319 protein-coding genes, 1 tRNA gene and 2 pseudogenes (1 of these 322 only partly in view) are annotated in these 461,373 nt (G+C 43.4%); 127 read left to right on the top strand and 195 right to left on the bottom strand.

The features are described 5' to 3' along the window. The 3 genes from B5Y40_RS11910 to B5Y40_RS11900 form a co-directional block, all read right to left on the bottom strand. Positions 1–148, bottom strand: the 5' portion of a protein-coding gene (locus tag B5Y40_RS11910; RefSeq protein WP_079686874.1) for a PorP/SprF family type IX secretion system membrane protein. Its footprint begins 794 nt before the window's first position; 148 of the gene's 942 nt are visible here — the first part of the coding sequence; it begins with the start codon at positions 146–148; the stop codon falls past the left edge of the window. Positions 149–151: 3 nt separating this feature from the next. Further along, positions 152–1,897: an HYR domain-containing protein gene (locus B5Y40_RS11905; RefSeq protein WP_079686873.1), complete on the bottom strand. Its 1,746-nt coding sequence runs from the start codon at positions 1,895–1,897 to the stop codon at positions 152–154. 433 nt (positions 1,898–2,330) lie between these two features. Then, positions 2,331–4,127 (bottom strand): carboxypeptidase-like regulatory domain-containing protein, encoded by a 1,797-nt coding sequence (locus tag B5Y40_RS11900; protein ID WP_079686872.1) that lies wholly within the window; start codon positions 4,125–4,127, stop codon positions 2,331–2,333. A gap of 496 nt (positions 4,128–4,623) precedes the next feature. On the opposite strand from B5Y40_RS11900, the gene B5Y40_RS11895 reads away from it, so the two are divergent. After that, positions 4,624–5,391, top strand: a complete 768-nt coding sequence (locus B5Y40_RS11895) for a Gldg family protein (RefSeq protein WP_159453679.1) — start codon at positions 4,624–4,626, stop codon at positions 5,389–5,391. 209 nt (positions 5,392–5,600) lie between these two features. Here the strand turns inward: B5Y40_RS11895 and B5Y40_RS11890 are convergent, their stop codons facing one another. The 3 genes from B5Y40_RS11890 to B5Y40_RS11880 form a co-directional block, all read right to left on the bottom strand. After that, entirely contained in the window at positions 5,601–6,926 is a 1,326-nt protein-coding gene (locus B5Y40_RS11890; protein WP_079686870.1) for a DEAD/DEAH box helicase, read from the bottom strand. 176 nt (positions 6,927–7,102) lie between these two features. Further along, positions 7,103–8,794 carry a tetratricopeptide repeat protein gene (locus B5Y40_RS11885; protein ID WP_079686869.1) on the bottom strand — a complete coding sequence of 564 codons (1,692 nt, stop codon included), beginning with the start codon at positions 8,792–8,794 and terminating at the stop codon, positions 7,103–7,105. A 180-nt stretch (positions 8,795–8,974) separates the two neighbouring features. Beyond that, positions 8,975–10,288, bottom strand: a complete 1,314-nt coding sequence (locus B5Y40_RS11880; protein WP_079686868.1) for a S41 family peptidase — start codon at positions 10,286–10,288, stop codon at positions 8,975–8,977. 277 nt (positions 10,289–10,565) lie between these two features. Here B5Y40_RS11880 and B5Y40_RS11875 point away from each other — a divergent pair, with 277 nt between their 5' ends. The 3 genes from B5Y40_RS11875 to B5Y40_RS11865 all read left to right on the top strand — a co-directional run bounded on the left by B5Y40_RS11875 (position 10,566) and on the right by B5Y40_RS11865 (position 16,181). Then, on the top strand, positions 10,566–10,964 hold the full coding sequence (locus tag B5Y40_RS11875; RefSeq protein WP_079686867.1) for an NUDIX hydrolase: 399 nt from the start codon (positions 10,566–10,568) through the stop codon (positions 10,962–10,964). Between the two features lie 434 nt (positions 10,965–11,398). Beyond that, the gene (locus B5Y40_RS11870) at positions 11,399–14,614 is read left to right on the top strand and encodes a SusC/RagA family TonB-linked outer membrane protein (protein ID WP_079686866.1); all 3,216 of its coding nucleotides are present in this window, start codon (positions 11,399–11,401) and stop codon (positions 14,612–14,614) included. Positions 14,615–14,642: 28 nt separating this feature from the next. Next, the gene (locus B5Y40_RS11865; protein ID WP_079686865.1) at positions 14,643–16,181 is read left to right on the top strand and encodes a RagB/SusD family nutrient uptake outer membrane protein; all 1,539 of its coding nucleotides are present in this window, start codon (positions 14,643–14,645) and stop codon (positions 16,179–16,181) included. Positions 16,182–16,325: 144 nt separating this feature from the next. On the opposite strand, the gene B5Y40_RS11860 is transcribed toward B5Y40_RS11865, so the two are convergent. The 5 genes from B5Y40_RS11860 to B5Y40_RS11840 form a co-directional block, all read right to left on the bottom strand. Continuing rightward, entirely contained in the window at positions 16,326–18,377 is a 2,052-nt protein-coding gene (locus B5Y40_RS11860) for a HelD family protein (RefSeq protein WP_079686864.1), read from the bottom strand. 154 nt (positions 18,378–18,531) lie between these two features. After that, complete coding sequence (locus B5Y40_RS11855; RefSeq protein ID WP_079686863.1) at positions 18,532–18,954, bottom strand: DUF1801 domain-containing protein; 423 nt, start codon at positions 18,952–18,954, stop codon at positions 18,532–18,534. A gap of 99 nt (positions 18,955–19,053) precedes the next feature. Next, a complete protein-coding gene (locus B5Y40_RS11850; RefSeq protein WP_079686862.1) occupies positions 19,054–20,073 on the bottom strand; it encodes a PorP/SprF family type IX secretion system membrane protein in 1,020 nt (339 codons plus the stop codon). A gap of 27 nt (positions 20,074–20,100) precedes the next feature. Next, positions 20,101–27,066, bottom strand: a complete 6,966-nt coding sequence (locus tag B5Y40_RS11845) for a T9SS type B sorting domain-containing protein (RefSeq protein ID WP_079686861.1) — start codon at positions 27,064–27,066, stop codon at positions 20,101–20,103. A 529-nt stretch (positions 27,067–27,595) separates the two neighbouring features. After that, entirely contained in the window at positions 27,596–28,219 is a 624-nt protein-coding gene (locus B5Y40_RS11840) for a DUF4272 domain-containing protein (protein WP_079686860.1), read from the bottom strand. A gap of 309 nt (positions 28,220–28,528) precedes the next feature. Between B5Y40_RS11840 and B5Y40_RS11835 the strand changes: the two genes are divergently transcribed. Next, complete coding sequence (locus tag B5Y40_RS11835) at positions 28,529–29,050, top strand: nuclear transport factor 2 family protein (protein ID WP_079686859.1); 522 nt, start codon at positions 28,529–28,531, stop codon at positions 29,048–29,050. Between the two features lie 138 nt (positions 29,051–29,188). Here the strand turns inward: B5Y40_RS11835 and B5Y40_RS29625 are convergent, their stop codons facing one another. Both B5Y40_RS29625 and B5Y40_RS11830 read right to left on the bottom strand, forming a co-directional pair. Continuing rightward, entirely contained in the window at positions 29,189–29,338 is a 150-nt protein-coding gene (locus tag B5Y40_RS29625; protein WP_159453678.1) for a hypothetical protein, read from the bottom strand. Positions 29,339–29,360: 22 nt separating this feature from the next. Beyond that, entirely contained in the window at positions 29,361–29,561 is a 201-nt protein-coding gene (locus B5Y40_RS11830) for a hypothetical protein (protein WP_079686858.1), read from the bottom strand. Between the two features lie 153 nt (positions 29,562–29,714). Here B5Y40_RS11830 and B5Y40_RS11825 point away from each other — a divergent pair, with 153 nt between their 5' ends. Beyond that, complete coding sequence (locus tag B5Y40_RS11825) at positions 29,715–30,272, top strand: sugar O-acetyltransferase (RefSeq protein WP_079686857.1); 558 nt, start codon at positions 29,715–29,717, stop codon at positions 30,270–30,272. A 153-nt stretch (positions 30,273–30,425) separates the two neighbouring features. Here the strand turns inward: B5Y40_RS11825 and B5Y40_RS11820 are convergent, their stop codons facing one another. The 12 genes from B5Y40_RS11820 to B5Y40_RS11760 form a co-directional block, all read right to left on the bottom strand. Continuing rightward, positions 30,426–31,859 carry a TolC family protein gene (locus B5Y40_RS11820; protein WP_079686856.1) on the bottom strand — a complete coding sequence of 478 codons (1,434 nt, stop codon included), beginning with the start codon at positions 31,857–31,859 and terminating at the stop codon, positions 30,426–30,428. After that, entirely contained in the window at positions 31,852–35,019 is a 3,168-nt protein-coding gene (locus tag B5Y40_RS11815) for an efflux RND transporter permease subunit (protein ID WP_079686855.1), read from the bottom strand. The genes B5Y40_RS11820 and B5Y40_RS11815 overlap by 8 nt, the downstream gene beginning before the upstream one ends. A gap of 23 nt (positions 35,020–35,042) precedes the next feature. Then, entirely contained in the window at positions 35,043–36,125 is a 1,083-nt protein-coding gene (locus B5Y40_RS11810; protein WP_079686854.1) for an efflux RND transporter periplasmic adaptor subunit, read from the bottom strand. A gap of 163 nt (positions 36,126–36,288) precedes the next feature. Then, complete coding sequence (locus B5Y40_RS11805; protein WP_221408908.1) at positions 36,289–36,708, bottom strand: hypothetical protein; 420 nt, start codon at positions 36,706–36,708, stop codon at positions 36,289–36,291. 688 nt (positions 36,709–37,396) lie between these two features. Further along, a complete protein-coding gene (locus B5Y40_RS11795; protein WP_079686851.1) occupies positions 37,397–37,600 on the bottom strand; it encodes a DUF4397 domain-containing protein in 204 nt (67 codons plus the stop codon). Between the two features lie 18 nt (positions 37,601–37,618). Further along, complete coding sequence (locus tag B5Y40_RS11790) at positions 37,619–38,053, bottom strand: hypothetical protein (RefSeq protein WP_079686850.1); 435 nt, start codon at positions 38,051–38,053, stop codon at positions 37,619–37,621. Between the two features lie 153 nt (positions 38,054–38,206). Beyond that, positions 38,207–38,587 (bottom strand): hypothetical protein, encoded by a 381-nt coding sequence (locus tag B5Y40_RS11785; protein WP_079686849.1) that lies wholly within the window; start codon positions 38,585–38,587, stop codon positions 38,207–38,209. 16 nt (positions 38,588–38,603) lie between these two features. Continuing rightward, a complete protein-coding gene (locus tag B5Y40_RS11780; RefSeq protein WP_079686848.1) occupies positions 38,604–38,993 on the bottom strand; it encodes a hypothetical protein in 390 nt (129 codons plus the stop codon). A gap of 332 nt (positions 38,994–39,325) precedes the next feature. After that, entirely contained in the window at positions 39,326–41,572 is a 2,247-nt protein-coding gene (locus B5Y40_RS11775; RefSeq protein WP_079686847.1) for a GAF domain-containing protein, read from the bottom strand. 136 nt (positions 41,573–41,708) lie between these two features. Next, on the bottom strand, positions 41,709–42,152 hold the full coding sequence (locus B5Y40_RS11770; protein ID WP_159453677.1) for an STAS/SEC14 domain-containing protein: 444 nt from the start codon (positions 42,150–42,152) through the stop codon (positions 41,709–41,711). Positions 42,153–42,214: 62 nt separating this feature from the next. After that, positions 42,215–42,607 carry a hypothetical protein gene (locus B5Y40_RS11765; RefSeq protein WP_079686845.1) on the bottom strand — a complete coding sequence of 131 codons (393 nt, stop codon included), beginning with the start codon at positions 42,605–42,607 and terminating at the stop codon, positions 42,215–42,217. A gap of 120 nt (positions 42,608–42,727) precedes the next feature. Further along, a complete protein-coding gene (locus B5Y40_RS11760; RefSeq protein ID WP_079686844.1) occupies positions 42,728–43,120 on the bottom strand; it encodes a hypothetical protein in 393 nt (130 codons plus the stop codon). 554 nt (positions 43,121–43,674) lie between these two features. Between B5Y40_RS11760 and B5Y40_RS11755 the strand changes: the two genes are divergently transcribed. After that, the gene (locus tag B5Y40_RS11755; protein WP_221408907.1) at positions 43,675–45,198 is read left to right on the top strand and encodes a tetratricopeptide repeat protein; all 1,524 of its coding nucleotides are present in this window, start codon (positions 43,675–43,677) and stop codon (positions 45,196–45,198) included. A 351-nt stretch (positions 45,199–45,549) separates the two neighbouring features. On the opposite strand, the gene B5Y40_RS11750 is transcribed toward B5Y40_RS11755, so the two are convergent. After that, on the bottom strand, positions 45,550–47,481 hold the full coding sequence (locus tag B5Y40_RS11750; protein ID WP_079686842.1) for a sialate O-acetylesterase: 1,932 nt from the start codon (positions 47,479–47,481) through the stop codon (positions 45,550–45,552). A gap of 574 nt (positions 47,482–48,055) precedes the next feature. On the opposite strand from B5Y40_RS11750, the gene B5Y40_RS11745 reads away from it, so the two are divergent. The 5 genes from B5Y40_RS11745 (at position 48,056) to B5Y40_RS11725 (ending at position 52,724) form a co-directional block, all read left to right on the top strand. Further along, entirely contained in the window at positions 48,056–48,586 is a 531-nt protein-coding gene (locus tag B5Y40_RS11745; protein WP_079686841.1) for a YciE/YciF ferroxidase family protein, read from the top strand. A gap of 135 nt (positions 48,587–48,721) precedes the next feature. Next, the gene (locus B5Y40_RS11740; RefSeq protein ID WP_079686840.1) at positions 48,722–49,339 is read left to right on the top strand and encodes a DUF6766 family protein; all 618 of its coding nucleotides are present in this window, start codon (positions 48,722–48,724) and stop codon (positions 49,337–49,339) included. Positions 49,340–49,796: 457 nt separating this feature from the next. Then, positions 49,797–50,348 (top strand): hypothetical protein, encoded by a 552-nt coding sequence (locus tag B5Y40_RS11735; RefSeq protein ID WP_079686839.1) that lies wholly within the window; start codon positions 49,797–49,799, stop codon positions 50,346–50,348. Positions 50,349–50,633: 285 nt separating this feature from the next. Next, positions 50,634–51,191, top strand: coding sequence for a C40 family peptidase (locus tag B5Y40_RS11730; protein ID WP_079686838.1), 558 nt, complete (start codon positions 50,634–50,636; stop codon positions 51,189–51,191). A gap of 336 nt (positions 51,192–51,527) precedes the next feature. After that, a complete protein-coding gene (locus B5Y40_RS11725) occupies positions 51,528–52,724 on the top strand; it encodes an MFS transporter (protein WP_079686837.1) in 1,197 nt (398 codons plus the stop codon). A gap of 114 nt (positions 52,725–52,838) precedes the next feature. Here the strand turns inward: B5Y40_RS11725 and B5Y40_RS11720 are convergent, their stop codons facing one another. From B5Y40_RS11720 to B5Y40_RS11710, 3 genes are all read right to left on the bottom strand, one after another. After that, positions 52,839–53,687 (bottom strand): helix-turn-helix domain-containing protein, encoded by an 849-nt coding sequence (locus B5Y40_RS11720; protein ID WP_079686836.1) that lies wholly within the window; start codon positions 53,685–53,687, stop codon positions 52,839–52,841. Between the two features lie 69 nt (positions 53,688–53,756). Continuing rightward, positions 53,757–54,671, bottom strand: a complete 915-nt coding sequence (locus B5Y40_RS11715; protein WP_079686835.1) for a ketopantoate reductase family protein — start codon at positions 54,669–54,671, stop codon at positions 53,757–53,759. Positions 54,672–54,930: 259 nt separating this feature from the next. Further along, complete coding sequence (locus tag B5Y40_RS11710) at positions 54,931–55,335, bottom strand: RidA family protein (RefSeq protein WP_079686834.1); 405 nt, start codon at positions 55,333–55,335, stop codon at positions 54,931–54,933. A 174-nt stretch (positions 55,336–55,509) separates the two neighbouring features. Between B5Y40_RS11710 and B5Y40_RS11705 the strand changes: the two genes are divergently transcribed. From B5Y40_RS11705 to B5Y40_RS11670, 9 genes are all read left to right on the top strand, one after another. Continuing rightward, positions 55,510–56,052: a hypothetical protein gene (locus B5Y40_RS11705; RefSeq protein WP_079686833.1), complete on the top strand. Its 543-nt coding sequence runs from the start codon at positions 55,510–55,512 to the stop codon at positions 56,050–56,052. A gap of 238 nt (positions 56,053–56,290) precedes the next feature. After that, on the top strand, positions 56,291–56,854 hold the full coding sequence (locus tag B5Y40_RS11700) for a carboxymuconolactone decarboxylase family protein (protein WP_079686832.1): 564 nt from the start codon (positions 56,291–56,293) through the stop codon (positions 56,852–56,854). Between the two features lie 25 nt (positions 56,855–56,879). Next, on the top strand, positions 56,880–59,639 hold the full coding sequence (locus B5Y40_RS11695; protein WP_079686831.1) for a TonB-dependent receptor: 2,760 nt from the start codon (positions 56,880–56,882) through the stop codon (positions 59,637–59,639). Next, positions 59,636–60,877 carry an MFS transporter gene (locus B5Y40_RS11690; protein WP_079686830.1) on the top strand — a complete coding sequence of 414 codons (1,242 nt, stop codon included), beginning with the start codon at positions 59,636–59,638 and terminating at the stop codon, positions 60,875–60,877. The genes B5Y40_RS11695 and B5Y40_RS11690 overlap by 4 nt, the downstream gene beginning before the upstream one ends. A 2-nt stretch (positions 60,878–60,879) precedes the next feature. Further along, complete coding sequence (locus tag B5Y40_RS11685) at positions 60,880–61,443, top strand: carboxymuconolactone decarboxylase family protein (RefSeq protein ID WP_079686829.1); 564 nt, start codon at positions 60,880–60,882, stop codon at positions 61,441–61,443. Then, entirely contained in the window at positions 61,430–61,978 is a 549-nt protein-coding gene (locus B5Y40_RS11680) for a carboxymuconolactone decarboxylase family protein (protein WP_079686828.1), read from the top strand. Before B5Y40_RS11685 ends, B5Y40_RS11680 begins: the two co-directional genes overlap by 14 nt. A gap of 309 nt (positions 61,979–62,287) precedes the next feature. Beyond that, positions 62,288–62,683, top strand: a complete 396-nt coding sequence (locus B5Y40_RS11675; protein WP_079686827.1) for a (R)-mandelonitrile lyase — start codon at positions 62,288–62,290, stop codon at positions 62,681–62,683. 29 nt (positions 62,684–62,712) lie between these two features. Beyond that, positions 62,713–62,895, top strand: a complete 183-nt coding sequence (locus B5Y40_RS29355) for a hypothetical protein (protein WP_143785707.1) — start codon at positions 62,713–62,715, stop codon at positions 62,893–62,895. A 20-nt stretch (positions 62,896–62,915) separates the two neighbouring features. Then, on the top strand, positions 62,916–63,650 hold the full coding sequence (locus tag B5Y40_RS11670; protein WP_079686826.1) for an SDR family NAD(P)-dependent oxidoreductase: 735 nt from the start codon (positions 62,916–62,918) through the stop codon (positions 63,648–63,650). Positions 63,651–63,694: 44 nt separating this feature from the next. Here the strand turns inward: B5Y40_RS11670 and B5Y40_RS11665 are convergent, their stop codons facing one another. The 10 genes from B5Y40_RS11665 to B5Y40_RS11620 form a co-directional block, all read right to left on the bottom strand. Further along, entirely contained in the window at positions 63,695–65,494 is a 1,800-nt protein-coding gene (locus tag B5Y40_RS11665; RefSeq protein WP_221408906.1) for a glycoside hydrolase family 2 protein, read from the bottom strand. 96 nt (positions 65,495–65,590) lie between these two features. Next, the gene (locus tag B5Y40_RS11660) at positions 65,591–67,456 is read right to left on the bottom strand and encodes a glycoside hydrolase family 35 protein (protein WP_079686824.1); all 1,866 of its coding nucleotides are present in this window, start codon (positions 67,454–67,456) and stop codon (positions 65,591–65,593) included. Positions 67,457–67,936: 480 nt separating this feature from the next. After that, the gene (locus B5Y40_RS11655) at positions 67,937–68,251 is read right to left on the bottom strand and encodes a hypothetical protein (RefSeq protein WP_079686823.1); all 315 of its coding nucleotides are present in this window, start codon (positions 68,249–68,251) and stop codon (positions 67,937–67,939) included. Between the two features lie 89 nt (positions 68,252–68,340). Beyond that, a complete protein-coding gene (locus B5Y40_RS11650) occupies positions 68,341–70,920 on the bottom strand; it encodes an alpha-L-arabinofuranosidase C-terminal domain-containing protein (protein WP_245840521.1) in 2,580 nt (859 codons plus the stop codon). 218 nt (positions 70,921–71,138) lie between these two features. Beyond that, complete coding sequence (locus tag B5Y40_RS11645) at positions 71,139–75,266, bottom strand: hybrid sensor histidine kinase/response regulator (protein WP_079686822.1); 4,128 nt, start codon at positions 75,264–75,266, stop codon at positions 71,139–71,141. Between the two features lie 12 nt (positions 75,267–75,278). Continuing rightward, positions 75,279–76,523 carry a DUF2264 domain-containing protein gene (locus B5Y40_RS11640; RefSeq protein ID WP_079686821.1) on the bottom strand — a complete coding sequence of 415 codons (1,245 nt, stop codon included), beginning with the start codon at positions 76,521–76,523 and terminating at the stop codon, positions 75,279–75,281. A gap of 33 nt (positions 76,524–76,556) precedes the next feature. After that, positions 76,557–77,654 carry a glycoside hydrolase family 88/105 protein gene (locus B5Y40_RS11635; protein ID WP_079686820.1) on the bottom strand — a complete coding sequence of 366 codons (1,098 nt, stop codon included), beginning with the start codon at positions 77,652–77,654 and terminating at the stop codon, positions 76,557–76,559. Between the two features lie 94 nt (positions 77,655–77,748). Further along, positions 77,749–79,422, bottom strand: coding sequence for a RagB/SusD family nutrient uptake outer membrane protein (locus B5Y40_RS11630; protein ID WP_079686819.1), 1,674 nt, complete (start codon positions 79,420–79,422; stop codon positions 77,749–77,751). An 18-nt stretch (positions 79,423–79,440) separates the two neighbouring features. Continuing rightward, on the bottom strand, positions 79,441–82,473 hold the full coding sequence (locus B5Y40_RS11625) for a SusC/RagA family TonB-linked outer membrane protein (protein ID WP_079686818.1): 3,033 nt from the start codon (positions 82,471–82,473) through the stop codon (positions 79,441–79,443). A 477-nt stretch (positions 82,474–82,950) separates the two neighbouring features. Continuing rightward, positions 82,951–85,218, bottom strand: coding sequence for an RICIN domain-containing protein (locus B5Y40_RS11620; protein WP_079686817.1), 2,268 nt, complete (start codon positions 85,216–85,218; stop codon positions 82,951–82,953). A 437-nt stretch (positions 85,219–85,655) separates the two neighbouring features. Between B5Y40_RS11620 and B5Y40_RS11615 the strand changes: the two genes are divergently transcribed. Next, entirely contained in the window at positions 85,656–86,663 is a 1,008-nt protein-coding gene (locus B5Y40_RS11615; protein WP_221408905.1) for a 2-hydroxyacid dehydrogenase, read from the top strand. Between the two features lie 8 nt (positions 86,664–86,671). Here B5Y40_RS11615 and B5Y40_RS11610 read toward each other — a convergent pair whose 3' ends face one another. The 8 genes from B5Y40_RS11610 to B5Y40_RS11575 all read right to left on the bottom strand — a co-directional run bounded on the left by B5Y40_RS11610 (position 86,672) and on the right by B5Y40_RS11575 (position 99,663). Then, complete coding sequence (locus B5Y40_RS11610) at positions 86,672–88,069, bottom strand: MBL fold metallo-hydrolase RNA specificity domain-containing protein (protein ID WP_079686815.1); 1,398 nt, start codon at positions 88,067–88,069, stop codon at positions 86,672–86,674. Positions 88,070–88,223: 154 nt separating this feature from the next. Then, positions 88,224–90,488: a M1 family metallopeptidase gene (locus B5Y40_RS11605; protein ID WP_079686814.1), complete on the bottom strand. Its 2,265-nt coding sequence runs from the start codon at positions 90,486–90,488 to the stop codon at positions 88,224–88,226. Positions 90,489–90,580: 92 nt separating this feature from the next. Next, a complete protein-coding gene (locus B5Y40_RS11600; protein ID WP_079686813.1) occupies positions 90,581–91,735 on the bottom strand; it encodes a helix-turn-helix domain-containing protein in 1,155 nt (384 codons plus the stop codon). Between the two features lie 239 nt (positions 91,736–91,974). Beyond that, entirely contained in the window at positions 91,975–92,166 is a 192-nt protein-coding gene (locus B5Y40_RS11595) for a cold-shock protein (protein ID WP_079686812.1), read from the bottom strand. Positions 92,167–92,253: 87 nt separating this feature from the next. Continuing rightward, positions 92,254–93,117 carry a sigma-70 family RNA polymerase sigma factor gene (locus B5Y40_RS11590; RefSeq protein ID WP_079686811.1) on the bottom strand — a complete coding sequence of 288 codons (864 nt, stop codon included), beginning with the start codon at positions 93,115–93,117 and terminating at the stop codon, positions 92,254–92,256. A gap of 353 nt (positions 93,118–93,470) precedes the next feature. Further along, positions 93,471–97,811 (bottom strand): hybrid sensor histidine kinase/response regulator, encoded by a 4,341-nt coding sequence (locus B5Y40_RS11585; RefSeq protein ID WP_079686810.1) that lies wholly within the window; start codon positions 97,809–97,811, stop codon positions 93,471–93,473. Between the two features lie 565 nt (positions 97,812–98,376). Then, the gene (locus B5Y40_RS11580; protein WP_079686809.1) at positions 98,377–98,571 is read right to left on the bottom strand and encodes a cold-shock protein; all 195 of its coding nucleotides are present in this window, start codon (positions 98,569–98,571) and stop codon (positions 98,377–98,379) included. Positions 98,572–98,832: 261 nt separating this feature from the next. Then, on the bottom strand, positions 98,833–99,663 hold the full coding sequence (locus B5Y40_RS11575) for a polysaccharide deacetylase family protein (RefSeq protein WP_079686808.1): 831 nt from the start codon (positions 99,661–99,663) through the stop codon (positions 98,833–98,835). Between the two features lie 365 nt (positions 99,664–100,028). Between B5Y40_RS11575 and B5Y40_RS11570 the strand changes: the two genes are divergently transcribed. Together B5Y40_RS11570 and B5Y40_RS11565 are read left to right on the top strand one after the other, a co-directional pair. Beyond that, positions 100,029–100,877, top strand: a complete 849-nt coding sequence (locus tag B5Y40_RS11570) for an SDR family NAD(P)-dependent oxidoreductase (RefSeq protein ID WP_079686807.1) — start codon at positions 100,029–100,031, stop codon at positions 100,875–100,877. Between the two features lie 103 nt (positions 100,878–100,980). After that, positions 100,981–101,901, top strand: coding sequence for a helix-turn-helix domain-containing protein (locus B5Y40_RS11565; protein ID WP_079686806.1), 921 nt, complete (start codon positions 100,981–100,983; stop codon positions 101,899–101,901). A 154-nt stretch (positions 101,902–102,055) separates the two neighbouring features. Here B5Y40_RS11565 and B5Y40_RS11560 read toward each other — a convergent pair whose 3' ends face one another. The 8 genes from B5Y40_RS11560 to B5Y40_RS11525 all read right to left on the bottom strand — a co-directional run bounded on the left by B5Y40_RS11560 (position 102,056) and on the right by B5Y40_RS11525 (position 118,493). Further along, positions 102,056–103,174 (bottom strand): epoxide hydrolase family protein, encoded by a 1,119-nt coding sequence (locus B5Y40_RS11560; RefSeq protein WP_079686805.1) that lies wholly within the window; start codon positions 103,172–103,174, stop codon positions 102,056–102,058. Between the two features lie 347 nt (positions 103,175–103,521). After that, positions 103,522–104,427 carry a TolB family protein gene (locus tag B5Y40_RS11555; RefSeq protein WP_159453675.1) on the bottom strand — a complete coding sequence of 302 codons (906 nt, stop codon included), beginning with the start codon at positions 104,425–104,427 and terminating at the stop codon, positions 103,522–103,524. A 24-nt stretch (positions 104,428–104,451) separates the two neighbouring features. Continuing rightward, complete coding sequence (locus B5Y40_RS11550; RefSeq protein ID WP_079686803.1) at positions 104,452–105,060, bottom strand: CGNR zinc finger domain-containing protein; 609 nt, start codon at positions 105,058–105,060, stop codon at positions 104,452–104,454. A 397-nt stretch (positions 105,061–105,457) separates the two neighbouring features. Beyond that, complete coding sequence (locus B5Y40_RS11545) at positions 105,458–106,918, bottom strand: cellulase family glycosylhydrolase (RefSeq protein WP_221408904.1); 1,461 nt, start codon at positions 106,916–106,918, stop codon at positions 105,458–105,460. 749 nt (positions 106,919–107,667) lie between these two features. Next, positions 107,668–108,873 (bottom strand): hypothetical protein, encoded by a 1,206-nt coding sequence (locus B5Y40_RS11540; RefSeq protein ID WP_143785705.1) that lies wholly within the window; start codon positions 108,871–108,873, stop codon positions 107,668–107,670. Positions 108,874–108,893: 20 nt separating this feature from the next. Further along, positions 108,894–110,522, bottom strand: a complete 1,629-nt coding sequence (locus B5Y40_RS11535) for a RagB/SusD family nutrient uptake outer membrane protein (RefSeq protein WP_079686800.1) — start codon at positions 110,520–110,522, stop codon at positions 108,894–108,896. Positions 110,523–110,527: 5 nt separating this feature from the next. Next, on the bottom strand, positions 110,528–113,686 hold the full coding sequence (locus B5Y40_RS11530) for a SusC/RagA family TonB-linked outer membrane protein (RefSeq protein ID WP_079686799.1): 3,159 nt from the start codon (positions 113,684–113,686) through the stop codon (positions 110,528–110,530). Between the two features lie 577 nt (positions 113,687–114,263). Next, the gene (locus tag B5Y40_RS11525; RefSeq protein ID WP_159453674.1) at positions 114,264–118,493 is read right to left on the bottom strand and encodes a hybrid sensor histidine kinase/response regulator transcription factor; all 4,230 of its coding nucleotides are present in this window, start codon (positions 118,491–118,493) and stop codon (positions 114,264–114,266) included. Between the two features lie 616 nt (positions 118,494–119,109). Between B5Y40_RS11525 and B5Y40_RS11520 the strand changes: the two genes are divergently transcribed. The 4 genes from B5Y40_RS11520 (at position 119,110) to B5Y40_RS11505 (ending at position 131,232) form a co-directional block, all read left to right on the top strand. Further along, positions 119,110–122,007 (top strand): RICIN domain-containing protein, encoded by a 2,898-nt coding sequence (locus B5Y40_RS11520; protein WP_079686797.1) that lies wholly within the window; start codon positions 119,110–119,112, stop codon positions 122,005–122,007. Positions 122,008–122,302: 295 nt separating this feature from the next. Next, the gene (locus B5Y40_RS11515; RefSeq protein WP_079686796.1) at positions 122,303–124,624 is read left to right on the top strand and encodes a glycoside hydrolase family 44 protein; all 2,322 of its coding nucleotides are present in this window, start codon (positions 122,303–122,305) and stop codon (positions 124,622–124,624) included. A 742-nt stretch (positions 124,625–125,366) separates the two neighbouring features. Further along, positions 125,367–127,436 carry a TonB-dependent receptor plug domain-containing protein gene (locus B5Y40_RS11510; RefSeq protein ID WP_079686795.1) on the top strand — a complete coding sequence of 690 codons (2,070 nt, stop codon included), beginning with the start codon at positions 125,367–125,369 and terminating at the stop codon, positions 127,434–127,436. Between the two features lie 529 nt (positions 127,437–127,965). Beyond that, positions 127,966–131,232, top strand: a complete 3,267-nt coding sequence (locus B5Y40_RS11505) for a sensor histidine kinase (RefSeq protein ID WP_159453673.1) — start codon at positions 127,966–127,968, stop codon at positions 131,230–131,232. Positions 131,233–131,376: 144 nt separating this feature from the next. Here the strand turns inward: B5Y40_RS11505 and B5Y40_RS11500 are convergent, their stop codons facing one another. From B5Y40_RS11500 to B5Y40_RS11480, 5 genes are all read right to left on the bottom strand, one after another. Then, positions 131,377–131,784, bottom strand: coding sequence for a hypothetical protein (locus tag B5Y40_RS11500; protein ID WP_079686793.1), 408 nt, complete (start codon positions 131,782–131,784; stop codon positions 131,377–131,379). A 537-nt stretch (positions 131,785–132,321) separates the two neighbouring features. Next, positions 132,322–136,455, bottom strand: coding sequence for a hybrid sensor histidine kinase/response regulator transcription factor (locus B5Y40_RS11495; protein ID WP_079686792.1), 4,134 nt, complete (start codon positions 136,453–136,455; stop codon positions 132,322–132,324). A 90-nt stretch (positions 136,456–136,545) separates the two neighbouring features. Then, positions 136,546–137,889, bottom strand: coding sequence for a PorP/SprF family type IX secretion system membrane protein (locus tag B5Y40_RS11490; protein ID WP_079686791.1), 1,344 nt, complete (start codon positions 137,887–137,889; stop codon positions 136,546–136,548). Continuing rightward, a complete protein-coding gene (locus B5Y40_RS11485) occupies positions 137,886–141,365 on the bottom strand; it encodes an InlB B-repeat-containing protein (RefSeq protein ID WP_143785704.1) in 3,480 nt (1,159 codons plus the stop codon). The genes B5Y40_RS11490 and B5Y40_RS11485 overlap by 4 nt, the downstream gene beginning before the upstream one ends. 199 nt (positions 141,366–141,564) lie before the next feature. Continuing rightward, complete coding sequence (locus B5Y40_RS11480) at positions 141,565–143,724, bottom strand: beta-galactosidase (protein WP_159453672.1); 2,160 nt, start codon at positions 143,722–143,724, stop codon at positions 141,565–141,567. Positions 143,725–144,257: 533 nt separating this feature from the next. Between B5Y40_RS11480 and B5Y40_RS11475 the strand changes: the two genes are divergently transcribed. Together B5Y40_RS11475 and B5Y40_RS11470 are read left to right on the top strand one after the other, a co-directional pair. After that, positions 144,258–144,683 carry a hypothetical protein gene (locus B5Y40_RS11475; RefSeq protein ID WP_079686788.1) on the top strand — a complete coding sequence of 142 codons (426 nt, stop codon included), beginning with the start codon at positions 144,258–144,260 and terminating at the stop codon, positions 144,681–144,683. A 291-nt stretch (positions 144,684–144,974) separates the two neighbouring features. Further along, positions 144,975–146,471, top strand: coding sequence for a GAF domain-containing protein (locus tag B5Y40_RS11470; protein ID WP_079686787.1), 1,497 nt, complete (start codon positions 144,975–144,977; stop codon positions 146,469–146,471). A 322-nt stretch (positions 146,472–146,793) separates the two neighbouring features. Here B5Y40_RS11470 and B5Y40_RS11465 read toward each other — a convergent pair whose 3' ends face one another. The 7 genes from B5Y40_RS11465 to B5Y40_RS11435 form a co-directional block, all read right to left on the bottom strand. Beyond that, positions 146,794–148,452, bottom strand: coding sequence for a glycoside hydrolase family 43 protein (locus B5Y40_RS11465; protein WP_245840540.1), 1,659 nt, complete (start codon positions 148,450–148,452; stop codon positions 146,794–146,796). A 237-nt stretch (positions 148,453–148,689) separates the two neighbouring features. Beyond that, a complete protein-coding gene (locus B5Y40_RS11460; protein ID WP_245840520.1) occupies positions 148,690–150,639 on the bottom strand; it encodes a RagB/SusD family nutrient uptake outer membrane protein in 1,950 nt (649 codons plus the stop codon). A 26-nt stretch (positions 150,640–150,665) separates the two neighbouring features. Next, the gene (locus B5Y40_RS11455; protein WP_079687178.1) at positions 150,666–153,764 is read right to left on the bottom strand and encodes a SusC/RagA family TonB-linked outer membrane protein; all 3,099 of its coding nucleotides are present in this window, start codon (positions 153,762–153,764) and stop codon (positions 150,666–150,668) included. Positions 153,765–154,091: 327 nt separating this feature from the next. After that, positions 154,092–158,285 (bottom strand): hybrid sensor histidine kinase/response regulator transcription factor, encoded by a 4,194-nt coding sequence (locus tag B5Y40_RS11450; RefSeq protein WP_079686785.1) that lies wholly within the window; start codon positions 158,283–158,285, stop codon positions 154,092–154,094. 98 nt (positions 158,286–158,383) lie between these two features. After that, positions 158,384–159,427 (bottom strand): glycoside hydrolase family 43 protein, encoded by a 1,044-nt coding sequence (locus tag B5Y40_RS11445; protein ID WP_079686784.1) that lies wholly within the window; start codon positions 159,425–159,427, stop codon positions 158,384–158,386. Positions 159,428–159,701: 274 nt separating this feature from the next. Next, a complete protein-coding gene (locus B5Y40_RS11440) occupies positions 159,702–161,216 on the bottom strand; it encodes a gluconokinase (protein WP_079686783.1) in 1,515 nt (504 codons plus the stop codon). A 9-nt stretch (positions 161,217–161,225) separates the two neighbouring features. Next, positions 161,226–162,113 (bottom strand): AraC family transcriptional regulator, encoded by an 888-nt coding sequence (locus tag B5Y40_RS11435; protein WP_079686782.1) that lies wholly within the window; start codon positions 162,111–162,113, stop codon positions 161,226–161,228. Positions 162,114–162,285: 172 nt separating this feature from the next. On the opposite strand from B5Y40_RS11435, the gene B5Y40_RS11430 reads away from it, so the two are divergent. The 5 genes from B5Y40_RS11430 (at position 162,286) to B5Y40_RS11410 (ending at position 170,470) form a co-directional block, all read left to right on the top strand. Further along, on the top strand, positions 162,286–164,916 hold the full coding sequence (locus tag B5Y40_RS11430; RefSeq protein WP_079687177.1) for a glycoside hydrolase family 3 C-terminal domain-containing protein: 2,631 nt from the start codon (positions 162,286–162,288) through the stop codon (positions 164,914–164,916). A 9-nt stretch (positions 164,917–164,925) separates the two neighbouring features. After that, on the top strand, positions 164,926–165,759 hold the full coding sequence (locus B5Y40_RS11425) for a fumarylacetoacetate hydrolase family protein (protein ID WP_079686781.1): 834 nt from the start codon (positions 164,926–164,928) through the stop codon (positions 165,757–165,759). 7 nt (positions 165,760–165,766) lie between these two features. Beyond that, a complete protein-coding gene (locus B5Y40_RS11420) occupies positions 165,767–167,359 on the top strand; it encodes an aldehyde dehydrogenase (NADP(+)) (protein WP_143785703.1) in 1,593 nt (530 codons plus the stop codon). 77 nt (positions 167,360–167,436) lie between these two features. Continuing rightward, on the top strand, positions 167,437–169,155 hold the full coding sequence (locus tag B5Y40_RS11415; protein ID WP_079686780.1) for an IlvD/Edd family dehydratase: 1,719 nt from the start codon (positions 167,437–167,439) through the stop codon (positions 169,153–169,155). 4 nt (positions 169,156–169,159) lie between these two features. Further along, positions 169,160–170,470, top strand: a complete 1,311-nt coding sequence (locus B5Y40_RS11410) for a gluconate:H+ symporter (RefSeq protein WP_079686779.1) — start codon at positions 169,160–169,162, stop codon at positions 170,468–170,470. A 255-nt stretch (positions 170,471–170,725) separates the two neighbouring features. Here the strand turns inward: B5Y40_RS11410 and B5Y40_RS11405 are convergent, their stop codons facing one another. The 5 genes from B5Y40_RS11405 to B5Y40_RS11385 all read right to left on the bottom strand — a co-directional run bounded on the left by B5Y40_RS11405 (position 170,726) and on the right by B5Y40_RS11385 (position 179,142). Further along, on the bottom strand, positions 170,726–172,282 hold the full coding sequence (locus B5Y40_RS11405; RefSeq protein WP_079686778.1) for a SusD/RagB family nutrient-binding outer membrane lipoprotein: 1,557 nt from the start codon (positions 172,280–172,282) through the stop codon (positions 170,726–170,728). Positions 172,283–172,286: 4 nt separating this feature from the next. Next, entirely contained in the window at positions 172,287–175,484 is a 3,198-nt protein-coding gene (locus B5Y40_RS11400; RefSeq protein WP_079686777.1) for a SusC/RagA family TonB-linked outer membrane protein, read from the bottom strand. Between the two features lie 231 nt (positions 175,485–175,715). Further along, positions 175,716–176,999 (bottom strand): mandelate racemase/muconate lactonizing enzyme family protein, encoded by a 1,284-nt coding sequence (locus tag B5Y40_RS11395; protein ID WP_079686776.1) that lies wholly within the window; start codon positions 176,997–176,999, stop codon positions 175,716–175,718. Positions 177,000–177,045: 46 nt separating this feature from the next. After that, the gene (locus B5Y40_RS11390) at positions 177,046–177,993 is read right to left on the bottom strand and encodes an RraA family protein (RefSeq protein WP_079686775.1); all 948 of its coding nucleotides are present in this window, start codon (positions 177,991–177,993) and stop codon (positions 177,046–177,048) included. Between the two features lie 12 nt (positions 177,994–178,005). Further along, entirely contained in the window at positions 178,006–179,142 is a 1,137-nt protein-coding gene (locus B5Y40_RS11385; protein WP_079686774.1) for a bile acid:sodium symporter family protein, read from the bottom strand. Positions 179,143–179,666: 524 nt separating this feature from the next. On the opposite strand from B5Y40_RS11385, the gene B5Y40_RS11380 reads away from it, so the two are divergent. Beyond that, on the top strand, positions 179,667–180,590 hold the full coding sequence (locus B5Y40_RS11380; protein WP_317043551.1) for an alpha/beta hydrolase: 924 nt from the start codon (positions 179,667–179,669) through the stop codon (positions 180,588–180,590). Positions 180,591–180,614: 24 nt separating this feature from the next. On the opposite strand, the gene B5Y40_RS29350 is transcribed toward B5Y40_RS11380, so the two are convergent. Continuing rightward, a complete protein-coding gene (locus tag B5Y40_RS29350) occupies positions 180,615–180,806 on the bottom strand; it encodes a hypothetical protein (RefSeq protein WP_143785702.1) in 192 nt (63 codons plus the stop codon). A gap of 33 nt (positions 180,807–180,839) precedes the next feature. On the opposite strand from B5Y40_RS29350, the gene B5Y40_RS11375 reads away from it, so the two are divergent. Both B5Y40_RS11375 and B5Y40_RS29615 read left to right on the top strand, forming a co-directional pair. Further along, entirely contained in the window at positions 180,840–181,676 is an 837-nt protein-coding gene (locus tag B5Y40_RS11375) for an alpha/beta fold hydrolase (protein ID WP_079686773.1), read from the top strand. 334 nt (positions 181,677–182,010) lie between these two features. After that, positions 182,011–182,154 (top strand): hypothetical protein, encoded by a 144-nt coding sequence (locus tag B5Y40_RS29615; RefSeq protein ID WP_159453671.1) that lies wholly within the window; start codon positions 182,011–182,013, stop codon positions 182,152–182,154. A gap of 17 nt (positions 182,155–182,171) precedes the next feature. Here the strand turns inward: B5Y40_RS29615 and B5Y40_RS11370 are convergent, their stop codons facing one another. Beyond that, positions 182,172–182,363, bottom strand: a complete 192-nt coding sequence (locus tag B5Y40_RS11370) for a hypothetical protein (protein ID WP_079686772.1) — start codon at positions 182,361–182,363, stop codon at positions 182,172–182,174. Between the two features lie 357 nt (positions 182,364–182,720). On the opposite strand from B5Y40_RS11370, the gene B5Y40_RS11365 reads away from it, so the two are divergent. The 9 genes from B5Y40_RS11365 (at position 182,721) to B5Y40_RS11325 (ending at position 191,834) form a co-directional block, all read left to right on the top strand. Further along, positions 182,721–183,311 carry a response regulator transcription factor gene (locus B5Y40_RS11365; protein WP_079686771.1) on the top strand — a complete coding sequence of 197 codons (591 nt, stop codon included), beginning with the start codon at positions 182,721–182,723 and terminating at the stop codon, positions 183,309–183,311. A 25-nt stretch (positions 183,312–183,336) separates the two neighbouring features. Continuing rightward, positions 183,337–184,287, top strand: coding sequence for a sulfotransferase (locus B5Y40_RS11360; protein ID WP_079686770.1), 951 nt, complete (start codon positions 183,337–183,339; stop codon positions 184,285–184,287). Between the two features lie 122 nt (positions 184,288–184,409). Then, a complete protein-coding gene (locus B5Y40_RS11355) occupies positions 184,410–184,616 on the top strand; it encodes a hypothetical protein (protein WP_079686769.1) in 207 nt (68 codons plus the stop codon). 82 nt (positions 184,617–184,698) lie between these two features. Continuing rightward, a complete protein-coding gene (locus B5Y40_RS11350) occupies positions 184,699–185,883 on the top strand; it encodes a DUF4221 family protein (RefSeq protein ID WP_159453670.1) in 1,185 nt (394 codons plus the stop codon). Then, positions 185,876–186,379 (top strand): hypothetical protein, encoded by a 504-nt coding sequence (locus B5Y40_RS11345; protein WP_079686767.1) that lies wholly within the window; start codon positions 185,876–185,878, stop codon positions 186,377–186,379. The genes B5Y40_RS11350 and B5Y40_RS11345 overlap by 8 nt, the downstream gene beginning before the upstream one ends. After that, complete coding sequence (locus B5Y40_RS11340; RefSeq protein ID WP_079686766.1) at positions 186,376–187,485, top strand: cupin domain-containing protein; 1,110 nt, start codon at positions 186,376–186,378, stop codon at positions 187,483–187,485. The genes B5Y40_RS11345 and B5Y40_RS11340 overlap by 4 nt, the downstream gene beginning before the upstream one ends. A gap of 6 nt (positions 187,486–187,491) precedes the next feature. Continuing rightward, complete coding sequence (locus B5Y40_RS11335; protein WP_079686765.1) at positions 187,492–188,334, top strand: hypothetical protein; 843 nt, start codon at positions 187,492–187,494, stop codon at positions 188,332–188,334. Then, positions 188,315–189,424 carry a signal peptidase I gene (gene lepB, locus B5Y40_RS11330; RefSeq protein ID WP_159453669.1) on the top strand — a complete coding sequence of 370 codons (1,110 nt, stop codon included), beginning with the start codon at positions 188,315–188,317 and terminating at the stop codon, positions 189,422–189,424. Before B5Y40_RS11335 ends, lepB begins: the two co-directional genes overlap by 20 nt. Positions 189,425–189,449: 25 nt before the next feature. Beyond that, positions 189,450–191,834 carry an ABC transporter permease gene (locus tag B5Y40_RS11325; RefSeq protein WP_079686763.1) on the top strand — a complete coding sequence of 795 codons (2,385 nt, stop codon included), beginning with the start codon at positions 189,450–189,452 and terminating at the stop codon, positions 191,832–191,834. A 386-nt stretch (positions 191,835–192,220) separates the two neighbouring features. Here B5Y40_RS11325 and B5Y40_RS11320 read toward each other — a convergent pair whose 3' ends face one another. Further along, positions 192,221–192,700 carry a hypothetical protein gene (locus B5Y40_RS11320; RefSeq protein ID WP_143785701.1) on the bottom strand — a complete coding sequence of 160 codons (480 nt, stop codon included), beginning with the start codon at positions 192,698–192,700 and terminating at the stop codon, positions 192,221–192,223. 57 nt (positions 192,701–192,757) lie between these two features. Further along, a complete protein-coding gene (locus B5Y40_RS11315; RefSeq protein ID WP_079686761.1) occupies positions 192,758–194,887 on the bottom strand; it encodes a GAF domain-containing protein in 2,130 nt (709 codons plus the stop codon). A gap of 530 nt (positions 194,888–195,417) precedes the next feature. On the opposite strand from B5Y40_RS11315, the gene B5Y40_RS11310 reads away from it, so the two are divergent. The 4 genes from B5Y40_RS11310 to B5Y40_RS11295 all read left to right on the top strand — a co-directional run bounded on the left by B5Y40_RS11310 (position 195,418) and on the right by B5Y40_RS11295 (position 201,425). Beyond that, positions 195,418–196,146: an ImuA family protein gene (locus B5Y40_RS11310; protein WP_079686760.1), complete on the top strand. Its 729-nt coding sequence runs from the start codon at positions 195,418–195,420 to the stop codon at positions 196,144–196,146. Between the two features lie 4 nt (positions 196,147–196,150). Then, the gene (locus B5Y40_RS11305; RefSeq protein ID WP_079686759.1) at positions 196,151–197,644 is read left to right on the top strand and encodes a Y-family DNA polymerase; all 1,494 of its coding nucleotides are present in this window, start codon (positions 196,151–196,153) and stop codon (positions 197,642–197,644) included. A gap of 19 nt (positions 197,645–197,663) precedes the next feature. Further along, entirely contained in the window at positions 197,664–200,882 is a 3,219-nt protein-coding gene (locus B5Y40_RS11300; RefSeq protein ID WP_079686758.1) for an error-prone DNA polymerase, read from the top strand. Between the two features lie 111 nt (positions 200,883–200,993). Next, positions 200,994–201,425: a hypothetical protein gene (locus B5Y40_RS11295; RefSeq protein WP_079686757.1), complete on the top strand. Its 432-nt coding sequence runs from the start codon at positions 200,994–200,996 to the stop codon at positions 201,423–201,425. Positions 201,426–201,542: 117 nt separating this feature from the next. Here the strand turns inward: B5Y40_RS11295 and B5Y40_RS11290 are convergent, their stop codons facing one another. Further along, positions 201,543–202,613 carry a methyltransferase domain-containing protein gene (locus tag B5Y40_RS11290; RefSeq protein WP_079686756.1) on the bottom strand — a complete coding sequence of 357 codons (1,071 nt, stop codon included), beginning with the start codon at positions 202,611–202,613 and terminating at the stop codon, positions 201,543–201,545. A gap of 133 nt (positions 202,614–202,746) precedes the next feature. On the opposite strand from B5Y40_RS11290, the gene B5Y40_RS29610 reads away from it, so the two are divergent. The 3 genes from B5Y40_RS29610 (at position 202,747) to B5Y40_RS11265 (ending at position 205,693) form a co-directional block, all read left to right on the top strand. Further along, positions 202,747–202,884 carry a hypothetical protein gene (locus tag B5Y40_RS29610; RefSeq protein ID WP_159453667.1) on the top strand — a complete coding sequence of 46 codons (138 nt, stop codon included), beginning with the start codon at positions 202,747–202,749 and terminating at the stop codon, positions 202,882–202,884. Positions 202,885–203,985: 1,101 nt separating this feature from the next. Next, positions 203,986–204,243, top strand: a complete 258-nt coding sequence (locus B5Y40_RS30115) for a tyrosine-type recombinase/integrase (RefSeq protein WP_079686753.1) — start codon at positions 203,986–203,988, stop codon at positions 204,241–204,243. Between the two features lie 766 nt (positions 204,244–205,009). Then, positions 205,010–205,693 (top strand): hypothetical protein, encoded by a 684-nt coding sequence (locus tag B5Y40_RS11265; protein WP_143785700.1) that lies wholly within the window; start codon positions 205,010–205,012, stop codon positions 205,691–205,693. Between the two features lie 15 nt (positions 205,694–205,708). Here B5Y40_RS11265 and B5Y40_RS30170 read toward each other — a convergent pair. Next, positions 205,709–205,969 (bottom strand): annotated as a pseudogene (locus tag B5Y40_RS30170) (transposase); the annotation flags it as partial. Positions 205,970–206,014: 45 nt separating this feature from the next. Between B5Y40_RS30170 and B5Y40_RS30110 the strand changes: the two are divergent. After that, positions 206,015–206,320 (top strand): integrase core domain-containing protein, encoded by a 306-nt coding sequence (locus B5Y40_RS30110; protein WP_159453666.1) that lies wholly within the window; start codon positions 206,015–206,017, stop codon positions 206,318–206,320. 538 nt (positions 206,321–206,858) lie between these two features. On the opposite strand, the gene B5Y40_RS11255 is transcribed toward B5Y40_RS30110, so the two are convergent. The 10 genes from B5Y40_RS11255 to B5Y40_RS11210 form a co-directional block, all read right to left on the bottom strand. Continuing rightward, on the bottom strand, positions 206,859–207,572 hold the full coding sequence (locus B5Y40_RS11255; protein ID WP_079686749.1) for a DUF1266 domain-containing protein: 714 nt from the start codon (positions 207,570–207,572) through the stop codon (positions 206,859–206,861). A gap of 6 nt (positions 207,573–207,578) precedes the next feature. Then, complete coding sequence (locus B5Y40_RS11250; RefSeq protein ID WP_079686748.1) at positions 207,579–208,277, bottom strand: hypothetical protein; 699 nt, start codon at positions 208,275–208,277, stop codon at positions 207,579–207,581. Between the two features lie 119 nt (positions 208,278–208,396). Next, positions 208,397–209,329: a DUF1266 domain-containing protein gene (locus B5Y40_RS11245; RefSeq protein WP_079686747.1), complete on the bottom strand. Its 933-nt coding sequence runs from the start codon at positions 209,327–209,329 to the stop codon at positions 208,397–208,399. Between the two features lie 352 nt (positions 209,330–209,681). Then, positions 209,682–210,419 (bottom strand): LytR/AlgR family response regulator transcription factor, encoded by a 738-nt coding sequence (locus B5Y40_RS11240; protein ID WP_079686746.1) that lies wholly within the window; start codon positions 210,417–210,419, stop codon positions 209,682–209,684. Between the two features lie 14 nt (positions 210,420–210,433). Next, positions 210,434–212,347, bottom strand: a complete 1,914-nt coding sequence (locus B5Y40_RS11235) for a tetratricopeptide repeat-containing sensor histidine kinase (RefSeq protein WP_079686745.1) — start codon at positions 212,345–212,347, stop codon at positions 210,434–210,436. An 84-nt stretch (positions 212,348–212,431) separates the two neighbouring features. Next, on the bottom strand, positions 212,432–212,680 hold the full coding sequence (locus B5Y40_RS11230; RefSeq protein ID WP_079686744.1) for a hypothetical protein: 249 nt from the start codon (positions 212,678–212,680) through the stop codon (positions 212,432–212,434). A gap of 259 nt (positions 212,681–212,939) precedes the next feature. After that, entirely contained in the window at positions 212,940–215,555 is a 2,616-nt protein-coding gene (locus B5Y40_RS11225; RefSeq protein ID WP_221408903.1) for an ABC transporter permease, read from the bottom strand. Positions 215,556–215,564: 9 nt separating this feature from the next. Further along, on the bottom strand, positions 215,565–215,903 hold the full coding sequence (locus B5Y40_RS11220; protein WP_079686743.1) for a PadR family transcriptional regulator: 339 nt from the start codon (positions 215,901–215,903) through the stop codon (positions 215,565–215,567). Positions 215,904–216,152: 249 nt separating this feature from the next. Beyond that, positions 216,153–217,070: a helix-turn-helix domain-containing protein gene (locus B5Y40_RS11215; RefSeq protein ID WP_079686742.1), complete on the bottom strand. Its 918-nt coding sequence runs from the start codon at positions 217,068–217,070 to the stop codon at positions 216,153–216,155. Between the two features lie 48 nt (positions 217,071–217,118). After that, complete coding sequence (locus B5Y40_RS11210; protein WP_079686741.1) at positions 217,119–217,955, bottom strand: SDR family NAD(P)-dependent oxidoreductase; 837 nt, start codon at positions 217,953–217,955, stop codon at positions 217,119–217,121. Between the two features lie 454 nt (positions 217,956–218,409). Between B5Y40_RS11210 and B5Y40_RS11205 the strand changes: the two genes are divergently transcribed. The 3 genes from B5Y40_RS11205 to B5Y40_RS11195 all read left to right on the top strand — a co-directional run bounded on the left by B5Y40_RS11205 (position 218,410) and on the right by B5Y40_RS11195 (position 221,731). Next, a complete protein-coding gene (locus tag B5Y40_RS11205) occupies positions 218,410–219,837 on the top strand; it encodes a fasciclin domain-containing protein (RefSeq protein WP_159453665.1) in 1,428 nt (475 codons plus the stop codon). Positions 219,838–219,954: 117 nt separating this feature from the next. After that, positions 219,955–220,959, top strand: a complete 1,005-nt coding sequence (locus B5Y40_RS11200; RefSeq protein WP_159453664.1) for a sensor histidine kinase — start codon at positions 219,955–219,957, stop codon at positions 220,957–220,959. Between the two features lies 1 nt (position 220,960). Further along, positions 220,961–221,731 (top strand): LytR/AlgR family response regulator transcription factor, encoded by a 771-nt coding sequence (locus tag B5Y40_RS11195; RefSeq protein WP_159453663.1) that lies wholly within the window; start codon positions 220,961–220,963, stop codon positions 221,729–221,731. A gap of 4 nt (positions 221,732–221,735) precedes the next feature. On the opposite strand, the gene B5Y40_RS11190 is transcribed toward B5Y40_RS11195, so the two are convergent. Further along, the gene (locus tag B5Y40_RS11190) at positions 221,736–222,092 is read right to left on the bottom strand and encodes a hypothetical protein (protein WP_079686737.1); all 357 of its coding nucleotides are present in this window, start codon (positions 222,090–222,092) and stop codon (positions 221,736–221,738) included. Between the two features lie 206 nt (positions 222,093–222,298). Here B5Y40_RS11190 and B5Y40_RS11185 point away from each other — a divergent pair, with 206 nt between their 5' ends. Further along, positions 222,299–222,721, top strand: coding sequence for a BLUF domain-containing protein (locus B5Y40_RS11185; RefSeq protein ID WP_079686736.1), 423 nt, complete (start codon positions 222,299–222,301; stop codon positions 222,719–222,721). A 356-nt stretch (positions 222,722–223,077) separates the two neighbouring features. Here B5Y40_RS11185 and B5Y40_RS11180 read toward each other — a convergent pair whose 3' ends face one another. The 4 genes from B5Y40_RS11180 to B5Y40_RS11165 all read right to left on the bottom strand — a co-directional run bounded on the left by B5Y40_RS11180 (position 223,078) and on the right by B5Y40_RS11165 (position 227,638). Continuing rightward, positions 223,078–224,178: an alpha/beta hydrolase-fold protein gene (locus B5Y40_RS11180; RefSeq protein ID WP_159453662.1), complete on the bottom strand. Its 1,101-nt coding sequence runs from the start codon at positions 224,176–224,178 to the stop codon at positions 223,078–223,080. A gap of 350 nt (positions 224,179–224,528) precedes the next feature. Continuing rightward, positions 224,529–225,452 carry an NADP-dependent oxidoreductase gene (locus B5Y40_RS11175; protein WP_079686734.1) on the bottom strand — a complete coding sequence of 308 codons (924 nt, stop codon included), beginning with the start codon at positions 225,450–225,452 and terminating at the stop codon, positions 224,529–224,531. Beyond that, positions 225,452–226,525: an alkene reductase gene (locus B5Y40_RS11170; RefSeq protein WP_079686733.1), complete on the bottom strand. Its 1,074-nt coding sequence runs from the start codon at positions 226,523–226,525 to the stop codon at positions 225,452–225,454. The genes B5Y40_RS11175 and B5Y40_RS11170 overlap by 1 nt, the downstream gene beginning before the upstream one ends. Positions 226,526–226,654: 129 nt before the next feature. Further along, positions 226,655–227,638, bottom strand: a complete 984-nt coding sequence (locus B5Y40_RS11165; RefSeq protein ID WP_079686732.1) for a helix-turn-helix domain-containing protein — start codon at positions 227,636–227,638, stop codon at positions 226,655–226,657. Between the two features lie 440 nt (positions 227,639–228,078). On the opposite strand from B5Y40_RS11165, the gene B5Y40_RS11160 reads away from it, so the two are divergent. Beyond that, entirely contained in the window at positions 228,079–231,060 is a 2,982-nt protein-coding gene (locus tag B5Y40_RS11160; RefSeq protein ID WP_159453661.1) for a sensor histidine kinase, read from the top strand. Positions 231,061–231,201: 141 nt separating this feature from the next. Here B5Y40_RS11160 and B5Y40_RS11155 read toward each other — a convergent pair whose 3' ends face one another. The 7 genes from B5Y40_RS11155 to B5Y40_RS29605 form a co-directional block, all read right to left on the bottom strand. Further along, positions 231,202–231,618, bottom strand: coding sequence for an OsmC family peroxiredoxin (locus tag B5Y40_RS11155; protein ID WP_079686730.1), 417 nt, complete (start codon positions 231,616–231,618; stop codon positions 231,202–231,204). 108 nt (positions 231,619–231,726) lie between these two features. After that, positions 231,727–232,623, bottom strand: a complete 897-nt coding sequence (locus B5Y40_RS11150) for a helix-turn-helix domain-containing protein (protein WP_079686729.1) — start codon at positions 232,621–232,623, stop codon at positions 231,727–231,729. A gap of 59 nt (positions 232,624–232,682) precedes the next feature. Continuing rightward, positions 232,683–233,501, bottom strand: coding sequence for an SDR family NAD(P)-dependent oxidoreductase (locus B5Y40_RS11145; RefSeq protein WP_079686728.1), 819 nt, complete (start codon positions 233,499–233,501; stop codon positions 232,683–232,685). 250 nt (positions 233,502–233,751) lie between these two features. Further along, positions 233,752–235,662 (bottom strand): beta-L-arabinofuranosidase domain-containing protein, encoded by a 1,911-nt coding sequence (locus tag B5Y40_RS11140; RefSeq protein ID WP_221408902.1) that lies wholly within the window; start codon positions 235,660–235,662, stop codon positions 233,752–233,754. A 369-nt stretch (positions 235,663–236,031) separates the two neighbouring features. After that, positions 236,032–236,580: a DapH/DapD/GlmU-related protein gene (locus B5Y40_RS11130; RefSeq protein WP_245840518.1), complete on the bottom strand. Its 549-nt coding sequence runs from the start codon at positions 236,578–236,580 to the stop codon at positions 236,032–236,034. 15 nt (positions 236,581–236,595) lie between these two features. Then, positions 236,596–237,498, bottom strand: a complete 903-nt coding sequence (locus B5Y40_RS11125) for a helix-turn-helix domain-containing protein (protein WP_079687172.1) — start codon at positions 237,496–237,498, stop codon at positions 236,596–236,598. A gap of 26 nt (positions 237,499–237,524) precedes the next feature. Beyond that, positions 237,525–237,668, bottom strand: coding sequence for a hypothetical protein (locus tag B5Y40_RS29605; protein WP_159453660.1), 144 nt, complete (start codon positions 237,666–237,668; stop codon positions 237,525–237,527). Positions 237,669–237,940: 272 nt separating this feature from the next. Between B5Y40_RS29605 and B5Y40_RS11120 the strand changes: the two genes are divergently transcribed. The 3 genes from B5Y40_RS11120 to B5Y40_RS11110 all read left to right on the top strand — a co-directional run bounded on the left by B5Y40_RS11120 (position 237,941) and on the right by B5Y40_RS11110 (position 240,110). Next, positions 237,941–239,053 carry an alpha/beta hydrolase gene (locus B5Y40_RS11120; protein WP_079686725.1) on the top strand — a complete coding sequence of 371 codons (1,113 nt, stop codon included), beginning with the start codon at positions 237,941–237,943 and terminating at the stop codon, positions 239,051–239,053. Positions 239,054–239,131: 78 nt separating this feature from the next. After that, positions 239,132–239,608 carry a cyclophilin-like fold protein gene (locus B5Y40_RS11115; protein ID WP_079687171.1) on the top strand — a complete coding sequence of 159 codons (477 nt, stop codon included), beginning with the start codon at positions 239,132–239,134 and terminating at the stop codon, positions 239,606–239,608. A 10-nt stretch (positions 239,609–239,618) separates the two neighbouring features. After that, on the top strand, positions 239,619–240,110 hold the full coding sequence (locus B5Y40_RS11110; RefSeq protein WP_079687170.1) for a cupin domain-containing protein: 492 nt from the start codon (positions 239,619–239,621) through the stop codon (positions 240,108–240,110). Positions 240,111–240,184: 74 nt separating this feature from the next. On the opposite strand, the gene B5Y40_RS11105 is transcribed toward B5Y40_RS11110, so the two are convergent. Both B5Y40_RS11105 and B5Y40_RS11100 read right to left on the bottom strand, forming a co-directional pair. Continuing rightward, positions 240,185–240,451, bottom strand: coding sequence for a Txe/YoeB family addiction module toxin (locus tag B5Y40_RS11105; protein WP_079686724.1), 267 nt, complete (start codon positions 240,449–240,451; stop codon positions 240,185–240,187). A 4-nt stretch (positions 240,452–240,455) separates the two neighbouring features. Beyond that, entirely contained in the window at positions 240,456–240,764 is a 309-nt protein-coding gene (locus B5Y40_RS11100) for a type II toxin-antitoxin system Phd/YefM family antitoxin (RefSeq protein ID WP_159453659.1), read from the bottom strand. Between the two features lie 254 nt (positions 240,765–241,018). On the opposite strand from B5Y40_RS11100, the gene B5Y40_RS11095 reads away from it, so the two are divergent. After that, positions 241,019–241,471, top strand: a complete 453-nt coding sequence (locus B5Y40_RS11095) for an ester cyclase (RefSeq protein WP_221408901.1) — start codon at positions 241,019–241,021, stop codon at positions 241,469–241,471. Positions 241,472–241,649: 178 nt separating this feature from the next. Here the strand turns inward: B5Y40_RS11095 and B5Y40_RS11090 are convergent, their stop codons facing one another. The 9 genes from B5Y40_RS11090 to B5Y40_RS11050 form a co-directional block, all read right to left on the bottom strand. Then, positions 241,650–243,242 carry a glycoside hydrolase family 43 protein gene (locus B5Y40_RS11090; protein ID WP_079686722.1) on the bottom strand — a complete coding sequence of 531 codons (1,593 nt, stop codon included), beginning with the start codon at positions 243,240–243,242 and terminating at the stop codon, positions 241,650–241,652. A gap of 396 nt (positions 243,243–243,638) precedes the next feature. After that, on the bottom strand, positions 243,639–246,113 hold the full coding sequence (locus B5Y40_RS11085; protein ID WP_221408900.1) for a T9SS type A sorting domain-containing protein: 2,475 nt from the start codon (positions 246,111–246,113) through the stop codon (positions 243,639–243,641). A gap of 21 nt (positions 246,114–246,134) precedes the next feature. Continuing rightward, complete coding sequence (locus B5Y40_RS11080; RefSeq protein WP_079687168.1) at positions 246,135–246,443, bottom strand: family 43 glycosylhydrolase; 309 nt, start codon at positions 246,441–246,443, stop codon at positions 246,135–246,137. Between the two features lie 286 nt (positions 246,444–246,729). Further along, positions 246,730–248,262, bottom strand: coding sequence for a glycoside hydrolase family 43 protein (locus B5Y40_RS11075; RefSeq protein WP_079686720.1), 1,533 nt, complete (start codon positions 248,260–248,262; stop codon positions 246,730–246,732). A 65-nt stretch (positions 248,263–248,327) separates the two neighbouring features. Further along, positions 248,328–249,680: a glycoside hydrolase family 43 protein gene (locus tag B5Y40_RS11070; RefSeq protein ID WP_079686719.1), complete on the bottom strand. Its 1,353-nt coding sequence runs from the start codon at positions 249,678–249,680 to the stop codon at positions 248,328–248,330. Between the two features lie 128 nt (positions 249,681–249,808). Then, a complete protein-coding gene (locus tag B5Y40_RS11065; protein WP_079686718.1) occupies positions 249,809–251,410 on the bottom strand; it encodes a glycoside hydrolase family 43 protein in 1,602 nt (533 codons plus the stop codon). Positions 251,411–251,517: 107 nt separating this feature from the next. Then, on the bottom strand, positions 251,518–253,386 hold the full coding sequence (locus B5Y40_RS11060) for a family 43 glycosylhydrolase (RefSeq protein WP_221408899.1): 1,869 nt from the start codon (positions 253,384–253,386) through the stop codon (positions 251,518–251,520). A gap of 115 nt (positions 253,387–253,501) precedes the next feature. Further along, the gene (locus B5Y40_RS11055; RefSeq protein ID WP_079686717.1) at positions 253,502–254,995 is read right to left on the bottom strand and encodes a cellulase family glycosylhydrolase; all 1,494 of its coding nucleotides are present in this window, start codon (positions 254,993–254,995) and stop codon (positions 253,502–253,504) included. Positions 254,996–256,055: 1,060 nt separating this feature from the next. Next, positions 256,056–257,549 (bottom strand): cellulase family glycosylhydrolase, encoded by a 1,494-nt coding sequence (locus B5Y40_RS11050; protein WP_079686716.1) that lies wholly within the window; start codon positions 257,547–257,549, stop codon positions 256,056–256,058. Positions 257,550–258,131: 582 nt separating this feature from the next. On the opposite strand from B5Y40_RS11050, the gene B5Y40_RS11040 reads away from it, so the two are divergent. Further along, positions 258,132–260,585, top strand: coding sequence for a T9SS type A sorting domain-containing protein (locus B5Y40_RS11040; protein ID WP_079686714.1), 2,454 nt, complete (start codon positions 258,132–258,134; stop codon positions 260,583–260,585). A 565-nt stretch (positions 260,586–261,150) separates the two neighbouring features. Here B5Y40_RS11040 and B5Y40_RS11035 read toward each other — a convergent pair. After that, positions 261,151–262,005, bottom strand: coding sequence for a WD40/YVTN/BNR-like repeat-containing protein (locus B5Y40_RS11035; RefSeq protein ID WP_079686713.1), 855 nt, complete (start codon positions 262,003–262,005; stop codon positions 261,151–261,153). Between the two features lie 537 nt (positions 262,006–262,542). Between B5Y40_RS11035 and B5Y40_RS11030 the strand changes: the two genes are divergently transcribed. Next, positions 262,543–263,112: a GrpB family protein gene (locus B5Y40_RS11030; RefSeq protein ID WP_079686712.1), complete on the top strand. Its 570-nt coding sequence runs from the start codon at positions 262,543–262,545 to the stop codon at positions 263,110–263,112. 368 nt (positions 263,113–263,480) lie between these two features. Here B5Y40_RS11030 and B5Y40_RS11025 read toward each other — a convergent pair whose 3' ends face one another. The 4 genes from B5Y40_RS11025 to B5Y40_RS11010 all read right to left on the bottom strand — a co-directional run bounded on the left by B5Y40_RS11025 (position 263,481) and on the right by B5Y40_RS11010 (position 271,670). Further along, positions 263,481–266,891 carry a two-component regulator propeller domain-containing protein gene (locus B5Y40_RS11025; protein WP_079686711.1) on the bottom strand — a complete coding sequence of 1,137 codons (3,411 nt, stop codon included), beginning with the start codon at positions 266,889–266,891 and terminating at the stop codon, positions 263,481–263,483. A 363-nt stretch (positions 266,892–267,254) separates the two neighbouring features. Continuing rightward, positions 267,255–267,638: a DUF1987 domain-containing protein gene (locus B5Y40_RS11020; RefSeq protein ID WP_079686710.1), complete on the bottom strand. Its 384-nt coding sequence runs from the start codon at positions 267,636–267,638 to the stop codon at positions 267,255–267,257. A 2-nt stretch (positions 267,639–267,640) separates the two neighbouring features. Then, complete coding sequence (locus B5Y40_RS11015; protein WP_079686709.1) at positions 267,641–268,207, bottom strand: SiaB family protein kinase; 567 nt, start codon at positions 268,205–268,207, stop codon at positions 267,641–267,643. Positions 268,208–268,262: 55 nt separating this feature from the next. Further along, a complete protein-coding gene (locus B5Y40_RS11010) occupies positions 268,263–271,670 on the bottom strand; it encodes a two-component regulator propeller domain-containing protein (RefSeq protein ID WP_079686708.1) in 3,408 nt (1,135 codons plus the stop codon). Positions 271,671–272,329: 659 nt separating this feature from the next. On the opposite strand from B5Y40_RS11010, the gene B5Y40_RS11005 reads away from it, so the two are divergent. The 4 genes from B5Y40_RS11005 (at position 272,330) to B5Y40_RS10990 (ending at position 275,077) form a co-directional block, all read left to right on the top strand. Beyond that, positions 272,330–272,581 carry a hypothetical protein gene (locus B5Y40_RS11005; RefSeq protein WP_079686707.1) on the top strand — a complete coding sequence of 84 codons (252 nt, stop codon included), beginning with the start codon at positions 272,330–272,332 and terminating at the stop codon, positions 272,579–272,581. Between the two features lie 481 nt (positions 272,582–273,062). Beyond that, entirely contained in the window at positions 273,063–274,034 is a 972-nt protein-coding gene (locus B5Y40_RS11000; RefSeq protein ID WP_159453658.1) for a helix-turn-helix domain-containing protein, read from the top strand. Positions 274,035–274,149: 115 nt separating this feature from the next. Further along, a complete protein-coding gene (locus B5Y40_RS10995) occupies positions 274,150–274,710 on the top strand; it encodes a DUF3575 domain-containing protein (RefSeq protein WP_143785699.1) in 561 nt (186 codons plus the stop codon). A gap of 10 nt (positions 274,711–274,720) precedes the next feature. Next, on the top strand, positions 274,721–275,077 hold the full coding sequence (locus B5Y40_RS10990; RefSeq protein WP_079687166.1) for a DUF4260 domain-containing protein: 357 nt from the start codon (positions 274,721–274,723) through the stop codon (positions 275,075–275,077). A 1,131-nt stretch (positions 275,078–276,208) separates the two neighbouring features. Here B5Y40_RS10990 and B5Y40_RS10985 read toward each other — a convergent pair. From B5Y40_RS10985 to B5Y40_RS10960, 6 genes are all read right to left on the bottom strand, one after another. After that, positions 276,209–277,744 (bottom strand): cellulase family glycosylhydrolase, encoded by a 1,536-nt coding sequence (locus B5Y40_RS10985; RefSeq protein WP_079686704.1) that lies wholly within the window; start codon positions 277,742–277,744, stop codon positions 276,209–276,211. Continuing rightward, on the bottom strand, positions 277,741–279,204 hold the full coding sequence (locus tag B5Y40_RS10980; protein WP_079686703.1) for a cellulase family glycosylhydrolase: 1,464 nt from the start codon (positions 279,202–279,204) through the stop codon (positions 277,741–277,743). Before B5Y40_RS10980 ends, B5Y40_RS10985 begins: the two co-directional genes overlap by 4 nt. Positions 279,205–279,355: 151 nt before the next feature. After that, positions 279,356–280,534, bottom strand: coding sequence for a lipocalin family protein (locus tag B5Y40_RS10975; protein ID WP_143785698.1), 1,179 nt, complete (start codon positions 280,532–280,534; stop codon positions 279,356–279,358). 13 nt (positions 280,535–280,547) lie between these two features. After that, positions 280,548–282,185, bottom strand: a complete 1,638-nt coding sequence (locus tag B5Y40_RS10970; protein WP_079686701.1) for a RagB/SusD family nutrient uptake outer membrane protein — start codon at positions 282,183–282,185, stop codon at positions 280,548–280,550. A 5-nt stretch (positions 282,186–282,190) separates the two neighbouring features. After that, on the bottom strand, positions 282,191–285,370 hold the full coding sequence (locus tag B5Y40_RS10965) for a SusC/RagA family TonB-linked outer membrane protein (RefSeq protein ID WP_079686700.1): 3,180 nt from the start codon (positions 285,368–285,370) through the stop codon (positions 282,191–282,193). 564 nt (positions 285,371–285,934) lie between these two features. Continuing rightward, entirely contained in the window at positions 285,935–290,092 is a 4,158-nt protein-coding gene (locus B5Y40_RS10960) for a hybrid sensor histidine kinase/response regulator transcription factor (protein WP_079686699.1), read from the bottom strand. A gap of 653 nt (positions 290,093–290,745) precedes the next feature. Between B5Y40_RS10960 and B5Y40_RS10955 the strand changes: the two genes are divergently transcribed. The 6 genes from B5Y40_RS10955 to B5Y40_RS10930 all read left to right on the top strand — a co-directional run bounded on the left by B5Y40_RS10955 (position 290,746) and on the right by B5Y40_RS10930 (position 304,604). Then, positions 290,746–293,064, top strand: coding sequence for a glycoside hydrolase family 44 protein (locus B5Y40_RS10955; RefSeq protein ID WP_079686698.1), 2,319 nt, complete (start codon positions 290,746–290,748; stop codon positions 293,062–293,064). Between the two features lie 165 nt (positions 293,065–293,229). Beyond that, entirely contained in the window at positions 293,230–295,638 is a 2,409-nt protein-coding gene (locus B5Y40_RS10950) for a glycoside hydrolase family 2 TIM barrel-domain containing protein (protein WP_079686697.1), read from the top strand. A gap of 59 nt (positions 295,639–295,697) precedes the next feature. Further along, positions 295,698–298,157, top strand: coding sequence for a beta-galactosidase GalA (gene galA / locus B5Y40_RS10945; protein WP_079686696.1), 2,460 nt, complete (start codon positions 295,698–295,700; stop codon positions 298,155–298,157). Positions 298,158–298,364: 207 nt separating this feature from the next. After that, positions 298,365–300,338 carry an alpha-L-fucosidase gene (locus B5Y40_RS10940; protein ID WP_245840517.1) on the top strand — a complete coding sequence of 658 codons (1,974 nt, stop codon included), beginning with the start codon at positions 298,365–298,367 and terminating at the stop codon, positions 300,336–300,338. A 5-nt stretch (positions 300,339–300,343) separates the two neighbouring features. Then, a complete protein-coding gene (locus B5Y40_RS10935; protein WP_079686695.1) occupies positions 300,344–302,704 on the top strand; it encodes a right-handed parallel beta-helix repeat-containing protein in 2,361 nt (786 codons plus the stop codon). 295 nt (positions 302,705–302,999) lie between these two features. Further along, positions 303,000–304,604: a GH39 family glycosyl hydrolase gene (locus B5Y40_RS10930; protein WP_221408898.1), complete on the top strand. Its 1,605-nt coding sequence runs from the start codon at positions 303,000–303,002 to the stop codon at positions 304,602–304,604. 725 nt (positions 304,605–305,329) lie between these two features. Here the strand turns inward: B5Y40_RS10930 and B5Y40_RS10925 are convergent. The 4 genes from B5Y40_RS10925 to B5Y40_RS10910 form a co-directional block, all read right to left on the bottom strand. Beyond that, positions 305,330–309,463: a hybrid sensor histidine kinase/response regulator transcription factor gene (locus tag B5Y40_RS10925; protein WP_143785697.1), complete on the bottom strand. Its 4,134-nt coding sequence runs from the start codon at positions 309,461–309,463 to the stop codon at positions 305,330–305,332. A 42-nt stretch (positions 309,464–309,505) separates the two neighbouring features. Then, on the bottom strand, positions 309,506–310,906 hold the full coding sequence (locus B5Y40_RS10920; RefSeq protein ID WP_079686692.1) for a PorP/SprF family type IX secretion system membrane protein: 1,401 nt from the start codon (positions 310,904–310,906) through the stop codon (positions 309,506–309,508). Beyond that, the gene (locus B5Y40_RS10915) at positions 310,903–313,662 is read right to left on the bottom strand and encodes an InlB B-repeat-containing protein (RefSeq protein ID WP_079686691.1); all 2,760 of its coding nucleotides are present in this window, start codon (positions 313,660–313,662) and stop codon (positions 310,903–310,905) included. Before B5Y40_RS10915 ends, B5Y40_RS10920 begins: the two co-directional genes overlap by 4 nt. Positions 313,663–313,760: 98 nt before the next feature. Continuing rightward, positions 313,761–315,920, bottom strand: coding sequence for a beta-galactosidase (locus tag B5Y40_RS10910; protein ID WP_079686690.1), 2,160 nt, complete (start codon positions 315,918–315,920; stop codon positions 313,761–313,763). Positions 315,921–316,666: 746 nt separating this feature from the next. On the opposite strand from B5Y40_RS10910, the gene B5Y40_RS10905 reads away from it, so the two are divergent. The 5 genes from B5Y40_RS10905 (at position 316,667) to B5Y40_RS10885 (ending at position 327,103) form a co-directional block, all read left to right on the top strand. Further along, the gene (locus B5Y40_RS10905) at positions 316,667–319,825 is read left to right on the top strand and encodes an ATP-binding protein (RefSeq protein WP_079686689.1); all 3,159 of its coding nucleotides are present in this window, start codon (positions 316,667–316,669) and stop codon (positions 319,823–319,825) included. A gap of 892 nt (positions 319,826–320,717) precedes the next feature. Then, positions 320,718–324,218 (top strand): two-component regulator propeller domain-containing protein, encoded by a 3,501-nt coding sequence (locus B5Y40_RS10900; protein ID WP_079686688.1) that lies wholly within the window; start codon positions 320,718–320,720, stop codon positions 324,216–324,218. Between the two features lie 78 nt (positions 324,219–324,296). Then, complete coding sequence (locus B5Y40_RS10895; protein ID WP_079686687.1) at positions 324,297–324,866, top strand: SiaB family protein kinase; 570 nt, start codon at positions 324,297–324,299, stop codon at positions 324,864–324,866. Between the two features lie 2 nt (positions 324,867–324,868). Then, on the top strand, positions 324,869–325,252 hold the full coding sequence (locus B5Y40_RS10890) for a DUF1987 domain-containing protein (RefSeq protein WP_079686686.1): 384 nt from the start codon (positions 324,869–324,871) through the stop codon (positions 325,250–325,252). A gap of 213 nt (positions 325,253–325,465) precedes the next feature. Then, positions 325,466–327,103: an alpha-L-fucosidase gene (locus B5Y40_RS10885; protein ID WP_079686685.1), complete on the top strand. Its 1,638-nt coding sequence runs from the start codon at positions 325,466–325,468 to the stop codon at positions 327,101–327,103. Positions 327,104–327,347: 244 nt separating this feature from the next. On the opposite strand, the gene B5Y40_RS10880 is transcribed toward B5Y40_RS10885, so the two are convergent. From B5Y40_RS10880 to B5Y40_RS10870, 3 genes are all read right to left on the bottom strand, one after another. Beyond that, complete coding sequence (locus B5Y40_RS10880; protein ID WP_245840516.1) at positions 327,348–329,564, bottom strand: glycoside hydrolase family 43 protein; 2,217 nt, start codon at positions 329,562–329,564, stop codon at positions 327,348–327,350. 142 nt (positions 329,565–329,706) lie between these two features. Beyond that, positions 329,707–331,200, bottom strand: coding sequence for a RagB/SusD family nutrient uptake outer membrane protein (locus B5Y40_RS10875; protein ID WP_079686684.1), 1,494 nt, complete (start codon positions 331,198–331,200; stop codon positions 329,707–329,709). Positions 331,201–331,223: 23 nt separating this feature from the next. After that, entirely contained in the window at positions 331,224–334,175 is a 2,952-nt protein-coding gene (locus B5Y40_RS10870) for a SusC/RagA family TonB-linked outer membrane protein (protein WP_079686683.1), read from the bottom strand. A 559-nt stretch (positions 334,176–334,734) separates the two neighbouring features. Here B5Y40_RS10870 and B5Y40_RS10865 point away from each other — a divergent pair. Further along, positions 334,735–337,461, top strand: a complete 2,727-nt coding sequence (locus B5Y40_RS10865; protein WP_159453657.1) for an RICIN domain-containing protein — start codon at positions 334,735–334,737, stop codon at positions 337,459–337,461. Between the two features lie 396 nt (positions 337,462–337,857). Here B5Y40_RS10865 and B5Y40_RS10860 read toward each other — a convergent pair whose 3' ends face one another. The 3 genes from B5Y40_RS10860 to B5Y40_RS10850 all read right to left on the bottom strand — a co-directional run bounded on the left by B5Y40_RS10860 (position 337,858) and on the right by B5Y40_RS10850 (position 344,104). Continuing rightward, positions 337,858–341,976 carry a two-component regulator propeller domain-containing protein gene (locus B5Y40_RS10860; protein ID WP_079686681.1) on the bottom strand — a complete coding sequence of 1,373 codons (4,119 nt, stop codon included), beginning with the start codon at positions 341,974–341,976 and terminating at the stop codon, positions 337,858–337,860. A gap of 267 nt (positions 341,977–342,243) precedes the next feature. After that, positions 342,244–343,140 (bottom strand): nuclear transport factor 2 family protein, encoded by an 897-nt coding sequence (locus B5Y40_RS10855; protein WP_185145722.1) that lies wholly within the window; start codon positions 343,138–343,140, stop codon positions 342,244–342,246. Positions 343,141–343,231: 91 nt separating this feature from the next. Continuing rightward, positions 343,232–344,104, bottom strand: coding sequence for an AraC family transcriptional regulator (locus B5Y40_RS10850; protein ID WP_079686680.1), 873 nt, complete (start codon positions 344,102–344,104; stop codon positions 343,232–343,234). A gap of 905 nt (positions 344,105–345,009) precedes the next feature. On the opposite strand from B5Y40_RS10850, the gene B5Y40_RS10845 reads away from it, so the two are divergent. Further along, positions 345,010–349,161, top strand: coding sequence for a hybrid sensor histidine kinase/response regulator (locus tag B5Y40_RS10845; protein WP_159453656.1), 4,152 nt, complete (start codon positions 345,010–345,012; stop codon positions 349,159–349,161). Between the two features lie 122 nt (positions 349,162–349,283). On the opposite strand, the gene B5Y40_RS10840 is transcribed toward B5Y40_RS10845, so the two are convergent. Then, entirely contained in the window at positions 349,284–349,490 is a 207-nt protein-coding gene (locus B5Y40_RS10840) for a hypothetical protein (protein ID WP_079686678.1), read from the bottom strand. An 823-nt stretch (positions 349,491–350,313) separates the two neighbouring features. Here B5Y40_RS10840 and B5Y40_RS10835 point away from each other — a divergent pair. The 4 genes from B5Y40_RS10835 to B5Y40_RS10820 are packed head-to-tail and all read left to right on the top strand — an operon-like array spanning position 350,314 to position 355,947. Beyond that, complete coding sequence (locus tag B5Y40_RS10835; protein WP_079686677.1) at positions 350,314–351,000, top strand: TetR/AcrR family transcriptional regulator; 687 nt, start codon at positions 350,314–350,316, stop codon at positions 350,998–351,000. Next, the gene (locus tag B5Y40_RS10830; protein WP_079686676.1) at positions 350,997–353,171 is read left to right on the top strand and encodes a peptidase domain-containing ABC transporter; all 2,175 of its coding nucleotides are present in this window, start codon (positions 350,997–350,999) and stop codon (positions 353,169–353,171) included. The genes B5Y40_RS10835 and B5Y40_RS10830 overlap by 4 nt, the downstream gene beginning before the upstream one ends. Positions 353,172–353,176: 5 nt before the next feature. Beyond that, a complete protein-coding gene (locus B5Y40_RS10825) occupies positions 353,177–354,475 on the top strand; it encodes an HlyD family secretion protein (RefSeq protein WP_079686675.1) in 1,299 nt (432 codons plus the stop codon). Between the two features lie 23 nt (positions 354,476–354,498). After that, a complete protein-coding gene (locus B5Y40_RS10820) occupies positions 354,499–355,947 on the top strand; it encodes a TolC family protein (RefSeq protein ID WP_079686674.1) in 1,449 nt (482 codons plus the stop codon). Between the two features lie 228 nt (positions 355,948–356,175). Here the strand turns inward: B5Y40_RS10820 and B5Y40_RS10815 are convergent, their stop codons facing one another. Then, complete coding sequence (locus B5Y40_RS10815) at positions 356,176–356,583, bottom strand: winged helix-turn-helix transcriptional regulator (RefSeq protein ID WP_079686673.1); 408 nt, start codon at positions 356,581–356,583, stop codon at positions 356,176–356,178. A gap of 76 nt (positions 356,584–356,659) precedes the next feature. Here B5Y40_RS10815 and B5Y40_RS10810 point away from each other — a divergent pair, with 76 nt between their 5' ends. Together B5Y40_RS10810 and B5Y40_RS30010 are read left to right on the top strand one after the other, a co-directional pair. Continuing rightward, complete coding sequence (locus B5Y40_RS10810; protein WP_079687162.1) at positions 356,660–357,037, top strand: nuclear transport factor 2 family protein; 378 nt, start codon at positions 356,660–356,662, stop codon at positions 357,035–357,037. A 198-nt stretch (positions 357,038–357,235) separates the two neighbouring features. Beyond that, a complete protein-coding gene (locus B5Y40_RS30010) occupies positions 357,236–357,367 on the top strand; it encodes a hypothetical protein (protein ID WP_262497175.1) in 132 nt (43 codons plus the stop codon). A 120-nt stretch (positions 357,368–357,487) separates the two neighbouring features. Here the strand turns inward: B5Y40_RS30010 and B5Y40_RS10805 are convergent, their stop codons facing one another. From B5Y40_RS10805 to B5Y40_RS10790, 3 genes are all read right to left on the bottom strand, one after another. Beyond that, on the bottom strand, positions 357,488–357,901 hold the full coding sequence (locus B5Y40_RS10805; protein ID WP_079686672.1) for a hypothetical protein: 414 nt from the start codon (positions 357,899–357,901) through the stop codon (positions 357,488–357,490). Between the two features lie 662 nt (positions 357,902–358,563). Next, the gene (locus tag B5Y40_RS10795; protein ID WP_079686670.1) at positions 358,564–359,445 is read right to left on the bottom strand and encodes a radical SAM/SPASM domain-containing protein; all 882 of its coding nucleotides are present in this window, start codon (positions 359,443–359,445) and stop codon (positions 358,564–358,566) included. Between the two features lie 202 nt (positions 359,446–359,647). Then, positions 359,648–360,400, bottom strand: coding sequence for a DUF6882 domain-containing protein (locus B5Y40_RS10790; RefSeq protein WP_079686669.1), 753 nt, complete (start codon positions 360,398–360,400; stop codon positions 359,648–359,650). 208 nt (positions 360,401–360,608) lie between these two features. Between B5Y40_RS10790 and B5Y40_RS10785 the strand changes: the two genes are divergently transcribed. Next, a complete protein-coding gene (locus B5Y40_RS10785) occupies positions 360,609–361,070 on the top strand; it encodes a hypothetical protein (protein WP_079686668.1) in 462 nt (153 codons plus the stop codon). Positions 361,071–361,261: 191 nt separating this feature from the next. On the opposite strand, the gene B5Y40_RS10780 is transcribed toward B5Y40_RS10785, so the two are convergent. Then, a complete protein-coding gene (locus B5Y40_RS10780; RefSeq protein ID WP_143785696.1) occupies positions 361,262–361,825 on the bottom strand; it encodes a hypothetical protein in 564 nt (187 codons plus the stop codon). A 276-nt stretch (positions 361,826–362,101) separates the two neighbouring features. On the opposite strand from B5Y40_RS10780, the gene B5Y40_RS10775 reads away from it, so the two are divergent. Both B5Y40_RS10775 and B5Y40_RS10770 read left to right on the top strand, forming a co-directional pair. Then, entirely contained in the window at positions 362,102–362,689 is a 588-nt protein-coding gene (locus tag B5Y40_RS10775) for a Crp/Fnr family transcriptional regulator (RefSeq protein WP_079686666.1), read from the top strand. Positions 362,690–362,792: 103 nt separating this feature from the next. Next, positions 362,793–363,992, top strand: a complete 1,200-nt coding sequence (locus B5Y40_RS10770; protein ID WP_079686665.1) for an MBL fold metallo-hydrolase — start codon at positions 362,793–362,795, stop codon at positions 363,990–363,992. Positions 363,993–364,282: 290 nt separating this feature from the next. Here B5Y40_RS10770 and B5Y40_RS10765 read toward each other — a convergent pair whose 3' ends face one another. Continuing rightward, positions 364,283–365,494: a glucuronyl esterase domain-containing protein gene (locus B5Y40_RS10765; RefSeq protein WP_079686664.1), complete on the bottom strand. Its 1,212-nt coding sequence runs from the start codon at positions 365,492–365,494 to the stop codon at positions 364,283–364,285. Between the two features lie 232 nt (positions 365,495–365,726). After that, positions 365,727–366,761, bottom strand: coding sequence for a ligand-binding sensor domain-containing protein (locus B5Y40_RS10760; protein WP_245840515.1), 1,035 nt, complete (start codon positions 366,759–366,761; stop codon positions 365,727–365,729). Between the two features lie 430 nt (positions 366,762–367,191). Here B5Y40_RS10760 and B5Y40_RS10755 point away from each other — a divergent pair, with 430 nt between their 5' ends. Further along, complete coding sequence (locus B5Y40_RS10755) at positions 367,192–367,635, top strand: STAS/SEC14 domain-containing protein (protein WP_079686662.1); 444 nt, start codon at positions 367,192–367,194, stop codon at positions 367,633–367,635. A 138-nt stretch (positions 367,636–367,773) separates the two neighbouring features. Here B5Y40_RS10755 and B5Y40_RS10750 read toward each other — a convergent pair whose 3' ends face one another. The 11 genes from B5Y40_RS10750 to B5Y40_RS29600 form a co-directional block, all read right to left on the bottom strand. Further along, on the bottom strand, positions 367,774–370,392 hold the full coding sequence (locus B5Y40_RS10750) for an ABC transporter permease (protein ID WP_221408897.1): 2,619 nt from the start codon (positions 370,390–370,392) through the stop codon (positions 367,774–367,776). Positions 370,393–370,403: 11 nt separating this feature from the next. Beyond that, entirely contained in the window at positions 370,404–370,745 is a 342-nt protein-coding gene (locus B5Y40_RS10745) for a PadR family transcriptional regulator (RefSeq protein ID WP_079686661.1), read from the bottom strand. A 610-nt stretch (positions 370,746–371,355) separates the two neighbouring features. Continuing rightward, positions 371,356–372,855, bottom strand: coding sequence for an OmpA family protein (locus B5Y40_RS10740; RefSeq protein ID WP_079686660.1), 1,500 nt, complete (start codon positions 372,853–372,855; stop codon positions 371,356–371,358). A gap of 718 nt (positions 372,856–373,573) precedes the next feature. Next, positions 373,574–373,771 (bottom strand): hypothetical protein, encoded by a 198-nt coding sequence (locus tag B5Y40_RS10735; protein WP_079686659.1) that lies wholly within the window; start codon positions 373,769–373,771, stop codon positions 373,574–373,576. A gap of 38 nt (positions 373,772–373,809) precedes the next feature. Then, positions 373,810–374,121 (bottom strand): hypothetical protein, encoded by a 312-nt coding sequence (locus tag B5Y40_RS10730; RefSeq protein WP_079686658.1) that lies wholly within the window; start codon positions 374,119–374,121, stop codon positions 373,810–373,812. 47 nt (positions 374,122–374,168) lie between these two features. After that, on the bottom strand, positions 374,169–374,519 hold the full coding sequence (locus B5Y40_RS10725) for a cupin domain-containing protein (RefSeq protein ID WP_079687160.1): 351 nt from the start codon (positions 374,517–374,519) through the stop codon (positions 374,169–374,171). Positions 374,520–374,601: 82 nt separating this feature from the next. After that, positions 374,602–374,823 (bottom strand): hypothetical protein, encoded by a 222-nt coding sequence (locus tag B5Y40_RS10720; protein ID WP_079686657.1) that lies wholly within the window; start codon positions 374,821–374,823, stop codon positions 374,602–374,604. A gap of 341 nt (positions 374,824–375,164) precedes the next feature. Continuing rightward, complete coding sequence (locus B5Y40_RS10715) at positions 375,165–375,725, bottom strand: helix-turn-helix domain-containing protein (RefSeq protein ID WP_079686656.1); 561 nt, start codon at positions 375,723–375,725, stop codon at positions 375,165–375,167. A gap of 641 nt (positions 375,726–376,366) precedes the next feature. Next, the gene (locus B5Y40_RS10710; RefSeq protein WP_221408896.1) at positions 376,367–377,851 is read right to left on the bottom strand and encodes a Na+/H+ antiporter; all 1,485 of its coding nucleotides are present in this window, start codon (positions 377,849–377,851) and stop codon (positions 376,367–376,369) included. Between the two features lie 152 nt (positions 377,852–378,003). Next, a complete protein-coding gene (locus tag B5Y40_RS10705) occupies positions 378,004–378,216 on the bottom strand; it encodes a hypothetical protein (RefSeq protein WP_079686655.1) in 213 nt (70 codons plus the stop codon). Positions 378,217–378,317: 101 nt separating this feature from the next. Continuing rightward, a complete protein-coding gene (locus B5Y40_RS29600; RefSeq protein WP_159453655.1) occupies positions 378,318–378,467 on the bottom strand; it encodes a hypothetical protein in 150 nt (49 codons plus the stop codon). 521 nt (positions 378,468–378,988) lie between these two features. Here B5Y40_RS29600 and B5Y40_RS10700 point away from each other — a divergent pair. Continuing rightward, positions 378,989–379,813 (top strand): class I SAM-dependent methyltransferase, encoded by an 825-nt coding sequence (locus B5Y40_RS10700; protein WP_079686654.1) that lies wholly within the window; start codon positions 378,989–378,991, stop codon positions 379,811–379,813. A 278-nt stretch (positions 379,814–380,091) separates the two neighbouring features. Here B5Y40_RS10700 and B5Y40_RS10695 read toward each other — a convergent pair whose 3' ends face one another. Further along, positions 380,092–380,487, bottom strand: a complete 396-nt coding sequence (locus B5Y40_RS10695; RefSeq protein ID WP_079686653.1) for a hypothetical protein — start codon at positions 380,485–380,487, stop codon at positions 380,092–380,094. A 444-nt stretch (positions 380,488–380,931) separates the two neighbouring features. On the opposite strand from B5Y40_RS10695, the gene B5Y40_RS10690 reads away from it, so the two are divergent. The 3 genes from B5Y40_RS10690 (at position 380,932) to B5Y40_RS10680 (ending at position 384,037) form a co-directional block, all read left to right on the top strand. Then, entirely contained in the window at positions 380,932–381,873 is a 942-nt protein-coding gene (locus B5Y40_RS10690; protein ID WP_079686652.1) for a sensor histidine kinase, read from the top strand. An 88-nt stretch (positions 381,874–381,961) separates the two neighbouring features. Beyond that, positions 381,962–382,522 carry a helix-turn-helix domain-containing protein gene (locus B5Y40_RS10685; protein WP_079686651.1) on the top strand — a complete coding sequence of 187 codons (561 nt, stop codon included), beginning with the start codon at positions 381,962–381,964 and terminating at the stop codon, positions 382,520–382,522. 444 nt (positions 382,523–382,966) lie between these two features. Next, entirely contained in the window at positions 382,967–384,037 is a 1,071-nt protein-coding gene (locus B5Y40_RS10680; protein ID WP_079686650.1) for a glycoside hydrolase family 130 protein, read from the top strand. A 361-nt stretch (positions 384,038–384,398) separates the two neighbouring features. Here the strand turns inward: B5Y40_RS10680 and B5Y40_RS10675 are convergent, their stop codons facing one another. Further along, a complete protein-coding gene (locus tag B5Y40_RS10675) occupies positions 384,399–385,127 on the bottom strand; it encodes an alpha/beta hydrolase (protein WP_159453653.1) in 729 nt (242 codons plus the stop codon). Between the two features lie 346 nt (positions 385,128–385,473). Here B5Y40_RS10675 and B5Y40_RS10670 point away from each other — a divergent pair, with 346 nt between their 5' ends. Beyond that, a complete protein-coding gene (locus tag B5Y40_RS10670) occupies positions 385,474–385,800 on the top strand; it encodes a hypothetical protein (RefSeq protein WP_143785694.1) in 327 nt (108 codons plus the stop codon). Positions 385,801–386,339: 539 nt separating this feature from the next. On the opposite strand, the gene B5Y40_RS10665 is transcribed toward B5Y40_RS10670, so the two are convergent. From B5Y40_RS10665 to B5Y40_RS10655, 3 genes are all read right to left on the bottom strand, one after another. Continuing rightward, positions 386,340–386,735, bottom strand: coding sequence for a hypothetical protein (locus tag B5Y40_RS10665; RefSeq protein ID WP_143785693.1), 396 nt, complete (start codon positions 386,733–386,735; stop codon positions 386,340–386,342). Positions 386,736–386,985: 250 nt separating this feature from the next. After that, positions 386,986–389,646, bottom strand: coding sequence for an ABC transporter permease (locus B5Y40_RS10660; RefSeq protein WP_079686646.1), 2,661 nt, complete (start codon positions 389,644–389,646; stop codon positions 386,986–386,988). Continuing rightward, positions 389,646–389,966 carry a PadR family transcriptional regulator gene (locus tag B5Y40_RS10655; RefSeq protein WP_079686645.1) on the bottom strand — a complete coding sequence of 107 codons (321 nt, stop codon included), beginning with the start codon at positions 389,964–389,966 and terminating at the stop codon, positions 389,646–389,648. The genes B5Y40_RS10660 and B5Y40_RS10655 overlap by 1 nt, the downstream gene beginning before the upstream one ends. A gap of 1,171 nt (positions 389,967–391,137) precedes the next feature. Between B5Y40_RS10655 and B5Y40_RS10650 the strand changes: the two genes are divergently transcribed. Further along, positions 391,138–394,383 (top strand): sensor histidine kinase, encoded by a 3,246-nt coding sequence (locus B5Y40_RS10650; protein WP_143785692.1) that lies wholly within the window; start codon positions 391,138–391,140, stop codon positions 394,381–394,383. Between the two features lie 327 nt (positions 394,384–394,710). Here B5Y40_RS10650 and B5Y40_RS10645 read toward each other — a convergent pair whose 3' ends face one another. Beyond that, positions 394,711–395,172, bottom strand: coding sequence for a class I mannose-6-phosphate isomerase (locus B5Y40_RS10645; protein ID WP_079686643.1), 462 nt, complete (start codon positions 395,170–395,172; stop codon positions 394,711–394,713). Further along, positions 395,169–395,762: pseudogene (locus tag B5Y40_RS10640) on the bottom strand (ROK family protein); the annotation flags it as partial. The gene B5Y40_RS10645 and the pseudogene B5Y40_RS10640, both read right to left, overlap by 4 nt. Positions 395,763–395,774: 12 nt before the next feature. Between B5Y40_RS10640 and B5Y40_RS10635 the strand changes: the two are divergent. Beyond that, positions 395,775–396,053 (top strand): UTRA domain-containing protein, encoded by a 279-nt coding sequence (locus tag B5Y40_RS10635; RefSeq protein WP_245840514.1) that lies wholly within the window; start codon positions 395,775–395,777, stop codon positions 396,051–396,053. 707 nt (positions 396,054–396,760) lie between these two features. Continuing rightward, positions 396,761–397,708, top strand: coding sequence for a Cif family virulence factor (locus tag B5Y40_RS10630; RefSeq protein WP_079686641.1), 948 nt, complete (start codon positions 396,761–396,763; stop codon positions 397,706–397,708). A 591-nt stretch (positions 397,709–398,299) separates the two neighbouring features. Here B5Y40_RS10630 and B5Y40_RS10625 read toward each other — a convergent pair. The 5 genes from B5Y40_RS10625 to B5Y40_RS10605 all read right to left on the bottom strand — a co-directional run bounded on the left by B5Y40_RS10625 (position 398,300) and on the right by B5Y40_RS10605 (position 403,190). Further along, positions 398,300–398,373, bottom strand: a tRNA-Asp gene (locus tag B5Y40_RS10625). Positions 398,374–398,687: 314 nt separating this feature from the next. Further along, entirely contained in the window at positions 398,688–399,167 is a 480-nt protein-coding gene (locus B5Y40_RS10620) for a Dps family protein (protein ID WP_079686640.1), read from the bottom strand. A gap of 92 nt (positions 399,168–399,259) precedes the next feature. Further along, positions 399,260–400,723, bottom strand: a complete 1,464-nt coding sequence (locus tag B5Y40_RS10615) for a caspase family protein (protein ID WP_079686639.1) — start codon at positions 400,721–400,723, stop codon at positions 399,260–399,262. 30 nt (positions 400,724–400,753) lie between these two features. After that, positions 400,754–401,659, bottom strand: coding sequence for a hypothetical protein (locus B5Y40_RS10610; RefSeq protein ID WP_143785691.1), 906 nt, complete (start codon positions 401,657–401,659; stop codon positions 400,754–400,756). 82 nt (positions 401,660–401,741) lie between these two features. Beyond that, positions 401,742–403,190 (bottom strand): caspase family protein, encoded by a 1,449-nt coding sequence (locus B5Y40_RS10605; RefSeq protein ID WP_079686637.1) that lies wholly within the window; start codon positions 403,188–403,190, stop codon positions 401,742–401,744. A 105-nt stretch (positions 403,191–403,295) separates the two neighbouring features. Between B5Y40_RS10605 and B5Y40_RS29595 the strand changes: the two genes are divergently transcribed. Continuing rightward, complete coding sequence (locus B5Y40_RS29595) at positions 403,296–403,466, top strand: hypothetical protein (RefSeq protein ID WP_159453652.1); 171 nt, start codon at positions 403,296–403,298, stop codon at positions 403,464–403,466. A gap of 83 nt (positions 403,467–403,549) precedes the next feature. Here B5Y40_RS29595 and B5Y40_RS10595 read toward each other — a convergent pair whose 3' ends face one another. After that, positions 403,550–404,179 (bottom strand): TetR/AcrR family transcriptional regulator, encoded by a 630-nt coding sequence (locus B5Y40_RS10595; RefSeq protein WP_079686635.1) that lies wholly within the window; start codon positions 404,177–404,179, stop codon positions 403,550–403,552. Positions 404,180–404,276: 97 nt separating this feature from the next. Here B5Y40_RS10595 and ggt point away from each other — a divergent pair, with 97 nt between their 5' ends. From ggt to B5Y40_RS10580, 3 genes are all read left to right on the top strand, one after another. Continuing rightward, entirely contained in the window at positions 404,277–405,968 is a 1,692-nt protein-coding gene (gene ggt / locus B5Y40_RS10590) for a gamma-glutamyltransferase (RefSeq protein WP_221408894.1), read from the top strand. 204 nt (positions 405,969–406,172) lie between these two features. Beyond that, entirely contained in the window at positions 406,173–407,234 is a 1,062-nt protein-coding gene (locus B5Y40_RS10585; RefSeq protein ID WP_143785690.1) for a sensor histidine kinase, read from the top strand. A 47-nt stretch (positions 407,235–407,281) separates the two neighbouring features. Continuing rightward, positions 407,282–407,989: a LytR/AlgR family response regulator transcription factor gene (locus B5Y40_RS10580; protein WP_079686633.1), complete on the top strand. Its 708-nt coding sequence runs from the start codon at positions 407,282–407,284 to the stop codon at positions 407,987–407,989. On the opposite strand, the gene B5Y40_RS10575 is transcribed toward B5Y40_RS10580, so the two are convergent. The 5 genes from B5Y40_RS10575 to B5Y40_RS10555 all read right to left on the bottom strand — a co-directional run bounded on the left by B5Y40_RS10575 (position 407,986) and on the right by B5Y40_RS10555 (position 413,867). Next, positions 407,986–409,119, bottom strand: a complete 1,134-nt coding sequence (locus B5Y40_RS10575) for a sensor histidine kinase (RefSeq protein WP_079686632.1) — start codon at positions 409,117–409,119, stop codon at positions 407,986–407,988. The two genes, B5Y40_RS10580 and B5Y40_RS10575, sit on opposite strands and share 4 nt — an antisense overlap. A gap of 24 nt (positions 409,120–409,143) precedes the next feature. Continuing rightward, positions 409,144–409,566: a response regulator gene (locus B5Y40_RS10570; RefSeq protein ID WP_079686631.1), complete on the bottom strand. Its 423-nt coding sequence runs from the start codon at positions 409,564–409,566 to the stop codon at positions 409,144–409,146. Then, complete coding sequence (locus B5Y40_RS10565) at positions 409,563–411,299, bottom strand: sensor histidine kinase (protein ID WP_079686630.1); 1,737 nt, start codon at positions 411,297–411,299, stop codon at positions 409,563–409,565. The genes B5Y40_RS10570 and B5Y40_RS10565 overlap by 4 nt, the downstream gene beginning before the upstream one ends. A 254-nt stretch (positions 411,300–411,553) precedes the next feature. Further along, positions 411,554–413,146, bottom strand: a complete 1,593-nt coding sequence (locus B5Y40_RS10560) for an OmpA family protein (RefSeq protein WP_079686629.1) — start codon at positions 413,144–413,146, stop codon at positions 411,554–411,556. 130 nt (positions 413,147–413,276) lie between these two features. Next, entirely contained in the window at positions 413,277–413,867 is a 591-nt protein-coding gene (locus B5Y40_RS10555) for a DNA-3-methyladenine glycosylase (RefSeq protein WP_079686628.1), read from the bottom strand. 115 nt (positions 413,868–413,982) lie between these two features. Between B5Y40_RS10555 and B5Y40_RS10550 the strand changes: the two genes are divergently transcribed. From B5Y40_RS10550 to B5Y40_RS10530, 5 genes are all read left to right on the top strand, one after another. Beyond that, positions 413,983–414,831, top strand: a complete 849-nt coding sequence (locus tag B5Y40_RS10550; RefSeq protein ID WP_079686627.1) for a DUF2911 domain-containing protein — start codon at positions 413,983–413,985, stop codon at positions 414,829–414,831. A 110-nt stretch (positions 414,832–414,941) separates the two neighbouring features. Then, positions 414,942–415,316 (top strand): acyl-CoA thioesterase, encoded by a 375-nt coding sequence (locus tag B5Y40_RS10545; RefSeq protein WP_079686626.1) that lies wholly within the window; start codon positions 414,942–414,944, stop codon positions 415,314–415,316. A gap of 70 nt (positions 415,317–415,386) precedes the next feature. Further along, positions 415,387–416,754 carry an amidohydrolase family protein gene (locus tag B5Y40_RS10540; RefSeq protein WP_079686625.1) on the top strand — a complete coding sequence of 456 codons (1,368 nt, stop codon included), beginning with the start codon at positions 415,387–415,389 and terminating at the stop codon, positions 416,752–416,754. A 16-nt stretch (positions 416,755–416,770) separates the two neighbouring features. Continuing rightward, entirely contained in the window at positions 416,771–417,667 is an 897-nt protein-coding gene (locus B5Y40_RS10535) for an aldo/keto reductase (protein WP_079686624.1), read from the top strand. Positions 417,668–417,735: 68 nt separating this feature from the next. Next, positions 417,736–417,948, top strand: a complete 213-nt coding sequence (locus tag B5Y40_RS10530) for a hypothetical protein (RefSeq protein ID WP_143785689.1) — start codon at positions 417,736–417,738, stop codon at positions 417,946–417,948. Here B5Y40_RS10530 and B5Y40_RS10525 read toward each other — a convergent pair whose 3' ends face one another. Next, entirely contained in the window at positions 417,949–419,166 is a 1,218-nt protein-coding gene (locus tag B5Y40_RS10525) for an alkaline phosphatase family protein (RefSeq protein WP_079686622.1), read from the bottom strand. It abuts the gene before it with no gap. 376 nt (positions 419,167–419,542) lie between these two features. Here B5Y40_RS10525 and B5Y40_RS10520 point away from each other — a divergent pair, with 376 nt between their 5' ends. From B5Y40_RS10520 to B5Y40_RS10510, 3 genes are all read left to right on the top strand, one after another. Then, entirely contained in the window at positions 419,543–419,992 is a 450-nt protein-coding gene (locus tag B5Y40_RS10520) for a response regulator (protein ID WP_079686621.1), read from the top strand. Positions 419,993–420,269: 277 nt separating this feature from the next. Beyond that, positions 420,270–421,007, top strand: coding sequence for a DUF72 domain-containing protein (locus tag B5Y40_RS10515; protein ID WP_079686620.1), 738 nt, complete (start codon positions 420,270–420,272; stop codon positions 421,005–421,007). A 279-nt stretch (positions 421,008–421,286) separates the two neighbouring features. Continuing rightward, positions 421,287–423,599, top strand: coding sequence for a family 20 glycosylhydrolase (locus tag B5Y40_RS10510; RefSeq protein ID WP_079686619.1), 2,313 nt, complete (start codon positions 421,287–421,289; stop codon positions 423,597–423,599). Positions 423,600–423,642: 43 nt separating this feature from the next. On the opposite strand, the gene B5Y40_RS10505 is transcribed toward B5Y40_RS10510, so the two are convergent. The 5 genes from B5Y40_RS10505 to B5Y40_RS10485 form a co-directional block, all read right to left on the bottom strand. Further along, complete coding sequence (locus B5Y40_RS10505) at positions 423,643–423,990, bottom strand: DUF1801 domain-containing protein (protein ID WP_079686618.1); 348 nt, start codon at positions 423,988–423,990, stop codon at positions 423,643–423,645. Between the two features lie 103 nt (positions 423,991–424,093). Beyond that, a complete protein-coding gene (locus tag B5Y40_RS10500) occupies positions 424,094–424,600 on the bottom strand; it encodes a hypothetical protein (protein WP_079686617.1) in 507 nt (168 codons plus the stop codon). A gap of 317 nt (positions 424,601–424,917) precedes the next feature. After that, the gene (locus B5Y40_RS10495; protein ID WP_079686616.1) at positions 424,918–425,763 is read right to left on the bottom strand and encodes a sulfurtransferase; all 846 of its coding nucleotides are present in this window, start codon (positions 425,761–425,763) and stop codon (positions 424,918–424,920) included. Between the two features lie 23 nt (positions 425,764–425,786). Beyond that, complete coding sequence (locus tag B5Y40_RS10490; protein WP_079686615.1) at positions 425,787–426,143, bottom strand: hypothetical protein; 357 nt, start codon at positions 426,141–426,143, stop codon at positions 425,787–425,789. 353 nt (positions 426,144–426,496) lie between these two features. Further along, positions 426,497–426,919, bottom strand: a complete 423-nt coding sequence (locus tag B5Y40_RS10485; protein WP_143785688.1) for a hypothetical protein — start codon at positions 426,917–426,919, stop codon at positions 426,497–426,499. Between the two features lie 175 nt (positions 426,920–427,094). On the opposite strand from B5Y40_RS10485, the gene B5Y40_RS10480 reads away from it, so the two are divergent. The 4 genes from B5Y40_RS10480 to B5Y40_RS10465 all read left to right on the top strand — a co-directional run bounded on the left by B5Y40_RS10480 (position 427,095) and on the right by B5Y40_RS10465 (position 431,301). After that, positions 427,095–428,954 carry a gamma-glutamyltransferase family protein gene (locus B5Y40_RS10480; protein ID WP_079686613.1) on the top strand — a complete coding sequence of 620 codons (1,860 nt, stop codon included), beginning with the start codon at positions 427,095–427,097 and terminating at the stop codon, positions 428,952–428,954. A 293-nt stretch (positions 428,955–429,247) separates the two neighbouring features. After that, entirely contained in the window at positions 429,248–429,622 is a 375-nt protein-coding gene (locus tag B5Y40_RS10475) for a winged helix-turn-helix transcriptional regulator (protein WP_079686612.1), read from the top strand. Between the two features lie 423 nt (positions 429,623–430,045). Continuing rightward, positions 430,046–430,789 carry an SDR family oxidoreductase gene (locus B5Y40_RS10470; protein WP_079686611.1) on the top strand — a complete coding sequence of 248 codons (744 nt, stop codon included), beginning with the start codon at positions 430,046–430,048 and terminating at the stop codon, positions 430,787–430,789. Positions 430,790–430,860: 71 nt separating this feature from the next. After that, positions 430,861–431,301, top strand: a complete 441-nt coding sequence (locus tag B5Y40_RS10465; protein WP_079686610.1) for a nuclear transport factor 2 family protein — start codon at positions 430,861–430,863, stop codon at positions 431,299–431,301. A gap of 223 nt (positions 431,302–431,524) precedes the next feature. On the opposite strand, the gene B5Y40_RS10460 is transcribed toward B5Y40_RS10465, so the two are convergent. The 3 genes from B5Y40_RS10460 to B5Y40_RS10450 all read right to left on the bottom strand — a co-directional run bounded on the left by B5Y40_RS10460 (position 431,525) and on the right by B5Y40_RS10450 (position 435,872). Beyond that, positions 431,525–432,106: a gluconate 2-dehydrogenase subunit 3 family protein gene (locus B5Y40_RS10460; protein ID WP_221408892.1), complete on the bottom strand. Its 582-nt coding sequence runs from the start codon at positions 432,104–432,106 to the stop codon at positions 431,525–431,527. Positions 432,107–432,155: 49 nt separating this feature from the next. Continuing rightward, the gene (locus B5Y40_RS10455) at positions 432,156–433,862 is read right to left on the bottom strand and encodes a GMC oxidoreductase (protein ID WP_079686609.1); all 1,707 of its coding nucleotides are present in this window, start codon (positions 433,860–433,862) and stop codon (positions 432,156–432,158) included. Between the two features lie 126 nt (positions 433,863–433,988). After that, positions 433,989–435,872 (bottom strand): ABC-F family ATP-binding cassette domain-containing protein, encoded by a 1,884-nt coding sequence (locus B5Y40_RS10450; RefSeq protein ID WP_079686608.1) that lies wholly within the window; start codon positions 435,870–435,872, stop codon positions 433,989–433,991. A gap of 170 nt (positions 435,873–436,042) precedes the next feature. Between B5Y40_RS10450 and B5Y40_RS10445 the strand changes: the two genes are divergently transcribed. From B5Y40_RS10445 to B5Y40_RS10430, 4 genes are all read left to right on the top strand, one after another. Then, positions 436,043–437,158, top strand: coding sequence for a glycoside hydrolase family 18 protein (locus B5Y40_RS10445; RefSeq protein WP_079686607.1), 1,116 nt, complete (start codon positions 436,043–436,045; stop codon positions 437,156–437,158). A gap of 435 nt (positions 437,159–437,593) precedes the next feature. Further along, positions 437,594–438,172 (top strand): Crp/Fnr family transcriptional regulator, encoded by a 579-nt coding sequence (locus tag B5Y40_RS10440; RefSeq protein WP_079686606.1) that lies wholly within the window; start codon positions 437,594–437,596, stop codon positions 438,170–438,172. Between the two features lie 125 nt (positions 438,173–438,297). Beyond that, on the top strand, positions 438,298–439,131 hold the full coding sequence (locus B5Y40_RS10435) for an MBL fold metallo-hydrolase (protein WP_079687157.1): 834 nt from the start codon (positions 438,298–438,300) through the stop codon (positions 439,129–439,131). Then, positions 439,125–439,592: a nuclear transport factor 2 family protein gene (locus B5Y40_RS10430; RefSeq protein ID WP_221408891.1), complete on the top strand. Its 468-nt coding sequence runs from the start codon at positions 439,125–439,127 to the stop codon at positions 439,590–439,592. The genes B5Y40_RS10435 and B5Y40_RS10430 overlap by 7 nt, the downstream gene beginning before the upstream one ends. 117 nt (positions 439,593–439,709) lie before the next feature. On the opposite strand, the gene B5Y40_RS10425 is transcribed toward B5Y40_RS10430, so the two are convergent. The 8 genes from B5Y40_RS10425 to B5Y40_RS10390 form a co-directional block, all read right to left on the bottom strand. Further along, positions 439,710–440,135, bottom strand: a complete 426-nt coding sequence (locus B5Y40_RS10425) for an STAS/SEC14 domain-containing protein (RefSeq protein ID WP_079686605.1) — start codon at positions 440,133–440,135, stop codon at positions 439,710–439,712. A gap of 170 nt (positions 440,136–440,305) precedes the next feature. After that, complete coding sequence (locus tag B5Y40_RS10420; RefSeq protein ID WP_079686604.1) at positions 440,306–441,247, bottom strand: proline dehydrogenase family protein; 942 nt, start codon at positions 441,245–441,247, stop codon at positions 440,306–440,308. A 63-nt stretch (positions 441,248–441,310) separates the two neighbouring features. Further along, on the bottom strand, positions 441,311–441,877 hold the full coding sequence (locus tag B5Y40_RS10415; RefSeq protein WP_079686603.1) for a Crp/Fnr family transcriptional regulator: 567 nt from the start codon (positions 441,875–441,877) through the stop codon (positions 441,311–441,313). 149 nt (positions 441,878–442,026) lie between these two features. Next, the gene (locus tag B5Y40_RS10410) at positions 442,027–442,923 is read right to left on the bottom strand and encodes a phosphatase PAP2 family protein (protein WP_079686602.1); all 897 of its coding nucleotides are present in this window, start codon (positions 442,921–442,923) and stop codon (positions 442,027–442,029) included. A 275-nt stretch (positions 442,924–443,198) separates the two neighbouring features. Beyond that, positions 443,199–443,738, bottom strand: coding sequence for a sigma-70 family RNA polymerase sigma factor (locus tag B5Y40_RS10405; protein WP_079686601.1), 540 nt, complete (start codon positions 443,736–443,738; stop codon positions 443,199–443,201). Positions 443,739–443,800: 62 nt separating this feature from the next. Beyond that, positions 443,801–444,838, bottom strand: a complete 1,038-nt coding sequence (gene arsB / locus B5Y40_RS10400) for an ACR3 family arsenite efflux transporter (RefSeq protein WP_079686600.1) — start codon at positions 444,836–444,838, stop codon at positions 443,801–443,803. A gap of 5 nt (positions 444,839–444,843) precedes the next feature. Beyond that, positions 444,844–445,485, bottom strand: coding sequence for a low molecular weight phosphatase family protein (locus tag B5Y40_RS10395; protein ID WP_245840513.1), 642 nt, complete (start codon positions 445,483–445,485; stop codon positions 444,844–444,846). A 57-nt stretch (positions 445,486–445,542) separates the two neighbouring features. Continuing rightward, positions 445,543–445,872: an ArsR/SmtB family transcription factor gene (locus tag B5Y40_RS10390; RefSeq protein ID WP_079686599.1), complete on the bottom strand. Its 330-nt coding sequence runs from the start codon at positions 445,870–445,872 to the stop codon at positions 445,543–445,545. Between the two features lie 109 nt (positions 445,873–445,981). On the opposite strand from B5Y40_RS10390, the gene B5Y40_RS10385 reads away from it, so the two are divergent. Then, positions 445,982–447,973 carry a M1 family metallopeptidase gene (locus B5Y40_RS10385; RefSeq protein WP_079686598.1) on the top strand — a complete coding sequence of 664 codons (1,992 nt, stop codon included), beginning with the start codon at positions 445,982–445,984 and terminating at the stop codon, positions 447,971–447,973. A 131-nt stretch (positions 447,974–448,104) separates the two neighbouring features. On the opposite strand, the gene B5Y40_RS10380 is transcribed toward B5Y40_RS10385, so the two are convergent. The 3 genes from B5Y40_RS10380 to B5Y40_RS10370 all read right to left on the bottom strand — a co-directional run bounded on the left by B5Y40_RS10380 (position 448,105) and on the right by B5Y40_RS10370 (position 451,004). Next, positions 448,105–449,106, bottom strand: a complete 1,002-nt coding sequence (locus B5Y40_RS10380) for an NADP-dependent oxidoreductase (protein ID WP_079686597.1) — start codon at positions 449,104–449,106, stop codon at positions 448,105–448,107. 35 nt (positions 449,107–449,141) lie between these two features. Next, positions 449,142–450,077, bottom strand: a complete 936-nt coding sequence (locus B5Y40_RS10375) for an alpha/beta fold hydrolase (RefSeq protein WP_221408890.1) — start codon at positions 450,075–450,077, stop codon at positions 449,142–449,144. 123 nt (positions 450,078–450,200) lie between these two features. After that, positions 450,201–451,004, bottom strand: a complete 804-nt coding sequence (locus B5Y40_RS10370) for an SDR family oxidoreductase (RefSeq protein WP_079686596.1) — start codon at positions 451,002–451,004, stop codon at positions 450,201–450,203. A gap of 177 nt (positions 451,005–451,181) precedes the next feature. Between B5Y40_RS10370 and B5Y40_RS10365 the strand changes: the two genes are divergently transcribed. Continuing rightward, positions 451,182–451,415, top strand: a complete 234-nt coding sequence (locus B5Y40_RS10365; protein ID WP_221408889.1) for a winged helix-turn-helix transcriptional regulator — start codon at positions 451,182–451,184, stop codon at positions 451,413–451,415. A 140-nt stretch (positions 451,416–451,555) separates the two neighbouring features. Here the strand turns inward: B5Y40_RS10365 and B5Y40_RS10360 are convergent, their stop codons facing one another. Both B5Y40_RS10360 and B5Y40_RS10355 read right to left on the bottom strand, forming a co-directional pair. Beyond that, positions 451,556–452,446 carry a DUF6929 family protein gene (locus B5Y40_RS10360; protein ID WP_079686595.1) on the bottom strand — a complete coding sequence of 297 codons (891 nt, stop codon included), beginning with the start codon at positions 452,444–452,446 and terminating at the stop codon, positions 451,556–451,558. A 73-nt stretch (positions 452,447–452,519) separates the two neighbouring features. Next, complete coding sequence (locus B5Y40_RS10355) at positions 452,520–452,909, bottom strand: DUF4345 family protein (protein WP_079686594.1); 390 nt, start codon at positions 452,907–452,909, stop codon at positions 452,520–452,522. 202 nt (positions 452,910–453,111) lie between these two features. Here B5Y40_RS10355 and B5Y40_RS10350 point away from each other — a divergent pair, with 202 nt between their 5' ends. Then, complete coding sequence (locus tag B5Y40_RS10350; RefSeq protein WP_079686593.1) at positions 453,112–453,522, top strand: winged helix-turn-helix transcriptional regulator; 411 nt, start codon at positions 453,112–453,114, stop codon at positions 453,520–453,522. A gap of 155 nt (positions 453,523–453,677) precedes the next feature. Here the strand turns inward: B5Y40_RS10350 and B5Y40_RS10345 are convergent, their stop codons facing one another. Continuing rightward, positions 453,678–454,067: a nuclear transport factor 2 family protein gene (locus B5Y40_RS10345; protein ID WP_079686592.1), complete on the bottom strand. Its 390-nt coding sequence runs from the start codon at positions 454,065–454,067 to the stop codon at positions 453,678–453,680. A gap of 105 nt (positions 454,068–454,172) precedes the next feature. On the opposite strand from B5Y40_RS10345, the gene B5Y40_RS10340 reads away from it, so the two are divergent. From B5Y40_RS10340 to B5Y40_RS30105, 3 genes are all read left to right on the top strand, one after another. After that, positions 454,173–454,505 (top strand): winged helix-turn-helix transcriptional regulator, encoded by a 333-nt coding sequence (locus tag B5Y40_RS10340; protein ID WP_079686591.1) that lies wholly within the window; start codon positions 454,173–454,175, stop codon positions 454,503–454,505. A gap of 311 nt (positions 454,506–454,816) precedes the next feature. Beyond that, positions 454,817–456,013, top strand: coding sequence for an amidohydrolase family protein (locus B5Y40_RS10335; protein WP_221408888.1), 1,197 nt, complete (start codon positions 454,817–454,819; stop codon positions 456,011–456,013). A gap of 170 nt (positions 456,014–456,183) precedes the next feature. After that, positions 456,184–456,375, top strand: a complete 192-nt coding sequence (locus tag B5Y40_RS30105) for an SH3 domain-containing protein (RefSeq protein ID WP_079686589.1) — start codon at positions 456,184–456,186, stop codon at positions 456,373–456,375. Positions 456,376–456,772: 397 nt separating this feature from the next. Here B5Y40_RS30105 and B5Y40_RS10325 read toward each other — a convergent pair whose 3' ends face one another. From B5Y40_RS10325 to B5Y40_RS10315, 3 genes are all read right to left on the bottom strand, one after another. Further along, positions 456,773–458,014, bottom strand: a complete 1,242-nt coding sequence (locus B5Y40_RS10325) for an IPT/TIG domain-containing protein (protein WP_079686588.1) — start codon at positions 458,012–458,014, stop codon at positions 456,773–456,775. A 1,013-nt stretch (positions 458,015–459,027) separates the two neighbouring features. Then, a complete protein-coding gene (locus B5Y40_RS10320; protein WP_221408887.1) occupies positions 459,028–459,519 on the bottom strand; it encodes a nuclear transport factor 2 family protein in 492 nt (163 codons plus the stop codon). Positions 459,520–460,207: 688 nt separating this feature from the next. After that, positions 460,208–461,373: IPT/TIG domain-containing protein (locus B5Y40_RS10315; protein ID WP_079687153.1), on the bottom strand; the 1,166-nt coding region annotated here is incomplete at its 5' end.

The raw sequence follows: 461,373 nt of genomic DNA, 5'->3' as shown, positions 1-461,373 counted from the left end.
CAGCAGGATTGAGTATGAGACCATTGAACATATATTGTGTAAACTGCTCTTTCTGTTGAGCTGAAACGGGTGCGCTTATACTTGCTATACAACATACCGGTATCAAACAGATCAAAAAATGTATAGGTGAAGTAACGGCCTTTTGCATCGGTTATTGGATTATTTCAATAAAGCCTTTCTTCTCAATCCATGAATCACCCGATCGTACCGAGATGGTAAAGAAGTAGGTGCCGGTAGGCACAACTTTACCACTGGCATCGCGACCATCCCAAATTGTATTATCATTATTATAATTACTCGCGCTATATATAACACTTCCCCACCGGTCGACTACAACAACTTTGTTGGTATGATATCGTCCGATATTCTCAATCTGCCAGGCATCGTTAACGCCGTTGCCATCGGGAGTTATGATTTGTGGAATGCTAAGCTCGGCATCCTCAAGCTGAACACTAACCGTAAAATTGCACGTTGTTGAATTACCGGATTGATCGATAGCGGTATACGTAACGGTTGTGTTCCCAATGGGAAATGACGTACCTGGGTCATGTGAGGCCGTGATTACCGGAGCTTCACAATCATCGCTGGCGATAGGCGGCTCCCACATCGCTTCCGCACCTGACAGTTCGGTGGTCTTGATGAGAACATCCGATGGACAAGCTGAAAAGACGGGGGCTGCTGCGCTCTTTACAGTGACATCAAATGTATACCGGATTGTGTTACCCGCTTTATCTTTTGCAGTATACGTTACCTCTGTTGTGCCCATTGGAAATATACTTCCAGGTTTGTGTGAAGAGGTGATTGTGACGGAACTGCAATCGGTAAAGGTAGGCGGAGTCCATGACGCAGCAGCTTTACAATTGCCATCTGCTGGTACGACCACATCCTCGGGCTTTGTAGCAACTACAGGAACCGAGGAGTCTTCTACGACTATATTGAATTTACATTGTGTACGGTTTCCGGCATTGTCCCGGGCAGTATATATTACTTCGGTAGTGCCTATATTTAATTCGCTCCCAGGTGTATGGGTACTGGTAACGGTTACAGCACCACAGTTATCGGTGAAGGTTGGCGGTGTCCAGGTCGTTTTTGCCTTACAGTTATCACCAGCCTTAATGTTAATTTGAGCAGGACAATTGCTGACTGCTGGTGCAGACTTATCCTGCACCACCACATTGAAGCTGCAGGTCGAGCTATTGTTACTGGCGTCCGTAGCAGTATAGGTTACACGTGTGGTACCGATCGGAAATGTAGCACCCGATGATTTTGTACTGGTAAAGCTTTTTAAATGACAATCCTCTGCCCGGGGCTCTTGCCATGTAGCCGATGCCGTACACTGAGATGTGGCTGCAATCACTATATCAGCGGGACAGCCGGATATAACGGGAGATGCTGCATCACCTGCACTGGCCGTACAGCAGAGGGTACCACCATCTTTGCTCCTGGCACCCATGATGGTGAACCACCCGATCGAAGCGGTTGGATCAAACTCCATTGAGCAATTTACTTTGATCTCAGCACTGAAGATTCCATTGGCGAAGATATAGATTTGATTGGCTGCGAATTTTCCATTGGACTGACCGGAGACGGTAAATACTTCGCTGGGTTGAAGGGTCTCGATGAAAATAGCTCCTCCATTATCACGAATGAGAACCAATGCAGGGAAAAAGCCATTGTAGCGCAGGGTTAACTGGCTGATACCTCCAGCACAGGGCTTGCACTCAGACGGTGTGGGACAATTGCAGGATGATTGCGCATATACCTGTACTGTAAAGCAAATCAAGTACAGCATTAGCACAAATGCTTTCTTTGGAAAATATAGTAAGGGGCCGGGCAGGCATGAAGTGCTCGCCTGGATGATATAATCAGGGGTTGGTGTTAGTTGAGTATTGCTCATACAGTATACCTGGTATTATGTATACAGGTATATATTCATTGAAAAGATACATACTTTCTGTCTGAAGAAAGTGACTCAGCGAAAATATAAATGGAGAAACATTCATCAAAGGATGATGAGAATTTTTTTCTACATTACAGAAGATATAGCAGGCATGATTTTTATTAAATCGAGACTAACACATAACGATGTGTAGATGTATAGGCACATGTTCCCCAGTTAGGATGAGTTCCGAGTCATTCGTTATAAGACAAGCTTTAAAGTGGTGGATCTTTTAAGACCAACGAAATCATAAATTGATATTAAAAATAAATCTAAAACGGCATGGAAGTTATGACTAATGGAGGCGCGTCCCTCACTTCCGTACTGGTAACAGAAGTTAAAAGCAGGGACACGTTCGCATGTGCACCATAAGGATTACAAGACCCATGTTTTAAACTCTTCGCCTTACGCGAAAACTGCAGTAAAAGGTGTGAATAGAGTTGTCGGCGAAATCAAGCATGTTGCTCGAAAAACTTCCGCTTATAAAACCTCCAACCGATTGATATTCTGAAATGTTGACCGTGACCGGTGCAGGCCAGTAACCGCGACCGCTTGGAAAAGCTGTTGAAAATACTTCCGTTAATTTATGACCCGTTCCGGTAGTGGTGCTACCATCAAATTGAAACGCCATCTTTTGCCCCTCGTTAGGATTGCCACTCATCGTCAGGATTTGTGTCCATGCTCCATCAGGTTCAAGGTTATAGGCACCCAGTGTATCGGCTGGCTCTCGTATTTCCAGGGAATCGTTATCGATGATATAGTAAATATACCCTACGGTACTGGTGCCACACGCGGTTATCGTGCCGAGGTTATTTGCTCCGGGATTGATAGTTACCGTTTCGGGTATATTTTGTACCAGCGTTGTATTGTCAACGACAACAATACTTACTTCTGTATTGGTACACACCAGGCCGGTAAATGTAAAGGCCCCGTTGTTTATCGCTATCCGGTTATAAAACCCGTTGTCATAAGTTTGTATGTAGCCGTTGGTCACGGGCTGATTATTGCAATTCACAACGGTACCGCTAAGCGTTACCATGTTTTGTCCGAGGTTTCCTGTCAGTGTACCCAGATCGATGTCTGCAGCGGCAGTTGCAAATTCATGTGAATAGGCAGATATAGCACAAGGAGTAGCGATGTCCAGTACCAGGTTTGTGTTTGCAAATACGGCTCCCGTTATATACCCGTTGGCATCTGTATAACCGAATCGTCCATGGCCTGCATTCTTGGGCATACCCGCGATGGTGATTGTTACCGGGACATTTGCAAGGGGCTGTGCCGAAGCATTAACAATGCGCGCGGTGAAATTTACCAGGGGTATACCTTCTGCACCTTCCCAAAACGAAAAGTGTGTTACCGTACCAACATAGTTGTTGCCTGTTTTCGTTGCAGAGCCATCCTTCTTCCATAATCCGGTGGCAGTATCGAAAGACCACAGATCTATACTGGCAGGAGCATCGGCTTCCAAAGCAGATGGTATAGGGAGTGTGATGGTTGCCGATTTGCCGGCAGCGATTTGCAACAGCTGCCCGTTGCTGGCTAGGAGTTCTACAGCGATCGTGCTGAATGATTTCAATGCTTTGATATAGCCCTCTTCATTGATACCGCGCGAGTCTCCAGGTTTATCTGCAGACAGATCGTTGTCTTGAGAATCCGAAGGATTGATCAACCGAACATTGACATGCACTTCACCGGTATAGGAAGTATTGTTACTGGCTACTACCACTGCGTTGGCGGGTAGGCTTACCGTGGCACCGTCTATGGTCGTAGCGGTACCTCCCGAGGTGGCGTTGATTATAGCAACATCCGTTTTAGCCAGAAGTTTAACGCGCACAAAAGTCTGCTTGCCCTCTTCCGGTACGAAGGTTTCATACCCTTCGAAATAACCGTTCTTGGACACTTTCACAAAGCCCGCAAATTCTGCCAGTGATGTGTTGGTAATTTTGAAATAACCGAATTCATCTGTTGAAACTTGCTTTTCACCGGCGAGTACATTTGCATATACAACCGGACTTCCACTCTCATCGATCACATAACCCGCTACGGATGCTGTTACCTTTACGGTTAAGTCAGGGGTTACCGGATCAGGCTCTTTAATGCCGGCTTCGTCCGTAATATCATCGTTACAGGCATCAATCGCGAGAATAAAAATTAAAGCAGATAACAGGAGGTAAAATCGTGATCTCATTGGGGGAAGTTAAGTATACAGGCAAACTATCTTCGTATGGCGCAGCATCCCTTTACAGGTTAACCTTTGGAAGGGATGCTTGCTCTATGCTCAGATTGTAAAGAATAAAAGCAAATATGAGCATTTATTCTTTTTCTTCTCACAACGAGTTGAAACTTACATATGCGCCCATATAGTATATACACTTGATAAAGCATAAAACAACGTTGTGAGTATACGCAAGGTACCATTCTGAAACGTATGTCGTGCTTAGCACGGTGTTAATGAGCAGCGTCTTGTTGAACGGAATTACTGGTATAGCATTTATTCATGTTGCAACGTTATTAAAATATAATCCACAAAAAGAAAACGAAGTGCTTATTGAATAATTCATTCCACGTCCGAACAGTATTTCGCATAGTTGGACAGTGCTATACATTGAATCGTGGAAATGGCGTTACGGTGGCCCTATTCGTTTGGCACCATGATTGGATGCTTGACGCACGTAAAGACCTGCATGATGAAACAACAAAATACACCCCGCGCTATAGGAAGCGCATTACTGATGTTAGCGTTTGTCTTTTGTTTACACGCGCTGCCTGCCCAACCGTCTGCTGCCAGGAAACAAATTCTGGTGGATGTAGCCCATGGACAAAAATTCTGGAACGATCCCACGACCATGGCTGGAATAGATACGAACCTGGTGGCGAGAATAAAGTATATGAATGGTGAACTGGTAAAGAATGCGACTTCACTGAATGCAAATGTACGCTATGTAAAAGAGAACATTACACCGGACCTATTAGCCAAGAGTAATATACTGTTTGTTCATATACCCTCTGCGAAATATAGTGCTGATGAAGTGAAGGCTATAAAACAATACTTGCTCAATGGAGGATCTCTGTTTGTAGTGATGGACTCTGACTATTGGTCTACACTTGAACAGACGAACGTAAACGATCTTCTGGGTAGTACAGGAATAAAGTTTGGCGGACCGAGTCCTGTTGAAAAATCAGGAGGACATACGAAGGCCGGGCTGATGACTGAAAAAGGGTTGCCAATTCCGTATCACGGTGCACGGCTTTTGGAAGGAGGCACACCATTTTGTTTTAATAACCAGACGGAGGAGCATCCCTTTGGCACATATATAGATTTGAAGAAAGGTGGAAAAATTATAGCGATGGGTGATGGCATGGTGTCGCTATATATGACGAGTTGGGAGGGTGTCGATAATTACCAGTGCAGCGAATTTATGCACGATGCATTTGCGTGGCTTTTAAAGTAATGTATACTACAAATACGTATACGTTATAATACCCGCGTGAGCGATTGAGCGTTTTTGTTTGAGCCCGAAGTGGGCGGTGCGGCAGGCTGGCGAGTAGCGAAAGCGCGGCCTGCGTTACCTTACCTGAAGTATTTCACGAAGGCTTGGCAACGCAGGACACGCCCACTATATCCTGTAACAAATAATATAATACTATATATAGTCTAAATTCAATTGGCGATTTCAATTTTCACTTTCATTTTTTTCAATCGCTCGTCTTTTATGGAAGCGAGTATTTTATCTGCCAGTGACCGTTTGACAGAAACATAGGAAGAGTGATCCAGTGTGGTGATCAAGCCGACATCATCGGTTTGCAATGCTGCCTTCTTCATAAGCATTCCGGCAATATCGCCTTTGTTGATTTTGTCTTTTTTACCTGCGCTGATGTAGATGCACGCATAGGCAGGGGGTGGCGGCAGCGTCAATGTTTTATTCACGGTAACTTCTTCAATGGATTGATCCAGATATACCGGCAATGATTCATCATCGGCGAGAAGCAAATATGCCTCACCATGCGCATGCATGCGCGCAGTGCGTCCATTTCTATGGATGAATGCATCTTCCTTTAGCGGCAACTGATAATGCACCACGTGTTTGATCTCGGGTATATCCAGTCCGCGTGCAGCTAGATCGGTAGCGATCAACACATTGTGCGCTCCGCCTCTGAATTTTATAAGATTCTTTTCGCGGTCGATCTGCTCCATGGCTCCGTGTAAAATACCATGTTCAAATTTATGATTCCTGAAGAGTGCGCTGATGCGTTCAACGGCTTCTCTGTGATTGCAGAATACAACACAAACTTCCTGGTTAAATTCAGCCACCAGTCGCATAAGCGTTTCTACTTTGTCTGCACTTTTAGTGCGCACCAGTTTCAATTGAAGTTTTGTATCAACTTCCTTGGTGGTATAGTTTAATGTTTCTATTTTTTTGAAAGGAAGAAAATCAGGCAACACATCCATCGGGGTTGCAGAGGTAAGTATATGTTGTTGCTTTCCGCTGATGGATTTGAAAAGCATCTTGAGCTGCTCATGAAAACCCATCTGCAATGATTTATCAAACTCATCGAGCACAATGGTTTTTACAGTGGTAGGATCAAACGATTCGCGATCGATATGATCTGCGAGTCTTCCGGGAGTAGCGATGAGTACAGCTGGTGCATCGCGTAAACTATCTTGTTCCAGCTTCATGGCATGCCCTCCATAACAGCAGCTTGATTTATAGTTTGTTTTCATACTCTTGAACACCTGCTCGATTTGAAGAGCAAGCTCACGGGATGGTGCAACGATGATGGCCTGTACTCCTTTGTCTTCTGTTCTCAGCGTATTGTATACAGCTATTAAAAATGCGAGCGTTTTACCCGTACCGGTTGGTGATACAAGCATAAGATTGTTAACTGACGAGGCCCTTTCAATGACAGCTTCCTGCATAGGATTAAGCTGGGCAATAGAAAGGTTCTTCAAAAACTCGGCATGTACTTCATTTAAATTCTTTTGCATAATGGATGCAAAGGTAACCTTATCAAGTTGGTTTCATGTATTTTGTTTTCAGCCAATAAATCACTAAAGGGTCCTCAAACACCAATGCTTGGCTCCTCTTTAAATGAACAGTTGAAACCCGGTGAATAACTTGCTCTATACTGTACTTATAATGCTATAGTCTATAAATTGACAAGCTATATGTTTTGTTTTAGAAATGACTCCGCGGTTGCGAGTTCAGGCCTTTTGGTATCGGATAGTTTTGCTATAGCGATGAGTTGCTGATAGAATGTGGTTGCTTTTTTAATGTCACCTGATTTTTGCGCAGCCTGTGCGGCTCCATACAGCCCATTGAATCTTCCGGGATGGCGTTTCAGATTCGCTTCATATGCCTCCAATGCTTTGCTATACTCTTTCATTTCCATCAATACATCGCCTAACAATTCTCTTGCAGGGACAACTTCTCCAGGTGTTATCGGATGTTTCTCAGTGGCGTCTTCCAAGGCGGCAGCCTCGGCCAAGAGTCGTATCGCTTCATCTTTATGCCCTTGCAAATACTGAATCAATCCCTCTGACGCCTTGATCTGAACTTGCACCTGGTTGGCCTCATAGGCTTTGTTTTTCTCTATAAGTTTTTCATGATTGGTATATAATGTAGCCAAAGCTTCTTTCGCTATTGCTTCATTGCGTAAATGAACAGCGCCCAATACTTTGCCAAATGAAACAACGGAGCGCTCCCAGGGAAAATTCTCCCATGGAAAATCCGCTGGCTTCAACTCGAGCGCCATTGCCTGTTTCCAATCCTTACGTTCCAGTGCATAGCGCGTGGGTACTGCGGCAAATGTATAGGCGTCTTTATTGTTGAGTGGCACCACTTCATTCATCGATTGAAGATATACTAATTGTTCTTTTGCCTTTTCGTCTCGCGCTTCCTGCAAATAAGCATATACCAAGTAGTCCAGGCCGTGAAGCTCTTCATCCCAGTGCCCTTTCATACCGGAATTCTCTGCATAGCATTTTGCTGCCGACATCGAATTTATATTTGACTCTATAGATTCGTCCCACAAACCTAGGCGGGTGAAAATATGTGATGGCATGTGCAAAGCATGTGCTGAAGTAGCGGCTATAGCTGCATACTTTCTGGCTGCCGGCAATGCCAACTCCGCCAGTTCCGGATAGTCGTACGTATGGATGAGGTAATGTGCTATACCCGGATGGTCAGGTTCATTGGGAAACATAGCATTCAATATATCACCGGCCTTCCTTTGCTTGACAAATGTTTTATCTGCAGGACTTGCTGCTGCTCTGAGGGCGAGCGCGTAAAAAATAGCGGCTTCCTTATCGTCAGGATACTTGGTATAGATACCTTCTGCTGCCTTCTCAAATTTTTGAAGTCGTGTATTGTGATCCAGCGTAGTCCAATCATCATACAGGGTTGCAACCGCTTCCAGGTAATCTGATTCTTTGGATGATTTGTTTTTAAGTGTGCGCGCGAGTTTGATTGTAGCCGAACCTTTTTCTAATTCTTCTTTGGTGGGTGGAGCCCACAGCGGATGAAAATTACTCATGGCCACACCCCAGTACGCCATGAGACATTCCGGATTCTTGTCGATTACTTTTACAAAAACTTTTTCTGCTTCCGTATACTCGAAGGAATGAAGAAGTGCCGTTGCCAGGTTAAAGTCTTCCTTTACATCTTCACTACACCCCAGACTGAATGATACTTTCCCGAATTGTCCTGCTTCGGAGCCACACAATGTAATTTCTCCCCGGGTGAGATTGATGGATTTTAATTCTTGTTGAAACTGCGCCTGTTCTTTTTTGCTTTGACAGCAACATAAGATTATAAGAAGGATAATAGTGCGATGGCTCGGGTTCAGATACTTCATTGCACAGCAGTTTGGGTAAAGGACATTCTTCAGTAGAAAAGCAAGGTGTACACCTACTCTACTCTTGTTAAATATAGGGGTTAATTTAATCCCCGACAAATGCCTTTTACATTGGGCTGAAGATGCTCAACAGTTGCCAGGCTTCATGATGTCTAATCAAGTTGCACTGTCTATGTGTGATTATTTTGTTCGTTGATATATATCTTCCCATCCCGGTTTACCCAGCAACTTCAATGAGATTGTATTAGAGGATGACAAGAATTCAACCTGCAGCCAGTCGTCTGCCAGAAACAACGCTCCCCCTATGGGCTTGAGACGAAATGTTCTTCCCAAAAAATCATTCAGGTAAAGTTGATTTTCTTTTAACACGATATTGAATTTCCCATACTCTCCTATATACGAGGGAAAAGAAGTAGCATCAACAGTCTGGTCATAATCATGCGCCTTCAATGCATTGACGGACCAACGAATTTGCTTTTTCTTTTCTTCGGTTTTTGCTTCGGTCAATTGGACATCCAGGGCAAGGGACTGTGCTTTGAGTAAGGCTTGATCCGCAGATACGGCTACATCCGGCACAACGCCTGTACCTTCCCAGTCTGTTTTCGTGATATGATTAATTGAACGTGCGAAAGGTATATCCATAATAAACCCCTGCCCTATATCTACCGGTCCTGTAGGATGTGCCCCGCCACCGGTTGTCTCTCCTACAATTATGGCACGCTTGTTCACTTGCATGGCATAAGTGAAGTCTTCTGCTGCCGAGAATGTATTTTTGCTGGTGAGTATATAGACAGGCATCGACAACTTCATCGTATCGGCAAGTTCCGGCTCGGCCCAAAACTCCATTGTTTTGTTTCCTCTACGTTCATATATATCATTTAAGCGTGTTCGCTCCTGGTAGAAATAACTGGCGATCTGCTTTACCATCCAAGGACTTCCACCTCCGTTTTTGCGCAGGTCTATAATAACGGCATTGGTATTGGCAACAAATCTGAACGCAGCTGAAAGTGTTGGTTTTGCTTCTTCTATAAATCCACTGAATCCCTGAAACTGAACATACCCTATATTTCCATCGAGGATCTCAACCTTCTTGAATGAAAAGTTTTCCTCTTTCGTGCGTTTAATGGCGGCTGTTTCATCGGGCGGGCCCGCTTGCTTCGACTCCTCCCGCATCTTTGCAGAAAATTCAGGGTCATAGTGCATGCGCAGATGCCCATCTTTATGTACGAATTGTAAATCGCTGGCGATTTTGTCAGCCAGTTGTTGTGGATCCTTGATGTTCTTATATATACCTTTTTTGAGCTGACTTTTAATATAGTCGTTCATTAGTTTTGATTTCTCAGGAAATATATACGTCCTATATAAAGCTTTGTCAAGGCTATCAACCAAAACCTTTACCGACACGGGCTTATGGCTTGGTGAGGTAGTCTGCTGTGCGACAACAGGACTCATCATCGCCAGAAGAAAAATAAAAAGAATAGCAGCTGATTTCATGTTGATTACTTTATTCTATAATACTATATATACCCAGGCAGTATACCATTGCGCAACACAAATGTCTGGCCAATAAAAAAAACGCACATACGAAGCCGCATTGATGACTTCGTGAAAGCTCAGCGTTCGATTATGAATGATTACGTCCGAAACCGGAAATCTATTTGACCTCTCACCGGGTAGCGATATTATTTTCACCAAGCACAGTTATTGTGCAAGTTCATAAACTATATTTGGTGCTCTTCCTAATTGTATTTGAAATCTGGAAAAACATAAAATGAGATTAATTGACAAACTTGCCTGGATAGAACTAAAGGACAAAGCCATTCTTGTTACCCGGTCGCGCGGTAAAGACAAATACTATATACCGGGAGGAAAAAGAGAACAGGGTGAGAGTGACGAGCAGGCACTATGTCGCGAAGTAAAAGAGGAGCTTACAGTAGATCTGAAAAGTAATACGCTACAATTTGTTGGTATATTTGAGGCACTCGCCCACGGGTACTCGGATGGTACGCTCGTAAAAATGACATGCTATAGTGCCAACTACTCAGGAATACTAAAAGCCGATTCTGAAATTGAAGAAATCCAGTGGCTTCATTATGCCGACATAGAGAAAGTAGCACATGTGGATAAATTGATTTTCAATTTTTTGAGAGAAAAGGGGTTGTTGGTGTAGGCTATAGGTTGTGCCTACGAGTAACTAAACCGTGCTACCTACCTCAAGAATTTTATAATGAAGACACAGAAGCTTATTTAATCAAGCTCGTTAGGATAATGATAAAATAAGTCACAACAGATGAACCCACCGGTATATATTGCTCTAGCGCAATTGTCTCACGGAAAAAAATCCACTATTCAACAATTCTAACTTTTCAAATGAAAGGACTTAATCACACAACGGCATGCCTAGACAATGCATCTATATATACATAGATAGATAGATAGATAGATAGATAGATAGATATACGCTTAAATAGCTACCCTATATTGGGTTACATGTTGAGTTACATAATAAATACCTAATCTTGCGCTTGGTCGCCTTTTTTCGGTCGTTATCCTCCAATAGTCCGGGGTGATCACAATTTAATTTTCATAAACCAAAAAAACAGTATGAAGAGAATTCTACTTGGAATCTTAACAGTAGTGTTTTCAATTGCATGTAGCGAATTGTTAGCACAAGAGCGAACTATTTCTGGTAAGGTCACCTCCGTTGAAGATGGAGAGGGACTACCGGGAGTAAATGTTGTTGTAAAAGGTACAACACTGGGAACGGTAACAGATGCTAATGGCAATTACAGTTTAGTAGTGCCATCCGGAGCATCCACATTAACTTTTACTTTCATTGGCCTTAAATCACAAGAGGTAGAAATCGGTAGTCAATCTTCCATTAGTTTACAAATGGAACAAGATGCTGAGCAACTATCAGAGGTTGTTGTCATCGGATACTCCACTACCACGCAACAAGCTTTTACGGGCACAGCAAAAGTCGTGTCAGCGGAAAATCTGGCTCGTAAAAATGTACCGAATATAACACGAGCACTTGCTGGTGAAGTAGCAGGTTTACAAGTTATAAACAACAGCGGCCAACCAGGCACAACTTCTACGGTTCGAATCCGTGGATTCGGATCTGTTAATGGAAATCGTGATCCACTCTATGTTGTTGATGGAGTACCATTCACCGGAAGTTTAAACTCTATTAATCCGGCAGATATAGAATCGAGTACAGTTCTAAAAGATGCTGCGGCAACGGCTATATATGGAGCCCGGGGTGCAAACGGTGTGATACTTATCAATACCAAAAATGGCAGAGGCAAAGATTCATTTGTTGAAGTTGACGGCCAATTCGGAACAAACGCTTCATTACTACCTCGCTATGATGTTATACGATCTCCTGAACAATATATAGGTCTTAGCTGGGAGGCTTTATATAATCAAGGCGTTGCTTCGGGAGAGGCAAATCCTGAGACGTACGCGAATGACAGACTATTCTCAGATGCCGGTATTGATCCGCGTTATAATCTCTGGAATGCAGCCAATGGTGAAGAACTCATTGATCCGGCCACCAGATCCGTAAGACCGGGAATTACAAGAAAGTATAATCCTGAAAGCTGGGAAGATAATGCGTTTCAGTCATCATCACGTAACGAAGTGAATGTTAAATTCGGTGGTTCAAACGAGAAGACTCACTACTATTCATCCTTGGGATATTTAGATGATGTTGGTTATTCTATCAACTCCGATTTTCAACGCTTCTCGGGTCGCTTAAACTTAAGCCATGAAGTAAAAAAATGGTTGAGTACTTCCATAAATTTTGGATACGCGAAAACCAAAACAAACCGAGGCGGTCAGAGTGAAGACTCAGGAAGCATCTTCTGGTTTGTAGATAACATTCCTTCTATTTATCCCCTATATATGAAGGATGCTGAAGGCAAGAATATAGCGGATCCAATCTTTGGAGGTTCCCGATACGATTATGGACAAGCCGGAAGAAAATTTGGGTCGTTAACAAATGCTATTGCTGATGCAACGTATGACACGCATCGCGATGATCGGAATGAATTGAACGGAGCTGCATCCTTAAATTTCAATATTGTTGATGGATTAACATTTGAAAACCGCCTAGGACTTCAGTATTACAACAATAAATATGTAATCCGAAATAATAAGTACTATGGTTCTGCGGCAACACAAAATGGCTATATATATAATGAAAGAACTGAAATGTTTTCCTATAACCTGTTAAACTTGATACGGTATAATAAAGCATTTGGAGATCATAGCTTAGAAGTCATTGCTGCGCACGAGTCAACGGATTGGACAACCGACTACATGCAGGTTTCTGCTTTCAACCTGGTAGATCCTAATTTAGAAGATTTTAGCAATGCTGTCGTCTCAAATCCAGTTAATTCTTATAGAGACGAATATTCTCTTGAAAGCTTCTTTAGTCAGGTTTCATATGACTTTAATAAAACATATTTTCTGTCAGCCAGCATTCGTAGAGATGGATCGTCACGATTTGTAAAAGATAAGTGGGGTAACTTCGGTTCAGTGGGTGCGAGCTGGATAATTACGAATGAAAACTTCATGAAGAATCAAAACATTGTTAACTCACTGAAGTTAAAAGCGAGTTATGGTTTGATTGGTGAACAGGCAGGTATAGGCTACTACCCTGGCTATGATTTATATAACGTTGATAACTTGAATAATGGTCCTGCTTTTTCTTTTGATACAAAAGGAAATCCTGATTTAACATGGGAAACATCAAAGATGTTTCAAACAGGATTAGAGTTTTCTGTTGGTAATTTCTTAACTGGTACTATCGATTACTATATCAAGAATACTACCGATCTGATTTTTGACAGAAGGGTTGGTCCATCTATAGGGTATGCGTTGATTAAGGTCAATGGTGGAGAACTCAGAAACCAAGGCTTAGAGTTTGACCTGACCGGGCATATACTAAAAACAAAAAATGCTTTTGTCGATCTAACGGTAAATGGCGAAATCCTTAAAAACAAATTGACAGAAATGCCTATAGATCCGTCAACGGGCGAACCAAAGGTTCTTGATATTCAAGGGGACTATGGCTGGGGTGCAGGCCATTCTATATTTGACTTCTATATGCGTGAGTGGGCCGGTGTAGATCCTGTTGATGGTCGAGGCCAATGGACAGTATATTATCAGGATTTGAACGCTGACGGTCAATTTACTTCAGGCGAGCAAATCGGATCGCTGACTACATTTTTAGATAGTAATCCGGACAAGGAAAGCAGTATATTAAAATCAACGACCAAAACATACTCACAAGCTACGCAACTATATGTTGGCAAATCGGCTATTCCAAAGGTAAGAGGTGCCATTAATTTAGCTGCTGGATTTAAGGGACTTGAGTTGACTGTTCAAATGTTATATAGTCTTGGAGGCTATTCGTATGACGGGGCATATGCGGGATTAATGAACAACGATTTAGTTGGAAGCAACAACTGGCATAAGGATATCACTGCCAGATGGCAAAAAGAAGGCGATGTTACAGATGTACCTCGCATTTCAAATAACTATGATACGAACGTAGCATCTGCTTCTACACGTTTTCTCACTAAATCAAATTACCTGATATTGAATAACGTCCGTCTTGGATATAATATTCCAGGTGAACTTCTATCAGGATTAAAAATAAACAGTGCCAGTGTTTGGGTATCCGGAGATAACTTATGGATTAAGTCAAAACGTGATGGATTCAATCCATCTACGGCGGAAGCCGGAAGCTCAGATACCTATAGATACTCACCTCTTTCTACGCTTTCTGCGGGGGTAAAAGTTAAGTTTTAAAATGAATCTTTACTATTAAATTAAGGATATGAAAATAAGTTTTTATATAACCTGTACAGCCATCCTCTTTTTAGGAAGTGGATGTGGTGATGACTTCCTGGACAAAAAACCAAGTGAGAAATTATCATCCGAGCAAATTGCTGATGCCGCTAAAAAAGACCCATCATTGCTCAACGGAAGTATAGCCGGGCTATATTCAACGATGTATAATACTGGAACCGGGGGCACAACAAACCATGATGACTTTGGTCAAAAAGGCTATGATATATATGGCGATATGCTTGCATCTGACATGGTGTTAGGTGCATTGAATTATGGCTGGTACTCTGATGTAGCCAGATATCAGCCAACAAAAGATTATACACTTGATGCCGCGTATCAGCCTTGGCGCTATTATTATAGAATCATTTTCGCTGCAAACGGAGTTATTGATGCGTTAGGAGGTACAGATGCTCCGCAAACGGAGTCTATACAGAGATCCATCATGGGCCAGGCAAAGGCTATGCGCGCATATTCGTATTTTTACCTCGCGAATTTTTATGGCGTTGGCTATGAAGATGGTACCAATAAAATCCTGCCTATATATACTAATACTCAGGTCCCTAATCAACCGTTAAGCACCACCGAGGAGGTATATAATTTGATCATCAGCGATCTGACACAAGCTATCGAATACTTAGATGGATTCAATAGAACATCCAAGGATCAAATCAATGTGTGGGTAGCCAAAGGATTATTGGCATATGCTTATGCGGCAAGAGGTACAACTGCAGATCTTCAAAATGTAGTAACGCTAACAGAAGATATCATCGCCAACAGTGGATATAGACTGAACAATGAGAACGAAGTTGTTGGCAAATTTGACGCGGAAACGGGAGCACTTCTCAATACGCAGGCAGGCTTCAATAACGTTTCCAATCCAAGCTGGATTTGGGGAGTTGATTTGACACTGGCTAGTAATCTTGATCTTATCTCATGGTGGGGCCAGATGGATTTGTTTACCTATAGTTATGCATGGGCGGGCGATCCCAAGGTAATTGATAATGGACTATATTCTTTAATTCACGATGATGATGTAAGAAAGAATCAATTCGTTGACGTGTATGGTGATGATTTATACTGGCCTATCAACAAATTCTTCGCGTCACAGAGAACCAAAGAGTTAGATGAAAACGAAATTGGTGGACAAAGAAGCATCATTGATGACTATGTGTATATGCGCATGGAAGAATTTTATCTCTTAAACGCTGAAGCGTATGCAAAATTAGGCCAGGATGCACCTGCCAGCGATCGGTTAAAGGAACTGCTGGAGGAAAGAATTGAAGACTATAGCTATGTGGACGCGTTGGGCGGTCAGGCGTTACAAGATGAAATATACCTTCAAACCCGAATTGAATTATGGGGTGAAGGAAAGGTATATCTCGCACTGAAACGTAACAAAGCAACAGTTACAAGAGGAAGTAATCACCTGTTTTTCCCAGGCGAATCATTTACCTACGACTCAGATGAATTAACATTCCCTATACCACAAGCTGAAGTCCTTAATAACCCGGCGCTAAATCAGTAGTCCGATACACTATAGCTTCTTAAAGTATATTAATAATAAAAGGAGGGCGGTCATTGAACCGCCCTCCTTTATTATACATGCATTTGTGTAGTACTACCTAAAAGTCAATTTTTAATAATTTTATTCTAAGAACGGTGTGATGTCCTAATCCGGAATAAACTTCGTCCGCTCCCTGGAATACGTCAACGTGAGTAAGTGCATCGCTCTGGTGCACGCTATATATAGCATGCTCCTGTCCACATCGGTGTGGTAGTTACGTGCGGATGCGAACGGAATGATTACTTCATCGAACTCCAGTCCTTTGGCAAGATGAGCTGTTGTGATAATGATGCCATTGGTAAATGAAGTACTCTCCGGTGTGAGAAGATTGATGCCGGGCGATTTCAATTCAGCATATAGCGATTCTGCCTGCTCCAATGTTTTGCAAATAATACCCAGAGACTGATACCCTGACGCTCTATATCTTTCGACTAGTTTTTTGATAGCATCTGCTTCCTCGGCATTGCTGTTGAACCCTTGCACAACGGGGTGCTCTCCATGGCGTTCCATCGCCACCAGGTTTGGATTTCGGGAGATGTTCTGGGCAAATGCCGTAATCTCGAAGGTGGATCTATAGCTCCTGAAAAGCTTTACAGTATCGCCTTGTGGAAATACCTCCTGGATCACTTCAGCAGAAGAAGCACTGTACGGATTTACCGTTTGACTTACATCGCCTAATATAGTTTTCTTGCAATGAAATAAACGTGATACCACCGCGTATTGCACAGGTGTATAGTCCTGCATCTCGTCAATAAGCAAGTGTTTCACATCATCATAGGTCTTGATGCCTTCCAGGCGAATCTTGCAATAGATGAGCGGAAAGACGTCAGCATATTCCAGTATACCACCGGAACCCATTCTGAACAATTCCTTCTTACCCATCCATTCATAAAAATCTTTATACAGATCAAAAACATTTCCAAGCTTGAACATGTGTGGTATAGTCTCCCAGATCTGCGCTTTTTCGCGACCCGTTAATTTTCTATTGGTGGTACTCCGCACATGCTGCAAAACATCTTTTACAACTTCCGGGAAGCGCTTTAATATAGGTATACGGTGATAGGCCTTTAATCGCTCAACAATAAACGGCCATGGCACTACAATGCCTGCCACACGAATTTCATCTGCAGCCGGAGCAAAGTAATTATTCTCAACGTGAATCATATACCGGTTCAGCAGGCTCAAGAATTCAAATGACGATTTGAATTTTATTCGTTCAATAAAGGCAGCATCGTGTTGCTCGAGTAAAACAGAAACCTGTTGAAAGAAAGTCTGAAAAGTATATTTGCCTTCCAGCAGGTCCATGGCGAGCTCCTCCATTCCCATCTCCGGTATATGCTCTTCTCCCAGCTCGGGCAAGACGTTCGATATATAGTCAGCAAAAACTTTGTTTGGGGAAAGGATGAGAATATCTTTTGAAGCAATCGTCTCTCGGAATCTATATAGCAAAAAGGCAATACGGTGCAAGGCGATGGATGTCTTTCCGGATCCCGCCACTCCCTGAATGATCATCACCGGAGAAGTTTCATTTCGGATAACAGCATTTTGATCGCGTTGAATGGTGGCGACAATATTCTTCATCTTGTCGTCAGAAGACTTGCTTAGCTCTTTCTGCAAAACTTCATCGTGGATGTTCACCGCGTTTTCGATCATGAACTCCATCCTACCCTCGCGGATTTTATACTGACGTTTCAAAATCACCTCACCGCTAATTTTTCCGGAAGGTGTCTGATACCAGGCTTCACCGAGTTCAAAATCGTAGAACATAGATGAGATGGGCGCACGCCAATCGTAAATGAAGTTCGCTCGCTGCGTTTCGTCCGAGAAGGTATAAATGCCGATATATACCTGTGTCTTCTCATCGCCTGTTACGAAATCAATGCGACCGAAATAAGGTGAATCTTTCAACTTGAATAATTTCCGCTTACGGGCCACAGCTGATTCACCGGTAAATGCCATACGGTTAATAGACTGACCGGCAGCCACCATGTCGGCATCATCCATGCCTGACTGGTTTTCATAAATATATTGTTTGTTCTGTCTGAGTTCTGTGGAAAATTGCTTTACAGCATCATCTACGCGCCTCAAAGCCAACTGAAGCTTCTCTTTAATTTCTTCAAGGTATTCGCGTTCTTCTTGTTCGGTGGTGTTCGTCATCTCTATACAATTCAAAATCTAGGTTGCCTGGCCGGCAAGCAAGCTTCAAAAGTAAGAGGTCACGATGGAATTTTATAGGATAGAACGTAAATCTTATAAATCATTTTGAATGATCGTTCCCTTTGTTCGAAACCATGAAGCTAAAAAAGGCGCATTAATTGTCAGGGTATTTTTTCTTCAGAGAATCAACGGAATGACGGACCAGTTTTTCAAGGACGCTGACTTCTATGTCCGCCAGCTTTTTGATATACAGGCAACCCTTTCCTGCCTTATACTTTCCTAATTTTTCAAGCAGCTCAGGATGTTCGGTGAACCCTGGCATTACATATAGGGTAATATTCTGCTTGCGCGGAGAAAATCCAGTCAGGCATGAATCACCTTCATGACCACTCTCGTACTTATAATGATACTGACCAAAGCCTATGATAGCAGATCCCCACATCTTCGGTTGGGAACCCGTTACTTTCTTCATGAGTTTCACCAGTGCAATACAATCTTCGCGGATCTTTGCATCAGCAACATTGTCCAGGAAAATCTCAACAGATTGCGTGGTAGGTTTTGTCTTTTGTTCCGCCATGCTATATAGGTTAGTTCTTCATGATCATTTGGCTTCGGTATATTTTCGAAAAAAACTTATTACCAAAAATAAGATTTTACCAGACAATCTTACTAACCGCTACCAAAAATCCGGTTTACTATAAAATGCCGGGCAAGGTATAAGTTTATATTTCTTACGATTTTTATCCTTGTTTTTTGAAGCAAGCTCATAGGTAAGCGAAAGCTCGTGTGCCCCTCCGGAAGCAGTCTCAAGCGCCGAGATGGTAAAATCGTAACTATAGCCCACCGTAAGATTCTTCAGATATAGTCCCGCAAACAAGATTAGCGCATCCTGCTCTATGTCATTGGCAACATTTTTAACAAAAGGTTTCCCCCTATACCATATACCTACCGACACCGGATCGGCATGAAAGTTAGCCCCTAAGTCAAGTTGGGAAAACGAAGCCCCTTGCATCCTGTAAATAAAGGATGGTGTTAAATATATAGGCCGGCCTGCACGAGGGCCACGGTTAATTTCAAGTTTCATGCCGGCATGTATAGCGGTCTTCATATCAAGGCGACTCTCTTCTCCCAACACAGAGAGATTAGGTCTGTTCATGTGCATAAAAGACGCACCGAGCCAGAGGTTCTTGGAGTACAATAAAAAACCTGAGCTAAAATCCATATAGTTCGGTTTTCCCAATCTATTCAACTCAGGGTCGAGTGAGGTTCCATTATATTCGAGATCGTCTGCCATTCTGAGTTTTGTACGATCAAGGCCATTGGTTCCATAGCCGAAAGAGATGCCGGGTGAAAAAACGATCTTCTCATTTAACTTAACTTTATAGGAGTATAACAGACTCGCCGTTGTACTTCTCCAGTTGGCTGATCCCATTTTATCGGACATCACAAAAAAGCCTATACCACTTCGGATCTCATTTATAAAGATATCGTACGAGGCCGCATACGTGGAAAAAGCCTGAGGGAGACTTGGCCATTGAATGCGATGATTCACCACGATACGTTGCCGCGGTGTTATACCGGTAAACCCAGGATTTAAAAATAGCGGTGCCTGATAGTATTGCGAGAACTGCGGATCCTGCGCTGCGCCAGCAGCGGTGATGAAAATAAATATTACTTTTAGAAATATAGTCTTCATATACTAGTTCGTAAATAGAATTTTTAGTTAACGGATAAGGGTAACATCTCCGATGCGTGTAATTCGCTGTCCATTGGATTGCGTCAACACAATCTTATAGACATATACTCCGGCGATCATGAATTTGCCGTTTCGATCATAACCATCCCAACCAATCTCAGGGTCGCGGCTTTCAAACACCAGGGTGCCCCAGCGATTGAAGATCTGCATCGTATACTCGGTGACACCTTTTACTTTTGGTCTGAACACATCGTTAAAGCCGCCGCTTCGTTCACGACCTCCTGATGGACCTGCAGCGCTCGGTGTAAATGCATTCGGAATTTGAATTGAACCGCCGTTTAATGTAGCAACTTCCTGTTGGGCGGAATCATAACAGACCAGTACACCATCCGTTATGCCGTCACCATCGATATCCTGATTACCGTGATCTATACCTGCCAGCAGGGTTATCGTATATTTTCCTTCTGACTGATACGTGTAGTCTGGCTCGAATTCAGTCGAAGTACCACCATCACCAAAGTTCCATTCATATAAATTCGCACCCGTTGAGAAATTTGTTACCTCCAGTTCCGTGTCAGGAACGTATATAATATCTGAACGTACTGCAAATGCTGCCAATGGTACATCCAATACTTTAATACCTTTGTAGGAGGCTTCATCACTCTGTCCTGTAGCAGCATAGCTTGCCGTAAGGTATACATCATATATACCGGGATCCGTAATCTTGAATACAGGCGTGCGTAAATTAGAAGTAGTAACCAGTTTTTCGGCGTTATATACCTTCCACAAAAAGGTATCCGCACCGGTCGAATTATTTTCTACCTCTATATCTGCCGGCAGACACGAAGCCGTCCGTGACACATTAAATGTGGCATCGAGTGCATAGGTCGGAATGGTGATTTTCTTGGTGACTCCAGAATTGCAATTTTCTCCTGCTGCCCGTGCTTTTATGTTGATGACATTCAGGGTAACATCCTTTTCACCTGGTGAAAAATAGTGAACGTCATATAAAATCCCATTATCACTGACGAGTGTACCGTGTGTTCCGAAATTCCAGGTGTATTCAAAGTTCACACGCTCAATCACCGGGCTCGTGTTGGTGAAGGTCACTCCGGAAACATCGCCCTTCAATTGCGTGATCGGTCCGATTTTAAAATCGGCTATACTTCCCCTGTAAACGGATACTTGCTTTTTATACTCTGCATTACATCCTTCATTATTGGAGGCCTCATATACCACTTCGTATAGTATAGGATTATTAAGCGTAGTATTATTCAATGTGAAGGTAACGACCTGTTGTCCGCCAGGCTTTTCGTCCAGCCGTTGTGAAGAACCGGGTTCATGATAGTACCATTTACCCTGGTCAATACCGGAAGAGTAATCCCGGAACGTGACGGTTTCACCATTGCATATCGCTGCATCGTCCGCTATAATGTTCATCGCTATACCGGGATATACCGTTACCGGATGACTGCTATATTTCTGCGGGCATGTAGGGCTCTTGGCAAACAACTTCACCGGATATATAGTGGACTCCTGATTTGATCCAACCGGGAACCGGTGTTTAATTTGTTGTGTACCTGATGTAAGCGCCCCAGCCTTGAATTCATTAACAGTTCCATCTGCCCACTCCCATCGGTAATCTATTCCGCTCTCAACATTCCAGCTAAAAGTGAATTCATTTCCATTGCATTGCGCAGGCGATCCTACTATACTAAAATCAGAACTTAAATTAACTACACCTATAGCAAGAGGCTGAGGCAACGCTTGTACCGCGCAACCATTTGCGTCTTTAACCTGCAGTAGTGTAAACGTATCTGCCTTTTTAAACTCAGCTATCGTGATGATTGTATTCTTTCCTCCTTGTCCGCTAGAAGTTATTCCGGAAGATGTAGTATAACTATATTCAATAGGCGCTGTACCTACTGTGAGGTCAAGCATAAGAGATAACGGTTCTCCATAGCAGACCGGATTAGCATTCGCACTAAACAGTACTTGAGGTATAGGGTTAATCGTTATGGTGATCTTTTCACCTTTACCTTTTATTTCACAAGACTTCGGAGTACCGTGCAACAAAGAAATGCTGCGTACCAATCTTCTATAAAAGCGTTGCTCGCCTTGAGGACGCGTGGTGGTTAGCATCGGGGGATTATAGGTAGCTCCGGTTGCGCCGGCAATCGTTGTCCATGCTGCATCATCGTTTACATTACCGGAGGATGATTCCTGCCATTCGTAGGTATAGTTTCCTACACCACCCGATGCGGGCGAAAGCTCTTCTATCCTGGCGGGAGCTACACCCGAGCAAATACTTTGATTTACTCCGATAAGACCTCCGTAAAATAATGGAGGGTTTATTATGAATGCCACCGATGGCTGTGAGGAACAGCCATTTTCATCTTTCACCACGATAGTATATGTTCCAGACAAAAGACCTGTAAAGGTTACGTTGTTTTTCCCCTGTAACTGAATGGGGTTTACATCACCGTTTCTTACTGCAGTGACTGTATATATCCCAGTGTCCTTTCCTCCGGAAAACGAGACATCGATAGCTCCATCGCTGGCATCTCTGCAGCTCAGGTTATATCCATTTGCATCGGTGAGCACTTTTACAGTCGTGATGAGGACTTGTGTGGGCTGATTCAGCACTTGTACATTCGAAGTGGCCTCACAGCCATTTGAATCTTTTACACGCACACTATAGCTGCCTTGCTGAAGGTTTTCAAAGAGGCCATCATTGTTTGCATCGACTTCACCGGTTTGCAAGAGTTTATACTCTACATACGGAATAGTACCGCCTGTAACAGTCGTGCGGACAGCACCATCTTTCTCAAGAAAGCAGCTGATATTTTTTTCTATACTCAGGCTTGCTTTGGGCGGAGTGGCCACGGTTACTACTTTGGTTGCTATAGGGCTTGCACATATGGCATTATTCTCACGAACAGAAATAATAACACTTTCTTTTTGAAAGCTTGTCAGGATATTGCCTGTAGATTGTCCCTCTATAATGTCAGCGCCTCCTATAGAATTGTCAGATACTTTGCGAATTTCCCAATTATAGGTTGATGCGGGATAATTGTTAGGCGTTACGCTATAGGCGATACTGCTGCTATTTTCACACACAATAGTGCTTCCCTTTATAACGGGTCTGATCGGTGCGGGAGAAACCGAGATTTCTTTCTCGATCACTTGTCCACTGCAACCATTCAGCTCTGCTCGTACCTTTATCTTTCCCGTATATATATTGGGAAATTGAAGCAGCAGGTAAAAATCGCTTTCATTACCACCACCGAAGACTTTAAATTGTGTAGCCGGGTCATTGGGAACTTCCCAATAGTATTTAGCACCCGGGATTGGTGTAACCTGGTATATCTCTACAGGCAGGGCTCCTGGATTATTTATTTGACTTCCCTGACAAACTGATTCACGTCCAACGATGGTTGTTATCGTAGGGCGCGAGCTCACCAAGATGGTAAGCTTAGCTATAGCAAAGCAAAAGGGTGTATCGCGATAGGTAACACGCGCAAAAACTTCTTTGCTATAGTTTACCGGGAAAGATTGTGTAATGGGGGCAACATTGTTCATGGCATCTGCCGCAGTATTATACCAGACTATATCTACATTTGTCTCTTGTGTAATGGCTGCTGTATAGGTTGCCTGGGTCAGATCTATTCCTGAAGCTATATTTCCACCGGGTGTATCTTCGCATAATGTTACAAGACCATTCATAACCTTTGGCAGCAAACGAACCGATACCGTCAGGCGTGCATCGCTCGTGCAGGTTGTATGCACATCACGGATGCGCGCTATATATACTTGTCCATCCGTCACACCGGTCTGTGCTTCCGCCGGATTCGCTATCAGCGTGCCTGCCGGTGGCGCTGCATTTTTATACCAGGTTATTTCGCGATCTGTGGCACTAAGCGAAGTCATGCTATTTTCATAGCCTGCAAGAATCACACTGGTAGCGGCACTGCTTATTTCACACGCTGTTACATCCAGATTTGTTACAGGCGGAGTTAATACACGCGTGAGTGTAACCGAAGATGGTTCTGAAATGCATTTTCCACTGGCACTGGTTAAAGTCCATGTAGCAATCGTATTACCGGGAGCAGCAGGCAAATTCCGGATCGTGGTTTTCGGATCAAGGTAATTATCAAAAGTAACACCGGCCTGCGTGGTTGTCCATTTACCACTGGCACCATGCAGCGGTATGTCTGCATTCAGCTTCACAGCATCATCACAAACATAAGGTATATTTGCACCTGCATTCGCTACAGGCTTACGATCAATTATGATACTTATGATTTTTTCCACCGGAACACAAGAACTTGCTGCACTTGGTTGGGCTATAAGCTTCATTTGAATAGGCAGCCCTGCGTCATAATCCGCTAAGGAAGGTATATAATCAGCCTCTACGGTATAGGTTCCTGAACCGGAAACCGTGCTGGTGGTAACAGTCCCATTACCCGATATATTTTGCCAGGCAACATTTACAAATGAACCTTCCGCTGTACCCGTTAATTTTATAGTGTTTAAATTACTGGCATCAAGACATATATCCAGAATGTCCGAAGCTGATACTTTGGCAGGCTCATCAAAGCGGACTACCACATCGTCTGTCTTTACAAAGCAATTGTTACCACCACTGCTGATCGACCACCGAAAAGTATAGCTTCCATATATAGGTATACCTTTTAATTCAACAGAAGATGCAGGAGACGTTGGCGAGAGAATGGTTGCCGGACATGCGTCTCCGGTGCAGCCGTTAGGACCACTGACAATCGACCAATGTCCTAATCCTTTTTCAGGAGCGTTTCCTTCCAGTGCTGTTGCAATACCACAAACCGATTTATCAATTCCTGCTACAGGATCAGATGGATTTGTTCCAAAATCAATTACGACATCATCGAAGCTTGTACATAAACCATTTAAAACGGTCCAACGCATTTTATAAGCGCCTGCATTTTCTGCAAGGACAGACAGCGATGTATTGGGATCATTCTTGTGGGTGGAAAATATAGGGGCAGGAAGTCCGGCAGGTATACTGGATACATAGGACCAGGTGCCCATTCCGGGAGAAGCATCACTTGCATTCAACGCTGCCGAACTCAACGAAGTACAGATGAACTGATCATCGCCTGCATACGCTGCAGCAGGCTGCACAAATACTTCAACGTTTTCTTCATTACTATATACTTCATTACATGCACCGTTTTTCAAGACAGCTCTGAATGAATATTTTCCGGGCGATAAAAATCCGGGTGAAATTGACGCACCAGAAGCAGCACCGGTATATCGCTCATAAGCATTTCCATCTTTTTTTATTTCCCAGCGTACAATTTCGCCGGTATAGCCTGACACGGTGATGGGCTCAACAGCGATGGACTCACATACATCGCCTGATGCGGACAGTGTCCCTCCCACTGCGGGTCTATTGATGCGTATTGTAAATACTCTTGACTTCGAACAAGTTGGCGTAGATGTAAACTGTCTGTTCACTGTTATGGTGCGATCTACATATAGCGCTGTTCCAAAGCTTGCAATGTTAACAGAGAACGTTGCTGAGGACGCTGTACTCGAGGCTAGTGTAACGCCACTCGAACCTGTCCAGCTATAAGATGTATTCCCACCTATAGCTTCTGTTACCGGACCGGGAAGGTTAACCGTTAAGGAACTGTTGTTGCAAATCTCAGCGGGAATCGGAGTCACCGGATCTGGCACTAATGGACTCTCGCGTATTGATCTTACTTCTAAACTTTTTGGACTCTCACAATTGGTAGCACCTGTTGTTGTTGCCTGGTGACTGACCCATACTTTATAAGCTCCAGCCGTAGCGTTATTTCTCCAATCGGGGTGCAACGTTATGGCTAGTGTCTTACTGGTGGCGATGAGGTTACCAGGGCGATCCGGCCCCGGTATATTTTCATACCATCTTACAATGTTGGCGGTTGGAACACCGGTTACTGCGAAAGCAGAAGGCGTTGTGCCGTTGCAGACGGTTTGATTGGTAACGATCGGAGCTTGTGGCGGTGCAACAATCTTTATAGTAGTTACTCTCTCTATGGGAGCGTTATCTCCATTTACTAAATCGGCTGGAGGTCCGGGAATATTAGGATCATCATAGGGGTTACAAAAATTCCAATACCGAAGCGTGATTGCAAACGCATCACCGGCCTTCGGAAAACCTGATCCAAACCCACCGGTTGCTGTTATCTGAAGTGAAGGTCTCCTTCTGGCATCTTCTACAAAAACCGGACTTGCAATATATAGTATACCCCGTGGGTCTTGATAATTGGTGAGAATATTATTACCAATGGCACCCGTTACAGGAACACCATTCACCTGTATATTCGGAATCTTACTGCCGGTAATGCTGGTATTATATACTATTTGCTGCCAACGATTTTCAATATTGGGAGATTCAATCGGATTGGGAGGTTGCTGAATATATTGTGCATTGCAATTCCATTTAGTCTCATCCTTGAAAGTAACGTTGACATCTTCGCCTTCACAAACAAGATGTTCAACCAAACCCGTTCCCGGAGAGACGAGTCCAATTTCGCCACCGTTATATTTGTCTACCCTCCATGAAGCAATTTTTTGTATCTGTCTTGTAGTGGTACACAAAACTCCATTATACCGGATCGTCATGGTGACTACATATTCACAATCACTTTCTGCAGGAAAATTATGAATCCGGGATGCGCTATAGGTTGTGGTGCCCGCTGCAAGCGGAATCACTTCTAATGCACTTCCGTCATTCCAATTGTAGACGAGCTCAAGTGTACCGGCAGGTACCGGTGAGGTAAATGTAACATTGTATGTTACGTTGGCATTTACAGGAGCGCATAGACCAACAGGAAATTTATTACTTCCCAAAGACGATACACTGGGAAGACCTACGCATTGGGCAACAGCCTCAGATAAAGGGAAGAGAGATAAAGTCAGTAATGTAAAAGACAATATTTGTCCAATACCAAATGATTTACTCATGGTTGAAGAGGGGGTTATCAAATTCCGAGTACCAAAAACGATTCAGCCAATAAAGACATTCGTACCACAGTACCAATAACATTCGCCAGGGTAAAGAAGGGCGAACAGCAATACGAGATCTAAAAGCTTACGACAACAACTAAATATACCACTAAATAATAATACAAAGTTAACTTGCTCAACATTGCATATTTATATAAAACAAGATTGAATCTTACCCGGGTAGTAGTATGTAAAAAGTGCTTAATTCCCTTAGCTCAAGCGTTGCAACACATTTAATACTATATATAGGTTGAAACGAATTATAGAAGTGTATATATATTTCCCCAAATATTAACTACGCTGTCTTCCATGCAAATTCATGTTTAACCAATTCATTGCGGCAGAAAGTAAGATAACCACAGTTCAAAGTCGTGATTTATAATGAACTGAAATCCGGAGAGAATCCGTCAACAATCTTAACTGCGTTGATGGAAGAGTTAATACGATCAGTGCTATTTAAAGAGTTTTTCGGAGCAAGTATATATATTCAATCCCACTCATTTTTCATGCGTGTAACCCAGTTGATAGCATGATATCTTTCATACAGAATACCCCGATTAAACTTAAAGTCCTGCGAGCCATTCAGGTGGGCTTCTCTTGCTGCCCAGTTAAGTCTGAAAGTGAGATCGGATTGATCAATGATTTCAGATACGGATTTTGTGGCGGCTGAGTCAATGAAATTGTTGGCACTTGTCATGAATGCAGGAAGAAGGCTAAACATGGCAGGTATATTTACTTCTTCTATTGGTAAATCCAGTGTGTCAACTTTATTGATAGTCCACATCAAAAGCCAGATGGCCTCCGATCGCCAGTATATTTTCGCTACATCTTCATCGGTAAGTATTGGTTTTGTGAAGAGCATTTTTTCCTCTTGTGAAGCAGCATCCCAAACACCTTCTGCTTGCAGAAACTGAACGATCTGTTTTCGTAGTACATCATCTTCTGCAGCGCAGTTCAGATACGTCAAAATTATAATCCGCCTTGCAATCTCCTGAGGCGCGCGCAATGTAACATTACTATCTTCCTCCAAAGGAGGCAAGTCGTCATGTAAGAATACATCCAGCTCTTTTAACAAATTCTCTATATGTTGTTTTCTTTCTATAGCGCTCATCTTTGGGGATTCCTTGAATTAGCGGACATTGTAATTTTTCGTAAAATAATCTTTGGAGTTATCAAAACCAACGATCCGGATACTGTTACTCTACATTTCATCGGTAACTAAAAAAAATTATTATAGTTTATTTGGCAACCAATCGGCTTCTGCTTATTAGTTAAGAAGGCTGGTGTGTTGTTCATTTCTGAACTATACCTCTGGTCATAACTGGACATTTATATAGTGAGGAAGGCGCTTACGCCAGTGATTCACAGATTTTGTTTCTGGCATTAAAGTGGAAACGTAAAAGTAAAACACCTTGGTACTATGAAATATACTTTTGCACGGTCCAGATCTATGGCCATGACAATGTCTTTATTATTGGGAGGCCTGATAACAAACGCTCAGTCGAATGAGCAGCCAACGGACATAAAGGTACTCACCGAAACAATCCTTCATCTGGACAGTCTTTTTTGGCAAGCCTACAATGCCTGTGATGTAGACAAGATGGCCACGTTCTTCACCGATGACGTGGAGTTCTATCATGATAAAGGTGGTCTGACTACAACACGAGCAACGCTTATGGCAGTAACGCAGAAAGGTATGTGCGGCAATAGCAACTTTCGCCTGAGAAGAGAACCTGTAAAAGGAAGCGCAAAAGTTTTTGCCATGAATAACTACGGAGCTATACTTTCAGGCGAGCATGTGTTTTATATTCTCGAAAAAGGTAAAGCAGACCGACTTGATGGCAGAGCCCGCTTCACACATATCTGGCGATTCAAAGACAACGAATGGAAGATGCACCGTGTACTTAGCTACGACCATGGCCCAGCGCTCTCAGCCAAATAACACGATATCGATATATAGATATAGGTTACGATTAACCATGCTATAGCAAATAGCGCGGCCAATGAAGCGCCCGGTTGGGAAGGGGTTTGGTATCCCGCTCCATATTCTTCTTTGCCTTCTCCCCCATCAACACGCCCCCTATATTGACTGGCCACCGCCACATAGCCCACGTTGCCATCCTGCCAAGATAATATGCAACAGTGAAAGGCTTCCATATACCGAAGTTTCACCGGCCATCACGATTGGAAATAATACACGATATATACCTTTTTGCTTAGGCTCTGCCATGAATCCAATTACCTTAAGTCCGTCAGACAGATACGTGAATCTTATAGAGATTTATAGTTTTCAGAGACGCACTGAACACAGGATCAAACATGGTGATGCGCTTTACTACACTATCGGGAAGAACAAGAGGTTCTTTGCTTAAGATTTTTCCGTCTTGTGCTTCACTATGCGTGGGTAGTACAAGCAACAGAACAGCAACTATAAAATATACTTGGCATTTCATAGGGAGGATGTTTTGCTGACAAAGAAAAGCTACTCTTTAAAAATACTAATAAAATTAGAATGACGCAGAGCTGTAGTCATTCTGATTTCCTTTGGGCAAAGCTGAGGTTATGGGGCTGGAACGTTATTTATAGGGATATGTAAAATCCCATATATGAAAACAGAAAAGCAAAAAATGCTTGACGGAGAGTTGTATGACGCTCTTGACAGGCAACTCACTGATGAAAGAACTCGCGCCCGCTTGTTGCTAAAACAATTGAATGAGACGGCAGAAGATCAGCCTGAAGTTCGATCCGAAATCTTAAGGCAATTGATTCCGAATGCTGCACAGGGATTATGGTTGCAGCCTCCCTTTTACTGTGATTATGGATACAACATGGTGATCGGTGAAAAAGTATTTTTCAATTTCAACTGTGTGGTGCTGGATGTGACGTTTGTAAAAATCGGGAGCCGCACACTTTTTGGTCCAAGCGTCCAAATATATACTGCTACACATCCTATAGAGTATCGGGAACGCGCCTCTGGCCTGGAGTATGCTAAACCTATTACCATAGGCGAAGACGTATGGGTTGGAGGAAGTGCAATTATATGTCCCGGAGTTACTATAGGAGACCGTGCCGTGATCGGTGCCGGCAGCGTAATCACAAAAGACATTCCAGCGGATGTTTTCGCAGCTGGTAATCCCTGCAAAATCATCAGGACATTGACATGATATATATTGATCAGGCTTGTTTACAAAAAAATATCAAACAACTATTGAACTGTTGTTGTCATTCCGCTATAAATAAGAAGGGATGAATCACTTTCGTGATCCATCCTCTTCACCCCTATCCCCCAAAATATATACTATATTATATCAAGTACGTTAATTCCATCCGCCTCCGAGTGCCTGGTATACATTTACCATGGCATTCATTTGCTGCTTCTTGGTTTCAATCAGTTCAAACCTTGATTCCAGTGCGTCACGTTGTGTCAGTAACACTTCCATATAGTCAGCACGCGCCGACTTGAAAAGATTATTGGAAATGGTGATCGATTGTGTAAGGGCTTGTACCTCCTTCTCTTTTAAATCGTAACTCTTCTCCAGGTTGCTGATCTTGGAGAGCTGATTGACAACTTCAATGTAGGCGTTTAGAACCGTGCGTTGGTAATTATATACCGCCTGGATCTGCTTGGCATTGGCGCTATAATAGGTGGCTTTTATAGCGTTCCGGTTTACCAGTGGTGCCATCAAATCTCCTGCTACAGAATATAGCAGTGATTGAGGTGTCTTTACCAGGTAGGTTGGATCAAACGACTCAAACCCTACACCGGCAGATATACCGAGTGAAGGATAAAAGTTAGCCTTGGCAACTTTTACATTCAACTTGGCGGCCATCAGGTCAAACTCGGCTTGCTTGATATCCGGTCGGTTCTCCAGTAACTGCGAAGGTATACCGCCATATATAGTACCCGGTACCAGCGTATCGAAGCTTTGCGAATTTCTCTGAATAGGCCTTGGATACCGGCCCACCAGGAAGTTAATCCGGTTTTCAGTTTCAATGATACTTTGCTGTATATTAAACTGAAGACTTCTTGTATTGAGTACCTGCGCTTCAAACCTCCTTACAGCAAGTTCAGTAACACGCGTAGCTTCCTTCTGAAGTTTTACAATCTCCAAGGCATTACTCTGAATCTCAATGTTGGTTTTTATGATGGCGAGTTGATTGTCGAGTGCCAGTAATTCATAGTATGAATTGGCAATCTCTGCGATCAGATTTGTCACCATGAAATTTTTCCCTTCTACAGAAGAAAGATACCGGCTCACGGCTGCTTTTTTAGCGTTGTGCAGCTTGCCCCATACATCTACTTCCCAGGTGGCATACGCTCCCAGATAATAATTAGGCAACGGATCAGGTGTTTCTCTTCCCGGTTTAATATCGGTAGTGGCTTCACTCGCTCCTATATTGGTATAGCGCCCCACTTTGTCAACACCCGCGCCACCACGTATTCCTACAAAAGGCAGGTACTCTCCTTTTCGAGCGCGTATTTCATTGCGTGCAATCTGGATTTCCTGTAGCGTAATGTTCAACTCCTGGTTGTTCATCAGCGCTGTGTCGATCAGGGCATTCAAGTATGGATCTGTGAAGAATTCTTTCCACTTGATCTTAGCCGTGTTGGTTGTATCCTGCGAGCTGATATAGCTCGCAGGAACAGTTTTATCTTCTTTCTTCTGGACAACTCCCGGTACGCTACATGCGGTATATAACAGGGATATATATAGTATCCCGGTGTATATCAAAATTTTATTCCTAGCCATGGTGCTCACTTTCTTCAGTTAATGGTTTATCATGTTCATCTTTAATAAGCTGGCGGCCTTCGGCGAGTGTACCGAATATATAGTACAAGCCGGGTACGATGATTACCCCGAACACTGTCCCGAAAAGCATACCGCCCAGGGAAGACGCTCCGATAGTACGGTTACCGATAGCCCCGGGACCCGTTGCAAGTACCAGCGGAATCAAACCAGCGATGAAGGCGAATGAAGTCATTAATATAGGACGGAAACGTACTTTCGCTCCTTCGATAGCGGCTTCCAGTACCGTGAATCCTTCACGATGTTTCTGTACGGCAAATTCGACAATCAACACCGCGTTCTTACCGAGCAGCCCGACCAGCATCACAAGCCCAACCTGCGCATATATATCATTGGCCAGCCCAAGAAACTTGAGTAGAATAAAGGCTCCGAACACCCCGGCAGGCAATGAGAAAATCACCGCTAAAGGCAACAAGAAACTTTCGTATTGTGCTGCCAGAACCATGTATACAAAGCCTAGCACAATCAGGAATATATATAGTGCTTCATTTCCTCGCATCACTTCGTCTTTTGAAAGACCACCCCAATCTATATCATAGCCACGCGGCAGCGTTTGCTTGGCCACTTCCTGTACTGCCTTGATTGCTTCACCACTGCTAAAGCCTTTCGCGGCACCGCCTCGTATGGCAGCAGTAGTATACATATTATAGCGGTTGATCTCGTTGGCTCCTTGTGTCTTTTTGATTTTCATAAAAGCCGAGAACGGTACCATTTCACCATGGTCATTTTTTACCCACATGTTCAGTACATCTTCGGGTAACTTTCTGTATTCCGGTGAGGCCTGCACGAACACTTTGAAGAAACGTTGGAATTTTATAAAACCAAGTTCGTATGTACTGCCTATCAAGACCGACAGCGTGTTCATGGCGTTACCAATGGAAACCCCTTTTTGCATAGCCTTCGCGTTGTCGATCTCAAGTTCATACTGAGGATAGTTGGCACTGAAGAACGTGAACAGACCCGTGAGCTCTTTGCGTTTGCGCAGCTCGGTCATGAATTCATCATTCACTTTTTCAAGGGCCTTGTAGTCACCCGTGTTCGTCTTATCGAGCAATTGCAAAGAGAAACCACCCGCAGCTCCATATCCAGGCACAGCCGGTGGATCAAAGAATTCTATCGTTGCCCCCGGAATAACTTTTGCTTTTTCTTCCAGCTCGATAATAATATCGGTAACAGTATGCTCACGCTCTGACCACGGCTTTAAGTTGATAAGACATGTACCCGCATTCGATCCGCGTCCTTCGGTTAACACTTCATAACCAGCCAGCGCAGAAACAGATTCTATACCATCGACTTTCTCGGCTACAGCTTGCAATTTACGTGCTATATCATTGGTACGTTCCAGCGTTGAGCCGGGAGGTGTTTGGATAATCGCATAGATCATCCCCTGGTCTTCACTTGGTATAAATCCCGAAGGCATGATGTTGGTGACTATAAATATACCGGTACAGAATACCAGTAGTATACCAAAGGTCACAATGCGCTTATTTACAATCAACTTGAGCAGCCATACATATTTACCGGTGAGTTTATCGAAGCCGGTATTAAAGCCATCGAGACCTCTGTTGACCCATGTTTTCTTGCGTGGCTTTCCATGTGTATTCTTCAGGATCATCGCGCAGAGCACCGGTGTGAGGGTAAGTGCTACGATACCGGAGAGAACGATAGATGTCGCCATGGTAATGGAAAACTGTCTGTAGAATATACCGACAGGACCCGTCATAAAAGCTACCGGTACAAACACAGCCGTCATCAGCAACGTGATGGCTATAACAGCACCACTGATTTCACCAAGAACTTTCTTTACTGCGTTATAGGGAGATAGATGTTCTTCGGCCATTTTCGCATGCACCGCCTCGACTACCACAATCGCATCATCGACCACTATACCAATGGCAAGTACCAATGCAAAAAGTGTAATCATGTTGATGGTAAGCCCAAAGAGCTGCATGAACATAAACGCACCAATCAGCGACACAGGAACCGCCAGGGTTGGTATCAACGTTGACCGCCAGTCACCCAAGAACACAAATACTACTAATGCCACGAGTATAAATGCGTCTCTTAAGGTGTGAATAACATTCTCAGTGGATGCATCCAAAAAGTTGGAAACGTCATAACTTATTTTATAGTCCATGCCCGGAGGAAACGAACTTACTTTCAGTTCATCGAGCTTGGCTTTTACACTTTTAATTACGTCACTCGCATTACTACCATACGTTTGTTTCAATACAATCGCTGCTGATGGAAAGTTGTTCAGATTCGAGTATATATCATAGTATTCACTTCCCAGTTCTACATTGGCTATATCTTTGAGCCGGAGAATCTCTCCGTTGGCATTAGCCTTAATGATTACATTCTTATACTGATCAGGGTCATTGAACCTGCCCGGGTATGACAATACATACTCGAGCGCCTCTGCACGTTTACCATCACTTCGGCCTATACGGCCTGGTGACCCAATAACACTTTGATCACCCAATGCTTCCATCACCTCATCTGCCGAAATATTATAGGCACGCATCCGGTCAGGTTTCAACCACACACGCATCGCGTATTGACGACTTCCTAATATACTGGCCTGTCCTATACCGTTGATCCTTTGCAATTCCGGCAACATGTTAACACCGGCAAAGTTGAAAAGGAACTTCATGTCTGCGTGAGGATCTTTACTATACAGGTTAACATACATGAGCATGTTTGGTACAATACGGTTTACGATCACACCTTCACGTTGCACCAGTATAGGCAGCCTGTTCAACACCTGAGCTATACGCGTATTGACGTTCACTACAGCCTGGTCGGGATTGGTACCCAGGTTGAACACGATCTGTATATTCGCTTCTCCTGCGCTGGTTGCATCAGAAGTCATATACTTCATACCGGGCACACCATTCACGGCTTGCTCGAGTGGAATGAGAACGGATTCGGTGAGCACTTTGGCGCTGGCTCCGGGATACGATGCCCGTACGATTACCATCGGTGGCGAGATCTCCGGGAACTGTGATATAGGCAATGTATTAATCGCCAGTATACCCATGAAAACAATGACCAGCGATATCACGATAGCGAATACCGGTCTATGAATAAATTCCTTAAACATTTTCTGTATTTTGAATGGTTACGTTATTCGGTATATACTTTCAGGTGCGGAATCACCGTCTTTGGGTCCTGATAGTCAAACGCTATCTTATCACCATCTTTCACTTTCCGAATGCCTTCCAGGAGAATCTTATCCCCTGCCGATATGCCCTCATTGACGATATATATATCCGGCAGTTCTGCAGCAATGCTAATTTCCCTGGAGCGTACCACGTTATCTTTATCTACTACAAATGCATATTTCTTCTCGAGGATTTCAAAGGTTGCTTTCTGTGGAATGATGAGTGCGTCTTTGAGCGGTACAGTCATTTGTATATTCCCGGTTTCACCATGTCTCAACAGCCCGTCAGGATTCGGAAAAGTCGCTCTGAAAGCAATGTTCCCGGTTTCGTTATTAAAGTCGGCTTCGATAGTCTCTACCACACCGCTATATTTGAACAATTCATGATTGGCCATGAGCAGGTTAACCTTCAACATGTTATCCTTTTTTTCTTTTGCTTTATACTCGAGATATTCAGCTTCAGGTACGTTGAAATATACCCACATCTTGCTGTTGTCTGATAATGTTGTAAGCAGATCGCCTTCATCCACAAGACTACCAAGCCTTACCTGGAAGTGATCCATGATACCATTGAACGGAGCGCGAATTTCTGTAAAGCCCAAATGAACCTGTGCTAATGCTAACTCAGCTTTTGCTTTGTCCAATTTCGCTTTCGCTAACGCTAATTCATTTTTCGACACCACATTGCTATCGGCAAGCGACTTTGTATTTTTATATTCTATCTCTGCGAAATTCGCTTCAGCCTGTGCCTTCTGTGTTTCTGCTTTATATAGCAGCGGCATGATCTGGAACATGAGTTGTCCCTTCTTCAAAGACTGGCCTTCATCTACAAAGATTTTTTCCAGGTAGCCTCTTTCAAGTGCCCTAAGTTCAATGTGACTTATAGCGTGGATCTGACATACATACTCACGCGTGACTAACGTGTCTCTCTTTAAAGGGCTTGTAACTAAGTATTTAGTTTCTTCCACCTTCTCTTCTTTTTTTGACTCGCAGCTTGTATGGCACAACAAGGCACATAAGCTTAAGAGCACTAGAATCTGCTTCATGCTAATAATAAATTGTTAAACGATAATTTTCCTAAGAGACTTCTATGGAATGTGAAGTGGTATAACACATCCTGTGCGATCCATTCTCGTATTGATCATGGAGGCGTAGAAGAATAAAATTGTAAATGGAGATGTAGGTGTAATTCCCTACAGTGTTTTCAAATCATATCCTGATGACCAGGAACATGAGATACCTGTTGGATGCGGTATAAGAATGACGCCGATAAAAAGGTGATACACCTTTATTAGTACTGGAAAAATGTGAAGGCGCCTGTGTGAATAAAGCAGATAGAAAGTAATGACTGCTCGCAAAATACTTTTTGATGGAAGCTTGTTCGTGTTCATCTTCCTCTTCTTCGCGTACCTCGGTTACATCGATCTTAAAGTACTGCTTTTTACCATGCGATGAAGCAGATCTCGGAAATAGTGCAAGTCGGTTTTGCTGCGTAACGAAATTAACATGATCCGGCTTTTCAGAAGACACTTCAGAAGCAGCGTGATCATATCCAGCGGAAGCATAGGCCTCCCGTTGGATATATCCGCTCAGCAGAAAAATGCAGAGCGGCAGAAAAAATCTATTCACGAAATTCTTCATCAAGGCGCAACTTATGTAAAGTTAGTTTTCCATGCAAGTGCCTGAAAAAATTGATCAAACTAGCTAACGATTGCAGTGGTAAGTTGTTGCAAAAACGCATATAAATACTTTCAAAAATATTTTGAATTTCTCCTTCGGAAAAGCGCGTTTTCAAGCCTTCATCCAAGCGAAAATAAATTCATATATACTATGTGACTTTTTATAAAAATGGACTGTTTCGATCGAACAGCTCGCAAAGGCAGGCTCGCTCTATATCTTTAGCGCGAGTACCAAATCGGATATACTTCTTTGAGATAGCTTTTTATGGAACATAACGCTTTTAGCAAAAATGACTTTACTACCACAATTTCGTCCAGAAAGAACATCTCAAGTTTACAGCATAATTATGTATCCATCCTTATTTCAATATTAAGTGTATGTTAAAGTATGGTTTGGCAAGCGGTGGGTTATCAAACGCCTCTCCGGCAATTCGGCTACTTTATCCGCCTCGTGTGAGATATAGCTTAACGTGGGCAAAACTTCGTAAGATTATGTCATGTAAAAAAGCGAAAGGCATGTCATCAAGCGCCTTTCTTTTTCACGTGTATAGCGAATTTGTTTTAGTTGTGAAGAACCTTCTGAACACTTACGGCTACGTCCGTTGCCCCGGTAGTATATATAGTATATATACTACCGGTTACCAGGTCAGGCACTTCAAAAATACCAATGCTGTTTCGCGATACGGTATATAGAGTTGCAGTGAGAGCGCTCCGGGGTCAAACGTTGAATAACCACTTTCTATGTTGATGGTAAGATTACTAACAATCGTTTCTCCATTGGAATCTTTGATATAGATATTGGACGGTGCAGCATCACTCAGGTGGATGAACTTAACCTTCACCTTATTGCATGAAAACTGTTATTGATTTATACTCATATCTCTGAACCAGTTTTTTGCTGATTCTACGTCTTTGAAAAAAGCTGTCGTCATCCCTTCTTTTTCTCCATTGTCCTTGACACTTTCACTATACTCCTCTGTTGCCATGTTAGTCCACTCGCTTTCAGATATCACAAAGCCTACATGCTTTATGCCAGCAGCAATGGCGCGGGGTGTCCAATCTTTAATGACCCATTTAATACCTTCATCATCAAAAGCTCCCGTTAATGTGGTGTCAGGAAGCCACATCATTTTTCCTGTTTCCTTAATTTTTTCCTTCATAAACTCAAGCCCGAAATCGAGATGTAATTTGAATTCTTCCAGCATCATGAATTTCAGAGTGGTCGCGATAACACAGGGAACACTTGGGTCGTAATCAAGCGTTGCATATTCTTTTTCAAAAATTCTTGTAATCATAATTGTATTTATTATTTGATAATTGGTTTTTATTTTAAACTATTTTATAACCAGGCCGTCACACCAAGATTAATTGACATTCCTCTCACATCCGTTCGCCATCATTTAAGATTATTTAATTGAACGATAAGAATTGATAAGGTTAAAACTGTTTTATCCAGTCAACAGCGTTTTCCATGTTGTCGAAATGTTTACTCGACAGATCTTCCATATGCCCAGACATTCCTTCAAGAGACATTTGAGTAAAAATATCCTGATGATCGTTGCTGAATGGGAGAAGCCTGCTTTACGAGCTCTCGAAATCCAGTCTGTTAAAATCCACTGCTGATCATCGGGGTGTACTGCACCCAACTGACGGACATCACCCACCAGTTTACCTGTTTTGAAATGTTCAAAAGCAGCGATGAGAATATTTGTGCCTTCTTTGAACTCCTGAGATGTGGGAAAGACTTTCCATTCATGTATCAGTATATGGTTGCCTTCATCATAGCGTATGATGAAAGAATCTTTTTCAAAATAATTTTGTATAAACATTAAAGGTTTAGATGATTCAGAACTGTTTTAGCCAATCAATAGCTGCTTCCGTGTTGTCAAAATATTTATTCTGAAAGTCACCTACCTCACTGACAATACCGTCTATTGACATTTCAGTAAAAACGTCAGAAGGCATTATAAGAGCAGCCTTCGAATAGCCAAACTTAAGTGCAGGATTATGAAAATTTGAAATAGTCCATTCCTGGTCAACTGGACTGATAACACCTAAATAGCGAACATCCCATATTACCTTCCCCGTTTTAAAATGCTGTATTGCCGGAATAACAGCTCCTAACGCTTCTCTGTATTCTACAGACGTAGATGGGCTTATAAATTTTGCTATCAGTATATGATTGACTTCATCGTAGCTGATAGTGTAGTAATCTCTTTCAAAATAAGTTTGCATTATTGTTAGTTTATAATTGATTCCTGATTATTGAATGTTATTTGGTTTGTCTATATACTGTGATTTGAACCTGTTCTACTTTTCGGAACCACTCCTTCCCTGAACTCCACAGAAGTGGGTCGAGCGAACCACATCAAAATCAGGATGTGCTCGGCTTTGCTGTATTTGATCTTGATGTAATCTTTTTCAAAAGAAGTTTCCATGTAATTAAAATCTAGTTATCACGGATTGTTTTAGTAAGGTTGGCTATCACCTTCTCTTTCAGTTCAAGCGCTGCCATCTGAATGAAAATATCAGCTGCAATGATGAGTGCTATATGTGACTGGCCTGCTTTAGCGCAATTTTTCTTCCTGCGTGCGGAGTTCCTCTGCTTGTGCCTGGCTTTCTTTTGCCTTCAGCTTTTCAATGACTTTTAACATCATCTGTTTTTGAGTTTCCGCTTGCGACTTCATCCGCTCAAGGTCTTTGCTCCGCTGTGCTTCAGCCTCCAGGGTAGCCCGTAATTCTTCCTCCTGAGCCTGGAGTTCCTCCGCTTGCACCTGACTCGCCTGGAGCATTTTCTTTGTTTCTTCCTGTGCCTTGATCAGCTTCGTAACATCGGTTGAGAATTGAGCTACGGCAGTTACTTCACCTTGTTCATTTTTAATCGGAATATATTTAACTATAAAATGAGTTTCCGATTGACTTTGAGAAGTCATCTCAAGGGCCTCACCGGAAAGACTTTTATCAAACATTTGCTTAAGCACATCCCGCTCTGTAGCAGGGATGAGTTGTAAAAGATTAGAGTCTGCTTTTTCGATTGAAATGCCGATTGCCTCGTATCCAGTCCTGGCCACCTGATTGGAGTGGATGATTTTATATTCGTGATCGAACGTAAGAATAGAATCCGTTGATGCATTGATCAGGTTCCGCATATAAAGTTCCTGGGCTTTAGATTCTCTCATCATACGTTCCATGCCTTCTTGCGTAGTTTGTAATTCTTCCATGTTTTGTCGCATCTCTTCTTCTTGTGCCTGGAGCTTCTCACTATTTTGCTGAGACTCCCACAATAATTTTTCGGTTTGCTCATGTAGTTGCGATGAAGCAATTGCAGATGCAACACTCTCGGCTTGCTTTTCCATGAAAGCAATTTCGTGTGGAGCTAACGTATTGAATGACGCTATTTCAATGACACCATATACTTGCTCATTCAGCTTTAGCGGAACAATCAATATGCTTGAGGGAAGTGCCTCTCCCAAACCTGAGGTAATTTGTATATAGTCTTCCGGTATATTGGTTATATATATAGTATCTGCTTCAAGTACGGCTTGGCCAAGCAAACCTTCGCCCAGATGAATTTTCCGTTGAATAAATTTTTTACGATCATAGGCATAACAAGCATCTAATTCTAAATATTGGTTTTTCGTATCACCTCGCAGAATAAATAAACCACCTTGGTTGGCCTTTAGGTATCGTACCAGAAAACTGACGAGTTCAATCCCCATGGTTTGTCTATCAATGGTATATTCGCGGAGAAGTGTGGCAAACTTGGTCATGCCTTCAGCAGCCCATTGCCTTTTCTTGCCTTCGATCTCTGTCTGTCGGAGTTTTTCCTGCATGATCAACAATGCATTTCCCAAAGTATCGTCCGTGCTTGCAGGAGTGAGTTGATTATCATATTTACCCGCTCCAACTTGATTGGCAAAATTCGCTGAGGCTTTCAGATGAGCTACTAACCTATTGATGGAACAGATTATTATACCCATCTCATTTTTTGGTTCTTGCAATGGTGCAGGCTGCTTACCCAGTGCTACTTCCGACAGATAATCACTTGCTGTTAAAAGAGGATTAATAGTAACCTTAACCAACGAGTAAACTAATAAACTAGCTAACCCTAAGCTTCCTACAATTAAAACCAGGATAATCAACTGAGCTATCCTCATCCGATGTGAAAGTGAAACACTTTCACTGCGAATAAAATCTCGTTGTTCTTGAATAAGTTTAGCAGAGCCATCTTTAATAGCATCGAAGACTGGACGCTGATGTTGGTTCAGCGCTAAAGCCAATTCAAGTTTACCCCTATATTCATATCTCACCGTTGAATCTTGTTTCTGCGCTGCCGCGAAAAGCGAGCGGATTTTAGTTTCCGTTTGCTTTTGCAAGTGTTGGTAGTCGATCAAGTTGTTTAATAATTTCGCAATCTCTTCTTCGTTGATATTAATTTTATCTTCTTCTATTTTTGATTTCAAAACAGCGGCAGCGGGAGTAATCTTATCTTCCCATATTCCATGGCGAAGTTTGTTGAATTCTTCTTTTTCTATTAGGAGAAAGGAACGGGATTCAAGTTCGGCTAACGCTACATATTTGCTAATCGTTTCTAATTGCAGCAAGATTTGCAGTTGCTGACCATTAAGCTGATCCTGTTGAGCAATTACCGTATTATTGCAGTAATAACTATATAGGTTACTCAAAACAATAATCAGTACCAGCAAAGCAGAGCTCAAAATAATTTGATTTTTGATGGTATGATTGGAAGGCTGCCAAATGGTTTTCATTCTTGATAAATTAGTAATATGTACATGGAGTGGCTTATCACTCATTCATGAAGTATATATTCTTGAAAGTTTCCTTGATTTATATAATTGTACGCGACCTCAAACAGAATTTAGCCGTGGCTGAATAGGCATCGACATGCTACTTCAATGAGGTACAGCTATATATTGAACAATTAGTAATTCAAAAATTTCTTAACGATTCACGAAGCCACTCCTTTGCGGACTCAATGTCTTCGAATATAGCGGTTACCATCTTTGCGGATGATTGATTTTGTTCATTCAGATCAACGTAATTCTGAACTGGAATTTTTCCGAACACATCAGACGGCAACACGAATGCGACATGCTGTATACCTTCTGCCAGAGCTCTGGGATTCCAATCTCTAACAGCCCATTCTTCACTTAGGTTGGCTTCCAATTGTGACGCATCTACAAGCCATGCTATTTTGCCATGTGTTTTTTTCTTTTCAATCAAGAATTTCAGTCCCAGGTTGAGGAAGTCTCTAAATTCTTCATCAAGTATATACCCAATATGCGTGGCAATAATGCATGGCACAGAAGGATCATAGTCGAGTGTTCCAATTTCTTGCGTATGCAGCCTGATTGTTGTTGGATGTTGGTTCATTGTTAATCCCATTATTTTTTAATTCTTCTTTATATATTGTTACTTGTGATTCGCTCATATTATCAAGACTGCTTTATCCATTTAATAGCAGCTTCCAGGTTATTGAAATAAGCAGTGGTAACCGTATTCATTACGGGGCGCCCTGTTTCTTCAATCACCCATTGTAAGTAAGCATCGTTTGGCAAAATGATTGCTTGATGAGAGTACCCTACTTTTATAGCCTCTTTAAACCATTCTGATGTAGCCCATTCTTGGTCATCGGGATGGAGGATGCCAAAGTTCGTTATGTCGGAAACCACCTTACCGGTTTTGAAATGCTCCATCACGGAAAGTAAAGTCTTGACGTTATCTCTGAATTCTACCGATAAAGGAGGTGTTTTCCACGTGATAATTATTGAGTAACTATTTTCATCATAGGTGAATAAAGCACACTCTGTTTCAAGGTATATCTGCATTCTTTTAGTTGTTGGTTGTTAATGGGTTACTTGTTTTATTCATTCTATATACCTTATAGATATAATCGGCTGCAAAAAACGGGCATCGATGTTACTTGTGATTCGTTCATATTACCTTTATCAAAACTGCTTTATCCATTTAGTAGCAGCTTCCAGGTTATTGAAATAAGCAGTGGTAACAATATTCATTATGGGGCTCATTGTTTCGTCAATTGCCATTTGTGAGTAAGCATCGTTTGGCAAAATGATTGCGGCATGAGAGTACCCTACTTTTATAGCCTCTTTAATCCATTCTGATGAAGTCCATTCTTGGTCATCGGGATGGAGGGTGCCAAAGTTCGTTGTATCGGCAACCACCTTGCCGGTTTTGAAATGCTCCATCGCTGAAAGTAAAGTCTTCAGGTTATCTCTGTATTCTACCGATAAAGGAGGTATTTTCCACGTGATAATTATTGAGCAACTATTTTCATCATAGGTGGTTAAAGCGCACTCTGTTTCAAGGTATATCTGCATTTTTTTAGCTGTTGGTTGTTATTTAATTACTTGTTTATTCATTCTATAATACCTTATTAGGGATATAATCGACTGCAAAAAACGGGCATCGATTCAATATATATTTTAGGGTATTGGTATAAATACTATCACTGCAAGGTTGATCCTGATTTGAAAAAAAAAAGCACAGAAATGAATGTCTGGTAACAAATGATTACCTCGGTATTTTTACGTAGTCACCAACCGGTATACTGATGCTACAGTGTATGTATACTTAAAAGTTGGGAAGCTGTATTTATGCTTTGCAAACTAAATCGGCCACAAAAAAAGCGTTAACAAAATGGTTACTATTACTACTCAATAGTCAAATCAATGTCTGACGATATTTTTTACCCAGCTGACAAGGACGTTATCAGGGTTATAAAAATGTATACTTGTAATGTTTAACAGGAGAAAGGAAAAAATTTCAACTGCTGACTTATTATTTTTAGGATAAAAAAATAAGTATGTTCTGTCGGATAATTTTTCTTCTGCATTTCCTTCTTCTTGTTTTTTCTACCGGGAATGCTCAAACGGTGAAAGTTGACAGCATACTTTCTGTTCTCACCAAGCTTCCGGAAGATACAAGCAAAGTATGGGCGCTTTTTGATTTGTGTAATCACTATAATCAGGAGGTTGATGAAAAGAAGGTTATAGAGACTGCCTGGGAGGCATTGGAACTTTCACGAAGTACCGATTTTGACAAAGGAATTTCCTTAGCGTATGGATTCCTCGGGGATGCGTACTCCACTATCGGGAACAAGCACAAGGCTCTTGAGTATCACTTGCTGGCGCTGCGTATTCAGGAGAAGGAAAGATACTTGTCGGATCTTGCCCGGACATATCATGATATAGGATCTATATATGTATACGAAGGAGCATTTGAGAGAGGACAGGAGTATTACAAGAAGGCAGTAACGCTTTGGAAACAACTTGGGGACGAACGAGGGCCGTTGCTTACGATGTATAACATCGGCCATATTTATGAACAACAGGGTAACGATTCCATCGCCCTGGAACAATATAAGTATGTGAGTTCTCAATCAGAGAAAACAGGTACCCGATATGTTTTGATAGCATCGTTGATTAATATGAGCGGTATATATGTCGCACGCAAAGACTATATCAATGGGTTTGTATGTATAATGAAAGCTCTTACGCTGGTGGATAAAAGCAACGGCATGGAGAAAGAACTGCTGGCCGAAATTTATGGTACACTCAGTGACGTTTATAGAGGCCAGAACGAACTTTCAAAAGCATTGACGATGGCTGAAAAAGGGTTGATGATTGGAAAAGAGACCAAACGAAAGTTATTCGTTCTTCAAAATTACAAGAGGTTAGCTGTAATTCATGAATCAATGGGAAATCATGCCAAGGGATATCAATCTATAGCATATTGTCTGGCCTTAAACGATACGCTTAAAAATGAAGAAGGCACGGATCGTATTGCGAAGTTAACCCTGAGCTATGAATTGGAGAAAAAAGACCTGGAGCTGAAAGCGCAGGCAGAACAGTATGAATCACGCCTGTTTCGCAGAAATACTTTTATCGTAGCATTGATCGTCCTTTTGCTACTCATTTTTTTAATCCTTAATCGTATAAAATTAATTATCCAAAAGAAACTGCTGGTAAAGCAGCAGAAACTGAAGCATTACACGCAACGCTTGGTTGAAAAATCAGAACTTATAGCCAGCATTAGTCAAGAGCTTGAATTGCTGAAGAATAGTCCAGCAGAGAGCGCTGGGAGCGCTGATTCTATTGATAAGTTCAATAGAATCATCCATTTGAAAATACATACCAAGGAAGATTGGGAGCACTTTAAGAAATCATTTGAAGAAGTATATCCTGAGTTTTTCGCAAAACTTCGGTATCACTATCCTTCTATAACGGCATCTGAATTACGGCTGGCCGCTATTACTAAATTAAATTTATCGGTCAAGGAAGCTTCTGTCATGTTGGATATTTCAGTTGATAGTATTAAGCAATCGCGGCACCGTCTTAAAAAAAGACTTGGCCTTGAAGAAGCTCAATCACTAAAGGATTTTATTGGCAGCCTGTAACGCAAATTGTGTGTGATTATAGATTATCATTCTTGTCCGACTAAAGATTTAAAAGAGCAGTTTGTTTAGAGCCACCCTTTTAGTTATGTTGAGTTAACACAAAACGTAACTATTCCAGATGAAAATACAATAGACATGGCTACGAATAAACATTACATTAACTGAAGAATGAATTCAGAAAATTACATGACAATAAACTGCTGGTATATCTTACAAAATTTTTTGATAACACATTTTTTCCAATAAGTAATTCTGGCACCTAAATTGGCATGGCAGTAATTATACTATCCCGGTCACAACAGCCATCATTTCAATCTATATACTAACGCCTTTTTCTACAGGCCATTTCGATTAAGGCTTCCAGTTATCTGTTCTGAAAGGTGAAGCAGGCAATCCTTCCTGGTTATACAGATTTGCATCATCCGGATTATTTCCCCAGGCATAACGTACCGCTACCGGATTCTTAACATCGGGATGATACACTATAACTTTACCATTTTCGATATATGCTTTTGCCCAAACAAACTTTTGATCATCGCCTGCTATAGCGAACGACTTCAGGTAACCATACTTGTCTTTTATTACCAGGCCGCTACCGACATTATCAAAGGTGAGAATAAGTTTATTATCCGTCTTTTGCATTGATTTATATACGGGCCCTGAGTATACAACGTCCTGGTTATACGCAACGTGCAGGGCTGAAAGTGCAAGCCTCAATCCTACATCTTGTTTGTTGCGCGGATGAATATCTCCGGCCTCTCCTATATCTATGATAACGGCCTGACCTGTGGAAGGAAGCGCCAACGTTGCACTTTGTGCTTCGCGAAGGGCTGCCCATTCGCTGGAAGCAGGCGTGGCATCGGGGGCCATAAAATTGGCTAACTGCACCCATAAAAAAGGAAACTGCTGATTCCACTTGGAGCGCCAGTTGTTTATCAATTCCGGAAATAATGCTTTATAGCGTTCGGCTTCCCATGTATTGGCTTCACCCTGGTACCAGATCACACCTTTGATCGGCAAGGATATAAACGGAGCGATCATCGCGTTATAGAGTTGTGATGGATATGCATTCGGCCCGCCCGCCTGAAGTCCGTACTGCGTATTGAGTACAGACACTTTATAAAGCCACTCTCCTGCCAAATCAATTCTCTTGGTGTTTATTTCCAGAAATAGTTTTTCCGGAGCGCCATATATACCACCACCACCGGCACCATCGGTTACACGCACTACCAGTATGTTCTTGCCGGGTTGAAGTATATTTCCTGCTATCGGGTAATTCCGCTCAGCGTTCCATCCGTTTGTCCCCCCCACAAGCTTGCCATTCAGGTAAGTCTCATCTATATCATCGATCGGTCCTAAATGCAGTGTAGCGCTCCCTATATCTGCTGCATCGAGCGTAAATTCTTTTTTAAACCACACGATGCCATCGGCATTACCAATTTCGGTTTGCTCCCAAATTTTAGGTAATACAATCTTCTTCCATCCATCCGTATAGCCGGGCTCGTACCACTTTTCTGATTTGCCCTTTTCATTCTGCAATGCATCATAATATTTTCTTTGTTTTTCAGGAAGTTCTTTGGCTTCCAGGCGAAGAGCAGGCAGATCAAGTTTTTTGTACTCGTCTTTGGTATACATTATATCACTGCTCATCCAGGTCTGGATGTTTGTGCCTCCCCACGAGCTGTTAATCAAACCGATCGGCACATTTAGTTCAGCATTTAGTTTTCTCCCGAAAAAATAAGCGACAGCTGAAAAATCCCCGAGCGTTTCAGGATTGCATTCCAGCCATTGTCCTCCGGTAAGATCCTTCTCTGTATCGAAGCTCATTGCTTTTGGTACAGTGAACAACCGGATCTGCGGGTGATTACCATTGGCAATTTCCTCAGCAGCGTGATTGGTAGTTTTAACGATCCACTCCATGTTCGACTGACCACTGCCAACCCATATATCTCCCACAAGTATATTTTTCAGCGTGATGGTATTCTTCCCTTTCACAACCAACTCGTAAGGGCCTCCATGTGACATAGCCTTCAGAGAAAGTTTCCAATTACCGTTTTTATCGGCCTTCGTTTTTGCCGTTGCTCCATGAAAAGTAACCGTAACAGATTCGGACGGCTTGGCCCAACCCCAAACATGAATGGGTTGATTGCGCTGCAACATCATATTGTCTGAAAAAATCTTTGGCAATACCACTTCAGCATGGACACTCAATGCCAGAGATATGAAAACAAAAGCAACCAAAGCGCTCGCTTTGAAAGTAGATAGAGGACCGATCTTGTTCATGGTGACGATAATGAATTTACGGCACAATGTACAACCTCTTTTTGAAACTGAACATACCCAGGTATATCCGGTTGAAGGCAGGAACAATTTTAGAGGACTTCATTAAACATTTCCCTATGAAACAGGGAAGTCAAATCGTCATTAACACGAAAATAAATTAAAGACAATATCAAACCATCAAATCATAGAATGCTTTATGAACAAGAGACTAATCCTTACGCTAATGTATATGGCCCTCGTCCTGTTTTATTTCGTCCTGATAAAGATGTAGCATGTTTATACACAAGATTGAAAGATGTTAGCACGACACCGATCCAATGTCGAATTTAGTTTGACAGATCGTAAGAATATGCGATTGCCCGCGTTCATTGCTTAAGTGGTGCTCACAGACCAGGATGTTAATGCCTGTTTTTTTTATATATATACATCAAAAAAAATATACCGCACCAAGTCAATTGTCGCCACATTTCCACAAATATAAATCTTTGGCTATGTCATAATCCCCATCTACGCTGCTTACAAGGCAGGGATGGTTTTTGGTTTATGTCCAGAAAAAAAATAAAAATAGAGTGTTATGAAAAAGTCAAAGAATATCCCTCAGGAACTTCAAAACAAATTAGGTAGGCTGTTTGAAGATGAATTAAGAGATATCTATTGGGCAGAGAAAGCGCTGGCAAAGGCGTTGCCCAAGCTGGCCAGCAATGCTTCCTCTGGCAATCTCTCGGAAGCAATCCAAAAACATTTGGAGGAGACTGAAGAACATATTGTTCGTTGCGAACAAATCTTCAAGGTGATCGGTAAGGAACCGAGAGGAAAGAAATGTGAGGCCATGGAAGGATTGATCAAAGAAGCTGAGTCCATTATAGAAGACACCGAAGAAGGCGTAATGCGGGATGCCGGTATTATTTCTGCGGCGCAAAAAGTAGAGCATTATGAAATTGCCTCGTATGGAACGCTAAGAACATTTGCGGAAACCATCGGCCTGGAAGAAGCCGCGAGTATATTGGAAACAACGCTTAACGAAGAAAAGAAAACCGATGCCTTGCTAACTGACCTTGCAGTGTCGATGATCAATGAGGAAGCTGCACAGGAGCCTGCTGAATAGCATTGTCGTCAGGTCATTCATCTATGCGAGTGTTCTGTATATATAGTTTCAAATAAATACCGGTGAGAGCCGGTATTTTCATATCAGCATCGGTTATGAAAAAACTCCTTAGAAATAACAGGCCTATCCATCGTGATGTTCCTGCTGTTTGTGTTTTCGATCGTTGGCCAGGCCATTACCGAATTGAAGCAGCACAACGAAGAGATGATCGAAAAAAACGCAGCAACTATTACCATGAATGTATACTTAACCTCGGGACACTTCCTTCAAGCAACATTCGAAAACTGGGAAAGCGAATTTCTCCAAATGGCGTTGTTCGTGATCTTAAGTATGTTTCTTTTTCAAAAGGGTTCGGCGGAGTCCAAAGACCCTGACAACGAAGAGGACGTAAACCGGGAACCTGATCCTCAAAAGAAGGATGCACCGTGGCCGGTAAAAAAAGGCGGCTGGATCCTTGGTATATATAGACATTCACTATGCTATGCCCTTACGATATTATTCATACTTTCATTTTCACTGCACTGGTACGGCAGTTTGAAAGATTATAATGAGCAACGGCAATTGAACCACAAGCCAACTGAAACGGCTGTAGAATATCTTTCAAACTCGAGGTTTTGGTTTGAATCATTTCAAAATTGGGAAAGTGAATTCCTTTCTCTCTTTGCCATTATTATACTCTCCATTTTTCTATGGGAACAAGGTTCTCCACAATCAAAACCAGTTGATGCCGCTCACTCGGAAACCGGTGGTTGATAACATACATCTATATACAAGAAATGCATGCATCATTTTGCATTCATGCTATGCCCGAGCGTGGAAGTGTCCCTGCTATAAATGATACTGTATTTATAGGCATGGTATAACGTGGTTGTCCATATATTGTAGATCCTGAGAAAAGCTGCACGGGCTTGCTCTTCATCAGCTATAGCGGGGCATACTACTTTCGTCTTCACTGCAGACCTGTAACAAGCCTGTGAAGACCACTGTTAAGATCAACATGTTCGTCTCATTTCCGTTTGAATTAGTAATTCAAACTAATAGCAGATCAAAGGCACGTCAATAGAACAAAAATTATATACTCAAACATAAATATTCGAATACGAATCAGATTATTAGAGATCAGTTGAAGAGCGTATCGGCTCGTAAGTAAGTATCTGAATAAACTAATTCTTTTTTTGCATCTTGAAGATGAATTCCTTTTTAGATCCTTATGCGACTGCTATACCTTTATATTATTTTTTTGTTTGCCAACGGCTGCACGCCATCGTTGAGGTCTCCCCAGCGTTCATTCGACAGCTTTATACTTTGGCGTACCGGACATGATGCCGAAACGATACAACAGATACCTTTAAACAGCAATGATGCTTCCGTTCGGAGTAAAAACGAATCGTTCGTGCATGTTAAATTCAATATCAAAGGATATGGAGAAGTTTCTGTTCCAATCAATACTAAAACAGTGGAAGGAAGTGAAGCACTGCAGGCAGATATTTCACAGTGTAAATCAATCTTATTAACCTACAAGGCTAACCATGAATTTATAGTTCAGCTTCGACAAACCGGTATACATGGTGGTATACATAATCAGATAACGCTACCTGGTTCCGAAATATTTACAATGGTCACCATACCCTTTACTGAATTCAAGGGCGGTGTTAAACCGCTCGACCTGAAAGATGTATCGAAATTCAATTTTGCTTTTCTTTCGAATGACCCCGAAGATGGCTTTGCTGAACTAAAGATCAGCGGCTTCTCTATTCAATAATCACCAGTACTATATTTGACCGTTCCTCGCTATATATTCATTTTAAGGTGGCACTATAGGGAAGATATCCTGCTTAGTGTAACGCCTTACCTACCCCAATCGGGTAAGAAACTAATGACAGAACGGCAGAGTATAAAATGTAAATCTTAAAAATTCAGATCATGCATTATTTTTTCAATAACGTCTTCCTGTTTTATAACTACAAAACTTACATTTGGTAGAAACTCTCTGCATTTAATCGCATTGAATCGATGGCTTTGCGCAACTTAACATTAAATTTGCAGGATGGTCAATGATGTAATTCTATATTTTTCGATACTTCTCTCTCTCCATGGAATTTCACGCAAGGCGGATTTGCATCAGTCCGCATCTCTGGCTTCTCCAGGGACAGATACGGTTCTGGTAGCGTCAGATTCTTCTACATTGAAACACTCGAATAAAATTGGTATAGATCGCGCAGACCTTATTGCCTATGCTCAAACTTTTAAAGGAACGCGATATAAGTATGCCAGCGCAGATCCAAAAAAAGGATTTGATTGCTCAGGCTTTGTGATGTACGTGTTCAATCATTTTCAAATGTCTGTCCCGCGCAGTTCTATAGACTTCACCAAAGTTGGCAATAAAGTCGAGCTGCCATCAGCAAAGCCAGGTGATGTTATTCTTTTTACAGGAGCCAATAGTAAGGTTCGCAAAGTAGGACACGTAGGCATCATCACGCAGGCTGCTGGTGATAGCATTGTCTTCATTCATGCGAGCTCTGGTAAAACCTATAGTGTAACAGAGACAAAATTAAACGCTCACTACAAAGCGCGATTTATGAAAGTTGTCAGGATTCTTGAATAGATTCTCTCCCAGAGGCGGACCTGCTATACCTCTTTACGATATATATATCCTAATAGCTGCATCCTAATACCATCTGTTGTTGTAGTGAATTCGAACGCAGTATATATCAGGTAGCTCTAACGGAAGTAGCGCCTATCAAACCATCAATTCCAGTTTATCTTCAGAAGGCAGAGTAGAATAGCACTAATATTTTTTTTGCCGACTATGCAAAGAAAGAACAGAGCTGTTGTATTTTGCGCACAATGAGTTATCGCGTTGTGAACCAGGTAAGGCTGAATCATTGACCGATATCAACTTACGCAATACAGGCACCCAACAACCCGCTCATTTACAAGTATGAAGATTAAGTCAGCAGAGTTTATCGCGCTCTCAGCATGCACCATGACGCTCACTGCATTAGGAATTGATATTATGCTTCCGGTGTTCGCAGAAGTCAGAGCACACTTCAATCTACCTCAGGATTCCACTGCAACAGCGCAAATCATCGGATTCTTCTTTATGGGGCAAATTGCTCAGATAATTTTCGGCGCACTCTCCGACCGTTTCGGGCGGCTTGCTATCCTGCGTGTAGGATTCCCGTTGTATATCATCGGTGGCATTGCGGCAGCATTCGCTCCAAGTCTGGCATTGATGTACGCGGCTCGTTTTCTTGCAGGCATGGGAGCATCCGCCGTGTTTATGACAACTATAGCAGGAGTTCGTGACCGATTCGTGGGAGATCAAATGGCGCGGATCATGTCTCTTGTGTTTACTATTTTTTTGTTCACCCCTATATTTGCTCCTTTTCTGGGGTTAGCGATCATTTCAGTATCATCGTGGAGAATGGTATTTCTAACGCCACCCCTATTTGCCGTGGTGGTGTTCCTTTGGTCACTCAGGCTTGAGGAATCCCTTCCTCGCGAAAAACGCGTAGCATTGAATTGGGCGAGTATTGGTCAGTCGATACGAAATGTTATAGGCAATCGTATTTTCCTTCGGTATACAGCCATTACAACAGCGCTTTTCACAGCACTAAGTTCGTACGTATCCAGCTCCGAGCATATCATCGGAGAGATCTATAAAAGTCCGGAATTGTTTGCGTGGATTTTTGCGGGCATTGGGCTGTTGATGTCTTTGTGTTCATTGACAAACTCACGGCTCTCTTCACGCTATGGCGCACGTCTTGCTATACAATGGCTGCTCATGGCTTATACTCTTGTAGGAGCGCTCCTATTGCTCTATACCTTGAGCTACGGAGATCCTCCAGGTATGTTGCTGTTCTTTATTGGTGTGGCCATGCTGATGGCGCTAAACATTGCCGTGGAACCAAACTCCAGCGCACTGGCACTCGAACCCATGGGTGATATGGCTGGGATGGCATCTGCGGTGTACGGAACATCGTTCTTTTTTATTGGCTCTTTTCTGGGTTCTATCATTAGCCATTTCATGGTTACCAGTGTCCTTCCTCTTGTAATAGCTTTTTTTGTAATTGGATTGATTACGCTGGCACTTGTATTAACGGACAATCGACCTGTTTCTACACAAGAGTCTTAAACGGATCATACTATATATATACCAACACCATCGTACATGATTATCGAAACGATTTAACCATGGTTCGATAAGGCCAAACGAATACAACTCGTGAATCACCTTTGGTTATGCTCTTCAAACGCCAGCAAGTGAGCTGCGTTGAAACTGTTTTGGCGACACTCCGAAATGCTTCTTGAATTCTGTACTAAATGATGAAAGATTCTGATAACGTAGATCATGGTAAATATCAGATGGGCGTTTTTCCAGTAGCAACATTTGCTTTGCTCTCTCCATACGCTTATCCGTGAAATATTTTTTTGGACTACACTTGAATGTTTTCTCAAAGTGTCGCTTGAAGGTAGATATACTCATGTTACATAGAAAGGCAAGTTCATCAATGGAAAGGCCTTTGGTCATATTCATCTCTACCACGTCTCTTAGCTTATTCTCTCCAACTGCATGGAGTGCATTTCTCACAAAGGAACAAAAAGTTGGAGAGCGGTATTTCATGCTTAGGTAAACGAACAGTTCTTCGATCTTAAGCCGCCCTAGCATAGAAAGATCTTCTTGCCTCAATGCTTGTATAGATTCCTGGAACGAAGAAATGTAATTATCTTTTTTGATACTCATTACCGCTTGTGAGGTGTCGAGGTTATCAGAAAAGCTTAAGCTATACTTTGCACAAAATTCTTTCAGCATTGTATTACTAAAGAATAGCAGCAGACTTTCAAGCTTGTTACCCTCTGCGATGCTCTCCCACATTACCACATTCCCCGCACTAATCAGCAAGATCTCGGTGTTGTTAATCTTAACAGACTGTTGTGACCCAAAAACTTCTTTTGTGCCATTGAGCAGAATACAAACAAGGTTCTGGTTTAAAACAACCTTGTTCTTCATATATAGCTTGTCCGATCGGTAGTGATGAATGTGTACGTCACAGGCTTTACCACCGTTTAAAAATTCTGGCAATTGATAGGCATTCATATTTTAACCCGGGACAATATTCCAAATGTAATCATTTTGTCATGGTCGGTTAAAGCGATATATAGCTATTTATAAATGTGATTTTAACTTCGTCAGCTCTCCCAGTAATTTGGTTTTCAAGGTGACTTCAGCCATATTCAATTGGGATGCAATCTTTACAATGGCAAAATTAAGACTATCTATTTCGGTAGGACGTTTATTCCGTATATCTTGTAAAGTCGAAATCAGTTGTCCATCGGAAGATTTACTGATCAGTAGCACTGTCTGAAGAACTTCATTCTCATCTATAGCAACACCCGTTGCCCTGGCAACATGCACACATTCGGCTATCACCTCGATCGCAAGCGAACGTGCTGCTTCATCGCGATAAAATATACCATTGTCTGTGTCGAGTAAAGGACAAATAGAATTGAAGACACAATTGGCAATTACTTTCTTCCAGATGATCGGATGAATATCCGGCACTGCCTGAAACCCAAACTCACCAGTACTTAAACATGCAACAATCTGCTGCAAATGTGATCCACTTCCTTTCACGTTCCCTATAGCAGAAAGCGCTACCGGCTTGAAACGAACCGTGCGATCCGTTATACTCTGACTTGTTGCAAAGAGTACGCAACGATATATATATTCAAATTGATCATCCAGAAAGGGCTCTTCAATGTTAAGGCCATTTTGCATAATCACGATGGGTGAAGTGCCTATCTTTTCTTTTAGGGCTGCGGCAACGCTGGCATTTCCAAATGATTTGTTTGTCAGAACAACCACACCGTCAAGGTTTTTCTGCTGACTAAAAGTTGAGGTCAATACATCAGCTTTCACCGTTGTGTTGTTATTTAACAGGATTTCCAACGAGACGGTCTCTTCCGTTCCATCATCGACACTGCCTCTTATTAAAATTACCTCTTTGCCATTCGAAGTCAAAAAAACAGCAAGTGCCTTTCCTATCGCCCCCGCTCCAACTATATAAACTCTTTCGGTCATAAATCTCAAATATCAAAGTGTAGCCCAAGTCTACATACTTTCTTTTATACATCAGAGAGCTTCCTTTGCAGAATGAGCTAAAAGCGAAAGTTTTTGAACGATTGGCGCAAATACGATGGGAATATAGGAAAGGAAGCCTCCTGAATAAGGGATTTTAAGTAGGGGTATAATTGAGCATTAGATATACTTTGCGCTTCTGAAGATATGGTTACTTTTAGTTTGTAGTTACCCGTATTAGCGCTATAAACCTACCTCCCAATCAATGTCTGAATGCTACTGCTTCAATCTCTACCAGGTAATCGGGGTTCGCCAAACCAGCAACTACAACTCCGGTAATGACAGGAGGATTGCTTAATTTTTTTAGGAATTTTTGTGCGCCTTCAAATCCCTTTCTCACATCTTGACCTTGTACTATATAGATTGTTAATTTAAACAGATCGTCCAACGTTGCATTGCAGGACTTTAAAGCAATCTCAATATTGTCCAGTATATATTCTGTCTGCAATGCTATATCACCCTTTCCAATTATTTTCAGATCTTTCGTGATTGCATTTTGTCCACCAATGTAAATTGTATCTCCACTCCCTTTTGTAATGGCAATTTGGGAGAAGGCTGGATTTTTTAATAAAGCATCCGGGTTTATAAAATCTATTTTTTTGTTCATCGGCTCTATTTTTAAGTATGCTATAATTCGCTACCAAGTCAGGGCGTTATCAATGATTCTTATTTCGCAGAGCGTATATGGCTATATGGAGTAAAAAAGAATGCCAACGCTCTCTCCATATTTTGAATTATGCTATTTTTTGCATTAGTTTAAGTAAGCCTTTCGACCCAACAGGTGCAAAAACTAATATCCATAGCGTTCATCGCCATACTCCTCCTGAATGTGATGGGGTACTATGGAGTGTTCATTGGCCTCCAGTACCGTAACGACATTGCCATGATGAAGGTGTTGGATTCAAACGTCTATGAGAAGGCACACCTGCTTACCATCCGGATTCCGGTTTCTATCCCCTATATGAATGACGATGCCGACTTCGAACGGGTTGATGGAAAATTCGAACATGAGGGGGAAGTATATAGATTAGTAAAGCAGAAATATGCGCAAGATACCCTTACTGTTGTGTGCGTAAAAGACTATGAAGACAAGAGAATTAATCAGGCGCTTAGCAATTATGTAAAATCATTTACGGATAAGGCCACCGATCAACATTCGAATTCGAAAGTCACTATCAACTTTATAAAGGACTATATTCCTCAAGCCTTTTCACTCCGTTCGGTCGCTGCCGGTTGGACAACAAGCGTTACATACAATTCCTTTCACAACATTCTGATCTCAACATTTACCGCTTCTGTGATTCATCCGCCTGAACGGGCATAGTATCATCGCTGACGTATTCTGTCAGTACTATATATAGCATTCTGCCAACACAATTTCTTCGTTGACTATTCATCAATAGAATTCTGTATTGAATACAGTATGCTACATATACCAACGGCATTTCGCGCCAATGGACCTTTTATTTTTCTGAATCATTTCATCGCATCATTTTATCAGCGGTTCAACGGGTTCTAGTATAGTTACCGGCTGCACTGTTTTCATTGCAAAACCATCCCTTATGCCACATATATCATTAGAAGATCACCTTCCTGGAATTACAGGATTGCTGGAGTACCGCAAAGACAGTGCACAGCCTATACGCGAGTTGACGCAGCTTTTGCTACGGGGCCCCTCTACCCTGACGGAAGGCGAGCGCGAACTTATTGCCACCATAGTATCACACGGCAATGAATGTAAATTTTGTACAACAGCACACACTGCTGCTGCCGATAAACTTTTAGGAGAATACGAGACCACGCAGGCTATCAAAAAAGATATTGAATCGGCTCCTGTAAATGAAAAAATGAAAGCGCTTTTGGTGATCGCCAAACAAGTCCAGCAATCCGGTAAAAATGTTACCGCAGCAGCTGTTGGGCGCGCGAAAGACGCAGGAGCAACAGATATAGAGATTCACGACACCGTTCTTATTGCAGCTCTTTTTTGCCTCTATAATCGATATGTCGATGGCCTCTCAACAAGGCTGCCTGACACCAGTGATTACTTTAATACGCTTGCTGAAAGGCTTGTTACCAATGGATATACTCGTCTTCCGCAAGGATATGATCATCTGAAAAAAAACTAACTCTAAAAACAACCTACAACCTCTCATGAAAACATTTCTACTAGTCTTTTATTTATTCATTCCAGCCCTTGCGTTTTGTCAAACTACAAAAATTACTGGTATAGTAACCGATGAAAAAGACAGCCCGGTTGCCGGGGCAAATATTTTGATCAAAGGCAAAGTCACAGGCTCGGTTACTGATTCAAAAGGGAACTTTGAAATCAACACAACCACGCATTTACCGATTACTATAATTGTATCAATAGTAGGATTCCAAAAGCAAGAGCTTGAGGTAAACACCTCATCGTCGCTGACTATAAAACTCGTTGAGTCAAGTGAGGTAATGAACGAAGTTGTTGTATCAGCTTCACGCGTTGAAGAAAGTATTTTGCTATCTCCTGTCAGCATCGAGAAAATGAATGTGCGTGATATCCAACAAACGCCTTCTATTTCCTTTTACGATGCACTTGAAAATCTCAAGGGTGTTGAGATGGTAACGAGTGGCCTTACGTTCAAACAAATTAATACAAGAGGCTTTAATCATACGGGCAACTCAAGGTTTCTTCAACTTGTTGATGGCGTAGACAATCAAACTCCGGGGCTGGGATTTTCAGTGGGTAATCTTTTCGGTTCTTCCGATCTGGATATGGAAAGCGCCGAACTGATACCCGGTGCTGCATCTGCACTATACGGTCCGGTTGCATTTAACGGTGTACTGATGATGCGGACGAAAGACCCATTTCAATATCAGGGACTGAGTGCTCAGGCAAAGCTGGGCGTGAATCACATCCATGAAAAATATACCAACGCACATATACTCAACGATTACTCCATCCGGTATGCAAAAGCATTTAATAATAAGTTCGCATTCAAAATAAATGCTTCCTATTTCTCAGGGTTGGATTTCTTTGCAACAAACTACACCGATGTAGATCCTGGAACACCTGTTGAACTGCGCGGCGAGAACAATCCTGCAAGAAATGCCCTCAATATATATGGTGATGACGAAGCACGCGAGCTTGAAGGTATCGGAAGGGTATCCCGGACCGGGTATGAAGAAAGAGACCTTACAGATTATGATGTATATAGCCTTAAACTGAATGGTGCTTTGCACTACCGCCTTGCCGAAAACATGGTTTTAAGTTACCAATATAACTTCGGGCAAGGCACTGCTAATTATACAGGAAGTAACAGGTTCTCGATCAATAACTTTACTCTACAGCAGCATAAAGTTGAGTTAAAGGGCAACAACTATTTCATCCGTGCATATTCCACAGCCGAAGATTCTCATGATTCTTACAATGCAAAAGGTCTTGGTCAACTTATCAACAAGACATGGGTACGTGATTTAAGTGGAAATATAGTATCGGAAAACCAGGCCGATGACATGTGGTATACGCGATACGAAGAAGCCTATAACGGAAATATTCAAGGAGTAAATTCAAGCAATCATTCTGCGGCGAGAGCATTTGCTGACCAAGGTAGATTTTTACCAGGTAGTGCTGAATTCAATTCTCAAAAAGAGCGACTCATCACTACACAGGGATTAAGTGGAGCAGGCATTCTCAGTCAGAGTAAACTATACCATGTAGAAGGCCAGTATGATTTTTCAAATAAGCTTAAGGTAGTGGATGTTCTTGTCGGAGGAAACTTCCGTAGGTATGACATGTTTACCAATGGAACGCTTTTCGATGACAAAGGAAAAAGTATACTTATTGATGAAGGAGGAGCCTTTATACAACTTAGCAAGAAATTATTGAATGAGAAATTGAAACTAACAGGATCTGTTCGTTACGACAAAAATCAAAATTTCGAAGGCCGGTTTACACCGCGCGCTTCAGCTGTATATAGTATAGCTGACAATCATCATTTCAGAACATCATACCAAACCGGCTTCCGTAACCCCACACCCGGAGATCAATACATCAAACTTAATGCAGGCCCCATTACTATTTTAGGAGGCGTGCCGGATAACAGCAAAGGCATGACTGTATACCAGAATTCGTTTACCTCTGCTTCTCTGGGGCCGTTCTTTGGAGCGTTTCAGCAGGCCATGCAACAGGGAGCCACTCCGGAGCAGGCCATCATGCAATCTAAAGACTTCCTGGTAAAATCAAATGTAGCCTATATAAAGCCTGAGCGTGTAAAGGTTTTTGAGGTTGGGTATAAAGGATTAATTCAGGATAACCTGGTGATTGATGTAAATTATTATTTCTCAAGCTATACCGATTTTTTATTGAATCAGGTAGTGATGGAACCACAAAGCGCTGTACTTGGCAACGATGGCAAGATTAACCCTCAGGCAGCATCTGATCTGTTAAATGGCGACAGTCATTTATACCAGCTATATACCAATGCAAGCGACCGTGTTACGGCACAAGGTGCAACATTAGGAATAACCTATGCGCTGCCCAGGAATTATTCAATTGGAATGAATGGAACGCTTGCCACTTTTGACTTGCGCGATGCAAATCCCAACAACGTACCGGCCTTCAATACTCCCAAGTATAAAACATCAGTTATGTTTGGCAACAGTAAGGTAGCGGACAATTTTGGATTTAATATAGCCTGGCGATGGCAGGACACATACGACTGGTATGGAACCTTCAACCAGATGCGCCCCGGAAAAATCGAAGCATTTTCAATTGTTGATGCACAGGTCAACTATAAAGTGCTTTCGCTTAAATCTATGATAAAACTTGGTGCCAGCAACCTGTTCAACAAACAGATTTACCAGGCATACGGATCGCCAGCGATTGGAGCTATATACTATGTAAGTATAACATTTGATGAACTGTTAAGATGATGATACCAGAATCACTCGTAACGGAAAAGAAAGATATCGAAAAAATCGGTATCCTTCTTTGGATCTCTTTTGGATTGTGCTTCCTGTGTAATATCTCTGCCGGGTTACTTTCAACGCTGATGTCGGTGTACTTACCTGTTGTTGTTAAGGACCTCTCGCAGGAAGTAAAAGCCGATGAGTTAAACTATATAAGTGCTTATATTAATTCACTATATATAGCGGGCTGGGCGATCGGTGGTTTCGCCTGGGGCTTCATAAGCGATACTATAGGGAGAGTACGGGCCCTGGCCTTGTCAACAGGTATATTTGGACTTTTCACGGTATTGATAAGCTTTGCACCATCGTGGGAGTGGGTGGTTGTGTTTCGATTACTCTCAGGGCTTGCCGTAGGCGGAATTCTGGTTATCACGCCTACCCTGCTATCTGAAATTTGGCCGGTAAAATCCAGAGCCGTAATCATCGGTATTGACTCGATCGGATTCCCCATTGGAATTTTCTCTTCCGGCCTTGTCAACGTACTGGTCAGTGACTGGCACAGTGCCTTCTTGATTGGAATAGTTCCTGTTGGGATCGCTATACTTTCATTGAGGGCGCTACAGGAGTCACACGATTGGCAAAAAACAAAATCTAAAGTATATACCAGCAACGCAGGCGAAAATATAGCATACAAGAGAAACCTGATCAAGGGTGCTATCATTTTTGGATCTATGCTTATTGGCTTGTGGGGAATGTTTTCATGGATACCTACCTGGGTACAAAGTCTATTAACTGCTTCCGATGGTCAGGCTGAGCGCGGAATTGCCATGATGCTATTGGGTGCGGGTGGTCTTACAGGGGGATTCATATCCGGATGGGTGTCCAATTCGCTCGGTGTAAGAAAATCCATGATGCTTTGTTTCGCAGGATGTATACTAATGTCATTTCTACTCTTTGGACTGAACACAACTTTTTCAAAAGTAATATATATAGAACTAGCCGTGCTTTCGCTTTTCTTTGGTATCAGTCAGGGGCTCTTGTCCATTTATATACCTCAGCTTTTCCCGGTACACATCCGCGGAACGTATACTGGTATTTGCTTTAATATTGGAAGAATCGTTACCGCCTTTGCCATATTCTTTGTAGCTGTTATGGTAACGGGCCTGGGAGGTTATGGCAATGCACTGCTCACCTTTGCGGGAATTTTTGTAGCCGGATTTATTACCATTTCACTTATGAAAAACGAAACTAAAAACAACTGATCATGGCACATATCAAAGTAGAAGAAGGAGTTCCGGGCATACGAAGCCTGGTGCTATTCAGACCAGAAACAGGAAAGCATTTATATGAACTGGCGCAGGTTCTGCTCAGAGATGCTTCCCCGCTTACCGCTGCTGAACGTGAACTTATAGCAACGCATGTGTCAGCTCGTAATCATTGTATATTTTGCATGAGTAGTCATGCAGCGGCTGCACGTGAACTCTTCGAAGAGAAACGTGAAGTAGTAGATTGTGTAATTGAAAGTAAGGGCACAGCACTGCTCTCTGACAAAATGAAAGCTTTGCTAACCATTGCCGGCAAAGTTCAGCAAAGCGGAAAGTTAGTAACAGACGAAGATATAGCAGAGGCGCGAAAGCATGGCGCTGAGGACAGAGATATACATGACACTGTTTTGATCGCAGCTACATTTTCAATGTTCAATCGCTATGTCGATGGGCTGGCTTCACTAACACCAACAGACCCTAAAGAATATGAACCCATGGGCAAGCGCCTGGCAACACTGGGATATGTTTTACCTCAACAACAAAAAACAAATGGCACACATTAATTTACCGGAAGGGCTGCCTGGAATTCGGGGGCCGATGGCATTCAGACCTGAAACTACAAAGCCATTAAACGAGCTTGCGGAGGTATTGCTGAGAAGTGAAAATTCGCTCAGCCGTGGTGATCGTGAACTCATTGCAACCTATATATCCTATCTGAACGATTGCTTCTTTTGTCAGAATGCTCATGGGGGAATTGCCCAGCATTATTTAGAATGCGATATATCTTTCATCGATGATGTAAAACGGGACAAGGACAATGCAAAAATTTCACCCAAACTCAAAGCGTTGCTAACGATCGCAGCAAGTGTTCAACAAGGTGGCAAGCATGTAACAACCGAGCAGGTAGCGAAAGCAAAGTTGCTTGGCGCAACGGACCTTGAAATTCATGACACCGTTCTGATAGCAGCAGCATTCTGTATGTTCAACCGATATGTAGACGGACTTAATACATGGGCGCCACAAGACAGGATGTTCTATATAAACCGTGCTAAAGATCGGGCTGAAGAAGGTTATGCGAACTATGATCCACATCACTAATAGAAATTTACTTTGCATTGTAGAAGTATATTAACCGTTAGCTTGCCATAAATTACTTTGCAAAGTAAATTTCCCTTAACGCTTGATATCTACATGAGTATAGCTCACACCATACAGCGGATTTGCAATCGGCCTGGGATGAAGTCTCAGAACATACTAACCGTATCAAGCAAGCTTTAAGCCAATCAATCAGTTTGAATATTTTAATAAAGTGTTTGAATACTTTAGTAAATAAGTATTTCTAACACTTTAATTTTACATAGAGAAGATATAGGTCTTTGACATATAAAAAGCACTTAACGAAGCGACATGGAAATTAAAAGATTAGGCTCACAACCATCGGGCAAAGGACCCGCAGATTGGTTTACCGGGACAGTTCGTATTGATCCATTATTTCAACCCAATGAACATGCGCGTGCAGCCGCAGCGACTGTAACATTCGAGCCGGGTGCTCGAACGGCATGGCATACCCATCCCCTGGGTCAAACATTAATTATTACCGCCGGCGTGGGTCGAGTACAACGTGAAGGCGGACCGATTGAAGAAATTCGTCCGGGCGATATCGTGTGGTTTCCTCCAGGAGAAAAGCATTGGCACGGAGCCTCTCCCACCATTGCCATGACACATATAGCAATACAGGAACAACTGAATGGAAGTGTGGTGGAGTGGATGGAGAAAGTAACAGATGAACAGTATCAACAATAGATAGATAGATATATAATTAAATATATAGCATGAAAAAGCCGTATGTAATCTGTCACATGGGATCAACAGTCGATGGACGAATACTTTCTGAACACTGGGGAGACAACAGAGAGAAGTATGGAACGCTATATTTGGAATGTCACAACGGCTTTGAAAGCCAGGCCTTGATGATGGTCGCGTCTCCATGGAGATTGTACAGTCAAAAAAATTGATTAAGGTATAATTAAAATTGATGGCAAGAATATTTATTACCGGATCAGCTGATGGACTCGGGCAGCTCTGCGCAAAGTTGCTAATCGAACAGGGACACCGTGTGGTCCTGCATGCACGCAACGCTGAACGCGGGCGCGAAGCTATGAAAAATATACCGGGTGCTGAGGCCGTTTTAACAGGAGATTTGTCCAGTATAGAAGAGACAAAAAAACTTGCCGAACACGTTAATCAACTGGGTATATTTGATGCGGTAATTCACAATGCAGGAGTTTACCAGGTTTCTGCCTCTCTGATTTTCTCAGTCAACACAATAGCTCCCTATACACTTACATGTCTAATTCAAAAGCCGCAGCGCTTGATATACCTGAGCAGCGGAATGCATTTACAGGGACATTCAAAACTAGACGAACTAAAGCGTAAAGGTAGTGGCGTATCCTACTCCGATTCCAAGTTGCTTGTATTAATGCTTTCCATGGCCGTAGCCCGTAAATGGCCGGATGTATACTCCAATGCCGTTGATCCAGGCTGGGTCCCGACAAAGATGGGTGGACCAGGCGCACCCGATGATTTGCAAAAAGGATTTGAGACACAGGCATGGTTAGCCGTAAGCAATGATGACAAAGCCAAAGTAAGCGGTCGTTATTTTCATCACCAGAAGGAAAGCCGCTATAACACCGAGGCTGACAATACATTGTTGCAAGAAAAATTCCTTACACTATGTAAAGAGATAACGGGCGTTTCATTTCCTCAATAGCAGCTATAGTATAAATCATCTTTGATTAAGTACCATGACAACGGTTAATGCTTTGTACTCCTTTCAACTTCAGCGTAGTAATTTTTCAGAACATAAAATGCTTTCTTTTTATTACCCTTCTGATCGAAGAGACCTTTGTTATTCCATCCTTCCTGGTATACCGGGTTGTTGCGTCTGGGTGATCGAAAGTCGTTAAGTATCCAGGGTGACATGCCTACATAATTATCGGGCATACGTTTCATCATATCAATCTGCTCACGATAATACCATTCCTGATATTCTTCACTCCAACGTGTAAGCGAATCGGCATGAAAGCCACCCAGTGCCTCGGCTCCCGTCTCACTGAAGAACAGTGGTTTGTCATACTTGACAGACCATTTTGCATTGCGGCAATTGCTGGGAAGTCCGCCATACCAACCCAGGTATTCATTGACCGATACTATATCTGTATACTGTCCTAACGGATCATCGATGGTTTGTGTGCCATTCACATTATGAACTTCAAGCGCTGCACTGATCAGACGCGTATTGTCCAATGCTCTGGCGCGGATTACGAGTTCGCGCATAAACCTGGTCCTTGCTTCGTGTACCGGTGTCTCATTCCCTACCGACCATATAATGATGCTGGCGCGGTTGTGGTCTCTTTGGATCATCTCTTTCAATTGCAGCTTTGCTTTATTGAGCACATCTGCATTTGCAAAATCAATTGTCCAGTATACCGGAATCTCTGACCACACCAGTATACCAAGCGAATCTGCAACTTTCGCCATGGCCTCGTTGTGAGGATAATGCGCCAGTCGTACCATGTTAGCATTCAGCTCTTTTGCCTGGCCGAGTAATTGCAGAGCATCTCTCTGTCCATTGGCTCTTCTTATCTCCTGCGGTATTTCCTCATGTATACATATACCGCGTAGAAATATAGCTTCATTGTTGAGGAGAATCTGCTTTCCTTTTACTTCGATGGTACGAAAACCGATCTTATCAATAAGCCTGTCCTGTGTCGAGGAAAGAATCACCTGGTATAGCTTGGGTTTCTCCGGTGTCCACAACTGCAGGTTTTTTACCTGGATTGAAAAACGTGCAGTATCCGATTTATATACTGCTTCCGTTTTGATTTTCAACTCTGGTATTTCTATTGTCAGGTCACCGGATGCAGCTTCATTGAATACTACCCAACCTGTGATCGTCTTTTGCTTTGCATTGACGGATGCCTTTTCAAGATACACCGCATAGTCGATGATGAATGTGTTTGGAACAGTAACCAGATTGACATCTCGTGTAATGCCGCCATAATTCCACCAGTCGGTATTCAACGTTGGTATTTCATCCTTCAGACGTTTATTGTCGACCTTTACCACGAGAAAGTTATTTTCTTCCTTTAACAGTCCGCGAGGTATTTCAAAATTAAATGGAGTAAAGCCTCCGGTATGCTTACCGAGTTTCTTTCCATTGAGATATACATGTGCCTGGTAATTCACGGCACCGAAATGTATATATATCCTTTCATTGGCCGATGGAAGCTTGGCATTGAACGTCTTTTTATACCAAACCGTTCCCTCATAGAACAGAAACTTGGAGTCTTGCGAGTTCCAATCCTGCGGCACCTTTAGTATATATTCATCAGTATAGCCGTGCTCTTTACGATCTGTTTTATTATCAGGTACATCGGAATTCCAATAAGCCTCACGATCATTCTCAGCGCGCTCCTGCCAGCGATAATTATAGAATCCTGTCTCGTATGGATCCACTATATATTGCCAGTCTCCGTTAAGGCTTACCGTTTTTCTGCCCGTAACATTGGTGATCAGATGCTGCTGGGCACTCAATGCAAAGGACAAAATCATGCAAACAAAAACGAGAAGGTGTTTGCATGTTGATCGATGTAATACTGGCAATATCATAGGCCGTTTGGGTTGCGCTGCAAAAGTAAATATAGTTCTCTATTTGAGCGAAGGAATAGAATTCAGGATCGGTTTGGAAAGCGTCTTCAAACTCTTTTGCGAAGTCTCCAGCAGCTCCAGCACAACAATCTCGTTTTGTCCCGTCTTCAACCATTCAGCAGGCACATAAATGGTTTGTTGTGGTCCGATCGACCAATATCTCCCCAGGTTGTGTCCATTGATCCATACGATACCTTTTCCCCATGTACGCATGTCCAGGTAAGTATCATGGACTGCTGATAGCGAAAACGTTCCGGATTTGATCACCGGGCTTTCAGCCGCAGCCGCTTTCTTGTTTTCTTTTTTACTCAACAAAGTCAAATCACTAAACGGCAGCGAATACATCTGCCAGTTCGGCAACTCGGTATTGTTAAATGTTACTGTAGATGTTATACCTTTTTTATTTTTCAACAGGTATGGTCCGAAATTTATACGCCCTAAATTCTCTACCAGTATATCCAATGTTACCTCACCGGCGGGTATCACAACCGAGAGGCTATCCTGCCGGAGCCTGCGGTCTAAGACACCTACGCGTTTACCGTTTATAAAGATAAGTCCATAATCCCGCAGCTCGTTGATTTTTAATATACCACTGCCCTGGCTGTTCTTTAATGTGGTGCGATATAACACAAAACCGTACGCCTGGTTCAGATCCTCGAATGTAAGTGGATGAGCACTCGCAACGGGTTCAGGTAATATATTCATTAAACTTATCTGACGCGAAAAGTTTATCAACGGCAGGGCTACTGCTTTTTTAGCGGGCGGTATATTAGGCAATACATGTCCTACTGGGAGATGTTTCTTGATCACACTTCTGAACTGCCGGAATTTTTCGGTGGCATTTCCCGCTTCATCCAATGGCGCATCGTAGTCGTAGCTGCTGATTTGCGGCTCATATGGATTCTGATCATTATAATTAGCACCATTCATAAACCCTCTGGTAGTACCCCCGTGAAACATATACATGTTGATGGAAATGCCAGCACCCAGTACTGCATCAAGTTTAGGAGCATGATCTTTTGCCGGGACCGTATGGTGCGGTGTACCCCACCAATCAAACCATGCTGGATACCACTCGGCTATATAGAAGGGACCTTTACCTTGATGGTACTGGCGTACAAGTGACTTTACTTCCCTGGGATTGTCCAATCCATTTACGGCCGGCAGCAATCCTGGTATATGTCCGTCTTTCACTTTAGGAGCCGGATCGCAGGTATATAGCAAGCCATCAAAGCCCGCTTCGATGAAGAGGCGTTTATTCTCTTCAAGGTATGCTTTGTCATTTGAATAAAAGCCATACTCATTTTCAACCTGCACCATGAGAATGTTACCGCCATGGTTGATTTGAAGGGGCACCAGCTGCCGCGCTACCTCCTGGATATAGTTACGATAGGCTGTGATGAATTTCGGTTCAAGACTGCGAACAATAAGTCCTTCTTCGTTTTGCAGCCAGTATGGATAGCCACCAAATTCCCATTCGGCACAAACGTATGGACTTGGACGCAATACAACCCATAGTCCTTCTTCCTGCGCGGTCTTTACAAAGGCCGCTATATCATTGTTGCCCGAAAAATCATACTTGCCTTTTTCAGGTTCATGTACATTCCAGAATACATAGGTGCCAATGGTATTCAAGCCCATGGCCTTTGCCATTTGCATGCGCTGGCGCCATGCCTCTTTGGGTATACGTGGATAGTGAAGTTCTCCGGAGATCATCAGGAACGGTTTTCCGTCCAGCAGAAATGTTGAATCGCCCAGTGCAAATGTGTGCTTGCTGGTTTGCGTCCATCCGGTGTGAGAGATGAAAAAGAAAATCAGCAACGAAACATACAAACGAAAAAAGCGGGAGGTGTAGTTGGTTGTCATAATAAGCAAATTGGGTCGGGTTGAATACGCATCAAATTGCAGGAACAAAGAAACGTGATGCGTTATAGAAAGTAAAAGCCTGTCACAACCTTGAGGTTGTTTATGACGATATACCCCCTCTTTTACTTAATATACCCCCTGGTATTTACTATGTATTTTTCTCTATACCGGTAATTTTAAGGTGTGCTATTACGATTCGCAGTCAATCGAATTATGATTACTGATTAGGAACTTGGAGCGGTCAACCAATTTTGTCTGTCAGTATGACGACTGGTTCAAGCATTTTACATTCTTGCTTGTCAGCAGCATCGTCTTGCCAGACAATCTTTGTGCAAGACCAACCGGCCGCATGAGAACCCCTGGAATCTACCTGCGCATTTTACATGGATGAGCAACATGCCTACCCGTTTTACAATTAGGTCATTAGTTTTTGTAATGGCCTGCAACGGAGAGGGCTATACGCTTCTTCGTAATTCCTGGTTATTCGTACAAAATAATTCTATGGAGGTTTGGATCTTTTGAAGAGTACTCAACTTTGAACTCATCCCCGATCTCAGGTGTGATATCATCGGCATAGTTAATTTCAGCCCTATACAGATTCCCGTCCGCTTTAAAGGTAACAGAAAACGTTCTGTGCCCACGATGATCGAGGAACAAGGAGTCAACTTTGCTATAGGTGATCACCGAATAATTATTGAAATGGTATAATCTGCGGAGAGAATCAAAACCTGCATAAATCAGGAATATGAAAATCAAAGTATAAAAACTATAGGTTACAATCTTTCCGATATTCATAGTGATAGCGGTCTGTTTTTTCCTGATGACAATTCATAGCCTATATATACTCTGTTAAACACGCCATCGGTATCTTCCTTTATCTTATCTCATTTACGATCGGAGGCCAATCGAATCACGGTTACTGAATAGGGACCGAGTGCTAATGTCGATTTATCTGTGATTGTAATAGACGACTCTTGTGGCTTTGCGTGCTTGTCAACAGGATCACCTTGTAACACGATCTTCTTCACAGCACTACGCGGTGGCACAAGCCCCGTCAGATCTACCTGTGCATTTACATTTACCGGCAACATATTTACCAGTTTTACAATAAGGTCATTACTTTTGGAATCGCGCACAATGGAGATGGCGATACGCTTTTTCACACCGTCCTCATTATTCGACAGCACAGTAGATACTGGCAGATATTGATCTCCGGCATTCTGTCCAAACATTTTTTGAACATAGTAGCCTACGGTTGGTTTTACTTCTTTGTTATCGAAATATATGAGGTTAGGATTCCATTGCGTCCGTCCGTCCTTTGCCAAAAGCGGTGCATAGGAACTCATCGTGACCACATCACCGTTTCTTTCAAGTGATGTTAGATAGAGCGCTTCTGATAATGCTGTCTCTACATTGTTAGGACGCCCCGGAAGATGGCTCGCATATTCACCTAAATATACTTTAGATTTAGAACGATCATACTTGTCATAGTATTCCTGATTGTGAATAAACCATCCGGGCGATTGATAGTAATGCTCATCAACAACGGGAACTTGGAGCGCATCGGCAATCTTCCATCCCTCGGTATAATCGGTTCCTTCAAAGGTTGGCCCAACAGTTCCGATCACGACCATCTCAGGATGTTTTTCTTTCATCGCCTTGAAGATAAGTTTGAATCGTTCTTCGAATACATCAGAGATAAGGTCTTCGTTTCCTATACCTATATATTTCAAATTAAAAGGCTGTGGATGGCCGGCATCAGCACGGAGTTTCCCCCATCTCGACTTTGCACTTCCATTCGCATATTCGACCAGATCAAATATATCCTGGATATATTCATCCATCTGGTCCAGTGGCACCCCGCCTTGTTGCCCGGCACCACCCGTGCCTGAATTCTGACATGGCACACCGGCAGCCAGCACAGGCAATGGTACGGCTCCTATATCTTCGCAGTATTGAAAATATTCAAAATACCCCAGGCCAGCTGTTTGATGATAGCCCCACAAATTTCGTTGTGGTTTTCTGCTCTCCAGCGGGCCAACCGTATTCTTCCAGCGGTATATATTTTCAATACCATCACCATGGGCCACGCATCCTCCTGGAAAGCGGATGAATTTAGGATGTATATCAGCAATGGTTTGAGCCAGGTCATTGCGAAGTCCGTTCCTTCTTCCTTTAAAAGTCTGCTGTGGGAAAAGCGACACCATATCAACGGCAAGGCTACCCGCAGACAGTGGTCGTATAGCAAGCTGCGCTCCGCTGGCACTATCTGTCGCTGTCAGAACAGTTTTTATATTCTTCCATGAAGCCGATGCTACCGGTATTACTCCACGGGCAATCTCCTTACCATTTCGAGTTACCAGGCTAACGCTAACCGACTTTACACTGCCCTTCAATCTCTTTACAAAAAGAGAAAGATTGAACTTCTCTCCGTTCTTTACCGCAATGCCATCAAAGCCTGTATTTATAAGTGAAGCATTTCCATTTGTAGTTGTGAGTGTTGCATAATGACTATTATTGCTATGGATCGGATCTATAGTGTCCACTGAAAAAGTAGCGTTTGTTCCTTGAAGTCTCCACGAGTGCTTGCTGTTCCATGTAGTATCTCGATATTCCCGGTCACTTGGTGTATATTCAAAATCACGATTCTGAATAAGCTCTGCATAGAGACCTCCATCGGCTGCGTAGTTTATATCTTCAAAAAACACACCGAGCAGTAAATTACTGATCGGCTTCACAGCATCGGCATGAACGGTGAACGAAGCACTGACAGGCTGAAGCCCTGCAAATCGCTGAACGTCCTGCTGCGTGCGCTCATCATGAAGTATAGCGCGGTAATTGGCAACTTCTGTTTTTTGAATGAGCTTCTCTGCGACACTCCAGCGTACACGATGAACCTGGCCGGTGAAAGTTCCCGATTCAAGGGACAGTGTAACATTGGCAGACCGGTATTGACTTGCTTCAATTTGTTTTGCCTCACTATATACTTTAAAATCCCTTGTCTTGACTTCAAAGTATTGATTTTCTTTCCCTTTAAATTTGATAGTATATATCTTGCCATCATGTTCCACAATGGGATCTTTAAAGGTTAGCTCCTTGTCAAGGAGCGGATAGCTTTGCCTGCCCCAGTATACCAGGTCGGGTGAGGACACATGGGCAAAAGCATGATCATACTCGTTTACACTCCACAAGCAGTGCCACACTCCACTCCCATCTAAAAACATGAAAGGAGTCAGCATTCTTTTCTCTTTTCCCCATCGCCCGTAGTCGCAACGAACAAAACTATACTCGTTTCCTATTAGGAACCAATTCTTCTTATCGGTGCTCCAGGCGAAATGTAAACCGTTGTGATTATTATTCTTGGTAGTCGAATACGAAAACAGGTATACAAAATCAGGTTCTTTATTTATACTGTGAGGCAGCGCTAAACAGTTTGAATATATACCTATTAAAAATAGAGACAATATGATAAGGTTCAACAGGCAACTTGTGTGAAACGATTTCAATCCTGGCAGGTTCATATATTGTAACGATCTGTGATCTTTGTATTCCTCCTTCAATAACGACATTATATTCTTATCGGTCAATACCTTTCAGGGTAGGAATAACTTCTACAATTTTACCTTGTTCACTGTGAACAAGATCGACACTAAAAAACTCGAGACATTCTTTGCGAGGTTGATTATTGATGTTCTTTTTCTAACAGCTGGGATGGCGGATATCCGAATTCCTTAACAAAACATTTGCGAAAATATTTCAGGTCCGAAAATCCGACCATATAAACCACTTCATATACCTTATACCGTTGTGTACGCAATAATTTAGCAGCTTCCGAAATCCTCAGCGACCGAATATACTCAATAGGCGAAAGGCCGGTAAGCTGCTTGATTTTTTTATACAGTATAGTTTTGCTTAAGCCTACCTCAAGGCTAACGGTGTCCACCGTCAGGTCGGTCTTATTCATATTTACCTTCACGACCTCAAAGATTTTCTGGAGAAGTTTCTCGTCTGTGGAAACTATATTCGGCTTCTCATCGGTGAGGAACATCGTTCGATAGTACCGCTTGGCGTTTTCACGCGCCTGCAAGAGATTATTAATGGTGAGCGATAGTATCTCCGGGCTGAAGGGCTTGGTGAGGTATACATCTGCCCCGGTTTCCAATCCGGCTTTATGCTGGCTGTGTGCTGACCTGGCTGTTAAAAATATAACCGGTATATGGCTGGTTTTGATATTGTGTTTGAGTGTATGGCACAATTCTATTCCATCCATTTCAGTCATCATGATATCACTCACGATCAGGTCGGGGTTGCTTGCAAAGGCAATTTCCATTGCTTGCTTGCCGTTATCTGCTTCGATTACCCGATAGTCTGTCGCCAGATATTCTTTCAGGAATGTCCTTACGTCTTCATCATCTTCCACCACCAGAACAGTCTTGAGCCCTTTCTTCGCATGCGTAACCGGTCCATCATCGTGTCCATCATGTTCCTGTATTTCCAGATCAAGTTCCGGCAGCCGGTCGTGATCGATGATTACTTCGTGTGGCTCAAAGTGATCTTTACCCAGCGGTATCTTTACAGTGAACACAGACCCTACCCCAACGGTGCTCTCGGCATATATCTCTCCTTTGTGTAAGTATACCAGCTTCTTTGCCAGTGCCAGTCCTATACCCGAACTGATGTGATTGGTAGCTTTACCATTGTAGAACCAGTCAAATATATACCGGATTTGATCCTTGGCTATACCGATGCCGTTGTCTTTAACTTCAACACAGACAAACTCCCGACTATTGGCACCAGATTCTTTTTTTAGTGTAATACTGATGGCGTTCCCCTCTCCTATATACTTAAAAGAATTCGAAACAATGTTGGTCAGCACCATCTCAATCTTCTCGGGGTCAACCCAGGTATAAATCGATTTTTCTTCAGTATAAAAATCAAAGTGTACGTTTGGCCTGTTGGAAAGCTCTTTGAAGTTCAAAAATATATCTTCTACGAATGGAACGATGTCAATTTCCTGAATAGTGAGCATCATTTTTCCACTCTCGATCTTTCGATAATCGAGTAGCTTATTAATTAAGGCTAACAGCTTGTGCGCATTCTTATGCACCATATGCAGCTTCTTTCCGCTTGCTGTCTCATTGTTTTCCCTGGACATCATTTCTTCCAGCGGGCCAATGATGAGCGTAAGCGGAGTTTTAAATTCGTGTGATATCTCTGTGAAAAATGCAAGCTTGTCCTGGACGAGTTGTTGTTCGCGTCTGCGTTTATTCTTTTCACTCTTTACGCGTTTTTTCAAGTGCGTCTGGCGTTTTCGAATAGAGTATATACTCCAGGCAGCCAGCCCAAGCACAAGTACATACGTGAAGTATGCTGCCGGTGTTCGCCACAACGGAGGGGCTACGCTGATCTTGACGTGCGCAAATTTAGCGGGCCATGAATTCGGTTGGTTGGTGGCTTTGACTTTAAACTCATAAGTACCCGGTGGAAGGTAACGATACGATGCTGTTCGCTGATTGCCGATATAATTCCAGTCTGCATCAAAGCCTTCAAGTTTATAGGCGTATTCACATTTTTCAGGGCCGCTATAGTCGAGTGCTGTAAATTCAAAGGTGAAGGAGGCCTGGTCGTGCCGGAGTGTGAGCTGTTGGGTTTCATCAATTACTTTTTCAAGTATATCGTCCTCGGTGGCTCCACCGATCTTTACCGATTTGTTAAACAATTGAAAGCCTGACAACTTTACATCGGGTACTATTTTACTGTTGCTTACTTTAAGAGGATAGAATAAATTGAATCCATGAGTACCACCAAAGCATATATACCCTTTGGGAATGTTATTCAAAGACGATCCCGGATTGAATTGTCCAGCCTGCAAACCATCGTTGGATGTATAGTTGAAGAATGTTCCGGTAGTCTTATCGAGGCGGGATATACCATTGATCGTACTGCACCATACGTTTTGCTGTTCATCGATCTGTACACCAAAGACAGTGTTATTGATCAGGCCGTTTTCATCTGTGTAGAGCTTAAATGTTTTATCGTTGAGATTATAGGCGCCCAGGCCCCCGCCACCGGTCCCGATCCAGAGAACATTATCTTTGTCGATTGCCAGCGTATGAACGATGTTACTCCTCAAAAGATTACTTGGCTCCGTGCCTACGAAAATTCTCTCTACTTCCCTGGTATCAGGATGGTATGCGAGCAAACCATTGCCATAGCAGCCTAACCACAAATTACCTTTCTTGTCTTCAGCAATTGTACGCACGTCAACGGTGCGAAACATCGGTGCTTCGCTATTTAGTTTAAAGGTCTTGCTTGCTTTATCCAGTAAACTAAGGCCACCCCGTGTAGCACCTACCCATATATTTCTTTTGGAATCCTCAAAGAGTAATGATACACGGTGCCCTAATGGAATCGGTACATCGTAAGCTGAGCGTGGATAGTGTATAAAAGAATCAGTCTTCTTATCGTAACGGTATATACCATCGGCATAGGTTCCGAACCATAAATTGTCATTATAATCCCGAAGGGCAGTATATACAACGTCATCACCAATGCTACCCGGTTTACCATCGGCTTCATAATGACGCAGCAGCTTACCTTCGGGTGTAAATTTATATATACCTTTGGAATCCGTACCAGCCCATATATTTCCGTCTTCATCATTACACAAACCATAAAAGGGTACTGCGCTCTCGGCAGCAGCGAAGATCCGTTTTACTTCTACCTTCATGAAGTTCTTGTCTTCATCACTCACCATGTAAATGCCATCGCCGTGGGTGCCGATCCAGATGTTGTTATCACGATCCTGAAAAATAGAACGGATTGTATGCTGTGAAATATCAAACGCATCAAGCGCTTCAACATGATGCGATGACAAGCGCTCTACTTTACGGCCATCAAAATCCTGAAGGTCTACAGTATATATACCGTTTCCCTGTGTACCGATCCAGAGAGTTTTATCCTTATCTTCCAGTAATGAAAATGCGCCACGCTGCGGGGGAAGTATTTTATCCAGAACAATGAATCTTCCCTCTGCGCGGATAAAAAGAACAAGCCCTTTGGTCGTTCCGATCCAGATGTTACCCAAGTGGTCTTCCAGAAAACATTTTACATACTGTGAAGGCAGAAAATTACTAGCTGAGTACGCGATAACCTTTTCGGGATTTTTCCCTTCTTCGCGTATGCGGAATACATCGAGCCCTGTGCTCTGCTCGCCTGACCATATATACCCGTAGCTGTCTTCAAAGACGGTGATGGTAGCAGTACTTTTTAAATCGAAATGTTGTGTGGTATCATATAGATTTGTTTGGGGATCAAACAATCCGATGCCACCAAAATACCAACCGATCCACAATTTACCGGCACTGCTTTCCGATATATAGGAGACATCATTATTGCCTGCCTTGTCGGGATTCAGAAATACGTTCCATTTTTGAGTGGACAAATCAAATTGATATAGCCCCCTGCGGGAAGATACCCACAGGCGTCCCTTTGAATCTTTGAATAACCGTTGCACGAAGTTGTCGTGAAATTGATTGGGACCGGTTTTGTCAAACTTGAACGACGTGAATGAATAACCGTCAAACCGGTTTAATCCATCATCGGTAGCAAACCACATCCATCCTTTATCATCCTGCTCGATGCTGTTGACTACAGCTTGAGACAATCCATCTTTAATGCTATACCGTTTGATGATTTTATTTTTCTCATGCTGTGCAAGGCTCCTATAGGAGAATCCACTCACCAGGACGATAGTCGTCATGAAGGTGAGGAGAATGCGATGCACATGTTCAACCTTGGTCCGGTACATGATTTAAAAAAGCTAAATCGCCTTGTCAATTGAAAATCCCTTTCCTGCAAAAGCTTTCTTACTGGTCCAGTCAGCGTTAGCAGAACTCCAGAATTCATCGTCAGCACTCAGACCCAGCGGAAGGAATGCGACTGTACACAAATATAGACTTCCTGTTGAAATATAGTGTTCACCAATTTCAGGTTGATGCCCTGTAAAGCCTATGGTCAGCCAACCATTTTTGTCAAATGTTCCGGGAGCTTCAAGTGTGGTTTTAATTACAGCGGTGAGCGCGCTTCGCACCTGTGGTGGTGTTATACTTGCCGGCAATTGCTTTTGCAACGCTACCTGGCTGAGTAACTGAAAAGCCCCGCATCGATACGCCAGCGAACGACCTACCGGAGGGAAGGTCCCTTCCGGTGAGATGAGCCGCTCCTGTATTTCCGCGTAGCGCTGGGCGCGCTTCAGGATTTTTTCCGACAGCTCCTTCCCTTCCTGCTTTACTTCCTGTAACACCTTTAGTATATCCAGCAGCATAGGCTGAATAACAAAACTGTTGTAGTAGTCAAAATGAAAATCAGGACCATCGCCGTATATACCATCGCCTTTATACCATTCCTCATGGGACTTCAACGCATAGTCTACACGCATAGCATCATAGTCGTTGGTGAACTTTAACAAGGCTGCTTCAATCATTGCACTGAAGAGAAGCCAGTTGGAGTAATACGGTTTTATAACCCGGGTTGACCGAAGCGCAGTGAGAAGATGTTGCTGTGTAGTCTGATCAAGATTTACCCAGAGTTGTTGCGGGGCACGTACCAGCGCATGGGCCAGAAACGCTGCGTCTACCAAGGGCTGGTTGTGCTGCGTAAAGTTCATATAGCTTTTTGCCGTAGGGGTCACTGCATGCGCTATAGCCTGGACGGAAAGCTTTATATACTTCTGCCGGAGCTGCCCTTCGCTGGTTTGATCAGGCCCGAGCTCAAGCCAGGGAGCCAGCCCCGCCAGACTGCGACCTAAAGCTTCCAGGTATGTAACTTCTTTTCGTGAAGACAACGTACCGGCTACACACTCGACCGGCATCAGTTCTTTGATGCGGTCTTGTTGCAGTGCATTGAGAACGGGTTCGGTGATTCGCGTTAACATGCTGATCCAATACTGGCGATCGGTACGTGTCTCTTTCAGATGTGAATCGTGTTGTGTGAAGCTGAACAGTGGTGCTAACGTGCTGCCGGCCCCCAGCAGCGAAAAGCCTTTTAAAAAATTTCTCCTGATCATCGTTATTATATATATACTTCGATATACTACCGGTTATTTCATTTTATAGATCTCACTACCTGCCAGTAAAAATGCGCCCGCACCATACTCCTGGTAATTATCGATGGTAACTTTATCCGGCGAGGCACCGATCGGTTGTACCCACTGCAATTTACCTTCTGCTGTGACGTATTTATTCAACCCAGCCCACGCCTTTTTTACGACCGGTAAATATTCTGTTTTATCCAACACGCCAGCATTGATTCCCCAGGCCAACGCATAGCAAAAAAATGCACTGCCGCTTGTCTCCGGGTGCGGCACTTCGTTTTCATCCAGCAAGCTGGGGCGCCACAAGCCATCTTTACTTTGTATAGCTTTAACCGATGCGGCCATCTCTTTAAGTAAAGCTATATATTTTCCATAGCCAGGATTGTCTTTTGGGAGAACCTGCAATACGCGCACGGTTCCGGCCATAACCCAGCCATTGCCCCGCGCCCAAAACGTTTTCTTTCCCTGTGGTGTCTTCTTGTTAAAATAGGATTGATCACGATAGAAAAGATGTTCCTGTGAATCGTACAGGAAGGCATGTGAATCCCAGAACATGGCATTTAAAAAATCAAGATAGCGTTGGTCTTCTGTGACGGCTGCTAATTTAGCAAGCACGGGCGGTGCCATAAACAGCGCATCACACCACCACCAATCCTGCCGGCCGGGTTTCGGATCTGCTATCAAGGAATCAAATGTCTGTCGTATATCGGCAATCATTACGGGATCTTTCTGCAGGGTATAGATCTCCAGGTAAGTTTGTCCTTTGGCGTGATCATCCGCATGACGCAGACGGTCTGCCAGTTTCCAGTCAGCCGTTTTAGACCAGGCTATAGCTGCCTGTATATATTTATCATCGCGCGTTGTGTTATAGGTTGCCATAACACCGGTATAGAAAGCTGCACGCGCCCAGTCATTTTCATTTTTAGCATTAAAAGAAACAGGGTTTGCCAATTGCCAGTCGCAAACTTTGCGCATCTGTGCTTCAATGTATTGTTTTGAATATAGATCGTCCTTGGGTTTCCAGCCTATAAATGAAGTGGCTACCAGTATAACCACCAATGCTATTGCGGAAATCAGGTACTTTTTAAAATGCGTAATCACCATAGATAACAAGTTTTCGGAGTCAAGTAAAGAATAGGTATATATAGGACTCAGCACCAAATGCACTGAGTCCTATATAAGAATGATTGATCATTTTTTAATACAGGGGATTCTGATCAAGCTTGGCATCTTTATTCAGATCAATCTCCAATTGAGGAATGGGCAGCAAAAGATGTTTGTCTGTCAACCCATTCGTGGTTTCAATGTTACCGTTGGCCAGCGGTGTAGTGCCGCTGAGTGTGGTGGCGCGTGTCACTAATGTTCCGGTGCGCACCAGCGTCATTCTTCTGTTCTCTTCACCGATCAACTCCCGGGCGCGTTCATCCAATATATAGTCTAAGGTAATATCGTCAGCATCGACAACCGAAGCATTTGCCCTGCCCCTCACTTCGTTGAGGTCATCGGCAGCACCGGAAGTATTGCCCTGATTGAAACGTGCTTCTGCACGCAACAGGTATGTTTCCGCTAAACGCATCAATATGAAATCTTTCCACATGCCATAACCAAAGGTATCGCGTGGATCGAATGCAGACCACTTTGTTATATAGGGAGCCAGTCTCCACACGGTATCGGCTGCGAGTACTTTTATTTTAGAGCCATCGCCAAGCGTAAATTCTTTATCTATACCATACGGTACTTCCTGTCCGCGAATGGCGCTATATTTAGCATCGGTGTTATTGAAGTACCAGTGTCTCCGCAGGTTGTATTTTGAATTGCGCATATCCTCATCCTGGTATAGGCTATATAGCACCCAGTTGTTCAAACGAACACGGCCTATACTTCTGCCGCCCAGGGAGTCCGATGGAAGCATTCCGGCAACATCATAATAGCCACCACCCCAGTTTCTGCGTTGCTGCGGAGAGTCTGTTGAATACTGTTTATCGGTTGGGTTCTCATTTTCAAGTACCCAAATTACTTCGGTGTTTCCTTGCGACCTGCGCTGATTGCCAAAGATGAACAAATCAGAAAATGCATCACCCGGTAAATTGGCGCGAACTCCAAATCTGTTTTTCACCAGGCTCAAAGCCCCGCTGTTACCATTGATGATTTCGGTGAGTTGTGCTTCAGCTTTCGCATCTTCGCCCATGCGCAGGTAGGCTGTACCGAGCAGCTGACGGGCCATAGCTTTATTGGCTCTTCCCTCCTTTGCAGCAGCACCTATCTTTGGTAATTTTTCAACGGCAAAGAGCAAGTCTGCTTCGATTAAACTATTTATTTCGGCAACCGATGCACGCGTGAAATCTGTTCGCGGCTCTACCGTAGGTTCGATGACCAGTGGCACGCCACCATATAGTGTCACAAGCATATCATAAGCATAGGCTCTGAAAAATTTAGCCTCTCCTTCATATACCGCTTTATCCGCTTCCGAAAGTCCCGGTATATCTGCCTGTTGCGCACTTGCGATCAGGTTGTTGGCATTGTTGATGAGCTTATAGAGATATCGCCAGAGCTTGAGTGAGGCGGCATCGGAAGCATTCATCTGCGCGTAATCAAAATAAGGCCTGGCATCTCCGTTGGAACGACCGGCCGGAGCCCAGAGTATATCCGTGCCTATATTCCAGATGTTAATAAACGTCTGATCGTTTGAGCTCTTGGGCAGGGTTGCAAAATGCTGGTGTATACCAACGACTGCAGCATCAAAGCCCAGCTTATCATTCAATGTCGATGGCGAATATTTATCTTTTACTTCTTCATCCAGGAATGAATCACTGCAGGATATACTTGCCAACAGCAAGCCTGTACACATCACTACTTTATATATCGTTTTCATATAGTCTTTCTTTATTGATTATAGAGAGAGATTTATACCAAGAGAAATGGATCTTACTACCGGGTAGTTAAGATTGTCTCCACTGGAGCCTCTGGATGCATAGTTCATCTCGGGATCCCAACCAAACCAGTTGGTCCAGGTATATAGATTCCTTCCTGCAGCATAGATGGTAAGAGCTCCTATACCATAGCGGCTCAGGAAATCTTTTGGAACGGTATAGCTCAGGCGCACATCTTTCAAACGCACATAGCTCCAGTCTTCGGCAAAGTGATACCCGCGGTAGTTTTTATAGGCAGATAAAGATGGCCAGTAGTTGTCGCGATTTTCCGCTGTCCAATAGCCAAAACCGTCCGGAAGATTTCTGCGACCCGCTTCATCGGCATAGGTGAGATCGGCATTGCGCTTGAGACCACCTTGTGAGGTCTGTACAAAAATGCTCAGGTGGAAATTCTTATAGTGGAATGTATTTGTTATACCGCCATACCATTTTGGATTTCGCTGACCTATAATAACGCGGTCTTTCGAATCGATGATGCCATCACCTGCGTCCGGTTTCCCATCGCCATCGGTATCCACTGTAGGTTGATCTTTGAACTTGATATCACCTGCTTTTGCAACCGGATCGTACGTGCCTATATCTTCGGTTTGCCAGATGCCTATTTTCTCATAACCATAGATAACACGCAAAGGTTGACCAATGAACCATGTATTGCCTATATCATCTTTTCCATCACCGTATAGTTCCAGGATCTTGTTCTTATAGGTTGAGAAATTAAGAGAAGTCTCCCATCTGAAGTTACCCCGGTCGATGTTAACCGAATTCAGTGTAATCTCTACGCCAACATTCTGCATCTTGCCCAGGTTGTTCCAGATGTCCGCATAACCATTCACACCGGGCAGAGCGCGCTTCAGGAGTATATCTTCCGTTTTACTTTTATATACTTCTATTGTTCCTGTGAAGCGATCTTCCAGCAATCCAAAATCGATAGCCCCGTTCAGGGTTGTTGTAGACTCCCAGGTAAGATCTCCATTGCCAAGTGTATTATATACCACTCCGGTTTGGATCGCTCCTGTAAAAGGCTGCTGCACGGTAGTAGCCGTGGTATAGGTTTGGTTGGGCGCTATAGCCTGGTTTCCGGTTTTACCGTACGACACTCTGAGCTTGGCCTGTGAAATGATGTTTGATAAATTACTCATGAAGGCTTCGTTGTGCAGGTTCCAGCCTATAGCCATGGACGGGAAGATGCCATACTTACTATTGTTGGCACCAAAAGCTGAGTAACCATCTCTTCGTGCAGTAAGCGTTAACAGGTAGCGGCTATCATACGAGTAGTTGATTCTTCCCAGCTGCGATAGCAATGTATATTCATTGGCTTCTGAGTTTGCAGATTTTGAAGCTCCTGCAAGAAGATCGTTATACGACAAAGCATCGTTGATGAAACCTGTAGCGGACGCTTCGGATTCGAAGCTTGATACTTTTTGTGCACTGTACGCGGCTGTTATATCAACGTGATGCTTGTTGATATCTTTGGTGTAGCTTACTACATTTTCCAATACCCAGTTGTTACTGGTACTGTCCCGCAACGTGGCTGTACCGCTTTGATCATTGGCCGCTCTTCCCGTATAGGATGCTACATGTACCATGTTATATATATAGGCACCTTTGAGTTGGTATTTGAATCCTTCCAGGAATTTCGGTGTCAACTCCACATAGCCATTACCGGTTAAGTTCTTCCCGCGATCGGTGCGATCGGTGGTAAGTCCAAGCAACGGGTTCACAAACAGCTGCTCAGGCGCCATTGGGTAAACTATATATTTACCATTCGCGTCTCTGGGCACTGAATACGGACTCATCGCTGTAGCCTGCAAAAGGTTTGCGCGGCCTCCGTCATAATTGTTATCGGTAAAGAAGCTGGACATTCCGATCTTCAGGTAATCGGTGACCTGTGCATCAAGGTTGGAGCGCACGGTAGTGCGATTGAATTGAAAGCCTTCAACAACACCTTTCTGGGCAAGGCGTGTAGCTGAAAAGTAGTACTGTACTTTCGGAGTACCACCGCTGACACTCAGGTTATATTCTTGAATGTTGCCCGTGCGGGTGGCTTCTTTCATCCAATCGGTTGTCTTGCCGTTCGCATAGTTTTCCTGTTCGGCAAGGTTTGGAAGCACAGCAGTTTGTGTAATACCATTTGCCGTGAGAAAGTCTTTATACTTTTGCACATACTGATCCGGCCCCATGGGCGTGAGCGTATGGGCTATATTCTCAACGCCACCATAGGCGTTGAAATTTATATTAGGCTTACCATCTTTATTGGTTCCGCGCTTGGTGGTAATGAGTATAACTCCGTTGGAACCACGCGTTCCATAGATTGCTACAGCGGAAGCGTCTTTGAGAATTTCAATGGAAGCTATATCATTCGGATTTATATCATTCAAGCTTCCAAAAAATGGCATACCATCGAGAACGATGAAGGGACCGGTACTGGCGTTGATTGAATTTACACCACGCACCTGCATGGTTCCTGAACTACCGGGAACAGAAGACTGCTGCGTGATCTGCAGACCTGCAGTGGCACCCTGCAATGCTTGTGACAAGTTTGTCACCGGGAGATTGGACAACCTGTCCTTGGGTACAGATGTTACCGAGCCGGTAATGTCAGAACGTTTTTGCGTACCGTATCCGACCACGACTACTTCCGATAATTGTGTGATATCAGAAACAAGTTGAACATCTACCGTGGTGCGTTCGCCTACGGTGATCTCCTGCGGCAAGTATCCTATAAATGAAAACACAAGCACTACATTTCCATCCGGAACGTTGATGGTATATCTGCCGTCTGCATCCGTTGAGGTTCCGTTGGAAGTACCTTTTACAAGTACGTTCACACCGGGAACCGGTGTATTGTCATCAGCGGAAGTTATTTTACCGGTCACGGTAAAATCTACGCGGTACTTCCCATCATCAGCCCATGTCGGTACCGTTGCAAATGCACAGCACAGACATGCAAGTAGATGGAGAATAATTTTCTTTCGTAAAATTCTATCTCTCATAAGTATAGGGTTAAAGCTTTAAAATTTTGATTCAGAGAATGTGATAATCACTGCCATGCGATTTGCACGAATGGACACCGTGCTTTTCAACCGGAGTTGGTGATTTGTAATGTGTTCATGGAGTCAGGGTTAGTTGTAAAAAGCTGATTTGATCACAAGCGACATGTGGTGTTTTGGTGAGGTTCGCGTGTAAACAAATGTACACGGATGGGCCAGCGTGCCCGGGGGGTTACTTCATGATATAAAGAGGGTCACTTAGACTTTTCAATCGTTTTAAAACGAATTTCAAACGTTTTAAAGCGAATCATGGATATTCATTTTTAAGATCAGCTGCCTGAGAGCGGCCGTGGAGTTGGCGTCCTGACAAGAAGATAATGCTTGCCGATAAGCGAAAGAAAAGCATGAGTCACAACCGTTGTTATGACTCATGTTTAGCCTTATCGCAAATCCTTACAACCATTATGTGGGAAGATCGTGTTATTCCCCTTTTATAAGTTTTCCGGTGGTTAGTTTGCCGTTGATGAGCGTTTTGTATACATATATACCGGTTGGCAATTCCCGTCCATCCAGTTCAAGTTCATGTGTACCTGCTGACAGTATTCCGAACGAATACGTTTTTGCTTTGATGCCTGATGCGTTCAGTATATCTACGGTAACATCGGCAGGCTGTAGCAGCGAGACTGCTATATATGCTTTCTCCGAGAATGGATTGGGATACCCGGCCACTGCATTACGATCGCGATCTTCCGTTAACGGTCCCGGACTTTCCTGCCTGGCTGCCGAAGATGATGATCCACATTCAGCCGTAGCCGAACCGGTTATAGCAATGTTATCGATGTTTGCTGTACCTGCGGCCGTAGTTGCCTGGAGTCGTACAATGGCAGATGTGTTCGCGCTGATGTTTGCGTTAACCGTTACAGTCGACCAGGTTGTCCATGTACTGGTAGCGGGAAAATTTATATTTGAAGCCACTACAACTCCGTTTACAAGCAAGTTTGCCGGCCGGTTAGCACCGCTTCCATTCGCATAGCGGAAGGTAAATGTTTTTGATCCACTCGTGGCAAAGTTTACTCTCCAGTTGATGCCAGCACCGACAGCATTGTTGGTGTTTACAAAGCCGGCCCCGGTATAGCCTGTGTAATTCATATCGATCGTTCCTTCGGCACTGCAAAAGCCCGTTGTATTTTCCTCGATTGTTACTGAAGCCTGCACTGGAACTATATACCATTGCTGATTGGGCCAGTATGCAAAGTCACCCAACACAACACCGGCTCCGTTGACAGTAGAGGAATCCGCTATCTCTATTATTTTTCCAAGGCTGTTTACGTTATCGATTCTGTACGATCCGTCCGCACAAGGTATAATATGCCACTTCTGATTATAGCCACCGTTGTATGTATACTGAATCGTGTTGGTACCCAGCGTGCGGGAAGCAGAAGGATTGTCCACTACCTTTCCGCTGTTCACGTTGTTGATTCTATACTCTCCACGTCCCAGGTTTTGAATAATCCATCGCTGGTTTGTGCCATTGTTAGATGTATACTGTTTGATTTGCGTACCGTCCGTGGTGGCATACCCGGGTACCTCCATAACTTTTCCTGAATACTTGTTTACCAAACGAAACTCGCCGTTAAAATTTATAGCAGGCCCGCCGGTTGCTATACCGGTGGTTGTATTTATACTCCATTGATCATACCACGGCAGACTTAATGTAGTGCCTGAAATCTGAAGCGGTTGCAGAATGAGCCGTGTCATCGAGTAATTACCAACAGACCAGCGATCCCCAACATATACATAGGTCGTTGCACTGGTGCCGGTCACCGCGAAAGCATTGGTAACTTGCGATTGATACGTTCTGGCTCCTGCAGGTGCTATATTACCGCGGCTTGTCCAGGGGCCAGCAAGTGAAGTGGCTGTAAAATACCGGTTGTCATTTGTATCCCAGCCGGAACAGAAAGATTGAATCCAGAAGTAGGTTCCTCCTGATTTTAGTATAGCATGCCCTTCACAACCTATACCTGAATTTGAATTACTGTTATAGCCACGGAACACTTCCTGCACTGGTGCAGTATAGGATGCATTCAACTCCATAATCACTACCTCAGAGTTTATAGCAACGCTGCTGATCAGGTACGCTTTGCCATCTGAATCCTTGAATACATTCATATCACGGCTATCATTATTAAGCGGCCGAAAATGCCCCTGCCATGTATAGTTCCCTCCTATCGTACTACTTGTAGCATAGCCAACTTCAGCAGTTGAGTACGCATTCCAACCTTCATAGTGAACCCAAAGTATATATTGCCCGGTGTTGGTATTGTGTAAAAGTTTAGGTCGTTCTACCACCGCGTCATTGTCGAGATCAGGATGTGATGTTCTGCTGAGAATTGTATTAACAAAAGTCCAGGTCTTCAGATCGGGTGACGAGTATAAATTTACTCCGCGAAAGCGGTAGTTGTTCTGCGAACGATCCATGCCCCACAGGTAATAGAGGCCTCCGATCTGCATAATGCCGCCCTCAACAGCCTGAACGATGTTGCCATTGATATCATACCAATCGCCCCCGGGATAAAATGTACTTTGAGCATTGACGTTGGACAGTGAAGATATAGTCATCATCAACACCAAGGAGCTTGAGACAACCGCACTGCGAGTCATGTTACTGGTAGCTTTAGCTGCGAACGCTAAAACCGGAAGTGCAAGGCCATGCAACACCGTCTTTGATTGTAAAATTTTTTCTTTCATGGGTCTGGGTTTAAAAATGAAACAATAGCTGGCAACTAGATATAGGTATATATCCTTGACAAACAGAAATCACTGGCTAATCATCGTTTAAACAAACGAAGTTTAAACCGGTAACACCGATGCTATACGTTGCTTGCCGACACGAAACAAATGTATCAGCAAACATCAGCCGTTCAGGGGGGCAATCCATGAAATCAGGAGGGTCATATAGATTTATTTCAAACGATTGATTAAGTGAATTCAATCGTTAACATTGAATTTATGGCAGTATAACAAATGTAGCAACAACGAGATGGAGCGTACTGCGATAAGCGGTTACTGCATTGATTACCGTCTGTAGTAAATCCATATCCATACACCCAAGGTGTAAAGCCCTGACAAACCTGAGCCTTGTTGATGACAATCCTCAGTAATCCGGGGTCCGCATCTATATATCTTTGAGAAAACCACTCACGATGCAGGTATTGATATATAGTTCTCTTCCCTATGAAAGACCATTCCTGGAGAAGGAAGCGGGGCAACATGGGATTACCCATACGGATCAGCGCCTTAGTCTTCAGAGCGTATACCTTGCCAAAGGTTTTGAAGCGATCTCTATCTTTACTGCGGATGATGCAAGCGGTGTTGTATTAGATGAATTGTCGAAAATGGGTATACGGTATATAGCCCTACGTTCAGCCGGGTATGATCATGTCGATCTTGACAAAGCAAAAAAACTGGGTATACATATTGCCAACGTCCCCGATTATTCCCCCTATTCAGTAGCCGAACATGCTGCAACAATGCTGATGGCCTTCAACCGAAAAATAGCGCAGAGTCGTTTACTACTACAACTACAGGATTATCGACTCGATACACTCACAGGCTTTGACATTCACGGCAAAACCATCGGTATACTTGGGACTGGTAAAATCGGGATGGCTTTCGCCAGGATCATGCAGGGTTTCGGAGGCCATGTTTTCGCATGTGATCCTGTCCAGAATCCGAAAGCCTCTTCTTTGCAGATTACATATATACCATTCGATGAACTGTTGCTGCAGAGCGATATCATTTCCATACATTGTCCACTCCATGAGCACACAAAACATCTTTTTTCTTACGATGCGTTTAGCAAGATGAAGCCGGATAGTATACTGATCAATACTGCCCGGGGCGGCATTGTCCATACCGAGGCGCTGCTCCATGCACTTGAAAATAACCATATCGGTGGCGCATGTCTGGATGTATACGAACTTGAAAAAAATATATTCTTCCAAGACCTACGGGACAAAACTATAAACGATACTATGTATGCCCGGTTGTTATCAAACAAGAAAGTGTTGATAACCGGACATCAGGGATTTCTCACCAAAGAGGCACTGACGGGAATTGCACATACGACCTTTCAAAATATAGCATCGTGGGAAGGTGGTGCAGCTGCCGTTCATGAACTGTCGATATCCTAACGCAGCGGCTATATACCTTCAAACAGCGTAAAGCTTTCCTGGTATTTAGGCTTGATAACATTCCACTCGAATTCCTTTCCAATAGCGTTGCCATAATTTGTCAGGCCGGGATCTTCACCATGAACTGTAAATGTTATTTTAGGTTTTGTGGTAAAGTTCTTCATCCAGCGAAACAACTCATCACGATCAGCATGCCCGGATAATGACTTCACATTTTCAACCTTGCAGTTCACCGGCACCTCTGTACCGAAAATACGTATGGATGGCTTCTTGTCCACCAGGTCACGGCCGCGCGTACCGACTGCCTGGTATCCCGAGATCAGCACAGTATCCTGCTCGCGTGGAAGGCGATGGTATAAATGATGCAGAATGCGTCCACCGGCCATCATGCCGCTGGAGGAAATGATGATCGCATTGGTTTTAACTTCATTCAGCGTTTTGGAGTGCTGAACGGTTTTTACAAAGACGATCATGTTTGTTTCCAGATTTCCCGCCAGTTCGGATAAGGAGAAATTTACTTTATGATAATCTCGAAAGGTAGTATATAAGGATGTAGCGGAGATCGCCATGGGACTGTCAATATATACCGGCACATCGGGAATCTTATCTTCACGCATCAGTTTACACAGATAGTATAGCAGCAGTTGTGTACGCCCCACGGCAAAGGCTGGTATCAATACAATACCTTTGCGTTGAAATGTTTCATTTACAATACGCTCAAGATCAGCCTGCGGATCATATGCCGCGCTGACTTTATCACCATAGGTAGATTCAATAAATAAAATATCAGTTTGTTCAACGGCCGTTGGCGCATGCAGGATCGGGTCATGATAGCGTCCCAGGTCGCCTGAGAAAACTATTTTTTTATTCTGCCGATCGCCATGAACAAAGAGCTCGGTTATAGCAGACCCTAACAAATGGCCTGCATCCCGAAAAATTATATCGGCGCAGGCATCCATCTTAATCGTTTCATTATAGTCGTATGCCTTTACAAGCGGAAAGACATGCTCAACATCCTGTGATGTATAGAGTGGCTTAGGCTCGGTATGCTTGGAATAGCCTTTGCGTGCAGCATAACTGGCTTCTTCCTCCTGTAGCTTGGCAGAGTCCATCAACATAATTTTCATGAGCTCCGCTGTCGGGGCCGTGCAATATATAGATCCCGAAAATCCCTCGCGCACAAGACGAGGTAAATATCCGGTGTGATCAATGTGTGCGTGACTGATCACCACGGCATGGATAGTTGAAGGGTCTACAGGAAACTCGTCCCAGTTCTTTAGTCGTAATTCCTTAAGTCCCTGGAAGAGGCCGCAGTCAAACAGCATTCTGAAACCACCTATATCCAGAAGGTAACGTGAACCCGTTACCGTACCTGCCCCACCCAGAAATTTCACCTGTACGTTCATATACTATATTTTTTTAAAAGTGCGTTTGGTTACTTCAAATAACGCTGATCAAAGTCAGTAATACGAACGTTTTTTATCAGCAGAAATGCACAACAAGGTATTCAATAATTACTTATCAACTTGTATTAATTCAGTTACCGAGATTTTCCCTGCTTTATGGTTGTCCAACCCGGGTTTTACTCTGAATGTAGAAACTTTCGTGGTCAACTTTAACATCTTTTGGTTTAATGTTTTCCAATTTCAGTTCAGCCCATTCTGTGGTTGGATAAATCAATGTATATATACCTTTGACTATAATTTTTGCAGGCATGTTGAATTTTGCCACATCCACATGCCATCTGTATTTTACTGTAGTTACAGCGCCTTGACGACTGATCAGCAATTGCAATTCAGGAGGAGATGCCTTGGTGAGATATTGCTCAAAAAAATAGTGATAGTCCGTTTTTGTTTTGCCACTGATGTATTGAACCAGATCCTGAGTAGTAATGGTTTGGTATGCGAAGTCATGTTGAATACTGCGCAGAAGTCCGAACCAAACTGAGTCGTTGGCGATCGTGTTTCGAAGCGTATGTACGATCAAAGCACCTTTCGAGTATACATCACCAAGGCGAAAATCATTTACGCCATACCTACCGATGATGGCTTCTCTATTTGCAGGACGCTGCTCTCTCAAATACCCTGATGCTGCTGTTGAACCTTTCAGTTGCTCATAGGCTAACACTTCTCCATAGGTAGCAAAAGCTTCATGTATCCAAAGGTCTGCCATGTCTTTGACCGTTATACTATTTCCCCACCACTCGTGTGCGGTCTCATGCCACATCGTTCGCACCAGATCAAGCGAATCATATTGATCACTATTGAAGGGACTAAAAATAGATCCAAAGCTCACAGCCCCCTGGTGCTCCATGGGATAAATGGATTCCATTACGGTAAACCCATCGCGCCAAAAGGGATACTTTCCAAAACATTTCTCAAATACCGACAACATGGGCCTGGCTTGTTTAAAAATCTTTTTGGCTATAGCTACATCATAGTTCATGCAGTAATAGTTCACATGCAGGGTATCGCTACCGGAGATATATAGATCTTTAAATCGTTTATAGTTTCCGATGTTGATCACCACACAATAGGTTGTGATCGGGTAACTCACATACCATTCAAAGCGCGTAAGGTTATCGGACAATTCTGTTTTGTGAATAAGCCTTCCGTTGGATATATCTGTAAGACCGCGTGGAACTGTAACGCTGATCTTCATGCTATCCGGTTTATCCGAAAGATGATCTTTACACGGCCACCACAAACTCGCCCCAGACCCTTGCGTTACGCTTTCAATCCAGTACTCTCCTTCTTTGTCTTGCAGCCAAAATATACCACCTGCTAAACTCGAAGGCTCCGGAGTTTGCGGTGTCCCTGAATATAGTATAGTAATCTCTTCGGTGATTCCTGCGTCCAGATTTTCAGGAAACTCAATGAACACTGCATTGAATTCACGGTGGTAACGAAGCGAAGTATTATGATAGAGAATCTTTTCTATTTGCATGTTGGCAAACAGATCCACCTGCATTCGATTAAAAGAGTTCACAACCTTAAATCGAATCTTGTTTGCTCCGCGAATTATTTTTCGATCCGGAATGACCGTTACATCCAAATCATAAAACAATACATCATAGCATGTACGCAAAGCAGTAAGAGCACCCCGAAGTGTATCTGCCCGCGTAAAGCCATTGGGCCTGCTAAATCCATAGATTACCTTCGAAGTGTTTGACGGATCGTCTTGTGTTCTTAAGAAAATTACACTTCCTGTTCTGGAATATTGGACGGATGTAATTTTACCCGCTGCATCCGGAATGAATTCATATACCAGCCTCACATTTCCATCTTCGGCTACAAACCGATTGCCCGACTCATGATGGATTGATATCTTCCCTTCGTTTGTTCCCTGAATGGTGAGTTGATGGTTCTTTAATCTAACCTGAACGCTTCGGTACCGATTGGTGCTCAACTGATAATTGCCTATATACTTTGAGAACCTCTCCGTTGACGCCTCTGAAAGGCTGTCTGCAAAAGCTGCTGCCGTTCGAACAAATGTTAACTTTGGAATGGGCTGTATCCATTTAAATTGCCCGACATTTCCCGCGCTGTCCCTGACAAATTCAATGAGTGCTTTTGGTCTTACCTTGTTAGCCCTGAAGCGGTCCTTGCCGATCCGGGTCATTCCTATTTGCCCCTGACCGACAACGTGCAATACAAGGTCGTCTTTTTCTTTTTGAATAATGAAACGGGAAACGGGTTCGATCCTGGTATAGTACGTTCCCACGTAAAGATCCAGTTCGTCAGATTTGTTACCGGTCTTGTTTTGACCGATGGCATTGTTCGATAAAAGGGTGACCAGAAAAAATAGAATGCAGAGGTGTTTCATATCTGTGATTTTGTTTTCAAATCACTGCGAATCCACCGTTAAAATCTATTCAATTCCTGATTTGACTTGTAGTCAACTTATTTTGATACATGTTATGCAGAGACAGCGTTGCGCTGCAGGTACTCGCTGGGCGTAATGCCCACTATATTTTTGAATGCCCTCTGAAAGGTAGGTTGTGAATTGAAGCCGCATTCAAAGGCCAGTGCGGTAAGGGTATACTTTTTATTGTCAGCTTTTAGCAGGCGTTGTTTGAATTCTTCGACCCGATAGTGATTAACAAATTCATTGAAGCTCTTGCCTGCATTTTGATTGATGACGGCCGAAAGTGTTTTTGCAGATATACCCAGGTGAATGGCCAGTTTTGTTACCGACAATTCAGCATCGAGAAAAAGTTTATCGGCTTCCATCGATGTCTGCAGCTTCATCATGATCTGTTCAACGGTTTCCTTCTGCAGGTTCAATTTTGGCCCCACTGATTTGCGCAAAGAGTTGCTCATCTCTTTTCGGCCGAGCATTACCCCACGGATGCCCAGCCAGTAAATGATCATGACCAACGGTATATATAGCGGAAACCAATCAAGCCAGTCAAGAAGTATAACGCTGGTGGCAGGAATCACATACGGTATAAGAAATGCCAGCCAGATAACATCAAAGACCAGGAAAACAGAAATGAATTCCTTTAGCCAATCCCGATTGTTCAACTCTTCTGTTACAGCAGGTTCTCTCTGTTGGCCATGTACCAACCGAAAGGAAAGCACCAGGTAAATTGTTAACGAAATCCACCGTGGTATATCTGAGTAAGTGTTGTAGGAATCAAACCAGTTGTTAAAATTATCTCTATATGAATCAGCCCAGCCCAGCAGCAGTGCAACCAAAAAAACTACTGCGGCAGCGTGATGGAATAAGTCAATGATGAGCGGGTAAAAATGAAAGCGATCCTTACGTCCGACTTTAAAATCACGCGTTAATTCTGCCTTGCAATAGAAGTAAATCAGCGGCCCTACCGGCATGATGATCATGAACGGAAAGATTGCATCAATAAGGGATCCTGCTGTTGTGGAGGTAAGCCCAATGTTATTAAGGTATATCTTCAGACAAGCCATGGCAATGATTATCAGTAGCCAGGCAAGGAGTTTACTGGCGGCTCTACCTTTGGCGGTGATATGAACAAGTGTACCGATGATAAACCCTTGCAAAGAACCAAGCAAGACTATAGAATTGAGGAAGGAAAAAACATGCCCATTCATACTAACCTATTGAAATTGTTGCCGCATTGAGATCAATGAAAGGTAATTCTTTATCATATATTCTAAAACCTTGCCAGCATATTTAGGCTGTAGCTGTCAGGGACATCCTTCGAAGGATAAAAGAGAGCGTTACAATACGAGGGCACAAGCAAACACGCTATATATAGCGGTTCAAACCACCAACAAAAAAAAGTAGACAGCCATTGCTGGCTGCCTACTTTATATGTTTTGTAATAAACTTAGTTCAGTACTGTAACATTGACGGCATTCATACCTTTTTTGCCTTTTTCTTCTTCGTATTCAACCTGATCGTTTTCACGGATCTGATCTACAAGACCTGAAGAGTGTACAAAAATGTCTGTGGTTGAATTGTCTGGAGTAATGAATCCAAAACCTTTGGTTTCATTAAAAAACTTAACTTTTCCTTGCATTGTATTATGTATTAAAATTAAAAAAAATCATGATTGAGGATGTTTTGCGCGTCAGTTCTAAATCCAAGCACAAAGGCAACCTATAGATTATCCCAAATATGTTTTCAGGGTTCTGCTTCTTGAAGAATGACGTAGTCTGCGTGTAGCCTTTTCCTTAATCTGCCGGACTCTCTCTCTCGTCAGGCTATACAGTTCACCGATCTCTTCGAGAGTCATTGAGCTGTTATTGTTAAGTCCAAAGTATAAACCTATAACATCAGCCTCCCGTGCAGTCAACGTTGCTAATGCACGTTGTACTTCAACCGAAAGTGAATTTGATATCAATGCAGAGTCAGGCTTCGATTCATTCACGTCCGAGAGAACATCAATCAAACTATTATCTTCTCCATTTACAAACGGAGCATCCATCGATACGTGACGGCCGGCAACTTTAAGATTGTCGCGCACATCTTCAACGGTAACACCCATAATTTCAGCGATCTCATCAGCTGAAGGCTCGCGTTGAAACTTCTGTTCTAGCTCGGCAAATGTCTTGTTGATCTTATTTAGAGAACCGACGCGGTTTAAAGGCAATCGCACGATGCGTGACTGTTCTGCCAGTGCCTGCATGATTGATTGACGAATCCACCAAACGGCATAGGAGATAAATTTAAAACCTCGCTTCTCATCAAATCGTTTAGCAGCTTTGATCAGCCCTAGGTTTCCCTCATTAATAAGGTCACCCAGCGTTAGTCCATTATTTTGATACTGCTTGGCTACTGATACAACGAACCGCAAATTTGCCTTTGTCAATTTCTCCAAGGCAACCTGATCTCCTTCCCGGATCCGTTTTGCCAGCTCCACTTCAACTTCGGCCGTAATCAAATCCACCTTTCCAATTTCCGTTAAGTACTTGTCCAAAGACTGACTTTCTCTGTTGGTAATCTGCTTACTGATCTTTAGTTGGCGCATGTAGTAAATTAAAGTGAAGACTAAGTAAAAGACTCCCTTATCAAAGCAGTAATTGCCTCGAGTAGTAAGCCTGCGATAATTATTCTGAGTTACTATTTCGATCCGGAAAGTGGATCTACAGAACATTATAAATTAAGGATGTGTACAATAAAAAGCCCTGAGAATAGGAAGTATTGAAGACATTTCTTAAATGCCATGTAATATACCACTTATATCACGCTAATCCTAATATTAAGTTGAAGCATACTAAAAACCTCTCCGCGAGCAAAGCATAAAGAGATGTGAAAACACACTGACATTATGTATAACTATATATTTACGCATTGCGCTTTCTGGCCTTATTCGATCAAGGCTTACTGATTTTTTCGTTTTACTTCCAAAGCCCACTTTTCAAGTATATTCACTACGACTTCAAGCTTAATAGGCTTGCTGATATAGTCATCCATGCCAGCGCGCAGGCATTCTTCACGATCACCTTGCATAGCATTGGCAGTCATGGCTATAATCACAGGTCGTTCATCTTCTTTCGCGCGTATTCTCCGGGTAGCTTCCAGTCCATCCATCTCAGGCATTTGTACATCCATCAAGATTATTTCGTAATGCTGGATGGCTAATCTTTCAAGTACTTCCACACCATTTTGAGCCGTGTCAATTTCTTTATACCCTAACTTGTTAAGAACTCGTATCGCGAGCTTCTGATTTACCGGATTATCTTCAGCGATAAGAATCCGCAGCGGATATTTCTCTGCAAACTCTTCCGACAATACTTGCTGTGCATGCTGAACTTCCGCTGTGAGAAGCGTTCCATTGGGTCTGAGTGCTGACTGGATAACCCTGCACAACTGCTGTTGCTTTACCGGCTTGTTGAGTACAGAGGTGAACAAATCAGGATATTTTTTCTTACTCTCATCTCCCACCGAGCTCAACAAGACTATAGGTAGTCGCGGATGTTTTGCTTTGATGCGTTGAGACAACTGTACACCATCCATATCCGGCATTTGCATATCAGTAATTACCAGATCAAACCCTTCGTGATGGGTGAGTATATCCAGTGCCTGCTTGGCTGAAATCGCCAGTGTAGGCGATAGCCTCCATAGTTCAAGCTGGGTTCGCAGTATCGTAAGGTTTGTTGCGTTGTCATCGACCAGCAGAACTTTTTTGCCATCGTTTCCCACAGTGTTGCAATGCACGTATTGACGAATGGATTCCTGACTTGCTTTACTCTTGATGGTAAAACTAAATATAGTACCAACACCCTCATGACTTTCAACTGTAATGGTACCCCCCATTAACTCGACCAGCCGCTGACTGATCACCAGGCCTAACCCGGTGCCACCGTATCTACGCGTAGTAGAAGAATCTACCTGAGAGAAAGCTTTGAACAGCCGGGAAATTTTATCCTGCGCTATACCTATACCGGTATCCCTTATCTGAAAGGCAAGCAGGAGCTGATCGTTGTTGGACTCCAGTAAATCTACCCCCACAAAAATTTCTCCTTTGTGAGTAAACTTCATAGCGTTGCTAATCAGGTTTAGTAGTATTTGTCGTAGCCGGTGACTATCCCCTATAATCTGCGCGGGTATTTGATAATCGATTTGATAAACCAGGTCCAATCCTTTTTGAGATGCTTTGGTGGAGAACACATCCATTACTTCTTCCAGGCATTGGCGCATATCGAAACCGTTGTAATCGAGTTCAAGATTTCCGGATTCAATTTTAGAGAAGTCAAGGATGTCGTTGATGACGGTGAGCAAGGCATCACCACTGCTGCGAATTGTATCGGTATACTCTTGCTGTTCGGCAGTAAGCGGTGTTTCTGCTAACAACGATGCCATTCCCAGTACACCATTCATAGGCGTTCGTATTTCATGACTCATGGTGGCCAGAAAAATACTCTTGGCCTGATTTGCACGTTCAGCATCCTGCCGGGCTCGCTCGGCTTCCTCTCTTGCTTTTTCAGCGTCTTGACGTTTCGCTATATTTTCTTCTTTTTGTTGCTTTAGTTCGTCATTGACTACACCCAGGAAATCGGTTTGTGCCTGCAATTGTTCGTTGAGCGCCTGTAGGTTTTGAGCCTGAACTTCCAACGCTTCCTTCTGGGATACAACCTCTGCTGTTTGCTGGCGAACCTGTTCTTCAAGTTCTGCCTTCTGTCTTTTGACAGCGTTAACTCTGCCCTTGAAGAAAGTATATACCGACCCGATAACAATACATGCTATCATGGTTTGAAACCACCAGGTTTTCCAGTACGGCGGTGTAATGATGAGCGCGATGGAAGCACCTTGCTCATTCCAGACACCATCATCATTACTTGCCTTTACGCGGAATATATACTCTCCGGGATCCAGGTTTGTATAGGTTGCCGTGCGCTTGGTATCAACGTAATTCCAATCTTTGTCAAAGCCTTCCATTTTATAGGCGTATGCACATTTCTCAGGGTAAGCATAATTTAAAGCGGTATATTCGAATGTGAATACAGACTGGTTATAACGCAGTGTAATTTCTTTACTCTCATGAATAGCTTGTTTTAATACAAGTCCTTGCTGAGCGGAAGCGTTTACCTCTACAGGTTTATTAAACAACTGAAATCCTGTGATCATTACCTTGGGTGGCTGCAGGTTCTGCTTGATCTGCTCTGGACGAAAGAGTGTGACGCCTTCTGTTCCTGCAAAAGCCATTAAGCCGAGAGTCTTATCATACAAAAAAGAACTTGAATTAAACTTTCCGTTCTGCAGCCCGTCTGAGCCATCATAGTTATAAAATTTTTTCTCACGCCCATCCCATTTGGACACTCCACTGTTGGTACTCATCCAAAGGTTCCCTTCCTTGTCTTCAAGCAAAGCATACACTGTACTGCCACCCAATCCTTCTTTCTCTGTGAACCGCTCCAGCGTTTGTCGCTCCAGATCATAGATAGCTAAACCTGTGCCTTCAGTTCCTATCCATAGTTTTCCCTGACGATCCAGATGAAGCGCATATACTATATTACTGGGGAGTGCATTTTCATCTTCCGGGCGATTTAAATATCGTTGAAGTTTTTCCTTCTTCGGATCAAGATATTGAAGCCCTTCGCCATGGCAGCCAATCCATAGTCCTCCATGTTTATCTTCAATAATGGCTCGTACACTCCCTCTGCTGGTCTCGGTATATTTAGAGGCGTAATGCGTGAACTTGCCGGTTTGTTTATTAAGTAAATTTAAACCTCCCCCATTGCTGCCTACCCATATATTGTGTTTGGAATCTTCGAAGATCACGCGCAAATCATTATCCGCCAGGCTTGATGAATCGGCAGGATTATGTGCGTAATTAAAGAACGAATCTGTTTTTTCATCATAGAGAAATAAGCCTTGTGCATAGGTGCCAAACCAAAGTGTATTACTATGATCCCGGTAGGCGCATAGAATAGCATTATTGGTTAAGCTTCCTTTTTTACCATCGGCATAGTAGTGCCTGAGCAGTTGACCACGACTACTATATTTATAAATGCCGTCTCCGTCTGATCCAAGCCAGAGATTACCTTCCTTGTCGGTGCACATTCCCCAGAAGCGCAAATAAACTCCTTCGTATTCTCCGGTTTGCTTCCGCTCGATGCGTGTAAATTTTTCAGATATACCACTGATCATTTGGACACCATCCCCGTTGGTTCCCAGCCACAGGTTATGATCCCGATCTTCATATATAGCATGGATGGTGTGCCTATAAATCCTATATTCTTCTTCACCTGACTGGTGTTCAACGGTGAGGCTACTGGTCGATTGACCGTCAAAGTCATGCAAAGAAATCCGGTGCAGGCCTTTATCTTCTACTGCAATCCAGAGGTTATGCCTGCTGTCCTGACCAAGCGCCCGGATGATGTTACCTCGCAGGGCGCTATTGTTTTTATTGAGTACTTGAAAGCTTTGTTGTTTCCGATTGAAGAAAACCAGTCCTTCTGAAGTGCCTATCCAAAGATTGCCCAGGTGATCAGGACTAAAGCATCTGATGTGAGGAGAAGGCAATAAATCCTTGCGGGAGAGCTCCTCTATTTTCTGAGTTACTATACCATCCTTTGTCTTGAATACAATCAATCCACCTCCCAGCGTACCCACCCATAGCAAACCCTGGTGATCTTCATAAAGGAGCACTACTTCCGAATGGGACAGCCCTGGTAAATTGTTGTGAGAATACTGAATAAACTTTTTGTTGCTCCGGTCATAGTAAGTAAAACCGTCTGCAGCAGAAGCGATCCATAAATTCCCGGTAGGGCTTCCTGTGATAAAGACTACATTATCGCCAACAAGTGAATTTTTATCTTCCGGGTTATGATGATAGTGGGTAAACCGTTCTGTTTTTGAATCAAAGCGATTGAGTCCTTTGGGAGAGGAAGTCCATAAGGTGCCGTCCGAATCGGTAAAGACCCATTGAATATAATTATGAGATATACTATAGGGATTATCCGGATCGTTTTTAAATACCTTAAAGGAATTACCATCGAAGCGTGCCAGTCCATCCTCGGCAGCAAACCACATGAGCCCATCTTTGTCCTGCGTAATGCAATCGAGCACCTTGAGAGGAAAGCCATTCTTTGTAGTATATTTTCTTACTTTACTTTTAGGCTCCTCCAATAAGTTCTTAAATTCAAAAGCAGAATTCTGTGCATCGAGTCCTTGCACGGCCAATATCGAAACCAACAGAAATAGAAAATATTTTTTCATTCATCTAGTTTTCAATCCTTCACTATCGCATGAAAATGTAACCAGTATACGATTAACTAATTCATTGTTATCACATCTGTTTCAAACTTTTGCCCATGATATATTTAGCAGTTTGAACGCTTACTGAATCCGTTTGAAAATACAAAAAAGTAGCTGGACTTCGAGTGAGCTACTCAAGAATTATGACGGCAATGAAGACCAATGCTAGGTGTAACTGACAAGAATTTTACAACCTTCTCGCGGGGCAACTTCCTAAACGAAAGGTCTTGCTGAACTATAGCAACCAAGTATACGGTGGTATATGCAGGTACAACAGAACAATACAGCGTTACTTAAAGACAAGCTATATACTTAGCATTTACTATATATAGGATTAGATGAGAATTGAAAACTCTTTTATGCCGGAACGCTGAGAAGTAAATTTATAAAATTGAATTATCTTTTCTCTTTGATGATAATCTCCAACCAGATCCGGGTACCAGGACTCATTTTGGAAATATAGGGGCATAAAAAAAGACCGCCTTAATTGGCGGTCCATTTTAAATATTTAGCCTGAAAAATCAGATTAGTCCAGTATGGTAACGTTGATGGCGTTCATTCCTTTTTTGCCTCTTTCTTCTTCATATTCGACTTTATCGCGTTCGCGAATGTCATCGATAGTTCCAGATATGTGTACGAAAATATCTGCGCCTGGGTGTGATGGTGTGATGAATCCAAAACCTTTCGATTCATTAAAAAACTTAACTGTTCCTTGCATTATGTATTATATTAAATTAAAGATTCTAAAAATTAGACCACAATAAGACTATCCTCATTGTGAAGCTACGTAGTGCACTTTTAAATCAGAATGGTGAGAACAACAGGAACTGAATAGCAGGAACTCGCTGAAGACACATTTTCTTAAATGCTCCGCAATATACGAAAATATATTTAAAAATCATGATAACTTTTTATAATGTACGCAAAAAGCTTCCATAAGACCGCAGCGCGCCTCAGGTACAACGCTATATATACCGGTGTTTTACTTGGACAGGTTCATGCCTTCAACCATTTTCATGGCATCCGAAAAAGTGGCGACTGTAACTTTATCCTGGTTTTCCTTCAGGTATTTTAAAAGTTGTAAATGCGCCTCATTCGAAATTCGAAACAACGACCCTTCGATGCCGTGAAATTGAAATATACCGAGCCCTCCTGCTTTTATAGCCTCATCAACATAAGCAATCAACTGGCTTCCTGTAGTGCCTTCCATAACATGCCAACTGGGTACTTTCATCTTATCCAGGCCACTGAAGTCCGTAACAATGCTGGTGTTATCGCCACCCGCCCTGGCGTATGAGATAAACCCGAAGGTACGCAGGCGTTCAGAGTAATCTTTTTTCTGAACTTCAAAATTGTTGCATGGATATGCAAAACTTCTTTTAGCACGTTTGCCCTCAAGCTGATCGATATAAAGATGCGCCGTCTGTACTTCGTTTAACAACTGCTCAAGTGTGTAGGCCTCGATGGCTATATCCTTTTGCCACCCGAGTTTTTGCGGGCAAGGATGAAACAAAGTGTGATTGCCTAATTCATGACCGCGGCTTGAAGCCTGCTTCCATTTAAGCAATATATCGGACCCTTTTCCAATAACATCGGTTGAGCCTGGAATGGAGTTTAGAAAAAATGTACCCTTCATTCCAAAGGAGTCCAACTGAGGAATTGCATTTTCTAACTGTGAGTTCAGGGCATCGTCATACGTAAGGCATATAATTGCTTTTCTTTTTGTTCTTGCCGGTTGCCCTTGCGCAGTAACAGTCGATGTATAAAAGAAAACAAGAACGCTGATAACACAGAACTTCAATATTGACATCATAAAAGATTAAGCTTTAGAATGATATAGTAAAGTATATGAAAGTATCAATTTAACTACTTTAAACTTTTGTAAAAAATGATCTTACGGTATATACACGTTCACCCCTTGGCATAAAGCCGTATTTTGCTTTCATTTTTTTCTTGCACCGCTATATATACGCTTGCTATTAATTACGTGATATTCAATTTGTAATCCAGATGATCCACACCTAAATATAGCCTGAATTGATAATACTAATGTATCACTGACCTCGTTTCATCGGCAAATCTGCATTTCCTCATTTCGACTACAAAAGTCCTGATTTCGGCTACAGGTCCAACGTAATAACCTTTCACATTTGTGGTGTTATCACAAAAAAATATAGAATGATGTCATATCAAAATGAAACACACAAAGTATGGTTTATCACGGGAGCTTCCCGCGGTTTTGGACGTGTCTGGACAGAGGCTGCACTCAAGCGTGGCGACAAGGTCGTTGCTACAGCGCGTACATTGGCTAGTATCTCCGATCTCAAAGACAAGTATGGTGAACTTGTTTTGCCCCTTGAACTTGATGTCACCAAACCAGACCAGGTGAAGGCCACCGTGGAGCAGGGACATGCGCATTTCGGAAGGCTCGATATCGTCCTTAACAATGCCGGCTATGCATTGGTTGGCACCATAGAAGAGGCCGGTGCTGATGATGTTAAAGCCATGTATGAAACAAATGTTTTCGGTGCGCTGTCTGTCATCCAGGCCGCATTGCCTCTGCTTAGAAAGCAGGGCGGTGGACACATACTGGGGACCTCCAGTAATCTCGGTCATGTAACCTTACCGGTGATTGGCTACTATTGCTCTTCAAAATGGGCATTCGAAGCTATTCATGAAAGCCTGGCAGCAGAAGTTAAAGCGTTTGGAATCAAGGTCACCATCATTGAACCTGGAGCCTATGCCACGGAGTTCGGAAGCCCGGAATCTTTGAAGTCTTCAACAAGCCTTGATATATATACTGATTTTAAAGCAAAATTTTTCGAGGGTTTAAAAACTATGGAACGTGGTGATCCCAGCGCCACTCCGGAGGCCCTCTTTAAGATCGTTGATGCCGAGCATCCTCCATTGAGATTCTTTTTAGGCAGCCAATGTTTGCCATGGGTGCGTACCGCCTACCAAGAGAGGCTGGCCGTCTGGGAAGCATGGGCGTCTGTGTCTGATGCAGCGCAGGGCAATCCAAAGTAAACTATAGTGACGATAGAATAAGACGCATATAAGAACCCTTGATAAAGGAAGAATGATAACCGATATTTAAAATCGTATCGGTTATCGTTTTAACGTGCAGCAGATGAAAAAAGAAGAAAATATCCCGCACAAGTTTGAGTCTTTGTCAGATGCTTACCAGGCTTTCGGCTTGTCTAAACCTAAGCATCCGCTCATCGGTATAATTAATGGTTTGAATGATCAAGTTCAATTTGACGGACTTCCCCAGCAACATGTATTGGGGTTTTATAAAATTTCTTACAAACCAAAACTTAGTGGCAAAGTAAAGTATGGCCAGAGCTATTATGATTTTGATGAAGGCGGATTATTGTTTGCTTCTCCCGGCCAGATTATTGGCAGGTTTGATAACGAACCCGCCGTATGCTCTGAATATACGTTGCTCATTCATCCCGATTTCTTTTTAGGTTATCCCCTGGCTAAAACCGTTAAGCAGTATGGCTTCTTCTCCTACTCCACCAATGAAGCACTACATCTTTCAGATGAAGAAAAAGCAACCGTTATTTCCATTTTTAAAATGATTGAAACGGAATTGAACAGCAGGATTGATGAGCTTAGCCAGACCGTTGTTGTCTCACAGATAGAGTTACTGCTAAACTACGCTGATCGATTTTATAAACGTCAGTTTATAACACGAAAAGCCGTAAGCAACAATCTTCTTCAAAAACTGGAAGACTTGTTTGACGATTACTTTAACAATGAAATATACTTAAGACAAGGGCTGCCTACCGTCGGGTACTTTGCAGAACATTTAAATCTTTCACCAAGCTATCTAAGCGATATGCTGCGGTCCCTCACCGGGCAAAATGCGCAGCAGCACATTCATGATAAACTTATCGAAAAGGCAAAAGAAAAGTTATCGACCACCAATCTTTCGGTAAGTGAAGTGGCTTTCGCCCTGGGCTTTGAACACTCGCAGTCTTTCAGCAAGCTCTTCAAATCGAAAACAAAGCTTTCACCCCTGGAATTTCGTCAATCGTTTAATTGAACGGAATGGCAGGGCTATAGATATACTACCATACACATTCCTTATTGTGCAGCCAATCTCTTTCCGAGTAAATAGCATTCGGTTCGATTCAGAAAAAGTTATATGCTATATATAGCATATAACTTTTTCTGTTTGCCTATTTCTTAGTTGTAGTTTATTTAATGCTATAAAAGAAACTTCGAAGCTCGTCTGCAAAGACATCCGGCACTTCGAGGGCAGCGAAGTGTCCACCTTCTTTCATCTTCCTGTAGCTTGTTACATTCACAAAACGCTCTGCCCATTCTTTTGGAAATTGTGCTTCTCTGGGAAAAAGTGATATGCCCGCAGGCACGTTGCTTTTCTGCAGTGGTTGAGCGCCACTCCATTGAGCCATAGCATCAACTTTATACATTCTCACGGAGGTTCCAATAGTTTGTGTTACCCAATAGATCATGATGTTGGTAAGCAAGGCATCTTTATCGCCAAACGAACGCTCCAGTAAATCAGTTGTAGCTCCACTATGAACGAAGCTAAGTATCCAGCCGGCAAGTGCAGCAGGTGAATCATTCAAGCCGTACGCCAACGACTGGGGCTTAGTGGAATGAACCATGGCATAGGCTCCCTCTGCGTACCACCATTGTTGTACGAACTGTGCAAATTGTTTTTCAGCTTCGCTCATAGTAGCCGGGTCCTCCTGCCCCATCGGATAACCTATATCAGTGAAATGTACGCCCGCCACGATTTGAGGATATTTAGAAGCCAGTGCTTTGTTAACCCCCATGCCTATATCACCACCGGCAGCATAAAATTTATCGTAGCTGAGGTTTTCTGTCATTAACACTTTCCACAGGTCAGCAACTGCTTCGCTGGTTAAAGCGACTTTGTCAGAAAAACCAAAGCCAGGAATAGACGGTATCACCAGATCAAAACTTTGCTCGCCTTCTGTTAGCAGTGGAATGATTTTATGAAAACGGTAATAGCTGTCAGGCCAGCCGTGCGTTAAGATGAGTGGCTTAGGATTTTTACCTTTTCCTTTGATGTATTGAAAGTGAATCTTTACGCCCTTTACCTCTGCGGTGTATTGTGGGTACTTATTGAGAAGTGATTCTTGCTTGCGCCAGTCATAACCGGTGAGCCAGTATTGAACCAGACCGCGCAGGTAAGACTCGCTGGTACCAAAATTCCAGCCAGAACTCTCGGCTTCGCCCGGCCACCGCGTATTTTGTAATCGTTTTTTTAAATCATCCAATACTTGCTCAGGCACATTTACTTTAAATTCTGTTACGTTTTTCATGGGGGATATTTTTTTAGTTTGACAATAAGAATTCGTGATGTTCAATATGAGTAACACGACCAGGACCGAGTACAATTTGTTCATATGTCTTTTTAGTTATGGGGTTTGTAGAAACAAAGCTATTACCATATGAAAATGTCCGGAATGGAAAATTGACGTGAGCGTTTTTATAGGTATGGCGATCGGCTAAGAAAAATGATAAACTAAAGCCGTGTGTATTCTGATGTTTTAGGAACTCGTAAAGATTAAAAGATTTCAGATTTAACTTCTTCTGCATTTCTTACCTTATTTACGAAGAAAACAACTTTAAATTTATATCTGTATATATAGTTTCGGTCTGGTATAGTTTACTTCGTGACTTCCGGGTGTATGTTCCAGGGAAGATACCGGGCGGAGATCCACTTCACATCATAGTCCGTGCTATAAAAAACGTATTGATTGTCCGGTGTGAGGTATGTGCAATACTCGTAGCTCTCGGTATTGAATTTGTTACCCATGTTCCTGGCCGGTGCCCAGGTGCCATCACTTTTACGAGATGTATAGTAAAGATCACCACTACCGTATGAATCAGCCCTGCCAACGGAAGTGAAGATCAGATGCTGTTCATCTGGTGAAATCATCGGATCGTGTTCCATCTGTTGGGAGTTGATGGCCGGTCCCAGGTTTTCCGGTGTGGTGTAAAGGCCGTTGATATACCTGCTTACATAGATGTCGTGTGATCCCAGTGTCCCAATACGATTGGATGCAAAGTATATATTTCCGTTGGTAGAAAGCGAGACGTAGTATTCGGTACTATCCGAGTTTACTGCTTCCAGATTTTCAGGGGCTGTCCATGAACCATCATCCTGTGGACGAACGAACCAGATATCATAATCCGAAACAGTATCGCGGGCATGCCGTGGTCTGTTGGATATATAGTATAGAGTTCCATCACAGGTAAAGAAAGGGTCAGCCTGTGAATACTCCTTCTCTGTAAAGGGTGCCAGTACGGGTTTGTTCCATGTGCTTTCGTTTCGTTCAGTCCTATATATCATCCATTTTCCCTGGTTTGATCTGGAGAAGTAAAAATGCTTCCCGTCCGGAGAGAAGGCTGCATTAAAGTCAAGCGAGTCACCGTTTACAATGCCCGGTAGAAAAGGTATAACGACAGAATCAGGTTGGGGTTCGGGATAACGAAAAGAAGTTGGAGGACCAGGTTTGAGGGTACATTGAGTCGTTACAAGGGTGATCGTAATAAAGAGAATGATTCTCATGGACACATTTAAAATCATATGTGGTCAGGAGTTTTTTGTTTTTCTGTGATAGTATTCGAGTGCTTTTTCGCGGCTGCCGCATACCTTCATATCACACCACCGGCGGGTGCCATTCTTAGAGGTGTCCAGAAAAATCCATCCGCAGCGTGGGCACTCCTTTATCCGGTGGAAGTCTTCACCGGTCAGGATATCGAAAGCAGATTTCATAATGATATTTAATGGCTCCTCGACTGACACTTCATCGCTGTTAAATTGAACCACAGTCGTGCTGGCGTTAACGTGTATGACGATCTTTTGAAAAGCAATGGAAAGCCGTTCGTTGAATGTGTTCACCGCCGTTTCATCGGGTGATTTACCTGCGGCGATGGCTGAAAAAAGCTGGTATAGATTTTCGCGCACGTCAATAACATCACCAAGCTGTACTGAAGCTAGCCGCTGTTTTGCGGCGGTATATTTGCGGATTGCCTGTAATCTTTTTCCACGAAGCGCCCCTGCCTTTGCTGACCACTTGAGAAAATCCTCGAATGTCTTCAGATACTCAAATTCTGGTGCTGGCTTTCGCGTATTTACAGTGTTAATGAAATCAAATGCAAGACATCCTCCGTCCAGTTGAAGATTTTCGAGTGTTCTCATCACAATAGCCTATAAACTACTTTACCATCTAAAAGTGTTTTAAAGGTAAAGTATATTTTTCACCTGTAAAACACTTTTAGGTGGTAAAATCATCATTAAAGGCTTTTCTGCTATTTATACTAGCCATTCGATTGAACACGCAGAGAGAGTATACTTGACTTTAGTAATGATTTTGTTGGTGAAAGACTGTAGTTTCACCATCTGGACAGAATCATGAAGATCCGTTGATGGGCGTTGCTTTAGCAGACACACGCGACACGTGTGCAGAATTATTCTTTACAAGTAAATCTGTGACTCCTAAGAGTCACAGATTCTTTAAATTCAGTCCTTGCTTAATGGTACCAATACGTGATACCCTGCAAAACTGTATTTCTATTTAGTTATAGCGTCTTACTTTTTACTTATATGCTTCAATAAGGGCATCTAACATAGGTTGATCCTTCACCGTATTATTAGATCTGTCTAACATAAAACCGATTTCCCAATAGAATGGCATAATACCATTCACTCTAGCCTGTTTCGTCACATAATATGTCCAGTCATTTACAGACTTGTTATGCTTATCCAAATCCTTAGGAAGATAATCCGCGTTGTTAATGGCATTCCTCCTCCAGGCTGCATATTCACCTAGAATCACAGGGATACCTTTATCAACAAACTTCTGTTTAATCTTTTGGAATTCAGAATCAATCACATCCTCTTCTCCATGAGTAGCGTTGCGTTCCGGCTCAATAGTAGAATGATTCCCTTTCCCCCAGTAGTAAAACATGTTCCCCCAAGTTGCATTTCCACCGGTTAACTGTGTAAACTGAAAAGGCGTATAGTCGTGCACCTCGACCATTAACTTGTTAGGAATATTGTCTGTTGGAAGAGTATTCATAAGATCATAAGTTTTAGTAGGATCAGTACTAGGCCCCTGCACTACCAACACCCGGTAACTGTTCCTGCCTCCGGTGGCACGAACTGTCTTGATGAATGTCTCGTGATAACCATTAAGTATGGACATCTGCTCGGCATTTTCTACCGGAGGTTCATTTGCGCTGGCAAACATCAAGTGCTCATCAAAATCACGCATGGTTGTAGCAATCTGCTCCCAAAGCGCCTTTTGCTTCGCGTTAACGGCATCTTGCCCTGCTTTATTAATATGATCATCCAGCCAACGGCCATCCCCGTGAATATTCAGCATCACATACATATCGTTATCTACACACCATCCAACCACTTCTTTTACCCGATTAAGCCACACAGGGTCAATTTTCGCTTTCTCTGGATCGATTGAATGATTTGAACTCCAGGTACAGGGAATCCGTACAGCATTGAAACCTGATTGCTTTACAAATTTCACATACGATTCGGTAATTTTACTAGTCACCCACAGAGCTTCGGTTGGGGCTTCCATGGTATTGCCAAAATTTATTCCCATCGTCATTTTTGCTGCCAGTTCTACGGCCGTGCTACTCATTCCTGTTTCGTCTGGCGGTTTCGGGGATAAATTATAGGAAGGGTATAGCTCGCTTGCCTGAGATACTACAAGACGCCTGGACTGGCCGTTGTCTGCGCTAACGGTCAACATAGCAGTTCGCCTGATGCCTGTAGTATTTCCCCCTGCATTTAGTTCAACGGTGCTAGTACCAGGCTCACCACTGGACTGACTGATCCCGAGCCATTCTGCAGAATTACTGATGCGCCATTTTTCGTTACACGAAATGGTAATCTCGGACGTGCCTCCCAATTCCGAAATGTTAATCTGCGGCGTGCTTCCCCCCGTGGGGACTGTAATATCAGATCCCGAAACCGATAGTACTGGAGTCTCATCGTCTTCCTTACAGCCTGAAATAAATACAACCGCAAGTAGCATCGGCAGCAAGAACTTTTTGTAAAGTCCATTCATCATAAATGTTAGATTTAATTAGGTTTAAAATTCGATTTACTGGTTTTGTGACTAAATATTTGCTGGTGCAATGGATTTCAAATCGAATAACCAGTAATCGTTTGCAGGTTAAAGATATTCAGACCATAAAGCGGATATGTCTAATTTAAGGACATCTGAAGTCCAAAAAAGAGGCGTAAAAAGTATAAGAGGGATATGCGATTAATTTGGGATATCAGGAAGCTTAGAGATGTGTTGTAGAGGTTGCGAAAACTGGGCAGCCTGTGAACGGGGAATACGCTTGGCGCGTCCGTTATCTGAATTGACAAGTCAAAATGGTAGAACTGTACCATTTGGCGCCTGCTATGATTTTAATAGAGGCATTCCTTCTATTGCCATTGACCTGGCTTAGTTGCAACCATGTGGGAGCAGAATTAGTGATCGTCCAGCTATCGTTGGTAACAATGGAGACTTCGACTGTATCCTCCTTCGGCGTTGATTGAAAGTTCGGATGGAGTCACCGTCAGCTCAGGTGTTACCCTTCATCCTTTTTACAAGACATGAAAAATACAATCGCGACAAAAAAATACCAGAAGTTGAAATCGACACTTCATTCTCGCCTTGACAAAAGGAACCCCAGGTATATATATACCTGGGGGTATTTTCCTTATGAAAAGTAATCAATCGTTACTGCTTCAATACTCTGAACAACGGGCACAAAATTTTGACTTCTATTTTTACTTTACTATAAAGTTATAAAGCTCAAACTCCGTCTTACTTTTATGTTTAAAGCCAAGCTGCATACCATCCTCTGTAAGGGTAATAAGATATGCTTTCGACCAGTCTACATTGTCCCAACCCATATTGAGAGGTACGGCATCAGTGAATGTTATCGTTTTTGCATCGGTATCTAAAAAATAGCTGCCGGCAAAAATTCCATTTTTACCGTCAGCAAGTCCCTTTTGATTTACAGTTAAACCAGGTGTTACTGGTACCCCTTTAATATCAAAGGTCATAGTACCGTAGTCTTTTGGCTCAGGCATCCAGCCTTGCCAAGTTGGTTCCCACGTCCAGCAGTTTCCACCTGGCTTAGCACATTCCTTGTTCCACCGTAATTCGTCTCCCGAAAAAAAGAGTGGCCCAGCGAATTTTTTAGAAACTCCCGCGGCATTGAAATCGATCGTCCAAGTTTTTTGGTTGCCGATACCCCCCGAAAGCAGCGTCCACAATGGATCTTTGTAATACTCCAGGATAGCCGGATCAAAAATTGGAATGCCATATATAGTGCTGCCTATGCCAGTGGTATAGGTGATCTTGTTTGCCAGTGAAGCATCTCCGCCCGAAAAATCGTCAGGTACTTTCACAATAACACTTGAATCGGTATAAATAACATTCGTCAAATCAGCTTCTACACCCTGAAAATTTATACTCGTAGCACCATTCAAATTAAGCCCAACGAAATTTATAAGCTGGCCGGGCGCTACTGAATTTACAATCGTATCGTTCGGTGAGTCGGCATAGTTTCTAACATGAGTAATTATCGGACTGCCGGTGATGTTAATTTCATAACTGGTCGTTCCACCCTTGCCTACGGCAGTAATTATATGAAGCTTGTCTTTGGGCACTGACAGAAACGGAATGGAAGGCACCTGCACGACAAGGGACTCATCAGTTGAAAAAGCTCGATTGAAAGTGGCCGGGATACTTCCAAAGTACACTTGTGTTACTGCGCTCATATTTTTTCCTTGCAAGACTACCCACTGTCCGTCATGTAACGATGTAATAAGGGTATCGTCTGGTGTAGCGGCATAATTACGAACTTCGGTGATGAGAGGCACTTCCATATCGGCATCGTCATCTTTGCAAGCTGTAATGAAAGTTAAAATCACCACCATGCACAAAAGCTGCAAAATGCACAGGCGGTTATATAATAGGTTTTTCATAGATAATGCTTTCATGTTGATTAAAAGGAATAAGGTACCGCGGGTTCCAACAATAGTGGATTGGCAGTTACCTCTACAGAAGGTACAGGTAACTTAAATGTATTGGGGGTAGCGGGTGTAATAACCCCATACGAATCTCCCGAAGTTACTTTACCTGTAGTACCATCAATTTCGATATTAACTCGACGGTCATCACCATTAAGGCGCTCCAAAGCCTTTGACGGATTGTAATATGAAAGTCTGACCATGTCAAACCAGTATTCGCCTTCACCAGCCAGCTCTATTCTTCTCTCTTTGAATAACGTAGGCTCGTTAATCGAACTAACTTCATCAAGACCTGCCCTTTTTCTTATTTGATTAAAATACCCTAATGCTTGTGCATCAGAGGTTGTTCCATTATTACCCAGAACAGCTTCGACATAAATCAAGTATACGTCAGCAAGTCTCAACAGTATAGTATGTTCAGGAGAAGAAGTATTGGTCATTAAAGGCAGGTTAAGGTCCTTCTCATTACCAATAATATGCTTCTTCAAACCACTATTGCCAGTGAATTTAAGACCACCTTTTGTAACACCCCCTTCAACGTAAGTTAAATTCGTGTTTAATTCAGGGTACTTGTCATTTTTATACATGAACGTAGCCTTGCGTCTCAGGGAATCAACTTCAATGGAGTCATTAGCAAGATCGAGGTATTGAAGGTACATATCGTACGTTGCTTCAATACCAAAAAAACCACCACCACCATTGATTCGTAACGCATTGCTGTAAAGCTGCAGCATGTTACCACCGTACCAGCCTCCGCCATTTGTTGGCCACTGATGAGCAAATAAAGACTCTTGATTATCGTTGTTTTGATACTTGAAAACATCGGCATAATTGGCTAATAATGACAAGCCACTATTCTCACAAACATTGCCTGCATATAGCTTGGCACTATCGAGGAGCGCCTGATCGCGCGTGCCACTTTGATTCAAACCTGCCTGTGTCAGGTAAACTTTAGATAGCAATCCTTGGGCTGACCATGTAGTAACCCTGCCTTTATCCCCGGTTTCCGGTAAATTTTTTCGCGCAAATGTCAGATCATTAGCAACAAATTTATATACATCACTGGCATGATTTCTAGGAACCAGCGGATTGTCAAATAAATCTCTACTGTCTTCAATAATAGGAACATCGCCCCATAGTCTGGTCAGCGTAAAGTAAGCATAGGCACGCATAAACTTTGCCTCTGCAAGTGCAGCATTTTTATCTTCTTCCGCGATGCTCTCTGCAGCTAATTCTTCTATCGCATGGATAATGGTGTTGGAGTGTCCAATTAAATTATACATCGTTTTCCATTCGGTATTCAAATTAACGTTATAGCCGTTCACCGAAAATGTATTTAGTTCAACTGCTGGCCCATTATATCCAAGGATCATGTTACCGCCCAAAACTTCACCAATTGGCAAATAGCATTCGGCAGTCCATGCACCCCATATACTGCCACTATATAACGATGCAGTTGCCTTCTTGAGATCCTCATTAGTTTTATAAAAATTATCGCTTGTTACTGCTGACAGTGCAGGACGATCTAAAAATGAATCACTGCACGATGCTAAAAGAACAGACGTGGCAAGCGATAGATAGATTATTATAGATTTTGTCTTCATAGATTCTATAATGATAAGTTTAAACCAAAAGTGATTATTCTTGGCTGCGGATAATAGCCATCATCAATACCTGCATATAGCGGGTTCCATGATCCAATTTCAGGATCCATACCCGAGTATTTGCTTATGATAAACAGGTTTGTGGCGCTTGCATACACCTTTAAAGATTTCAGGTGCATTTTTTTGGTCAGACTATTTGAGAATGTATAACCCAAAGACACGTTTTTAAGCTTCACAAATGAACCGTCCTCAACATAACGATCCGATACTCTTTGGTTTCCATTTGTTCTGTCATTTCTCAGTCCAGGTATCTTCGTGTCTGGATTGGTTACATATACATTGTTAATATCGGAAGCCGATCCGTTTGGATCCACCAACGCGAGTTTTGCATAATTTTTTACCCCCGTAAAATAGGTGGTATTCACTTGTGGGTCTTCGTGTGTCTGACGCGTTACATTATATACTTTGTTACCAATGTTGGAAGTGAAAAATATATTTAAGTCAAAATTCTTATAGGTAAATGTGTTATTTAACCCCAACTGCACCTTCGGAAGTGGAGACCCCAGATAGGTTTGATCGCTTTCATCAATAATTCCGTCTCCATTCAAATCCTTGAATTTAAGGTCCCCATACCAAATACTACCCGCTGCGTTAGCAAACGGAATCGCTTCGTTGTTCCTCACCGGTCTTGCATGCGGCAAAATACCGTTTGCCTCATCGCCCAGTACATCTGTTGGGGTTGCAAAAACGCCCTCTACGATATAACCATAAAATTCTCCCAAAGACCTCCCTGGTACTGTTCTGGAATATGCAGTGTTAATGGAGGCATCTTCAGCATTCAATGCAGTTATTTTATTTCTGTTACGCGACACAGTAAGGTCTGTTCTCCATGTCAAGTCTTTACCTCGGATATTATCAGAACTTATTCTAAAGTCGAATCCTTTATTCTCCATAGAACCTATATTTACATAGGGAGCTTTTAACGAACCAGGAGGCCAGCCAGAGGTAGCCGTTCCTGAATACATTGGCAATGTGATTTGCATTGCAAGATCATTTGTCTTGCGATGGTAAAAATCAACTGAGAAATTTATCCGCCAATTGAAAAAAGCCCCATCAAGACCGATATTATTATAAGCAGTTTGCTCCCATTTCAAATCAGGGTTTCCAATTTCATCGTTTACCAAAGCTATCCCCCCAAGACCTGTTGAGGCCGTAATAAGCGTACTTGCGTATGAATAATCTCTACCACCAGCCCGGTTAGTCAAACCCGAACTCAAACGCAGTTTCAATTCATCGACGCTTTTTACACCTTCAAAAAAAGACTCGTTATTTATCTTCCATGCTAACGCTCCAGAATAGGATAGTATCCAACGATTTTGTTTAGCGTACATTGAATTACCATCATACCTGGCATTGCCCGTGAACAGGTATCGGTCGTTCAAACCGAAATCCAAACGGCCGAAATACGACTCTATTGCGGATTGGCCCTTGCCTCCACCGTTCGTTGCTGTTGCCGGGTCACCTGCTCCAATGGTCTGAACTGTGTTTGTAGGAAAATCCATGCGTGTCGCACTTAGTTGCCTCCAATAGTTTAATTGCCACTCGTGCCCAGCCATGGCTGTCAATTTGTATTTCTCGCCAAACGAATGGTTATAGGTAAGAACGGTACTCATTTCTGAGTGATTAAAATCATTATAGTCAGCGGTACCATCATTCCTTTCTTTTATAAGGTTACCCATTACATACGATGGGTTAAAGCGGTCTCGGTTATATATGGAAAAATTTCCCCCGACAACATTTTTTAAGAGCAAACCTTTCGCAAGGTCTGCTTCAACATAGGCGTTTGCATATACCTGCTTGCGGTTGGCCTCATCTTTATTAATTAACGCCAGGGCTAAAGGATTTTCTATTGGCGGCACCCAACCATTGTTATTGTATGCGCCACCCCATGAACCATCGGAATTCTGCACGGCAATATCAGGGGTCATGCTCAGTGCTCTCCAAATAACTCCTGAACTTATAGCGTTGACTTTTTCGTCAATATTTACCAACTGAAGACTTGTGCCAATTCTCAACCACTTGGTTGTTTTATTATCCAGATTTAACCGGACAGACGTTCTGTTAAACTTTGATCCGAAAGCAACACCATCGTTTTGATAGTATGTTCCAGATAAATAGTAGCGCGTTTTTTCATCTCCGCCACTTAAAGAAATTGAGTGCTCGCTAACACGTGAAGTTCTGAATAACTCTCCCTGCCAATCCGTTCCTTTACCTAAATACTGGGGATTTGCAAATTCAGGTCTGGCATCAAAATTCCAGGTAGGTTCTGCTGCTCTTTCGTTTAAGAAGGTTGCATGTTCACTCAAATTCAGAACTGGAAGTGTCTGTATTAGTCGTTGAAACCCGGTATAATACTGATACGAAACTGTTGGAGCAGCCTGCTTTCCTCTTTTGGTAGTGATTAGTATAACACCATCAGATGCCTGGGCACCATAGATTGCTGTGGAGGCAGCATCCTTTAATACTTCGATAGACTCAATTTCTGATGCATTGATACCTGCTAATGGGTTCATGCCACCATCTGTAGAACCGGCAGTACTAATTCTTATGCCATCGATTACATACAGTGGGTTGCTGCCCCCCAGCGAAGTTATACCCCGAATTTGCACCGAGACACCACCACCGGGTTGTCCGGAGACTTGCTGGATCACCATGCCTGGGACTCTACCTTGCAGTGCCTGCTCCAGGGTGCTTACATTTGTTCTTTTTAACTCATCACCCCTAACGGAAGATATGGCGCCTGTGAGATCTTTTCTTTGCACTTCACCGTAGCCTATAGAAACTACTATCTCCTCAAGGGTTTGTACATCTTCAGTCAAATTAACATCCACAGTTGTTTGCTGTCCTACTAGAATCTCCTGATGTTTATATCCTATAAAGGAAATAACAATTATTTCATCGGGTCTGGCAGAGATTTTGAATGCTCCATCTGTATCCGTTACCGTTCCAATGGATGTACCTTTAATAATCACACTGGCACCCGGTATAGCAGAACCTGACTCATCTCTCACAATACCGGTTACGGTTTGCTGCGCCAGAACCTTAAGGCACACGAGCATAATTAGTACAGAGATGCCTAAACGTCTGTAAAGTTTTTTCTTCATACGAAATTGGTTTGGTTAGGGTGTTTTACTTTTACCTTGTTATCTAACTTCCGCGGGGATGCGAAATCATTTATGCGATCGATTCCGGGATAATAACACTGTAATCGTTTGCAGTAAATATGTTTGGGTTGTTATTACAACAAGTCCAATACAATGGTATAAGAAGTCTACTTGCCGAATAAGAGATTTTTTGTGAGTGTTTTTGAGACGTTTCAGCTAGTCCAGCGGGGACGCCAACGCGGGAATGAATGGGCAGATACTAAACGACGGACTGGCCGGACCGTTTCTTTACGAGTCGATTGGTGGCTTTATAGTACGTTAAAGTGGAGCCCCATATGTCATGGATACAGGAATAAGTATATTAGAGCTAACACGCATAAAAGCGCTAACGCTAAGAGCGTAAACTCGGTCATTGCAAGCCATTTGAGGCGTTTGTTATTTCGAGGATTCATAAAAGAGAAGGCAGCGCAAATGTAAAGGCACGCCTCTTGCCGGCAGGGACCAATAATCTAATTCACAGGTGCTAATAGTATAGTCGGGAAAATACTTCAAGCAAAATTGATCATTTGATGAAACTCTATTGCTCTTGCTTTTTTGACGACGCGTAATCGGAGGGCAGCATATTATACTGTTCTTTAAAATACTTCGTGAAATACTTCGGGGTATTGAAACCAACCTTATAGGCAACCTCCCGGACCGATAACTGGCTTCGTTCCAGCAACTGCGCTGCGTGTTGCAAACGGATTGTTCTAATAAACTCAAGGGGAGTCTTTCCGCTTAAAGCAAGAATCTTCTTAAATACGTAAGCGCGGCTGATACCCAGTTCCATTCCCAGATCTTCTATGGAGAATAAAGGTGACGATATGTTCGCCTCGACAACCTGGACAGCTTTTTCCATAAACTTAACATCCAGCGGGGTTATCTGAAGTTCGCTTGACTTAATGTCGAATGTCTTTCGAAAGGTCTTTTGGGATTTTTCACGTTGGCTCACTAAATTACTAATGCGAGCTTCCAGTACCTCGAAGTTGAACGGTTTGGAGATATAATCGTCGGCTCCGGTTTTGAAACCCTCGATGCGTTGCTCCTCACTGTTGCGGGCCGTCAGCAGAATGACCGGAATATGAGAAACGCGCTCATCCGATTTGATCTTTGTGCACAATTCGATGCCATTCATCTGTGGCATCATGATGTCACTCACGATCAGATCCGGTTGCAGAGATAGGACAAGATTCCACCCATCAGCGCCATTGCCAGCCTCGTGTATGGTGTAGGAGAATTTCAAATTGTCCCGGAGATAAAACCGAAAATCTTCATTGTCTTCAATGAGCAGCAATGACTTCTTCCGGCTTTTACCCGTTTGATTTTCAAAGCGTGTGTCAGAGACCAAAGTTTCCGGGTCTTCAACAGGGGAACATTCGATTACTTCTGCAGGGGTTGCCATTTGGTCTACTGGGATTTCGCGCAAAGGCAGGATCACCTTGAAAGAGCTCCCCACTCCTACTTCGCTTGTCACCTCGATACGGCCACCATGAATTCTTACGAATTCCTTGGTGATAGAAAGACCAATTCCACTGCCCTGGTTTACGACACTTTTTGGAACATCGGTCTGAAAGAATGGCTCGAAGATTTTGTCGAGTTTGTCCTTGGGTATACCAATACCATTATCGCTTACATCAATTACCAGCAGTTGCTCACCGTTTTCATGCAAGAGTTCTGTCCTCACGGCTACCCTGCCGTTGTCCAGGGTGAATTTGAATGCATTCCCCAGGAGATTGAATAGAATTTTTTCCAATTTATCATGATCGAAAAGCGTTTCGTGACACTGGACGGCATTGTCAAAAACCAGCTTTATATTTTTCTTTTCTGAAAGATCAGAAAACGACAAAACGATATCCTTGATGAAGGCTATCACATCGCCTGTTGCCGGAGTGAATTTTATCTCATGAACCTCTAACTTTTTAAAATCAAGCAGTTGATTGACCAAATTCATCAGACGCTTTCCATTGCGATGGACCAGTTGAAATTGCGCCAGTTGCTCGGGGTCTTTTGATTTTTTGATCAGTCGCTCAATGGGTGTGAGTATAAGCGTCAATGGCGTTCTGAACTCATGGCTTACATTGGTGAAGAACTTTACTTTCATCATATCTAGCTCATGAATTCGTTGCATCTCATGCCGCTCCTGAGAGATCAGAAATTTCACGCGCTCACGCCGCTGAATAATTTTGCGCGTCACAAAAAGAAGGCAAATCACCAGCCCCCCATAGAGTATGAAAGCCGTCTTGGTCTTCCATAGCGGAGGCTCAATGATGATGCTTAGCACCGCATCATGCTCACTGGAGATGCCATCGCTGTTAGCAGCTCGCACGCGTAATATATAGCGCCCGGGGTTTAAGCTGTTGAATACGATTTCGTGGTTCTTCGTATCTGCTGGCAGCCATTCGTTACTCAATCCTTCCAGCAAGTATGTATAGTGATCACGCTCGGGGTTGAAATAATTTAAGGCTGAAAATTTTAACGAGAAGAAGCTCTTGTTGGGAGGAAGCGTAATCTGCTTTGTTTCCGAAACAGATTTCTCCAAAATAACTACCCCATCGACTTGCTCTCCTATCCCAACCGGCTTTTCATAAAGCTCGAGGTCTGAAAAAACGACTTTGTCTATTATGAAGTCTTTGCTCTGTACATTTCCGCTAAGGATATTAAAACCTGTAGGGCCACCGAAGATAAGCTCACCCTTTCGCGTTTTGAAGCCCGCATTAAAATTGAACTGTCTTCCCTGTAGCCCATCTAGCTCTGTGTAGTTTTTGATGGATGCACCCGTTAAGGATTTGCCTGGGAGTGTTATTTTAGAAAGTCCGTTTATGGTGCTGGTCCATATATGTCCCAGGTTGTCCTCTTTCACCATTAAGACAGCATTGTGCGTTGAGCTTGCGTTAATTGCCCTGAACCCATTGATGGATTCGTCGAAAAGATTCAGGCCATTGGAAGTCCCAACCCACATGCGTCCCTTGGAATCTTTGAGAATATCCCGAACGCCGCTGCTGCTGAGTGAATTTGGTTTAATTGAATGCTCGTAGTGCGTAAACGTTTTGCCATCCGCAGTCAAAACATCGATTCCTCCAATCGTACCAAACCAAATGTTACCGTGACGATCTTCAGCAATTGCTTCGATCGTTACCGCTTGCAGCGCATTGGGACCCCACATTCGAAGCCTGTGAAACGTTCCGGTTTTTCGATCAAAAAGTGCAGCCCCGGCATCCAGGGTACCGATCCAGATGCGTTTTTTTGAGTCTTCGAATATCTCCCAAATATGAGGACTTAGAAGGGATGTAGTGTCGGCTGGAATGCAATCAAAGCGGGTGAATTTCTTACCATCGAACTTGTTAAGCCCTCCTTTGTATGTTCCAATCCACAAATTATCCTCTCCGTCCCGGTACAGACTTACAATAACATTCGCGCTAAGACTATTTCTATTACCCGGCTCATGCAGGTATTGCTTGAATGTTTTCTTTTGGCGATCAAAGTATAAAAGCCCACCGCCGTTGGTCCCAATCCAGAGATTTCCTTTGCTGTCTTCCTCAAATCTATTAACATCTTCAAAAGGTAAACTGCCCGGGTCGGTCGTATAGTGCTTATAGATATCAAACTGGTAAATATTAGGATGATAATAGCTTACGCCGCGTTTATAAGTACCCACCCAAACAATCCCCTGATCATCTTTGTACAAGCAGATTACCGAATTGGATGCAAGACGGGTCTGGTCACCATCCGCGTGCAGGATATATTGAACAGTGTTTCTTTTTTTATCTATTATATTAATACCGCCATGGTCGGTTCCGACCCAAATCAGACCATTTTCATCCTCCAGTAAACTGGATACAACATTAGTATTGAGTTGCAGAAAAGCAGAGCCAACGGCAACACGCTTCAGGGTCTTTTCTTTCACATTATATAGAAAAACACCTTTATCAGAATTTGATATACAAAACCAAAGGTCTCCATCTTTATCGGCCAGCATCCGATAAGTTGTGTGGAGTGTTTTGTCAAGATCGTGAAGAAGTGAAATGCGTTGCACCACGATCCCCCGTTGGTTCTCTATGGCTATCTTTTCGACAATGCCGTTTGAATGTATTACCCAGCGATTGCCTTTTTTGTCGACGCAAAAATCAGTGATATCGTCTTTAACGATTGACAGCGGATCAAAACTGTTGTTTTTGATAACAACATATCCTTTTTGACCGGGCCGATATTGTATCAGTTTATCGGGCTCTACAAACCAATAGGAACCATCGGTATCAAGCACAATATTATAAAGGCGCGGCGATGTCCCGTATTTCTCAAAAAAAGGTTTCAGGTGGCGGATAAACGCTTCCTTTTCCGGATCATAAAGTGTCAGGCCTGCCGAGGTTACCATGGCCAACATTCGGTCTGGGGTCTCAAAGATTTTGTAGGCGCCTTCCCCGGGAAGAGATGTGGTATCCAGGGGGTCGTTGATGAAAGACCTGATGGTATAGCCATCAAAGCGGTTTAAACCTACGGCCGTGCCGAACCAAATAAAACCGCGGCTATCCTTGTAAATGGTCCAAACATCGGGGTGTGATAAGCCATTCTTTAAGTCGAGCTGCCTGAATCTGAATTGCCGGCTTTGGGCCGACAGATCATTGGTTGCCGGAGCAAAAACGAGGAGTAGGAATATAGCGCAATGTACCCTGAACATAGATTTAAATTTTGTAATGCCGGGCCTTTGCGAAAGCATTTGTTTTTTCTTCGCAAAGCCGACTTGCTCTATGCCCTGCCCCGGTAAAGCCATACACTCCCAACTTTCCCAATTACGAGGTGCAACGCAAAAGCAAAAGATCAAATCAAGAAAAATTCCTAGACTCCGATGGGATGCAAAAGTATAATTTACCTCCCCATTCATATCGTTCAAGCACACGGCCGGCTTACGCCATTTCGAATGACACCGGGTTAAAACCAAATATTCCGTTAGCCAAGTTATGCTGCTCCCAACAATAGAAAGATCCGGGAAACTATCAATCTGCCAATAATCAATGATTTAAGGGAGGACATGAGCCTATTTTTCAAGTAATATACTATTTATACCCTTTTTTGAGCCGTCTGATACCCTTAGTTGCATGTCGAGTGTTCTGATTCTGCTTCTACGGCTTAAATTCAAGGATTTCAGCAAAAGTTTTCATAATTATCGATACCGCAAACGTTGTTTTACTATTTTTTATACCCTTTTCTTAGATTCTTTCGTGTCTTCAAAGAGTTTACTTTATCCCGCCACCTTAAATCTTATGACATAAGAGTTATAACTACTTCCGGTTAATTATCATGACCGTAGTTGCGCAATACGGAAGTGTCTTTTTGCCGAAATACATTGAAGGTGGAACAGATTTCAAACACAACTAACCCCTTTGACTATGCGAAAACCATTACTTCAGATGACAACCATGTGCCTGATTTGGGCATTGTTTTGTTTAAATACAGATCTGAATGCACAAAGTACTGCCAATTATGTCTGGAAGAATGCACCAATTGGCGGTGGCGGATTTGTTACGGGTATTGTTACCCACCAAACATCCGGCGATAGGTATTGCCGAACGGATGTGGGTGGAGCCTACCGCTGGGATGCAGCCAACAATAAATGGATTCAACTACTTGACTGGCTCAACGAGTCTGAAAGTGGATTTATTGGCGTGGAGGCTTTGGCACTGGATCCGCTGAATGCAAATAATGTTTATATGCTCTGCGGCACCGAGTATATGAACAGCGGAAGAACGGCTATATTGAAATCCACCGACAAAGGAAATACCTTCACTTACATAGATGTTACCTCCAAATTTAAGGCACATGGTAATGGATACGGAAGAGGGAACGGAGAACGTCTTGCCGTAGATCCCAAAAACAGCAACATATTATTCTGCGGAACCAGAGCCAACGGATTATGGAAGAGTACGGATGGTGGCGTTACCTGGAACCAAGCATGGAACGGCGTAACCACTACTACCAACGGAAACGGAATATGTTTTGTTTTGTTTGATCCTTCAAGCAGTGTTGTAAACGGAGCTAGTGAAACCATTTACATTGGAGTTTCCCGCACAGGTGGTGGGAACATCTACAAGAGTACAAATGGCGGGGCCAGCTTTACTGACATTTCTCCCAACAATGGCTTTATGCCGCACCGGGTAGCGCTACAGGGTACTACCATGTATACTACCCTTTCCGTTGAACAAGGGCCCCATATTTCAGGAGATTATTCCGGCACTACCCCTGCTAATGATATGGGCAGAGTATACAAGCTCAGCACAAGTACGGGAGTATGGACAAATGTTACCCCAGCACATCATCCTACGGCAAAGTATCCCTATGGTGGCGTAAGCATAGACCCTTCCAACATCAACAGAATACTGGTTTCGACATGCGGCATGTATTGGAACAACCAGTACGGCGGTGGCTGGGGAGACTTTATTTTCCTCTCTACCGATGGAGGATCGACCTGGACCCTTAAGAATGGCACTAACGCCACATATAACAATAACGGCATGGCATGGACTGGCAATGGTTCGGTTAACTGGATGGACTGTATCGAGTTTGACCAATCCAATCCTTCAATAGTACGGGTAATAGGCGGAGGTGGTGTATATACCTGTTCCGACATTACAGCTACTAATCCTTCATGGAAGTGTGATGTGATCGGAATTGAAGAAACCGCATTCCTGGACGGGGTAAGTATACCCGGAGGGCCTTTTATTTCTTCTTTCGGAGACGTATGTGGCTTTGTACACGAGCCGCTGACTTCTTTTCCATCAGCAAAACTTTCTCCTACAGATGGAAATAACCAGAGCATTGCTTATGCTGCTGGCAACACAAACAAAGTAGTAAGAGCTTCGAGTGGGGGAAGCGTTATTTACTATTCTGCCGACAAGGGCTCTACATGGACGGCTTCCGCTACTAATAAGGGTCCGAACGGTAGGGTGAACATCAGTGCTGACGGAAACACGATTCTGCACTGTCCTGGAGGTTCCACAACTACCTACTACACGACCAACAATGGAGGAAGCTGGTCCAGTTGTTCGGGCGTATCGACTTCAGACGCCGTTCCGGTGGCCGACCAGGTAAATTCAAATTACTTCTATATCTATAATCCAACGAGCGGAGAGATGCTTTCCAGTTCCAATAAGGGAGTCAGCTTTTCAGTAGCAGGTACTCCTGGTACCAATACAATTGAGCCTTGGAAAAGAACAACCTTGATCCGCTCGGTGCCTGGCTTAGAAGGACATATTTGGGTGCCTCTTGGCGGCAATGGATTAAAATATTCTACCGACCATGGAACGACTTATACTACTCTTTCCAATGTATCTTACTGCACAACGGTTGGGATAGGAAAGGCAATGGCCGGAGCCAGCTATCCCACCATTTTCATCTGGGGAACCGTGTCAGGCGTTACGGGCCTTTTCAGATCAACTGACAAGGGTGCTACATGGGGGGCCAGGATGAATGATGATGCCCATGAGTTTGGAGGAGCGTCAATGCTGATCGGAGATATGAATGTTGACGGAAGGGTATACATGGGTGCAGCCGGAGGAAGAGGTGTAATTTACTGGGATCCTGCAGCATCTTCTGTGACCTATGTTTCTTTAGCCAACCGGGGTACCGGCTTGCGTATGGATGGAATTGGCAGAACCACTAATGGCTCCAACTGTGGACAATGGAGTAGCAGCGGAAGTTTTAACCAGCAGTGGGTAATAGAGACGGTTGGGAACTATGTGATGTTAAAGAACCGTGCCACAGGATTGTATCTTGATGGCATGTACAGAAATACTAATGGTTCCGCTGCGGGGCAATACAGTTATAGTGGCAGTGATGCACAATATTGGACACGCGAAACTGCTGGAAGCTATGTTAAGTTTAAGAATAAAGCCACAGGCCTATATCTTGATGGAATGGGTATAAAGACTAACGGTGCTGATTTAGGCCAATGGAAGTCAAGTAACCATGCAAACCAGCAGTGGACGATCACTACCGTGGGGAATGCAAGACAAAGTTCTCCAGAGCTTAGTGCGAATACCTCTGAGGAATTGGGCGTTAAAGTATCTCCCAATCCTTTCATCACCGATTTCAAACTTGAAGTTCCCGATGCGGATCAGCCATTTCAAATAGTATTTTTTGACACGGCGGGCAAGCTGGTAGAAACCAGCACCCATACAGGAGGCCACAAAACACTGACGTTGGGCACTGCGCTGAAACCAGGTTTATATTTCGTTCGGCTAAACGGTGTCGACTGGTCAAAATCTTTTAAAATAATCAAGGAGCAGTAGGCTTGTTTTCTGACAAATCAGGAGAATTTAACACCAACCTATGGTAGTGAGAGCATTCTCTAGAATGCTCTCCTACTCTCTCGGAAATTAACATCATCTGAGAGAAAACATTTGAAATGGAAAAAAAGCAAAGTCTTGAAAACACAAAGCACTACTACTGGTCATTATTTCTTTCGTTTTCAAGTCTGACTGTATGAGGCAACTACCACCCCTCACGACAATAGAGAGAATAAAGACTTCATCTAATTAAAAGGGAAAATGACAACAATAACAACAACAACTAAAAGCCTAAAAAATGAAAAAGACAATACTTCAGCTGACAAGAATGTGCCTGATATGGGCATTTTTGTGTTGTGTATCAATTATAGCCTTTGCTCAAAATGTTACTATTGCAGTGAATGCAACGCAGAATAAACGCCTGATCTCGCCATACATATATGGTAAAAATGAGGACTTTGACAAGCCTGTACAGTTTTATAAAGATGCGGGGCTGCGCTTTGCGCGGATGAACCATGGTAACAACGCTACGGGTTATAACTGGCGTAATAAGCTTACCATTCACTCTGACTGGTTTAACAATGTTTACTTGGCTGATTGGGACTCCCGAGCGCAAAAAGTCAAGGACAACTTTCCAAACATGCAGGCCATGTTTGCCTTTCAATTAATGGGCAGGGTGGCCTCAAACAACCAAAACAACTTTGATGACTGGAGTTATATGCAATCCCACCCGGATTTTAAGGGTTTCGGTCAAAATTTAGCCGGTGGAGGAACACCCGATCCAAACGGTGGGAATAAGGCGTTGGTGGAAGGGAACATTAATTTGTTCACCAAGGCGTGGCCGGCGGATTCTTCGGTGGGCATTCTCAATCACTGGTTTGGAGCCAATGGCAAAGGGTTTGACAAAAAACAGTTTGTATACTGGAATATGGACAATGAGGTGGATATATGGAATGGCACACATGACTATGCAATGCCAACACAGCTATCGGCCTCAGCCTTCATGGATCGCTACATTGAATTAGCCAAGAAAGCGAAAGCGATCTATCCGGGTATCAAGCTTTGCGGACCGGTCACTACCAATGAATGGCAGTGGTACAAATGGTCAAATGAAGATATATACGTAAATGGCCGGTATTATCCCTGGATTGAGTATTTCATCAAACGCCTGGGTGACGAGTACAAGGCTACCGGTATCAAACTGGTCGATGTATTGGATATTCACAGCTACCCCTGGTACAATAATAGCGATGCCGAGGCACTGCAGGGACACCGGATTTATTACGATGAAACCTATGATTTCCCGAGCGCAAACGGTGTTAAAACACTGGCTGGCGGCTATGATAACTCGATTACAAAAGAGTATATTCTCAAGCGTATAGATGGTTGGTTAACCGAGCAGTTTGGCGCCAACCATGGCATCAACCCCGGGGTAAGCGAATGGGGGACTATGTCCAGTAGCAATCCAAGCCTGGAGTCTGTTATATATGCCTCACACCTTGGAACGTTTGCAAACCATGGCGTTGAATTGTTTTCACCCTGGAACTGGTCTATCGGCATGTGGGAAACGTTGCACCTCTTTAGCAGAAATGCAAAAAAATATAGTGTTTCAAGTACTTCCTCTCTTGAAAATGCAGTATCTGCGTACTCTTCGGTAAACGAAAATGCTGACTCTTTAACCGTGATGCTTGTAAACCGCGACATGGGCACTTCCCGTACGGTGACCATTAATCTGAGCAATTTTAATGTTGCCAATGGCACCTACCAAACGCTGCAGTTGTCATCCTTACCGGCAACAGAAACTTTTGTATCACACACACAAAATGCACTGAAGTCAAATACAGTATCTGTGAATTCAAATTCACTGACCCTAACTGTACCGTCACTTTCTACAACAGCAATTCTGCTGGTTAAAACCTCTACGGTTACCTATATTGCTCTGGCTAATCGGGCTACAGGCTTGCGAATCGATGGAATGGGCAGAACAACCAATGGCTCCAACTGCGGACAATGGAGCAGTGGCGGAAGTTTTAACCAGCAATGGTCAATAGAGACGGTTGGAAACTATGTGATGCTAAAGAACCGTGCTACCGGATTATACCTGGATGGCATGTATAGAAGCTCCAATGGATCCGTTGTAGGACAATACAACTACAGTGGCAGTGATGCGCAATACTGGACACGCGAAACTGTAGGAAGCTATGTGAAGTTCAAGAATAAGGCCACGGGACTGTATTTAGATGGAATGGGCTTAAAAGCAAACGGTTCAGATTTAGGGCAATGGAATGGCAGTAATCATTTTAACCAGCAGTGGTCTGTGACTACCATCGGAAGCTCGCCCAACGGAAAGCAAAGTTCTCCAGGGCCCAGTGAGGCTACGGAATTGAACGTCAAAGTGTATCCAAATCCTTTTGCTAAAACTTTTACTATTGAAACACCAAACTCCGATGATCAGCTGCAAATCACAGTACTCGATGCCGGGGGCAAAGCAGTAGAGACGGCTACACTTTCAGGCGCTTTGAGTAAACGATCGCTGGGCGCTGCGCTCAAACCAGGTATATATATAGTTCGGGTAAACAGCATCCACGGATCACAAACATTTAAAATTATGAAAGAATAATAATTCAAAAAGCAAACAAAAAGAGGTCATCCCGGGATATTTAAGACAGGGATGACCTCTTTTTGTTTTCAAAGATCAAAGCAATTGTTGAACCGATATACGTGGAAGAAAATCGCAAATAACAACCTAATCGTTAAGAAAGTACTTTTCACAACAAGAGGATCAAATCAAAAAACAAAACGATGGTTCTTCCCTACTCAAAGAAATCATCCATGTAAAATCGACCGCACCGTTCTTACCTCAAGTAGACATACAGGAACACAATGTGCTTCTCCTCAAACTAGTGAAGCTATAAGATTACTTCAGTCTTTTTTAGTACAGCCCAGTCGTTGTGATTCTAAAGAAAATATATATCCCTTAAATCCCGAACATGAAATGCATTTGCATACCCCTATTTCATTCCAGATATTTTAAGTAATTAGGCTTCAAATCTAACGCTGAAAATCTTTGATCTTCTGATTTGCAAGGCTGACAGCAGATATCCACCGATATATATACTTCATTTAACTAGGCGCATTGCTGTTATCAATCCACCACGTAAATTGTTGTATGCATACTATATTGTAAACAACGTCCTTTCATGCGTGCGGCTATAGGTATACCGGCAGTACACATTCTTGCATCCGTAAAAATACGGGCATTGTTGTAAGCATTTTCTTTTAGAGCTCTGTGTACTAAGCCTGACACCTACTAAGTGAGCTTTGTGTTTTTTTTGTTGTGCCCTTAAATTAAACGTAAGCCTATGACAAAAAATTACTCAGCTCGATGGTATATATTCTGCCGCGCCAAAATATATATCTTGCTACTTTTATGTATACTATCCATGCATCTTTCGGTATATGCACAGAAAGCCGACACCACAAGCATGGATTACTATATGACCATGAGCCTGGAAGAGCTCATGAATATAAAAGTTTCCGTTGCCACCAAAGTCGAACAAAATATAGACGATGCACCCGGCAATATTATCGTTATCACGCGCAAGCAAATTACAGATATGAATGCCCGCACATTAAAAGATGTGCTCAATGTATTTGTGCCGGGCATGGATGCTCTGCCCGCTTCCATGAAATATGGCGATCGTGTGGAGACTGTGTATTCGCGCGGCATTAACTCAGACTTTTCCCAGCAGATACTATACCTGTATAACGGAAAAAATAAATTCAATGAGACTACGTTCGGGCAGCCACTGGGCTTTATTGAATTTACCCTGGAGGGTATCGAAAAAATCGAGATCAGCACCTCACCCGTACCCTTGCAAGGAGGAAGCGCCGTTACGATCATAAACCTGGTAACGCGCGATCAGTCCATGGACGGCACGGAAGTATTTCTCAACACGGGTTTCAAAGACGGTTTACTGAATAAAAAGGCCACCGTTGTATATGGCAAAAAAATCGATGACTGGCATATCGGAGGTTCGTTACAATTCTATGCCGATAAAGGTGTAGAGCGTAGTTCATTGTCAGGCACTGGCCCCGGCGGCAGCACTATACCCGACCCCAAGTATATGCGGGATGGTACGAAGGCTGCCTATAATTTTACGTTGAATGTACAATCACCCGACAAAAAAGTTGAGTTCGGAACCTGGTATAAATCTGCCAATCAGGATGCGTACCTGTCTGGTATACTACCCTGGACTTCCGGCTACACGCAGAACTATATCGGTAAACAACTCCAGACCTATTTGACATGGAAAGCTAGCAAGCATCTGGATATTACGGCAGGCTATATGTGGCATTACCTGGCATATCCCGGGTTTCCATTCTATAACACGCAAACCAACTTTGATACTTACCTGGAAGCAAACTATACCCATCAGCTCGGCAAGCATAAAGAGCATGCGCTTTTAGTGGGAGGAAAAATTGAACGCGAAGGACAGATCGGAAACACCTCGTACTTTTGGGACAACAGGATCAATGACTTCCGCGATACCACAGCCTATCCCCTGGCACCCAATCAAAGCAGAAATGTAACGTCCCTTTACGCCGATGATAACTGGACGCTTAGCTCGCGTTTTTCTATACTGGCAGGTCTGCGTTTGGATCACTACCACAATTTTGCTCATACGAAAATATCGGTTCTTAATCCACGCATAGGCGTATCCTATAAATTTACAGATCGCCTCACCCTAAAGGGACTTTTCGCTACCGCTCATCGCCCGCCAACATTATATGAGCTTACGGGGCAGACGCTGCTCCCACTCTATGGCAACCCCAATCTGAAGACCGAGCACATCAACAACTTTGAGATGAACATGATCTACAAAACGAGCAATGTAAAGGTAAAGATCAGTGCATTCAACCAGATATATAAGGATCAGATCATCTACCTGCCCATTGACAAAAATTTATCGGACCGCGATACCACGCAGGCCTCTAACGCCGGCAATACCAATGTGTGGGGTGCAGACCTGAGCATAAATTATTACCTGGATAAAGACTCCTATATATTTTTTAATGCAGCCAAACTCAAAACCAAAACTGCCGAAGGCACCTCAGTACATTTCCTGCCATCACTATATATCAACGGAGGCGTGAATTTTAAAATGAAGGCCGTAGATGTAAATCTGACTTCTTACTTCCGCGGAAAACGACCGATGCCTGCCAGCTATGTTATCAATACACGCGAAGCCTCCGGCACTATATTTACCTCCAACCTGTCAGTATCGTATAATCTTAACAGCGCTATCCGTTTTTATACCCTGATACAAAATCTATTCGATCGACATGACACATTCCCACTCAGCATTGATGGATATTATATACCCATGCGCGGGCGTATTCTAAATATAGGGGTGACTGCAAAAATCTAAGAACGTACCCTTACTGCGAGGAAAAACAGAACGGCCTGAGCTATCTAAATCACTATTATAACTTTGCTTGTAGAGTTATAATAGTGATTTCTTTTTTATTGTTTTGGCAACTTGCCTGCAGCGCTCTGAAAGTACAGGCACACCCACCCATGTGATTAAGCATGATTCACCAGTACTGCTAAACCTCAAATCAACCCAAGATCCTGTAATAAAATCAGCCGAGAGTAGACGCCAATATTAACCATTGTTATCATTATAACTTATTATAACCTGCTGCCCGCGAGGTAGTGCCTATTCTGAAGCACACATTACCGTTGCCAAAGGTCTCAAATGAATATACATATAGTCTCACAAAAAAATTGAGATCTGAAATTATGCATGTAAAATACATGAGGACGCGAACACGGGTATAACTACAGGTCTTATTTCAGTATTAATACTGAGGTATAAATTCACTCACTGCAATTTATCTTCGTATATGTCTAAGATGGGTTCGCTTTATACACTATCAGTTCTTTTTCTTTTGAGCATGGAAGCTTTCTCCCAGTCACCACTAGAAAAAGTTAAATTCTCGAAGCTAACAGTAGCCTTATCCAATCCGAGTGTATCCTGTGTGCTACAGGACTCCCGTGGTTTTTTATGGGTTGGCACCATGGATGGGCTCAATCGATTTGATGGCTACGATGTTACTGTATATCGCAATGAACAGGACGATACAACAAGCCTTTTAAAAAATGCTATCCTCAATATATACGAAGACAGTCGCAGCGTGTTGTGGGTGAGCACAAGCAGTGGTGGCCTTCATGTATACAATCGCCAACAGGACAATTTCAAACGCCTACCGCAGTACTCATTCGACTGTGAAGTATCCGAATTTCATGAAGACGACACCAGCTTGTGGATTGCAGGCGTACGTCATAACAAAGCGTTTGTAAACCAGATAGACAAGAAAACGAATCGACACCGGTACTTTGAGCTTTTTGATTCACACAGCCCGGTACATTCACTCATACCCGCATCCGATCATGAGTTTTGGGTGGGTATTCGTGAACGCGGGCTGTTCCGCTGGAATTTAAAAGATAACCAAATTTACCGTCAAGGGCCTCCAGCAGAAAGCTTTCACCAGATGGTAAAAAGTAGTGTTCATGATTTATGGATTGCTACCGGTAAGGGGTTACAAAAGTATAATGCAGCAACGCATGAATATATACTATATAACACACATTCCACTCCTGCACTGCCGATTGATAATGTACTCAATCTGTGCATGGATGGAAAGTATCTTTGGATCGGCACAGAGAACGGTGGCCTTTGCAGGCTTAATACTATTACCAATGAACTGTTAACGCTTCAATCCAATAAAAATGATCCTGCCTCGCTCCCTGACAATTCGGTCCATGCGCTTTGCAAAGATCGACAGGGACGAATATGGATAGGTACTTACTCGCATGGCGTGGCAGTAATAGACCGGTTGGGCGAGAAGTTTATGGAAGTAGATATACCGCTGGGAAACGCTGTTGTAAATGCGATCATGCTTGACTCAAAGCAACGCCTGTGGGTTGGCACCGAAGAGGGCCTGATCGTGAAATCACCACAAGGCCTAAAACACTTTAGACATACAGCGGCAAAAGAAAGCTTGCAGACAAACCCTGTCCTTTCCATCTACCAGGACATACAACAACGCATTTGGGTAGGTACCTGGGGAGGTGGTCTCCATCGTTATGACGAAGAGCATGATAATTTCATTCACTACATGCCCGATAAAAAAAATAAAGGAAGTCTCTCGGATGCCAATGTATTTTCAATATGGCAGTCAAGTGAAACGCAGCAGCTACTGGTGGCGACCTATGGTGGACTGAACGTTCTCTCCGATGAACATACAGGCACCTTTGAACATGTCCGCGAAAAACAGTATGAATTTAACAACTATATACATACTATATATGAGGGCAAAAAAGGAGATCTCTGGATCGGTACCCTCGAAGAACTTCTGCGCTACGACCATACGCAAAAGAAACTCAGCAGGTTCGAGACCGCGACACATTCCGATTCGGTGCACGTGGGCGGTCTTTGCAATAGCATACTGGAAGACTCTCGTGGCCGACTCTGGGTAGGAACGGCAAAAGGTCTGCATCTGCTCATCAATGGCAAGTTCAAAAAAAGATATACCACTCGCGATGGACTGCCCAACAATATTATACAAAGTATACTGGAGGATAACGCCGGCAATCTCTGGCTGGGTACAGCGGTTGGCATATCTCGGTTTAGTCCGGATGATGGTGTATTCCGGAACTTTGATATCGCCGATGGAATGCCCGGCAACGACTTTAGACCTCGTGCATGTTTGCGTAACGACAACCACCAGTTCTTCTTTGGAGGTAAAGGCATTTGTGTTTTTAATCCAGACAGTGTTCGTGAAAATCCATTTATACCCAAGGTTGTCATTACCGAACTCGGCATTCTCAATGAGCCTGTGAAGCCCGGTGATTTCGGGGGTATATTGAAAGACCAGATCAGTGAAACCAGCACAATCACACTTCCTGCTGAATACAATTTCTTTTCGCTAAAGTACGCGGCCCTGAACTTTACCAGCACAGCAAAAAATCAGTACGCCTATAAATTGGAAGGCTTTCATACAGATTGGAACTATGTAGGCAACCAGCGGTCCGTTATGTTCACCAACCTTGATCCGGGTATATATACCTTTAAAGTGAAAGCGAGCAACAATGATGGGGTCTGGAATGAACAAGGAACCTCTTTAACGATCCATATACTGCCACAGTGGTGGTGTACGTGGTGGATAAAACTATCGGCTATAGTCTTCCTGGGCGCAGGCATTTTAACAGTCTATAGATTACATATTCGAAACATCAAGAAGCAGAACAAGATACTGGAGCTACAGGTACGCAAACGAACAGAGGAACTCGCACACCAAAACGAAGAGCTTACTCAGAGCCAGGAAGAGATATCAGCACAGCGCGACGTAGTATCTGAACAGAACCTTGAATTACAAGCCGCCCGGCAAATCATCGAGAAACAAAACAAAGAAATAACCACACGAAATGAAACACTGGAGGCGGAGGTAGAAGAGCGCACACGCGACTTAGTAGAGTACAATCAGCAACTCGAACAATTTGCCTTTATCTCGGCCCACAACCTGCGGGCTCCGGTGGCCAGGATACTCGGCCTTGGTCATATACTCGATATCGGTGAGAGTGATCTGCAAGAGATCCGGTCAATCGTTGAAAAAATTGTTTTTACCACAGAGGAACTTGATTGTGTTGTGAAAGATTTAAATACGGTGCTCGACGTACGGCGGAATTCCACCACGGTGATTGGAGCTATCAAACTCCGGGAAGAGCTACGCCTGGTCAAAATAAACCTTGAGAAAGAAATCCAGGAGACTCAGACTTTATTTATCGAGGACTTTTCTGGCGGTGATACACTTTGGGCTGTAAAGCCCTATATCGACAGTATATTCATGAACCTGATCGGCAATGCCATCAAGTACCGCCACGCGGAAAGAACGCCCATTATCAAGATACGCTCAGAGGTTCAAGGCGATTACCTTCACATAACCATACGGGACAATGGTCTGGGTATAGATTTGAATGTATGCAAAGAGAAACTCTTTATGCTTTATAGCCGTTTTCATTGGCACGTAGAAGGAAAAGGAATGGGATTATTTTTGGTAAAGACTCAAGTCTCTGCGATGGGCGGAAAAATTGATATCGAGAGTTGTCCCAATGAAGGGACCTGCTTCCGGCTTTCGTTCAAGCATGCACCTGGCACTTGAGCGCCATAACAAAAACAGGTGTGTGGTGACTGCCACCCCCGTCTTGCTCGGAATATATACTTAATCCTATTTTTTATGAAGAGTACATTCGTACCACTCGGTTTTTTGCGAACCCGCGATCGGTATATATAGCCTGCAATATTCTCAGCAGTAAAAATCAGGACACGTATTCAGCCATTCTCCAGCGCTTGTTTCATCGGCAAAATACTCCCGGCCAATACTCTTAATGAAGGTACCTGCATTCACAATAGCCTTACAGGATTTGTTAAAAACATCTATGGGGACAACGAATGCTATTCTGCGAATACCGGCCGCCAAAAGTTTACCATACCAAATGTTGCCAAAGTATTCCCTGGTGCCGGGAGGATATAAGCTTACCTCCTGGAGATTAATGACGCATTTACTGAGCTTATAAAACTGTATCATCTTATATGCATACTCGGTGACATGAACCAGTTCCTCATAGGCAAGAAATCCCTGACACCCAAAATAGATGAGCTTTTGTGCAGGGATGTAAACAACATATGCCTTTTCTGTAATGAAGTTCTCCATGGCTCACTTATTGCATTTGTAATTTACGTGCTATAGCAATGGACACTATATCTGGTTGATCATGCATTGATTTTCTTTCCACTTTATCTACTTGCATATCGGACGAGGAATGACTCTTCTTTTGTGTAACAAATAATACCGCTGTAATGGGTTATGCAAAATTATAGTGGGTGGTGCCGGTAGAGGGTATCGATTCGTCTCATTGAGACGAACCAAAAGTCCAATCATGAGATTGAAAATCTTTTGAGCCTGTATACTTTTCGACCTTCACTCACCAGCGCATGGAAGGGTGCTATAGTTTATGCATGTGTACACACCCAAAGTTACTTGCTCGTACCTTTTACCCCCGAACAGCAAGCCAGGTAACAAACGAGAAAATCAATATATACATCATCATTTCAAGCAACAGTAGGATTTTAAGTTTTCGTTTCAAAGACAGTATATTTGTTCACCAAAAATATGCAGGTATATTTTCTTGGACCGTAACCAATAATCCGAAAAGAGGTAACAATTCTTTAGCGTACAGCTTTTTCTCTGCTAGTTTCTCCGCTTACCATTCGCATACGCGGAAGGCAGTACGTGATATTGATTTTTAAAATGACGAGCAAAATACTTTGGATTATTGAAGCCCACGCGATAGGCTACTTCGGAAACTGAAAGCTGGCTTTTCTCCAGGAGCTGTGCTGCATGTTGCAGACGTATCGTACGGATGAGTTCCAAGGGAGCTTTACCGGTGAGTTCCTGCACCTTTCTAAAAAACTGAGCGCGGCTTACACCGAGCTCACGGCTTAGATCTATGACCGTAAGTTCACTGTTGGATATATTGTTTTCGATCGCCTGGATGGTACGTTGTATAAACTGTTCATCTAAGGAGGTGACTTGTATTTCGCTTGCCTTCACTCCGCTTTTTCTTGCAAACAATGTGCGCAGGTCTTTACGCAGCGAGATCTGGTTACGGATTCTTGATTCCAGTATTGGAAAGCTGAAGGGCTTGGGTATATAATCATCGGCACCTACTTCAAATCCTTCAAGTCGTTGTTCTTCGCCTGAACGCGCTGTGAGAAGTATAACCGGTATATGAGATACCCGTTGATCCGATTTAATTTTCTTGCAAAGCTCAATACCATTCATGTCGGGCATCATCACATCGGTTACGATCAGGTCGGGGTATTCTGAAATTGCTTTCTTCCATCCCTCCTCTCCCGTTTCCGCCTCAATAACAGAATAGGATGTCTTCAGATTATCTTTCAAATAGAAACGAAAATCTTCGTTATCCTCTACGAGTAAAATCAACGGCTTACCGCTAGACTCTATATCATTTTTCTTTGGACCCTCAACGGCAGCTATAGGCTCACGTATAGTTTCATGAACGGCCTGCACCAATTTTCGCAAGGGTAACACTACAATAAAAGAACTTCCCTTTCCCGGTTCACTTTCAACGCGAATCGTTCCTCCGTGAATTCGTACAAACTCTTTTGTTATAGCCAGTCCTATACCACTGCCCTGGTTCAAGATGGAGCTCGGTAGATCACTTTGAAAAAAGCGCTCGAAAATCAGCTCATGTTTTTCTGTCGGTATTCCGATTCCCGAATCCTTGACGATGATTTCAATAATACTATTTTCAACAGAATCCCTGGCGTTTACAACTACCGAGATTTCTCCATTGCCCATGGTAAACTTGAAGGCGTTGGACAGAAGGTTGAACAGGATCTTTTCTACTTTATCATGATCAAATATAGCTTCCAGTGCTGAAGTGTTTGATTCGAAGGTAAGCCTGATATTTTTTTTCTCTGAAAGGTCAGCAAACGAATATACGGTCTCGCGTATGAAGTCGATGATGTCACCTTCGGATGGATGAAAGCGGATATCATGAACTTCCATTTTTCTGAAATCCAGAAGCTGGTTGACCAGGTTTAGCAATCGCTTTGCGTTTCGTTGAATGAGATCTATATTCTTTCGCTGCTCGACATCATCGACTTTTTCACTGAGCTTTTCCAGTGGCGAGAGGATGAGTGAAAGCGGCGTTCTGAATTCATGGCTCACGTTGGTAAAGAACCTGGTCTTCATCATATCCAACTCGCGCGATCGTACCACTTCCTCCTGCTGTTGCTTGATGGCATACTTCATTTGCTCGCGTTGCTGGATAAGCTTACGTGTTGCATAAAGAAGCACGATTAATACAATCATGTAAAGGATATAGGCGTTCAGGGACTTCCAGAAAGGAGGAAGCACTTTGATGGGAAGTGAAATGCCTTCTTCATTCCACACCCCGTCATTGTTTGTGGCCATGACACGAAATATATAGTTACCGGCATTCAGGTTTGTGAAGGTTACTCTTCTGTTGTTTGCATCGGTTGACAACCAATCCTGGTTAAACCCTTCAAGTTTATATTTATATTTTGTTTTGGAGGGCTGTGTAAAGTTGAGTGTGGCGAACTCTATTGAAAAAACATTATCACTTGCTGCCAATACAACCGAGGGATTCGTGGTGATGGAAGACGACAAGGTAAAGTGAGTATCATGTTTACTTCCACTTCCCGGGCGGACGCTTTGATTGAACAATTGAAAATCTGTGAACACAAGCCGTTGGGTAGTTTTGCTATGTTCGATATTGCCGGGGTTGAAAATATTGAAGCCGTTGTTGCCTCCAAACACGAGTTCTCCACTCTTCAATCGAAGTGAAGCATCTTCATTAAATCGCTGACCTTGTAAACCGTCGGCCTCGGCGTAATTGGTGACCCGAAGCTGCAGGCGTTTACCTTGGGGAGTGAATGTAGCGCATGAAAGTCCATCCTGCGTACTTAGCCATAGCCGTCCTTGTGCATCTTCCTCCATTCCCATAATTGCATAATGGGGCAATCCATCTTTCTCTGTATAGTTGATAAACCGGTTCGTTTCCTTTTGCCATAAACTAAGCCCACCGGCTGTTCCGATCCACATGCGTCCCTTCGAGTCTTTGAGTATATTCAGGATAACATTATTGACAAGGGATGTCGTATCGTTGTTCTGCGATTCGAAATGAACTATACTTCCGGAATCTTTCATCAATACATCTATACCAATAGAGGTTCCAAACCAGAGATTACCCTCGTTGTCTTCTGTGATCGATGAAATATAGTCTGAACGAAGTGCTTTTCGATCGGGAGGAGAATAGCGTGTAAAGGTCTTTGTTTCTCTGTTAAAAAGGTTAACACCTCTGTCAAGTGTACCGATCCAAAGCCGGTGTTGTGAATCTTCAAAGATCTCCCATACACTTTTACCGGACAGACTCGTAGGGTCCTGAGCACTGTGCTGATAACGGGTGAACTTGCTGCCATCAAAACAGTTCAGTCCTCCGAAGAAAGTACCAATCCATAGCTTATCCTCATGGTCAAGATACATACTGACAATTACGTCACTGCTCAGACTGTGTGGGTCCTTTGCATTATGTTTGTAGCTCGTATACCGGCCACTTTTCCGGTCAAGATATAACAACCCCCCTCCGTTTGCTCCAAGCCAAAGGTTGCCTTTCCGGTCTTCAACGAAATGATTTATATCTTCAAACGGCAAGGCATATGGCTTAGAGTGTCGATTATAGACTGGAAACCGCGCCATGCTCTGATGGAAATAGTTCAATCCTTTTTTCAAAGTGCCTATCCAGATGATACCTTCCTGATCTTTAATGGCTGTGGTAATGGCGCTCTCGCTCAGGGCTGTTTCACTGTAAGAATCATGCGTGAGGTTCTTTACAGAAAAGTTTGTTTTATCGACAACATCAATTTCACCATTCTCATAAATCCAGATATAGCCCTGATCATCGTGTATAATAGACGAAATCAAATTGGAACTGAGGCGTGTAGTTTTAGAATTTGTATTAAAACGATATATCTTATGCTTACTTGTGTTGTAGTAAAACACACCTTCGTCTGCATTGGAGATGTATACCCAAAGATCTCCGTCCCTATCAATTACCAATTCACTTTGTAAAAGCCGGTAGGGGTCGGGTGCGTAAGCCGGCAAAAATGAAATTCGCTTTACCACGGAGAGTTTGCCTTTTTCAAATACAGCATTCTCCATAACACCATTACCATGTGCGATCCAGTAGCTTCCGTCCTTGTGACGGGCGAGCGAAGTGACGTTGTTGGTGGCGATGGTGGTGGTATCATTGTCAGCATGCTTTATGGACAGTGCGCTTTTTTTACTCTCATTATAGCACACCATGCCGTTGTTACGCAGCAAAAACCAGTAGTTGCCGGCTTCATCATGAACAATATTAACAAGGTCATCCGGGGTGGTGATTGAGAACTTCTGAAGAAATCGGGAAGCAGTAGAGAACCGCTCGGTGGACGGATTAAAAAAGCAAACACCATTGCCCGTTACCATGCCAAGTTCTCCGCCTGGTGCAGCAAATAGTCTTACTATGTTATCATTATGAAGAGACGTGGAATCCGCAGGATCATTGCGATATATTTTTATTGAATAGCCGTCAAAGCGATTAAGGCCGGACTCCGTTCCAATCCACACGAATCCCGTCTTATCCCTGTATATTGCTTTTACGTAGTTATGTGACAGTCCCTGACGAACATCAACATGAAGAAAGCGCTGTTGCTGGCCAATGGATTGAATAACCAGGGAAACCAACAGAAATATTGCGATGAACCAACCCGGTCCGAAAAAAAAATTCTCTTTCACAATTTCACTCGATAGTTAAAATCAATTGATACTATGGACACGCAGTGTCCGATAACTTTTTATCAATTTCACTAAAGATACAAATTGTTGTCATTCGATACTTATAATCCACGTATCGCGAAACGTATAGCGCGACATCCGCCTGTATTCGTTGCAAAGCTTTTGTGCTTCTTCTTTTGTGGAGGGGGCATTATTCATGTGCACTATATAATAATGTTTCTCAGGATAATACGCAACATCTGCCGGGTATTTTGCGCGCTTCAGGTTAAATGCATATTTCTTTGCATACCCCGCCGAGTGGAATACTCCCACCACCACATAATGTCCCGGGGATAACCGGTTTCCGGAAAGTGATTTTACTTGCTCTTTATTTTGATCTTCAGACTGAGCCTGTATATCGGTAAGGGTATCAACAGGAGATTTCAATTTTCCGGTGGCTGTGTTTTGCTCTTGCCTGGCTATATCTTCATCTATACCGGGTACACTTGATTCCATAGCCTGCGAGGACACATCTATATTTTTAATTTTAGTCTTCCCTTCCGTTTTGATCTTTTTCCCCAGCCGGACAATCAATTGTACTTCATGTGTACCGCTCCCCAGAGCACTTTTATCACCGGCTGCAAATTCGTAGGCATATCCCAGTTTCAATTTATCTTTGATATTCACGCCGGCAAAAGCAGAGGCGCCAGCGCTCTGTCGATAGGAAGCGCCCACCCACCCCACATTGTTAATTCGCAAGGAGCCTAAAGCTTCCAGTTGGGCATCGCTGTTTTCATAGGTGCGGTATATCAACATCGGCTCGAAAACAATTCGCTGATTAAAGAATATACCATAGCTCACAGATGATATCGTATTACGAACCGGGTTAAAACTAATTTTATTGAAGTCGTTTTCAGCAGCAATATAGGAGTTGAAAAGACGTGGTATAGCAAAAGCAAGCTTAAAATTGCCGCGTTGATAATGCATACCGAATTGCCCTTCGAACGATGATGTTGTTCCGACCACAGGGTCGTTTGTATACCCGTCACCGGAATGAATGGAGACACTGGTTACCCCTGCCGAGAGTCCGAAAACGATTTTGTGATTATCATTGACATTCTTGCCCAGGTGTACTTGGTAGGCAAATGTAGCAAGACCCGTAGTTGTTTTTAACACACCTGCTTTATCCTGGTATCCCGTGAAAGCAATACCAGCCCGATAGCTCAGTGGTAAATGAACACTGAGTGTTCCGGTCGTTGGTGCACCTTCAACACCTGCCCATTGACTTCTATAGTTCAGGTATACTTCGCTGTACCCATTGGGGGCTGCAAATGATGGATTATATAGAAACGGATTAAGAAAGTAGTGACTATATACCGGACTTTGCTGTGCATGTAGTGAGTACGTTATAACCAATAACGCAGCGAAAACTAATATTCTAAAAAGTAAATTCATTTCAGTCGGGCAATCGTTACGCTACCGGTTTGTTTCGAATTATCGGCACGCCGGATGACGTAGAAGTATGCGCCATCAGGAAGTGGTCTGCCGTTTGAAGTTCCATCCCAAGGGGTAGAATACCCTGTAGACGAATATACTTTCTGTCCCTGGCGATTATAGATTACAATTTCACAACCATCCAGCAGGTAAGCGTTTTCAATGTTCCATGCTTCGGTGCTTATGTCACCACGGCTGTCAGGAGAAAAGAGCTTGGGAATTTTTAAGGCAGCTTCATCTATACCTTGAAAGTTAGCCTGAACAACTATATCGCCGTTCACGGTTACGGTTTGTGATGCAGCAGTACCCGCTATATCACCACTCCAGCTGATAAACGTATATCCGGCTGCTGCAACTGCTTCAATCGTTGCGATAGCACCCGAGGTATAGGAACCTGTTCCTGTCACCGAGCCTCCGGCTGCAGGCACAACGGTAGCGCTAAGCGTAAAGGTGGTTATGCTGAAGTTGGCCGTAACCGTTTTGTTACTGCTCATCGTTACAGTAACGGATGCTGCAGTTCCCGTTACATCGCCGCTCCAACCGGTAAAAGTATATCCTGCTGCTGGTGTTGCTGTGAGGGTCGCCTCACTGCCTGCATCGTACATTCCCGCACCCTCTATACTTCCTCCGTCCGATGGCGATGCTGTTGTGGCCAGTGTATACTTTGTTGTGTTGGATTGTAGCTGAAAATTCGCTGTCACATTTTTATCGCCGCTCATGGTCACCGTAGTGGAAGAAGCACTTCCCGTTGCATCACCACTCCAGCCGGTAAAGGTATATCCGCTTGCTGGTGTTGCTGTAAGCGTTGCTGTAGCTCCTGTTGTGTATGACCCTGCCCCGCTTACTGTACCACCGGCAGCGGGTGACGCTGTAACGGTAAGAGTATATTTGGTTATCTGAAAGTTTGCAGTAACAGACTTGTTGCCCGTCATGGTCACTGTAGTGCTGGCATTCGTCCCGGTTGCATCACCACTCCAGCCTGTAAAAGTATAGCCTGTAGCGGGTGTAGCGGTGAGCGTTGCTGTAGCTCCGGCTGTATATGTTCCTGCTCCACTTGCTGTACCGCCAGCAGAAGGTGTTGCTGTGGTAGTAAGGGTATATTTAATTTGCTCGAAGTTGGCGGTAACAGTCTTGTCGCTGGTGATGTCCACGGCAACGGAAGCGCCAGTTCCGGTTACATCGCCACTCCAACCTGTAAAAGTATATCCTGCTGCAGGTGTTGCAGTGACTGTTGTCGTACTTCCTATAGCATATGTACCTGCACCGCTTACAGTACCCCCGGCAGCGGGTGCCATGGTAGCGGTAAGAGTATATTTGGTCAGATCGTCCCAATATACAATTCCACGCGCCGAGGTGTTGCCCGTATAGACTCTTCCGAAAATATTGGGATCACCCAGCATGAGCTCCGCTCCGCCAAACTGATGTGCGTCGTCATTCATTTTAACCCAGGTTGCTCCCTTATCTACAGATCTGAAAAGTCCTCTTACTCCCTTCACAGTTCCCCAGATATATATAGCAGGATACGAAGTGGATGAAATTGCTTTACCAATGCCAACCGTTTTGCAATACGTAACGCTGGTAACAGTTGTATAGGTAGCCCCGTGATCGGTAGAATATTTAAGACCGTTATCCACCAAGGGCACCCATAGATGTCCTTCGTTTCCAGGTACGGTGCGTATGAATGTAGATGTCCACGGTGTCGACGTTGCCCCCGGGGTTCCTGTCACCGTGAAGCTTACGCCTTTGTTGGCGCTTGTCAGCATCTGTCCGGTGGACGCATTGAAGATGTAGAAGTAATTGCTGTTTACCAGGTCACCCGCAGGAATGGCGCCTGTCACCGTACTTCCGCCTGCAGCTATCCAGCTGGCACCATTGTCAGTGCTATAGTAGGTAGTGGACGAGTTATCGGGACAGTGAAGTATAGTGCCTCCATCAGCACTTATGGCTACTCTTCCTCCGGAACCTTTGTTGGTTGCACAGCCAGTCCATGTAGCACCCTGGTCTGTGGAGTAGTATACATGGGTTCCTTCGTTGGTTGCCCGCACAAGTTTTTTCGTGCTCTTACCCGCATAAGCTATACTCCTGTTTGTACCAACACTGGGCTGGTGCCTTTTTGCGGGAAAGGCATTTAGATCACTGTGAACAAATCCCTCTACATCACCCAGGGCAGAAACAAGTGGACCTCCCGGTATAGATATAGCATCGAGGAGCGCTGTTTCTTCTATTCCCTTCACATCAAATTTCCAAACAGGAACTGCTGCATCGATGTCTCCGCAGGTAAGGATCCCGGCGCCACCGACTGACCGTACCTTTTTGCTATCCATCGGATCAAACTCAATGGATTCCACCCAATGTGCCATGCCATCGAACCATCCGATACCGCCGTTATCATACTTGCTGTCACTTCCGTTCTTTAAGGTCCAGGTGGCTCCACCATCAGCAGAAAAAAAAATAAAATCCCCCCACGAAGTACCATACATATGATTTATATATATCCCCGTTGTTGACACCACTACCCTGTTTACATTTGCCGGATCGATATTAACACCTCCGTAAGAAAGATTATTACTTTGAGGAGTAACATTTGTCCACACACCTGTAGTAGTATTGAGTTTATATACCCTACCCGCTCCACTGGTTCCAGGTCCTTCGCTATCAGCAAGCGTAACATACATCGCTGTGCCCTTTAGCACAGCACGGTGTGGCATATACTGTATATCTGCCGATACATCCGTGAACGTTATACCTCCATCTATACTCTTGTATATATTTGCACCACCAGTTCGTGAAATGCCGATGTATATAGTCTTGGTTACCCCACCGGACGCGCTGGCAGGATCGAATAAAACAAAGCTGATGCCGTTGGAGTTTGGAGTAGCTGTCACGCCATCCCAGGCCTGTATCCACGTGTTTCCAGCATCGGTACTTTTCCATAATCCGTTGTATCGTGTACCACAGAAAATAACATTGCTATTGCTGGGGTCTACCACAAGGCGCTCGCCATTGCCACGACCGTACCCATTTCCGTGTGTCTTGAACTTCGATGTCACATCGATAACCGAGAAGGTCTTTCCCTTATCAGTTGATTTTACTATCGCTGTCATCCCCGAGCTCAAATAGCTGATGCCGCAAAGCATATATATATTGTTGGGATTCTGCGGATCGATTGCCAGCGATTCCACGCCCGAAAGCCCTCCCTGGCTGTCAGAAATCCAGTCCAATATTTGTACCCACTGGTTGCCTGCTGCATCCCATCGATAAGCACCGCCTACATCAGTACGACAGTATATATCTCCGCTTTTTACATCGGATATAATACCCGTTACGAATCCGCCACCACCAATGGCTACCGTGTTACTCTTAAACTGAGCGTAGGTTTGCAAACCACAGAGGAAACAAATCCATACGAATGCACAAGTAAAAATTCTTTTTCTCATTGCTTACTATTAAATTATTCTTTAATGCTATCTACTTTTTAATGTCATCTACTTCTTTTCATGCTCAAGAGCGAAACAAGTGATCTATTGGGAACAACAGCGCGCAACCGTCGGCCATGCCTGGTATATATACTCATTGAAGCATACCATTCCCCGTGGCGGATTTAGTGCTGTTATACATTAGCTTTTGCAGGTGATCTTATTTAGTTTCTACAATTGCTACATCCCAGGATTTTATCGTTACCCGAGTATTTTTTTGAATCGGCAGATTCGTTATCAGATTAATTCCATCTGCATAAGTATACTGGAACGTTTGCTCGACAGATGAAAAATTATAGTAGAAATGAAGATTCTTCCCGTAATTACTTACACCGTGCTTTACTTTTACGCGCTCAGGCAACTGATAGTCCACTCCCAGAATGTTACGTTCAGCAAGTGCAGTAGTTACTATACTTTTAATAATGCTTTCTGAAGGTATAGTTCCGAAATAAGTAATCGCTCCTTTACCGCTGTTGTTTCGTACTATAGCGGGGTATATACCAAACACCGGATGATCGTAAAAAGCAAGTGGCTTAGCCGTGGTGGGCTGCAGAAACTCAACCCATTGCTCGGTATAGTTTTCGCCCTTTGCATTGAAGGGATCTCCCTTTAAAGGCACAGGTGTACGCAACGTTGAAAACTCCTGGTAGGTAAATCCTGCTATATCTGTAAGACCAGCAGGCATTGTCTCATGGCGTACAGCTGAGTACTCATTACAAAACCCGCTCTTCATCGTTACCACCAGATGTCCGCCATTCTTTACGAAGGCATTAAGCCTGTTCAATACTACATCGCTTGCTATATATAGGGATGGTACAATCAACACCTGGTATCGGCTCAGATCTTCTGTATTATCAAATACAAAGTCTGCTTCAACATTCAAATCGTATAAAACTTTGTAGAACCTTGCAAGTATCTTTTGATAGGCTCCGTCAGCATCCCAGGGGCCGGTTTCAGGGCCTTTGAAGTTGTTATCAAAACGTTGAAGGTTGAGAGCAACATCCGAATCTTCACTGAAGAGAATCGCTACTTTGTTATTCTTCCTGATGTTCACCAGCTTCCTGCCAAGCTTTTCACGCTCGTGCCCGATGGCGCTAATCTCTTTATATATTCTTCCGGGTTTGAGGTCATGGGGAAGAACTCCTCTCCAGTATTGTTCTATACCGTTGTGCAAAGAGTGCCAATGCCAATAGGAAACCAGGTTGGCGCCAGAGCCGATATGCGCGTAGTAATTTAGTCTTAGCTGCCCATCGTATGGAGGAAACTGTTCTTTTGAATTCCAGCCAATGGAAGCTGCGTTGGTTTCTGGAACCAGGTAATTTTTCATTTTCAGCGAGCGCGTGAAGTCACCCTGCATGGCGATGCGAAGTCCATCGGATCGATCCTGATCGTAATGATATATATTCACGCCTGCATAGTCGAGTACGGCTGAAATTGCCTTTTGATCCAAATCGCTGCGAAGAGCACCGGCAAAGTCGTGCATAATAAATTGGGAAGGCGCTTTGTATTTTTTAACGATGGATGCCTGCCAAGAAAGAAAATCAGTTACCGTAGATCGCTGGTATCGCGCCCACTCCAGCCTATAGCCCGGATGATTGAATCCGCTGGCAGGATGCAACTCGTCCCAATCGTTTATAGCTTGCCCCCAATAGTTAAGCCCCCATACTATATTTACTTTGTCAACGGTCTGAAATTTTTTCTTGAGGTAATCTATATATAGGAGGTGATTCACTTTATCATCCGGCCACTTGGAATGTGTTTCGTTATCGATCTGATAGCCTATGACCGCGGGATTTGCTTTATAGTGTTCTACGATTCTTTTTATAATTCTTTGACTATAGTATTGATATATAGGATTCGTTAAATCTACATTTTGACGGATGCCATATTTCAGTCGTTGTCCATTCTCCTGCATGGCTGTTATCTCCGGATATTTATGGTATAGCCAGGCCGGGATAGAATATGTGGGTGTGCCGATGATTACTTTAATGCCTGCTTTATGCATCGCGCTTACAACTTTATCCATCCACGCGAATTCAAATTCTCCTTCTTTAGGCTCCCATAATTGCCAGGTTGATTCACCTAAGCGAACATAGTTGATGCCGGCATCTTTCATTAACGCTACATCTTGCTCAAGCCGCTCATAAGGCATATACTCATGGTAATACGCTACACCAAACAAAATGTCATCAAAGGAATAAGACTGTGCTACTCCTGCGATGGAGCTGCCCAGGCCATACATAATAAGCAGGGATTTAATTACTATTTTTCTTGAACGCTTGGAGATCCGCCAGGAAACATTTAATAAAGTTGTCATCATATTTATCGAAACCGTTTGTAGTGGCCGGTGCCAGCTCATGTGTTTTTTGCAGGAAAGTAACGTGTTCTTGCATTCTTCAAGGGGTTCGAAAGATCGCATAGTAGGTAACCAATAGTCTCCCCAATACATACAGTACCACCTATAGTATAACAGTAACATAATAATAATGACCTAAAAGGGGCACTGATTGCGAGGCAATATTATGGAGATGTCAATTCGTTAAAGAGTCAAAATGGGAGTATATCCTGCTGGAAAACTATATCAACTAACAAATGCAACGATGAAAAAAGTATAGGGTACATCCGCGATTTAAAGCCTTCATCTGAACAACATCGGTGGTGATGGAACACTGCTTTTGCTTCGAAAATAAAAAGTCTAAAATGTATATACCTATAGTATCACAACGAAAGATTAACGTTTTCCAATCTCAAAGTATACTTTTTTGTCTTTTATCTTTATTCCGTTTTCGGCCCTGATCACGAACTTGCCGATCGAAAATTATAAGAAGAGTGAATCTCTTCCCGAGAGTGACTATGACAGAATTTTACCGTGATAAAATCGCAAAAATTTACTATGACCCGCAGGTTGATGCCTTATTCCTGGAATACCTTGGTAAGGTCACTGGAAATGATCAGTTCATAACAATCAATACTGCATTGCTGGAAGCATTCAGATCTTTGCAGACGCAGAAGTTTGTAGCAGATGTTCGTAAAATGGGCATCATTAGTATAGAGGCTCAAAAGTGGGTTGTCGGTATTTTGCTTCCCGGAATGATACAGCATCTGGCGGGAAAAAAATTAGTTCATGCACAATTATTAGACCCTGCTGAGGTGCTTTCGAAGATCTCTGCCAACAATGTAAAAGACAAAGCGGCAAAGGCAGAGGAAAGAATTGAGGTTACGCAATTCACGGATAGGGAGGAAATGATTGCCTTTATCAAAAATATACATACCCCGTGAAACCACCATAGGAGTTCTCTTTAGCTTTACCTGCTCTGAGCTGCTGCTCCTTGGTAAATATTTCTAAGATCGGCATTCTCACTTCTCCAGAGTAGGCGTTACACACACTTGCACACTCCCCTTTTTATAAACAATACAATCATCTCAAAATGCTGCATCAATAGTCTCTGGAGAGATTAAAACTGCAGTGGTCTCCTTTTTTGTATCCCGGCACTTTTTTGTTTTACTCCTGAGCGTTTCCATGTTTGCAGCGTCTATTAGTATGTCTATAGCTTAACATTGAAAACTCTCATGCAGCGAATTAATCTGAAAAAAAATCTGATCAAGGTGCTCCTGGTCTTATTGACAGCATTGCTTGTCGTCAATTGTATATTAACCTTCTTAAATGGCGACACCATTGTAGAGAACAACGCGCTACGGCAGCAGACAGACCAAATAAAACAAAGTACCGAACGCATCATTGCAGATATCGTTCATGGCGCGGACCTGGCCGTTCGCGGCTATGGACTAACAAAAAACGACAAACTTTCTGAACCATTAAGAATATCGTCAATATATAAAGACTCGGTATTTCTTGGTTTGGAGCGGCAATTTGTCGCCCAGCGCTATGACACGTCGAGTTTATATGAAATGAAAGCTGCTGTTGAAGATTATCTGTTGTTCTCAAACGAAATGATCGAGATGGCACGCCAGGATAGCATGAAGAGATTCATTTCAATTTTAAATGAAGATCGCGGGTTTGATCTCTGGAAGAAATATATGGCCTTCCGGGAGCCCTTGTTCTCCTATGAAGATACACTTAATAAGGAAGCAGAAGACCGGTATTTAGCCGCCGTTGGCGACAATAGACTCATAGTGCTTGTGCTATTGATTGTTGGTGTACCGACCATGATCTATATCATAACACGACTGGGGCGAGACGAAAAACAACTCGCCGCGCTCCTTCATAACCTCGACCAACAGAACCGCCAGTATATATTTGATAGCGGCTCCCCTTTAGATGCGAACGACATCGATCACGTGATCGAACATTCTATTCAAAATTTCAGGAAAGCCAATACGTTTATTTCCAGTATATCTGCCGGAAGTTACGCCGTAGAATGGGAATCCCTCGATGACACGAATCATTCCCTGAACCAAAGCAATCTGGCCGGAAACCTTATCAAAATGAGAGACCACCTGAATCATTCGAAACTTGTTAACGAAAAGCGGGAATGGAGTGTATCGGGTTTGGCAAAGCTTTTAACATTGATCCAAAATCAACGCGACATCAAAGAACTTGGCAACAGCGTTGTGAAATATATAGTAAAGTATACCCGGTCAAACCAGGCGTGCCTGTTTGCAGTCCCTGTTGAGCAAAACATGGATGATGAATATTTGAGTTTAGTGTCGTGCTACGCCTGGAGTAGAAATCGTTATATAAATATGACTATAACAAAGCGCGAGGGACTTGTGGGTCAGTGCTGGTATGAGCGCGAACCGATATTGCTGACACACGTACCCGAGGACTATGTACAAATCTCTTCTGGCCTGGGTGATGCTCTTCCCCGCTGCGTCTACATTGCCCCTATCAAAATGAACAACGTGGTCTATGGCGTTCTTGAATTAGCTTCGTTCAACCGTTTTGAAGAGTTCGAACTTGAATTTATCAATAAAGCCTGCGAAAGCATTGCCGCCTGTATTTTTGCAGTGCGCATGACCGAGAAGTCAGACCTCCTGCTATCGCAGTATACCAGCCAAATTGAGTCTTTAAAATCACAACTTCACGCAGCCAGCGTTCTGGCATAACGAATCGGACTGGCCCAAGCTATATATACTACCCTATACCTTATACGCCTGTCATACAGGTATAGGAACGGAGGATAATATATACTTGAATGTTATTTGGATATAGCTTCCTTTCCAGAAAACCAGCGTATACTATATGCCAGTTTTCTGGAAACACTGGAGGCACGAAAATCAACGCGCATCTATAGCTGGCTTTCATAAATTCAACAAAAGGTTTAAAGTATGAAACATCAATAGTTGCCCTGGCTTGACAGAGCACTGTTCAGTGGATTTCCCTTCTCTTCGATAATAATCAGCGGATGAAATGGCTATAAAGTATATATCACTTTTTGTACATCGGGTCATCGCCACGGTAACGCAGGTATTTGAAGGAAGCCTGACTGGTTGTGTTTTTCTCTGAAGCGGTAGCATATAAACCAAAAACACATCCTATGAATCCGCCGGCAACCCGCGTACTGAGGAACGTTGCGTCGAGATTGCCCTGTAACAAGCTCCATCGATCAGGCTTTGAAGTATAGTAAAAATCATAGTAATCACCACTGGCTTGTATGCGCAGGCGCACGGGCTTCACCCCCGGAGCAAGCAGTGCCTGCGTGAGGAGCTCCATACGTTCTGCTTCCGGGTTGCTTTTGAAGAGCTGGATCACCGGCTTGCCCTGGTCGGCTGATTGACATATATAGTAAAAATGTTTTTCATCCTGAAAAATTATCAGCCCTGCTTTTTCATGGTCCGCCGTTGTAGCAAAGCTGAGCTCTGTTTCGGCCTGGCAATACAGATGTTGCTGTCGCTTGCCGATGAAGGTCGGATGGCCTGTGCCCATGCATGTTTCCGGGGAGAGTTTCAGGGTAAGGCCCCGTGCCTTGTCCAGGCTAAATCGGCTGCTGTCACAGGTTCTCAAAAACAGCATGGACGGATCAAGCTCCTTATCGAAGCGTATCTCGTATTCAAAATTACCACTCTGTGGGCGGGCACCTTCTTGCGGTACCTCCTTATAGTTTGCCGTATAATAGTAAGCAATTTCCTCGCCTCGCAGGTCAACCACGGGCCAGTCGTTTTTCCAGGAGACCGGAGCCAAAAAAGTTTCTCTTCCCGTATTGTAAAAGTCACCGGCATAAGGGCGCACAGCGAGGAAGATCACGTAGGTATTGCCGTCCGGGCCTTCTACAAATTGTGCATGTCCTGCAGAGGTAATGGGATGCTTGCGATCTGCCGGCAGATGGCGCTGGGTGAGTATGGGATTACCTTCATAGGGAATGAAAGGTCCCTCCATAGACCTGCTGCGCAACACCACCTCGGAGTGGTTGACCGAGGTCCCACCTTCGGCCGCATACAGGTAATACCAGCCATTTCTTTTTATGAAATGAGGTCCTTCTATCCACACCGGCTTTTTGCTGATATCCACCCCGCCGTTGACAAGAATTTTTTCTTCCCCGGTGACCTTGAGGTTAACATAGTCAAATGCGTACATCCTTAAGGTCCGATGACCAGGATACAGCGGCTTGTTATCAGGGGCATCGCTATTGTAAACAACGTAGGCTTTGCCCGCATCAAAGTATAGTGAAGGGTCTATACCCCGAACCTCCGGCAGCCAGACCGGGTCGCTCCAGGGACCGGCTGGATCTTTTGCAGTAACCACAAAGTTCCCTCCCCGATCGATCAGCGTACAGGTAACGTAATATATACCGTTATGATGTTCTATTGCCGGTGCAAATAAACCTCGGGTCATACGATGGCCCATGAAGTTCATTTGGGAGGGTCTGTTAATGACGTTTCCTACTTGCTTCCAGTTTTTTAAGTCATTGCTGTGAAAGACGGGGATGCCCGGGAAATAGGCGAACGTGGAATTGATCAGATAATAATCCGAGCCTACCTTTACTACACTGGGGTCAGGATAGAAACCGGCCAGCACGGGATTGGTCACGGTAGTGGATTGCGTGGCACCTTTCCCTGCGTACAGGCATAACGCTGCTACGGTAATCATAAAGAATTTCCACTTCATCATAGTTGTATTATATATCTTATAATCAGTAGTTTATTATATTATTATTCATGTATTTTTGAAGGTCATACCGGCAACTTTACGGTTATGGCCTTGTGTTGCTCCGGCTATTTTCATTGAGAGGCGATTACAAAAAAGTTAGGGTCACATCGCTCGGGGCGGGTAACCCTAACCATGCAAGAGTCAACATCTCAAAGACCAGTTCTTTTCGATTCCAACCTAGTCCGTGGTTCTATACCCGGGGTTTTGATATGCATCCTTTTGGTCCTGCGTCATGTTCATATTGTCCAACTGACTTTGGGGAATGGGCCGCAGGTAATGATACTTTTCAATGTTCCGTGTGACGGTTGTCGGCGTATGATCGCCTACGCCAGGTCCGCAGATCGTATAGGAGGCGGCCACATCTTGCCATTTTTGCGTACGAGTCAGGTCATACCAGCGATAGCCTTCCCCGAAATATTCGCGTGAGCGTTCGGCCAGTATATAATCGATGTCAATTATTGCAGGAGTAGCGGCTACCATCGCAGCACTGTTATCCTCTACTTTGGCTACATTGCCATTGTTGTCCCAACGCCACTTGCCGGCACGGGCGCGGATCACGTTGATCAGATCGTAAGCACTTTGCCCCGCTGTGGCGGCCGCTCCTTTTACGACGGCTTCTGCGGCAATGAAATAAAACTCCGAGAACTTGGTAATATTAAAGGGCCTGGTGCTGGCAGCGTTGGGCTGTCCCAGGCCCGTGCCGTTGTCCGTACGATATGTGCCCAGTTTCCACAGGCCGGGATAGATCAAGCGGCTGACGCCGCTGGGTGCCACCACGTAGTCAGCTCTTCCGGGCAGTACACCCGCTCCAACGCTGCTCTTGTAAACGGCATTGGAATAGTCAACGGCAGTAGCAGGATCTTCATCCAGAAACGTCAGGATCGGCTCTCCGGGGGTAACCTGCATATTGTTTGCGTTATACAAAAACGCGTTGGCAACACCGGCCTTCGGCCAGTTACCTCGGTATACGGTGGCGAAGGTTCCATCATAGCGTGAATCATTGGTCTTATCGGCAAAGGTATTTTTAAATATACCGTGTGGCGGTGCCATCCGTACCCAGGGACGTCCAAGGCCTTGCGCAGCTTCACGCTGCACCGGATTCACAGTCTGAGGCGCACTCCAATCTGTTTTCGAGGCGGTGATGTTTGGATAGGCCCATGTCAACATCCAGACAGCAAAATTATCAGCATCACCACCACTTCCATACGTCAGGCTTGATCCATTGTAGAGTTCACTTGTCTCGGTGTGGTCTGCATACAGTAGCATCTCTTTGTTACGATCATTTTCTCCCAGGTTAACGTCGTAGTAGGTATCCATCAAACCATAGGGTCCGGGATCATTGATTGCTGCTGTTGCCACGTCATAAGCTTGTTGAAAATACCATTGGGCATTGTGTCCATCGGGGTCAATACGCTCGGCCTCAGGAAAGGTAGGAATGCTATTGGGGTTTTCCAGCCACCATCCATATGTCAGGTATGCTTTGGCCAGAAAAAGACGTGCAGTAGTCTTGGTTACAGCACCCTTTACCCGGGCCGTCACCGGCAAATTGTCGACCGCCAGACGCAAGTCTGGAAAGATAGCTCTGGTATATACTTCCGGAACGGTATTGCGTACAGATGTCCGCGACACGGAAGTGTTAAACTTCAATTCACCAGCGCCCAGGTCAAGGGGCACACCGCCAAAAGTCTGCACCAGCATGAAGTAGTCGAATGCCCGGAAAAACCTGGCCTCTGAAATCAGGGCTTCCGAGATCCCTACCGGGGTGGCATTTTCAATCACACCGTTGGCAGTATTGATGTTGGGAAATGCATTTGACCACAGGTTACTGGCATCGCTATTGGAAGGGGTAATGGGCGATGCACCCGAGAGGTCAAAAATCTGGAAGCCGCTTCCTGCGCCACTCGCACCCCAGGTGGCTTCATCGGTGCCTGTAAGGGTAGAATTGTAAAAGTATGCGTTCCCAAAGATGTAGCGCAAATGGGCATACATTCCCGTAAGGCCACCGTAGACGCCGTTTTCAGTTTTGAAGTACTCTGGTGTATAGATCGCCCGGGGCTTTTCGTTCAAAATATCGGTACATCCTACTAAAAGAGCCATCATCAGTGCTGCTCCTCTAACAAAGATCATAGGTATACATTTCATGGTTAATGTGTTTAGAATGTCAAATTGAGACCTAGCAAGTAATTACGGGTTGAAGGTGTATTCGTACCCACCGTCAGGATTCGTCTGAGGTTGGACGAATAAGGCACGGCCGCGTTCTCATTCCCGTAAGAATTCGTTTCCGGATCCATACCGGACTCATCGTGGTAGGGCGAGAACATCACAAATGGATTTTGAGCGGCTACATATACGCGCAGATTCGAAATACCGGCTTTTGCCAGCACTTGTCTGGGCACGTTGTAGCCAAGGGTAATGGTGCGGATCTTCAAATACGATGCGTCGAAGTAACCCAAGGTGCTTCCATATTTGGGGTTGTCACCCCCCACGCCACCCGGTGCAGGATACTTGGCGTCTGTGTTCTCAGGAGTCCAGTAGTCCACGCGCACGTTGTTTCCGGCCCTTGAATTCAAATTGTTGAGATAACCGGCAGAGCCGTATAAGGTGCTATTGAGGATACCTCCGTTTTTGAAAGTCCCCACAATACTCAAATCAATCCCCTTATAGGCAACACGTGTATTGAAGCCTCCCTGGAAGTTCGGCTGGATGTTGATGATCTGACGGTCCTGGGCATTAATAGCCCGCACAGGAGTGCCGTCGGCATTGTATTCTCCGGTGTACTTCACCTTGATCATACCGGGCTTGCTGGCTGAGCCGGGTTCGAGGATGCCAAGGTGCTGGTCGCCTTCCTGCCAGAGTCCAATTTTCTCATAGTCATAGATCACATCAATGGGATGTCCTACGAACCACCAGTTACCTTCATCCCGGAGTTGCCCGGATGCCAGGGATACAAGCTCATTGCGGTTGGCATACAGGTTGAAGCCCAGATCCCACGACCAGCCGTTCAGATTATCAATGATGGTTCCGTTAAGTGTGATTTCAATACCCTTGTTCTGGGTCTGGCCCATGTTTGCCGTGATGCTGCTCACCCCAGAGGTCGAGGGCAGACCTACCGGCAGGAGAACGTCCTTTGTATCCTGAACATAGTACTCTACAGTACCCGATAACCGGTTGTCAAAGGCCTTAAAGTCTAACCCGTAGTTGAATGTCTGAGAGTATTCCCAACCCAGTTCGGCATTGGGCAATTGAGAGACGGTAAAGCCGGTTGAGTATGTGTCATCTCCGAAATTATAGGGCCTGGTACTCAGCAAGCCAAGTGTCTGGTAGGGGCTTACCGATTGATTCGAGGTTTGCCCGTACCCAACTCTGAGCTTGAGCAGATTCAGCTGACTGATATCGGTCATAAAGCTCTCCCGGGAGATATTCCATCCCACAGAAATTGCCGGATACGTATGCCACTTATGTCCGGAGGCAAGCCGTGATGAGCCATCGGAACGGAAGGTTGCGCTGAGCATGTAGCGATCGTCATAGGAATACATAACCCTTCCCATGTAAGAGAGCAGGCCCCACTGGGTGTAGCTCTGGTCTGCAGGATTCACGGTGATCACGCCATCGGCGCGGCCCAGGTTATAGAATTGGAACTGATCGGCGGGAATATCCCGCGCTGTTACCCGGGAGGTGTTGGAGGTTTCCTGCTGCGCAGAGTATAGCAACACAGCGTTCAGGTCGTGTTTGCCGAAGCTGCGATCATAGGTGAGCAGGTTCTCCGCCGCCCAGTTGGTCATCAGCGTGCTGCTAATGGCCGCCGTTGAGGGTGTGGTGGGAACACCGCTGAATACTCCCTCGCCTGTATAATTGCCATAGTTGCTCTGTCGCATGCTCAGGCCAAGGTTAAGGCGATATTTGAGTCCCTCTACGCCAGGAATTCCTATTTCGGTATATACGGTATTGTACGTGCCATAGGCCTTTGTCTTGTCAACATACTTGTCGCCGAGACTTTCAAATCTTCCGCGTGAAGGCACCCATTGCGCTCCTGTGGTTGACTCTTGTATAATCTCCTTCATGGTACCGTCTGCGTTGTAGGGATTGGCAATCGGTGAGCGGCCCAAAGCCATGCTGACGGCAGGCACGTTGTCCCCATTTGTAATGGAATAGTTGGAATTGGAGTTGATGCCGATCCGGATATACTTGTTGATTTCCTGGTCCAGGGAAAAGCGCATGGAATAGCGCGTAAAATTCTGTAACGGCACAACGGCCTCATCACGAAAATAACCGGCACCGAAATAGTATGTGCCCTTCTCGGTTCCGCCGGACATGCCCACATCGTGGCTGGTGACCATCGCGTTTTTGTAGATCATATCCTGCCAATCGGTGTTGACATCATTGGATTCATCCAGGGTGTTGTTGAATTTCTGGGCGCTGGTCGCACGCAGGGCAGCAAACTCCGGCCCGTTCATCATAGGATATTTTGCAAACACGGTTTTCACACCGTGGTAGCCGTTATAGGAAACCTGGGCTTTCTGTCCCTTGGTTCCACGGTTGGTCGTGATGAGCAACACACCGTTGGCACCCCGGGAGCCATAAATAGCGGTTGCCGAAGCATCTTTCAGAATGTCGATGCTCTTTATGCTGTTCGGATCGATATCGTTAATAGAACCGGCAAAGGGAATACCGTCAACAACGAGCAGCGGGTCGTTACTGGCAAGCAAAGACCGCGTACCGCGGACACGAATTTGCATCGCTGTGCCAGGCTTGGAGGACGTCTGAGAGATGTCAACGCCTACTGCCCTTCCCTGCAAAGCCTGCGAAATATTCGGAGACGGCATGTCGCGAAGTGTGTTCCCACTCATCGACACGACCGACCCGGTCACAGCCTCCTGTCGCTGCGTGCCATATCCCACAACAACAACCTCCGAGAGCGACTGAATGTTGGGCGAAAGTGTTACGTCAATCACGGCCCGGTTTCCGACCGTTTCTTCAGTGGCTGTATACCCAATGAAGGAAAACACTAAAACTGCGTCCTGGTCTGGCACTTGTATGGAGTAACCTCCATCTCCATCGCTGGTAGTGCCCGAGCTCGTCCCCTTGATAATAACGTTCACACCGGGAAGGCTGGTTCCGGTTTCATCGACGATGCGACCACGGACTGTAGTCTGGGCATTTGCCGTCACACTGATGAGCGACAGCAGAAAAACAATGTGGAGACACCAGGAGCATCGCCATACATACACGAATCGTAAAAGTCCTCTTTTCATAGAATTTGGGTTTGGATTTTTTTTGTCGGACACACGCCTATCTTTTTGGAATTTGGTTTCATTATAAGCGCACCCGTCTACAAGTGGACGGGCTACCCCACGCCAACGCAAACGGTTGCACTAATGTGCTGTATTGGCCCGCCAAAGGCCTTTCACGAATTGAACATTCTCTTGCATTTTTAAATCGCTGGCGAAAAAAGTGCGTTACTACACAAAAAGGCGCCTTTTTGGTCAGCAAAGGCGCGGGAGTGATAACGAAAATGATTTACTTAATGGTTGGATAAAAGGTCGAAGTGCTTTGCCGGGCTTGCTGCCTGAAGTCAAATATCAGCTTGCCATGTCCAGGTATTCCGAGGGCGCTTTTCCATACTCATCCTTGAAGCTGCGCGTGAAATAAGAGGCGGAATTAAAGCCGGTTTGATAGGCAATTTCAGAGAGTGTATACTGCTTGGTCTCCATCAGTTTAAGAGCCTGCTTGAGACGCACCATCCGTATGAATTCTACCGCAGTTTTACCGGTCAGGGCTTTGATTTTCCGATACACCTGTACACGGCTTAAATTGAAAAGCTCGGCGATAGAATCGACCCCGAGTTGGGCATCCTGGATATGGTCGATGATATAGTCAACGGCACGCTGAAGGAATGCCTGGTCGATCCCGTTGGTAGCCATTTTTGATGGCAGCAAATAGACATCCTGGCTGAAATGTGAATACAGTTTTTGACGGGATTCAATAAGGCTGCGCACATGGGTCATTAAAAAACGCACACTGAAGGGTTTGGTAATATATGCGTCGGCACCGGATTCTATGCCCGTGATCTGGTCTTCTACGCTGGCCTTCGCCGTGAGCAAGATGAATGGGATATGACTGGTTTTGATATCACCTTTTATCTCTTTACAGAGTTCAATCCCCGTTTTCTCGGCCATGAGGATATCACTGATAATCAAGTCCGGGCTTTTCTCCAGGGCTATGTGTAATCCATGCTGGCCGTTGTCGGCCTGCCACACGGTATATTCATGGCTGAGTTCCGCGCCGATATATTCCCGCAGTTCTACATTGTCTTCCACGAGCAATACCTGGCAGCGCTCCTTGTTTACCGCCGGCTCGTTTCCGGTGTAGTAACCCCTGGGAGACAGCTCTGCGGGGGTGCAGACCACTTCCCCGGGCGTATCCATGACAGCTTCTATACCATAGGCTTTTGAATCTATTGGAAGGACGATAGTGAACCTGGTTTCTTTGCCTGGAGTACTCTCAGCACTGATTGTGCCGAGGTGCAATTCAACGAGTGCTTTGGTCAGTGAGAGTCCGATACCCGTGCCGGGGTTGGTGACCTGAGTGGCAGACTTTGCCTGGTAAAATTTGTCAAAGATCCGGGAGATCTCCTCAGAAGAAATCCCAATCCCATTGTCCTGAATTATGAGCTCCAGACATCGCGATACCATCCCCGGTGGAATCAACATTTGTGAAGCCCGCAGGGTGACGGCAATCTGCCCGCCGTCCGGGGTAAATTTGAAGGCATTAGACAGGACATTGACCAGCATTCTTTCAAGTTTGTCACGGTCAAACCAGCCCCGCAATGAGGCTAGCTCAGCGGTGACCGTAAAGGCGATCTTCCTTTTACTTGCAACATCATTAAACAACGATACTACGCTCATGATGAAGGCTACCAGTTCTCCGTGTCGCGGGTTTAGTTTTAAACTTCCGCTTTCAATTTTGTTAAAATCCATCAGCTCATTTACCAATCGCATCATTTTGTCGGCATTCTTGTAAGCCGTCTCAATGCGCTCCTTCACAGCGGAGGGCACATGCTGGCCGCTCATCAGAGACTCCAGGGGCATGAGAATCAAACTGAGCGGCGTTCTGAATTCATGTGAAATGTTGGTGAAGAATTGCGTCTTGGACTCATTGAGTTCATGTTCACGCTCACGAGCCAGCCGCTCCAGGGCCAGTTGATTTTCCATGTTCACCCGCTCCACCCTGATTTTGGAGGCGAAAAAAAACAACGAGGCGGCTACCAGCACATAGATACTGAAGGCCCACCAGGTTTTCCACGGTGCCTGGTAGATGGTAATCTCGAGCCGTGTTGGCGCCTCCCGCCAGGTGCCATCCCCCTCAGAGGCCTTGGCTAAAAACACATAATGGCCGGGGTCGATGTTGGTATAGGTAGCCTGGTGGCTGGCACCGGCATAATTCCAGTCTTTGTCAAAGCCCTCAAGCTTATAGGCATAGTTCTGTCTGGAAGAGGGACCAAATTGAATGGCAACAAAATCTATTACAAAGGAACGCTGATCGTAGGACAAGTCAATTTTCGAAGTCAGGCTGATATGCTTCTCCAGGGGGGACCCCGGCTGGCCAATGGCCACGGACTGATTGTTCACTTTCAGGTCTGCTAAATACACGGTTGGCTTGCCCGGCTTACGGCGTATGCTGTCGGGATAGAATGCGTTGAATCCATTGTTGGAACCAAAGAAGACTTGCCCCGTACTACTGCGAAGGCAGGCGCCCGGATAAAAGTCATTTGAAGCAAGTCCATCTTTGCGCGAGTAATTAATGAAGGCACCCGTGAGTGGATCAAACAGGGACAGTCCATTGTTGGAGCTAATCCATAAATTGCCTGTGGCATCGGAAATGATTGCCCGCATGGTATTGCTGGGCAGTCCTTCTTTTTTGCGGAAGCTTCTAAATTCTGCAGAGCCTTGCGCTTTAACATTCAACCCGTTGTCAGTGGTGGCAACCCACAAGTTTTTTTTCCGGTCTTCATACAGCGCCTGGATGCCACTGCTGCTGATGCTGCCCTTGCGATCACTTTGAAGGAACCATTGGTAGGAATAGGTATGATCGCCCTTTTTTTCGAGAGCATACAGGCCGTACATCGTGCCTACCCAGAAAGTTCCATCGGCGTCTTCCGCCATGCTGCTTACATAGGATGTACGCGTGATGTAGTGGGGCTTTGTATCTTCACTCAAAGACAGAAAACTTTGAGCTTTTTCGTCGAAATAGAAAAGTCCACTGCCCCCTGAACCGGCCCAGATGGTGCCGCTGCGATCCTGGTAGAGGCAGTACGCTTTGTTGTCTCCGAAGCCTCCGGATTTCACTGCGTAGTTGTCAAGCTTTTGCGAGTTCAGGTTGTAGCGGTATACCCCCTGCCCTCCCGTACCAATCCAGAGATTACCATGTCTGTCAACGATAAGGGCGTTGAGAAACTTGTTGGCAAGGCGGCTGTTGAGACCACGCCAGTCTTCCAGCGCATGTGTTTTAGCGTGAAGCCTGGCTATTCCCAGTCCGTCAAAAGCAATCCATATGTTTCCCTTGTGATCTTCAGCAAAACTCTTCACGTTCTTGCCAGTCAGGTCGATGGGCTTATAGGCGCCATAGTAAAAGTAATCGAACTTACGGGCATGTCGGTCCAGCAGGTATGCGCCGCGGTTGAAAGTTCCGATCCAGGTAAGTCCTTCACGGTCTACGTAAACCGATCGTATGGAGTTGGTTGGCAAGTCTTTAAGGCTCCCTTCATGAGCTAAATACCGGGTTATGCGACCTGACCTGGCGTCCAGGTGATTGAGTCCTGAGTTCTCCCCCCCGATCCATAGGTCACCCTTTTGATCCATACTCAAGGTCAGGATGTTATTCCAGCTTGCTCCAAACATTTGCTCGCCGGAAACAATCAGGTTCACGGTATAATATCCGTTGGCCGGAACGAGTTTGAAGATTTCACCATTTACGCTTGACATCCACAGGTTGCCAGCCTTATCAGTTAGGAGCTGCGAAATTTGCCTGGCAGGCAAACCGCTGCCTGCCAGTGTCAGCGGCATAAGCGCTGTTTTTGTTGCATGGAAAAGTCTTAACCCGCCTTTGGTCCCACACCACATTTGATCATCGATACTCAGCAGGCAGTTCACGTAATTGGCGGGGGATGAAAACTTGCCGACTGCGGGATCTATAAGATATGTAAAGCAATGATTTTCAGCATCATATACATTCACACCGCCACCATAAGTTCCAATCCATAGCCGCCCCTGAGGATCCTGCGACAACGCCGTAATGAAGCGATTGTTGAGGTGGTTTTTATTTCCCGGGAGCGAGTCTACGTCGATGAAATGATCTTTTTGAGGATCATAGATGCAAAGCCCGGAAGGTGTTCCAATCCAAAGTCTTTGTTTTGCATCTTCCAGGATAACGTTTATGTTGTTATGGCAAAGGCTGGTCTTCTCATCGGGGTTATGCTCATACCGGTATACGCTCGTTCCATCATAGCGAATCAATCCGTCTGCCAGGCCCAGCCACATGAAGCCCCTGCTATCCTTAAAAAAGCAACGGACAAATGAGTTTGAAATTGCCTCCGGTGCAACCGGGATAAACACAGAAGACTGCCCATATCCTGGCACGTAACAACGCCAGAAAATGAGTATGGCAATCAGCAGGCTTCGAATGCTCAGCCCGCTGCCGATCCCCATACTTTTCCAAAAGAATGTTGTACTCTGAACGCTGCTTTCTCTCCAAACTCGATTCATGTCGCTGGCCATCAGGGCGCGATTTTATACTATATCAAATCCAAGTTCTATACTTTAGTGAGTTCATCGAGAAATACTCACCTATGCAAATCATCAAAACTTTAGAAGCCTCATTTTACGGGTTCTTCCTGATGGGCGCTGATCGTTTGTATGGTGCCATCTGAATTGTGCCTGAGTTCAGCAACTTTGACGTTACGAAGATGTGTTTTGCCTGAAAGCTGGGTATCGTGGTAGAAGAGATACCACTTGCCTTTGAACATCACAATAGAGTGATGGTTGGTCCATCCCTTTACGGGATTGAGTATAATCCCTTTATAGGTGAAGGGTCCATACGGAGAGTCACCGACAGCATAGCAGATGTTATGGGTGTCCCCGGTTGAATAGGAGAAATAGTACTTGCCGTTGTATTTGTGTACCCACGAGGCTTCGAAAAAACGTTTATCGTTTTGCTTCTCTAAAAACACCTTGCCGTCCTGGTCGACCAGTTTAACTTCCTTCGCTTCCTCCGCGAAGCTCTTCATATCTTTGGAAAGCTTTACCACACGGGGCATAACAGCTTGCTCATCAGGTGCATGTAGCTGCCCATCGGGATTGTAAGTGTTGTTGTCCCAGCGTTGAAGCTGTCCTCCCCAGATCCCGCCAAAGTACATGTAAAACGAACCATCATCATCACCGAATACAGCCGGGTCGATACTATAGCTGCCGGCAATCGGCTGGCGCTCGACGACAAACGGCCCTTCCGGTTTTTTACTGGTAGCAACACCAATGCGGAAGACATCATTTTTGTCTTTTGCCGGAAAGTACAGGTAGTAAGTATTGTTGGCGTATGCTGCATCAGGAGCCCAAAGCTGACGACCCACCCAGGGAATATCTTTTATATCCAGGGCGACACCATGGTCGGTAACCTTTCCCCCGATCTTGTCCAGCGATATGATGTGATAGTCCTTCATATCGAAGTGACTGCCTTGATCGTCTTCAGGTGTGCTGCTTTCGACATCATGTGAGGGATAGATATAAATTCTGCCGTTGAATACGTGCGCCGATGGATCAGCCGTATAGATGTGATCAACCAACGGTTGTCCTGCAAACTTTTGGGCCGTGGTAGTGGCGATTGGAGCGGCAAAAAGCATTGCGAGCCATACTGTCTTTTTCATATACTTTGGGTTAATTGTCTCTAGTTGCGAATTGTCATCCTGTTGACTTACATAAGCCTTCGGTTATTATAGTCATTATGACTATAAGTTGCATATACACAGTTATACCCGAAACCAGGGCTCTCTGCAAGTAGTTTGGTTCAATAAAGACTTGTAGGGCTTCTGCAATCGGTTGTGTAAAAATAAATGTCCATCACGCATTTACAAGTACTTTTTTAAAGAATGCAATTAAAAGATTTCTGAAGGCACTACTAGTCCAATTTACTGCTTTGCCTTAAACTCTCTGCTGAAGAGCGGCAATCTCTTCAAATTCCGCTTCCAATTTCGTACTCAGCCTTTCAAAGATTTTATAGTAAGGGGCATAGGCAGTGCCATCCCGCGGACTCACGGTTTCTTTGATGGTGGTACTGTCCGCGGCCTCTTCGAAAGAAGAATAAATGCCCATGTCAATGGCACTCAATAAAAACGCACCCCTTCCGACACTGTTCGAATTACTTGCCATGCTTACCGGCAGGTTGAAAATATCGGCCATAATCTGGGCACAAAATGGTATGGTGGCAAAGCTTCCATTTACGGAAAGACTATTAATAGCACGATGCTCCTGTAAAATTTTCCCGATGCTATAGATTTCGTATAAAATTCCTTCAATGGTCGCGCGAATGAAATGTTGTCGTTCATGCTTGATGTTAATACCGAAGTAGGATCCCCGGGCATTCGCATTCCACAAGGGGGCACGCTCTCCCAGCAGGTATGGCAGGAACAACAGACCATCTGAGCCCAGGCGCACATTGGACGCCTCACGGATCAGGTTATCCATAATCTGTTCGGTGTCGAATGGCACCCCAAAGTCACCAAACTGTTTGGCAAACCATTCGAATATAACCCCGCCATTATTGGTCGGCCCGCCAGAGATATAATAGTTTTCCGTAAGCAGGTAATTGAAGAAACGTTGCTTGTCATCGCGCAGCACTTGCCTTCCTACCACGCGGACCGCGCCGCTGTCTTCAACAGTTACCGTGGCCTTGTCCTCACGCCAGGTGCCGGCCCCCAGGGTAGCCATGCAGCCATCACTGGACCCGATCATGATCCGTGTCTGAGCAGAGAGTCCCAGTGAATTCTGATACTCTTTTCGAAGCTTACCTGGTGTACTGAACACGGACATGAGTTGGGGTAATTGCCCGGCCGTGATCCCCGCAAAGTCAAGGGCATTGGCTTCCCACTGCACGGAATGGATATTGAGAAGACCGGTGGCTGATGCCAGGCTATAGTCGATTACATACTCCCCTGTGAGCTGCTGGAGAATATAACTCTTGATGGAGAGAAACTTGAAGGTTGAATCAAATCTCTCTTTATCGTTGGCTTTTAACCATGCTATCTTGACCAGCGGTGACATCGGGTGAATCGGTGTTCCGGTAGCACTGTAGAGGACCTTTCCGATGTCCGACATTTTTAAGTCATGCGCTTCTTTTTTCCCGCGGTTGTCAGCCCATGTAATCACATTTCCCAGGGGTACACCATGTTTGTCGATGGCCAGCACGCTGTGCATGGAGGCCACAAAGCAAATGGAATGAACGGTATATTTTTGCGGGTGCAGCTTCTCGGTAATAAGATTTTTCAGCACATACAACATGGTGATAAAAATTTGCTCGGGATCCTGCTCGCTGTAATCGGGTTGGACGTGGAAGGTTGGATAGGATCCCTTGGCAGACCCTACCACGTTCCCGCTCAGGTCGAAAGCAAAGACGCGAACGGCATTCGTTCCCAGCTCGATGGTAATTACGCACTCCATGGTATATTCTTAAGTTTTGCTGTTTCTTTTCCTAAAATCCCCGGGCGTGTATCCGGTAAGTTTCTTAAAGGTTGTGGAGAAATGCTGGGAGGAGTAAAATCCTGTTTCCAGTGCAATGTCTGTGACATTTATATCCTGCCTCTTCAACATCTTTATAGCTTCTGAAATACGGATGTTTATCAAATAGTTTAAAGGTGAAAACCCCGTATAGTTTTTCACCTTTTCTGAAAATGCTGTAGTGCCAAGTCCGATCAGGGCTGCCATCTCTTCCACCGTCCACTGATGAGAAAGGTTCTGACGCAATGCTTCCTCGAGCTTGGCAAAAGTCTGCGGAAAATCCCTGCGGAAATTATTCTGATGGGTTGACTGACGGGCGATGAAAATCAGCAACTCGTCAATGAGATGATTGACGCGCGTGCCATACCCGATCTCCTGACCGAACAACTCCTCCCGGATAGCTTGCAGAATGGTCAACGCTTTTTTGACATTGGCCAGCACCGCTACATTGTTGAGCTGTAAGATCCTGCTAATGGTAGCACTTTCATTCTTCGTCAGTCCACTCCAGTTGCCTAGAACCATCCTGCGATTTTTGTCGATATACTCCACGCCAACATAGATCCAGCATACTGTTCCGATATCCAGGCAATCCCTGTTTCCGGCAAAGGACTGCCCTGGCAAAACAATCGCCAGGTCACCGGGATAAAGAACATGACTGTGCTCATTGATGAGCCATTCAAATTTCCCATCCAGGATATAGTATATACGGATGCTTTCGGTAATGCTCTTGCAGAGGGAGTTTAGCTGGATGCTGGAGTTCTTGCGAACGGCCATCTCCTGAATATGACTGAATCCTGCCAGTTCCTTTGATTGTTCATGGTGTAAAAAAAACTGGTTCATGAAAAGATTTCCTTGCGACGCTTTTGACAAAACTGAAAAAAAACAAATGGATATCCCAACAGTTCATTAAACTTCTATCGATACCGCAATCGTGTTTAAAATTCAACGCTGTTGATTATTGGAAGCTTATCTGCACGTGCCTGGTCAGCTTGCGCCTCACAAACAGGACATCATGTCGTTGAAGAAATCAAGGCGCCAGGCCCCGGGAGGAATTTGCTTTGCACTCGTCATATCGCTTTTGCTGGGCACGGATTGCTCGGACAAAAAGAATAACTACACGTTCCCTTTTTTAGACCCGGCCCTGCCTCTGGAACGGCGCGTTGACGACCTGGTCTCCCGCATGAGCCTGGAAGAAAAGATAGGCCAGATGGTGAATGATGCCCCGGCGATTGAACGCCTGGGGATACCTCGTTACAACTGGTGGTCCGAGGGGCTGCATGGGGTGGCCCGCGCAGGGCTTGCAACGGTCTTTCCCCAGGCGATAGGCCTTGGCGCGACCTGGGATGAACAGCTGCTCCATGAAGTCTCAACAGCGATCGCTGATGAGGCTCGCGCCAAGCACCATAACTTTGTAAAGAAGGACAAACGGTTCATCTACCAGGGCCTGACCCTGTGGTCACCCAACATCAATATCTTTCGCGATCCACGCTGGGGACGCGGCCAGGAAACCTATGGAGAGGATCCTTTCCTCACCGGCAGCTTGGCAGTCCAGTTTATCAAAGGGCTTCAAGGGGACGACGCCAACTACTTGAAGACCATCGCCACGGTAAAACACCTGGCCGTCCACAGCGGGCCGGAGCCCGAACGGCATATGTTCAATGCGCTTACCAATGAGCATGATTTGCATGCCATGTACCTGCCGCAGTTCGAGATGGCCATCCGGCAGGGAAAGCCCTACTCGATCATGTGTGCCTACAATCGCTACAACGGCCAGGCATGCTGCGGCAGCCCCGGGCTGCTTGGCAACATCTTGCGACGCAAGTGGGGCTTTGACGGCTATGTGGTTTCGGATTGTGAGGCCATCACAGACATCTACAAATACCACAAAATTGTCTCTACGCCACAGGCCGCTGCAAGCCTTGCCGTGAAAGCAGGTACCGATCTGGAATGCGGGAATGTATACCTGCATTTGAAAGAAGCTGTTGCTGAGAAGCTAATCACCGAAGCCCAGATCGATACAGCTGTAAAACGACTGTTTACTGCACGGTTTAAACTCGGGATGTTCGACCCGGCAGAGCAGGTTAAGTATGCGCAGATCCCCTACTCCGTTGTAGACAGCAAAGAGCACCGGGCATTAGCGCTGGAGGCAGCGCATAAATCCATCGTGCTTCTCAAAAATGAAAACAGTATTCTGCCCTTGCGAAAAGACCTGGGAACTGTAGCCGTTATTGGCCCCAATGCTGATCAGTGGCTGATGCTCCTGGGAAACTACAATGGTGTCCCAGCGCAAGCCATGACACCGCTAAAGGGCATCCTGGAAAAGGTCTCGGCACAAACCAAGGTGGTGTTCGCCCAAGGGTGCGAATTAGCCGACGGCATGCCGATGTTTTATACGGTGCCGGCACAAGTGCTGCTGACAGGAGAAAATCAGCCGGGGTTGAAAGCAGAATTCTTCAACAATACTACCTTGAGTGGAGAACCTCTTTTCTCCCAGCAGGAAAAGACTCTGGACGTCAACTGGTATGATAAGGCTCCTCGCGCTGATATGGACGATGATAACTTCAGCGTTCGCTGGAGCGGTTTCATTACCGCCCCGGAGACGGGGATATATCAGCTGGGTTTTATTGGCACCTGTAAAACGAAGTTATTCATCGATGACAGCCTGGTGGCAAAGTCGGTTTATCACTTCCGGGATGAGTATGGAGACCCGCGGCTGCGCAAGTCTGATCCCTTGTCCCTAGTGACAGGAAGAAAACACAAAATTGTTCTGGAAGCAATCGAAACATTTGCCGATGCGCAGGTTCAGCTCGTATGGGCAGCACCAAAGCCTAACCTTAAAAAAGATGCCATGGAAGCTGCCCGGCATGCCGACGTTGTCGTCATGTGCATGGGTCTTACCCCCAGAATGGAGGGAGAAGAAATGGATGTGCTCATTGATGGTTTCCGGGGTGGAGACAGAACGCGCATCGAGCTCCCCGACACGCAGCGGCGGCTTATCCGTGAGGTACAGGCCCTGGGCAAACCCGTGGTGCTGGTACTGTTGAACGGGAGTGCCCTTGCCGTCAACTGGGAGAACGATCACCTGGCTGCCATCGTCGAAACATGGTATCCGGGCCAGGCTGCTGGCACCGCGATCGCAGACGTTCTGTTCGGAGACTACAATCCTGGTGGAAGACTTCCCGTGACCTTCTACAAATCGACACAGGATCTGCCGCCTTTCGAAGACTATAGAATTTCCAACCAGACATATCGATTTTATAAAGGCAAGCCGCTCTATCCTTTCGGATACGGGCTCAGCTACACTTCGTTTGCTTATTCAAACCTGCAGGTAACGCCGGTAGGTAGAGACTCTGTCCACGTTACTGCGCGCCTGCAAAATACAGGCGCCCTTCCGGGCGATGAAGTGGTACAGGTCTATATTTCAGCGAAGGGCACCGGGGAGGCAAACCAACGCAATCCTATTCACTCACTGGCTGCCTTCCGGCGCATCTACTTAAAGCCAGGTGAGGCGCAGGACTTGCAGTTTACCGTGCCCTGTTTAAGGCAGCGGGATTCGCTCCGCGTGAGTATCGGTGGCGGGCAACCCGATACGCAAATGCCTGGTACTTCCAACGTAATAACGACCACTATACCCACGCTATAACTTTCTAAAATGAAAATCTATAAAACCAAACGCGGAATTGTCATTGAACATTTGAACCATTACTTTTTATCAAAACAACAGGATTGGGACAGCTTTATAAACCGATCGAACCTTTTCTCCAGGATAGCCGATGAGGTCCGTTCCCTCAGGGGAGCAGCTTCCATGGATGACCTGCCTGAAATTGTCCTTGCACCAATCGGTCACCAGGAAGTTTGGGCTTCCGGTGTTACCTACATGCGGAGCAGAGAAGCTCGTATGGAGGAATCAAAGGACGCGGGTGGCGGAGATTTTTATGCGCGTGTGTATGAAGCTGAACGTCCCGAATTATTTTTCAAAGCACCGGCACATCGAACGGTAGGAACAGGACAGCCCGTTCGCATTCGTAAAGACTCCAAATGGAATGTTCCCGAGCCGGAGCTCACACTATTCATTTGCAGCACAGGCAGCATTGAAGGCTATACTATTGGTAACGATATGTCTTCACGGGACATTGAAGGAGAAAACCCCTTATACCTCCCGCAGGCAAAATCCTATGACGGAGCTGCCGCACTCGGTCCTTGTATCTACGTGGCTGAAAGTACCATAGCCTCCAACACGAAGATTAGCATTGCCATTCAACGTGATCAAGAACTTCTCTTTTCGAATGAGATCTCCATCGCCAGGATGAAACGCAAGCATACCGAACTAGTCGAATACTTGTTTCGCGAGATGAGTTTTCCTTTCGGGGCGTTCTTGATGACGGGAACCGGCATTGTTCCTCCCGAAAGTTTTACACTGCGCAGTGGAGATGAAATCAAAATATCAATTGAGCACATCGGCGTGCTTGTAAACACAGTAGCCTAAACACATTATGATACGTATTGACGGCAAACAAATTATAGGCTTTGATGCAAGCGCAGCGGGAAGCGAAAAGCTCTTTTCCAGGAAAGCGGCCACAGGAGAATTATTGGCGCATCAGTTTTTCAAGGCTACTGAAAGCGAAGTCAACGCTGCCTGCGAAAAGGCAGCCACAGCCTTCCAGGTTTTCCGCAAAAAATCAGGCATTGAAAAGGCGGTGTTTCTGGAGGCAATCGCCACAGAACTGGTAGCACTGGGCAGTGAGCTCATCACGGTATGCTGCCTGGAGACCGCGCTTCCTGAGGTGCGTATTGAAGCAGAACGAAACCGCACCGTAAATCAACTGCTCATGTTTGCTGGGCTCTTGCGTGAAGGCTCCTGGGTGGACGCCCGTATTGAAACGGGAGATGCCTCTCGCAACCCCTTGCCCAAACCTGACATCCGCTATATGCATGTGGGCCTTGGACCGGTGGTCGTCTTTGGCGCCAGCAATTTCCCGCTGGCATTTTCGGTTGCCGGCGGAGATACCGCCGCTGCCTTTGCTGCCGGCTGCCCGGTCATTGTAAAAGCCCATTCTGCCCACCCGACAACCGGTGAATTTGTGGGCAAGGCCATCCGGCGTGCCGCGGAAAAAACACACATGCCCGATGGCGTATTTTCGATGTTACACGGTGAGGGAACGGTGACAGGCATGCAGCTGGTACGGCACGTGCACGTGAAATCAGTAGCCATAACGGGCTCATTCACAGCCGGTAAAGCGCTTTTTGATGCTGCCTGTAGACGGGATGTACCCATACCCGTTTATGCGGAGATGGGAAGCACCAACCCCGTTTTCATCCTTCCTGAGGCTCTGCGCATCAACAAGGAAACCATAGCAAAGGGCTTTGCAGCATCCGTCACATTAGGAGTAGGACAGTTCTGCACAAATCCAGGATTGCTGCTCTATGAAGAAAGCAACGAATCCGAAGCGTTTACACAACTCCTCAAGAGGGAGTTTGAGCACACTTCCGGTGGCCCTATGCTCACGGCAGGCATCCTGGGAGCCTATGAGAAGGGAACCGCCCGCTACGCCGTTCATGAAGGGATCCAGGTACTGGCCTGCGGCAAACAATCTACCACTGAGAACTGCGCGCATCCGGTATTATTTAGGACTACGGCGGAGGTCTTCGCGGGACACCAAGAACTCTCCGAAGAAATCTTCGGCCCTGCCAGCATGGTGATTGAGACCGCCTCGAAAGACGAGATCTTGTCTGTCGCCTCCGGCCTGTCGGGCCACCTTACGGCCACCGTACACGGCACTGAGCGCGACTTGGCCTCCTACCGGGACTTGTTGGATATCCTCGAGCAGAAAGTAGGACGTATTGTGATCAACGGCTTTCCAACCGGGGTTGAAGTATGCCATGCGATGGTCCATGGAGGGCCTTATCCCTCGACAACCGATGGGCGAAGTACTTCGGTGGGAACAGCCTCCATTTTCCGTTTCACCCGCGCGGTATGTTACCAAAATATGCCTTCGGCACTGCTTCCGGCCGAGCTTCAAAATGAAAATCCGCTCAACATCTGGCGCCTGATCAACGGCCTTCAAACCAAGGAAAGAGTATTATAAAATAACAGTGGGCCGGACATCTAGCATCGGCCTTCCATGCAGGTAGAAATTTTAATTCGCTTATTAAGTATAATCGTATGATCTATAGAAGCTCCGAATGGTTCGGGAAAAAGGATAAGATGGGTTTTATCTACAGGAGTTGGATGAAAAACCAAGGTTTTCCCGAAGACATGTTCGATGGCCGCCCGGTCATTGGCATCTGCAACACCTGGTCAGAACTTACGCCCTGTAACGCCCACTTGAGGGAGATTGCAGAGTGGGTAAAACGCGGCGTTTTCGAAGCCGGCGGATTCCCCCTTGAATTCCCAATCATGTCTCTGGGCGAGACGCTGCTAAAACCCACCGCCATGCTGTTCCGCAACCTGGCCAGCATGGACGCCGAAGAGTCCATACGGGGCAATCCCATCGATGGGGTGGTGTTGCTTACCGGCTGCGACAAAACAACGCCATCCACTCTAATGGGCGCGGCCAGCGTAAACTTGCCGACCCTGGTTGTACCGGGCGGTCCGATGCTCAATGGCAAATATCAGGGGCAGGATATTGGGTCAGGAACTGCCGTGTGGAAACTTACCGATGATTGGAAGACAGAGAAAATCACGTACGAGGAATATTCGCATGCCGAGAGCTGTATGTCGCGTAGTCCCGGCCACTGTATGACCATGGGTACAGCCTCGACCATGGCCTGCATGGTCGAGGCCCTGGGAATGACTTTACCTGGGGCGGCAGCCATTCCTGCGGTTGATTCCCGCAGAAAAGTACTTGCCCAACTCTCGGGAAGGCGCATTGTCCAAATGGTAAAAGAGGACTTAAAGATCTCCCAGATACTCACGCGCGAGGCCTTCGAAAATGCCATCAAAGTAAATGCTGCCATCGGCGGGTCATCGAATTTTATTATTCACCTTACAGCGATCGCCGGCCGCGTGGGTGTGGCTCTGAACCTGGAGGAGTTTGACCAGATCGGAAGCAAAATTCCACTGCTCCTCAACCTAATGCCTTCCGGTAAATTCCTCATGGAAGACTTCTACTATGCCGGTGGGTTGCCCGTCATTCTCAAGGAACTCCAGTCGGTCCTGCACATGGATGCCCTGACGGTGAATGGAAAGACTCACGGTGAAAACCTGGCCGGACGTGGGAAGCTGGTATGCTACAACAAAGATGTAATCGCGGAATTCGAGAACCCGATTCTTAAAGAAGCAGGCATCGTAGTGCTGAAGGGAAACCTGGCCACCAACGGGGCAGTACTAAAGCCGTCGGCGGCAACCCCTGCCCTGATGAAGCACAAAGGAAGGGCTGTGGTGTTTGAGAACATCGAGGACTACCACGCACGCGTGGACGACCCGGACCTAGATATTGATGAGCAGTGTGTGATGGTGTTAAAATGCGTAGGTCCTGTAGGATATCCCGGCATGCCCGAGGTAGGCAACATGGTTCTTCCCAAAAAGCTATTGGCCAAAGGGGTCACCGATATGGTGCGCATCTCTGACGGCCGCATGAGTGGAACAGCCTATGGTACGGTCGTCTTGCATGTATCCCCGGAGTCTGCCATCGGAGGAAACCTGGGGCTGGTGGAAAACGGCGACATCATCGAACTCGACGTAGAACAGAAAAAAATTCACCTGCATGTATCCGACAGCGAACTGGCCCGCCGCAGAAACCTATGGAAGCAGCCTGAACCGGTGGCCTCCCGTGGTTACGTCAACATGTACGTCAGGCACGTACAGCAGGCCGACAAAGGTGCCGACCTGGATTTCCTGGTAGGTGTATCCGGACCAAAGGTGGCAAGAGATTCCCATTGAGCCGATGACGTTCATTATACTGGCCGGCTGTATTGTGTTGCTTATAATCCTTATCACCTGGATTAAAGTCAATCCATTTCTGGCATTCTTACTGGTGGCCCTGGTATCAGGGCTGCTGCTGAAAATGCCATTGGCAGACATTTCAAAGTCGATCAATAAGGGCATTGGCGATACGCTGGGGTCGCTGGTGATTGTGGTCGTCTTGGGAGCCATGCTGGGAAAGTTAGTGGCCGACAGCGGGGCAGCCCAGCGGATTGCCCAGGTCACGCAGCGCCTTTTCGGTCCCCGGCGGCTGGTGTGGGCGATGACGGCAACGGGATTCCTGGTGGGCATTCCCTTATACTACAACGTCGGATTTGTGCTGCTGGTGCCGATCATCTTTTCAGTCGCCTACCAGTATAAACTTCCTCTGGTATATATCGGGCTGCCCACGCTGGCATCGCTCTCGGTTATGCACGGCTTTTTGCCACCACACCCCTCTCCGGTTGCACTGCTCATGCAGTTCAACGCCGATATGACCACCACCTTCTGCTATGGTATGCTGATCGCCATTCCAGCCATTATTATTGCCGGGCCTTTGTTTGGCCGCACCCTGAAGAACATATCTTCATCTCCGCTGATCATCAACCGATGCATCGAAAAGCCAGACCGTGATTTACCAGGCGCAGGCAACAGTGTCCTCTCCTCGCTCCTGCCCGTACTCATCATTGCGATCGCCTCACTGCTCACACCCGTGTTCAGCAACCTGGCGGTGAGAAGCGTTTTATTGTTTCTTGCTGAACCCAATATTGCCATGGCCCTGACCATCGCCATTGTCACCTATACGCTGGGAATTCAAACCGGAAAAAAAATAACCCAGATTATGGGCGTCTATACTGAGGCTGTTAAAGATATAGCCATGATCCTGCTCATCATCGGAAGCGCCGGTATATTCAAGCAAATCTTGCTTGACAGCGGGGTAAGCAGTGAGATCGCCACCGAGTTGAAGGGATGGAGTTTGCCGCCGCTTGTTCTTGCCTGGACGGTGACGGCTCTGCTGCGCCTGGCGCTGGGATCGGCTACGATCGCGGGTTTAACGGCGGCAGGAGTTATCTATCCCCTTACCGAGCAGGTGTATATAGACCCTAATCTACTGGTGCTTTCCATTGGCGCAGGAAGCCTGTTTTGTTCCCACGTTAATGACACTGCATTCTGGCTCTTCAAGGAATATTTTGGTTTAACCATGAAAGATACCTTCCGCTCGTGGACCATGATGGAGTCCCTGGTATCCATTATAGGTTTGATTGGCGTGTTGATAATTGACTACCTGAAGTAAGCTAACGACCTGAAGTCACCCAGGTATATATACTATACATATAGCTATAGATATAGCTATATACTCTCCCAACAACTACATTGGTATATACACCCGTAACCATCTATACCAGAAATTCCTGACCTCTCTTCTTAAAAGCCTATTCAGGTACAAAAAAATGACGTCCTCCAAAGGGGCGGACTTCGATGTGAAATACGCGCAATGGAGGACGTCTGTTATTCTACTTAGCAGTAGGATGCCTGAATGATCTGTAGGCTAGGGAATATCCCAGAACACGCGTGTTGTCAGGTTATCGCCGCCAATCGCGGCGACAGCAGCCTGATAACTGGATTCGTTCTCTGAGCTTTCATCATCGGGGTATGCCATTCTCCTGACAAAACCACCTCCGGCAAGACCGCCGTTGGCAGGATTCGGTGTTAATACCGGATAGCCACTTCTTCTGAAATTGGCAAAAGACTCCGCTCCATTGGCGACATTTGAAACCCAATACTGTGTGTTGATCTGCTCGAGAGCATTGCTGGCATCAAAGACAACCTCCGGTTGGCTCAGGTAGGCCGCTGTCTCTTCCTCGGTGATAGCAACATCGGGTGTATTGGGATAGAGCGACCATTCCTCCATGCTGGCCCGTATGCCTTCTTCATAATATTGCTGGGCCGAACCACCGATCCAGCCGCGTTGTGCCGCCTCTGCCATAAGCAGCTTGGTTTGTGAATGTGTGACAAACAAAATAGGTGCAACAGCACTCCCTACCACCCTGAAATTCAATTGTGAGTAGTTGAAGCCCTGACCGGCTGTCCCGCGATAATCGGGGTGGCTCGTGATGGTGTTTTGATTGTATCCTACCGGGAAACCGAATTGATTCGTTAGAGTAATATCCGGGGTTTCGTTGGGTGCATTGTTGGGCTCGACGTATTTACCGACAATATACTTTGCACGCGGGTCTTCTGTCTCCTTCAAAAAGTTGACGAAAGGTTCTGCCATATAGTAGTACCGTGGGTTAATCGTTCGCGGTCCCTGGTTAAGCTGGTTGGTATACACGGTGCTGAACCTTAAGTAGGCATCATCGGCATTTGATTCCATCACACCAGCGTCCACGGCTTCCGAGACAATTTCTGCGGCTTTCCCCTGATTTACCTTCGAATAGCGCATGCCCAATCGCAGCAGCAAAGAATTGGCAAGTTTTCGCCATTTCGCCGTCTGCACGGCTGCCGTTGCCGAAGGTGTTGCCGATGAATTCCCGTACAGTATATCTTCAGGCACATAGCTTGCCGCCGGATCCAGTGCAGCAGCGGCGGCCCGAAGCTCATTATACAAATCTTCATAGATTGCCTGGTCGTCGTCGTAGACAGGAAAGTAGTTTACTTCCAGATAAGCCTTCCCTGACTGCGAGTAGGGAACATCTCCATAGGTATCAACCAAGGTCATAAACACATACGCTTTCCAGATGCGCATCATACTCATAAGGTTTACATTGGCCCCGTTTTCTTCGGCAAGGGCAATGGCTTGCACAAGCAGTTTGACAGGAGTCTCATAGTTTGTATTCCACTTGGGATTGTTGAAGTTGTTGTTGTCCAGATTGAAGTTGAATCCGGAGGTTGCCCCCAGGTCGTAGGCATTTAAGAATTGCTGTACAATAGTTTGTTCCCCCTCCCACTGTCCGGGGTGTGTCGTGCGTACGGCGTTGGCAAATAACAGCGCAGGGTCAATGGTGGTGAGACCATAGGGATTCTTGTTCATCTCCTCAAAGCCGTTATCACAGGCTCCCAGAAAGACAACGACTGCGGCCAGAATTATATATTTACTCAATTTCATATTCCTAGAATTTAACATTCAAATTAAAGCTGTAGTTACGGGTAGTAGGCAGCGAAGTCTGTTCGTAGCCCACGCGGTTATCCCCTGATGAAGCAAACGCTTCCGGGTCCAGGTCTGCCAGATCCTTATACAGGACAGCCACATTTCGACAGGAAGCCGATAAGGTTAAGCCTTTGATAAAGTTTATCCGGCTGCCAATCACCGAGGTGAGATCGTAGCTCAGGGTGATGTTTCGCAGCTTGATGAAATCCGACTTGTAGATAAATGGATCTGCGATCTGCTGGTTTCGATAACCGGTGTAAAAGTCTTGCGGATTGACAACGGATGTATTCTTTTCTCCATTGGCATATACTGCATCGAACACCACCCCGGTTTCACCCTCACGCCTGCCGACCAGCGAAGCTTTTGTATGCCCCTGACGCAGTCCATTCAAAGCTGTTGACGACAATATTTTGCCTCCCGCCTTGAAATCCAGGTGCACGAGTAAACTCAGGTTTTTATAGGAGAAGGTATTGGTCCATCCTCCTGTCCATTTGGGAAGGGCACTTCCGAAGTTTACATTCTGGGCGCTTCCGATGAGTGTACCGTTGTCGTTGACTACGATCTGGCCTTGGTCATTCCGCAGGTAGGTCTTTGCCGAGAGTTGGTTGAGTGGCAGGCCTACTTCGTATACCAGTGATCCGATGATTTCATTCCCGCTGAAAGAGGTAACGGTGAAGCGGTTTACTCCCGGGGCCAGCGCAAGAACCTCGGTCGTATTCAAAGCGGTATTAAAGGACGTGGTCCATTTCAGACTATTCGTTTGTACGGGCACCACTTCCAGCAGGAACTCCATGCCTCGGTTCTGCAGTGATCCTATATTTTGTTTTGTATCCAGATATCCCGAAGCATTTGAAATCTGGATGTTTAAGATCTGATCCGTGGTGATTTTTTCATAGGCTGCTATATCCAGCTTTACTTTACTGTCAAGCAGGCGCAGCTCCAGACCGATTTCTTTTTCGGTTACTGTGAAGGGCGTCAGTGAAAGGTTGGGAGAAGTTGTAGAAGGAATGGTGCCCAACGTCTGGCCATTAAACTGGTTTTGAACCAGGCCATACAGCAAGGTACCCTCGAAGGGCGACACGCCGTTAGAGCTTCCTACGCGTGCCCAGGAGCCTCGCAGCTTACCATAGGAAAGCCACTGCATATCCGGCATGACTTCCGAGAAGATGAAGCTTCCGGAGACAGAGGGATAAAACTCGCTGTTGTTTTCTGGATTGAGTACGGAAAACCAATCCTGCCGGCCCGTCAGGTTCAAATACAGTAAGCCCTTGTATCCGAATTCCAATAATCCATAAAGTGAATTAACCTGGTCGCGTGAAATGCTATAGTCTGTAAGCCTGCTGTCATCGACGTTGGTTTTAATCACGCCATTGGCAAATGAATATATATCTCTGACCGTGAATTCCCGTACGCTCAGATTCGAAGTTCTGCTGTGGCGCTTGAATGTGTTTCCTCCCACACTTGCGTCCACGGAGAAGTTTCCGAATTCCTTGTTGGCGCCCACCAGGAAGTCGGCATTGATCTGCGTTCCCTTGGTGTCGTTGGCGTCATAAGTACCATTGTAGGCAGTACCTGCGCTGTTATAGGGCGTTGAAGTTCCCATGCCGGTAGGCGTGTTAAATTCGGTCAGGGCCACACCATAATCGTAATTGTATCTTCCCTGTACATACAACCAGTCTGTGAATTTGTACCGCAAGGTAGCCGTACCCAGGAACCGGTCTTTTTCATTATCGTAGAACTGCCTGCCCATGGTAAAGTATGGATTGATCAGCGTGGTCTGAAAACCAGAGGTAGGTGTCTCGGTTCCATTGGCGGCAACAGCACTTTCCTCGAAAGCCGACAGCGGGATTGATGTGGACATGCGGTAGAGGAAGTTCGCTGCCCCGGGTCCCTGCACGCCGACCTGCGGTGGATTCTTGTTGACCTCGTGCGCGAAATTGATGTTCACCGATAGGGAGAGCTTCTGGGTAATATCCTGGTGAAGACCCAGGTTGGCGATATCTTTGGTATAGGTATTATCAGGGGTAATTCCTTTTGCGTCGGTCTTTGAATACGATGCCCTGAAGTTGCCCGTGCTGCCGCCTCCCGACAGGGCAATGGTATTTGCAAATGTGGTGGCATCGCGATAGAATTCTTTTATCCGGTTGGGATTAGCCGAGTACGGCCGCATTTTGCCATCGAAATTGATCGTTGGTACTCCGTCCAGGGGAGCGCCCCATCCCAGCATACCCGTTGAGATTGCATTACCCTGTGTGGTAGGTTTGTTCCCTACTTGTCCCTGTCCGAATTCTTGCTGGAAATCTGTGAAGTCCATTACGGTGCCCACCGTGAAATTCGAGTTGAGCTCCACGCCAATTCCCTGGCTGCGCTGACCTGATTTGGTGGTGATAATCACCGCGCCATTGGCAGCCCGGGATCCATACAAAGCCGCTGCCGTTGCCCCCTTGAGTACGGTCATGCTTTCAATGTCATCGGGGTTTACAACCTGCAGGTTATCGCCGCGATCCCGTGAGTCATTACCATTAGCGCCTTGCGGATTCTGGTCCATGGGAAGACCGTTGATGACAATGAGCGGTGAATTGTTGGCTCCTGCAAAACCGGATTGCCCACGCAGTCGGATTTTCGTGCTGGCTCCTGCTCCTGCCGATGGCGGAGAGATGTCCAGTCCGGCTACTTTGCCTTCCAGCGACTCCCCCAGATTCACGGTCCTGTTTTGGCGTAATGCATCGAGTTGCACCGTTTCGGCTGCATACCCCAACTTTTTAGATTCCTTTTTGATCCCCAGCGCCGTTACCACAACCTCTGCCAGGGAGGCTACATCCGGGGCAAGTTTCACGTCGATTGATGTTCTCCCATCGATGGGTATTTCCTGGCTAACGTACCCTACAAAAGAGAAGACTAATGTTGTTGAGCCCGCAGGGATATCCAGAGAGTAGGCGCCTTCTGAATTGGTCACCGTGCCGACACTGGTGCCTTTGACTACTACGTTTACACCGGGAAAGGTAGCTCCTCCCTCATCGGTAATCGTCCCTCGTACAGTTTGCTGCTGCATCCGCAGAGGCTTGACTAAGGTCGCACGTGCGCCTCGCCCTGAGGCTAACGTGTGGGGGCCCACTAGTAAAAGTGCACCCATCAAAACTAGAAAGTAGTTTTTTCGCATGGTTACTGGGTTAGAGAAATTTGAAGTGTTTGTTCGACAATTATTCTAAAGCGAAGGTATCGTCACTTCGAGTGTTAAAACTTCCAATAACACACACCGGCGAATATTACACACGTTTGCGGTTCCGTTACAGCGCACTATCATCGCATAGGGGTGCCTGAGCCTGACTTCTGAAAATTGAAGAAGCCCGGGGTGCTTGTAGAAATGTAAAAAGAGCTAACGGAAGGCTGCCTATTTGAAAAAGGGATACCCTTCCGTAGCGTGTTTTTTCATACCCTCTTCGTTGATGTCTACACCAATGCCTGGTTTTTCGGAAAGCGTGATGAAACCATTTTCTACCATTGGCCCGTCAAACTTGACAATGTCTTTAAACATCGGATCGGTGTGAAAATACATTTGCCACTCCAGGATCATAAAATTCGGTACTGAAGCGCACACATGGCACGATGCCATGGCCCCCAGGTACGATGCCACCATGTGCGGGGCGAGGGGAACGTAATGGAGACTAGCCAGGTTGGCAATCCGTTGGCCTTCTCCCAAACCGCCGACTTTCTGAAGGTCGGGCATAATGATATCGACTGCGCCTATTTCAAGCAGTCGTCTAAAGCCATACGCCAGAAAGAGGTTTTCTCCTGCACAAATGGGGGTTGTCGTGGAGTCTGCTATAATCTTATAGGCCTCCGGGTTTTCCGCTGGGATGGGTTCCTCCAGCCACATGAGGTTAAGCGGCTCCAGGCGCCTGGCTATTTGCTGAGCGGTAACACTATCATACCGGCCGTGCATATCACAGCATATGTCGATGTCGGGACCAACGGCCTGACGCGCCGCCGTGACCTGGTCGACCATTCGTTTGAGTTCTCCGGGACTTGCCGTCCAGTTATAAGGGTCATATTTCCGGGGGTCGTTACGCTGGTCCAGATCGAATTTAATAGCCGTGAATCCCATGTTCTTTGCTTCCGTGGCTGCCTTGGCAAAGTCGTCTGCCGTAGGAAGGTTCTGCTGATATAATGCCGTATCACAATACACGCGTATCTTGTCGCGAAACTTGCCGCCAAGCAGTTGATATACGGGCACCCCAAGCGCCTTTCCCATGATGTCCCAGAGGGCCGTTTCGATGGCCGATAACACGGCTATAAACATCCCCGACTGGGCACCCTCGAAAATTCCGGACTTGCGCAGCTCATCAAAAAGCCGGTGTACATTTAAAGGATTCTTTCCCTTTAGTCTGCGCTCGAGCATCTTTACAAAGTGGTAGGTGCCAGCAACGGCGTCCACACCTTCACCACATCCATATATTCCCTGGTTGGTTTGTATCCTTACAAACAAGCCATGACCAAAACGTATAAACGCACACTGGACCTCTGTAATTTTTAAATCCGACGGCCGTGAATACATCGGCTCCCGCTCTGCGGCTTGCACCAGTCCGCTGCCAAACAGGGTACTTGCCGGGGAGAGCACTGCGCCTGCGGTAATTGCTTTTTTGAAAAAGGCGCGTCTTGATTTGATACTTGACATGTTATTGCTTTTCAGTTTTTTGAGGAAGTAATTCGATTTTGGAGGTTTACCAGGTGCGCTGCTTGAGCAGCTCTTGTATCTGTTCTTTGGGGACGGGCAACTTATCGATGTTGCTGGTAAGCCATTGCGAGAAGTCTTTTTCGATTTCATCCGACCAGCGGGAGTCGATCTGCCCCGGGGTATACTTCTGTTCCCGCAGCCGCTGGTGACCGAACATATCGCGAAGGCGGACTACCTCGGAAGTCTTCACTACTTTTTCAGCCAGGTGTGCCGGGATAAAAATCACCCCGCCATCTCTGCCCAGGACTACGTCTCCAGGCATCACCGTTGCCTTTCCTATCCGCGTGGGCGTGTTGATGCCGGTGAGCGTTGTATTCAACTGCCCGGCCGGATCGTTCAAATGGTGAGACGGATGATAGGACCGAAAAAAAGAGGTAAAAGACCCGATTTCTTTTAGCCCATTGATGTCACGGACTGCGCCGTTATAAACAATACCGTTGCCCGTTTTTGCAAAGATGGAGTTGCCTAAATTGTCCCCAATGGTGGGCCCGTCTTCATGGGCTCCAAATTGATCCACCACATAGACGTCACGCTTGACGAGCATATCTATGGGCCAGGAATTTTGTGATTTGATTCGCTTATCCTGAGTATGTCCCCGCTGATCAATGACCCTATGAATATCCGGGCGTCCGGGCATAAATGTGGCGGTTACAGCGCGGCCTACCAGCACACTGTCGGGATTAATCATCGACCAACCATCGTCATACTGATGCTTGTAATTTTCATTGCGTAGCACGGCCCACGCCTCTTCCAGGGTCACCATCTTCATCCGATTCAGAATAGCATCGGAAACCTTCGGTCGCCCGTCGGCATATCGTTCTCCTTTCCATTCCGGGGTAAGGAATATCAGCTCTTCCTTCGAGATCTGCTGGCTGTATACAGCCACTGCGGAAGCCAGAAAAAAGCCGAGAAGCAACAGTTTGAGTTTCACCATGGGCGTAAGTATTTAGATTTTGGCTGGTTGGTTTTGACCTTCTGGTGTCTGGTCCATGGGTTGACAGCCATCCGCTACGGGATGGGCACGCCACCACAATGCCAGTGAGGAGCCTGTGATATTCATGACGGGGGCAAAAATTGCCGGAGCCAGTCCAACCGTTGACAGTTTTCCCATGGCCAGGGCAAGGCTTGAACCCAGGCCTGCATTCTGGAGGCCGACTTCAATGGCAATCGTGCGGCAATCTCTCTCGGGCATGCGCAGCATGCGGGCCGCCCAATAGCCCAGGAAATAGCCCGTCAGGTTATGAAGCAGCATAGCCAGTACCAGGAAGCCGCCTACCACCAGCAAAGCATCCCGTCCGGCCGCTGTTATCACCACGATGATCAATCCGATGCCTGCCATCGACACGGCCGGCATAATGTTATCCAGCGCTTTAAAGCGGCCGTGCAAAAAACAGTTGAACAGTAGTCCGCCGCTCACCGGTATGATGACGATCTTGGTTATATCCCAAACCATATCCCAAAAGTCTACCTGCACATATTGACCGGCCAGAAGCTGCATAAAAAGCGGGGTGACAAAGGGTGCAATGAAGGTGGATATGGCCGTGAGGGTAACGGATAAGGCGAGGTTGGCACGGGCCAGGTAGGTCATGACATTTGAAGCAAGGCCATTGGGACAGCTGCCTATAAGAATAATTCCTGCAGACACTTCATCGGGGAAACGAAACAGGTAGGTGATGCCCAAGGCAACCAGGGGCATAATCAGGTAGTGACACATTACTCCTGCAATAACGCCCTTGGGCATTTTAATCACCCCTACAAAATCGCTTATGCTCAGTCCGGTGCCCATGCCGAACATGATTATCTGCATGAGGGGTACAATCAGTTTTGACAGCTTGAAGCCACCCGGAGAGACAAAGAACTGCGGGTAGTACATCGAAAGGCTAACGGCTGCAAAAATCATGACGGTAAACGAGTAGCCCTTCAGCAGTTCATGCTGGCGAATAGCCCAGGCTATCAAAAGGAAAAAGCTCATCAGAAGCAGGCCTGCCTGTTGGTGGGCATCGATCCAGGTCAATACCATGAAAACGCCCAAGGTAATTCCGGCCAGGACTAAAGCAAGTTTTGATAATTTACCACCCGACATCTTTGCTTGTAAAAATTAGTAGGTCCTACAGTATCAAAGTTTCAGATCCTACTTCATCTTGCGTGACCGCTAGAAGCAGGTAACTATGGCCATGAGCAAAAGAAAATTACAAGCGCTGCAACGTTCGTGATGCTTTCAGGCATGTGATAAAGGTTTACAAGGCAGGCTAAAAAAACTTCCAATAATCCCCAGCGAAAGATTTTACACATCCATGTCAATTGAAAAAGACACCTCTTGCTCTCTGCTGCTTTACACTATAATTTCGCGCGAATCATTTCGCACTTTATAGATGTATATAAATTTGCCTTCTGGAAATTTATATATCGACTGGAGAGGGTTGTACTCATGTATACGCTCTGGCCAGCAACGTAAAAAAAACGTTGTTGAAAAATCACATAGTGTCAAACCTCTACAGGAAGCACTTCTGTATCTTTCATACCCTTTTGTGATACGATCTATAACCCACCACTCGCAGTTTCTTGTGTTTATTTACAACGCCTCATTATACCGGCAGACTAAAAACTATGAGCAGACTAAAAACAGAATACCTGATCAATTCTATGACCTCCTGTCCTGTTGCTACTTCAAAGTATAGCACTTGCTATAGCCACAACACGGTGTTGAAGGGTGCCGTGTTTATTATTTTTTCAATACTTATTTGGGCAGAAGCAAATTCTCAGACCGTATTCACCCCACCTGTAAAAGGCTTTGACTCCCTGCGGGCTGCTATACCCCATGGGAGGATTGATACCCTATATTATCAATCCAAAACGGTAGGTGTTACCCGCCGGGCGCTTGTATATACTCCTCCTGGATTTTTGCTTAATAAAAAATATCCTGTCCTATATCTTTTGCATGGCCTTGCCGGTAGCGATATAGAGTGGTCGTGCAATGCTCCGCCACAAATTATCCTCGATAACCTCTATGCTGAAAAGAAGCTGCAGCCTATGATCGTTGTCATGCCCAATGGTCGTGCTATGAAAAACGACAGACCTATAGGGGACTTCTTTGACAGCGCTAAGGTGAAGGCTTTTGCCACTTTCGAACGTGACCTGCTCGATGATCTCATCCCGCAGGTAGAAAAAAGTTACCCGGTATATAAAGACCGCCGCTTCAGGGCAATTGCCGGGCTGTCCATGGGAGGAGGACAGGCATTGAATTTCGGGTTGGGCAATCCCGGTACATTCGCTTATGTTGGCGGGTTTGCCCCGGCACCCAATACACGAGTACCGGAAGTGTTAGTGCCGGATCTTCATAAAATAAGGAACATGAAATTGATATGGATATCGTGTGGTGTTGATGACTATCTGCTATGGGTCAGTCAACGAACGCATGATTTTCTAAAGGCCAAGAACGTCCCTCATATATTTTATACCGAGCCTGGTGCACATGAATTTAATGTATGGAGAAATGATCTGTATGTTTTCTCCCAACTGTTATTCAGATGAGCTTGCGATCGAGCCTGTGATCATTTAAAGTATACTTTCATGTCTTGTGTGATAACCATTTGTTCTTAAGCCCAGCGATAAGCTGCTTAGTCCTGCCGGACATGCTTTTTGTAAAATATCTGATTTTGGATTTATATCTTTATTCAGGCAATGTTCCATTCGCTTGACTTTTCTTACAATCCAGCCAATGTATAGCGCGTTGGTATATATAAACATGACTGACACATTTAAGCACAAACTATCAGAGCCATGAAAATAGTAATCAGACTTATTTTCGTTTCACTCCTTTGGACAAGTTGCCATACAGGAACCGATAAAATTGATTTTGGTTCCAATAACGGAAGCGTAATAAACATTAACGGCAAAGACATTTATTATGAGGAATATGGACAGGGAACTCCGCTCCTGTTGCTTTCGGGCGGTGGGATTAATAGAAGTATACGAGACTTTAGCAAATGTATACCCGACCTTTCAAAACACTATCGGGTTATCACACCGGATACGCCTGGCCAAGGCAGGTCTGAACAGACCGACAGTTTAAGCTATGATTTACTAACGGATTTTATCTCGCAGCTCATGGACTCACTACAGATTGATAGCGCCTATGTCATGGGATGGAGTGATGGTGCCATTGTTAGTCTTCTCCTGGCTGAAAGACGGCCTGACAAGATTAAAAAGGTAATTGCCGTGGGTGCCAACAACGGCATAAGAGGATTTGCCATGCCGGAAGGATTTCCGATTGATTCGGTTAAACCTCCCACATTGGAATACTGGGCTTCGATCAATGCGAAAGACATTGCATGGTATAATACATTGACCCCAAAAAAGGATTGGAAAATATTGGTGGACAACATGAACCGGGTGGTATATGCGAAAGAGTATTTCCCGCCTAGCACCTATGAGCGTATAAACATTCCGGTTATGATTGTTCTTGGTGACCGGGATATGATTTCAATCGAGCATGGACAGGAAATGCACAGGCTAATAAAGAATAGTCAATATTGTGTTTTGCCCAATACCACACATGAGGTATTTGCCGAAAGACCTGATCTTATTAACAAGATTGCATTTGATTTTCTTAGATAAGTTTTAGAAACCAGTAAAACTAAGGCGGCAAAAAATGGAATATACTCCATTCATAGTCAAAGTTTTTACTGGGCATTTTGTCGATCATAAGCGAAAGAAATTTGAGGGAACGGAAATAGATTTTAGCAAAAGCACTCGGTTTCATTCATTCAACGGCATGCGACTACCAATTTGTTTTGACTATAGCGCATGTTTACACGCGAATAGTCGTCACGTATACGACAGGAATTCTGAACAGTCTCTGGCAAGTATATGAGTCCGGTTCTTTCTGCCGAAGGACTGAATATTAACTGGATTAATTTATCACACCACAATCAAGGACATTTACTGTCGAATGGGTCCCAGGTCTGCCGTTATCGCTATATCCCTCGAATACAACGATTCGGGTATACGCGCGGTGTACTTCGAGCAGTTCGAAGCGTTCAGGCTCATCCTGCACGATACCTCGAAGAAGAATGGCACTGGCAACCAAATGTAACGTAAACGGGAAAGTGATCAGCCCATATCCATACAGAACTCCGTAATGTTTCCGTCTTCAACAAAGATCAGTGGCCCCGACCTCATCTCCTTCTTTAAACCCGCATGATCACGCTCGACAGCTTCTGGGAAATGTGAAGTATACTTTTCAGATGTTGAGGTAGCAAGACTTTTATCTTCCCATACGTTAAAACATATACCATAGACCACATACCCGATTTATTAGGTAAATATATACCGACAGATGTATACCTGTCAGGATATACTTGTATGATGTGTTTAAACCTTCACATATTTCACACTTCACATGACAGCGATTTCTGAACCCTTTATCACTCGGATTTTGTCGCTTGAAGAAAAATCTATCGATCATCCGATCAACCTTGCGCGGTGCTTCAAAAAAAATAGTAACTATGCCGACCCAATATCCGGGACAATTTAGCTGAACGATTTCGCTGTCCAACGGAAAGACTACCCGCAGACCAACACACACATTTCATCTCTGTCCTCTCCTACCGTTAGCAATAGTATATTTTAAAATGTTAAATGTAATTTAAGTTATCCACCATGCGTTACACCGTACAAAACATGATGATCGATGGCAGGCGTTACCTCGTTCTTTCCATTGAAATCCAGACCAGCACTTCCATTGAACAATTCTTGGGTACTCCGCTTCGATATGAAGATTACAATTTCGTTTTATTAACGTTCAACTGTCATGCAAGACCATTTCTTGAACTATTATATTTCGTTATTTTTCTCTCCAGGAAAACAAGTGTGTTGATTTCATCTGATCATTGGTTTAAACCCTTTGCATCTTTCCTTAAAAGAATAGGACTATCAGGAATATTGTGCTATCAACCTGCGGCTAATAGTTTCTCTATATACCACTATCCATCCATAGGTGTCAAGGATGGTCGCTTTCCTGAAATCCTCGATAGTCTCCAGGAACTCAGCATTGCCGAAATTGAAATATTGTTCTTCCTGTCCATCGGGTACTCGAACACAAAAATATCTGGTATACTTTGCAGAAGTTACCACACCGTTAAAAATCACAAAGTAAATATTGCAAGAAAAGCAGGTCTCGATGGATGCGGCCAGCTTCCCTACTTCGCCAGTCAATTGCGGGATGCGGCTACCTGTATTGCCGTGAGTTAATTGCCATCAAAACTTCCATTCAGAGATGCAAAAGCATTATATACCTGTACACCTCGACCTTCCCGGCGAGAAGGTAAAGTGGCTGAACATTAAGCGTTTTACAGAACTTCCGGTGATGAATTCGGCGGCGATCGCTGCGTTGGAAGAATATACCCTGGAAACAAGACTGGACGTATTGACTGCACGGGACAAGCTCCCCGGAAAACCATCCGGATTTATATTCCATACCTCACGCTGTGGCTCCACGCTCCTTACCCGAATAATTCAAAAAGCAGCCGATGTGCTGGCCTTCAATGAACCACAACCTATAAACAGCCTGCTGGTAAATTATACTAAGACTGGTAATACGGTAACCGATCTGGCATGGGAACAACGCGGGAACAAATTGCTGAACAGCTTACTGAGCACTTATTTATATACTCAGAAGAAAGTATTCATCAAGTTCTCCAGCTTCAATCTCCTGGTATTGGACCGGATCACAAAATTATGGCCAGATGTTCCCATTGTATTCCTGTATAGAAATCCCATTGAAGTAGTTGTCTCAAACCTCGAAAAGCAGGGCGGGTTCCTGTCCCAACGAAACAACCCGATGCTGAAGTATATATTGAACCAATGTAACCTTGATTTACCTGCTCATCTTACAAATGAGGAGTACTGTGTAAAAATGATTAACAGCTTCTTCAGCATTATACTTCACCATGTTAAAAATATAGACCGATCAGATATTATCGCCATTAACTACGAGACCATTTCTCCTGACACAATACCGGATATACTTCGCTTTTTTAAACTGGACGTAACGAAAACTACACACACAGCTATAGCAGCATGTATGAGTAACAATGCTAAAAACGGCACACCGTTCAGCAAAGATATAGCGTCTAAACATGCGAAGGCCGGCCATATAATACGTCAGCTTTGTGAACAATATGCATTTGAAAACTACCATGCGTTGAAACAATGCTTCACCCGATAGTATATATACTATCAGGCCTGATTCCATTTTAGTAATTTTTTACTAGTTGCTCCTGCGGGTTGCTGTTAATATTTGCAGTACAGAATTCTGTGTAACATTTTTTCAAACAAAACCTTAAAATTATGGAAAAGGAAAAATTGATGAAAGTTGTGCGCGATCCAAAAGCACAAGTAGGATTAAGCCTGGCAGTTGCATCGTTGTCAATGGCGATCCCTCAGATCTCCAGCAGTGCTTGTCCGGAAGGAGATCAGAACGACTGCGACAGAATAAGCGGATCAAATGAAGCTTACTGCGTAGTGGCTATCGATTTCTGGGATGATTGCGTCTGACATCCCAGCATTGTAAAGAATCATTTGAACATGTTTAACTAATTCCAACGGCCCGATGAAAAGAGGACGAAGAAGAACAATTATGAAGAAGCTGATCCCTATACTTATAGTTATATTTTTCGTTCTCTTGATCGGCCGTGTATACCGTACGCTATATTATTTTTCAACCACCAGTATTGCGAAAACTTCTATCGAAAAAAAGGATTCGCTTGTTCTTGCTGTTACCGATTCCCTCGCACTTCCGCTAGATAGTACAACAAGCCCGGGAGTAGCTACCCATGAGCAATATATAGCGCTCGAGGGCAAGTCATACCTGGCGTTTCTAAATTTTGTTTCACGGAATCTATACTTCTATGATTTGGGGCACAACGCCATCGCGCGGGTAATTCACCTTGACTCCCTCGGATTCTCCGCCGAAGATGGCGTACAGGGATTTTGCATGCTCGCAGCTGACTCCATGTTGATCTATAGTTACAAGAAATCACGCTGGACGCTGGTACATCAGCAAAAAGGGAAACTTGCGCAAGGTGATATCGGTATGGACAAACATTCCTTTCTTACAGTTTATCCGTTTGTAACTACGTATGCCCCGATGCAATATGATCGCACCAACAACCGGGTATATTTTACGGGCCCCTCTACTGCCCTGGGAGATTATACCCGTGACAAGCAACGAAACGTGCTGATAAGCCTGAACTTGCAAACCGGAGAAATCGCCAACCAGGTGAACTACCCGGAAATATATTGGCATGCCAACTGGGGCGGTCTGACCGGTTTCGAGCGGTTGTCTTATTGCTTTAATCCAACGGATGGGCTATTGGTCTTCAGTTTTATGGCCGATCATGCGCTCACGATCTATAACACGCGTACGAAGAAGATACACCTGACGGTTGCTCCCAGCACCTTCTTTTCACCACTTGAATCATTCGATTTTCACCCGATGCTGGTAGACTTTCACAAGGGTGAAATAGAGCAGCGCTATGCACAGAGCTTTGCATACCTGAATATAGTATATGATCCTTTTCGAAAGATGTATTACCGCTTTACGGACTTCCCTGCTGCCTCCGGACAAAAGCAGAATTCTGTTATACTTTTAACAGACCGCTTTAAAAGAGTCGGAGAAATTGTTCTTCCTGTGGATCGATATAGTATCAATAATTTCTTCGTTTCAGAAGCCGGTTTTTTCATAAAGCGAAAAGACGCTCACAACGATGAATTCCTGGTATATGACTGTTTTCTACCTGAACACATAAACAACTATGAATAACTATATAGTCACCGTACGATATCCCGATAAATGCATACCGGCAATGTTGTTATGGATAATCATATTCTTTACGAGTTGCCAATCCGGATCTGGGCGATCGGGATACCAGCAGTTTACGAGCGAGATATCCCGGATCTCAAAAAAAGACTTAACTAGGTACAAAGCCATTTTTCTGATTCCGTTCTATGGATGTACGGGCTGTATATCTACCGCAGAAAACTACCTGATCGTGAACTATGATGAAGGCAGGAAGAAAAATATACTTTTCATTATTACCGGACACGACTCATTGAAGTCTGCGAAGCTTCGCCTCGGAGAAAAAGCTGCCTCGAATCCAGACGTTTATATAGACACTGACAAAGTAATTGACTGGAATTACCTGAAGCAATATCCCAAACTACTACTACTCCAAAACGGCCAGGTTATTTCTGAAAAGGAAGCCAGCGCTGATACTCCCGATATATATGAAGACTTAGACAAAATAGCCAACTTATGAAAACACTTGAATCCATTCTCAATCCAATTTCCGTGAACGAATTTCTCACGAATAACTGGTGCAAGGTTCCGTTGTTCCTGTCCAAAAATGATACATATGTGAACAATCTGATCACCATGGACGAAATAGGTGATCTGCTTGATTCCGAAATTCTGATCTATCCGTTCCTGCGTATGGTAGGTGGAGGTGCTGAACTAAATCGCGATTTATATACTGCCAGTTCCATATCGGTGATGCAAACACTCGATCGCGGAAAAATACTGGACCTGTTCAACAAGGGGAACACCATCGTTCTTCAATCTCCCAATCTATACTTTCCAAAGCTTGATAGACTTCTTGAAGATATCAGTCGCGAATTGGGTATGCGTGTACACACCAATATATACATAACGCCTGCTAACTCGAAAGGCTTTGATCCGCATGTAGATCCACACGAAGTTTTCGTACTGCAGGTATATGGCAGCAAGGTTTGGAACCTGTATGATATACCCTACGAGTCGCCTACCAAAAGCATAATGCTTACCAATGCTGACAAGGAAAGGTATAAATCCGGACCTACCCATGCTATAAACCTGCAAGCGAATGATATTCTCTACGTGCCGTGCGGAGTAGTACACGATGCCTATACAACCGACTCTCCATCGATTCATATTACGCTCGGGCTACATCCGCTTCGAAAAATTGATATACTGGAGAAATTTGTAAAGGAGGCGGAACAACATCCATTCTTCAGAAAATCGTTTTTCCCGATACAGGATGAATTCAACTCAAATGAATCATTTAACGACCTGATACACGAGTCAACCAAACTGCTCGAAGATATAGTAGCCACTTGCAATAAAGAACGCAACCTAAACCTGGAGCAGGAACGGTTTAGCGGTGTATTCAGAAATACCCTGGCGATCGACAGTGTGAATACAGTGGATGACATCAATACATTTCTCCAAAATCACTCCAAAGACTCGCAATATCAACAGCAGGTAAACGATCTGATGCAGGCAATTGAAAGCGGTAAGCTATCCAATGCCAATGCCGCAACGATGGGTAAAATAAAATTTAAACTGAAAGACATGGTAAAGCAAGGCTCACTCCAGATGGAACACTAGGCAGGTATGAACTATTTCTACGAACTCGATCGTGACGTAAGTATAAAACGTATTGTTTCACATTCAGATGCCAAGGGGCAGATCAAACCGCTGATAGAAGACCCTTCACAGGTGTCGATACTGGAATGGGAAATCATTACAGGTCTGATTAGACTGATTACCGATGTATTACACCACTCGCAATGGAGCTTATACTTCAAGCATCCTATGTCGCTAAAAAACGGAAAGTATATATTTCCATTGCTATTGGTGTCTCATTCGGTAGCCGAAGATACGCAAACAATACACACTTCTCTGCTGCGACATACCACCGCATGGTTGCACGGGAGGTACATGTTTATTGAACGTATCCAGGTAAAAGTAGTAACGTACACCGAACTGGAAGTCAACCGGAGCCTTCAGTTCCTGGTAAAGATTATTTACTACCGGGTTGCCGGTATAGCTATTGAATCCTCGTTCAGAAACTTCAGGATCGGTAGAGACTCGATTCACCTGTTGCCACAAGTTCATCAGCGTGCAGAAGCATTGCGCCAAGCAGTACGTACAGCAGCACCCGAAACACTCAGTGCACATATACACTTTGTAATTCGCCTGTTGCTTCGTGCAGCCTTTGAACTGGTAAGTGAAAAGGAACGCATTTTTACGAGGGACGTGACTATATGCACACAATCGTTTTGTAAGCACTATCCGGAATATGCAACCTTGCCGAACATGCTTTTATCGTATCTCACAACGCCTGGCTATACGCTGAACGGTCTTTTACAATCGGTTACCGAGTTTGAAAACCTGCTTCTAACAGAATACAGTAAGATTATTAACGATGAGAACCATGCTACTGGAAAAAGTTGAAGATATAGCAGCCCCAAAAGAAACATTACGTACACTGCTCTGGCGATCCGTCCGGACCATTCTTTATACAGCACTTGCTATATATATAGTTAGTATATTTCTGATCGGGAATTTCAAAGTTACCGGTCCGTCTATGGAAGGAACGCTGCTGGAGGGCGATCGTGTACTGGTTTCCAAACTTCATTACGGAGCACGTATACCCAGGATACTGCAACTCCCCTGGATCGATCATCGCAACCCATTGCTGGAGTATCTTAACCTGCGTCTATATTCAAATCCTATAATACCATATCTCCGAACCGGAGCACTATCGTCTTTAACACGTGGCGATATCGTGGTGTTTAACCTCCCGATGCAGGAAGACACGTACGAAATAAATGAAGTCATCAATAAGCGTATTGTTGCACTTCCCGGCGACATCATCTCGCTGGAAGATGGTATATTATATTGCAACGATCAACGTGAAGTAACGGATGCCGTTAGTTTTCGGCATGATCTTCGCACCCGTAAAAAGCTGGATGCAGCCGGGGCGAAACAATGGGATATATTTGACTATAGGAACCAGGTCAGATTAATTGAGAACCCGTTTACAAAAGAATACTTTCAGTACGATATATACACTACGGGACTGGGTGCACAAAAGATTGAAAAGGACACGAACGTACTGAAAATTACCAGAAGGGAATCAGACAATTTTTCGGATTTCAATGCTTACCCGCATTGGCTGCCTTTACATTGGAACAAAGATCATTTTGGAAAGATTATGATTCCCCGAAAAGGCCTGAAGCTGAAAATGGATGCAGATAATATAGCACGCTATTTTCCTCTGATCAAAAACCTGGAAGACAACGACCGTGCAGAGATTCGCCAAGGGAGTCTATACATTGACGATAAGCCAATAGCCGAGTATCAATTCAGAAAAGATTACTACTTCGCGCTAGGCGACAACCGGGATAAATCAATGGACTCCCGCCACTGGGGATTTATTCCGGAAGATCACATCATCGGGAAAGTTGTACTTATATATTTCTCCAAAGATATATACCGGAACGAAATCCGCTGGAAGAGGATCTTTCAGTCTCCACAGTAAAATCGAACCATAATCAGATCGCCACATGGAAATGTTAAAGAACTATATATTTATAGCAGCGCGAAACCTACTGAAACACAAATTCATTTCTATAGTTAACATCATTGGTCTTGCTACCAGCATGTCAGTCGGGCTATTCGTGCTGAGTATGGCAAAAAATGCTTTTGATGTTGACAGCTTCCATCCGCTCCCCGACCGCACCTATCGAATCACGACCCGGCAATTTACCAAATCAGGTGACGCTGATTATTTTGCAACATCGCCTTACCTGCTGGCCAGCCACTTGAAAGACCAATACTCCGTTATCGAGCGGGTAACACGCATTGTAACAGATGTAAATGAATCGGTAAAGATTCAAGTGAACAACGAAGAATTTGAGACCGAGAATGTGTTTGCCGATCCTGATTTCTTCCATGTATTCGGATTCAAACTTGCGACAGGCGATCCACTTCACGCTTTAAGTAAAGCCTATACCGCTGTACTCAGCAAAGATGCTGCACATCGGCTTTTCGGCAATCAAAATCCCGTAGGAAAACCGTTGTCAATGGGTAAATATGGTGAGTTTACCGTAACGGGTGTAATGCAAAAGCCTCCGTTCTCTTCGAGGATGGAGTACGATGTGTATTTGTCTATGGCAACACTACCTTCACTCACGCAGTCTGACCGTATCAATATTCCGATCGGCTGGGGCGATATCTACAACACGCAAACCTATATCATTACCAACGAGGACATCACACCGAATGAAGTTAATCGTATACTCATCGAGACCGATACCTATGCCATGAAGCATGCTGTGATGCATGAAACCGTAGACCACCGGGAATTTATAGCGCAATCTCTTAACGACCTTGTATACTCTCCTACCCTGTATTTCGAATCGCGTAATGCGCGAACGGTTCCGTATATACCGCTGATTATATCCGTCCTCATGCTGTTGCTCGCGGCTTTCAATTATATGAACCTTACTATCGCGAAAATATTCAGTCGCGTAAAAGAGATTGGTATTCGGAAAATATCCGGAGCAACGAAAATCCACCTGATTCATCAATTCATCACAGAGGCGATGCTAATTGCCCTGATCTCATTCGGGCTGGCATTGTTCCTTACGGACTTTATACCACTTACAAGCAATCTTGCGCGGGAAGTCAATCAAGCTCCCGACTTCAAATTATATACCGTATTCTTTGTATTTGCAATACTCACGGGTTTTGTCTGCGGCATCTTTCCTTCCATCGCGTTATCAAAAGTAAAACTGACAACAGCATTAAAGAATAAAATTACATTGGGAGAAGCACGCACACCGGTATGGCAAAAAGCTTTAATAACCATTCAATTCTCGGTATCTCTACTATTCATCACAGTATCGCTGGTTATGATTGGACAAACCCGCTATATATCACGGGCAGACTATGGTGTGGATCGAAGTAATATACTAAACATTACCCTGCCACCGGTGGATATAGCATATTTCAAAAACGCATTGGAGCAGGAAACAACGATCGAGCAGATTTCAGCATCCTCCGGTCGTCCCGTATTTTCACAGCCCATGCATTGCCAGGTACACAACCAGCCTGATTCAATCGATGCTATATATTTCTCTGCGGATGAAAACTTTATCCCGGTGTATGGTCTCACCTTGCTGGCTGGCACCAACTTTTCCGATCGGATGCAAGGCAGCAATGAGACAACTGTTTTAATAAATGAAGAAGCGGCTTCGCGTCTCAAATACAAAACACCGCTTGAGGCTATCGGACAATCCATTACCATTGATTCCCTTTCCCTAAAAATTACTGGTGTCATTAAAAATTTTCATGTGCAGGGGCTTAAACAACCTATCAAACCGTTTCTGATCCGGTATATACCCGACAAGTTCTCGACACTTACCGTAAAGGCGAAATCCGGTGAGATGTATGGAACCTTGCGCAAGGTTCAACAACTATCGACCGCAGTCAAACGCGACTACCCGCTGGAGTATAGTATATTTGAAAATGATTTTCACAGCAATGATTTCATCAAGCTGGATGATTTCAAAATGATCAGTTCTCTCTCGTGCATCACTGTTTTAATCTCCTCACTCGGACTTATCGGTATTGTTATGTTTCACACAAAAGCCCGCGCCAGCGAAATCGGAATTCGGAAAGTCATGGGAGCCAACACTGGTCAGATTACTATACTCATTTCCAGGAAATTTATACTGCTTATTTTACTGGCATGTTGTCTCGCATTACCGGTTTGTTACATCACATGTGAGTCCATTCTTCAGGAATATACTTACCGGATTCAACCAGGCTTACTGCTGCACGCTGTCGGAGTGGTCATACTGTTGCTTATCGGTCTGACCGTTATCTGTTCACAAACTATATATGCAGCCCTGAGAAATCCCATCGAAGTGATACGATCTGAATAACTTTCCGTGTATCAAAAATATCTAGGAGAACAAGGAAGGTCAGTATCATTTTCCGTATAGTAAGCGCCCTGACCAAGGATCAACATATCGGAATTAACCTTAAAAGTCCTGAATCGGTTCTTAAGGTTGGGAGCCATTTCGCATAGACGCCATAAACAAACTAGCAAGCAGATATACGCGTACCCACATTTTGATTACTATCGTATCATTCCATGAACAAGTATATTTACCACATACTGTCGTTGTAGTCTGTACTATCACATATACCTATATGAAGAAAATATTGTTATCAATCACAGACCTTCAGGTGCATATAACGCGACCCTGTAGTTGCAGGCGACTTGTACTTGAATACTCTGGACATGGCTGACTTCATTATAACATACTTACCAGCTGATTCGCCAAGTATCGATAGCGATTTCTTCTACTTGCCCACTGTTGATATCAATCATTTCCAGGATTCCCAGCCAAACCCCTATCATCATCTCCTTGACATAGCCAGGGGAAGGAGCATACATCGTAACAGAACGCTCCGTTGTTTCCAGGATTTTGCGTTGTACCACATCCGGACTAAAGGCATTTTTGAATCCTTCGGCTTCAAAGACAATAAAGTCCAGGGGCGTTTTTAGGTGTGCAGGCAATGCGCCCGTCCATTTATTAGTCGGGTATATTCTTTTTCCAAGTTCAATCACCGCTTTGGTAGGGTCAGGGAACGAGTCGCAGTAAATCGCCATACAATCAACAAAAATCGATATATCATAGAACTCTTCCGGATCTAATTCGTGGTGAGTGAGCCCCAGGTGCTCTTCCAGATAAGCGTCTATGGTCTTTGCGATGTCGGGCGAAGACACTATTGCTAATGTCACTGTGAGGATTGTGTACTTTCCTTGCATTAATGGCATAATTGTATTTTTTATGATTGTTTATGTAAGTGGTTCTTTTTTCTCCAATTGACTGATTCTCGCCATGAGCTCTGCTTCGTGTTCGGCAGCTTTCCGTCGGAGATGCTCAGCGTTTTCCATACTTTTCCCCAGCTGCTGCTCCCGTTGTACCTCCATACTTACGTCTCGTACATAGAGCAACCAGGACGCTTCCAAAGTGGTCACATAGACCTCGGTCATGAAAGAAGTACCATCTTTCCGGATCGTCTTGGTGCGTTTCTTATCGCCCTCCCGCAACTTTCCGAGTTGCAGAAATTTAAAGGAGGTTTGAAAAGCATGTTTCTCCAGTTCTTCGTGGGTAAAGCCGGTCAGGGCTGTCAGAGGCTGATTGCTGAGGGAAATACTCCCTTGCTGATCGGCAACCAGGATGCCCATGGGAGATTTGTTAAGAATGGCTTGTATTTTTTGCTTACTGTTTTCCAGTTCGGTTTGCGTAGAAGCCAATGCTTCTAAATTCTGGCGCAATTCTTCAGCCTGAACCTCGTTTTCTCTTTCCTTTTCTTTCAACTTTTCTATGTTTTGAACCATCAGCTGCTTTTGCACTTCTGCTTCGGCATTGGCCCGTTCCAGTTCATTTCCCCGGCGGTCCGTTTCCTCCTGGGTTGCCTGGAGTTCTTCCATATTCTGACGCATTTCTTCTTCGGCGGCTTTGAGCTCTTCTGCCTGTTGTTGCGATGCTTGCAGGATACGTCGCATATTCTGCGCAATTTTCACCGTCGTGATGGCTGAGGCGACAAACTCACCGGCTTTCTCCAGAAAGGCGATCTGGTAATCGGCAAAAACTTGGAATCCAGCCAATTCAAGTACCCCGGCAACCTGATCGTTATATATCAACGGAACAACAATCAGGCACGTAGGGGTCGCTTCACCAAGACCTGAAGTGACGCTGGTATAGCCGTTGGGCACTTTGCTCAGCAAGGTGGTTTCTTTTTCCAGGTAAGCCTGCCCTACGACGCCTTCCCCGATGTTGATACGTTTTTGCAGGTGTTTTTTCTTGTTGAAGGCATAACAAGCCGCCATTTCCAGATAGTCTTCGTTTTGCTGTTCGTCCTGACTTACAATGAATAGACTTCCCTGCTGCACATCAAGATAACGGCAGAGGTAAATGAGCGTCTCGTGGGCTAGTTTTTCCAGCTGGTCCTGATTATTACGCACTATTTCCGAGAAAGCAGCCAGCCCTTCGGTGCTCCATAATCTTTTTTCATCCTCTTCTCTGACGCGTTTCATATTCTCCCGCATCTTCAGGAGCTCGCCGGCCAGATTATCTTCATTCAGGTTGCGGTTAGTAATGGTAAGTCCATTCCAATCGGCTTCGAAGTCACCGCTGGCAATACGTTTGATCAATTCCGAGGCTTCTTTAAAGCGATGGATTGAATGGTCTATGACTGTTTTAGGATCATTGGCGAGCAGCTCAGTCCCTGGATTGAAAATGTATTGCCGGTTGTTCTCTTCCAAGTTCACAAGCAAGTTCCGGAGCGCCAGATCATCATTTTTAATTTTGAAAATAATAAAGCCTAAAGTGGGAAGACCTAACGATAACATTAACAGCTGTAAATAGATCGTGTTGTTCTGGGCCGCCTCATAGCTGGTAACTGCCTGCAGGCTTTGCTCAGCTTCGAAAGCCTTTATTTTTTCAGATACCTCATACCAATGTTTCCATAACTCCGTACCCTTATCTTCTGCAAGCATGCTTTTGAACACCTCCATGCTGTCGAGCCTTGCCTTCTCTATCATTTGCTCATTGAACCGGGCATAGTCCAGATAATGTTTATGAAGTTTTTTTACATCCGCGCCCTTGAAGGATTGGGCCGCAAGCCTGGCTTCCAAAGTTTCAAAAGTTGGATCCATATCATGAAAAGCTCTTTTGACATCGTTGAGCATTTCTTCCTTTTTGGTGAAACCGTAAATCCTGACACCCAAATCAATGATATGAAGTGAGTGATAAAGCAGGTCGTTGGTTGCCATCGTAATGCTCTCAGATTCCTTTTGTATGATATTGTTCTTTACCATACTAGCCTTGTTATTCAAAATGAGGCTGGCTCCCAATATCATGAGCAACATGATCAACCCTACGGCCAAGACGACTGCATTTTTTCTGATAAATTCTTTCATTGCTAAAGATTTTTATTGGAGTTCATCCTTTATGGGGCTTAAACTGAGCTTACATTTTCCCATACTCTGGAATAGTTACTCTCAGAGAAATGCGTTTGAAGTGGGCCTGTTCCTGCAGTATTGTTATGGGCTTTAAATACGTTTCTGTATTCCAAAATTCCCCACATCAAACTATCAAACTTTCTACAAATGTCTTTTTAATTGTTTTGATAACGATTTAACAGTGCCTGACAAAATGGTGTACTTAATTTAAAATACCATTTCCTTGCGTTTCAAACGATGTAGATAAAAGAGAACAGTACAAATGTGAAAAGTGCTTGGTTACGATTTATCCTGCTTGTTGAGACGCTTTGTATAGATAGAAATTATTTGATAACCGGAAATGGGTGTTGTTACTCTCAAGGGAAGTTAATTTCCATGCGGCTCAGTCCCTGACCTACTGTTAAGCTAAAACAAACTAAAATAATTAGACACAACAACTAATTTAATTAGTTATTTATACTTTTGTCCTCACCAAAAGGAACTACAAAGTGTCTCAACAAAAAGCCGATATTCTCGCAGGGCTGCAGGCCGATATTCTTCGCCTTCAGGGTTTTAAAACTGTGCAGAACACGGTTTTAGAAGCTGGCTTAGGCCCATTAAAACACGCCTTTCCAAACGCAACGTTTCCACTCGGTGCCATGCATGAGTTTATCGCAGTAAGGCCTGAGGAAACAGCTGCTGCCATTGGTTTTATGGGAGGACTGCTCAATTTGCTCATGAGCAGTAATAGAGCTGTGCTCTGGATAAGTTCTACGCGCATGTTATTTCCACCAGCACTGAAGGGTTTTGACCTGAGCCCTGATCGGTTTATTTTCGTTGATGTGCAAAAAGAAAAAGATGCACTTTGGGCATTGGATGAAGCCCTGAAATGTAGCGCTCTTGTAGCTGTAGTCGGCGAGCTCCCAAACATGAGTTTTACCCATTCCAGGCGCCTTCAGCTGGCTGTAGAAGAAAGCCAGGTAACAGGCTTCCTATTGCGCAATCAGCCCCGCACAATAGGTACTACAGCGTGTGTATCGCGCTGGCAAATTACTCCCCTTCCAAGTGCCACTGTAGATGACCTACCCGGTATAGGCTTTCCTAAATGGCGTGTGCATCTACAGCGTATACGAAACGGTAAACCGGGCACATGGGATATACAATGGACAGACGGACGCTTTGTGCCGGTATATCAACCTGTCTTTACGATACAACAAACGCAGCAACAGGCAGGATGATGTTATGGCAAGGCGTTATGTTTCCATCTGCTTCCGGTACTTAACTACTGACTGGTTTACACTCCGCCAGCCACAGCTCAAAACATTGCCATTTGTATTACGCACCAGCGAACATGGCCGCATGGTCATTACTGCTGCCAATGCTATCGCTGAACAGCAAGGTATATCACGCGGCATGGTGCTAGCCGATGCGCGCGCCATGACACCATCCTTGCAGGTGCTCGATGATAAGCCGGACCTGGCTGGTAAATTATTAAATCGATTAGCTCAGTGGTGTATACGATTCACTCCTGTTGTAGCCATCGATCCTCCCGATGGAATTATACTCGACGTCACAGGTTGCACGCACCTGTGGAACGGAGATATACCTTATCTGCAATCCATCATTACCAAACTATATACCCGTGGTTATTATGTACAGGCAGCAATGGCCGATACGATTGGAACTGCGTGGGGCGTAGCGCGCTTTGATAACAATATTGTAATCGAGCGAAGTAAACATATAGAAGCCCTCATGCAGCTACCGCCTCAGGCACTTCGTCTCGAAGCAGAGGTAATAGAGCGGTTGCATAAACTAGGACTTCACAAGGTAAAGCAATTCATTCGCATGCCACGGCCCTCTCTGCGCAGGCGTTTCGGCAATCATTTTATGATGCGACTGGCACAAGCATTAGGCCAACAGGATGAATCGCTTCACCCTATAGAAATTCCCGAGCCGTATCATGAACGCTTGCCTTGTCTGGAACCCATTGCCACAGCACCCGGTATAGAGATAGCACTGCAACAACTGCTGGAAAAACTCTGCGCCCGTTTACAACAAGAGCAAAAAGGATTGCGCAAAGCTATATTCAAATGTTATCGTATAGATGGAAAAACAGAACAGATAGATATAGGTACACATCTTCCCTCCCATCATGTAGAGCATTTATTCAAATTGTTCCAGCTTAAAATATCGAGTATAGAACCTGCATTGGGCATCGAGTTATTTATACTGGAAGCACCCGTTGTAGAAGATCATCACCCGCAGCAGGAAGCGATGTGGCAAGGTGTGGGTGGACTCCAGGATATACTCCTGACTGAACTCATCGATCGCTTCGCCAACAAGATCGGTATACATGCTGTGCATCGATACTTGCCTGATGAGCATTACTGGCCTGAGCGATCGTTTAAGGAAGCAACATCCCTGCACGAAAAACTAACCACTGCCTGGCAAGATAAACCGCGTCCGTTGCAATTATTGAAAGCTCCTGAGCGCATTGATGTGACTGCACCTATACCCGATTATCCACCAATGCTTTTCCGGTATAAAGGAAAAGTAATAAACATCGTGAAAGCCGATGGACCTGAACGCATCGAACAGGAATGGTGGCTACAGCAAGGCGAACATCGCGATTATTACCGCGTAGAAGATGAATCAGGCAACCGTTACTGGCTCTTCCGCCTTGGGCATTATCACGAAAAAATCTACCAGTGGTTTATTCATGGATTCTTTGCATAGCAAAATAGAACCTTAACGCATGAGCTATATAGAATTGCAGGTAACAACAAACTTTACTTTTCTGCGGGGTGCTTCACATCCTGAAGAAATGGTTGAGCAGGCTGCTATACATGGATACACTGTTATAGCCATTACAGATTGCAATACATTTGCAGGATTGGTACGCGCCCATGTGGCTGCAAAGAAAAATAGTATTCGCATTATACCGGCCTGTCGACTGGATCTGCTCGATGGCCCCAGCCTGCTTGCATTTCCCACCGATATAAAAGCCTACGCACAAATATCCAATTTACTTACGATTGGAAATCTACGTGCTGAAAAAGGTAAATGCTTTTTATACAAAGCCGATGTATACCAGTATTCACAAGGCACAAAATTCATTGTTATTCCACCGGGTTCTCTTAATGCTTTTTTTGATTTTGATGATGCCTTTAAAAGCGCCGTACGCGAGTATCACGAGGCCCTTGGTGAGCACCTCAGTATAGCAGCATCACGCACCTATAGTGGCCACGATGCCAAACTGCTCCATCGCATTCATGAGCTTGCAAAAGAGTTACATATACCCATGGTAGCCACCAACGATGTGCATTACCATACCCCACAGCGCAGAGAGCTGCAAGATATAGTTACGTGCGTACGGAAAAAATGCACTATATATACTGCCGGTTTTCGTCTTCACGCCAATGCGGAACGATTCCTCAAGCCCATCGAAGAAATGCTTCGCTTGTTCAGGCAATACCCAGCTGCTATAGAACAAACACGGATTATAGCAGAGGCTTGTACATTTTCACTTGATCAGCTAAAATATCAATACCCCAAAGAAGTCACCAGCGAAGGACGTACCCCGCAACAGGAGCTCGAATTTCTGGTATGGGAAGGAGCAAAACAAATCTATGGAGAAGCTATACCGGACAAGATCCAAAACAACATTCAGTATGAACTTAAATTCATTGAAGAAGTAAACTACGCAGAATACTTTCTCACCGTACACGACATCGTTCGCTATGCGCGATCTCAGAAAATACTCTGCCAGGGCCGGGGCTCGGCAGCAAACTCAACCATATGTTATTGCCTCGGTATAACTTCGGTTGATCCATCCAAATTTGATTTACTGTTTGAAAGGTTCATCTCAACAGCACGCAACGAACCTCCGGATATAGATGTAGACTTCGAGCATGAAAGGCGTGAAGAGGTAATGCAGTATATATACCAAAAGTATGGCCGTCACAGGGCTGCTATAGTAGCAACGGTAACCCAGCAGCACCATCGCGGTGCCATACGCGATGTGGGCAAAGCGATGGGACTATCCGTTGATACGATTCAACGACTGGCTGGATTGATCTGGGATTTTCGCGATGAGGGCTTCGACAAAGATCGCATCTTCAGCCAGGGTATAAATCCGGATGACCCCACCATCCGAAAAGTATTGCAGCTTACCGAACAGTTCATGGGCTTTCCACGGCAGTTGGGACAGCATACCGGTGGCTTTGTTATTACGCAAGGTAACCTGGCAGACTTATGCCCGATCCTCCATGCACGTATGGAAGATCGCACCAACATTGAGTGGAATAAAGATGACATCGAAGCATTAGGTTTTTTAAAAATTGATGTGCTCGCACTCGGCATGCTCACCTGTATACGCAAGGCATTTGATCTGGCAAAGCAACATTACAACCTCGATCTTACACTGGCCAATATACCGCAGGATGATAGGGCCGTATATGAAATGGTAAGCCATGCCGATACAATTGGCGTATTCCAGATTGAAAGTCGTGCACAGCAATCAATGCTGCCCCGCTTGCGGCCGAAATCTTTTTATGACCTGGTCATTGAAGTTGCTATTGTACGGCCCGGTCCTATACAAGGCGATATGGTGCATCCCTATTTGCGCAGGCGCAATGGTGAAGAAAAGGTAGAGTATCCCTCCCAAGAACTAGAAGATATACTCAAGCGTACACTAGGGGTACCGTTGTTCCAGGAACAAGCCATGAAGATCGCCATCGTTGCTGCTAAATTTACCCCGTCCGAAGCGGATGAATTGCGCAGAAGCATGGCAACCTTTAAAGCCAAAGGCAAGATCTCATATTTTGAAGATAAGCTCATCAAAGGCATGACAGGCAACGGCTATACACTGGAATATGCCCAGCGTGTATTCCGTCAGCTCGAGGGTTTTGGAAGTTATGGATTTCCGGAGAGTCATGCAGTAAGTTTTGCACTACTTGTATATGTATCATCCTGGATAAAATGTTATTACCCTGATGTATTTGCCTGCGCATTACTCAACAGCATGCCCATGGGTTTTTATCAGCCCGCCCAGATTGTAAGCGATGCGTGCAAGCATGGAGTAAATGTATTACCGGTCGACATAAACTACTCCGACTGGAACAATAAACTCGAAGCAAAGTCCGGCAAATATTGCGCGCTTCGTCTTGGCTTTCGACAGGTAAAAGGTTTGCGTGAAGAAGATATGAAAGCATTGATGCAAGCACGAAAGGATGGATATACTTCTATTCATGCTTTACGCGAAACAGGACTATCCGAAACAGTACTTGAAAAATTAGCCGATGCCGATGCATTCCGTTCCATCGGACAGGACAGACGAAAAGCATTATGGAATGTATCCACGCAGGACTATCAGCCACAGGCACTATTTTCCAATCAGTGGCGACACGATATAGCAGAAGAAAATATAGCGCTCCCGGAAATGACACCTTCCGAACATGTAGTGCATGACTATGCTACGACTTCGTTATCCTTAAAAGCACATCCGGTAAGTTTTGTACGCCAGCAATTAGAGCAACTACACATCCGTACAAGTTCATCTTTAGAAGATGCTAAAGATGGCGATCATGTAAAAGTAGCCGGCCTTGTACTGGTACGACAACGTCCCGGTACTGCCAGCGGTATATGTTTCATTACCATCGAAGATGAAATGGGTACAGCCAACCTAGTAGTATTCAAAAAACTTTTTGACGAGTATAGGAAGGAAATAATTCAATCAAAATTACTCATGGTAGAAGGCAAACTTCAACGCGAAGGTGAAGTGATACACGTAGTGGTAAAGCGCTGCTATAATTTATCAAGACTGCTTCACAAACTCACCACTCCTGTCCAAGCAGAACTCTCACTCGAACCTCGTTCCCGCGCAGATGAAACTACATCTCCTTTCCTGTCCAAACCACAGCCAAGCAAGATCGAACAAGGAAAGATATTTCCGGAGGGTAGAAATTTCAGGTGAGCAATATCAGCTATGCCTACGAACAACGCGAAATTTTTATAGGCTATATTTTAGAATAATATTCTTAATATTAGGTATAGGAGAAATGGTTTTCTACAAGAACAAAAAGAAATGAAAAGAATAGAAGAAAGTAATTTCAAAAGGCTTATTGGTGTTTGGGATACTACAGGCGACATAAAGTCTGGTGAAGGCAACCTGAAATTAATGGGTATCGACAGTTACGAATTCATACTGGACGGAAACTATATATTGCATAAGGCAGACGTTCATATGGGCAATGAAAGAAATGAAACTTTAGAAATCATTCAATGGGACAGCTCACCTGACAATGCAAAAATGCAATACTTCAACTCAAAAGGAGAAGATGGCATCATGATAAGTTCTATCGTTAACAATGAATTCAAAATTGAAGGAAATGGTTTAATGTTCAACGGCGTAATCAATGATGGAAACACCAGGATTACAGGGAAATGGTATATTCAGACAGAAAATGATAAATGGACCGACTTTATTGACTTAACTCTTGAAAAACAAAAGATTTAGTGAAATCAGGTTTTGAGAATATACTATATAATTTCATTTCCATTTAGTACTATACATCTTATCCTCCCATTATGACAATGCTTTCTGCAGGATTAATGACAAAAATGGAAATGATAGTTATTTACAGGCAACTGCTTTGAAGAAAGTATAGTGGAACGTACCTCCCTTTTCAGCGGTCTTCAATAACGCTTTTATTCCAGCGTCCATTTCAGCTTTGGATATGATGTTTTTTGATACAGCGTCATCGGCAATACCTTTAATCATTGCCGTAAAGGTGTTCTTGATAAACCCCTCAACCATGTCAGGTTTTGATTCATCGATATAAACGGTACGAGGGCTTACATTAATAGTATTAAATCCGGCCTGGGAAAGTAGAGGATATAATTCCCTTCCAATGTTAGCATTCCCTCCTGTACTTTTCTGCAGGGCAACTTGCGCTTCAACAGCCTTGTTTGCCATCAGGTTATCGGGATAGAAATAAGTAGAACCATGGTCTCCCTCGATGACCGAAATTGTGCCTCCGGTTTTAAGTATACGTTTCAATTCAGTCAATGCTGAGAGAGGCTTGGCGAGATGTTCCAAAACGAAGCAGACGAAAACGTGATCGAACTTCTGATCGGGAAACGGCAGATTAAGGACATCTGCCTTTTGGAATTGGACGTTTCGAAAGCCAGACTCACGAGCCATTTCTGTTGCAATTGACAGAGACTTTTCAGAAAGGTCAATGGAGATGATGTCGCAATTTGGATTTTTCTGACAAATGATTTTGGTCTGCGCTCCCACTCCACACCCGGCTTCGAGTACCAATGAACCGGCCTCCCACGTGGAATCCCGGTGCAGAAGGTCGGCAATAGTAGAAGCCTGATCATTTAATCGTTGAGCTTCAAATTCGGAATATCCATGTATATAGTTATCTAGTCTTTCAATTGCTATTTTACGTACATCCGTTTCAAGATCTTGTAGTCGGGAGAGAATAAACTGGCTTTCTTCCAACACCCGTTTACCTGCAGCAGTAAAATGAAGCTGGTTATTGCTACGGTGAAAAATGGGAACTCCCAAATGGGTTTCAAATTCCTTCAACTGATGACTTAAAGCAGATTGCGTGACACAGAGGTAGTCTGCGGCACCTTTCAATGAACCAAATGTTGAAACAGCGTCAATAAGCCTTAAGTAGCGGACCTCGATCATAGCATATGTTTAAAATCAAAAATATGCACATGAACGGTAAAATCGTTTTCAAGGACATGAAATATACTAATCAAGACTATGAATTTTAATAATCGCTTTTTAACGACAAGCACGGATAGAAATCATTTATCCAATGGAAAGAAGAAAGTTCTTAAAGCTGGCAGCATCCCGTGGTCTGAAGGAGAGGCTTCAGATTGAATTAATGCAGAAGAATGTGAAAAACTATACCTATACTATATACGTTACTAAATATACTGTATCAGCTTTATGAATTTATGGCTTGCGATTTTTACAGCTTTCTTTTGATCGGAAAACCAACACATCGCCATAGGACTCTTGTTGAGTAAACAACGCTGCAATTTTATACAAACGAAGTTTAAGGAAATTCGATCACTACAAATACAAAAAAAGGTCAGCACCGCTTCTCTTTGCACGGCTCATTCAAATAACCTATATAACCTTCCTTTGTTGGCGTATAGCCACTACGGTGTAAAGATATTTTTAAAACGCACCTCAAATACAATTTGATTTAATTTATATTTAGAACAGTAACCAACTCTTGAAACTCCATGACAATCAAATCTAAAAAAGTAAGCCCCCTTGTAATTGCCCTTATCGCACTGGGGATTATTGCCTTATTTGTGGCCGGTGTATTTATAGGGATGCGCATCGAGAAGCCATAAACAAAACTGGCGGACAGCGTGATTTATGCGGCTTACATTTGATGGCTATCGTTTCATTTCGCAGCAGGTATATGTACCAGTTGCTGACCGCCGCATAGGCCGTATCCACTATATATACCCATACGGAATGGAGAAAGATGCATTCAAGGCGCTAAATAATTATCCAGGTGGAGATACTCAGCCATTCACAAGCGCAACTACATACCTTACTCTCAGGGGGCATCGATTCGTTGAAAAACTTACTTTCCTTCTACGGGATTGTTAATGAATCTGGATGGACAAAAACCCTCAATGGTGTTCTTCCAGCCCCTCTTATGAAAGCTTGGATCACTTGTCCTGCAAAATTCACAGAAACACTTGAAAAACTGCGCTATAGCCGAGCCACAATTGAAAACTACCAAAGTCAATTTAAAATTTCTATCTTTTATATACCCAAAAACTGTTGAAGATATTGATCAGGGTATCATACATCTATATACTATATTTTGTAAAAGAAAGGAAAGCAAGTTTATCAGCACAGAATCAGGCGATCAACGCTATTAAGTTCTATTTGGAAAAGGTAATGAAGCAACCTCGTACTTATTATCATATTGATCGGCCAAGGCAAGAAACCAAAATACCCACGGTATTGAGTGAGCAAGAAATGAAACTCCTACTGGAATACACTATTAATTTAAAAACATAAATGCATCCTATATATTATCTATTCAGCAGGACTGCGTATCAGTGAAGTACTTCATCTCAAATCTGTAGATTTAGATATTGATCGTGGTCTTATCTACATTCATAGTTCAAAGCACAATAAAGATCGCGTAACACTAGTTTCAAAAAACACTTACCAGATTGTTCAACAATATTTAAAGGTGTATCAACCACAGGTTTGGTCATTTGAAGGCCCAACGCGCCAACCTTACAGTGTCCGTAGTGTGAATGCTATCATTAAATGAAATGCTCAAAAAGCTGGTATGGCACAGACTTACTCTACATTCAAAACCTCTTGGGGACACGAAAGCTCCAAAACCACAGAACGATATATACATGACAATTATTCCATTAATGACGCATGGAAAAATTTGGGTTAAGACAACTGCACACAACAAAATGTATAATCCATGCCCGCTGATAAGGAGGACATTTTTTATTTTTGCTCAGCGCGCCAGCTTATACATAAACGTTGTGCAACATTTTTATTTTGACAATGACTGCTGACAAATTAATAGAAGAATATAAGAACCTAACAAGAAATTGCTATCATGTCGACTATGGTGTGACAAGAAAGCTGTAAAGAGAAACAATGTCTCGGTGACAAGGATGTGTCAAATCGTTGAGACTATTAATAATGAATTTGGACTGAGGGGATTTTAAAACTGAAACCACTATGACACAGTTGACTTCCAGACCGACTTGTGGATTGCGACTCACTTACTTGAGACAATTTCATTGGACAATGAGACGGAGAAGAAAGCACTTAGCATAATTAAAAAAGTCGCTGCCGGTGACGATGCGTTGTCACTTGGATATCAATATTGGATAAAGGACTGGAATTAAAGCGGAGTAATAAAAATGTTGCGCACACATCAGCTATAAAACATATGCTGTATTGTAGGTTCTTAAATGTGTGCTATTAATTTCGTGGCAACGTGGACAAAGATGTAAGTATTTACACGCATACGTCTTATAGCCAGACGTTATAGGGCGTTTTAAAAGATGACCGTGAAACCGATATTTTACTACATATTGACTTTGACTTTAGGGCTTTTAAGTTGTAATGGAAAGACTGAAAAAACGGTTGAAAATTCATCTATTCCTAAAACCACCGAGAATAAGGTCAAACTTCATAAATTGAAAAAACTGTTTGTGGTTGGGGACTTTGATGGTGATAGGAGAAAGGATACAATTTTTCAGCATAATTATTCAAGACTGACAAGAACTGAAATTGACAATTCAGCCGACCCTTTCCAAAATGAATGGGACACAGTTGTAAAATGGTTTTACGACCAAGATGCAGATTTGTATTTGACCATAAATAGAAACAATCAAGACACTTTGCATGTAGGGACAGCACAAGGACTTTATTGTTTAATAAACATTGGCGACAACAATGCAGACGGCAAAGACGAAATTGCTTTTGTAATTGACAACTTGGACTTTAGCAAAATAAACAGCTGTAAAATCTATTCTTTTTGCAAAGACAAATGGACACAATTAAAGCAGTTTGGAATTAACGAAAGTTTGTTTGAGTTTACTTCAGACAAAGCACCAACTTTTGACAACATTAAGGACTATTTAGAAAAGAAAAATGGCAAATGGGTTTATATGGACTACTTACAAAATGGCAATGAAAAGGAAGAAGATGTTGGAAAAATGCTGACTCTAAAACTTGACAGATGCAAATAAAAACGCCCTATAACATCAGGTTAAATTATATTTGCACCGCTCTCCGAAAATGTTGATAAATTGATTCACCACCACACTCCAGTTGCGTACGGGTAGCGTCCATCTTCTGGTTATCTCTCGTAGCGCCAGGTAAACTGATTTCAGTACAAGCATCGTCGGGGAAGGACATCTTGGTTTTAGTATACTTCATGATTTTGCCATTGAGGTTTCAATGATGTTGGTGGTATAGATCATCGTTCTGATCTCCAACGGAAAATCAAAGAAGTGTGACAACTCCTGCCGGCTACAATCGAAATTGATACTTCCCTACTAGCAAAGCGTGTGGTACGCATACTTGAACATACAATTCAATGGCGAGGTGAGCCGAAAAGAATTAGGGTTGATAATGGTCCGGAATTTATCTCCAGCAAACTTAGCCTCTGGTGTGAAGAACATCGGATTAATCTTCAATTTATTCAGCCTGGAAAGCCATCGCAAAACGCATACATCGAACGCTTTAATCGACGCTTTAGGAAAGATATACTTGATGCCTATCTATTCGAAACGCTTGGTCAAGTACAAACCTGGCTGACGAGTGGATGCATGACTATAACTATGAACGTCCGCACGATGCGCTGGAACGGGTGAAGTCCAGTAGATATGCTAACCGTGGATTTATGAAAAACTCCGGAAGAGTTTCACAAATCCACAGCGGGCTATAACTACAACTATAAATGAAATTTTCTAATTTGTGGACGTCCTAAATATAGGAAGCTTACATTATAACGCCACCTTTCAAAGTGAGTATGTGAGTATATCCACCTCCAGAGGATTTAATAGCAGATGCAAACTGCTCTAGTTGCTTAACGTAAACCAGAGATAACCACTGGCGAGCGTTGACCTAGCTGTATACCTTGCCAACGAGCTTACCGCTTATCTCAAAGATATTCATTGGAATTTACAGTAACTGTGGTTGTGTCTACAAGCCTTACATAGCCGGTGTAGTAGCGTGGTTGGCAATGCCTATGTAACATAATTGGGCTGTCCTTTTGGCTAAAGCCCGTATATGAGAATATTACCTTTAGCTAGCGCACTTACATTGAAATTTATAATAAAGAAAAGGCGAGGCGAATTCACACTTAAAAAATACCTCACACTCGACGCTTGTTGAGCGTGAGGTATTTTATTAAATATTAAGTTTATTGTGAAGTGGACTTTTGACGTTTTTTAATAAGTCATTTGCTATTTGCATCATTCCACCATTATGTGCACCACCCCATAGGGCTCTTCCAAAAATGTAGCTTGTGGTGTATTCCTGCCAGGTGTTACAATACTTTTTTAACCCGGCATACGATCTAGCTAAATATTCTTGTAGCTGACTTTCTGAAAGATAACCCAGTTCATAGCAACAGCGTGCCAGAAATACGCTTCGCCCATAATTCCAACCACTGTCTTTTGTACTTCTTAGTTGAGCGAAATTGGTGATGCTATTTTGCTCAATAAGGTCAGGAACTACAGTGTTTAACTTTCTAAACAGATCTAAGTAATAGTCAAATTCGCCTTCCTTATTGGATAAGTTTGATTTCAAAATGTCGACATAATTTTCCCGATCCTCAAAGGCTCTAAAGACCACATCTATATTTTCATCCTGATTTCTGATGTGCAAACTTTGAAGAATTTCAATCGCCTCCGTTTGATTATATATCTCCCAGTAGTTTTCAACTAAATGACGAACATCCTGTTTGTTTAAGCCGGTTTCATAAGAATTCAAATATGCCGATTGTTGTTCGGCATACATGGAGCCAACGAGTAAATGATCTAATAAATCTCCTTTTAATGCATTGGTTTTATTTAGTCTTATGTTTTTAAATGAGTTTAGAATTTTTGAAAGAAAGCCCATCTTGATCTAAGCTATTTTTAAATCAGGAAATTTGTTTTGTAAAATGGATAGAAATCTCTCACCCACTACCTGATATTTCGCTCTTGCCTCTAATTGCTTTTTCAGGTTCAACATATCAGCCGGGTCAGTTCTATAATTAAGCCTGTCGTGAATTTCAAGTGATAACGGGCTACCTTCCATATTAAAAGTAATGACATGTGTCTTTGGTAAATACTCTTCAGAAGATTTTGAATAAGCCCCCAACTGCGATTTCAAAATACCACCATATTGAAGTTGGGCTTTTTCTATTCTGAAATTATCAAACACAATCGTCTCATCCAGTTCGCCTACGGTATTTGTGCTAAAGAAATACAAATCACTTCCGCTCAACACCCAAAAACAATCGGTCTCTATCCTTCTAAGTTTTACACCAACGGCTGATAAGGCTACATTTTTTATACCATCGCTTACCAATTCCTGAACTTTGTTAGCTGTAGACTGAGGAACGGATGCAGAGGTAAACGCATCAATGCTTTTCCCTTTGATCCATTGCTTTAATTTTGAAAAATCGGTGGCCAATAGCTCTTGCTTGTATTGGTCATATTTTGCGCGCTCATGGTCTAAATCAATTTCTGATTTTGCGGCACTGTGCTTTTTATTCATATAGATCATAAAAAAAGCACCTGCAATTACTACTGCTACCGGAATTAAAAATAAAGGATTCATAAACTTTTGTTTTACTATATATTTTATTTTAAAATATTTTGGTCTTCTGAACTTGTATGGCTAAAAAAATAGTCTCATAAATAAGCGCTATATAATAATGGCAATAGTCTCGCGTGGTGTTACTTCCAGCTGATCTTCGTCCAGAGGCTTTTCGGATGCTGCAATAGAACACTGTGCTGCTGTATCCGTTCGTCGAGATCGTCTCCTTCGCCGCGCCACATCGCGAACCCCGTCACATAGCCCTCCGATAATGACCTCCAGGAATCATAGGTGCTGTACAGCTTCTGTGCAAACTCCTGGATCTTCTGCAACGCTTCGTCGCGTGTTAGATACTCGACGTCGAAGCCAAACCGGCACAGGTTAATGGCGCGGGTGAGATCCCAGGCGGTGACATCAGGAGTTTTTGCCTTGGCAAAAACTCCGTGGCTGAGCAGGCCGGGATACCCTTCCAGGATGTGGGTAGCATAGGTCATGAGGCGCTCAGGCTCGATGTTGGTGTCGGCCATGGCCTGCAGCTCAAGACTTTTAATACCGGCGCGCCATTCGGCCTTCGGCAGCGTACTGAGCTTGGTCCAGATGATATCGAAATATGCCTTGTGGCCATTCTTGTCCAGCCAGTGGAGTGTTCCCAGCAGATCTTCGCGCGAGCTTATACTCCAGGCATCTTCCAGGCCTTCAAGAATATCTTCGACAGGGCGATAGGTAGAGAGCGTGTTGAGGTATTGGGTATACGCATATGAGATGTTTGATCCGCAGAGCACGGCCTTGAGCTCGGCAGGCGCAAGATCAGAGTCTTCTTTTACCTCAGGACTGTTGTCGAACATATTCAGCATGTCGCCGGCAGGAGCCTGACCGCCCGCCATACCCATCAGATTCTGCAGGAAGGGGTTGCTGCCCATAGGTTGATTGACCTGACCCTGAATGTTTTGCTGCATGCCCATGGCGTTGTTCATATAGGAAAGCATCTGGTTCGGATCGATGCCCATCGCAGCCCAATGCTTTTTCATCTCTTCCATCATCGGGTTGATCGGTTCTTCTTGCTCTTCAGCCATGGTAAGGTTGAGTTAGTAAATATTGTGGTCTCCCTGTGTGATGGTTACGGACAGTGCGTTGAATGGGGCTTTGTCTGCAGAGGGGGCTGTATCCCGTTTGTCGCGAATTTGGGCGCGCTTTCTGAACGATCTCTTTTACTTCCTGGCGCGTCATTATCCAATGGGTTTTGTTCTCTCGCAGCATTTTTTTGTGCTTCCGATGCAATGGTGAAGTAAAAGTAGGTGACCGAATGGGGTCAAATGCAGGAGATTGATATCCGCGGGGGGTGGGTCGATATTCGCGGGGCACGGCGGGATATGCGCTGAGGAAGAAACATTTTTCTCACCGTTCTGCTACTTTCTGTTCGCACTTCTAGGTCAGTCTTTCGATGTAGTCAATAACGATGGATTTTTTACGATCCGAGACAGGGATTTTGTGGGTGTTTGTGAGCAGGAGCTCGCCTTCTTTGTAATAGCGGCTGATGTAGTTGACGTTTACTATGTAGGATTGGTGGCAGCGAATGAAGGTGTCTTCGGGGAGAAGGGCTTCATATTCTTTCAGAACTTTGGACATGATGATCTTGCTGCCGTCCTGGAGGTGGAAGGTGGTGTATCCTTTGTCGCTTTGGCAGTAGACGATGTCTTTCATGGCAACGATCTGGATGAAGTCGAAGTTTTTGAGGACGATTCTTCGCGGCGTATCTTTTTTCTGGTAGTGGCTATCGGTGATTTCCAGTTGTTGTTTTGTTAAACGATAGGCTTCTATTTTTTTGTAGCATCTGTCTATCGTGTTGTTGAAGGCGGCAGTGTCGATGGGCTTCAGCAAATAAGCGAATGCCCCTAGGTTAAGGGCATCGATGGCGTACTGGTTGTAGGCGGTGATAAAGATAATGTGTGCGTCTGTTTTTATGGTATTGAAGAGGGTGAAGCAGGTACCGTCTTTCAGCTCGATGTCGGCCAGGATGAGGTCGGGTTGCAGCTGCTGGATCTCTTTCTGTGCTGTGGCTATCTCGGCGGCGTAGCCTACTACCTGCAGATAGGGTATATCCCCTGCCAGCGACAAGATGTATTCGCGGATATTTACTTCGTCTTCGAGAATATAAACTTTCATGGCGTTGGGGGTTATCAGGCTGCAGGCACAGGTATGGAGATGTTTACTTCAGTTCCTTTTCCACCCCATGCCGCATTGGGCCGCGTTTCAAACCAGGCTTTCCGGTGGGTGGCGTTAAACAGGATATCAAGGCGCTCCTGGGTGATGATCCGCGATAGCGACGTCTTCCCGGAAAGCGTCTTCACCTGTTCTTCGATGCCCACACCGTTGTCGCCGATGCCGATGTATAATTGCTGCGCCTCCATGCGGAAGGAAATCTGCAGCTGGCCTTTATAGCCAATGTTCTTGAAGCCGTGCTCGATGGCGTTTTCCACGAAGGGTTGAAGGAGCATGGGCGGGATCATGATGGCTTCGGTGTCGAGGTCCTGAACATCAATGCGGTAGTCGAACATATTAGCAAAACGCATCTGTTGCAGCTCGATGTAGTTCTTCAGGGATGTGATCTCGTCCTCCAGGGAGATCATCTCATGGCGGTTCAGCTCCAGGACATTGCGCATCAACTGTGAGAACGATACCAGGTAGGCGTTGGCCTCCTGTTTTTTTCCACCGCCGATAAGTCCCTGCAAGTTAGCGATAGCGTTGTAGATGAAATGAGGGTTGAGTTGCATCTGCCTGGTTTTCTGCTCGAGTGCCATGCGTTTGTTTTCCAGCAAAAGATTTTCATTCTTCTCGGTGAGCAGGCGGCGGCGATATAGGTTGTACATAAACAACAGCACGATCAGGAGCAGCAGGCCTGCGGCGGCAAAGATCCACCGCTGCTGGGTGATGATCTTTTCGTTCAGGGCATTGGTAGTCTGTAGAGAGGCTATGGCCTGGTCCTTCTTTTCCGTTTCGTAGCGCGTGTGGATCTGTTCTATTTTCGTAGCCTGAATGGCTTCGGTGTTGCGGGCATATATCTGCAATACGGAGTCGAGGGCAATGTGTGCATTTTGACAATCCCCCATGCTCCAGTACGTCTCATTGAGTCCGCCGTAAACTCCTAAGAGGTCGGCCGTGGGAACATTTTCTTTTGCCCATCGTATTGCTTCCCTGAAATAATGAATCGCCGAGTCGGGCTCATTATTATCCAATACGATTTTGGCCATGTTGTTGAACGCGACAATATCGAGAAGGCCCTTCCGTTTCAAATACTGAAAATATCTTCGATAGCCATATACGGCCTCGGCGTAGTGGCCGGTGAGTACTTGCAGCTGCGATTCACCCTCGTAGGTGCGCATGAGTGTAAGGCTATCGTTGATCAGCAATGCCAGCTTACGACAGCTGTCGAGGTGCACGCGCATAGCCTTGGTGTCTGTGTCTCTCACCGCGAGTATAAACAGGAGGGCGTGATAGCGCTGTCTGACGGTAATCTGATCTTTGAACGGATGGTTTTTGTAGTAAAGGTGAGTGTACGCCGCTGCCTTTTCACCGTTCTGGTTTCTGTAGTAGAATCTGGCAAGGAGATCATACAACTTATAGGTGAATGGGTTGTCGTTTTTTTCAGCGTTCGCGATCATGTCCAGGACGGTAGCCATGAGCTCCGAATCGGCAATGATGGCTTCGTTCGTTGTACTGGACAGAATAGAATATTCTTTTAGTATGAAGAGCGCGGAAAGCGAATCCGGCTTCATGTTCCGGTAGTAGATCAACGCACTGTCGGGCTTGCTCTCGAGTTGTAGGATATAGCCCTGAAGGTAGTTGTAGTATGGATTGCCCGCGTATTCCGTTGAGTCGAATTCTTTCAACATCAGGCGGATCTGTTCTAAACGCTTCGGCGTGGGCAGTGTGTCCATCGCCAGGAAAGCCTGTATGTAGTCGTGTTCAGACACGACATGATCTTGTACGGGCACATTTCTCTCGTCAGGATTATGGCAGGAGAAAAGACTAATGGCCAGTAGGCACCCGATAGCCGGGGCGGCGAGGTATGCTCTGGCGATGAGGTGGTTCATGCAGGAATTCGTTCAAACGCGCCCAAGATACGATATCTAGCCTATACGAAAGTTACCAGTCCTCGTTGACTATCCGTATAGGATTTAGAGTTCAACTGAAATCAGTTCTTGCCCCAGTTCGTAGAAAGCATTTTCTATTTTTTTCAATTGTTGAGGACGAGGACGCTTTGCTCCGAAGGCGTAATGTTGTATCTGTCTCTGATTAATTCCTGTAATACGTTCTAAAGCTGCATTAGTGAAAATGCCTCGGTAGTATTTCAGAACGCCTTCTGCATCGAACTTGTATACAACTTTATAAGCCTTGCTTTTTATACCATGTTGGCGCAGATGCATTATGTTTTGCGTAGAGCGCTTAACCCATCGATTAAATCTTTCTTAGCTCAGCGACTGTAGCACCTGCACCGTATACTCCATCAAGGTTTTCGAACCATGCTCCAAAATCATCAGGACCTTTTGATAAAATCGCTCTAAGTACTTTCATTTTTACTTCGTTTTGTTCCTCTCAATTCAATATATGGGGCTATCACAACCCATCAGCCAGCAGGCCAGGCGTACGTTCAAATGAAATACTTGTCTTAACCATAACAGTACTTCACTCTGTTCGTAAACTTTTCACCGGATTCATCCTGGCTGCCTGTACCGTGTGCCAGCTTACAGTAATCAGTGTTATAGTCAGTATGGCTATAGCAGCAATTGCCGGTATCAGCCACGACACACTGGTGTGGTAACTATAGCGGCTTACCCATGCGGATGTTAACATATAGGCCACTGGCATGGCAATACAACACGCAATAATCACGAGTATAATAAAATCAGTAGAAACCATTTTCCACACCTGGAATACGGTAGCACCGTGTACTTTGCGAATACCAATCTCCTTTGTGCGTTGCTCAGCTATAAATGATGAGAGTCCAAATATACCCAGGCAACTGATAAAGATAGCCAGTGAAGTAAATATGACAGCCAGTTTACCGATACGTTCTTCATTACCAAACTTCTGCGCGTAAGCTTCATCAACAAACCGGAATGTAAAGGTTTTTTCTGGATTATACTTTTTATACACGCGCTCGATCGCATACAATGCCTGCTGTGCTGGCTGATCCGGATCTATACGAAACAGTGCAAAGCCACCCGCATTCCGTTCAATAAAATAAAATGTAGGCTTCACGGGTTCAAACGGAGAATTTGAAACTATATCTTTTACTACACCTACCACCTTCATCGGCTCATCATACCAGTACACCGTTTCTCCTACAGGCGCAGCAAATCCCATATGGTTTGCGGCCGTCTCATTCACAATAAACGCATTGGAGTCGCTAAGTATATCCCGGTTGAAGTCGCGGCCTTGTGCAATTTCCCACCCAATGGTTTTACCATAATTGGCAGAAATACCCAGGTTCGAAAAGTCAATAGAGAGATCCGGATCTTTTCCATTCCATTTAATCACACTTGTTGACGACCACGATTCTGTTGTTGGCGAACTGGCCTCTGCTACATCTACAATAACACGTACCTGCTGTAGCTCATTTCTTATTGCATCGATATGTTTATGAAATTCATTCGAATTTGTCTGCACCGCGATAAGCCCATCGGTTTCATACCCGATCGGTCTGTTCTTGGCATGCTGTATCTGCCGGAAGACCACGGCAGTTCCAATGATCATCGTTACGGATACCGCAAACTGCATCACCACCATTATCTTTCGTGCCCACGCAGATCCTTTCGATGCACGAAAGCCACCCTTCAACGCTTTAAGTGGCGTAATAGAGGAAAGATATAACGCAGGATAGCTTCCGGCTATTAAACCAATGAGCACACATGAGCCGATGGCGTATAGCCATAACGTTACATCACCCCACGGCAATTGTGCGCGCTTCCCGGCCACAAGATTAAAGGCCGGTAAACTAAGCTGAACCACCAATAGTGCGAGTATAAATGACATCAGCACCGTTAGTACGGATTCACTGAAGAACTGGTGTATTAACTGGCTTCGATAGGAACCAATTGTTTTACGAATGCCCACTTCTTTCGCGCGTTTCTCCGAACGTGCAGTGCTCAGGTTCATAAAATTCATACACGCCATTAATACTACAAACACACCGATCATTGCAAAGAGCCATACATATGTGATCAGTCCGCCAACTTGGTAACCTCCTTTAAAGCGGGAGTATAGATGCCACTCATTCATCGGGTGTATAAAAAGTGCAGGTTTCTTTTTGGCAAGTTCGGCACTCAGGTTTTTGAGTTTGGCATCTTTAATAATAGCGGACACTGCGTTAACATTTCGATTTGCAGCCAGTCCAACGTAGAGACTAAACGCATTGGGACGCCACGGCTCGTACATATTTTTTATCCATCCTGATTCATTATAGAGCAGTTGCCAAGGTGCAATAAAATGAACACTGTTAAATTCGGATTGCTCCGGTATATCCCGATAAACACCTGCTACATGTACCGTCATCGTTGTGTTGATGGTCATTATTTTTCCAACGGGGTTGCTATCGGCGAAGTATGTTTGGGCAAGTGACTGTGAGATAAGAACGGATGATATGTCTTTCAGCGCATCACGCGAACCGTGCAGCATCGACAGGGTAAACAATTCGCCAAAGCCAGGCTCTGCAAATATACCCGATTGCATCAGGCGTTTATCCTGGAAAGCAACAACAGCATTTTCCGCATCGGTTGCAAGCACCACATGCGTAAAATTATCACCGTACTTTTTTCGAAGTTCATCAGCCAATGGCCAGGGTACAGACCACCATGTATCGACTTGCCCATTGGTGGTTACGTTTTGCAGTACGAGCCCTATCCTATCATAGTTCCCGAAGTGTTTCTCATACGAAAGTTCGTCTTTGATCCATAGCCCTATAATAATAGCAACGGTCATACCCACTGAAAGGCCGGCAATATTGATTGCAGCATGAAGTTTGTTTTTCTTCATGGCGCGCAGCGAAGTGGTAAAATAATTCTTATACATACCGCGATATAGTGGGGGTTGTTGCGAATGCTTACGAATAGCGAAAGGCCGTATATAGGACAGTACCTGATACCAATAGTCAAGCTGAGCATGCAGGCTCGAACGATCTTCTTGCAGCGTAGAAAACCGTTCTTCCAGGTCACCACCTACATCTTCGGCGAGGTCATCACGCAAAAAACGATGCAGCAGCCACGTAGCAAGTTTGGGTGGTATATCTTGTTTCTGATGCACGACTTATTATCAGCTAAAATTAAGTTTACCTGCCAAAAGCGGATATTGTTTCCAAAGGGACATTCTGAAATCCATCGCGTCTTTCAACACACGCTTGCCGAGCGCTGTAATGGTAAATATGCGTTTACGTTTGCCGCCACGTACAGCAGTAGCCTCACCTAATGCAGACTTCACAAAACCTTTTTTTTCCAATCGGTCAAGCGTGGAGTGAACGGCCCCGATGGATACTTCGCGGCCTGTTTGTCGCTTAAACTCCTCTGTAATCTTTAGGGCATACGCTTCATCGTCAAGTATACCCGCTACAAGAAGTATTGCTTCTTCAAAGTCTCCCAGCCGTGTTTCAATCATTTACTACTAAATTGTAGAATAAATATACATGACCGCGTTCATATTATCTACAATTTAGTAGTAAATATCTTTACAGTTATATATTCATCCATTGGAATGCAGCCTCATTCCTGTGATCTTTGTTATCAGCGGAAGCAGGTATACGTTTTGAAACTCTTCATTGCATCAACGGTTTGAGTAAAGGGGTCCCTCACAACTTAAGATTTAAGATCGTGTATTCGATCTTACATACAATTACTCGTTTAGTCTTTAGTTGAATGATCTCCTGAACTCCAACGGAGACACTCTCGTTTTACTTTTAAAAAGTTTGTTAAAAGACTGTGAATGTTCAAACCCAAGCTGAAAGGCAATCTCGCTAACAGACAACCTGGTCGTAGACAATTTCTCTTTCGCTTTTTCAATTAGTTTATCATGAATGTGACGTTGTGTTGATTGTCCCGTTAACGTCTTGAGTAAACTGCCCAGGTAATTTGGTGAAATATTTAAAACTTCTGCAATCTGCTGCGCAGTGGGTAAACCTTTCTCAGTCAAGTCCGCACTATTAAACCAGTCGTTAAGAACTTTTTCTAATCGCTCTAGAACCTGATGACTGCTTTTCTTGCGCGTTATGAATTGTCGTTGATAAAAGCGTTCGCAATAGTTTAGCAGAAGCTGTATCTGAGAAATGATAATGTTGTGACTGAACTTGTCAATGTTATTGTGATACTCCCGCTGAATATTCTGCATCAACTCGGTAATAATCGTTTCTTCCTTCTCCGACATGAACAATGCTTCATTCACCGAGTACCCGAAGAATTCATACTGCTTTATATCCTTCGCCAAAGGCGTATTCCATAAGAACTCGGGATGTATAAACAGAAGTATACCGGTTGGTTTTACTTTGGGTGTCTCAACCGTAAAATGCACCACTTGTCCCGGTGCGACAAACGACATCAATCCCTCATCGAAATCATACTTTTGCTGACCATAGCGAAATTTACCCTGAATATTTCTTTTCAGTCCAACAGAATAAAAGTTTTGCACCCAGCTGATTTCATTCTTGGTGGTCTGGTACTCAACCAAGCTATAATCTACCAGGCTCACCAGCGGATGTTCCGGTTTTGGCAAGCCGCTCATTTTGTGAAATTCACTGATGGTATTGAAAGTATAAATGTTCTTAGGTTCCATACATATATAGAGGTAGAACTATAGTATAGTTCCACCTCTTTTTATAGTTCAGTAATCTGTTGACTTGCTCAAAACCTCGTTGGCCGTGAGTTCGTTATTCAATATATCAATTTTTGTGTTTGCCATTCCAAATGAATCACTTCCCATAAAGAAATGCAATGGAGGATTCTGGCTCTCTGCTAATGTAATCAACGCAAGCGCTCCTTTTTCAGGATCACCCGGTTGATTGCCTGGAATTTTTTCAAGATGCATCTCGTCAAGTTCGCGAGCCTCCTTGTAGTCAGCGATTGGATTAGCAGCGAATCGCAACGATCCCTTGAGGAGAAAATTAGTCTTAAAGTAACCAGGATATACAATGGTAGCAGACACTCCGAGTGACTTCACCTCGGCCGACAAAGCTTCTGTTAATCCTGCAACTGCAAACTTGGTCGCGTTATAAACGCCCCAGCCCGGAAACGCTCCGAGGAAACCAGCGATGGATGATACGTTAATAATGTGTCCTGATTTCTTTTCACGGAAATGAGGCATCACGTTCCTGATCACGTTCAGTACACCAAATACGTTGGCATCAAAGTTCTCACGAGACTCTTTATCGGTAAGCTCCTCGATTGTCCCCAATTGACCGTAGCCGGCATTGTTTACCACTATATCTATACTTCCGAAAGTCGCAAGCGTTTTGGCAATAGCAAGACTGATGCTTTTCTCATTTACCACATCTGCTTCCAAGGGGAGAAAATTTGCAGAGGGCCCCACATCACTTCTCATCGCGTCTGCTGTTCTTGATGTTGCCGCTACGCGATAGCCTTCGTTCAAAAGTCTTTTAACAAGTGTAAGACCGAGTCCCTTAGATGCTCCGGTTACAAACCATACTTTTTTAGTGCTCATTGTGTTGTAAAGTTTTTGTTGTTGAATTAATTACAATACAAAGGTGGGCTCTGTAAGTACGGTGTATGTTGCTAAATCAATGATCGTTGTAGCCGAAACAATGATGTGGATTTGACAGCACTGAATAAATCTTTACTTGTCCTTTTTGTTTTCTTATAGGGCGAGAATGAAACCTACATAACGGGCAGCTTGAACTATATCAGACTCCGGAACGCATACTAGAATTATGAATGGCGACAGATGTGTAAAGATCATGTCCGCCGGATAAAGAATGCGTTGAGAATGGGTATCAAAAGCAAGTCTGGTCCCCTGCCCCGTCTGCCGACATTCAATTCACTCCCGAAAGATTGCAGTTCACGCGCTACGTTGTGTTTGCATGCTCTACAGCGCTAATCAAAATACCATGTCATTGGTTTCTACATCATCGAATAAAACAAAACCCATATTAACACGTATGAAATTCAACATTCAAAAACATGTACTACGCTCAACCTTCAGCAGGTTGACAATGACAATAGTATTGGCGATGTCGCTGATATTTATTTCGGGTTGTGATGATGATGACGATTCGCCTTCGCAGCCTTCCCAGACAATTGTGGAGATTGCCCAGGGCAACAGTGATCTTTCCTCCCTTCTGGCGGCACTATCAAAGTATCCTGATCTGGTAAGCACACTGAGTGGCAATGGAAAATATACCGTGTTCGCACCGACCAATACGGCATTCAACAACTTATTGTCGGCAATAGGTCAGAGCAGCATTAATGATGTACCCGAAGATGTGCTTAAGAATATACTTCAATACCACGTAATAACTTCTGGCGCCGTAAAATCTACTCAACTCGCCAATGGAGATATTGAAGCGGCCAACGGTGAAGACATTCGTGTAACTGTAACCGGAGGTGTTAAACTCAACAGCACTGTGAATGTAACAACTGCAGATATAGAAGCAACAAACGGAGTGATTCACGTAATCGATGCGGTCCTTGTGCCGCCTTCTGTCAAACCAATTGTAGGCACCATCGTAGCGCCAGCTTATTTCAATAAAAATTTTACAACGCTTATCGCTGCGGTTCAAGCTGCCGATCCTTCTATACTCACTACACTACTCGGCAACGGGCCATCGAATAAGAAACTCACCTTGTTTGCTCCTACAAACGCAGCCTTCACAGCAGCAGGAATTACCACACTGCCTGATAAGGCAACATTAGACGCAGTGCTTACCTACCATGTTATTGATGACGAAGTGCGTGCTGCGGAGCTTCCGTCCGGAAGCGCAGCCATCGTCACCCTGGGAGGCGAGTTCTACCTTAGCAACAACGGGGCGAATGGTGTATTTATTAATGGAACATCGAAAGTTACTGCCACCGACATAGCGGGCTCTAACGGTGTAGTACATGTTATCGATCGCACACTCATTCCGCCCGCAAAAACTATCGCCGGTATAGCGACCGATCTCTCTACAGCCAGCACTCCGCAGTTTACGCAGTTGGTAGCAGCACTTGCCCGAACCAGCGGCACAGACACTGACTTACTTGCTGCCGTGAGCAACGGTGACGCCAACCTTACTGTATTTGCACCAACCGATGCAGCCTTTCAACAACTATATATTGGATTAGATGTTGAAGGTATAAACGATATACCACTCGCCACACTCACTGCTGTGCTGCAACATCATGTGGTAGCTGCGCGGGTATTCTCAACTGATCTTACCAATGGCAGTGTAGCTACGCTCAACGGTAACGTTACGGTTAGTGCCACGAATAAAACCGTCACAGATGGAAGCGGAAATGTTGCTAACCTTAGCACCAACACAGCATTGTTAAATGTGTTGGCCACCAATGGTGTAATTCATACCATCGATCGGGTGCTCCTTCCGGACTAAAAAAATAAACAATCAGGTCCATACCGTGTTTAGCACGTATGGACCTTTTTGTTCCCTGCCCAGTAGACTATATACTTAAAATCTCGCCAGATCATGTTTCGGAGTAAATACAGGTACGTGTTTGTCATACTACTGGCGGCCTATTCCCTGGTAAACATTCTTTGGGTAGTTGGCGACAAACTGTTTGAGTTTTCTGTCCCGACAAGCTTCTTGTTCCTGTTATTGCTGCAGGTGATCATCGTTACCTGGGAACTCAACCGTCTGGTTGAAAACAACCTGCATAAACTTCGCGGACTTGCGGGAGAAAAAATACACCCACTCGTTATTCTTTTTTTACTTAGTCAACTTAACGCGGTTATAGCAGCGCTAACAGGACTAGGCACCGCATATATCGCGTTAGGACACGACTCCGCCTGGAGCATAGAGCACTATAAACTTATGGTGGCTTTTGCCTTCCGGGTAAATCTTTTTCTTAACTGCATCAATGCTATATATTTCTTTCTGCAAAAATCCCGGGACGCGGAAGTACGGGCCGAGCAGTTTAAAAAAGATAGCATCGAAGCCAGGTTCGAGGCGTTGCGCAATCAGATCAATCCGCATTTTCTATTCAATTGTCTCAATGCACTTTCAAACCTGGTATATAAAGATGCCGATACTTCGGCAAGATTTATTGCACAGCTTTCCAATGTATACCGATACTTGTTATATAGCCAGGAGCGCAAGATTGTATCGCTTCAGGAAGAACTTGAATTCATCGATTCATATGTATACCTCCTGAAAATACGCTTCGGTGAAAATATATCCATTTCAAAGCACATCACCACCGATGCAGACAAGTTTCACATAGCACCGGCCACACTGCAGATGCTGATCGAAAATGCGATCAAGCATAATATAGTTTCAGGAAAATCGCCTCTCAGAATTAACATTACCTCTATGAACGGGTCTATTACTGTTGCTAACAACCTGCAAGAGAAAAAGGTGAAGGAGGCATCAGCCTACGTAGGTCTGAAGAATATCAAGAAGCGTTACGAATTTTTAAGTACCAAACCGGTAGAGATAACAAAAACTAAAAATGAATTCATTGTTAAAGTACCCCTCGTCCAGGTTGACCACACATGAAATGGAAGCATGCATTATTGAAGATGAAGTAGAGGCTGCTGAACGATTAACACGTCTGATCAAAGACTGCGATCCATCCATTAAAGTGGTACAACGCATGGACTCCGTTCAGGATGTTGTTTCTTATTTTTCTACGGGCAAGCAGCCTGATATAGTGTTCATGGACATTCAGCTGGCCGATGGAAAGAGTTTTGAAATATTCGACAAAATTCAAATAGAATCACCGATCATATTCACAACGGCATACGATCAATATACCTTGCAAGCATTCAAACAATATAGTATAGATTACCTGCTCAAACCTATCCAACCAGCAGAGCTACATTCGGCAATGGAAAAGTTGCGAAAGGTATATCAGCCAAACCGCCCGGAATTAACAGAATCAGATATCAGAACACTAAAAGAAATTGTAGGTAGTGCAAACAGCAAATTCAAGCAAAGGCTGCTGATCAAATCCGGCAACAAACTACAGTATAAGCCTATCGATACCGTTGCATACTTTTTCGCCGATGGAAAAAATGCTTATCTCGTTGGAAAGAGCGATGGGAAGAAAGCACTCATCGATCACACACTGGAAGAGTTGGAGGAGATGCTCAACCCTGATCACTTCTTTCGGATCAGCAGAAAATATATAGTAAATTTTGATGCCGTGCATGAACTGAAGGGATTGATCAGTGTAAAATTGGAAGTGCGGCTTCACCAGCCCTGTGAGCACGCGTTGGTGGTAAGCCGCGAGCGCGTTCATGAATTAAAACGATGGCTTGACCGATAACGTTCTATGGCGATCGTTTTCGCGAGGCTCTGCCCAGAAACTTAAAAGCATCTACCATCAGTATAGTGCCGGTAATACCGGTAACACCTCCGGCTATAAGCAGTCCTTTTCCGAGCTCATCATATTTTCTGCCGAGCATAAGACCACCGGCTATCGTTATGGAGTATCCTAGGGTCGCCACGGCAATACCACGCTTGAAACGCGTCTCGGATTTAGCCAGGTTAATCTGGATGTTAGCAACATCGGCCTGAAGTGAAAGAAGCTCTCTTTTAAATTGTTCTATTTGAATCAACGTATCTGTAACCTGGCCATATACGCAAGAGGCAACGAAGAAAAATAAAATCGACAGGGTAATTTTCATAATATATATAGAAAAAACGAATAGTATGGCCCTAATGCCTGCATTAAAAGCGTGGTGTATTAACAAAACACAAATTGGATTGTTACCATTTTTTTGTTTTACTGTTACATTCTCTGAAAAACCTATAGATCTGAATTAAACACAACGGATTTAAACATTCTGTCCAGATCAATGTTTTGGCATTTACACAAATTGATATAGATACCATGCTAGCACACTTAGTTTATGTAAGCGTTAGAAAAAGAAATTGTACGGATGAAGAGATGGATAAAATTCTTGCCGCCTGCAAAGTGAACAATGAACCACTCCAGGTTACCGGGGTTCTTCTATACTCCGACAGCACGTTTATTCAATACGTTGAGGGCAAGGCCACCACGTTAACCGATCTTTACGATAAGATCAAAAAAGATGCGCGCCATGAAAAACCGGTGATGATATCCTATGGTCCGATCACAAAAAGAATTTTCCCAAGCTGGCAAATGGGAAGTCGCAAAATGGCCTCTGATAATATAGACTTCGTTACCGACATAACGCATCAGGATAAAGACGTATTTCAAAGAATAATGAACGGCAAGGAGACCGAGGGAGCAAAAGTTCGTGATCTCCTGACGAAGTTTTTCAAGAAGTAATGGCGTAATACCACGCCCGCGTATATCAAAAAAAATAACGCAAGGGGACGGCCGTTGACGGAATAAAATCCGCAACGCCTCCCCCTAGTGGTGCTTTTACAACTATAGATGTTCTGAACTATATGAAAATGGATTCAATTACCGGTAACAATCCTACACATGGTTACTTATTTTTATACCGATCTGTCGGCAGCGGATAAAGTACCCTGCTCCTGTCCCGAAGTCTCTCACCATGTAAATTGTAAAGAAAAATCCGATTGCGGGTCATAATAGTATACTTCCTGCACCGTAATCCTCAGATATATATATACTATAATCCTTGCAAAGAGTATATAGCCGAAGATACATCTGAAAAATCAATTTGATCCAACCGTGTTTTGCGAATCTGAAACGACGAGATACCGGGAGAAGAACGGTAAGGCACGGGTATAAAATCGACCGTGATCCGTAAAATTAGTACTCCACGGGTCGCCGCGATACTCTTCGGCTTCATGCTCCACTCCCAGTTCGTCCAGCTTAAGGGTGAATTGCTGATTTGCAAATACGTGATCATAATTGCTATCGTATCGCGCCCAATCGAAACCTATACCGCGCATTTTTCTAAGATTGCCAGCGCGCTCTTTTAGCTTTTGATCAAGCAAAAAATCATCCTTGAGTTTGGCATAATTTGCCACATTGAGCTTGGGTTCACCATTCTCCATCTCTACCATAAAATCACAATAGAAAGGCGGACGATCCGGATTCGGAAGAAAGGCCTGCATGATGCTCACGTAAGGACGCGCAAATCCTTCACTAAGCTCATTAAAAGATTTGGCCGCATGAATTTTCTTCCAATCCACCTTTGAAACCATTGGTATCGGGCCCGTTCCTGTAGCTACCGGATGCATGGCGTAAACGACGCTGAATACATCCGGATACAGCATCGATAATACCAGCGCACCTCGTCCGCCAACAAAGTCGCCTGTCAGTGCCCTGCTATCTCGATTCTTTATCGTTCGGAAGTGAGCGTCAATGAACGGCACCAACTCATCGACAGTAAAGTCAAGCCACCGTCCCGTCACTGCGGAGTTCTCGTACCAAATACCGGACGTGGCCGAGCCATAGTCTGCCGCCACCAGGATAAATTCCCCTACTACATTTGCAGCAAACGCGCGGTCCAATAGAGTTTGAAGAGCTCCACTCTCAAACACTTTTTGAGCGCTTGAATTTATGGAGTGAAAGTAATAGACTACAGCATAAGACTTCTCGGAACGTTCATAACCCGGTGGTAAATAAATCTTAACGGTACGATTTATGTCTACACCCGTCCTTGTGTTTCGAAGTATATTAGAGACGAGTGTCTCCGTCACGACTTTGCCAGTAGATATGGATTTCGGTTGATTAGCCGAATTGGCTTTCGTTACTTTTTTTCCCTGAGCATACGCTACAGATATTGAACTGATAAGCAAAGCCGCCATTGTGAAATACATATACATTGAATGTAATTGCCGGCCTGCGGATGGACAAATGATATTTATATTCATAGTTAAGGATGAATTAATCCTGACATGAAAATATCACCGTTACGATGCCTTTAGGAAATCTAATTGATCTCATGGCGCTAATTATGTTTGACCTGCATCGATATATTGACAACGCGAAGTTGAATGGATGAGGTACCCACCCTTATGACCTTCCCAGTGGACGTCCACAACCCTTCCATCGGTTAAAACAGAAAGCCGTTGTTACATGTATAGTTCAGTATAGTATATATTGGCATACGGGTATATAGGTATACCAATACACACTATACTTCTTATTTATTTTGTTATTCCACCAGAAGAACAACCTTACCATTTACGCCACCAGTCGTCAAAAAATCCTGGGCTATTGCGGCTTGTTCAAGCTTAAATGTTTTGGAAACAATGGGTTTTAATTTTCCCGCTCCAAGCAGGTCCATGCCATTCTGCAAGATTTTAGAAGACAGGTCAGACGCTACAAAATAGGCTTTCACATGGTATTGTTCTGCCAACTGCTGTGAGGGTGGTGAGACGATACTCAACAATTTACCACCAGGCTTTAGTACTTGGAAAAGCTTTTCCTGCCCTTGGCCCCCGGCGGTATCTGCCACCAGGTCAACATTTTTAATAATACCGACCACATCCTGTAATTTATAATCAACTACATGGTCGGCACCAAGGCTTTTTGCTAATGCAAAACCCTTTCCGGATGCTGTAGCGATAACATATGCGCCGGCAGCTTTTGCCATTTGGATCATAGCACTGCCTACCGCACCGCCACCGCCCTGTATCAACACCTGTTGCCCTTTTTCTAATCTCCCTTCCGTAAACAGTACCGATTGTGCTGTCCCGATGTTGACAGCAATCGATGCTGCCTCTTCGAAGGACAGGCCTTGTGGCTTGAGCAAAACAAAGTTTTCGTTTACAGTCACATACTGTGCATAAGCGTGTTTCATCGGCACGGCAATGACCTCATCGCCCACTTTAAATTTCGAAACACTCTTACCGATGGCAATGATTATTCCTGCAGCTTCACCGCCGGGTATGAAAGGCATTTCCACAGGGCGGATTGCCTTCATGAATCCCATGCGTATTTTCATATCTACCGGGTTCACCCCTACTGCCTTAACCTGGATCAAAACATCATTTTCGCTTTGGATCAATGGAGCCGGAATTTCAACCTGCTCAATCACGTCGGAGGTTCCGTAAGTCTGATATTGAATTGCTTTCATTATTTTGAAGTATAAAGTGGATAATCAATGTAGCCTTGCTGGCCCGGAGAATACAACGTGCTGAAGTCAACACCATTGAGGGAGACATTCCTTTCGAGACGGCTGGCAAAATCAGGATTAGCAAGGAACCCGCGCCCAAAAGCAACCAGATCAGCCGTGCTGTCCTGCAGCTTTTGTTCAGCTGTCTCATGAGTCAAACCATTACAGAGTATAATTGTATTCTTAAAGGATGTACGGATAACCTTGTACGTTTCCTCCGGAATGTCGGGGTTGGTTGAAAGATGTATGTAGGCGATCCCTAATTTGTCCAATTCGCGGCTGAGATGGGTATAGGTTTGATGCACTTCCTCTTTATCGTAAGGCTTTTGGTCGCTCAATTGGGAAAACGGAGAAAAGCGAATGCCTATTTTATCCGGGCCAATAGCCGCTGCAATTGCCTGGGTAATCTCTAGGATGAGGCGGCTTCTTTTTATTAAGTTTCCTCCGTACTGATCCGTCCTGTTATTCACATTGGGGTTCAAGAACTGTTCGAGCAGATACCCGTTGGCGCCATGAAGCTCGACACCGTCAAAGCCGGCGAGAACTGCGTTTTTGGAAGCGTTTACAAAATCTGCAATAACGCGGGCTATTCCTTCCAAGGTAAGAGCCACGGGAACAGAGTGTGATTGCATCCCCAGAGAATCTGTAAAGATTTCACCGGAAGCCTGAATGTCCGATGGGCCTACCGGTTGTACTCCATCGGGTAGATTCGCCACATGGCCGATGCGCCCGGTGTGCATGAGCTGCAGGAAAATTTTTGATCCATTTTGATGGACAGCATCTGTAACTTTCTTCCAGCCTTCGACTTGTTTGGCAGAATAGATTCCGGGAATGCGAGGATAGCCCAGGCCTTCAGGACTTGGCGAGGTGCCCTCTGTAACAATCAACCCCGCACCGGAGCGCTGTGCATAATAGGTTGCCATCAGTTCATTGGGAAGGTTTCCCGTAGCCCTGCTTCTGGTCATGGGTGCCATCACCAGATGATTTTTTAACTTTAAGGAGCCTTTTTCAAACGGCTTGAATAACTTTTTCATTTTGTCATATCTAATTTGTATGAACAAATGTAAAAGCGAATAAATGGGTAAAATAACCGAAAAAGACACAAAAATAGTCCTATCCGACAGATCATCTATCCAGAAATCAAAGACAAGAGACGGTGATGCTTATGCAGTATAGGAGAACTTCTTGGGGGTGACGCCATACTGCTTTTCGAATAATCTGCTAAAGTGGCTGAGGTTTGAAAATCCCAACTCATAGCCAACCTCCGCGACCGAATGCCTGGCTTGCTTCAATAGAAAAGCAGCCTCTTCCATTCGGGCCTTCTGATAATAATTATAGATCGAATCTCCGAAGGTTTGTTTAAAGAGCTGCTTGAGTTTGGTCTCGCTCATCGAGGCGATCGTTGCTAGTTCACTTAACACCGGTGGAGTACTCAGATCACGCAATATCTCACTGCGAATGACCAAAAGTTTTTCAGCATCGTTACTATTTATATTCTTAAACGTGGTGTTCTCCCGAAGTGACAGCTTACTAAAAAGCACATACATTAACTCCTGAACCTTAATTTGTACATAGAAATTATTCATCGAGTTGTTCATGTCGACCGATACAATATTCTTCAGCAGCAATTGCATCTCAGGATCCAGATTTTCAAAAAACAGAAAGGAAGCGTTTTCTGCTGTAATGGTTTTGATTGTGTTGTTGGGTTTTTCGATCGACAAGATTGATTGTAATCTGTGAGCAGTAATACCCACTACTACATATTGAATGTTGCTAGCCGCGGGAAAACGGATCTCGGTGCGCAAATCATTTGTGGATAGAAGTATCGAAGAATCATTCTTTTGTGAGAATGGTATATGCTCTTCGTTATTGTATTTAACTTCAAGATCTTCTTTGTTACTATAAAAGAAGATCGTACGAAGGTCGTTAGGCTTTGGCGCGGGATTGCGCTTAATAATCAAATCTTCCTTTAATCTATAGCGGTGGATCGTTAATTTGAAATCATCCCCAAAACCAATTTTACGTACATAACCCTCTCCCATTGCCTTGGGGATCACCAGAAAATTATCTTTCACAGGAACATGAATGAGTTCTGAAAATCTGGTTATAAAGTCAAAACCCAGGTCAGCCGTAAATTCTAAAATCATTCGAAAAAATAACGAGTTAATACCTCTTAGGCTAACTAAATTTATCAATTGTTGAGCGATGGCATACGATCACAAAAGGTACATTTCTCCATCCGTAAATGAGTACCGAAATCCGAATTGAAGGAGGTCACGAGAGGCCAAATTCTTCATAAAACAAACTTATGTTACTTATATCCTCAGTAAAAATACGGAATCGTCTCTATCATTTTTACCGATTCATCGGGTGACCACTTTGGATACCTTTGACATCATTCAGACAATACAATTTAACTTGATCAATTTGCTCGTCTGAATATTTTGTGCTTGTCTGATTTTTTATCTGTAAACATCAAGGCGATTTATCGCATGTTCAACTATTGACGCATAGTATAATGAGGCCCTATATAGTACTGATCCTGCTTATTGCTTGCTACTTCCAAACAAACGGACAGCAACTTTTTATGCAGAAGTATCCGACAGAGGTACACCGTGCCTCAACGCAAAACTGGGGCGTGGTACAAGATAAGCAAGGCACGCTTTATTTTGCCAACACAATGGGGGTACTCATATTTGATGGTATTCAATGGGAAGTGATCGAGCTACCAGGTAAAGCCTCTGTTCAATCACTGGACATTGATAAAAATGATAAAGTATATATTGGAGCACAAGAAGAATTTGGATATCTCAAAAGGTCGGATAAAGGCAACTTTGAATACGTTTCACTCCTGCCCTTAGTACCGGAGACGAAACGACATTATGCAAAATATATATTGGCCGTACAGGTGTGGGATGAATCTGTCGTATTTAATTATGGCGATCATGGCTATATATACCGAAACGGGAAAATTGATATCCAGGAAAATCCACCTTCCTGGTTTTATCCAATAGGAGATTCCGTTTATACTACCAGGGATGAAGAAACCACATTGTACGTATATAGGAACAACGCCTTCAGGAAGACAGATTTAAGTCTCAATATTGACATCCGGGCGATAACAGCTTATGAAGGAAAGCTCTTGTTCATGGATGATAAAAATCAGCTGTGGCTCGTAGATCCAAACGCAGTCTCCAAGGACAGGGTGACTATGCTTTCCGAAAATCTCAATGCTCTGTTGAAAAAACTCATTGTAAATAGTATCGTCTCTCTATCGGATAGAAGATTTGCCATTCTTACAAATCAGGATATAATTATCGCTGATTTAAGTGGTAAAGTTCTTTACCGGGTAACCAAGTCAATGCTTGGTGATAGTAACTTACAGAATACTATCGTATACGAAGACTCCCAATACAACCTGTGGTTTACAACGGACGAATTCATAGGCCTGATTATTACCAGTTCTCCCCTGTCCTATTTTGATAAAACGAATGGTTTTCAGGGAGTCGTATATTCATTTGGAGAGCGCGATGGACAACAATATGTAGGTACAAGCACTGGATTGTATCACCGAATGGATGGAAGTGAATTTGCGTTAGTTCCGGGAATGGCGGGTTCCATTTGGGATATGCATCAACCCGATGATCACCTTTATATAGCACATGATAGCGGTGTGTTCGAGGTGATGGGACGAAAGGCCACTAAATTAATATCGCAGCAATATCCTAAGTCACTGTGTGCACTTAGCCGGCATCCTGATTGCATCATCATGAGTACGTATTTTGAAGGTTTATGGTCACTGAAGAAAAATAACGCCGCATGGACGAAGCATAAAATCAGAGGCTTTGAAGAAGGAACCAGCTATATTCAGGAAGATGATAAGGGTAATATATGGATTTCGAATGACGGAAAGGGAATCTGGAAGCTACAGCTAAATGAAGCAATGGACACTGTCATTTATAAAAAATTCTATACAGCACCGCATCAACTTCCCTCCAGTCTTGACAACTGTATTTTAAAATTAAGCGATCAAAAAATGATTGCCACAACACAAGATGGTATATATTCTTACAATGCATCCAAAGATATCTTTGAACCAGATTATCGTTTTCAAAAAGCGCTACAAGGCATTACTATCTATTCGCTGGCAGAAGGTAAGGATGGTCAGATTTATTTTAAGGGAAAAGACAAAATGAAAGAGATCGCCGGAGTACTTACAAAGAAAATTGATGGTACTTACTCAGCTTTATTTACACCATTTGATAAGATCACATGGGCCCATGCAGGTGTGCCTATAATGGCTACTCACGAGGGAGCATGGTTTGGTAATGATAACAAGATTATAGTATATAACGCCAAGCAGAAAACTCACTATGAGGAACCTCTCCTGCCCATTATCAAAAAACTTGCTGCCGCTGATTCCATCCTATATATAAATGACACTACCTATAAAAAAAAGAATATTCCTTATTCATTAAACAGCTTGTCATTTGATTTTAATGTAATGAGCTACGAAGACTTTGAAAAGAATGAATTCCAATACAAGCTGGTTGGTTTCAATAAGGAATGGTCTGCCTGGAGTACAGCCAGAGAAGCGCACTTTACAAATTTGCCAGAGGGCGACTATACATTTGTAATACGTGCCCGAAATATCTATAGGAATAAGAGTCGAACTGCAAGCATGACAGTTCATATAGATCCGCCCGTCTATAGAACAGTGTTGGCCTATATAGTATATTTGGTATTGGTTGTCGTTGTATTTGCAGTTTTATTGTCCTGGCTTACTAATCTCAAAACAGAACGGGTAAACCGGCAAAAGGAAATTCTGAAGAGAAAAGTTGATGAAAAGACCAAGAAACTGAAAAGTCAAGCCGAAGTTCTTAAAGCTTCAAACTACACCAAGGATAAATTATTTTCGATCATCTCTCACGACATGCGCGGGCCCATTCATCAGGTTCGGGAGATATTCAACATGATTGAATCGGGATATATATCACCGGATGAATTTAGAACGCAACTCATGCCTGACCTGAAGGAACGGTTTACGTATGTAGCGACACTAACCGACAATTTGTTACACTGGGCAAAAGGACAGATGGAGGGTATTCAGGTTAAACCATCGGTATTTAATCTTTTAAATGTCATTGATGAAAATATTGATTTACTAAGCGCGCAGGCGCTAAAAAAATCTATCAACTTGACTTTAGGCTCACAAAAATCCATTGACGTTTATGCCGATAAGGACATGATAAAACTTGTACTTCGCAATCTGATTAGCAATGCCATTAAATTTACTCCTGAAAACGGCTTAATTGAAGTAAGCACCAGAACAGAGGAAAGATATACTTACATATCCGTGCGTGACACAGGAACAGGTCTTTCCCCTGAAGATATCGGTAAGATCCTGGACAAAGAATATTTTACAACGTACGGAACAGCAGGAGAGAAAGGGTCTGGACTTGGGCTGATGCTTTGTCGGGAGTTCGTTGAAAAGAATGGCGGCAAACTTACTATAGAAAGCCAGCAGAATATTGGCAGCACATTTACGTTTTGTCTGCCAATACCCTGAAGCACGGACTAAACTCGTAGTATATATATACTACTAACGATATATAGTAGTGGTCACTTCATCCTGAATGCTGTCGCCTTCAGCGCAAATCACTCGGGGCCACAGAAGTCTTTTTATACAGCTATATAAAGTTTATTTGAATCAAGACACAAAATGTGCTTCCGAACTGATGGGAATATTCAGGACTTTGGAAATCAAGCAATTCTTTTCCGCATCTTTAGTAATGGCTTCGAACTCATGTGCGCTAATACCGGATACAGAGCCCGTGATATACAGATGTGTCCCCGTTATTTCAAGACCTTCCATTGACAACGTTGCCTGCGTATTTAATGATGTAGGACTCAATCCCTTTTCTGTTAATATATAACTGACTGCCATTGTAAAACATGCTGCATGTGCTGCCGCTAACAATTCTTCAGGATTTGTGCCTTTTTGATCTCCCGCAAAACGAGTTTTAAAACTGTAGTTTGTATCGTTTAACGTTTTACTTTGGGTGGTTAATTCGCCCTTACCTTTCTGTAAGGTGCCTGACCAATTTGCTTTTGCTGTACGCTTCATTTTTATACTACATTTTAAGAATTGTTATTGTCACCGCAGGCGGTGCTATATGATTTTCACAACAGAGTGTAAAGAGGCTATATATATATATATAAGATTCCTTCCTTCTTAATTCAGGAAATGGTTTTTGAATTTATTGGGAGCAATCCCTACCTCTTTTTTAAACAGACGCGAGAAATACGTGACATTATCAAAGCCAAGGGAATGTGAGACTTCCGATACGTTCATTTCACCTTCTGCCAGCAGATTTTTTGCTTCACCAATCAAGAAAAGGTGAATAAGCTCCAAAGCTGTTTTTCCGGTTTCTTGCTTGAGTAGATCAGTTAAATATCGCGGCGACAGATGGAGTTTTTCTGCCATGAAAGACACCGTGGGCAATCCGATATCTTTTGTTCTTCTATCTTCGAACTGAGCTGCCAGCAATGCGTTGAATTTTGTAACAGTTGAACCCGTTAGCTGTGTCCGACTAATGAATTGCCTTTTATAAAAGCGTTGTGCGTAGTTAAGCAAGGTATCGAGATGACTAATAATAATGTCCTTGCTATGTTCATCAGTATTATTGCTATACTCTTTTTCTATACTGAAATACAAATTCCAGATTATCTCCTCTTCTCCGGGTGAAAGGTGCAATGCTTCATTTACTTCGTAATCGAAATAACTGTATTTCTTAACTTTGTTGTAAAGGGCTGTTCCTGGTAAAAAGTCTTCGTGGATAATAATTAAGAATCCCTTTTCCTGTAGTTCCACATTTCTAAAGATCACCTTCTGTTGTGGCTTTACAAACGACATGGACCCGCGGTCATGGTCATATTTCGTTTTGCCATAAACCATACTGCCGGCTTTCAATTTTTTAAATCCAATGATATAAAACGCTGAAAAAAATTCAAGTTCATTCATCGCCGTACATTTATCCCGTTCACCGTAGGCCACACTGAATAGCGGATGCTCGGGTGGCTTTATACCAAGAGCTTCATGTAGGTCGCTTATTTTTTTAAAGTGATTCATTCTTTTTAGCAAGTAAAACAGAACCCGGCAAATCGGATTCTGCTAATTTTAAACTTCCTTTACCCATGTGCTGCTACAGAAACTTCCTGCCATGATTCCCATGTTTTCAGGCGTTCTTCATAGGTATATTTTACCCAAGGATAAGTAGTTTTGCCCAATAGCAATCTTAACGGCGGATTTTCCGCATCCACCAGGCTAAGAATAGCCTTGACAGTTGCCTCAGGCTTACCGGAATCCTGCTCATTGGCCTGCTCATAAAAGGCTTTTCGGATGCCATCGTAAGCCGTTATTGATTCACTCAACGCAAGAGAATTTGTACCGAAGAAATCGGTGGAAAAACCACCGGGTTCCAATAGGGTTACTTTAATGCCAAAACCACTTACTTCGCCTGCCAGTGTTTCCGTAAGACCTTCCACTGCGAACTTAGAGGCACTGTAGAGTCCCATTAATGATACAGTATTCAAGCCCAGCGCACTCGAGAGTTGAATAATTCGCCCTGAATTTTGATTACGCATAATGGGCAGAACCGCTTGTATAGTCCATAATGAGCCCAATACATTCGTTTCAAACTGCACCCTAACGTCTTGCTCTTTTAACTCCTCTACAGCTCCAATGTGCCCATAGCCGGCATTGTTTATCAATACATCGATGCGTCCAAAGTGATTGTTTGCAGTTTCTACTGCTTCAAAACTTGCTTTTTTATCCGTAACATCAAGTTTTACGACCAATAGACTTGATGGAAATTCTTTTGTAAGATCCTGTAATGTTTCAGGGTTGCGAACAGCGGCAACTACATGATCGCCACGCTGTAAAAACGCTTCTGTCCAAATCCTGCCAAATCCACGCGATGCGCCTGTTATAAAAATTGTCTTTGCCATGTTCGTAAAATTTTATCGTTTAATGAAAGGATAAAGTTCGCTCGGCAATCACTTAGTAAAATGATACAAAAGTGGGGGAAAATGAAACATTTGTACGATGGATCACTTCAATGAGAGACCCGCGTATCCATCGGAACAAGTGGATAGCTGCAAACGCTAAAAGGGTTGATAAAGAAGGTGGTTAAAATGCTCGTCGCGGCACAATCAATTTCAACATACCCCGAGGTTTGACCCATCAGAAGCCCTGGCATTAATAGTTCCGTATGGTAGCATACACGCCAAAGGATTCAGATTCTATGTCATAGAGCGGTCTAAGCATATACGTTTTTCCATTGTTGCGTAGCTTGAAGACCCGATTATTTTCTGTTACTGAAAGATCACGCAGTATACTCTCAACATCACCTTTTAAGATTAATTCTGAAGCACTCTCAAAAGCCAGCATGGTCGGACCATAAAAAATGGATATGACATCCTCGTCATCGGGCATTGGCTTTGCATAAAAATTATAATGGAAAGTCAACCTGATTTTATCGTTATCCCTCCATTCACGAGTTAAAATTATGTATGAATCAGGTTTGATTGTAATATCCTGTTTCTCGTCATTAATGTACACATCAGCTTTTTCCGCCCAGGCCGGCACCAGTAACTTAAGTTTAAATGCTGCCTTCTTTTTTAAAGACAACCTGAATTCAACACCTGGACTCATGGGAAAATTGCCTGTTTGTTCCAGAACAATATTCCGTTTTTCCCACTTTACCTTAGAGGGAATATACAGATTCACCCATAGGGTTGAATCACTGTGGAAATAAATATTTGAATTCAGGGATGCGAAAGCCTCAATAGAGGAGCCATTGCAACAGCGATAATCATTATCTTTTAAAAAGACTTTTTTACGGGGGGAACCCAATGGCAAATGATAGACACAGGCACCAGTATGGGCACTTTGCAGTGCCATCACAGAATTGTAAAAGGTATTCATGTAAGTGTCTGCGAATCTTGCATCAGTAGTCCAGGAAAAAAGCGTAGAGGTAAGTTTCTGGGTGTTATGAGATACGCATGACTCGGCAATTTCGTTTGTCATGGTATTGCTTAAATGTCCAGGCACACCCCAATGCTCTGAGGTAAGCGAAGTAGGCGTTGTTACATTAGGGCGCGGACCGCTGCTTGAGCCGTTGGCATAGGCGTGATGATTGATGAGCATGTTCCAGAAATTCAATACGGCATCACGATATAATGTGTCCCGTGTTATGGAATACCGCTGAGCAAATCCATTGACGAGCACCAGATGGGTGTTGGCGTGCAGTCCACTCAAAATATTTTTATTCCTCGCGAGCGGAACTGCAAACCAATCCCGATCAAATATTTTTGCCAACGCCAGATGCCTGGGATCTTTGGAGATTTTATATAGTTTATAGAGAATCTCATTCATAGCTCCCGGCTCGTTTGAGGGATTAGCTTCAGCTGTATATAGCAGCTTCTCGATGGTTTCCTTATCAAGCCGAGCCATTCGCTTCTCTACATATGCCGCCATGTTTACCACCATTTCATAAGCCCTTTTATTGGCGGTGCGATCATAAACATCCAGCAGGCCTTGCATGACTTTGTTATAGGTATAGTAAGGTGCCCAGACACCCCCAAATTTGACTTCTAGCGTATCAAAGTCTTTTTCAGGAAATGCACTAAGATATCCGTTTCCTAAAGCGCGTTGACATTTATATAATTCTTCTACCATGTAATTCAGCCTGCCCGTCAGCAAGGTGTCTTTATACCGCTCCACCAAACTTGAAACTGCTGAAAGATAGTGCCCTGTAAAATGACCTCTGAGACCAATATAGGGAGCTTCCCAACCTTCTAAAGGTTTAGCAGTTGAAGGTAGACCAGCATTCACTTTGAAGTTGTGAAGCAACCGATCGGGGTCCAGTGATTTCAAATAGGATGTATTCAAATCTTCACGCTCTTTCACCCCTGATGGATTCAGGATCACTGACGTATTTGAAAAAGGTATGGCTTTTTCAATTCTCGTGTTAGGGGGCACATTCTGACTGAAGAGACAAGGATGACAAAACGCTATCGACACAATCAACAATACTATTCTTCTTATTGTAATCATCTGTTCCATTGGTTTCCAAAAAGTTTTTATGAGATGTTTTACTTCATTCAATTTGTCAGTTTACTGTCTGTACGTTGACAACTTAGAGTGCAACGGCTGTTGTTTGCCGTTGCATTGCTGGGAGCAAAGTATGGAATTAATGATTCTCAAAAGTCAAAAAGATGTATACTAAACGTCTACAAGGATTTTGAGGTCCACTTCGCTCCTTCGTTGGATTGTTACCAAATACAAAACACTCCAAAAAATCTATTCAGGAATGTTCAGCTAATTTTCAAATCAGGGACGCTCCTTAATGCTCTCTCTAAGCATAGCGATTCCCATTATGTGATTTTTAATGTAAAAATAGAAACTGAAGTCAGCCAGGTGAAGATTTGAATTTAGATATAAACGCAGCTAACCTCGCTAAAAGGTGAATGAATGTTATTCTATAGCTTTGATAAATTTTGCCGGAATTCCCCCGACAAGACTATTGTCCGGAACATCTTTATTCACCACCGCGCCTGCTGCAACAATAGAGTTCTCTCCTACTGTAACTCCGGGAAGGATCGTAGCGCCCGCTCCTATCCATGCGTTTCGTTTAACCACAATTGGCTTCAAGTCCAGATGCTTTCTGGTTGCCAGATCTATCGGATGATTTTCGGTTACCAGGTTTACCCGTGGGCCAATCTGCACATCATCTTCAATTGTAATTCCGCCAAGGTCCAGGAAGCTGCACGCATGATTGATGAAGACGTTTTTACCAAGCTTGATATGCTTTCCAAAGTTTGTATAGAACGGCACGAAGACCGTTGTACTCCCATCAATTTGGCTATCGATGATTTCACTTAAACGTTCTCTAATTTCATCGATTGTAGTAGAGGCATTAAGTGCAGGCGGTAATCTTTGCGCGCGAAAAACAGCGTCCCACGCTTGGCACATTTCATCACTGCTGATGATGCCGCCGGCAAGCATCTTTTGAAAAATATCCATCTTATCCGACATCGTTTAATGAGTTTGATCTCCTATACTTTCGGTAGGCCTTAGAGACATTGGGTTTGTCCCCGTAATCCGTTTGAAGAAGTTATTGAAATAGGTCGGGTACTCAAACCCGAGCGCGTAAGCAATGTCGGCTACATTCCAATCGGTATGCAGAAGCAGTGCTTTCGCCTCACTTGCCATACGCTCAGTGATATGCGTTGTTGTAGATTTCCCTGTTGTTTCCTTAACGGCTCTGTTGAGGTAGTTGACATGCAAATTTAAGTTACTGGCATAGTCCTGGGCGGTGCGTAATTGAAGGGGACGATCTTTACGCTCAATGGGAAATTGTCTTTCCAGTAGCTCCAGGAAAACATTTGTGATCCGATGCGATGCATTCTTGACCTGATCAAAATCCTGCGCTGGCTGAAGCTTCAAAGCTTCATGTATAATGAGATTCACATAGTTTCGAATCAGATCATCTTTGAACGCATAGGCAGTACGTTGTTCTATGATCATGTTTCGAAAAATACCATTCAGAAATTCACGCTTCTCCTCAGAAATAGGGATGATGGGTGTTCCTCCAATTTTAAAGAGGGACGAATGCTGCAGGCTTTCACTGCGGTCTGATGGTTTATAAAAGTCTTCCGAAAACAAACATGTATACCCTACGTAACTCCTTGAAATTGTCTCCCACGAATATGGAATATTGGGATTGGCAAAGAACAAGATCGTGCCTTTCATCACGTAGCTACGATCAGCGTAGTTAATGATACTTTCTCCGGTCGTCAGGCAAATCTTATAAAAATCTTTCCGGCTATACTCTCTCACACCATTCGAGTCGTCCTCGATCTGGAAGGCGTTAAAGCCTTTGAGTTTAAGTTCGCTGTTAAAAGTTGAAACGGATCGTTCATTGCCCTTCTCCTTCTCCATACTCTTGCTTTTAAATGGTATCAACTTCATTTGTGAAGATCCGGAAACGAATCCTGGTTGCCGATCCATTCACATGCCTTTTTATCGTCCTGAAAATCATTGTCACCTGGCTTAAATTCCAGAGGCACAAATCTCTCTTTTCCAACGCGGTTGGGAAGTAAGAAATTCAATCTTTCTATTAAGATTATCAAACTTATAAAAGTGACTGATCCATTTTCTTAGTTTGCTGACGGCCGGTCACCTTACGGCAAAATTGCAAATGAGCCTATAGCCTACACAGTCCCAGATTCTTACAAAAACCATTTCTTAGTTTAAAAAACAAAGTATCATGTTTCAGCCAATAGATAATCAGGTTTGAAAATCTTAATGATTGGTTTGATTTTCTTTAACCCAAAGCGCTCCTACCGCACCAACTTTGTATAAGTAAATCAAATCAAAAATCATGAAATCAATAGCCACATTAGCGGCCTTGTCATTACTCATCATAGGACAAGCTCATTCACAAAATCGAGGTGCAGTGTCAACCCAAACGAAGCAAACTATGAATAAGGAAAATCAAGGAGAACAGTATACTTTTCAACTCAGCGACAGGGTCACGCGCCAGAAGGTAACTTTTAAAAACCGTTATGGAATTTTGCTGGCGGGAGATTTATACCTTCCCAAGGATGCGGCAGGAAAGCCTATGGCCGCTCTTGCCATCAGTGGGCCGTTTGGCGCAGTTAAAGAACAATCCTCTGGCCTTTATGCACAGACAATGGCTGAGCGCGGCTTTGTTGCACTCGCCTTTGATCCCTCTTACACAGGCGAAAGCGGTGGTGAACCACGTAACGTTGCATCACCTGATATCAACACTGAAGACTTCAGTGCTGCCGTAGATTTTATTGGGCTGCAAAAGAATATTGATAGGAGCCGGATCGGGATCATCGGCATTTGTGGATTTGCCGGGATGGGATTAAACGCCGCCGCAGTTGACAAAAGGATAAAAGCAGTGGCTGTCACCAGCATGTACAATATGAGCCGTGTAATGGCGAATGGATACTATGATGCGCTTACTCCAGAGCAACGTACCCAAACCCTTGAGCAACTTGGAGAGCAACGCTGGAAAGATGCCGAGAAGGGATCGTATGCCGCCAGCACGAACCATCTACCCGAGAAGCTTACTGGCAATGAGCCGCAATTCGTGGTCGACTACTTTGACTATTACAAAACACCGCGTGGGTTTCATCCCCGTTCTGTCAATTCAAATAGTTCCTGGACGGCAACCAATCCTTGGTCATTTATGAATATGCCTCTGCTGACCTATATCAAAGAAATCTCGCCGCGCCCCGTATTAATTATCGCTGGGGAAAAGGCGCATTCACGCTACTTCAGCGAAGACGCCTATAAAGCTGCCGCTGAACCCAAACAATTGGTGATCATTCCTGGTGCGGTGCACGTGGACTTATACGATAAGCGTGATGTGATCCCATTCGACACGTTAGAAGCGTTTTTCAATAAAAACCTTAGATCCGGATCCACAGCAAAGGCAAACACAAAACCGACAAAAGGAAAGTAAAGCAAACAGGGCCGACATTAAGGTATAGATTCGTAACTAGGTATGGCGTCACTGAAGAAAAAACACGAAATGAAATTTATGAAAAGAGCTCTTGCCACCTTGCTATTTTTACTGCCTATACTGATGGGTGCCGGCTGTGATCAGGACACTCCGTCTCCTTCCGATGGCAATCGAAATATGATTACAGATAATTCAGAATTTATGGGCGATACACTTGTTATAAAAATTGGTTCCCGGGAGTTCACCGGGACTCTCCTGGATAATCCAGCAGCCACTGCATTCAGAGCGATGTTACCTTTAACGATGAACATGACGGAGCTTAATGGTAACGAGAAATATTTTGACCTGGCAAGCAGTCTGCCCACGAACGCCTCAAATCCCGGACAAATAAACGCAGGAGATCTTCTTCTGTATGGATCAAAAACACTGGTGCTTTTTTACGAGGCATTTTCGACTTCTTACAGCTACACCAGGCTTGGTAAGATTAATGATCCGACTGGTTTGGCCCAGGCCGTGGGCTCCGGTAATGCAGTAGTCACTATACAATTAAAGTAAGATGGGTTATATGAAAACCATATCAAAAATTATTGCATCAATCATCGTAGTAAGTACTTTACTCAATTGTGCTGGTGGTAAAGACAATGCTGAAGATGCAGGCCATGAACAGTCTATTTTTCCAAAAGGACAGTTGGGTCCAGCAACAAATTTCACGGGTAATGCCTACAACTTTGGATTAGTGTCCAATGATTCAACCTATAACACACTGGTCGGCAACGTTTATTTTGAAAAAAGTGCCAGATCAAACTGGCACGTCCATCCGAGTGGGCAAATTCTTATTGTACTTGATGGCGAAGGTTATCACCAATTGGAAGGACAACCAAAGCAAACCATGAGAAAAGGTGATGTGATCAAGTGTCCACCAAATGTAAAGCATTGGCATGGTGCCACTGAGAACAACAGTCTTACCCAAATGTATATTTTGCCAAAAACAGAAAATGATGGAATTGTTACCTGGTTAGAGGCTGTGACGGATGAACAGTATAAATCAACCAATTGATTTGTTGCGTGACCCTCGAAAATACAGGCCATGATAAAAAGTCTTTGTCGCTAAATTCAACACCATGGAAATTTTTAATAGTGAAGCCTAGCCTGAATAATTGTAAGTATCTGATTAGGCTTAGTACCCGAAATCCTATAAACCAATCGATGTTCGCCAGTAATTCTTCTAGACCAGTAACCGGCAAGGTTCCCTTTAAGGGGTTCTGGTTTACCTGTGCCCTTAAAAGGTTCTCTTTTTATTTCTTTAATAAGATCGTTGATCCTTCCCAGCGTGTCGGCATCATTGGCTTGCCAATATAAATAGTCACCCCACGCATGATCAGTAAATGCTATCTGCATATTACTATTTTGACTTTGCTTTAGCCACCCTCTTGCGAGATGCAACGTTTGGTTTGGCTCCATCAAAATTCAATTCGCGTATTGTAGTCTTGCCAGCCCTATCCTGAGCAATACTTTCCATTAGACGTTTTGTATTTGCAGAAGTTGAAAGTAAGTGAGCGGTCTCCTCCATGGCGTTAAACGTCTCGAGGGTTAAGATCACAAAATCTTTCTTTTTCGGACCAGTCAGCACCAGGATGTCTTGATCTTGTTGAATCTCGTCCAGATGTTCTTTCATCTTTTGCCTGAAGTCCGTAATAGTCGCTGTTTTCATATTCAATGATTTAAAGTCCAACAAAATTAATATTTCTGTACATAATAACGTACATAATAAGTAAAAAATTATACACATTACCAGTGAAGTATGGGAGGCCCTGCAGAAGACGCTTCATTTTTCTCAAAGGCGTTAAGAAGCTCTACAAGAAAGATGAAGATTCTAGGACATCGTAATTTTTTATATCGGTAAGACTTCACCCTTAAACTACCTTAAGGGTATTTCTTAAACTTGTTTATTGACTGACACGGCAGATGCACATCATCTTTGCATCTGATACAATCAAAAAAATAGTCATGGGAACTCATAAAGATTTTTTCAAGCAATTTGTTCAGTTCATTAATACTGCTGATGAGAATTTAGCACAACGACTTATCAGCCCGGTGGCAAAGTTCCATGTGCCTGGCCAACCTGAACCAGCTCAAGGCCCCAAGGGATACCTAATGGTTATCTCCATGATGCGCAGTGGTTTTCCTGACATTCAATGGACGCTTGAAGATATGATAACAGAAGGCGACAAAGTGGCTGCACGATTCACGATGAGGGGCACGCACCATGGTGAGTTTTTCGGTGTCCCTGCTACAGGAAAAGTAATTGGGATTCAGGCCATCAATTTTTATCGTTTGTCCAATGAACAAATAATAGAGGAACACGGACAACCGGATATGCTTGAATTACTACGACAAATAGGTGCCATTCCAAATTAAAGAACAGTACTGCTGAAGGAAACTAAACGTTCACGTTCTCCCTCAAAGCCCTTAACAAAGACGCTCAACATTTCCTTTACCGATGTTTAGGAATGCTGAGCGCGTTTTCTTGGCAATTCTAAGTTACTGTTTTGTGATCGAATGAGTACATATACTGACAATCAAGAGTGGGCGTAGCTCATTTGGAAATATGGTCTTCGATATGGAAAAAATCAAAGTCGACCATTCCGCCTGCACTTTGCGTTGCATAATTGAATAACCCAAACCGGTATCCCATGAAATGTGGAAAAGTATAGGCCATTTTTAATGGTGAGCCAATCTTCGTCCACAACTTGCCATCTATACTATAGAAAAACTCAGCAGTGTCTGCAAGGTCCCGGAAGTTACATTCAGCCTTCAGGTAAACTACATTCTGGGAGAGCGCTACCCGCGCCATCTCAACCGGTTTTTCAGATTGAGCACTCACCATCACGATTGACTTTTTACCATTTTCGAATTTAACACCAACCTGTCCGTATCTTCTTTGGAAAACAGTGAGCCCTGCAAAATCGCCCTCCTTCATTCGGGACACATCGATTGCTGTAGATCCACTGCATTCCGGACCGATGGTGCGTTGGGTCAGTATATTCCGAACCAGTTGAAATGAAGTATCTACCCTACCCGTTGTAATACGCAGGTAACCTTTACGGTCGCTCACTGTCCAGTGTTTGTCATCCGGGTTGTGATTCCATTGCCACGCCAGCGGCAACGGACGGTCACCTTTCTTGCGGGTAAACTCATCTGGCTCTACAATGCCCGGGATCAAACTCTGGTTGGCCGGCAGGTCCAGTGTTTCCGGGGCTTTTCCGTCTACACCCAGGACAGGCCATCCGTCTTCCCATTTAACAGGTACCAGGTAAGGTATTCTTCCTACTGAACCATAGTCGCGAAACAAATACGCGAACCATGCACCATCAGGTGTATCGACGAGCCCCCCTTGGGCCACGCCCAAATCCTGAAACGCAACCCGTCCCTCCCAAGGACCCGTGATTTGATCAGCACGGTGAACCAGCACCGTCCGCATACCACCCTTCGGCCAGACGATATTAAAGAGATAATACTTTCCTTTTACCTTGAACAGCTGCGACCCCTCTGCATTTAAACCAATATCAGGGCCAGCCGGGGCGCTGGCATTTTCGAGGATCACCTGCTCCTGTGAGCCTGACTTCACAGCAGACGCATCGGGTGTTAATTCAACTAAACGCAGTTGACCGCCACCATAGATCAGATATACCCGGCCATCGTCTTCAAAGAAAAGGCTGTGGTCATGATAGGCAGGTTTGAAGGAAGAAAGTTTCCATGGACCCTTCTCAATATCACGCGTGGAGAAAATGTAAGTACGGTTTGTCGTCTGCGCAAATGTACTCACATAGTAGGTTCCCTTATGATAGCGGATACAACTGGCCCACGTGCCTCGTCCGTAGGTGCTCTTACCATTGGCAAGATTGAGCTCATCCATATTGGCGAGTGTATCATAAGCATACCTGATTGTCTTCCAGTTCACCAGGTCTTTTGACTTCATTATAGGTACACCTGGATTCATGTGCATGGTGGTGCTGCTCATGTAGTAATTATCGTTAACCCGCACGACCGATATGTCAGGAACGTCAGCGAAAATGATTGGATTATGTGCCCTGTTTTTCTGAGCTGTCAAGGGTTCAACCAACCCCAGCAGTGCGAGTGCGAAAAAAAGAAGTTTCAAAATATTACAGGACCGAAGGCGGTTATTCATGCGTTTATATTTCGTTTTAATTGGATAACTATTAATGGCGTGGGCGTTCTGGTTAGCGATTTATTTACGATCAAATTTCTCTAGTACGAGCGGGTACAAAATCACTTTTTAACTACCCGCGTGATGGTTGTTATGCCTTGCTGATGAACCATTTCTGTTTTAGCATTTAAGTTTTAACATTCGGGTGTGATAGCTAATTACCCGTGTATCATTATTTTTATTTCCTTATGACTGCTGCTATCCCAGAATCAATTGACCAACATTCGCATGTATATGTGAATGTTAGTCAATTGCTGAAAATGGTAAGTGAGAAAGTTGTGTCTAGGCTAAAAAAGCCGAACTGCAATCCAGCCAATCTTAGACCTCTACCAAAATATCTCGTCTTTCTTATTATACTCAGTTCCTGATTAGCTTGATAGTCTCCTTGCTCGCGTTGCCCCGGATAGTAAGGTAATAAATACCGGGGGAAAGATGCTCTCCTAATGTCAATTCGGAAACTCCTGCCGGTACCTTTATCTCTTCAACCACACGTCCAAGTATATCTGAAACAGTCAATGATGCTTCTTCTTTAATCCCTTTGATCTCTACCTTAAATCCGCCGTTGGATGAAGGGTTGGGCCAGGCATTCAGCAAAAGGTTTTTTTCGGAGTTTGGGTTACGGTTTTCAATCCCTGTAATGACTTCTACAACAGTACCCTCTATATCTCCTACAACAAGACCTCTTCCTACCGTACTCATATATACCCGGCCATATACGTTCATATCGCCCATTACAAAATTACCATTCCCAGGACCTCCCCATTCATGAGCGTCATCGTTTACTCTTGTCCAGCTAACTCCCTGGTTAATGGAGCGGAACAGACCTTTTACCCCTCCTACCGTTCCCCAGATATATACAGTAGGATAAGTTGCACTTGGTTCAGTTTTTCCGAACCCCACTGCTGCACAGTAAGTAATATTAGAGACAGTTGTCCATGAAGTTCCGTTGTTAGTAGTATATTTTAATCCACTCCCGTATAAAGCTACCCACACATGTCCTTCATTACCCGGAACGGCCCTTATCAATTGCGAACCCCATTGACCGGGATTAGAGGTTGAAGCTGTAAAACTTACTCCTTTATTTGTACTTACTAAAAACTGGCTGGTAGCACGATTATAAATATAAAATTTATTGGTGTTGACGAAATCAGCTACAGGCACGGCATTTTGAATATTAGTAACTCCTGTACTTGTCCACGTTCCTCCATTGTTTGTTGAATAATAAGTCGTAGTTGGATCGCCGGAATTTTTATATTCAGGACTATGAAGAATAGTATTTCCATCCGCAGATAAAGCTACTTTTCCCCAAGGGCCCTTTGTGGTGACCGATTGTGTCCAGCTTGTCCCTTGATTAGTAGAATAATATATTTTATCTGAAGCTCTTACCACCTTACTGGTATTGTTTGCGGCATAAGCTACACTTATATTACAAACAGAGGTGGGCATAATTTTTTGGGCCGGATAGGCATAAATATCAGAATACACTGCCCCATATACGTCCCCTACCGCTGAAATAAATTTACCTCCGGGAATACTGATGGCATCAAGCGTTACCGTTTCTTCGATTCCTTTTGAATCAAATTTCCAGGTAGTAGTAGCCGCATTAATATCATCACAGGTAAAAAGTCCGTTCCCCGATATAATTCTTACTTTCGCCGTATTCAATGGGTCAAAATCAATAGAACCTGTCCAATGTATCGCATTACCGGTAGTCCAACCCACGCCATTGGCGTTGAATTTACTTGTACTAGATAACTTTTGTGTCCAGGTACTTCCTCCGTTGGTAGATAAGTACACATAATCCCCCCAAGCGGTACCGCCGAATTGATCGCTCCAGGAGTTGGTTGTGGAAACAATAAGCCTGTTGGCATTTGCAGGATCCACGGACACACCGCTGTATGCCTTTCCTGTGACGGGTGTTATATTTGTCGCAGCTGATGTGCTTGTGTTAAAACTCCATACTTGTCCGTTATCACAAGTTTCATTAAGTGAAGTGTTCCAGTGTGGATGTGGGCCTGAACCATTTGCATACGTAATGTATAACATGTTTCCGTTAAGAGCGGCTCTGTGAGGCATAAACGTTGTGGGTAGTGTAGCGGATAAGGCTGAAAAAGTTGTACCGCCATCGGTACTTCTATAAACATTTGTGCTTCCAAAACGAGAAACCCCCAAATAAATGGTTTGTGTAATACCTCCCGACACATTACCTGGATCGAATACAACGAAGCAAATTCCATTTTCGTTGGGTGTGGTAGTGACTCCATTCCAAGCCAATGTCCACGTTAGACCGGCGTCTGTGCTTTTCCATAAACCTTTTGACCCGGTTCCGCAAAAAAGAATGTTGCTGTTATTAGGATCCACGGCCAGACGTTCACCATTAGATCTTCCCATTCTATTCCCATGAGCGGTAAATTGTCCGGAAGAATTATCGCCTGTAATTATAGTGGTAAAAGTATTTCCTTTATCAGTTGATTTTAAGATCGCTGATTTCCCGTTATTAAAGTAAGACATCCCTGCATATATATATACATTATTGGCATTCTGAGGATCTATAGCAATTGCCTCCACTCCCTGGTATGAAATTTCATCATCTGAATTCCAATCTAACAAAGGTATCCATTTCGAATTTGTAGCATCCCAGCGGTAAGCTCCTCCAACATCTGTACGGCAGTAAACATCTCCTGAGGTTTTATGCGTAATAATGCCTGATACATAACCGCCGCCTCCGAAAGCCACATTTCCCCAAGTATAAGTCTGGGCATACGATTCAAAAACGAACATGAAACAAGTCCATGCGAATATCAAAATTCTGATTGTTTTATATTTATACATATTCATAAGTTTTAATTCTTTTTAGATTGAAATCATCCCCTTGTAGTAGCGGAGACTACTTGCCCATGAACCTCTGCTATAGATATTTTTTCCTTCTGACAAATTTAGGGCCGGCAGATCTGCCAAAGTATCATAGGAATAGTTGATCAGTTTCCAATTGACAAGATCTGTAGATTTCATCATGGGCACACCCGGGTTCACGGACGTCGTTGTACTATTCATATAATAATTTTTTCCAACCCTCATCAAAGAGATATCAGGTACATCAGCAAAAATTAATGAATTATGTGCCTTGTTTTTCTGAGCTGACAAGGGTTCAATCAAACCCATCAGTGCGAGTGCGAAAAAAAGAACTTTCAAGGTAGTAAAGGACGGAAGGCTGTTATTCATGGGTTTGTTGCTTCGTTTTAATTCTGATTACTATATGAAAGGTGTAGAAAGAAAATTTGTACAGCTGATATATAGTTTTTCAATTCAATATTTTGTAGCCCAAAAACATTTATAGTCCAAAAACATTTTAAATATATTTCTACCTTCTTGTTTCAAATTCTGAATCACTGAACTCAAAGAAAAGCATGGGATAAATAAGTGCTGTTGTCCAAGACCAGCGAGCAGATTAATGCATAAATTTCCATTCATCAAACACAAAATTTTTTCCCTCAAATACTAAATATATATTCACCACTTCTTTATCTATTTTGCGTTTTATTTTCTCTGAGAGCGTAGTCCAATTGTCCCCATCACAGTTAAGCGAAACAAGAGGAGTACCTTTAAGATCTTTTACATAAACATCTATTTTACCTTTCCCTTTCACCCGGGCTTCGAATTTTTTAGGAACCTGTTTGCTGAAATCGGCTCCTTTCATCAGGAGACATTGCTTGTCTGCTTTTCCTTTGGCAACCATATTGCCCGCATTACCAACAGCTTCGAATTGTACTTGCCCGGAAGTGCCTGCCGTGGTTTCCGCTTGCTGCAGGACGAATGGATTTAATAGGGTAATTTGTGAGGGACCTTTAAAAGTTGCTTTGCCCATGGGGATATTCAAATTCTTTTCATCCACCTGCATTTCTTCGATACCTACATTACGAAAACCACCCTTGGTGCCAAAGTAATCCTGTAGGTACATGGCATGGTAAGCAATATAATATTTCCCTTTAAACGTGAACAGATGAGTGTGATTGTTGGTCCAGGGGCCTACGTTATCATCACCGGTATTCTTAAAGTAATTATCGCGATACTTCCAACTATCCGGATCCAGCGGTGTTTTGCTTGTCATATAGGAAATGCCGCATTTGGTTGGTTTGTCAATGTTGCTATAAGGCCATTCCGTGCGTTCCTCCCAACTGGTATTATAGGTATAAACCCAGGTTCCATTGATAAAGTTAAGGTCGCTTGCCTCAAAGAAATAAGGCGCGGGTATTTTGGCAACATCGCTAGCCAAACTGATCATATCGGCTCCTAATCTGACGATTCTGGCATTGTCCGGTATATATTTCGTCTTAGGCGTTCCGCCTCCAAAAGTCAGCCAGCCTATACCCTGCTCGTCAATCACAACTCCGGGATCGAATGGAGCATCAACATCCACTCCGGGGACAGAACGGTCGACTATGTTCTTTCCTAAAGGGTCTTTCCACGGGCCAACCGGAGAAGTGGAAGTAAGCACGGCTGAGCCAATACCGCTATTGGAGTAATACAAATAGAAGTGCGTCTTGCCGTCTGCTTCTAGCCTGGATGTAATGGAAGGCGCCCATGAATTCTGGCTCCATGGCGCCAGCTTTGCTGTATTGATGAGGCCATGATACGTCCAGTTGACCATATCATCGGAAGACATCATGACCAGCGTACGGATATGCTCGTATGTATTTTTACCATCCGTTCCTACATGCTCATACTGTTGATGATCATTGGTAGCATACACATAGACTCTTCCGTTGTATTCTATCGCCGTTGGGTCGGCGGTAAACATAAAATCCAATAAAGGATTCGCATTATTGGAGGTGAGTTTCGGCGAAACATTTGCGAATTTTTCTTCCAGGTTTTCATTAAACACTTTAGTTTTATATGCATTAGTCTGAGCTGCTGCATCTTTTTTATATCCCAAAAAAGCGATAGCAAGTAGCGTACTTAACAACAATTTTTTTCTATACATAATTTTTTTTATATTCTAAAAAACAGACACTTGTTAGGGGTTAATTTCAATTGATTAAGAAGATCTTATTTATTGAACTTCCACCAGTTGAAATTGAACAGATCGCCTTGATTTCCTTTAAAAACAAAGTACAGATCGTGAACACCCTTTGTCTTATTTACTTTAGTTGAAACGGTGGTCCAACTTTGCAAGCCTCCTGTGTTTTTCACCTCACATGATCCCAATAGTTCTCCATCGCGACTATCCGCACGTATTTCGATAAAACCACCTGATGCTGATGACGCATTAGCCTGAAATATTCCTGCTCCATTCTTAAAATCAACACTTCGTACTTTGATAAAATCACCATTGCTTATTTCGGTTACATAAACTCCGGCATTGATGCTGCGTTCGGTTTCAATCCCCTCCTCCCAAGCGATAGTTTCCGCTTCCTGGCGGATGAATGGATTTAAATTTTCAACAGGTTTTACACCTTCGGCTGTTGGCGTTATCCGCGGAATGCTCCCGTCTTTATTATACTGGAACCCGTCCACACAAACGGAACGGGTAAAGCCTCCGCCACCTGACAATGCACCGTTATGATAGAACAAATACGATTTGCCTTTATAACCGATCACACCTGGATGATTGGTAAAAGCGCCTCCCTTGTCAATTATCCGCATAGTGGTATCGCGGTAAACCCAGGGTCCTATAGGACTTGTGCTGGTTGAGTAAGCCAAATGTTCTGGAACACCACCTGCAGCATAATGCATATAGTACAGGTTTTTGCGTTTGTAAAACCAGGGCCCTTCTTCGTATGCTGAAGGTCTTATATCAATATCTTTGTATCGTACATTAAACCCTTCTTTATTCAACGGTACTGTAACTATCTCGCCAGCGTAAGAGATCATATCTTGATTCAACTTTACGTACATGAGATAAGGGTTCCCCCAATAGAGATACGCCTGACCATCGTCATCAATAAATACCGTGGGATCAATATCTCCCTTACCGCTATGAACCAGTGGTTTTCCAAGTGCATCTTTAAACGGACCGGCAGGACTATCAGAAACAGCCACCCCGATTGACATTCCCATTGTTTCATGGGTCATAGGTACATACCAGTAAAACTTCCCATTCCTGGGTATACATTGCCCGGCCCAGGCATCTTGTTTCGCCCAGCTGAACGTCTTAACCGATAAGGGTGACCCGCGATGTGTCCAGTTCACCATATCGGTAGATGTGAAACAGAGCCAGTCCTTCATCACAAACACAGTCGATTTATCTTCATCATGCCCGGTGTACAAGTAAACGGTATCCTTGTATACCATCGGCGCTGGATCGGCTGTATAAACGGTTTGTATAATCGGGTTTTGAGCCTGCGCCCCAGTTGCAGCAAATAGAGCTATAACCTGTACTACTATCTTTCTGATATTCATTGTTGTCCTAAATGTGTTCGTGATACATACGAAAATCTCCGTACTAAATTCTCACCTGAACTGGTGTTAAAAATTTATGGATAAAGCACAGAAATACTTCCATCCAACCTGTCAGACGTTGGATCTTATCATTGGATCGTATCAGTAATATGAAAGAAATCAAAATCTACATATCCGCCAGTATTTTTTGTGGCATAATTGAATAAAGCAAAACGATAGCCCATAAAATGCGGAATGCTATATTTCATCTTCATAGGTCGACCTATCGGTTTCCAAACTTTTCCATCAAGACTGTAAAAGAAACTAGCTTCATCTTTCCCATTAAGAGCGTAAAGGTGATTAGCTTCATCGTTCATACCGGTAAAATCGCAATCGATTCTGAGGTAAATTTGGTCTTGATCCAATGGAATTCGCTTTACTTCGACAGGCTTATCATTATCAGTGGTGATCATTACTATCGACTTTTGACCCGCGTCAATTTTAACCCCCACTGCTCCATACTCTTTTTGGAGAGCTGAGAATCCGGCAAAATCGCCGTCTTTCATTTTGGAAACATCCAGAGCAACAGAAGCTGAGCTGGTTGGACCAATAGTGCGTTGTGTAAGTGTGTTTCTGGCCTGAAGAAAATCAGTGTCGATTCTTCCAGTTTTGAGGCGAAGGAATCCTTTTCTTTCAGTTACAGACCACAGCGAATTATCCGGATTATGATTCCATTGCCATACTAAAGGAAGTGCTGCTTGTCCTTTTTTTCGGCTGAATTCATCAGAAGCAACCAAATGCGGAATCAAACCTGTACTGGCTGGCTGGCCTAATGTTTCCGGGACTTTGCCGTTTTCTCCTAATACAGGCCAACCGTCTTCCCACTTGACAGGAACGAGATAAGGAACGCGGCCAACAGCAGCAAGATCGCGGAAAAGATAAGAGAACCAACGTCCATCGGGAGTGTCTATCAATCCGCCCTGAGCAATTCCTCTATCCTGCAAGCCAACTTTTCCTTCCCACGGGCCGTTGATATTATCTGCCCTATGTATAATTACAGTTCGCATTCCACCACGTGGAGCGCAAATATTAAATAAATAATATTTCCCTTTTACTTTAAATAATTGAGATCCTTCAGCTGCAAGGCCTACTTCTTTTCCTGTTGGTGCGCTGGCGTTTTCGATGAGAACTCTCTCCGGAACGCCTTGTTTAATTCCTGTTAGATCGTCATTTAATTCAACAATTTTTAGTCTTTCCGCGTTATGAATTAAATATACCTTGCCATCATCATCAAAGAACAAAGAATGGTCATGAAGCGAAGGCTTAAAAGAAATTCTTTGCCAATTTCCTTTTTCTATATCTTTTGTTTTAAAAATATAGGTTTCACCTGTGGTTTGTGCAAAAGTGGTTACATAATACATACCCTTGTGGTAGCGCAAACTACTTGCCCATGAACCTTTACTATAGGTATTTTTTCCTTCTGTCAAATTTAGCTCCGGCATATCTGCCAAAGTATCATAGGCATAGTTGATCAGTTTCCAATTGACAAGATCTGTAGATTTCATAATAGGCACACCCGGATTCATGTGCATCGTGGTACTGCTCATATAATAATTTTTACCAACCCTAATCATAGACATATCAGGCACATCAGCAAAAATGATTGGATTGGTTGCTTTTTGCGCATGAACATTATTTGAAAAAAATATGCAACTCAAAAGCGTAACGTAGGATAAAAAAATTTTGATCATTATTTAAAAATGAATGTTGTGATAACTGTTATTTTATATGGAACAGGGTCGAAAAGAATTGGTGAGTGTTTTATTTGAATCTGTTTCACATCTGAATGCAATCGGAATTAATAAATGAATTTCCATTCATCAAACAGAAAACTTTCTCCCTCAAATACTAAATAGATATTCACCACCCCTTTATCTATTGTTCGTTGTATTTTCTCTGAGAGCGTAGTCCAATTGTTCTCATCACAGGTAAGCGAAACAAGAGGAGAACCTTTAAGATTATTTACGTAAACATAAATTCTACCTTTTCCTTTCACTTTGGCTTCGAATTTGGCAGGAATCTGTTTGCTAAAATCGGCTCCCCGTACCATGAGACATTGTTTGTCTGCCTTTCCTTTGGCGACCATATTACCCGGATCACCAACAGCTTCGAACTGGACTTGCCCCGAAGTGCCTGCCGTGGTTTCTGCTTGCTGAATAACGAACGGATTTAATGGGTTAAGTTGTGAGGGACCTTCGAAAGTTGCTTTGACCATGGGGATAGTCACATCATTGCCTTCATCCACTGGTATTGCTTCGATACCCACATTACGAAAACCACCCTTGGTGTCAAAATAATCCTGCAAATACATGGCATGGTAAGTAATATACCATTTCTCTTTAAACTTGACCAGGTGACTGTGATTGTTTGACAAAGGACCCACGTTAACGTCACCCGTATTCTTAAAGTAATTATCGCGATATTTCCAGCTATCGGGATCTAACGGTGTTCTACTTGTCATATACGATATATTGCATGCAGTTGGTTTAGCTATATTGCTATAAGGCCATTCAGTGCGTTCAGCCCAACTGGTACAATAGCTATAAACCCAGGTTCCATTGATTACGTTGAGATCGCTGGCCTCATTAAAATAAGGAGCGGGTATCTTCGAAACATCGCTGGCCAGACTGATCATATCTGCTCCTAATTTGACGATTCTGGCATTATCCGGCATATATTCTGTTTTAGGCGTTCCGGCTCCAAAACTCAGCCAGCCTGTACCTTGGTCGTCAATCACAACTCCGGGATCGAATGGATTGTTGACATCCACACCGGGGACAGAATGGTCAATTATGTTCTTTCCCAATGGGTCTTTCCAAGGCCCCACGGGAGAGGTGGAAGTAAACACGGCTGAGGCAATACCGCCATTGGAGAAATACAAATAGAAGTGCGTCTTCCCATCTGCTTCCAGTCTGGAGGTAATGGACGGCGCCCAGGACAGCGCAGTCCATGGCGCCACCTCTGCGGTGTTGATAAGGCCATGGTACGTCCAGTTGGCCATATCATCGGAAGACATCATGACCAGTGTGCGGATATGCCCGTAATTATTTTTCCCATCCTTTCCTACCTTCTCATACTGTTGATGATCATTGGTGGCATACACATACATTCTTCCATTGTGTACCACAGCTGTTGGGTCGGCGGTAAACATAAAATCCAATAATGGATTCGTATTACTAGTGAGAAGTTTCGGCGAAACATTTGCGAATTTTTCTTCCAGGTTTTCATACTTCAACTGTGAACACGTAACACGCCTGGATTGACCGTTATCCGAAGCAATCGTTAGTACGGCAGTCCGTGAAGTGCCGGTTTCATTTAGACCCGCAGATACTTCAATTGTGAACGTGCCGCTGTTTCCGTTGACTTGACTCACCTGCAACCAAGCCGCAGACTTGCTAATGCGCCATTCTTCGTTGCACGAAATGGTAATATCGGTCTTGCTGCCTTCAGCGGGAATTGCTAGTTCAGAAATGGAAACCAGTAACGCAGGCTCCGCATCGTCTTCCTTACAGGCAGAAATAAAAACAACCGCAATCAGAACTGACAGGATGAATCGATAAAAAAGTTTCTTCATAATATATTCAGGTTTAAAAACTTGATTACACTGGTGGCTTGGAAAATCTTGCACAATCAACTTTTCATTGGGTACAGGGATTTCAAATTTCAATTGATTACTCTTTAAGATACTGTAACAAAGAGGTTCACCCTTCCTTGGGACTGGCGAACAGTTCACCAATCTCAGGGAAGGAAATAACCTTATGGTATAATTGACACTATACTTTTTACTTATATCCTGCAATAATGGCATCTAACATATCCTGGTCCTTAACCACATTATTTTTTCTATCAAAAACTTGACCTACCTCCCACCAGAATGGTAAAAGACCATTCGCTCTCATAGTTTTGGTCGAAAAAGTTAGCCAGTATTCCACAGACTTCTTGTGCATCTCCGGATCTTTAGGAGTACCCGTGTTGGTTTCGGCAGTCCTTCTATAGTCTCCATATTCACCCAATATCACAGGGATACCCCTATCAACAAACTTTTTCATCATTCCGAGTTCAGCAATGACCGCATCCTCTTCTCCAAAGGTGGCGTTGCGCTCCGGCTCAATAGTAGAATGATTCCCAGCCCCCCAGTAGTAAGCCGCTAAAACATCAGGTAAATCTTGTCCCATTATAAATGGATAAGGCGAGTAGAAATGCACCTCAACCATCAACTTGTTAGGTACCGGGTCGTGAGGAAGCGTAGTCATCAGCTTAGAAGTGTATTCACTGCTACCACTAGGCCCCTGCACAACCAGCACCCGGTTACTGTTTCTGCCTCCGGTAGCGCGAACTGCCTTGATGAATGTTTCGTGATAACTATTAAGTATGGCCATAATCTCAGCATCCCAACACCAAGGTTCATTCGCGCTGGCAAATAGAACGTGTTCATCAAAGTCACGCAAGGTTGTTGCTATCTGTTCCCAAAATGCTTTTTGTTTCGCATTAACAGAATCTTTCTTCTCTAGGGTAATATTATTTTCCAACCAGCCTTTGTCCCAGTGAATATTCAGCATCACATACATATCATTATCCACGCACCACCCAACTACTTCTTTCACCCGGTTAAGCCATGCCGGGTCAATTTTCGCCTTGGCCGGATCGCTTAAATGACCCCAGTTATAAGCACAAGGAATTCGTATCGCTTTGAAACCTGTTGCTTTCAAAAATTTTATATATGATTCGGTAACTTTATTACCATTCTGCCAGTCGCCTTCGTTTGGGGTCTCCATGGTATTGCCAATATTTATTCCCATTCCCATACTCATTTTTGCCGCCAGTTCCACGGCTGTGCTGCTCATTCCTGTTGCATCGGGGGGTTGTGGGGACAAATTATAGGAAGGATACAACTGGCTTATCTGAGAAACGATAAGACGCCTGGACTGACCGTTGTCCGAGCTCACGGTCAGTGTAGCAGTTCGCGTGGTGCCCGTGGTATTGGATTCGGCATTAAGTTCAACGGTGTGAGTACCACTCTCTCCACTCGCTTGGCTCATCCCGAGCCATGCTGCAGAATTACTGATGCGCCATTTTGCGTTACACGAAATGGTAACCTCCGAAATGCCTCCCAATTCCGAAATGGAAATCCGCGGCGCGCCCCCTCCGGCAGGAATTTCAATATCAGGTCCCGAAACCGATAGTACTGGCGCCTCATCATCTTCCTTACAGCCTGAAATAAACACAACGGCAAGCAGCATCGGCAGCAAGAACTTTTTATAAAGTCCGTTCATCATAAATGTTAGGTTTAGTTAAGTTTAAAAGTCAGTCACTGAGTAAACGAAGTGATCTTTGCAAGTACAAACGCTTCAGATCCGTCAAACCAGTAATCGTTTGCAGAGGAAATATATGTGGACCGGAAAACGGTTATGTCTAATTAAAGGGTATCAGAAGTCTAGCGGGTCGGGAAGGTAAACGGATGACGGTTGAATGCGGTAAAATCGCGGACGAATTGCAGATTGAAGACTTTAGCCGAAAACGTTTTAGAAGTCCCAAAAAAGGGCATAAAAAGTATCAACGGGATATTTCAGTTAATTACTTCTAATCAACACAGAACATTTACTTGCTCCGACAGACGCCAAACATGCTTATTGGACAGCCCCATTTTGTTGCAAATTCGTCAGGAATTCAACCGTTCAACTTGCCCGGCTCTTTTTCCCACTCCTTTCCTTTCATGGAGCTATCGTTATGCTGCATTATCTCTCGGCATTATTGGAAGAGACTCGGCTTATCAATACAAATATTAAGTATCGCAAGATTGCTGGTGGGGATATCCAAGTTAAGTCAACGCTAAATTTTTCGCACGTATCTATTTTCACCGAATTCATCTGAACTATGGTCTTCCATTTTAATGGTGTGCCAATCTTCGTCCATGACCTGCCAGGTCCGGTGTGTTTTTCTTCACTTCCAACATGTTCAATATTCAACACCAAGTAGTGCGGATTATTCGGAACCAAAGGCACTTCACAATATTAAGTTTCTTTTTTACAATTATTTATATTCTTTGTCCGAGACTGAGATGTCCTCCAATAGTATATGAATTCAACTACTTAACTGGGGTTTAGCGAGTCACAAAATGGATTTGTTGGCGGAGGGCTTTGGCACTCAATCCACCGAAAGCCAAAGAACGTTTACTGGCTTACTGAAGCGGATGTGTAATCAAGCGTTTGTTATGGATTGGCATTCGCTAATATTGTTACACTCTGTTCGCTAATATTGTTACACTCTGTACGAAATGTGGCGCCCATTCGAGGGCGCCACATCATTATCACTACACACTGGAAATATATCCGGCAATTATTTAGCACCTTCCAAAATAGCATCTAACATAGCCTGATCCTTTACCACATTATTAGCTCTGTCTAACATAAAACCTATCTCCCACCAGAATGGCACAAGACCATGCGCTTTAGCCTGTTTGGTAACATAATATGACCAGTAATCCACAGACTTGTTGTGCATCTCCATATCCTTAGGTTCAGGCTTACCGAGACCGGGGCTCCGCCTCCAGGTTGCATATTCACCCAGCATCACAGGGATACCTTTATCAATAAATTTCTGTTTCATCTTTTGAAATTCATCAAGGATCTCATCCTCTTCTCCATACTCGGCGTTGCGTTCAGGTTCGATAGTAGAATCATTCCCAGCCCCCCAGTAGTAAATCATGTTGCCCCAGCTTACATCTCCATCTGTTACCAGCGTAAATGTAGCAGGCGTGTAGTTATGTATCTCAACCATCAATTTGTTAGGAACATTGTCTGTTGGAAGAGTATTCATCAGTTTATAAGTTAATTCACCGTTAGTCCTGGGGCCCTGTACAACCAGCACCCGGTGACTGTTCCTGCCCCCTGTAGAGCGAACTGCATTAACGAATGTCTGGTGATAACTATCAAGTATGGCCATATGCTCGGCATCTTCAGCCACAGGTTCATTCGTGCCGGCAAATATCAGATGCTCGTCAAAATCACGCATGGTTGTCGCGATCTGCTCCCAAATCGCCTTTTGCATCGCATTAACGGAATCTTTCTTTGTCGCATTGACATTATTTTCCAGCCAACCCCAATCCCCGTGAACATTCAGCATCACATACATATCATTCGCCACACACCATCCAACGACTTCTTTCACCCGGTTAAGCCACGCAGGGTCAATTTTCGCTTTTGCCCGATCACTTAAATGCCATTTAACCCAGCCCGTGGGAAGCCGTACAGAGTTGAAACCTATTTGTTTTACAAATTTCACATACGACTCAGTAATTTTGCTGTTCACCCACTCAGCTTCGGTTGGGGCTTCCATGGTGTTGCCAAAATTTATTCCCAAATGCATCTTTGCCGCCAGTTCCACGGCAGTGCTGTTCATTCCCGTTGCATCAGGCGGGATTGGAGACAAATTATAGGAAGGATACAGCTGGCTTACCTGAGACACCACAAGGCGTCTGGACTGGCCGTTGTCCGAGCTCACGGTCAGTGTAGCTGTTCGCTTGCTGCCAGTGGTATTGGCTTCTGCATTTAGTTCAACGGTGTGAGTACCACTCTCTCCACTCGCCTGACTGATCTCGAGCCATGCTGCAGAATTACTGATGCGCCATTTTTCGTTACACGAAATGGTAATCTCCGAGGTGCCTCCCAATTCCGAAATGGAAATCTGTGGCGTGCCTCCCCCGTCGGGAACTACTATATCGGATCCCGAAACCGATAGTATTGGTGTCTCATCGTCTTCCTTACAGCCTGAAATAAAAACAACGGCAAGCAGCATCGGCAGCAAGAACTTTTTGAAAAGTCCGTTCATCATAAATGTTAGGTTTATTTAAGTTTAAAACTCGACCTCTGGTTAACAACGAAGTAAATCTTAGCGGGTGCAATGGATTCCAAATCGTTCTAATCAGTAATCGTTTGCAGGCTAAAGATATGTGCACCGGAAAACTGATATGTCTAATTGAAGGGTATCAGAAGTCTAGTACGGTTGGCGCGGAATAATGGATGAACGGTTGAATGCTGTTAAATCGCGGACGAGTTGCCGAATCCGGGGCCTCAACTGGAAACGTTTTAGAAATCCAAAAGATGGGGATAAAAAGTATAAAGGGGGTATTTGATTCATTGAGACTTGCTGCTCTTAATGACGAATGGCGTTAGAGGAAGCCGTCCAACTCCAATGCTTAAGGCAATCTCGCCGAAATAAAGCATTCCTGAGAATGTTTTGAAGACTGCTATGTCTGTCTTTTTGGACTTTCTATATCATCGCACAATGTAATATTGACGGCCCGTTTCTGCGATGCGCTGAAATGTTAGAAAACCTTAATTCTAAAACAAGAAATATGCGTGAAGAGGCATTTGAAAACAATGTCCTTCCGAGCCTTAAAACTATTTTGACCTTATGAAGAAAAAATCACTAACAACATTATACCGCCTTGTATTTACTTGCTTACTATGCATCGTTTTTGAGTTTGACGGCTACGCCCAAATTGCTACCGACTACATCTGGAAGAATGCACCGATTGGTGGTGGCGGATTTGTAACCGGTATCATTACACACCGAGGCTCCGGCGATAGGTATTGCCGCACCGACGTGGGTGGAGCGTATCGTTGGGATGCCTCAAACAATAAATGGATTCAATTGCTCGACTGGATTAACGAGTCAGAAAATGGTTTTATTGGCGTGGACGCTTTGGCAATTGATCCGCAGAATGCTAATAATGTTTACATGCTTTGCGGAACGGACTATATTAACAATGGAAGAACCGCCATATTGAAATCCACCGATAAAGGAAATACATTCACCTATACGGATGTAACTTCTAAATTTAAGACGCATGGAAATGGGAACGGGCGAGGTAACGGAGAACGTCTTGCAGTTGATCCCCACAACAGTAACATATTATTCTGCGGGACGCGATCCAACGGATTATGGAAGAGCACGGATGCTGGTGTTACCTGGAACCTGCTCTGGAATGATGTAACCACAACTCCGAATGGGAACGGAATATGTTTTGTGCTTTTTGATCCTTCAAGCAGTGTTGTAGGGGCTGCGACACAAACCATTTACATTGGAGTTTCCCGCAAAGGCAGCGCCAACATTTATAAAAGTACCGACGGAGGCGCTACCTTTTCAGACATTTCACCAACAACCAGTTTTATGCCGCATCGGGTTGCTCTACAGGGAACTACCATGTATGTCACCTATGCGGATGGTGCAGGTCCGGCACTCGAGGGAGATGGAAAGTTATATAAGCTAAACACATCTACAGGGATCTGGACGAACGTGACACCCGTTCATTCGAAGGATTATGCATACGGAGGAGTAAGTATAGATCCTACGAATGTCGATAGAGTAATTGTTTCTACCTGTGGCATGTATTGGAACAACCAGTTTGGTACTGGCTGGGGTGACTTTGTTTTCCTCTCTACAAACGGAGGATCAACCTGGAGTCTTAAAAACGGCGCCAACGCTACCTATAATAGTAATGGCATCGGCTGGTCAGCCGGTGGGGCGATAAACTGGATGGACTGTATCGAGTTTGACCAGGATAATCTTTTGAAAGTGCGGGTAATCGGTGGCGGTGGCGTATATACCTGTTCCGATATCACGGCCACCAATCCTTCATGGAAATATGATGTAATCGGAATGGAAGAGACCGCATTCCTTGACGGGGTAAGCATTCCGGGAGGTCCGTTTATTTCTTGTTTCGGAGACGTATCGGGCTTTGTGCATGAACCGCTGAATTCTTATCCGTCCCAAAAGCTTTCTCCTATAGGAGGTTATAATAACCTCAGCATTGCCTATGCTGCCGGCAACCCAAACAAGGTAGTAAGAATTGCCAATGAAGGAAAGGTTGTCTACTATTCTAACGATAAGGGCACTACGTGGACTGCTGCGGCTACGAACAAGGGCATATCAGGAAGGGCGGCCATCAGCGCAGATGGAAGCACTATCGTGCATTGTCCTGCATCGTCCTCAACAACTTATTATACGACCAACAACGGAGGAAGCTGGACAAGTTGCTCTGGCGTATCGTTTTCAGACGCTGTTCCCGTGGCCGACCAGGTAAATTCAAATTACTTCTATATCTATAATCCAGGGAACGGGCAGATACTTTCAAGTTCCAATAAGGGAGTCAGCTTTTCAGTAGCAGGTACTCCTGGAACCAATACATTTTATCCCTGGGAACTAACCACCTTGATCCGGACGGCGCCCGGCTTGGAGGGACATGTTTGGGTGCCGCTTGGCGGCAATGGCTTAAAATATTCTACCAACTATGGATCGACGTTTACAGCGGTCGCTGGTGTAAGCTATTGTAAATCCATAGGAATTGGAAAGACCATGTCCGGAGCCAGTTATCCTACAATTTTCATTTGGGGAACGGTGTCAGGGGTGACAGGTCTTTTCAGATCCGTAGATCAGGGTGCCACATGGATCAGGCTGAATGATGATGACCATGAATTTGGGGGTGCTCCATTCCTTGTGGGAGATATGAATGTCGACGGGAGAGTATACATGTGTGCCGGCGGGGGAAGAGGTGTACTTTACTGGGATGATCTAACCCTAGTACAAGACCCCGATCCAGTAACAGGCATCCACGATGAGCATTCAAAAGCCCTTCGCATGCATCCGAATCCGGCAGATGCGTCCGTCACAATTTCTGACGACTCCGACTCCGTTAATTTGCGTAGCGTCACTGTCCGCGATGTGCGTGGCCGCACCGTCAGTAACTCGCGCAACCAAGGTATGAGTGCAAAGGTGTCCCTGGAAGGCCTGCCTGCAGGGATCTATCTAATTGAAGTGGTTGATCAACACGGTACAACAACCATCACGCGGGTAGTTAAAAAGTGAGAGTCGTATGGCGAAGTAGGTTGCTTAAGCCAATCACTCATCAATAGTTACAGATAAGAAAGTAGTTTATCATCGAACCGGTATAGACAGAGCAATACTATAACATCGGTATCATTCCTATTGGATGACCTGGTTCAAGTATATATATCATCTACAAACTTCAAAATGATAAAGGGGCTGTCTTAATTTCTTAAGACAGCCCCTTTATTTTTCCCTATAGCTGTGGAGGGAAATAAAAGGTAACGATGTCGATGGATGATATCTTCATTTCAGACAACTCCAGACGAAACTCGATCATGTTCTCCCCTAACGCCACAAGTGAAAAAATTACGGGTGAACCTTGCCAGGCAAATCGACCGGTTCGAACTTAGATTGAACTTTGTCGACAGACCATCGCGGCCGGTGTCGCGAAGAGGAAGAACAACAAGTCCTTTTAGGCGACTGCTGTTCTTCTCGATGTTAGAATATCTACTATTCTCTCGAGAGTCCGGGATTTTTCTTGACGTTGTACTTTGCTACGGGTCCGCGCTTGCGCAAGATCTAACGATTTTAGCGGTCGAATTCTTCAGCATCCGCCAGGTCTGGGTATTGCATAGATCACGTTTCCTGAAGCAGACAAATTGAAGACCTTATCATCTACAGAGGTAAGAATTAGTTTCCATGTCTTTCCCTTATCTGATGATTTGAAGACACCAGCGGGATGACCACAAAAGAAGTAATTACCAACCTGAATGATTGATGCAATAGAAGGACTTGGTGGAAGGCCGGCATCAATGGCCTGCCATGTTTTACCGCCATCGTAAGATGTCCGCACGCGTCGTGTCTTCGACATGGTGTTGTAGGTTATCGCAGCGAATCCACCTTTCACCCGTTCCAAAGCAATTCCAACACCACCCTCGGCGATCACCAAATTCCAGGTTTCGCCGCCATCGGTTGATCGTATTATTCCCTTCTGACTGGTTGCCAGGATTACGCCGTTTGACTCTATCAATCTCCCGTTGGGTTTTAATACGCCTGTTTCAGAACCGGTAAAAACTGAGTCGACAGAACTCTGAACGCTATCGCCAGGAGCATTGTTCTTTTCTTTTCCAGTGAGATTCTCTTTGTTCCAAAAAGGAGTGGTCGAATTTGGCTTACTGTGATATATCCCGTCTCCAGTGCGCAGATAGATCCCGTTATCAGTCGCAGAAAAATCCTCCCTCGCGAAATCATCTATCAAATTTTCGGGCAGTCCCTCACTAATATCTACCCATGTTTGTCCGCCATCGTTAGATCTGAAAATGATCTTTACTGGCTTAGGTCTAACACTGCCTGACACTTGCTGATCAACGGTGCTCAGACCTGACGCTGGAAATTCCGATACCTCATTGTCAAAGGACAATAGAAAGAGAAGTAAAAAAGGAAGGCTGTAGATTTTCATATCATTAAGTAGTTTGGTGAAACGCTGTACATGCTTCTATTATCGAAGACATGAACAAAACTAAAGCACTTTATACCGGGTTTAGTAAAGGACTTGTAAAAAGATGTTAACGAAATGTAAAGTTAGTAAACCAAAATTTCCAGTTTTATCTTGCATCATGGCGCCTGTATAGTAATAGCGTATCATATCTGCGTATTAGTATTCCGGCAAATATTTATACTATACAGGAATTATTTACCCGAAAATTCTTATGAATGAGCAGTGATACAACTTAATGAGCATTCATTCACCACGGAACATTTTTAATTATTTTTAGAGTTACACTGTACTTGTTTGTGATATATGTTCCTATATACAACTATAGTGTAGATCTTCGAGATGAAGAACTACTCTACTATTCGTTGTAAACGGCAAAAGGAATTGACTGTATTAAAAGACACTTATTGAGTGGCGAGATTCAATAGATTAATAATGAAATATAGGCAATAACGCTCTTAGATTGGAACATTGGCTTAGAAGCAATATAAAATAACAAATATGAATAAGACTTTATATGATTTAACAAAAGAGGACTGGAATTCACTTTTTCCTGTGAAACTGGTTGAACATAATCCAGAATGGAGAACTATATATACTAAAGAAAAAGAAAAAATTATTAAAAAGCTTGGAGCAGAGATAATTCTAAGAATAGAACATTTTGGAAGTACTTCCATTCAAAACATCAAAGCAAAGCCTTATATCGATATCCTTATACAAGTTTCTAGTGACCATCTTTTTAGTGAAGAAATAATAGCAAAGCTAAAGGAGATAGGCTACACGTATTTTAAAGTACCGGAGCGAGACAATATAAGTGCATACATGTCATTTGGCAAAGGCTATAATCTTAATGGAGTAAAAGAACAGATTTTTCATATCCATATGTGTCCCAAAGATAACGTGATGTGTAAACAAACTGATTTTCGTGATTATTTAAATTCGAACTTTGAAAGGGCTAAGCAGTATGAAGCGTTAAAGCTCGAACTTGAGTCGAAATACAAAAATGATAGAGGAGCCTATGTATTGGGAAAAACTGATTTTATAAATGAAACGATAAAAATGGTAAAATAATACTGTAACTGAGAAGGCATGACATCGACAACAAAGTCATCACCCATATATATATATTATTTTTTAAGTATAAAACATAGTTTAAGATAACGAAGTCGGACAAATCAAAACATAATATTTGCATTGCTTCAATCAAGCGAAGCACCATTGATCCACACGAATTCTAAAAGACATCTAGAGTACGTGGTCTATTATACGTTTTTATGCATCGTATATAGGCATGTATAAATGTTGCTAGAATCAAGATTAGTTTTTTATCACAGTTTTGGTAAGGTGTTTATGTTTATTAATTGAATAATTATATACCTCATTGAATAATTATATACCTCAGCCAGAGGAATCCATCTGGACTCCACGGGGAGATATACTTACACTTTTACGCCTACCAAGGTGATATCATCTCTTTGGTCGGCAGCTTGCTGGTGCTCATCAAGAACCTTGTCGAAGGCCACTTTTTGTTCTGATAAAGGGAGAAGTGCCACCTGGGCAATAACCTCTCTCAATCGGGGTGTCCCGAGCTTAATCCGCTCTGCGTTATTCTGATCTGTATATCCATCGGTGGTCAGATAAAATGTGGTGCCTTCTTCCACGATCAGTTCCTGGGTGGTAAAGGGACGTTCGGTAGTATATTGGCCTCCAATGGATCGCCGGTCGGCCGACAGGATATTTACTTCCTGATGTTGGTTAAGCACATAGAACAAGGGACGTTTCGCTCCGGCATATAATACTTGCACCTGGCCACCCTCTCCTTTTTGCATGCGCAAGAGGCACACATCCATTCCGGCCGTGTTTACACCTTCCGCTTTATCGATGGCGCTCTTGACACCCTTATCCAATTGTTCGAGTATCTCGGCCGGATCAAGGATGTGTTTGAAATTGATAATTTCGTTGAGCAGGGTATTGCCGATGATGGACATAAAAGCACCGGGTACGCCGTGGCCGGTACAGTCGACAACGGCTATAAAAACAAGATCACTTTCTTTTCCCTCCAGGTCTTCTTTGGACAAATGAGAGAACCAATAGAAGTCGCCTGATACAATATCCTTGGGGCGGTAAAGCACAAAATGTTCTGGTAAAGTCTGACTTATCTTTTTCTCGGAGGGTAGCAGGGCTTGCTGAATGGTGTTGGCATACAGGATACTGCTCATCACCTGCTCATTGGCTTTACGAAGGCTGTTATGGCTTTCCTGAAGTTCAAAATTGGTGGTTTGCAGCTGTTCGGTGGTGGCCAGCAACTCTTCCTGTTGCTGCAAGATCTCTTCCTGCTTTTCACACATGTCAGCATTGACGAGTTGCAGCTCTTCTTTTTGCTGCACGACTTCGGCTGTTCGTTCCTGTACCTGTTCTTCCAGTTTAGCCTTCTGAGCCTGGATGGCGTTAATCCGAATGCGATAGAAGGTAAAAGCACTGCCCATGACCATGGTAGCGGCGAGTACCTTGAACCACCAGGTTTGCCAGAAGGGTGGCGTAATGATGACTTTGATGGAGGCACCTTTCTCATTCCAGACCCCATCGTTGTTGGAGGCTTTCACCCGGAATGTATATTCGCCGGGATTCAGGTTGGTATAGGTAGCCTTGCGCTGCGTGCCTACCTGGTTCCAGTCCTGGTCAAAGCCTTCCAATTTATAGGCATACTGGTTCTTGCCGGGAAGGACAAAGTTAAGAGCGGCAAACTCAAAGGTAAATACCGATTGTTTATAGGAGAGCGTCAATTCTTTCGTTTGACTGATGCTTTGCTTGAGGGGAGAATCTTTATCGGCCAGGCCGACTGATTTATTAAAGATTTGAAAATCAGTAATCATTACAGGAGGAACATACGGATTCTCCCGCAGGCTGTCGGGATGAAACATACTCATGCCCGCGGTGCCGGCAAAAAACATGGTGCCATCCGGGGCTTTGTAGCAGGCATTACGGTTAAACTCCTCTACCTGCAGGTCATCATTAACATCGTAGTTTCGGAAGGTCTTGTGCCTCGGATCGAAACGACTGAGGCCTTTGTTGGTGCTCAGCCACAGGTTGCCTTTCGCATCTTCCAGCATTCCCTTAATCACATCGCTGGGCAAGCCCTCTTTGCGGGTGTAACGGATAAAGCGGTTGTTTTTCTCATCCAGGCGGTTGAACCCCTGTTCAGTGCCCACCCAAAGGGTATTCTGGTGGTCTACCAGCAGCGAAATGATGGTTTTATGGCTCAGGCTGTTGGGATTATTTTCCTCGTGCTGGTATCGGGTGAACTTCCCGCTATTGCGGTCAAAGCGGTTAAGTCCATCTTCGGTACCCACCCAGACGTTGCCCTGGTGATCTTCACAAATAGCGAAGACGGAATTATTGCTGAGGCTACCCGCATCGTTAGCATCAAACCGGTGGTAGGTGAATTGTCGGCTGCGGTGGTCGTATAGGATCAACCCGTCTCCCCAATCGCCTATCCAGAGGTTATGGTCGTGGTCTTGGAAGACGATCGGTTTGGAACTGCCAATCCTTTGGTTGTTGGTCGGATCTGGATGAGGGAAAAGGAAATTAAATTGACCGTTGCGTTTGTTAAAAAAGGCAAAGCTTGCCAAGTGGTAGGTAAGCGCCAGAGAGTCGCGGCCGTAGTCGGCCATTGATAAAATGATGCCGACGGCAGGCCCTTGTTGAGGAGGGGTTGGATAGTGCGTAAACAGTCCGGTGCGACGGTCCAGCATTACTAATCCGCCCTCTTCGACACTGATCCAGATACGGCCTTGTGGGTCGCCGGTGACCGCATACATATTGGGGGTGTTGAAGTCGAGGATCTTCCGGTAGTGCGCAAACTTGCCGGCATAAGGCGAATAAAGGTTGACGCCCCCCGCCCAGGTGCCTGCCCACATATTGCCCTGATCATCCCTATAGAGGGAGGGCACCGAATTATTGCTCAGACTGGTGGGGTCATCAATGTTCTGGCGTAAGGTGCCGAACCGGTTTTGGCGGTAGTCAAACAGGCTGATGCCTCCATCCTCGGTACCAATCCAGAGCCGGCCATCGGGGCCTTCCGCCAGGGAGATGACTTCGTTATAGCAGAGGCTGTTGGGGTTGTTTTCATCGTGGAGAAAGCGGGTAAAGGAATCGGTCTGGCGGTTATAGAGCAGCAGACCTCCGGTTGTGCCTACCCAGAGGCGGCCCTGACTGTCTTGAAAAACCGGTGACCCGATCGCTTGAAGCTCGGTGGTGGAATACGTACGAAAGCTCTGGTTACCAGGATTGAACCGATGAATGCCGTACCAGGTGATGATCCACAGTTCCCCTCGATCGTCTTCGGTTATGTGTTGCAAACTGGCTATTTCGAAAGGCGTTTTACAGGGACGGAAGTGGCCCTTTTCCCAACGGAAGAGACCATTTTCGGTACCTATCCAGCGGGTGCCCCGGTGATCCTGGAGGATATCACTTACATAGACAGGATGATCCCCCAGCGAATAGTGGATAAAGGTTTCCTGTTGCCGGTCAAAGCGATCGATGCCCTTAGAGGTCGCTACCCAGAGGTTGCCGGCTTTATCCTCCAGTATATCGTTAATTGAACTACTGTTGAGGCTGGCGGGATTTTTCGGGTCATTGCGGTAGACCGTCATCTGGTAGCCGTCATAGCGATTGAGTCCATCGCGAGTACCAAACCACATATACCCTTCCCGGTCCTTGAGGCTACACTTTACCGTGCTTTGGGAAAGTCCTTCCTTAAGTGAAATGCGCTTGAAGTGGACTTGTTCCTGCTGGGCCTGACAGGGCACACTTGTAGTAAAAAGAATCAGAAGTAGTAAAATGTTTCTCATATAGAGTTTTCCAGAATCGATTTTTTCGCACCTACTCTCATGGGGCTTTAATTATATCTATACTTCTAAATTTCTAATCAACGATAAATCAACTTGCAGTATACTCTAGCATATATAGCGAGATACTAAGATTATAGCATCAAGTATATACCTTCGTTACTTACAAGCTTTTCATATCCACATATACCCAGTAGCTTGAATTATATACATATGTATATAGTCCACTCTGAATTAGAGGCTCTTTTATATCAATTTTCCAAGCTAACCTTTAAGACCAATAACCTTCACGAAATTATTGTGTGCATCCCAGGCTATATTATTAACAGCAGTTTTACTGGTATGCCGTAAGGAAGAAAGGGCACATCAATAAGTCTGTGTGTGAATCGGTAAATTGGCATCAATAGAAAAATCTTCGACGTCCTGTTTCATATCTTGATCCCAATCACGAATCCTCCAATTTACGGTCACACTTCCTCCTTGTTGCTCATATTGCTTTAAAGTATTCAAGATGTCCAGGATGCTACGGGAGGAGGAGGTATTGAAGTAACTAAGACCAAAATTAAATGTTATCGGTTTATTGACATGAACCATATAGTCTTCCAGCCATTTCAACAAAGGCGCATAAAATTGGAAGGTATTTTCCAGGTAGGATTCCCCTTCTAACTCACAGATACCGGTTTCGACAGAAAAGTTTACGTTAGGAATAAAAAAGATGTTCTTCTCCCCTATAATTTTCAGGTCTTCCATTGCTATATATTATTGTTGTTTATCGTTTTTGAAACATTAATGGACAGGGCAAAAAAATCGTAATCCTCATCAAAGGGAGTAATGTCTACTTCCAGTGGTGAGCCCGCTTTTAATGCCATGTCGATCAGACCTATATTCGCACCGAGCTGGCCTTCGTGCATTGGCTGGTTACGGAGTTCTCTTTTCCATTGACGCAGGGCATCAACGTCCAGGCTATTGATCTTTTTACACTTCTCTGTAATAATTGTCGCCCAGCTTTTTTTAATCAGGTTTGCTGACGTAAGCGAATAATGGCTGGCCCAATCGCATATAAGAAACGAGCCCCGTCCATAGCTTTTTGACTTTTGATCATGGTGCTCTCTTTCTTCCGAATAGTAAGAGACATTTTGTGCCAGTTCCAGAAAGATGGAAAATACTTTCTTGTTCAAAAGAGGGTTCATCTCTATCTCATTGATGCGATTACCAATAGAGGCCAGCACCGTGTCGATAAAAGGACCTTTATAATAAACAAGGATGTGGTCCTTTTCCAGGTTTTCATCAAAGGCCAGAATGTTTAGTTTTTTATCCACAGTTTTTATTATGATGATTAATTGAAAAATCCATCTTGAACTCCCTGAGGAGAGCCTACACTTTCACGCCTATCAGGGTAATGTCATCTCTTTGTTCAGCGGCTTGCTGGTGCTCATCAAGAACTTTGTCGAAGGCTACCTTTTGCTCTGGTAAAGGAAGGAATACAACCTGGCTGATAACCTCTTTCAATCGGGATGTCCCGAGTTTAATCCGCTCTGTGTTATTCTGATCTGTATATCCATCGGTGGTGAGATAAAATGTCGTCCCTTTTTCCACGATCAGTTCCTGAGTGGTAAAGGGACGTACGGTAGTGTACTGACCTCCAATGGAGCGCCGGTCTGCATGCAGGATATTCACTCCCTGCTGCCGGTTCGGTACATAGAATAAGGGGCGTTTCGCTCCGGCATATAATACACGCGTCTGGCCGCCTTCTCCTTTTTGCATGCGCAGGAGACAAACATCCATGCCGGCGGTGTTTACACCTTCAGCTTTATCGACAGCACTTCTTACGCCCCTGTCCAATTGTTCGAGTATCTCGGCCGGATCAAGGATGTGTTTGAAATTGATAATTTCGTTGAGCAGGGTATTGCCGATGATGGACATAAAAGCACCGGGTACGCCGTGGCCGGTACAGTCGACAACGGCTATAAAAACAAGATCACTTTCCGCTCCCTCCAGGTCTTCTTTGGACAAATGAGAGAACCAATAGAAGTCGCCTGATACAATATCCTTGGGCCGGTAAAGCACAAAATGTTCTGGCAAAGTCTGACTTATCTTTTTCTCGGAGGGTAGCAGGGCTTGCTGAATGGTGTTGGCATACAGGATACTGCTCATCACCTGCTCATTGGCTTTGCGCAGACTACTGTGCTGGATTTCAATTTCTATCTGGCTTCCCTTGAGTTCGTCGTTAATGGTTTGCAGTTGTTCGGCCGTAGCCTGTAACTCTTCCTGTTGCTGCAAGATCTCTTCCTGCTTTTCGCGCATGTCGGCATTCACGAGTTGCAGCTCTTCTTTTTGCTGCATGACTTCAGCTGTTCGTTCCAGCACTTGTTCTTCCAGCTTCGCCTTCTGGGCCTGGACGGCGTTGATTCGTATCCGATAGAAGGTAAAAGCACTCCCTAGGATAGCGATGGCTACCCCGAGTCGAAACCACCAGGTTTGCCAGAAGGGTGGCGTAATGATGACTTTGATAGAGGTCCCTTTCTCATTCCACAGGCCATCGTTGTTGGAGGCCTTCACCCGGAATGTATATTCTCCGGGATTCAGGTTGGTATAGGTTGCCTTTCGTTGCGTGCCTACCTGATTCCAATCCTGGTCAAAGCCTTCCAATTTATAGGCATACTGGTTCTTGCCAGGAAGGGTAAAGTTGAGGGCAGCAAACTCAAACGTAAATACCGATTGTTTGTAGGAGAGTGTAAGTTCATTGGTTTGACTGATGCTTTGCTGGAGGATCGAGTCCTTATCAGCCAAGCCGACTGACTTATTAAAGATCTGAAATTCGGTTAGTACAACCGGTGGAATGTAAGGGTTCTCGCGTAGGCTGTCGGGATGAAACAAGTTGATGCCATTGGTGCCGGCAAAAAACAGGGTGCCATCTGGGGCTTTGTAGCAGGCATTGCGGTTGAACTCCTCTACTTGCAAGCCATCATTGACATCGTAGTTGCGGAAGGTTTTCTGCTGGGGATTAAAGCGGCTGAGGCCTTTGTTGGTACCCAGCCACAGGTTGCCTTTCGCATCCTCCAGCATCCCCTTGATCACATCGCTGGGCAATCCGTCTTTGCGGGTATACCGGGTAAAGCGGTTGGTTTTCGCATCTAGGCGGTTGAGCCCCTGTTCAGTGCCCACCCAAAGGGTGCCCTGGTGGTCTACCAGTAGGGCATAGACGGCATTGTGGCTCAGGCTGTGGGGGTTCTTCTCCTCGTGCTGGTATTGGACAAACTTCCCGCTGCGGCGGTCAAAGCGGTTGAGCCCACCTTCGGTACCCACCCAGACGTTGCCCTGCTGGTCTTCACAGAGGCCAAACACGACATTATTACTCAGACCACTATCCTGATTGTTAGGATCTGATCGGTAGGTGGTGAATTGTCTTTTGCGGTGGTCGTAGAAGTTCAAGCCATTTCCCCAATCGCCCATCCAGACGTTGTGCTCGTGGTCGTGGAGAATAATCGGCTTGGTGGAGCCCGATATCCCGGGATGAGCGGAACCAGGGAAAAAGTGAGTAAACCGCCCCGTGTGTTTGTTAAAGAAGGCAAAATTAGCGTCGCTGTAGCCAATGGCCAGGGAATCGGAGCCGTAATCGGCAATGGAGAAGATGACGGTAGTGGTAAACTCTCGTTGATGCGGGTTGGGATAGTGGGTAAACTTTCCGGTACGGCGATCCAGCATCGCCAGCCCGCCATCTTCAACGCTGATCCAGATTCGGCCCTGTTGGTCACCGGTGACGGCATACATATTGGGGTTGTTGAAGTGGAGGATTTTCTGGTAGTGGACAAATTTGCCGGCGTAGGGGGAAAACATGTTGACGCCCCCGGCCCAGGTACCCGCCCACATATTACCTTGATCATCCTTATACAGCGAGTGAACCGAATTATTGCTCAGACTGGTAGGGTCATCAATGTTCTGACTGATGGTGCTGAAGCGATTATTTTTGTAGTCAAACAGGCTGATGCCCCCGTTCTGGGTACCAATCCAGAGCCGGCCATCGGGTCCTTCGGCCAGGGAGAGAACCCGGTTCAGACACAAACTATTGGGGTTGTTTTCATCGTGGACAAAGCGGATAAAGGAATCGGTCTGGCGGTTGTAGAGCAACAGCCCTTCTCGGTACGTGCCTACCCAGAGGCGACCCTGACTGTCGTGATAAACCATGGATGGGTTGGCCGGGTAACTGCTAACCTGTTGGGTGCGGAGGTTGAGGCGTTGGATTTTATCCCAAGAAAGTAACCACAGGTCTCCCTGATCGTCTTCGGTCATTCTGAATACATTGGATACCTCCCGAAAGAGTTGGAAGTGATCCTTCTCCCAGCGGAAGAGGTGGTTACCGGTGGTAATCAAGAGGTTGCCCTGGTGGTCCTGAAGGATATCCCCTACATTGACGGGATTTTCACCCAGCGGATAGTGGATAAAGGATTCCTTTTGTCGGTCAAAGCGGTCGATGCCCTTGGCGGTTGCCACCCACAGGTTGCCCGCTTTATCCTCCAGAATATCGTGGATCATGTTACTGCTGACGCTGGCGGGCTTTTTAGGGTCGTTGCGGAAGACGGTCATCTGATAGCCATCATAGCGGTTGAGGCCATCCAAAGTGCTAAACCACATATAACCTTCCTTGTCCCTTAAGCTACACCTAACGGTGCTTTGAGAAAGGCCTTCCTTGAGTGAAATGCGTTTAAAGTGGATTTGTTCCTGCTGAGCCTGACAGAACAGACTCATAATGGAAAAAATTAGAGGTAGTGAAATGTTTCTCATATAGAGTTTTTCAAAACCGATTTCTCCGTTACTACTGTCATGGGTCTTACACTATTTTATATGTTCTGAATTCCTTCTACAAATGTCTTTTTTAATAGTTGATAATGATTTTGTCATGCCTTGACAAAATGGTGTACTTTTATGAGAATACGTTTTTTCATGGATTTCAAACGATGTAGATAGAACTAGGACAGTATCCATGCGAAGCGTGGCTGGTACGATTGATCCAGCTTGCTGAGACGATTTGTGCAGATCGAATTACAGGAGGCTATTTATAACGATGACTGGATAATGGAAATAGATACAGTTACGCTCTCATGGAAGTTAATTTCATGCAGGCTGGCCTTGCTTGGTCTAAGTCAATACAGGTACGGAGCGCGCTGAGTAAAAGACCAAGTTTCTTTAAATCAAGTATTATAGATATAGCAATATAAACTGGTTTACTATATCTTAAATTCAAAGTAAAAATAAACCGGGTGATCGTTGTCATCATCGCCTTTAAGCGAGGTAATGATTGGAGACGCCATCAACCTTCTCTATAGGATAAAGGCCGTTTTGTAAATCTTAATACTTGAGACTTGTTTGGTTTACGTGAATTCTATACGCTGGCAATAGCCGAAGAAATTACTATATTGATTTGCTCTTATTGTATATATAATATGAAACAGCATGTTGCCCTACTCGTAATTGCATCAACATTCATACTTACTTCTTTTCTTACTATCCGACAATATATATCAGGAAAGATATACTCGAACAACCCAACGATTAATGCTCACCTGGCTGGATCGTATATATTTGTAAAATCTGATAATAAAATAATTGCCGGAGATTATGTTGACAAAGCCCGGCATTACCACATAAACTTCCTGGCAAATCTTTCTGGCAAAGGATCTTTTGATTTTATGTAGCCGGAAAAGGCATTGATACTATATTTTTAAAATCCTTTACCACATTTGAAAGTGACGTGGTAACTTGGGACATCAAGTACCCGGGCTAAAATCAAAAAGTAATGAGCGTTCACTCAGAAAAATTCTTCCTGAAGACAGTTCATCATGAGATTGTATTAGTAATTAATTCTTACCAATAAGCTGAACGATGTACAAGCTTGCAAAGCCAAGAAAGAAAAGACAGGCAAGAGTGTCGGTACCTTAGTAAAGAAAAAAGCCTTTCTTATTATTGCAATTTGAAGGCACATTCTCAATGCAACTACTTTCTATTATCAATTTTACAGCTTCCATTCAGGGCATTTTTCTTTCCTATTTGCTTTTTAATAAGAGATCTGAATCCAGGGAATACCGTGCACTGGGTTTCCTGGTGCTTGTAATGTCTATCGGGTTACTAGGCGCTGTGTTGGGGTTATCTGGGTACTACAAACAATTTCCACACCTCATGCGCATCGGTGACCCCATGGGATTGTTGCTGGGTCCGTTGCTATATCTATATATATACCTTCTTACGCGCGGTGAAACACCGAAGCGTTTTTACTTTCACCTGGTACCTTTTGTGCTCTATGTGGTTTCGATCATCCCTTTCTACACGTTGAGCGCGGAAGAGAAAATAGCTTTTGGCGAAAAAGTCTTTCTCAATAAAAATCAAAGCGCACTGGCGCTAGCCATACAAGTGGCTCGCACTATACATGTTATGGTTTATGTGGTGTTAAGTCTGGCGCTGATCAAACGATTCGACAAGGTGCTGGAAAAGAATTTCTCTGAGATCGAAAAAATCAACCTTCACAAATGTCAGGATCTCCTCAGGCTGTATGTGGTGGTCTGCGCCATAGCCATTGTCATTTTTATTGCCGTTTTTTTTATCCCATTTCACCTGGTCATGGCCAACAACCTTGTCGGCCTGGGTATCAGCCTTCTTATTTACATACTCGCTTATGTAAGCTGGGGTCAGCAGGTGGTAAAAGTCAACGAATTAGTTCCGGTTGAAGCGCCACAGGAAATTGAGCATCAAACGCCTTTTACAGCCTATTCGGGCAATGAAAATGGCAGAATTACACTCCACCTGAGTGATGAACAATACCAGAATTTATCAAAGCGACTCGAAAAGTTGCTTGATCACGATAAGGTCTATCTTGAAAACGAGCTTTCGCTGGCGCAACTCAGTAAAAAACTGAACATCGTACCGTACCTGGCCTCCGAGCTGATCAACCGCAAATACCAGGAGTCGTTTTTCGACCTGATAAACCGTCACCGCATCGAGGAGGTGAAAAAGCGGCTTACTGACCCGGCTTTTGCCTATTTATCTATTTTTGGGGTAGCAGTCGATTGTGGGTTCAATTCAAAGTCATCATTCAACACGGCATTTAAGAAATTCACCAGCCTAACTCCATCACAATATCGCGTCAGCAAATAATATCGTTCCGTAAATAAGGTATGACTTTCTGAAGTTGCACGTCCGGCTTTCGCAATCAGGGCGAAAACCACACGGGAGGCGGGCACTTTTGTGTCACATTTAAAAACAGAAAGTCATGAAAAAATCAATCTTTATTTTAATGCTTATCAGCAGCCGTGTTTGGGCGCAAGAGACTTACCATGTTGAAAAAGCATTTCACCTGGAAATAGACCCAATCGCGTATGCCTTAAAAGGATATTCGCTGCATGCCATCTACCAGGTTAACAAGCTAAGCTTCGATGCGGGCATATTTGGTATCGAGCCCCCCGAGGGGTTTACGGGTAATAAAGGCTTTCGCGAAAAAATGAACGGCGCCGGCATCAAGGCTCATTATCATTTTAGCGGAATCAAAGGCTGGTTTACTGGCATCAGCGCCGGGTACTCCAATATGGATATCAAACATAAAGCCTCCGGGGCGACCGACAAGGGTAAAGCGGTAGGCATTGGCGCCGATGTGGGCTATCGCTTCTTTTTCTGGAAAAATCAAATGGGAAAGCCCACCGGCCTTTACCTGATGCCGTGGGTAAGTGTTGGCTATGATGTTTACCAGGAGAAAATAGACATCGTTGAAAAAGAATACAAGCAACAGCCCGTTACCTTTTTTCCTACTGTACACATAGGTTACCGGTTCAAATAGACCTATGGACATGAAAATGCTGCTGAAAGCTGAAGAAGCTGCCGAGCTGGTAATGGCCTATGTTTTAAGTCTGCTCTTGGGGTATATCTGGTGGATGTTTTTTGCGCTGCTATTTCTGCCAGATGTGTTCATGGCAGGCTACATGGTAAATAAAAAGGCTGGTGCATGGCTTTACAATCTGGCCCATCATAAGGGAGTAGCGGTTATAATCGGCCTTACTGCATTAGCCCTCTCAAGCCAGGCAGGTATGCTTAGTGCCTGCGTACTGTTTGGCCATAGCGCCCTGGACCGCATGCTGGGTTGGGGTTTAAAATATAAGGATGATTTCAAACATACTCACACTGGGTGGATCGGGAAAAGCTCCTAGGCCCTACGCTACACAGGACTGGTACTGACTTTCATAAGAAGGCTGCATTAACATTAACCTAATGCATCAAATTTTTGCTCCCATCCCCTTGCCCTGTCCCCTGACAGGACACTAGTGCTTTGTCAGGGGACAGGATGGGGTGAAGATGACCGCACTAAGCTCAGCAGACAAAACCAGTCCATGGGCTTGCCAAGGCGGGCGAAACGGAAGTGAGGGGATTGTTCGCCGACAGAATTATTTAACGATATAGATTGGCAGTTGTCCTGGTGCTGCAAGAGAAGGCTTCGGCACAGGAGCATTTCTGCCCTTGATCATCGTTTAAAAAATCTTCTATCAAATCCTTCAGAATAAGAGGCGCTCTAGACAAATATACAGCCAGCCGTTCATTTTCTTTTTTTCGGTTTGAACGAAAACCAAGAAGCCTTTTTTTGATTTATTGCAGGTACTTTGATAATCTGAAAAGATCAAAAGCTTTTTTTGCAGAGTTGATGAGCCCCTATTAATAACTACACATACACTCACAATGATGTAAATGATATTGCTTCGGTATATCTATAATTCTTATCGACACCATGGATGATATATATACCATGGTCTATACATAATTAATGTAGTATACAGTTGTCAGCCGGGTCTAGCTCGACAACTGTATCTACACTGCCATTGATTATTCTCTTTGGTAGAATCGTGAGATTGGACCAAAGAAACAGAAAGCTCCGGCACTGCATCGACATTACCATCTCCCTTTCCGCTGAACCATTGCGTTCAGGGCAAGGGATCTTTCTTTGCAGTGATTCATGTCGATCATTTACTCAACTGCCGCATGAATTGCATCAATCGTAGCCTGATCCTTTATCGTCGTCAGATTTGCCCGATCCAGCACACCACCTGTATCCACCAAAATGGTACAATACCGCGCGTCTTCGCCTCCTTGGTCACAAATTTACCCAGTGGTCAACAGAGATTTCTTCATACCTCTGGGATCAGAGGTAAATACCAATGCTAACCATTGACATATGATACACATATAAACAGTACCTTATCTAATGTTAGATATCCGTAAGCCCAACATTAGATAAGCAACCAGATCAGCCACTATTCACCACGGGCTCTCAGCGCATCCATGGCGCGTTAATCATCCCAATCCATTAATGGTAATCCAGCTCCGACACGTAGTGAATCTAAATCCCTTTGGTTATCCAATGTTTCGGTTCCTCTGTCTATTACACCAGCCCAAAGAAACGGGGATATTTTATTGGCACGGGCAGTTCTTACAGCATGTCCAAGGAAATGTGCTCTTGAGTTTAAAGACAATATTGAATCTGCTGGGGTTGGACAATTAGCAGAATGGTTTTCTGTACCAAACTCACCCATCAATAAAGGAATACCATTATCTACAAATCTTTCCTTAGCTAATTGAAAGGTGCTTTCCATATAATCCTCTTCGTAAGCAGTTGAATTATGTTCTGGATCGGTAGTTGATTTAAGGTTAGCACCCCAATAACGCCACTCTTTTCCCCAACTGGCATCACCTGTTAAAATACAAAAATTTGACGGGGTATAATAGTGAAATTCAAGCATCAATTTATCAGGAACCTTATCGACAGGCAAACCAGGGTTTGCACCAACAGAAAAGAAAGTGGCTAAATCAAGTGATGTGTTTGGAGCTTGAATAACTAAAGTACGGTAAGCATTTTTCCCTCCGGTAGAGCGAACAGCATCGATAAATATTTGGTGAAAATCATGCAAATTGGTAACTTCTACTAATGTTTTAGCATCAGGTTCATTGGAACTTGCAAACATTACTTTTTCATCAAAATCACGCAATTTAGTAGCTACCTGTTCCCATATAACCCTTTGAATAGCTTTTATACTATCTAATTTTGCACCAGTAGCTTTACAATCCATAAAGCCATCATGGTGATCATTTACCAGTACATACATATCATCATTAACACAATATTGTACTACTTCTTTTAACCTGTCTAACCAAGAATCATCAATTTTTCCAGTTTCTTTATTTGCATGCGAGACCCAATATTGACAAGGAATTCTTATAGCATTAAACCCTCCCTCTTTAAGCACATCTATTAGATTTTGTGTTATCAAAGGATTTCCCCAACCAGTTTCTCCATAAGGAGTTTCCATAGTATTCCAGATATTTATTCCCAATTTAATACCTGCATTTATCTCCATTGCAGTACTTCCCATGCCTGTCGCATCGGGCTCAATTGGTGATGTGTTATAAGATGGATAAAGTTGAGCCGCCTGAGACACTTTAACCCGTCTGCTTTGCCCGTTATCCGAGTCGACAGTCACTATAGCTGTACGTGTGCTGCCAGTACTATTAACGCCTGCTGATACTTCAATGGAGGCTGTACCGTTGCTTCCGCTCGTCTGACTGATCTGCAACCAGCCTAAAGCAGGATTACCAATTCGCCACGTATTGTTACAGGTAATTGTAACTTCCGATTTACTTCCCTCTGCAGGGATCGTAAGCTCGGATACAGAAACTGAAAGCTCCGGCACTGCATTATCATTACCATCTTCCTTGCAGCCGGCAAGAAAGACCATAACCAAGAGTATTATCAGAAGAGTACCTGTGCCGTAGCTCTTGTTTGAGGTCAAGGCCTCTATCTTTCCGGAAAGCGATTTTATGAAGATCATTTTTCAGCCCCCGCGTTAAGTGCATCAATCGTTGCCTGATCCTTTATCGTCAGATTTGCCCGATCCAACACACCTCCGGTATCCCACCAGAATGGTATAACGCCGTGGGCGATGGCCTCCTTGGTAACAAATGTAGTCCAATGCTTTACGGAACTGCTGTGCTTGTCCATGTCTTTAGGAACGTGGCTACTGCCACCACGATTATAAGCTGCATACTCACCCATCACTACAGGAATACCTTTGTCAACGAACTTTTCCTTCATCTTCTGAAAATATGAAATTTGCTCAGCCTCTTCTCCCCATGTAGCATTGCGATCAGGTTCAATCGTAGAGTGGTAGTCACTACCCCAGTAGTAAAACATGTCACCCCAACTGGCGTCACCATCTAACAATGTGAATTGAAACGGTGTGTAGTTATGAATTTCAACCATCATTCTGCCTTCAATTTTATCAACCGGCAAAGTATTCATGAGGTCGTATGTTTTTAGGATATCAGTACTCGGTCCTTGAACAACCAGAACGCGATAGGTATTCTTTCCACCTGTAGAACGAACGGCATTAATAAACGTCTGATGATAGCTAATAAGAATAGCCATTTGCTCCAGGTTACCATCATCTACCGGAGGTTCGTTGGCACTGGCAAACATCAGGTGTTCATCAAAATCACGCATGGCCGTGGCAATTTGCTCCCAGTAAGCTTTCTGCTTGGCGTTTATAGAATCCTTTTTTATGCTGTTAATGTTATGATCCAGCCAGCCTCCATCCCAATGTATATTTAGTAAAACATACACATCGTTTTTTACGCAGTATCCCACCACTTCTTTGACACGGTTCATCCAGTCCTGATTGATTTTTGCGGTTGCTTTATTGTCTACGTGATGCCAATCCCAGGCACAAGGAATTCTGATGGCATTGAATCCGCACTGTTTTACAAATTTTATGTAGTCTTCGGTAATCACAGGGCTACCCCAGCCTGTTTCTCCCCCGGGCGCTTCAAAGGTATTTCCAATGTTCCAGCCGAGTTTCATCTTGGCAGCAAGCTCTGATGCCGTGCTACTCATTCCTGTCATATCGGGAGGCTTGGGAGATGTGTTGTAGGTTGGGAAAAACTGAGCGGCCTGCGAAATAGTAATGCGTCTGTCCTGACCGTTATCGGAATGAACATTCAGAATTGCAGACCTGGTAGAGCCGGAAGCATTGATACCAGCTATGATGTTAATAACGGCACTCCCGCTGTTGCCATTGACCTGACTTAATTGCAACCATGTGGGAGCCGGATTGGAGATCGTCCAACTATCATTACTAGTAATGGTAAACTCCGAGGTATCACCTTCGGCATTGAAGGAGAATGCCTTTTCAGAAACAGAAAGTTCCGGATCAACATCATCCTTTTTGCAGGAGAGGCAAGAAAAAATTACAACAAGAAGGAATAGAAAAAGAATGCTACACTTAGTCTTCATTTGTGATTTAATTAAGATTATTTCTGGTGGTAAAGAATTACAGCTTTGGTTTTAGTACGATAGCTGTAATTCTTTTTTAGTATGGTGAAATGTATGTTATTCCTTACCAGGCTTATTAAGCAGGCATTGCCGTATGCTGGTTACTGTCATTCTACTTCTTGATAAAGTTGAAAATCTGGAATTCCGATTTATTGACGTGATTAAATGCCAATTGCATAGTGGAATCCGTAAGGATGAGGATGCGCGCTACATCCCTATATTTGGCATCGTTCCAACCCATTCTAAGTGGATCCACACCAATAAAAATTATAGTCTTGGCACTTTCATCCAGAGCATAACTTCCGTCATATACTCCTTTGGTGCTTATTACCTTTTGATCTACTGTGACAAATGTACCCTCATCGCTTACAGTAAAGGTCATGGAGCCAAAGTCAGTAGTCGCGGGATCTCCGGGACCCATCCACGACTGCCACGTCCACTCATCGTAAGCACAACTTCCATTCGGTTTTGTACATACTCTATTCCAGCCTAAATCAACACCTCCCCAAAACAAAGGACCTTTGAACGATGATGAGGCACCATACACCCATGCTTTCCCTGGCCCAACTCCACCAGTGAGTAGTTGCGCAAGCGGACCAACTACTACGGGAACTTTAATCTTTATTGAAAAAGTTGTGGACCCGATACTTGTTGTGAAACTGATTTTATCTTTCAGCACAAGATTACTCGCCGAAAAATCATCCGGTAACTGTACGATAGCACTTGTATCGGTGTATATAACATTGGCTAGGTCAGCATTGACGCCTTGAAAGGTTATCGCAGTTGCATCTTTAAGATTATAACCGATCAGATTAATCTGTTGACCTGGCTTGATAACATTTACAATCGTGTCATTCGGAGGGGCTGCGTAGTTTCTGACTTCAGAAATTAAAGGGGCTCCTTTAATGTTAATGCTATAAGTAGTCACCACGCCGTTCTTGTTAACCAACATTATTTCATTAACCCTGTTGCGTGGCACGGATTGAAATGGAATAGAGGGCACTTGTATAATCATATTTTGACCCGTAACCAAAGCCGAATTGATTGTAGCCTGAGTCCCCCCAAAAAAAGCAGCAACCACGTTGTCTAAATTTCTCCCGGTCAAGACAACCCACTGGCTGGTTTCCAGGGCTTGTACAACAGTATCGTTGGGAGAAGCAGCATAATTTCGGACCTCCGTGATAATAGGTGGGTTCATATCATCATCGGGTCCACAACCCAGCAATAAGACAGCTGCCATCGTGCTGAACAGCAGAAAATGGTAGATTCTTTTATTAGATTTATTTCTCATATATTTTATGTCTTTAGAATGAGTAGGGTACAGCAGGTTGCAACAAATAAGGATTGGCAGTTATCTCATCAGACGGTATAGGCAACTTAAAGGTATTGGCTGTTGCCGGTGTGATTGCCTCATAAGTACCTCCAGGAGTTACTTTACCCGTTTCACCATCAACGCTGATTTTAGAACGGCAATCTTCACAATTAAGAAGGCCTAAAGCTTTTACCGGATTGTAATTTGAAAGTCTGACAATGTCAAACCAGTATTCACCTTCACCTGCCAGTTCAACTCGTCTTTCTTTGAACAATGCATCAGCATCAATGGAGCTAACCTCATCAAGACCTGCCCTTTTTCTTATCTGATTAAAATACCCTAATGCCTGTGCATCGGAGGTTGTTCCATTGTTACCCAGAACTGCTTCGACATAAATCAAGTATATATCAGCAAGCCTTAGCAGTATCGTATGTTCAGGGGACGAAGTATTGGTCATTTGCGGCAAATTGAGGTCTTTCTCGTTACCGATGATATGCTTCTTTAAACCACTGTCGCCGCCGAACTTAAGGCCATTCTTTGTAATGCCTGCTTCAACATAACTGATATTCGTGTTTAATTCAGAGTACTTTTCACCTCTTAACATGAAGGTAGCTTTGCGCCGCAGGGAGTCAATTTCAGTGGAGTCATTATCAAGATCAAGGTATTGAAGGTACATGTCATAGGTGGCTTCAATACCAAAATATCCTCCACTACCATTTATGATTAACGCGCCACTATAAAGCTGGAGCATATTGCCATTGTACCAGCCTCCACCATTCGTTGGCCATTGAAGGGCAAACAATGATTCTTCATTATCGCTATTTTTATATTCGAACACCGCGGCATAATCATCTAGCAGTGATAATCCACTTTGTTCACAAACATTGCCTGCATATAGCTTTGCGCTGTCAAGGAGTGCCTGATCGCGCGTGCCACTGTGATTCAAACCTGCCCATGTTAGATACACTTTCGCTAACAACCCTTGGGCTGACCATGTAGTGACCCTGCCCTTATCCCATCCTCCGCCCGTTACAGGCAAATTTTTCCGTGCAAACGTCAGGTCATTAGCCACAAATTGATAGACATCGCTGGCGTGATTTAGGTGAACCAAAGGATTGTCAAACAAATCTCTGTTGTCCTCAATAATCGGAACATCTCCCCATAGTCTGGTCAGGGTGAAGTAGGCATAAGCACGCATAAACTTTGCCTCTCCAAGTGCAGCATTAACATCCGCTTTCGGAATATCATTTTGCGCTAATTCTTCTATTGCATGGATGGTAGTGTTGGCATGGGCAATTAAATTGTACATCGTTCTCCATTCTGCAACCAAATTGCTGTTATAGCCGGTGAGTGAGAAGGTATTGAGTTGCGTTGCACCGCCATTATATCCCAGTATCATGTTGCCGCTCAAAACTTCACCTAATGGCAGATAGCACTCAGAACTCCATTGGCCCCATATCCCACCAGTGTATAGCGCAGCAGTAGCCTTCTTCAGATCATCGGAAGTTTTATAAAAATTGTTGCTCATAATAGACGACAACGCAGGACGGTCTAAGAACGAATCACCACACGATATTAGAAACCCAGAGATAGCGATCGCTAAGCAGATAATTTTAGATTTTGTTTTCATAGTCTCTATAGGGATAAGTTTAAACCAAACGTGATCATTCGTGGTTGAGGATAGTAGCCATCATCAATACCTGCGGTGAGAGGATCCCAAGATCCAATTTCAGGATCCATACCTGAATATTTAGTTATCGTAAACACGTTTGTGGCGGTCGCATACACTTTTAAAGTCTTCAAGTGTATTCTTCGTATGAGATTGAGGGGAAGGTTATAGCCTAGAGAAATGCTTTTACACTTTACAAATGAACCATCCTCAACGTATAGGTCCGTTACTCTTTGGTTTTCATTTGTTTTATCATTCCTCAGCCCGGATATCTTGGTATCGGGATTGGTCACATATACATTATTAACATCTGAAGCTGATCCGTTAGGATCAACTAAGGCAAGGTTTGCATAATTACTTAAGCCTTTAAAATAGGCGCTATTTCCTTGTGGGTCCTCGTGGTTTTTACGCGTTGCATTGTATACTTTGTTACCAATGTTGGAGCTAAAAAATATATTTAATTCAAAGTTTTTATAGATGAAAGTGTTATTCAACCCTAACTGGACTTTCGGAATTGGCGATCCCAGAAATTGTTGATCTCTTTCATCTATAATTTCATCTCCATTGATATCCTTAAATTTCAAGTCGCCATACCAAATACTACCAGCTGCATTTCCATAAGGAATCGGTTCATTATTTTTCACCGGCCGGGGATGTGGTAAGACACCATTTGCTTCATCACCTAGAAAATCCGTTGGAGTTGCATAAACGCCCTCCACTACATAGCCATAAAAATCTCCTATTGACCTGCCGGCTACAGTTCTGTTGTACGTCTTTTGAATTGAGGCGTCTTCTGTATTTAATTTTATTATCTTATTCTTGTTGTGCGATACGTTAAGTTCTGTGGTCCAGGTAAGAGCTTTACCGCGGAGGTTGTCTGAACTTATTCTAAAATCGAACCCTTTGTTGTTCATGGAACCGATATTCACCCAGGGTGCTCGTAATGAACCGGGAGGCCAGGTTCCAAGACCTGTTCCTGAATACAGCGGTAATGTAATTTGCATGGCAAGATCCTCAGTTTTGCGCTCGTAAAAATCAACCGAAAAACTTACCCTGGAATTAAAAAAGGCTGCATCAAGACCGATATTATTATAGTGGGTTTGCTCCCATTTTAAAGCCGGGTTTCCAATTTCATCGTTCACGACAGCCACGCCCCCCAAGTTTGATGACACTGAGGCCGTGTTAAGCGTACTGGCATAAGAATAAGATCTACCACCCGCCCGGTTGGTCAAACCGGTACTCACACGCAGTTTCAATTCATCAACGTTGTTGATGCTTTTAAAAAATGACTCGTTATTTATCTTCCATGCTAAAACACCGGAATAGGACAATATCCAGCGATTTTCTTCAGCATACATTGAATTGCCATCATAGCGTGCATTACCGGTGAGCAGGTATCGGTCGTTATAACCAAAATCCAAACGGCCAAAATACGACTCTATCGCGCTGTGGCCTTTCGTGCCTCCGTTTGTTGATTTTGCAGGATCACCTCCGCTAATGGTTTCAACCGTGTTTGTAGGAAAACCCTGACGGGATGCACTTAACCCTCTCCCTTGGTCCAATTGCGACTCATGTCCCGCCATTGCGGTCAATTTGTACTTCTCTAGAAATGAACGGTTGTAGGTAACGGTAGTACTCATTTCCACGTGATTATTATCACTGTAGTCTGCGGAAGCACCGCTTTCACTCCTAACAAGGTTGCCCATTACGTAGGACGGATTAAACCTATCCCTGTTATAGATGGAAAAATTCCCCCCAACAACATTTCTTAAGACCAAACCTTCGACAATATTAACTTCAGCATAGACATTGGCATAGACCTGCTTCCGGTTGGCCTCATCCTTATTAATCATTGCAAGGGCATAGGGGTTTTCCGTTCTCGGTACCCAAGGGTCGTCATTGTGCGCCCCTCCCCATGAGCCGTCAGTATTCTGTACAGCAATATCAGGGGTCATGGAGAGAGCCTTCCCAATTACTCCGGAAGTTGTGGAGCTAACCTTTTCATCAATATTTACAAACTGGATACTGGTACCGAGTTTCAACCATTTGGTGGTTTTGTTGTCCAGGTTTAAACGAACAGACGTCCTGTTAAACTTAGATCCGAAAGCAATTCCATCGTTTTGATAATATGTTCCTGATAAATAGTAACGCGTTTTTTCATCTCCACCACTGAGGGAAATTGAATGTTCGCTTACCCGTGAAGTTTTAAATAGCGCGTCCTGCCAGTCAGTTCCTTCACCTAAATACTGGGGATTCTGAAATTCAGGCCTTGCATCAAAATTCCAGGTCGGCTCCGCTGCCCTTGCGTTCATGAAGGTTGCATGCTCGCGTAAATTCATGACCGGAAGTCTCTGCAAGAGTTGTTGAACCCCTGTATAAGTCCGATATTCAACGGTTGGCGATTGCTGCTTTCCTCTTTTGGTAGTAATTAAAATAACACCATCGGTTGCTGCGGCACCGTAAATTGCTGTCGCGGAAGCATCTTTTAACACTTCAATAGACTCAATTTCCGAAGCATTAATACCGGCTAATGGGTTCATGCCGCCATCTGTGGTGCCGGCCATGCCACTATTAGGAGAATTGATTTTTACACCATCTATTACATACAGTGGAGAAGCTCCGCTCAAAGAGGTTATCCCGCGAATCTGAACAGAAACACCACCACCGGGCTGTCCGGAGACTTGCTGTATCACCATCCCGGGTACTCTACCCTGCAGCGCCTGCTCCAGGGTGGTAGCATTCGTCTTTCGTAGGTCTTCACCTTTAACAGAAGATATGGAGCCTGTAAGATCTTTTCTTTGTACTTCGCCGTAGCCAATTACCACTATTTCATTAAGGGTCTCCACGTCTTCATTAAGAAATACTTCAATGCGTGTCTGTTCTCCTACGGTGACCTCGTGACTCTTGTAGCCAATGAAAGAGAATGTAAGAATTTGTCCTGTTTGGGCTTCGATGGCAAACTCGCCATTCGAGTCTGTTGTTGTTCCGATGGAAGTGCCTTTCACGAATACGTTAACTCCGGGCATAATAGACCCCGGCATGTCTTTTACGATTCCTGTGATCTTCTGCTGCTGGGCAGCCACCGTCTGGCACACCAGGGCTGAACATGCAACAAGAACTAACCACCTGTAAAGGTTTTTTTTCATAAGGTTTGGTTTTGGTTAGAAATTTGGATCGACGATTTACCCGTGCGCAGGATCGACAACGTCTTGATAATACTGATGCAATCGATTCGCGCTTCTTAACGACTGTAATCGTTTGCAGTAAATATGGTTTGTTAAAAATTACGGGTGGTCCAATTGATGAGCCCAACGAGTCTGATAATTAAGACTGCTATTTTTTGTCAACTCATTCAAGACGTTTGATCTAGTTTCAGACGATTTGTCCAGGAAATTAAACGCAAAAAATGAGTTTTGTGGATTCTAAAAAACGGGAGTTAAAACTCAGGGAAACCTTAGAGGTGAATCCTTATGGATGACAAAGTGTCTACAGGTACAGACATAGATAAAGAAACGCCAACACGCTCAACAGCGCGAAAGTTAAAAGCAACACTTCGGTTAATGTGACCCATTTTAAGTACTTCCTGGAATAACGTTTCATGACAATAAGGAAGCTCAAAATTAACTCCACTCCGATTGCCAGGTGAGATCAAAAATCTAAATGATCAGTGCTGTACGTATAAATCTAGAAAGATGGACCATTACCTCACATTACCCAATCTCAGGATCTTCGTGACCTTTCTTTTTTAACGCGAGGTATTCTGATGGCAACACTCCGTATTGTTCTTTAAAGTACTTGGTAAAATATTTAGGAGTATTAAAACCAACACTGTAGCCTACTTCCCGCACGGTTAGCTGACTTCGTTCAAGTAATTGCGCGGCATGTTGCAATCGAATTGTTCTAATAAACTCGAGTGGTGTTTTTCCACTTAAAGCCTGAATTTTCTTAAAAACATATGCCCTGCTAATTCCGAGTTCCATCCCAAGCTCTTGAATAGAGAAGGAAGGAGAGGATATGTTTGCCTCAACAATTTTAACAGCCTTTTCAATGAATTTGACATCCAACGGAGTTATTTGAAGTTCACTTGACTTGATATCCAATGTTTTACGAAATGCTCTTTGAAATTTCTCGCGTTGGTGCAACAGATTGTTAATCCGTGCCTCAAGTACTTCAAAATTGAATGGTTTAGTAATATAATCGTCTGCGCCCGCTTTCAATCCTTCGATGCGTTGTTCTTCGTTAGATCTGGCGGTAAGAAGGATTACCGGAATGTGAGACACCCTTTCGTCCGATTTAACCTTGGTACACAATTCAATGCCATCCATGTAAGGCATGGCGATATCACTTACAATTAAATCGGGTTGAAGTGATAATATACAATCTAAACCATCGCTACCATTGGCTGCTTCATGTATTGTGTAGAGGAATTTTAAATTATCTCTTAGATAAAAGCGAAAATCATCATTGTCGTCAATAAGAAGCAACGACTTCTTTTCTGTTTTACCAGACAGCTTCTCCGAACTTATCTCATCCATGTAGCTTGACTCGCTCGCTTCCCGGTATTGCAAATCCGGCATAGCAGCGTCTTCAATTTGATCAAGCGTGTCCTGCGATTCTCGCAGAGGCAACATCACCTTGAAAGAGCTTCCGACACCTACCTCACTTTTCACTTGGATGCTTCCACCGTGTATTTTCACGAATTCCTTGGTGATCGCCAGACCAATTCCACTGCCTTGGTTTAGGACACTTTTCGGAATATCTGTTTGAAAAAATGGTTCAAAGATCTTGTCAAGTTTGTCGGCTGGTATACCTATCCCCGTATCGCTTACATCAATGCGCAGCAGTTGTTCACTTGCTTCCAATAGTAAATCGACCCTTACAGAAACGCCACCATTTTCAAGTGTAAACTTGAAGGCATTACTGAGAAGATTAAATAAAATCTTTTCAAGTTTATCATGGTCAAAAAGTACTTGATGAGAATTGACAACACTATCAAATGAAAGATTGATGTTTTTCTTTTCTGCGAGATCGGAAAATGAAAATACGGTGTCCCTGATAAAGGCAATAACATCGCCTTTACTCGGCCTAAACGGTATTTCGTGGACTTCTAATTTTTTAAAATCCAACAATTGATTTACTAAATTCATTAGACGCTTTCCATTTCGAAGAACCAGTTGAAATTGCGTTAATTGCTCTGGATCCTTCGCTTTTTTAATCAGCTTCTCCATCGGTGTAAGGATAAGCGTCAGTGGTGTCCTAAACTCGTGACTTACGTTGGTAAAAAATTTCACTTTTAGCATGTCAAGTTCATGCAATCTTTGCATTTCAGAGCGTTCCTGTTCGATAGAAAATTTCATTTTCTCACGGTGTTGAATAGCTTTTCGTGTAAAGAAAAGGACAACGATTACAAACAATCCGTAGAGTAAAAAGGCACCTCTGCTTTTCCAAAACGGAGGTTGAATAATGATTGCTAAAATCGCATCATTTTTACTGGGCACCCCGTCTCCATTTGATGCCCGAACGCGTAATAAGTATCTACCTGGATTTAAGCCATTAAATACGATCTCGTGACTGTTTGAATCCACAGGCAACCAATCTTCATTTAATCCTTCAAGCTGATATATATAATGGTCACGCTCGGGGTTGAGGTAGTTTAATGAGGATAACTTCAACGAAAAGAAATTCTTATTGGGAGGAAGAGTAATCTGGTCAGTTTCCGAGATCGATTTTTTTAAAATAACCAAGCCATCGATTTTTTCGCCTATGTCAACACGCTTTTCGTAAAGCTCAAGTTCTGAAAAAATGACTTTCTCTATTGGAAGGTCCTTGCCGTGCTGCTTGCGCCCCAAAATATTAAAGCCAGTAGGACCGCCGAAAAGGAGCTCCCCGTTTTTGGTTTTGAAACCCGCATTGGAATTAAACTGCCTGCCCTGCAGTCCATCCAACTCATTATAGCGCTTCAATGACGCGCCATGTAACGAGCCTGCAGCGAGTGTAATTTTTGAAAGCCCATTCAACGTGCTAATCCAAATATCGCCAATATTGTCTTCCTGTATTTGTACAACTGTGCTTTTTATACTGTTTTCTTGAAAGTCGATAAAGCCATTAATTGACTCATCGAAAATGTTTAAACCTCTAGCAGTCCCGATCCACAAGCGTCCCTTGGAATCCTTCATTATATCAAAAATAGTGTTACTACTAAGGCAATTCGGCTTAGCCGAATATCCAAAATGTCTAAACGTTTTGTCGTTCGCTGACAAAACATCGATTCCTCCAAACGTGCCAAACCATATATTACCATGCCGATCCTCACATATTGCCTCGATAGTTGGTGATTGCAACGCATTGGTGCCCCATAGTTTTAGCCGGTGAAATTTTCCTGTTTTTTTATCAAACAGCGCGGCACCGGCATCGGTGGTTCCAATCCAAATGCGTTCTTGCGAGTCCTGGAAAATCTCCCAAACATCCATGCTAGGAAGCGATGTAGTGTCACCTTGAGTACTGGTGAAGCGAGTGAAATTTTTGCCATCGAATTTATTAAGTCCATTCTTGTATGTTCCGATCCACAGGTTATCATCCGTGTCCAGGCATAAACTTACGACGACATTTCCGCTGAGGCTGTTTTGATTTCCGGGTACGTTGAGATATTGTTTAAATGTCCCCTTGTGTCGATCGAAATACAAGAGTCCCCCTCCGTTCGTTCCGATCCAGAGGTTTCCCTTTTTATCTTCTTCAAAACTGTTAATATCCTCGAAAGGTAAGCTGTGCGGATCGGTTCCATTGTGCTTGTATATATCGAACTGGTAAATATTGGGATGGTAGTAACTCACCCCACGCTTATAGGTACCGATCCAAACAATTCCTTGGTCATCCTTGTACAGACAGGTTATTGCATTCGATGCAAGACTCAGGTGGTCGCCGTCAACATGAAAGAGGTTTTTAATAGATGCTGTCCGCTTATCTAAAATATTGATTCCTCCGTGGTCTGTTCCAACCCAGATCAGGTCGTTGTCAGCCACCGTTTGCCCCGATACGAATTTTGCATTGAGTTGTGAAACTATACCTCGCCCAGTCAACTTTTTTTGTTCGACATCATAGACAAAGACACGATTTGTTGCCCCAGGTGCAGAAATCCATAGATCCCCTTCAGTGTCAGCAGTAATTTGATAATTATTCACTGCCCTATCCACATCCTGAAGAGTCTCAACTCTTTCGGCCACTACTCCTTGTTGATTATGGATTTCTATTCTCTCAATTATGCCATTAGCGTGTATTAACCAATAATTTCTGTTTTTATCAACGCAGAAGCCTGTAATTTCATCTTTAACTATAGACAATGGATCAGCGGCGATGTTTTCAATGACGATGTATCCATCTTGTTTGGGGTGATATCTCACTAATTTATCTGGTTGCACAAACCAGTAGAAACCATCGCTATCTTTTATGATATTATAAAGACGCTCAGATATCCTGTACTTTTTAAAGAAAGAATCCAAGTGTCGTTCAAACGTCTCATTTTCTGGATCATAAAGTGTGAAACCAGCGGTAGTGAGAATCAACAATCTCCGATCAGGGGTTTCAAAAATCTTGTACACGCCATCACCCGGAAGAGAGGTTGTATCAAGAGGATCATTGATAAAAGATTTTATTGCATAGCCATCAAAACGATTTAGACCATCGGCAGTGCCAATCCACACAAAGCCGCGACTGTCTTTAAATATTGTCCATACGTCTGGGTGCGATAGGCCATCCTTTAAATCAATTTGTTTGAATCTAAACTGTTCGCTTTGGCCAAATAGGGCTCCTACCATGAAGGTAAAAAAACAGAGAAAATATACTTTGCAGCTTCTTCCGGGCAAAAACTTCATTTGTTAAACAAGTTTAAATCGTGTTTAAATATCTTCACTTGCTTACTGTTAAGTCGCATCGTAGACTACATTGTGTTTCAAAATGTCACTATACCGCAGTTGACAGTTACAACGCAAAGAAGTCAAATCAAGCTAAATTCTAGGAATCAGAGGGGACAATAAGTATAATTTACACAATACTTTTGATCCGTTGTGTGTTTACTTCCACTTAACTTTCTAAACCCCGCACACAGAAGCAAAATCCACCTCATGGATGGGAGGCCTAATGTTACACAGCGAACGTAAATACGTCCATACCAGCTAATTTTATACCTCGATGTCAAGTGTGATGATGTCCGCCTGTCGGGGATACTACCACAAGGATACTTACTCTATTGAGACGACTATTTGGACATCATTTTTAGGCGATTTGTGCATTGGCCTCCATCCTACAGGCAAAAACGATCTTTTTAATTCACAATAGCAGTTTATCTCAAACGTTTTCACTTCTTGATCGACCTCAAACGTTGCCGTATATCATAGATGCATCTTTCTTAGATTTTCTCCTTGTAGTAAATGATTTACTTTATTCCCTACTACTTAAAAGGTGTAGCAAGGAAGCATTCTGAATTTTTATAGTCAGAAATGAAAAACTCAACTAAACCCCATCAATTATGAAAAAACAAAACTTCTCGCGGGCAAGAATGTGTTTGCTTGTCACGTGTATCTGTTGTTCATTCATTAAAACTTACGCGCAAAACGTTACTATCGCGGTCAACGCCACTCAGAACAAACGTCCGATCTCTCAACACATATATGGACGAAACGAAAGCCTGGACAAGCCAGATCAATTTTATAAAGATGCTGGGTTGCGCTTTGCGCGGATTGGCGGCGGCAATAATATGTCAGCATACAATTGGCGCGCAAAACTCGCTGTTCACCCTGACTGGTTCAATAACGTTTATGGTGCCGATTGGGATGTTTATGCAAAAAAAATCAATACCAATTTTTCCAACGTACAGAGCATGTTTGCCTTTCAATTACTGGGCCGAGTGGCATCGAGCGGCCAGCATAACTTCCCCGACTGGGAGTATATGCAGTCTCATCCGGGTTGGTTTGGTAATCATCAAAATTTAGCCGGTGATGGCACACCTAATCCAGACGATGACGCTCCTGCCCTGGTTGAGGGAAACAAGGATTTATTCAGTAAGCCCTGGCCGGCCGATTCTTCGGTAGCAATTCTTAATCATTGGTTTGGAGCCAACGGTTTAGGACTTAATAAGAACAAGTTTCTATACTGGAGTATGGACAATGAAGTTGATATCTGGAGTGGCACGCATGACTGGGCTATGCCCACACAGCTATCGGCTGCTGCCTTTATGGATCGCTATATAGAATTGGCGAAAAAAGCGAAAGCGCTATACCCAGGTATCAAGCTTTGCGGACCTGTTAACACTTCTGAATGGCACTGGTATAAATGGGCAAGTGAAAGTATATATATCGATGGCAGATATTATCCCTGGCTTGAGTACTTCATAAAACGCCTTGCCGATGAATATAAAGCAACCGGTATTAAACTGGTGGATGTTGTCGATATTCATAACTACCCCTGGTATAATAGTGATGATGCTGCGGCATTGCAGGGACACCGGATTTATTTCGATGAGACATATGATTATCCTGGCTCAAACGGTATTCGAACAAGTACGGGCGGATGGGACACCTCACTTACCAAGCAATATATATTCAAACGTGTCAACGACTGGCTAACTGAACATTTCGGCGCCAACCATGGTATAACTACAGGGGTAAGTGAGTGGGGCACCATGTCGAGCAGCAACCCAAGTCTTGAGTCTGTCATCTATGCTTCACATCTGGGTACATTTGCAAACCATGGCGTTGAATTGTTCACTCCCTGGAACTGGTCTATCGGTATGTGGGAAACCCTGCACCTGTTTAGCAGGAATGCAAAAAAATATAGTATATCCAGCACTTCATCTCTTGAAAATACAGTATCAGCCTACTCGTCTGTAAACGAAAATTCTGATTCATTGACAGTCATACTCGTCAATCGTGACATGGGTGCTTCCCGCACAGTAACCATCAACCTGAGTAATTTCACGGTTGCCAATGGAAACTATAAAACATTGCAGTTGTCATCTTTACCGGCGACAGAAACCTTTGTGTCGCACACGGAAAATGCGCTGAAGGCCAATACAGTATCGGTAAATTCAAATTCGCTCACGATAACCGTACCATCGCTCTCCACAACAGCAATCTTACTTACCAAAGCAGCGTCTCCGGTAACCTATCTTGCCTTAGCCAACAGGGCTACAGGAATGATGATGGATGGATTATACCGTGCCAACGATGGAAGCGAGGCCGGCCAGTGGCATTCCAGCGGAAGCACGGCACAGCAATGGATTATTGAGACTACAGGAAGTTATGTGAAAATCAAAAATCGCGCTACTGGCTTGTATCTTGACGGCAATGGCAGCACAAATAATCGCGCAAGTATAGTTCAAAAAATTGCAAGTGACAGTCCTAATCAACAATGGTCGCAGGAAACTGCAGGAAGCTATGTAAAGTTTAAGAATCGGACTACCGGGCTATATATAGATGGCTTGGGGTTGAGGGCGGATCCCTCGTTGTTAGGTCAGTGGCAAACAAGCAGCCATTCTAACCAACAATGGTCAATCACTACTCTGGGCAGTTCTAGCGGAAGAGAAAGTTCCTCGGAGCTTAGCACCTCCGAACTCGGCATTAAAGTATATCCGAATCCTTTTGCAAAGACCTTTACACTCGAAGTGCCTGATTCGGGCGAACCATTGCAAATCACAATACTGGATGCAGCAGGAAAGGCAGTAGAAACTGTTGTCCATTCAGGCAGTTCAAATAAACTGTCTCTGGGATCTGCTCTTAAGCCCGGATTGTACTTAGTTCGCGTCAATAGCATCAACGGTTCACAATCTTTTAAAGTCTTGAAAGAGTAATTATTTCAGCAGTAACAGAAGTCATCTCCTATACAGCTGATCTGATTGAGGCGAAAGCAATTCAAAAAGCTGCTTAGCTCCCACCCCAGATCAGATGTATAAGAGATGACTTCCTCTTGATATCAGATCCACTTTTATATAGTTAATTGACTCGTATTTTTTTTCATGAAAGCATTAGTAACATTATTTGTCTTGCTGATAAGCAACATCGCAGGACACACACAACATTCGATTGAGCGGAAACAATTATTTGATAATGACTGGAAATTCTTTCTTGGAGATACAGCAATCGCCAGCCGGGTAGATTTTAATGATTCAGGTTGGCGCAAGCTTGACCTGCCGCACGACTGGAGTATAGAAGGAAGAATAGCACCTAAAAATCCCACAGCGGGTGGCGGTGGATACTTTCCCGCAGGCAAAGGCTGGTATAGGAAATCGTTTAACGTACCCGTGGAGTGGAAAAACAAAAAAGTTTCCATCTACTTCGAAGGAGTATATATGAACTCCGAAGTGTTTGTCAATGGGAAATCCTTAGGTATATATCCGTATGGCTATTCATCGTTCCTATATGATCTTACACCTTACCTTGCCATTGATAAGGAGAATGTTATCGCAGTACGTGTTGACAATTCACAGCATGTAAACAGTCGCTGGTATAGCGGGTCAGGTATATATCGCCATGTCTGGATGACGGTGACCGACCCCGTACACGTGGCACCATGGGGTATATCTATTACAACGCCTGATGTTACTTCAAAAAAAGCAACAGTGCAGGTAAAGACACTGATAAAAAATGAAACGGCTTCGCCTCAGCGAATTGTTCTCAAGACTTTGATATTGAATAGAGACTCAAAAAACACAGGCAGCGGTCATGTTAACGTAGAGCTTTCCGCCAATAGTGAAAAGGAAGTTGTTCAAACTATAGTTATAGCGAAGCCTATGCTTTGGTCGCCTGAAACTCCATATATATACCAGGCACAGGTACAGGTATTGAAAGATGCTAAAGTTGTTGATGATGGCAAGACCGATTTTGGTATACGCTCCATAAATTTTACAGCCGAGCAAGGATTTCAGCTTAATGGTAAAACGGTGAAAATAAACGGTGGCTGTGTGCATCATGATAATGGATGCCTGGGGGCCGCTGCGTTTGATCGTGCGGAAGAGCGTAAAGTAGAATTACTCAAGGCTGCAGGTTTTAACGCCATAAGAACGTCTCATAACCCACCATCAGAAGCGTTCCTGAACGCGTGCGACAGATTGGGATTGTTGGTGATGGACGAATCGTTTGATTGCTGGAAAATAGGGAAGAATAAATTTGACTACGCTATATACTTCAACGAGTGGTGGAAACGCGATCTGGAAGCCATGGTTATGCGTGACCGCAATCATCCTTCTATAGTGATGTGGAGTATAGGTAACGAAATACCTGAAAGAGGAACGCCTGATGCTACCGTAACAGCGAAGATGCTTGCCGATGAAGTTAAGAAAACAGATACCTCCCGTCCCATAACATCCGCTATAGTAAGCAACGAAAAGAAATGGGAAGCCTTTGATTCGCTTATGGCAGTACATGATATAGTCGGGTATAATTATCACTTGTTTAGTGCACCGGCCGATCATGAGCGGGTACCATCTCGTATCATTGTTCAAACGGAGTCATATCCAAACGATGCTTTTGCGAATTGGAAGCTGGTGCAGAATAATAGCTATATCATCGGGGACTTCGTATGGACTGCTATGGATTATCTTGGTGAATCGGGTATAGGCCGTTGGTATTATTCAGGTGAAGCGCCCGGACAACATTGGGAGAATGAATTTTTCCCGTGGCATGGAGCTTATTGTGGGGATCTTGATTTGATTGGCTGGAGAAAACCTATATCCCACTATAGAAGTCTGTTATATAATAATACCGAGAAGCTATATATGGCTGTTCGGGAACCCGAACCTGAACCCCTTGAAATTAAAAAAACATGGTGGTCGGTCTGGCCAACCTGGGACAGCTGGACCTGGCCCGGATTTGAAGGAAAAACTATACAGGTAGAGGTATACTCGAAATACAGTCATGTTAAGCTTTACCTGAATAACAAACTTATTGGCGAAAAGGCCACCTCAAGCGAACAGGAATATAAAGCCACATTTGATGTGCCCTATTCACCGGGTATATTAAAAGCCGTTGCAGTAGAGAATGGTAGGGAAGTTGAATCAACGATGCTGCAGACATCCGGTGATGCTTCAAAAATTAACGTAACGGCTGATCGAAAAGAAATTGAGGCCGATGGACAAGACCTGTCCTACGTTACGATCGAGATTACAGACAAGGAGGGTATATTTCAGTCCAATGCTGCCAACCACCTGCGATTTAATCTTGAAGGTCCCGGTGTCATTGCAGGTGTGGATAATGCCGATCTAAAAGACTATGAGCCCTATATAACCAACACACGCAAAGCATGGCATGGACGTGCGTTAGTCGTGATTAAAAGTACTCATGATGCTGGAAGTATTCGCCTGACGGTTACTTCACCTGGTATATCTGATGCTGCTATAGAAATCAAAACGATTGCAAAATCAAAATAAGGCCTTCATAACATTCAACATTTTTAAATCACATTAAAGCTGATATAATTAAACCATTGATGAATCGCATTTTTAACGTATTGATTTTTTTTGTGTTACTCCTTCTCGCTATACTCATATTTCCGGTAACAGGACTAACACAAAGCCAGCAAGGTATCGCATTCAAAAGAGTAAAGGAAAATTTTGATCAGCGCTGGCAGTTCCACAAAGGAGATATAGCTATGAAACGCGTGGTACAAGCAGGTGGTCAGGGAGGATTGACGGATACCAACGTGAACGTTATTCCGACTAAAGACACAGTGATTGACTATACGAATGAAAATAGCTTCAAGGTATTTTATCCTGAAGATTGGAAGGAGATCAATGTTCCGCACGACTGGGTTATAGAAGGTACATTTGTAAACGACAATACACTGGGAAGTCAACCGGCTGTTAGCGGCTATCTGCCTACCGGTATAAGTTTTTATAGAAAGGAGTTTCAAATACAAGCAACCGAATCGGGACGAAAAATATCGATCGAGTTTGACGGAATCTTCAGGAATAGCACCGTGTGGGTAAATGGCCATCTGTTAGGAAACCATGCAAGTGGTTACACACCATCAAACTATGATCTCACAGATGTTTTGCGTTATGGTGATGAAGGTAAAAATGTCATATTGATCAAGGTCGATGCACGTGAGTATGAAGGGTGGTGGTACGAAGGTGGTGGTATATACCGGCATGTGTGGCTCGTAAAAACCGACAAACTTCATGTAGACAGGTTTGGAACATACGTAACAACGCCTTCCGTTTCTGCAGATCAGGCTTCTGTAAGTATAAAGACCACCCTGAGCAACGAATACAAAACGCCCAGGAATGTTACGCTGCTTTCAAAGATTATTGATCACCATGGCGTTGTGCTCGAAACAAAAACTTCTTCCCTTCAAATCAATTCCTTTAGTAAGATTGAAGTGTCTCAGCAGGGAACAATCTTAAAGCCGATGCTTTGGTCGCCTGAAACGCCAACCCTTTACAAAATACTTACCGAAGTCTGGGATGATAAGAATCTGGTTGATACATATGAAACCATGTTTGGAGTAAGGACTATAGAATTTAACCGTAATGGCTTCTTCCTGAATGGAAAACTTTATCCTGTAAAGGGTACAAGCAATCACCAGGACTTTGCTGGCATTGGTGTTGCTCTTCCTGATAAAATAAATTGGTATAAACTAAAACTGCTGAAGGAAGCAGGCTGTAATGGCTATCGCACACATCACCCATCTACTCCTGAACTGCTCCATATGTGCGACAGCATGGGAATACTTGTCTTGGCTGAGAACCGTCACCTTTCTAGCTCAGAGGAAGGGCTTAAAGATCTTAAAACAATGCTATACAGGGACCGAAATCACCCTTGCGTATTCATCTGGAGTATGGAGAACGAAGAGTGTATACAGGGTTCTGTTACAGGCATCAGGATTCTTGAAACCCTTGTAGAAACCACCCATAGTATTGATCCTACCAGACCTGTCACTGCAGCCATGAACCACGGGAGAAACGAAGGCGGCTACAGCGAGGTGCTTGATGTAGTCGGATATAACTATGGTGATAAGAAAATGGCGTATGTAAAAGATCATGAAAATCATCCGGAGAGAATTGTGTTTTGTACAGAATCCACAAGTTTCATTTCAACTCGCGGAGAATATGAAAACAACTGGGGAAAAGGCTATGTATCTAGTCTCAGCAAGTGGGCACCTGACTGGGGACCTTTTCCAGGTGAAGATTGGGCTGATATAGTGAAATATCCTTTTCTCGGAGGAACATTCGTCTGGACTGGATTTGACTACAGAGGCGAGCCCACGCCTTACCGGTGGCCATGTGTCACTTCGCATTTCGGATTTATGGATATATGCGGTTTCCCCAAAGACGGATATTATGCCTACAAAGCAGCATGGACCAATAATCCCATCGTTCATATCTTTCCTCATTGGAATTGGCCTGGCAAAGACGGAGAAAACGTGCCGGTACACTGTTACACCAATTGCGAAGAAGTTGAATTGTTTCTCAATGGCAAAAGCATCGGAAAACAAAAAGCCGTGCCCTATAAAAAGCTCGTATGGAACCTGACTTACACACCGGGAACGCTGCAAGCAAAAGGTTATAGAGATGGGAAAGTTGTAACCAAAGATCTCATAGAAACTACAACTGCTCCTTCACAAATAACGTTGGCCAGCAATTCCACGGTCCTTGCGGCAGATGGCTGTGATGTGGCTGTGATTCGAGTGGCTGTTAAAGATGCAAAAGGCAGGGTGGTTCCTATAGCCGATAATCTCATAACGTTTTCAATTGAGGGCCCGGGAAAGATAATAGGCACTGGAAACGGTGATCCCAGCAGTCATGAACCGGACAAGGCCATGCAGCGCAAAGCCTTCAATGGATACTGCCTGGTTCTGGTGCAGGCCGATAAACAAGTTGGAGAAATCCGGTTGACGGCCAGGTCTGAAAAGTTGAAAGGCAACGAAGTTATGATTAAAGTCAAATAATAAACCATATTTATGCGACAGGCATTGTTCCCATCCAATGGTGACATCATATTCTCTTTATACTTAAATAATACTTTCAATTTCAGCATGAAAAAGTCAAACACCATGATCAGATATTTTTTGTACGGAATCATCTTTTCCATTTTCGTCTGCTGTAGCAAGACGCTAGCTCCAGGCCATGTAGGCCCAGTTCCCTCTGAAAATCAAATGAGATGGCAGGAAATGGAATATTATGCTTTCGTTCATTTTTCATTAAATACCTATACAGATCAATCGTGGGGATATGGTAATGAAGATATTAATTTGTTTAATCCGCAAAAACTGGACTGTAGTCAATGGGCGCGTATTTGCAAGGAAGCAGGTATGAAAGGAATCATACTAACGGCAAAGCACCACTCTGGTTTTTGTCTTTGGCCTTCCCGATACACCGAGTATTCGGTTAAAAATGCCCCTTGGAAAAATGGTGAGGGAGATATAGTTCGTGAAATGGCTGACGCTTGTAAAGAATACGGATTAAAGTTAGGCATATATGTATCTCCTTGGGACCGTAACCACCCTGCTTACGGAAAACCTGAATACATCACTTATTTCAGGAATCAAATCAAAGAGTTGCTAACAAATTATGGCCCCGTTTTCGAAATATGGTTCGATGGAGCCAACGGAGGTACAGGATATTATGGTGGCGCCAACGAAAATCGTACAATTGACCGCACCATCTATTATGATTGGAAGAATACTTACAAGATGATACGCGAATTACAGCCCAACATTGTGATCTGGAATGATGGAGGTGACAGAGGAGACCTTCGCTGGGTTGGAACTGAAGCCGGTTACGTCGGTGAAACTAACTGGAGCTTGTTGAACGGCACGGGAGAAGTTGAATGGAAGATGCTGCACTTCGGCCTGGAAGATGGCGATTCGTGGGTACCAGCTGAGGTAAATACCTCCATTCGACCGGAGTGGTTTTACCATCCCAGTGAGGACACCAAGGTGAAGACAGTACCTCAGTTAATGGAAACATATTATAGTTCCATAGGTCGTAATGGGACTTTGCTTCTCAATTTCCCAATAATGCCAAATGGTTTAATTCATGAAGCCGATGAAAAAGCAGCGTTGGGATTGGCTACAATGGTAAGAACTTCTTTTGCCGAAAACCTGGCAGAAAAAAAGAAGGCAAGTGCCTCGAATGTACGTGACGAGAGGCAAGAATTTGGTGCCGCGAACGTAACAGATAACAGTAGCGATACATACTGGGCAACGGACGATAACATCACAACGGCTTCGTTAATCATAGATTTGGAAAGCCCCATGATGTTTAATCGTTTCCTGGTTCAGGAGTATATTCGTTTGGGACAACGCGTAAAGTCTTTCAAGGTAGAAGCGTTCATGGATGGAACCTGGAGAGAATTATCTCAGGGAACAACCATCGGGTACAAACGCATCCTTCGTTTTCCGGGTGTAAAAGCCACAAAGGTACGCTTCACTATTACAGATTCGAAGGGAAGCCCGCTGATCTCGAATATCGGAATTTACAATGCCCCTGCATTCCTGAATGCTCCCACGATTATGCGAAGTCAATTCGGGGAAATAACCATCACCACAAATGACGTAGGACCTTATTTCTATTACACCCTGGATGGTAGCGAACCAACCCCACAGTCGAAAAAATACACTGCCCCTGTTCAGAGTGAAGGAAAAGTGGATGTTAAGGCCATTGCCTATGATCCAGCTTCAGGTAAAAGCAGTCCGGTTGCCATGGAGAAATTTGATGTTTATCGAAAAGATTGGAAGATCGTTGGGGCAGAGGATGATAAAGCTTATGCGATTTTGGACGGCAACACTTCTACAGCATGGCATCATCAGGGCAAAGACAAAAAAATTCCTGTTGACCTTGAAATCGATCTGGGAAGTGAACTGAATCTTAGTGGCTTCCGATATCATCCTGACCAGGGCATGTGGGGTCCTGGTATCATTACGCATTATGAATTTTATGTATCGGCTGACAACAAAGATTGGAAACTGGTAGATCAAGGTGAATTCTCAAATATTAAAAACAACCCGCTGTGGCAAATCAAAAAGTTTACACCGCTAAAGGCTCGTTTCATCAGGCTCCGGGCCTTGAAGAACGCTGAAGGCAACGATCGCATGGGATATGCTGAAATAGATGTGATCACCGACTGACTAAAATGAATAGAAAACAACAAATTTTGATAATGCTGGCTGCGTTATGGCCAGTCGTACTTTGCGCACAGACAACCATTTATGTAGCGCCCAATGGAAGTGATAACGGGCGAGGCACCCAAGCGAAGCCCTTTGCGTCTATAGACCGGGCAATGCTTGAAGCTCGTAAAGCTTCTGGACATGTGGAGATCAGCCTTATGGGCGGCACCTTCTATCTGGATCACCCAATTGTATTTACATCAGAAGACTCCCGCAAGGAGACCGAAACACTTACCATCAGAAATCATAAAAACCAGAAGGTCACACTGAGTGGAAGTACGGTTTTGAAATTGAAATGGGTCCCCTATCGCAATGGCATTTGGCAGGCTAAAGTGAATCAAGACCTTGTATGGGATGAGTTAATTGTCAACGGGCACTTGCAGCGGATGGCACGCTATCCAAATTATGACTCAACAGCTCGTTTTCTTGGCGGTACGGCAACCGATGCACTTAGCAAAGAAAGGGTGTCTCAATGGAAAAGCCCGGAAGGAGGATACGTACACGCCCTGCACCAGAATGAATGGGGAGACTTTCATTACATTATTACCGGAAAAAATAACAACGGTGAACTGGTGCTGCAAGGAGGCTGGCAAAACAACCGCCGTATGGGCATGCATGAAAGGCATCGCTTTGTTGAAAACATTTTTGAAGAATTGGATGTCGCCAATGAGTGGTTCTACGACAAGCACGCAAAAATTTTATACTACCTTCCTCCTACAGGTCTCGACATTAAAACAGCAAAATTCGAAACTCCACAAATTGCCCATCTATTGGAGTTTCGGGGAGGCGAAACGAAGGCTGTAAGAAATATCACCATCGAAGGACTTACCCTTACGCATACACTGCGCACCTTTATGGATAACCGCGAGCCGTTGTTACGCAGTGATTGGACCATTTACCGCGGCGGAGCCGTGCTTCTCGATGGTGCTGAAAACTGTTCGCTTAAAAATTGCGCGCTCCTTAATCTCGGAGGAAATGCTGTCTTCTTTAACAATTACAACCGGAATTGCGAAGTGTCAGGATGTGTGTTCTCTGAAGTCGGGGCAAGCGCCATCTGTTTTGTTGGCGATCCAAATGCAGTACGTTCTCCAAGTTTTGAGTATAATCAGTTTGTACCGTTGGCACAGATCGATCACACACCCGGCCCTAAAACAAACAACTACCCGGCGGAATGTATAGTATATAATAACTTGATGTTCAATCTCGGCCGGGTCGAAAAACAATCAGCAGGAATAGAATTGTCCATGTGCCAAAGCATTACGGTGAGCCACAATACCGTATATGATGTTCCCCGTGCCGGTATAAATATAGGCGAAGGAACCTGGGGTGGTCACCTCATCGAATACAATGATGTATTCAACACGGTGAAAGAGTCCGGCGATCATGGCTCATTCAACTCGTGGGGACGAGACCGGTACTGGCATCCTGATAAGAAGGTGCTGGACACAATCGTAGAAAATAATTTTGAGCTTACGACGTTGGATGTTGTTAAGCCTATCACCATCCGTAATAACCGAATGCGTTGTGATCATGGATGGGATATAGATCTGGACGATGGTTCAAGTAATTATTTCATCTACAACAATCTTTGCCTTAATGGCGGCATAAAACTTCGCGAAGGTGTAAACCGCATAGTTGAAAACAACATTCTGATCAATAACACCTTTCATCCACATGTCTGGTTTAAAAACAGTAATGATGTGTTCCGGCACAATATAGTTTCCGCCGGATACTTGCCTATACATATTGAGGTTTGGGGTAAGGAAACAGATTATAACATGTTTCCGGATTCTGCTTCACTCAAAGCAGCCTGGAGCAGAGGCACAGATCAACACTCTGTGTGTGGCGAACTTGACTTTGTAAATCCACAAACCGGAGACTTTCGATTAAAAGATGGCTCGGTAGCTTTTTCTGTAGGCTTTAAAAATTTTGCAATGGACAGTTTCGGTGTTATTTCACCCGAATTGAAAGCCCTCGCAAAAAAAACGCCACTACCTTCCGTCATCACATTGGATCAGACAACAGACAGCGAGGCCATTGATTTTATTGGAGCAAAAGTTAAGAATCTCACCACGTTAGGCGAACGCTCGGCAACGGGCATGGATACCACGCGTGGAGTTTTAGTGGTTGATGTACCTGCAGGTACTGCAGCATCGTTTTTTCTGCAAGCGAACGATGTTATTCTAATGTTCAATAAAAGACCTGTTAATAAACTACGCGACTTACTCGAAGCGCGAATGTCAGTTATTGGTACGAACACAGAAGTGGTGATTTTCCGAAATCAAAAAGAAGTGAAAAAATGGATTGCGTTAGACGGCAAGAAATAACAAAAGAAGAGATGAGTATATATTTAAGATATCTACTATAAAAGAAGTATAAGTCTGTTTCACAAGAAACTATTATATATTTCAGGCGCTTATTATTTCCATCCATGCATCCGCATAAAAGATGAAGGTGACTTGCTTACGAAACAAACAATGAAACCGGATTACTTCAGTATATATACTAAAGAGTCTACAAAAAATTATCATGATTATTTTAAAATATAATTGATATACTCCCACAAGAAATTACCAACCTAAAACACAACCTTAATCAAATTTAACTTGTCAATCAATTTTTATGAGTAAAACTCCAGTCTTAGCGTTAATGCGTTATCAATTAATTCTATGTATAGTTTCCCTGATGGTGGTACCTGCGACTGCACAAAGGAAAAAAGCATCACCTCCAGCACGGGCAATCAGTGTAGATTTTAACGCAGTTGCCGGTCCATTAAACACCATGTTTAAAGAATGTGTCGGGGCAGGGCGTGCCAATGAAGGACTTCGCGCAGATTGGCAACAACAATTGGCCTATGTTAAGAAAGAATGTGACTTTAAGTTTATCCGCATGCATGGTCTGTTAACGGATGACATGGCTGTATACTCGCAGGATAAAAACGGAAATCCCATTTACAATTATATGTACATTGATGTACTCTTTGATTTTCTCCATTCAATAGGTATGAAACCATTTGTTGAATTGGGATTTATGCCTTCTGCACTTGCCAGCGGAAACAAGACTATATTTTGGTGGCGTGGTAACGTTACTCCTCCCAGAGACTATGAAAAATGGGAAGCGCTTATTAAGAATCTTGTTCAGCATTTTACGGAGCGATACGGAGAGGAGGAAGTAAAGACCTGGTATTTTGAAGTATGGAATGAACCTAATCTCGATGGTTTCTGGGCCGGCACCCAAGAGGAGTATTTCAAGTTATACAAGCATGCAGCACGTGCAATCAAGAACGTAAATCAATCGTATCGCGTGGGAGGACCTGGCACAGCCGGGGCTGCATGGGAGCCGGAGATGATCGATTTCTGCGTTAAGAATAATATACCTATAGATTTTGTGAGCACACATGCATACGGCGTAAAGCAAGGTTTCCTCGATGAGTACGGTGAGTCTGGTACAGTGCTTGATAAAAATCCAATGAGTGTTAGCGGGGATGTTCTCCAATCACGAAAAGAAATTTCCGCTTCTGCCAAACCCAATCTTGAGCTCCATTATACCGAGTGGAGTGCATCCTATACGCCCGCAGATCCGATTCACGACAGTTACCATGAGGCGGCCTATGTACTCCAAAAAATGAAACAAGTTGGTGCTGCTGCCAACTCCATGTCGTATTGGGTATTCACTGATATCTTTGAAGAACCTGGACCACGTTTCACTCCGTTTCATGGAGGCTTCGGAATGTTAACAACCCAGGGAATAAACAAACCAGTTTTTTACGCCTATCAATTCCTTAATCGTCTCGGAAATGTTGAGCTTGTTAACAAGGATGAATCTTCCATCGTAACAAAAGATGACAACGGTGGTGTCCAGGCTTTGCTATGGGACTTCACGAACACGCATCCGGGCGACTCTGTTCACAACCAGAAGTATTACATACGCGATTTGCCCGCGAAAGCAAAAGGCGTATTGAATGTACAAATCAATAATGTACCCGAAGGTGATTATGCACTTGAGATTTATAAAGTCGGCTATAAAAGCAATGATGCATACACAACATATCTGTCCATGGGCAGACCATCACAACTAACAAAGCAACAAGTAGATCAAATCAAAAGACAAAATGATGGTTCTCCCTATCTCAAGGAAATTGTTCATATAAAAGCAGCTGGCAATTTTTCGCGCCAATTGGATATTCGTGAAAACGATGTACTTCTTTTAAAAATGATAAAGCTTTAAAAGCCACAAGGCTATGTTGAATGTTGAATTAAATGTTGGTGCAGCACGAAGGTCGATGACAACGTGTTGGCCAACATTTACTTTAGCACTACACGCACCGGAGCATAGTATATATTGTCGATTTTCTCAAGTTGGAGTATAAATCCTCTGATGCGTCTCCCCTACCCTTGTACCCCAGGAATGGAGTCTTAGTATTTAGAAATTAAATAACAACACTTGGCTTCCAAATTCATGTGAGTATACCAGCAACTGTGTCAATATTTTACAGGCAGCTTCATATGATAAAGAGTTCACTGGTACTGCAATATAAATACATTTTTTGCATGCATATCCGTATGCAAATTCGCATCCATTTGAATGACATGCACTACCTGCTCATAGGTAAGAAAACCCTTACATGTCAATTTAGTGTAGCCATGCTTCGGTATTTAAATTAAATTGCGTTTCCTATAGTACGCATATATACCTTCATTTGATTTAAACTTTCTGGCGGCGCACCTGTCCTTTAGCGTTTAGTCATACGTCTAATTTCAAATCAGTATAATAAGCCACCCAAAAATTAAAAAGATCAGTATATATCCTGTCAATTCAAGAATAAGAAGCATTCTTAACTTTCGTTTCAACCGCGACATATTTTAAAATATAAGAGTGTTTAAAATTCATTTATGTACGTATACAGATAGTCGGATTAAGGTCAGCCTTTGTCGAACATACTTGTCACTCACTTAATCTCTCCGTTTAGCCCTGGCATACTCTGACGGCAATACATGGTATTGTCTTTGGAAAAGGCGTGCGAAATATCTGGAGTTGGTGAACCCTACCCGGCAGGTAATTTCGGACACGAGGAGCTGACTCTTCTCAAGAAGCTGTGCTGCATGTTGCATGCGAATAAAACGAATCAGCTCTAATGGAGATTTACCGGTAAGCTCCTGTACTTTCCTGAAAAACTGTGCACGACTTAAACCAAGTTCGCGACTTAGATCCGAGACGGTTAGTTCTTTGTTTGCTATATTCTTTTCGATTACCGTAACAACGTCACGTATAAATATATTATCCAAAGGAGCCATCGCACTTTCACTAAGTACATACTCTTTTTCAACTAAGTTCTCTATTGTTTTTCGCAATGAAATTAAGTTCCGGATTCTCGAGATCAATATCGGAATACTGAGCGGTTTCGACATATAGGCCTCAGCACCTACCTCAAATCCTTCAAGCCATTGCTCTTCATCTGAATAGCCCGAGATCAAAATTACCGGTATATGATTTACCCGTTGATCTGATTTAATCTTTTTGCAAAGATTAATACCATTCAAGTCGGGCATTATCTCATTGGTAATGATTAAATCCGGGTACTTCAAAATGGTTTTCTGCCACCCCTCTTCGCCCATTTTTGCTTCGATAACATCATACGGTATCTTGAGGCTCTCTTTCAGATACAAACGAAAATCTTCGTTATGTTCTACTAGCAAGATGAGTGGCTTTCCTCTCGATATAGATATAGAACCACCGTCTACTACACTATCTACCTCATTGTTAACCGGGTTAATCATCGCTTCCGGAATAGAGTCAGCAATTTTCTTAAGCGGTAGTAATACAATAAAAGAACTTCCTTTACCAACTTCACTTTCAACCATGATGCTTCCTCCATGGATCCGTACAAATTCTTTTGTCACAGCGAGTCCGATACCACCGCCCTGGTTCACCATAGAGCTTGGTATTTCATTTTGAAGAAAGCACTCAAAGACCACCTCCCGCTGGTCTGGCGGTATACCAATTCCAGTATCTTTTACAATGATTTCTATGATGCTGTTTTCTGATAATTCTTTAACATCGACAATTACCGAGATCGCTCCAGAGTCCAACGTAAATTTGAAGGCGTTGGAAAGAAGGTTGAACAATATCCTCTCAACCTTTTCGTAATCGAATATAGCTTCCAGCGAAGATATACTCGACTCGAAGGTGAGCTTTATACTTTTCTTCTCCGAAAGATCTGTAAACGAATATACCGTGTCGCGAACCACCTGAATGATGTCTCCCTCGAATGGATCAAAGCGAATATCACGAACTTCCATTTTCCGGAAATCAAGATGCTGGTTCACGAGGCTCAACAATCGCTTGGCGTATCGTTGCATGAGATCAACATCCTTTCGTTGGTCAATATCTTTAACCTGTTCACTAAGTTTTTTAAGGGTAGAAATGGTGAGTGAAAGCAGAGCTCTAAATTCGTGACTCACGTTGGTAAAGAAGTTTGTATTGATCTTATCCAGCTCGAGTGACCGTATAGTTTCCACCTGTTGTTGCTTGATAGCGAACTTCATTCGCTCGCCTTTCTGTATTATTTTATGCGTTATATAAAACCCGGCAAGCAAAAGGAATATATAGGTAAGAAAAGCTCCTCCTGATTTCCAGAACGGTGGAAGCACTTTGATGGGAAGGGATATACCTTCTTCACTCCACTCGCCATCATTGTTAGTCGCAAGTACACGAAATGTATAGTGGCCTGCATCAAGGTTGGTAAAGGTTACTCGCCGGTGGTTGGCATCAGCAAGCATCCAATCGTCATTTAAACCTTCAAGTTTGTATTTATACCTCGTTTTAGACGGGTGTATAAAGTTAAGCGCAGCGAACTCTATTGAGAAAACATTATCGCTTGCTGCCAGCAAAACAGAAGGATTTGTGGTAATGGAAGACGACAACAAAGGGCCATTATTGGTCTCTTCACGTCCCGGATGTATACTTCTGTTAAACAACTGAAAATCTGTAAACACAAGACGTGGTATAGTTTTATTATGCACTATATCTTTTGGCTTGAAAATATGGAAGCCCTTGTCTCCACCAAACACAAGTTCTCCGGTTTTTAACCTGATCGCCGCATCTTCATTAAAATGTTGTCCTTGTAAACCGTCAGCCTCGGAGTAGTTGGTAAAACGGAGCTGAATGCTATCACCAAATGCTATAGGAGTGGCACACGCAAGTCCATCGGAAGTACTGAGCCATAATCGGCCATCAGCATCTTCTTCCATAGACATAATTGTATTATGAGGCAGTCCATCCTTCTCTGTAAAATTGGTAAACCGATTTGTTTTTCTCTGCCATACGCTGAGCCCTCCGACTGTTCCTATCCACATGCGTCCCCTGGAATCTTCGAGTATACCGGTAATAATATTGCTGGCAAGCGATGTCCGATTATTCCTATCCGATTCGAAATGCACTATATTTCCAGAGGCTTTCTGTAGCACGTCGATGCCTAAGGAAGTTCCGAACCACAGGTTTCCCTTCGTGTCTTCAGTAACGGTTGATATATACCCTGATTGAAGTGCTTTTTGCTGTACGTGAGAGTAACGTGTAAATGTTTTCGTTTTTCTGTTAAAGAGATTAACACCTCCGTTAAGAGTGCCGATCCATAGCTGGTGTTTTGAATCTTCAAAAATTTCCCACACACTTTTATCAGAAAGACTCCCGGAGTCATTAACACGGTGCTGATACCGGGTAAATTTACCACCGTCAAAACAATTTAGCCCGCCAAAGAACGTACCGATCCATAACTTGCCTTCGTGGTCTAAACACAAACTCACAACAACATTACTACTCAGGCTATACGGATCCTTAGGATTATGCCTGTACGTTGTAAATCTACCACTGCTTCTGTCCAGGTATATCAATCCACCTCCGTTTGTTCCCAGCCACAGATTTCCTTTCTTGTCTTCTATAAAATGATTTATATCTTCAAAGGGCAAGGCATACCGTTTGGAGTGTCGGTTATAAATCGGAAACGGCACCATACTTTCATGGAAGAAGTTTAATCCATTTTTATAGGTACCGAGCCAAATTATACCATCAGGGTCTTTATATATCGTAGTAGTTGAATGAACACTAAGCGCTGTGCCTATATCTGAATCCTGTGAAACATTTCGTATCGAAAAACTCTTTTTATCCAGTATATCAATTCCGGCACCGTTGTAAGAAATCCATATATAGCCCTGATCATCCTGAACAAGTCCGGTAATCAGATCAGAACTCAATGCCGTAGGTATAGAATCTTTCTTAAGGTGGTATATTTTGTTTTTATCTGTATTGTAATAAAACACACCTTCGTCCACGTTAGCTATAAAACTCCAAAGGTCCCCATCCTTATCAATCATCAACTCACAATGCAAAGGTTTGCCGGTCTTGCGCATTGAAGTCGGTAAACAAATACGCTTTACCACTCTGAGTTTTCCTTTATCAAGCGCAGCATTCTCCACAATACCATTCGAATGCGCAATCCAGTAACTTCCATCATGATGCGGTGCGAAAGAAGTTATATTGTTGGTACTGATGGTTGAGACATCACCATCAATGTGCTTTAAGGAAGCTATGTTCTTTCTTTTTTCATTAAAGCACACCAGCCCACTGTTATTTAGTACAAGCCAATAATTACCGGCATTGTCATGAACTATATTTGTGACATCCGCTGGATTTTCAATTGATTTTTTATCCAGGAAATGACTCTTGGTTGAGAATCTCTCCGTGGTTGGATCATAGAAGCAAACACCATGATCAGTAACAATGCCAAGCTCTCCCCCTGGTACCTCGAATAGTCTGCTAATATTATCGTTAATGAGAGAAGATGAATCCGCGAGGTTGTTGCGGTATATCTTGATAGAATAACCGTCAAACCGATTAAGCCCTGATTCGGTTCCGATCCATATAAAACCGGTTTTGTCCCTATAAATACTTTTTACGAAGTTATTAGACAAGCCCTGACGACTATCGATATGTACAAAGCGATGTCTTTGCGCAAATATTTTGTCCGATGAAAAAACCGACAAGAACATTACGAGAAACCAACTGAATGCGAAAAAACTGTTCTCGTTCACGACTATTGGAAAGTTAAAATCACTTATATCAGTTTCGCACACTCATTCAATACTGAGAATCCATGTGTCACGAAAGGTATACCGCGACATCCGTCTGTATTCATTGCAAAGCTTTTGCGCCAGCTCCCGGGTGGGTGGCGCATTGTTCATGTGAACTATATAGTAATGCTTTTCATGATAGTACGCCACTTCGGCCGGGTAGTTCGCTCGTTTAAGGTTAAAAGCATATTGTTTCGCATACGCAGGCGAACGGAATACACCTACCACTACATAATGTCCAGGGGCTAATCCTTCTCCGGAAAGTGACTGTGTAATTACCTTAGTCTGACTTCCATCAGGTGTATCAACCGGAACGAGCGCACTGGCATGCATCTCTGCTTGCCTAGCTTCCTCTTGGTGTTGAGCTGTTTCAACAGGGCTCGAAGACTTATCTGTTTCCGCTGGTCTCTCCTGCTGTACTATAGTTTCATTTGTATTCGATATACCGGTTTCATTAGCTTCACTAACCTGCGAAGACCCACCTATAGTTTTTAGTTTTGTTTTTGCTTCCGGTCTTTTCTTTTTTCCGAGTTGTACGATCAGTTGTATTTCGTGTGTGCCTGCGCCCAACGTATTTGTACTGCCTGTTGCAAATTCGTAAGCATATCCTACTTTCAGTTTGTCCTTTATATTCGTTCCGGCAAACGCCGAAGCGCCATAACGTTGTCGGTACGATCCTCCAACCCAAACTATACTATTAATTACCAGAGAACCTAAGCCTTCCAGCTGAGCATTCGTGTTATCATTGGTACGGTATATAACCATAGGTTCAAAAACCATCCGATCACTAAAATATATACTATAGCTTGCAGACGATATAGTATTGCGAACCTGGCTGATGCCAACCTTGTTAAAGTTGTTCTCAGATGCAACATAGGTATTGAAAAGACGAGGTATAGCAAAAGCAAGCTTAAAATTACCGCGCTGATAATGCATACCAAACTGTCCTTCAAACGTGGATGTTGCGCCAACCACCGGGTCGTTTGAGTAACCATCATCGGCACGAATAGAAACACTGGTTACACCCGCCGACAGTCCAAAGGCAATCTTATGATTGTCGCCAACCTTGTTTCCCAGGTATACCTGATACGCAAAGGTTGCAAGCCCCGTAGTTGTTTTCAGTACGCCTGCCTTATCCTGAGAACCCGTAAAGGCTATACCAGCCTTATAGCTTAGTGGCAAATGAAAACTTAGTGTTCCGGTAACAGGTGCTCCTTCAACACCGGCCCATTGATTTCTATAGTTCAGGTATACTTCAGTATACCCGTTGGGTGCCACGAACGATGGATTATATAAAAACGGATTAAGAAAGTAATGGCTATAGACGGGGCTCTGCTGTGCCTGTAGAGGATACATTATGCACCATACCGCAGCAAAAAGCAAAAGTTTGAATGGTAGTTTCATTTCAGTCGGGCGATGGTAACACTACCAGTTTGTTTTGTATTATCAGGATACCGGATTAAATAAAAGTACGCACCATCGGGAAGCGGTTTACCGTTTGAAGTTCCGTCCCAGGGACTGGCATACCCGGTAGAAGAATATACTTTCTGTCCCTGCCGGTTGTAGATGACGATGTCACAACCATCCAAGAGGTAAGCGTTCACAATATTCCAGGCTTCTGTACTTACATCACCATGGTTGTCCGGTGAGAATAACTTTGGAATTTTCAAGACATCTCCTTCAGGCTGAAAGTTGGCTTGAATAGCGAGGTCACGATTCATGGTAACTGTTTGGGAAGAAGAGCTACCTGCTATATCTCCGCTCCAACCGGTAAAAGTATATCCGGGTGCAGCTACCGCTTCTATCGGCACCACGGTTCCAGATATATAGGTACCGGATCCTGTTACCGAACCGCCAGCAGCCGGCACAACGGTAGCGCTAAGCGTGAAGCTCGTGATGCTGAAGTTTGCAGTAACAGTTTTGTTGCTGCTGATCGTTACCGTAGTGGATGAAGCCGTTCCGGATGCATCGCCACTCCAGCCGGTAAAGGTATACCCGGCCGAAGGTATTGCGGTGAGTGTTACTACGCTGCCGGCATCATACGTTCCGGCTCCAGTTATACTGCCACCATCCGTTGGTGAAGCTATAGTTGTCAGAGTATATTTCGTTGTGCCGGACTGTGACTGGAAATTTGCTGTAACAGTTTTATTGGCGTTCATCGTTATGGTCGTGGAAGCGGAAGTCCCTGAGGCATCGCCACTCCAGCCGGTGAAGATATACCCCGCTGCCGGTGTTGCAGTGAGTGTTGCCGTGCTTCCCATAACATACTCTCCTGCGCCGCTTACTGTGCCGCCAACAGACGGCGTTGCTATAGTGGCAAGAGTATATTTGATTGCCTGGAAGTTTGCCGTAACAGACTTGTTGGCGGTCATAGTCACCGTTGTGATGGCATTCGTCCCGGTGGCATCGCCACTCCAGCCAGTAAAGGTATATCCTGCAGCAGGTGTTGCAGTTACGGCTACTGCGGTTCCCGAATTATATGTTCCTGCACCTGTCACCGTACCACCGGCAGCGGGTGAAGCGGCAGTACTAAGGGTATACGTTACGGGTTTGGTCAACAGAATTGCTGTTGTAGAAAGTGATGGCACGGTGAGGGTAAGTGAATTTGAATTTGCCGTCACTGTATTTGACTTCAATGCGTTTTGCGTGTGGGAAACGAAAGTCTCTGTTGCCGGCAGAGACGACAACTGCAATGTTTTGTATGTTCCGTTGGCAACCGTAAAATTGTTTAGATTGATGGTTACCGTGCGCGAGGCGCCCATATCACGGTTGACAACGATCACCGTTAAAGAGTCTGAATTTTCATTTACCGAGGAGTAAGCTGATACGGTGTTCTCCAGAGAGGAAGTACTGGATACGCTGTATTTTTTTGCATTCCTGCCAAAGAGGTGTAATGTTTCCCACATGCCGATTGACCAGTTCCAGGGTGAAAACAGTTCAACGCCATTGTTTGCAAAGGTGCCCAGGTGTGAAGCATAGATAACAGACTCCAGGCTTGGGTTGCTGCTGGACATGGTACCCCATTCGCTCAAACCGGCTGTTATACCATGGTTCGCTCCAAAGTGCTCGGTTAGCCAGCCATCGATACGCTTGAATATATATTGTTTTGTAAGTGAGTTATCCCATCCACCTTTACTTCCCTTAATACCATTTGAACCTGGATAATCATACGTCTCATCATAGTATATCCGGTGTCCCTGTAGTGCCTCAGCATCATTATTATAGGAAGGATAGTTATGGATATCAAATACATCTACCAGTTTGACACCGGTTGTTTTATACTCATCACCCAGACGTTTTATGAAATACTCAAGCCAGGGATAATACCTGCCATTGATATTTATACTTTCACCTTGCCATTTATACCAAAACCATTCTGCGGTTCCAACAGGTCCACAGAGCTTGATGCCCGGGTATAAAGCTTTCGCTTTCTTCGCTAGTTCAATGTAGCGATCTATAAAGGCATCGGCGGATAACTGTGTGGGCATAGCCCAGTCATGAGTAGCAAACCAGATATCTGTCTCATTATCCATACTCCAGTACACAAACTGGTTTTTGTTAAACCCTTTACCATTGGCTCCAAACCAATGATCAAGAATTTCAACAGAAGAATCGGCCGGCCATACCTTGCTGAACAAATTCATATCTCCATCAACCAAGGCTTGACCTCCACCCGTTGTATTGACTACTCCTCCACCGGCTAAATTTTGATGAGTACCACTCCAACCCTGTGCTTGGTTGTAAGCCCAGTCATCGAAGTTATTATTTGGATTGGATGCTACTCTGCCCAGTAACTGAAAGGCAAACATGCCCTGTATATTGGGAAAGTTGTCATTAATTTTTTGTGCTAGTGCATCCCAATCAGTACCATAAACATTATTATACCAGTCGGGATGAATCGTAATTCTTTTACGCCAGTTATAACCTGATGCGTTATTACCTCCGTTTAACCGCGCAAAGCGCAACCCTGCATCTTTATAAAATTGTGCAGGTTTGTCAAAGCCTTCATTTCGGCCGTAGATGTATGGGGAAATCAAGCGTTTGTTCTGAACTGCATTCACTGAAATCGTTACATTTTGGGCAAGCACCGTGCTTGTTGTAAAAAACAGCAACGCCCCGATCAGACACATTTTCATTTGGCAGAGTATTGATTTTTCCATTTTTAGGAGTTTAACGATTGTATCTATTGTCTTAAAAATTCTGCGTGTAGGGCTATACCCAAATGCTATAGTGGAGAACCACAACTATACCCCTTGCGCTACTTTGTTTCGATGATGGCCACATCCCAGGCTTTTAGCATCAGGGTTATACCTTTTTGAACTGCCTGGCCTGTGAGCAGGTCGACTCCATCGTCATACATGTAAGGGAACGTCTTGTCAGCCGGTGAAAAGTTATAGTATAAGTGAAGATACTTTCCGCTATTGCTGAGGCCGTGTTTTACTTTTACTCTCTCCGGTAATTGTTGATCTGTTCCAAGAAGATTCAGTTTACGCAGTTCAGATGTTAGTATACTTTTAATAATGCTTTCTGAAGGTATAGTTCCGAAATAAGTCATCGCTCCTTTACCGCTGTTGTTTCGTACTATAGCGGGGTATATACCGAACACCGGATGATCGTAAAAAGCAAGTGGCTTAGCTGTGGTAGTCTGTAAAAACTCGGCCCATTGCTCGGTATAGTTCTCACCATTTACTTTGAACGGATCTCCCTTCAAGGGAACCGGCGAACGCAGGGTTGAGAATTCCTGGTAGGTAAATCCTGCTATATCTGTAAGACCAGCAGGCATTGTCTCATGGCGTACAGCTGAGTACTCATTACAAAACCCGCTTTTCATAGTTACCATGAGGTGGCCTCCATTTTTCACAAAAGCATTAAGCCTGCTCAGCATTGCATCGCTTGCTATATACAGGGATGGTACAATCAATACCTCATACTTGCTAAGATCTTCTGTATTATCAAATACAAAGTCTGCTTCAACATTCAAATCGTATAAAACTTTGTAGAACCTTGCAAGTATCTTTTGATAGGCTCCGTCAGCATCCCAGGGGCCGGTTTCAGGGCCTTTGAAGTTGTTATCAAAACGTTGAAGGTTGAGAGCAACATCCGAGTCTTCGCTGAAGAGAATCGCTACTTTGTTATTCTTCCTGATGTTCACCAGCTTCCTGCCAAGCTTTTCACGCTCGTGCCCGATGGTGCTAATCTCTTTATATATTCTTCCGGGTTTGAGGTCATGGGGAAGAACTCCTCTCCAGTATTGTTCTATACCGTTGTGCAAAGAGTGCCAATGCCAATAGGAAACCAGGTTGGCGCCCGAGCCTATATGCGAGTAGTAATTTAGTCTTAGCTGTCCATCATAGGGAGGAAACTGTTCTTTTGAATTCCAGCCAATGGAAGCTGCGTTGGTTTCTGGAACCAGGTAATTCTTCATTTTCAGCGAGCGCGTAAAATCACCCTGCATGGCGATGCGAAGTCCATCGGATCGATCCTGATCGTAATGATATATATTCACGCCTGCATAGTCGAGTACGGCTGAAATTGCCTTTTGATCCAAATCGCTGCGAAGAGCACCGGCAAAGTCGTGCATAATAAATTGGGAAGGCGCTTTGTATTTTTTAACGATGGATGCCTGCCAAGAAAGAAAATCAGTTACCGTAGATCGCTGGTATCGCGCCCACTCCAGCCTATAGCCCGGATGATTGAATCCGCTGGCAGGATGCAGCTCATCCCATTCATTTATAGCTTGCCCCCAATAGTTAAGCCCCCATACTATATTTACTTTGTCAACGGTCTGAAATTTTTTCTTGAGGTAATCTATATATAGGAGGTGATTCACTTTATCATCCGGCCACTTGGAATGTGTTTCGTTATCGATCTGATAACCTATAACCGCGGGATTTGCTTTATAGTGTTCTACGATTCTTTTTATAATTCTTTGACTATAGTATTGATATATAGGATTCGTTAAATCTACATTTTGACGGATGCCATATTTCAGTCGTTGTCCATTCTCCTGCATGGCTGTTATCTCCGGATATTTATGGTATAGCCAGGCCGGGATAGAATATGTGGGTGTGCCGATGATTACTTTAATGCCTGCTTTATGCATCGCGCTTACAACTTTGTCCATCCACGCGAATTCAAATTCTCCTTCTTTAGGCTCCCATAATTGCCAGGTTGATTCACCTAAGCGAACATAGTTGATGCCGGCATCTTTCATTAACGCTACATCTTGCCCAAGCCGCTCATAAGGCATATACTCATGGTAATACGCTACGCCAAACAGTATATCGTCAAATGGGTATACTTGTGCTTTTACTATAGGGTTTACACTCACCAAGCACACCGTTAAGTATAGTCTAATTATAAATTTCCTTAACGTCCTGAGATTCTTGCCGTCACCTTGAACTAAACTCGTCATCATTCTTTGCGTCTATTTTACCGCAGCAAAAAAGCTACAGGTCAACATCACGCAAAGTAAACAGTTCTTATTTTCACTGAAGAGCCAAAACATCGCAGAATGCATCCCGAAAAGTCTACCCACCTTGTAACGTAGCATTGTGGTTTAATTGTAGCAGTCTTGTATACTAAGCGCACCTATTACTACAGGAATGTAAATATGAGTAAGAAAAAAAAAGCTCTTTAATTTAGTATGGAGCTTACATCACCGCCCTTTTAAAAAATGACAAATAGTCTAAAGAGTCTAGACAATCCATCCCGTTAAGTAATCACGCCACTCCTAAACACACATCGTTTTGCCGCGAATTTGAAATTATCTAAAATCCTAACATTGAAATCAATGCGCCGGATTAACATGAAGAAGAATCTGGTAGGTATAGCGGGTCTTGGCAAGCGCGAACCTATGCTATATTGCGCCTGAAGACATTTGAGCCCAAGGATGTACAATCATCACCCTTTCTCATATCCTTCGTCTTTGCTACCGTTAATATTAAAAGAAATACACAGGCACGTGGCTATTAATAATGTGTAGCATATAGCCATGACGCACTTACACTTCAGAATAGATAAGTACCCGTCTTGATTGGGCAAGTCAGTAAAAATACCGATGTCCCTGTTAGTGTTCATCCCATGTATTGATAAGATCATTTGCTATAGCTTTGAGTTCAAATTGATCAGCAGTTTGGTATACAATCTTTAACCATTTAACCGATGCGATACCTCGCTACGACATGTGTGTTTTTTCTAACGTGTTTTATTACGCATGCGCAGCAGCTATTTGAACAGAATTACCCCATTGAGGTTTACCAGGGTGCCAGTCAAAACTGGGCGATCCTTCAGGATAAACATGGCGTTATTTACGTTGCCAATACAGAGGGACTTCTCCGATATGATGGCACTCGCTGGGATCTTATTTCACTACCCAATAGAGAGGCTATTTATTATGCAGGCATTGATGATGAAGGAAACATATATACCTCATCAACATACGAGGTTGGTGTTTTTAAGATCGGACCCGGCGGTACGTATGAGTACCATTCATTAACGCATGAGATCCCGGACTCCTACAAACTGGATGAGCGCACCGGTGTGAGAGTCTTTAACAATGAAGTATTTTTCTGCAACGAAAATCATATATACATATATGGTAACGGTAAATTTAAAGTTCACCAACCCGGAGGTGAAGGCTTTATTGTGAGCCGAAATAACATATACCTAAAAAAAGGTTCCGGCTTACACAACTATAAAAACGGCAGATTTGCGACCAACCCCCATTTTACAAAAACAAGCGACACACACTATAAATGGTTTTCCAGTAATTCTGATGACAACCTGTTGGTGCTTGACGACAAAAATCAGGTTTGGTCAGTAGATGAAAAGCATCCTGATGATGATTGGAGGATGCTCTCTGAAAAGCTCAACAAAAACCTGAAGAACCTGAAAATACACCATATAACCAGTACCAGTAATGGTAATATTGTGGTTCACATAGGAAGAGCAATACTCTTTTTTAATAGCAACGGCGAGCCGGTATATCGCATCGACAATGAAAACCTTTTGGAAGGAGACGCATTTGTCCTGGAAGACCAGCAGCACAACCTATGGTTTAATGCCGATTCAAACATCCTCCAGGTTATAGCCAGTTCTCCTATCTCCTATTATGATAATAAAAACGGACTAAAGGGATTTATCATGTCGCTTGGCCGTGCAACTCAATACCAATATATAGGAACAACAAAGGGGATTTTTTACGAGAAAGAAAGAGGCACCTTCACCATGCTCGCCGGAGTAGAAGGTGGTATCTGGAATCTCTACAATTTTCATAATACAATGTATGCATGTCACGACTCCAGCGTGCTGCAAATATACCACGACAAAGCTAAGATGATTATCAAGCATCCGTGGGTGATGTCGCTATGCTCGCTGGAAAAACGAGCTGATCGTATGATCATGGGTACTTACAATACCGGGATATGGTTATTGCAAAATAAGGACGGTAAATGGTCTAAGAAGAGAATCAAAGGATTTGAAGAAGAAACACGGAATATACTCCAGGATGAAGAAGGTAATATCTGGATCAGCCACCTCAACAAAGGCATCTGGAAACTGAAGTTGAATCAGGACATGGACTCCGTAATTTCCAATACCTTCTATGACAAAACCAATGGACTTCCTTCCAGCATTTATAATAAAATTCATCGATTAAAGGGAAAAATCGTTGCATCAACCATCAACGGTATATATAGCTATAACAAGACGCGTAATTCTTTTGAACAGGAAGACGTATATGACAAAGCACTGGGAAGCGGTTTTTGCATTTACACGCTCACCGAAAGCCCGGAAGGTGATATATATTTCTGGGGCGCTCATCCCAAAGGCAAAGAGACAGCGGGGGTTTTGCAGCGGCAGTCTAAAGGAAATTTTAAATTGTTGCTCACCCCTTTTAATAAAATTGCCACGTCATTTCGTAATTTAAGAGTAGGCGTTGATGCTCCGATACTCGTTACAAATTCCGGTGAAATATGGATCGGAAATGACCAAAAAGTATATAATTACAACCCGAATCAAAAAACATTCTATAATGATCCTATACATATATCTATACAAAAAGTGTGGACCAGTGATTCTTTGATTTACGAAAATTCCACAAAGGCAACAACAACTCCAACACTGCGTTTTGCCGTCAACAATCTCAAGTTTGAATTTCTCTGTTCTTCGCTGGAGAGTACGGAAATGAATCAGTATCAATATACGATTGAGGGATTTGAAAATAAATGGTCTGAATGGACCACGGGTAGAGATGCACATTATACTAATTTACCAGCAGGAGATTATACTTTTTATGTACGCGCAAAAAATGTTTACGATGTTATCAGTGAACCAGCGTCGTTTCGCTTCCGTATTAATCCACCGTGGTATAGCACCGGGCTTGCTTACGTTATATATATAGGTTCATTTTATATTCTGGTTCATTCGCTCGTTCGGTATAGTGTAAGAAGGGAAAAAAAACAAAAAATGATTCTGGAGGGGGTTGTCCATGAAAAAACGAAAGAACTGATTTATGTCAACAATTTATTGTCGAATAAAAACGATCAACTTCAGAACGCTAACACTATCATTGAAGGCAAAAACAAAGAAATAAAAAACCGGAATGAAACGCTTGAACAAGAGGTTCACAAAAGAACAAAGGAGCTTGTTGAATATAACCAGCAATTGGAACAATTTGCGTTCGTTACTGCCCACAATTTACGTGGACCGGTTGCCAGGATGCTGGGGCTTGGTATTGTTATGCGGATGACGGGTAATGACCCTGAAGAAACAAAATCTTTAACCGACAAGCTACTCACGACCGCTGAAGAGATTGATTCTGTGATTAAAGATCTCAACCAAATTTTACAGGTAAAAGATACACCCAACCAATTGGAAGAACTTAATCTGCAAGAAGAAATCAGTGAAGTGATTTCTGTTTTTAAAAGAGAAATTAACAATACAAATGCAACGGTATCGAGTAATATCTCGGAAGTTGAAGTCATCACTACTTCACATGCTTATTTAAAAAATATAGTATATCAATTACTTAGCAACTGTTTCAATTTCCGACATCCTGATAGAGTTCCAGAAATTCACATAACTGCCACCAATACCGAAGATTATATATGCCTCGCTGTCTCCGACAATGGCCTGGGCATGCATTTGCAAAAAATTGAGGGGAAACTTTTCACGCTTTATGGAAGATTTCATTTACACATCGAGGGTAAAGGGATTGGTATGTACTTGGCAAAGACCCAGATATTATCTCTGGGGGGAAAAATTGAAGTTGACAGCGAAGTGAATGTAGGAACAACCGTCAAAGTATTTTTTAGAAAATAACATAGGTCTTGCGAAAAGGACCGATCAAAAACTGAAGAAACCGCTTTGATTAATTCCATGAGAAGTGACCGTCAGACGGTCATTGAAAAGTTTCAAAATCATCTGTAGCATTCGACAGCCAGTTAAAAGAGGCAACAATCGAAGAAGGTACAAATGACGAGAAAAGCCTGTTGTACATTTCAAGACTTGCAGCATCAATCCGTAACGAGTTCCTGAACAAAGTAGAGTCGACAAAACTGATGGCCTCCTTGAAGGACTTTAACCCATCACCCTGCTTGACAAAAACAGCAGATGGTTGCCAACCTGAAACAAGAGATTCAGTTCTTAACTACTCAAGCGGAAAAATTATAAACATTACGGCTTCGCGAAAAAACAAGCCTGACACTTACCTGTTTAGTGCTGGCTGTACCAGGCTTACTCTACTTCTTTAGCCACCTTGCTACTCATCGCAGCAGGATGAACCCATCCTTTAAGCCGAGCGCAACAAGCGGTTCCTGCTTCTTTCAACTGTTACCTATCTTTTAGTAATAGTAAGCACAGAAATTTCTGTTTGTGCCGGTTCTTGATGATCGGCATTTAAGAATTTTCAAGGCATAGCCATCAAACGAAGGAACTTGCTCATGATTCCCTCTGCATTCGCCTCAACTACAAAAATTCAAAGATTGGTAGAGAGTCTTTTTTATCTACACAAATTGTCTGTACAAACAGGACAGATCGTGTATGCGTCCTTTTATTCACACCTGTTCTCGGCCGATCTATATCGTTTGAAACCAGAGGAAACGTATTGGGCATCAAAAGTACACCATTTTGTCAATGCATGATAAGTCGCTATCATCCATTAAATCAAATGATTACGAAGACATTTACAGAAAGTTTGATTTGAAAATTTGATATGCGTGAAACCATTAACGCCATGAGAGGAGTAATGGAAAAATCGATTTTTGGGAACTCTATTATGAGAAATACTTTACTACTGCTAATTTTTTCAACTATAGGTCTGCTCTGCCATGCTCAACAGGAACAAATTCATTTTAAACGCATTTCTTTGAGAGAAGGACTTTCCCAAAGTATGGGCAAGTGTAGCTACAAGGACAAACAAGGTTATATGTGGTTCGGTACACTTGATGGGCTCAACCGCTATGACGGCTATGAGATGACCGTCTTCCGCAATGACCCCAAAAATCCCGCAAGCGTCAGCAGCAATTTTATCAACGATATACAGGAAGATCAAGCGGGCAATCTCTGGGTGGCAACCACCGAGGGCATCGACCGCTTCGACCGACAAAAGGAAATCTTCATCCACTATCCGCTGGGCGATGAGCCCTCCTCCTATATAGTTGATATCTTCCAAGATAACCAGGGCACCCTCTGGGTAGTCACCCCAGACGTACTCTTCCGCTGGGAGAAGGGGCAATTCCGCGCCTATCCTACATCATTTAATATTGGCGGTTTACGCAACGTGACCGTGGACGATCAGGGAGACTTCTGGCTAGTCTCTTGGGGAAATCTTAAACGCTTCAATCCTCGCAACAAACAGGTTAGTGATTACCAAATCAATTCATGCAAGGTCATTCAAGACAGTCATGGCCGCCTCTGGGTAGGAGCCTACCAAGGTCTGTTTCTCTACAACCGCCAGACCGATTCCTTTACTCGCTTTGTCCACGAGGAAAACAACCCCAACAGCCTCTCCCGCACCGAAGTCCTCGCCCTGGCCGAAGGTACCGACGGTCGTCTCTGGATTGGCACCCAGAACGGGGGTATCAGCCTATTTGACTACCGCCAGAACCGCTTCAGCACCTTACGCCAGAACATTGATGACCCCACGAGTCTGAGTAATAATACAGTGCATACCTTTTATCGGGATGATCAAGGTAATATGTGGGCCGGTACCTGGGCCGGGGGCTTTAACCTGTATTCTCCCTACGCAGCCAAGTTCGTACACTACCAGAAGATCCTCGACTTTAACAATCCCAATATGAATGCCGTCACGGGTGACTCACAGGGCCGCATCTGGATCGGCATCGAAGATGGCGGACTGGTGATGTTTGATCGCCGCACTGGAAAATTTACCCACTACCCCAACACACTTCAACAGGGGGTTGCCACCGATGTCATCTTCTCCCTGGTCGATTACAGTCGCGACTCCCTGGCCATTGGGTACAGCATCGCCAGTTTTGCCTTCTTTAACAAACGCACCGGGAAGTTTAATCACTTTTTCCCCGATCCGGCTCGTCCGAATGGCCTATCGGGGAAGATCAAGACAATCGTGTTCCAAGATGGCGACCACAACGTCTGGATGGGCGATTGGGGAGGAGGTTTGAGCTTCTACGACCACCGAAGCCGGCAATTCACCAGCTACCACTCCGATTCCAAAGATACTGCCAGTCTGAATAATAATGTAGTGTTTGCCATCTGTGAAGACCGCCAGGCCAACCTATGGGTCGGTACGGACGGTGGGCTCAACCACTTTGACCGCAGCAGCGGGAAGTTTGTCCGCTACCAGCACGATGAAAAGAATCCCCACAGCCTGAGCCACAATACCATCAATACCCTGTTGGTGGACCACCAGGGCCGCCTCTGGGTCGGCACAATGGGGGGGCTCAACCGCCTGGATGAGAAAACCAACCGCTTCATCCATTATGGCATTAAAGATGGCTTGCCCAACGAAGTGATCAAGGCAATCCTGGAAGATGAAAAAGGGAACCTGTGGCTGGGTACCAACAAAGGACTCAGCCGCTTTAATCTTCAGCAGCACACTTTCCGCAACTTCGATGTTAATGATGGCCTGCAAGTAGAGGAGTTCAACCGCAATGCCTGTTATAAAGCGGCCGATGGCACCCTGTTTTTTGCTGGCACCACAGGTATCAACATGTTTCATCCCGACAGCCTGCGAGAGAATCCGTACATTCCTCCAGTGGTCATTACCGATTTTCAGATCTTTAATAAGTCGGCTAATCTGACCGACAAAGACTCACCACTTCAGCAAAGTATTACTCAAACCAAAGAATTGACACTATCCTACAAGCAATCGGTGTTTACCTTTGAGTTTGCGGCCCTCAATTTTATCCTTCCAGGCAAAAACCAATATGCCTATAAACTAGAGGGCTTTGATGAGGATTGGAATCAGGTAGGAACGCAACGAAAGGCTACCTATACCAACCTAGATCCGGGAGAATATGTCTTCAAAGTCAAAGCCTCCAACAACGATGGGGTATGGAATGAGCAAGGCACCTCCATTAAAGTTATCATTACCCCGCCCTTCTGGCAAACCTGGTGGTTCCGACTCGGAGTAACCTTGGCAATCCTGGGCAGTGCTTTCACCTTCTATCAGATTCGGATCAACGCCATCCAGGCTCAGAAGGCCAAACTGGAAGAACAGGTGCTGGAACGAACCGCTGAAGTGATGCAACAAAAAGAAGAGTTGGAAGCGCAAACCGAATCCCTGCAAATCATCAATGCCGACATGCAGGAAAAGCAAGAGGAGATTCTGCAGCAACAGGAAGAGTTACAGGCCACCGCCGAACAACTCCAAACCATTAATGACGAACTCAAGGAAAGCCAAATAGAAATTGAAATCCAGCACAATAGTCTGCGCAAAGCCAATGAGCAGGTGATGAGCAGCATTCTGTATGCCAACACCATTTATCATGCCCTGCTACCCTCCGAGAAAAAGATAAGTCAGACTTTACCAGAACATTTTGTGCTTTACCGCCCCAAGGATATCGTATCAGGCGACTTCTATTGGTTCTCTCATTTGTCTAAAGAAGACCTGGAGGGAGAAGAAAATGATCTTGTTTTTATAGCCGTTGTTGACTGTACCGGCCACGGCGTTCCCGGTGCTTTTATGTCCATCATCGGAAATACCCTGCTCAACGAAATTATCAATTTCAAACACATCCTTGATCCGGCCGAGATACTCGAACAATTGGATAAAGGCGTCAAGAGTGCCATCGACAAAGCTGAAGGTGTAAACACTGCCGGCATGGATGTGTGTCTCATGCGCATGCAAAAAGGAGAAGGCGGCCAGGTGCGGGTATTATATGCCGGAGCAAAACGACCCTTATTCTATGTACTTAACCAACATCAGGCAGTTAACATCCTGTCGGCAGACCGACGATCCATTGGAGGTCAATACACTACCGAACGTCCTTTTACGACCAAAGAACTGATCGTTGAAAAGGGCACCACATTTTATTTGGCCACGGATGGATATACGGATCAGAATAACCCGGACCGGATTAAACTCGGGACACCCCGGCTGAAAGAAGTCATTAGCCAAGTGGTATTCCTTCCTTTATCAGAACAAAAAGTGGCCTTTGACGAGGTTCTTGATGAGCATCAGCAAGCCGCTGACCAAAGAGACGACATTACCCTGATAGGCGTGAAAGTGTAGGTATCCTCGTGGAATTCGGATGGATTCCTCAGGCTTACGTGTATAGAGTATAGCATTCAATTAATCATCATAAAAACTGTGGATAAAAAACTAAACATTCTGGCATTTGATGAAAACCTGGAAAAGGACCACATCCTCGTTTATTATAAGGGTCCCTTTATTGACACGGTGCTGGCTTCTATTGGTAATCGCATCAATGAGATCGAGATGAACCCTGTTTTGAATAAGAAAGTATTTTCCATCTTTCTGGAATTGGCACAAAATGTCTCCTACTATTCGGAAGAAAGAGAGCTCCATGATCAAAAGTCAAAAAGCTATGGACGAGGTTCGTTTCTTATATGCGATTGGAACAGCCATTACTCTCTTACATCGGCGAACCTGATTAAAAAAAGCTGGGCGCCAATTATTACGGAGAAGTGTAAGAAGATCAATAGCCTGGACGTTGATGCCTTGCGTCAATGGAAAAGAGAACTCCGCAATCAGCCTATATATGAAGGCCAGCTCGGTGCCAATGTAGGTCTAATCGATATAGCATTAAAAGCGGGCTCACCACTGGAAGTAGAGATTACTCCCTTTGATGAGAATTACGATTTTTTTGCCCTGTCCATTAATGTTTCAAAAACGATAAACAACAACAATAATATATAGCTATGGAAGATCTGAAAATTATAGGGGAGAAAAACATCTTTTTTATTCCCAACGTAAACTTTTCTATCGAAACCGGTATCTGTGAGTTAGACGGGGAATCCTACCTGGAAAACACCTTCGCATTTTATGCACCTTTGTTAAAATGGCTGGAAGACTATATGGTTTATTTCAATAAACCGATAACCTTTAATTTTGGACTTAGTTACTTCAACACCTCCTCCTCCCGGAGCATCCTCGACATCTTGAATACTTTAAAGCAATATGAGAAACAAGGAGGGAGTGTAACTGTAAATTGGAAGATTCGTGATTGGGATCAAGATATGAAACAGGATGTCGAAGATTTTTCAATTGATTCCAATTTACCCATCCACACACTGAGTTGCTGATTCTTACCGTTCTGGTCCACCAATTAAACCCCCTTCACCCCACCAACGAATCGTCTCATGTCTTTAGCATGCTTCGCCACGCGTGACAGAATCGCCTGTTCATCAGGATTAACGGAGTTGATTTTGGATATTAGCCTTAAAGATTATCCCTTCAAAGAGAGGTGGCTTACCTAATTTTAGCTTAAACCATTTTGAACGATACAAAACTCAACCATGAACCGAAGAACAATTTTAAAAACTCTAGCCGCTGTCCTACCTGGGAGCGCCCTGGCTGGCAACTTATACGGGAGACAGAACAACCCGGCAGCAGACTCGTTTGCACAGGCCCCTTTTAAGCCTACCTGGTCATCGCTCGAACAGTATACCGTACCCGAATGGTACCGGGATGCCAAGTTCGGTATATGGGCGCACTGGGGACCGCAGTGCCAACCCGAATACGGAGACTGGTATGCACGCGAACTGTATCAGGAGGGTAGTGAGAAGTATAAATACCATCTGAGCCGGTATGGACATCCCTCAAAGTTCGGGTTCAAAGACGTCATCCACGAGTGGAAAGCTGAGGCCTGGGATCCGTATGAACTCGTTAAGCTCTATAAACAGGCAGGCGCAAAATATTTCATGGCACTAGCCAATCACCACGACAATTTCGATAACTATGCCAGCAGCCATCAGGCATGGAATTCAGTGAACCTGGGGCCCAAAAAAGACCTCATCGACGGTTGGGCCAAAGCAACCCGGAAAGCCGGACTTAACTTCGGTGTCAGCGTCCATGCCGCCCACGCTTGGAGCTGGTATGAGGCCGCTCAGCGGGCTGACAAGTCAGGACCTCATGCAGATATCCCTTATGATGGAAAACTCACAAAAGCGGACGGAAAGGGCCTCTGGTGGCAAGGATATGATCCGCAAGACCTGTATGCACAAAACCATCCATTAAGTGCCCACAGCGACGAAGACCAGATGATCCATAAACAATGGCATTGGGGGAACGGCGTAAGCGTACCCAGCAAGGCGTACTGCGAGAAGTTTTTAAAACGAACCGTAGAACTAGTCGATAAGTATGACCCAGATGTGATCTACTTCGATGATACGGCTTTACCCCTGTGGCCTATTAGCGAGGTCGGTCTTCAGTTTGCCGCCTACTACTATAACCGAAGTAAAAAAATGAAGGGCAACGTTGAAGTAGTCATCAATGGAAAGATTCTGGATGAACAACAACGAAAAGCCATCGTATGGGACCTGGAGAAAGGAGCATTTAATAGCATCGAACCTTTTGTCTGGCAAACGTGCACCTGCATCGGCAACTGGCATTATGATCGAAGGGTCTACGATAGTAACGGCTATAAGTCAGCACAAGCCGTGATTCACATTCTCTGTGACGTTGTCTCTAAAAATGGAAATCTGCTCTTAAACGTCCCCGTACGGGGCAACGGCACGATTGATGAAAAAGAACGCACTGTCGTGGAAGAGATTGGTGAGTGGATGCAGTCCAACGGCGAGGGTATCTTTGGCACGAGGCCCTGGAAGGTTTTTGGTGAAGGGCCCGCTATGGGCACCGCTGGCCCACTCACGGGACAGGGATTCAATGAAGGCAAAGGCAAGCCACTGGGCAGCGAAGATTTCAGGTTCACAAAAAAGAAAGATTCCGTATATGCATTCTTCTTTGGGTGGCCGGAAAAAAAATCACTCCTGATCAAATCGCTTGCCCAGGAACGTATTCAAAATGTGAAGTTGCTGGGATACAGCGGACCAATAGAATGGTCGCGTGATGCTGCCGGGGTCACCGTAAAGCTTCCGGATCAGGTACCCGGCATTCGTGCCTATACATTAAAGTTCGAAGGCATCGAAGCATAGTCTAAATCGTTAGGCCCAATTGCATGAAGAAATGGAATGGTGTCACCCAAGCGCAGTTTTCCAAAATTTTACGGCTTGTCCCCAATAGCCGGGTAGATTTGATTGCACGTTTTGGTGACACCATTTTTCCACGCCCTGGTCTTTAATGGGCATACTATATTCTCATGTCTGAATATCCGATATAACCCTATAACTTTCTTTTTTATCGAAAGTGATCATCCTAAGGATCTGCTGTGTGGCCTTGTTAATGAAGCGCGACCGGTTCTATACCGTTAAGCGTTGGAATCACCTGCTCTATAGTTCCGTCGGCATTAAATTTCAAACGATCAATACATACTTCACGATGATACCCGGCAGCACCTCCCATAGCATCTCCTTGCGGGCGAGTGAAGCGATGGTATACTATATACCATTCATCTCTGCCTGGAATTTGAATTATCGAATTGTGACCTGTAGCACGAATGGCCAGTGTATCATTTCGGCGAATGACTATATTCTCCCTGGCAACACGAATAGGCCCAAGCGGACTGTCCGAAGTTCCATAGCGAACTTTATACTCCGCGCTGCGCGTGTCGTCCTCAGACCAGAAAAAATAATATATACCTTTTCGGAAAATCACATAAGTACCTTCGCGAAAAGTAGCATCCGGAGTCAAAACACGAACGGAGTCTTGGTTGAAAGACACCATATCGTCATGGAGTCTGACACCCGCCATATAGCCATTTCCCCAATACAAAAAATGGTTTTTTGAAACCGGATCAAGAAACACGGCCGGGTCAATCTCCTGCCCTCCGTTCACCCCTTGGGGTTTGAAGTCGATCAGTGGCTTTCCTTTGTCAACAAATGGTCCCACGGGTGAATCTGAACTTGCCACACCAATTTTCTGCCCTGCAGTAAAATAGTAGTAGTACCTGTAACCACTGCCGCGCTTTGTTTCAACAATGGTTGGTGCCCACGCATTTGCCTTTGCCCAGGAGACATCCTTTTCTAAGTCCAGAATAACGCCTTCATCTCTCCAGTGCAATAGATCGGTAGAAGAAAAAGTTTTGAATCGCCTCCCCGACCAATGAACAAATCCATCACTGGTTGGATAGAGATAGAACTTCTTTTCTTTTTCCGAATACAGGATATCTGGATCTGCAAAATACCCGTTGAGCACGGGATTGCCATACCGAACAGCACCGACCTCAATCTCGGTTACTTTCTTATCCATCGCCACAGTATATTTCACAGGACCCTTGCTGAAATCCTGAGGCCCCGCGGGCTTCAGGGTATATACTTTCGGGAAAGTAAATTGCGGGTCGAGCCTCGAAAGATCAGTATCCCGGCTAACAGAAAGCGTTACCGTAGTGCCTTCAACAACCGTGTTGTTGGACCGAACGGATTTGTTTTGTGCCCCCGACAACACATTGCCTATAGGAAACCATGCATCAAGCAGGCGTTTATATTCCTGCGTTGTTATCGCCATGACTGTACCATGCCGGGGATGAAAATCCATTGAGACTTTCTTGTCCACGACCGTAAAATTTAAGAGGTCTTTACTTTGCGTGAACTGATAGGCCCCTTTCTTATATACATCATACATTAAAATCCAGCCTTCATCGTTATTGAGTTTAAACACACCCGCTCCTTCCACGGATTCATCCGTCTGATCCAGATACCGGTCTAGTGAGACATAGCCTTCATTGATTTTCTCTGACACCGCTTTCTTAATTCCTGCATCGGCACCTTCCGTCTTAAAAAACATATTATACTTTCCATCATGGTATATGATATCGGCATCAATGCAGGCTGAATTGGTGGGACTGAAAAATAACTGCTTGGGTGTAGTCTCCAGATCCGTGAAGTCTTTGTTGGCATAAGCATAGTATATTTTATCCGGACCATTGCCCAGGCGCATTGACCAATAAAGCATATACTTCTTTAGCGCTGGATCGTAAATCGTCTGCGGTGCCCATACCCGGTTGACGTGAGCAAATTCCGGGAACTTCTCAGGAACGTTTACAACGGCATGTGTCCAGTGAACAAGGTCCGGCGACTTCATCATCACCATAGCAACGTTTGGACCCCATTCGTTCTTGGCCACATGCATATCGGTAGCCACCATAAAAAAAGTCTTCCCGTCGCAGGCTCTCAATATATGCGGATCCCGGACACCTCCCGTACTGCTGATGGCAGCCGACGAGAGTATAGGTTTGTTGTCATGAAGGGCGATGTAATTAAAACCATCCTCACTGAGAGCAAAGCGGATCTGTTCATCTCCCTTCTCTCCACCCGTAAAATAAGTAAACAGGTAGGCCGTATAGGGACCGGGGTTGTCAACAGGGTTCGCCGAAATCAACAGCATGCCCATGAGCAGGCAGAGAATTCCCCGGATCATTTTCAGGCGAGTAAAAAAAACAAGTATAAATCGATAGACAACACTATCAGCAAATTCAAAGCGGGGACTGTCTGTTTTCATAAAGTTCATGGGACCGTAAATCTATGTAATGCTTTCGTATGTATACTATATATTCTGCGCATATACTATATATAAAAGTCCCCAAAGCAGCCTTGCATATATAGCGGCCGCTCCGGGGACTTCTGTTTACTTGCGAGCGGAACTATTTATATTCCGGCCGTGGCGCCCAATAGTAGGTATGATCCACATCCGATGGTTGACTTAGCAAGGTCACTTCCGAGCCATCACGGAGGGCAGTCGCTTTTGCCACCGTCTCGGTACGGACCAAATCAAACCAACGAATACCAACCTCCGCTGCAAACTCCCAGCCACGCTCGGCAAGAACAGCATCTCTGAAGGCTGAAGGTGAAAGACCCGGTGTCAGATCCTCCAAGCCGGCACGGCTGCGCACCTCGTTAACCGCATCATAGGCTGTTTGATCAGCTCCTGCAGACATTGCCTGCGCCTCGGCATAGGTAAGCAACACCTCGGAATAACGAATCACATATGTTGTCGCACTCCCCCACCAGTCATTGGCTGTGTGCGTGGTCCAATCGTAGCTTTGATCATCACGGTACTTGAGGAAATACGGGTGCTTGGTTAACGTCTCTTGCCAGCCGATTACATTATCGGGATCATGCTTTACAAAATACTCCTCCTGGTACGTTGCTGCCTTGCGAGGTCCTTCCGGAAAGTTCTCATAAAAAGCAATTTCACCAAAGCCATCGTCCCATCCACCCTCTTCAAAGTCGGGAGCAAACGGATTGGGCCCCATCATATTTCCGTTTTCCCAGTTCCAGGCCGACACATCGTTACTGTAATAACATGCGAACACCGCCTCCTGATTGATCTTGTTTTCAATCTTCCAAAGATCTCCGAAGTCTGCGAGCAGACCGTATCCCCAGGTTGCCTTCCCCTCCATTACTTCTTTTGCCTTTGCAGCAGCCAAAGCATATTTATCCGTTTGCTTCAACGGCCAGCCGGCCATGGTCAGGTATACATTTGCCAATAAAGCTTTTGCCGAACCACGAGTGGGAAATATATCCACGTTGTTTTGCCTGGCATTCCCCGTCCAATGGTCCGGCAATAGTTGCTCAGCCTGCTGCAAGTCGGTTACAATAAGGCTATAGATATCCGATACAGGAGCGTTCGGACGGTTGTTGTCTACCATCACCTGTGTAGGCATCGGCACCTCACCCCAGGTACGCGTGAGATAAAAATATGAAAATGCACGCATGAAGTATCCCATCCCTGCTGCATGGCTGCGCTGTTCCTCTGTGGCCTCAGTAGCTTTACCATGGTTTTCGATAAGCCCGTTTGCCGACTTAATTGTACCATAGAAATAATTCCACCAGCCGGTCATTCGAGAGTTCGATGAATTGGCATGAAACACATCAAAATCCGAGAAATCAATCTTATTTCCCGACCGCTTTGAGGTTAGGTCATCACCAGCGTAGTAAGGTGATACGGGCTGGTTAAATGCACCATTCAAGGTAACGGCCAGCGCCGCCTCGGCCAGCGTAAGATCCTGGGCCGTTTTATAAAATGTTTCCGGTGCAAGACTACCCTGGGGTGTCTCATCGAGGAAATCCTTCTCACAAGCCGCTAAGCCCACAAGTATGAGTCCCGTTAAGCAATATTTATAAATGTTTTTCATTATGCTTTTGCGTGTTTGTTTTGTTAAAAAGTTAAGACAGCACCAAGGGTGTAGGTTCTGGCCGAAGGGTAAGCTCCTAAGTCAATACCGCCATCTGAATCAGAGGTAGAACCCGTAGAGGAAGCTTCAGGATCGAAGCCCTTGTAGTTGGTGATCGTGAACAGGTTTTGCGCACTCACATAAACTTTTGCAGACAGGAACTTGAGATGACTCTTATCCACCTGATACGAAAGACTCACATTCTTCAGGCGCGCATAGCTCCCGTCCTGCAGGAACTGCGTAGACTCAACCCAGCTCTTGTTGGTGCTGCCGGGATTTGCCCACGTTGATGAGGTGTTGGCAGGCGTCCAATAATCGGCAGCCTCTGCAAGCGTAGGATACTTCACGTCACTGGTGGGCACGGCCGTGGCCGCATACGTTGCATTAAAGATTTTATTGCCGTAGACCCCTTGAATGAAAAGGTTCAGACTGAATTTCTTGTAGGTGACTGTATTGTTGAATCCAAACTGAAACTTGGGGATTGCCGAGCCAACGATAATTCGATCTTCCAATCCAATGGTGCCGTTCCCGCTGGTATCGGTATAACGCGCATCACCGGCTTTGTATACTCCGCTTTCGTTCTGGTAGACACCTTCCCAGGGAATCAGATAGAAGCTCGACATGGGCTGCCCTACCTGTAAAACCTGAATGGGCGCACTCATCAGACCACCACCCCACGTGCCGCGTTGAACCAGGGAGTCAGGCCCCAGGTTAATAACCTTGTTCCTGTTGGTGAAATAATTAACTGCTGCGGACCACCGGAGATCATTCGTCTGGATGATCACCCCTTCTACAGCCAATTCAAGTCCTTTATTATTAACCTTTCCAACATTTTTAAGAAGTGATCCTCCACCGTCATAATTAGCAATGCGTGTTGCAAGCAACAAGTCGGTGGTATTCTTATCATAGTAGTCAGCGGTAATGTTTATTCTCCCTTTCAACAATCCGATGTCTAATCCGATGTTGGTCTGTCTGGTAGTTTCCCATTTCAAATCCGGGTTGCTCGGGTTACCAATGGTATAGGCAGGATACAGCGTGTTGGTACCATACGAGTATGTTGTGGCTGCCAGCAAGCCCAAAGTACCATACGGGTTAATGGCCTGGTTACCGGTTACACCCCATCCTCCACGTAACTTCAGGTTTGAAAACGCATCGAGATTCTGGACAAATGCTTCGTTGGAAAGTTTCCATCCGGCACTCACCGACGGGAACATACTCCATTTGTTGGCTCCCTGGAATTTAGAAGAACCATCCCTGCGCATCGCTGCCGTGAACAGGTACTTGTCATTGAACGCATACTGCACGCGTCCTACAAAGGATAACAACGCCCAATTGGAATAGGTCGAAGCAATAGACTGCGTGTTATTGAGGGCAAGGTTGTTATATCCATTCGAGGTGGTCGCTAACCCAGAACCCTGAGCGGCGAACGTCTCAGCCTTATTGGAGGTAGATTCCACCACGGCTGTGGCCGTTACATCATGCTGGCCGAACATTTTATGAAACTCCAGGATGTTATCGGTCTGGAAGGTGTAACTCTGAGAGGATGACTGCCCAGCACCGGGATTACCAGAACTTATATAGTCATTGTTCAAATAGGCAAGCTTAGAGATGTTCATGTTCAGGGCCGCTGTCGTGGTAAAAGTCAGGTAATCGGTCAGGTCAAAACGGAGGTTTGCATTGAACACACCCACGTTGCTGAAGTTATCGCTGAGGCGTTCTTTAATGGTCATGTAGGGGTTAGACCAGATGGGGGAAATACCAAAACGGTTGTAGGTGCCATCTTTCATAACAGGCTCAGTAGGTGCCCATGTCAATGCTGACATCACAGGATTGCCTTTTCCTCCTGTATCGGTATTGTTATGGGAGTTTAGTCGTGCCCCATAGAGGTTAAGACCAAGACTGATCCATTTATTAATGTTGGTCTGAAGGTTGGTTCGAAGTCCGAATTTTCTCTGCGATGTATTCAAGAGCACACCGTTTTGGTTGACAGTAAACCCAGAAATAAAATACTTCACATCCGGCGAGCCCCCAGAAAGTGAAATCTGATGACTTTGGGTGATGGCACGATCAAAAATCTCTTTTTGCCAGTTGGTGCTTTTACCGGCAAAAGATCCGGGATCAGCAAATACGGCCGCACCGGACGTAAGGTTAGCAATCCTGGCATAGGTCTGGGCATCCATCAGATCATACTGCTTCATAGGATCGACAACGCTTACAAATCCATTGTACTCAACTTTGGGCGCCCCTGTCTTTCCGTTTTTAGTGGTGATGAGAATTACGCCGTTAGAGCCACGGGATCCATAGATCGCTGTAGCGGTGGCATCCTTCAACACCTCCATGGACTCGATATCATTGACGTTGATCTCGGAGAGTCCAACACCGGCTAAGGCGACCCCATCCACTACATACAGTGGTTCATTATCGGCAGTGATAGAATTTGCACCGCGTATACGGATTTTAACCGCCCCACCAGGTGCTCCTGAATAATTCGAAACGGACACCCCGGCAACACGGCCCTGGAGGGCAGACGAGGTATTCAGCAGGGGTTGGTCCTTGTATGACTCCGCTGAGAGCTTGGCAACCGAGCCGCTTAAATTCGATCGCTTTTGCGTGCCATATCCAACGACTACGACCTCATCGAGGCTTGTCACTTCGGGGCTCAGGACGACATCAACGCCGGTACGGTCCCCGATGGAAACCTCCTGCGATTTATAGCCAATAAAGCTAAACAAAAGAACACCATCTGCCGGAACCGCGATGGCATATTTGCCCTCGGTATCCGAGGTCGTCCCTAGGGAGGTTCCTTTGACAATAATGTTTACACCCGGCAATGCCTGCCCGGTATCATCCTTGACAGTACCCGATACTGTCGTTTGCCCGTTAGCCAGAAAAGTAAGTAGCCAAAGACAAAAGCTAAGTAGAAGTTTGATTTTCATAAGTTGTTTGGTTTGATTAAGTCGCCGCTAAAAGAGCCATTGAAAATGATTGACAGCGGCCGTCAATCACTTTGAGCACCCCATAGGGTTCTTTACTCGTAAATGGTTCCAAACACAAAACTAGAGGCGATGCATACGTTTGCATGGATAAAATTTGCCAACCAAGGGGGTGAAAATTGTCAACCTTCCACGTGCGTTGCAGGCGGGATTACAAGCCGGCGCTCCGACGAGTTCTTTCAAGTAGCCGTTACTGGGTATTAAGCCTGGCGGCAAAACCTCAGCAACGGACAAAGACGTGGACATGTATTTGAATAGTGTTAATATCAGACATGCGGAAAAACACAACCACCCCTTATTATTCGTCATGGGTAGCACTTTTCATCCCTCCTTTCAGCACCAAGCCTTCAGTTGGTAAAGATCTCATGAATCCATTTTGACAAATATGCCCCCTCTCGTTGGTCAATATCATGCCCCGCAAACGTATGCACAAACGTTACTTTTGGCTATATGTGAAGCAGGGTTGCTTCATTTCAGTTTCAACCATCTAAAACCAAAAACCATGACGTTCAAACTTTTACTCATGCGGATTTGCTCCCTTGTCGGAAGCCAGGCCAACATAAGAGGGTCGTTGCCTTCGCCTTGTTGGGCATTTCTCATTGCAGCCATTATGTTCAGCTGCTTATCATGGAGTGCCCATGCACAACTGGTCACTTATCCACAGTTGTCAAGCCTGCAGGGAGTGCAGTATCCCTACACCGTGCGCGCCAAAGTCAATGGTTCGACTACCTGGAGCACCCTTGCCCTCTACAATGCACAGGTCGTTGGCCAAACGGGATCCGGCATCAACACAACGGTCACCAACTTCGACTGTAACGGGCCGATAGACATTGAAATCACATTCAATGCAGCGGTGACCCAGGCAGCTGTCCGCCCGAACTCCCTTAACATAACACCGAGCATCGATGGCACAAAAATCACCTTTACCATCCCAGGGCCAAAAAAGTTTTATGTTGATATCAATGGCAATCACTATAGTAATTGCATCCATTTTATCGCCCAGCCTTTAGAAGTAAACCCGCCTCAGGCGAGTGATCCCAACGTTATCGTTATACCGACGGGTACTTTTGACAATACCGTCAAAACACTCTCGGCCGGACAAACACTATATATACAGGGTGGCGCAGCAGTGGCGGGCGTTGTATGCGGTGATAATACCAAGGTTATCGGACGTGGATTTATTTACCGGGCCGGCTATGATGCCCTCAACATCACGCGCGTCAACGATGTATACATTGATGGATTAATCGACTTAAACCATGGATGGGGTGGCGGTGGTGGCGCAGGTATACGCTGTGGCCAATCCACCAATGTCACCATTCGAAACACCGTGTCGTTCAGCTCCAAAAAATGGGGCGATGCCTATAATATATTCAGTTCTCAGAATGTCACAGTCGACAACGTATTTATACGAACACACGATGATGCTATAACATTCTACGGAGGCGGCAAAAGCGGCTTTACCGGCAGCTGCAAAAATATCACCGTTACCAATTCCGTGCTGCTCCCCGACCTTGCACAGTCATTCCATATCGGAGTTTATGGTGATCAAAACATAGACACTGAAATACGCGATATCGTTTGTTCAAATATAGACATTGACGACTGGAGTCGCTCGGGAGGCCGGCCGGTGATTTACTTCACCGTGGGCGACAGGGTACGCGCTGCCAACCACCGCTATGAAAATATTCGTGTCAATGGTTATATGGACCCGGCAACGTATTCAAAGACATTCATTGGACTGGCCATCGTAAACAATGGAACCTACAACTACGCACCCGGGCGCGAAATTGACAGTATCTATTTCATGAATATATCCTTTACGCAGGCAGGCTATACCCCCGGCTCTTCTGTGAGAGGCTGGGACGCCACGCGCATGACCAAAAACATCTTCTTTCAGGGAATAAAAATGAATGGCGCTACCATTACCGATGCTGCGAGCGGTAACTTCAACATTGGAAGCTATACCCAGAATGTAACCTTCGCTGCAACGGCCAGCGCCGCGCCTATCGTTACAAGCCCCACCTCAGCATCTGCCCGGTATAATACTCCCTTTACTTACAAAATAACCGCGACAAACTCACCTGCCAGCTACAGTGCAATGGGACTACCCGCCGGACTTTCCATCAATGCCAGTACCGGCGTTATTTCCGGTACACCGACAACAGCAGGTTCAACTTCAACGGTTACGATCACAGCCACAAATGCTTCCGGCACGGGGTCACGAAAGCTATACATCGTAGTTCCTCCCGTACCCGTTATCATCAGCTCCACCACGGCCACCGCCACGGTGGGTATACCGTTTAGCTATACGATTGCCGCAGACAATTCACCCACCAGCTTTAGCGCGACTTCTCTGCCAGCAGGCATCTCGGTCAACACCAGCACAGGAGTGATTTCAGGGACTCCAACCGTTAGCGGATTCTATTCAATCACTCTTCAGGCTACCAACTCGTTTGGAACCGGAGCACCCGTAACGCTAAGCCTTCGTGTAGCGACAAGCGATGACCTGATTGTGGGTGGCACCTATGTACTAAAAGCTGTCCACAGCGGAAAGGTAGCAGACGTTAAGGGCGCATCACCAGACAACGGCGTGACTATTTTGCAGTGGCCCTATAAAGAAGGCGCCAACCAGCAATGGATCCTCGAAGATGCAGGCAATGGATATTACAAGCTCAAAAACAAAAACAGCAACAAATATATGGATGTCAACGGAGGGTCAACTGCCGATGGAGCAACCCTCATTCAGTGGCCCACCGTCAGTGGCCAAAACCAGCAATTTCAGATCTCGCACGTTGATAATTATTACACCATCAAACCGCGACACAGTGGAAAATGTGTTGAAGTAAAGGATGCATCGCCTAACGATGGGGCTATATTGCAACAAATGACCTGTAATGCCAACGCCACCAATCAACGCTGGCAATTTGAACTTGTTACCTCACAAAGTAACGCCCGTGTCGCCTCGGCCAGTGAAGTGTATAGCGAAGACGTCTCGAACCCCACCGAGCTGTATCCCAATCCGGTAAGCGATATCCTCTATATCAGCGTAATGGATTCAAAGCAGGCCGTTGTTGAAATATATACCCTACAGGGGGTGTTGCTCTTGACTAAAGAGGTTTATTCCAGCAAGGCCGCCGTGGACCTGACGAGTATAGCACCGGGAATCTACATGGTAAAAATCAAAGAAAGCAACCTGATCGTTTCAAAAAAGATAGTAAAGTTATAATCGAAGATACCTTTGCAAAAGATGAGGCCGCCTTACGTGAGGCGGCCTCTTTCAATATAGCTCTGTATATATTCCTATATATACCTCACGCCACACCGCGAATATCTTGCTGCAAAATAAAAGAATTACTTATGGGGCGTTGACGTACCGACGATAGTATATATCTATCAAACTCTTAAAGGCGGGCTAGTATACACAGCACCTTCACGCTCCTTGTGCCAATCTTTTTCATCACTCAAACCTGGTATATATTTCGCTTTAGTTCAATTGCAATCTCCTTAGGAATTTGCTGATCATAAAAATACCGCACAGTGCATTATGCAAAACGCTCTACCCAAACAAACTGCCCGTCTTCAGCGATATAGGATATAGTATATACTTAAAGACCTTACCACATTAGACTTTCGGTATTTGTTCAGAATTTCCCTTGTGGTATTCCGATGGTAAACACCCGAACTGATCACGAAAATAGTTCCGGAAGTATTTCAGCTCCGAAAAGCCGGTCTGAAACGCAGCTTCCGAAACACTGTACTGGCCCGTTTCCAAAAACTGAGCAGCGCGCTTTAGCCGAATAGACCGGATAAACTCCTGAATAGTTTGACCCGTTAACACTTTTAACTTCCTGTAAAGACGCGAATGACTCATCGCCAGCTCCTGACACAACGACTCTGCTGTCAATTCCGGATTTAGTAAATTAACCTCCACATAGCTCATGGCATGCTGCAGAAATTTCTCATCGAATGGCGTAATCTCTATGTTGGTGGGTTGTAAGGTAATTTTCTTGCTATAGTACTCCTTCAACTTCTTGCAGGACTCCAGCAAGCGCCGGATTCGTGCCACCAGTATGATGGGATTAAAGGGCTTTTTGATGTAGTCGTCTGCTCCTGCATCCAAACCGGATAGCTCACTCTCCGGCATGTTCTTGGCCGTTAATAAAACTACCGGTATATGCGAGGTCATCACATTATTCTTGACCTTCATGCACAGTTCAAAGCCATCCATCCGATCCATCATCACGTCACTGACAATGATATCGGGAACCCGATCCATAGCAATTTTCCAGCCTTCCTCGCCATTGATTGCCTGGATAACATTGAACTCATCATGCAAAAGATCAATAAGGTAACTCCGAAGTTCATCGGTGTCTTCAATGATCAGCACAAGCGGCTTATCATCCTCTATGGTTTCAGCGCCCGGAACAAATTCAACAGCGGTAGGAATACAGGGTCGGGTGGAATGAAGGGAATCAGCTGTTAAATTCTTAAGCGGCAGCCGAATGCTGAACTTGGAACCTTTGCCTTCTGCACTCTCCACCGCCACAGCCCCACCATGCAACTGAACGATCTCACGCACCAAGGAAAGGCCTATGCCCGTTCCTGAAATTTTTACTGAGTCCACCACGGCAACCTGGTAGTAAAGGTCAAAAATCTTGTCGAGCACATGTACAGGCATACCGCGGCCCGTATCTTCAACATGTATGCAGCAGAAGGATTTGTTAATGAGATGGTCCTTCTCGATTGACAGGGAGCAACTGACTTTGCCACCCGCAGGCGTATGCTTGAATGCGTTGGACAGGATGTTGGTGATCACCATCTCGATTTTACTCTCATCGAAATCAGCCATCAACTGATCAATGTCACTCTGAAAGCTGTACTTTACATTTTGACGACTTGCCAGATCCTGAAATCCTTCGAAGACTTCAAAAGTCAACCGGACAATATCGCCTTGCTCACTTTGAAGTCGCATATTGCCGCTCTCGGCTTTCCGTAAGTCAAGGAGTTGATTGATGAGTGTCAGCAATCTTCCTGAATGCCGATGCATTAAAAGCAATTTCTCCCGAATATTTTTGGGTAAATCTTTTAAGATCAGGACCTCTTCCAGGGGACTGATGATTAATGTTAGCGGTGTTTTTAATTCGTGGGAAACATTTGTGAAGAACCGGAATTTCATCTCGCTCATTTCCTGCTCTTTCATCTTTTCTAATCCAGCTTTGGCTGACATGAGTTGAGCCTTTTGCAAATCTTCCTTTAGATGCATTTGCTTCTTCACATAATACAGTACCACCAGGGCAAAGCCACTAATCACACCCGCATACGCTACATAGGCCCACCAGGTACGCCAAGGCGGTGGCAATACCGTAATGCGTAGCGTTATTGGTTTGCCCACCCAGATGTTACCCATATCACCTGCTTTCACCTGTAACGAATATGAACCCGGTGCCAGGTTCGTATAGGTGACCGTTCGTGTATTCTTCACATTGGACCACTCCTTGTCGAAGCCCTCCAGCTTAAAAGCATAATAGTTTTTCTCCGGCATTGAAAAGTCCATCGAAGAAACTTCCACGGTGAATACTTTGTCAAGGTGAGACAAAACAATCGCATCCGTATACAAGATTGACTTATCCAGAATCTTACGCCCGTGCACCAATTCGCCCGGGTATACGTCCTGATTCATCACCTTTAATGAAACAAACGAAAGTGGTGAAGACACCTCGGCGAACTTTTCATGTGGGTTAAAAACTGTCAGCCCATTGCTGCCGCCAAAGTATAACAGGTTATCCTTGCCGCTGCAGGCAGCATTCTCCGAGAACGCATTGCCCTGCAGTCCATCACTGAGGTTGAATAGTTGAACATGGTGATTGTCAATATCGAACTTAAATAATCCTCCGTTTGAACCAATCCATAAATGGTTCTGGTCATCGGCGATAATCGAGGTTATGTAATCATTTGGCAAACCACTTTTCCGGGTGAAGTACGCTACGGTCGGTGCATCATTCAAAACGGTTACCCTGTTCAGGCCTCCGGCAGTACCTACCCAAATATTGCCGTGCCGATCTTCCTGGATACAACTGACGATATTGTTACTCAGCCCACCAGTACCTTGCGACACCCGAACAAAGCCATCTATATCAGGCCTGTAAAGATGCAGTCCCTTATAGGAACCTACCCAAAGCCTTCCCTTGCTGTCTTCGTATAGCGCGCTGATACGATTGGATGCCAGGCAAAACGAACTGCTGGAATCATTCTTATAGTGTCTAAAGGAAGATTTCGCGTTGGCATCTCTTCCCGTTAACCGGTTCAACCCCTGCCGCTGCGTTCCCACCCATAACCTGCCCTGGCGGTCACGCAGTATGGCTGTGACCTTCTCGTCACTAAGCGAAGTCTGCTCAAGCGGATCGTTTGTGATAGTTTCAAATGAAATTTTATCTCCGACAATTCCTGTAATCCTGTGCAGGCCATAGTTAGAACCAAACCAGACATCACCATTAACATCTTCAAAAAGTGTGTGAATGTCATTTACCTTTAGATCTTTAATCTTGTCAAAAATCTCCTGGTGGTGGAAAATTTCATTTCCCCGAAGTTCGTTCAGCCCGCCGCCTTTCGTCCCGATCCATAGCCTCCCTGTGCGATCTTGCAACGTACTCAGAACATGACCACTGCTGAGGTTACTGTTCTTGAATGTGTAGGATTGAAAAAACCTGCGTTGTGTGGTAAGCTTACAAACACCACCGCCGTCGGTTCCAACCCAAATGTTCCCGGTACGGTCTTCGAAAATGGTCAGTATAATATCAAAGTCAGTGTTATAGCGGGCCCGGACATCGGGGGCAATGAAAACCTTCTCCACGTGGCCTTCCGGATCCCGGTGTTTAAGACCCTCACCCCAGGTTCCCATCCATAGAGAATTAGACCGCGTGGGTTTAAGAAGGCAATAAACGTCATCTCCTTGTTGAAGGTGCTCAGCAGACGAAAGTCTGATGTGCTCGGTAATTTTTTTCTCAGTAAAATTGTAGATGATCACGCCATTTTTCCAGCCTGAAATGTATAATTCATCCCTGTCGTTGTCAGCAATGAGAGAGGTTATCATAACGTGTTGCGGCAAGTTCAAATTCACCGCCACTGGTTCCTGTGTTCCCTTTTCAATCCGGTAAAGCAAGTGATCGGCAGACACCCATAATGTGCCGTCCTTTGTACAGCGCAGCGCCAGCACATGGCGTCCTTTCAAAAACCGGGTAAACTTTCCTGTTTTCGGATTAAAACAATTCAGCCCGTTGCCATCGGTGCCAACCCAGATTTTTCCGTCCTGCGTTTCAGCAACCGCCACAACACCATCTCCACTCAGTGAGTGCTGATCTTCTGCCCTGAACTGGAATTGTTCGACTTTTTCAGAGAAGGGATCGAACGAGTTTAACCCACCGGCCTTTGTACCAATCCAGATTTTTCCATCAGAGCCTTCAAACAAAGTCTCAATCGAATTGTTGGAAAGACTGTTCACCGTGCCGGGTTCGCACTGAAAGACTTTCATGCTTGCCCCATCATAGCGTGCCAAACCACCGCGGGTGCCAAACCATATAAAACCTTTCTGGTCCTGAATAATTGCTGTCACCTCATTTTGAGGGAGACCATTGTCGATTGTTAAGTGCTCAATTGAAAAATCCGGAGGCTGGCCATACACGTTGGCAATCACAATACCCAAACACACCCCTGTAATAACGGTTCGGAAAAAACTTTTCCTCATAAACAATACGCCTGGTTTCGATTTTCACAGAAACGCTTAAGATACTCAAAAATACAAGCGCTTGAAGGGGGTAAAATCCGTCAGAAGAGGGACTGAAATCTGTCACAAACGGGCCTTACCTCGTGGCTGGGCTCCACAGGTATGAAAACGGACCGTGTCTTGTTCAACAATTTGTCATTGGAGCAAGAGACTCCGGCCCTTGAACAGAAAAATACTGGGAACAGTTTTTATAATTGTCCCCAGTATATATACAACTTATTTTAGTTATTAGAATCCGAATTTACCATTACCGTTTTTCCAATTCTCTTTTGCTGGTATTGGTTCGATCACATCCCAATGCTCGGCGATCTTACCATTTTCAACCCGGAATAAATCGTAGAACGCGTTATAGCTTTTTCCAAAGTGCCCCTCGCTTACCACAAGTACGAAGTTACCCTCTCCCAAAACTTTGTGAATCGTGTCATACTTCAACGTGACACCTTGCTTAGAGAGTTCACCTAACGTCTTACCAAGGCCTGAAAGCTGATCTGGAATCTGGGGATTGTGCTGGGTGTAGTTATCGCCATTAAAATAACCTGCAAGCTTGTCCATTTTTCCGTTCACCAGGATATCATCCACAAATTGCCGGACAAGTTTCTTGTTCTCTTCAGTTTTTGCTGTATCTGTTGAGGTGGCCGGACCATCGATCATCGTGTGTCCGCTCGGGTTGGGTTGCTTGGGAGTTTCCTGGAGATTGTCCCAATGTTCTACGATGAGACCATCTTCAAATCTGAAAATATCGAACCCGATCTTTGGGCCGAAGAAATCATATTCGGTATGCGTGAAAACATAGTTGCCATCCTCAAACGCTCTTACCGTTTTCACTTTTGCTGAATTTGGTGGTAACGCCTTTAGAAGCTCACCAAAACCGGCAAGGCCATCGGCAGCGCCTAAATTATGCTGCGTGTACTGATGAGGGTTGATATAGGCGATAGGTTCACCTGCGCCGGTCTCTATTGCTTTAAGCAATTCGACACCTTTTTCCTTATTACTTTTTGCCATAGTCGTAGATATATTGGTTGTTGTTGAATCATTTTCTCCGGCAGTGTCAGTGGTTTTGTTTCCTGAGCATGCAGCCACTGCAAGCGTTATTAGGCCCAGCACTAAAGTTTTGATTGTTGTCATCGTTGTGTTGTTTAACAATGCAAAGATGCTGGTCCAGGTGCCCCGGGGAAAGGTAAGAACCGGCCTTCGAATGATACTTTTGGGACAACTGTCAGAGATGTGTCTGCCGAAACTCGGATGGCGTTTGACTCGTTTGCACGCGGAAGTATTTGATAAAGTTGGTGGGCTCATTAAATCCCATGTCAAATCCAATTTCCTTGATGCTTTTGTTGGTATACACCAGAAGTCTTTTGATCTCAAGCAATACACGTTCGCTTATGATGTCCTTGGGAGATTTTCCCAGCACGCGAGCAGTCGCACGACTAAGTCTTTTCTCAGAAACGTGCATCATCTCTGCGTACTCATATACTGACTTAACGCTACTGAAATGCTCATTAACCAGGGAAGTAAATAATATTGAATAGTCGCGATCTGCGCCCTTGGGAATCTCCTTGAAACCTTGTCTTCTTTTTTCCCGGTCACACAAAAGCAAAAAGTTGTGAAGGTAGTTTTGAAGAATATCACCTTGCACAGCATGAGTTTTACCGGCGATCTCCGCTCCCATCAGCTCCAGCAATGAAATAAGACTATGCTTAACACCATCCAGCTTCAAGGGTGTTCTTTCCAAGAGATCATTGAAAAGAATTGTGCTGTTAAGAAAATCTATATCCTGTTGATTTTTGGAAAAGAACCGATCCGTAAAGATGATCACCTTACCATCATACTTTTCCGAGGAGTCAAACAGGTGTACCTGGGCCTTGTTGATAAACAGAATCGAATTCTTCTGCACCTTCACCGGATTAAAGTCAACCAAGTGTGTGGGGCTTCCCGTTTCAATCCAAATGATGTGATAAAAATCTGTGCGATGCGGTAAGGTCAGTAGTTTCCTGTTCTTTAAGTATAGGTCTTTGATGGAAATGATTTCAAGTTCCAAAGGAAGGCCAGGTTTGAATTTAAACTCCGCTATAGCTCTTTTACTCATCATAGACTGGCAAGGTATAAAATCAACGCGACTGATTGTACACCTGACTTTTGATTACCTTTGCCTAGCTGCAGGCGAGCATCTAATCTTTGTTCGTCCGACAACCACCTTAAAAAATTTTTGTTTTTTTTTAGCGACCGTATATATATATATACTTAAATAAGGGTGTATTGGGCCAGGTCAATTATGTTAAGTTCCTCACCTGACCTAAATATACCTTCTGTAGAGATTGACACCCCTCAGTTATAGCCCATCAATTCAGTAATGAACCATATAAAGATGCTCATCAATTGGACAGTTAGTTCCCTGACAAATGATGTTGCGTTCAGGTTAATCCTAAGACCGGACATCAAAGAGAACCAGCAAAATTCCTTTACGTATACATGACCATCTGTAAATACAGGTGATCAAAGGCCCATGTGGAAAGACGGAACACACAATAAAATATATAAAAGCAGTTCATCCATTCAGTACAGTTATTTATGGCATACGTTTTAGTCGTATTTCATCAGATGCGCCCCAGACATACCTATAGATACCCTCCAGGCATACAGAGTATTATAGCAACATTATTCATTTGTAGCACACAACCCTACCCTTTCAAAAAACCGGGTTAATACTCTCTGACACAGAAAGGAAGAAAACAAGAAACGATCGGAAGACTAAGATATATATAGAAAGACGATAATTATGGCGCATCCAATATACACCTGAATCTCTCCCACTAACGGTGTCAACACATAAGATATATATACCTTAATTCAATCAACACCTGATATAAGTTGCACCATCATTATCATTTTTATACTGTCTGATAACGCACCGATCACAACGCATCCTCATCCTTTAAATTATATCTTTACCACTCGTTCATGTTTCAGGTTAAACATATAATTAACTCCAAATTCATGTCCTCGAAATCTTATAAACGCATAGGAATAATTATCACATGCATCCTGCTGTTACATTACCATGCGCTAAGCCAGCTGCAAAATATTAAGTTCGATCATATCAGCAGTGAGGCAGGTCTCTCACATGGAAATGTACTTTGCATTCTGCAGGATAGCAGAGGACTGATGTGGTTTGGAACGCGAGAGGGTGTAAATAAATATGACGGCTATACGTTCACAACATACAATGCGAATGAAAATACTTATGAGGGTGCCTCCAATGCCGTAACCGATATGAAGGAAGATGCAGCGGGTAACATCTGGATGACTACTCAAAAAGGGAGCCTGCAGATGCTGGATAGAAAACAGGATAAGATCCTCGAATTTACGGATCCTGACTTTTCTGGCCCATTATCAAGTATTGAAATCGACAACCAAGGTAATCTTTGGATCGGAACGGAAGGGAAAGGACTTGCACGATTTAATAAGAAGACTAAAACATTCACCTACTATTCTTCCCAGAAAGCGAACCCCTCCAGCATCAGCAACAATTACATCCATAGTATATTGGAGGACAGCGACCATAACCTTTGGATAGCAACCTTCGATGGGCTGGATCTCTTTGACAAGAAAAGTCAAACGTTTACCAGGTTCAAACCCCATGAAAAAAATAGCGATTCTTTAACGGTGAGCGGCATCTTGTGCATGTTTGAGGACAGCAAAAAACAACTTTGGATCGGAGGTGTTACCGGCGTTAATGTAATCGAGAAAGTGTCGGGAAAATTTAAAAGATTTAGAAACGGTGACCCGCAAAACATGCTTCCCAAAAATAGTATTACTGCTTTGCAGGAAGATCAAAAAGGAAACCTCTGGATCGGCACTCAAAATGGAGGCCTGAGTGTAATGGATGGTAAATCAAACACATTCTACAACTACGTATTTGAGGCTGGCAATAGCAACAGCATAAGCGATAATTCGATAACTTCTCTTCTCAAAGACACCAAAGGGAACATGTGGGTTGGTACGTTCAGTCATGGCGTTGATTTTGTTGGTATTGATGAGAGCAGATTTTCCCACTATAGCTCAAACACGTCCGGGCAAGGTCTCAGCCACAATACCGTATTGGGTTTTTTCGAGGACGCCAAAAATAATCTATGGATAGCCACCGATGGCGGAGGGCTCAATTACTTCGACAGCAAAGACAAAACTTTCACCCACTACCGGCATAAAGCACATGATCGAAACAGCATCTGTGGAGACCATGTATTGAAAGTTATAGAAGATAGCAAGGGAAACCTCTGGATCGGCACATGGGGGAATGGTTTAACCGTTTTTAACAAAGAGAAAAATACATTCAAACATTTCAGGCATGATCCAGCAAATGCCAACAGTCTGATCAATGACAACATCATTACACTCTATGAAGACAGGCAACAGAATATATGGGTTGGCGCTTTCTCCGGTGGAGTTAACTTGTACGATCCAAGTCAAGACAATTTCATACGATATAACACAGTTTTGAACCACCCTGATGGCTTTAATAATAATAAATGCATTAATCAAATCATGGAAGACAGCCAGGGGAATTTCTGGGTAGGATCGGAAGGTATTGGCCTATGCCTGCTGGACAAAACCAGTAAAACGTTCGTGCCATTTAACAATAACCCAGGCAAAAACAGCGTCAGCAATAACTCGGTGCTGACCATCTTTGAAGACAGCCATAAAAGACTATGGGCAGGTACGCGAGGCGGGCTCAATCTATTCGACCGTGATAGAAAAACATTTCGCTCTTTCCACAAAAGCGATGGTTTACCTGCCGAACAGATCTTGGGTATTTTAGAAGACTCGCACGGTAATCTTTGGTTGAGTACCAGCAACGGTATTTCCCGATTCAATCCAGAGAATAACACCTTCAAGAATTTTGGTATCGACGATGGTCTCCAGGGAAAGGAATTTATAACCAATGCCGTTTGTGAAAGTAGAACCGGTGCCATGTACTTCGGTGGGCCGAATGGATTCAACGAATTCTATCCCGATAGCATAACAGAAAAAAGCTATGATCCTCCTATTGTGTTTACCGATTTCCAACTTTTTAACAAGGCAGTTAAGATTTCGGGGAGCCCCGAAGATAACTCACCGCTAAGACAACATATCTCAGAAACCAAATCAATCGTACTTCCGCACAGTGCATCCGTACTCTCCTTTGGTTTTGCATCTTTGAACTATACATCAAACGAGAAAAAACAATACGCCTATAAGCTGGAGGGATTCGATAAAGAATGGAATTATGTTGGAACCAAGCATTCGGTAACCTATACAAACCTGGATGGTGGAAACTATACTTTGAGAGTTAAAGGGCTGAACAATCAAGGCGAGTGGTCCTCGAAAATGGCTACACTTTCCATTACAATAACCCCTCCTTTCTGGATGACCTGGTGGTTTCGGTCAGCATCGGTCTTTTTGATTATCGGATGCTTTGCCTCATTTTTTATTATCCGAATGAATATAATCAAAAGACAAAAGGAAGCCCTTCAGCTTCAGGTAGAAACCAGGACTATGCAGCTGGCCCGTTCCACGGAAGAAGAACGCAAGGCACGCATGGAGGCCGAACAGGCAAACAAAGCAAAAAGCGTTTTCCTGGCAACGATGAGCCATGAAATCCGAACACCTATGAATGGTGTGATTGGTATGGCTTCATTACTCCGGGAGACTCCCTTAAATGACGAGCAGATAGAATACTTAGAGATCATCCATAACTCCGGGGAAAGCTTGTTATCGGTAATAAATGATATTCTGGATTTCTCAAAAATAGAGTCCGGAAACATGGAACTGGATCTCTACGACTTTGATTTGAGAGGATGCATTGAAGAAGTGCTTGACGTTTTTTCTGCTAAGGCGGCTTCCGTTGGGCTTGACCTTCTCTATCAGGTAGATTCGAATGTCCCCAATACTATTTTAGGCGACAAATTAAGACTTCGGCAAATACTCATAAACCTGGTTGGCAATGCCATTAAGTTTACCAAGCACGGGGAAATATTTGTAAGCGTATCGGCGCAGGAACAGGAGCAAGATACATTAAAACTCGAGTTTCAGATCAGCGACACCGGAATTGGCATTCCGGCAGACAAATTAGGAAGACTATTCAAAGCCTTCTCCCAAGTTGATTCCTCGACTACCAGGAAATATGGCGGCACCGGGTTAGGTTTAGTAATTACTGAAAAACTTGTCACATTAATGTCAGGAGAGATAAGTGTTCAAAGTACTCCTGGTCAAGGCACCACCTTTACCTTTACAATTCAGGCTCAAGCAGGTAAGACCCCGGTCATTAACTATATCCATTTTAGCACCGATGGTTTGCAAGGAAAGCGGATACTGGTTGTAGACGATAACAGTACAAATTGCAGGATCCTGCAGACGCAGCTCCAGCAGTGGAGATTGGCCAGCGTAGTGGCAAGTTCAGCCGAGAAAGCATTGGATATCTTAACACAAGAAAATTTCAATTTTGATTTAATTATTACCGATATGCAAATGCCTGTGATGGATGGAGTTGGATTTGCCAAGCGTGTTAGAGAACTCAGCAAAGATTTACCCATCGTATTACTTAGCTCCATAGGCGATGAAAAGAAAAAGGAGTATGAGCATTTATTCTCGCAGATATTGAATAAACCTGTAAAGCAAAGAGTACTTTCAAATGCAATAATGGGCCTGCTCAAAAAAGGTAGCAAACTTACACCTCCTTCCACCGAGAGCAGAAAAATCTCCAGCGAACTGGCTCAAAAATATCCATTGAAAATCCTTATTGCTGAAGACAATGCTGTAAATCAAACATTAGCCATCCGTGCGTTGAACAAACTTGGTTATTTATCTGAAGTGGCAACCGATGGGCTTGCCGTACTTGATAAACTCCGGCAATTTCAATTTGACCTTATTTTCATGGATGTGCAAATGCCAGAAATGGACGGGTTAGAAGCCACAAGGCACATTCGAAAAAAGATTGGAAACCAGCCCGTCATTATAGCCATGACAGCAAACGCTATGTCGGAGGATAAAGTGATTTGTTTTGAGGCTGGTATGGATGACTATGTAAGCAAGCCTTTCAAACTCGATACACTTATGGATATGCTGGAAAAATGGGGGAAGATAATACACGATAAAAAAGATAAAAGTTAAAGGAGCGTCTGCACTGGCAGTCTAAGTCAGCCCTAAAAATCTCTTTAGTAACGCAAGCGGAGTTGAAATCCAAAACCTATATTTATATATATAACTATACCTTTACAGTGATGGCATCTATACTATTTATACCCTGACTCGAAATGATAGTCAGCAAATCCTATGAAGCTCTTCCAATCGTATAGCGTAAGGTCGTGCTTACCTGCTCTGTTGTGATAGACGAACGGTGCATGAATGAGAGGCGTCTTACATTCCTGACCTTCCGATACATTGAAATATTCCTTCCTATAGTTTTGTTTTTTTATTCCTAAGAAGTTTCCCTGCTCCATAATAAATCCAGGCGATGCAGGTAAAGATCTGTTTCATTAAGCCGCCTATATATACAGCCAGTTTCTTCTCAAGTGATTGAATTTGAGTTCAGGCGCTACTCGCTACGTCTATACCAATTCTCTTTTTTAAATCTTCGTTGTTCAAGAGTTCGCTTTTTACTGATATATAGGCCGCACGCCTGTCCTTCCATTATTTAACTGACTGCGTGTCCTATTGTGACTCATCGATTTCTCGCGTCAAGGATATTTCGGTTCTTTATCGTTTACCGTCTAATGCTACATGCTCCCCCTGCGTTTACTGGGCCTATAAATGAATTGAGAGTATCCGCGCTTATCATAAATCCGCTTCTGCTGCTCATTGATGTGATTACTGAAATTTACTAACAGGGAATTGACCACAGACTACTTGAACAGGCATGATAAAACAAAAAGACGGTCTGGACAGGACTCCACTACTAAATAACAGGAAAGATTTCCATCTAGTAGGACTATATATGCCAGAAGTCTATCTCATCCGTACGCACCAGACAGTATTTTGAGTCTTAAAAGACTAACCATTGACACTGACAAAATTTCTAAGCAAACAACTTGTCAAAAATAACATGTATATATCCGTATAACCATTTCAAAACGACATACATAATTTGTCTTTACAGACCAAATTACGATCGACATCATGGGCAGCGAAAACTTCCTCCTTTTTTTACTTCGAAAGTGAGCCGGTCACCGGACCTCCCCCGACCCCCGCATAAAAAACAGAAAAAAATTTAAACAATATTGCATAACTACCGTTTATGATAGCAATACTATCATTTTTAAGCACATGACTATCGTCTCTTTTAAACTGAATCCGAACTTATACCTGCGGGACCCGCAGTCCAGTACGCTGGGCCAGAAGATCATTCAATCCAGTATTAAAATGATTGACAAAACCGGTGCTGAGGATTTTACATTCAAAAAGCTGGGTGCCGAGATCGGCTCCACGGAAGCATCTATATACCGGTATTTCGAAAACAAGCATCGCCTGATTTTATACTTAATCGACTGGTATTGGACTTGGCTGGAGTATAAAATAGATTATCGCATCCAGAATATAGCAAGCCCCGTGGAGCGACTGCGAACCTGTATCCGGATGCTGGCCGAAGAAAAGAAGATAGACCCGGAGATTCCCTTTGTCGATGAGCAGAGACTGCAGCGCATCGTCAACACTGAATTCGAAAAAACGTACCTGACCCGGCAGGTGGATACTGATAATAAAGAAGGGCTGTTCCTTCCCTATAAATCGTTGTGCAAAAAAATAGCCGGTATACTCAAGGAGATCAGTCCGAACTATGGATTTCCGCATTCGCTAGTAAGCACCGTCATGCTAAGTGCAAATCACCAGCTATACTATGCGCAGCACCTGCCCTCTCTTACGGATATAAAAACAGACTCGCGGCATAAGCATGAGCGGCTCGCCGAGTTTCTGGAAACCATGGTGCTCAATACAATTAACGCAAAGATCAAATGACCAATCACTCCATCATACGGATACTGCGAGAGGCTGCACTTTTACTCAAGCACGAATTCAACCCGGCGGACCTGCGCTTTGTAGAGATCAACAACCGCCACTATGCAAAAAATGAATTTGGTGAGTTCAAGAATGATCTCATCGAGGCGGGCAGTAAAATGCGTATGCTTTTCCTGGAGCAAAATATACCCGCTGCATCCCTGACAGACCTGGTAAAGGACGACAATATACTTGTGCTCGTATTCCATGAAACGCCGCAGGAGCTTGTGCCGCTGCTGATTTCATGTGAAAGAAAAAAAATAGCGATCACCGCGCTGCAAGAAAATACACAGCTTTCCTTTGGAACAGACATCTCGCAGCTGACCTCCCTCCATAGCCATGCAAACGGAGTGGTGACGTATATACTATATCCTTACAAAAACCTGGTGAGCGACTACGCCTACGAGGGGGATGTGGTACCTGAGCCGATGAGTCCTGTCAGAAGGTTTTTCAGGCTTCTGTCCACGGAAAGAAAAGATATACTATATATACTATTTTATTCCATCGTCGTGGGGCTCATCGGCCTGATCTTACCGGTTGGTATCCAGAACACCGTAGAGCTTATTTCCGGAGGCGTGTTCTTCAGCTCGGTATATCTATTGATTGCTGCCGTCATCCTGGGTGTACTCTTCACAGGGATACTGCAGATCATACAGATCGGTTTGGTTGAGCATTTGCAGCGGCGTGTATTTACGAAGGCCGCCATCGAGTTTGCATTCCGTATTCCACGCATTCGTATGGAGTCGATTCTCAACAACTATGCTCCGGAGCTTGTGAATCGTTTCTTCGATGTGATTACACTACAGAAAGGATTACCCAAGATGCTGATCGATCTTTCCTCTGCAGCGATACAGATCTTTTTCGGGCTCATCCTGCTCTCGCTATACCACCCCTTCTTTGTGTTCTTCAGTGTAATACTGGTCTTTGTCCTGTTCCTGATTTTCTGGCTCACCGGGGCCAACGGGCTCACCTCATCCATCAATGAGTCAAAGTATAAATACAAAGTAGTGCAATGGCTCGAGGAGCTCGCCCGTTCCATCAATTCATTTAAGCTGGCAGGCAATACGGACCTGCCCATCCGGCGAACCGACAACATGGTCAACAATTACCTGAAGTATCGCAAGGCTCACTTCCAGGTGCTCATCACACAGTTCTCTTTTATCGTCGTTTTTAAAACGGCCGTCACCGCGAGTTTGCTTATCCTGGGAACTATACTGGTAGTGAACCGCGAAATCACATTAGGACAATTTGTGGCCTCCGAGGTGATCATCATTCTCATGCTGAATGCCGTTGAGAAAACGATCACCTATATGGATGTTATCTATGATCTGCTAACGGCCGTGGACAAGATCGCACAGCTCACGGACTTGCCGCTGGAGAAAGTAGGCGGGCTGGATTTTCAAAGACATACTGTTACGGGTTACTCCATTGAATTGAAGCAACTCAAATATAGGTACCCGCAGAAAACAGAGCATGTACTCAATGGAATTGATCTTCGTATCAATTCCGGTGAGCGGGTTTGCATTGCAGGTCCGGGCAACGCTGGAAAGACCACACTCACCAACCTGATTGCCGGTATACATTCCGACTATGAAGGCATCATCACCATCAACAACTATTCACTGCGTGATCTGGACATTCGCCACCTGCGCGATAGCATGGCTAAAAACATTTCACCGGAAGATATATTCGATGGTACGATACTGGAGAACATTACCCTGGGCAGTGCTACACGCAGCGTTGAAGATGCCATCCAGGCGATACGAAAGGTAAAGCTGGAAGATGAAGTGAACCGTTTACCCGAAGGGTTGAATACCCATATTGTGAGTGGCGGTAAAGGATTTTCAAGTTCGTTTATTCATAAACTTATACTGGCCCGGTGCCTGGCTAAAAAACCGGCGCTGATCATCCTTAATGATTTCTTCGCGGGCCTCAAGCGACAGGAGAAACTCGATATGCTGCAGTCGGTGATCCATGCCGACAACCGCTATACATTGCTTGCTGTCTCCAACGATCCGCTCATCATGGCTGCCTGCGACCGGGTTATACTTCTTAGCAACGGACAAATTTCCGAAGAAGGTCACTTTGAGGAACTTTTAAAGAAGGGTACTATTAATAACTATATCGATTAGAAAGTATGCTGCGACTATCAACACAGAGGATCGACAAAATGGTGAAGGAGGAAAATCTATACTCCTTGCGTGCCCTCAAGCGGCCCGCAGCCGGTATACTGATGGCCAAATGGCTGATGGCGATGGGCGCTATATTTATAGTCTTCCTCTTTCTGCCCTGGCAACAAAACATCCGCGGTATAGGAAAAATTACAGCGCTTAATCCCGCCAACCGGCCGCAGACCGTGCAGGCCGTCATCGCCGGGCAAATTCAAAAATGGCATGTACGCGAAGGACAGGCTGTCAAGGCCGGTGATACGATTGTTACGATACGGGAGGTAAAAGAAAAATATTTCGATCCCCAGCTACTGGAGCGTTTGCAGGAACAACTCACTGCCAAGAAGAGCAGCCTTACATCCAAGACCGAGAAAGCGCACGCACTTTCCCGGCAGATCGAGGCATTGAAGACCGGCATGCAACGCAAGATTGAGCAGGCTACTGCCAAGCTCCAGGCAGAGCGTATAAAATTTCAGAATGCAGAGAACCAGTATCAGCGCAACAAAAAATTATTCGAAGCCGGAAATATACCTCTGACCAAGTTCCAGGAGATAGAGTATAAATACCAGGGCAGTGAAGCTGACTATAGAAATGCCACCCTGGAAATTGCCCGCCTGCGCGCCGAGTATATGGAGAAGATCAGTAAATCCGAGTCCGACCTGAGTGCTACGCAAGGCGATATATTTGAGGCGCAAGGTGAGATCTCCAAACTCACCAATGAATATACCAACACGCAGATCCGAAGCGGCCAGTACCAGATCACGGCTCCCCAGAGCGGCTATGTGGTGCGCGCCATGCGGGCCGGTATAGGTGAGACTATAAAAGAAGGCGATGCAGTCTGCACCGTGATGCCGGAGGTGACGGACCTGGCTGTAGAGATGTACGTAAAAGCTATGGACGTTCCCCTGATCAGCAAGGGGCGCAAGGTGCGTATTGAATTTGACGGATGGCCTGCGTTGCAGTTTTCGGGATGGCCCAGCGTATCGGTGGGAAGCTTTGGCGGAACCGTAGAAGTGATTGACTATGTAAGCTCTCAGCCGGGAGAATTCCGGATGCTGGTTATACCGGATAAGACCGATGAGGTATGGCCGCAGCAGTTGCGTGTAGGCTCGGGAACACGCGGGTGGGTGATGCTGGAAAATGTACCGGTGTGGTATGAGATCTGGCGCCAGCTCAACGGCTTCCCTCCCAGCCTGTATAAGGCTCCGCTGCAGGATGCTTTGCCTTCCAAGGAGGAGACCAAAAACGCGCAGGAAAAGAAGAGTTAAGGACAACGGCAGGACTACACGCTATGAAGAATATATTGCTGATCATCTTGTTTAGTATATACTATACGGGGCTGTGGGCGCAGCAGCAGAACGACTCTATATTTGTGCTGCCCGATACGGTGAGGCCTGTTACGCTTGAAAATTTTTACCAGCTCATCACGCGGTATCATCCCGTTGTCAAGCAAACGGATTTACTGTCCCAGGTTGCCAAACAGGAAATACGCCTGGCGCGTGGCAGTTTTGATCCCAAGATTGAAAGTGAATTCCTGCTTAAGCACTATGACGGCACCGAGTATTATCGTTTGTTTAACGGGGGCGTAAAATTTCCCACGGCAAGTCCCCTCACCCCTACCATCGGCATGGAACGCAACACGGGAGAGCGCCTGAATCCCGAGCACTATATATCCGGAGACTATAACTACCAGCAACTCTACGCCGGTATATCTTTACCACTGGGACAAGGTTTGTTTACCGATGAGCGAAGAACTGCACTCCGGCAGGCGGAGCTTTTCGAGGCCATGATGGAAGCTGAGCAGGTGAAGCTCATCAACAAGTTGCTGCTAGAGGCTGCCAAGGATTACTGGCAATGGTATTACAGTTACTATAACTATCGGTTGGCGGCGCGTACAACGGCGGTTGCCCAAGAAATATTCAGAAGAGTAAAAATGAATTTTGAAGGTGGTGAGCTCTCGGGCATGGACACCGTGCAGGCCAGTATTACCTTCCTGGAGCGGGCGGTAAACATGCAGGAGGCGCTGCTTGCCTTAAAGAACAGTACTATAAAAGTGTCAACCTACTTATGGGACAGTACAATGAACCCGGTAGACCTTTCCCTGGAGCATGCTCCCGTTGTGCCTGCGGAGTCCGTGGTATTATCCGGGGCGATTCTGGAAGAGCTTACGAGCGAAGCAAAAGTCAATCACCCCGAGCTGCGCAAGCTCAATATCAAACTCCAGCAGCTGGAGCTTGACAGGCGCCTGGCAGCAGAGTATATGAAGCCACGCCTGAATGTATCATACTATATGCTCAACCAGCCGTTTAATCCCGAGGGTATAGCCAGTTCATTTTCCTGGGATGATAACTATAAACTGGGCGTTGACTTTTCTATACCACTCTTCCTTCGTAAAGAGCGGGCCAAGATTGCCCAGACCAGGCTAAAGATCAGCAACACCACCTACGATCGTGATCTTACGCGCAGGCAGATCATCAATGATATACAGGCAGCCTATAACCAGCTTGTCAACAACGGAGTAGTCCTAGGGCAGCAACGCGCGATGGTGGACAACTATAACCGCCTGATGAATGCCGAGCTCCTGAATCTTCAAAATGGCGAGAGCGATCTCTTTAAGATCAACGTGCAGCAGGAGAAACTTTTCAATGCGCAGTCCAAGCTCATCAAAATAATGGCCGAGTATGAAAAGCAAAAGTCTGTACTATACTGGTCGGCGGGCAAAAGGCCGCTGGCGCAATAACGCCTTTCCTGTCTTACAGTAAAGTATATATTTTCGGCATATACCGCTCAGCCTGCCAAGTGCTTAATTTTTTTTCCCGCCATTGCCACTTCATGAAGCACATTTTGCTTTTATAGTTTCAAAGTCGATTGTTTAACTCTGATACATAAGTTCGTTTCACAAAAGTTTTAAATCAGAAACACGCCTAACGCGATAGAATACAGGCCCCAATTTTCAATTGTTTAAATCCTATTTCACTTTATGCTTTAAGACCTCGCTCAATTCTCGGACGACAGCAGCTTTATCCTTCTTTATCCTTTGCCCCAGTTCCTTCCTGGGACAATTCTTATTATACTTTGCGCCCCAGTCCATCAACTCGATTATTATCGGCAGTAGATCAGCCCCTTTTTGTGTAAGGCTATAGATATATTTAGACTTATTTTCAGGTGAAACGTCTTTCACCAGGATCTTCTCGCCTTCCAGAATGGTAAGCCTGCTAACCAGAATGTTTGTGGCTATTCTTTCTTCCGAATTCAGAAATTCACTGTAAGACATTTTACCTCTTAACATAACATCGCGGATAATTAACAGCGACCATTTGTCACCAAGTATATCCAGTGAACAACTGATTGGGCAATCAGATCTTTTTTTATCCATGCTTACAAAGTTATTGCAAATTGCAACAACTTCCTATATTTGTACTTGCATTTTGCAACAACTAAAATACGTTACTATGGAAAATCAAGCACTCACAAAGCAACTTCTTGAAAACTATTACAAGGGTTTTGCGGAAAAAGCAAATTGGGAAGACACCATCGCCGATGACTTCCAGTACGTAGGTGGTGACATGACTAACACGCAACCCGTGGTAGGCAAACAAGCATATGTTGAAATCATAAAACGCTTTTCCCAACGATTTCAAGCGATGCGGGTAAAACAAATGATCATCGACGGAGACAAGGCCAGTGTTATTGGGAATTACGATTTTCAGTTTCCGAATGGACAAAGAATAAATGGCAACGTCTCCGAGAACTGGACTGTTAAAAATGGAAAGCTTCAATCCCTGACTTTGTATTTCGATACCTTAACTTTCATGACAAACTTAAAGTAGGTGTAATGCGCCTACTGGGCGTGCATTGATCCCACCGTCTTCATTGACGACAATGGACAGGGTGGGCTGTTGTGGGAAAATGACGCATGCTATTACGCACGGCGCAAAGAAAACATGATGATGGTACGGAAAGTAAAGGGTGTATAGGTATCACGGTGAAGCAACGGATAAGCCATTAACACTAAAGCTCCTTTTCACATGCAAACGAAAGGAACGCTGATAGCAGAAGGCGCTGATATCCGATCCTTTCATCAGAAGGAGTTTATTGAGAATGAACCGGTGCAGCAAGCCTCACCCAGAAAGGAAATGGCGGCTTTGTTATTCAGGTGAAATAACTTGCTCTTCTTTGCTAGCTTCGTGCCACTGGACGTTTAAATCCGATATATAGTATAAAAGCAAAAGGTCGGCGATTGCCAACCTTTGCTTTTATAATCAATGAACCTCTCCTGGTTATTTCAAACCGTAGAGTTCAACGTGCGCTTTTTCACCGCGGTAATTTGGAAGCGTCTTATAGGTAAATGCAACTTTTTTCAAATCTTCCGAAGCATTTTTCAGGTCGAATGATTTTGTTTCACCTCCTGCCTGAAGCTGGTTGGCAACGGCCAATTCCTGTGTGGCGCCAGATTCATAGTATACAATCACTTTATCTATGTTAATAGGGGCATCGGTAACTTTTAGTTTGATCGACTTAAATTGATCAGCTCCCATAACTACAATAGATTCGTTTTCCTTTTTGAAATCAGCTTTTACTTCACCGATCTTGTGCCATCCGGGTTTATCGCTGGTAACAATACCTGGATCCTGTGCGAACGCCATAGTGCTGAATACAGCAAATGCGAGAATAAAACCAAAAACTTTTTTCATAAGATGTATATTTAAGTTGATGTTATAAATCCCGGTGTAGACAAAAAAAATAGTGCCCGATATAGCGGATGATTTAGTTGGTTATCTGTGGATTTTATTCCAGAAAGGTGTATACCGCGACTGAGCACGGGATGACGATTGATGTATTATTCAACAGGCATGAAACTCCTTTCGATATCTTATGTTGATATTTGGCTACAGTACAAAGTCACGCAAGAATCGGGCAAAGCTTCGGACAGATATCAAGGCACTACGGAATCTTTCGCCCGGAAAATACTTTCCAATCCAACGAAAATATTACACTTTTCCGTTAGCTATATTTCCTCGTTTGATCAAAGACAAACACCAGCGAACTATATTATTTGCAAAAGTGAAGCCATCATAACTGGTAAGTATACATGAAGATATATACCAAAATAATCTTTGAACTAATAAAATATTTCTGCTAGCGCTGATCTTTATTCTTTAAAAGAAAATTATACATCGGCTATAACCACCCACTGCACATAGCGGGCGTTAAGAGGTAGTTAGAAAACAGTCAGAAATTCTATTCTTATATCACCCCTAAAAAAACAGGGCACTTGATTTACTATACCTATCTCAAAACAGAAACGAACTTAGAAACAGCAGCATGCCATAGCCATTCATTCGCCAAGGACAACTCATAGCGCTTGCCTCTTTTTATCAGATTTGTCAAAACGGGTAATAAATGAACAGTGTTGACAAAATGTTTCAACCAACACGCCATTTAAAAATCCGTCTCGCATCTTTATAAATCTTTCACTGTTGAGTATATTTTGCAGAGACTGCTCTTTGACATTGCCCAGATTAATAGTGCCATTTTTATCTAAACAACACGGCACCACTGTACCATCGGCATGAATGCCTATATGATTGACAGCTCCATGGCAGCGGCCGCGCGTACCTTGATGTGGCAGTGAAAAAGAAGGCCATTCAAAACGAGAATCAAAATGCAAATATAGTCTGTTCCAGATCCTTTTGGATTTGATCGCTCCGGTCTCCACATTCCGATTGATCGTAACATTGAAGTACGATTCGATTTTTAGAAAGACATCCTCATTATCCGAATCATTACTTTGCTGATTCCATAATCGAAAATTTACATAGAGTTCCGGTCGTAGCGCGTGCGCTGATTTTGTGAACTCAAATATGGGCTGTAGAAAGGGATCAAGGTCCCGATCAGGATAATTATCTTTGAAGGCCTGTATAGAGAAATTCACTTGTCGTATACAACGGGAGCTTATGATGCGCTCGGTATATCGTTTAATCAGAATACCGTTCGTGGTCAGATCGATTTGAGTATTGTATCGCTCGCAAATGTCCAATATTTCCAAGAACTTGGGATGAGCAAGGGGCTCGCCGAGCAAATGTAAGCAGACAATTTCTGCAAGCGGAGCAACCTCCTTTAAGACGGCTTCAAATTCCTGCAAGTCCATTAACTTCTTGTCCTTCTCTACAACAGGACAAAACGAACACTGTACATTACAAATATTGGATATTTCGAGATAGACTTTTTTGAACATGCGCTACTTAACAAGGTTCATTTGTTGATACTAAAGATTCATGAGTTGAGTTTATCATAACAGGCGAAGCGTTACAATTTCAGAAAAGCGATTGATAACTTAATGGTTTCGAAAGACAAGTCGACGCTTGTATTGCTGTACTTAATTCTGCTTTAATGTTAATGCCTAAGCCCATGTATAGGTTAATGTAGGATGGAGAATTTCAGTCACGTTGATTTCTTCGCTTGCTTTCAAAGTAGCATTGATCACATACTATCTTTAGATTCACAAACGCTTCGAAGTTTTCAGTCCAGTCACCCTCTCGCTCCCAAGCTTTTTCGCAATCATCACACCAGGCTTGATAGTCATCTTCGGGATCAATCAATGGATTTGAGTCAATGGTTTCATGAAAACCAAGGTTCGCCCCTTTCAATAAATGCTGACAGACGAAAGCAATGCGACTTGCTCCATGCGATTCACAATCGACATACTTTTCTTTCAAGTCGTCATACTGCTCTTGCGTCAATTCATTGATGAATATAAAATATACAAAGAGATGTTCATGAGGAATACGATACGCTCCTATTGCATTCAAAAGTTTGGCAGTTATTGCCGTCAGTGCCCAACCCGTGTACTCATCGCCATTTTCAAGAAGCCCTTGAGACAGCTCGTTAAAATTATTCTCTTCACCGTACTCTTTTACTTTTTCAAGCCCCTTGGCAACGTGCTTCGGGGTCGATTCGTTTTCCCATGACCACATCCAGGTGTTTCGGTTTGTAGAGAATGAGCCTACGTCAACGTATTTGAAGTAAAGATTTCTACCGTCATCCGACTTGAAATGAAACACGCCAATACCATGATCGTAAAACCAATGCTCATAGCTGTTGATGTCGTACAGTTTGATAAACTCTTCCTGAAGAGCGGAAAGTTGCTCGATACATTCGTCCTTAAAATTTTCAAAATCCTGATTCATCATTGCCACAAATATAGTCAAGCACAGTTGCTGATTATTGAATGAATGTGCTTCTATCTGGTAAAGCGACGTGTATAATTTATAAACTTTTTTCACAGAATTTCTTCCACCAATCTTTGGTTTAACTTTCTATCATCGAATAAAGCAATTTTATGATGTCTTTTAAAAATAAGATATATTAAGATTCGGTTTTTACAACAACATTAATACAATGGGAAGCTCCAGCGATACTGATGATGAATTTCAATACTTGGCAGAAAGGGCTGCCCTGTTTTTTACTTACCTCGATTCAAATGAAATACTGACTATTTTTCCATCTCGCAAGGCGACCTGGAAGGATTTGGATGAAAGAGTACAATCCGGCAGTAAGCGGAAGCTAAAGATTTTGAATGAACTCATAGACAGTACGCTGGTTGGCCGTAACACCTTAGGAACAGAGGACAGGTTTGAAATACTCCGTTTGTTTGATGAAAAGTTAGGTGAAGGTCCCAATGCGCTGATCGATAAAATGATTGCATTGTATGATAAAATAATCCGCAAAGGTATAATCGATTCTAATATAGTTTTAAATAAGGCCATTGAGATTCGTAACAGTGAAATTCTTGGATTAACTCCTGCTCAAAAAAGTGTGCTCACTGACATAATTACTTTATCAATAGAGCAACGCAAATGATAAAACGTACAACTAGTCAGAAGTTACTATATATACTTTAGGAAGACCTGTAACAACCAATATCAAATTCTAACGTTCCCTCCTTCTCTATTGGCTTATATATAGAAGTAAGGGTAAAAAAGAATAAAGCACAAAAACTGCTGACCATGAGTATGTGTTAACATGCCATACTGAAAATACTCGTTAACTATTCATAAGGCTGGCGAGAGCCACTCTGACCTGGTCAATCTACTGCGCAGACCTTCTGACATTTTCTCCTGATTGAGGGTCAAACATTTGGATAGGGCATTCAAGCTAACGCTAACCGTAGGATCATGTATATTAACAAAATCAGCGTTATCAAGTATTTCATACATGGCTGTCAAAATAATTTTCAGCTCCTGAAATTTGTCATCGATTGATAAACTAAGTTCATTGAGAGATACCATCACGTTCAAGTATATACTTCTATAGATAAATTTTTCACTAACATCCCTTTCAGCTTCACCGTACTTTTCATAATATTTCTCAAGACTTCTAAGATCGATTTTGCGTTGCTCTATTCGTTCTTGCTTGCTCTTGGCAGCCCATTTCAATTCGTCTATTTTTCTAATAATGAAGGATCGTCTATTTAACATGTCGACAACTTCAAATGTACTTTGGTCTGTTACAGTATTTTTCAAAAAAGCATTAACTTGAACTAACTCATCTTCAAGTTCGGATATCTTTTCGCTTTGCATATATACTCCGTTAGACATAGTAATTTTAAAATCCATTTCACACCATTTTGCCGTAGATCTACTGCATGAGACAATCCGCATCTACTAAATTTCCTACTCCTGGTCTGAACTCCATCTTGGTTAATCGTAAGCTTTGTCTCCGCTGCCGAAAATGCTGATGCTAATTTAGCAGAACCACTTACATTTAAGGCACCAGTTTCAGGGTAGATTATCATCAAGGTAATGGAAGACCCTCTGGAAAGAAAAAGAAAGAGTAGCACATTCGACCCGAAGCTGGATATTTGCTGATGCCAAGTTATTTAACTTTACAGAATGAATGATTTCTCGCCGGTTTTTGAATACATAGCAAGGTATGTGGAGCTCACAGAAGAGGAGCAAAATCTTCTATTACCTTTTATGAAAATAACAAAAGTCAGAAAGCGACAGTTTATCGTGCAACCTGGCTTTGTATGCAAAAGCAAGAGTTATGTTGTAAAGGGAGCATTCAGAGGCTACCTGGTAGACAACGAGGGCAAAGAACACACTTTGGTTTTTGCCATTGAAGACTGGTGGATTTCTGACTACAGCAGTTTGATCTATCAGGAGCCCGCCACGTTGTTCGTTGAAGCACTGGAAGATTCCGTGCTGATACAAATTGATTACGAGGATGAGCAAACTTTTCTGCGCCAGATCCCTAAGCTCGAAAAATTCGAACGCATCATCACGCAACGCTCCCTGGCATTTCATCAAAAAAGATTGCTATCCAATTTTACAAAATCCGCCGAAGAACGCTACGATGAATTTATGAGCAAGTATTCGGAGATCGCTAGACGTGTTCCGCAGTATGCCCTGGCCTCCTATCTTGGTTTTAGCAACGAATATTTAAGTAAGATACGCAACCGTAAATCCAAAATAGGTTGAACTAGTTCAACCTATTTTCCTGAACCAGTTCATTTTTATTTTTTTCACTCAGCCTCACTTTTGCATCGTCACTAGGGACAACTGAATTACAAAAAATATAAAAATGAAAATGAAAAAATGGATCAACTCAAGCAAGAGTAAAACACTTTCTCTTGTATTAATAATCATTCTGGTAACAGGTAATTTTATAGTACATGCTCAAAATAAAAATCACGCTCTCGAGCAGAAGGTCTTTCACATTCAGAATTATTTTTCTGAAGCTTATCTTGTAAAGGGGAATACTGACAAACTAATCTTGATTGAAACCGGTGTTCCCATTGCAGGTTATCAGGACAGTTTAATCAATTCTATTAAACGGCTTGGATTCAAACCTGAGAGCATTGCCCTAGCCATTGTAACGCACGGCCATGGCGACCACGCTGGTAATGCCCGCTTTCTTCAACAGACCTTCCATATACCAATTGCAGGCGGCAAAGGCGACTTGAATAAATTCAAAAGCGGCAAAACTGAATTATCAAAAAGCGAAGATGTAAGCGTCTGGGGAACCCGACTTCGCCCGTATTCTGATTTAAGCTATACTCCCTTCACTCCCGACATTATAGTAGATAATCTGAGCATTGACCTTGCACAGTACGGAGTACATGGAAAAATCATTCCTATACCGGGTGGGCATACTCCTGGCGACTTACTTGTGCTCATCGAAGAAAATCTTTTTGTTGGTGATGCTTTTGTCGGAACGTTTAAAGCGCAGGATGGCGGACTAGCACCTGATGGACATCATGTACGCGAGCACTTCTTTCACGAGGACAAACAACTGGCTGATCAAAATCTAAAACACATCGAGAAAATTGCCATCGATAATAAAGTCAAAACACTCTATCCAACCCATAACGGACCTGTCTCAATTTATGAACTAACAAAGTACATTCAGGAAGAACCTTTACTTAAACTTCTCTCCAAACAGCAAGCAGATATACTCCGTGAGACTCTGAAAGGCAAGCAGGACTTACAAACCAAATATTTGTCAGACAATTTCATTCTGCGAACTGCGCAAGGCAAACAATTTACCAAATCAGAATTTGCTAAAGCCTATGTCACGGAGCCAAAAATCAAAATAGAATCATTGGCTGCAGAAGATTTCAGGATCGTGTGCTCAAGTGAAAATACAGCTGTGATGACGTATTTAGAAACTCTGAAGTTAGAAGGTAAAGAGGCCACCACGGTCTTCGTAACAGAAACGTATTCTAAATTAAAAGAAGGCTGGAAGCTCGTTTATAAACAATCTGCCAATCTATACCGATGATATATATTTGGAACATGTAAACTCTTTAGGGAGATGCAGATCCATTTAAGAATAAGGGTATGAATTTGGCTTGTAATATAAAGTCATCACGGATGGTGATGACTTTATATTACAAGTATTAGAAAAAAAAATAAAGAAGTACAAGGGTTCTAATTTACATACTTTGCTTGCATAGAGCGCTGCCGATCTAAAGCTATATTTAGAGAACAAGTATCTTCATCATTCATGTGTCTGAGCATACCTATATCTGTGAGATGATATCACAACAGAAAGTAAATATTACATGCAAACTATTTATACCCAGGCTTAAAATGATAGTCAGCAAATTTTATGAAGCTCTTCCAATCATATAACGTAAGGTCGTGCTTACCTGCTCGGTTGTGATAGGCGATCGGTGATTGAATGATAGGCTTATCTATAGGCGGTGGCTCTTCAGGAAGTAAAGACTTTAGCCCATATAATGAAAAAACCGGCTCTGCATTTTTTAGACAAAGAAATGTTCCTTTTGGATCAGCCCACAGATCCTCAGACGCACTAGTTGCATACACGGGACGTGGGGCGATCAATGCTATAAGCATGTGCTGATCAACCGGCAGTAAGTCTTCCTTGTTATTGAATGCTTTATAGTTGTTATTAAACCAATGTGGAAAAGCGGTGTTAATCACAGCGATCCTTTCTCCAAATTTCCTCCGTGACAGTGCTGCCCCGGTATTTCCGGAACAATTTGTAACGCAAATAGCAAATCGCTCGTCTTGCGCTGCCGCCCATAGCGAGGCTTTACCTCCGCGCGAATGACCCACTACCACAACTTTATCTTTCTCGATCAACGAGTCCTTCTCAAGGTAGTCCATGACACGGCTGGCTCCCCAGGCCCACGCTCCTATAGCTCTCATTCCATTATCAGCCTTCAGTTGCTCTGGATACAACTCTAGCACGCCATTGATAAAAAGATCTTTATGGTCCGGAGCAAGATCATCTACATGGAATGCTGCGATGGCATAGCCAGCATCTATCACTACTTCTGCAGGCCAGAAATTACTTTTTATATCCCGCGCCGGGTCCATGTTATCTTTACTTCGATTGTTGATTAAAACAAAAGCAGGCACCGGCTTTCGAGCATTGTTTGGAACAAACAGAACAAGGTTTATTTTCACCGACTTTCCGTGATTGAAAACTTCGATCAGGATTTCTTTCAAATGCGCCCGTCCCTGCATACTCATTTTGTTCTCGCTTGCGATCGCATACCGGATGCTGTCATATACCGTTGGCATTTGACCATAGATATTATCTTCCAGTAGCGTCAGGATTTCATTTCGCCTGGATCGCTCCCACTCCTTGCGATTACCAACGAGTTTACCTGTCGCAGATTTCAAAACATCAGGCAGCACATACTCCGGGACTTTTGTCTCAACATAATTAGGCTCAAATTCCTGCGCCTGCAGAGATGAATAACAACCAAGACAAAAGGAGATAATGACTAGAAAGCGAATGGCTCGATACATATATATATATATCCTTAATATTAAGTATCATCATCACAAATATAGTCAATAGCTGCAATCAGTGATAACCTCATGCGGGCCTGATTTGTTTCGCGGCTGAAGTAAATAAACAACGAGTTAAGTGTTATCCGCTTGTCAACTCATGAAAACCAGCAAGGCACCGACGAAGGCAATGCTATATATAGTATACAGCTGAAATACTGTAATACCTTTCTTCCTGATAGATTTGCACTTACTTCTTAACCTCTTTACGTCTAAAGTCAGTAATGGTATTGCCATCATAACGATATACTCCACTCGCACCGGCAAACCAAATGCTTCCATCACGGGCTTCCAAAATTCCAAAAATCACTTCCTTTGATTTTATCTCCGTCACCGTTGGCTTGTTAGTGGACACAGACTTTTCATCATAACGCGAAAGGGCCCACCCTTCCGAAGTTTCCAAACTTGTCCAAATGATTCCACTTCTGTCTTTATAGACAAAGCCACCAAACTTCTGCGCGACATTGGTACATACACTGCCGTCATAGCGCCAAAGTCCATCATTGCCGCCAAGCCAAACATTGCCTTTCCTATCTTCGATTATCGAGCGGACATTCGTAAAAGGTTTTCCGTTATAGCTAAAAACAGCAAATGCTTTTCCATCATAAACAAAGGTGTTGCCCTTTGTGCCAAACCAGAATCTTCCCGTTTTGTCTTCCAATATTGAACTGACTTCATTCGAGGGCCGTACGTCCGGCAAGGATCTACCTGTTCTATCTTCACTCATAACATTTCCGCTCATCGTATAATTTCGAAACGACATCCCATCATAGCGGCTTACTCCACCATTGGCGCCGAACCATATGTTTCCGCTCCTGTCTTCATAAATACAAACAATCTCATTGTTGATTAGCCCATCCCTGGTTGTGAAATTTTGAAAAGATCCTCCATCGTAATAATAAACGCCCGAACCAATAGTGCCGAACCACAAGTTGCCTTTCCTATCTTCTAAAATTGAAAAAAAACGAGCTGTACTTATCTCACTGGTGAGATTGGTAAACGACTTCCCATCATAGCGAAAAACACCTTCCCAGGAGGCAATCCAAAGGTTACCCTTTCGATCTTGCTTCACACTGCGCGTAACACTGTTAGGTCCATAGGAAGGGATTACGTCTTTGGTCTTAGACTTGATTTCATTCTTTGGCAGCTCGGTTTTGTTTTGCTCTTTACAGGAAGCGCAAAAAACAAACAACAATAATATATATACATACAAGTGGCTCATCATTTTACTTTTTTGCTATACCGGGATCTGGCGAACCTACAAGTCTTTGCGCTCGGTTTAGTTAAGGATTTGTAAAAAAAAGTAAACGAAATGTAAAAGTTGTTGAGATGCTCTGGGAACGCTGTCATAAACCATCGATGGTAGGCTACCAAAATTGACTATATCATTTTACATATATAGAATCGGCTAAAGAGTGACTATAATTCTGGTGAAATATTAGGATAGGATTTTAAAGAACTCATATATCAAGTTTCCTTTTCTGAAAGCATCAATGAGTTACTTAGTGCACTCTGTGTAAAAATGCGGACATTCCTTTAAGTATATTCTATATTTTATTCCTGTACGGGCTTGAATAAATTTGAGTGAACATAAAAGCAGCGTTTCCTAAAGGTAATAGTGCTGCTGTGTTAATCGAATATTCAATGCTATAAATATGAGCCACCTGTCGGAAGTTATCAGATTGTACACGAAGGAAAATGGAACACTCGAATATGACGAGAAAGTACCGTGCATCATTTTCTCGCCAATAGGCTTTATGACCGATGACGAATTTAAAAATTTCCTTAACCTCGGATTGCAATTCATGGTTGAGAAAAAGAAAGTCCATGGGAAAATTGGCTGGCTTGCAGATACATCCAAACTGGTAGCACTCTTAAGTGAAGAGTGGGCAGCTAAAGATTGGAATCCACGAGCGTTGTCCGAAGGTATACGGCATGTCGCATTTGTATTGCCGGGTGATGTATTCGGGCAAATGCCAGTAGCAAATTACCTGGAAATGAATAAAGAAAATCAATCATCAGCAAAGATGTCTACTGCCATGTTCGAGGACCTTCAATCAGCTAAAGAGTGGCTAAGTAAGTCGTTGGACAACTCGTGAATTGGTTGACCTAAAGAAAGCCTGAAATTCTATTTCCGCTTAATACTCAACTAACGCTATATATATAAGTAATTTACGTTACTCAGGTAGCACACATGCTTTGTTTCAATCGCTTGCTAATTGTCATGATATACTGTCTCATTCAGACCTTAATGCACCGACAGGATTTTGCAGGGCGGTTCGTAATGATTGAAAACTTATGGTGAGCAGGGTGACCATCATACAACCCAGCCATGCCACGGCATATACCTGCCAGGATATATCTATGCGATAGTCGTATTGCGTAAGCCAATCGCGCATGAAGTAGAATGAAAACGGAACTGATATTACACAGGAGATAATGACAAGGACAACAAAGTCTTTGGACAGCAGTTGCCATAGCTGTGGTATAGAAGCTCCCAGGATTTTACGGATGCCGATCTCCTTGGTGCGCTGTGATGCTACAAAGGACGCAAGGCCAAACAACCCCAGGCAACTGATAAATATAGCCAGGACCGTAGAGACCATCGCAAGGTTGCCAATGCGTCTTTCTTCATCGAACTTCATACCGAACTCCTGGTCTGCAAACATATACTCCACTGCAGTTTCAGGATCGTATTTTTTAAATATAGGCGCAATTTTAGCCAAGGCTTCCGCAGCATTTGCATCCGGATTCAATTTCATGTTTACCCGGTTGAACTGTATCCAGGCTATACGATTGGACTCCAGAAAGAAGATCATAGGCTCAACCGAATTATAGGGAGACTGCGTTACCATGTCCTCGACAACACCGATAATTTTCCACTCACCATTGGTACCCCAGATCATCGTTTCACCCAACACATCATTGATGCCGAGATATTTTGCGGCAGCCTCATTTATAATGAAGGCCGATGAATCGCTTGCTATATCTCTGGAAAAATCTCTTCCGGCTTTCATCTTCCAGCCAATGGTTTTACCAAACTCGTGCGTCACCCCGGTGGTAACAAACTCCTCGGTCCGGTTGGGGTCTTTGCCATGCCAGTTGAAACCACTGTTGGTGGTAAAGGTAGCGGTGATCGCACTCTCTGATGCGGCTACTTCCTCGACCATACCGGTCTTCAGTAACTCATCACGAAGAACATCGTAGTGCTTCATCACCACAGCATCGCGTATGGGCACCGACACAACACCATTTATACTATATCCTATAGGCCTGTTCTGCGCAAATTTTATTTGTTTGAGTATAATAACCGTACACACAATCAATGTAACTGATACGGTGAATTGTACCACCACCAACACCTTACGGGGCAGAAAGGCATTGCGACCAGCTTTGAATGTACCCTTCAAAACTTTTACCGGCTGAAACGATGAGAGGAACAGTGCAGGATAGGTTCCTGATATAAGCCCGGTAACGGCCGCAAACCCAACGCATGAAAACCAGAACCATGATGAGCTCCAAAGTATACTCAGGCTTTTCCCTGACACTTCATTGAACCATGGCAGTGCCAGTTGCACGATCATTAATGAGAATATACTTGCTAGTAACGCCACCAGCAATGACTCCGAAAAAAACTGGCTGACGAGTTGTATGCGCTGCGAGCCGATCGATTTACGTATACCTACTTCTTTAGCGCGTTGTTCGGATCGCGCTGTGCTGAGATTCATAAAATTTATACAGGCGAGTAGCAATACAAAGGCACCAATGAGCACCAGCATACGTATATACTGTATTTTTCCACCGGCATATACTCCGTTCTCAAACTCAGAGTATAAACGCCAGCGATTCATCGGATGAAGGAAGAGCGCAGGCTTGAACCTTGCATCATCATCCTCTACCAACACGCGTTTCATCTTGGCATCTCTTATACCTTCCGATGCAACGGAGAGGTTAACATTTTCACGAAGTTGTACCAGGCATTGAAACCAGCTGTTCCCCCACCCTGTCCGTTGCTCCAGGCCCGGCCCGATGATTTGCCATGAAAGCATAACATTGCAGCCGGCAAACGAACAATTCCCAGGAAGGTCTTCATATATACCCGTCACCGTTGCGTCAAAGTCATGGTCTACACGAATCATCTTGTTGATCGGGTCATCATTACCAAAGAGCGCATGTGCTGCCGAGCGTGAGAGCAATGCTCCATTTATACCGTTCAGACTCTTGCGCGTTCCCTCTACCATATCGAGGGTAAGCATGTCAGCAATGGCTGGTTCAGCAAAACTCCCATTCATGGTTATCGTCTTGTTGTTAAAAGTAAGTTTATGGTCACCTGGAAATGTAGCGATCACCACATGATCAAAGTAATTACTATAGCTGCTGCGAAGCTCGGGGCCAAGCTGCATGGCCTGGCTTCCCCAGGTTTCTACCTGACCATCGAAGGTCTGGTTCTGCATCACGCGCGCTATACGTGTATAGTTATTAAAGTTTTTATCGTATGAAATTTCATCATATACCCAAAGCCCGATAAGAATAGCAACGGCCATTCCGATAGCAAGTCCTCCGATGTTGATGATGGAGTATCCTTTATTTCTAAGAAGATTTCTCCAGCCAATGGTAAAATAACTTTTGATCATAGCAGGGTTGTTAACAGGTTGTAGTCCGCGAAAGGATTTAATCATAGAGGGCCGAAGCAGAAGCAGCACATCAAAAGCAAAACGCCAGTCAGCAATGCGCTTTCCTTTTTTCTCCCGGTGCTCATTATATAGCTCTACCAGGTCTCCCTCAATATAGGTTCGAAGGTCCGGTCTGCAAAACCACCGGAAGAAGCGCAAGAATATACCAGGAGGTTGATGCATTAATATAGTGGTTAGTCGGTAAATCTTGGATTTAGTGCTATCTCCGGAATTGCCTTCCAAAGATTTTCACGTGTATTCCTGGTGTGCTCAAGTGAACGTTTGCCCAATGCCGTAATAACAAAATATCGCTTGGGTCTTCCTGCCCGCTCCTGTGTTGCCTCACCCTCGTGCGACTTGAGATACCCTTTATCTTCGAGTCTTTTTAAAGCACTCTGCAACGCTCCCACGCTTACTTTACGCGTCAGCCGTTGCTCGATCTCTTTTTTTACCGATACACCATAAGCATCGTTATAGAGTATGCCCACCGTGAGCATAACAACTTCTTCAAAACCGCCCAGCTGATACTTCTTCATATGCACACCGCATAATTATTTCCTAAATGCAGTATTAATAATGATGCCAGAATCTGAAAAGCCTTTAACTGCAGTATATTCCACTATAGCGCCCACAAGCATTGTCCGCGATCGCACGGTTTTGTCCGTACAGGGGCAACAAGCTCATCGATCTTCACACTGCAAAGAGCCTAGTAAACAAAAGGTAGAAAAAATTACATTCACCTATATTTGTAATTATACCCTACGCAAGTCAATGATATAGTCTAACGATCTTTCGGAATGTTTTTATCAATATCTATTTTATACTATAGATGGCGAATGACGAATGATTTCCTTGAAGCTTTATGTGATTGCTGACTCTGAAAAATCGCTTCCCTGGAAGAGAAAATTGATATCCCGGTTGGGCTATATCAGATGCATTTATTAAATGAGAAGTATATATGGGAAGTACAATACGGCGATGCGATTGAGCGTGTGACTGGTGAGTTTAGCCACATGATATACACGAACTCCAAAAATGGCGTCACGCAAAAATGCCAGCGTATGGACAGAGAGAATTGATAAAAAAAGAAGAATACACAAGGAGTTATAGCCCCCGTATATTCTTCCTGAAACTACAAAACACCTATCACTTTAAAACTAAAGAAAGCGCCACCCTACGATTCTGTGTTCTCCCAGCGCTGGTCGCATTGGAGGCGAGGGGCTGCTCCTCACCATATCCGACCGCTTCTATTCTGCCAGCGTCAACACCCTTACGGGTCAGATACGTTTTAACGGCATCCACACGTGCTTGGGACAATGCAAGATTGGTTGCGTTTGATCCGTTGGAATCAGTATGCCCTCCCATCTTCAGATTGTAATCCGTATACTCATTGAGGATACTGACAACCTCGTCTAGCATGGCAAAAGATGAAGTTTTTAACACCGCTTTCCCGGTCTCAAAGCTTATACCGCGGGTCGCAAAGTTCAATCTCTTCTTAGTTTCTTCTTTGATCTCCGGACAGCCATTATTAGACACTTCTCCTTTGGATGATGGGCACTTGTCGATCGAGTCGATCACGCCATCTCCATCGCTGTCGGCTGGACAACCGCTTGCATCTACTTTAACACCTTTCTCCGTATCTGGACATTTGTCCATGGAGTCCTGAACACCATCACTATCACCATCGGCGCATCCTTCAAAAATATCCAGTCCGGCTAAATTTGGACATTTGTCTTTGGAGTCCTCTATGCCATCGCCATCACTATCGGGGCAACCAGCAAACCGTACAACACCAGGAACATCCGGGCATTTATCATCATTGTCAGCAACATTATCTTTGTCTTTGTCAGGGCAACCATGCAACACAAACGAACCCACCAATGCAGGACATTTATCTATATAATCGGCCACTCCGTCTTCATCCGTATCAACAGGACATCCTTTACTATCCACGGATGCTGTGCCGGGTGTATCTGCGCACTTATCTTTTTTATCGGATATACCATCTTTGTCGGTATCGGTTGGTTTTCTGAGATTAAATATCAGACCGGCACTATGCTGCAGATATAAATCGTTGCCTCCCTGGTCCACGCCGTCCCATGCATCATACAAAGGCGCGTTGATGGTGTTTGCCACCTCCAGCCCTACCCGGTCGTTAAATTGAAACAGAATCCCTGCGCCTGCTGCCACATTCCCTTTAAACTCGCCGTCCACAATGTCCGCTGAGCTCAAACTGGAATACTGCTTTGAGTTTATGTATGTGCCACCGATGCCGGCCACCAGAAAAGGCGAGATCGCCGCGTCTTCTTTAAAAATATAGCCGTTGTTAAATTTATATTTCAACTTCAGATTGGCCGTATAAAAGTCTGCATCCACGCCCGCTGTCTCCAGGCGATCCTGATAGCGAACCTGGTTGAAAGACACTTTCTCCACCAGGTTAAAAGACCTGTTAAGATATTGCTGCAGGGATACAGCACCTCCCAGTTGCTGGGACTTAAAACTATAAAAATGATGTTCATTTCCATTCAGATCACCATCGTATTCTGAGGCGGTGATGTGAAAACCAATTGCCGCACTTTGCGCCTTGGCTTTGTAACCCGTGACTAGGAAAGTCACGCATACCAAAAGTAAAATTTTCTTGTTCATAAATAATTGTTTAATGAGCCTATACTGACTAAGCCAACAAGTCGGTATGGATACTGCTATTTGCCTGGTACATATATAGGTATATATAGTATGTATGGGAATACACGGTCTTCATACGACTTACCAAAAGTGAGGTATTTATGAACGGTATCCCTTATAGAATGCTCTTTCATTGTTACATATGTCTCACATCGTGTTGTAGCGCTAAAATCCAATATTTATTTATCACTCCAATATACTGAAGTATATAATTTCATCGGCGTATAGCATAGTGACATAACCGCAGAAGTCATGTGTGATTTATGTAAAACACTTCCGTATATCTACAACATATGAGTACAACCATAAGCCATCTTTGTGATGGCAACGGAGATTAGCGTAAACCACAAAAACCAAATTCTTTATTTCAGAAAAGTACCCGCAGAAGTAGGTATACCAATGAAAATTATTAAACCCGTTTGAAACAGATCAGGTGTTATAGTAAAACTGTAATTGCACGATTGTTATAAGCATCATGATTACATGATGCTTTTTTTGCTTGCACTAGCAATTGGACATATTAAATTTTGCCTTATGCATGTTCATTATATACTAATCAGAAAGTAACACAATCCCCCCGAACTTCTATAACAAAGAATATAAACCTATAGTCATTTCAAAGCTTAAGTCGCTTCGCACAGCACCTGCGCAGAATAAGATTTTGGTAATTACATCCGCATTATTCTTTCGTCAACTCGGCGAGTAGTCGATTAAGGGTTTGCCTGTTCAAATTAAGTTTGACCTGCAATTTCATCATCATTACTTCTTTCTGACCGTAGTCGTACCAAAAGTCGTTCTCACTCAGGTTATGAAATATCCGTTTCAATTTCGTTTTCTGAATGAGCCATTGTTTCTCCGGCGCACATACTTCTGTCATATTCTTTTTTTATTCGATCTCTCCTCCTGTCAGGGCATTCATTGTAATGAGTCGCTAATATAATTTTCCAGACTCCTGCGAAATGTTTTCTGATCACGGCAGGATTCAAAAAGCAACTCCAGGTTTGCAATCTTGAAATCTCTTGACGTAATCACATTTGCCAGCACAGCGCAGTTTTGTATCCAATCATTCTTTAGGCTGTGGTCTTTCGCAAATGATATTACCATTTCACCTTTGTTACCACAGGCATGGGTAGAAAGTATATTTCGAATGACGCGTAATTCATCTGCTTCCATCGGGTAGCTAGCAGCATGAAAAACATCAGTATCATTAATTATATATTTCTTCATTGCCTGATTTATCTGAAGGCGTTGTATACACGAACCACTATAGCTTCCTACAAGGTAATTTCATCGTAACCGCTTTTTATTATTGTACTAATCATCTTGAATCGAATATTTGCCTTAATGGAATTTCTGGCATGTGCCGGAATAATGATGGCCTGACCGACTTCCAGTATGGTAGATTGCTCGTTGATGATTACTTCTGCCTTGCCGTCGATCACTTGAATAAATGTGTCGAAGGGTGAAATTTTATCGGTTAACATTTCCCCCGAATCAAAGGATACCACCGTTACGTTTCCGGTTGTTTTTTTTATGATTGTCTTGATGACGACAGAATTCGGAATGTATTCAGTTATCTCAACAATTATAAACTGCTTACCTTTTTCAAATTCTAGATTTTCCATTGCATGGTTCGTTTTTCTTTTAATATCAGAGACAAGGTTGAGGGCTTGTTTCTGTATAGTTGATACACCGCGCGGGGCAGGGCTATACTTTCTCAACACGGCTTTTTTTAAGAATATGAATAACCTCGTCGCGTTTTTTGTTTAGCCTGGTTTCCAGCCGTTTTATAAGTTCATTTTCCTTTCCGGATTCAAACTTTACATCCTCATCGGTAAGCGATGAATATTTTTCTTTCAATTGCTTGGCCTGCAGATCCCAATTACCGATAATGGTAAAGAGCTCTTTCTGTTTTTTTGTGGTCTCCATAATTTTTGTTTTTATGATATAAAGATCCGACACCCTAGTACGGAAAGCATTACACTTGTCGCTCCTGCATTTACACATATCACACGTGAGGACACTAGCAGCCACTCTGAATAGAGCGGGGTTAGTCATGCATTGATATAGCGACCCGTGGTAAATAGCTTACCGTTGAAAGAGATCATCCAATATATACCTACCCTTCTCCCCTTCTTCAAAACATCTCAGCAAGACGCACTTGTCGTCGTTAAGATTGAGAACATAAGTTTGCTACCGGCCGAGATAAACTTCTCCGATTGAAACAACTTATCTTGCCGTAACGGGCGCCGCTAGCCTGGAGCATCGACTCAGATGTTTTCAAGGTTCTGGTTTCTTGCCTTTTTTAATTTTTTGAAAAATGAAGGAGTAAGTCCTGTGATCTTTTTAAACTGGTTGGAGAGATGTGCCACACTGCTGTAGTGAAGTTTATAAGAGATTTCTGTCAGGTTAAGTTCATCGTAGAGCAGTAGCTCCTTGGCACGTTCAATTTTATTGATGATGATAAAGTGCTGTATGGTTATACCTTTCACCTCCGAAAAAATATTAGAGAGATATGTATAGTCATAGTCGAGCTTTTCACTTAGATAGTCTGAATAGTTCTGTGTTGGAATCTCATCCGAATAATGGATCATCTCGGTGATTACGTTTTTAATTCTCTCAATGAGGATACTCTTCTTGTCATCGAGCAGCTCAAGGCCTGATCTTAAAAGATTATCGCGTAGCGTATCATGGTCTTGCTGACTTATCTGCCCGGGAACTTCAACCATACCAAGATCCACGAAGACCGGGTTGATACCGAGCTTCGTAAGTTCCTCCTTAACCAACAACTTGCATCGGAGGCTGACCATGTACTTGATATATAACTTCATCTGTGTGGATATTGAAAATAGTATGCCTGGAAGTTGTTTAACAAGGTCCTTGCTCAGAATAAGTCGGAAGGTATCTAATTAATATCGGCTATATGAAAGTTCGTTCATTTTAAAACACAACATTCAAGAATTCCCCTGTATATATTACCGTTTAACACGATCGATCATCACCTTTCCGTGAAATGTGTAAATACTCTATGGTTTTATATAACACTTTCGATCTGATAAAGTATCACGTTTGAAGGAGCATTGTTTTTTGCGCTCATTGTTAATGGATGTAACAACTAGAAATCATGAACATGTATCTGAAGCTCTATAGGATTATACTGGTTCCCCTCCAGGAGATCCTGGAAAACATATATAAAATCCTGAGCAGTTCTTCGTGGAATAGACCCTCTCAAAGTGGTATGTATCATTACTCTTCCAGGGAGTTCACACCGAAGAGCTTCTCTCACGCCGGTAGATCGATGCATCTGCCTTTTGAAAATCAACTATGAGCCAATATCTTTTACTCTTTGGCATAATATCCATTACGGCGATGTTTACTTTCGCTTTTGTACTTTGGAACTCAACTGCAAATCCGTTAAATCCAGTTCTCGTTCCAGCCTTCGTAACACTGCCTGGCTGAAGATTTTATCTTTCTAACATCGGCTGAGAAACTTGCGTTGGAATTTTCGTATCTCCATTTGTGCAGCCAGAAGGTTGGATTGAGCTGACTTGTCTGTGGCAGGCAGGTGCTCCTCCCGTTCTGAGGACAGCAAATCAGTTACATCAAGATGGGGCTTTTTTATTTGAACCTGGCAAACGGAATTCAGAACAAATGGAAAGTCATTATCAATAAAGCTAATCGTGCTGCTGGCAAGCAGAAGACGCAAATCTCTTTCTTCAGAATCTGACGAAATGTGAGGTTTTACTCCCAACATTTTTATAAGCAATGGAAGTGATAACCCCTGAATGACCAGCGTCACAAAAATCACAACGAAGGTAAGAAACAGAATTAGCGAACGCAGTGGAAATAACTGCGCATTGATCGTTAATGGAATGGCCAGTGCTGTGGCCAGCGATACTACACCGCGTCCTCCGGACCAGGCTACAATGGCCACGTTCTTCCACGTGTTTACATCTTTATCGACAGTCTTGCCCCGTGATGAAAAGGCTGCAGCAAACACCCAAAGTATTCTCACCGCTATCGTTACAGCACTTACGATAAGCCCATAGGTAGTCAATTCGAGCACACTGAAGCGCGAAAGGTCTCGCAAGATCTCTGGTAGTTGTAGACCTATAAGTATAAAAATAAAACCATTCAGCAGGAAGATGAGTGTATCCCAGACAGCTTGGTTTCGAAGGCGTGTTTGATAGGAAAATATATCTGAAGCACGCCAGGAAATTAATAAACCCGAGCTCACAACGGCTAGTACTCCAGACGCTGCAAAGTGCTCAGCCACCAGATACGATATGAATGGGGTGAGTAATGTAAGGGCTGTACTGATGATGGAATTATTCAGTATTCGCTTGTGGACGTTGATAAACAAATAGCCGACTATCCCTCCGATCACGATACCTCCGGCAACAATTGTCAGAAAACTAATTCCGGCTTTCCAGAAAATAAACGTTCCAGTGCCAACGGCTGCAATTGCAAACCGAAGAGCAATGAGAGCCGAAGCATCATTGACCAGGCTTTCACCTTCAAGTATAGTAATCACTTTCCTGTTTAAGCCCAGGCCCTTGGTAATACTTGTGGCAGCAACAGCATCGGGAGGAGAAACAATGGCGCCAAGAACAAATGCCAGAGGCCAGGAGAACCCGGGAATCATCCAATGACTGAATATAGCAACCGCTAGTGTGGTGAAAAATACAAGAGCAATCGCCAGCGTAGATATCGGTTTTATCTCAGATTTAAAGTCATGCCAGGAAGTATTGGATGCAGCGTTATATAAAATCGGCGGCAGAAAAATCAGGAATACTACCTCAGGATTAAGCGATACAATCGGCATCCCTGGAATAAACCCGATGATGAGCCCTCCGATTACCAGCAAGACGGGGTTTGGCAAATTGAATTTATTGGCTACGGTGAGTAAACAAATTAAAATAGTTAAAACGAAAATGATGGTTTCAAAATGCTGCATCAGAGATAGTAGGGACGAATGGTTTTGAGAGCAGGTTTGGAATTGTTTCCTGCTTCCCCTTTCTCTCGCGTCGTGGTAAAAAAATAAGCTAACATGCTTGCTAGGGCATGTCAGCTTTAAATCGGTTAAGTTAATGGTAAATAACGGTAAGGCTATCTGCCTTCCATAATGGAGAGTAATCTTTCATCACTTAAACCCAGCTTAGCCTGAAGCTTTGATATCATTTCAGTTTTCTCAGACTCTTCATAATTTAAATCCGGATCCCTGAGCACAGTAAACTTCTTTCTAAGATTAGCCTTTTGGTCGACCCATGTTTTGGGCAGCGATTTTGATTCTGATTCCTGGTTGTTTAACATGTTATTCATTTATGCTTGTACTCGATAAGACCCCTACGTTATTACAGGTGCTTGAGAAACAAGTCTTATCTTTAATCGGTGATGAGAACTTGACCATTATTAGAACACATTTACGGTCTTTTAATCAGGCGTCCTTTCTTAATTATGATAACCTTCTCAAGCTCATGCCTGCGCGTGGACTCGATCCGTCTGGTCACGTCTTTTCCAAGTTCAAATTTCGAATCTGCCAATGCTGAATACTGTTCCTGTGAGGTGTTCATTTTTATGTCCCTATATCTTCATACAAAGGACCGGTAAGTAAATATCTAAAGTATTACAGATCCTATAGCATTTCTTACACATATCACAGTTGCTCGAGTTGGAAACTCGCAGATGGAAAGATAAAGGACAGATCTTCGCAATCCATCCTTTAAAATTAAAGCCAAAATATACATCAAACTGTTCTCCAAAGGTTGATTGATTCATTTTTACAAGTATTACAAATGCTTCAATTAAAGTTACATCCATTACTGATTTAGCATTTCAAAAGGTCTTTAGAACAATTGAAGTGCTATTGTGTGAATCTTCCAATGCGGGCAACCATGGGCTCTCTCCTTTTGCAACACGCACAGATATTGGTTATGCGCGGCAGAGGTGGTATCTTGTAAGAAAATAAAGAGGCACACATGATCAACAGAACGACCCACATGAGTATACTTTCATAGATACGAAAACCATCACTACCCCCGTCGCTCTTCACTTGCGCTTATTTCAACTATATCATTATAATCCATTGCCACCTATGCTTGTCGTTAACAAGATTATTTCTGCATTCAAAAAATTTGCCTGGTTCAAAAGGTTTAATGCCAAAGTTACCTATGAGGTTTTGGCAAAGTATATCCCTGCTGCGGACTGGCATTTTATGAATTATGGCTACATCCCCGACCCTACGGAAGCCGAAAACAATGTTCCACCTTTCGCAGTGAAAGATCAGCGACATTCCGCCAACATGTATCACTACCTGGCCTGCAAAGCTCCTTTGGAAGGGAAAGAAATTCTGGAGATCGGTAGTGGCCGCGGCGGTGGTGCTGCATATATAGCACGCAACTTCAAACCGACTCATTATACAGGTTTGGATATAGCAAAAAATGCCGTTGAACTGGCCTGCAAACTTCACCCTCTTCCTAACTTATCATTTGTCCAGGGAAGTGCCGAATCATTGATGGCGACAGACCGTTCGATCGACGTTGTAATAAATGTAGAATCATGTCATGGATATGGCGATGTCAAAATGTTTCTACGTGAAGTTGCCCGCGTACTTAAGCCAGGCGGGTACCTGCTGCTGGTAGACTTTCGTAACTCCGTTGAAAACATGGTGCTCTTCAAACAAGAGTTAAAACATTCTGGTCTTACGGTTTTAAGTGAAGAGGACATCAGTGCCAAGGTGGTTGCTGCCATTGAGTCGGAGGATGAGTCCAAACGAAAGAAAATTGAATCGCTTATACCCCGTCGGTACCAAAAGTTATTTTGTGATTTCGCAGGCGTTGTCGGGTCAAGATTCTATATAACCCTCAAAGACGGTTCGAGGCCATATTACAGGTTTGTTCTACAAAAGTCTAAAATTTAATGAGCCGAAAGCACACCATGCCAGTGAACATTTCACACGGTATGAGTTCCACAATTTTTAAAGTAACGAAAAATTACCTGGTGAGAAAAGTATGCAAACATTTTTCTAGTGCTTTCTACTTTACTGATCCTGCCTGTGATTCCAGGCTACCTATATATTTCTATCGATCTATTTAAACACTTTCAACGATAAGGAAAGCGCGATGCTTAATATATAACACGAAAATTTTGCGATCTTCCTTTAATGCTTCAATCAAGGTGCAAGCTATACATGGAGACTTACTTCAACACAGGTTTATCCATTTGTAGAAGCTCATCCAGAACAACATCAAACCTGGGCATTAAAAACTCTCTATGATTTATAGCCCCTATCGATATTGACATTTTCCCTTGATCTATTTTCGCAAGAATGTCATTGATATTGAGGAGTACTTGATCGTGATGTATAGCATCGCGAACCTCCCTACTAAACAATTCACAGGTAAGTATCTTAATGGCATCCATTAACAATGCATGGGAGGAACTGTGTTCCCATTGATCCGAAACGATGTTTATTAACTTATATAGTTCAAACGGATATTGAACACTTTGCGACAACATAATTTTATAAGTACACACGGTATCTTCTGCCTCATCATCGGTAAAAAAGCAATTGAAATATATAGGATTATTCATGATAGTATATTATTCGTTTGACGAATATGGGAGCCTTTGATAAAGATCGCTTTTATAACCGAGCCAAACGTTACACATAGAATATTGGATTTTACATTTTTCATAGATTACCTGACTTACGACTACTAAACAGCCAGGTTCGTGATCATCGTGCAGCGTTAAATCAAGGATTTATGTAACATTTTGCAAGTATTGTGTAAACCTTGTAGGTGATGCCTTACTTAGCTTGTGTCGTGTAGCTATTGGGAGACCATGCTGACGTATAACACTGGAATGAAGGATAGCATGAAGATATTCACGTTGCTGGATCGTAGTGTATAGAGAGCCAGCAATTGAAAAGCGTAACTGAATTACATATCACTTCGAATCAGCCAATGGCACAACCTACTTCAAGCCACACTGGTTCCAAGCTTATAACTTTTACTAGCAAATTATACAAAATGTATGGAAGAAAAGCGCCTGTCCTCACTGTTTACCCAAGAGATTGAGGTGCATCGATATTCATCAAATGGAGAAATCAATACCATTAATGAACTTCCCCGTAATAACGTGGTTATCCAGGGAGAGCTTCAGAATATAAAACAACAACTCATAAATACTCGCGAAGAATTGCGAAAAGGCAATATTGAATTAAGCTCCATACAGCACGATGTAAAAAGATACCAAGAGCATTTAGAGGAACTCATTTTTATTTCAAATCACAATTTGCAGGAGCCCTTGCGTAAAATTGTAACCTTTTCAAACCGGCTGTTAATGCCAGATGTAAATCTTACTGACGCTGCAAAAAATTATACCGGAAAGATAAACACTTCAGCATCGCGCATGTTAGAACAGATAAAAGATCTGGTACATTTTTTTAACGTACAAAAGAATACAGGCACTGCGGTATATATAGATCTTAACGATATACTAAAGCATGTAATTGTTAATTGCAAAGCCATGATCGACCAAAAAAAAGCTGTCATAAGAAGTAATGTACTTCCAACGATCTATGGAAGCTCCATGAAAATGCAGCATCTCTTCCAGAATCTGTTGGACAATGCATTAAAGTTCTCCAGTGCCATTCCGGCAATTACCATTATTTCTGCCCTGGCAACGGAAGATGAGTTAACCAAGTATACTGGCCTGAGAAAAGACCAACAATATTTCTTTATCAGAATATATGACAACGGTATAGGGTTCGATGAAAAATACCTTCCCAAAATGTTTATGCTTTTTCAGAAGGTACACCTCCGGGACGAAGGCACCGGCGCTGGACTGTCGATCTGCCGAAAAATAGTTGAGGAGCACGATGGATTTATTTTTGCACGTGGAATTGTCAACGTTGGCGCTGTATTTACCATCTTCCTGCCGACCTATCATCTTGTTGTTGACCCGCCTGCTTGAAATATTATATCATCGTTGATTGACTTCTGACGGAAATGGTATGAGTGGCAATACTGGACATTCTTTCGAATAGAAAAAGCAATCGTTAATGAAACTTTACATCAAATATATGGTCAGCCTTCGATGTAAATTGGTTGTGAAAGAAGCATTGGAAAAACTGGGAATACACTATACGGCCCTGGATTTAGGCGTAGTGGAGACAACCGAATCCCCCACTCCCGAACAACGCAGCACATTGAACGAAAACCTACGTTACTCCGGACTCGAATTACTCGACGATAAAAAGAGCATTCTCATTGACCGCGTTAAAACTTTGATCATCGAAATGATACATTATTCGGATGAACTGCCCAATGTAAACTACTCTAACTATATCAGCGAAAAATTACATTATGACTATACCTACCTGTCCAATTTATTTTCGGAAGTGAAGGGTATTACCATACAACATTTCATCATCCTTCACAAGATTGAGCGGGTAAAGGAACTATTGCTCTATGATGAGCTAAACCTCACCGAAATATCTTACAAGCTTCATTACAGCAGTACAGCTCATTTATCAAATCAATTCAAGAAGATAACCGGACTTACGCCTTCCTTCTTTAAAAAGCTTAAAGCCAAGCGCATGGGGAATCTGGAGGATCTTTAACCCAGATATATATCTGTGCCAACATTCACCTGTAATGAATGCAACTATTTTCAGGAAAAATGTAGCCGAAACAACTCTCTGGCGATGTACTTTAGGCCAGCGTTGAGCGCTATGGGAAAAATAATACTGGCGCTGACCAGGGTTTCGTAATGGATTTTGCCACAAGGAGATCGCTTCGGTCTTCTAGGTATATATATCGAACAGCAAAAGGCATATCCGTTCTACTACATGACTTGTCAGCCTAAAAAAAGATCGGAAGGTCCTTTTTGTTTTTAGCATTCTTAACCTGATTTTTCTTATTTAAACCAAATACTGTGCGTCAGTTAACCCTCAGGTAAAATGCTATACTCGAATCCGTTCAAACGTACGATACCTGAGAAGACAAACAGCTAACTCGAATTCTTATCTAAACTCGAAAGTAAACGCACGCACTGTTGAAAAATTATGAACGAAATATCTATAGCTGACTTGGCCATGAGGTTTGAACAAAACCCATTGCTTACTGCAAAAAATCTAAAGCCAAGTAGAGAAGACATGGTTGTCGAATGCTTGGGTAGCCCTGGTGTATTCAGATTTGCCAAAAAAAAATGGTTACTCGTATGCGTCACCGAGCGTCCCAAACAAACCGACGACATCATTCGAGTTGCCAGACAGCAGGATGGTGAAATACAAATTCTTGAGTTTTCGAAAAGTGATCCACACTTTGATTTTTCTGATTCTCGAGTAATTCATTATAAAGGAGACAACTATCCCACCTCACTTTCACACCTTAGACTGATGTGTAGTGACGATGGAGAAAATTTCTCGGTTGCAGAGGACTATGATCCTATTTTCGGTGACGGTGAACTGGAGGAGTATGGAATTAAAGATTGTCGTGTCACCGAGATCAATGGAATATTTTACCTGACCTATACCATGGTATCGTCCAGTGGCGTAGGTGTTGGACTCATACAGACCCGCGATTGGAAACGCTTCGATCGCAAAGGAATGATCTTACCTCCCTATAACAGTAACTTTACAATTTTTGAGGAAAAGATCAGGGACCGGTATTTTGCACTACATCGTCCCGGCACTCATGAGCTTGGCGAGAACTATATATGGATCGCCGAATCTCCTGACACTATCCATTGGGGGCATCACAAGTGCATTGCCAAAACGCGTGAAGGCATGTGGGATAGTGCCCGGGTGGGCGCGGGTTGCTCACCGATCCTGACTCCTCACGGATGGCTCGCAATCTATCATGGAGCCGATGAGCAAAATCGCTATTGTCTTGGTGCGTTATTACTTGATCTCACAAACCCTTCACAGGTAATTGCCCGAAGTGATTCACCTCTTATGGAGCCCACTGAGCCTTATGAATTAACTGGCCTTTTCAACAACGTGATTTTCACAAGTGGGCACCTGGTGTTTGGAGATAAACTACAACTATACTATGGAGCCAGCGATGAAGTAATCTGTGGAGCAGAGTTATCGATAAATGAAATACTTAGTTCACTTTCACCACAAAAAAGATAAATACATTTTATCGTGTCTATACCTATACTATACCTTCTTACCATATTCGGCCTTCGAATTACAGTTAATAAACAACTCTAAACCCCTCCATTAGGGAAGAAATCTTTATGTGGAATTTTTTAGGAGGGTTCGCTACCCAACAACTTGCGCAAGTCTAAAGGACACTATAATATATCACCTTAATACGCTTGAGCGATTTGACTGACTTGAACAGGTGAAAAAAATTGACACCCTATAGATATAGTATAACGAACATCCCTGAGAGAGAGAATGATATATAATAAGTTTTGTTCTCTGCGGCTCCACTATTTCCAGCCATTTCACTTAAAGCTCCCTAAAAAATTCATTCATTGTAATTATATCACTTAGTTGTATCGAATTTCCAATTCTTATAAACAAATCGCAGCGCATCATAATATGCAGGAATTGGTTCTGTCATGTGGTCTTCAGAGGGATAATATTTATACTCATGCTTAAATGTTTTCAAACTATTCTGATTTACCAGTTTATCAAATTTCAACAAATCGTCTCGAAAAGTGACGTCTTCATTCCCTACGCTATAGAAAAATTTTTTATCCTTCATTGGTAGTTTTGGTAGTTTTTGTTCGGCCAATCGTAAAACATATTTATTGCCAAAGTATAGTGAAGGGCTTATGGCAATATAGGCATTAAACATATCAGGGCGCGTAAGCATGCAATTAATAGCTGTAAGACCACCGAACGAATGTCCGGCAAATATTTTGAAAGGACTTGTTTTATAGTTAGCCTCCATGTAAGGCATCAATTCCTGTTGGATAAAGTTTAAAAACTGCTCATTGCCACCGGACGTCTTATAGGTAGAATCAACTTTACCGTCAAAGTTGATTAAACTATTTATAGGAGTGAGGTCTTTTACTCGGTCCACACTAAGAATGCCTACTACTATTATGGGAGGAATGATCTTCCAATGCCTTAAATATTCTATATATGCAGAAAGGATGTGAAAATGATTCTCACCATCTAAGAGATACAACACGGGCAATGCCTTGTTTACATCTGCAGAATCGAGTTTTGGAACATTAATGTATATCTGCCGGTCTTGATTTAGCACCCTCGAATGTATTAAATACACATCGTTGGCGATATGATTATATAACTTTGGTACTTGGGCTGTTGCCTGTGAAGTGAGAAATATAAAGAATACTATGAAATGCTTCATATCATTAACGAAAAAACCGAAAATAGTGTATACATGTTGAAATGCCTCGTTCAAAATTGCCACCAACGTTTGGGCTATGAGGCGTGCCGGCACACCAAAATAATCAAATTAGTATCAACTGTGTGCATCAAGGAAAATATGCCATATTCGAATAACAAAATCATTTCAGGATGTAAAGACTCTATAACCAAATAAAGGCGAATCATCCGAACTTAATAATCGACAATCTCATTGCTATATGATCATGTTTTACGGTGGATTCAGGGGTGGAGCAACGTTGCATCAGTTAAAGACTGCTCTGGATACACTCTTTCCGGCGAGCAAAGCCTCCTTCATTGAAAATGGAACGGTTCTCATTTCTGACGGCGGCATGTTGGAATACGCGATCGACCATGACCAAGCGGCCGGTCGCCTCGCTTTTAGTGCTAGTTTTCATGGCAACGAGCAGGAACTCAAGATTTTTTTGCCAAAATTGGTTGGAGCGTTGCGGGCGCACGCAATTGATTACCGTCTGGAATATGAAGTAGAAAAGGATGGCAAATTTACCACCTACAATATCGATTAGTATGCAATAAGTGATTATAAAAACTCCGACATAGTCTATTACCAACTTTCAGGCTTTTTTACTGATTTGATACATAACCAAAAGCGAGGCTTTTCGAAAATAAAGTTGGCTCCGTCACTGTTTAGTTCTTGAATAATTCTCGGATCTAATGTGGTTGACTGTATGATGATGACCGTGTTCATTAGTTCCTTGCGGCTTCTAAATTCAGCAAGGTATTTATCACCTGTCCCCCTTGTTAAATTGATGTCCAGGAAGATATAGTGCGGCTGAACCCACCCTTTATTTCCCTTAAAACATCTTCGGCGTTCTGATAGTTTCTACAAACTATTTCTGAATCAAGCTCATTAATTAACTAGGATAGGATTTCCAAGTCATCAGGATCATCATCTTCTATGAACTGTCTTGGTCATTCGATTTATATATCTATCGTTACAAAATATCCTGAATTTAAATGTCGGTAAATATAGGCTACAACACTGTTATCATTTTTTATAGCAGCACATTGTGTGTATTTTTTTAGTCCCGCATTCCGGTTAAAGTTACCTTACGTCACAGATCTTCATCACCCCTTCTCCCAGCTTCTTCACGCGATGGTAAGCTTCCCTGCTGTTAGCTTTCTTGTCGAAGGCCAGCGTGAGTTCGCCTCCGCTTGCCTTGAGGTCAATAATGCCGCCATCTGAAAGTGTCGCACTGGCATCGATGCGATCGTCTTGGGGATTAAAAATAGAATTTGGTTCGACAGCTTCCTTGATATACTGCAATACGTCCATGGTCTTGTCTTCATCAAAGCTTGCTTCAACCGTATAGGTGTTGTCGTTATCGGAGATCTTCACGCTCTCCTGCCCGTTGCTTACGGTAGTTGAGGTTGAATTTCCGGAATGGCAGCAAGCAAGAATCATGGACAACAACGAGAGAAGGATTGTTATTCTTTTCATAGCGATTTATTTACAATTGAATTTATAGTTATGAGTGATCAAAAATGCGACCAGAGTATAAATGATGATTTCCAAGGCATTTGAGCACCTTCAATGTTCACTTTTAATGCATGCACTGTACCGTTGTGAACACTAGTTGTATATTCTATGCATACAAAATATAGCAATCTATATTTAAGCATATATAGATTTAAGCATATATAGGGCAGGCTCATCAAAACAGAAGCACTTGACGAGCCTGACAAACCATCTATTCATTCCTGAGCTTATCTACGGGATTTGCCATCGCCGCATTGAATGATTTCATGCACACGACCGCAAGAGCAATCGCCAGTACCAGCACACCCGGCACAGCAAACAGCCACCATTGAACATCTATATGGTTCTCGAAATTCATAAGCCATTCATGTACTCCGTACCAGGCAATAGGAACCGCCAGGGCGAACGACACGGTGATGAGCGCTATATATTCACGGGAGAACATTATAATAATATTGCTCACGCTTGCCCCGAGTGTTTTTCGTACCGCGATCTCCTTCCCTTTTCGGTTAGCTATAAAGGTGATCAGGCCATACAAACCCAAGCATCCGATCAGAACGAACAGCATTGAAAAGATCTGGAACAGCCGGGAGTACTTTAATTCCTGCTCATAGAACATGGCGATGTTGTCATCCAAAAAACGAAACTGAAAAGCATCTTCCGGGTAGACCGATGTCCAGGCTTGTTCGAGCTTTGCCAGCACATCACTCACGTTCTGACCGGCCGCAAGATTAAGCTTGACGCTCACCTGACGAAAGCGACCGGCATCGGCATCCAGGGCGATGTTGTCAACGCGTTCCTTTAGCGAGTTTCCGTAGTAGTCGTTGATCACACCCACCACATGCACCCGGTCATTACCCCCTAACTTTAGCTCTACGCCAACAATATCTGCGGGGTTATTATAGCCCAAATTTTTCATCAGCGTCTCGTTCACAAGAATGTTTTTACTCGAATCAGTCGGCGTGAGATTGCGTCCGGCAAGCAACCGTATGCCATAGAGGTCAAGGTAATTTTCATCAATGGCCGAGTATTCGTAGTTCTGATAATCCTGGACCTCATTAGCATCCGGTTTACCAATGTTGCGTGAATTTCTATTGCGGTCTACGCCGGATGGCAACGTAAAGCTTTTAGCAACATCCTCTACAAAAGGCAGTCTTCTTAATTCGGTTTCTAACGAACGAAGTGAAGAGTGATCGTTGTCCAATAGACGCAGCCGCATGGTCACCACGGTAGCCTTTCGATCGAAGCCCATGTCAACGTTTCTGAAGAATTCCATTTGAGCGACAACGATAAACGTTGCCACGGCCAGCACCTGCGTTGCTGTGAATTGTATAATGACAAGTGTTTTCCTCAGACTCACACCGGCAATGCGCCCCGTAGCAAACTGATTTTTGATGGCCGCAATCGGATTGAACTTAGCAATCAACAATGCCGGGTATAGTCCTGCACAAATGGTAACAACTCCGATGATTGATGCGAGGGTGATCCACAGGAACGGATCGGAGAAATTGATTCCTACCTGCAGGCCCAGCATCGAGACAAGCGATGGCATAGCGACTCCTACCAGGGCGAGTGCCGCGAAGGCCGCTATAAAAGCAATGATGAGCGTCTCCACAAGAAACTGTACGATCAGGTTCTTCTGGCTGCTTCCCATGATCTTGCGCAAACCAATCTCCTTTGAGCGCAGTGTCGACTGCGCCGTAGATAGGTTCACATAGTTAATGCACCCCACAGCCAAAAGACAAAGGACAATCAGCTTGAGAGCAAAAATAGTTTTATGTGTGATGGTCCTCCGGCTGAATGTGCCGAAGTTCGGATCGAAGTGCATTTCGCTGAGTGGCTGAAGAAAATAATGACGATAACTCGATAGATCTTTTCCAACATTTGCCGCGTGCAATTTGGCAATCTGCTCCTCGACATCTTTTACTTCTGCGCCGTCCTGAAGAACAACGAAAACGGAATGTCCATCATTCACGCTCGTCCAATCCGACATACGCTCTTCGAAGAGCAGCGGCATCGATGAATAAGACACAAGCATGCGGAAGGGGAAATCAGTATTTGCAGGAAAGTCCTTGATGACGCCTGTGATCTTGAAATCAAATGCCTTCTGGAAACGAAGCGTCTTGCCGATGGGGTCCTGGTCGCCGAAATATTTCCTGGCAATGCTATTGGTAACAACGATGCTGCCGGGCTCGCGAAGCGAGGTTTTCCGCTCACCCGAAATCCACTCTATGGGACTGCCTTCAAAATCGATAACATCGAAGAACTCCGGCTCGACCGTCACCACACCACTTTCTTCAACAAACTGTCTTTCGAACTTGCCATCGGCACTCAGCACATCAACGCTGGATCCACCCAAGTATTCCAGCTTGGTCATTTTGAGGATGCCTGAAATATCTTTCATCGCCGGAGGGACGGCATACGGGATACCGGTGCGAAATTCCGAGAGGTCTGCACCACTCACCCTCACCATCCTGTAGGTGTTTTTATAATCCGTGTGGAACGTATCGAAGCTGAGTTCGAACCGGATAATGGAAATAATCGCCAGTGCCGAGGCGATGCCGATCACCAGGCCCAGAACGTTAATGGCTGTTGTACTTTTGCTGGCCAGCAAGCTTCGCCTGGCCATCTTAAAATAGCTTCCTGTCATATTGTGATTTTGTTGGGTTGATCGTTTCCAGAAAAACGCTTTGGCAAGAAATCCAATCACACGCCATGTATACCTTCGCCGCGCATTTCTTTCATTATAGTGTTTCACATCGGACAGAAATATTTCGTACAGGTCGCCCTTGATCTCTTCTGCCAGATGCTCAGGAGCCAGACGCTCGATGAGCGCCTCAGCCCATTCGGGGGGGTGTGGATAAGTAGCCATCAGGTAGTTGAAATTTGAGCCCAGATCGTGCTACGTACATCGCGAAGTTCTTCCAGTGTCTGGCGACCGTAAGCTGTGATTTGAAACAGTCTCTTTCGTCGTCCTCCCCGCTCCATCGACGCTCCGCCCATTTTCGATTTTACAAATCCTTTTTCTTCGAGCCTGTGCAGCGCTGCGTGCGCGGCGCTGATGGTGATCACGCGGCCTGTTTGCTCTTCGAGCTCTTTTGTGATGGACACCCCATAAGCGTCAGCACCGATGAGTGCGACCATGAGTAATATGAGTTCTTCCAGTTCGCCAAGGTATATACGTCCGGACATTGAGTTATTATTATTTCAACAGTTGTAGAACAAATAGCAGGCCGATGCGAAATCAGCGTATTTTAAAGGAAATCAGTAGCACGTGTGTACGGAAAAATAGCGACCGGTGGCCGGCAGCGAACATTAAACCGCTACTTCAAGTGATATTCTGGTACGAGGTAACAAAAACGCAGTGCTAGCAAAGAACTATACTTTCTAAAAGTATACCTCTGCAGTAGTTTCCTTTTACAAACCGTCTTCGCCGTGAACCCCGCCTAAGTATAGTATACATCCCAATAAGAACAATATTAAAATTGCCAATAGCGTATAGTAAACTATAGCCATACTAAATATCAAAGCCCCGCGAAGCCTATGATAATTCTCGATCAACGTTATATCTCTTCTGATTTTTATGTAGACCTCATACAAAAAAAGGTTCTATAACTCCCAAAATGATCAGAGTCATGATGCCCGGGCGTTGGAGAGGTTGTTCCTAGATATAGTGAGCTGGCATAAATTATAAAAATTGTTGCCGCCGTGAAATTAAATAGAACAAAAACCACAAGTACATTGCGCGCAAGGCTAAATTGAATTGCCCATCATTCTTTCATAACGAGCTATATGCAAGAATAAAAAGTATATCAACCATAGTGATCATGCTGGTTACCGGTTTTAAGCGTGAATGATGAGTTTATAGGTTTGGCATGAAGAGCTATTCCTGATATTCACTTTAATACCTGTAGTATTTATGTATACTTACCCCCTATATATAGTGATTGTCGTTTTCCGGTTGACTTTACAAAGCAGCAAACTGCTCTATCGGCTACCCCGATAACTCAGAGCTAAATCTTGCCGTGATTGCCATAGGGTGCTCATGTTTAACTATATATAGCTTTCGGGGCAGCAAATCAAAAGAATGGATTGCTTTTTTTAAGCTTGACTTAATACCTGCCAATATACCGATCTTCGCATATGTTGTTTCTCTACAGGCTAACAGCTTAAAAATTTGAATGCCTGCCCATTGTGAATAAGGATTGCAAAGAATATCAACAAAGTGAAAAGTGTAGGATTTTTTTTAAATTTGAATGTGCCCTCTCGGATTTATTCATTCCTGTTATTTCTATTGCTGCAATTAACCGCAGCCCTATCCCCGCATCACGGATACGGCCAGAAGCAATTGATTACACCTATTATGGCTTATAACCATAGTTTCACTACGGTGAATGGACTTTCTCAAAACAATGTCACATCCATCCTAAAAGACCGGGACGGCTTTATATGGATCAACACGGGAGAAGGTATTGACAGATTTGACGGATACTCATTTGTAAACTTCGTTCACTCCGATCGTGATTCTTCAAGCTTAGGTAACAGTGCCGTTAAAAATATGTTGCTGGACAGCAAGGGACAGTTATGGGTAGGAACCTATCATGGCTTAAATCTATATGACAACAAAACGGAGACATTTCGAAAATTTCTGATGGAACCGCCAGACGACTACTCCAGTCACAGTACAATTTTTTCTCTTTTAGAAGACAGACATCACCAACTTTGGGTTGCGTCTCGTGGGATTATCTATAAAATTAATATTGAAACCCTTGCTATCAAAAAATACGATTACAGAAACGACAGCACAGGCCTGGATGCTGTTAATGCACTATTGGAAGATAGACATGGCAAAATCTGGGCCGCTACCCGCAGAGGTATTTGCATTCTCAATTCAGCAGGCATCGTGGAACGTACTATATATTATGAAGATACCCATGGCAATTCACCCAACGATATGGTCATCAGTATGGTACAAGACGCTACAGGTGCCCTATATTTTGGTTCCAATGGTATGGGAGTGCTTCGATTGAATGACGAAAATGATAAAACATTTAAATACTTCACTTCCGAGCCGGGCAAGCCATTTTTTGGCAGTGACATTATTGGTTCACTTGCTATCGACAAAGATGGAAAACTTCTGGTTGGCACCGATGGCGCAGGTATATATAAACAAGATGATGACGGAAATTTCAGACAGATTCTGGGCAACCAAAGCAGGCGCCTCCACAATGGAAATATAGGAAACATATTTGTGAACGATGATAATTCGTATTGGTTTGGTCTCTATGGCGGTGGTTTACAAATTGTATATGCAGGCACCAGACGCTTTGAACACTATCGATACTTCGACCTCGATATGGAGCGTATGGAAAAGAATTCGATCTTGGCAATTGCTGAAGATCAACATCAAAAAGTATGGATTGGAACCGATGGAGCCGGGCTATATAGATTCGATCCTCAAACAAAACTATTTACCTCCTACCGGCATTCGTCAACGAATAAAAACAGCTTAAGCTCCAACGTTGTAAAATCACTGGCCGTGGATAAAAAGAACAACCTATACGCAGGCACGTTTGGAGGTGGGCTTAATTACCTGGATACTAAAACAGGAAGCTTCTCACGGTATATACATATACCTGGTAATAACGCAAGCATAAGCACAAACCACGTTTGGTCACTTTTAGAAGCTAGCAACCATACAATTTATGCAGGCCAGCTCGCAGCACTAGATGAATTCTTTCCCTATAAAAAAGTATTTAAACCTCTTACTATACCAGGTTCCATTTTTTCCCTGGCAGAAGACTCAGGAGGAAATATTTGGATCGGGTCACGATTAGATGGCCTTCACCGCTACGAACCGGAAACAAAAACATTCAAATCCTTTTTAAATATACCGGCAGATTCTGCGAGCATGCCAACAAATGAGATATCCGATCTGACTATAAATTTTCAAGGAAAACTCTGGGTAGGTACCGCCAATAAAGGATTGATTTTATTCGATCCTGAAAAATTTAGTTTTGAAAGAATCGCTCCTCTAAAAGAGAAACGTATTACAAATATACTCGAAGATGATTCGCATAACGTGTGGTTTACTTCTGTTGACGGAGTACACAAATTTGATCCGTCAACCTCACTAATTTATGACTATACGATAGCGGATGGTTCGCAAGGCACGCAATTTAATGAAGGCGCCCGATTGAAAAGTTCGGATGGCACTTATTACCTGGGAGGCACCAATGGGTTAAACGTTTTTCGTCCGGAAAATATAGCCGATGACACCACCAAAGCCAAAGTTGTTTTTACACAACTTACGCTTTTTAGTATACCCGTTAAAATTAACGATAAATCAGGCCTTCTTACACAAAGCATTTCCCAGACAGAATCAATAACCCTGCAGGCAGACCAAAAGGTCTTTTCCCTTGAGTTTGCTTGTCTTGAATTCAATTTCCCAAAAAAGACTAAGTATAGATATTACCTCGAAGGGTTCGATAAAGCATGGAACGATGCGAACGCAAGCCGGACGGCCACCTATACCAACTTACCACCAGGCAGCTATACGCTGAAAGTAAGTGCTTCCAATAGAAGTGGGCACTGGAATGAAAATGCTGCAAGCATCAAAATTATAGTGATCCCCAAGTGGTATGAACGATCCGGAACAAAATACGGAGCCGCTATATTTCTGACTATACTCACCGTACTCATTATACACCTGAGAACAAAATTACTATTCAAACAAAAGATAAAGCTTGAACGCCTGGTTAAAGCGCGCACCAATTTAGTGGAGACACAAAAGATAGAAATCAAAGACAAAAACAGAAAACTGGAACAAGCCTACGAAGAGGTCAGCTCTACAAATGATGAACTACACCGTGTTAATTTAAACCTTGAGAAACTGGTTGAAAACAGAACTACCGAATTAACCCGCACGATTAATAAGCTAACCGAAACGGATAAAGGCCTTGAGACATTTCTATATCGCTCCTCTCATGACCTGCGAGGTCCTATTGCCACCATACTCGGACTGGCTCACCTGGGTAAAATGCCGCACAGCGTTGAGGAGTTAACTGTATACTTTGCAAACATTGAGAAGACTTCAACACGCATGTTAAGACTTCTCAAAAGATTGGACGAAACCAGCTCTCTGTTTCGGGCTCAGCGTACGCTGGAGCTCATCCATGTGGATGAGCTGATTCAAAACATCGACACCACTATTAAAGAACTCAATACTGATAACATCGTAAAAATCGAATTTGAAAATAGAATCAATCAGGTCTTTTCATCAGATGCAACCTTGCTTAAATGCATCATCGTTAATCTCATGGAAAACAGTATTGTCTTTAGAGACGACAAACATCCCTATGCTACCTGCGTGTTGAGCATGGAGCAAGGGCAACTTATTATAAATGTGATCGACAATGGCACGGGTATTCCTTCATCTGTAATGGATCGGATATCGAACATGTTTTATCGTGGCTCAGAAAAGTCAATTGGAAATGGACTGGGATTATTCATGGTAAAGAAAGCTTTGGAAATACTCGAAGGCAACATGGAAATTAAAAGCGAGTACAATGTAATGACAACGATTACTGTCAGAATTCCTTGCGCGTAAGTATATACTTACAGCAGTTTTACTTGCGTGTATTTAATCACGTCTTTTAAGTATACCACTCCAGGATGTCATTTCACAAACGAGTAACAGGATTTGAATCTATATCTTCGACGTAATCGCTGCACTAGTCTTTCCACTTGATATATCCTCTAAGATCCATTATTGGACCCAATATATACCTTCTATTAAGCAAGACATTAATGACAATCGTAGTGATCTTTATAGAATTACCATGCCTTTGCTTCTTTGTTGGCCTCCTCGACTTGATATGAGCCCATACTTCAAGCCTCATATATATACTACCTATTCAACTCTGTGATAAACTTCCTAAAAAAAATCAGGTGTGCTATTGATATTGATGGGGCGCGGTTTCCCATCAAGGCCCAGCCGGCCCCAATCAAAGAGTTTGAATGTAAAGATGTAAGGAGTAGCACTGATCTCCAGCACAACGCTATCCCTACCCGAACAATGTACAGTCCCCGCTGGTATCAGGACGTGGTCGTGTTTTTTCACCGGCCACTTCTGAACGTGCTTCTCCGCATCGAAGGTCGTTCCTGCCTCCTGCGATCTTCTCAGTTCTTCGATCATCTCTTCAGGAACTACATCGTCTCTTAGCCCCAGGTATACATATGCATCATTTTTCACGTCCATCATATAGTAGCTTTCATCCTGGGTATATTCCATGCCGAACTTATCTTTTATATACTCGGTGGTAGGATGTACCTGCAGACAATCATCATTACTTTCGCTAACCTGAATAAAAGGATATTTATCAAAATTTGATTTCATAACATCGTTATCGGGGCTCTCTTGCCTTCTGTTAATACATGATACATTCCCAACAGCGCGGCTGTCTGCAGATGCGCTGCGGCCAGTAATTGGGGAGGATTATTTTTTACCCACGCATGCGTATTGATCTTGCGTTGAATATAGGGTAGTAAAATATGCTGACTCTCCATGATACCTCCTCCGATTACAACCCGCTCCGGATCGAAAGCATGAATGAGGTTAATGATTCCCAGCGACCATGCGTTGAGGCAGTTATCACGGACTTGTGTAGCCAGTATATCTCCCTGCGCTGCGTGCCCAAACAGGTTTTTAAAATGTATATCAGATTCTTTTGACAATGTGCTGCGCGAAAATTCGGGGGCGCTCTTAACAGCATCAGCCAACGCCCATGTGGAGCCTTCCGTCTCAACACATCCTATATTACCGCAGTTGCAAACTTTACCATGCAGGTTGATCGTCATGTGACCCCCGAGATTTCCTGCCGTAAAATTTCTTCCTGATAAAACACGGCCGTCCATCATCACAGCAGAACCTACGCCTGTTCCGAGTGTAATGAGAACCAAATCATTTGCACCTTTTCCGTTTCCAAATTGCCATTCACCGTGTTATGCCTGGAAAGGTTGCGAGGTAAAGAAAACTTTCCGTTTGTTTATTTCGTCTCGTATTTCAATCCCTCCATCGGCATGACGGGGAACGAAGATTTTAGTAAACCGCTCTATGAAATCCTCGAAGAGAAATATAAAGTCAGGGCTTCCCTTTCATATGAGGAGTTAACCGCTATAAAAGCGCCTCAGCATATTTACAAGAAATTGAACATTGCTGCCGATGAGCCTGTGTTGTTTCGCAAACGCCTGGTTTACGATGAAAGTAAAATCCAATAGAATTCAACTATGGCTACTATCGCGGCGACAGCTTTGTATATACCGTAGAGTGAGAGAAAATCAACCTGACACAACAAGCCAGTTATACCACTTCTCCTTTGAATGTCTCAAGTGGTTCTTCGTTAAACTGTGATGCATTGACATTTGAGATGTGGTTGAGTCCTGCTGCACTGTCCTAAAATAGAAATCAAAAAGTGTTACGAGTTTTTCTAATTATATATACTAAGGCTGCAGAAAACTGGTTCTGTTCTTTTAGAATCTGTTCGCTAATGGCCCACAATGCAAGCGCACTTAATGTATCTTATACTGGAAAACAATCAGAATAGCGCAAGGTGTACTTCTGGCACACTTTCACTGGCTAATATTCATTAGTAAATCGTGCCACAGCGCAAATTTAAGTTTAAGGATCAATATATACTATATTTAGTCCTTTCATCGCCTTTCGCTCAACACGGCATCCCCAAAACAGCCTCCTCGGGTATAATGGATTTCAAGAATTATAATTTCACATGTACATGTGCCATAGCCGGTAGCACCGGGAAACACTTTCCCTTCGTCAATAAAAACAGGTATTTGATATACCCCTGACCTCTATTAGTCAATCAAATTTCTTCCTTATCAACGGGTTGGTACTTTTGAGTAAGCGCAAGTGGACAACTCAATTTTATTCGCACACCCTGAAACTGATTTTTGAAACTGGTATATATATGAAAATGACCGGAGTAATATTAATTATGTCGTTAACAGGTGCTTTAAATATTGACTTAAAGAGCCTAAATATCACTAAGAATTTCGATGATTCTCGAATGGAACTGGAAGCGATAAACAGTAGAATAGAGCAATTATACTTAACAGAAGATGTTGATGCTTTGACCAACCTATACGCCAGTCAGTTTACTTTTTTTCCTGAGTATAAGCCTGCTATTTTTGAAATTAAAGCGTTAAATAAATTTTTTAAGGACTGGTTTACGGCAGGAGATGTTAAGATATACAAGAAAAAAATATCTGTAGTGGAGACATATTCTAATCATTTGCTTGAATTAGGCGCTTTTAGTTTCCACTACTCATCCATTAAAAATCCACAAGGTGAATACAAAGGAAATTATATGGTCTTATGGAAAAAGGACAACGATGGAAAATTGAGTATTATATCAGAAACGTTTGGAGCTGATACATATATCGAGCCTGACGTTGTGCCGTATGCGGATGTTCAGGTTGAGGAAACTAACTTCACGGCAATCAATAATATGGATAAGAAATTGATTGCTGAAGTTAAAGAGTTTGACGCAGTCGTGTTAAAAGCCGTAGCGAATAGTGACGGAAAGGCGAGAGCTGACGGATTTACAGAGGATGCAATCCTTCTGTCAAATTTTGATTCGATTCGGGTGGGAATGGAGAATATCAGGCCGAAAATGCTCAAAACCTATACACCAAACATGTCCTATATTGTAAAGCACTACTATAATAGAATATATGATCTTGGGGATTATGTTTTTGTAGTTGGTCAGTATAAAGGCGGGTGGGGCGATTCAACCAAAGGAGGAAAGTTTGAAGGTAACATGTCTAATCTTTTGAAAAGGACAAAAAATGGAAAGTTATTGATGCACAGACAAGCAGGAAACAGGGACAGGAAGCTAGTGCTATTCAATAATTAACAATCGTCTGATCAGAGAGTAGGATACAGGGTAAATATCTATTTTATTAAGCTGCTTATATATATACCGACAGCTTCTTCTCAAGGGTATTGAATTTAGTCCAGGTGCTACTTGCTACATCTATACTGATTCTTTTTTTAAGTCTTCGTTGTGCAGCTTGAGGAGTTCTAGTATAGTGTGTTGCTGTACTATACTTCCAGTATAGACATTTCTGATGGCTTCGGGCGAAGTATATTCGCCTTTCGCGGACAAGTCCAGGTATATATTTAAGAGTTAACTTTTTAGTTCACGGATATATATTAAGATCTCGCGCCTCCAGTGTCCTTCTCTTTATTTTATCGGCGTTGCATTGTGATTCATCAACTTCTCGCTTCAAGGAATATTTCGGTTCTTTATCGTTTACCGCTAAATGCTCCCTGCTTTTTACCAGCCTAGATGAATTGAGAATATCCGTGCATACCATAAGTCCTCTTCTGCTTTGTTATTGATGTGATACAGGAAATTCACTAACAGGGGAATTGACCTCAGGCTGCTTGAACAGGCATGATAAAACAAAAAGACCGCTTAAACATTCCGTTTAAGCGGTCTTTGCGGTCCGGACGGGACTCGAACCCGCGACCTCCTGCGTGACAGGCAGGCATTCTAACCAGCTGAACTACCGGACCATTTTCTATAAAACCAAGACTTCTTTTTGGTTTCCCCTAGGAGTGTGTCTCAAAGGGAGTGCAAAGATAGTATTGGGTTTAAAATCTCCAAAATTTGGAACAAAAAAATTATGGATATGTTTTTCTATTTGTTTCCAACGCACCTTCAAAATGATAACACAAGAGTCATTGTGCATAAATACATTCGTCTTCTTCAATTGTCTTTACTATCTGGAAGAGAATACATTACAACAGGAAAGTATAGCAAACTGATCATCTGAAATACACCTATGCACTGTCAAGAATATTTCAGATGATCATGGATAAATAAAAAATTATTTTTTAGAAAGGAAAGATGAGTACATCCATACCGACTTCTCTTGCTGACGAATATAGTCGCTCATCAATGCATTGGTTCCTTCATCTTCTGCGTCGGCTGACATCTTTAATAACGCACGCTCCTTGATGAGTAACGTTCTGAAACCGTCAAGCACTTGCTGCACAGCAATGTATCCGTCAGAGATATCTTTCGATTCTTTTATTTCCGATTTCTTAACATAGTCTGAATAACTATGAACAGGTATATAACCCAGTGTTAATATTCGCTCTGCTATCTCATCAACTTTGAGAAAGGCATCACTGTACAGTTCTTCAAACTTAAGGTGAAGTTCAAAGAACTTATCGCCTCTTATATTCCAGTGAAAGCCACGGGCATTCATATAAAATAATTGATAGTTTGCCAACAGATCATTCAAGCCGCTAGCCAGTTGTTCGGAATCTTTTACTTCAAGTCCTATAGAATTTTTATTCGACATACATTTTTCTTTTGGTCTGTAAACTAAACAAAAGAATTTATGGATGCGTTTCTTCTCTTCAGAAAATAAAATTAAAATAAGCTGAAGTATACTTAGTTAAACCGGAAGTAGAATTCTCCGATAATATTGGAGCTGTCCCAGGTATTCTGCTTATCACCTGACAGGCGAAGTACATTCGACCGCACTTCCTTAAATACCTGTTCAATGGTAAGTCCTGGTTTGCGTATAGCTTTGAGAAGCTCCTGGGTATATAACCCGTTTCTGCCAGAGCCATCCGAAGCCACCGAACCCGGAGCTGTAGCATAGGCTATAAAAGATCCACGCGCTCTTCTCATCTCACCAAGACCTTGCTCAACCGAACGGTTAAGAGCCGGGAAAGGGTTGTTACGGCATGCATCGAGAATAAGAATATTCATGCGGGCATTCGAGCGTTCCATGTTAGCAAGTACCATGCGTTGTGCGGGAAAACAATAGCGACTGATGTCGTCTTCAAATTCGACTGCTGCATCAATTGGCACTAAGTAATTCTCTTGTTCGTGCTGAAGTCCATGACCAGCAAAGTAAAATAAGGCTACAGTTTTTTCAGGATCGCCAGCATCAATCTTCTCTTTGAATTTCAACAATGCAGCACGAATTTGTCCATACGTGGCATTGGTCAGCAGGTCAACCTGGAAGTTAGAGTTCTGTAATTCCTTTGCCATATCCGTGGCATCATTTACAGGATTCTTTAATGCACCTATTGTTTTGGGATAGGCCGAGTTACCAATCACGAGCGCATAGCGCATTTCATCTTTATAGGCATCTGCTAAAGAGGGCTGCGTGATAACGGTATGGCTACTAGCCGTTTGCTCCACTGGGGTTTTTATACTCTTCGAGTTGTTAGGACTGGAATCAACAACATTGGATTTCGTGGGTTCATCCTTTTTAGCAACCGTGTTGTTCTTTGCCGGAGGTTGATCCTTTTTTACTACCGGCTGATTTGCCTTTGAGCTATTCTCAGGCGTGCTGCGCGAAGTGAGTATAACTTTATCGAGCTTGTTGAATTCACGGGTAAGGTCACCGTTGCCGGGACTAATTAACAACCCACTTTGAAAATCTTCCTTCGCAGATACCAGTTCATTCATCTTTACATAAACCAACCCTCGCTCGTATAGTAATTTTGATTTGGCAGCTTTATCGCTGCCTAGCTCGCGGATAGCATTGCTATAGTCACGGATGGCATCCTGATTAGCACCAATCTTTTCATTACTCTTTGCCTTGAACCAATAGATGTTTCCTGCGTTCTCATGATTTAACAAAAGCGTTTCCTCGAAGTCGGCAATAGCGTTTTTAAAATCATTGGTCTTATAATATGAAAGCGCCCGCAGATAGTAAACCTCCACATCGAGCGCTTTGTCACGGGTATATTTAGTGAGGTATTCTGAAAAATTCTTTATTGCATCATCATACTTTCCGGAAGTATAACTATCATGACCTCTTTCGTATAGCTTGAATTGCGCTTGGCTACTAAAGATGGTAATGCATAAGAGAGTGATCAGTATAAATATCCGGTTCATCGTGCCCTACCCTTTCCGTTGTAAATGATGTTAGAAGTTATAAGATACGCCAAACTGAATATTTAGCGAAGGAAAACCTTTCTTTACCATTGGGAACTCTTCATTGGCATAAGAGGAAACTGTTTTTTCATACGCCTCTGTGCTAACAAAAGTTACCGGGAATGTATAGCCGAAAGCAGCCTGCAGGTAGAATGAAAATGGTCTTGCAGGGAAAAGCTCAATACCCGGACCCACAAATATACCACCCGTAATTTCTGTATCACTTTTTAAGGTCTCAAAGGAGTCACCATCCCAAGTTTCTGTATAACCGTCGGCATACCACTGACCATCGTTCTGGTTATAGTATAGCAAGTCATCATTTTGCGTAGAGGTATTCTGGTCATCCTCGTAAATCTCATACGTATACCGCTCGCCTGTGCCACTTACTTCCTTGCGTGATGCGAGCGTAACGAACGGCTTTGCAAAAGCATATACTGAAATAACAGAGTTGTCTTTTACGGGAACAAAATTAAGTTTTATATTCAATGCCAATGAAGTAAGGCTCAGATCACCACCTTCCAGTGTGAGTACATATCCATAATCATAGGCAAGATCACCAAGACCATATTTGGTTTCCCATCCGTTCGGATCACCATACCCTATATAAGCATCTCCACCGTTGGCGGTTGTTACTTCAGGATCGTATTGAAATCCTAAATAAGATATAGAAGGACCAATTGAAAGCACGCGGTTAACGCGCTTGAGAAAACCAAGTTCAACGTTGAATCCTGTTTTATAGTCGCCAATGTTTTTTCCGAAAGTAAAAGATGGACCAAGTCCCAGAAAAACTCCTTTGTTTTTATCGATACGTTCTCTCTTCTTTATTATTCCTTCGTCCTGGGCAGCTGCCACCATCACAATAGATATAAAAATTAACAGGCTGAGTAGTCGTTTCATGATAAGAGGGTTAAAATTATCAGGTAAGGTAACACGGATTTATACACCTTCTAAGTCACCTACATATTTATGTAGATATATACTAAAATTTAAAGTAGAACTCCCCTACTATATTTGAGCTGTCCCATGTAAATTGTTTATCACCAGAGAGTCGCAGTACATTCATGCGCACATCTTTGAAGACTTGCTCGATGGTGAGTCCGGGTTTGCGTAAAGCTTTCAGTAGCTCCTGTGTATAGAGACCATTGCGACCTGCTCCATCGGAAGCTACTGAACCTGGTGCTGTTGCATAGGCTATAAATGAACCACGTGCACGCTTCATTTCACCAAGTCCTTGCGAGACCGAACGCGTAGCAGCGGGAAAAGGATTGTTACGGCAAGCATCGAGGATCACAATATTCATGCGTGAATTAGAACGCTCCATGTTGGCCAGCACCATCTTTTGTACCGGGAAACACATGCGTACTATATCATCTTCATACTGTACGTTTGCATCCACGGGCACCAGGTAATTCTCATCCAGGTATTGAACACCGTGGCCAGCATAATAGAATAACCCTACGGTTTGATCTTTCGGACCGTTCACAAGTTTATCCTGGAACTTACGCATAGCTTCCCGCATTTGCACATAGGTAGCATTGGTGAGTAACTGAACTTCAAAATTTGATTTTTTTAATTCTGTAGATACATCGGTAGCATCGTTCACAGGATTTTTTAATATACCTACGGAGTTGGTATAGCTGCTGTTACCAATTACCAGTGCATACCGTTTTTCATCTTTATAGGTTGATGCTATAGAAGAGATCAATGCTGTGTTGGCGGATTGATCCGTTGGTTGTTCCTGCACAGGAGTAGTAATGATGGGCTGCTGAACAGTTTTCGCAGGGGGTGTTGTTTTCTTGGTATCCGTAGTAGCTGCCTTGGTATCTTTCTGATTGTTTTTAACAATCACTTGAGTTTTACTCTTCGTGTCGGCTCCTCCTCGTTGTGTAGCGGTATTGTTATTACTCACGGTGGCCTTCGCTATTTCTGCATTGGAAGGATCTAGTGATTTGGCAAGTGTAAGGTCGCTAGCGGCCGCGTCTTTGTTTCCTTGCCGCGCATAAAACTGCGAGCGATCTGCAAGAATCTGTGCTGATACTTTCTTATTATTCTCCGCATACCCTACAGCTTCTTTATAGTATGTATCGGCTTGCTGGGCGTTTCCTTTTTTATCATAACAACGTGCCTTGAACCAGGCGATGACAGCTTTATTAAAGTGATTGAGTTCAAGCGCCTTGTCTAAATCAACCAGCGCATTTTCAGTTTCACCTTTAAAATAATAAGATTGCCCGCGGTAAAAATAAAGGTCTTCATCGTAGCGTTTGTTACGATCAGGCTTGGCGAGCATACCTGAGAAGAGATCGATCACGGCTCCGTAATCCTGAGCGCGGAATTTTGCAATGCCTTCATCGTAAGTCTGATAGTCCTGCGCTATAGACAAAGTAGAAACCAGGATCATCAGTCCTAAACCAAGTATAGACTGTTTCATAGAGGGTAGATAATATTATCAAAGGTAATTATACGGTAAAAATTAATGAACCGTTTTGGAGAGTATCATTCGTTGAAGACAAAAAATGTTATTTTTGGCCACTGCATGAAAAGAATATTTTTATTCCTGGTACTAACAGCACTCCTTTTGCCTGCGTGTAGCAAAAAATCCGGCAGTAACATCTCGGTTGTAAAGCCCAAGTATCATCATCGCTGGTACGATCGTAAAAAAGATCGCAGAACCAAGCGCACTAAATCAATCCGTGTAAGAAATTAAAAATCAAGGAAAAGCAAGAAGTGCTGGAGGATTGATAATGAATAGCATAAGTCAACGCCGTTGATTTTCCAACAACATTTTTATTACTGTAAACCTCGTAGCATCAAATCAAGGTTCTTTCGGAAAAAGATCTTGGAAGGATTTAACTGATTTAAATGTGCCGTAACAATTCCTCCTATAAAGATCGATGTGATCAGGTTGGTTATATCCCTTGTTGAGATGGTCTTGGTAATTTCTTTTCTGAAGATCGCCTCGAGTGTAAACTTCTCCAGCATGTGGTCGAGCGAAAGTATTTCAATGTTGGTGATGCCTTCAATTTCAGGAAACAGTATCTTCTTTTCTTCAGGCTTTAACGGAAAAGGTTTGGGAGGCCTCTTGAAATCAGAGAAGTAGCCGATAAGACTAAGCAGTAATCCGGGATGTTCTTCATAGGCTTCACTTATCTTATCAAACAGGAAATATACTCCTTGTATACCTTCGCGTGGTTTCAGTATAAGATCTGCAGAGCGCCCCAGACACCAAACCCTGAAATAGTATAATAAGATGTCTTCTTTCTGTGGAAAGTATTTGAACAATGTTACTTTAGAGATCTTAACTTTCTCGCAGATGTCGTCTACGTATAGATCTTCGAAGGGCCTTTTTCCAACCAGCTTTAGGGTTGTATCGAGCACATGCACTTTTAATCGGGCGGCTTTTTCTTTTCTGAGGCTCATGCTTATGTAGTAAAGATGTTATTCACCATTCATCCTTAATTACCTTCTAAAACAGCTTCGGAAGTAATACTTTTAACTCGACTAAACCAATTCCAACATGATGAAACGCTGTATTCTGCTTTTATTTGTCGTAAGTGTAGTTGCCTGTAACAGTAACACGAAACGCAAGCGGATAACAGGTCTTGTAACGGATTCTGCTATGGTAGTCTCAGCGCATCCGCTGGCCTCAAAAGTAGGCGTGGAAATTATGCGCAAAGGTGGCAATGCTGTTGACGCTGCGATCGCTGTCCAGTTTGCTTTGGCAGTGGTATACCCGAGCGCAGGAAACATTGGTGGTGGTGGTTTTATGGTCCTGAGGAAAAATGACGGCACAGTGGCTTCCCTGGATTATCGTGAAAAGGCACCAGCAGCTTCTGCACATACTATGTACTTGGATTCTGCTGGCAATGTTATTGATTCATTGAGTCAGGATGGACATCTTTCGTGTGGCGTACCGGGCTCAGTAGCCGGCATGGTTGAAGCGCACGCAAAGTATGGTAAACTTCCGTGGAAGGAATTGGTGCAGCCAGCAGTAGCCCTGGCGTTGGATGGCTTTGTGCTTACACAGCGTGAGGCGAACGGGCTAAATTACCTGCATGATTTTCTGGTCAAAAAAAATACGATTCAGCCTGAGTTTTTACTCCGCGATTCATGGACAGCGGGCGACACGGTTCGCTGGACAGACTTAGGACATACACTTGAACGCATTCGCGACACAGGCAGGGCCGGCTTCTACGAAGGAAAAACGGCAGATGATATAGTAGCGGAAATGAAACGCGGCAACGGGTTGATCTCGTATGAAGACCTGAAAAACTATAAAGCTATATGGCGCGAGCCGATTATAGGAAAGTATAAAGAGTATAAAATTATCTCGATGGCTCCACCGTCTAGTGGTGGGGTTGCGTTGTTGCAGTTGCTGCGCTCAGTGGAAAATTATCCCATCGAGTCATGGGGATGGAACACAGCCCAAACCGTTCACTTGATTGCAGAAGCAGAGCGCAGAGCATATGCGGATCGTTCCGTTTACCTGGGCGATCCGGATTTCGTAAATGTACCTGTAAAAGAACTCACGAGTGCGCTCTATACGGATGAACGCATGAAGTCGTTCGACCCTGAAAAAGCAACGCCAAGCAAAGCAATTAAAGAAGGCATGCTTGCTTTGCACGAATCTCCACAGACCACTCACCTTTCTGTTATTGATGCGCAAGGAAATGCTGTTGCTGTTACCACTACACTAAACGATTCATACGGCTCGAAAGTAATTGTTGCCGGTTCCGGATTTTTATTGAATGACGAAATGGACGACTTCAGTGCAAAGCCCGGTTATCCGAATATGTATGGTGTTATCGGCGGAGAAGCCAATAAGATCCAGCCCAATAAACGCATGCTCAGCTCGATGACTCCAACCATCATTGAAAAAGATGGAAGACTATATATGGTGGTCGGTACCCCGGGTGGCTCTAAAATCATAACGAGTGTATTTCAGACTATACTAAATGTACTGGATCATAAAATGACGATGCAGGAAGCCGTAACTGCTAAACGTTTTCACCACCAATGGTTGCCCGATACAATCTTCAACGAGTTCCATGCATTCTCTATAGAGGACAGTTTAAAGCTCGTGAAAATGGGACACGCCTTTAGTCCGATCCGTTCGTTTTGTCGCGTAGATGCCATCCTGGTGCGTGGGGACAGTACGTTGGAAGGTGGTGCCGATCCACGTGGAGACGACACTGCTGCCGGTTTTTAATAGTCTGCCAGTCTCTCTAGGTTCATGATTATTCAACACATGCGGCTCGTAGCCAATAGCAGGTTGTTAGGGAGTTTTAGCATGCAGTTGATATGGATTATCGCTTCAGTCTGACCATTTACATTAACTTTGCTCATTCATGATGTGCATGACTATTGATTCGAATGATTTCAGTACACTGCACCACAACGCCTTAATAGAATCGTGAAGCGTCCACTCCCATCGATATTGAGAAACAGAATTTTTCAACATGTTTTATTCTGGCTGGCTCACCTTGTCTTCTATGCAACACTGTACGGCAGCTTCCAGGAAAATTACCGTCAGACTTTTTTTGAAGAGCTTATATACTTCCCGGGAAAGATTGCCTTCACATACTTCACTATGTATTTTCTCTTGCCACGGTATTTGCTACCGGGAAGATACTGGGCTTTTGCAATCGGCTTTTTAATCGCGTCACTCGTTGCAGGAGTCGTACAACGATATGTAGCCTATAATTTCCACTACCCTCTATACTACCCGCAATACCTGAGCGATCCCTTCTTCTATTTTCCGAAGATCGTGAAAATGTTCGTCAGTATATATCCGGTAACATTTACCGCAGCGACTATAAAACTTTTAAAGTACTGGTATACCAACCAGAAAGCACAGCAGGTACTGAAAGAAGAAAAACTACAAGCTGAATTGAAGTTTCTCAAAACGCAGATCCATCCACACTTCCTATTCAACACGTTGAATAACCTATATGCGCTTACCCTGAAAAAATCGGAACGTGCTCCGGATATGGTCTTGAAACTTTCAGAGCTGATCAACTACATGCTATATGAATGTACCAGCGATGAGGTTCCGCTTGAGAAAGAGATCAAGTTCATTCAGAACTATATAGATATTGAAAAGATGCGGTATGGGGATAAGCTTGATGTCGATGTCCGGATTACCGGCGGAATCAATACATGTACCATCGCCCCGCTCATTCTGCTGCCTTTCGTTGAGAACTGTTTCAAGCACGGTGCGAGTGAAGAGCTGCAGCAGTCCTGGGTGAAGGTAAGTATTGATGCGCAAGAGCATGTAATCCTGGTGAAGGTTGAGAACAATAAAGCCAATGGCAACGGCCATGCGCGCAAAGAAGGCATCGGGATACAAAACGTCAAACGGAGACTTGACCTGCTATATCCTGATCAGTATGAACTGAAAATCATGAATGGAGAGGAAACGTTTCTGGTTGTACTTACCATTAATCAGAAAGTAGCAGAAAGCAGGTACAGTTGATTCAGATATATATATATATAGGATTTGTTTACGTTTAAATCAATAGTATGAAATGTATAATTGTTGATGATGAACCCTTAGCGATTGAGATTCTTGAATCGTATGTGAGCAAGATCGATCAGCTTGAAATTGCCGGAACGTTCAGAAACGCTGTAACCGCTTTTACATTCCTTCAGCAGAATAAGATTGATCTCATTTTTCTGGATATACAGATGCCTAAACTTTCAGGTATAGATTTTCTGCGTACACTCAAGAATCCCCCCAAGGTAATTTTCACTACTGCATTTCGTGACTATGCATTGGATGGCTTTGAACTGGAGGTGGTGGATTATTTATTGAAGCCTATACCTTTTGAACGGTTCTTAAAAGCAGTAGCGAAAGTACTGCATCAGCCGTCTGCAGCGGCACCTGCTCAAAAGACGGAACCTTCGGGCAGCGAGAGTTTCGTTTACTTCAAAGTGGATAAGAAGATGATCAAGACGAAAATGACCGATATACTATATATCGAAAGTATAAAGGATTATGTGAAGGTGAAAACCTCCGAGAAAGAGATTGTAACCCAACAGAAGATCAGTTACCTCGAAGAGAGCCTGCCACGCGAACAGTTCTTACGCATACACCGCTCCTTCATTGTTAATGTAGAGCGTATTGATGCTTATTCCGCTACCGATATTGAGATCGGCAAACATTTTATACCCATCGGGAGAAATTACAAAACGGATGTAATGAAGATCCTGGCGCGGCACGCATTCTAAGATGGCTGGCTTGCACCACTGTGGTTCGGAATTTCCATCTTAAATATAGTACCCTGGCTTGGCGAAGATTCTACTTCGATCGTGCCGTGTAGTTTATCGATAGCCTCTTTTACAATATATAGTCCGAGTCCTGCCCCCTCACTTCGCTCGGTTGCCCGAAAGAACATATCAAAGATCTTAGATTGAAAATCTTTCGGTATACCAATACCGTTGTCCTCAAAATGAATCTTTGCACTGTTCTCATTAACGGTTATATCGATGTGAATGAATTGATTTTTTTCTCCCGGAGAGCGATACTTAATAGCATTTGAAACCAGGTTATTGCAGATAACACTCAGGCGTTGTGGATCGGAGAAAAAGGGTACGTGCTCCTTCATGGTGATCTGCTTTTTGATATTCTCGGAACCTTCCATATAGTGAAGGCGCTCAAACATATCCTCCATGAGTTGCTGAAGATTTACTCTTTCAATTTTCACTTCACTCCTGGCGTTACGCGAGTAATCGAGAATCTCCTTTAAGGTATTATCCAGCTTATGTATACTTTGCTCGATCTTGTCAAAGTACATATCATAAATCATGTCGTCATTCTTGTCATTCATCTTGGCAAGTTGCACAAGTCCGAGTACAGACATGAGTGGTGCACGAAGATTATGCGACACACTATATACGAAGCTATCAAGTTCTTTATTGATCTTGACGAGTTCATCATTTTGTTTGCGCAAAGCAGACTCTGCTTTTTTACGCTTGGATTCCATCTGTCGCTGGCGAAGGGAATTAAATATAGCGGATGGTAAACGCGCCAGGTTTGATTTGAGCACGTAGTCGTCTGCGCCAAGCTTGAGACAACTTACTGCAAACTCTTCCGACACGGTACCGGTAACCAGTATAAATGGACCTTTGAAACCAGACTGCTTACAAATCTTCAAAGCCTCGAGCGAGTTAAACTGTGGCAATGCATGATCGGACAGAATTACATCCGGATTGTATTGCTCCAGGGCTCTTACGAATTCCTCGCGGGTATCAACGTTCTGGCTAGTGTAATCAACGCCATCTTTGGTAAGGGTGCGGTTGATCAGGCCCGCATCTTCCTCGCGGTCTTCAAGCATTAAAATCTTCAATTTTTTCTCCATACGCAAACTCCCGTTTCGTTTCACTTACTTTATTGGTGGCTGATTTAATATCAACCAGAAAAAACCAATTTCTGAGACAGCACTTACAAACTTTTCAAACTCCACCGGCTTAACGATGTAGGCATTCACGCCCAGTTTATACGTTTCAATGATATCACGTTCTTCTTTGGATGAGGTTAATACTACGATTGGTATAATTTTTCGATTTTCGTCACTTTTAATCTTACGAAGTACTTCGATGCCATCGACTTTAGGCATTTTTATATCAAGCAATATGATCTTGGGAAGTGAATTCGGTTCGGAAGAGAAAATAAAATCCAGAGCCTCTTCGCCATCTTGTAAATGCAATAGATTGTTTGCCAGGTTATGCTTCTTTAGTGCACGTATAGTCAATTCTGCATCATCTGGATTATCCTCCACCAGCAGAATCTCAACAATATTATTCATAAGGGTAGTTTACTTGTTTGAGTTGATTTAGGCAATGAAAAATAAAAGGAGGCACCCTCATCTACTTTGCCCTCTGCCCATACCTTACCGCCATGCCGGGAGATAATCCGATGGACAATAGCCAACCCTACACCGGTACCCTGAAAATCTTGTGCCCGGTGTAATCGCTGGAAAACACCGAATAGTTTGTGGACATACTGCATATCAAAACCTGCTCCGTTATCTTTAATACAATAGATCGTCTCAAATGCACTGCTTTGCGAAGTAATTTCTATGAGTGCATGCTCTTTTCTGCTAGTATACTTTATAGCGTTAGATATAGTATTGATCCATACTTGCCTGAGCAGGTGAGCATCACCCGTGGTCACTTCCAACGTATCAATTTTCAGATCGATCTTTCTGCTGCTTTCATTAAAAAGCAACTCTTCTGAAACATATTGTGCAAGCTTGCCCATGTCTACAACGCCCTTGATGATCTCTTTACGTCCCACGCGGGAGAACTCAAGCAGGTCATCAATAAGCTGCCCCATCTTCCGTGCATTGTTCACCACTATATTTAGTACACGCTTCCCTTCCGCGTCAAACTTGTCCATGTAATCCTCCGATAGTATACGTGCATAGCCATCGATGGAACGCAATGGTGCACGAAGGTCATGAGACACCGAATAGGTAAAAGCTTCAAGCTCCTGGTTTAGCGCCATAATCCGCAAATTCGCCTCTCTTCGCTGCGAGTAATCGATCGCCATCGAGCGGCTCTTCTGGAAATTCCCGTTTTCATCATACACGGCAGTAGCGTTGAGCAGTATAGGAAACGTTGTTTTATCCTTTCGGATGATGTCGAATTCAAGGTCTCGCACAAAGCCCTGTGTCTTAAATGTTTCGAACCTGCTGTTAAACAATTCTACATTTCCCGGAGCAAGTATATCTGAGAATCGAACACGATTAATTATCTCCGAGCGATCATAGCCAAGCCAATCCAGCCACGTTTTGTTCATCTCGGTAACGATACCTTTTGCATCCAGGGAATGATATCCACAGGGAGCGTTATCATATATATCCTGAATCCGACTCGCTGCTTCCTTGGCAGACTCCTCAGCATGGAATCGTGCCTGTAGGTTCTTATTGATCGAAATAAAAACAAAGATCAATAGCCCCGCAGTTACCAAGAGTAAAGCTATATATGCCCAATTGAAATTTTGGATTCCTTGCTCCCGTTGTTCCGTGCGTTGCCGCAGTAACATTTTCTCGTGTTCCTGCATATCGGCTATAACAGTATATATTTTATCCATCAGGTTCTTGCCCTCCAGAGACGCATGTATAGTTTGTGCCTCTTCAAAATTTTTCTGGCGGGTGTCCAGAAGCTTTTGATTGAAAAGCAACTTCTCATCAATCAATTTACGAAGGATCAGAAAGCGCTCATACTGATAGGCATTGTCGGCTATCAGGCTTTTAAGATCGTCCAGATGCTGATGAACTTCTCCTGACGATTCTTTATAGGGCTGTACAAATACTTCGTTGCCGGTGATAGTATATGCGCGCTGTGCGGATTCCAGGTTCGCGGTAATAGACCACACTTGTTCGATGTGATAGAGTACTTCATTGGAGTGGGATACTAAAAAACTTTCGCGGATCGAGCGCTTGTTATTGAGATATGAATAAACTGCCAGGGCTGATATAATGGCGATGGCTAACAGAAATCCTGCAATAACACGTTGTTGGATATACAACTTCATCCCCTCGCTATATAAATAAGTACAATTGAATTTTACTGCTATCGGTTTATCTAACTTATCTAATAATTGAATCAAACAGAAATGTTTTTATGTGAATTATTTACTGGATAATATAAACGATGTAATAATCAATTGATTTTTACATGATCCAATTTTTCGGGATTGACAATTCTGTTTAAAAACAAGGAATCAAAAAAAAGCACCCCCAGATATGGGAGTGCTTTTTTCTATTCTTTATACACAAAATTTAGGTACTATAACTTTTTAATGATGAACTCTACCCGCCTGTTGAGTTGACGGGTTTCTTCATTTTCGTTGCTTGCGATCGGAGTCGCTCCCCCATAACCTTTGCCGGAGATGCGCTTTTTATCTATTCCCTTTTCTGTGAGATACTCTTTCACTTTATCGACCCGGGCTTGTGAAAGCTTAACATTTTGTGCAGGAATACCGCGGTTATCGGTATGACCCGCCAGTTCAATCTTCACATTGGGGTTCAGTTTGAGGAAAGAAATCACCATATCTAATTCATCATACGACTGCGGAAGTAGGTTGGTACGGCCCTGCTCGAACAAAACGTTTTTCAAATTTACCGTAGTGCCCACTTCCACGGGTTGAAGTTTGAAATTCATTTCAAGCTCCTTCATCTCATACGTTTTGATGGCAAGCTTTTCCATCGAACTCACAAATCCTGCAGCTTCGATCTTTACCATGTAATCATTTACAGATGGCACTGTAAGTGAGTAGCCGGCGTCTACCGATGCCGTTGTGCCTTGGTTATTGGCCACTGTAGTAAAGGTGATTTTGGCAGGGATAAACTCGTTCGTTTTCGCATTCAACACTTTGCCATATACACGCACGCTGTTTTCAGGAACTGCTACAGAGGGCTTAACCGGAGGAATGCTGGCCGTGTTCGCAGTAGCCACTGCGTTGGTTGTATCCTGAGGATTACGAGGTGGGTTATTTCTTTTATATAGCTTCACATCGCCGTAGCCATCGCTATTCTTGGTGCTGGTGAAAAGCGAAAAATCTTCGGAAGAATAATCACGATAGTATAGATCGCGACCTTCTGTATTTATAGTCGGCCCAAGGTTAACAGGCTCAGACCATTTCGTCCAGGTTTCATCCAATCGTGATGAAGAGTAGATGTCAAAGCTTCCAAATCCTTTTCTCCCGTTGCTTGAGAAATATAGTGTCCTTCCATCGTCACTGAGTGAAGGGCAAAGTTCCTGAAACTGCGTGTTGATCACCGATCCCAGATTTTTAGGCTCCGACCATTTTCCATCGCTGCCTTTTAAGGTGATGTATAGATCTTCAACACCACGGCTACCGTACGTCTCTGCCGAAAAAACGAAAGCGCTCTCATCGGGCTTTATATACCCGCTTATGGTTTCTGACTTATTCTGAAAGTATGGAATGGTGATGTTCTCAGGAGAAGACCAGCCGTTGCCTTGTCTTTTCGTAACGGCGATGCCTTGCGTACGCGGTGAACCCGTAGCATCGTAATGACTTAACAGAAATAGATTGTCTCCATTACCGGAGAAGCCGGCTACACCGTTAAAGCCTCTGTTATTTAACGACGGTCCTGCATGCACCGGAGCTGACCATTGATTATTTTCTGTTAACGTAGCGTACCATATATCTCCCGGGTCCTTCTTCCCTCCGACATTACCGGGGTGATTGGCAATGGTAACATATAACGTTTTTCCATCAGGACTGATCACCGGGCTGAGCTCATCATAAGGCGAATTCAGTAACTCAAAGGAGTTAACTGAATCAGCACCGATAGGCTGACCGATAGAAATAACTGTTAATAAGAGAAGTAGGGACACTGAACTAAAAACCCGCATATACCAAAACACTTAACTCCAAATATACTATTTACTTACGATTTAATTTTTGGTTTCAGGACTGATAAAGCCTGTACAAAAGGCAATCCTGATAACTCTTGAGTGTGACGCTGAACCACGGATACATTTTTCATTTACTAATCCACTGATTCCCTTTGATTGTAAATCGCCAGGGAAGCTTGGCATCTTCACCGGCATAGTCGATACCGATACGCGCACTGGCTTCAACTCCACTTGGTGGTATCTTTCTTCCGCCATCCTCTATCCAAACTTCGTTGTCGAGAAGGAATTTTCCATTCAACTTTCTGTCAATGCCCAAAGCTTTGGTTAGTTTACCCGGACCAGAGGTCAGGTGAAAAGGATTTGCCAATCGTCCTCTTCGGATTTTCATCTCGGTAAGTCCATCAACAGGTTCAAGTGCCCGGATCAAAACAGCATCTGCAACGCCTGGCATATTGGTCACCACATTAAAAAGATGGTGCATGCCATAGCAGAGGTAAACATAGGCATAGCCACCCTTCTCAAACATGATTGCATTGCGCGGTGTCTTTCGGCCACCGTACGCATGGCAACCTCGTTCCTTCCACGAGTATGCTTCTGTCTCTACAATAATACCATTGGTAACAACACCCTCGATGTTGGTAACAAGCACCTTACCAAGGAGTTCGCGTGCGATCTTCACTACATTGGTACGCTGGTAAAAATCTTCTGGAAGCTTCATATCAATCTATACACTGCGTAGATGTTACAGGATTAACTCTTTTTTAACAACGCCAATTCAAAACCTTGTTTAACTTTGGCACCTCTTAACTCAAAACAACCAAAAATATACCACCATGAAAAAATTATTACTGATTGTTTTATTGATCACTGCCCACTTGGCGCAAGCGCAAGTACAAACTCCAAGTGCCAGTCCTGCCGGTTCAGTTTCTACAACAATAGGTCTTACAAATGTTAAAGTAGATTATTCCCGTCCACGTGCAAAGGGAAGAAAAATTTTCGGAAGCGATGCTGCTGCATTGGTTCCCTTCGGAAAAATCTGGAGAACAGGTGCTAATAGCGGAACAAGAATCTCTTTCTCTGACGATGTAAAAGTAGAAGGTGCTGCTGTACCAGCAGGTGAATATCTTTTGCTTACATGGCCTGGTGCTACAGAATGGACTGTAGTACTATATAAAGATGTTGCTATGGGAGGCAATACAGGTAAATATGATAAAGCCAATGACGTTGCTAATTTCAAAGTGAAGTCTGAAAAGCTTACTGAGAAAGTTGAAACGTTCACAATCAACATCACTGATTTATCTGATGACAACAAAAGCGGTAAAGTTCAGTTGGCTTGGGAAAACACGTCTGTGAAATTCACCATCTCAACAGACTACGATGCCAAAGTGATGAAGTCTATTGAAGAAAATACCGTGGTAAGTCCTAACAACTATTTCCAGGCAGCAGTATATTATCTTGAAAACAAAAAAGATCTGAACAAAGCTCTCGAGTGGGTGAACAAAGCTGCTGAAGGCATGAACAGTCCTTTCTGGGTGCTGCATCAAAAAGCTAAAATTCAAAAAGCATTGGGTGATAAAAAAGGTGCTACTGAAACGGCTACAGCCTCTTTGACTAAATCAAAAGAAGCTGGTAACCGCGATTACCAGATGATGAACGAAGAGTTATTGAAGTCTCTGAAATAATCCGGAGAAATCTATACTATACGAAGAGCCGCTGCCATGCAGTGGCTCTTTCTTTTTAGCAGAAACTATAGTCCCGTTATTTCTGCTTATGTTAGCAGATATATAATCCTATGTCTTCAAAACCGTTTGAACACCTGATCACTGTTACCACGCATGACATCGATGAACTTGGTCATGTGAACAATGTGGTATACGTTCGCTATATACAGGAAGTCGCGGCTGCACATTGGAATGCGATCGCTTCCGCTGAATTAAAAGCAAAGTATTTATGGATCGTACTGCGTCATGAAATAGACTATAAGAATCCATCCTTTCTTAACGATGTGATCCAGGGCACCACCTGGGTTGGCGAAAGTCACGGAGCAAAGTTCGAACGCTTTGTAAAGCTGGTGCGGGCGATCAAAAGATCCTGGCAGAGTCCAAAACAATCTGGTGTATGGTGGATGCAAAGACCATGCGCCCCACACGCATCGGTGAAGATATAGTAAGTATTTTATAGACGGCTTCAGGCTTTATAATGGATGTCGTAATTTCATTCATCCAATCCCTATAGCTATGAAATCATTTCTTCACTGTATTGCATTGCTGATACTCTCTTTTAGCAATGGTCTGGCACAAGATATAGTCGATTCAAAACAACGTGAGATTGTAATCACGAATGTGAATGTAGTACCGATGGACTCCGAGCGCATCCTCGAAAAACAAACCGTGATTATCAAGGACGGAAAAATTTCAGCAATCGGCACCAAACTAAAATATACCAAAGCAGCATTGGTTATAGATGCGAAAGGAAAATATCTCATTCCCGGCCTGGCAGAAATGCATGCGCATGTTCCGCCTATTGACGACATCGAACCCATGAAGGAAGTGCTGATGTTATTTGCAGCCAATGGTATAACAACGATACGGGGCATGCTTGGCCATCCGAAGCACCTGGAGCTTCGCAGTAAAATACAACAGGGAGAAATACTGGGGCCGCATCTATATACCACCGGTCCATCTTTCAATGGTATGAGCGTTACTTCTCCGGAAGCGGGCGCTGAGATGGTACGCAAGCAAAAAGCTGCAGGCTACGATTATCTGAAACTACATCCCGGCCTTACGCGTGAAAAATTTGATGCTATAGCAGCCGCGGCACATAAAGAGGGCATTCCATTTGTCGGCCATGTATCGTTTGGTGTGGGTGTATGGCGTGCCATTGATGCGGGGTATTCTTCCATTGATCACCTGGATGGCTTCATCGAAGGCTTGATCCCTGAAATCAAAACCATGAACGAACAGCAAACCGGGTTATTTGGAATGTTCGGAGCAGACAAAATTGATACAACGCTCATTCCTAAACTCATGGCTGGCCTTAAAGAAAAAAACATATGGGTAGTGCCTACGCAATCTTTGGCAGAACGTTGGTTTGCCGCAGACTTTACACCGGAAGTTTTTCTTGCCGATCCGGATATACTATATATGAAACCTGAAACGGTGAACCAATGGATCGAAAGCAAAAAAAATCTGATGAAGAACCCGGAGTATAATGCCGCTACGATTGAAAACTTTGTGAAGCTCAGAAGGAAGTTAATATACCAGTGCCAACAAAACGGCGTAAAGATCCTACTGGGTTGTGATGCACCACAGGTTTTTAACGTGCCCGGTTTTTCAACGCACAATGAATTGCAATACCTGGTAAAGTCCGGGCTTACTCCTTACGAGGCACTGCGAACCGGGACAGTGCATGTCGCTGCATATTTGAATAAACCCAATGCCGGCATCATCCAGCAAGGTGCTGTTGCTGATGTTGTTTTAATCACAGGCAATCCTTTAAAAGATATTAGTCAGACTAAAAATGTAGAGGGCGTTGTACTGGCAGGAAAGTGGCTTTCGAAAGAGTATATCAGCGCGGCACTTAAAAAACTGGAGAAGACTAAATAGCATCTCACAGATTCACATGAAGTATAAAAAACTGGGTACATCTGATCTGCAGATCAGCGAAATAAGTTTTGGCTGTATGTCTCTGGAGGACGACCATGAGGCGAATGCTAAACTATTGCACACTGCCTTCGAGAAGGGCATCAATTATTTTGATACCGCAGATATATACCAGCGCGGATTCAATGAAGAAACCGTGGGCCGCGCTTTTAAAGCTATGCGCTCTAAAGTAATACTGGCAACGAAAGTTGGTAATCAACCGCGTAGTGATGGCAGAGGACTGGACTGGAACGCTTCCCGAAAATATATACTTCAGGCAGTAGAGAAAAGCTTATCGCGGCTTCAGACAGATTACATTGATCTATACCAACTGCATGGCGGCACGCTGGACGATCCCATCGATGAGACCATTGAAGCCTTTGAGTTACTCAGGCAACAAGGCAAGATCCGGTACTACGGCATATCGTCTATACGTCCGAATGTGATTCGCCAGTATATAACGCGTTCCAATATCGTAAGCGTGATGATGCAGTATAGTTTACTGGATCGCAGACCGGAGGAAGAATGCCTCTCACTGCTTGATCAAAATAGCATTGGTGTGGTGACGCGGGGAAGTATAGCGAAAGGATTGCTGGTGAGTAAACCTGCGGAGCCTTATCTGAATTATACCGCTGAGCAAGTATCAACCGCGGCAGAAGCAGTTACATCCGTTTCAGGAGCAAGTAGAAGTAAAACGGCAACCGCTTTACAATTTGTACTGCAACATGCGGCTGTCACGAGTGCCGTTGTCGGCATCAGAACACCGGAGCAACTGGAAGAAAATATTCGTGCGGCAGCAGCACCACAGCTCACACAAAATGAAATCGATTTGCTCCGCAATTCAATACCTGTAAACAAGTACGACCAGCATCGTTAATATAATAGTATATTCTCACGCATTCTCGCAGGCATTGTTTTTTAACATTCGATCTAAACAGAATGATTATGGAACAAGACAAAAATAAGGGCACGGATTCTTCTGCGGGTGTAAAAACGCCAAATCCGCCACAGATTATGCATCCCAATTCTCCAAAAGAAAGAGAAGAGAAAAAAGCTCCTGCTGAAAAAAGTGATGATAAGAAGCAATCCGGAAATTCAACTCCGAAAAAAATAGATTTTTATTTCAATGACTATATACCTGTAGCTATACTTATATAGTTACTTTTTGTAGACTGGTTTTAATACCTTAAAATCGCCATCGATCGCTGTCGTTTTCAATCCCAGTATTTTTGCAATCAGTGGATATACATGTATATTTTCAAAGGCATCGATCTTTACTCCTGCCTTGATGTTGGGTCCTTTGGCGTAAAATATACCTTGCATTTCTTTTACAACTCCCGGATCGTAACCATGTACACCGAAAGCAGTTGACTGCCAATTTCCAAACGCACGTGCTACATCCTGAATATAATATCCAGGCTCCGCTACAATCAGTAAATCACCAGAGCGAGGGTTATTGTAGTGCCACCCTGCCGGCATTTCGTTGCGCTTGTAAACCTTAAAATGGTGCTCTTGTTTTTTGATAATTGTATATAGCGAATCAGCTTTACGTGTATAGATGTGCGCCTGCGTTCCGCCATTGGCAGTAACAACAGAAGTATCCGCTACATTATATAGTTTCTGCAGCGTTATATAGGTGATCTCCTCTTCTTTTAACTCATACATTCCATGATCGGAGACGACAATAACGTTCACCGGTAAATTAAGGGCCTTCAATTTACTTTCCAGAGTTCCTAATAGTGAATCAGCTCCTAAAACGGTTTCTTTTAATTTATCAGAAGCAGGACCAGAGCGATGTCCTTCTGAATCAACGAGAGAGAAATATAGCGATATAAAATGTGGCCGCTCCTTTTCAGGAAGTTTCAACCAATCTATTACCTGGTCGATGCGTTTATCATTTTTAACAGCTTCGTCATAGGGAAAGTAATAGCTTGGCAGCTCACCTTTTATAGGTGTCTCAGAACCCACCCAGAAAAAAGAAGCGGTACGTTGCCCCGCTTGTTGCGCCAACTGCCAGAGCGGAGTGCCTCCATAAAAAGAAGTATCGCGCACTACAGCCTTATTCTTCATCGCATATACTTTCTTTAGCGAAGGATCATAAAATGTATTATCGACCAAACCATGATGGCCGGGATATAGACCTGTAACGAGTGTATAGTGGTTAGGAAATGTTTTGCTTGGAAAGGAAGGAATCAATCCCGTGGCAGCGCTTCCCTTACGGATGAATGCGTTGAAGTTTGGTGCATTAAATTTTGAAACATAGTCATACCGAAAACCATCAAACGATACCAGTACAACATATGGTGTTTGTTTTTGTTGTGCTTCCGCGATCGTAAAAACCGACAGCCAGAGGATAAGCACCCATACTCTTCTCATTCAGTAAAAATCAAAAATCCAGTCGCGAATGTAAGCCCTTTTGATAAAAGTAAAACAGGGCAAAAAAAATTTCGCGCAAATATCAAATGAAGATCACACATCGGTAATGACTCCTTCGAGTCATTGAGCTATCATTTCGCAAAACTGCTTAATTTCTATCGTTACCAATTTTTTAAGCGCATGTTCAAGAAGATCCATCACCGGTTTAAAAAACTATGCCCACTCATTAAAGGGTGGTGCTGTCAGCGAACCCTATTTTTAAACGCAATTTGTTTCAGTATTTTTAAACCTTATCTGTATTATTTGTTTTATTTATTATCAAAACAGACACTACTCCCCCTTCATTTCAAGAGTGTCTAACAGTAAAAAGAGCAGTATGAACTTGACTAGAAACAGTGCGACAAATGTTTTGCTTGCTGAGGATGATGACGATGACTACTATATCTTTTCAATGGCAGTAGAAGAGATAGCATTTACAGTACTTTTAACACGCGCAGAGAATGGAGAGATTTTACTAAAACTATTGGAAGAAAAAACACCGGATATACTTTTCCTTGATTTGCTCATGCCTTGCAAGGGCGGCCACCAATGTTTGAAGGAGATCCGCGCGAATAAAAAATACGATGCTATACCTATAATTATATACTCTTCGCTGGCAGACCTGGCAAATGTAGAGTATTGCTATCGCCAGGGTTCGAACCTCTTTGCGGTAAAACCCAACTCCATCTCAGAGTTAAAAAATATCCTGGAACAAATTCTGTCAATCGACTGGAAGAAAACGTTATACTTTCCTCCTAAAAAAGAGTTTGTATTAAATCCACATTAATATATACCAACAACCTATAAAAAACACATAGCCGTACAGGGCTATGTGTTTCTCTACTTTTGATCCAGGTATATTCCTCTCTTCCCCCATACATTAAGCAGTATCCATACCGTTGTATACTCAACATCGTGTCTTCGCTATAGTGGTATTGATTCATGTATTTCCAATTACAAATTATTCCTGGGGAATTGTCTCTCTACAATCCCAACAATACTTTCCCATTACGGCATGTATACTTACAGGAACATTTTTTTATCAATCTTCCAAAACAACCTCTATGCGAAACTGGTGGATTGGCTGTTCAGGATTTTACTATAAACATTGGCGGGACCACTTTTATCCGCGGGGCCTGCCTATGAAAAAGTGGTTTGAGTTCTATTGCCAGCACTTCAACACCGTTGAGCTGAATGTTACATTTTATCGCTTTCCAAAACTGGAGACGCTGGAGGGATGGTACAACAGAAGTCCGGAGCAATTTAAATTTACCGTGAAAGCTCCGCGTATGATCACGCACTACAAAAAGTTTGTGAACGTGACCCGCGAAATGAAGGAGTTTTATAATGTTGTGAGTAAAGGGTTGAAAGAAAAACTCGGCACGGTTCTGTTTCAACTTCATCCTCGTTTTGAATATAGCGAACAAAACCTGGAAAGAATTTTGTCGGTTGTCGATACTTCTTTTATAAATGCTATCGAATTCAGACACGTGAGCTGGTGGAACGAACGGGTATATAAAACTCTGAAAGAGAATTCAATCACCTTTTGCAGCATCAGTTATCCATCGCTTCCCGATGATGTATTGAAAACTGCTCCTGCACTTTATTATCGTTTTCATGGTGTTCCCGATTTATATCGTTCGCCTTATAGTCTTAAAAAGCTGAAAGAAATCGCGCATGCACTCAAGTCATTTCGAAGTACCCGGGATATTTATATTTACTTTAACAATGACGTAGATGTCGCTGCAATACGCAATGCGAAGGAAGTTCAGGACATCGTGGATGCCCCTGTGAAGACATGACATGGAAGCCCTATAGCCAGCTTTTATTTTCAATATTCTTCAAGAGTTCTTGCGAGCGCAACAACACACGGACACACAGTAAGACTTCTATCGGTTACGCTTGCCACACATATAAATTCATCCGTTAAATTTTTCAAGTGAGTGTTAGAATTCACGGTTATATCAGTTTATCCTGCTGTATATAAATGCCAAAATTATTTATCACCCTGCATAAAAGATCAATATGGTCTTTACGCTTTGAATGATATATTTAACCGCTCAAAAAGTAACTATTCAAGAATGAAGCACTCTATAGCCTACGCTATCGCACTTTGTACCCTCCTGGTATCCTGCCAGCACGAAAAGACCGAAGACCATGATGTAACCAAGCGCTATGCGCTGATCCCTGCTCCTCAAACGTTAGAGGCCAGACCGGGAGCATTCAACGTAACAGAAAAAACCAGGATCACCATACAAGGAACACCTGACGCATTCGCTCCGGAAGCTGAACTCCTGCAGGCATTGCTACAACAGGCTACCGGGTATACAATTGCTATAGCGGAATCAGCCGGTGATCATACTATTACATTCGTCCAGGACACTACGCTTACCCATACAGAGGCATATACCTTGGATGTCACTGAAAAAACAGTGACGATAAAAGCAAAAAGCGGTGCGGGTATTTTTAGGGCTATCGAAACAATTCGACAATTACTCCCTGCTGAAATTGAACATTCAGAACAAAAATCTTCCGCGATAAAAATACCGGCAGTCTCCATTGTTGATTATCCAAAATATGACTGGCGCGGTATGCATCTGGATGTATCACGTCATTTTTTCTCGATCGATTATCTAAAAAAATTTATAGACCTGCTCGCGCTCTATAAGTTCAACAAACTGCATTTGCATCTTACCGATGATCAAGGGTGGCGAATCGAAATCAAAAAATATCCCAAGCTTACAGAGAACGGTGCATGGCGCGAGTTTAACAACCAGGATTCTGTTTGCATGAATCGTGCAAAAGACAATCCTGATTTTATCATTGACCCCAAGCATATTGTTCAGCGTAATGGCAAAACAGTATATGGTGGTTTTTATACACAGGATGAAATGCGTGACATCATCGCTTTTGCTGCCGCACGCCACATCGATATTATTCCGGAGATTGACATGCCTGGACACATGATGGCTGCTATCCGCGAGTATCCATACCTGGCTTGCGATGGTAATGCTGCGTGGGGTAAATTATTTTCAACACCGGTATGTCCCTGTAACGAAGAGACGTTTCAATTTGCAGAGGATGTATTCAAAGAAATTTTCGAATTGTTCCCATCCACCTATATACACCTGGGGGCTGATGAAGTTGAAAAAACCTCGTGGGGAAAATCAGACGCATGCAAAGTGCTGATGAAAAAGAATAACATTAAAGACCTCAATGAACTACAGAGTTATTTCGTTCACCGCATGGAAAAATTCTTCAATGCGAATGGCAAAAAATTAATTGGCTGGGATGAAATTCTCGAGGGAGGTGTAACGCCTTCTGCCATTGTCATGTACTGGCGTGCCTGGGTTCCTGAGGCACCGGTAAACGCTGCCCGAAATGGCAACAAAGTTATTATGACTCCGGGCAATCCGCTATACTTCGATTCGCAGCCCGATGAGCATTCCATCTATAATGTATACCACTTCAATCCGATCCCGAAAGGTCTTGATTCGTTGGCTGCTGCAAACATTATGGGAGCGCAGGCTAATACGTGGACAGAGTATATACCAACCGAAACCAGAGCTGACTATATGATCATGCCACGCATGACAGCGTTGAGTGAAGTTCTGTGGACAAATCGTAATGACTATGAAGGATATCTTGCCAGACTCGTTCATCATTATGACAGACTTGATCGTCTGAATATAAGCTATCGTCTTCCGGAGCTTGAGGGCTTCACGCAAAAAAATGCGTTTGTCGATAATGTTGTGCTGGATGTGAAGCCTCCGGTGAAAGGCCTTTCATTACACTATACTACAGATGGAAGTCTTCCTGATTTACAATCTCCAACGCTTGATAAACCCCTTACCATCGACAACAAGGTTACTATAAAACTCGCTGCCTTTAATTCGGGTGGAAGAAGAGGTGATGTATATGCAATTGAATATGACAAACAATCCTACTCACCAGCACAGCCTGCGGAAGGTGTTTACAACGGATTAACACTTTCCTACTACAGAGGTTTCTTTAAGGGAACGCAGAAGATCAAAGCTGATGCAGATACTACTCTAACGGTTGAGGATATAGTGGTTCCGGAAAGTCTGGGGAAAGGTAGTTTCGGCCTGAAATATAGGGGCTATATAGAGGTGCCCGAGCAAGGTATTTATAATTTCTACTTTACCTGCGATGATGGTGGCGTTCTGCGCATAGACGACCGGTTGGTTGTCGACAATGATGGCTTGCATGCTCCGCTTCAGAAAAGTGGTGGCGTTGCCCTGGAAAAAGGATTGCACCGTTTCGAACTTGACTTTGTAGAAGGTGGTGGTGGATACACGCTGGATCTGAAATATAGCACACAAGGTGGCAAACCATCCGCGATACCGGCAAGCTGGTGGAAGACTAAAAAATAAAGAGGCCTTAAAATAAAAATGCTGCCTGAATCGGGCAGCATTTTTATTTTGGATAAAGTGCTATCACTTCCTTCAATATCTTCTTCAAGGTTTTTATAGGTATATCGCGGGCGGGGTCAAAGAGCATGATCTTCATGCGGGCACGCTTCTCAATAATAAGCTGTGGATGGTCAATCTTCTTTCCTTCAACAATACCTATATAGGGTTGCTTATATTTCTTATGAACCCAGAGGTAACAAAACATTTTATCGTTATAGCAATAGACCGGCATGCTATATTTCCATGTCTCAGTGATGTTCTTGTCATGGTGAAGAATAATTTCACGTAACGCCTGTAAATAGCTTTTTACAGGTTCTTCTTTCTCCAGGAAATAAGCATCAATCGCCTTCAAGTATAGAATGTTACAATACGTATAAAGATAAGAGATCGCAGGTAACAAAAAAGGCGCGAAGCTCTCGCTCCGCGCCTTTCTACAATCTTGTTGTTATCTGAAATTACCGGCCGTTCATAGGCATGGTAGTCTTGAAGTTAATTTTTTTTACCTCATCTGTAGCGGCCAATATCTTCTTCAACTCATCTTCCTCTTTGGAAGGAACATCGGCCATGCTGATCTTCTCTGCTAATAAGTCAGAGAAGAACCAGATAGAACCTGCAAGCATAGAACTGATCAGCACGCTTGCAAAAATTGTTGGCAAGGGTACCATCCATACTTTGTAATACAAAAGATTCGTTGCAAAAGAAGCTACGGCATATACCTTGGAAGGTGTAGGCTTACCGTTGAGGATGAACATCAGGATGGCAGCTTCGATGGCGAGGGCGAATATGAAGGCATGTACCCAGTTGGCAATCGTAAACCGATACGATGCAATTTCGAAGCTCAGATCAAACACACGTACTGTTTCGAAGAGATACATCGTGTGAATAATCTGCGAGGTTATGACCAATAAGAGCGTCAGAAATATAAAGACTTCCGATCGCAAAAAGTCAATGGCTTTTTTCATGTTAGGTTAAGGTATTTCGAGTTTGAGTATGTACCGACAAAGATTGGCCGTACAACGCACATCGGAAATTGACTATGATACCTCGACTTGCTGATGTATGAAAACAGTCATAAATGAAGATTTTTGATAAATTGATCTTTAAGAGGTAACCACTAATGAGTCAAAAAATCGACAGGTTTAAAAAAGTTACGACAAGTTACATCAATCTACCAACCCTGGTATAGCAAGTACACTACCATGCTATAGCACTTGAAAAGGCTCATGAGAATAATGGAGAATAAAAATGCTTTACACAGAAAAGCATTACACGTATATATTTAGGGCTTCTCTCCGACTGCGATCGGATAATCATTCCGTGACCATTCACTCCATGAACCAACGTATAGTTTAGCACCTTCAATGCCGGCTTCATTCATGGCCAAAAGTGTATGGCAGGCCGTGACTCCGGAGCCACAATGAACGATAACATGCTCAGGATTCCGGTTGCCGATTACTTCCCTATATTTTGAAGCGAGCTCAGCCGGAGAAAGAAATTTTCCATCAGCCTGTAAGTTGGTAACAAAGGGAACGTTTACCGCTCCGGGTATATGTCCTGCTACCAGGTCTATCGGTTCACTCTCTCCCCTATATCTATACCCTTCACGCACATCAATCACAAGAAAGTCAGGGTTTTGCGTTGCCTTGATAACCGCCTCCACATTTACCACCGGAATGGCTGAATCCGTTACAGGATACGGAGCAGCTGGCTTTAATGCCTCTGGAACACTTGATGAAATCGGTACACCTGCTTTGGCCATGGCATCCAAACCTCCGCTAACTACATATATAGCGTTGTGACCTATTGCTTTTAGCATCCACCAGAGCCGTGCAGCGGCATTGGCGCCAGCTTTATCATCGTATACAAGTATATGTGTTGACGGTGTTATACCGAATGAACCTAACCAGGCACCGAAGTTTTTCATATCCGGTAAAGGATGCCGACCACCTCGCGCAGCATTCACAGACTTTTCAGAAAGCTGACTTTCCAGATCTACAAAATAGGCTCCTTCAGCATGGGCGGAAATATAGCGCGCGTAGGCATCCGGACCGCCTCGCGCATCAATCAAAATTGCGTGGTGCTCTTTCTGGTAAGCCAGAACATCTTTCGGATCCAGGATATACATATCGTTGCTATTAAGATTTGAATTTAATGCTTTGCTCTTTTTGTTTCAATATACTCATCCATCCGCGAAAGCAAACGCCACCATTCAGAACCATCATCCCGGGTAACCCGGATGGCTCCTGCTCTTACCAGTATCTTCCTCAATTCATCGTCATCAAATCCGCCCAGGTGATTCCTTAACGTTTCAAAAGACCTGTCTGTAAACGACTTATGACTCAGGAAATGTTTAGCCGTATTCTCCGCCATAAACTCTGTCTTATTATCTTCCTGCTTGAGCTTTACTTCTTGTTCGAACCTTTGTTTTTGCAAGAAGTAAGAAGTGAGTACGGTCACTATACCACCAACAACCGTTCCTAGTAAAGCCAGTATGGCGCTTTCCATAACGTAAATAGTTTGGGTTAGAATAATGTACTAAAGGAAGATAAATGCACCTGAATTTCCAACAACGCAAGGGAACGTGTACACCTTTTGGGACCCTAATCAATTCCTAAATCATTTATGATGCTCTGCTCTAGTCTGAGTTCGTTAACGGGTATGCCTACAGATTCACTTACTATTCCAATGATTATGCTTTCGATGTCGTGCTTGCTGCACAGGTTGATCGGGATCGGGAATAATATATACCTAACCCATGCATATTTCTTTAGATAACAACGAAGATCAGAAAGGAACGGCAATATAAAGCAATGTATCAGCAGTGTATAACTCTTTTACTTGCTCTATACTCTTTGCTACTATTTATTCTTTACTCTTACAACGGCTTGTTGCACGGCTGCAAAAAATGCAATGCGTTGACGATTCAGATTCAGTCCTATAGCAGAAGCTTTTTCAGGTATAGCATTGGCAATCATCCAGCGCATAAATTTTATTTTATAGCGAGGGAAATTCTTATCGATCCTTTCCTTGATCACTTTTGTAAAAATCTCAAATACGATAAACCCGATGATAATGGAAAGAATCCATTCGAGGTTACTGAAAGTTGCTTTATCAACAATAGTTTTCTTGGCGGTTAATCCCCACAGGTTCCTGATGCTTCGTGTTTCAAAAAATCTTGATACAAGCCCTGAAGCGGACATACCAATTAGAAACCCTGCAAAATTACCGGTAAGCTGATCGTAGAGATATCGAAGAATAACCTTCCTGCTAAAAAATTTCATTGTAATTTTTATCTGGTAGCACATACATACCACAACGAGCGAAGAGGTAAATTCTCTGTCGATGCTTCTTATTCTCAAATCTATTTTCCCCTCACTTAAGCCTATATCCCTCCATGTAATCTCTTGTTAATCCTGCTGGCAATCGGCTATATTTAACGACCTAAATAACTCATCCATGAAAAGGCTAACCTTACTATTCTGTAGTATACTGCTGATGGTTTCGCATAGTTATGCGCAATCCTTTAACGTCCGGCCGCAAGGCACACAAAAACCTCCGCTTCACGGAAGACATTGGATGGCAGTCACCGGTAAACCACTGGCTGCTACAGCTGGCGCTATGACGTTTCAGAAAGGTGGCAATGCTATAGATGCTGCCTGTGCCATGCTCGCTGCTACCTGCACGATGTGGGATGTATTGAGCTGGGGTGGTGAAACACAAGCACTGATTTATAATCCCAAGACTGGCAAAGTTATAGCGATCAACGCACTGGGAGTAGCTCCCACCGGAGCCACGCCAGAATTCTATAAGAGTAAAGGAATGCAATATCCTCCGGAGTTCGGACCGCTGGCTGCGGTTACACCTGGGACACCCGGTGGACTTTGCACGATGCTCGCAGAGTACGGAACGTTGAGTTTGAAAGAGGTACTCGCTCCGGCAATGCAAATGGCAGAGGGATATCCAATCGAAGCGCAGACTGCCAACAGCATTGAACGCAACAAGGCACTGATCAAGGAGTGGCCCTACTCGAAAGCTGTTTTCCTGCCTCATATAGGGAAAGATCGCGAAGCACCTTCCGCAGGTGAAGTTTTCAAGCAAAATGATCTGCTGCAGACGTTGCAAAAACTGGTTGACGCTGAACAGCAGGCCTTAAAAAAAGGCAAAAACCGGAAGGAAGCTATATATGCAGCCTATGATCGTTTTTACAAAGGAGATATAGCGAAAGAATTTGTGCGCGGTTGCAAGGAACAAGGCGGCTTGATTACAGAGCAAGACCTGGCTACCTGGAAAGTAAAGATCGAAGAGCCTGTATCGGTAAATTACAAAGGTATAGAAGTATATAAATTACAGCAATGGACACAAGGGCCTGCTATGCTGCAGGCACTGAATATACTGGAGAACTTCGATTTGAAGAGTATGGGATATAATTCTGCAAAGTATATACATACGCTATATCAGTCGATGAACCTTGCCTTTGCGGATCGTGATTTTTACTATGGTGATCCAGCCTTCTCCCCGGAGGAACCTATAAAAGGATTGCTTTCAAAAGACTATGCAAAAGCGCGCGCAAAAGAAATCAACTGGGAGCGAAATAATGGGAAGGCCAGTCCCGGGGATCCCTACCCATTCGAAGGAAAAGTAAATCCATTTACAGACCTTGTGAAAAACTGGAGCCAGGCAAGCCTCTCTCCTGTCAGCAATACAATCGATGAAGAATACTTGAGTGATTTCAAGATGGGTACAACCTCTGTAGAGGCTGCTGATAAAGATGGATGGGTGGTGTCCATTACGCCAAGTGGTGGATGGGTGCCTGCATGTATAGCGGGTAAAACAGGCGTTGGTATGAGTCAGCGTATGCAGTCGTTCGTGCTGGATGCAAAACAAAATCCATTCAATGTACTGGAGCCCGGCAAGCGTCCACGTGTAACGCTTACACCAGGCATGGCACTGAAGAATGGCAAGCCTTTCTTATCGTTCGCTGTACAAGGTGGCGATAGTCAGGATCAGGATCTACTCCAGTGTTTTTTAAACGTTGTCGAATTCGGAATGACTATACAGGAAGCTGTTGAAGCTGCTAACATTGTTAGTTACCAGATGCGTTCTTCATTCGGCAATCACGAAAGTAAACCCGGAGCCGTTACACTCAATACGCAAACTCCAAACTATGTAATGAAAGAGCTGCGAAAAATGGGCTATAGCATCGACCTGGACGAACGTACTGCCGGACCGATCAATGCTATATATTTCGATTGGGAACACGGAACGTTCTGGGGTGGTTCAAGCAACCACGGAGAGGATTACGGAATTGGATGGTAATGATATTTCTGGTATAAATATAGTTGTTCATCTGTTCAGCATACGGATGAACAACTTCTATAAATTGATGTATATAATTTAGATGACAGCCACTATAACAAATCAGATTTCCTGAACTGGTATGTACCGTAATTCTATCCACCAAAAAAGGTGACGCCCGATATAAATTCAAAAGTTATTTTATTCAGTTATCTTCGCTGCTTATTAAGTAAACTGCGCTTAGTCTTGAATTAAGAAATAACTTCTCTGACTACTTCTCTCAAGGTTAAGCAACACTAAAAGTTCAGGCGATTATGCATACTGACGAATTTGGAAAAGTGGTGTCGGCAAACGATTGTCCAATCAGAACCGTCTTTGGTCGCATCGGAGATAAATGGTCGGCCTTGGTGATTATTCATTTGGGAGAGCAAGAAACACTCCGCTTCAATGAGCTGCATTCAATGATCAGTGATTTATCTCAAAAAGTGCTTACCGTAACGCTAAAAGCTTTGGAAGCTGATGGACTTATTTCCAGAAAGATATATCCGGAGGTACCTCCCAAGGTAGAATATTCACTTACGGATTTAGGCAAGAGCTTACTGCCTGCTATGAATCCGCTGATTCAATGGTCATTTGCAAATATGCCAACCATCGTGGCTTCGAGAGCCAAATACGGAAACAAAAAATAACAATCCTATTCTGCTTTGTAACCGATAGTGGCAGTAACCGCGGGAGTATGACATCCGCTTCAAGGGTTATCACCCGATAAAATCTATTAACTATATACTATAAAAGGCTTGCAACAATTTCACGATATGCAAACTGGATTAGCGATCCTGCTAATCCGTAACTACCCTTCGTAACTGCTTCAAAAAAATATTTAATCTTTCAATTTTATAACATATTGATCTTCACCATGACTTACTAATAGGTAAGCTATTGATGAAAAGGTGCCTTCTTGTTTTACAAAATGGTTGCGCTCTACCTTTGGTCCCAGAGTCAATTGTATCCATGAAAATTTTGTCTTATCACTACCCTTGCAATGTCGGGTGTAGATAATATTTACGTGGACGGAGTATATATCAAACTATATAACTATAAAACCTGAAGGCATGTCTTTAGCAACAAAAAAAGTGGCTCTTATCACAGGAGCAGCAACGGGTATTGGTCGCGCAATTGCAATACGTTTAGCCAAAGACGGAATTACTGTGGCTGTCAATTATATCGGCAATCCGAAACCAGCAGAAGAAGTAGTTGACGAGATTGTTAACGCGGGAGGCAACGCCAAAGCATTTCCGGCAGATGTGAGTTCGGTGATTGAAATTATTAAACTTTTCAATGACGTTATAAACGAGTTTGGTGCAATTGATATCGTTGTAGCCAATGCCGGCATTGCTCTCATTGGAACAGCCATTGCAGATGTTACGGAAGCAGATTTCGATCGCATCAGCGCAGTCAATTACAAAGGCACTTATTTTGTTTTGCAGCAGGCCGCTAAACATGTTCAGGAAGGAGGAAGAATTATACATATATCTTCCACCAGCACAGTATATCCTGCAGCAGGACTTGGACTATACTCTCCCAGTAAAGCAGCCGGTCGTGTGATCACAGAAATTTTAGCACACGAACTCGGGCCGCGTCAAATATCTGTTAACAGCGTTATGCCCGGACCAACAAAAACACCTTTACAAAAAGAGCTTTCAAAAGAAGAATTGGAAAGAATTACCGAAGGTTCTGCTTTTGGCAGGATGGGCGAGCCGGGTGATATTGCAGGTATTGTTGCTTTTCTCGCCGGCCCTGAAGGCGCCTGGATTAACGGACAACAAATCATTGCGAATGGTGGTGGCCGCATATAACAAAAAGTATATAGACTATAGAGCGAGTACAACAACAAGTGTCATTAAACAGTAATTAATATATATAACTTATGAGTGAATTAAAATCAAACGCGGTAGAACTATTGCAAGGTAGTCTTGACACATTTTTGGCAAAGGACATGAAGGGTTGGACAGACCGGTGTGATGAGAACGTAATTGCTGAATTTCCCTTTGCACCGAAAGGTTCACCGGCAAGAATTGAAGGCCGTGCAGCACTGTATGAATATTTACGCAACTATCCAAGCTTCATCGATGTGCACAAATTACCAACGATGAAGATATATGCGACCACTGATCCGAATGTTGCTATAGCGGAGTGGAGCGCCTCAGGCCATGTGTTGTCCAACGGCAATCCGTACGAGATGAGCTACGCTACCTTCGTCACGTTCCGTGACGGTCTGATTACTAATTATCGCGAATACTGGAATCCACTGGCGTTTCTGGAAGCCATGAGCGGCTCGCGGTTCGATGGTGGAAATTCGGAGAAATAGTACCTATTCTCAAGACAACCAGATATATAATTCCTGATAGCCTGTGACACATCGTGCTGCTTTCGATTAGGAGATATAGTATAGATACTACAGTCTATACATTGTTATACCACCAAAAAAAATCCAATTGCACATTACATGCAATTGGATTTAAATTTATATACTGACTTCAAAACTGTTATCAGTAATGTCTCCCGGATAACAATCAGTGTCAATTTTTTTTCTAGGTTGCCCAGGTTTTTCCGTTACCAGCTTCTGAGAGTGGTATACATCCTTTATAAGAACCGGGAACTGCTACATATTGCAATACTTTAGTGGCTCCTACTTCTGAGGTAAAGAAACCTAACATCGTAAGTTCTTTTGTGGTCATCAGGAAGGACCTGTAAGCCGGAGCGTTTTCACTATGATCTTTTACAACTTCATCGTGAAGTTTCTTAACAAAAGCAGTTTGCTTTTCGGCGGACAGTTCAATAAAAGGATCCCCGTGCTCCTTTTCAGCAGCATCGTTGAAAGCCTTCATGCTGGTGATGTATTTTTCCTGCTCTTCTTTAGCATATACATCTTTCATCATCAGGTCGATAAAGCCGGGAACACCAACTTCTTTTGCACCCGGTGTGTCGGTTTTCGGGATGATGATGTCTGCAACTTGTGTTACCAATATACCCTGATCTTCCGCCAGGAAAACCGGCTTCCAGTCAATGGTAGGTTTAGCGGCACAACCTTTCAGCACGCCCATAATAGCGGGAGCGGAAATGACACCACCCATTATCCAGGCTGTGCGTCTTAATGCTTCTCTGCGATCCATACTATATATATTTTGATCTGTTAGATTATTTATTTAATGCTTCTCCGTATTAAAGGTTCTGCTTCTTCAATTCATTTACAGCATGGTCAACAGCTCTTGCAGTCAACGCCATATAGGTTAAAGAAGGATTCTGGCAAGCAGCCGAAGTCATTGCTGAACCATCCGTTACGTATACATTCTTACAAGCATGTACCTGGTTGAATTTATTCAATACAGAAGTCTTCGGATCCTTACCCATACGGGCTGTTCCCATCTCATGTATACCTAACCCTATACCGATCTTGTTGTCGTATGTACCAACGTTTTTGTAACCTGCAGCTTCAAGCATTTCAGCAGCATCAGCCGCCATATCTTTACGCATTTTGTACTCGTTCTCTTTCAGGTCGGCATCGAAAGTAAGAGTCGGTAAACCGTACTTATCTTTCTTCTCTTTGTTAAGCGTTACTTTGTTATCGTGATACGGAAGTATTTCTCCGAAACCACCCATACCGATTGTCCATCCACCTGGCTTGCCAACTGCCTCTTTCAACTCAGCACCAATGCTTAACTCTGCCACTAAACTTGACCATCCCTGGCGGCTTGCACCTCCCTGGTAACCAAATCCACGCAAGTAGTCACGCTTGTCGCTTCCTACGTTACGGTAGCGAGGTATATAAAAACCGTTCGCTCTTCTTCCAAAATAGTATTGATCTTCAAAGCCATCCACTTGTGCATAGGCACCAACACTTAAATGGTGATCCATGATGTTGCTTCCCAATTCACCGCTATCATTTCCGAAACCATTCGGGAAACGATTCGAGATTGAGTTTAACATGATAAACGTAGAACCAAATGTAGAAGCACACAGGAAAATTACTTTCGCGTAGAACTCTACCTGTTCTCCGGTTTCTCCGTCCAATACTTTTACTCCTGTAGCTTTACCTTTCTTCTCATCATATATCAATTCATATACTATAGAATTCGGGCGAAGCGTCATGTTACCAGTTTTCTCAGCGGCTGGTAAAGTTGATGACACGCTGCTGAAGTATCCACCATAAGGACATCCGCGTGCGCAAAGATTTCTAAATTGACATGTGCCACGTTGTGGGCTATGCGGAAGTGGTGCAGTGGCGTGTGCTGTACGACCAATGGTCAAAGCACGACCAGCAAATTTATCTGACACTTTACCTTTCAGATCTAACTCCACACAGTTCAATTCCATAGGAGGTAAAAATTTACCATCGGGAAGTTGAGGGAGTCCGTCTTTATTTCCACTTACACCTATATAGCTTTCAACGTAATCATACCATGGAGCCAGGTCGTTGTAACGGATTGGCCAGTCAACGGCAACACCGTCTTTTGCATTCGCTTCAAAATCCATTGGACTCCAGCGGTAACTCTGGCGACCCCACATAATAGAACGACCACCTACGTGATAACCACGCATCCAGTCGAAACGCTTCACTTCTGTGTATGGATTCTCAAGGTCATTTACAAACCAGTGCTTCGTGTCCTGACGTACAGTATATCCCGTTCTTGCCTGAACACCTTGTTGTTTTAAATCTTCTTGAGTTGGTTTTCCTGCGTACTTCAGATCCCAAGGATCTTTTGTAGCAGTCGGGTAATCAGGATGTTTTACCATCCGCCCACGTTCGAGCACCAATGTTTTTAATCCCTTTTCGGTGAGCTCTTTTGCAGCCCAGCCTCCACTGATACCAGTGCCTACCACAATAGCATCGTACGTGTTCTTCTTCTCAGCTTCTGTATTGAGATTCATGATCGGTTAAAGATTTCTCCAAAAATATACTATTCAATCGATTTCTTCTGCAATTTATACCAACGGCAAAATATTATTACCTATAGATTGCGGAATCTTTGCCTGGTTCGTACAGAATCGCGATGCTTAATTCACAATCTCCGAAAGCTCCAGCCAACGCATGGTCTTCGTATCAATCTCATTTGCAATGGATTGAATTTTCTGTCCCCACTCCTGCAGTTGTTTATGATCAGAACTTCCTGAGTTGATTAATTCTGCAACCTCTTGCTTCTGTTTTTCAAGGGCTTCAATTTCTGATTGCAGTTTATCGTACTCCTGCTTTTCTTTATAGGATGCTTTTCTTTTTTCGGCTGGTATAGCAGCAACAGGTTTTACTTCCTTTACCTCTTGCTTAGGTGCACCTTTAGGAGATGCTTTCATCGCCTCTTGCTCTTCCACCCAATCACGATAGTCAGAATAGTTACCGTTGAATATGCGGATTTGTCCATCGCCTTCAAATACAAAAAGCAGATTGACCAGGTGATCCATAAAGTAACGATCGTGTGATACCAGCAAAAGACAGCCACTGAATTTATCCAGGAAGTCTTCCAGTACATTCAAGGTATCTATATCAAAGTCATTAGTAGGTTCATCCAGAATCAGAAAATTTGGATTAGTGACTAACAATTTCAATAATTGTAAGCGCTTCTTTTCACCACCACTCAACTTGTTTATATAGTTGTATTGCTTGTCGGGCGGAAACAGAAATGAGTCCAGGAACTTAGAAGCAGATACCTGCGAACCATCGGACAGTGTGATGAATTCAGCGATGGATTTTACTTCTTCGATCAACCTGTTGTTTGGATTAAGCGTGATCGACTCTTGCGTAAAGTATCCATACTTCGTTGTTACTCCGGGATTTATTTCACCTGAATCTGGTTTCAGTTTTCCGGTAAGCATATCGAGGAAGGTAGATTTACCAACTCCGTTTTTGCCCACAACGCCAATGCGATCATTCTTTTTAAATACATACGAGAAGTCATCTACAATTGGCAACGATCCGTATTTTTTGGTGATGTGTTCAACTTCAAGAATCTTCCCGCCTTGTCTTGCCTCCTTGATATCGAGTTCAAGTTTTTCTTTACGTAAATCCTGTGAAGCTTTCTCTTGCAGATCATAAAACGCTTCAACGCGATATTTTGCTTTAGTACCACGAGCCTTCGGTTGCCTGCGCATCCAGTCCAGTTCTTTCTTTAAAAGATTCTTTGCTTTCGACACTTCCGCTTTCAAAATCTCTTCACGCTGATCTTTCTTTTCAAGGTAATAAGCATAGTTACCTTTATACCGGAATAGCTGGCCGCGATCAAGTTCAATAATTTCTGTAGCTACATTATCGAGGAAGTAGCGATCGTGAGTCACCATAATCAAGGTGATGTTGGCTCCCGACAAATAATTCTCCAGCCACTCAATCGCAGACAGATCAAGGTGGTTGGTAGGCTCATCCATGATGATCAGATCAGGCTCCTGCAATAAAAGCTGCGCCAGGAAAATCCGTTTCTTTTGTCCACCTGAAAGCTCTCCGAATTTTTTATCAAGGTCAGGCACGCCTAACTTCTCAATCACTTCGTGCACCTTCGCTTCATAGTCCCAAGCCTTAAGCTCTTCCATACGTTCGAGCACGGCTTGCATTCGTTCCGGTGAAGTATCGGGATGATGAATACAATCTTCATACTCCTTTACTACCTTGGCGATCTCATTGTTATCACTGAAGAGTACATCTTTCACGGAAAGCTTTTCATCAACAGAGGGTTGTTGCGTGAGATACCCGAGACGAATTCCCTGACGGATGCTTACTTTTCCACCATCCGGTTGAATTTCTCCGGTAAGTATTTTTAATAAAGTTGATTTGCCTACACCATTGTTTCCGACAAAGGCAAATTTCTCGCCTTGTGAAATACCGAGCGTTACATCTTTAAAAAGCCAGCGGTCATTAAAGGTCTTGGCAACAGATTCTGCAGATAAGTAATTCAAGAATATAGTATTTTAAAGGGCAAAGGTATGCGAAAAAAGCACACCTGCACATTAAAAAATACACACAACACATTCCCTACAATGTCAGTAAATTAGTCCTTTCATCAAAAGTACGGGGTTCTCTTCCTCAAACTTTGAGAACTTTGGTTTTCAAACTCTAACCTCCAATTATGCATCGAAGCATTTTATTTTTTCTTTGCCTGCTCGCACTTAACGTGTGTGCGCAGCAACCTGGTAAGCTCAATGTAATTGCTTATTACTCTGCCGGGCCCGAAAAGGTTGATAACCTGCCGGCTGAAAAACTTTCTCACATCATCTTTAGTTTCTGCCATTTAACCGGTAACAAACTTACTGTTGATAGCAAGCGTGATTCTACAACGATTCAAAAACTCGTTAATCTCAAAAAACGGAATGCTAAATTAAAAGTAATTCTTTCGTTGGGTGGCTGGAGTGGATGTCCATCATGCTCGGATGTTTTCTCGACTGACGTGGGGAGAAAAGAATTCGCGCAGTCCGTACTCAAACTTAACCAGTATTTTAAATCTGATGGAATTGATCTCGACTGGGAGTACCCTACTATTGAAGGATACCCGGGACACCGATTCGTTCCGGAAGACAAACAAAACTTCACTGCACTGGTGCGTGATCTTCGTAAAACACTGGGCACTGAATATGAAGTGAGTTTTGCTGCCGGTGGATTTCAAAAGTTTCTGGATGAGTCTGTCGAGTGGAAGGAAGTTATGAAGGAAGTTGACCGCGTTAACTTAATGACTTACGACCTTGTCAACGGATACTCTACTGTAACAGGACATCACACTGCCTTGTATTCCACACCACAGCTCCGTGAGTCTACTGACAACGCTGTTCAATATCTTATCAAGCTTGGAATTCCTGCCAACAAACTAGTGATCGGTGGAGCGTTCTATGGAAGAATGTGGGAAGGTGTTGTGGCTACGAACAACGGACTATATCAATCTGGTAAATTCAAAGCCGGTATAGATTTCAAAAATTTTGATCAGGAAATATCAGAACAAAAAGGATTTGTAAAATATTGGGATGACGTAGCCAAGGCTCCCTATAGTTACAATGCTGCTGAAAAATTATTCATCACTTATGATGACAAGCGATCTCTTGCATTGAAAACAAAGTACGCCATCGATCACAAACTTGACGGCATCATGTTTTGGGAACTATCGCTTGATACTGATAAGGACGGATTACTCGATGCTATCATTCAAACAATGCAGACAGAAACAAAGCAAGGTAAATCTGCCAAAAAGAAATAATCACAAGGTATATCCGTAGAAATACGGATGTCAGTTTACCGATTAAGCATACACCAGCATGCGTATATTATTGATTGTACACGAAGCCGGGTATAGCGAATTTTACACCCAGTAAAACAATCATTTTTATTTGGGTTAAAATGATGTTCGGCGCAGGCAGCGATGCTTGCGCTTTTTTTATGCATAATCCGAAATGATATCTTCTGACATGTAATGACTCATATGAAAATCCAAGCTATACATGGCTGAATTACTCTCGCAAGGAAAGCATCAGAAGATTTGAACACTGACAGAGGAACTTCCATTTGAGAAAATATACTTTCAAATACAGTGCATCTCAGTTTGTAATATTGCATCTTGAAAAGGATTCAAATCTGCACCGATCTTTACAAATCAGAAGCAATTAAGCCCTGTATTAAACGCGTTCATTAGATTATGACAGACCTCCTTAAAAAGAATATAGCACTCAATATAACATTGAATGACCAGGAGTTCGCGCGTTTCGCCGAACCGTTTCGCGTAACAACCGTTCAGAAAAAAGAATTTCTTTTACAGGAAGGTGAAGTCTGTGGATTTGAAGCGTTCGTTAACAAAGGCTGTTTCAAAGTATATCACCTGAATGACAAAGGTTTTGAACAAGTAGTATACTTTGCAGCAGAAAACTGGTGGATCACGGACATCGACAGCTTTATCCACCAAACTCCTTCTCAACTTTCTATACAAGCACTCGAAGACAGCGAAATACTTGTCATTAACAAAGCTGATAAAGAGAAACTCTACGAGGATATGCCCAAAGTAGAAAAGCTCTTCAGGGTAATGACTCAAAAAACACATATAGCACTGCAGCGGCGCATGATCGATACCCTTAGCAAAACAGCAGATCAACGCTATCAGGATTTCCTGCAACGCTACCCCGATATTGCCAGTCGCCTCACCAACATACAGATTGCTGCGTACCTTGGCGTATCGCACGAGTTTGTAAGCAAAATCCGTAAAAAAATATCTCGGAGTTAAGACATCCCTGTTTCTGTTTATTGAACAAGTTCAATGGAAATCACTGTTGACGCATATCACCTTTGTATATGAAACAACGGAAAATCTTAGTACTCATTTTACTGTTCAATTTAATTCTCACAAAAATGGAAGCACAAACATTCAAAACCATTCAGGCTGACAAACTCACCCTGCAGGTATATAACGCAGCGGAAACAAGTTTCGGTGTAGCATCGGTTATTGTCTCTGGGCCAACGGAATCAGTATTGATAGACGCTCAGTTTACAATCGCTGACGCTGAAAAAGTTGCCCAGCAAATCAAAGAGTCTGGCAAAAAGCTCACAGCCATCTATATATCACATGGCGATCCTGATTTTTACTTTGGACTTGAAGTGTTCAAAAAATACTTCCCGGAAGTAACGGTATATGCAACGGCTACAACCATTGAGCATATCAAAGCCACAGCACAGAAGAAGCTTGATGTATGGGGAGAACGTCTCGGTAAAGCGATCACATCCAATGCTATATTACCACAGGTGCTCAAGAATAATACACTTACCGTAGATGGCCAAACGCTGGAGGTTACCGGAACAAGTACATCGCCGGAAAAAACTTTTGTGTGGATACCCAGTATCAAAGCAGTCATCGGAGGTATAAATGTATTCGGAACAACGTTCCACCTGTGGATGGCCGATGCACAAACTCCGGAAGCGCGTCAGGCCTGGACATCGGTTCTGGAGAAAATAGAAAGTCTCAAACCTGCTATTGTTATACCGGCCCATGCTAAATCTGATTCTCCGTTTGACCTGAAGGCAGTTCAACATACAAAAGAGTATATCCAGTTTTATGGCAATGCTTTAAAAACATCTAAAACATCGGAAGAGTTGATCAAAACTCTAAAAGCTAAATATCCTCAACTCACATTTGAGACTGCATTGCAGATCGGTGCAAAGGTCAACACCGGTGAAATGAAATGGTAAAAGGAATATATATACTTATAGTGCTGGCAACCTTCAATGTGTTGTCAGCCTGTAACTCAAACGACAACACCATGTCAAATCTTGAAATCATCAGAAGTACTTACGAAGGAAAAACTTCGGAAGAGAACGGGAAGAACCTGGCACAATATCTGGCTGCAGACGCTCACTGGACAGAAGCACAAGGCTTTCCTTATGCCGGCACGTATATAGGCTTTGAAGCGATCAGTAAAAATGTATTTAGCAGACTTGCCAGTGAGTGGATTGACTATAAGCTTACTGTTGAAGACTATATCGCATCTGACGATCGGGTGATCGCCTATGGTACGTACTCGGGAACGTATAAAGCATCCGGGAAATTCTTTAAGGCCCGTGTTGCCCACCTCTGGAAACTAAAAGACAGTAGGATTATCAGCTTTGAACAAATTGTTGACAGCAAGCCTGTAAGAGATGCTATGAATTAAGGGATAAAATGAAGCTGCCTGCCTCCGTACGCAAGATTTACGGAAGCAGGCAGCAACGTTTGAAGATAAGACATTAAATATATACTGTACTCACCACTGTATATCGTTTACAAACCACTAGACTGCAAGCATCTCCCGACACCACGCTGCAGCAGACTCCATGTCAGAGAACAGCTTGATCACAAGTGGCTCCTTACGTCTCTTATGCTCTTCCATAAACTCTTCCACATTCATAGCTGCAAAAATATTCTCAGCCATTACCAGTGCGAAATATCGAAGACCACTTTCATATACCTGTACATTCCAATACTCGTTAGTCCACTTCACATCATCCTCCATAAAAATCTCTGATTTCCTTAAATCAGTAAGCCATGCAACCTTTCCATGTTCTGCGACCTTCTGTCGTACGCAGGTAATTCCAAATTCGCAATGACTTCGAAAATCCTGTGACGTTGCGTAGCCCGTATAGGTCGCAAGCAGGTATGGAACAGAAGAATCAAAATCCAGTGTAATACCCTCTACCGTATGAAGTCTGGTGATCATAATTTTTTGTATTTCAATTTATGAACACAAAAATACACCTATATATAGCACCGTTACTACGTAATACTCCGTATCACTTTATATTTTTTCTACCGAGAAGCTGTTACGTATATATACTGTTGATTCCTATTATAATTTTACTAGTACAATATAGGTCTGAATTGATGTATCTATGCTACAATATCCTGCAGTGCACGAAATATATTTAAAGGATATTCGGCAAGCCGGTTGCACACGTATAAATACCATTCCTTGCCATAAACAAAGTATAGCTTCGTAGTATACCCTTCATCTTTCAACTTCAGTAATTGCTCGTTTTGTATTCCATACAAACTTTCGAATTCATAAGACGTAGTGTCCACGTTGTACTTCCGGATCAAGCCTTTAACTTCTTGTTGAATTTCATGATGATGTGTAGCGATGGAACACGGATGATTTTTAGACAACATTCTTTCGACATACTCCAGGTATACCTTATCCAATTGATGGCCCCGTGGCATCGAAAGCCCCGGTGGCGTCTCGAATGCTCCTTTTACAATTCTAATCTTACGATTCAGCTTTATGATATCCTCAAAATCCTCTTTGGTTCTATGAAGATATGCCTGCAGTGTAACGGCAACGTTGTTATATACCTTCGTGATATCTTTATACACTTGCAGAACCGCATCGGTTCTTCCCACGTCTTCAGCACTGATTATAATTTCGATATTTCCCTTGGATGCCTCCAAACAAATCAAGTTTAAATTCGCTAAACTCAAGTCCCGTGAAATAGCAAGTCCGATATGAGATAAATCAAGGGACACGGCAGATTGTAATCCCTGTTGTTTAATTACCCGACATATTTTTATGAATTCATCCCGGGCTGCATTCGCTTCCTGCTCCGTTCGCGTATTTTCTCCCATGAATTCAATCGAGCACTTAAACCTTTTTTCGTTCTCGACTTTTACTTTGCTAATCGTTTCTTCCAGTGTCTCCCCCCCTATATATCGGTCCGCCGCTTTTTTCAGAGTATTGAACAATACGGGGCTCGATAGTATATATTCTTTTGCCTGGTCGTTTAACGCTGCTTTGCGCAAGGCAGCAGAGGCCTGATTTAATAAATCATCATTCATACATCTCGTTTGATTGTCTATCACAAATTAAGTCCAAAGGATAAAAATAAAGATTGATGTATGTTAAGTAATGATTGACTTCCGTATCCGGCTCAGACTTTCGGCCTGAACGCCTAAATATTTTGCTACCTTATTGCCTGGGATACGTTGTACAACTTCGGGATCTTTTTCTAGTAGTCTTTTATACCGGTCTTCGGCTGAGAGTGTGAGGAAGTCTTTCTCTCGTCTTGCCCTGGACAAAAACAACTGTTGGGCTATATGAAGGCTCAAGTGACTTGAGACAAGTGAGACTTGGTTCGCCCGGTGCATGTCCTCTCTTTTTATAATGCTCACACGGCAATCAGCAAGCGTTATAACCTGAACATCGGAAGGTTGCTGCAACAGGAAAGATGTATAGGCACAAAAAAATTCTCCCGGAAAAACAAATTCCAGTATTTTTTCCTCATCTCCTTTAAGTGTACTGATCTGTACGATCCCTTCACTTAAAAGAAGAATTCTATTCTCCACCTGTTCATAGCGGGTTATTATATAGTCTTTGCCGAATTCTTTCTGTTCAACTTCAAAAGGCAAGGCAAAATCACTCTCTTTATATATAGGCAGGTTCGTCCTGATAAAAGTCTCAACTGTCATACCGTGAATTGATTAATTTGGGTTAAATCAAATTTAGCACGATCAAACTGAAATCGCTATTATTATAGTGGGTGAGTGCATTAAAAATACAACTTGTATATATAGTCTAAAAGATTGCCTTGCTTTTGAAGTTTGAATGCTATATTGAATCAATTCCGTATAAACTTTGAAGCCTTACTATTCCATTCGGTTACAGCTTCCTGTAAATCCTTTTTGAATGCCGGATTCTCAAAATAGTATTGGAGCATCTTATACGCTACCTGGCGCGAAGCTTCATTATCACTTGGGTAGTGAATTCCCATTACTTCTCTTGATCTTCTTATCTCTTCTGCTAACGATATAAATGCATCTTTTCTCTCCGGTACTATTTCGCTCCACGTGAAGGCTTGAACAAATGCCCATAATGTATGACCGCTGGCAAAAGATGGTGAGTTAATTTTTGTAAGTGGATTTAGCCCCGGCTCAAGGTGATACGGACGCGGTCTTAGCAATTTATACTTGATTGTGAATTCCATCAGGCGCATGTCTTGCATAACACCTTGAAGTAATTTAGAAACCTTTGGAAAATTTCCTGCGTGGATGTTCTCTCCCATCAATTCCCTTCCTTCAAAGAACAAATGTTTTAAATTCTCTTCGTAAGCAGCATGCGATGGCACCATGTTTATAGAGGGCCAGTAACCTATATCTCCGAGATACTCCACCCTTTTAATTTGCTCCGGAGTTCGTTTATCCTGAAGCATTAACAGGTAATCAAGTTCCTTCCTGACCTGGTCGGAACTATTGGCTGGGAACGCTATACTTTCACTCAATTTCTTTACTTGATCTTCCGATAAGTAATGAGGCTTTACCAGGAGATAAACAATTGAATTTCCATATTCAGCTGGCGGATACTTGACTGTGTCCATCCATGCCCGCTGTACATTCGGTAGAGCACTGGCCAACTGAAAGTCTTTGTAATGTCCACTGACAGGCGCTAATTTCTGTTGGCCATAGGATATACCAACCGTTGTCAGGATTACAAGTAAAAAAGTACTGATCGTTTTCATGTCTATAAAATTTTTCTAATAACGGAGACTTGAAAAAATGGACGCAATTTAAAATTGCTGTAAGGTTGCGTCTTTTATCTATGCAGTGCGTTTATGGTGTGAACAAAATGTTCATTAAATCATTATTCACTTTTTAATAATTTCAATTATGGAAGATTTAACTATATCCATCGAAGGTGGTGGATGCTGCGGCTCAGGTTGCTGCTAAAACAAAGAAGGCGGATTATTTCCGCCTTCCTTTACTATACATATATACCTAGTTATACAACACTTATCTACTTGCAACAATACGGATCACGGTCTACGCAGACCACTACGTTTCCGTACACATCTGTCTTTATAATCAAAGCCTCCTGTAGTTTTTCCCTTAGCATAAGTCTCGCTCGTTGCACACGTGATTTCACGCCCGAATAGGAAATACCAAGTCGTTCGGCCATTTCAAGTTGCGAGAGATCTTCAAGTTCCGCCATTTGCAGTGCTTCTTTATATTTAGCAGGAAGGGTTAAGAGTAATTTCTTTAAAGCATTCTCAACGCACTCATTAAAATTACTGCCATCATCATTCCAATTCAGGTCTGCTGTAGAAATATGTTTTGACTGCTTTCTGAAATGGTCAATGATCATATTTTTGGTAACCTGATAAATCCACCCGGTAACATTTTTAGTGTCCTGCAAGTGATCGATCTTATTTTGAACTTTTATAAAAACATCGTGCACGATGTCTTCGGTAAGCGCTTTATCCTTTACCCGTTTATAGACAAAACCCTTCAGTTCATTTTCGAAAAAACTCCATTTTGTTTCTGCCAGTAGTTTCATATGTCACTTGATATATTCTTACTTTCATAGAACGAGAAGCCCTCGAAAAAGACGCATTTTTTTTAAACGGGATACATTTTTTTTCTAAACCAAAACGCCAGGTTCACCAATAAGATCAAAGCGGGAACTTCAATTAGAGGCCCGATAACGCCAACAAATGCCTGCCCTGAGTTAATTCCGAATACTCCGACAGCAACAGCAATGGCCAATTCAAAATTATTGCCCGTTGCCGTAAACGAAACGGAAGCGTTCTCTGCATAATTAGCGCCCAGTCTCTTCGAAAGTATAAAACTTAATGTGAACATGATTATAAAATAGGCCACCAACGGTATAGCGATACGAATGACATCGAAGGGAATTTCCACGATCATCTTACCCTTGAAGCTAAACATGATTACAATCGTAAAAAGTAAAGCAATCAACGTAAGCGGACTTATTTTAGGAACGACATGTTTTATATACCAATCTTCTCCGCGTGTTTTCATAAAAAATCGCCTGACAAGAAAACCAGCGATAAACGGTACTCCCAGGTAGAGGAAAACGCTCTTGGCTACATCCGCCATGCTTATGTTTACGACATATCCCTCTATTCCAAAAACGGAAGGTAAAAATGTAATAAATAGCCAGGCAAATATACTATAGAACAGTACCTGAAAAATGCTATTCAATGCTACGAGTCCGGCTGCATACTCCTTATCTCCTTTTGCCAGATCGTTCCACACTAAAACCATGGCGATACAGCGGGCTAGTCCAATCAGAATTAATCCGATCATATAGTCTGGCTTATCACGCAGAAAAATTATAGCCAGCAAGAACATTAATATCGGCCCTATAATCCAATTCAAGATCAGCGACAGACTGATAATTTTTATATTCTTAAATACTTTGCCAAGATGCTCATACCTTACCTTAGCGAGTGGCGGAAACATCATCACTATAAGTCCTACAGCGATTAGAACGTTGGTAGTTCCTACCTGAAAGTTTGCCATGTATTGTTCCATGGGAAGGAAGTTTCCAAGCATCACTCCCAGGATCATTGCGATGAAAATCCAAAGAGTAAGGTAGCGATCCAGGAAGCCAAGCTGCTTTTCATTATTCATAATTCCTAAAATCTAACTTGTGAAAATGCAAACAATACTTCCTTGCCGATTTGGTAAACTCTTTCAGTATACTTGGCTTCCTCCAGAGGCGTGTCATCGAACTCCTTCGGATCATCATACCGAAGTGGAATTCTTGCTTCAGCACCAAATACTACAGGACAATTCTCATCAGCATGCGAACAGGTCATTACTGCTGCAAAGTTTTTATTATGATTAAAGGGATCATCATACGTCTTGGAAAATGCTTTTATAGCGGGTATATCCGAAGAATATTTTACATCATATATAGGATTCGCGCCTTCTGACATTTTTGATATTGAGAACCCTGCAGACTGCATGGCCCGTACAGCTCTCGGATTAAATGCTGTCGCTTCCGTTCCTCCTGAAAAACAAAAGACATTGGGAATGTTATAATAATGTGCTGCAGTTTGAGCCCAAATCTGAGACAGATGGCTCCTACGAGAATTATGAGTACAAATAAAATTCAAGTATACATTTTGATTACTTGCAATCTTATTCTGAATGAAGAATGTCAACGTATTCAGTATCTCAAAACGCGCAGAGGGAATTTCATCAAACCCGCTGGTTAACTGCATGACTGTGGATGTTAATGAAGGAAGTAATATTCCTTTTTCGACTGCGGGCATATGCTGGTGTTTATTGGTAAATAGTATATTGAAACTTACAGTATAGTGGTATAAATTTTAGCAGCAGTCTTTCTTTGAAATATATTGCGAGAATATATTCAGGAACATTTCTCGTGCTTCTTCCCAGACTTTCTCGTCAATACAATAATTGACTTTCGGGCCTTCAACCTCACCTTTAATTATACCAATGCTTTTCAGCTCTTTAAGATGCTGGTTAATGGTAGACTGCGATAGTGGAAGCACATCAACCAGATCATTGCAAATACACGTTTGATTACCAAGGAGGTATTCAATTATCGCTACCCTTGCCGGATGATCAAATGCTTTTGCCAGATGGGCAATCCTATTCTGGCGTTTTTTAAATAATTCTGACTTGGTAATTCCCATTTGATTTTGTCATACCGCAATATTACGGTATGACAAAATCAAAAACAACATACCGACTGGCATTTTATAGTATATTAGCAAACATTAGTAAACCTTGGTTGAACCACCTATGAATCGCATTATTGCCATTTTCTGCCTTTTTATTCTTCTTAAAACGACTTTAGTTCAATCTCAGGAGCAGCCAAAATCAAAGTATATAGCTTCTGATTTATTTTCTGCTTCGTCCTTTTTACCGATAGGCAATTCATACCGTTCTGCCACAGGCGAACCAGGTCCGGCATATTGGCAAAATCGGGTTGACTATAAAATTGACGTAACCCTCGACGACAAAGCTGAAGTCATTACGGGAACTGAAACAATTATATACTCTAACAACAGTCCAAATGAACTTTCATTTTTATGGTTGCAGATGGACCAGAATGTATACAAAAAGCACTCAAAGGGACTGGACAGTAAACTGTTTCTGACAAGCCAAGCGACCGATCCAAAATTCGAAGGCGGTTTTGTCATTGAGTCTGTCATGCTGAGCAATTCCAAAGCAGCACAGTATGAAGGCACATATAGTATACATGATACGCGAATGAAGATTGAGCTCCAGGAACCACTTTCCTCGGGAAAACAGCTTTCATTCCAGGTAAAGTATAGTTACAAATTCCCGAGAAATTTCAGGAACGCTGATTTTAATGTGAATCGTACCGATATACTATCCACTAAAAATGGTGACATCTATTCCGTGGCACAATGGTATCCGCGTCTTTGTGTATTGGACGATGTCAATGGCTGGAACACACTTCCCTATCTGGGCAATGGCGAATTCTATTTAGAGTATGGAAATTTTGATGTTAACATCACGCTGCCTTCAGCCTACATCGTTGAAGCATCTGGCGATCTTCTCAACCCTGGAGATGTATTGACTCCCTCACAACTCGAACGTTGGAACAAAGCAAAGTTGTCTGACAAAAAAGTATATATACAGACAGCTGAAGAAGTTACCCAAGTTGCTTCACGACCTTCAAAACCTTTTTGTACCTGGAAATTCAAATTAACTTCTGCACGGGATTTTGCCTGGACAGCTTCAAAATCATTTGTATGGGAAGGCATTGGGATTAGTTTACCGAGCGGAAGAAAAGTACTGGGAAGCTCGCTATATCCAATTGAGTCGAAGCTTGCTCAAAGTTGGGAACGTTCAGGGGAGTATATAAAATTTACGCTGCAAAACTTCTCTCAAACATGGTATGAATACCCCTACAACAAGGCCGTGAATGTTGCATCAAACCTGGATGGCATGGAGTACCCCGGCCTTGTTTTTTGTTCTGCAAAAGATAAAGGCAACATGTATTGGGCTGTGGTTAACCATGAACTTGGACATACCTGGTTTCCGATGATTGTAGGAAGTAACGAACGGAGATATGCCTGGATGGACGAAGGACTAAATGCGTTTATGGATAACATGGCTACCAGAGAATTTAATGGTGGCGAATTTATAGGGTATCCTGAAATTGATATACCGGTCGAAGGGCTCTTCGCTGATTCACTTGTTCCCATCATGACCCGACCCGATGTTATTCCGGGAAATGAAGTATATACTGTACAATATCAAAAGGTAGCATATTTACTCACGCTGCTGCGGGAACATATCGTAGGGAAAGAACGGTTTGATTTCGCCTTCCGAAAGTATATCCGTGACTGGGCCTACAAGCATCCAACACCGTGGGACTTTTTCAGCAGCATCAACAATTCAACGGGCGAAGACCTTAACTGGTTTTGGAAATCTATGTTCCTCGAAAATTACGCGCTGGATCAAAGCGTAACTAAAATTATAAATCCTGCCAAAGGACAAATTGGAAAAGCCATAGTCATTGTTGAAAATATGGAACGGGCTGCAATGCCTTTACAGATCGAAATTACCTATGAAAATGGGAACAAAGAGTTTCATAATTTTCCAGTAGAAATCTGGGAGCAAGGATCTGTTTACAAGTTTACCCCAGATTCCGATGGTGCTATCAGTAAGGTGGCTATAGATCCTAAAGGTATATTTCCGGATCGTAATATTACCAACAATGTCTGGGACGGTAAGCAGACTTCGTTGAGAGGTAATTAATCTGCATGTGCAATGATACTAAAACCTGACGCCACCACGACCTCAGGTTTTTTATTTATTGTCCATACTGAGACTAGATACTCCTACCCTCCCCTATATAATTAACAAAAAAGATTCACACTATAAATATACTATTTGATTCTTACTACGACCTTTCCTTTTGCACGTCCGGATTCCACATACTTTATAGCTTCATGCGTTTCTTCGAAAGGGTATACTTTGTCCATTACAGGTCGTATGATACCAGCTTCGATGAGAGAAGTGATCTTGCTTAATTGCTCACCTTCTGCCCTCATAAAAAGAAATGAGAAACCAACACGAAGACGTCTGGCTTTCTTCCGAACACCAGCGCTCAACAGACGCACTATTAATTTCATGAACCAAGGTAATCCGATTTCATTCGCAAAATCCGGATCTGGCGGCCCTGAGATTGAAATGAGTTTTCCTCCTGGCTTGAGAATGCGCAAAGATTTCTCAAGGGTCTTGGCATCCTGACTATTTAAAACCAGATCGTAATCACGAAGTATAGTCTCGAAGTCATTCTTTTTGTAATCGATCACTATATCTGCACCGAGGCTTTTCACCAATTCAGTGTTTGCACTGCTGGTTGTAGTTGCGACAATAGCACCCAAGTGTTTGGCCAACTGAATTGCAAATGTACCCACACCACCAGAACCAGCCTGAATAAAAACTTTTTGTCCTTTTTTCAGATTTCCTTTTTCAATCAATGCCTGCCAGGCCGTTAAACCAACCAAGGGTATAGATGCAGCTTCCTCCATAGTGAGGTTCTTCGGTTTAATAGCTACATCCTTTTCATCCATTGAAATGAATTCTGCGAACGTACCAATTCTGTCCTTATCAGGCCTTGCATATACTTCGTCACCGGGTTTGAATCTCCTTACACGAGAGCCCACCTTTGTTATGACACCTGCTACATCATTGCCTAATATAAGGGGTAATGTATAGGGCAATATGATTTTAAATTCTCCCGCACTAATTTTGGAATCGAGTAGATTTATACTGGCAGCATGGACTTGAACCAACACGTCATTTTCTCGCAGTTCCGGTTCAGCGGTTTCTGTAATGCGTCCGCCATTTTTACTTTTATAACGATCGATGATGAATGCCTTCATAATTTTAGTTTTTTATGTTTTAACAGAAAGCGAGATTACTGCGCCAGAAATTCAAGTGCTTTTTTAACAAACTCCTCATGATACTGAAATATACCACCATGTCCTGCATCTTTATAAATGATAAGCTCCGAATTTTGGATACGCTTACTTAAATCTTCTGTATTGCTGCTCGGCACCATTCTGTCATTGTCGCCATTAACGACTAACACCGGTTGCTTTATCACTGATAAATCTTGTGATGATTGCAGTCCCCATGCATGTATAGCTTTTAGTTGCCTTTGAAAATTACTGACTTTCATTTTTTTATCGCGGTTTTCTTTCCGTTCTTCCAACCGGCTTAAAAATTCTTTTGCAGACTTTTTCCCGTTTTTATTTCTGTTGAAAAAAAGATATGTCTTGGCATCCTTGAATGTCAGAAGACCTCTGAAAATATCTAAGTAGGTAATTCTTGTAACATTTTTAATTCCTTCACCACCAGCAGGACCAGTTCCTGCTATAATAGCTTTACGAACGAGCGCTGGCTCTTGAAGTAATATTTCCTGTGATATAAAACCGCCTAATGAAAAGCCAACCAAATCAACTTTCTCATACCCTAAGGCATGAATAAATGCTCTCGCATCTTTTGCCATTTCGGCAATTGTCTTTGGAGTTTTTCCCTCCGTTCCGCCCACGCCTCGATTATCAAAACAAATTATCTGGTAGTGTGAAGCAATGCCATCCATAATACGTGGATCACAGTTATCCATTGTAGCGGCTAAGTGATTTAGAAAGATTACCGGTACACCGGTATTGGTTCCGAGTTTACGATACACAAACTTTGTTCCCTGGACATCGATGGTTTGTGTTGGTACATTTTGATAGATGGTGCTTTGCATGACAGTTTTAGGGTTATCACTTGCGCTGGCGATTTGCGCAGATGCGTGTGTTATTGTAAGCAGGCATAAGTAAAATATGATATGTTGTTTTTTCATGATTCAAAAGTGTTCAGAACAGATAGCTTGATTGTTTACACGGATAGGATTTAACGCTATAGGTGTCGGTATATTAATCGCGCCTCTATGCTATAGATCGACTATATATTTTCAGTTTGTTAATTATTTTGTGGCATTCACTCTTTTCAAAATAGCGCCTTCAAAAGTATGGTAAGCAACCCGTTGTAGCGTGAGAAAAATCGATGCGCCCTTCCCTACCGGATAGCTGAATTTGGGAGCTTTTTCATTTACAACTTTCAACACGGTATGTACCACTGGTTCAGGACCAGCTGCATTGTCAAATTCGCGCTTTGTGAACGCTGCAATTTGTTGTCGGAATGTCTGGTAATCATGTATTATACCTGTGGACTTGATTGCATTGTCACCTATACTGGTTTTGAAACCCATAGGCTCCACTATACTTACCTTGATATTGAATTGATTTAACTCAAATCGTAGCGACTTGAAATATCCTTCCAGAGCATGTTTTGAAGCCGAGTAATATGAGACATTTGGTAGACCAATTAAACCAAGAATAGATCCTATGGTAATTATTTTCCCATGCGCCTGCTTTCTAAAATAGGGAAGTATTTGGTTTGTGAGTTTAACAGTTCCCCAAAAGTTTGTTTCCAATTGTTGCCTTCCAAGTTCAATAGAAGTTTCTTCTGCAAGTCCAGTCACTAAATACCCAGCGTTGTTTATAAGTACATCCAACTGATCAATCTGAGAGAACAGCCGCTTACCAAAAGATTCAATTGAACTATCATCAGCAATGTCCAGTGCTAAAAATTTAAAAGGCAGTTTACCTATATATTTTTCCGGATTACGACTTGTGCCAATTACATGATGGCCACTGTCATGAAGTTTTTGGGCGATAAGAAGTCCAAAACCCGAGGAAGCTCCGGTAACTAGAATTGTTTGTTTCATTTCATGTTTTCATTATATTTACTTGCAATATGCAAGTGCAAAGATAATAACAACTTGCAATATGCAAGTGATTTTAAATTATTTTTTATGACTCGCGCAAAAAAGATCAGATTGTCCGGTTGGCCGCTCTCCTGATATATGGGGAGATAAGTGGTCTCTGTTGATTATCAGAGACTGATGACTGCAAAGCAGTATACTTACGGTGACTTCTTAAAGCCGCCTGAACGAATAGCCACGAATATCCTGGCTTCCAGATTACACGTGCTGGAAGAAAACAAAATCATTGAGAAACTGGAGCACCCTGATAGTAAAGCAAAAGTGTTATATAAATTGACTCGTAAAGGGAATGATTTACTGCCTGTAGTGATTGAAAATAAACATATGGGCCGAAAAATACTTCCCTATTCCTGATGAACTTAATCTATAGATGTTTTCTATAGATTACTCTCAAGATCATTTGCAATTTGTATGAAATCAAAAACATAGTGTAAGAAGATTATTCTACAAATAACCCCTATAAATACATATACTTATTCGCTTAGGCGAACGCCTTAAGAAGGAATTGGCATTTTTACTTTGAATAGTTTACTTTCTCCCTGATCGTTGTCGGAAATGAGATGAATTATCATCGAGTTACCCTCAATCTGGGCTATACACAAACCTTCTATTTTTTCGCGCGCAAAATCCGAATGTATATCAGGCAGGCAAACTATCCCTTCAATCGTAAAAACACTATTCATAATTTTACTTCCGAAATTCCGGATCCAGCCGATATAACTATTACCAATCGCCCCATCGTTATAGGCAGTGTCCGTGTCCTCGCTTGACAGTGCGATGAGCAGAAGATCTAAAGATACTTCATAGTATATTTCAGAAACTCCAGGGACGTTGCTTGAGAAGGAAGGAACCTGGAGCGGAGTTACCCTCATCACTACTTCACTTTGATTATTCCAGAAACGCTCATCGGTTATGATCAAATGATTTGTTATATTTTTTCTGTTACCTCTGTTACTAATAACAAGACTGGTTCCCATGAACGCTACACCTTCAAAGTTCACCTCATCAACGCCAGATGACAGCACACGATCAACAAAAATATCCGTGTCGATTATACTCGATTGACTGAGATCAAGTTTGCGTTCTTGAAATGGAATGAGATAAATCTTTTTTCGCAGTCGTTTTGAACCGGAGCCCATGATGAGTAAATGCTCCATACCATCTATACTCAGAAAGGATGAAGCTTCGAAGTCTGTCTTTTCCTTCTTCGGAATTCTTTTCTCGGGATGCTCAAAGAGTTGTACCGAACCAATCTTTTCATAGGAAGAATCAAGTATCAAAATACTACTTGCATCATCGCCTACAAGAAATAATTTATCATCGTAAAAATTGATGGAGGAACCAGAGGGAAAATCCGGAAGAAATAAAGATTTCAATAAGTGCATAGGCTATATCATATAAAACTTATCGCATGTTGGCTTTACACACTTCAAAGTTTCATTCATTCTCCCCTGCTCGTCAAACTCGTTTTTTTGAAGTATCTAATTGTTTAGAAGCAAAATACAATACAGTAATTATAAAAACTTCCACTACTATGGGTGGCATTACTGCATTTGTCCAGCCATCAACCATAACGCTAAATATTCTGCCAAAAAGTATTACCAATATAAGCAACTGCGAAGAATGATACCATGTTTTATTTCTGGTCAGCAATCCCATAAGCAGTATCATGCTAATTCCTATAAGCATTCCGCTGATCGCTCCCCGAAACGTATTAAAGGTTAATACGCTCTCTAGTTTTATACCATATTGTTCGAATGTATTAGAGGGGAAAAACATATTTCTTACCCCTAAAAATAAGAGCATGATGATACTCACGATCACTAAAATATTAACGATCTGTTTCATTTATCTGATTATTAAAATTTGAAAACTATTTAACCTTTACTTAAGATTTGCTTTTTACTATTCGCAGACCTTTTGGCCACCAATATGTGCTTTCATAAATATGTTTGCTCTTTTTCGAGCGGTTTTGTAATTTTGCTTGCATAATGCAAGTGCAAATATCAACAATCACTTTCATAATGCAAGTGATTAAAAGGAAACATTTATGGCAAAATCCAAAAAAAGATCAGATTGTCCGGTTAGCTGTTCTCTTGATGTGTGGGGAGATAAGTGGTCTCTGCTGATTATCAGAGACCTGATGACAGCAAAACAATGTACATATGGTGATTTTTTAAAGTCACCGGAAGGAATAGCCACCAACATCCTGGCCTCCAGATTGCAGGCGCTGGAAGAAAACAAGATCATAGAAAAACTAGATCATCCAGACAGTAAGGCGAAAGTGCTATATAAATTAACACGCAAAGGAATCGACTTGCTCCCTATCATGATTGAAATAAATGTATGGGCTGAAAAATATTTCACTATACCCGAAGATAGGAAGCAACTGCTGAAAGAGGTTAAAAAAGATAAACCAGGATTTGTAAAAGCATTTACGAAGGAATTGGAGAAGGCATAATAAATGTATACTTACTTTCCGGTGAGTATAAAGCTATAGCAACAAAGAGGAACCCGAAGTTGCTATAGCTTTATTATTAAAAATTAACTTTCTGTAGAAGACCTGCAGCTAAATTCGAATTTAACCTTTGTGCTGCTGCGCATATACCTATATAATCAGACTCCCCAAAAATCATCTTCTTGGTTCTGATCTTCTGAAAAAAGCCACACGTTGATAATTTTTCCGTCCTTTACTCCATATAGGTCTATACCCGTCATATCTAAACTTTTGCCTTCGCATAGGGCACTGAAACGAACAGGTGCAGACACCAAATTAGCGTTTACCATCATGGCTCCATTGGGCTGAATGACCAAAGTGCCTTTGGTATATTCCATCATCTTTGAAAGCATTTCACCAATTTGTTCCGGTTTGTTCTTAGTATCGGAAAACTTATTGTTACCAGGTTGGTGCCACTTCGCTTCCAAACTAAAAAAAGAAAAGGCTTTCGGAATGTCTCCTTTTCCAAGCGCGTCTGAAAACGCTGTGATTACTTCTTTCGCTGTCATATTCTTTATAATTTCCGTATGCAAGATTACTCTTATACATACCTTTGTACAAGTACATACCTGCTGGTAGGGTACTTACCCAATGGTCAGAATTATTATTAATCAATGAAAAAGAATCAGAAAGAAATCAAGGCATCGGATGAGAATTGTCCTGTAAGAAGGGCGCTTGGATTACTGGGAGGTAAATGGACCTTGCTCATCTTATTCCAGATCAATGATCGCGTGATGCGATATGGTGAGTTAAAAAGAGCCATCCCTGGCATCAGTGAAAAAGTTTTAATCCAGGAACTGAATTCCCTGGTCGAAAACAAACTTGTTTCCAAAAAATCCTACCATGAAATTCCTCCACGAGTAGAATACCGGTTAACAAAAATGGGATTGAAGACACTGCCTATTGCTGATGAATTAGCTTCTTTTGGATTAGAAAACTCAGTATAAACCAATCACCATTCGGCATCACCAGCAGTTAAATAAATATAGGGGCCAGTCTGCTACGGGTTAAAAACCAATTTAAGAATATATATATATACCATAACTGAAACAAAGCCTGAAGTCTTTATGGCTTCAGGCTTTTAATTTGCGCAAACTGACAGTATCTTATCAATCTGTATTACTTATTCGTGCTTTAACTGTGTGATCAATTTCTTACCGCCTTATTACACAAAAGGGTTATTGACCTACAACCTATAAAGCATTTGATTTGTCTGTAATAATGAAGTTATCACTACACCTCCAAATGTATTATCGCTATGCGTCAGACTATCTCAAATATGGACCGAAGGACTGCCCTAAGAAATATTTCCTCATTGGTAGCGGCGACAGCGCTGCCTCTTTCTGTTGAAGCAAAAGATGAAGCTTCATCATCGGATAAGTTGCCTAAACAACAATTGCGTAAAATTGCCACCGAAGAAGCGTTCAATATTCCTGAAATAGCTGAAGCTATATCTGATGTTGTGAAGCAAGGCGGCACAAACCTGGATTTACTTCTTTTGAAACAAATCTATGATGCTCCCCGCACTACAACACCTCCACCCTCAGCGCAAGTGAATGCTGCCGACCGGGACCGTGTTGCCTTAAGCCTCTTGCCAAAGCTTCTTGATTTGAATGAGATACGGTTAGCTGACATGGATACAAATAGTGTCGATATGCAAGTTCTTTCACTGGCAATGCCAGGCATACAAATTTTTGAACGTAGTAGAGCTGCACAATTGGCCAGTCTTTCAAATGACCGTTTAGCGGAAGCCATTCGCCGCAATCCAAAACGATTCGCGGGTCTCGCTAGTTTTGCACCTCAAGATCCAGTCGTTGCTGCAAAAGAAATGCAACGGGCAATCAATGAACTAAAGCTAAATGGTTTTATTGTCAACTCTCATACTGAAAACTCCTATCTTGATGAACCGCGATTTTGGCCAATCCTGGAAGCCGCTGAAGCACTAGGCGCACCGTTGTACATTCATCCACGTGCTCCCTCCGATGGCATGGCCGCTCCTTTTCGTGACTATCGTTTAGAAGGAGCCGTTTGGGGCTATGGTCTTGAGACAAGTACACATATACTTCGTCTGATATTCAGTGGCGTCTTAGATAAGTTTCCTAAGCTTCAAATTATTATTGGACATATGGGTGAGGCATTGCCCTTCTGGTTATGGCGACTCGACTTCATGGGCGCACCAGGCGCACGTGCGGGCCGTAAGAATGCCCTTAAGCCAAGTGAATATTTTCAACGCAACATTACCATTACAACAAGTGGTGTTGAAGACCCGCTCGCTCTTCGCTTCTGCATTGATAAGATAGGGATCGATCGTATTATGTGGGCAATTGATTATCCTTTCCAGCCTACGGCACCGGCTGTCGCGTTTATTGAATCAGCCCAACTCTCCGAAACGGAGCGCGCTAAAATTGCTCATGGAAATGCAGAGCGTATTTTCAAGATCAAGACTGCGAACTAACACTATATATATACTAACCGGACACCTGAGGTATACTGACAATCGTTATCTAAGAAAACGTTGCTGGCACAATAAGGTTTGATTATATATATAATTAGTTTGGAACCACTTTGCATGCTTGGCAAGGTACTTCTCACATTAAAATTTAGGATGGTTTAGTCACCTCTCAAATAGCAAGAGACCAACCAAGTTCAAGTGCAAGAGTTTTGCTAACAATTCCTCACAACGAGATAGTCGGTATCATAGACAAAAATGGCGGTAGCGAGACAATTTCTGGACGTACAGCAAATTGGTATAAAGTTGATTTCAAGGGCAAAGAAGGTTGGTTGTGGGGCGGATATATCGAAATATACCCTCATTGAAGTATGTCATTGTCGAAGATGGTGTCGGCTAAAATATATTTCACAAACAAGTATTGTTGCACTATATGTATATCTATTACATCATTGCAAGTAAACATTCGCCTGTGCTATACTTAAATCGATTTATAGCTATAACAGATTAATGGTTCCAAAACCTTTGATTGGTCAATTAAGACGTTGTGAGAATTTCGAGGGGATAGAGAATCGAACAGATATCTTCTAACAAAAAAAGCCCGAAGTCATGAAGACTTCAGGCTTTAAATCTTAAATGTAGACTGGAGGGTCACTATTTCGAACCTTTTCATTCAGGATTTACTAAGAATTAGGTTCTTTTTAAGATACACAACCAAGTCCAGGTATAAATATGATGCCACTGCGTTATAAAAGATAAAAAAAATCATTTCACATAAATGGCAGTGGCACCGGCATGGCTAGTACCATCGGTAAGGCTTACAGCGTTTCCGTTCTTCCAGTATTTGGCTGCGTAATAGTCACCAGCCAATTCGGAACCCGCAACATACACATCACTACCTATCACGAAAATGGAACTTAGCCCTCCACCACTTGAGCTGCTGTAGATGTTTACAGAAACTTCGTTCTTCCAGTACTTGCATGTGGTTACGCTTCCCTTGTGTTGGTAGCCGGCCACATATACATCGCTACCAGCTACAAAAATAGAAGTAGCACTATATGCATCGTTAAGGTATCTGGCTGTTCCATTTTTCCAGTACTTGGCTAAATAATCTGTTTCATTGTATTCATAGCCGGCCACATACACATCACTACCGGCCACAAAAATAGAGTTAGCAACCAACCCATCGGATAGATTTACACCCATTCCATTCTTCCAATACTTGGCTGCTGCATTAGTGCCGTTCGATTCTCTGCCAGCGACATACACATCATTGCCAGCAACGAAAATTGAAGTAGCTTTTGCATTCTGTGTGCCATCGGTAAGCTCAACTGCTGCTCCGTTCTTCCAATATTTAGCTACTGACCTGCTTCCGTTAGATTCGTAACCTGCAACATACACGTCATTACCAGCAACGAAAATAGATTCGACATACGCTGCATTTGAGCCATCGGTAAGATTTACGACTGCTCCGTTCTTCCAGTATTTGGCTATTGTTTTACTGCCGTTAGATTCATTGCCGGCCACATATATATCACTGCCTGCTACAAAAATAGAAGTAGCAGTTGATTCTTTAGTTTCATCGGTAAGGCTCGTTGGTATTCCATTTTTCCAGTACTTAGCTACACCATTTGTTCCGTTGTATTCCTGCCCTGCCACGTACACAGACGGTATGTAAACAAAGTCATTTAATGAAGTTATTGTCTGCGTGCCTAGTTGTATAGTTATTTTGCCTGTAGTTGTTCCTATAGGTACTGTTACTGTGAGTGCAGTAGCTGTGGCGGCCGTCACGGTTGCTTCTGTGCCATTAAACTTGACAATGTTTTCACTTGTAACGGTGCTGAAGTTTTTCCCGTTGATAGTCACAATTGTTCCCTCCGTTCCTTCAGTAGGTGAAAAACCGGTTATGGATGGAGATGCTGTTGAGGAATCATCATCGTTACATGAATTAAATACGAGTAAAACTGCCAATAGCAATACGGACTTAGCGCACACAATAAATTTCATTTAGTTTTATATTTAAGGGTTCAAGGGTGAAAAATAGGTTTTCGGAACCCCAAATGTATGGTAAAATTACCTATATACACACTGCTCATCAGCATTTATATATACCTAATTTATAGGATATACAAATATTAAATAAAACACTACTAAATATTGTATCAAATTAACATCTCACTTGCTGTACTTAAATACAGTACTTAACAAAACCTCCGCGTATAATTCTAAACGAACCTGGCATTTGCTTCATAGTAAACAGCTTTCTAAAAAGAATTACTCTACAAAGAATATATCCCACAATAAGAATTGCTAGGTGCCAATCATAAATCAAGACACCTATTACAAGTCAATTTATCGTTATTGCAGGTGAAAGTTAGAGCACTCTTGACACTCAAGTAAAAGAGTTGCTATACTTGTTCCGTCAGTAAGATTTACGCATTTAAAGTGTACCATGTTCTCATCAAAATGGGCCACTCAATTTGCTATTTTGTTTAAACAAAACAGTTCTTCCAAAGACGAATTATCCATCTATAATTTATACCTCGTTTAAATCAAGGATATGCAATAGACGACTATACATATATAGCGTAATGAGGTTGTTTGTGAAATATATTTAGCATACTACGAATACTTATTTGCAAGTAAATATTCGCCTGCCCTATACTCGAATCGATTTATAGTTATGACAGATTGAGAGGTTCGAACACGCTTGATTAGTCAAATTAGGAAACCTTGATTTTGTAAGAATTTCGAGCATCCAATGAACCGAACAGGATTACTTCGAACCAAAAAAAGCCTGAAACCGTAAAGATTTCAGGCTTTTTGATGTTATGTAAACTGGAGGGTCGGTATTTCGAACCTTTTCCTTCAGGATTTACTGAAAATCAAGTTTTTTAGAGACTAAAACTCGCTGCCAAGCTTCAGCTTTGTCAAGTGAACATATCATGTTTTTAAGAGAATTTATTAAGACAAAAGACAAATTTTAACTTCCACATGGTATAGTCCACCTTTTAGATTGTTTAGTGTTGTTTGGTGTCATTAAACTGCCAAAGCACATTTACAATTTTCCAAGTTCCATTTAGTTTGACAATGTGCATATAGTCAATCCATTCGTCAGCAATTAATTTTACAGACGCTGTCCGCTCCGAAACATCGAGCATTTTTACCTCTTTCTTTGGCGAGGATGGAAACTTATCACCATTCTTATTATAGCTTTCGGCAAGTAAGACCATAGATTCAGTAGTTGTCTCTCGAACATAGTCTTTGCCTGTTGCTTTGTCTTTCCAAAATGTCCTCTTTACCATTCTTGGATGCAAGGCACGTTCCATTTGTAAAGGATTTGGTTTGTGTTGTGATTCAATGTAATCAAGAGCCGCTTGTTTTATTTCTAGACTGTCTTGCTTAGTCTGTCCAAAAATAGTGCTGCCTGTCAGAAGTAATACAAGGCTTAAAAAAAGAAATCGTATGATCATCCTGTTTGTAATTATTAGTTTTAAAAACTTTTTTCTCAATGTTTGATTGTTAGTCGTTTTACACCGCTAACAATTGGCTAACCGCATGTAGCATATATTGCGATATATATATGAATGTCGTTTATATTCCTTTTGTCCGTCATGACTTTGCAATGCCAGTGGCCAATTCAGTTGAGCCACCCAATATCCACGAAATCTCAGGCATCTCAAAATTGTACTATTAATTTCTCAAGTGGACTTTTAATATCTTTAGTAGTTGCTACTTGTTTAAAAAAACCAGCTTTTCTAAAGGCGAATTATCCATCTATAATGTATACCTCGCTTAAATAAAGGATATGCAATTGATCGTGTGTCATGGTCGAAGATGGTTGTGTGCTAAAATATATTTCACAAAAGCATCGTTGCGCGATATGTATATCTATTACATCATTGCAAGTAACTTCGCCTGCACTATACTTAAATCGATTTATAGTTATAACGGATTATGGTTCAAAATTTTTGATTGGTCAATTAGGACGTTGTGAGAATTTCGAGGGCGATAGAGAATCGAACAGATATCTTCTAACAAAAAAGCCCGAAGTCATGAAGACTTCAGGCTTTAAATCTTAAATGTAGACTGGAGGGTCGGTAGTTCGAACCTTTTCCGTCAAGATTTATTGAGACTCAAGGTTTTTACGAATCTTCAACAAATCCAGATAGTATCACCTCATTCTGAAAAACAAAAAACTCATTTCACATAAATACCTTCGGCAAATGCACCGTTAGAACCATCGGTAAGGTCTACAGCTGTTCCATTCTTCCAGTATTTGGCGACCTGGTTATTCCCGTCATGTCCATAACCGGCTACATACACATCACTACCAACCACAAAGATAGCCCCTCCACCACCACCGGATGAGCTACTGTAAAGGTCTACAGAAACTCCATTCTTCCAGTATTTAGTTACGGTTGCTTTTCCATCGTATTTATAGCCGGATATATATACATTGTTGTCAGCTACAAAAACAGAACTAGCACTAAGTCCATCCGGAAGATTTATAGGTGTTCCATTTTTCCAATATTTGGCTAAATAATTTGTTCCATCGTATACTTCTCCCACCACATACACATCGCTGCCAGTCACAAAAATAGAGTTCGCGGCTATTCCCTCTGGCAGATTTACAGCTACTCCGTTCTTCCAATATTTAGCTACTGATTGACTACCGTTGGATTCGGAACCTGCGACATATACGTCATTACCTGTCACGAAAATTGAATTAGCAGATGCGCCATATGTACCATCGGTGAGATCTACTGCCGTTCCGTTCTTCCAAAACTTAGCCACCATCTTCGCTCCTTTGTATTCATAGCCGGCTACATATACATCACTACCAGCCACGAAAATAGATGCAGCATATGCTGCATTTGTACCGTCAGTAAGATTTACCTCTGTTTCATTCTTCCAATACTTAGCCACCTGCACAGCACCATAGTATTCGTTACCGACAACATACACATCGTTACCTGAAACGAAAACGGAATTAGCAAATGCGTTTCTGGTGCCATCCGTAAGATTGGTAGGTGTTCCATTCTTCCAAAACTTCGCGACATATTTTGTTCCATTGAATTCTTTACCTGCTACATATACATCTACAGGGACGGGTGGTATGTAAACAAAATCACTTGTTGAGGTCGCTGTCTGCGTGCCTACTTGTATGGTTATTTTGCCTGTAGTTGTTCCTATAGGTACTGTTACTGTGAGTGCAGTAGCTGTGGCGGCCGTCACGGTTGCTTCTGTGCCATTAAACTTGACAATGTTTTCACTTGTAACGGTGCTGAAGTTTTTCCCGTTGATAGTCACAATTGTTCCCTCCGTTCCTTCAGTAGGTGAAAAACCGGTTATGGATGGAGATG

Source organism: Ohtaekwangia koreensis, assembly GCF_900167975.1.
GTDB lineage: Bacteria > Bacteroidota > Bacteroidia > Cytophagales > Cyclobacteriaceae > Ohtaekwangia > Ohtaekwangia koreensis.
The sequence above is the reverse complement of the archived record's forward strand: the minus strand, read 5'-3'. Positions and strand labels throughout refer to the sequence as shown.

Excerpts from the sequence above, each read along its gene's own strand:
- B5Y40_RS11905 (WP_079686873.1), bottom strand. The coding sequence starts at position 1,897 with ATGAGCAATACTCAACTAACACCAACCCCTGATTATATCATCCAGGCG.
- B5Y40_RS11900 (WP_079686872.1), bottom strand. The coding sequence starts at position 4,127 with ATGAGATCACGATTTTACCTCCTGTTATCTGCTTTAATTTTTATTCTC.
- B5Y40_RS11895 (WP_159453679.1), top strand. The coding sequence starts at position 4,624 with ATGATGAAACAACAAAATACACCCCGCGCTATAGGAAGCGCATTACTG.
- B5Y40_RS11890 (WP_079686870.1), bottom strand. The coding sequence starts at position 6,926 with ATGCAAAAGAATTTAAATGAAGTACATGCCGAGTTTTTGAAGAACCTT.
- B5Y40_RS11885 (WP_079686869.1), bottom strand. The coding sequence starts at position 8,794 with ATGAAGTATCTGAACCCGAGCCATCGCACTATTATCCTTCTTATAATC.
- B5Y40_RS11880 (WP_079686868.1), bottom strand. The coding sequence starts at position 10,288 with ATGAAATCAGCTGCTATTCTTTTTATTTTTCTTCTGGCGATGATGAGT.
- B5Y40_RS11875 (WP_079686867.1), top strand. The coding sequence starts at position 10,566 with ATGAGATTAATTGACAAACTTGCCTGGATAGAACTAAAGGACAAAGCC.
- B5Y40_RS11870 (WP_079686866.1), top strand. The coding sequence starts at position 11,399 with ATGAAGAGAATTCTACTTGGAATCTTAACAGTAGTGTTTTCAATTGCA.
- B5Y40_RS11865 (WP_079686865.1), top strand. The coding sequence starts at position 14,643 with ATGAAAATAAGTTTTTATATAACCTGTACAGCCATCCTCTTTTTAGGA.
- B5Y40_RS11860 (WP_079686864.1), bottom strand. The coding sequence starts at position 18,377 with ATGACGAACACCACCGAACAAGAAGAACGCGAATACCTTGAAGAAATT.
- B5Y40_RS11855 (WP_079686863.1), bottom strand. The coding sequence starts at position 18,954 with ATGGCGGAACAAAAGACAAAACCTACCACGCAATCTGTTGAGATTTTC.
- B5Y40_RS11850 (WP_079686862.1), bottom strand. The coding sequence starts at position 20,073 with ATGAAGACTATATTTCTAAAAGTAATATTTATTTTCATCACCGCTGCT.
- B5Y40_RS11845 (WP_079686861.1), bottom strand. The coding sequence starts at position 27,066 with ATGAGTAAATCATTTGGTATTGGACAAATATTGTCTTTTACATTACTG.
- B5Y40_RS11840 (WP_079686860.1), bottom strand. The coding sequence starts at position 28,219 with ATGAGCGCTATAGAAAGAAAACAACATATAGAGAATTTGTTAAAAGAG.
- B5Y40_RS11835 (WP_079686859.1), top strand. The coding sequence starts at position 28,529 with ATGAAATATACTTTTGCACGGTCCAGATCTATGGCCATGACAATGTCT.
- B5Y40_RS29625 (WP_159453678.1), bottom strand. The coding sequence starts at position 29,338 with ATGGCAGAGCCTAAGCAAAAAGGTATATATCGTGTATTATTTCCAATC.
- B5Y40_RS11830 (WP_079686858.1), bottom strand. The coding sequence starts at position 29,561 with ATGAAATGCCAAGTATATTTTATAGTTGCTGTTCTGTTGCTTGTACTA.
- B5Y40_RS11825 (WP_079686857.1), top strand. The coding sequence starts at position 29,715 with ATGAAAACAGAAAAGCAAAAAATGCTTGACGGAGAGTTGTATGACGCT.
- B5Y40_RS11820 (WP_079686856.1), bottom strand. The coding sequence starts at position 31,859 with ATGGCTAGGAATAAAATTTTGATATACACCGGGATACTATATATATCC.
- B5Y40_RS11815 (WP_079686855.1), bottom strand. The coding sequence starts at position 35,019 with ATGTTTAAGGAATTTATTCATAGACCGGTATTCGCTATCGTGATATCG.
- B5Y40_RS11810 (WP_079686854.1), bottom strand. The coding sequence starts at position 36,125 with ATGAAGCAGATTCTAGTGCTCTTAAGCTTATGTGCCTTGTTGTGCCAT.
- B5Y40_RS11790 (WP_079686850.1), bottom strand. The coding sequence starts at position 38,053 with ATGATTACAAGAATTTTTGAAAAAGAATATGCAACGCTTGATTACGAC.
- B5Y40_RS11785 (WP_079686849.1), bottom strand. The coding sequence starts at position 38,587 with ATGTTTATACAAAATTATTTTGAAAAAGATTCTTTCATCATACGCTAT.
- B5Y40_RS11780 (WP_079686848.1), bottom strand. The coding sequence starts at position 38,993 with ATGCAAACTTATTTTGAAAGAGATTACTACACTATCAGCTACGATGAA.
- B5Y40_RS11775 (WP_079686847.1), bottom strand. The coding sequence starts at position 41,572 with ATGAGTGATAAGCCACTCCATGTACATATTACTAATTTATCAAGAATG.
- B5Y40_RS11770 (WP_159453677.1), bottom strand. The coding sequence starts at position 42,152 with ATGAACCAACATCCAACAACAATCAGGCTGCATACGCAAGAAATTGGA.
- B5Y40_RS11765 (WP_079686845.1), bottom strand. The coding sequence starts at position 42,607 with ATGCAGATATACCTTGAAACAGAGTGTGCTTTATTCACCTATGATGAA.
- B5Y40_RS11760 (WP_079686844.1), bottom strand. The coding sequence starts at position 43,120 with ATGCAGATATACCTTGAAACAGAGTGCGCTTTAACCACCTATGATGAA.
- B5Y40_RS11750 (WP_079686842.1), bottom strand. The coding sequence starts at position 47,481 with ATGAACAAGATCGGTCCTCTATCTACTTTCAAAGCGAGCGCTTTGGTT.
- B5Y40_RS11745 (WP_079686841.1), top strand. The coding sequence starts at position 48,056 with ATGAAAAAGTCAAAGAATATCCCTCAGGAACTTCAAAACAAATTAGGT.
- B5Y40_RS11740 (WP_079686840.1), top strand. The coding sequence starts at position 48,722 with ATGTTCCTGCTGTTTGTGTTTTCGATCGTTGGCCAGGCCATTACCGAA.
- B5Y40_RS11735 (WP_079686839.1), top strand. The coding sequence starts at position 49,797 with ATGCGACTGCTATACCTTTATATTATTTTTTTGTTTGCCAACGGCTGC.
- B5Y40_RS11730 (WP_079686838.1), top strand. The coding sequence starts at position 50,634 with ATGGTCAATGATGTAATTCTATATTTTTCGATACTTCTCTCTCTCCAT.
- B5Y40_RS11725 (WP_079686837.1), top strand. The coding sequence starts at position 51,528 with ATGAAGATTAAGTCAGCAGAGTTTATCGCGCTCTCAGCATGCACCATG.
- B5Y40_RS11720 (WP_079686836.1), bottom strand. The coding sequence starts at position 53,687 with ATGAATGCCTATCAATTGCCAGAATTTTTAAACGGTGGTAAAGCCTGT.
- B5Y40_RS11715 (WP_079686835.1), bottom strand. The coding sequence starts at position 54,671 with ATGACCGAAAGAGTTTATATAGTTGGAGCGGGGGCGATAGGAAAGGCA.
- B5Y40_RS11710 (WP_079686834.1), bottom strand. The coding sequence starts at position 55,335 with ATGAACAAAAAAATAGATTTTATAAACCCGGATGCTTTATTAAAAAAT.
- B5Y40_RS11700 (WP_079686832.1), top strand. The coding sequence starts at position 56,291 with ATGCCACATATATCATTAGAAGATCACCTTCCTGGAATTACAGGATTG.
- B5Y40_RS11695 (WP_079686831.1), top strand. The coding sequence starts at position 56,880 with ATGAAAACATTTCTACTAGTCTTTTATTTATTCATTCCAGCCCTTGCG.
- B5Y40_RS11690 (WP_079686830.1), top strand. The coding sequence starts at position 59,636 with ATGATGATACCAGAATCACTCGTAACGGAAAAGAAAGATATCGAAAAA.
- B5Y40_RS11685 (WP_079686829.1), top strand. The coding sequence starts at position 60,880 with ATGGCACATATCAAAGTAGAAGAAGGAGTTCCGGGCATACGAAGCCTG.
- B5Y40_RS11680 (WP_079686828.1), top strand. The coding sequence starts at position 61,430 with ATGGCACACATTAATTTACCGGAAGGGCTGCCTGGAATTCGGGGGCCG.
- B5Y40_RS11675 (WP_079686827.1), top strand. The coding sequence starts at position 62,288 with ATGGAAATTAAAAGATTAGGCTCACAACCATCGGGCAAAGGACCCGCA.
- B5Y40_RS29355 (WP_143785707.1), top strand. The coding sequence starts at position 62,713 with ATGAAAAAGCCGTATGTAATCTGTCACATGGGATCAACAGTCGATGGA.
- B5Y40_RS11670 (WP_079686826.1), top strand. The coding sequence starts at position 62,916 with ATGGCAAGAATATTTATTACCGGATCAGCTGATGGACTCGGGCAGCTC.
- B5Y40_RS11665 (WP_221408906.1), bottom strand. The coding sequence starts at position 65,494 with ATGATTTTGTCCTTTGCATTGAGTGCCCAGCAGCATCTGATCACCAAT.
- B5Y40_RS11660 (WP_079686824.1), bottom strand. The coding sequence starts at position 67,456 with ATGACAACCAACTACACCTCCCGCTTTTTTCGTTTGTATGTTTCGTTG.
- B5Y40_RS11655 (WP_079686823.1), bottom strand. The coding sequence starts at position 68,251 with ATGAATATCGGAAAGATTGTAACCTATAGTTTTTATACTTTGATTTTC.
- B5Y40_RS11645 (WP_079686822.1), bottom strand. The coding sequence starts at position 75,266 with ATGTACCGGACCAAGGTTGAACATGTGCATCGCATTCTCCTCACCTTC.
- B5Y40_RS11640 (WP_079686821.1), bottom strand. The coding sequence starts at position 76,523 with ATGATCAGGAGAAATTTTTTAAAAGGCTTTTCGCTGCTGGGGGCCGGC.
- B5Y40_RS11635 (WP_079686820.1), bottom strand. The coding sequence starts at position 77,654 with ATGGTGATTACGCATTTTAAAAAGTACCTGATTTCCGCAATAGCATTG.
- B5Y40_RS11630 (WP_079686819.1), bottom strand. The coding sequence starts at position 79,422 with ATGAAAACGATATATAAAGTAGTGATGTGTACAGGCTTGCTGTTGGCA.
- B5Y40_RS11625 (WP_079686818.1), bottom strand. The coding sequence starts at position 82,473 with ATGAGAGATAGAATTTTACGAAAGAAAATTATTCTCCATCTACTTGCA.
- B5Y40_RS11620 (WP_079686817.1), bottom strand. The coding sequence starts at position 85,218 with ATGAAAGAAAAAATTTTACAATCAAAGACGGTGTTGCATGGCCTTGCA.
- B5Y40_RS11610 (WP_079686815.1), bottom strand. The coding sequence starts at position 88,069 with ATGAACGTACAGGTGAAATTTCTGGGTGGGGCAGGTACGGTAACGGGT.
- B5Y40_RS11605 (WP_079686814.1), bottom strand. The coding sequence starts at position 90,488 with ATGAAACACCTCTGCATTCTATTTTTTCTGGTCACCCTTTTATCGAAC.
- B5Y40_RS11600 (WP_079686813.1), bottom strand. The coding sequence starts at position 91,735 with ATGAATGGGCATGTTTTTTCCTTCCTCAATTCTATAGTCTTGCTTGGT.
- B5Y40_RS11595 (WP_079686812.1), bottom strand. The coding sequence starts at position 92,166 with ATGCAAGGAAAAGTTAAGTTTTTTAATGAAACCAAAGGTTTTGGATTC.
- B5Y40_RS11590 (WP_079686811.1), bottom strand. The coding sequence starts at position 93,117 with ATGCGCCAACTAAAGATCAGTAAGCAGATTACCAACAGAGAAAGTCAG.
- B5Y40_RS11585 (WP_079686810.1), bottom strand. The coding sequence starts at position 97,811 with ATGAAAAAATATTTTCTATTTCTGTTGGTTTCGATATTGGCCGTGCAA.
- B5Y40_RS11575 (WP_079686808.1), bottom strand. The coding sequence starts at position 99,663 with ATGATGTCAATATTGAAGTTCTGTGTTATCAGCGTTCTTGTTTTCTTT.
- B5Y40_RS11570 (WP_079686807.1), top strand. The coding sequence starts at position 100,029 with ATGATGTCATATCAAAATGAAACACACAAAGTATGGTTTATCACGGGA.
- B5Y40_RS11565 (WP_079686806.1), top strand. The coding sequence starts at position 100,981 with ATGAAAAAAGAAGAAAATATCCCGCACAAGTTTGAGTCTTTGTCAGAT.
- B5Y40_RS11560 (WP_079686805.1), bottom strand. The coding sequence starts at position 103,174 with ATGAAAAACGTAACAGAATTTAAAGTAAATGTGCCTGAGCAAGTATTG.
- B5Y40_RS11555 (WP_159453675.1), bottom strand. The coding sequence starts at position 104,427 with ATGAGAATCATTCTCTTTATTACGATCACCCTTGTAACGACTCAATGT.
- B5Y40_RS11550 (WP_079686803.1), bottom strand. The coding sequence starts at position 105,060 with ATGAGAACACTCGAAAATCTTCAACTGGACGGAGGATGTCTTGCATTT.
- B5Y40_RS11545 (WP_221408904.1), bottom strand. The coding sequence starts at position 106,918 with ATGCTACTTGCGGTTGTATTTATTTCAGGCTGTAAGGAAGACGATGAG.
- B5Y40_RS11540 (WP_143785705.1), bottom strand. The coding sequence starts at position 108,873 with ATGAAAAACCTATTATATAACCGCCTGTGCATTTTGCAGCTTTTGTGC.
- B5Y40_RS11535 (WP_079686800.1), bottom strand. The coding sequence starts at position 110,522 with ATGAAGACAAAATCTATAATAATCTATCTATCGCTTGCCACGTCTGTT.
- B5Y40_RS11530 (WP_079686799.1), bottom strand. The coding sequence starts at position 113,686 with ATGAAGAAAAAACTTTACAGACGTTTAGGCATCTCTGTACTAATTATG.
- B5Y40_RS11525 (WP_159453674.1), bottom strand. The coding sequence starts at position 118,493 with ATGGCTTTACCGGGGCAGGGCATAGAGCAAGTCGGCTTTGCGAAGAAA.
- B5Y40_RS11520 (WP_079686797.1), top strand. The coding sequence starts at position 119,110 with ATGCGAAAACCATTACTTCAGATGACAACCATGTGCCTGATTTGGGCA.
- B5Y40_RS11515 (WP_079686796.1), top strand. The coding sequence starts at position 122,303 with ATGAAAAAGACAATACTTCAGCTGACAAGAATGTGCCTGATATGGGCA.
- B5Y40_RS11510 (WP_079686795.1), top strand. The coding sequence starts at position 125,367 with ATGACAAAAAATTACTCAGCTCGATGGTATATATTCTGCCGCGCCAAA.
- B5Y40_RS11505 (WP_159453673.1), top strand. The coding sequence starts at position 127,966 with ATGGAAGCTTTCTCCCAGTCACCACTAGAAAAAGTTAAATTCTCGAAG.
- B5Y40_RS11500 (WP_079686793.1), bottom strand. The coding sequence starts at position 131,784 with ATGGAGAACTTCATTACAGAAAAGGCATATGTTGTTTACATCCCTGCA.
- B5Y40_RS11490 (WP_079686791.1), bottom strand. The coding sequence starts at position 137,889 with ATGAATTTACTTTTTAGAATATTAGTTTTCGCTGCGTTATTGGTTATA.
- B5Y40_RS11485 (WP_143785704.1), bottom strand. The coding sequence starts at position 141,365 with ATGAGAAAAAGAATTTTTACTTGTGCATTCGTATGGATTTGTTTCCTC.
- B5Y40_RS11480 (WP_159453672.1), bottom strand. The coding sequence starts at position 143,724 with ATGATGACAACTTTATTAAATGTTTCCTGGCGGATCTCCAAGCGTTCA.
- B5Y40_RS11475 (WP_079686788.1), top strand. The coding sequence starts at position 144,258 with ATGACAGAATTTTACCGTGATAAAATCGCAAAAATTTACTATGACCCG.
- B5Y40_RS11470 (WP_079686787.1), top strand. The coding sequence starts at position 144,975 with ATGCAGCGAATTAATCTGAAAAAAAATCTGATCAAGGTGCTCCTGGTC.
- B5Y40_RS11465 (WP_245840540.1), bottom strand. The coding sequence starts at position 148,452 with ATGATTACCGTAGCAGCGTTATGCCTGTACGCAGGGAAAGGTGCCACG.
- B5Y40_RS11460 (WP_245840520.1), bottom strand. The coding sequence starts at position 150,639 with ATGATCTTTGTTAGAGGAGCAGCACTGATGATGGCTCTTTTAGTAGGA.
- B5Y40_RS11455 (WP_079687178.1), bottom strand. The coding sequence starts at position 153,764 with ATGAAAAGAGGACTTTTACGATTCGTGTATGTATGGCGATGCTCCTGG.
- B5Y40_RS11450 (WP_079686785.1), bottom strand. The coding sequence starts at position 158,285 with ATGGCCAGCGACATGAATCGAGTTTGGAGAGAAAGCAGCGTTCAGAGT.
- B5Y40_RS11445 (WP_079686784.1), bottom strand. The coding sequence starts at position 159,427 with ATGAAAAAGACAGTATGGCTCGCAATGCTTTTTGCCGCTCCAATCGCC.
- B5Y40_RS11440 (WP_079686783.1), bottom strand. The coding sequence starts at position 161,216 with ATGGAGTGCGTAATTACCATCGAGCTGGGAACGAATGCCGTTCGCGTC.
- B5Y40_RS11435 (WP_079686782.1), bottom strand. The coding sequence starts at position 162,113 with ATGAACCAGTTTTTTTTACACCATGAACAATCAAAGGAACTGGCAGGA.
- B5Y40_RS11430 (WP_079687177.1), top strand. The coding sequence starts at position 162,286 with ATGTCGTTGAAGAAATCAAGGCGCCAGGCCCCGGGAGGAATTTGCTTT.
- B5Y40_RS11425 (WP_079686781.1), top strand. The coding sequence starts at position 164,926 with ATGAAAATCTATAAAACCAAACGCGGAATTGTCATTGAACATTTGAAC.
- B5Y40_RS11420 (WP_143785703.1), top strand. The coding sequence starts at position 165,767 with ATGATACGTATTGACGGCAAACAAATTATAGGCTTTGATGCAAGCGCA.
- B5Y40_RS11415 (WP_079686780.1), top strand. The coding sequence starts at position 167,437 with ATGATCTATAGAAGCTCCGAATGGTTCGGGAAAAAGGATAAGATGGGT.
- B5Y40_RS11410 (WP_079686779.1), top strand. The coding sequence starts at position 169,160 with ATGACGTTCATTATACTGGCCGGCTGTATTGTGTTGCTTATAATCCTT.
- B5Y40_RS11405 (WP_079686778.1), bottom strand. The coding sequence starts at position 172,282 with ATGAAATTGAGTAAATATATAATTCTGGCCGCAGTCGTTGTCTTTCTG.
- B5Y40_RS11400 (WP_079686777.1), bottom strand. The coding sequence starts at position 175,484 with ATGCGAAAAAACTACTTTCTAGTTTTGATGGGTGCACTTTTACTAGTG.
- B5Y40_RS11395 (WP_079686776.1), bottom strand. The coding sequence starts at position 176,999 with ATGTCAAGTATCAAATCAAGACGCGCCTTTTTCAAAAAAGCAATTACC.
- B5Y40_RS11390 (WP_079686775.1), bottom strand. The coding sequence starts at position 177,993 with ATGGTGAAACTCAAACTGTTGCTTCTCGGCTTTTTTCTGGCTTCCGCA.
- B5Y40_RS11385 (WP_079686774.1), bottom strand. The coding sequence starts at position 179,142 with ATGTCGGGTGGTAAATTATCAAAACTTGCTTTAGTCCTGGCCGGAATT.
- B5Y40_RS11380 (WP_317043551.1), top strand. The coding sequence starts at position 179,667 with ATGAGCAGACTAAAAACAGAATACCTGATCAATTCTATGACCTCCTGT.
- B5Y40_RS29350 (WP_143785702.1), bottom strand. The coding sequence starts at position 180,806 with ATGTTTATATATACCAACGCGCTATACATTGGCTGGATTGTAAGAAAA.
- B5Y40_RS11375 (WP_079686773.1), top strand. The coding sequence starts at position 180,840 with ATGAAAATAGTAATCAGACTTATTTTCGTTTCACTCCTTTGGACAAGT.
- B5Y40_RS29615 (WP_159453671.1), top strand. The coding sequence starts at position 182,011 with ATGGGTCCCAGGTCTGCCGTTATCGCTATATCCCTCGAATACAACGAT.
- B5Y40_RS11365 (WP_079686771.1), top strand. The coding sequence starts at position 182,721 with ATGCGTTACACCGTACAAAACATGATGATCGATGGCAGGCGTTACCTC.
- B5Y40_RS11360 (WP_079686770.1), top strand. The coding sequence starts at position 183,337 with ATGCAAAAGCATTATATACCTGTACACCTCGACCTTCCCGGCGAGAAG.
- B5Y40_RS11355 (WP_079686769.1), top strand. The coding sequence starts at position 184,410 with ATGGAAAAGGAAAAATTGATGAAAGTTGTGCGCGATCCAAAAGCACAA.
- B5Y40_RS11350 (WP_159453670.1), top strand. The coding sequence starts at position 184,699 with ATGAAGAAGCTGATCCCTATACTTATAGTTATATTTTTCGTTCTCTTG.
- B5Y40_RS11345 (WP_079686767.1), top strand. The coding sequence starts at position 185,876 with ATGAATAACTATATAGTCACCGTACGATATCCCGATAAATGCATACCG.
- B5Y40_RS11340 (WP_079686766.1), top strand. The coding sequence starts at position 186,376 with ATGAAAACACTTGAATCCATTCTCAATCCAATTTCCGTGAACGAATTT.
- B5Y40_RS11335 (WP_079686765.1), top strand. The coding sequence starts at position 187,492 with ATGAACTATTTCTACGAACTCGATCGTGACGTAAGTATAAAACGTATT.
- lepB (WP_159453669.1), top strand. The coding sequence starts at position 188,315 with ATGCTACTGGAAAAAGTTGAAGATATAGCAGCCCCAAAAGAAACATTA.
- B5Y40_RS11325 (WP_079686763.1), top strand. The coding sequence starts at position 189,450 with ATGGAAATGTTAAAGAACTATATATTTATAGCAGCGCGAAACCTACTG.
- B5Y40_RS11315 (WP_079686761.1), bottom strand. The coding sequence starts at position 194,887 with ATGAAAGAATTTATCAGAAAAAATGCAGTCGTCTTGGCCGTAGGGTTG.
- B5Y40_RS11305 (WP_079686759.1), top strand. The coding sequence starts at position 196,151 with ATGGCAAGGCGTTATGTTTCCATCTGCTTCCGGTACTTAACTACTGAC.
- B5Y40_RS11300 (WP_079686758.1), top strand. The coding sequence starts at position 197,664 with ATGAGCTATATAGAATTGCAGGTAACAACAAACTTTACTTTTCTGCGG.
- B5Y40_RS11295 (WP_079686757.1), top strand. The coding sequence starts at position 200,994 with ATGAAAAGAATAGAAGAAAGTAATTTCAAAAGGCTTATTGGTGTTTGG.
- B5Y40_RS11290 (WP_079686756.1), bottom strand. The coding sequence starts at position 202,613 with ATGATCGAGGTCCGCTACTTAAGGCTTATTGACGCTGTTTCAACATTT.
- B5Y40_RS29610 (WP_159453667.1), top strand. The coding sequence starts at position 202,747 with ATGGAAAGAAGAAAGTTCTTAAAGCTGGCAGCATCCCGTGGTCTGAAG.
- B5Y40_RS11255 (WP_079686749.1), bottom strand. The coding sequence starts at position 207,572 with ATGGGCTTTCTTTCAAAAATTCTAAACTCATTTAAAAACATAAGACTA.
- B5Y40_RS11250 (WP_079686748.1), bottom strand. The coding sequence starts at position 208,277 with ATGAATCCTTTATTTTTAATTCCGGTAGCAGTAGTAATTGCAGGTGCT.
- B5Y40_RS11245 (WP_079686747.1), bottom strand. The coding sequence starts at position 209,329 with ATGGCTGAAGAGCAAGAAGAACCGATCAACCCGATGATGGAAGAGATG.
- B5Y40_RS11240 (WP_079686746.1), bottom strand. The coding sequence starts at position 210,419 with ATGAAAGTTTATATTCTCGAAGACGAAGTAAATATCCGCGAATACATC.
- B5Y40_RS11235 (WP_079686745.1), bottom strand. The coding sequence starts at position 212,347 with ATGAACCACCTCATCGCCAGAGCATACCTCGCCGCCCCGGCTATCGGG.
- B5Y40_RS11230 (WP_079686744.1), bottom strand. The coding sequence starts at position 212,680 with ATGCATCTGCGCCAACATGGTATAAAAAGCAAGGCTTATAAAGTTGTA.
- B5Y40_RS11220 (WP_079686743.1), bottom strand. The coding sequence starts at position 215,903 with ATGATTGAAACACGGCTGGGAGACTTTGAAGAAGCAATACTTCTTGTA.
- B5Y40_RS11215 (WP_079686742.1), bottom strand. The coding sequence starts at position 217,070 with ATGGAACCTAAGAACATTTATACTTTCAATACCATCAGTGAATTTCAC.
- B5Y40_RS11210 (WP_079686741.1), bottom strand. The coding sequence starts at position 217,955 with ATGAGCACTAAAAAAGTATGGTTTGTAACCGGAGCATCTAAGGGACTC.
- B5Y40_RS11205 (WP_159453665.1), top strand. The coding sequence starts at position 218,410 with ATGAAATTCAACATTCAAAAACATGTACTACGCTCAACCTTCAGCAGG.
- B5Y40_RS11195 (WP_159453663.1), top strand. The coding sequence starts at position 220,961 with ATGGAAGCATGCATTATTGAAGATGAAGTAGAGGCTGCTGAACGATTA.
- B5Y40_RS11190 (WP_079686737.1), bottom strand. The coding sequence starts at position 222,092 with ATGAAAATTACCCTGTCGATTTTATTTTTCTTCGTTGCCTCTTGCGTA.
- B5Y40_RS11185 (WP_079686736.1), top strand. The coding sequence starts at position 222,299 with ATGCTAGCACACTTAGTTTATGTAAGCGTTAGAAAAAGAAATTGTACG.
- B5Y40_RS11180 (WP_159453662.1), bottom strand. The coding sequence starts at position 224,178 with ATGGCGGCTTTGCTTATCAGTTCAATATCTGTAGCGTATGCTCAGGGA.
- B5Y40_RS11175 (WP_079686734.1), bottom strand. The coding sequence starts at position 225,452 with ATGAAAGCAATTCAATATCAGACTTACGGAACCTCCGACGTGATTGAG.
- B5Y40_RS11170 (WP_079686733.1), bottom strand. The coding sequence starts at position 226,525 with ATGAAAAAGTTATTCAAGCCGTTTGAAAAAGGCTCCTTAAAGTTAAAA.
- B5Y40_RS11165 (WP_079686732.1), bottom strand. The coding sequence starts at position 227,638 with ATGATTTTAGAATTTACGGCTGACCTGGGTTTTGACTTTATAACCAGA.
- B5Y40_RS11160 (WP_159453661.1), top strand. The coding sequence starts at position 228,079 with ATGCAGAAGTATCCGACAGAGGTACACCGTGCCTCAACGCAAAACTGG.
- B5Y40_RS11155 (WP_079686730.1), bottom strand. The coding sequence starts at position 231,618 with ATGAAGCGTACAGCAAAAGCAAATTGGTCAGGCACCTTACAGAAAGGT.
- B5Y40_RS11150 (WP_079686729.1), bottom strand. The coding sequence starts at position 232,623 with ATGAATCACTTTAAAAAAATAAGCGACCTACATGAAGCTCTTGGTATA.
- B5Y40_RS11145 (WP_079686728.1), bottom strand. The coding sequence starts at position 233,501 with ATGGCAAAGACAATTTTTATAACAGGCGCATCGCGTGGATTTGGCAGG.
- B5Y40_RS11130 (WP_245840518.1), bottom strand. The coding sequence starts at position 236,580 with ATGGATATTTTTCAAAAGATGCTTGCCGGCGGCATCATCAGCAGTGAT.
- B5Y40_RS11125 (WP_079687172.1), bottom strand. The coding sequence starts at position 237,498 with ATGGAGAAGGAGAAGGGCAATGAACGATCCGTTTCAACTTTTAACAGC.
- B5Y40_RS11120 (WP_079686725.1), top strand. The coding sequence starts at position 237,941 with ATGAAATCAATAGCCACATTAGCGGCCTTGTCATTACTCATCATAGGA.
- B5Y40_RS11115 (WP_079687171.1), top strand. The coding sequence starts at position 239,132 with ATGAAAAGAGCTCTTGCCACCTTGCTATTTTTACTGCCTATACTGATG.
- B5Y40_RS11110 (WP_079687170.1), top strand. The coding sequence starts at position 239,619 with ATGAAAACCATATCAAAAATTATTGCATCAATCATCGTAGTAAGTACT.
- B5Y40_RS11105 (WP_079686724.1), bottom strand. The coding sequence starts at position 240,451 with ATGCAGATAGCATTTACTGATCATGCGTGGGGTGACTATTTATATTGG.
- B5Y40_RS11100 (WP_159453659.1), bottom strand. The coding sequence starts at position 240,764 with ATGAAAACAGCGACTATTACGGACTTCAGGCAAAAGATGAAAGAACAT.
- B5Y40_RS11095 (WP_221408901.1), top strand. The coding sequence starts at position 241,019 with ATGCACATCATCTTTGCATCTGATACAATCAAAAAAATAGTCATGGGA.
- B5Y40_RS11090 (WP_079686722.1), bottom strand. The coding sequence starts at position 243,242 with ATGAATAACCGCCTTCGGTCCTGTAATATTTTGAAACTTCTTTTTTTC.
- B5Y40_RS11085 (WP_221408900.1), bottom strand. The coding sequence starts at position 246,113 with ATGTATAAATATAAAACAATCAGAATTTTGATATTCGCATGGACTTGT.
- B5Y40_RS11080 (WP_079687168.1), bottom strand. The coding sequence starts at position 246,443 with ATGGGTTTGATTGAACCCTTGTCAGCTCAGAAAAACAAGGCACATAAT.
- B5Y40_RS11075 (WP_079686720.1), bottom strand. The coding sequence starts at position 248,262 with ATGTATAGAAAAAAATTGTTGTTAAGTACGCTACTTGCTATCGCTTTT.
- B5Y40_RS11070 (WP_079686719.1), bottom strand. The coding sequence starts at position 249,680 with ATGAATATCAGAAAGATAGTAGTACAGGTTATAGCTCTATTTGCTGCA.
- B5Y40_RS11065 (WP_079686718.1), bottom strand. The coding sequence starts at position 251,410 with ATGATCAAAATTTTTTTATCCTACGTTACGCTTTTGAGTTGCATATTT.
- B5Y40_RS11055 (WP_079686717.1), bottom strand. The coding sequence starts at position 254,995 with ATGATGAACGGACTTTATAAAAAGTTCTTGCTGCCGATGCTGCTTGCC.
- B5Y40_RS11050 (WP_079686716.1), bottom strand. The coding sequence starts at position 257,549 with ATGATGAACGGACTTTTCAAAAAGTTCTTGCTGCCGATGCTGCTTGCC.
- B5Y40_RS11040 (WP_079686714.1), top strand. The coding sequence starts at position 258,132 with ATGAAGAAAAAATCACTAACAACATTATACCGCCTTGTATTTACTTGC.
- B5Y40_RS11035 (WP_079686713.1), bottom strand. The coding sequence starts at position 262,005 with ATGAAAATCTACAGCCTTCCTTTTTTACTTCTCTTTCTATTGTCCTTT.
- B5Y40_RS11030 (WP_079686712.1), top strand. The coding sequence starts at position 262,543 with ATGAATAAGACTTTATATGATTTAACAAAAGAGGACTGGAATTCACTT.
- B5Y40_RS11025 (WP_079686711.1), bottom strand. The coding sequence starts at position 266,891 with ATGAGAAACATTTTACTACTTCTGATTCTTTTTACTACAAGTGTGCCC.
- B5Y40_RS11020 (WP_079686710.1), bottom strand. The coding sequence starts at position 267,638 with ATGGAAGACCTGAAAATTATAGGGGAGAAGAACATCTTTTTTATTCCT.
- B5Y40_RS11010 (WP_079686708.1), bottom strand. The coding sequence starts at position 271,670 with ATGAGAAACATTTCACTACCTCTAATTTTTTCCATTATGAGTCTGTTC.
- B5Y40_RS11005 (WP_079686707.1), top strand. The coding sequence starts at position 272,330 with ATGAAACAGCATGTTGCCCTACTCGTAATTGCATCAACATTCATACTT.
- B5Y40_RS11000 (WP_159453658.1), top strand. The coding sequence starts at position 273,063 with ATGCGCATCGGTGACCCCATGGGATTGTTGCTGGGTCCGTTGCTATAT.
- B5Y40_RS10995 (WP_143785699.1), top strand. The coding sequence starts at position 274,150 with ATGAAAAAATCAATCTTTATTTTAATGCTTATCAGCAGCCGTGTTTGG.
- B5Y40_RS10990 (WP_079687166.1), top strand. The coding sequence starts at position 274,721 with ATGAAAATGCTGCTGAAAGCTGAAGAAGCTGCCGAGCTGGTAATGGCC.
- B5Y40_RS10985 (WP_079686704.1), bottom strand. The coding sequence starts at position 277,744 with ATGATCTTCATAAAATCGCTTTCCGGAAAGATAGAGGCCTTGACCTCA.
- B5Y40_RS10980 (WP_079686703.1), bottom strand. The coding sequence starts at position 279,204 with ATGAAGACTAAGTGTAGCATTCTTTTTCTATTCCTTCTTGTTGTAATT.
- B5Y40_RS10975 (WP_143785698.1), bottom strand. The coding sequence starts at position 280,534 with ATGAGAAATAAATCTAATAAAAGAATCTACCATTTTCTGCTGTTCAGC.
- B5Y40_RS10970 (WP_079686701.1), bottom strand. The coding sequence starts at position 282,185 with ATGAAAACAAAATCTAAAATTATCTGCTTAGCGATCGCTATCTCTGGG.
- B5Y40_RS10965 (WP_079686700.1), bottom strand. The coding sequence starts at position 285,370 with ATGAAAAAAAACCTTTACAGGTGGTTAGTTCTTGTTGCATGTTCAGCC.
- B5Y40_RS10960 (WP_079686699.1), bottom strand. The coding sequence starts at position 290,092 with ATGAAGTTTTTGCCCGGAAGAAGCTGCAAAGTATATTTTCTCTGTTTT.
- B5Y40_RS10955 (WP_079686698.1), top strand. The coding sequence starts at position 290,746 with ATGAAAAAACAAAACTTCTCGCGGGCAAGAATGTGTTTGCTTGTCACG.
- B5Y40_RS10950 (WP_079686697.1), top strand. The coding sequence starts at position 293,230 with ATGAAAGCATTAGTAACATTATTTGTCTTGCTGATAAGCAACATCGCA.
- galA (WP_079686696.1), top strand. The coding sequence starts at position 295,698 with ATGAATCGCATTTTTAACGTATTGATTTTTTTTGTGTTACTCCTTCTC.
- B5Y40_RS10940 (WP_245840517.1), top strand. The coding sequence starts at position 298,365 with ATGAGATGGCAGGAAATGGAATATTATGCTTTCGTTCATTTTTCATTA.
- B5Y40_RS10935 (WP_079686695.1), top strand. The coding sequence starts at position 300,344 with ATGAATAGAAAACAACAAATTTTGATAATGCTGGCTGCGTTATGGCCA.
- B5Y40_RS10930 (WP_221408898.1), top strand. The coding sequence starts at position 303,000 with ATGAGTAAAACTCCAGTCTTAGCGTTAATGCGTTATCAATTAATTCTA.
- B5Y40_RS10920 (WP_079686692.1), bottom strand. The coding sequence starts at position 310,906 with ATGAAACTACCATTCAAACTTTTGCTTTTTGCTGCGGTATGGTGCATA.
- B5Y40_RS10915 (WP_079686691.1), bottom strand. The coding sequence starts at position 313,662 with ATGGAAAAATCAATACTCTGCCAAATGAAAATGTGTCTGATCGGGGCG.
- B5Y40_RS10910 (WP_079686690.1), bottom strand. The coding sequence starts at position 315,920 with ATGATGACGAGTTTAGTTCAAGGTGACGGCAAGAATCTCAGGACGTTA.
- B5Y40_RS10905 (WP_079686689.1), top strand. The coding sequence starts at position 316,667 with ATGCGATACCTCGCTACGACATGTGTGTTTTTTCTAACGTGTTTTATT.
- B5Y40_RS10900 (WP_079686688.1), top strand. The coding sequence starts at position 320,718 with ATGCGTGAAACCATTAACGCCATGAGAGGAGTAATGGAAAAATCGATT.
- B5Y40_RS10890 (WP_079686686.1), top strand. The coding sequence starts at position 324,869 with ATGGAAGATCTGAAAATTATAGGGGAGAAAAACATCTTTTTTATTCCC.
- B5Y40_RS10885 (WP_079686685.1), top strand. The coding sequence starts at position 325,466 with ATGAACCGAAGAACAATTTTAAAAACTCTAGCCGCTGTCCTACCTGGG.
- B5Y40_RS10880 (WP_245840516.1), bottom strand. The coding sequence starts at position 329,564 with ATGAAAACAGACAGTCCCCGCTTTGAATTTGCTGATAGTGTTGTCTAT.
- B5Y40_RS10875 (WP_079686684.1), bottom strand. The coding sequence starts at position 331,200 with ATGAAAAACATTTATAAATATTGCTTAACGGGACTCATACTTGTGGGC.
- B5Y40_RS10870 (WP_079686683.1), bottom strand. The coding sequence starts at position 334,175 with ATGAAAATCAAACTTCTACTTAGCTTTTGTCTTTGGCTACTTACTTTT.
- B5Y40_RS10865 (WP_159453657.1), top strand. The coding sequence starts at position 334,735 with ATGACGTTCAAACTTTTACTCATGCGGATTTGCTCCCTTGTCGGAAGC.
- B5Y40_RS10860 (WP_079686681.1), bottom strand. The coding sequence starts at position 341,976 with ATGAGGAAAAGTTTTTTCCGAACCGTTATTACAGGGGTGTGTTTGGGT.
- B5Y40_RS10855 (WP_185145722.1), bottom strand. The coding sequence starts at position 343,140 with ATGACAACAATCAAAACTTTAGTGCTGGGCCTAATAACGCTTGCAGTG.
- B5Y40_RS10850 (WP_079686680.1), bottom strand. The coding sequence starts at position 344,104 with ATGATGAGTAAAAGAGCTATAGCGGAGTTTAAATTCAAACCTGGCCTT.
- B5Y40_RS10845 (WP_159453656.1), top strand. The coding sequence starts at position 345,010 with ATGTCCTCGAAATCTTATAAACGCATAGGAATAATTATCACATGCATC.
- B5Y40_RS10840 (WP_079686678.1), bottom strand. The coding sequence starts at position 349,490 with ATGGAGCAGGGAAACTTCTTAGGAATAAAAAAACAAAACTATAGGAAG.
- B5Y40_RS10835 (WP_079686677.1), top strand. The coding sequence starts at position 350,314 with ATGACTATCGTCTCTTTTAAACTGAATCCGAACTTATACCTGCGGGAC.
- B5Y40_RS10830 (WP_079686676.1), top strand. The coding sequence starts at position 350,997 with ATGACCAATCACTCCATCATACGGATACTGCGAGAGGCTGCACTTTTA.
- B5Y40_RS10825 (WP_079686675.1), top strand. The coding sequence starts at position 353,177 with ATGCTGCGACTATCAACACAGAGGATCGACAAAATGGTGAAGGAGGAA.
- B5Y40_RS10820 (WP_079686674.1), top strand. The coding sequence starts at position 354,499 with ATGAAGAATATATTGCTGATCATCTTGTTTAGTATATACTATACGGGG.
- B5Y40_RS10815 (WP_079686673.1), bottom strand. The coding sequence starts at position 356,583 with ATGGATAAAAAAAGATCTGATTGCCCAATCAGTTGTTCACTGGATATA.
- B5Y40_RS10810 (WP_079687162.1), top strand. The coding sequence starts at position 356,660 with ATGGAAAATCAAGCACTCACAAAGCAACTTCTTGAAAACTATTACAAG.
- B5Y40_RS30010 (WP_262497175.1), top strand. The coding sequence starts at position 357,236 with ATGCAAACGAAAGGAACGCTGATAGCAGAAGGCGCTGATATCCGATCC.
- B5Y40_RS10805 (WP_079686672.1), bottom strand. The coding sequence starts at position 357,901 with ATGAAAAAAGTTTTTGGTTTTATTCTCGCATTTGCTGTATTCAGCACT.
- B5Y40_RS10795 (WP_079686670.1), bottom strand. The coding sequence starts at position 359,445 with ATGTTCAAAAAAGTCTATCTCGAAATATCCAATATTTGTAATGTACAG.
- B5Y40_RS10790 (WP_079686669.1), bottom strand. The coding sequence starts at position 360,400 with ATGATGAATCAGGATTTTGAAAATTTTAAGGACGAATGTATCGAGCAA.
- B5Y40_RS10785 (WP_079686668.1), top strand. The coding sequence starts at position 360,609 with ATGGGAAGCTCCAGCGATACTGATGATGAATTTCAATACTTGGCAGAA.
- B5Y40_RS10780 (WP_143785696.1), bottom strand. The coding sequence starts at position 361,825 with ATGGATTTTAAAATTACTATGTCTAACGGAGTATATATGCAAAGCGAA.
- B5Y40_RS10775 (WP_079686666.1), top strand. The coding sequence starts at position 362,102 with ATGAATGATTTCTCGCCGGTTTTTGAATACATAGCAAGGTATGTGGAG.
- B5Y40_RS10770 (WP_079686665.1), top strand. The coding sequence starts at position 362,793 with ATGAAAATGAAAAAATGGATCAACTCAAGCAAGAGTAAAACACTTTCT.
- B5Y40_RS10765 (WP_079686664.1), bottom strand. The coding sequence starts at position 365,494 with ATGTATCGAGCCATTCGCTTTCTAGTCATTATCTCCTTTTGTCTTGGT.
- B5Y40_RS10760 (WP_245840515.1), bottom strand. The coding sequence starts at position 366,761 with ATGATGAGCCACTTGTATGTATATATATTATTGTTGTTTGTTTTTTGC.
- B5Y40_RS10755 (WP_079686662.1), top strand. The coding sequence starts at position 367,192 with ATGAGCCACCTGTCGGAAGTTATCAGATTGTACACGAAGGAAAATGGA.
- B5Y40_RS10750 (WP_221408897.1), bottom strand. The coding sequence starts at position 370,392 with ATGCATCAACCTCCTGGTATATTCTTGCGCTTCTTCCGGTGGTTTTGC.
- B5Y40_RS10745 (WP_079686661.1), bottom strand. The coding sequence starts at position 370,745 with ATGAAGAAGTATCAGCTGGGCGGTTTTGAAGAAGTTGTTATGCTCACG.
- B5Y40_RS10740 (WP_079686660.1), bottom strand. The coding sequence starts at position 372,855 with ATGAACAAGAAAATTTTACTTTTGGTATGCGTGACTTTCCTAGTCACG.
- B5Y40_RS10735 (WP_079686659.1), bottom strand. The coding sequence starts at position 373,771 with ATGACAGAAGTATGTGCGCCGGAGAAACAATGGCTCATTCAGAAAACG.
- B5Y40_RS10730 (WP_079686658.1), bottom strand. The coding sequence starts at position 374,121 with ATGAAGAAATATATAATTAATGATACTGATGTTTTTCATGCTGCTAGC.
- B5Y40_RS10725 (WP_079687160.1), bottom strand. The coding sequence starts at position 374,519 with ATGGAAAATCTAGAATTTGAAAAAGGTAAGCAGTTTATAATTGTTGAG.
- B5Y40_RS10720 (WP_079686657.1), bottom strand. The coding sequence starts at position 374,823 with ATGGAGACCACAAAAAAACAGAAAGAGCTCTTTACCATTATCGGTAAT.
- B5Y40_RS10715 (WP_079686656.1), bottom strand. The coding sequence starts at position 375,725 with ATGAAGTTATATATCAAGTACATGGTCAGCCTCCGATGCAAGTTGTTG.
- B5Y40_RS10710 (WP_221408896.1), bottom strand. The coding sequence starts at position 377,851 with ATGCAGCATTTTGAAACCATCATTTTCGTTTTAACTATTTTAATTTGT.
- B5Y40_RS10705 (WP_079686655.1), bottom strand. The coding sequence starts at position 378,216 with ATGAATAACATGTTAAACAACCAGGAATCAGAATCAAAATCGCTGCCC.
- B5Y40_RS29600 (WP_159453655.1), bottom strand. The coding sequence starts at position 378,467 with ATGAACACCTCACAGGAACAGTATTCAGCATTGGCAGATTCGAAATTT.
- B5Y40_RS10700 (WP_079686654.1), top strand. The coding sequence starts at position 378,989 with ATGCTTGTCGTTAACAAGATTATTTCTGCATTCAAAAAATTTGCCTGG.
- B5Y40_RS10695 (WP_079686653.1), bottom strand. The coding sequence starts at position 380,487 with ATGAATAATCCTATATATTTCAATTGCTTTTTTACCGATGATGAGGCA.
- B5Y40_RS10690 (WP_079686652.1), top strand. The coding sequence starts at position 380,932 with ATGGAAGAAAAGCGCCTGTCCTCACTGTTTACCCAAGAGATTGAGGTG.
- B5Y40_RS10685 (WP_079686651.1), top strand. The coding sequence starts at position 381,962 with ATGAAACTTTACATCAAATATATGGTCAGCCTTCGATGTAAATTGGTT.
- B5Y40_RS10680 (WP_079686650.1), top strand. The coding sequence starts at position 382,967 with ATGAACGAAATATCTATAGCTGACTTGGCCATGAGGTTTGAACAAAAC.
- B5Y40_RS10670 (WP_143785694.1), top strand. The coding sequence starts at position 385,474 with ATGATCATGTTTTACGGTGGATTCAGGGGTGGAGCAACGTTGCATCAG.
- B5Y40_RS10665 (WP_143785693.1), bottom strand. The coding sequence starts at position 386,735 with ATGAAAAGAATAACAATCCTTCTCTCGTTGTTGTCCATGATTCTTGCT.
- B5Y40_RS10660 (WP_079686646.1), bottom strand. The coding sequence starts at position 389,646 with ATGGCTACTTATCCACACCCCCCCGAATGGGCTGAGGCGCTCATCGAG.
- B5Y40_RS10655 (WP_079686645.1), bottom strand. The coding sequence starts at position 389,966 with ATGTCCGGACGTATATACCTTGGCGAACTGGAAGAACTCATATTACTC.
- B5Y40_RS10650 (WP_143785692.1), top strand. The coding sequence starts at position 391,138 with ATGGCTTATAACCATAGTTTCACTACGGTGAATGGACTTTCTCAAAAC.
- B5Y40_RS10645 (WP_079686643.1), bottom strand. The coding sequence starts at position 395,172 with ATGAAATCAAATTTTGATAAATATCCTTTTATTCAGGTTAGCGAAAGT.
- B5Y40_RS10630 (WP_079686641.1), top strand. The coding sequence starts at position 396,761 with ATGAAAATGACCGGAGTAATATTAATTATGTCGTTAACAGGTGCTTTA.
- B5Y40_RS10620 (WP_079686640.1), bottom strand. The coding sequence starts at position 399,167 with ATGTCGAATAAAAATTCTATAGGACTTGAAGTAAAAGATTCCGAACAA.
- B5Y40_RS10615 (WP_079686639.1), bottom strand. The coding sequence starts at position 400,723 with ATGAACCGGATATTTATACTGATCACTCTCTTATGCATTACCATCTTT.
- B5Y40_RS10610 (WP_143785691.1), bottom strand. The coding sequence starts at position 401,659 with ATGAAACGACTACTCAGCCTGTTAATTTTTATATCTATTGTGATGGTG.
- B5Y40_RS10605 (WP_079686637.1), bottom strand. The coding sequence starts at position 403,190 with ATGAAACAGTCTATACTTGGTTTAGGACTGATGATCCTGGTTTCTACT.
- B5Y40_RS29595 (WP_159453652.1), top strand. The coding sequence starts at position 403,296 with ATGAAAAGAATATTTTTATTCCTGGTACTAACAGCACTCCTTTTGCCT.
- B5Y40_RS10595 (WP_079686635.1), bottom strand. The coding sequence starts at position 404,179 with ATGAGCCTCAGAAAAGAAAAAGCCGCCCGATTAAAAGTGCATGTGCTC.
- ggt (WP_221408894.1), top strand. The coding sequence starts at position 404,277 with ATGATGAAACGCTGTATTCTGCTTTTATTTGTCGTAAGTGTAGTTGCC.
- B5Y40_RS10580 (WP_079686633.1), top strand. The coding sequence starts at position 407,282 with ATGAAATGTATAATTGTTGATGATGAACCCTTAGCGATTGAGATTCTT.
- B5Y40_RS10575 (WP_079686632.1), bottom strand. The coding sequence starts at position 409,119 with ATGGAGAAAAAATTGAAGATTTTAATGCTTGAAGACCGCGAGGAAGAT.
- B5Y40_RS10570 (WP_079686631.1), bottom strand. The coding sequence starts at position 409,566 with ATGAATAATATTGTTGAGATTCTGCTGGTGGAGGATAATCCAGATGAT.
- B5Y40_RS10565 (WP_079686630.1), bottom strand. The coding sequence starts at position 411,299 with ATGAAGTTGTATATCCAACAACGTGTTATTGCAGGATTTCTGTTAGCC.
- B5Y40_RS10560 (WP_079686629.1), bottom strand. The coding sequence starts at position 413,146 with ATGCGGGTTTTTAGTTCAGTGTCCCTACTTCTCTTATTAACAGTTATT.
- B5Y40_RS10555 (WP_079686628.1), bottom strand. The coding sequence starts at position 413,867 with ATGAAGCTTCCAGAAGATTTTTACCAGCGTACCAATGTAGTGAAGATC.
- B5Y40_RS10550 (WP_079686627.1), top strand. The coding sequence starts at position 413,983 with ATGAAAAAATTATTACTGATTGTTTTATTGATCACTGCCCACTTGGCG.
- B5Y40_RS10545 (WP_079686626.1), top strand. The coding sequence starts at position 414,942 with ATGTCTTCAAAACCGTTTGAACACCTGATCACTGTTACCACGCATGAC.
- B5Y40_RS10540 (WP_079686625.1), top strand. The coding sequence starts at position 415,387 with ATGAAATCATTTCTTCACTGTATTGCATTGCTGATACTCTCTTTTAGC.
- B5Y40_RS10535 (WP_079686624.1), top strand. The coding sequence starts at position 416,771 with ATGAAGTATAAAAAACTGGGTACATCTGATCTGCAGATCAGCGAAATA.
- B5Y40_RS10530 (WP_143785689.1), top strand. The coding sequence starts at position 417,736 with ATGGAACAAGACAAAAATAAGGGCACGGATTCTTCTGCGGGTGTAAAA.
- B5Y40_RS10525 (WP_079686622.1), bottom strand. The coding sequence starts at position 419,166 with ATGAGAAGAGTATGGGTGCTTATCCTCTGGCTGTCGGTTTTTACGATC.
- B5Y40_RS10520 (WP_079686621.1), top strand. The coding sequence starts at position 419,543 with ATGAACTTGACTAGAAACAGTGCGACAAATGTTTTGCTTGCTGAGGAT.
- B5Y40_RS10515 (WP_079686620.1), top strand. The coding sequence starts at position 420,270 with ATGCGAAACTGGTGGATTGGCTGTTCAGGATTTTACTATAAACATTGG.
- B5Y40_RS10510 (WP_079686619.1), top strand. The coding sequence starts at position 421,287 with ATGAAGCACTCTATAGCCTACGCTATCGCACTTTGTACCCTCCTGGTA.
- B5Y40_RS10500 (WP_079686617.1), bottom strand. The coding sequence starts at position 424,600 with ATGAAAAAAGCCATTGACTTTTTGCGATCGGAAGTCTTTATATTTCTG.
- B5Y40_RS10495 (WP_079686616.1), bottom strand. The coding sequence starts at position 425,763 with ATGTATATCCTGGATCCGAAAGATGTTCTGGCTTACCAGAAAGAGCAC.
- B5Y40_RS10490 (WP_079686615.1), bottom strand. The coding sequence starts at position 426,143 with ATGGAAAGCGCCATACTGGCTTTACTAGGAACGGTTGTTGGTGGTATA.
- B5Y40_RS10485 (WP_143785688.1), bottom strand. The coding sequence starts at position 426,919 with ATGAAATTTTTTAGCAGGAAGGTTATTCTTCGATATCTCTACGATCAG.
- B5Y40_RS10480 (WP_079686613.1), top strand. The coding sequence starts at position 427,095 with ATGAAAAGGCTAACCTTACTATTCTGTAGTATACTGCTGATGGTTTCG.
- B5Y40_RS10475 (WP_079686612.1), top strand. The coding sequence starts at position 429,248 with ATGCATACTGACGAATTTGGAAAAGTGGTGTCGGCAAACGATTGTCCA.
- B5Y40_RS10470 (WP_079686611.1), top strand. The coding sequence starts at position 430,046 with ATGTCTTTAGCAACAAAAAAAGTGGCTCTTATCACAGGAGCAGCAACG.
- B5Y40_RS10465 (WP_079686610.1), top strand. The coding sequence starts at position 430,861 with ATGAGTGAATTAAAATCAAACGCGGTAGAACTATTGCAAGGTAGTCTT.
- B5Y40_RS10460 (WP_221408892.1), bottom strand. The coding sequence starts at position 432,106 with ATGGATCGCAGAGAAGCATTAAGACGCACAGCCTGGATAATGGGTGGT.
- B5Y40_RS10455 (WP_079686609.1), bottom strand. The coding sequence starts at position 433,862 with ATGAATCTCAATACAGAAGCTGAGAAGAAGAACACGTACGATGCTATT.
- B5Y40_RS10445 (WP_079686607.1), top strand. The coding sequence starts at position 436,043 with ATGCATCGAAGCATTTTATTTTTTCTTTGCCTGCTCGCACTTAACGTG.
- B5Y40_RS10440 (WP_079686606.1), top strand. The coding sequence starts at position 437,594 with ATGACAGACCTCCTTAAAAAGAATATAGCACTCAATATAACATTGAAT.
- B5Y40_RS10435 (WP_079687157.1), top strand. The coding sequence starts at position 438,298 with ATGGAAGCACAAACATTCAAAACCATTCAGGCTGACAAACTCACCCTG.
- B5Y40_RS10430 (WP_221408891.1), top strand. The coding sequence starts at position 439,125 with ATGGTAAAAGGAATATATATACTTATAGTGCTGGCAACCTTCAATGTG.
- B5Y40_RS10425 (WP_079686605.1), bottom strand. The coding sequence starts at position 440,135 with ATGATCACCAGACTTCATACGGTAGAGGGTATTACACTGGATTTTGAT.
- B5Y40_RS10420 (WP_079686604.1), bottom strand. The coding sequence starts at position 441,247 with ATGAATGATGATTTATTAAATCAGGCCTCTGCTGCCTTGCGCAAAGCA.
- B5Y40_RS10415 (WP_079686603.1), bottom strand. The coding sequence starts at position 441,877 with ATGACAGTTGAGACTTTTATCAGGACGAACCTGCCTATATATAAAGAG.
- B5Y40_RS10410 (WP_079686602.1), bottom strand. The coding sequence starts at position 442,923 with ATGAAAACGATCAGTACTTTTTTACTTGTAATCCTGACAACGGTTGGT.
- B5Y40_RS10405 (WP_079686601.1), bottom strand. The coding sequence starts at position 443,738 with ATGAAACTACTGGCAGAAACAAAATGGAGTTTTTTCGAAAATGAACTG.
- arsB (WP_079686600.1), bottom strand. The coding sequence starts at position 444,838 with ATGAATAATGAAAAGCAGCTTGGCTTCCTGGATCGCTACCTTACTCTT.
- B5Y40_RS10395 (WP_245840513.1), bottom strand. The coding sequence starts at position 445,485 with ATGCCCGCAGTCGAAAAAGGAATATTACTTCCTTCATTAACATCCACA.
- B5Y40_RS10390 (WP_079686599.1), bottom strand. The coding sequence starts at position 445,872 with ATGGGAATTACCAAGTCAGAATTATTTAAAAAACGCCAGAATAGGATT.
- B5Y40_RS10385 (WP_079686598.1), top strand. The coding sequence starts at position 445,982 with ATGAATCGCATTATTGCCATTTTCTGCCTTTTTATTCTTCTTAAAACG.
- B5Y40_RS10380 (WP_079686597.1), bottom strand. The coding sequence starts at position 449,106 with ATGAAGGCATTCATCATCGATCGTTATAAAAGTAAAAATGGCGGACGC.
- B5Y40_RS10375 (WP_221408890.1), bottom strand. The coding sequence starts at position 450,077 with ATGAAAAAACAACATATCATATTTTACTTATGCCTGCTTACAATAACA.
- B5Y40_RS10370 (WP_079686596.1), bottom strand. The coding sequence starts at position 451,004 with ATGAAACAAACAATTCTAGTTACCGGAGCTTCCTCGGGTTTTGGACTT.
- B5Y40_RS10365 (WP_221408889.1), top strand. The coding sequence starts at position 451,182 with ATGACTGCAAAGCAGTATACTTACGGTGACTTCTTAAAGCCGCCTGAA.
- B5Y40_RS10360 (WP_079686595.1), bottom strand. The coding sequence starts at position 452,446 with ATGCACTTATTGAAATCTTTATTTCTTCCGGATTTTCCCTCTGGTTCC.
- B5Y40_RS10355 (WP_079686594.1), bottom strand. The coding sequence starts at position 452,909 with ATGAAACAGATCGTTAATATTTTAGTGATCGTGAGTATCATCATGCTC.
- B5Y40_RS10350 (WP_079686593.1), top strand. The coding sequence starts at position 453,112 with ATGGCAAAATCCAAAAAAAGATCAGATTGTCCGGTTAGCTGTTCTCTT.
- B5Y40_RS10345 (WP_079686592.1), bottom strand. The coding sequence starts at position 454,067 with ATGACAGCGAAAGAAGTAATCACAGCGTTTTCAGACGCGCTTGGAAAA.
- B5Y40_RS10340 (WP_079686591.1), top strand. The coding sequence starts at position 454,173 with ATGAAAAAGAATCAGAAAGAAATCAAGGCATCGGATGAGAATTGTCCT.
- B5Y40_RS10335 (WP_221408888.1), top strand. The coding sequence starts at position 454,817 with ATGCGTCAGACTATCTCAAATATGGACCGAAGGACTGCCCTAAGAAAT.
- B5Y40_RS10325 (WP_079686588.1), bottom strand. The coding sequence starts at position 458,014 with ATGAAATTTATTGTGTGCGCTAAGTCCGTATTGCTATTGGCAGTTTTA.